Annotated in this window: 405 protein-coding genes, 6 tRNA genes, 3 rRNA genes, 1 other RNA gene, 4 pseudogenes and 1 riboswitch (1 of these 420 running past the window's edge); of the genes and pseudogenes, 279 read left to right on the plus strand and 140 right to left on the minus strand. The window is 59.6% G+C overall.

What is annotated here, in order from left to right; all coding sequences use genetic code 11:
• Positions 1–58: 58 nt before the first annotated feature.
• From pyrH to D3791_RS12965, 4 genes are all read left to right on the plus strand, one after another.
• Positions 59–781: a UMP kinase gene (gene pyrH, locus D3791_RS12950; RefSeq protein WP_022876017.1), complete on the plus strand. Its 723-nt coding sequence runs from the start codon at positions 59–61 to the stop codon at positions 779–781.
• A 78-nt stretch (positions 782–859) separates the two neighbouring features.
• On the plus strand, positions 860–1417 hold the full coding sequence (gene frr, locus D3791_RS12955; protein WP_022876016.1) for a ribosome recycling factor: 558 nt from the start codon (positions 860–862) through the stop codon (positions 1415–1417).
• Complete coding sequence (locus D3791_RS12960; protein WP_246242087.1) at positions 1417–2670, plus strand: phosphatidate cytidylyltransferase; 1254 nt, start codon at positions 1417–1419, stop codon at positions 2668–2670. The genes frr and D3791_RS12960 overlap by 1 nt, the downstream gene beginning before the upstream one ends.
• Positions 2671–2794: 124 nt before the next feature.
• Positions 2795–3367 (plus strand): DivIVA domain-containing protein, encoded by a 573-nt coding sequence (locus D3791_RS12965; RefSeq protein WP_022876014.1) that lies wholly within the window; start codon positions 2795–2797, stop codon positions 3365–3367.
• A 76-nt stretch (positions 3368–3443) separates the two neighbouring features.
• Here D3791_RS12965 and D3791_RS12970 read toward each other — a convergent pair whose 3' ends face one another.
• Complete coding sequence (locus tag D3791_RS12970; RefSeq protein WP_172512457.1) at positions 3444–3947, minus strand: MarR family winged helix-turn-helix transcriptional regulator; 504 nt, start codon at positions 3945–3947, stop codon at positions 3444–3446.
• A 39-nt stretch (positions 3948–3986) separates the two neighbouring features.
• Here D3791_RS12970 and D3791_RS12975 point away from each other — a divergent pair, with 39 nt between their 5' ends.
• Positions 3987–4913 carry an EamA family transporter gene (locus D3791_RS12975; RefSeq protein ID WP_172512458.1) on the plus strand — a complete coding sequence of 309 codons (927 nt, stop codon included), beginning with the start codon at positions 3987–3989 and terminating at the stop codon, positions 4911–4913.
• Here the strand turns inward: D3791_RS12975 and D3791_RS12980 are convergent.
• From D3791_RS12980 to D3791_RS12995, 4 genes are read right to left on the minus strand one after another with little or no spacing between them, the layout of a single operon-like run.
• Positions 4870–6372 carry a sodium/solute symporter gene (locus D3791_RS12980; protein ID WP_246242091.1) on the minus strand — a complete coding sequence of 501 codons (1503 nt, stop codon included), beginning with the start codon at positions 6370–6372 and terminating at the stop codon, positions 4870–4872. The genes D3791_RS12975 and D3791_RS12980 overlap by 44 nt on opposite strands.
• Positions 6338–6745 carry a hypothetical protein gene (locus tag D3791_RS12985; RefSeq protein WP_022876010.1) on the minus strand — a complete coding sequence of 136 codons (408 nt, stop codon included), beginning with the start codon at positions 6743–6745 and terminating at the stop codon, positions 6338–6340. The genes D3791_RS12980 and D3791_RS12985 overlap by 35 nt, the downstream gene beginning before the upstream one ends.
• A 15-nt stretch (positions 6746–6760) precedes the next feature.
• Positions 6761–7477, minus strand: a complete 717-nt coding sequence (locus D3791_RS12990) for a LytR/AlgR family response regulator transcription factor (RefSeq protein WP_013348335.1) — start codon at positions 7475–7477, stop codon at positions 6761–6763.
• A 29-nt stretch (positions 7478–7506) separates the two neighbouring features.
• Positions 7507–8688, minus strand: coding sequence for a sensor histidine kinase (locus tag D3791_RS12995; RefSeq protein ID WP_013348336.1), 1182 nt, complete (start codon positions 8686–8688; stop codon positions 7507–7509).
• A 195-nt stretch (positions 8689–8883) separates the two neighbouring features.
• Here D3791_RS12995 and D3791_RS13000 point away from each other — a divergent pair, with 195 nt between their 5' ends.
• Both D3791_RS13000 and D3791_RS13005 read left to right on the plus strand, forming a co-directional pair.
• Positions 8884–9228 (plus strand): DUF485 domain-containing protein, encoded by a 345-nt coding sequence (locus D3791_RS13000; RefSeq protein WP_172512459.1) that lies wholly within the window; start codon positions 8884–8886, stop codon positions 9226–9228.
• The gene (locus D3791_RS13005) at positions 9229–10854 is read left to right on the plus strand and encodes a solute symporter family protein (protein WP_172512460.1); all 1626 of its coding nucleotides are present in this window, start codon (positions 9229–9231) and stop codon (positions 10852–10854) included.
• Positions 10855–10936: 82 nt separating this feature from the next.
• On the opposite strand, the gene D3791_RS13010 is transcribed toward D3791_RS13005, so the two are convergent.
• Positions 10937–11413 (minus strand): Lrp/AsnC family transcriptional regulator, encoded by a 477-nt coding sequence (locus D3791_RS13010; protein WP_022876006.1) that lies wholly within the window; start codon positions 11411–11413, stop codon positions 10937–10939.
• A gap of 149 nt (positions 11414–11562) precedes the next feature.
• Here D3791_RS13010 and pdhA point away from each other — a divergent pair, with 149 nt between their 5' ends.
• The 12 genes from pdhA (at position 11563) to D3791_RS13070 (ending at position 27525) form a co-directional block, all read left to right on the plus strand.
• Entirely contained in the window at positions 11563–12678 is a 1116-nt protein-coding gene (gene pdhA / locus D3791_RS13015) for a pyruvate dehydrogenase (acetyl-transferring) E1 component subunit alpha (protein WP_172512461.1), read from the plus strand.
• A 14-nt stretch (positions 12679–12692) separates the two neighbouring features.
• Positions 12693–13682 (plus strand): alpha-ketoacid dehydrogenase subunit beta, encoded by a 990-nt coding sequence (locus D3791_RS13020; RefSeq protein ID WP_172512975.1) that lies wholly within the window; start codon positions 12693–12695, stop codon positions 13680–13682.
• A complete protein-coding gene (locus D3791_RS13025; protein WP_172512462.1) occupies positions 13682–14977 on the plus strand; it encodes a dihydrolipoamide acetyltransferase family protein in 1296 nt (431 codons plus the stop codon). The genes D3791_RS13020 and D3791_RS13025 overlap by 1 nt, the downstream gene beginning before the upstream one ends.
• Before the next feature lie 196 nt (positions 14978–15173).
• On the plus strand, positions 15174–16805 hold the full coding sequence (locus D3791_RS13030) for a peptide ABC transporter substrate-binding protein (RefSeq protein WP_172512463.1): 1632 nt from the start codon (positions 15174–15176) through the stop codon (positions 16803–16805).
• A 190-nt stretch (positions 16806–16995) separates the two neighbouring features.
• Positions 16996–17922 carry an ABC transporter permease gene (locus tag D3791_RS13035; protein WP_022876001.1) on the plus strand — a complete coding sequence of 309 codons (927 nt, stop codon included), beginning with the start codon at positions 16996–16998 and terminating at the stop codon, positions 17920–17922.
• A complete protein-coding gene (locus D3791_RS13040; RefSeq protein ID WP_022876000.1) occupies positions 17915–18928 on the plus strand; it encodes an ABC transporter permease in 1014 nt (337 codons plus the stop codon). The genes D3791_RS13035 and D3791_RS13040 overlap by 8 nt, the downstream gene beginning before the upstream one ends.
• A 3-nt stretch (positions 18929–18931) precedes the next feature.
• Complete coding sequence (locus D3791_RS13045) at positions 18932–20575, plus strand: ABC transporter ATP-binding protein (protein WP_172512464.1); 1644 nt, start codon at positions 18932–18934, stop codon at positions 20573–20575.
• A gap of 439 nt (positions 20576–21014) precedes the next feature.
• Positions 21015–22814 (plus strand): ABC transporter family substrate-binding protein, encoded by a 1800-nt coding sequence (locus D3791_RS13050; RefSeq protein ID WP_172512465.1) that lies wholly within the window; start codon positions 21015–21017, stop codon positions 22812–22814.
• 139 nt (positions 22815–22953) lie between these two features.
• Entirely contained in the window at positions 22954–24471 is a 1518-nt protein-coding gene (locus tag D3791_RS13055) for an ABC transporter permease (RefSeq protein WP_022875997.1), read from the plus strand.
• Positions 24472–24488: 17 nt separating this feature from the next.
• Entirely contained in the window at positions 24489–25544 is a 1056-nt protein-coding gene (locus tag D3791_RS13060) for an ABC transporter permease (RefSeq protein ID WP_061954599.1), read from the plus strand.
• Positions 25541–27232: an ABC transporter ATP-binding protein gene (locus D3791_RS13065; RefSeq protein WP_172512466.1), complete on the plus strand. Its 1692-nt coding sequence runs from the start codon at positions 25541–25543 to the stop codon at positions 27230–27232. The genes D3791_RS13060 and D3791_RS13065 overlap by 4 nt, the downstream gene beginning before the upstream one ends.
• 98 nt (positions 27233–27330) lie before the next feature.
• Entirely contained in the window at positions 27331–27525 is a 195-nt protein-coding gene (locus D3791_RS13070; RefSeq protein ID WP_022875994.1) for a hypothetical protein, read from the plus strand.
• 77 nt (positions 27526–27602) lie between these two features.
• On the opposite strand, the gene D3791_RS13075 is transcribed toward D3791_RS13070, so the two are convergent.
• Positions 27603–28064 (minus strand): GNAT family N-acetyltransferase, encoded by a 462-nt coding sequence (locus D3791_RS13075; RefSeq protein WP_172512467.1) that lies wholly within the window; start codon positions 28062–28064, stop codon positions 27603–27605.
• 69 nt (positions 28065–28133) lie between these two features.
• On the minus strand, positions 28134–28751 hold the full coding sequence (locus D3791_RS13080; protein WP_035762338.1) for a TetR/AcrR family transcriptional regulator: 618 nt from the start codon (positions 28749–28751) through the stop codon (positions 28134–28136).
• Between the two features lie 241 nt (positions 28752–28992).
• On the opposite strand from D3791_RS13080, the gene D3791_RS13085 reads away from it, so the two are divergent.
• The 15 genes from D3791_RS13085 (at position 28993) to D3791_RS13155 (ending at position 45011) form a co-directional block, all read left to right on the plus strand.
• Positions 28993–30147 (plus strand): acyl-CoA dehydrogenase family protein, encoded by a 1155-nt coding sequence (locus D3791_RS13085; RefSeq protein WP_022875966.1) that lies wholly within the window; start codon positions 28993–28995, stop codon positions 30145–30147.
• An 82-nt stretch (positions 30148–30229) separates the two neighbouring features.
• A complete protein-coding gene (dxr, locus tag D3791_RS13090; protein WP_172512468.1) occupies positions 30230–31444 on the plus strand; it encodes a 1-deoxy-D-xylulose-5-phosphate reductoisomerase in 1215 nt (404 codons plus the stop codon).
• Positions 31441–32790 (plus strand): M50 family metallopeptidase, encoded by a 1350-nt coding sequence (locus tag D3791_RS13095; protein WP_172512469.1) that lies wholly within the window; start codon positions 31441–31443, stop codon positions 32788–32790. Before dxr ends, D3791_RS13095 begins: the two co-directional genes overlap by 4 nt.
• Positions 32791–32813: 23 nt before the next feature.
• Positions 32814–33113, plus strand: coding sequence for a YciI family protein (locus D3791_RS13100; RefSeq protein ID WP_061954612.1), 300 nt, complete (start codon positions 32814–32816; stop codon positions 33111–33113).
• Positions 33114–33222: 109 nt separating this feature from the next.
• Complete coding sequence (gene arfB / locus D3791_RS13105) at positions 33223–33645, plus strand: alternative ribosome rescue aminoacyl-tRNA hydrolase ArfB (protein WP_172512470.1); 423 nt, start codon at positions 33223–33225, stop codon at positions 33643–33645.
• Positions 33646–33764: 119 nt separating this feature from the next.
• On the plus strand, positions 33765–34319 hold the full coding sequence (locus D3791_RS13110) for an NAD(P)H-dependent oxidoreductase (RefSeq protein ID WP_061954616.1): 555 nt from the start codon (positions 33765–33767) through the stop codon (positions 34317–34319).
• A gap of 142 nt (positions 34320–34461) precedes the next feature.
• Positions 34462–35628, plus strand: coding sequence for a flavodoxin-dependent (E)-4-hydroxy-3-methylbut-2-enyl-diphosphate synthase (gene ispG / locus D3791_RS13115; protein ID WP_022875960.1), 1167 nt, complete (start codon positions 34462–34464; stop codon positions 35626–35628).
• Between the two features lie 37 nt (positions 35629–35665).
• Complete coding sequence (locus tag D3791_RS13120) at positions 35666–36478, plus strand: GNAT family N-acetyltransferase (protein ID WP_172512471.1); 813 nt, start codon at positions 35666–35668, stop codon at positions 36476–36478.
• 114 nt (positions 36479–36592) lie between these two features.
• A complete protein-coding gene (locus D3791_RS13125) occupies positions 36593–37279 on the plus strand; it encodes a hypothetical protein (protein ID WP_172512472.1) in 687 nt (228 codons plus the stop codon).
• A 56-nt stretch (positions 37280–37335) separates the two neighbouring features.
• A complete protein-coding gene (locus D3791_RS13130; RefSeq protein WP_172512473.1) occupies positions 37336–38085 on the plus strand; it encodes a hypothetical protein in 750 nt (249 codons plus the stop codon).
• A 78-nt stretch (positions 38086–38163) separates the two neighbouring features.
• Positions 38164–38907: a hypothetical protein gene (locus D3791_RS13135; RefSeq protein WP_172512474.1), complete on the plus strand. Its 744-nt coding sequence runs from the start codon at positions 38164–38166 to the stop codon at positions 38905–38907.
• A 119-nt stretch (positions 38908–39026) separates the two neighbouring features.
• A complete protein-coding gene (locus D3791_RS13140; RefSeq protein WP_172512475.1) occupies positions 39027–40205 on the plus strand; it encodes a GAF domain-containing protein in 1179 nt (392 codons plus the stop codon).
• Between the two features lie 126 nt (positions 40206–40331).
• Positions 40332–42122 carry a flavin-containing monooxygenase gene (locus D3791_RS13145; protein ID WP_172512476.1) on the plus strand — a complete coding sequence of 597 codons (1791 nt, stop codon included), beginning with the start codon at positions 40332–40334 and terminating at the stop codon, positions 42120–42122.
• A gap of 253 nt (positions 42123–42375) precedes the next feature.
• Positions 42376–44163: a proline--tRNA ligase gene (locus D3791_RS13150; RefSeq protein ID WP_022875953.1), complete on the plus strand. Its 1788-nt coding sequence runs from the start codon at positions 42376–42378 to the stop codon at positions 44161–44163.
• A 56-nt stretch (positions 44164–44219) separates the two neighbouring features.
• Complete coding sequence (locus D3791_RS13155) at positions 44220–45011, plus strand: sulfite exporter TauE/SafE family protein (protein WP_035762328.1); 792 nt, start codon at positions 44220–44222, stop codon at positions 45009–45011.
• Positions 45012–45028: 17 nt separating this feature from the next.
• On the opposite strand, the gene D3791_RS13160 is transcribed toward D3791_RS13155, so the two are convergent.
• Together D3791_RS13160 and D3791_RS13165 are read right to left on the minus strand one after the other, a co-directional pair.
• Positions 45029–45475, minus strand: a complete 447-nt coding sequence (locus D3791_RS13160; RefSeq protein WP_022875951.1) for a hypothetical protein — start codon at positions 45473–45475, stop codon at positions 45029–45031.
• Positions 45476–45940: 465 nt separating this feature from the next.
• The gene (locus tag D3791_RS13165) at positions 45941–47008 is read right to left on the minus strand and encodes a hypothetical protein (RefSeq protein WP_172512477.1); all 1068 of its coding nucleotides are present in this window, start codon (positions 47006–47008) and stop codon (positions 45941–45943) included.
• Between the two features lie 174 nt (positions 47009–47182).
• On the opposite strand from D3791_RS13165, the gene D3791_RS13170 reads away from it, so the two are divergent.
• From D3791_RS13170 to D3791_RS13195, 6 genes are all read left to right on the plus strand, one after another.
• Positions 47183–47749 (plus strand): ribosome maturation factor RimP, encoded by a 567-nt coding sequence (locus D3791_RS13170; RefSeq protein WP_022875949.1) that lies wholly within the window; start codon positions 47183–47185, stop codon positions 47747–47749.
• A gap of 2 nt (positions 47750–47751) precedes the next feature.
• Positions 47752–48735 (plus strand): transcription termination factor NusA, encoded by a 984-nt coding sequence (gene nusA, locus D3791_RS13175; RefSeq protein ID WP_022875948.1) that lies wholly within the window; start codon positions 47752–47754, stop codon positions 48733–48735.
• Between the two features lie 141 nt (positions 48736–48876).
• A complete protein-coding gene (locus tag D3791_RS13180; protein WP_172512478.1) occupies positions 48877–49197 on the plus strand; it encodes a YlxR family protein in 321 nt (106 codons plus the stop codon).
• Between the two features lie 176 nt (positions 49198–49373).
• Positions 49374–52310 carry a translation initiation factor IF-2 gene (gene infB / locus D3791_RS13185; protein WP_172512479.1) on the plus strand — a complete coding sequence of 979 codons (2937 nt, stop codon included), beginning with the start codon at positions 49374–49376 and terminating at the stop codon, positions 52308–52310.
• A gap of 101 nt (positions 52311–52411) precedes the next feature.
• On the plus strand, positions 52412–52846 hold the full coding sequence (rbfA, locus tag D3791_RS13190) for a 30S ribosome-binding factor RbfA (RefSeq protein ID WP_022875945.1): 435 nt from the start codon (positions 52412–52414) through the stop codon (positions 52844–52846).
• Between the two features lie 188 nt (positions 52847–53034).
• The gene (locus tag D3791_RS13195; protein ID WP_022875944.1) at positions 53035–53481 is read left to right on the plus strand and encodes a YdeI/OmpD-associated family protein; all 447 of its coding nucleotides are present in this window, start codon (positions 53035–53037) and stop codon (positions 53479–53481) included.
• A gap of 15 nt (positions 53482–53496) precedes the next feature.
• Here D3791_RS13195 and D3791_RS13200 read toward each other — a convergent pair whose 3' ends face one another.
• The 4 genes from D3791_RS13200 to D3791_RS13215 form a co-directional block, all read right to left on the minus strand.
• Positions 53497–54981: a molybdopterin-dependent oxidoreductase gene (locus D3791_RS13200; RefSeq protein ID WP_172512976.1), complete on the minus strand. Its 1485-nt coding sequence runs from the start codon at positions 54979–54981 to the stop codon at positions 53497–53499.
• A 198-nt stretch (positions 54982–55179) separates the two neighbouring features.
• Entirely contained in the window at positions 55180–56004 is an 825-nt protein-coding gene (locus D3791_RS13205) for an anti-sigma factor (protein ID WP_172512480.1), read from the minus strand.
• Positions 56004–56585: an ECF RNA polymerase sigma factor SigK gene (gene sigK / locus D3791_RS13210; protein ID WP_035762269.1), complete on the minus strand. Its 582-nt coding sequence runs from the start codon at positions 56583–56585 to the stop codon at positions 56004–56006. The genes D3791_RS13205 and sigK overlap by 1 nt, the downstream gene beginning before the upstream one ends.
• Before the next feature lie 169 nt (positions 56586–56754).
• A complete protein-coding gene (locus tag D3791_RS13215; RefSeq protein WP_022875940.1) occupies positions 56755–57417 on the minus strand; it encodes a fasciclin domain-containing protein in 663 nt (220 codons plus the stop codon).
• A 258-nt stretch (positions 57418–57675) separates the two neighbouring features.
• Here D3791_RS13215 and truB point away from each other — a divergent pair, with 258 nt between their 5' ends.
• From truB to D3791_RS13270, 11 genes are all read left to right on the plus strand, one after another.
• A complete protein-coding gene (gene truB / locus D3791_RS13220) occupies positions 57676–58599 on the plus strand; it encodes a tRNA pseudouridine(55) synthase TruB (protein ID WP_022875939.1) in 924 nt (307 codons plus the stop codon).
• A gap of 18 nt (positions 58600–58617) precedes the next feature.
• Positions 58618–58980, plus strand: coding sequence for a hypothetical protein (locus tag D3791_RS13225; RefSeq protein ID WP_022875938.1), 363 nt, complete (start codon positions 58618–58620; stop codon positions 58978–58980).
• A gap of 11 nt (positions 58981–58991) precedes the next feature.
• Positions 58992–59459 (plus strand): hypothetical protein, encoded by a 468-nt coding sequence (locus D3791_RS13230; RefSeq protein WP_022875937.1) that lies wholly within the window; start codon positions 58992–58994, stop codon positions 59457–59459.
• 62 nt (positions 59460–59521) lie between these two features.
• Positions 59522–60475: a bifunctional riboflavin kinase/FAD synthetase gene (locus D3791_RS13235; protein ID WP_172512481.1), complete on the plus strand. Its 954-nt coding sequence runs from the start codon at positions 59522–59524 to the stop codon at positions 60473–60475.
• A 5-nt stretch (positions 60476–60480) separates the two neighbouring features.
• A complete protein-coding gene (locus D3791_RS13240; protein ID WP_022875935.1) occupies positions 60481–61266 on the plus strand; it encodes a class I SAM-dependent methyltransferase in 786 nt (261 codons plus the stop codon).
• A 107-nt stretch (positions 61267–61373) separates the two neighbouring features.
• Positions 61374–61643, plus strand: coding sequence for a 30S ribosomal protein S15 (gene rpsO / locus D3791_RS13245; protein WP_013348393.1), 270 nt, complete (start codon positions 61374–61376; stop codon positions 61641–61643).
• Between the two features lie 448 nt (positions 61644–62091).
• Positions 62092–63087 carry an ABC transporter substrate-binding protein gene (locus D3791_RS13250; RefSeq protein WP_246242104.1) on the plus strand — a complete coding sequence of 332 codons (996 nt, stop codon included), beginning with the start codon at positions 62092–62094 and terminating at the stop codon, positions 63085–63087.
• 6 nt (positions 63088–63093) lie between these two features.
• The gene (locus D3791_RS13255) at positions 63094–63942 is read left to right on the plus strand and encodes an ABC transporter ATP-binding protein (protein WP_216847387.1); all 849 of its coding nucleotides are present in this window, start codon (positions 63094–63096) and stop codon (positions 63940–63942) included.
• Entirely contained in the window at positions 63939–64781 is an 843-nt protein-coding gene (locus D3791_RS13260; RefSeq protein ID WP_061954660.1) for an ABC transporter permease, read from the plus strand. The genes D3791_RS13255 and D3791_RS13260 overlap by 4 nt, the downstream gene beginning before the upstream one ends.
• Positions 64782–64810: 29 nt before the next feature.
• Positions 64811–66139: an LLM class flavin-dependent oxidoreductase gene (locus D3791_RS13265; RefSeq protein WP_172512484.1), complete on the plus strand. Its 1329-nt coding sequence runs from the start codon at positions 64811–64813 to the stop codon at positions 66137–66139.
• A gap of 99 nt (positions 66140–66238) precedes the next feature.
• Positions 66239–66733 (plus strand): hypothetical protein, encoded by a 495-nt coding sequence (locus D3791_RS13270; RefSeq protein WP_172512485.1) that lies wholly within the window; start codon positions 66239–66241, stop codon positions 66731–66733.
• Positions 66734–66807: 74 nt separating this feature from the next.
• Here D3791_RS13270 and D3791_RS13275 read toward each other — a convergent pair whose 3' ends face one another.
• The 3 genes from D3791_RS13275 to D3791_RS13285 form a co-directional block, all read right to left on the minus strand.
• On the minus strand, positions 66808–68043 hold the full coding sequence (locus D3791_RS13275; RefSeq protein WP_172512486.1) for a cobalamin-independent methionine synthase II family protein: 1236 nt from the start codon (positions 68041–68043) through the stop codon (positions 66808–66810).
• A 12-nt stretch (positions 68044–68055) separates the two neighbouring features.
• Positions 68056–68167: riboswitch (SAM riboswitch) on the minus strand.
• Between the two features lie 179 nt (positions 68168–68346).
• On the minus strand, positions 68347–69072 hold the full coding sequence (locus tag D3791_RS13280) for a type 1 glutamine amidotransferase domain-containing protein (protein ID WP_061954663.1): 726 nt from the start codon (positions 69070–69072) through the stop codon (positions 68347–68349).
• Positions 69073–69154: 82 nt separating this feature from the next.
• A complete protein-coding gene (locus tag D3791_RS13285) occupies positions 69155–70345 on the minus strand; it encodes an MFS transporter (protein ID WP_172512487.1) in 1191 nt (396 codons plus the stop codon).
• Positions 70346–70554: 209 nt separating this feature from the next.
• On the opposite strand from D3791_RS13285, the gene D3791_RS13290 reads away from it, so the two are divergent.
• Both D3791_RS13290 and D3791_RS13295 read left to right on the plus strand, forming a co-directional pair.
• Positions 70555–71652, plus strand: coding sequence for a pyridoxal-phosphate-dependent aminotransferase family protein (locus D3791_RS13290; protein WP_172512488.1), 1098 nt, complete (start codon positions 70555–70557; stop codon positions 71650–71652).
• Between the two features lie 129 nt (positions 71653–71781).
• Positions 71782–72219: a DUF4282 domain-containing protein gene (locus D3791_RS13295; protein WP_172512489.1), complete on the plus strand. Its 438-nt coding sequence runs from the start codon at positions 71782–71784 to the stop codon at positions 72217–72219.
• Positions 72220–72291: 72 nt separating this feature from the next.
• Here the strand turns inward: D3791_RS13295 and D3791_RS13300 are convergent, their stop codons facing one another.
• Genes D3791_RS13300 through D3791_RS13315 form a run of 4 tightly spaced genes read right to left on the minus strand, consistent with a single transcriptional unit; the run spans position 72292 to position 75799 of the window.
• Positions 72292–72693 carry a universal stress protein gene (locus D3791_RS13300; protein ID WP_022875925.1) on the minus strand — a complete coding sequence of 134 codons (402 nt, stop codon included), beginning with the start codon at positions 72691–72693 and terminating at the stop codon, positions 72292–72294.
• Positions 72690–74285, minus strand: a complete 1596-nt coding sequence (locus tag D3791_RS13305; RefSeq protein ID WP_246242106.1) for a tripartite tricarboxylate transporter permease — start codon at positions 74283–74285, stop codon at positions 72690–72692. The genes D3791_RS13300 and D3791_RS13305 overlap by 4 nt, the downstream gene beginning before the upstream one ends.
• Complete coding sequence (locus tag D3791_RS13310) at positions 74286–74789, minus strand: tripartite tricarboxylate transporter TctB family protein (RefSeq protein ID WP_022875923.1); 504 nt, start codon at positions 74787–74789, stop codon at positions 74286–74288.
• The gene (locus D3791_RS13315) at positions 74786–75799 is read right to left on the minus strand and encodes a Bug family tripartite tricarboxylate transporter substrate binding protein (RefSeq protein WP_172512490.1); all 1014 of its coding nucleotides are present in this window, start codon (positions 75797–75799) and stop codon (positions 74786–74788) included. Before D3791_RS13315 ends, D3791_RS13310 begins: the two co-directional genes overlap by 4 nt.
• Positions 75800–76002: 203 nt before the next feature.
• Between D3791_RS13315 and D3791_RS13320 the strand changes: the two genes are divergently transcribed.
• A complete protein-coding gene (locus tag D3791_RS13320) occupies positions 76003–77610 on the plus strand; it encodes an ATP-binding protein (RefSeq protein WP_022875921.1) in 1608 nt (535 codons plus the stop codon).
• A gap of 10 nt (positions 77611–77620) precedes the next feature.
• A complete protein-coding gene (locus D3791_RS13325) occupies positions 77621–78295 on the plus strand; it encodes a response regulator (RefSeq protein WP_172512491.1) in 675 nt (224 codons plus the stop codon).
• Positions 78296–78519: 224 nt separating this feature from the next.
• On the opposite strand, the gene D3791_RS13330 is transcribed toward D3791_RS13325, so the two are convergent.
• Together D3791_RS13330 and D3791_RS13335 are read right to left on the minus strand one after the other, a co-directional pair.
• Positions 78520–79752, minus strand: coding sequence for an Nramp family divalent metal transporter (locus D3791_RS13330; protein ID WP_172512492.1), 1233 nt, complete (start codon positions 79750–79752; stop codon positions 78520–78522).
• Between the two features lie 170 nt (positions 79753–79922).
• Positions 79923–80858 (minus strand): dihydrodipicolinate synthase family protein, encoded by a 936-nt coding sequence (locus tag D3791_RS13335; protein ID WP_022875918.1) that lies wholly within the window; start codon positions 80856–80858, stop codon positions 79923–79925.
• Between the two features lie 158 nt (positions 80859–81016).
• On the opposite strand from D3791_RS13335, the gene D3791_RS13340 reads away from it, so the two are divergent.
• Entirely contained in the window at positions 81017–82033 is a 1017-nt protein-coding gene (locus D3791_RS13340) for a LacI family DNA-binding transcriptional regulator (protein ID WP_172512493.1), read from the plus strand.
• A 71-nt stretch (positions 82034–82104) separates the two neighbouring features.
• Here the strand turns inward: D3791_RS13340 and D3791_RS13345 are convergent, their stop codons facing one another.
• The 4 genes from D3791_RS13345 to D3791_RS13360 all read right to left on the minus strand — a co-directional run bounded on the left by D3791_RS13345 (position 82105) and on the right by D3791_RS13360 (position 87704).
• Positions 82105–82965: a prephenate dehydratase gene (locus D3791_RS13345; RefSeq protein ID WP_022875916.1), complete on the minus strand. Its 861-nt coding sequence runs from the start codon at positions 82963–82965 to the stop codon at positions 82105–82107.
• Positions 82966–83080: 115 nt separating this feature from the next.
• Complete coding sequence (locus tag D3791_RS13350) at positions 83081–84097, minus strand: NAD-dependent epimerase/dehydratase family protein (protein WP_172512494.1); 1017 nt, start codon at positions 84095–84097, stop codon at positions 83081–83083.
• Entirely contained in the window at positions 84094–86682 is a 2589-nt protein-coding gene (locus D3791_RS13355) for an alpha/beta fold hydrolase (protein WP_425483112.1), read from the minus strand. The genes D3791_RS13350 and D3791_RS13355 overlap by 4 nt, the downstream gene beginning before the upstream one ends.
• Positions 86679–87704, minus strand: a complete 1026-nt coding sequence (locus D3791_RS13360; RefSeq protein WP_172512496.1) for a 3-oxoacyl-ACP synthase III — start codon at positions 87702–87704, stop codon at positions 86679–86681. The genes D3791_RS13355 and D3791_RS13360 overlap by 4 nt, the downstream gene beginning before the upstream one ends.
• 568 nt (positions 87705–88272) lie before the next feature.
• Here D3791_RS13360 and D3791_RS13365 point away from each other — a divergent pair.
• Both D3791_RS13365 and D3791_RS13370 read left to right on the plus strand, forming a co-directional pair.
• Positions 88273–89115: a PhzF family phenazine biosynthesis protein gene (locus tag D3791_RS13365; RefSeq protein WP_172512497.1), complete on the plus strand. Its 843-nt coding sequence runs from the start codon at positions 88273–88275 to the stop codon at positions 89113–89115.
• Between the two features lie 66 nt (positions 89116–89181).
• Positions 89182–90216 (plus strand): LacI family DNA-binding transcriptional regulator, encoded by a 1035-nt coding sequence (locus tag D3791_RS13370; protein WP_022875911.1) that lies wholly within the window; start codon positions 89182–89184, stop codon positions 90214–90216.
• A gap of 3 nt (positions 90217–90219) precedes the next feature.
• Here D3791_RS13370 and D3791_RS13375 read toward each other — a convergent pair whose 3' ends face one another.
• Positions 90220–91851 carry a glycoside hydrolase family 32 protein gene (locus D3791_RS13375; protein WP_172512498.1) on the minus strand — a complete coding sequence of 544 codons (1632 nt, stop codon included), beginning with the start codon at positions 91849–91851 and terminating at the stop codon, positions 90220–90222.
• 310 nt (positions 91852–92161) lie between these two features.
• Here D3791_RS13375 and D3791_RS13380 point away from each other — a divergent pair, with 310 nt between their 5' ends.
• Positions 92162–93742 (plus strand): glycoside hydrolase family 68 protein, encoded by a 1581-nt coding sequence (locus D3791_RS13380; protein ID WP_022875910.1) that lies wholly within the window; start codon positions 92162–92164, stop codon positions 93740–93742.
• A 206-nt stretch (positions 93743–93948) separates the two neighbouring features.
• On the opposite strand, the gene D3791_RS16685 is transcribed toward D3791_RS13380, so the two are convergent.
• Both D3791_RS16685 and D3791_RS13390 read right to left on the minus strand, forming a co-directional pair.
• Positions 93949–96318, minus strand: a complete 2370-nt coding sequence (locus D3791_RS16685) for a PT domain-containing protein (protein WP_216847351.1) — start codon at positions 96316–96318, stop codon at positions 93949–93951.
• Between the two features lie 356 nt (positions 96319–96674).
• Positions 96675–97448 carry an SDR family NAD(P)-dependent oxidoreductase gene (locus tag D3791_RS13390; protein ID WP_172512499.1) on the minus strand — a complete coding sequence of 258 codons (774 nt, stop codon included), beginning with the start codon at positions 97446–97448 and terminating at the stop codon, positions 96675–96677.
• Between the two features lie 231 nt (positions 97449–97679).
• Here D3791_RS13390 and D3791_RS13395 point away from each other — a divergent pair, with 231 nt between their 5' ends.
• From D3791_RS13395 to D3791_RS13410, 4 genes are all read left to right on the plus strand, one after another.
• Positions 97680–99020, plus strand: a complete 1341-nt coding sequence (locus D3791_RS13395; protein ID WP_022875907.1) for an MFS transporter — start codon at positions 97680–97682, stop codon at positions 99018–99020.
• Positions 99021–99049: 29 nt separating this feature from the next.
• The gene (locus D3791_RS13400; RefSeq protein ID WP_172512500.1) at positions 99050–99937 is read left to right on the plus strand and encodes a transketolase; all 888 of its coding nucleotides are present in this window, start codon (positions 99050–99052) and stop codon (positions 99935–99937) included.
• Complete coding sequence (locus D3791_RS13405; protein WP_172512501.1) at positions 99937–100929, plus strand: transketolase family protein; 993 nt, start codon at positions 99937–99939, stop codon at positions 100927–100929. The genes D3791_RS13400 and D3791_RS13405 overlap by 1 nt, the downstream gene beginning before the upstream one ends.
• Positions 100930–101026: 97 nt before the next feature.
• Positions 101027–101692, plus strand: coding sequence for a GntR family transcriptional regulator (locus tag D3791_RS13410; RefSeq protein ID WP_172512502.1), 666 nt, complete (start codon positions 101027–101029; stop codon positions 101690–101692).
• A gap of 120 nt (positions 101693–101812) precedes the next feature.
• Here D3791_RS13410 and D3791_RS13415 read toward each other — a convergent pair whose 3' ends face one another.
• The 3 genes from D3791_RS13415 to D3791_RS13425 form a co-directional block, all read right to left on the minus strand.
• Complete coding sequence (locus D3791_RS13415; RefSeq protein WP_172512503.1) at positions 101813–102115, minus strand: DUF1883 domain-containing protein; 303 nt, start codon at positions 102113–102115, stop codon at positions 101813–101815.
• Positions 102116–102214: 99 nt separating this feature from the next.
• Positions 102215–103261: an NAD(P)-dependent alcohol dehydrogenase gene (locus D3791_RS13420; RefSeq protein ID WP_172512504.1), complete on the minus strand. Its 1047-nt coding sequence runs from the start codon at positions 103259–103261 to the stop codon at positions 102215–102217.
• Positions 103262–103507: 246 nt separating this feature from the next.
• Positions 103508–104752 (minus strand): MFS transporter, encoded by a 1245-nt coding sequence (locus D3791_RS13425; protein ID WP_172512505.1) that lies wholly within the window; start codon positions 104750–104752, stop codon positions 103508–103510.
• A gap of 400 nt (positions 104753–105152) precedes the next feature.
• Between D3791_RS13425 and D3791_RS13430 the strand changes: the two genes are divergently transcribed.
• Positions 105153–105509, plus strand: coding sequence for a hypothetical protein (locus tag D3791_RS13430; protein WP_172512506.1), 357 nt, complete (start codon positions 105153–105155; stop codon positions 105507–105509).
• A gap of 322 nt (positions 105510–105831) precedes the next feature.
• Entirely contained in the window at positions 105832–108060 is a 2229-nt protein-coding gene (locus D3791_RS13435) for a polyribonucleotide nucleotidyltransferase (RefSeq protein WP_022875900.1), read from the plus strand.
• A gap of 79 nt (positions 108061–108139) precedes the next feature.
• On the opposite strand, the gene D3791_RS13440 is transcribed toward D3791_RS13435, so the two are convergent.
• Together D3791_RS13440 and D3791_RS13445 are read right to left on the minus strand one after the other, a co-directional pair.
• Positions 108140–109507: a short-chain fatty acid transporter gene (locus D3791_RS13440; protein ID WP_028268680.1), complete on the minus strand. Its 1368-nt coding sequence runs from the start codon at positions 109505–109507 to the stop codon at positions 108140–108142.
• Positions 109508–109711: 204 nt separating this feature from the next.
• Complete coding sequence (locus D3791_RS13445) at positions 109712–110272, minus strand: phosphorylase family protein (RefSeq protein WP_022875898.1); 561 nt, start codon at positions 110270–110272, stop codon at positions 109712–109714.
• Positions 110273–110396: 124 nt separating this feature from the next.
• Between D3791_RS13445 and D3791_RS13450 the strand changes: the two genes are divergently transcribed.
• The 3 genes from D3791_RS13450 to D3791_RS13460 all read left to right on the plus strand — a co-directional run bounded on the left by D3791_RS13450 (position 110397) and on the right by D3791_RS13460 (position 113086).
• On the plus strand, positions 110397–110888 hold the full coding sequence (locus D3791_RS13450) for an S-ribosylhomocysteine lyase (protein WP_022875897.1): 492 nt from the start codon (positions 110397–110399) through the stop codon (positions 110886–110888).
• Between the two features lie 122 nt (positions 110889–111010).
• A complete protein-coding gene (locus tag D3791_RS13455; protein ID WP_172512507.1) occupies positions 111011–111403 on the plus strand; it encodes a hypothetical protein in 393 nt (130 codons plus the stop codon).
• A gap of 312 nt (positions 111404–111715) precedes the next feature.
• Positions 111716–113086: a M16 family metallopeptidase gene (locus tag D3791_RS13460; protein WP_022875895.1), complete on the plus strand. Its 1371-nt coding sequence runs from the start codon at positions 111716–111718 to the stop codon at positions 113084–113086.
• Positions 113087–113154: 68 nt separating this feature from the next.
• Here the strand turns inward: D3791_RS13460 and D3791_RS13465 are convergent, their stop codons facing one another.
• Together D3791_RS13465 and D3791_RS13470 are read right to left on the minus strand one after the other, a co-directional pair.
• Positions 113155–113889, minus strand: a complete 735-nt coding sequence (locus D3791_RS13465) for an alpha/beta fold hydrolase (RefSeq protein ID WP_172512508.1) — start codon at positions 113887–113889, stop codon at positions 113155–113157.
• Positions 113890–113980: 91 nt separating this feature from the next.
• A complete protein-coding gene (locus D3791_RS13470; RefSeq protein WP_028268678.1) occupies positions 113981–114391 on the minus strand; it encodes a hypothetical protein in 411 nt (136 codons plus the stop codon).
• A 195-nt stretch (positions 114392–114586) separates the two neighbouring features.
• Here D3791_RS13470 and dapB point away from each other — a divergent pair, with 195 nt between their 5' ends.
• Complete coding sequence (dapB, locus tag D3791_RS13475; RefSeq protein WP_022875892.1) at positions 114587–115345, plus strand: 4-hydroxy-tetrahydrodipicolinate reductase; 759 nt, start codon at positions 114587–114589, stop codon at positions 115343–115345.
• Positions 115342–115794: a tetratricopeptide repeat protein gene (locus tag D3791_RS13480; protein WP_022875891.1), complete on the plus strand. Its 453-nt coding sequence runs from the start codon at positions 115342–115344 to the stop codon at positions 115792–115794. Before dapB ends, D3791_RS13480 begins: the two co-directional genes overlap by 4 nt.
• Positions 115795–115897: 103 nt before the next feature.
• On the opposite strand, the gene D3791_RS13485 is transcribed toward D3791_RS13480, so the two are convergent.
• A complete protein-coding gene (locus tag D3791_RS13485; RefSeq protein WP_172512509.1) occupies positions 115898–116830 on the minus strand; it encodes a sugar phosphate isomerase/epimerase family protein in 933 nt (310 codons plus the stop codon).
• Between the two features lie 148 nt (positions 116831–116978).
• A complete protein-coding gene (locus D3791_RS13490; RefSeq protein WP_061954714.1) occupies positions 116979–118178 on the minus strand; it encodes an ROK family transcriptional regulator in 1200 nt (399 codons plus the stop codon).
• 351 nt (positions 118179–118529) lie between these two features.
• On the opposite strand from D3791_RS13490, the gene D3791_RS13495 reads away from it, so the two are divergent.
• The 8 genes from D3791_RS13495 (at position 118530) to D3791_RS13530 (ending at position 129174) form a co-directional block, all read left to right on the plus strand.
• Entirely contained in the window at positions 118530–119456 is a 927-nt protein-coding gene (locus D3791_RS13495) for a sugar phosphate isomerase/epimerase family protein (protein WP_172512510.1), read from the plus strand.
• Positions 119457–119501: 45 nt separating this feature from the next.
• The gene (locus tag D3791_RS13500; RefSeq protein ID WP_172512511.1) at positions 119502–120821 is read left to right on the plus strand and encodes an inositol-3-phosphate synthase; all 1320 of its coding nucleotides are present in this window, start codon (positions 119502–119504) and stop codon (positions 120819–120821) included.
• Positions 120818–121747, plus strand: coding sequence for an SCO3242 family prenyltransferase (locus D3791_RS13505; RefSeq protein ID WP_172512512.1), 930 nt, complete (start codon positions 120818–120820; stop codon positions 121745–121747). The genes D3791_RS13500 and D3791_RS13505 overlap by 4 nt, the downstream gene beginning before the upstream one ends.
• Complete coding sequence (locus tag D3791_RS13510) at positions 121744–123258, plus strand: EboA domain-containing protein (protein ID WP_216847352.1); 1515 nt, start codon at positions 121744–121746, stop codon at positions 123256–123258. Before D3791_RS13505 ends, D3791_RS13510 begins: the two co-directional genes overlap by 4 nt.
• 1 nt (position 123259) lies before the next feature.
• On the plus strand, positions 123260–124138 hold the full coding sequence (locus D3791_RS13515) for a TatD family hydrolase (RefSeq protein ID WP_022875884.1): 879 nt from the start codon (positions 123260–123262) through the stop codon (positions 124136–124138).
• The gene (eboE, locus tag D3791_RS13520) at positions 124138–125274 is read left to right on the plus strand and encodes a metabolite traffic protein EboE (RefSeq protein ID WP_172512513.1); all 1137 of its coding nucleotides are present in this window, start codon (positions 124138–124140) and stop codon (positions 125272–125274) included. Before D3791_RS13515 ends, eboE begins: the two co-directional genes overlap by 1 nt.
• A 51-nt stretch (positions 125275–125325) precedes the next feature.
• Positions 125326–126738, plus strand: coding sequence for an alkaline phosphatase family protein (locus tag D3791_RS13525; RefSeq protein ID WP_172512514.1), 1413 nt, complete (start codon positions 125326–125328; stop codon positions 126736–126738).
• Positions 126739–126972: 234 nt separating this feature from the next.
• On the plus strand, positions 126973–129174 hold the full coding sequence (locus tag D3791_RS13530) for a PQQ-dependent sugar dehydrogenase (protein ID WP_022875881.1): 2202 nt from the start codon (positions 126973–126975) through the stop codon (positions 129172–129174).
• Between the two features lie 111 nt (positions 129175–129285).
• Here D3791_RS13530 and D3791_RS13535 read toward each other — a convergent pair whose 3' ends face one another.
• From D3791_RS13535 to D3791_RS13550, 4 genes are all read right to left on the minus strand, one after another.
• Positions 129286–130539 carry an ROK family transcriptional regulator gene (locus D3791_RS13535; protein ID WP_246242113.1) on the minus strand — a complete coding sequence of 418 codons (1254 nt, stop codon included), beginning with the start codon at positions 130537–130539 and terminating at the stop codon, positions 129286–129288.
• Positions 130540–130634: 95 nt separating this feature from the next.
• Positions 130635–131702, minus strand: a complete 1068-nt coding sequence (locus tag D3791_RS13540) for a polyprenyl synthetase family protein (RefSeq protein WP_172512516.1) — start codon at positions 131700–131702, stop codon at positions 130635–130637.
• A 9-nt stretch (positions 131703–131711) separates the two neighbouring features.
• Positions 131712–132800: an ABC transporter permease gene (locus tag D3791_RS13545; RefSeq protein WP_425483113.1), complete on the minus strand. Its 1089-nt coding sequence runs from the start codon at positions 132798–132800 to the stop codon at positions 131712–131714.
• Entirely contained in the window at positions 132797–134317 is a 1521-nt protein-coding gene (locus D3791_RS13550; RefSeq protein ID WP_425483114.1) for a sugar ABC transporter ATP-binding protein, read from the minus strand. The genes D3791_RS13545 and D3791_RS13550 overlap by 4 nt, the downstream gene beginning before the upstream one ends.
• A gap of 152 nt (positions 134318–134469) precedes the next feature.
• On the opposite strand from D3791_RS13550, the gene D3791_RS13555 reads away from it, so the two are divergent.
• From D3791_RS13555 to D3791_RS13565, 3 genes are all read left to right on the plus strand, one after another.
• Positions 134470–135513, plus strand: a complete 1044-nt coding sequence (locus tag D3791_RS13555; RefSeq protein ID WP_028268674.1) for a substrate-binding domain-containing protein — start codon at positions 134470–134472, stop codon at positions 135511–135513.
• Between the two features lie 91 nt (positions 135514–135604).
• Entirely contained in the window at positions 135605–136753 is a 1149-nt protein-coding gene (locus tag D3791_RS13560) for a Gfo/Idh/MocA family protein (RefSeq protein ID WP_022875873.1), read from the plus strand.
• Between the two features lie 47 nt (positions 136754–136800).
• A complete protein-coding gene (locus D3791_RS13565; protein ID WP_172512980.1) occupies positions 136801–137802 on the plus strand; it encodes a sugar phosphate isomerase/epimerase family protein in 1002 nt (333 codons plus the stop codon).
• A 128-nt stretch (positions 137803–137930) separates the two neighbouring features.
• On the opposite strand, the gene D3791_RS13570 is transcribed toward D3791_RS13565, so the two are convergent.
• Positions 137931–139112, minus strand: coding sequence for a heparan-alpha-glucosaminide N-acetyltransferase domain-containing protein (locus D3791_RS13570; protein WP_172512517.1), 1182 nt, complete (start codon positions 139110–139112; stop codon positions 137931–137933).
• 67 nt (positions 139113–139179) lie between these two features.
• Between D3791_RS13570 and dapA the strand changes: the two genes are divergently transcribed.
• Positions 139180–140091, plus strand: a complete 912-nt coding sequence (gene dapA / locus D3791_RS13575) for a 4-hydroxy-tetrahydrodipicolinate synthase (RefSeq protein WP_061954736.1) — start codon at positions 139180–139182, stop codon at positions 140089–140091.
• 19 nt (positions 140092–140110) lie between these two features.
• A complete protein-coding gene (locus D3791_RS13580) occupies positions 140111–141817 on the plus strand; it encodes a ribonuclease J (RefSeq protein ID WP_172512518.1) in 1707 nt (568 codons plus the stop codon).
• A gap of 61 nt (positions 141818–141878) precedes the next feature.
• On the opposite strand, the gene D3791_RS13585 is transcribed toward D3791_RS13580, so the two are convergent.
• Complete coding sequence (locus tag D3791_RS13585; protein WP_172512519.1) at positions 141879–142235, minus strand: hypothetical protein; 357 nt, start codon at positions 142233–142235, stop codon at positions 141879–141881.
• Positions 142236–142401: 166 nt separating this feature from the next.
• Between D3791_RS13585 and D3791_RS13590 the strand changes: the two genes are divergently transcribed.
• The 13 genes from D3791_RS13590 (at position 142402) to D3791_RS13650 (ending at position 154821) form a co-directional block, all read left to right on the plus strand.
• Positions 142402–143226 carry an ABC transporter ATP-binding protein gene (locus D3791_RS13590; RefSeq protein WP_172512520.1) on the plus strand — a complete coding sequence of 275 codons (825 nt, stop codon included), beginning with the start codon at positions 142402–142404 and terminating at the stop codon, positions 143224–143226.
• Complete coding sequence (locus D3791_RS13595; protein WP_172512521.1) at positions 143226–143912, plus strand: ABC transporter permease; 687 nt, start codon at positions 143226–143228, stop codon at positions 143910–143912. The genes D3791_RS13590 and D3791_RS13595 overlap by 1 nt, the downstream gene beginning before the upstream one ends.
• A complete protein-coding gene (locus D3791_RS13600; protein WP_172512522.1) occupies positions 143909–144640 on the plus strand; it encodes an ABC transporter permease in 732 nt (243 codons plus the stop codon). The genes D3791_RS13595 and D3791_RS13600 overlap by 4 nt, the downstream gene beginning before the upstream one ends.
• Complete coding sequence (locus tag D3791_RS13605; protein WP_172512523.1) at positions 144637–145539, plus strand: ABC transporter substrate-binding protein; 903 nt, start codon at positions 144637–144639, stop codon at positions 145537–145539. Before D3791_RS13600 ends, D3791_RS13605 begins: the two co-directional genes overlap by 4 nt.
• 166 nt (positions 145540–145705) lie before the next feature.
• Positions 145706–147106, plus strand: a complete 1401-nt coding sequence (gene mtr / locus D3791_RS13610) for a mycothione reductase (protein WP_172512524.1) — start codon at positions 145706–145708, stop codon at positions 147104–147106.
• A 154-nt stretch (positions 147107–147260) separates the two neighbouring features.
• Entirely contained in the window at positions 147261–147512 is a 252-nt protein-coding gene (locus D3791_RS13615; protein ID WP_152485545.1) for a hypothetical protein, read from the plus strand.
• A 99-nt stretch (positions 147513–147611) separates the two neighbouring features.
• A complete protein-coding gene (locus tag D3791_RS13620; protein ID WP_172512525.1) occupies positions 147612–150608 on the plus strand; it encodes an FtsK/SpoIIIE family DNA translocase in 2997 nt (998 codons plus the stop codon).
• 5 nt (positions 150609–150613) lie between these two features.
• The gene (pgsA, locus tag D3791_RS13625; RefSeq protein WP_172512526.1) at positions 150614–151216 is read left to right on the plus strand and encodes a CDP-diacylglycerol--glycerol-3-phosphate 3-phosphatidyltransferase; all 603 of its coding nucleotides are present in this window, start codon (positions 150614–150616) and stop codon (positions 151214–151216) included.
• Positions 151217–151226: 10 nt separating this feature from the next.
• A complete protein-coding gene (locus D3791_RS13630; protein ID WP_022875859.1) occupies positions 151227–151712 on the plus strand; it encodes a nicotinamide-nucleotide amidohydrolase family protein in 486 nt (161 codons plus the stop codon).
• 195 nt (positions 151713–151907) lie between these two features.
• The gene (locus tag D3791_RS13635) at positions 151908–152321 is read left to right on the plus strand and encodes a helix-turn-helix domain-containing protein (RefSeq protein ID WP_022875858.1); all 414 of its coding nucleotides are present in this window, start codon (positions 151908–151910) and stop codon (positions 152319–152321) included.
• A 113-nt stretch (positions 152322–152434) separates the two neighbouring features.
• Positions 152435–152659, plus strand: coding sequence for a DUF3046 domain-containing protein (locus D3791_RS13640; RefSeq protein WP_022875857.1), 225 nt, complete (start codon positions 152435–152437; stop codon positions 152657–152659).
• Positions 152660–152899: 240 nt separating this feature from the next.
• Positions 152900–153952: a recombinase RecA gene (gene recA / locus D3791_RS13645; RefSeq protein ID WP_022875856.1), complete on the plus strand. Its 1053-nt coding sequence runs from the start codon at positions 152900–152902 to the stop codon at positions 153950–153952.
• A 98-nt stretch (positions 153953–154050) separates the two neighbouring features.
• Positions 154051–154821 carry a regulatory protein RecX gene (locus D3791_RS13650; protein ID WP_022875855.1) on the plus strand — a complete coding sequence of 257 codons (771 nt, stop codon included), beginning with the start codon at positions 154051–154053 and terminating at the stop codon, positions 154819–154821.
• On the opposite strand, the gene D3791_RS13655 is transcribed toward D3791_RS13650, so the two are convergent.
• Positions 154818–155123, minus strand: coding sequence for a hypothetical protein (locus D3791_RS13655; protein WP_022875854.1), 306 nt, complete (start codon positions 155121–155123; stop codon positions 154818–154820). The two genes, D3791_RS13650 and D3791_RS13655, sit on opposite strands and share 4 nt — an antisense overlap.
• A gap of 168 nt (positions 155124–155291) precedes the next feature.
• Here D3791_RS13655 and miaB point away from each other — a divergent pair, with 168 nt between their 5' ends.
• Genes miaB through dapF form a run of 3 tightly spaced genes read left to right on the plus strand, consistent with a single transcriptional unit; the run spans position 155292 to position 158696 of the window.
• Positions 155292–156821 carry a tRNA (N6-isopentenyl adenosine(37)-C2)-methylthiotransferase MiaB gene (gene miaB / locus D3791_RS13660; RefSeq protein ID WP_172512527.1) on the plus strand — a complete coding sequence of 510 codons (1530 nt, stop codon included), beginning with the start codon at positions 155292–155294 and terminating at the stop codon, positions 156819–156821.
• A gap of 4 nt (positions 156822–156825) precedes the next feature.
• Positions 156826–157734 carry a tRNA (adenosine(37)-N6)-dimethylallyltransferase MiaA gene (gene miaA, locus D3791_RS13665; protein ID WP_022875852.1) on the plus strand — a complete coding sequence of 303 codons (909 nt, stop codon included), beginning with the start codon at positions 156826–156828 and terminating at the stop codon, positions 157732–157734.
• 26 nt (positions 157735–157760) lie between these two features.
• The gene (gene dapF, locus D3791_RS13670; RefSeq protein ID WP_022875851.1) at positions 157761–158696 is read left to right on the plus strand and encodes a diaminopimelate epimerase; all 936 of its coding nucleotides are present in this window, start codon (positions 157761–157763) and stop codon (positions 158694–158696) included.
• A gap of 67 nt (positions 158697–158763) precedes the next feature.
• On the opposite strand, the gene D3791_RS13675 is transcribed toward dapF, so the two are convergent.
• Positions 158764–159369 (minus strand): class I SAM-dependent methyltransferase, encoded by a 606-nt coding sequence (locus D3791_RS13675; RefSeq protein ID WP_172512528.1) that lies wholly within the window; start codon positions 159367–159369, stop codon positions 158764–158766.
• Positions 159370–159787: 418 nt separating this feature from the next.
• Here D3791_RS13675 and hflX point away from each other — a divergent pair, with 418 nt between their 5' ends.
• The 3 genes from hflX to D3791_RS13690 all read left to right on the plus strand — a co-directional run bounded on the left by hflX (position 159788) and on the right by D3791_RS13690 (position 164486).
• Positions 159788–161356 carry a GTPase HflX gene (gene hflX, locus D3791_RS13680; protein ID WP_061954762.1) on the plus strand — a complete coding sequence of 523 codons (1569 nt, stop codon included), beginning with the start codon at positions 159788–159790 and terminating at the stop codon, positions 161354–161356.
• Positions 161349–163346: an ATP-dependent DNA helicase gene (locus D3791_RS13685; protein WP_172512529.1), complete on the plus strand. Its 1998-nt coding sequence runs from the start codon at positions 161349–161351 to the stop codon at positions 163344–163346. Before hflX ends, D3791_RS13685 begins: the two co-directional genes overlap by 8 nt.
• Positions 163347–163448: 102 nt before the next feature.
• A complete protein-coding gene (locus tag D3791_RS13690) occupies positions 163449–164486 on the plus strand; it encodes a glycoside hydrolase family 76 protein (protein WP_172512530.1) in 1038 nt (345 codons plus the stop codon).
• 67 nt (positions 164487–164553) lie between these two features.
• Here the strand turns inward: D3791_RS13690 and lexA are convergent, their stop codons facing one another.
• Entirely contained in the window at positions 164554–165273 is a 720-nt protein-coding gene (gene lexA / locus D3791_RS13695; RefSeq protein WP_022875846.1) for a transcriptional repressor LexA, read from the minus strand.
• Positions 165274–165531: 258 nt separating this feature from the next.
• Between lexA and D3791_RS13700 the strand changes: the two genes are divergently transcribed.
• The 7 genes from D3791_RS13700 to D3791_RS13730 all read left to right on the plus strand — a co-directional run bounded on the left by D3791_RS13700 (position 165532) and on the right by D3791_RS13730 (position 171749).
• Positions 165532–165885: a LysM peptidoglycan-binding domain-containing protein gene (locus tag D3791_RS13700; protein ID WP_022875845.1), complete on the plus strand. Its 354-nt coding sequence runs from the start codon at positions 165532–165534 to the stop codon at positions 165883–165885.
• 83 nt (positions 165886–165968) lie between these two features.
• Positions 165969–167075, plus strand: coding sequence for a histidinol-phosphate transaminase (locus tag D3791_RS13705; protein WP_022875844.1), 1107 nt, complete (start codon positions 165969–165971; stop codon positions 167073–167075).
• Positions 167076–167097: 22 nt separating this feature from the next.
• Positions 167098–167718 carry an imidazoleglycerol-phosphate dehydratase HisB gene (gene hisB, locus D3791_RS13710; RefSeq protein WP_022875843.1) on the plus strand — a complete coding sequence of 207 codons (621 nt, stop codon included), beginning with the start codon at positions 167098–167100 and terminating at the stop codon, positions 167716–167718.
• Positions 167719–168354 carry an imidazole glycerol phosphate synthase subunit HisH gene (gene hisH / locus D3791_RS13715; RefSeq protein ID WP_172512531.1) on the plus strand — a complete coding sequence of 212 codons (636 nt, stop codon included), beginning with the start codon at positions 167719–167721 and terminating at the stop codon, positions 168352–168354.
• Positions 168355–168531: 177 nt separating this feature from the next.
• On the plus strand, positions 168532–169269 hold the full coding sequence (priA, locus tag D3791_RS13720) for a bifunctional 1-(5-phosphoribosyl)-5-((5-phosphoribosylamino)methylideneamino)imidazole-4-carboxamide isomerase/phosphoribosylanthranilate isomerase PriA (protein WP_022875840.1): 738 nt from the start codon (positions 168532–168534) through the stop codon (positions 169267–169269).
• Positions 169270–169489: 220 nt separating this feature from the next.
• Positions 169490–170371, plus strand: coding sequence for an SseB family protein (locus D3791_RS13725; RefSeq protein ID WP_172512532.1), 882 nt, complete (start codon positions 169490–169492; stop codon positions 170369–170371).
• Between the two features lie 40 nt (positions 170372–170411).
• Complete coding sequence (locus D3791_RS13730) at positions 170412–171749, plus strand: MFS transporter (RefSeq protein ID WP_172512533.1); 1338 nt, start codon at positions 170412–170414, stop codon at positions 171747–171749.
• Here D3791_RS13730 and D3791_RS13735 read toward each other — a convergent pair.
• Positions 171746–172297 carry a GNAT family N-acetyltransferase gene (locus D3791_RS13735; protein WP_172512534.1) on the minus strand — a complete coding sequence of 184 codons (552 nt, stop codon included), beginning with the start codon at positions 172295–172297 and terminating at the stop codon, positions 171746–171748. The genes D3791_RS13730 and D3791_RS13735 overlap by 4 nt on opposite strands.
• Positions 172298–172428: 131 nt before the next feature.
• A complete protein-coding gene (locus D3791_RS13740; RefSeq protein WP_022875836.1) occupies positions 172429–172794 on the minus strand; it encodes a DUF1844 domain-containing protein in 366 nt (121 codons plus the stop codon).
• 328 nt (positions 172795–173122) lie between these two features.
• On the opposite strand from D3791_RS13740, the gene infC reads away from it, so the two are divergent.
• The 9 genes from infC (at position 173123) to D3791_RS13785 (ending at position 181205) form a co-directional block, all read left to right on the plus strand.
• Positions 173123–173773 carry a translation initiation factor IF-3 gene (gene infC / locus D3791_RS13745; protein WP_022875835.1) on the plus strand — a complete coding sequence of 217 codons (651 nt, stop codon included), beginning with the start codon at positions 173123–173125 and terminating at the stop codon, positions 173771–173773.
• A gap of 167 nt (positions 173774–173940) precedes the next feature.
• The gene (rpmI, locus tag D3791_RS13750) at positions 173941–174135 is read left to right on the plus strand and encodes a 50S ribosomal protein L35 (protein WP_013348480.1); all 195 of its coding nucleotides are present in this window, start codon (positions 173941–173943) and stop codon (positions 174133–174135) included.
• 104 nt (positions 174136–174239) lie between these two features.
• A complete protein-coding gene (gene rplT / locus D3791_RS13755) occupies positions 174240–174878 on the plus strand; it encodes a 50S ribosomal protein L20, sunset domain variant (RefSeq protein WP_061954779.1) in 639 nt (212 codons plus the stop codon).
• 110 nt (positions 174879–174988) lie between these two features.
• Complete coding sequence (locus tag D3791_RS13760) at positions 174989–175888, plus strand: TrmH family RNA methyltransferase (protein WP_028268668.1); 900 nt, start codon at positions 174989–174991, stop codon at positions 175886–175888.
• A 3-nt stretch (positions 175889–175891) separates the two neighbouring features.
• Positions 175892–176338, plus strand: a complete 447-nt coding sequence (locus D3791_RS13765) for an NUDIX domain-containing protein (RefSeq protein ID WP_022875832.1) — start codon at positions 175892–175894, stop codon at positions 176336–176338.
• A 79-nt stretch (positions 176339–176417) separates the two neighbouring features.
• Positions 176418–177059: an LppM family (lipo)protein gene (locus tag D3791_RS13770; protein WP_022875831.1), complete on the plus strand. Its 642-nt coding sequence runs from the start codon at positions 176418–176420 to the stop codon at positions 177057–177059.
• 141 nt (positions 177060–177200) lie between these two features.
• The gene (locus D3791_RS13775; protein WP_022875830.1) at positions 177201–178280 is read left to right on the plus strand and encodes a phenylalanine--tRNA ligase subunit alpha; all 1080 of its coding nucleotides are present in this window, start codon (positions 177201–177203) and stop codon (positions 178278–178280) included.
• A 4-nt stretch (positions 178281–178284) separates the two neighbouring features.
• The gene (gene pheT, locus D3791_RS13780; RefSeq protein ID WP_172512535.1) at positions 178285–180825 is read left to right on the plus strand and encodes a phenylalanine--tRNA ligase subunit beta; all 2541 of its coding nucleotides are present in this window, start codon (positions 178285–178287) and stop codon (positions 180823–180825) included.
• A 152-nt stretch (positions 180826–180977) separates the two neighbouring features.
• Positions 180978–181205 carry a hypothetical protein gene (locus tag D3791_RS13785; protein WP_172512536.1) on the plus strand — a complete coding sequence of 76 codons (228 nt, stop codon included), beginning with the start codon at positions 180978–180980 and terminating at the stop codon, positions 181203–181205.
• Here D3791_RS13785 and D3791_RS13790 read toward each other — a convergent pair.
• Both D3791_RS13790 and D3791_RS13795 read right to left on the minus strand, forming a co-directional pair.
• Positions 181202–181663: a GNAT family N-acetyltransferase gene (locus D3791_RS13790; RefSeq protein ID WP_281350600.1), complete on the minus strand. Its 462-nt coding sequence runs from the start codon at positions 181661–181663 to the stop codon at positions 181202–181204. The genes D3791_RS13785 and D3791_RS13790 overlap by 4 nt on opposite strands.
• A gap of 122 nt (positions 181664–181785) precedes the next feature.
• Positions 181786–182307: a phosphoribosyltransferase gene (locus D3791_RS13795; RefSeq protein ID WP_022875826.1), complete on the minus strand. Its 522-nt coding sequence runs from the start codon at positions 182305–182307 to the stop codon at positions 181786–181788.
• Between the two features lie 324 nt (positions 182308–182631).
• Here D3791_RS13795 and D3791_RS13800 point away from each other — a divergent pair, with 324 nt between their 5' ends.
• Together D3791_RS13800 and D3791_RS13805 are read left to right on the plus strand one after the other, a co-directional pair.
• A complete protein-coding gene (locus D3791_RS13800; protein WP_172512538.1) occupies positions 182632–184146 on the plus strand; it encodes a DUF5129 domain-containing protein in 1515 nt (504 codons plus the stop codon).
• Positions 184147–184156: 10 nt separating this feature from the next.
• Positions 184157–184828: a 4'-phosphopantetheinyl transferase family protein gene (locus tag D3791_RS13805; RefSeq protein WP_172512539.1), complete on the plus strand. Its 672-nt coding sequence runs from the start codon at positions 184157–184159 to the stop codon at positions 184826–184828.
• A 13-nt stretch (positions 184829–184841) separates the two neighbouring features.
• Here the strand turns inward: D3791_RS13805 and ppk2 are convergent, their stop codons facing one another.
• The 4 genes from ppk2 to D3791_RS13825 form a co-directional block, all read right to left on the minus strand.
• Positions 184842–185738 (minus strand): polyphosphate kinase 2, encoded by an 897-nt coding sequence (ppk2, locus tag D3791_RS13810; protein ID WP_022875823.1) that lies wholly within the window; start codon positions 185736–185738, stop codon positions 184842–184844.
• Between the two features lie 74 nt (positions 185739–185812).
• Complete coding sequence (locus D3791_RS13815; protein ID WP_172512540.1) at positions 185813–187114, minus strand: M1 family metallopeptidase; 1302 nt, start codon at positions 187112–187114, stop codon at positions 185813–185815.
• A 12-nt stretch (positions 187115–187126) separates the two neighbouring features.
• The gene (locus D3791_RS13820) at positions 187127–191062 is read right to left on the minus strand and encodes a Pls/PosA family non-ribosomal peptide synthetase (RefSeq protein ID WP_172512541.1); all 3936 of its coding nucleotides are present in this window, start codon (positions 191060–191062) and stop codon (positions 187127–187129) included.
• Positions 191063–191311: 249 nt separating this feature from the next.
• Positions 191312–192280, minus strand: coding sequence for a quinone oxidoreductase family protein (locus D3791_RS13825; protein WP_022875820.1), 969 nt, complete (start codon positions 192278–192280; stop codon positions 191312–191314).
• Between the two features lie 175 nt (positions 192281–192455).
• Between D3791_RS13825 and argC the strand changes: the two genes are divergently transcribed.
• The 7 genes from argC (at position 192456) to D3791_RS13860 (ending at position 200218) form a co-directional block, all read left to right on the plus strand.
• The gene (gene argC, locus D3791_RS13830; RefSeq protein WP_172512542.1) at positions 192456–193487 is read left to right on the plus strand and encodes an N-acetyl-gamma-glutamyl-phosphate reductase; all 1032 of its coding nucleotides are present in this window, start codon (positions 192456–192458) and stop codon (positions 193485–193487) included.
• Positions 193484–194698 carry a bifunctional glutamate N-acetyltransferase/amino-acid acetyltransferase ArgJ gene (argJ, locus tag D3791_RS13835; RefSeq protein ID WP_172512543.1) on the plus strand — a complete coding sequence of 405 codons (1215 nt, stop codon included), beginning with the start codon at positions 193484–193486 and terminating at the stop codon, positions 194696–194698. Before argC ends, argJ begins: the two co-directional genes overlap by 4 nt.
• Positions 194699–194720: 22 nt before the next feature.
• A complete protein-coding gene (gene argB / locus D3791_RS13840) occupies positions 194721–195659 on the plus strand; it encodes an acetylglutamate kinase (protein ID WP_172512544.1) in 939 nt (312 codons plus the stop codon).
• Complete coding sequence (locus D3791_RS13845) at positions 195656–196900, plus strand: acetylornithine transaminase (RefSeq protein ID WP_022875816.1); 1245 nt, start codon at positions 195656–195658, stop codon at positions 196898–196900. Before argB ends, D3791_RS13845 begins: the two co-directional genes overlap by 4 nt.
• A 30-nt stretch (positions 196901–196930) precedes the next feature.
• Positions 196931–197890 (plus strand): ornithine carbamoyltransferase, encoded by a 960-nt coding sequence (argF, locus tag D3791_RS13850; protein ID WP_022875815.1) that lies wholly within the window; start codon positions 196931–196933, stop codon positions 197888–197890.
• A gap of 1 nt (position 197891) precedes the next feature.
• Positions 197892–198395, plus strand: coding sequence for an arginine repressor (locus tag D3791_RS13855; RefSeq protein WP_172512545.1), 504 nt, complete (start codon positions 197892–197894; stop codon positions 198393–198395).
• 95 nt (positions 198396–198490) lie between these two features.
• Positions 198491–200218: an HNH endonuclease signature motif containing protein gene (locus tag D3791_RS13860; RefSeq protein WP_172512546.1), complete on the plus strand. Its 1728-nt coding sequence runs from the start codon at positions 198491–198493 to the stop codon at positions 200216–200218.
• Between the two features lie 105 nt (positions 200219–200323).
• Here the strand turns inward: D3791_RS13860 and D3791_RS13865 are convergent, their stop codons facing one another.
• A complete protein-coding gene (locus tag D3791_RS13865) occupies positions 200324–200875 on the minus strand; it encodes a macro domain-containing protein (RefSeq protein ID WP_172512547.1) in 552 nt (183 codons plus the stop codon).
• A gap of 227 nt (positions 200876–201102) precedes the next feature.
• Between D3791_RS13865 and argH the strand changes: the two genes are divergently transcribed.
• The 18 genes from argH to D3791_RS13955 all read left to right on the plus strand — a co-directional run bounded on the left by argH (position 201103) and on the right by D3791_RS13955 (position 225401).
• On the plus strand, positions 201103–202518 hold the full coding sequence (gene argH, locus D3791_RS13870) for an argininosuccinate lyase (RefSeq protein ID WP_172512548.1): 1416 nt from the start codon (positions 201103–201105) through the stop codon (positions 202516–202518).
• 119 nt (positions 202519–202637) lie between these two features.
• Positions 202638–203378: a maleylpyruvate isomerase family mycothiol-dependent enzyme gene (locus D3791_RS13875; protein ID WP_022875810.1), complete on the plus strand. Its 741-nt coding sequence runs from the start codon at positions 202638–202640 to the stop codon at positions 203376–203378.
• An 83-nt stretch (positions 203379–203461) separates the two neighbouring features.
• A complete protein-coding gene (locus D3791_RS13880; RefSeq protein ID WP_022875809.1) occupies positions 203462–204010 on the plus strand; it encodes an adenine phosphoribosyltransferase in 549 nt (182 codons plus the stop codon).
• Between the two features lie 174 nt (positions 204011–204184).
• Complete coding sequence (locus D3791_RS13885) at positions 204185–206452, plus strand: HelD family protein (RefSeq protein WP_246242116.1); 2268 nt, start codon at positions 204185–204187, stop codon at positions 206450–206452.
• Between the two features lie 176 nt (positions 206453–206628).
• Positions 206629–207948, plus strand: coding sequence for a tyrosine--tRNA ligase (gene tyrS, locus D3791_RS13890; RefSeq protein WP_246242121.1), 1320 nt, complete (start codon positions 206629–206631; stop codon positions 207946–207948).
• A gap of 521 nt (positions 207949–208469) precedes the next feature.
• Positions 208470–209995, plus strand: a 16S ribosomal RNA gene (locus D3791_RS13895).
• A gap of 620 nt (positions 209996–210615) precedes the next feature.
• Positions 210616–213752, plus strand: a 23S ribosomal RNA gene (locus tag D3791_RS13900).
• 155 nt (positions 213753–213907) lie between these two features.
• Positions 213908–214024, plus strand: a 5S ribosomal RNA gene (rrf, locus tag D3791_RS13905).
• The 16S, 23S and 5S rRNA genes sit together here, the layout of an rRNA operon.
• A gap of 443 nt (positions 214025–214467) precedes the next feature.
• Positions 214468–216432 (plus strand): tetratricopeptide repeat protein, encoded by a 1965-nt coding sequence (locus D3791_RS13910; RefSeq protein ID WP_172512549.1) that lies wholly within the window; start codon positions 214468–214470, stop codon positions 216430–216432.
• Between the two features lie 49 nt (positions 216433–216481).
• On the plus strand, positions 216482–217489 hold the full coding sequence (locus D3791_RS13915) for an HAD-IIA family hydrolase (protein WP_061952459.1): 1008 nt from the start codon (positions 216482–216484) through the stop codon (positions 217487–217489).
• 2 nt (positions 217490–217491) lie between these two features.
• Positions 217492–217665, plus strand: coding sequence for a hypothetical protein (locus D3791_RS13920; RefSeq protein WP_022876785.1), 174 nt, complete (start codon positions 217492–217494; stop codon positions 217663–217665).
• The gene (locus tag D3791_RS13925) at positions 217662–218450 is read left to right on the plus strand and encodes a TlyA family RNA methyltransferase (protein WP_172512550.1); all 789 of its coding nucleotides are present in this window, start codon (positions 217662–217664) and stop codon (positions 218448–218450) included. The genes D3791_RS13920 and D3791_RS13925 overlap by 4 nt, the downstream gene beginning before the upstream one ends.
• 74 nt (positions 218451–218524) lie before the next feature.
• Positions 218525–219550 (plus strand): NAD kinase, encoded by a 1026-nt coding sequence (locus D3791_RS13930; RefSeq protein WP_061952461.1) that lies wholly within the window; start codon positions 218525–218527, stop codon positions 219548–219550.
• A 116-nt stretch (positions 219551–219666) separates the two neighbouring features.
• Complete coding sequence (recN, locus tag D3791_RS13935; RefSeq protein ID WP_172512551.1) at positions 219667–221409, plus strand: DNA repair protein RecN; 1743 nt, start codon at positions 219667–219669, stop codon at positions 221407–221409.
• 119 nt (positions 221410–221528) lie between these two features.
• A complete protein-coding gene (pyrG, locus tag D3791_RS13940) occupies positions 221529–223208 on the plus strand; it encodes a CTP synthase (protein ID WP_028268840.1) in 1680 nt (559 codons plus the stop codon).
• A 125-nt stretch (positions 223209–223333) separates the two neighbouring features.
• On the plus strand, positions 223334–223972 hold the full coding sequence (locus D3791_RS13945) for an NUDIX domain-containing protein (protein WP_246242124.1): 639 nt from the start codon (positions 223334–223336) through the stop codon (positions 223970–223972).
• Positions 223969–224892 carry a site-specific tyrosine recombinase XerD gene (gene xerD / locus D3791_RS13950; protein ID WP_172512552.1) on the plus strand — a complete coding sequence of 308 codons (924 nt, stop codon included), beginning with the start codon at positions 223969–223971 and terminating at the stop codon, positions 224890–224892. Before D3791_RS13945 ends, xerD begins: the two co-directional genes overlap by 4 nt.
• 2 nt (positions 224893–224894) lie before the next feature.
• On the plus strand, positions 224895–225401 hold the full coding sequence (locus tag D3791_RS13955) for an 8-oxo-dGTP diphosphatase (RefSeq protein ID WP_172512553.1): 507 nt from the start codon (positions 224895–224897) through the stop codon (positions 225399–225401).
• Between the two features lie 6 nt (positions 225402–225407).
• Here D3791_RS13955 and D3791_RS13960 read toward each other — a convergent pair whose 3' ends face one another.
• From D3791_RS13960 to D3791_RS13985, 6 genes are all read right to left on the minus strand, one after another.
• Complete coding sequence (locus D3791_RS13960; RefSeq protein ID WP_022876793.1) at positions 225408–225626, minus strand: helix-turn-helix domain-containing protein; 219 nt, start codon at positions 225624–225626, stop codon at positions 225408–225410.
• The gene (locus D3791_RS13965) at positions 225626–226123 is read right to left on the minus strand and encodes a DUF2975 domain-containing protein (RefSeq protein WP_022876794.1); all 498 of its coding nucleotides are present in this window, start codon (positions 226121–226123) and stop codon (positions 225626–225628) included. Before D3791_RS13965 ends, D3791_RS13960 begins: the two co-directional genes overlap by 1 nt.
• Before the next feature lie 178 nt (positions 226124–226301).
• Positions 226302–227441 (minus strand): bifunctional 2-methylcitrate synthase/citrate synthase, encoded by a 1140-nt coding sequence (locus tag D3791_RS13970; protein ID WP_172512554.1) that lies wholly within the window; start codon positions 227439–227441, stop codon positions 226302–226304.
• Between the two features lie 94 nt (positions 227442–227535).
• A complete protein-coding gene (prpB, locus tag D3791_RS13975) occupies positions 227536–228465 on the minus strand; it encodes a methylisocitrate lyase (RefSeq protein WP_022876796.1) in 930 nt (309 codons plus the stop codon).
• 1 nt (position 228466) lies between these two features.
• Entirely contained in the window at positions 228467–229984 is a 1518-nt protein-coding gene (locus D3791_RS13980) for an MmgE/PrpD family protein (RefSeq protein WP_172512555.1), read from the minus strand.
• 2 nt (positions 229985–229986) lie between these two features.
• Complete coding sequence (locus D3791_RS13985) at positions 229987–230634, minus strand: GntR family transcriptional regulator (RefSeq protein ID WP_022876798.1); 648 nt, start codon at positions 230632–230634, stop codon at positions 229987–229989.
• 185 nt (positions 230635–230819) lie between these two features.
• Here D3791_RS13985 and D3791_RS13990 point away from each other — a divergent pair, with 185 nt between their 5' ends.
• Positions 230820–232736, plus strand: coding sequence for an AMP-binding protein (locus D3791_RS13990; RefSeq protein WP_172512556.1), 1917 nt, complete (start codon positions 230820–230822; stop codon positions 232734–232736).
• A gap of 9 nt (positions 232737–232745) precedes the next feature.
• Here D3791_RS13990 and D3791_RS13995 read toward each other — a convergent pair whose 3' ends face one another.
• Complete coding sequence (locus D3791_RS13995) at positions 232746–233495, minus strand: response regulator (protein WP_022876800.1); 750 nt, start codon at positions 233493–233495, stop codon at positions 232746–232748.
• Positions 233492–235207: a sensor histidine kinase gene (locus D3791_RS14000; protein ID WP_172512557.1), complete on the minus strand. Its 1716-nt coding sequence runs from the start codon at positions 235205–235207 to the stop codon at positions 233492–233494. The genes D3791_RS13995 and D3791_RS14000 overlap by 4 nt, the downstream gene beginning before the upstream one ends.
• Before the next feature lie 179 nt (positions 235208–235386).
• On the opposite strand from D3791_RS14000, the gene D3791_RS14005 reads away from it, so the two are divergent.
• The 14 genes and pseudogenes from D3791_RS14005 (at position 235387) to D3791_RS14070 (ending at position 250129) form a co-directional block, all read left to right on the plus strand.
• Positions 235387–236685: a cation:dicarboxylate symporter family transporter gene (locus tag D3791_RS14005; protein WP_172512558.1), complete on the plus strand. Its 1299-nt coding sequence runs from the start codon at positions 235387–235389 to the stop codon at positions 236683–236685.
• Positions 236686–236785: 100 nt separating this feature from the next.
• Positions 236786–237415 carry a DUF459 domain-containing protein gene (locus D3791_RS14010; RefSeq protein ID WP_216847353.1) on the plus strand — a complete coding sequence of 210 codons (630 nt, stop codon included), beginning with the start codon at positions 236786–236788 and terminating at the stop codon, positions 237413–237415.
• Positions 237416–237424: 9 nt separating this feature from the next.
• Entirely contained in the window at positions 237425–237871 is a 447-nt protein-coding gene (locus D3791_RS14015) for a cytidine deaminase family protein (protein ID WP_172512559.1), read from the plus strand.
• A gap of 181 nt (positions 237872–238052) precedes the next feature.
• Entirely contained in the window at positions 238053–238949 is an 897-nt protein-coding gene (locus tag D3791_RS14020; protein ID WP_022876805.1) for a ParA family protein, read from the plus strand.
• Complete coding sequence (locus D3791_RS14025; RefSeq protein WP_172512560.1) at positions 238949–239848, plus strand: segregation and condensation protein A; 900 nt, start codon at positions 238949–238951, stop codon at positions 239846–239848. Before D3791_RS14020 ends, D3791_RS14025 begins: the two co-directional genes overlap by 1 nt.
• The gene (gene scpB, locus D3791_RS14030; RefSeq protein ID WP_022876807.1) at positions 239841–240431 is read left to right on the plus strand and encodes an SMC-Scp complex subunit ScpB; all 591 of its coding nucleotides are present in this window, start codon (positions 239841–239843) and stop codon (positions 240429–240431) included. The genes D3791_RS14025 and scpB overlap by 8 nt, the downstream gene beginning before the upstream one ends.
• 99 nt (positions 240432–240530) lie before the next feature.
• Complete coding sequence (locus D3791_RS14035) at positions 240531–241595, plus strand: pseudouridine synthase (protein ID WP_022876808.1); 1065 nt, start codon at positions 240531–240533, stop codon at positions 241593–241595.
• A 3-nt stretch (positions 241596–241598) separates the two neighbouring features.
• The gene (locus D3791_RS14040; RefSeq protein WP_022876809.1) at positions 241599–242699 is read left to right on the plus strand and encodes a prephenate dehydrogenase; all 1101 of its coding nucleotides are present in this window, start codon (positions 241599–241601) and stop codon (positions 242697–242699) included.
• Entirely contained in the window at positions 242681–243376 is a 696-nt protein-coding gene (gene cmk / locus D3791_RS14045; protein ID WP_052165328.1) for a (d)CMP kinase, read from the plus strand. The genes D3791_RS14040 and cmk overlap by 19 nt, the downstream gene beginning before the upstream one ends.
• 65 nt (positions 243377–243441) lie before the next feature.
• Positions 243442–244974 (plus strand): ribosome biogenesis GTPase Der, encoded by a 1533-nt coding sequence (der, locus tag D3791_RS14050; RefSeq protein WP_022876811.1) that lies wholly within the window; start codon positions 243442–243444, stop codon positions 244972–244974.
• A gap of 100 nt (positions 244975–245074) precedes the next feature.
• Positions 245075–245151 (plus strand) — tRNA-Pro (locus tag D3791_RS14055).
• A gap of 73 nt (positions 245152–245224) precedes the next feature.
• Entirely contained in the window at positions 245225–246067 is an 843-nt protein-coding gene (locus tag D3791_RS14060; RefSeq protein ID WP_172512561.1) for a PhzF family phenazine biosynthesis protein, read from the plus strand.
• A gap of 205 nt (positions 246068–246272) precedes the next feature.
• The gene (gene abc-f / locus D3791_RS14065; RefSeq protein WP_172512562.1) at positions 246273–247979 is read left to right on the plus strand and encodes a ribosomal protection-like ABC-F family protein; all 1707 of its coding nucleotides are present in this window, start codon (positions 246273–246275) and stop codon (positions 247977–247979) included.
• Positions 247980–248239: 260 nt separating this feature from the next.
• A pseudogene (locus D3791_RS14070) lies at positions 248240–250129 on the plus strand (FAD-binding monooxygenase).
• A gap of 226 nt (positions 250130–250355) precedes the next feature.
• On the opposite strand, the gene D3791_RS14075 reads toward D3791_RS14070, so the two are convergent.
• The gene (locus D3791_RS14075; RefSeq protein WP_172512563.1) at positions 250356–250718 is read right to left on the minus strand and encodes a DUF488 domain-containing protein; all 363 of its coding nucleotides are present in this window, start codon (positions 250716–250718) and stop codon (positions 250356–250358) included.
• 265 nt (positions 250719–250983) lie between these two features.
• Between D3791_RS14075 and D3791_RS14080 the strand changes: the two genes are divergently transcribed.
• The 4 genes from D3791_RS14080 (at position 250984) to D3791_RS14095 (ending at position 253622) form a co-directional block, all read left to right on the plus strand.
• The gene (locus tag D3791_RS14080; protein WP_022876816.1) at positions 250984–251436 is read left to right on the plus strand and encodes an FHA domain-containing protein; all 453 of its coding nucleotides are present in this window, start codon (positions 250984–250986) and stop codon (positions 251434–251436) included.
• 71 nt (positions 251437–251507) lie between these two features.
• Positions 251508–252263, plus strand: coding sequence for a transcriptional regulator FtsR (gene ftsR, locus D3791_RS14085; protein WP_022876817.1), 756 nt, complete (start codon positions 251508–251510; stop codon positions 252261–252263).
• 40 nt (positions 252264–252303) lie between these two features.
• The gene (locus D3791_RS14090) at positions 252304–252786 is read left to right on the plus strand and encodes a bifunctional nuclease family protein (protein WP_061952484.1); all 483 of its coding nucleotides are present in this window, start codon (positions 252304–252306) and stop codon (positions 252784–252786) included.
• 242 nt (positions 252787–253028) lie between these two features.
• Complete coding sequence (locus D3791_RS14095) at positions 253029–253622, plus strand: MerR family transcriptional regulator (protein ID WP_172512564.1); 594 nt, start codon at positions 253029–253031, stop codon at positions 253620–253622.
• 88 nt (positions 253623–253710) lie between these two features.
• Here D3791_RS14095 and D3791_RS14100 read toward each other — a convergent pair whose 3' ends face one another.
• Positions 253711–254526, minus strand: coding sequence for a ParA family protein (locus tag D3791_RS14100; RefSeq protein ID WP_028268849.1), 816 nt, complete (start codon positions 254524–254526; stop codon positions 253711–253713).
• A gap of 351 nt (positions 254527–254877) precedes the next feature.
• On the opposite strand from D3791_RS14100, the gene D3791_RS14105 reads away from it, so the two are divergent.
• Together D3791_RS14105 and D3791_RS14110 are read left to right on the plus strand one after the other, a co-directional pair.
• On the plus strand, positions 254878–258330 hold the full coding sequence (locus D3791_RS14105) for a pyruvate carboxylase (protein ID WP_172512565.1): 3453 nt from the start codon (positions 254878–254880) through the stop codon (positions 258328–258330).
• 119 nt (positions 258331–258449) lie between these two features.
• Complete coding sequence (locus D3791_RS14110; RefSeq protein WP_172512566.1) at positions 258450–258992, plus strand: hypothetical protein; 543 nt, start codon at positions 258450–258452, stop codon at positions 258990–258992.
• Here the strand turns inward: D3791_RS14110 and D3791_RS14115 are convergent.
• The 3 genes from D3791_RS14115 to D3791_RS14125 form a co-directional block, all read right to left on the minus strand.
• The gene (locus tag D3791_RS14115; RefSeq protein WP_172512567.1) at positions 258965–260776 is read right to left on the minus strand and encodes an AMP-dependent synthetase/ligase; all 1812 of its coding nucleotides are present in this window, start codon (positions 260774–260776) and stop codon (positions 258965–258967) included. The two genes, D3791_RS14110 and D3791_RS14115, sit on opposite strands and share 28 nt — an antisense overlap.
• Before the next feature lie 110 nt (positions 260777–260886).
• Complete coding sequence (locus D3791_RS14120; protein ID WP_172512568.1) at positions 260887–261321, minus strand: hypothetical protein; 435 nt, start codon at positions 261319–261321, stop codon at positions 260887–260889.
• Positions 261318–262091 carry an alpha/beta hydrolase gene (locus D3791_RS14125; protein WP_022876825.1) on the minus strand — a complete coding sequence of 258 codons (774 nt, stop codon included), beginning with the start codon at positions 262089–262091 and terminating at the stop codon, positions 261318–261320. The genes D3791_RS14120 and D3791_RS14125 overlap by 4 nt, the downstream gene beginning before the upstream one ends.
• A gap of 136 nt (positions 262092–262227) precedes the next feature.
• On the opposite strand from D3791_RS14125, the gene D3791_RS14130 reads away from it, so the two are divergent.
• Together D3791_RS14130 and D3791_RS14135 are read left to right on the plus strand one after the other, a co-directional pair.
• The gene (locus D3791_RS14130) at positions 262228–262899 is read left to right on the plus strand and encodes a lysophospholipid acyltransferase family protein (RefSeq protein ID WP_172512569.1); all 672 of its coding nucleotides are present in this window, start codon (positions 262228–262230) and stop codon (positions 262897–262899) included.
• 77 nt (positions 262900–262976) lie between these two features.
• Complete coding sequence (locus tag D3791_RS14135; RefSeq protein WP_022876827.1) at positions 262977–264371, plus strand: class II 3-deoxy-7-phosphoheptulonate synthase; 1395 nt, start codon at positions 262977–262979, stop codon at positions 264369–264371.
• 53 nt (positions 264372–264424) lie between these two features.
• On the opposite strand, the gene D3791_RS14140 is transcribed toward D3791_RS14135, so the two are convergent.
• Together D3791_RS14140 and D3791_RS14145 are read right to left on the minus strand one after the other, a co-directional pair.
• Complete coding sequence (locus tag D3791_RS14140) at positions 264425–266632, minus strand: Stk1 family PASTA domain-containing Ser/Thr kinase (RefSeq protein ID WP_172512570.1); 2208 nt, start codon at positions 266630–266632, stop codon at positions 264425–264427.
• A 199-nt stretch (positions 266633–266831) separates the two neighbouring features.
• Positions 266832–267080: a WhiB family transcriptional regulator gene (locus tag D3791_RS14145; protein ID WP_013348560.1), complete on the minus strand. Its 249-nt coding sequence runs from the start codon at positions 267078–267080 to the stop codon at positions 266832–266834.
• A gap of 377 nt (positions 267081–267457) precedes the next feature.
• On the opposite strand from D3791_RS14145, the gene D3791_RS14150 reads away from it, so the two are divergent.
• Positions 267458–267850, plus strand: coding sequence for a hypothetical protein (locus D3791_RS14150; RefSeq protein ID WP_172512571.1), 393 nt, complete (start codon positions 267458–267460; stop codon positions 267848–267850).
• A gap of 9 nt (positions 267851–267859) precedes the next feature.
• Here the strand turns inward: D3791_RS14150 and D3791_RS14155 are convergent, their stop codons facing one another.
• Together D3791_RS14155 and D3791_RS16935 are read right to left on the minus strand one after the other, a co-directional pair.
• Entirely contained in the window at positions 267860–270985 is a 3126-nt protein-coding gene (locus D3791_RS14155) for an FtsK/SpoIIIE domain-containing protein (RefSeq protein ID WP_246242127.1), read from the minus strand.
• 45 nt (positions 270986–271030) lie between these two features.
• Positions 271031–271534, minus strand: a pseudogene (locus D3791_RS16935) (FHA domain-containing protein); the annotation flags it as partial.
• 252 nt (positions 271535–271786) lie between these two features.
• On the opposite strand from D3791_RS16935, the gene D3791_RS14160 reads away from it, so the two are divergent.
• The 13 genes from D3791_RS14160 (at position 271787) to D3791_RS14220 (ending at position 282768) form a co-directional block, all read left to right on the plus strand.
• The gene (locus D3791_RS14160; protein ID WP_022876831.1) at positions 271787–273013 is read left to right on the plus strand and encodes a TadA family conjugal transfer-associated ATPase; all 1227 of its coding nucleotides are present in this window, start codon (positions 271787–271789) and stop codon (positions 273011–273013) included.
• On the plus strand, positions 273010–273861 hold the full coding sequence (locus D3791_RS14165) for a type II secretion system F family protein (RefSeq protein ID WP_172512573.1): 852 nt from the start codon (positions 273010–273012) through the stop codon (positions 273859–273861). Before D3791_RS14160 ends, D3791_RS14165 begins: the two co-directional genes overlap by 4 nt.
• Positions 273862–274007: 146 nt before the next feature.
• The gene (locus tag D3791_RS14170; RefSeq protein ID WP_246242138.1) at positions 274008–274799 is read left to right on the plus strand and encodes a type II secretion system F family protein; all 792 of its coding nucleotides are present in this window, start codon (positions 274008–274010) and stop codon (positions 274797–274799) included.
• 59 nt (positions 274800–274858) lie between these two features.
• Positions 274859–275092: a hypothetical protein gene (locus D3791_RS14175; RefSeq protein WP_152485579.1), complete on the plus strand. Its 234-nt coding sequence runs from the start codon at positions 274859–274861 to the stop codon at positions 275090–275092.
• A 9-nt stretch (positions 275093–275101) separates the two neighbouring features.
• Complete coding sequence (locus D3791_RS14180) at positions 275102–275521, plus strand: TadE/TadG family type IV pilus assembly protein (protein ID WP_172512985.1); 420 nt, start codon at positions 275102–275104, stop codon at positions 275519–275521.
• Positions 275514–275960 carry a TadE/TadG family type IV pilus assembly protein gene (locus D3791_RS14185; protein WP_172512574.1) on the plus strand — a complete coding sequence of 149 codons (447 nt, stop codon included), beginning with the start codon at positions 275514–275516 and terminating at the stop codon, positions 275958–275960. The genes D3791_RS14180 and D3791_RS14185 overlap by 8 nt, the downstream gene beginning before the upstream one ends.
• A 495-nt stretch (positions 275961–276455) precedes the next feature.
• Positions 276456–277571, plus strand: coding sequence for a peptide chain release factor 2 (gene prfB / locus D3791_RS14190; protein WP_022876838.1), 1116 nt, complete (start codon positions 276456–276458; stop codon positions 277569–277571).
• A 280-nt stretch (positions 277572–277851) separates the two neighbouring features.
• Complete coding sequence (gene ftsE / locus D3791_RS14195; protein ID WP_022876839.1) at positions 277852–278649, plus strand: cell division ATP-binding protein FtsE; 798 nt, start codon at positions 277852–277854, stop codon at positions 278647–278649.
• Complete coding sequence (gene ftsX, locus D3791_RS14200; protein WP_022876840.1) at positions 278646–279560, plus strand: permease-like cell division protein FtsX; 915 nt, start codon at positions 278646–278648, stop codon at positions 279558–279560. Before ftsE ends, ftsX begins: the two co-directional genes overlap by 4 nt.
• Positions 279561–279615: 55 nt before the next feature.
• Positions 279616–281049 carry a M23 family metallopeptidase gene (locus D3791_RS14205; RefSeq protein ID WP_022876841.1) on the plus strand — a complete coding sequence of 478 codons (1434 nt, stop codon included), beginning with the start codon at positions 279616–279618 and terminating at the stop codon, positions 281047–281049.
• Positions 281050–281103: 54 nt separating this feature from the next.
• Positions 281104–281577, plus strand: coding sequence for an SsrA-binding protein SmpB (smpB, locus tag D3791_RS14210; RefSeq protein ID WP_022876842.1), 474 nt, complete (start codon positions 281104–281106; stop codon positions 281575–281577).
• 118 nt (positions 281578–281695) lie between these two features.
• Positions 281696–282064: a transfer-messenger RNA gene (gene ssrA / locus D3791_RS14215) on the plus strand.
• A 230-nt stretch (positions 282065–282294) separates the two neighbouring features.
• Positions 282295–282768, plus strand: coding sequence for a DUF2568 domain-containing protein (locus D3791_RS14220; RefSeq protein ID WP_022876843.1), 474 nt, complete (start codon positions 282295–282297; stop codon positions 282766–282768).
• Between the two features lie 72 nt (positions 282769–282840).
• Here the strand turns inward: D3791_RS14220 and crcB are convergent, their stop codons facing one another.
• From crcB to aroA, 6 genes are read right to left on the minus strand one after another with little or no spacing between them, the layout of a single operon-like run.
• On the minus strand, positions 282841–283227 hold the full coding sequence (gene crcB, locus D3791_RS14225; RefSeq protein ID WP_343034499.1) for a fluoride efflux transporter CrcB: 387 nt from the start codon (positions 283225–283227) through the stop codon (positions 282841–282843).
• Positions 283224–283652, minus strand: a complete 429-nt coding sequence (locus D3791_RS14230; protein ID WP_061952561.1) for a fluoride efflux transporter FluC — start codon at positions 283650–283652, stop codon at positions 283224–283226. The genes crcB and D3791_RS14230 overlap by 4 nt, the downstream gene beginning before the upstream one ends.
• An 8-nt stretch (positions 283653–283660) precedes the next feature.
• Positions 283661–284272: a metal-dependent transcriptional regulator gene (locus tag D3791_RS14235; protein WP_172512575.1), complete on the minus strand. Its 612-nt coding sequence runs from the start codon at positions 284270–284272 to the stop codon at positions 283661–283663.
• The gene (locus tag D3791_RS14240; protein ID WP_022876847.1) at positions 284272–285072 is read right to left on the minus strand and encodes an inositol monophosphatase family protein; all 801 of its coding nucleotides are present in this window, start codon (positions 285070–285072) and stop codon (positions 284272–284274) included. Before D3791_RS14240 ends, D3791_RS14235 begins: the two co-directional genes overlap by 1 nt.
• A gap of 13 nt (positions 285073–285085) precedes the next feature.
• Complete coding sequence (gene rsgA, locus D3791_RS14245) at positions 285086–286177, minus strand: ribosome small subunit-dependent GTPase A (RefSeq protein ID WP_172512576.1); 1092 nt, start codon at positions 286175–286177, stop codon at positions 285086–285088.
• The gene (aroA, locus tag D3791_RS14250; RefSeq protein ID WP_246242143.1) at positions 286177–287457 is read right to left on the minus strand and encodes a 3-phosphoshikimate 1-carboxyvinyltransferase; all 1281 of its coding nucleotides are present in this window, start codon (positions 287455–287457) and stop codon (positions 286177–286179) included. Before aroA ends, rsgA begins: the two co-directional genes overlap by 1 nt.
• Positions 287458–287762: 305 nt before the next feature.
• On the opposite strand from aroA, the gene D3791_RS14255 reads away from it, so the two are divergent.
• Both D3791_RS14255 and rsrA read left to right on the plus strand, forming a co-directional pair.
• Positions 287763–288416, plus strand: a complete 654-nt coding sequence (locus D3791_RS14255; protein ID WP_052165331.1) for a sigma-70 family RNA polymerase sigma factor — start codon at positions 287763–287765, stop codon at positions 288414–288416.
• A gap of 1 nt (position 288417) precedes the next feature.
• Positions 288418–288678, plus strand: a complete 261-nt coding sequence (rsrA, locus tag D3791_RS14260; RefSeq protein ID WP_022876851.1) for a mycothiol system anti-sigma-R factor — start codon at positions 288418–288420, stop codon at positions 288676–288678.
• A 72-nt stretch (positions 288679–288750) separates the two neighbouring features.
• Here rsrA and D3791_RS16940 read toward each other — a convergent pair whose 3' ends face one another.
• The 3 genes from D3791_RS16940 to D3791_RS14270 form a co-directional block, all read right to left on the minus strand.
• Positions 288751–288825 carry a 50S ribosomal protein bL37 gene (locus D3791_RS16940; protein ID WP_369299107.1) on the minus strand — a complete coding sequence of 25 codons (75 nt, stop codon included), beginning with the start codon at positions 288823–288825 and terminating at the stop codon, positions 288751–288753.
• A 99-nt stretch (positions 288826–288924) separates the two neighbouring features.
• The gene (locus D3791_RS14265; RefSeq protein ID WP_022876852.1) at positions 288925–289530 is read right to left on the minus strand and encodes a GDSL-type esterase/lipase family protein; all 606 of its coding nucleotides are present in this window, start codon (positions 289528–289530) and stop codon (positions 288925–288927) included.
• A 212-nt stretch (positions 289531–289742) separates the two neighbouring features.
• Entirely contained in the window at positions 289743–293501 is a 3759-nt protein-coding gene (locus D3791_RS14270; RefSeq protein WP_172512577.1) for a multifunctional oxoglutarate decarboxylase/oxoglutarate dehydrogenase thiamine pyrophosphate-binding subunit/dihydrolipoyllysine-residue succinyltransferase subunit, read from the minus strand.
• Between the two features lie 429 nt (positions 293502–293930).
• Here D3791_RS14270 and D3791_RS14275 point away from each other — a divergent pair, with 429 nt between their 5' ends.
• The 4 genes from D3791_RS14275 to D3791_RS14290 all read left to right on the plus strand — a co-directional run bounded on the left by D3791_RS14275 (position 293931) and on the right by D3791_RS14290 (position 298152).
• Entirely contained in the window at positions 293931–295253 is a 1323-nt protein-coding gene (locus tag D3791_RS14275) for a hemolysin family protein (protein ID WP_022876854.1), read from the plus strand.
• Positions 295246–296319 carry a hemolysin family protein gene (locus D3791_RS14280; RefSeq protein WP_022876855.1) on the plus strand — a complete coding sequence of 358 codons (1074 nt, stop codon included), beginning with the start codon at positions 295246–295248 and terminating at the stop codon, positions 296317–296319. The genes D3791_RS14275 and D3791_RS14280 overlap by 8 nt, the downstream gene beginning before the upstream one ends.
• 129 nt (positions 296320–296448) lie before the next feature.
• Positions 296449–297282 (plus strand): metal ABC transporter ATP-binding protein, encoded by an 834-nt coding sequence (locus D3791_RS14285; RefSeq protein WP_022876856.1) that lies wholly within the window; start codon positions 296449–296451, stop codon positions 297280–297282.
• 9 nt (positions 297283–297291) lie between these two features.
• Positions 297292–298152: a metal ABC transporter permease gene (locus D3791_RS14290; protein WP_172512578.1), complete on the plus strand. Its 861-nt coding sequence runs from the start codon at positions 297292–297294 to the stop codon at positions 298150–298152.
• Between the two features lie 81 nt (positions 298153–298233).
• Here the strand turns inward: D3791_RS14290 and D3791_RS14295 are convergent, their stop codons facing one another.
• Positions 298234–299709, minus strand: coding sequence for an HNH endonuclease (locus D3791_RS14295; RefSeq protein WP_172512579.1), 1476 nt, complete (start codon positions 299707–299709; stop codon positions 298234–298236).
• A gap of 139 nt (positions 299710–299848) precedes the next feature.
• Positions 299849–300256: a Fur family transcriptional regulator gene (locus tag D3791_RS14300; protein WP_172512580.1), complete on the minus strand. Its 408-nt coding sequence runs from the start codon at positions 300254–300256 to the stop codon at positions 299849–299851.
• 152 nt (positions 300257–300408) lie between these two features.
• Here D3791_RS14300 and D3791_RS14305 point away from each other — a divergent pair, with 152 nt between their 5' ends.
• From D3791_RS14305 to D3791_RS14315, 3 genes are read left to right on the plus strand one after another with little or no spacing between them, the layout of a single operon-like run.
• Positions 300409–301104, plus strand: coding sequence for an MBL fold metallo-hydrolase (locus D3791_RS14305; protein WP_172512581.1), 696 nt, complete (start codon positions 300409–300411; stop codon positions 301102–301104).
• A 5-nt stretch (positions 301105–301109) separates the two neighbouring features.
• Positions 301110–301934, plus strand: coding sequence for a sulfurtransferase (locus D3791_RS14310; protein ID WP_172512582.1), 825 nt, complete (start codon positions 301110–301112; stop codon positions 301932–301934).
• A 27-nt stretch (positions 301935–301961) separates the two neighbouring features.
• Positions 301962–302390 (plus strand): HIT family protein, encoded by a 429-nt coding sequence (locus D3791_RS14315; RefSeq protein ID WP_172512583.1) that lies wholly within the window; start codon positions 301962–301964, stop codon positions 302388–302390.
• 14 nt (positions 302391–302404) lie between these two features.
• On the opposite strand, the pseudogene D3791_RS16945 reads toward D3791_RS14315, so the two are convergent.
• Both D3791_RS16945 and hrpA read right to left on the minus strand, forming a co-directional pair.
• Positions 302405–303239: pseudogene (locus tag D3791_RS16945) on the minus strand (MFS transporter).
• Between the two features lie 183 nt (positions 303240–303422).
• The gene (gene hrpA / locus D3791_RS14325) at positions 303423–307346 is read right to left on the minus strand and encodes an ATP-dependent RNA helicase HrpA (protein WP_172512584.1); all 3924 of its coding nucleotides are present in this window, start codon (positions 307344–307346) and stop codon (positions 303423–303425) included.
• Positions 307347–307746: 400 nt separating this feature from the next.
• Here hrpA and D3791_RS14330 point away from each other — a divergent pair, with 400 nt between their 5' ends.
• The 3 genes from D3791_RS14330 to D3791_RS14340 all read left to right on the plus strand — a co-directional run bounded on the left by D3791_RS14330 (position 307747) and on the right by D3791_RS14340 (position 310529).
• The gene (locus tag D3791_RS14330) at positions 307747–308742 is read left to right on the plus strand and encodes an ABC transporter substrate-binding protein (RefSeq protein ID WP_172512585.1); all 996 of its coding nucleotides are present in this window, start codon (positions 307747–307749) and stop codon (positions 308740–308742) included.
• 85 nt (positions 308743–308827) lie between these two features.
• Complete coding sequence (locus D3791_RS14335; RefSeq protein ID WP_022876355.1) at positions 308828–309745, plus strand: ABC transporter permease; 918 nt, start codon at positions 308828–308830, stop codon at positions 309743–309745.
• A complete protein-coding gene (locus D3791_RS14340; RefSeq protein WP_022876354.1) occupies positions 309738–310529 on the plus strand; it encodes an ABC transporter ATP-binding protein in 792 nt (263 codons plus the stop codon). The genes D3791_RS14335 and D3791_RS14340 overlap by 8 nt, the downstream gene beginning before the upstream one ends.
• Before the next feature lie 140 nt (positions 310530–310669).
• Here the strand turns inward: D3791_RS14340 and D3791_RS14345 are convergent, their stop codons facing one another.
• From D3791_RS14345 to D3791_RS14365, 5 genes are all read right to left on the minus strand, one after another.
• On the minus strand, positions 310670–311152 hold the full coding sequence (locus tag D3791_RS14345; RefSeq protein ID WP_172512586.1) for a hypothetical protein: 483 nt from the start codon (positions 311150–311152) through the stop codon (positions 310670–310672).
• A gap of 102 nt (positions 311153–311254) precedes the next feature.
• On the minus strand, positions 311255–312454 hold the full coding sequence (locus tag D3791_RS14350) for an MFS transporter (RefSeq protein ID WP_172512587.1): 1200 nt from the start codon (positions 312452–312454) through the stop codon (positions 311255–311257).
• A gap of 82 nt (positions 312455–312536) precedes the next feature.
• Positions 312537–313025, minus strand: a complete 489-nt coding sequence (locus D3791_RS14355; RefSeq protein ID WP_172512588.1) for a GNAT family N-acetyltransferase — start codon at positions 313023–313025, stop codon at positions 312537–312539.
• Between the two features lie 29 nt (positions 313026–313054).
• The gene (locus D3791_RS14360) at positions 313055–313777 is read right to left on the minus strand and encodes a VIT1/CCC1 transporter family protein (protein WP_172512589.1); all 723 of its coding nucleotides are present in this window, start codon (positions 313775–313777) and stop codon (positions 313055–313057) included.
• A 121-nt stretch (positions 313778–313898) separates the two neighbouring features.
• Positions 313899–313974 (minus strand) — tRNA-Arg (locus D3791_RS14365).
• Between the two features lie 167 nt (positions 313975–314141).
• Here D3791_RS14365 and argS point away from each other — a divergent pair.
• From argS to D3791_RS14470, 21 genes are all read left to right on the plus strand, one after another.
• A complete protein-coding gene (gene argS, locus D3791_RS14370) occupies positions 314142–315785 on the plus strand; it encodes an arginine--tRNA ligase (RefSeq protein ID WP_172512590.1) in 1644 nt (547 codons plus the stop codon).
• A gap of 7 nt (positions 315786–315792) precedes the next feature.
• Positions 315793–317214 carry a diaminopimelate decarboxylase gene (gene lysA, locus D3791_RS14375; RefSeq protein WP_172512591.1) on the plus strand — a complete coding sequence of 474 codons (1422 nt, stop codon included), beginning with the start codon at positions 315793–315795 and terminating at the stop codon, positions 317212–317214.
• Positions 317215–318501: a homoserine dehydrogenase gene (locus D3791_RS14380; protein ID WP_022876348.1), complete on the plus strand. Its 1287-nt coding sequence runs from the start codon at positions 317215–317217 to the stop codon at positions 318499–318501.
• Between the two features lies 1 nt (position 318502).
• Entirely contained in the window at positions 318503–319603 is a 1101-nt protein-coding gene (gene thrC / locus D3791_RS14385) for a threonine synthase (RefSeq protein ID WP_061952440.1), read from the plus strand.
• A gap of 121 nt (positions 319604–319724) precedes the next feature.
• The gene (gene thrB, locus D3791_RS14390) at positions 319725–320657 is read left to right on the plus strand and encodes a homoserine kinase (protein WP_172512592.1); all 933 of its coding nucleotides are present in this window, start codon (positions 319725–319727) and stop codon (positions 320655–320657) included.
• Positions 320658–320992: 335 nt separating this feature from the next.
• Positions 320993–323125 (plus strand): transcription termination factor Rho, encoded by a 2133-nt coding sequence (gene rho, locus D3791_RS14395; protein ID WP_172512593.1) that lies wholly within the window; start codon positions 320993–320995, stop codon positions 323123–323125.
• A gap of 164 nt (positions 323126–323289) precedes the next feature.
• Positions 323290–324363: a peptide chain release factor 1 gene (gene prfA, locus D3791_RS14400; RefSeq protein ID WP_022876344.1), complete on the plus strand. Its 1074-nt coding sequence runs from the start codon at positions 323290–323292 to the stop codon at positions 324361–324363.
• Positions 324364–324371: 8 nt separating this feature from the next.
• Positions 324372–325262 (plus strand): peptide chain release factor N(5)-glutamine methyltransferase, encoded by an 891-nt coding sequence (gene prmC, locus D3791_RS14405; protein ID WP_022876343.1) that lies wholly within the window; start codon positions 324372–324374, stop codon positions 325260–325262.
• A 12-nt stretch (positions 325263–325274) separates the two neighbouring features.
• The gene (locus D3791_RS14410) at positions 325275–325958 is read left to right on the plus strand and encodes an L-threonylcarbamoyladenylate synthase (protein ID WP_022876342.1); all 684 of its coding nucleotides are present in this window, start codon (positions 325275–325277) and stop codon (positions 325956–325958) included.
• Positions 325955–327073 carry an MraY family glycosyltransferase gene (locus tag D3791_RS14415; RefSeq protein WP_172512594.1) on the plus strand — a complete coding sequence of 373 codons (1119 nt, stop codon included), beginning with the start codon at positions 325955–325957 and terminating at the stop codon, positions 327071–327073. The genes D3791_RS14410 and D3791_RS14415 overlap by 4 nt, the downstream gene beginning before the upstream one ends.
• Positions 327074–327239: 166 nt before the next feature.
• A complete protein-coding gene (locus tag D3791_RS14420) occupies positions 327240–327674 on the plus strand; it encodes a hypothetical protein (RefSeq protein ID WP_172512595.1) in 435 nt (144 codons plus the stop codon).
• Positions 327675–327960: 286 nt separating this feature from the next.
• Positions 327961–328752 carry a F0F1 ATP synthase subunit A gene (gene atpB / locus D3791_RS14425; RefSeq protein WP_081638167.1) on the plus strand — a complete coding sequence of 264 codons (792 nt, stop codon included), beginning with the start codon at positions 327961–327963 and terminating at the stop codon, positions 328750–328752.
• 97 nt (positions 328753–328849) lie between these two features.
• Complete coding sequence (locus tag D3791_RS14430) at positions 328850–329062, plus strand: ATP synthase subunit C (protein WP_028268761.1); 213 nt, start codon at positions 328850–328852, stop codon at positions 329060–329062.
• Between the two features lie 80 nt (positions 329063–329142).
• Positions 329143–329697, plus strand: coding sequence for a F0F1 ATP synthase subunit B (locus tag D3791_RS14435; RefSeq protein ID WP_022876337.1), 555 nt, complete (start codon positions 329143–329145; stop codon positions 329695–329697).
• Entirely contained in the window at positions 329697–330509 is an 813-nt protein-coding gene (locus tag D3791_RS14440) for a F0F1 ATP synthase subunit delta (protein ID WP_022876336.1), read from the plus strand. Before D3791_RS14435 ends, D3791_RS14440 begins: the two co-directional genes overlap by 1 nt.
• Positions 330510–330632: 123 nt before the next feature.
• Complete coding sequence (gene atpA, locus D3791_RS14445) at positions 330633–332270, plus strand: F0F1 ATP synthase subunit alpha (RefSeq protein ID WP_172512596.1); 1638 nt, start codon at positions 330633–330635, stop codon at positions 332268–332270.
• A 75-nt stretch (positions 332271–332345) separates the two neighbouring features.
• Positions 332346–333239, plus strand: a complete 894-nt coding sequence (locus D3791_RS14450; protein WP_022876334.1) for a F0F1 ATP synthase subunit gamma — start codon at positions 332346–332348, stop codon at positions 333237–333239.
• Positions 333240–333275: 36 nt separating this feature from the next.
• Positions 333276–334724: a F0F1 ATP synthase subunit beta gene (gene atpD / locus D3791_RS14455; RefSeq protein WP_022876333.1), complete on the plus strand. Its 1449-nt coding sequence runs from the start codon at positions 333276–333278 to the stop codon at positions 334722–334724.
• A gap of 2 nt (positions 334725–334726) precedes the next feature.
• Positions 334727–334996 carry a F0F1 ATP synthase subunit epsilon gene (locus D3791_RS14460; protein WP_022876332.1) on the plus strand — a complete coding sequence of 90 codons (270 nt, stop codon included), beginning with the start codon at positions 334727–334729 and terminating at the stop codon, positions 334994–334996.
• An 8-nt stretch (positions 334997–335004) separates the two neighbouring features.
• A complete protein-coding gene (locus D3791_RS14465) occupies positions 335005–335433 on the plus strand; it encodes a DUF2550 domain-containing protein (protein WP_022876331.1) in 429 nt (142 codons plus the stop codon).
• A gap of 138 nt (positions 335434–335571) precedes the next feature.
• The gene (locus D3791_RS14470; protein ID WP_172512597.1) at positions 335572–336510 is read left to right on the plus strand and encodes an NAD-dependent epimerase/dehydratase family protein; all 939 of its coding nucleotides are present in this window, start codon (positions 335572–335574) and stop codon (positions 336508–336510) included.
• An 8-nt stretch (positions 336511–336518) separates the two neighbouring features.
• Here D3791_RS14470 and D3791_RS14475 read toward each other — a convergent pair whose 3' ends face one another.
• From D3791_RS14475 to nucS, 3 genes are all read right to left on the minus strand, one after another.
• Entirely contained in the window at positions 336519–337727 is a 1209-nt protein-coding gene (locus D3791_RS14475) for an N-acetylglucosamine-6-phosphate deacetylase (RefSeq protein ID WP_022876330.1), read from the minus strand.
• A 78-nt stretch (positions 337728–337805) separates the two neighbouring features.
• Positions 337806–338528 (minus strand): DUF4126 domain-containing protein, encoded by a 723-nt coding sequence (locus D3791_RS14480; protein ID WP_172512598.1) that lies wholly within the window; start codon positions 338526–338528, stop codon positions 337806–337808.
• A gap of 101 nt (positions 338529–338629) precedes the next feature.
• Positions 338630–339325: an endonuclease NucS gene (gene nucS / locus D3791_RS14485; protein ID WP_172512599.1), complete on the minus strand. Its 696-nt coding sequence runs from the start codon at positions 339323–339325 to the stop codon at positions 338630–338632.
• A gap of 59 nt (positions 339326–339384) precedes the next feature.
• On the opposite strand from nucS, the gene D3791_RS14490 reads away from it, so the two are divergent.
• Positions 339385–339735 carry a hypothetical protein gene (locus tag D3791_RS14490; RefSeq protein WP_082689299.1) on the plus strand — a complete coding sequence of 117 codons (351 nt, stop codon included), beginning with the start codon at positions 339385–339387 and terminating at the stop codon, positions 339733–339735.
• 7 nt (positions 339736–339742) lie between these two features.
• Here D3791_RS14490 and D3791_RS14495 read toward each other — a convergent pair whose 3' ends face one another.
• Positions 339743–341059 carry an AI-2E family transporter gene (locus tag D3791_RS14495; protein ID WP_172512600.1) on the minus strand — a complete coding sequence of 439 codons (1317 nt, stop codon included), beginning with the start codon at positions 341057–341059 and terminating at the stop codon, positions 339743–339745.
• 161 nt (positions 341060–341220) lie between these two features.
• Here D3791_RS14495 and D3791_RS14500 point away from each other — a divergent pair, with 161 nt between their 5' ends.
• The 6 genes from D3791_RS14500 (at position 341221) to D3791_RS14525 (ending at position 348580) form a co-directional block, all read left to right on the plus strand.
• Positions 341221–342939 carry a hypothetical protein gene (locus tag D3791_RS14500; RefSeq protein WP_172512601.1) on the plus strand — a complete coding sequence of 573 codons (1719 nt, stop codon included), beginning with the start codon at positions 341221–341223 and terminating at the stop codon, positions 342937–342939.
• A 5-nt stretch (positions 342940–342944) separates the two neighbouring features.
• Positions 342945–343856: a co-chaperone YbbN gene (locus D3791_RS14505; RefSeq protein WP_172512602.1), complete on the plus strand. Its 912-nt coding sequence runs from the start codon at positions 342945–342947 to the stop codon at positions 343854–343856.
• Between the two features lie 120 nt (positions 343857–343976).
• Positions 343977–344741: an ABC transporter ATP-binding protein gene (locus D3791_RS14510; RefSeq protein WP_172512603.1), complete on the plus strand. Its 765-nt coding sequence runs from the start codon at positions 343977–343979 to the stop codon at positions 344739–344741.
• Entirely contained in the window at positions 344717–346282 is a 1566-nt protein-coding gene (locus tag D3791_RS14515; RefSeq protein ID WP_022876322.1) for a hypothetical protein, read from the plus strand. Before D3791_RS14510 ends, D3791_RS14515 begins: the two co-directional genes overlap by 25 nt.
• Positions 346283–346506: 224 nt before the next feature.
• Positions 346507–346758, plus strand: a complete 252-nt coding sequence (locus tag D3791_RS14520) for a DUF3039 domain-containing protein (RefSeq protein ID WP_022876321.1) — start codon at positions 346507–346509, stop codon at positions 346756–346758.
• Positions 346759–346813: 55 nt separating this feature from the next.
• Positions 346814–348580, plus strand: coding sequence for a DEAD/DEAH box helicase (locus tag D3791_RS14525; RefSeq protein WP_061952426.1), 1767 nt, complete (start codon positions 346814–346816; stop codon positions 348578–348580).
• 34 nt (positions 348581–348614) lie between these two features.
• Here D3791_RS14525 and D3791_RS14530 read toward each other — a convergent pair whose 3' ends face one another.
• The 3 genes from D3791_RS14530 to D3791_RS14540 form a co-directional block, all read right to left on the minus strand.
• Positions 348615–349193 (minus strand): dihydrofolate reductase family protein, encoded by a 579-nt coding sequence (locus D3791_RS14530; RefSeq protein WP_022876319.1) that lies wholly within the window; start codon positions 349191–349193, stop codon positions 348615–348617.
• Positions 349194–349288: 95 nt separating this feature from the next.
• Positions 349289–349882: an isochorismatase family protein gene (locus tag D3791_RS14535; RefSeq protein WP_172512604.1), complete on the minus strand. Its 594-nt coding sequence runs from the start codon at positions 349880–349882 to the stop codon at positions 349289–349291.
• A 76-nt stretch (positions 349883–349958) separates the two neighbouring features.
• The gene (locus D3791_RS14540; protein WP_022876317.1) at positions 349959–351257 is read right to left on the minus strand and encodes a nicotinate phosphoribosyltransferase; all 1299 of its coding nucleotides are present in this window, start codon (positions 351255–351257) and stop codon (positions 349959–349961) included.
• Between the two features lie 144 nt (positions 351258–351401).
• Here D3791_RS14540 and clpS point away from each other — a divergent pair, with 144 nt between their 5' ends.
• The 6 genes and pseudogenes from clpS (at position 351402) to rdgB (ending at position 355731) form a co-directional block, all read left to right on the plus strand.
• On the plus strand, positions 351402–351686 hold the full coding sequence (gene clpS, locus D3791_RS14545) for an ATP-dependent Clp protease adapter ClpS (RefSeq protein ID WP_022876316.1): 285 nt from the start codon (positions 351402–351404) through the stop codon (positions 351684–351686).
• A 2-nt stretch (positions 351687–351688) separates the two neighbouring features.
• Positions 351689–352267, plus strand: coding sequence for a DUF2017 domain-containing protein (locus D3791_RS14550; protein ID WP_022876315.1), 579 nt, complete (start codon positions 351689–351691; stop codon positions 352265–352267).
• Positions 352268–352270: 3 nt separating this feature from the next.
• Positions 352271–353194: a glutamate racemase gene (murI, locus tag D3791_RS14555; protein ID WP_022876314.1), complete on the plus strand. Its 924-nt coding sequence runs from the start codon at positions 352271–352273 to the stop codon at positions 353192–353194.
• A pseudogene (locus D3791_RS14560) lies at positions 353191–353985 on the plus strand (MBL fold metallo-hydrolase); the annotation flags it as partial. The gene murI and the pseudogene D3791_RS14560, both read left to right, overlap by 4 nt.
• Before the next feature lie 379 nt (positions 353986–354364).
• Entirely contained in the window at positions 354365–355099 is a 735-nt protein-coding gene (gene rph, locus D3791_RS14565) for a ribonuclease PH (RefSeq protein ID WP_022876312.1), read from the plus strand.
• Positions 355096–355731 carry an RdgB/HAM1 family non-canonical purine NTP pyrophosphatase gene (gene rdgB / locus D3791_RS14570; RefSeq protein ID WP_172512606.1) on the plus strand — a complete coding sequence of 212 codons (636 nt, stop codon included), beginning with the start codon at positions 355096–355098 and terminating at the stop codon, positions 355729–355731. Before rph ends, rdgB begins: the two co-directional genes overlap by 4 nt.
• Positions 355732–355824: 93 nt before the next feature.
• Here the strand turns inward: rdgB and D3791_RS14575 are convergent, their stop codons facing one another.
• The 3 genes from D3791_RS14575 to D3791_RS14585 are packed head-to-tail and all read right to left on the minus strand — an operon-like array spanning position 355825 to position 358947.
• A complete protein-coding gene (locus D3791_RS14575; RefSeq protein ID WP_172512607.1) occupies positions 355825–357552 on the minus strand; it encodes a CotH kinase family protein in 1728 nt (575 codons plus the stop codon).
• A 7-nt stretch (positions 357553–357559) separates the two neighbouring features.
• Complete coding sequence (locus D3791_RS14580; protein ID WP_172512608.1) at positions 357560–358333, minus strand: polyphosphate polymerase domain-containing protein; 774 nt, start codon at positions 358331–358333, stop codon at positions 357560–357562.
• The gene (locus D3791_RS14585; RefSeq protein ID WP_172512609.1) at positions 358330–358947 is read right to left on the minus strand and encodes a DUF4956 domain-containing protein; all 618 of its coding nucleotides are present in this window, start codon (positions 358945–358947) and stop codon (positions 358330–358332) included. The genes D3791_RS14580 and D3791_RS14585 overlap by 4 nt, the downstream gene beginning before the upstream one ends.
• Positions 358948–359276: 329 nt before the next feature.
• Here D3791_RS14585 and D3791_RS14590 point away from each other — a divergent pair, with 329 nt between their 5' ends.
• From D3791_RS14590 to D3791_RS14610, 5 genes are all read left to right on the plus strand, one after another.
• A complete protein-coding gene (locus D3791_RS14590; protein ID WP_022876307.1) occupies positions 359277–359636 on the plus strand; it encodes a GntR family transcriptional regulator in 360 nt (119 codons plus the stop codon).
• Positions 359637–359664: 28 nt separating this feature from the next.
• Positions 359665–360576 (plus strand): ABC transporter ATP-binding protein, encoded by a 912-nt coding sequence (locus tag D3791_RS14595; protein WP_172512610.1) that lies wholly within the window; start codon positions 359665–359667, stop codon positions 360574–360576.
• Positions 360573–361268: a hypothetical protein gene (locus D3791_RS14600; RefSeq protein WP_022876305.1), complete on the plus strand. Its 696-nt coding sequence runs from the start codon at positions 360573–360575 to the stop codon at positions 361266–361268. Before D3791_RS14595 ends, D3791_RS14600 begins: the two co-directional genes overlap by 4 nt.
• Positions 361269–361403: 135 nt before the next feature.
• Positions 361404–361901: an SRPBCC domain-containing protein gene (locus D3791_RS14605; RefSeq protein ID WP_172512611.1), complete on the plus strand. Its 498-nt coding sequence runs from the start codon at positions 361404–361406 to the stop codon at positions 361899–361901.
• 195 nt (positions 361902–362096) lie between these two features.
• On the plus strand, positions 362097–363098 hold the full coding sequence (locus D3791_RS14610) for a 3'-5' exonuclease (protein WP_172512612.1): 1002 nt from the start codon (positions 362097–362099) through the stop codon (positions 363096–363098).
• 72 nt (positions 363099–363170) lie between these two features.
• Here D3791_RS14610 and D3791_RS14615 read toward each other — a convergent pair whose 3' ends face one another.
• Positions 363171–364109: an ADP-ribosylglycohydrolase family protein gene (locus D3791_RS14615; RefSeq protein WP_061952412.1), complete on the minus strand. Its 939-nt coding sequence runs from the start codon at positions 364107–364109 to the stop codon at positions 363171–363173.
• A 51-nt stretch (positions 364110–364160) separates the two neighbouring features.
• Between D3791_RS14615 and D3791_RS14620 the strand changes: the two genes are divergently transcribed.
• From D3791_RS14620 to D3791_RS14630, 3 genes are all read left to right on the plus strand, one after another.
• Positions 364161–365327, plus strand: a complete 1167-nt coding sequence (locus D3791_RS14620; protein ID WP_172512613.1) for an exonuclease SbcCD subunit D — start codon at positions 364161–364163, stop codon at positions 365325–365327.
• A complete protein-coding gene (locus tag D3791_RS14625; RefSeq protein WP_172512614.1) occupies positions 365324–368377 on the plus strand; it encodes an AAA family ATPase in 3054 nt (1017 codons plus the stop codon). Before D3791_RS14620 ends, D3791_RS14625 begins: the two co-directional genes overlap by 4 nt.
• A gap of 115 nt (positions 368378–368492) precedes the next feature.
• The gene (locus D3791_RS14630) at positions 368493–369767 is read left to right on the plus strand and encodes an MFS transporter (RefSeq protein ID WP_022876299.1); all 1275 of its coding nucleotides are present in this window, start codon (positions 368493–368495) and stop codon (positions 369765–369767) included.
• Between the two features lie 87 nt (positions 369768–369854).
• Here the strand turns inward: D3791_RS14630 and D3791_RS14635 are convergent, their stop codons facing one another.
• The gene (locus D3791_RS14635) at positions 369855–370550 is read right to left on the minus strand and encodes an IclR family transcriptional regulator (RefSeq protein WP_172512615.1); all 696 of its coding nucleotides are present in this window, start codon (positions 370548–370550) and stop codon (positions 369855–369857) included.
• 267 nt (positions 370551–370817) lie between these two features.
• On the opposite strand from D3791_RS14635, the gene D3791_RS14640 reads away from it, so the two are divergent.
• Entirely contained in the window at positions 370818–372158 is a 1341-nt protein-coding gene (locus D3791_RS14640) for an MFS transporter (protein ID WP_172512616.1), read from the plus strand.
• Positions 372159–372258: 100 nt separating this feature from the next.
• Here the strand turns inward: D3791_RS14640 and D3791_RS14645 are convergent, their stop codons facing one another.
• Positions 372259–373272: a LacI family DNA-binding transcriptional regulator gene (locus D3791_RS14645; RefSeq protein WP_172512617.1), complete on the minus strand. Its 1014-nt coding sequence runs from the start codon at positions 373270–373272 to the stop codon at positions 372259–372261.
• 114 nt (positions 373273–373386) lie between these two features.
• Positions 373387–375075, minus strand: coding sequence for a glycoside hydrolase family 13 protein (locus D3791_RS14650; protein WP_172512618.1), 1689 nt, complete (start codon positions 375073–375075; stop codon positions 373387–373389).
• Between the two features lie 268 nt (positions 375076–375343).
• Between D3791_RS14650 and D3791_RS14655 the strand changes: the two genes are divergently transcribed.
• The 7 genes from D3791_RS14655 (at position 375344) to D3791_RS14685 (ending at position 383117) form a co-directional block, all read left to right on the plus strand.
• On the plus strand, positions 375344–376606 hold the full coding sequence (locus D3791_RS14655; RefSeq protein WP_172512619.1) for a sugar ABC transporter substrate-binding protein: 1263 nt from the start codon (positions 375344–375346) through the stop codon (positions 376604–376606).
• Between the two features lie 107 nt (positions 376607–376713).
• The gene (locus D3791_RS14660; RefSeq protein ID WP_172512620.1) at positions 376714–378309 is read left to right on the plus strand and encodes an ABC transporter permease subunit; all 1596 of its coding nucleotides are present in this window, start codon (positions 376714–376716) and stop codon (positions 378307–378309) included.
• Positions 378309–379229, plus strand: coding sequence for a sugar ABC transporter permease (locus tag D3791_RS14665; RefSeq protein ID WP_022876292.1), 921 nt, complete (start codon positions 378309–378311; stop codon positions 379227–379229). Before D3791_RS14660 ends, D3791_RS14665 begins: the two co-directional genes overlap by 1 nt.
• Before the next feature lie 98 nt (positions 379230–379327).
• Entirely contained in the window at positions 379328–380314 is a 987-nt protein-coding gene (locus D3791_RS14670) for a DUF1700 domain-containing protein (RefSeq protein ID WP_172512621.1), read from the plus strand.
• A 54-nt stretch (positions 380315–380368) separates the two neighbouring features.
• Complete coding sequence (locus D3791_RS14675) at positions 380369–381109, plus strand: TetR/AcrR family transcriptional regulator (protein WP_172512622.1); 741 nt, start codon at positions 380369–380371, stop codon at positions 381107–381109.
• 112 nt (positions 381110–381221) lie between these two features.
• Positions 381222–382778: an MFS transporter gene (locus D3791_RS14680; RefSeq protein WP_172512623.1), complete on the plus strand. Its 1557-nt coding sequence runs from the start codon at positions 381222–381224 to the stop codon at positions 382776–382778.
• Positions 382779–382829: 51 nt separating this feature from the next.
• Complete coding sequence (locus D3791_RS14685) at positions 382830–383117, plus strand: META domain-containing protein (protein WP_172512988.1); 288 nt, start codon at positions 382830–382832, stop codon at positions 383115–383117.
• Between the two features lie 25 nt (positions 383118–383142).
• On the opposite strand, the gene D3791_RS14690 is transcribed toward D3791_RS14685, so the two are convergent.
• From D3791_RS14690 to D3791_RS14710, 5 genes are all read right to left on the minus strand, one after another.
• Entirely contained in the window at positions 383143–384243 is a 1101-nt protein-coding gene (locus tag D3791_RS14690) for a fatty acid desaturase family protein (protein WP_172512624.1), read from the minus strand.
• Positions 384244–384371: 128 nt separating this feature from the next.
• Complete coding sequence (locus D3791_RS14695; RefSeq protein WP_172512625.1) at positions 384372–386012, minus strand: ABC-F family ATP-binding cassette domain-containing protein; 1641 nt, start codon at positions 386010–386012, stop codon at positions 384372–384374.
• 88 nt (positions 386013–386100) lie between these two features.
• The gene (locus D3791_RS14700) at positions 386101–387609 is read right to left on the minus strand and encodes a carboxyl transferase domain-containing protein (protein WP_172512626.1); all 1509 of its coding nucleotides are present in this window, start codon (positions 387607–387609) and stop codon (positions 386101–386103) included.
• The gene (locus tag D3791_RS14705; RefSeq protein WP_425483164.1) at positions 387609–388838 is read right to left on the minus strand and encodes a CaiB/BaiF CoA transferase family protein; all 1230 of its coding nucleotides are present in this window, start codon (positions 388836–388838) and stop codon (positions 387609–387611) included. Before D3791_RS14705 ends, D3791_RS14700 begins: the two co-directional genes overlap by 1 nt.
• Positions 388839–388880: 42 nt before the next feature.
• Positions 388881–390242 (minus strand): SLC13 family permease, encoded by a 1362-nt coding sequence (locus tag D3791_RS14710; protein WP_172512628.1) that lies wholly within the window; start codon positions 390240–390242, stop codon positions 388881–388883.
• A 152-nt stretch (positions 390243–390394) separates the two neighbouring features.
• Between D3791_RS14710 and D3791_RS14715 the strand changes: the two genes are divergently transcribed.
• A complete protein-coding gene (locus tag D3791_RS14715; protein WP_061952555.1) occupies positions 390395–391105 on the plus strand; it encodes a FadR/GntR family transcriptional regulator in 711 nt (236 codons plus the stop codon).
• A 12-nt stretch (positions 391106–391117) separates the two neighbouring features.
• Here the strand turns inward: D3791_RS14715 and D3791_RS14720 are convergent, their stop codons facing one another.
• Entirely contained in the window at positions 391118–391789 is a 672-nt protein-coding gene (locus D3791_RS14720; protein ID WP_172512629.1) for a phosphoribosyltransferase, read from the minus strand.
• Between the two features lie 95 nt (positions 391790–391884).
• On the opposite strand from D3791_RS14720, the gene D3791_RS14725 reads away from it, so the two are divergent.
• Positions 391885–392901 carry an acyltransferase family protein gene (locus D3791_RS14725; RefSeq protein WP_172512630.1) on the plus strand — a complete coding sequence of 339 codons (1017 nt, stop codon included), beginning with the start codon at positions 391885–391887 and terminating at the stop codon, positions 392899–392901.
• 122 nt (positions 392902–393023) lie between these two features.
• Here D3791_RS14725 and hpaD read toward each other — a convergent pair whose 3' ends face one another.
• The 8 genes from hpaD to D3791_RS14765 all read right to left on the minus strand — a co-directional run bounded on the left by hpaD (position 393024) and on the right by D3791_RS14765 (position 402159).
• Positions 393024–394121 (minus strand): 3,4-dihydroxyphenylacetate 2,3-dioxygenase, encoded by a 1098-nt coding sequence (gene hpaD / locus D3791_RS14730; protein ID WP_172512989.1) that lies wholly within the window; start codon positions 394119–394121, stop codon positions 393024–393026.
• A 62-nt stretch (positions 394122–394183) separates the two neighbouring features.
• Positions 394184–395677: a 5-carboxymethyl-2-hydroxymuconate semialdehyde dehydrogenase gene (hpaE, locus tag D3791_RS14735; protein WP_172512631.1), complete on the minus strand. Its 1494-nt coding sequence runs from the start codon at positions 395675–395677 to the stop codon at positions 394184–394186.
• Between the two features lie 51 nt (positions 395678–395728).
• Positions 395729–396388: a GntR family transcriptional regulator gene (locus D3791_RS14740; protein ID WP_028268748.1), complete on the minus strand. Its 660-nt coding sequence runs from the start codon at positions 396386–396388 to the stop codon at positions 395729–395731.
• Entirely contained in the window at positions 396388–397914 is a 1527-nt protein-coding gene (locus D3791_RS14745) for a fumarylacetoacetate hydrolase family protein (protein ID WP_172512632.1), read from the minus strand. The genes D3791_RS14740 and D3791_RS14745 overlap by 1 nt, the downstream gene beginning before the upstream one ends.
• A gap of 209 nt (positions 397915–398123) precedes the next feature.
• Complete coding sequence (locus D3791_RS14750) at positions 398124–399359, minus strand: ABC transporter permease (protein ID WP_172512633.1); 1236 nt, start codon at positions 399357–399359, stop codon at positions 398124–398126.
• Positions 399356–400063, minus strand: coding sequence for an ABC transporter ATP-binding protein (locus D3791_RS14755; protein WP_172512634.1), 708 nt, complete (start codon positions 400061–400063; stop codon positions 399356–399358). The genes D3791_RS14750 and D3791_RS14755 overlap by 4 nt, the downstream gene beginning before the upstream one ends.
• Positions 400063–401142 (minus strand): efflux RND transporter periplasmic adaptor subunit, encoded by a 1080-nt coding sequence (locus D3791_RS14760; RefSeq protein ID WP_172512635.1) that lies wholly within the window; start codon positions 401140–401142, stop codon positions 400063–400065. Before D3791_RS14760 ends, D3791_RS14755 begins: the two co-directional genes overlap by 1 nt.
• A 282-nt stretch (positions 401143–401424) precedes the next feature.
• Positions 401425–402159 (minus strand): hypothetical protein, encoded by a 735-nt coding sequence (locus D3791_RS14765; RefSeq protein ID WP_172512636.1) that lies wholly within the window; start codon positions 402157–402159, stop codon positions 401425–401427.
• Between the two features lie 169 nt (positions 402160–402328).
• Here D3791_RS14765 and D3791_RS14770 point away from each other — a divergent pair, with 169 nt between their 5' ends.
• Positions 402329–402994: a histidine phosphatase family protein gene (locus tag D3791_RS14770; RefSeq protein ID WP_172512637.1), complete on the plus strand. Its 666-nt coding sequence runs from the start codon at positions 402329–402331 to the stop codon at positions 402992–402994.
• Between the two features lie 588 nt (positions 402995–403582).
• Positions 403583–411355, plus strand: a complete 7773-nt coding sequence (locus D3791_RS14775) for a prealbumin-like fold domain-containing protein (RefSeq protein ID WP_172512638.1) — start codon at positions 403583–403585, stop codon at positions 411353–411355.
• A gap of 90 nt (positions 411356–411445) precedes the next feature.
• On the opposite strand, the gene ilvD (D3791_RS14780) is transcribed toward D3791_RS14775, so the two are convergent.
• Positions 411446–413362: a dihydroxy-acid dehydratase gene (gene ilvD / locus D3791_RS14780; RefSeq protein ID WP_172512639.1), complete on the minus strand. Its 1917-nt coding sequence runs from the start codon at positions 413360–413362 to the stop codon at positions 411446–411448.
• Between the two features lie 84 nt (positions 413363–413446).
• On the opposite strand from ilvD (D3791_RS14780), the gene D3791_RS14785 reads away from it, so the two are divergent.
• The 3 genes from D3791_RS14785 (at position 413447) to D3791_RS14790 (ending at position 416017) form a co-directional block, all read left to right on the plus strand.
• On the plus strand, positions 413447–414226 hold the full coding sequence (locus D3791_RS14785; RefSeq protein ID WP_172512640.1) for a helix-turn-helix transcriptional regulator: 780 nt from the start codon (positions 413447–413449) through the stop codon (positions 414224–414226).
• Between the two features lie 205 nt (positions 414227–414431).
• Positions 414432–414968: a cation:proton antiporter domain-containing protein gene (locus D3791_RS16845; RefSeq protein ID WP_281350608.1), complete on the plus strand. Its 537-nt coding sequence runs from the start codon at positions 414432–414434 to the stop codon at positions 414966–414968.
• Positions 414969–414970: 2 nt separating this feature from the next.
• Positions 414971–416017: a cation:proton antiporter domain-containing protein gene (locus D3791_RS14790; RefSeq protein WP_281350609.1), complete on the plus strand. Its 1047-nt coding sequence runs from the start codon at positions 414971–414973 to the stop codon at positions 416015–416017.
• A gap of 105 nt (positions 416018–416122) precedes the next feature.
• Here D3791_RS14790 and D3791_RS14795 read toward each other — a convergent pair whose 3' ends face one another.
• Positions 416123–416833 carry a hypothetical protein gene (locus D3791_RS14795; protein WP_172512641.1) on the minus strand — a complete coding sequence of 237 codons (711 nt, stop codon included), beginning with the start codon at positions 416831–416833 and terminating at the stop codon, positions 416123–416125.
• 376 nt (positions 416834–417209) lie between these two features.
• The gene (locus D3791_RS14800; protein ID WP_172512642.1) at positions 417210–417959 is read right to left on the minus strand and encodes an alpha/beta fold hydrolase; all 750 of its coding nucleotides are present in this window, start codon (positions 417957–417959) and stop codon (positions 417210–417212) included.
• 117 nt (positions 417960–418076) lie between these two features.
• On the opposite strand from D3791_RS14800, the gene D3791_RS14805 reads away from it, so the two are divergent.
• Genes D3791_RS14805 through D3791_RS14825 form a run of 5 tightly spaced genes read left to right on the plus strand, consistent with a single transcriptional unit; the run spans position 418077 to position 423749 of the window.
• Entirely contained in the window at positions 418077–418802 is a 726-nt protein-coding gene (locus D3791_RS14805) for an NUDIX hydrolase (RefSeq protein ID WP_172512643.1), read from the plus strand.
• Positions 418803–418847: 45 nt separating this feature from the next.
• Positions 418848–420128, plus strand: coding sequence for a quinolinate synthase NadA (nadA, locus tag D3791_RS14810; protein ID WP_022876259.1), 1281 nt, complete (start codon positions 418848–418850; stop codon positions 420126–420128).
• Entirely contained in the window at positions 420125–421747 is a 1623-nt protein-coding gene (locus D3791_RS14815; protein WP_172512644.1) for an L-aspartate oxidase, read from the plus strand. Before nadA ends, D3791_RS14815 begins: the two co-directional genes overlap by 4 nt.
• Before the next feature lie 50 nt (positions 421748–421797).
• Entirely contained in the window at positions 421798–422610 is an 813-nt protein-coding gene (gene nadC / locus D3791_RS14820) for a carboxylating nicotinate-nucleotide diphosphorylase (protein WP_216847389.1), read from the plus strand.
• Positions 422607–423749: a cysteine desulfurase family protein gene (locus D3791_RS14825; RefSeq protein ID WP_172512646.1), complete on the plus strand. Its 1143-nt coding sequence runs from the start codon at positions 422607–422609 to the stop codon at positions 423747–423749. The genes nadC and D3791_RS14825 overlap by 4 nt, the downstream gene beginning before the upstream one ends.
• Before the next feature lie 2 nt (positions 423750–423751).
• Here the strand turns inward: D3791_RS14825 and D3791_RS14830 are convergent, their stop codons facing one another.
• On the minus strand, positions 423752–424696 hold the full coding sequence (locus D3791_RS14830) for an NAD(P)-dependent oxidoreductase (protein ID WP_172512647.1): 945 nt from the start codon (positions 424694–424696) through the stop codon (positions 423752–423754).
• A 137-nt stretch (positions 424697–424833) separates the two neighbouring features.
• On the opposite strand from D3791_RS14830, the gene D3791_RS14835 reads away from it, so the two are divergent.
• From D3791_RS14835 to D3791_RS14850, 4 genes are all read left to right on the plus strand, one after another.
• Positions 424834–425895: a D-2-hydroxyacid dehydrogenase gene (locus D3791_RS14835; RefSeq protein ID WP_172512648.1), complete on the plus strand. Its 1062-nt coding sequence runs from the start codon at positions 424834–424836 to the stop codon at positions 425893–425895.
• 8 nt (positions 425896–425903) lie between these two features.
• On the plus strand, positions 425904–426713 hold the full coding sequence (locus D3791_RS14840; RefSeq protein WP_246242146.1) for an IclR family transcriptional regulator: 810 nt from the start codon (positions 425904–425906) through the stop codon (positions 426711–426713).
• 196 nt (positions 426714–426909) lie between these two features.
• Positions 426910–428388 carry an MFS transporter gene (locus D3791_RS14845; protein ID WP_022876252.1) on the plus strand — a complete coding sequence of 493 codons (1479 nt, stop codon included), beginning with the start codon at positions 426910–426912 and terminating at the stop codon, positions 428386–428388.
• A gap of 425 nt (positions 428389–428813) precedes the next feature.
• Positions 428814–430250 (plus strand): SH3 domain-containing protein, encoded by a 1437-nt coding sequence (locus D3791_RS14850; RefSeq protein ID WP_022876251.1) that lies wholly within the window; start codon positions 428814–428816, stop codon positions 430248–430250.
• A 107-nt stretch (positions 430251–430357) separates the two neighbouring features.
• On the opposite strand, the gene D3791_RS14855 is transcribed toward D3791_RS14850, so the two are convergent.
• A complete protein-coding gene (locus D3791_RS14855; protein WP_172512650.1) occupies positions 430358–431788 on the minus strand; it encodes a D-alanyl-D-alanine carboxypeptidase family protein in 1431 nt (476 codons plus the stop codon).
• A 455-nt stretch (positions 431789–432243) separates the two neighbouring features.
• Between D3791_RS14855 and D3791_RS14860 the strand changes: the two genes are divergently transcribed.
• Both D3791_RS14860 and D3791_RS14865 read left to right on the plus strand, forming a co-directional pair.
• A complete protein-coding gene (locus D3791_RS14860) occupies positions 432244–432753 on the plus strand; it encodes a GNAT family N-acetyltransferase (protein WP_022876249.1) in 510 nt (169 codons plus the stop codon).
• A 68-nt stretch (positions 432754–432821) separates the two neighbouring features.
• Positions 432822–433298, plus strand: coding sequence for an SRPBCC domain-containing protein (locus tag D3791_RS14865; RefSeq protein WP_172512651.1), 477 nt, complete (start codon positions 432822–432824; stop codon positions 433296–433298).
• A 12-nt stretch (positions 433299–433310) separates the two neighbouring features.
• Here D3791_RS14865 and D3791_RS14870 read toward each other — a convergent pair whose 3' ends face one another.
• The 4 genes from D3791_RS14870 to D3791_RS14885 form a co-directional block, all read right to left on the minus strand.
• On the minus strand, positions 433311–433904 hold the full coding sequence (locus tag D3791_RS14870; protein WP_022876247.1) for a dihydrofolate reductase family protein: 594 nt from the start codon (positions 433902–433904) through the stop codon (positions 433311–433313).
• A gap of 97 nt (positions 433905–434001) precedes the next feature.
• Complete coding sequence (locus D3791_RS14875; protein ID WP_172512652.1) at positions 434002–434694, minus strand: hypothetical protein; 693 nt, start codon at positions 434692–434694, stop codon at positions 434002–434004.
• A 114-nt stretch (positions 434695–434808) separates the two neighbouring features.
• Entirely contained in the window at positions 434809–435267 is a 459-nt protein-coding gene (locus tag D3791_RS14880; RefSeq protein WP_022876245.1) for a MarR family winged helix-turn-helix transcriptional regulator, read from the minus strand.
• Positions 435251–436384: an LLM class flavin-dependent oxidoreductase gene (locus D3791_RS14885; RefSeq protein WP_172512654.1), complete on the minus strand. Its 1134-nt coding sequence runs from the start codon at positions 436382–436384 to the stop codon at positions 435251–435253. Before D3791_RS14885 ends, D3791_RS14880 begins: the two co-directional genes overlap by 17 nt.
• Before the next feature lie 148 nt (positions 436385–436532).
• On the opposite strand from D3791_RS14885, the gene D3791_RS14890 reads away from it, so the two are divergent.
• The gene (locus D3791_RS14890; RefSeq protein ID WP_022876243.1) at positions 436533–436973 is read left to right on the plus strand and encodes a DUF6153 family protein; all 441 of its coding nucleotides are present in this window, start codon (positions 436533–436535) and stop codon (positions 436971–436973) included.
• A 92-nt stretch (positions 436974–437065) separates the two neighbouring features.
• Positions 437066–437680 (plus strand): DUF305 domain-containing protein, encoded by a 615-nt coding sequence (locus D3791_RS14895; protein WP_172512655.1) that lies wholly within the window; start codon positions 437066–437068, stop codon positions 437678–437680.
• A gap of 91 nt (positions 437681–437771) precedes the next feature.
• On the opposite strand, the gene D3791_RS14900 is transcribed toward D3791_RS14895, so the two are convergent.
• The 8 genes from D3791_RS14900 to D3791_RS14935 form a co-directional block, all read right to left on the minus strand.
• Positions 437772–438194, minus strand: coding sequence for a DoxX family protein (locus D3791_RS14900; protein WP_172512656.1), 423 nt, complete (start codon positions 438192–438194; stop codon positions 437772–437774).
• Positions 438187–438606, minus strand: coding sequence for an organic hydroperoxide resistance protein (locus D3791_RS14905; RefSeq protein ID WP_022876240.1), 420 nt, complete (start codon positions 438604–438606; stop codon positions 438187–438189). Before D3791_RS14905 ends, D3791_RS14900 begins: the two co-directional genes overlap by 8 nt.
• Before the next feature lie 12 nt (positions 438607–438618).
• Positions 438619–439092, minus strand: coding sequence for a MarR family winged helix-turn-helix transcriptional regulator (locus tag D3791_RS14910; RefSeq protein ID WP_022876239.1), 474 nt, complete (start codon positions 439090–439092; stop codon positions 438619–438621).
• A gap of 162 nt (positions 439093–439254) precedes the next feature.
• Positions 439255–442584, minus strand: coding sequence for an efflux RND transporter permease subunit (locus tag D3791_RS14915; protein ID WP_172512657.1), 3330 nt, complete (start codon positions 442582–442584; stop codon positions 439255–439257).
• 198 nt (positions 442585–442782) lie between these two features.
• Positions 442783–443814 carry an L-glyceraldehyde 3-phosphate reductase gene (gene mgrA / locus D3791_RS14920; protein ID WP_172512658.1) on the minus strand — a complete coding sequence of 344 codons (1032 nt, stop codon included), beginning with the start codon at positions 443812–443814 and terminating at the stop codon, positions 442783–442785.
• Positions 443815–444023: 209 nt separating this feature from the next.
• Complete coding sequence (locus tag D3791_RS14925; protein WP_172512659.1) at positions 444024–445514, minus strand: malate:quinone oxidoreductase; 1491 nt, start codon at positions 445512–445514, stop codon at positions 444024–444026.
• A 78-nt stretch (positions 445515–445592) separates the two neighbouring features.
• Positions 445593–447437, minus strand: a complete 1845-nt coding sequence (locus D3791_RS14930; RefSeq protein ID WP_172512660.1) for an ABC transporter substrate-binding protein — start codon at positions 447435–447437, stop codon at positions 445593–445595.
• A gap of 151 nt (positions 447438–447588) precedes the next feature.
• A complete protein-coding gene (locus D3791_RS14935; protein ID WP_172512661.1) occupies positions 447589–448521 on the minus strand; it encodes a 2-hydroxyacid dehydrogenase in 933 nt (310 codons plus the stop codon).
• Positions 448522–448695: 174 nt separating this feature from the next.
• On the opposite strand from D3791_RS14935, the gene D3791_RS14940 reads away from it, so the two are divergent.
• The 6 genes from D3791_RS14940 (at position 448696) to D3791_RS14965 (ending at position 450785) form a co-directional block, all read left to right on the plus strand.
• Positions 448696–448771, plus strand: a tRNA-Lys gene (locus D3791_RS14940).
• Between the two features lie 45 nt (positions 448772–448816).
• Positions 448817–448892 (plus strand) — tRNA-Lys (locus D3791_RS14945).
• Between the two features lie 390 nt (positions 448893–449282).
• Positions 449283–449355, plus strand: a tRNA-Lys gene (locus D3791_RS14950).
• 66 nt (positions 449356–449421) lie between these two features.
• Entirely contained in the window at positions 449422–449913 is a 492-nt protein-coding gene (bcp, locus tag D3791_RS14955) for a thioredoxin-dependent thiol peroxidase (protein WP_022876969.1), read from the plus strand.
• A gap of 91 nt (positions 449914–450004) precedes the next feature.
• Positions 450005–450089, plus strand: a tRNA-Leu gene (locus tag D3791_RS14960).
• Between the two features lie 138 nt (positions 450090–450227).
• Positions 450228–450785: a MarR family winged helix-turn-helix transcriptional regulator gene (locus D3791_RS14965; RefSeq protein ID WP_172512662.1), complete on the plus strand. Its 558-nt coding sequence runs from the start codon at positions 450228–450230 to the stop codon at positions 450783–450785.
• Positions 450786–450797: 12 nt separating this feature from the next.
• On the opposite strand, the gene D3791_RS14970 is transcribed toward D3791_RS14965, so the two are convergent.
• Both D3791_RS14970 and D3791_RS14975 read right to left on the minus strand, forming a co-directional pair.
• Entirely contained in the window at positions 450798–452264 is a 1467-nt protein-coding gene (locus D3791_RS14970; RefSeq protein ID WP_172512663.1) for an SDR family oxidoreductase, read from the minus strand.
• Entirely contained in the window at positions 452261–453112 is an 852-nt protein-coding gene (locus D3791_RS14975; RefSeq protein ID WP_172512664.1) for a tryptophan-rich sensory protein, read from the minus strand. Before D3791_RS14975 ends, D3791_RS14970 begins: the two co-directional genes overlap by 4 nt.
• A 112-nt stretch (positions 453113–453224) precedes the next feature.
• Between D3791_RS14975 and D3791_RS14980 the strand changes: the two genes are divergently transcribed.
• The 8 genes from D3791_RS14980 to idi are packed head-to-tail and all read left to right on the plus strand — an operon-like array spanning position 453225 to position 459468.
• Positions 453225–453722, plus strand: coding sequence for a MarR family winged helix-turn-helix transcriptional regulator (locus D3791_RS14980; protein WP_172512665.1), 498 nt, complete (start codon positions 453225–453227; stop codon positions 453720–453722).
• Positions 453719–454828 carry a polyprenyl synthetase family protein gene (locus tag D3791_RS14985; RefSeq protein ID WP_022876964.1) on the plus strand — a complete coding sequence of 370 codons (1110 nt, stop codon included), beginning with the start codon at positions 453719–453721 and terminating at the stop codon, positions 454826–454828. Before D3791_RS14980 ends, D3791_RS14985 begins: the two co-directional genes overlap by 4 nt.
• Positions 454825–455766, plus strand: a complete 942-nt coding sequence (locus D3791_RS14990) for a phytoene/squalene synthase family protein (protein ID WP_022876963.1) — start codon at positions 454825–454827, stop codon at positions 455764–455766. Before D3791_RS14985 ends, D3791_RS14990 begins: the two co-directional genes overlap by 4 nt.
• Positions 455763–457355, plus strand: coding sequence for a phytoene desaturase family protein (gene crtI, locus D3791_RS14995; protein ID WP_172512666.1), 1593 nt, complete (start codon positions 455763–455765; stop codon positions 457353–457355). The genes D3791_RS14990 and crtI overlap by 4 nt, the downstream gene beginning before the upstream one ends.
• Positions 457352–457714: a lycopene cyclase domain-containing protein gene (locus D3791_RS15000; protein ID WP_022876961.1), complete on the plus strand. Its 363-nt coding sequence runs from the start codon at positions 457352–457354 to the stop codon at positions 457712–457714. The genes crtI and D3791_RS15000 overlap by 4 nt, the downstream gene beginning before the upstream one ends.
• On the plus strand, positions 457704–458063 hold the full coding sequence (locus tag D3791_RS15005; RefSeq protein ID WP_172512667.1) for a lycopene cyclase domain-containing protein: 360 nt from the start codon (positions 457704–457706) through the stop codon (positions 458061–458063). The genes D3791_RS15000 and D3791_RS15005 overlap by 11 nt, the downstream gene beginning before the upstream one ends.
• 38 nt (positions 458064–458101) lie before the next feature.
• Positions 458102–458923: a prenyltransferase gene (locus D3791_RS15010; RefSeq protein ID WP_321171389.1), complete on the plus strand. Its 822-nt coding sequence runs from the start codon at positions 458102–458104 to the stop codon at positions 458921–458923.
• A gap of 26 nt (positions 458924–458949) precedes the next feature.
• Positions 458950–459468 carry an isopentenyl-diphosphate Delta-isomerase gene (gene idi, locus D3791_RS15015; RefSeq protein ID WP_172512668.1) on the plus strand — a complete coding sequence of 173 codons (519 nt, stop codon included), beginning with the start codon at positions 458950–458952 and terminating at the stop codon, positions 459466–459468.
• 116 nt (positions 459469–459584) lie between these two features.
• On the opposite strand, the gene D3791_RS15020 is transcribed toward idi, so the two are convergent.
• Positions 459585–460046, minus strand: coding sequence for a hypothetical protein (locus tag D3791_RS15020; RefSeq protein WP_172512669.1), 462 nt, complete (start codon positions 460044–460046; stop codon positions 459585–459587).
• Positions 460047–460163: 117 nt separating this feature from the next.
• Here D3791_RS15020 and ilvD (D3791_RS15025) point away from each other — a divergent pair, with 117 nt between their 5' ends.
• Positions 460164–461373: the 5' portion of a dihydroxy-acid dehydratase gene (gene ilvD / locus D3791_RS15025; RefSeq protein ID WP_172512670.1), read on the plus strand. The gene runs 494 nt beyond the window's last position; only the first 1210 of its 1704 coding nucleotides appear in the window; the start codon lies at positions 460164–460166; its stop codon lies beyond the right edge, outside the window.

Genomic DNA, 461373 nt, shown 5'->3' on the forward strand with positions numbered 1-461373 from the left:
TGGGAACTGGGATGTACTACCCACAGCTTGATTCCGACCTCCAGGAGTAAGACAACTTATGCCAACCACCCCAGAAACCAAACGTCGTCGCGTCCTGCTCAAGCTCTCCGGCGAGGTGTTCGGCGGCGGCAAGGTCGGCGTTGACCCGGACACCGTGCGCGGCGTTGCCCAGCAGATCGCCGCAACCGTGGGTGAAGTTGAAGTGGCCATCGTTGTCGGCGGCGGCAACTTCTTCCGTGGCGCCGAGCTCTCGGCAGCCGGCATGGATCGCTCCCGCGCAGACTACATGGGCATGCTCGGCACCGTCATGAACTGCCTGGCCCTGCAGGACTTCCTGGAACAGTGCGGCGTTGAAACCCGCGTGCAGTCGGCCATCGCCATGGCCCAGGTCGCGGAGAACTACATCCCGCGCCGCGCCATCCGCCACATGGAAAAGAACCGCGTAGTCATCTTCGGCGCCGGGGCAGGCCTTCCATACTTCTCCACCGATACCGTCGCCGCCCAGCGTGCGCTGGAAGTGGACGCGGACGAGGTGCTGATGGCCAAGTCGGGCGTCGATGGCGTCTACACCGCTGACCCGAAGAAGGATCCAAGCGCCAAGAAGCTGGACACCCTGACCTACAGCGAAGCACTGCTGAAGAACATCCGCGTGATGGACCAGACCGCCATGACCATGTGCCAGGACAACAAGCTGGATATGCTCGTCTTCGGCATGGAAGGCGAAGGAAACGTGGCTGCCGCCATTCGCGGCGAGCGGATCGGCACCACCGTCACCGTTTAATCGGTGATCGTGGCCTAGGATTGAAGTAGATTTATTTTCCCGTTGCGGAAGCACAGATGAAGTACTTGAGGAGTACCGGTGATTGAGGAAACGCTGGCGGAGACCGCCGAAAAGATGGAACGCACCATTGATGCCGCCAAGGAGGACTTCGCGACGATTCGTACCGGTCGCGCCCACCCAGGCATGTACTCGAAGGTCATGGTCGACTACTACGGTTCGCCAACCCCGCTGCAGCAGCTGGCTTCCTTCGCAGTTCCTGAAGCACGCACCATCACCATCACCCCATTCGACGTCACCGCGCTGCGCGAAATCGAGAAGGCCCTGGGTGACCCGGAAGTCGGCGCCAACCCATCCTCCGATGGCAAGATGATCCGCGTGGTGCTTCCAGTGCTGACCGAGGAACGTCGCAAGGAATACGTCAAGCTGGCCAAGTCCAAGGGCGAGGACGCACGCGTTGCACTGCGCAACCACCGTCGCAAGGCCAAGGACACCATCGACAAGCTGGTCAAGGACGGCGAAATCGGCGAAGACGAGGGTACCCGTGCAGAAAAGGACCTCGATGCGCTGACCAAGAAGCACGTTGATTCGGTCGACGAGATCCTGAAGAAAAAAGAAGCCGAGCTGCTGGACGTCTAATGCCAGGCTCGACAGAGAACACTGAGGGCAACGCTTCGGCGGTGCCCTCAGTGGCATCCGGTACCGCCCAGCCGATGACTCGGCGTGAAGCCCGCGCGCTGCGCGAGGCCGAAGAGAAGGCCAGGAAGCGCAAGGGCGCCCCGAGCCAGCCCGCCGACAGCGCGGCACCCGTAATGCCCGAGGCGCCCGTGGCGCGCGAGCAGAACCAGGCCACGACCGCCCACGCCAAGCAGCGCGCCAAGATCGTATTCGAAGCCGACAAGGAACAGCCCTCCGCGGCGCCTGAGTCCAAGCCGGCCACGGATCCGGTGGCGGCTGACAAGCCGGAGCCACCGCACAGCGACTCCGAGGACCTGGCGGAAACCGGGGAACCCGATGCGCAGGAAGCGGCGATCCCGCCGGAGCTGCTGATCGGCAATCCGGAGCCGAAGAAGTCGCGGGCAGGACGCAACCTGCCAGCGGCCATCGGCGTCGGCGTAGTGCTCCTTGGCGTGGTGCTCGGGGGATTGTTCCTCTACGAGCCGCTGCTGGTATTCGCCGTCACCGTGCTCAGCGGCATCGGCTGCTGGGAAGTCGCGCGAGCCACGACCCATGCGAAAACCGCGGTGCCTCAGGTGCCGCTGTACCTGGCCTCGATCATGCTGCCGGTCAGCGCCGTGCTCGGCGGGGTGGAAGCGCTCGGATTCAGCTTTGTCGCCTGTATTCTCGTAGCCCTGCTCTTCCGGCTCATGGAAGGGCTCAAGGGCGCAGTGGCCTCGGTGATGAGCAGCGTGTTCATCATCAGCTGGATACCGTTGCTCCTGTCTTTCGCGCTGTTAATGCTTGAAGGGGAGAACGGCCAGTGGCTTATCGCCACGATCCTGCTGCTGGCGGTCGCCAACGATACCTTCGGGTACATCGTGGGCGTGCTGATCGGCAAGCATCCGATGGCTCCGAAGATCTCGCCGAAGAAGTCCTGGGAAGGCTTTGGCGGCTCGATGCTCGGATCGATGATCATCGGCGCCTGCGCCATGGTGTTCTGGCTTGATATGCCGTGGTGGGCCGGCGTGATCCTCGCGTTCTTCACCACCATCGCGGCCACCACCGGCGACTTCGCGGAGTCGATGGTCAAGCGCGAGCTGGGCATCAAGGATATGAGCAATCTGCTTCCCGGCCATGGCGGAATCATGGACCGATTGGATTCGGTGCTCTTTGTCATCCCGCTGGGGTACTTGATTTCGCACCTTCTGGCTTGGAGCGTTGCGGTCTTCTGATCCCTGCGTGGCACCGAATCTGGTGTGGCCAATGAGCCAAGTTCGGCTCGAGCAAATAGAATGGGTGGGGTGCCGTCTTCGGACGGCACGCCACTGACGTCTCTCTAGAGAAAAAGGAACTGTCGTGTCGCAGCAGCAAGATGCTCCGTTTTCCCGCGTACCGGACTCCGAGTTCGGCTACAACGCAAAGCAGGTTGATGCGTTCCTCAGCCGTGCCCGGGCAACCTTCAATGGCGGGGGAAACGACGACAGCGTGGTCACCAGCCACCTGATTCGCCGCACCACGTTCGCCCCGCAAAAGGGCGGATACCAGGCCCGCGAAGTGGATGGCGCGCTGGATCGGCTTGAAGACGTTTTCGCCAAGCGGGAACGCGATGACCTGATCGCCCATCAGGGAGAAGAGGTCTGGCTGCAGCAGGTTGGACGCCTGGCAGCCATTCTGCGTGGCCGCCTGCACCGCGCCAAGGGCGAGCGCTTCCGCCGCCCATCGCGCTCCAACGCCTCCAGCTACAACGTCGAAGACGTCGACCGGCTCTGCGACCAGCTGATCGACTACTTCGAAAACGATGTGCCGATGGCCGTGGACGCCGTGCGCCGCGTTGAGTTCCGCTCCGCGCAGGGTACCGACGGCTACGAAGAATCCCAGGTTGATGCCTTCCTCGATCGCGTGGTCGAGTTGATGGCATCCATCGACTAGTACGAGCCCAGAAGGGTACCTAGTACAAGCCGCGAGGGCGGGCAGGAGAAAATCCTGCCCGCCCTCGCGGCTTATGTCATCCCTGAGGCGGCTCGTAGTGCTTCAGCCAGCTTTTCAGGGCGCCTTCCAAGGCGGATTGCTCGTTGGCGGACAGCTCAGCGATCAAGCGTGCTTCATTGGCGAGGTGGTCGGTCATGACCTCGTCGATCTTGTTCTTGCCCTGGGCAGTCAGGCTGATGCGGCGCCGGCGCTGGTCGCCGTCGTCATGCTGCCGCGACACATAGCCGGCTGAGACCAGCCGGTCCAGCCGTTTGGTGGTCGCTCCCGAGGTGACCATGGTTTGGGCGGCGAGCTCGCTGGGGGCCAGCGAGTAGGGCTCCCCGCTGCGACGCAGGGTTGCCAGTACATCGAACTCGGCTTCGGTCAGCCCGTGCTCCGCATATACCGCGCAGACTTCTTCGCGCAGGAAGATTGCCAGCCGGTGCAGCCTGCCGATGATTCCCTGGGGTCTCGGATCCAGATCGGGACGCTCGGTGGCCCACTGCTGCTGGATACGCCCCACATGGTCTAAATGCTCCATGTCTTTATTATAGTTTCCAAGGAAGCTAATATAGTTTCCATGGAAACTATTTCTGCGCACCGGGCTGCCCGGAGCCTGCCGTTCGGCAGGCTGGCCCTCACCGCCATCGCACCCATTGCATGGGGATCAACCTACTACGTCACCCGCGAGTACCTGCCAACGGACGCGGCGCTGTGGGGCGGGGTATTCAGGGCGTTGCCGGCAGGACTGATCCTGCTGCTGGCCTGCCGCCGGTTGCCGCAGGGCAGCTGGTGGTGGAAATCCCTGCTTCTTGGCACCTTCAATATCGGCGCGTTTTTCGCCTTGGTCTATGCGGTCGCCCAGATACTGCCCTCCAGCATCGCCGCGACCACGATGGCCGTGTCGGCCGGGGTGCTCATGCTCCTGGCCTGGCCGCTGCTGGGGGAGCGTCCGACCCGCTGGCCGCTGCTGGGAGCCGCGCTGGGCTTCCTCGGCGTGGCGATCATGGTGTTCGACGGGCAGAGCCGCATCAACATGCTCGGGATTCTCTTGTCCTTGACCGCCATGGCCATTTCAAGCCTTGGCTTCATCCTTGCCAAGAAATGGTCCCGCGGGCAACGGATCCTGGATACCACCGCCTGGCAGCTGGTGGCCGGCGGCCTGTTGCTCTTGCCCTTCGCCTGGCTGATCCAGGGACCGCCGCCGGCCCTGGATCTCTCCGCGGTCCTGGGTTTCGGCTACCTGAGCATTGTCGCGACCGCGGCCGCGTTCCTCGCCTGGTTCAGCGGCTTGAGGCACTTGCCCTCGGCCACCGTGGGTCTGCTAGGCCTGTTGAATCCGGTGACCGGCGTGATTCTGGGAACGCTGCTGGCGGCCGAAACCCTAGGCTTGCAAAGCCTGGGCGGCATGGCCATGGTGCTTTCCGGCGTGCTCCTGGGGCTGCTGGCCAAAAGAGCACCAGCTAGAACTTCGCCCCGCGATCCGGCACATGCAACAGCGCCATAACGCGCTCCACATTGCCGGGCACAGCGCGCTGGGTGCCGCGCGAAACCGCGATCATCACCGCAAAGGCCAAAGGCACGCTCCACGCCGCAGGCTGGCGCAAGAGGTGGATCCACCACTGGTCGGTGGCAGGCAGGAAAATCCCGATCATCAACGACGCCCCGCAGGTGATCGCTCCGACCAACAGCCCCGCGATGGCGCCCCGGGCGGTGAGCGAACGCCACCAGATCCCCAGCAGCAGCAGCGGGCAGATCGTCGAGGCGGTGAAGGCGAAAACATTGCCGATGGCCCCGGCCAAGGCCAGCGAGCTGGTGAGCACCGCGATCAGCACCGGCAGGGCGGTGGCAAGCACCGTGGAGATCCTGAACCCGCGCACCGTGCCGGAGAAGAACTCCTGGGAGATGGCGCCGGCCAGCGATACCACCAGGCCCGAGGTGGTGGAAAGGAACGCGGCGAAGGCGCCGCCGACCACAATGGCGGTCAGCGCATCGGCGATGAATCCGTCAAAAAGCCGGGCCGGCAGTAGCAGGATCGTCGCATCGGTCTCGTTGTTCGCGCCGAGCTCCGGGGTATAGAGAATCCCCAGGACCCCCAAGGTGGTGGGCAACAGGTAGAACGCGGAGAGCAGGCACAGCACGATCACCGTGGTGGTGCGGGCGGTCTGGCCGGAGGGGTTGGTGTAGAAGCGCACCAGCACATGCGGCAGGCCCAGGGTGCCGAAGAGCAGCGCGAGGATGATCGAGACCGTTTCGTACAGGTTCATCGTATTGACCGATTCCAGCTGCGCATACAGGCTGTGCGCGCGTTCGCCGGCAGACTGCTGGGGGATGGCGCGAACCAGCAGGAAGATCGTCGGAATCACCAGGGCGGCGAGCTTGAACCAATATTGGAAGGCCTGGACAAAGGTCACCGAGCGCATGCCGCCGGAGAGCACCGTCACGCAGACTACCGCCGCCACCACCACTGGCCCGACCCAGCCCGGAAGGCCCGTGGCGATCGACAGGGTCAATGCCGCGCCGTGCATTTGCGGAACGATGTAGAGCCAGCAGATCACCACCACCAGGTAGGTGGTCAGCTTGCGCAGCATCGGCGAATTCTCGAAGCGGATCTGCGCGAAATCCGGGATCGTATAGGCCCGGGAGCGGCGCAGCGGTGCGGCCACAAAAAGCAGCAGCATCAGATACCCGGCGGTATAGCCGATCGGGAACCACAGCCCTGATTGCCCCGAGAGCACGATCAGCCCGGCCACACCGAGGAAGGAAGCGGCCGACAGGTACTCGCCGCCGATGGCCGAAGCATTCCACCACGGGCGCACGGTGCGCGAGGCGACGTAGAAATCCGAAGTGGTGCGCGAGATGCGCAACCCGTAGAAGGCGATCAGCATGGTGGTCAGGCAGACCACCACCAGCGCGGAGATCGACAGCGCGCTAGCCACGGCTGATGCTCCGATACCGTTGCTCATTGCGCGCCGCCGCCCGGTTGTAAAGCAAGCCGGCGACGATGATCAGCGGGTACATGCCCACTCCCAGCACCCACCAGGGCAACGGGATGCTGAACAGCTGGATATTCGAGACCACCGGCCAGAAGACCAGCAGCGAGCAGATGCCCACCAGCAGGGCCAGCAGGCCCGCGGCCACCGCGCAGGCCAGGCGCAGCTGGGAGCGGATGAGCTGGCGGACGTAGAATTCCTCGGCGGTATGCTCCGGGCTCTGGTTCGGCGGCAGCAGCGAGGCATCCTGGGGCGCCTGCACGCGCACTCGCTGCGGACGCTGCTGGGCAAAACGCCCGGGAGGCTCATGGGGCTGGGGCTGTGGCCCGGCGTCGGATCTGTGCACTGGCGGCCCGGGATCCTAGAGCGGGCGAACGCGGTTGGCGGCCAGGCGCTCGCGCAGGTAGGGCAGGGCGCGGCGCGAAATCGGCAGTTCCGCGCCATGGACGATCACCGCGGCCTTGCCGGTCTGCAGTCGCACCGTTTCGATCTTGTCCATGCACACCAGGTAGGAGCGGTGGATGCGCACGAAGCCGGATTCGCCCCACTGCTGCTCCAGGTCGTTGAGCGGGACGCGGATCAGGTAGCTCGAATCCTTGGTGTGCAGCCGGGCGTAGTCGCCCTGGGCCTGCACATAGGCGATATCGCTGCGCGGGATCAGCTTGGTGATGCCGCCTTGGTCGACGGTGATCATTTCGGGCTTGGCCGGGGTTTCCTCCACCAGCTCGCAGATGCGGCGCACGGATTCGGCCAGGCGCTGCGGGCGGATCGGCTTGAGCACGTAGTCGATGGCGGCCAGCTCGAAGGCCTGCAGGGCCTGGTCCTCGTCGGCGGTGACAAAAACGATCAGCGGGGGATGGGTGAAGCGGGAAATGACCCGGGCGATATCCAGACCGGAGAGCGCAGGCATATGGATGTCGAGGAAGAGCGCATCAACATCGTTTTCTTCCAGTGCCTTGAGGGCCGCGGCTCCGGAGGTGGCCCGGTGGATCTTGCCGATCCGCGAATCCTGGCTCAGCAGGAAGGAGATCTCTTCTACTGCCGGGAGTTCATCATCGGCCACGACCACATTAATCATGCGAAAATTCTACCGTTTTCCATGGTTTTCTAAACATCTTGGCCGCTGGTGTCTGGCGCGCGGAATTTGGGGACGCGCAGGGTGATCAGCGTTCCGGCCCCCGGAGCGGTCTCGATCACCAATCCGTTGGAGTTCCCGTAGAGCTGGCGCAGGCGCAGGTCGACATTGCGCAGCCCCACATGCATGGTGGTGGTGGTCCCCGCCAAGACGCTGGCTAACTGTTCGGGATCCATGCCCATTCCGTCATCCTCCACCGAAATCACCGCATGCAGGCCATCCTCGGTGGCGGTGATCGAGATGACGCCGCCATCGGGCCGCGCTTCCAGGCCATGGCGCACCGCATTCTCCACCAGCGGCTGCAGGGCCAAAAACGGTATCTGGGTGGGCAGCACCTCGGGCGCGATCTGGAGGGAAACCTTGATGCGTTCGCCGAACCGGGCTTTTTCCAGCAGGAGATAGCGGTCGATCGCTTCCAGCTCTTCGGCCAGGGTCGTGAATTCGCCGCGGCGCCTGAAGGAGTAGCGGGTGAAATCGGCGAACTCGATCACCAGTTCGCGGGCGCGCGCCGGATCGGTATTGATGAAGGAAGCGATGGCGTTCAGCGAGTTGTAGATGAAGTGCGGGGAGATTTGCGCGCGCAGAGCCCGCATCTGGGCTTCGAGCAGCATGGCCCTGGATTCGTCCAATTGCGCCGTGGAGACCTGGGCGGAGACGAAGACCGCCACCTCCGATACCGCGCGCACGAAGCTGGCCCCGGCGCGCACGGACAGTGCCACGACGGTGCCCACGCCTTGATCGCCGACGGTGATCGGCGCGGCCACGATATCCATGCCGGCCGAATGCTTCACCTGGGTCTTCCCGGTGGCCAGGGTGCTGGCCGAGGCCTTGGAGGCATCTTCCTCCAGCTGCGCGGTGAAGTCGATGCCGGCATCCGTGGCCAGGATCCGCGAGGTGTCGCTGATCAGCAGCACCTGGCAGTTCAGCAGCCGGCGCAGGGCCTTGGCGCTCTTGGCCGCGCCTTCCTCGGTGAGCCCGCGCTCAAGGTGGGGGACCGCCACCGACATGTGGTGCAGCGTTTTATAGGTCGCCTCTTCGGCGTCCGTGCCCATCTCCCTGGTCGAGCGGGAGATCTTGAAGCCGAAGTAGCCGACGATGGTTATGCCAAGCACCACGGTGACCGCGATCAGGGTGACTTGCAACGCTGGAGACATGATCCCATCTTAGAGCCCCGCTGAGCGCGGACCGCTGAACGGTGCCCAATGCGCCGTTGGGCGCAGATTTCGCCCCGTTGAGCCACGCGCCACCGGATACCCCTAGTCGCGAACGGAATCTTCGCCAATAGTGAAATGAGTCACACAACAGATGTGCGCTCGATCACATCTCAAACTCGCTCAAGGAGGGCATCAATGAGTGCCAACCCGGAACACGACGTCACCGGCGACGTCGATTTTGTTACGGAGAGCCAATCGGCGGAATTCCAGGAACTGCGCAAGACCCACCGCAGCTTCGTCTTCCCGATGGCCATCTTCTTCCTCGTCTGGTATTTCGCCTATGTGCTGCTGGCCGACTACTTCCATGACTTCATGTCCATCAAGGTCCTCGGCAATATCAACATGGGTATTGTTCTCGGGTTGCTGCAGTTCGTGTCGACATTCGCGATCACCGCTGCCTACGTCAGCTTCTCGAACAAGAAGCTGGACCCGAAGGCCACCGCCATCCGCGAACGCCTTGAGCGCGAGGGAGTGAACTAAATGAACCAGCTCAGCATCCTGGCCCAGGCCGCAGGCGAGTCGACCCAGGTCGGCAACCCCCTGGTCAATATCGCCATCTTCCTGGCCTTCGTGGGCGTCACCTTGGTGATCGTGCTCCGTGCCTCCAAGAACAACAAGACCGCAGCCGACTACTACGCCGGCGGCCGCTCATTCAGCGGAACGCAGAACGGCACCGCCATTGCCGGCGACTACCTCTCGGCGGCATCCTTCCTGGGCATTGTCGGCGCTATCGCCATCCAGGGCTACGACGGTTTCCTCTACTCGATCGGCTTCCTGGTCGCCTGGCTGGTTGCCTTGCTGCTGGTCGCAGAGCTGCTGCGCAACACCGGCAAGTTCACCATGGCCGACGTGCTGTCCTTCCGCCTCAAGCAGCGCCCGGTGCGCATCGCTGCGGCTATCTCCACCCTCGCGGTGTGCGTCTTCTACCTGCTGGCGCAGATGGCTGGCGCAGGTGCGCTGGTCTCCCTGCTGCTGGGCATCGACGAGAAGTTCGGCCAGTCTCTGGTGATCGTCATCGTTGGCGCACTGATGATCCTCTACGTGCTGGTAGGCGGCATGAAGGGCACCACCTGGGTGCAGATCATCAAGGCCTGCCTGCTGATTGCCGGCGCGCTGATCATGACCGTGTGGACGCTGGCCCTGTTCGGCTTCAACTTCTCCGAACTGCTGGGCAAGGCAGCTGAAGTGGCCGGCAACCCGGAGATCCTGAACCCGGGCATGAAGTACGGCGTTTCGGAAACCTCCAAGCTGGACTTCATCTCGCTAGCACTGGCCCTGGTGCTGGGCACCGCAGGCCTGCCGCACGTGCTGATGCGCTTCTACACCGTTCCTACCGCCAAGGAAGCCCGCAAGTCGGTGGTCTGGGCCATCTGGCTGATCGGCGCCTTCTACCTGTTCACCCTGGTGCTGGGCTTCGGTGCCGGCGCGCTGATCGGCCCGGAGCGGATCAAGGCCGCCCCGGGCGGCGTGAACTCGGCGGCACCGCTGCTGGCCTACGAACTGGGCGGCACCGTCCTGCTGGGCCTGATCTCCGCGGTGGCCTTCGCAACCATCCTCGCGGTGGTTGCCGGCCTGACCATCACCGCAGCTGCTTCCTTCGCCCACGATGTGTACGCCTCGGTGATCGCCAAGGGCAAGTCCACCCCGGAGAAGGAAATGAAGGTGGCTCGCCGCACGGTTCTGGTGATCGGCGTCTTCGCCATCGCCGGCGGCATCGGCGCCCAGGGCCAGAATGTGGCCTTCCTGGTGGCACTAGCCTTCGCGGTGGCCGCCTCGGCAAACCTGCCGACCATCCTGTACTCGCTGTTCTGGAAGGGCTTCAAGACCCGCGGCGCAGTATGGTCCATGTACGGAGGCTTGGGCTCCGCGCTGCTGCTGATCATCTTCTCGCCGGTCTTCTCCGGTTCGGAAACCTCGATGATCCCGAGCATCGACATGGCGATCTTCCCGCTGGCCAACCCGGGCATCGTCTCGATTCCTCTGGCATTCCTGCTCGGCTGGGTGGGTTCGGTGACCGATAAGGGCACCGAGGATCCTGCCAAGCAGGCGGAAATGGAAGTTCGTTCGCTCACCGGTGTTGGCGCTGAGAAGGCCGTCGACCACTAGAGGCTACCGGCGCGAGCCGCACGCCTGAAAGCCCTGGAGCCCAACCGAATCCGGTTGGGCTCCAGGGCTTTAACCAGTGATGCTAGTCGCTGGAGGATTTCAGCGAATGGCGCAGCAATGATGTGGTCCGGTAGGGGACCAATTGCGCCATGGACAGGGCGGAATCCGCCCGGTTCACCCCGTCAATATGCAGCAGCTGGCCGTGCACCCGGAAGAGCTGTTCGGCGTCCTTGGCGGCCACGCGCACCAGGATGTCGGCGTTGCCGGTTAATCCGTGGGCTTCGAGGACCTCGGGGATGGTGGCCAGCTTGGCTGAAATCTCTTCAAGGTAGCGCTGGTCGACGTGCAATTCGATGAAGGAAAGCAGGCCGTAGCCCAGGGCGGCTGGCGGAATCCGGCGGTCCGGGGAGTCCAGGACTTCGTTCTCCAGGCGGGTCATGCGCGTTTGCACGGTATTGCGCCCCAAATTCAGCGCCGTCGCGATCGCCGAGCCGGTGCGCTTTTTTGCGGTGGCCAGGGCGAGCAATATCCGGCGGTCAGTCATGTCCAAGAGGTGCATAATGAGCACGTTAGCACTGTGCCGGAGGGATAAATAGGGCGTTTTGCGCTAATTTCAGAATCGCCATTGTGCGTCTTGCGTTGCGTGAGTAGCATCACATTAAGCGGGGTTCGACGAAGAATCCTGCCACCGACTACGTGAGAGTTAGGATGCCGATCGTGTCCACACAGCACATGGACGTAGCCGCTGGAAGCCTACCAACGCATCAGCTGCTGAACGTCGACGGGAAACGAATCCCGGACGAAGAACTTGACCACCATCTCAAGGACCTCAAAGAGGCGGACCTTGCGGATTTCCTGCGCGACATGGTCGTGCTGAGGCGGATGGACAATGAAGCCACCGCCCTGCAACGCCAAGGCCAGCTGGGCCTGTGGGCCCCTTTGCTCGGGCAGGAGGCCGCGCAAATCGGTTCGGTGCGCGCCACCAATGACGACGATTTCATTTTCCCTTCCTACCGCGAACATGGCGTGGCATGGGCCAGGGGAGTGCAGGCCGAGGATCTGCTCAGCGTTTGGCGCGGAGCCCAGGCCAGCGGCTGGGACCCGAACGAGGTCAACATCGCCTGCCAGCAGATTGTCATCGGATCCCAGGCGCTGCACGCCGCCGGTTATGGCATGGGCATCAAATTCGATGGCGGCGAGCAGGTCTCCGTTGCCTACTTCGGCGATGGTGCCACCAGCCAGGGCGATGTCAACGAAGCCATGGTCTTCGCCGCCAGCTACCAGGCCCCGGTGCTGTTCTTCTGCCAGAACAACCAATGGGCCATCTCGGAGCCGGTGGCACTGCAAAGCCGCACCAACATTGCCGACCGCGCCCACGGCTTCGGCTTGAAAACCTGGCGCGTGGATGGCAACGACATCCTTGCGGTCTACGCGGCAACCAAGGCCGCCTTGGCCCATGCCCGCCATGGGCTGGGGCCCACCTTCATCGAAGCGGTCACCTATCGCATGGGTTCGCACACCACGGCCGATGATCCCACCCGCTATCGCAAGAGCGAACAGCTCGAAGAGTGGAAGGCCAAGGATCCCATCGACCGCCTGGTGAAATACCTGCACGAAATGGGCGCGGATGTTCAGTCCTATGAACAGCGAGCGCAGAACGCCGCCGACGAGATGGCCGCCAAGCTGCGCGCCGCGATCACCACCATGGAAGACCCGAAGGTAGAAGAGCTGTTCACCAACGTTTATGCCGAACCGCATGAACCCACCGAACGCGCGGCGAAGAACTACTTGGATTATCTGGCTGAATTTGAAGGTGGTGAATAGCCGTGGCCACGACCATGCTCAAGGCACTGAACAAGTCGCTGCATGATGCGCTGAGCGAGGATGACAAGGTCATCCTGCTTGGCGAGGATATCGGAACCCTCGGCGGGGTCTTCCGCGTGACCGATGGGCTCAAAGCCGAATTCGGCGAGCATCGCGTTGTCGATACCCCGTTGGCGGAATCCGGAATTGTCGGTACTGCCATCGGGCTGGCCTACCGTGGCTACCGTCCGGTGGTGGAGATCCAATTCGACGGATTCACCTACCCGGCTTTTGACCAACTGGTCTCCCAGCTGGCGAAGCTGCATTACCGTTCCCGCGGGCGGGTGAACATGCCGGTGACCGTGCGCATCCCTTACGGCGGCGGCATCGGTTCGCCGGAGCACCACTCCGAATCCCCTGAAGCCTACTTTGCCCATACCGCGGGCCTGCGGGTCTTCGCACCATCCAGCGTGGAAGATGCCTATGCGATGCTTCGCCAGGCAATCACCTGCGATGATCCGGTGATCTTCTTCGAGCCCAAGCGCCGGTACCACGAGAAGAGCGATGCGGAACTGGGCGAGGTCCAACCGGATGCCTCGCCCAAGGCAACGGTCATCCGCTCCGGAACCGATGTCACCGTCGTCGGCTACGGGCCAACCACCTACACCTTGATTGATGCTGCCATGGCGGCAGAAGACGAGGGCACGAGCCTGGAGGTCATTGATCTTCGCAGCCTGGATCCGCTGGATATCGAGACCGTGGCACAGTCGGTGCAACGCACCGGCAAGCTGGTGGTGGTCCATGAGGCCAGCCGCACCAGTGGATTGGGCGCGGAAATCTGCGCCGAGATCACCGAGCGCTGCTTCGATTACCTGGAACACGCACCGTTGCGTGTGACCGGATTTGATGTTCCCTATCCGCCATCGCGGCTTGAAAGCCACCACTTACCGGACCTGGATCGAGTGATGCACGCGGTGGATACCGTGATGCGGCACCATGAGGCAAGCAAAGGAGCTGCCCAGTGATGACGGATCAGACATTCAAGCTTCCTGACCTTGGCGAGGGGCTGACCGAGTCCGAGGTGCTGAACTGGAAAATCAAGGTGGGCGAGCATGTTGCGCTGAACCAGGTGATTGCCGAAGTGGAAACGGCGAAGGCAGTGGTTGAATTGCCATCGCCCTTTGCCGGCGTGGTCCAGCAGATTCATGCTGCTCAGGGAGAAGTCGTCCAAGTTGGCGGACCGCTGGTCACTTTCGGCGATGAGGTGCCTGCCAAGGCCAGTGAACCTGGACCGGCGGCGGGGGAGCGCACCCCGACGCTTGTCGGCTACGGTGCTCCTGCCGCATCCGGGACCCGGCCGCAACGCAAGACCCGCTCAGCGAAGAACCCGGGCACGCCGGGTACTCCGAGCACCGAACGTCATGAAGAACAGCGCCGCGCCGTAACTCGATGCACGCCGCCGGTGCGCAAGCTCGCCCGCGATCATGGCGTGGATATTTCGGCCCTTACCGGCAGCGGTGAAGACGGCTTGGTGCTTCGCCGCGATGTCCAAGAAGCCATTGACGCCGGGGGATCACCGAGCGTTCCGGCCGTTGCAGAGGCAAGTCCACCTGCGGTGGCGGAAGACCGGCATGTGAAGATCACTGCAGTGAGGCGGGCAACTGCCAAGGCCATGGTGCAGTCGGCCTTTACCGCTCCCCATGCCACTGAATTCCTGACCGTGGATGTCACCGAATCGATGGCATTGATCGAGCGGTTGCGTACCCACCGTTTGCTCAAGGACGTGAAGCTGAATTTCACCACCCTGGCTGCTTTGGTCGTGACGAGGCTGTTGAGCACTTATCCCGCGTTGAATTCAACGTGGGATGAGAAGGCGGACGAAATCATCGAGTTCGGGTCGGTGAATCTCGGGATGGCCGTGGCCAGCGACCGCGGATTGCTGGTTCCGGTTGTGAAGAATGCCCAGGATCTGCCGCTGCCGCAATTGGCGTCGGCGCTGAGCGAGATCATTGCCCAGGGACGTGCCGGAACGCTTGCTCCGGCTCAATTGACCGGAGGGACCTTCTCCATCACGAACGTCGGAGTTTTCGGCGTGGATGCCGGTACGCCGATCCTGCCTCCGGGCCAGGCGGGGATCTTGGCACTAGGCCAAGTGAAACGCAGGCCTTGGGAGTATCAAGATGAAGTAGCGCTTCGCCATACCACGACTTTGGCTTTGTCGTTCGATCACAGGGTGGTTGACGGCAAGGAAGCAAGCGAGTTCCTCGCAGGTGTCGGTTCGGTTTTCGAAGACCCTGGATTGATGAATATTTTTATTTGAGAAGTAGGAGATGTTGACTCGGGCAAAATAATTTTGCGCGAGTGACAAAAGGGATTTCAAGCATTGCTTTCATGAATATTCATTGGTTGTTTCGCAATATTTGATGTAATCTCATTCACTACGTGCTACAGCTCACGCTTGCCTGCACGGCTCTGCGAAACGCAGAAGCAGCAACCTTATGTTGAGGAGAAATAGGATGCGATACTCGCACGCATCTAAGGCTGTCGTTCTATCAGCAGCCTTGGCACTGACCCTGTCGGCTTGTGGCGGCGGTTCAACTGATTCCGCAGGCGGCGAAGGAGACGGCTCGTACGTCGTCACCGCAAACACCACCGAACCACAAAACGGCCTACTGCCGGCTAACACCAACGAAGTTGGTGGCGGTCGCGTCATGGACCTGCTCTTCACGGGCCTGGTCAGCTATGACGCAAAGGGCAAGCCGGTCAATGAACTCGCAGAGTCCATTGAGACCAAGGATTCCCAGAACTACACCATCAAGATCAAGTCTGGCCAGACCTTCTCTGATGGTTCCCCTGTAACTGCTGCTTCGTTCGTGGATGCTTGGAACTTCGGTGCCGCAGCCAAGAACGCCCAGCTGAATTCCTACTTCTTCGAGTCCATCGAGGGCTACGACAAGGTAAGCGCTGAAAAGTCCAAGGAAGACAAGATGTCGGGCTTGAAGGTTGTCGATGACACCACCTTCACCGTCAAACTGTCCCAGCCTGAATCCGATTTCCCGCTGCGCCTTGGCTACACCGCCTTCATGCCGCTTCCAGAAGCTGCATTCAAGGATCCTAAGGCCTTCGGCGAAAAGCCAGTCGGCAACGGCCCATACAAGCTGTCCGAGTGGAACCACGACGTCAACCTGAAGATGGACGTCAACGAGAACTACGACGGTCCGCGCAAGGCTGCCAACGGTGGTATCGACTTCAAGGTCTACCAGTCCACCGACTCGGCATACCAGGATCTGGTCTCCGGCAACCTGGACGTGCTGGACCAGATTCCACCAAGCCAGCTGGCCTCGTACCAGTCTGACTTGGGCGACCGTTCGGTCAACTCGCCATACGCTGGCAACGCGACCATCACCATTCCTGGCTACCTGGATCACTTCAAGCCGGACGAAGAGGGCAACCTCCGTCGTGCAGCGATCTCGCGTGCTATCGACCGTCAGCTGATCATCGACAAGGTGTACCAGGGCGGCAAGGCTATCGCCAAGGACTTCACCGCTCCTGTGCTCGAAGGCTACGACGACAAGCTGCCTGGCAGCGAAGTCCTGACCTTCGACGATGCTGAAGCCAAGAAGCTCTGGGCTGAGGCTGACAAGATCAACAAGTGGGACGCGGATAAGGAATTCTCCGTCGGCTACAACGTTGATGGCGCCGGCAACAAGGAATTCGTTGAGGCAATTGTCAACCAGCTGAAGAACAACCTCGGCATCAAGGCAACTGCCCAGTCCTTCGCTTCCTTCAAGGAAATGCGCGAGAAGGTCACCGCCTACACCATGACCGGTAGCTTCCGCACCGGCTGGCAGGCAGACTACCCATCGCTGTACAACTTCCTGGGCCCACTATTCGGCACCGGTGCAGGTTCGAACGATGGCAAGTACTCGAGCAAGGAATTTGACGAGTCGCTCGCCAAGGGCCTGGCTGCAACCGACCCAGCTGAAGGCGCAAAGATCTTCAACGAGTCCCAGGAGATCCTGTTCAAGGATCTTCCTGCAATCCCGCTGTGGTACCAAGCAGTCCAGGGTGGCTGGAGCGAGAACGTCGCCAACGTTGAGTTCGGTTGGAACGGTGTTCCGATGTACAACGAAATCACTGGTAAGTAAGTAATTTCAGCGTTCGGGCTGGTCAAGTCCGGAATTAGCTGAAAAGCATGTCAAGGGAGACCCGAGGTATAAAGGGTCTCCCTTTGGCATGTTTGTTCTGCCTCCCAAAAATACACGTCGAAATACTTCTCGACGGAAAGAGGGAAATAATGGCCAAGTGCCGTCCTGCATCTCGAAGTGAGGTGCACGCATGCTAAGTTTCATGCTCAAGCGAATTGCCCAGCTGATCCCGGTCTTCATCGGTGCGACACTGCTGGTGTACTTCTTGGTCTTTGCAACACCAGGGGACCCGATCGCCGCGCTCTCCGGTGGCAAGCCAATGTCCGACGCGACTCGTGCTGCTCTCGAAGCCCAATATAACTTGGACAAGCCATTCTGGGTTCAGTACGGTCTGTACCTCAAGAACCTGGTGACCTTCGACCTCGGAACCTCATTCTCCGGACAGGAAGTCAGCGCGCTTCTGGGTCGTGCCTTCCCAGTGACCGCTCGCCTTGCGATCCTCGCCCTCCTGATTGAAGGCGTTTTCGGCATCATCTTCGGTGTCATCGCTGGTATGCGCAAGGGCAAGTGGTTCGACTCGACCATTCTTGTAGCTTCGCTGATCGTGATCGCTGTTCCCACCTTCGTTCTCGGCTTCGTGCTGCAGTTCGTTGTGGGTGTGAAACTTGACTGGGTTAAGCCCACGGTCTCGGGTTCTGCGACCTGGGGAGAACTGATTCTTCCTGCGCTGGTCCTTGGCTTGGTCTCTCTGGCTTACGTCGTGCGATTGACCCGAACTTCGGTGATAGAGAACAAGACCGCCGATTTCGTGCGTACCGCCACTGCCAAGGGCTTGAGCCGCAATCGTGTTGTCACGGTGCATATCCTTCGCAACTCGCTGATCCCGGTCGTGACCTTCCTCGGTGCGGACCTTGGTTCCCTGATGGGTGGCGCGATTGTCACCGAAGGTATCTTCAACGTCCCAGGCGTTGGACACTTGCTGTATCAGGCAATTCAAAAGGGTGAAACTCCGACTGTTGTCGCCGTTGTTGGCGTCTTGGTGATCGTCTTTGTTGTCGCCAACTTGATCGTGGATTTGCTGTACGCACTGCTTGACCCAAGGATTCGTTATGCCTGAGAACCAGAATTTTAATCCGGAAGACGGCCTGCCAATCAATAAGGTTCGCGCGGGCAAAGTCTCCAAGTACAAGATCGAGCACTATGTAGCTCCCTTGGACGAGACGCCGCTGCAGGCAGTCGACTCCATCAAGGAAACCGGCAAGCCGCTGTCCATGTGGGCTGAGGCTTGGCGCTCCCTGCGAAAGCAGCCGCTGTTCATCATCTCGGCCATTCTGATTCTTGCGATCATCGTGGTTGCGGCATTCCCGCAGCTGTTCAGCTCGCAGGATCCAACTTATTGCGCGCTTGAGAACTCCAACGAGCCGGGCCGAGCCGGTCATATCATGGGCTTCAACCTCCAAGGCTGCGATATCTATTCACGCGTCATTTACGGCACGCGAGCGTCGCTCTTGGTAGGTATCTTCACCACCTTGATCGTCGTGATCGTCGGCGGTGCACTGGGTGCGCTGGCAGGCTTCTATGGCGGCTGGCTTGATGCCGTTCTGGCACGCCTGGGCGATATCTTCTTCGCTCTGCCACTGATCCTCGGTGCCATCATCGTCATGCAGCTGCCTGCTTTCCGAGATCATCGAAGCGTCTGGACGGTAATTGTCACGCTGGCCATCTTCGGCTGGCCGCAGCTGGCACGTATTACCCGTGGCGCCGTGATCGAAGCTCGCAACGCCGACTACGTGAAGGCTTCACGCGCGTTGGGCCTGTCCAAGTTCAATTCTCTGGTCAAGCACGTCATTCCTAACTCGCTGGCTCCGATCATCGTTGTGGCCACCGTGAACCTGGGTGTTTACATCGTTGCCGAGGCAACGCTGTCCTTCCTGGGTGTCGGACTGCCCGGCGAGGTCATGAGCTGGGGCAACGATATTTCCTCGGCACAGACCCAGCTGCGCACCAACCCGATGATGCTGATGTGGCCTGCGCTGTTCCTTTCGGTAACGGTTTTGAGCTTCATCATGCTCGGCGATGCAGTGCGTGACGCGCTGGATCCCAAGGCCCGGAAGGGAGCCTAGACGATGACTGACACTGCAACACCAAAGCCGTTGCTGGAAATCAAGGACTTGGCGATTACCTTCTCCACTCCTGATGGACCAGTACACGCTGTGCGGGATGCAAACTTCACCGTGATGCCAGGGGAGACCGTGGCGATCGTGGGCGAATCCGGTTCCGGAAAGTCGACGTCGGCGCTGGCGGCCATCGGCCTGCTGGCCGGCAACGGCTCGGTATCCTCGGGCCAGATCCTTTTTGACGGCGAAGACATTTCCCACGCCAGCGAAAAGCGATTCGTCGAGCTGCGCGGCAATCACATCGGCATGGTTCCCCAGGACCCGATGTCCAACTTGAACCCGGTGTGGAAGATCGGCTTCCAGGTCAAGGAAACGCTCAAGGCCAACGGCCTTGCAGGGGATAACCCCAAGCAGCGCGTTGCCCAGATCCTGGCTGATGCCGGTTTGCCCAACCCCGAGGTTCGCGCCGGCCAGTACCCGCACGAGTTCTCCGGTGGCATGCGCCAGCGTGCCCTGATCGCTATCGGCCTGGCTTGCCGCCCGCGTCTGCTGATTGCTGACGAACCGACCAGCGCCCTGGACGTGACTGTCCAGCAGCAGATCCTGGATCACCTGGATACGATGACCAGCGAACTGGGCACCGCAGTCTTGCTGATCACCCACGACCTTGGTCTGGCTGCCGAGCGCGCAGAAAAAGTTGTCGTGATGTACAAGGGCCGCGTTGTTGAATACGGCCCGGCCTTGGACATCCTGCGCAACCCGCAGCACCCGTACACCAAGCGGCTGATCAGCTCGGCTCCATCCCTGTCGGCACAGCGTGGCGACAAGCATGAGGCTATCGTTGACGAGATCGTTCCGGGCAAGGCGGAGCCGCTGCTGAAGGTCAGCAACCTGACCAAGGTCTACGACATCCGCAAGGGCTTCGGCAAGAAGGAGAAGTTCACCGCGGTGGACAACGTATCCTTCGAAATCCCGAAGGGCACTACGACCGCAGTGGTGGGCGAATCCGGTTCCGGAAAGTCCACTATCGCGCAGATGGTGCTGAATCTGTTGGACAAGACCGAAGGCGAGATCGTCTTCGATGGAGAGCAGATCGGCAACTTGAGCGAAAAGAAGCTGTTCAAGTACCGCCGCCGCGTCCAGCCGATCTTCCAGGATCCTTACGGCTCCCTGGACCCGATGTATTCGATTTATCGAACCATCGAGGAACCTCTGCGCATCCACGGGATCGGCAACAACGCTTCGCGCCAGAAGAAGGTCAAGGAACTGCTGGAACAGGTGTCGATGCCGGCATCGACCATGCACCGATTCCCGAACGAGCTCTCGGGTGGCCAGCGCCAGCGTATCGCCATTGCGCGTGCTCTGGCCCTGCAGCCTGAAATGATCGTCTGCGACGAGGCCGTCTCTGCACTGGACGTCCTGGTCCAGGCACAGGTGCTGGAACTGCTCGACGAACTGCAGCGGGAGATGGGACTGACCTACCTGTTCATCACCCATGACCTCGCTGTGGTGCGCCAGATTGCAGACAACGTCTGCGTGATGGAACACGGCAAGATCGTTGAGCAGGGGACTGCTGACGAGATCTTCAGCGCTCCTAAGAGTGAATACACCCGCAACCTGCTGGGTGCGATTCCAGGTGCGTCACTGATCTAATCGGTCGCCGAAAACGCCTCAAGGGGACGTCGAAACCAAAGGTTTCGACGTCCCCTTGTTCGTTAAAGAAAGCCTCATGCTTCGTCATATTCAACGAATATTTCATATTTTTTCAAACTGAAGCAAACGTTGCAAAACCGTTATAAAACCATCCACGAAACATGCTCGTAACGTGGGTGTTCTGATTGAATTTTCCCAATCTGAAAGAAACCCTTGAAATCTCGCGGATGTGGCGTGGATCGCATGAACTCGCTGGTAACAAGCTCGTTGCAAATCGCTCTCAACAACCGATCGAAGGGGGAGATGTGAAACAGATCTTTCTCTATCCAAGCCAGAAAATTCAGGTTAGTGTATTCCTCAATGGATCGGTCATGTGATTTGGTCCACAACGAATCTCACCGATTCACAACTCGTATCATCACGATCTCAAGGAGGCGAAATGCGGATTCAGCGCGTTTCGAAAGCAGTAGCTGTAGGCGCTGCCCTGGTATTGGCACTTTCTGCATGTGCTCCGGGCGGCGGCGATGCTGCACCAGAGGCAAGCAAGAGCGCCGAGTCAAATGGTGGCGCTGAGGTCACCAACTCCGGCCTGGCCGATCTGGGCGATGTCACCACCAAGGACGACACCATCAACGTCACCGTTGGTGCCCCAGAGTTCATCAGCTACAACGGCTTGACTCCACAGACCTACTCGACCTACAACTCGGCCATCGTGGATCGCATGTTCGCCAGCTTCTACTACATGGGTACCGATGGAACCATCTACCAGAACGAAGATCTGGGATCATACGAGAAGGTCAGCGATGATCCTCTGACCATCAAATACACCATTAACGAGAATGCACAGTGGTCCGATGGAACCCCGATCACCGTGGCAGATGCCGTTTTGGCATGGGGCACGCAGAACCTGAATCTCAACAATGGTTCCAAGGACAAGCCGCTGTTCAACTCGGTCTCCACCGACCTGGGCGATACCGTGCCTAAGGGACCAGAAGGCGCTGTTGACGGCAAGGAATTCACCGTTACCTTCAAGGATCCAGATCCAGACTGGCAGTTGCAGACCTGGATGTCGCACCCAGCGCACGTTGTTGCCAAGAAGGGCGGCCTGAGCACCGAGGAACTGGTCAAGGCTATCCAGGACGGCGATTCCAAGAAGCTGGAGAAGGCCGCCAAGTTCTGGAACGAAGGCTGGATGACCAAGCCCGGCACCCTTCCTGACGAAGCTGAAATGCCGGTTTCCGGTCCATACAAGCTGGAATCGTGGAAGGCCGGCGAATCGGTCACCCTGACCGCAAACGACAAGTACTACGGCACCCCGGCTGCTACCAAGAAGCTGACCTTCCGCTTCTTGGCTGACACCGGCATGGTCCAGGCATTGCAGAACAAGGACGTTGACGTCATTGCTCCTCAGCCCACCGTTGACACCCTCGCTCAGCTTGAAGGCTTGGGCAAGTCGGTGAACATCCAGCAGGGTGACACCTTGACCTGGGAGCACCTGGACTTCAACTTTGCCAAGGGCAACGAAATGACCAACTTGGAGCTGCGCAAGGCATTCGCCATGTGTGTTCCACGTCAGGAAATCGTCGACAACCTGGTCAAGCCTCTGAACCCAGAAGCCACCGTGATGAACGCCCGCGAAGTCTTCCCGTTCCAGGACAACTACCAGGAAGTCGTTGACGCATCCTACGACGGCCGTTACGACCAGGTAGACATCGAAGGCGCCAAGAAGATCCTTGAGGAACAAGACGCTGTAGGCACCAAGATCCGCATCGGCTACTCCGCTCCCAACGAGCGTCGTACCAATGAAGTTGCTGCCATCAAGTCCTCCTGCGACAAGGCAGGCTTCAAGGTTGAAGACGCTGGCGATGCCAAGTTCTTCGCACCGGGCGGCACCCAGGAACGCGGCGACTACGAAGTGGCACTGTTCGCTTGGGCAGGTTCGGGCCAGATCACTTCGGGCCAGAACATCTACGCCAGCGGCAAGCCACAGAACTACGGCAAGTACTCCAACAAGGCAGTCGACGAAGCATGGACCAAGCTGGCAACCTCGCTTGACCCAGCAGTCCACGCTGAGCAGACCAAGGTCATCGAAAAGCTGTTGTGGGATGACCTGTTCGGCATTCCGATCTTCGCACACCCAGGCTTGAGCGCTTCGGGATCCGATGTTCAGAATGTTCGCCACACCGCTACCCAGAGTGGCATCGTGTGGAACGCCGAGCAGTGGCAGCGAGCTGAGTAAGCCCCGAGGGCAAACTAGCTGCTAAAACCAACTGTGAGCGCCTGCGGGGCCCGATCACCATCGGGCCCCGCGGTGTGTCTGCCACCATCACCGGGCGACACCTGCGCTATTAGGTGAGAAGAAAGAGGACATTAGAACCGTGTTGAAGTTCATTCTCAAGAGATTAGGATCGGCCGTCGGCGTGCTGTTTGGCGCCTCGCTGCTGCTCTATATCTTGGTCATCAACTCAGGCGACCCGCTGGGCGATTTACGCGAAAGCAACGCTGAGAATCGCGAGTATCTGATGCAGCAGCGCATCGAATACATGAATCTGGAACAGCCTTGGTACCTGCGGTACCTGACCTGGCTCGGCGGAGTCGGCAAATGCTTCGTAGGCTCTTGCGATCTAGGCCGGAACATTAACGGTGTCGAGGTCAGCGGCTTGCTTGCCAACGCCGCTTCTTCGACCCTCCGGCTTGTGCTGCTGGCCACCATTATCGCGGCCATTCTCGGTATCGCGATAGGTGTGCTGACCGCGGTACGCCAATATTCCGGACTTGACTACCTCGTCACCTTCCTGACCTTCCTTTTCTTCTCGCTTCCTGTTTTCTGGGCCGCCGTGCTGCTCAAGGAATACATGGCCATCGGTTACAACGACTGGCTTGAAAATCCGCAGATATCGATCGGCACGAGCATCCTCATCGGTGTGGTTGCCGGCATTGTGCTGCAAATGCTGCTGGCAGGCTCGCTCAAGCGCCGTGGACTCACGTTCATCATTACGGCAGTTTTTGTTCCGTTGTTGCTGCAGTACAGCCTCTGGCTGAACTTCTACCGCTACCCTCAGATGGGCCCGGCAATCATCGTCGTCCTGACCTTGCTGCTTGCCCTCTCCGCCACCGCCATGAGCGTTGGCCTCAAGGAGAAGAAGGTCCTGTACCCGGCGCTGATCACCGTGGTGCTGGTGCTGGTCATGTACTACGCAACCTTCTGGCTGTTGAAAGACGCAAACTCCTGGATCCTGCTTTTCGGCGTCATCTTGGCAGTGGTCATTCCTGGCCTGATCGGCAAATTCATGGGCGGCCGTCTATCCCGGATTGCTGCCGGCGTATCGATCCTCGTTGGCGTCGTTGGAGCCGGTCTCACGGTGCTGGATCATATCTTCCGCGCATGGCCTGGATTCCTGGAACTGAAGGGCAGGCCCATCGGAACGATTGGTTCCTCCACCGCAAACCTGGGCGGCGGCTTCTGGGATACCTTCCTTGATAACGCAACGCAGCTGCTTCTTCCAACGATCGTGCTGGCCATCATCTCCCTGGCAAGCTACTCGCGGTACACGCGCTCCTCGATGCTGGAAGTGCAGCAGCAGGACTACATCCGCACGGCACGTTCCAAGGGCTTGAGCGAACGCACGGTGATCTTCCGCCATGCATTCCGCAACGCGCTGATCCCCATCGCCACCATCGCCGCTTTCGACTTCGCCGGCCTGATCGGCGGCGCAGTCGTCACCGAGACAGTGTTCGGCTGGAAGGGCATGGGCGATATGTTCAACACCGGTCTGCATTCCGTGGACCCGGCCCCCGTGATGGCATTCTTCCTGGTCACCGGCAGCGCCGCAATCCTGTTCAACCTGCTGGCTGATATCGTCTACGCGCTGCTTGATCCGCGGATCCGGGTCTAGGGAATTTAGGACAATCGATGAGTAACTTAAACGGACAGACTCCGAAAAACTTGACCTCTATTGCAGAAGTCGAAGACGCGAAACTCGCAGCCTCGACCGAACAGTCCAAGAGCCAGTCGCAAATCGTCTTCGGGCGATTTATCAAACACAAGCCGGCGATGATCTCCGCTGTAGTGCTGGTGGTCATCACGGTGGTCGCTTTCACCTCAATTGGAATAGGCCCGCTGCCGGGCTGGTGGAAGCAGAGCTACCTGGATGCCGGCACCGTAGTCAACGGCGGCAAGCCGACCTTGTCGCTGCTGCCAACATGGCTAGGCGGATCCGGCATCGCCATTGGCGAGCATCCCTTTGGCCAGGACTCGGTAGGCAAGGACTACTTCGCCCTGGTCATGAACGGCACGCAGAAGTCCATCATCATTGGCCTGGTCGTAGGCTTGGTGGCCACCTTCCTCGGTGCCGTGATCGGCGCGGTCGCCGGCTACTTCCGCGGCTGGGTTGATGAAGTGCTAATGCGCATCACTGACCTGTTCATCGTGATCCCGCTGCTGGTACTGGCCGCGGTGCTCGGACAGATCGCAGGACGAAGCTCAGGATCGATTTTCGCTCTGGCGTTGGTGCTCGGCTTGGTCACCTGGACCGGCTTGGCCCGACTGGTGCGAGGCGAGATCCTTTCCCTGCGCGAACGTGAATACGTCTCCGCCGCGCAGGCCATGGGATCGCGCACCTCACGCGTGATCTTCAAGCACCTGCTTCCCAACACCATCGGCGTGATCGTCGTGAACGCGACCTTCGCTATCGCCGGCGCGATCCTGCTCGAATCTTCGCTGTCCTTCCTAGGCTTCGGCGTGCAGCCACCGGAATCTTCCCTTGGCCTGCTGATCAGCCAGTACCAGAATGCTTTTGTCACCCGTCCGTGGCTGTTCTGGTGGCCGGGCATGATCATCGTGGTCATCGCGCTCGCGGTCAACTTCCTCGGCGATGGCCTTCGCGATGCCTTCGACCCACGCCAGACCGGCAAGCGCCGCCGTCGCGCAGGACTCTTTGCCCTGCCAACCCGTAAGGAGAAGCCATGAGCCACGTCGCCCCAGAAAATACCGCCGGTGAATACGCGCTGAGCTTCAACGACCTCAAAGTCACCTTCGAAACCTCGGGTCCTCTGGTCCACGCAGTCAAGGGGCTGTCCCTGGCTGTGCGTCCGGGCGAAGTGGTCGCACTTGTGGGCGAATCGGGCTCGGGCAAATCGGTGACATCCACCGCGGCCATGGGCCTGCTGCCGGAGAACGCGAACATCACCGGCGAAGCGAAGATCGGCAACGTCAATGTGGTGGGCCTGGAACAGGGCAAGATGCGCAAAATGCGTGCCACCGACATCGCCATGGTCTTCCAGGAGCCGATGACCGCGCTGAACCCGGTGCTGACCATCGAACGCCAGTTGACCGAGGCCTTGGAACTGCACGGCATCGCCTATGGCAAGGCCGCCACCGACCGCGCCATCGAATTGCTGGATATGGTCGGAATCCCGGAGCCCGACAAGCGCATCAAGCAGTACCCGCACCAGTTCTCCGGCGGACAGCGCCAGCGCATCGTGATCGCCATGGCGATTTCCTGCGACCCGAAGGTCATCATCGCCGATGAGCCGACCACCGCGCTGGATGTGACCGTGCAGGCCGAGATCCTGGACCTGCTGCGCGAGCTGAAGGACCGGCTGAACACCGGCATCCTGCTGATCACCCACAACATGGGTGTGGTTGCCGATATGGCTGATCAGGTCGCGGTGATGTTCCAGGGCAATCTGGTGGAGACCGGCAGCGTGGATCAGGTATTGCTGAAGCCGCAGCACGCTTACACCCAGCGGCTGCTGGCCGCCGTTCCACGGCTCTCCGCGCCTGCGCTCATTACCGAGAACGCGCCACACAGCAGCAAGACGGCTCCTGAGGGCCGCGAGCTGGTGCTTGAAGCCAAGGACCTGACTCTGGAATACAACATGCGCGGCAAGATCTTCCGCGCAGTGGAGGGCGTGAGCTTCGATATTGCCAAGGGTGAAGTGCTCGGCATCGTGGGCGAGTCCGGTTCGGGCAAGTCCACCATCGCCAAGGCAGTGATCGGCCTTCTTCCCGTGGCCGAAGGCACGCTCTCGGTCAAGGGGCACAACCTGCCAAAACTCTCGCCCAAGGAAGCCCGCGCGGTGCGCAAGCAGATCGGCGTCATCTTCCAGGACCCGGCGGCTTCGCTGAATCCGCGTTTCCCGATTGGCGAATGCATCACCGAGCCGATGGTGGTGCACAAGGTGGGCACCAAGGCATCTCGCATCAAGCGTGCCGAGGAACTGCTGGATGCGGTTAAGCTGCCGCGCAACGTGATCAACCGGTACCCGCACGAGCTCTCGGGCGGCCAGCGCCAGCGCATCTGCATCGCGCGTGCGTTGACTTTGAATCCGGAACTGCTGATTGCCGACGAGCCGACCAGCGCGTTGGACGTTTCGGTGCAGGCCGTCGTTCTGGAAATGCTCCAGGACCTGCAGCGTGACTTCAACTTCGCCTGCTTGTTCGTCAGCCATGATTTGGCCGTGGTGGATATGCTGGCCGACGCGGTGGTCGTGATGCGCTCAGGCAAGGCCGTGGAGCAGGGCATGGTTGAGACCGTGCTGCACTCGCCAACCCACGATTACACCAAGCGTTTGCTAGCCGCTGCGCCGGTGCCGGATCCCCATGAGCAGGCTGTCCGACGCGAGGCATGGCGCTTGCTGAATAACAGCAAGTAACTAGGTGCATACAAGCAAGGAGCCGGGATTATTTCTGGCTCCTTGCCTGTTTCTTGAGTAGTTTCGCCTTGGACCGCACTCACTCTCCGGGACATCTTATGGATTTAGCTTCCATTTTCATCGTCGCAGCGTTGATTGTGCTGTGCGCGTTTCCTTTTATCATCGGCGCATTCAGGGGACTCGATCGAAAGGCCGACGAGTTGGAAAGCCGTGACCCAGAAACGTCGAAAGCATTGCGCAAAGCACGTGAAGATATTGACCGCGGCAAGGGGTATTACGGACCTCGGCAATAACCACGGGTAAACGACCGCAGGAGCTGGCCCTCACGGGCCAGCTCCTGCGGTCTCAGGCTGAATAGAGCGTGCGTTCCCTAGTCCAGCTGCATTACGTTTTCGGTCACTACTTCTGCACGGGCGTTTGAGAAGATCTGCTCGGTGCCGATGGTCTTGAATCCGCGGCGTTCCAGGACCTTGATGGAACCAAGGTTGTCCTGGACGACATGCGCGGTCAGCGGGCGCTTGGTGTACTCGGCCAGGAAGGCATCCACCGCGCTGGTGGTGATTCCCTTGCCCCAGTACTTGGTGGAGGTCCAGAAATTGATTTCAGGGGTTTCACCGTCGAATACCAGGATGGAACCAGCCACGTCACCTTCGTGCTCGATGGTGCGAACCAGGACATTGGGATCATTGAGGATCGAGTTCCAGTGGTGGTCGAATACCGCGCGGTCGGCTGGGTTACGCGCCTGATAAGCGGCCATGAGGTTCGCCTCGGGTTCTTGCTGGTGAGCGAAGAATGCGTCCAAGTCGGAAGGGCGGACTTCACGTAGCTGCACGATAAAGGCCTTTCAATCGGGTGGGTCAGCATGCCGGTTTCGGAACGCTGCGGAACAATGGCTTGGAATCTACACTACCGGGGATGTCAGCGCTGCGAGAGCCATATTGGACAATAGTGGCTTCAAGCCCGACTTTTTTGTTCTCGGGGAGTGCGCTGAGTGGGCTGTTGAGTTGAGCAACCCGAAGACTGCGTGGGCGCGGAAGCGATGTGACTGCTTGGTGCCCGTGGGGTGCAGCTTCGCCAATTCGCTGGTCCACAACCCGATATACGAGTTCTGGAGTTTTCGGACCAAGGCCAATTCTGTTTTGGGCAAGGACTTCAGATCGCGGTCCTGGACCTGCAGGATATCTGGCCGCGAGAGCGAAAAATCAGTGTGGAAATCAACCAGGCGGGAAAGCACTTCGAGTGGCGAGCCGCCTTGCTCGCAGGCTTTCTGCCCGCCGGCGTAGATGTCCTTGGACATGTCGACCAGCAATGCGATGAGCACCGCTTGCTTGCCTGCAAAGTGTCGGTACACCGCCGGCCCTGAAATGCCACAGGCCGCGCCAAGATCCTCCAGGGACACTCCTGCATAACCATGCTGGGCAAAGAGCCGGGTTGCTTCTCGCAGCAGCGCCTCGCGCCGTTCTGCCTTGGCGCGTTCGCGGTCAGTTGGTTCGTTGAGGGCTTGATACCTGCTCGCCATCACCATCTTCTCCTTACGACTGCCACGTTGAACTCTGGACAAGTGTGACCGGTGCCACTACTGTCAAAAATAAAGCTGTTTACCCACCAGTAGGCGGCAATCAGTTAATAAATATTAACCATACTCGTCGTGCCCCTTGCTACCAAGGCACTCACACGGCAGACGCAGAAAAAGACCAACAGCGACATATTGAGATCCAATAATCCGATGCTGGCCTATCCCTCAACGAAGAGAGAACCTGATGATCAACCTCGAACTCGACGAACAGTACCAAGACCTGGTCGACATGGTCCGAGAATTCGCCCAAGAAGTGGTTGCGCCACAGAGCGCGGCTAACGATGCCAACCATTCCTTCCCCTACGACATCGTCAAGCAAATGGGGCAGATGGGACTTTTCGGCCTGCCGATTTCCGAGGAATACGGCGGCTCCGGCGGGGACTACTTCCATCTGGCTCTCGCCCTGGAAGAACTGGGCAAGGTCGATCAATCCGTGGCCATCACCTTGGAAGCAGGCGTATCGCTGGGAGCAATGCCGATCTTCCGCTTTGGCAATGAAGCCCAAAAGCAGCAGTGGCTCACACCTCTGGCCACCGGTGAGCGCATTGCAGGTTTCGGATTGACCGAGCCAGGAGCAGGATCGGATGCCTCGGCCGCCCTGACCAAGGCGAAACTCGAAGACGGCCACTGGGTCATCGACGGGGCCAAGGAATTCATTACCAATTCCGGAACCAACATCACTTCACACGTCACGGCCACCGCCGTTACCGGCGTGGATGAAGCGACCGGGAAGAAAGAAATCTCGGCCATCATCGTGCCGACGGGAACGCCCGGATTCACCGCCGAGAAGGCCTACGACAAGGTCGGCTGGAGAGCCAGCGATACCCACCCGCTCAGCTTCAACGGTGCACGGGTGCCCGAAGAAAACCTCCTAGGGGAGCGCGGCCGCGGATACGCCTATTTCCTTGAAATCCTCGACGAAGGCCGTATCGCCATCGCGGCATTGGCCACCGGCGCGGCACAAGGATGCCTTGACGAAGCAGTCAAATATGCCAAGACGCGCACAACCTTTGGCACCGCCATCGGCAAAAACCAAGGTGTTTCATTCATGATCGCGCGTATGGCCTCCCGGGTGCACACTGCCCGCCTCGCATACTATGCGGCAGCCGCAAAAATGCTGGCCGGGAAGGACTTCAAGATCGAAGCGGCCCACGCCAAACTCATCGCCAGCGAAGCAGCCATGGATAACGCCCGGGATGCAACACAGATCTTTGGCGGGTACGGATTCATGAACGAGTCATTGGTGGCCCGCCATTACCGTGACTCGAAGATCCTGGAAATCGGCGAAGGAACCACCCAGGTCCAGCAGATGCTCATCGCCCGCAGCCTGGGGCTCTAGTTTCATGCCTGCAGTGCGCCATGCCATGCACAAGGCGTGGCGCACTTTGGGTGCTCACAGTTAGACGAACCATAATGGATGGGTGAGCTCCCAAAAATCTTTTACCCCAGCTGGTCACCCTCGCCGGGTTTCGCTGATCGGTTCTACCGGATCCATTGGCACCCAAGGCCTGGATGTCATTGCCCAGGCGCCGGGAAAATTCTCGGTGGCCGCCCTGTCCGGCGGATACAACCTGGAACTGCTCGCGCGGCAAGCGGTTGAATTCCGCCCGGCTCTTGTGGGCTGTGCCAGTGAATCCGTAGATGAACTTGCCGCTGCGATCAAGACCGCGGCGAACCAATCTTCGGTCAGCGGGTATGAGCCGGAACTGGTTGCGGGGGAGCACGCGGCAACGACCGTCGCGGCTTTTGGCGAGGCCGATGTAGTTCTTAACGGAATCACCGGTGCCATTGGCCTGGCGCCAACCATTGCCGCCTTGGAAGCCGGGCACCTGCTTGCCCTGGCCAACAAGGAATCCCTGATTATCGGCGGGCAGGTAGTCAAGCAGATTGCCGCCCCAGGGCAGATCTCACCTGTCGATTCGGAGCACTCGGCCCTGGCTCAAGCCCTGCGCTCGGGCTCCCCGGAGGAAGTGTCAAAGCTTCTTGTCACGGCATCCGGCGGCCCCTTCTTCGGATACACCTATGACCAGCTGCGTGAAGTGACTCCTGCCCAGGCGCTGGCGCACCCCACCTGGGATATGGGCCGCATGGTGACGACGAACTCCGCGACGATGGTCAACAAGGCACTGGAAGTCATCGAGGCCCACTTGCTCTTCGACGTGCCGCTGGACCGGATCGAGCCGGTGGTCCACCGCCAGTCGATCATTCACTCCATGGTGGAGTTCATCGATGGTTCGGTGATTGCCCAAGCTTCTCCGCCTGATATGCGTCTGCCGATTGCCTTGGGCATCAATTGGCCTCATCGCGTCGCCGGTGCCGCAGCCGCCTGCGATTTCACACAGGCATCGAACTGGACTTTTGAACCCTTGGACGAAGAAGTATTTTTTGCGGTGAAGCTGGCGAAGCAGGCCGCGGCGGCCTCTGGGACCCATATGGCCGTATACAACGCGTCGAATGAAGTTGCCGTGGATGCATTCCACGAGGGCAAGATCCGATTCACTGACATCGTTGAAACCATCCAACACGTACTCGATGACTACACGCCGGTGAACGCGGAACTCAGCGTCGAAACGGTTCTGGAAACCGACCGCTGGGCACGAGCACACGCTGCCAAGATTCTGGAGGCAAAAGCATGAGCGTCATCTTGTTCATCGCCGGTGTGCTGTTCATGGTGCTGGCAGTGGGGCTTTCCATCGCTCTTCACGAAATCGGGCACCTGGTCCCGGCCAAGCTGTTCAAGCTGCGAGTACCGCAGTACATGATCGGTTTTGGCAAAACACTCGTTTCCTTCAAACGGGGCGAAACCCAGTACGGAATAAAGGCCCTTCCGCTGGGCGGCTATATCTCCATGGTGGGCATGTATCCGCCGCGTCCAGAAACCGATGATGAGCAGCCGGCCAAGAAGCCGAGCCTCTTCCAGAAGGTCTTCGGGCAGATGGTTGACGACGCGCGCTCGCAAGCCAATGAAAACGTGCTGCCCAGTGATGAGGGGCGCCTGTTCTACCAGCTCCCGGTCTACAAGCGCGTGATCATCATGCTCGGTGGCCCGTTGATGAACCTGGTCATCGGCTTTGTTGTCATTGCCATCGTGCTCACCAGCTTCGGGCAGGCAACACCAACGACGACGGTTTCCGAGGTGTATCAGTGCATCGCCAGCGCGGAAAACGCCAATAAGACCGAATGCACGGATAAGGATGTTCCGGCACCTGCCTATGAGGCGGGGCTGCGTCCCGGCGATACCATTACCGCCGTCAACGGCAATGCGGTCGAGCAGGGCGAATGGAACAAGCTGACCGACGTGATCCGGGTGAATCCTGGACAGTCGATCACTCTCGAATACCAGCGGGACGGGCAAAGCCACACCACCAAACTGACCCCCTACCTCACCGACCGGCCTGCCACAGATGACAACGGGTATGTGCAAACAGATGACCAAGGCAACTACATCATGACCAAGGTCGGCTTCGTGGGGATGAGCTCATTGCAGCAGGACCTGACCCAGCCGCTGAGCGCGGTGCCCGGGGTTATCGGCGACCAGCTGCTGACCATTGGCAATGTCATTTTGCACCTGCCGCAGCGCATGGTTGACGTGGCCCAGGCAGCCTTCGGGGATGGCCAGCGCGATCCCAATGGTCCGGTGTCCATTGTCGGCGTGGGGCGAATCGCTGGCGAGATCAGTGCCGAGGACTCCATTTCGGTGGCCGACAAATTCGCGACTCTGCTCTCCTTGGTTGGCGGGCTGAACCTTGCTTTATTCGCTTTCAACCTGATTCCGCTCCTGCCACTTGATGGCGGGCACGTAGTTGGCGCCCTGTATGACGGCATCAAGCGGCTATTTGCCCGAGTCTTCAACCTGAAAAATATTAAGCCGGTGGACACGGTGAAGCTCTTGCCGCTGACTTACATGGTGGTGGTTGCCATGCTGGTCATGGGTGGCCTCTTAATATATGCAGACATCTTTAAGCCAATACAGTTGTTCTGAGCCAAGGGAAATAAGCTGTAGCCATGACTGTTTTTGCTGTTGAATATGTTTACGCCGATGACTCCGTTGAGTTGCGTAATGAACACCGCCCGGCACACCGCGAGTACCTTGTCAGCTTCGTGAACGAGGGACCTGTGCGGGTTCTGGCCTCGGGCCCGACTCCCGCTACCGACGGCGCCCTGTTGATCTTTGCTGCTGAATCGGAAGCCGCATTGAACGAGGTATTGGCCAACGACCCGTTCAACAAGGTCGGCGCAATCGCTGAGGCCAACATTTCCGAGTGGAACCCGGTCATCGGGCTCTTGAAGGAATTCTCGGCCTAGTCCGACGGCCCGGTAGGCTCCTGTACTTCTTTCGAGGAAGGCGGGAGCTTATCAATTTAAGTTGCCATGATCTTCAAGCAGCAAGATTCGACCGGAGGGTGGGGGAGAGATGGACTTACACGTCGATGAAAACCTAGTGATCCCTTCGAACGAACTTGCATGGAATTTTACGAGGTCCACCGGGCCGGGCGGCCAGCATGTGAATACGTCGGATTCCCGGGTCGAGCTGTCATGGTCCGTGAGTGCCTCGCGCGCATTATCGGCTTGGCAACGTCAGCGCTTGCTCGACAAATTCGCGGCCCGGCTGGTGTCCGGAGCGCTGGTTGTACGGGCTTCCGAAGAGCGGTCGCAGTGGAGGAATCGCCAGATCGCCATGGAGAAGCTGGCTCGGCTTATTGCCCAAGGCTTGGCCCCCGACGCACCTAAGCGAAAGCCCACAAAACCGACGCGGGGATCCCAACGCAAAAGGCTGAACGCGAAATCCAACAGATCCACCACGAAGCAGTTGCGACGAAAGCCTGGGCAAGAATAACTAGCCGCAGAAACTATGGGATAGATCACTTTGATTCGCGGAATTGACCGGAATCATCGATAGTTGAAAGTAGATGAAGCGTCAGCTTGTTTCTATTTTCTGATCTAGGAGTACACCCCATGGCCACTAAGGTCCTCACCCTCGTTGGTTCCCTGCGCAACGGTTCGACCAACCAGCAGTTGGCGGAAGCTACCTCCCACAACGCCCCAGAAGGTATGGAAGTTTCCGTATTCAGCGGCCTGGAGAACATTCCTTTCTACAACGAAGACAACGACGTTGAGGGCAGCGTTCCAGCTGCGGCTCAGGCACTTCGTGATGCAGCTTCCGGCTCTGACGCCCTGATGCTGGTCACCCCTGAGTACAACGGCACCATGCCAGCAGTCCTGAAGAACGCCATTGACTGGCTGTCCCGTCCATTCGGTGCAAGCCCAGTCTCCGGCAAGCCAACCGTTGTCGTTGGAACCGCATTCGGCCAGTACGGTGGCGTGTGGGCTCAGGATGAAGCTCGCAAGGCACTGGGCATCGCAGGCGCCAAGGTTCTGGAAGATGTCAAGCTGGCCATCCCTAACTCGGTTGTTCGCTTCGCTGAACTTCACCCAAAGGATGACGCTGAGGTTGTCGAGCAGGTAACTTCCGTGCTCAACAGCATCAAGGAAATTGCTGAAGCCAACTAAGTCCTTGTTGACTGAATTGCTTTGAAATTGCGAGAAAGGCCACGGCGACCCCGTGGCCTTTCTCGCATGAGTACCCGCTCACCTCGATACGGTGACATACTTGGACTAAGAGATTTACCCACAATTTACTCGGAGGCGTCCATTGACTTCGGTCAGCCTAGGCATGCCGGCAGGCCCACCGCCGGTACTCGCACCACGTCGCAAGACTCGCCAATTCCAGGTCGGGTCTGTCGGGGTCGGCTCTGAATCGCCGATTTCGGTCCAGTCGATGACCACCACCAAAACTCACGACATCAACGCGACGCTGCAGCAGATCGCTGAGTTGACCGCTGCTGGTTGTGACATCGTGCGTGTCGCCTGCCCTACGGACAAGGACGCGGAAGCACTGAAGATCATTGCGATGAAGTCGCAGATCCCGGTGATCGCTGACATCCACTTCCAGCCAAAGTACGTCTTTGCGGCCATTGAAGCCGGTTGCGGTGCCGTTCGCGTGAACCCGGGCAACATCCGCCAATTCGATGACCAGGTCAAGGAAATCGCACAGGCCGCCAAGGACCACGGCACCTCGATCCGTATTGGTGTTAATGCCGGCTCGCTGGACCGTCGCCTGTTGCAGAAGTACGGGAAAGCCACTCCGGAGGCACTGGTTGAATCCGCAGTGTGGGAAGCTTCGCTGTTCGAAGAACACGGTTTCCACGACTTCAAGATCTCGGTCAAGCACAATGACCCCGTCATCATGGTTCGCGCGTACGAACTGCTGGCAGAACGCGGCGACTGGCCACTGCACCTGGGCGTGACTGAAGCCGGCCCGGCCTTCCAGGGCACCATCAAGTCCGCTACCGCATTCGGCGCGCTGCTGTCCCAGGGCATCGGCGACACCATTCGCGTTTCGCTGTCCGCACCTCCTGTTGAAGAGGTCAAGGTAGGCAACCAGATTCTTGAATCGCTGAACTTGCGACCTCGCAAGCTGGACATTGTTTCCTGCCCTTCATGCGGTCGTGCCCAAGTGGACGTCTACACCTTGGCAGAACAGGTAACCGAGGGCCTTGAAGGCATGAAGGCACCACTGCGTGTCGCTGTCATGGGTTGCGTTGTCAACGGTCCTGGTGAAGCTCGTGACGCTGATCTCGGCGTGGCTTCGGGTAACGGCAAGGGCCAGATCTTCGTCAAGGGCGAAGTTATCAAGACCGTGCCTGAAGACCAGATTGTTGAGACGCTGATTGAAGAAGCCAACCGTTTGGCTGACGAAATGGGACTGAACGATGACGAGAATCCTGCCTCGGGTTCTCCCGTGGTCTCCGTCAGCTAAAGACAGCCGGCGAAGCGACAAAGGGGTGCCGCGGACTTTGAGCCGTCGTGACACGACGGCTCTGATCGAGTTGCTCGACCGCGACCCCGTCGCCAATATTTTCACCCGTTCCCAGGTGAACCTGCACCGTTCGGCCGCACCAGATGGCTTTGCCCATATTGTGGGGCTCGACGGTGAAGACGGGCTCGAATCGGCATGCTGGGTGGGCGCCAACGTGGCGCCTACCCTCATGTCCGAGGTCGAGGCCAAGAAGTATGCACAGCATGCCCTGGACTCCCGCCAACGATTCGCCTCGGTTTTCGGCCCAGCCCAGTCTGTGCTGGCCATGCACGAGGTGCTGCGCGAGGGTCCGCAAGCCATCTTTGATGTCAGGGAAAACCAACCCCTGCTGACGATTTCCCAGCCGCCTGTTGGAATGCGGCGCAACCGTATTCGTCCTGCGCGCATTCACGAATTTGATCTTGTACTCCCAGCCAGCGCTGCCATGTTCGAGGAAGAACTGGGCTATTCGCCGCTGGAAAATGGCGGCAGTTTTTATCGAAGCCGCGTCCGGCAACTCATCCGGGATGCGTACACGGTCATCGACCGTGACGATGACGGTGAAGTCATTTTCAAGGCGGATCTAGGTACCGTAACCGATGAAGTAGTTCAGATCCAAGGTGTGTGGATCAATCCCAAATACAGGGGTCTTGGCTTAGCCGCCGGATATATGAGTAGCACCGTTGACTACGCTATGCAGTTCGCGCCCGTAGTGAGCCTGTACGTCAATGATTTTAATGTTCCTGCCCTGAAGACCTATCAGCGCATTGGCTTTGAGCAAATAGGCACTTTTGCAACTATCTTGTTCTGATCGATCTCTGGCCAACCTCTGACGCGATCGAGCGCACCAGTGTCGCAATCTCGTTGAAGCTCCCGAAGATCTTCTAGACTCTAGAGAGTAAAGCTAAACGGGATAGGAAATTTTGTGGCTCAAGCCAATGGTTTCAATTTGTATATGGCCGCTGCCATTTGCCTCGGTACGGCGACATTGGCAAGCTGCAGCACTGCTCAGCCCGCGCCAGAGCCAACCGCTCAAACGGTAGTGGACATCGACGCGGATCAGTTGCAAAAAACACTTGAAGACTATTCCAAAGACGATGCAAACGCTACGGTCATCAATGACAAAAAACTGCGCTCCAGTATCCCGCAAGCGCAAGAATGGCTTGAAAGTGTGAAGGTCGACCCGAGCAAATGCGGTGTCACCTTTGCTGAACCCGTTGCTGACCAGCTTCAGAACTCGACCATGGGCGCTATCGAGTTCGACGACAGCTATTTGACCGTCGCCGTTTACAAGGATCCTCAGCTTCTGAAGAAGCAGTGGGAAGCCAAGGCTTCCGCCAATGAGCAGTGCTCTCGCTACTCGGTTACTTCTGGCAGCGAATCTCGCGCTTTCCATCTGGCTAAACAGCCGATTGACTCGCAAGCAGAGCAGGACGAGAGCTATGTCGTCACCAGCAGTGACGGGAAAACTACCCAGCAACAGCTCATCGTCCGATCGGCAACGGCAAATGTTCTGATTGGAATTCAGCAAACCACCGCCAAAGGCCAAACGCAGCAACAACTCAAAGATGCTTCGGCAAAGATCAATGAATTGCTGAAAGAGCTGAACTAGCGGATTCAACGGCCTATTCTCCGAGAACATCGCAGGGACAACGCAAGGAAAATTTCATGACAAAGCGGTTACTGTTTTTGGCTTTGCCGATTGCGGCATCTCTGGCATTGGCAGGTTGCTCTGCCGGATCATCCGACCAGACGCCAGATACCTCGGGATCACCGAGCGCCGAGAAAAGCCAAGAGGGCACCGATGGGCAAACGGCTGGGAAAAATCTCAGCGCGCAGCAAGTAGAAGATGTCGCTTCAAAACTACTTGATGGGGACCCCGCTGTGCAGGTCATCGGCAACAAGCAGATGCAACCGCAGCTTTCGGCTGCCAAGGATGCGAAACTGCCTGATGGAATCAAGCCTGAGAAATGCGCTGAACTCAACGCAAAATATACGGTTACGGACTTGACTGGTTCGGTAGCGGCCACGTCCACCAGCAGCTCTGAGCAAATGGGCAAAGTAGTGCAGATTTTTTCGTTGACTGACGAAACGACTCGAAAAAACGTGCATGAGGCCCTGGCATTGGATGACCTGGCAGGATGCGAAACGGTCACCATTGAGCAAGGCGGAAAAGAGATCAATGCGCAACGGCAGATTTTGCCGTTGGACGTTAAAGCCGACAGGTCTTTGACGATGTCGACCATCATGGATGCAGGGGGTGGGCAGAAGCTGAGTTCAGTTGCTGTTCAAGCCCTGGATGGAAACAATTTTGTTTTGGTTACCTTGCAAACGGGATCGATGCAACCTGCGGAATTGGCGACTCAAGCGGTAGAACTGACAGATCAAGCGTTTGATGAAATCAAAGCGGTGCAATAGTTCGGGTAAGAACTTTTATTTCGAACGTGTTGTGTAATACTAGAGGTGGCTTTTCACCATCAACGTGAGGATTACACCATGAAGAAGCAAGCTTTCTGGGTTCTGCCGATGGCGGCAGCACTCGCTCTGAGCGGCTGCGGTAGCTCGGGCAACGAATCATCGGGTAGCTCTGATAGCTCAGGTGCCGCGCAGGAGCAGTCAAACGAATCGCCGGCCCTGACCGGTGAGCAGGCCACCGCTGTCGTGAAGTCGCTGGTTGGCGACTCTGAGAAGGCCCAGGTCATGGACTCTGAATCCCTCAAGGGTTCAACATCTGATGCTGAGAAGCTAGTCAAGAGCATGAACATCAAGCCTGAAAAGTGCGCAGAACTCCTTACCCAAGAGGGAGCGCTGGATACCTCGGGAACCAACATGGCGGTAGCCGTTGTCCCGGGTGAAGGTACGGCAATGACAACCTACTCCGTTGTCGGCTTCGAGGATTCGGCAAAGGCCGAGACGGCGAAGTCAAGGATTGAAAAGAAGGACTTGCAGGGCTGCGATAAGTTCTCGATGTCCATGTCGGGGCAGGAATTCACTGCTGCTGCCAAGATCTTGGATGTCAGCTCTGACGCAGATTCCGCGATCGCTACCAAGACCAGCATGACTTTGAATGGCACCGAGGTTCCGGGCGGCTCGTATCAGCTGCAGGGTCTTGTCGGCCCTAATGCAGTTGTTGTCGTTTACTCTGGTGGCACTGGCAAGGAAAAAGACGCAGAGGTGCTGGACAAGCTCACTGCTGAACTCAATAAGGCCGTCGCTGAAGTAAAATCGGCTGCCAAGTAGTTTATTTTCTGATTCGGAGGGCTCTCGTTGGTTCCATTGGTGAACTGGCGGGAGCCGTTCGTTCATTAATGCCCGTCGAATGCTTCCCAACTACGGTCTCCTCGTGGCATTCTCGATAAATGACTGTGGAGTATCGTGGCCCCCAGACGCTGATCCAGGCGGCATTGGCTGCTGGAGAAGATCCAGCGGCCAAAGCGCGAAGCCTCAAGGCCCTGCATCAGAGATGGGCTGAGGGCACACGTATTCCGGAGGTCGTCCGGCCCGTAGTTGCGCGCTCGTGGTCTCGTGCTGGAGCGCTAGAAAAAGACATCGTCCCGCTTGATGCGATGGCGATACGCGACTTGCGCGAGTCCAATGAAGAGCTCACGAGCCTAGTAGGCCTGTTCAAGGAACGGCTGCTGTCGCTGGCGACCCAAGCCGGCAACCAACTCGTGATTTCTGATGGCCAGGGCTACGTACTGTGGGTTCTAGGACCTTCGACCGTCCGAAGGCGCAGTGACGGGATCGGGTTTGTCTCAGGGGCACGTTGGCGCGAAAGCGACGTGGGTACCAATGGCATCGGTGCTGCCATGGCTGAGAAGGTACCGGTGCAAATTTTCGGTCCGGAGCACGCGCGCGAGGAACAACACTCATGGGTATGCACCTCAGCCCCTGTGTTGAATCGGGCGACAGCGTCTTTGGTAGGCACGATCACGCTGGCTGGCTCATTTCGCACCGCACATCCTCACTCCCTGGCCTTGGTTTCTTCAGTGGCGCACGAAGCTGAAGCGGCGTTGCAAGCTCAACATTCTTTGAAGTTGCAACGCTTGGAGCTTACTAATGAACTGCCAGATGGCGAGTTCATCTTGACCGATCCACAGGGGCTGGTGGCGGCAAGTCGCGGATACAGCGTCGGCGGCCATATCAATCTGCCTGTTGGACTGGAGGAGGGGCACTTCTGGATTGCTGGCCTGGGTGCTGTGGACGCACGGCAGGCTGCTGGTGGATGGATTTTCACGAAAACCCAACACCAACTTAGGCTCGAAATGAGTTCCGAAACATTGCGCCAGGTGATCGTGCACTCTCATGAGGGGTCGACACAGATCAGCCTCAGCGAAAAACACTGGCAAATCGTTAACATGCTCGCCAAGCATCCATTGGGCCTTGGGGCCGAGCAGCTCAAGTCCTTGTGGCCGGCGTCGACGCCTCAAGTGACAATTCGAGCTGAGCTGTCCCGTCTGCGCGCAAAATTGCCGGGGGTCATCGCTTCGCGACCCTACCGGCTCGTTGCGCCGATAGTCCGCAACTCGGGGCTCTGAACAACTGGCCTTTTCACTGCAACCTTTTGCAACGGTTTTCTTTTGTGACCCAGATCATATTCTTACTTCAAGGCGGCAACACGACCGCAGAATTCCCCGGTCTTTCGATGAAATGAAGTGATGAGTATGTCAAGCAACGACGCACTGACCCAAGCCCAGGAGTGGGGCGATGCTCTGGAGCAAGCCCTGCAAAAAGGGGATATTCAGAAGGTCACGCAACTGTTCGGCGAAGATTCCTACTGGCGCGATCTGACGGCCTTGACTTGGAATATACACACCAGCGAGGGACGCGAAGACATCGGCAAGATGCTTCTCGGTGTAGACCGCGGAGCATGGCCCCGCAGCATCAAGGTCACCAGCGCCAGCGAAGTCGACGGGGTCATTGAGGCCTGGTACAGCTTCGAGAATGATGCGATCCAAGGCTTGGGGCTTTTCCGCTTGCGTGAAGGTCTGTGCTGGACGTTGCTCAGCACGGCGCAGTCGCTGCGACAGTTCCCTGAACCAGCCGGGAAGCTCCGTGAAATGGGAGCAGAACACGGATCATCCATGAGCAGGGAAAACTGGCTGGATCGCCGCCTCGCCCAGCAGCAGTCCTTGGGCATTACGGAGCAGCCCTACACGTTGATCATTGGCGGCGGCCAAGGCGGAATTGGGCTAGCTGCGCGTCTCAAGCGCATGGGTGTCCCAGCTCTGGTTATCGACAAGCACCCTCGCCCCGGAGATCAATGGCGTTCACGTTATCATTCCCTTGCGCTGCACGATCCGGTTTGGTACGACCATATGCCTTATATCGACTTCCCCGACCACTGGCCGGTCTTTACGCCGAAGGACAAGATGGGGGACTGGCTTGAAAGCTACACCAAACTCATGGAGCTGGACTACTGGTCCCTGACTGAAGCAACCAGCGCGCGCCAGGATCCCGAAGGCGAGGGGTGGGTTGTCGAGGTCCTCCGCGACGGCGTGCCGTTGACCCTGCGGCCAACTCAATTGGTGCTGGCAACGGGCATGTCCGGAATCCCGAATATTCCAAAGTATCCTGGCGCGGATGTTTTCGAGGGCGAACAAAACCACTCCTCGACACATCCGGGAGGAGAACACTACGCGGGGAAGAATGTTGTGGTGATCGGGGCCAACAATTCGGCCCATGATATCTGTGCGGACCTGGTGCAAAACGGAGCCCATCCCACGATGGTCCAGCGCTCGAGCACGCATATTGTGCGGTCCGAATCGTTGATGAAGCATGTACTTGGCGGCCTGTACTCCGAGGAAGCCCTGGCGGCTGGGATCGATCACAATAAAGCTGATCTGATCTTTGCCTCCATCCCATACAAGGTCCTGCCTGAATTCCATAAGCCGGCCTTTGCCAAGATCCGAGAACTGGATGCAGAGTTCTACAAGTCGTTGGAAGATGCCGGATTTGATCTGGACTTCGGCGACGACGACTCCGGGTTGTTCCTCAAGTACCTGCGCCGTGGATCCGGCTACTACATCAATATTGGCGCCAGCGAGCTGGTTGCTGACGGATCCATCGCCCTGGCGAAGGGCGAGGTCTCGCATCTGACTGAATCCTCGGTGGTCTTGGCGGATGGCACCGAACTGCCTGCCGACGCAGTCGTCTACGCAACTGGCTACGGTTCGATGAACGGCTGGGCCGCCAAGCTCATCTCGCAGGAAGTCGCCGACGCTGTGGGCAAATGCTGGGGATTGGGTTCTGAAACTGCCAAGGATCCTGGGCCGTGGCAGGGCGAGTTGCGCAATATGTGGAAGCCGACGAAGGTCAAGAATTTATGGTTCCATGGTGGAAACCTGCACCAGTCACGGCACTATTCGAAGTATCTGGGGCTGCAATTGAAAGCGCGCTACGAAGGATTGCCGACGCCGGTCTACGCTCTCGCACAGACCTACCATCAGTCCTGAAAAGGCGGTAGTGTGGCGATCAATCCGTAATGGGCCGGGAAGATCTGTTTCATGGATCTTCCCGGCTCTGCTTTTCGGCGGCTCTTCTCGCAACACGGGATAGCTCATAGCCCTTGAATTTATTGGGAAGTGGCCCGAAGCGGTAGCATTGGAATCGGTCGACTTTACGGCCAAAAACCCTTTTGATTTTGCATAGCTAGTCGACACCGAAAATCCCTTTCGGATATCGACGGACGGAATAGGACGCCCCCGAGTGGTTTTGAAGCTTTCCACTACCTTCTTGCGCACCTTGCGCGAAGATCCGGTTGACGCCGAAGTCGCCAGCCACAAGCTGTTGGTACGCGCCGGTTATATCCGCCGTGCAGCCCCGGGCATCTACACCTGGTTGCCGCTGGGTTTGAAGGTCCTTGCGCGCGTTGAAGCTATTGTGCGCGAAGAAATGAACGCAATCGGCGGCCAAGAAGTGCATTTCCCTGCATTGCTGCCACGCGAGCCTTACGAGCAGACCGGTCGTTGGACCGAGTACGGCGAGGGCCTGTTCCGTCTGAAGGATCGCAAGGACGCCGACTACCTGCTAGCGCCAACCCACGAGGAAATGTTCACCCTCCTGGTCAAGGATCTGTACAACTCCTACAAGGACCTTCCGGTCTACCTGTACCAGATCCAGAACAAGTACCGTGACGAAGCCCGTCCACGCGCTGGTCTGCTGCGCGGCCGCGAATTCATCATGAAGGATTCCTATTCCTTCAATATCGATGACGCTGGCCTGGATGAGGCCTACATGGCTCACCGCGGCGCCTACCTGAAGATCTTCGAGCGCCTCGGCCTTGAGGTTGTTCCGGTCTTCGCGCAGGCTGGTGCCATGGGTGGCTCGAAGTCCGAAGAGTTCTTGCACCCGACCGCTATCGGCGAGGATACCTTCGTCCGCTCGCCAGGCGGCTACGCAGCCAACGTTGAAGCTGTCACCACGGTGGTGCCTGAAGACATCGACTACACCGATGCACCTGCCTTCGAGGTCGTCGAGACCCCTAACACCCCAACCATCGACACCTTGGTCGCGGCTGCCAACGAACTGCGCCCACGCGAGGACCGCGCCTGGGAAGCCAAGGACACCCTGAAGAATGTCGTACTGGCCATCACCGACCCAGAAGGCAACCGCCACCTGGTCGTCCTCGGTGTGCCAGGCGACCGTCAGGTAGACGAAAAGCGACTTGAAGCCACCATCGGCGTTGCGCTGGGCATCAACGGTGAAGTAGCTGTTGAGCAGGCAAACGCAGAAGACCTCAAGAGCCACCCGGAGATCGTCACCGGCTACCTCGGCCCAGCCCTTGGACTGGATAAGCAGCTTCTGGGCAAGGACACCGAAGGTGCCATCACCTACCTGGTAGATCCTCGCGTCGTTTCCGGCAGCACCTGGATCACCGGCGCCAACGAGCACGGCAAGCACGTTTTCGGCCTGGTGGCCGGTCGCGACTTCGCGTTCGATGGCACCATCGAAGCCGTCAACGTCCTTGAAGGCGATCCAGCTCCGGACGGTTCGGGCCCCCTTCGTACCGAACGCGGCATCGAAATGGGACACATCTTCCAGCTCGGCCGCAAGTACGCGGAAGCCCTGGATCTGCGGGTGCTTGACCAGAATGGCAAGCTGCAGGTTGTCACCATGGGCTCCTACGGCATCGGAGTCACCCGAGCTGTCGCTGCCCTGGCAGAGGCCTACCACGATGAAAATGGCCTGGTTTGGCCAAAGCAGATTGCCCCAGCCGACGTCCACATTGTCGTCACCGGCAAGGGCGCCGAGATGCTTGAGGCTGCTGAGAAGCTGGCTGCCGAGCTCGAAGCTGCCGGGCAGGAAGTCATCCTCGACGACCGTCCGAAGCTTTCGGCTGGCGTGAAGTTCTCCGACGCTGAATTGATCGGCATTCCGACGATTGTTGTCGTGGGCCGTGGCCTGGCTGATGGAGTTGTTGAAGTGAAGGACCGTGCTACCGGTGAACGTCGCGATGTGAAGGTCGACGATGTGGTTGCCGAGTTGACCGCCTGAGAACTTCAAAAATAATTAAATAGGGGAGTAGCGCGGTGCAAGAGATTCTGGAATTCCTGTCCGTCAACGGCGAACCCGTTTCCTTCTGGCCCTTGGCCTTGCTTTTGCTGGCAGCCCTGGGTGCAGGATGGATCGACGCGGTTGTTGGAGGCGGGGGACTGATTCAATTGCCCGCGCTGCTTCTTTTTCCGGGAATCACCCCGGTGCAAGCGCTGGCTACCAACAAGCTGGGGTCGATCTTCGGCACCACGACCAGTGCGATCACGTATTACCGGCGGACCAGCCCGGATTTGAAAACCGCGATTCCGATGGCGCTGACGGCCTTGATTGGCGCCTTCGGCGGAGCCGCTTTGGCGACGGTGCTTCCCTCGGAAGCAATCAAGCCGATCATCATCGCTGCACTGATCGCGGTCCTGCTCTTCACTATTTTCAAGCCAAAGGCAGGCGAGCTCTCTCGTCTGCGCTACACCGGCCACCAGCATTACTTGCGGGCCATCATGATCGGCCTGGTTATCGGCGGTTATGACGGCATGGTCGGTCCCGGCACTGGATCGTTCCTGATCATCGCCATGGTGACGGTACTCGGGTACAACTTCTTGCAGTCCTCGGCGAAAGCCAAGATCGTCAATCTCTGCACGAATCTCGGTGCCTTGCTGCTGTTCGTCCCGACCGGCCATGTATTGGTCGGCTTGGGCTTGGCCATGGGCGTGATGAACATGATCGGCGGCTATCTCGGAGCGCGCATGGCGATCTCCAAGGGCAGCGCTTTTATCCGCATCGTCTTCGTCGTTGTTGTCAGCGCGCTGATCATCAAGCTTGGCTCAGACATGATTTTTGCCGGCGAGTAGACCGGCAGGATGTGCAGCTAGACGGTACGTGCGCTGGAAGCTTCCACCGTGGTGTAGCCAGTGTGATGCTTGACCTGCTGAGGTGCGATAGCGTGCACTACCGAGCTGGCAGGCATCTGATCAATGCGGAAGGTCAAGAAACTTCCACGAGATGCCGTGCGGTACAGCTCGCCGATGCTGGTGTCCTGTGGCAGCGGTTCAACAACCTGAAGAGCAGTGCACCCGATGGATACGTACATGAACCACAGATCGCCGTTGGCTGGGTCGGTGGTGGCTACCAGGACGGGTGGCTGATGCGCGGCGACCAGAGACATCACGTCACTGAGCTGTTCGTCTGGTTGCGCGATGACAATAGGCATGCCCTGCGCCCATCCGTGGGAGCTGAGCTGCGCGCGGCCCTGCCTTGAGCTGATGATTTCGCTGACTAATTCCGCTATTTTGGATCGTACAAATCGACCTGGCATTATCCATTCTCCTGTGTACGCAGTTGTAACGAGTGTCTGGATCCCCATGTAAGCGCCCCAGATGCGGACTATTTCTCCCCGGTTAATGCGGGGGTCAAATCGCGAACCTTCGGCTCTTCTTTTCACCATAGCCGTTAATTCGATGAATTGCGAGAGCGTGATTGTCAGGAGCAAATTCCCATTATTCCGACATTCAGTATGAATCTGTATTGCCCGAGAATATTTGATATGCAATAAAGTTCGATGTATGCGAAGAAAACAATAATTGACTTGCTGTTATGGAATGAAAACGGGTCAAATGGAGGGTGAGTGGCGACCTGATATCAGGCCGTGAATCCAGTTGTGATCAGCATTGGAATTCATCTGAAGCAATCATTGATCATTGAAGCAAAAAATACCGTTGTGATTATTTTGTAATACAGTCGCCACGGGTAAGCGGGCATGAAATCCTGTTCAAACGCAGGATCAGTTCACGCCTGTACCTGTTTCCAGGATGCGGTGGTCCGGACTTCCAGTCGATTCATCGCGCAGAGCGTTAAACGCCACATTGGCGATGGTGGTTCTGGCGTTGCCATCTGAGTTTCCGGCTGCAAGAACGAGGGCTTCATCGAAGTCAGTGCGCGCATCAGCCGCAACCTTGTCGAGGTTATCCAACCCCTTGTCCGGCAGGGCGTAGGCTGGCTGGCGCAGATCGGAGCATTGGGTATCGATCACCGAACGCAACGTCTGAAGCTGCTTCCCCAACGCGGTGCGCTGGTCTTCAATCCCGTCCACCTGAGCTGTCGCACCACGAGCCGCCTGCAATTGAAGGGCAAAATCCAAAGCGTATCCGCGGTCCAAGGCGCGTGCCACAGTTACCGATTCAAGGTCCTTGGCTTCTCCCACCGGGGTGGAAGGATTGAGAAGATCGTCAGAAGGCAGGCAACTGACCGGCTGGGAATTCTCATCCTGGGTTGTTTCGCTCAGCGGCTTGGCAAGTTCCGGGACGTTTTTCTCATCCAATGATTCCGAAGCATCGAGAGCATCAAGATTCACTTGGAACGCTATTTCGGAGAGCAACTGGTTGCGTTCTAAAGTCGGCTCTTCCAATGCGGGCATCGAAGCGGAGAAATTCGCGACGTCCTGCAACAAGGTTGCCGCTAGTTCAGGGGTGTAGTTTGAAGGAACCTGCGGTGGGGAGTCTTCCTCAAATTGCAGCTCTCCGAGCAAGGCTGCGCCTTGGGAAAGCGATGCCCCCAGGTTCGCCAGTGCTTCGGACTCGACGCCGCCAGTCAGCTCGGCTAATTTGTTGGCTCGCGCCGCCAGGTCGGCAAGTTCAGCTCCTTGGACCCACAGGGTGCGTTCGTCGTCTGATGCGTCCTTGACTTGTTCCGGCAGGCCATGATCCACCAGCGCGCCATGAAAAACGGTGCTGCCAATTCCCCACGTCACTGCAACGGCAACCACGCCTGCCAGGGCAGGGGCAATCCAGCCCGGTGCTCGGCGTGAAGGAGTCTTCTTGCGGCTGGGAAATCGGGGAGAATTTTCAGTCATAGCGATTCGATCATGCCATGATTGACCCATGTTTTCGGGCAATGGCCGTGTTGCGCGACACCATGGGGAGAAAAAGTGCGTGAGTTCCTTCACCTGAGACGGTTTGGCAGTTCTCAACGAGCGAAACGCACTATAGGCTTAAAGGACAACATCGAATAGCGTGGGAGGATATCCATGACCGGAATGCCGGCCGATACCGAACAGGAAGCGCAGCGACTGACTGCATTGCTTTCCAAGGAAGTAGAATCCCACGGGCTTCTCTTAGAAGAAGTGACTTTGCGCCCCTCCGGCAAGCAGATGATCGTCCAGATCATCGTCGACAAAGCCGACGGCCACGATTCGGTGACTCTTGATGAACTCGGTGAAGTTACCACCACCATCTCAAATGCCTTGGACAAGGATGCCGCTTACGCATCGGCGGACCCATATGAGCTCGAAGTGAGCTCCCCAGGTCTTTCCCGCCCGCTGACCGCACAGCGCCACTGGGTGCGAGCCTTGAACCGCATGGTCAAGATCTCCCTCGGCGACGGAACCAAGCTGCGCGGACGCCTGCTTGAAGTCAACGACGATGATGTCCTGGTTGCCGAGCACCGCGAGCCGGCCAAAAAAGGCATGAAAACCAAGGTCCTTGACCCTGCCCTGCACACTTTTGAAAATATCCGTAAAGCTGTTGTCGATCCAGAACTGAACTTCGATGACGCACTATTAGACACCGTTGATTCTGAAGATTTGGAGGGCTAGGCGTGGATATCGATCTCAACGCTCTGCGTATTCTGGAAAAAGACCGCGACATCCCCATGGATGTTTTGATCCCGACCATCGAGTCGGCACTGCTGCTGGCTTACAACAAGACCGAAGGCGCCATGCCAGGGGCTCGTGCTCACATTGAGCGCAGCACCGGCCACGTAGCCATCTTGGTTGAGGATCGTGACAACGCTGGCGTGCTGCTCGGCGAATTCGACGACACCCCGCACGGTTTTGGCCGCATTGCCGCCTCGACCGCACGCCAGGTCATCATGCAGCGCTTGCGCGAAGCCGAAGACGCACAGGTCGTCGGCGAATACTCCGCACGTGTTGGCACCCTGATTTCCGGTGTCATCCAGCAGGGCTACTCCGCGCATATGGTGCAGGTGAAGATCGGCGATCTTGAAGCGCTGCTGCCTCCTGTCGAGCAGTCCCCAGGCGAGAAGTACATCCACGGCAACCGCCTGCGCGCCTTTGTGGTTTCCGCAGAGCGCGGCAACAAGGGTCCGGCAGTGACCCTGTCGCGTTCGCACCCGGGCATGGTTCGCCTGCTCTTCGAGATGGAAGTTCCGGAAATCGCAGACGGCACCGTTGTGGTCGAAGCGCTGGCTCGCGAAGCCGGCCACCGCACCAAGATCGCCGTGCGCGCCACCAAGCCTGGAGTGAACGCCAAGGGCGCCTGCATCGGCGAAATGGGCACCCGCGTGCGCGCCGTGATGAACGAACTGAACGACGAGAAGATCGACATCGTCGACTACAACGAGGATCCAGCGAAGTTCATCGCCGCGGCCTTGTCGCCATCCAAGGTGGTCTCGGTCGAGATCCTGGATGAAGCAGAACGCCGTGCCCGCGTGGTGGTTCCTGACTCCCAGCTGTCGCTGGCTATCGGTAAGGAAGGGCAGAACGCCCGCCTGGCCGCCAAGCTGACCGGCTGGCGCATTGACATCTTGGCTGCATCCGGTGGCAAGGAGCCACAGCTCTAAACCCGTTGCACCAAGAAAAGCTAGGTTGACGCCAGGTAGCCATGGCGCTGTGTGAGCCAGAACTCATGCGCGCTATGGCTGCTAAACGCGCTAGACTAGTAGATGGCTCGTATAACTAGGGAAGGTGGCGACGGCGCTCGCATGAAGCTGCATCAGCAACGAACGTGCATTGGCTGTCGAACTGTCACCGGTAAAAACGAGTTACTCCGCTGGGTCCTCAAAGACGGCGCACCACTGCGTGTGGTGAGCCTGGATCTGAAGGGTTCCGCCTCAGGGCGGGGAACCTGGACCCACGGAACAGAAAAGTGTGTGCGGCAAGCTGTGCAGCGCAAGGCGTTCGCGCGGACCTTCCGGTCTGCTGTGGACGATTCGCAGGTAGTGCAGGAATTTACCGCATACGAAGATCAGCTGGCAGCACGCCAGCAATCTGGCAAACATGATGAAAGCGGGTCAGAAATCTGATGGCAACCCGATGAGTCGGCAATGTTGAGCGCACAACGATGAATTATCAGTTCTGCGTGATCCACCGTGCGACGGAAGAATTTCACGAATTACACAGCTGATTTGCCAGACCTCCTGTATTAAAGATTTTTCTTTGGACCCGGGGTTTGAGCAGATCACATCACTACAGGAGAGATGTGGCTAAACCCCGCGTTCACGAGCTCGCGAAAGAGCTCGGAATCACTTCAAAAGAAGCACTAACCAAATTGCAGGACATGGGCGAATTCGTTCGCTCGGCATCCTCGACCGTTGAGCCTCCAGTAGCGCGCAAGCTGCGCGATGCCTTCCCAGGTTCGAACAATTCAGCTGCTGCCAAGCCAGCAGCCGCAAAGCCAGCAACCCCGGGCGCACCAAAGCCGGCTTCCAAGCCAGCTTCGACCCCGGGCGCAAGCTCCGCAGCAAAGCCAGGCTCCAAGCCTGCCGCTAAGCCAGCCGCCGCCGCTCCGGCACCGGCTGCTCCAGCGGCCCCTGCAACGCCAGCTCCAAAGGCAACCCCAGGTGCTCCGTTGCCAGGTGCTGCACCAAAGCCAGGCAGCAAGCCAGGCCCGAAGCCAGGGGCACCACGCCCAGGCAACAACCCGTTCTCCTCCCAGCAGGGCATGCGTTCGACTGACTCCGGCGAACGACGTGGCCAGAACCGCGACGGCAACCGTGCACCACGTCCGGGCGCTCCACGCCCAGGTGGTCCACGTCCAGGGAACAGCCCGTTCTCGTCCCAGCAGGGAATGCGCGGCGAAGGCGGCCAGGGTGGCCCACGTCCATCACGCGATGGCCAGCGCGGCCCACGTCCAGGCGGCCAGGGCGGCCAGGGCGGTCCACGTCCACCACGCGACGGCCAGGGCGGTCCACGCCCAGCACGCGACGGCCAGCGTAGCCCACGCCCAGCAGGCCAGGGCGGTCCACGTCCTGCCGGCCAGGGTGGCCCACGCCCAGCTGGCGCAGGCGCCGGCGGTCCACGTCCAGGCGCAGGTGCAGGAACCACTGCAACCCCACGCATGATGCCTAACCGCACCGATCGTCCAGCCCCAGCAGGCGGCGGACGTCCAGGTGCCGGTGGCGGCGGACGCGGTCGCCCAGGCGGCGGCAACGGTGGCGGTACCGGTGGCGGCTTCCGCCCAGGTGCACCACGTGGCCGCGGTGGCGTTGGCGGTGCTTTCGGCAAGGGAGGCGCCGGTCGCGGCAAGCAGCGCAAGTCCAAGCGCGCAAAGCGCCAGGAATTGGAGCAGATGAGCGTTCCGTCATTGGGTGGCGTGAATGTTCCACGCGGCACCGGTGACACCGAGATCCGTCTGCGCCGTGGTGCTTCGATCACCGACTTCGCTGACAAGATCGGCGCAAACCCGGCCGCACTGGTCACCGTGCTGTTCCACCTCGGCGAAATGGCTACGGCCACCCAGTCGCTGGATGAGGCAACCTTCGAAGTACTCGGCGAAGAGCTGGGCTACAAGGTCCTGGTTGTCTCCCCAGAGGACGAGGACAAGGAACTGCTCGAAGGCTTCGGCCTCGACCTGGACGCTGAGCTCGAAGCTGAAGGCGAAGACGTGCTTGAAGAGCGCGCCCCAGTCATCACCATCATGGGCCACGTTGACCACGGTAAGACCCGTCTGCTTGATGCCATCCGCAAGTCCAACGTCATTGAGGGCGAACACGGCGGCATCACCCAGCACATCGGTGCATACCAGATCAACCACCAGCATGAAGGCCGCGATCGCGCGATGACCTTCATCGATACCCCGGGCCACGAGGCGTTCACCGCCATGCGTGCTCGTGGTGCCGAGGTCACCGACGTCGCCGTTCTGGTTGTCGCTGCGGATGATGGCGTCATGCCACAGACCGTGGAAGCACTGAACCACGCACAGGCTGCCGGCGTGCCGATCATCGTCGCAGTGAACAAGATCGATAAGGAAGGCGCCAACCCGGACAAGGTCATGGGGCAGCTCACCGAATACGGTCTGGTTCCTGAAGAATACGGTGGCGACACCATGTTCGTGAAGGTTTCGGCACTGCAGAAGCAGGGTATCGACGAGCTGCTCGACGCCGTCCTGCTGACTTCCGATGTCCTGGAACTGAAGGCCAACCCGGACAAGTCCGCTCGTGGTGTAGCCATTGAAGCGAACCTGGATAAGGGCCGCGGTTCGGTTGTCACCGTCCTGGTCCAGTCTGGTACCTTGTGCGTCGGCGACACCATGGTTGTGGGCACCGCCCACGGCCGCGTGCGTGCAATGTTCAACGAAAACGGCGAGAACCTCGACGTGGCACTGCCATCGCGTCCGGTCCAGGTCTTGGGCATGTCCTCGGTGCCTCGCGCCGGCGACGGCTTCCTGATCACCGAAGACGAGCGCACTGCTCGCCAGATCGCTGACAAGCGCGAAACCGCAGAGCGCAACGCCCTGCTGGCCAAGCGTCGCAAGCGCATCACGCTGGAAGACTTCGATAAGGCTGTTGCAGACGGCAAGATCGATACCTTGAACCTGATCCTGAAGGGTGACGCTTCGGGTGCTGTTGAAGCACTGGAAGACTCGCTGATGAAGATCGAGGTTGGCGACGACGTTCAGCTGCGCGTGATCCACCGCGGTGTTGGTGCTATCACCCAGAACGACGTCAACCTGGCTACCGTGGACAATGCCATCATCATTGGCTTCAATGTCCGCCCAGCCGAGCGCGTGTCTGAACTGGCTGACAAAGAAGGCGTGGATATGCGCTTCTACTCGGTCATCTACTCCGCTATCGACGACATCGAAGCAGCGCTCAAGGGCATGCTCAAGCCGGAATACGAAGAAGTGGCCCTCGGTACCGCCGAGATCCGCATGGTCTTCCGTTCCTCGAAGTTCGGCAACATTGCCGGTTCGATCATCCGCTCGGGCACCATCAAGCGTAATTCCAAGGCACGCCTGGTACGCGATGGCAACGTGGTGGGCGACAACCTGTCGATCGACTCGCTGCGCCGCGAAAAGGACGACGTCACCGAGGTCCGCGAAGGCTTCGAATGCGGTATCGGCCTGGGGTCGTTCAACGACATTAAGGAAGGCGACATCATCGAGACCTTCGAGATGCGCGAAAAGCCACGCGACTAATTGCTCACCAGCAATTAGCAGTGTGACTCACTGATTCGTGGGCGTTTGACCGATAAGCTTTGGTCAAGCGCCCACGAGTTTTGAACCATTAGGAGAAAACCATGGCTGATTCAGCCCGCGCCGCACGCCTAGCCAAGCGCGTGCAGGTCCTCATGGCCCAGTCGCTGCGCAACGTCATCAAGGATGAGCGCATCGACAACGTCACCGTGACCGACGCCCGCGTCACCAACGACCTGCAGCACGCCACCGTGTACTACACCGTCTTTGGCGATGACCAGATGAAGAAGGACATCGCCGAAATGCTAGAAAAGCGCGGCGGTGCGCTGCGCAAGGAATTGGGCCGCAACCTGACCATCCGCCTGACCCCGACGCTGGCCTTCGTAGCCGACGAGATCCCTGAAGGTGCCTCGCACCTTGAGGAATTGCTGGCCAAGGCCCGCGAGAAGGACGCCGAGGTTGCAGCTCTGCGCGAAGGCAAGGACTTCGCTGGAGACCAGGACCCGTACAAGAAGGACGAGGACGCTGAAGAAGCCTAGGGGCTTCTGAGCTTCACTCTGCCTGGAGCAACGCCCCGGATGGCACGCATTGCGTGCTAGCCGGGGCGTTGTGCGTTGGCCTCGATTACCCTCACAGCGAAGCGCGAATCCCTGCCGAAGGCTGGTCGCCGGGCAGATGGTGGGATAGCGTGATCAGAAACCGACGGATCCGACCAAAGGTGCAGCACATGCCAGAATTCACCACAACACTGAGCGCAACCGGCGGAAACAACGTGGGGATCGTGGTTCCCGATGGCATCGTGCTCGGATTCGGCCGCGGCAAACGTGTCCCGGTCATCGTGTGCATTGACGGGGACTACACCTACCGGAACACCATTTCATCTATGCACGGGCAGTTCCTCATTTCCTTCAACTCCGAAACACGCGCAGCTACGGGCAAGGGCGCGGGAGATGAAATCAGCGTGAAACTCGAACTCGACGAAGAGCCGCGCACCGTGGAAATTCCCCAACCGCTGGCCGTGCTGCTTTCAGCTGAACCCGAGCTCCTGGAAGCCTGGAACCAGCTTTCCTACAGCAAGCAGCGAGGCCACGTAGATCCGATCGTGGCAGCCCGCGGCGAGGACACCAGGGCGCGCCGGGTCGAAAAAGTCATCAAGACGCTTCGCGGCAAATAGGCTGCAGGTCGACGCCTACTGCACCGTGAACTGCAGGCGCTGCCAGCCGCTGGCGCCATTGGGCACTGGGTTAGCTTTCTCGCGGGTCTGCAGCAGGCCCTGCGCATCGTAGGCGCGCACCGTGGCCGAATGTGCGCCGGGGGCAGCATCCTTCCATGCGAAGCGCCACTGCCGCCACGTATCCAAGGAGGCCTCGGCGGCAAGTTCGGCGTCTTCCCACGGTCCATCATCGATCTGCACCTGCACGCGGGAAATCCCGCGGGTCTGCGCCCACGCGGTTCCGCCCAACACAACCTCCCCGGCGGGAACCTTAGCGAACGGGCGAGGGGTATCGATCCGGGACGACATCTTGATGGGGCCTCGTTCGGACCAACCGCGAGTGGTCCAATAGGCAGCCTTGTCTTGGAACCGGGTGACTTCCAAATCGATCACCCATTTGGTTGCAGACACATAGCCGTACAGGCCCGGAACCACCATGCGAACCGGGAACCCATGCTCGAATGGCAGTGGCTCATCGTTCATGCCGATCGCCAGCAAGGCCATCCGGTCATCGCTCAGCACTTCCAGCGGGGTGGAAGCGCTGAAACCGTCATGGGAAGTGGAGAGCACCATATCGGCGCCGGCCTGCGGAATCGCGCGCTCCAGCAGGTGGCGCAGCGGGTAGCCAAGCCACTTGGCATTGCCTACCAGATCGCCGCCCACCGGATTCGATACGCAGGTCAGCGTCAGATGTGTTTCCACGAGCTCCTGGTCCAGCAGCTCGTCGAAGGTCATGGTGAATTCGTTTTCCACCATGCCGTGAACGCGCAAGGACCACTGCGCCGGGTCAACTTGCGGCACCGACAGCGCGGTGTCGATGCGGTAGAAATTCCGGTTCGGGGTGATGAATTGCGGCATGTTCGGGTCGTCAATCTGAACCCCCGCGGGCAGGGCCTTGGCCTTGGTCCGGGGCCTCGGCAATCGTAAGGCCTTGCGGGCAGCATCGGCCATGTTGCGCGATGCGGCGAGCGATGTGGACACTCCGGTAGCTATGGCTGCGGCTGCCAGGGTCAAGGCCGAGCTGAGCAAGAAGGTTCTGCGGCTTGGACCGGATGCATCAGCATCCTGGCTCGGCCGTGGGGTCGTGGCTGCAATCAGTCGGCTGAGCCACTGAAGAATCCCGATGCCGGCCACCGCGCCGAGCACTGTAGGGGTAATATCGAGCAGGCTGGTGGAGGCGCGAGCGGCCACGGCGCTGGACATCACCACAGCCAAGGCAATGATGGCGGTGCAGGCAAGGGCGAAGCTCCGCTTTGCCAGCAGGCCGATCAACGCGGAGAGGACCGTCGCGACGACGGCGATGGAAATGAACAGCGCCAGCTTGTCATTGGTGCCGAAGGTCGCGATGGCGAAGTCCTTGAGCCACGGGGGAGTCAAATCGATGATGGCCGAGCCCAAGGCGAAAAACGGTGACGAGGCGCTATTAAAAAATGCCGAAGCGAACTGGGCCACGGCGAACATGGCTGCTGCCGAACAGAATCCAGCCACCGCGTAGAATACGAGAACTCTGTCTTTGCGTTTCGTTGAAATGTCCACTGCCACTCACCTCATGCGTTGCGATCCATGTTCCCCTGCCGATCGCAGGGGAACAACCACTCACCATGTATTCGGAACATCCTTCGATGCGGATTGGAATCGGCTATGAGAGTTTTTGCGGCTTCACAGCGACTGGACCATGATGGGATCTGTTGTCGGGGCAGGGGATCCAGCAGCTGGCTCCACAGTGATCCCGAAATGCGTGATGTCCTTCATCGGATCTGAAACCATGATCATGCCATCGGCATCGGGGCCGGTGAGCATGCCCGCAGAAACTGCACCATCAGCCGAAATCAGCCATAGTTCATAGCCCTTGTCGCTGGACAAAGCCGGCATGCCAGAGGTGGAAACAGCCATCAAGCCCTCATCGGCCGAATAGGAAAGAGTGATACGGGCTCCGTCCTCCAAGGTCTGCGTTTTTGACTTCGCATCAGGGGCGCTCAGAATCCGCGTGAGCTCTTCTTCATGCGAGGCCATGGCGGCCATCTTGTTCTCCAACTCGCGCTGTTCGGAAGTTTGGTTGATCGCCAATCCTCCCAAGGCGACTGCTGCCAGTAGCAGCACACCGGCGGCCAGGGCAAAGAAGCGCTGCGTACCGCGCCCTGTTCCTGCCTGCTGGACCGGAGGTTCTGAAGCGGAACCAGGTTCCCGCGGGGCCTCGGTGGCTGGAGCGGCTGCAGGGGAGTTGTCCAGGGTGGGCTCCTGGTCCTCAACGGGAGGCAGCTGCTCGGTGGTGCGGATGGCGGACATGATGTTGGCCTTCAACCGTGGCGGAGGCGCGACCGGTTGTGCCGCCAAGCCAAGCAGCCCGGCAGTTTCCTGCAGTGCGTCGAGTTCCTGGCGAGCCTGGTCGGAATTCGGAGACTGGTTGAGCAGCTGCTCGCGCTCTTTGTCTCCCAGGGCATCCGCGGCGAAGCTGTCGGTTCGCTCGTTCTTATGCTTGTCCATTACGCCACTCCCATCAGGTCTCGAAGTTTGCTCATTCCATCGCGTATTCGCGTTTTGGCGGTTCCCACCGGTATTTTCAGCATCTCGGCGACTTCCAGATGGGTGTATCCGCCAAAGTAGGCCAGGTGTATGGCCTCTCGCTGTGGCGCGCTGAGCCGTTGCAGTGCCTGGGAGACGCGCACGGTTTCATCGTGCAAGATGGCGTTCTCTTCCACATCATCGTAGCTGTCTTGGAAGTCCTTGATTCCAACGCGCAAATCCCGTGCTTGGCTTGCTTGGCTCGAACGCACACGGTCCACGGCCCGGCGGTGGGCAATGGTCAGCAGCCAGGAGGCTGCGGTGCCGCGGGCCGGATCAAAGCGCCGGGCCTGCTGCCACGCTTCGACGAAAACTTCTTGGGTGACTTCTTCACTCTGCGCCCTGTCGCGAAGCACCCGCAGCACGAGTCCGAAGACTCGGGAAGCCATGGCATCGTAGAGCGATTCGAAGGCAGCTTCTTGTCCCAGCGCGACCTGTTGCATCAGGGCGTCCGGCGTTTGAACGGAATCGTCTTCCATGGAGTCGAGTCTATTTGAACTCATGAATCCTAGAGTCTCACGCATCTGTGTCTGTTTCGCTGTCTGCTGTTCCGTGGCGCTTTGCGAAAGTTGCCGATGAGGGAGCAACGGCCCGTTGCACCAGCGAAGGTGATGCCTGGATCTGGACTCCATGCATCACCTTCAGGCCACCGGACTTGCGATTGCGCCGTTGCTACTTTTTGGCTGGTGGCATCAGGACGGTGTCCACCAGGTACACGGTCGCGTTGGCCGTCTGCACGCCACCGCAGATGACCGAAGCGCCATTGACTTCGAGGTCGTCTCCGCTGCCGGTGACTTCCACATCCTCGCCCTGGACGGTTGCATGGGTTCCGGGCAGATCATCCGGTGCGATCTGGCCGGGGATCACATGGTAGGTCAGGATGCTGGTCAGGGTGTCCGCGTCCTTGGCCACGGCGGCCAGGTCATCCTTGGGGATGGCGGCGAACGCATCGTCGACTGGGGCGAAGACGGTGAACTCGTCGCCGTTGAGGGTGTCGACGAGGTCGACGTCTGCATTCAGCTTTCCGGAAACTGCGGAAGTCAGCGTGGTCAACAGCGGATTGTTCGAAGCTGCGACGGCCACTGGATCCTTGGCCATTCCGGCTACCGAACCGTCACCGGTTGGCACTGCTTCTGCATAGGCCGCGCAACCGCTGCCCACCAGATTGCTTGCCGGATCCATTGCCGATTCGCTGGCCATGGACGAGCTGCTCTCCGTGGCGGAGGCCGTGGGCGATTCCATGGTTTCCGAACCGGTCGAGCAGGCGCTCAGTCCCATGGCGGCGACTGCGATGAGCCCGAATGCTCCAGCGACTTTGCTGTATGTGCGATTCATGATTTTCTCCTTGATTCGCCGCGACTGATGTCGTCGGTGTTTTTCCTGTCTGTGCGGACCAGGTTGTCAATGAGCATTCGGGGCAGGATGCCCAACGGATTGGAATCTCTTGAAAAATTTATTCTGCGGCCAATTCGCGGAGCCCGGAAGGACTCATCTGCAATCCGTGGCAGGAACAATCTGGGCTGCGACGTGGCATCGGCCACGGTTGAACTGCCAGACGGGTGAATTTTCTGCCTAAGCCATATACTGGAAGGCGTGAGTAAAGCCGGGCAGAACACTGAAGAGCAGGCCTCGGGCCTGGTACTAGTCGACAAAGATCAGGGAATGACCTCCCACGACGTGGTCGGGCGCATCCGCAGGCTGGCAGGCACCCGAAAAGTGGGGCACGCCGGCACTCTTGACCCGATGGCCACCGGCGTCTTGGTGGTCGGGGTCAACAAGGCCACCCGTCTGCTCACCTACATCGTTGGCCATGACAAGACCTACACGGCAACGATCCGTCTCGGGCAGAACACTGTCACCGACGATGCCGAAGGCGAGATCATCTCGCAGCGCATCGCCGCAGCCGTCACCGATGAAGACATCGAGCGCGAAGTCGCCAAGCTTCGCGGGGACATCGAACAGGTGCCAAGCCAAGTCTCGGCGATCAAGGTTGATGGCAAGCGCTCCTACGCTCGCGTCCGCGCCGGGGAACAGGTAGAACTCAAGTCCCGCCCGGTCACCATTTCTCGCTTTGATATCCACGAGATCCGCCGCGAAAACGGTGGCAAGATCCTCGACGTTGATGTCACCGTCTCCTGCTCTTCCGGAACATACATCCGTGCCCTGGCACGTGACCTCGGCGAAGCACTGGACGTAGGGGGACACCTCACCGCGCTGCGCCGCACCGAGGTTGGCCCCTACAAGATCGAGCTGACCCGGACGCTGGAACAGCTGGCCGATGAATTCGCCATGCTGCCGATTGAAAAAGCCGCTGCCGCTTTGTTCCCAAACCGAACCGTCAGCGTTGATGAAGCCATTGAGCTTTCGTTCGGCCGAACCATTCGCGCTTCCCACCTGAGCATGGACATCGAGCCAGGGCAGACCGTCGCGGCGTTCGCGCCCAACGGGGTGCTGGTGGCGTTGTTGGAGGACAAAGGCGACAAAGCTCGCACTGCCCTCGTATTCACTGCGAAGTAATCCCGAAAGGACGAGCCGTTGTTTGCCTTGAACGGATTTTTTATCGCCGGTGCTGTGATTTGTGCAGTGGCATTGCTGGTGGCCATCGTGGCGACGGTTATTCGCAAGCACCCCGATGACTGGTCTTTGATCGGTGCCGCCGCTACCGAAGCTTTCCTGGTGGTCTACGGTATCGCCGCGGCCATCCGGCAGGCATCCGGAAATGCGGTGCAGGGTGATCCGTGGGAATTCTGGGGATACCTCATTACCGCGTTGGTGATGCCGCCGGTAGCGTTCTTCTGGGCGATCAGCGAAAAGAGCCGCTGGTCTAATGCGGTACTCGGCGCTTCGGCATTGGTCACTTTCATCATGCTGTTCCGCATGGAACAGATCTGGCACTAGGAGTCATAGCCATGGGCGACAAGCCACGCAACTCACGCATCCTTCAGGCAGCTGAAGCACGCTCCGCCGACAAATCACCCAAGCCGAGCCGGTCCACCGGACTCGGCCGGGTCATCATCGCTGTGTATGGCATCTTGGCGTTGGCCGCAACGGTCCGCGGCGTGTACCAGATCCTGAGTAAGTTCGATGAAGCTCCGGTGGCATACACGCTGTCATTGATCTCCGGCTTGATCTACCTTCTGGCAACCTTCTCGCTCTCCTCGGCCAAGCCGAAGGCGTGGCTGCTGTCCTTGTGGGCGGTCAGCATCGAGCTGGTAGGTGTGATCGTCGTGGGCATCCTTTCGCTCACCCACCCGGAAATCTTTGCCCACCCATCGGTATGGAGCGGTTTCGGCCAGGGGTACGGATATATTCCATTGGTTCTGCCGATTGTCGGATTGTGGTGGCTGTACCGTAACCGCAGTGAGCGTCACGCCTAAAGACGTGTAAGAATTGCCTCGGTGGGATTTCTGCCCACCACAAGAATTTCTAAAGGAGCACAGTGCACTATTGGAAGGGCTTGGACGCCGTCCCCGCGGATATGGCTCCCACTGTCGTGACCATTGGCAACTTTGACGGTGTGCATTTGGGACACTGCGAGGTCCTGGATGCCGCGGTCACGCAAGCAAAAGCGCGCTCTGCTCAATCCGTGGTCATCACCTTTGACCCGCACCCGGCCTTGGTGCATCGCCCGGACAATGCCCCAGAATTGATCATGGGCATCGCCGACCGGATTGATACCTTGGCCAGCGTCGGCTTGGACGCAACATTGATGATCCATTACACGCTGGATTTCGCTGACCAAAGCGCCGAAGAATTTGTTCGTTCCATCATCGTCGAGAAGCTTCATGCGGTGGCCGTCGTCGTGGGCCATGACGTGCGCTTCGGTCGGAACAATTCCGGGGACTTCAGCTTCATGCAAGAACTGGGCAAGAAGTACAACTTTGACGTGATTGGCGTCGAAGACGTGGGGGACAAGCGCCGTTTGTCATCCACCTGGGTTCGCGAAGAACTGGCCGCGGGCAATGTTGAAGCTGCGGCCGCGATCCTTGGCCGGCCTCATCGCATGCGTGGAGAAGTGGTCCATGGCCACGCCCGCGGACGTGAATTGGGTTTCCCTACGGCCAATCTGGATCCTGAAGCCACCGGCATCATTCCTGCCGACGGAGTCTACGCCGGATGGGTTATCGATGAGGCCGAGGTCCGCTGGCCAGCAGCCATTTCAGTGGGGTCAAACCCGACCTTCGACGGTGTTTCACGAGTCGTCGAGGCCCACGTGATCGATCGCCCAGAAGAAGGCGTAGAAGACTTTGACCTCTATGGCCAGCAGATCGTGGTGGAGTTCATCGCACACCTACGCCCCATGGTTGCCTACCGCGGCATCGAAGCACTGATTGAGCAGATGACCGAAGACGTAGATCAAGCCCGAACCGTTTTGGCCTCAGAACGCCACTAGAATTCATGGCTGATATCCCTTCCCTGCCGCAACGAGCCTTCGTGGTCAGCGCGCAACGACGTGATGAATTGGCTTCTGCGTTCCAGTCGGGCGCCGAAAGCTATGACAAGATTCGTCCGTCCTATCCTGACGCAGCTTTGGACTTCACCCTGCAAAACCATCCAGTCAGGGCAGTGGATATCGGTTGCGGCTCGGGGATCTTCACCGAGCAACTTGTGGGGCACGGCCTGGACGTTACCGCTGTTGACCCGTCCGAAGACATGCTTTCGGTTCTAGCCAAGCGCCTGCCTGAAGTAGCAACGCTCTGTGCTTCCGGTGAGGCAACTGGTCTGGCCGAGAACAGTTTTGATTTGGTGACCTACGCACAGGCCTGGCACTGGGTTGATCATCCCAAGGCAAGCGCAGAAGCCGCCAGGTTATTGCGTGACCATGGATGGCTGACGCTGCTGTGGAACCAATTGGACGTCTCGATTCCCTGGGTTCACCGGCTGGCTCGCATCATGCACGCGGGCGACGTGCATCGCCCAGAGCTGGAACCGCCGCTAGGGCCGGAGTTCAAGAAGCCAGAACACGGTATTTGGCACTGGTCCATGCCGCTGGACTTCGACGAAATCGTTGAACTGACCAAATCCCGCAGCTATTACCGCAAGGCAACGGCAACGACGCAAGCCAAGGTCGAAGCGAATCTCCAGTGGTATTGGACCGAGCACCTTGGACACGAGCCATCGGAGAAGGTGCAGGTGCCGTATCTCACCCATGCTTGGAGGTCCCGCCGGCGTACCCGACGGTGATATGATTGACGATGGTTCTCGCTGCAGTCCGCGGTTGCGAGTATCCACCGCAAATGCTTCGGCGTTTGCACTGACTTATGAACGCGGTCCAACTCTAGGAGTTTGTTATGGCATTGGATGCCACTATCAAGAACGAAATCATCAAGGCTTACGCTACCCACGAGGGTGACACCGGTTCGCCTGAGGTTCAGATTGCCGTCATGTCCCGTCGTATTTCGGACCTGACCGAGCACCTGAAGATGCACAAGCATGACCACCACACCCGCCGTGGCCTGATGGCTCTGGTTGGTCGTCGTCGTCGTATGCTCGGCTACCTGAAGAACACCGACATCGAGCGTTACCGTTCGCTGATCGAGCGTCTGGGCCTGCGTAAGTAGTCTCTCGCGCTGGTGCGAAAATCCCCGTCTTCCTTAGGGAAGGCGGGGATTTTTTTATGCCCGAAAACGTCATGATGGCATCTTCCACTAAATTCCTTGCGGCACGAGTCCACACCCAGATGTCCTCATGCGACTGATCATTGGAAATTTAGGACCTGAAGCTACCGCTAAGTCGCGACCAATTGCGACTCATTGGCCTCAAGACTAGGGCGTGTGCCTCTCGCATGTCCTCACGTTGCCTCTGGCTACATCAGGTGTAGTGCCAGGGGACTTCAAACGACATCTAATAGCGACTTTGACTTCGCATTTCACTGAATTTCAGCAGGTTTCAGAAGCCTTTTCTGACCTTTTCTGAAAGTGCTTTTATGGCTAGCAAGAGCCCGCACTTGTCAGGAATGGAGCACCGAAGATGTTCAAGACCCCGCTATCGCCCAGACGGCGCCGCACCATGGCAACACTGTTGCTAGCACCAGCACTGCTGATGGCCTCCTGCACGTCCTCCGCTCACGGCACCGACCTGAGAAATCCTGACGGTACTGTCAACGTCAGATATGAAGGTGCAGCCAACACCGTAACGCTCATAGAGCTGGCTTCCGCTCTCGGCTACCTTGACGGCATCAAGCTGGAATGGGTTGGCAACAACTCCAGCGGGCCGTTATCCATTCAAAATACGGCAACCGGTGAAACCGATATTGGCGGTGCTTTTTCTGGTGCTGTTGTAAAGCTCCAAGAAGCCGGAGCCCCGGTGACTGCTGTCGTCTCCTACTACGGTTCCAATGACGATTACTTTGTCGGTTTTTATGCTTCCAAAGACAGTGGCATTAAAGAAGCTCGGGATCTTATCGGAAAGACCGTCGCGGTCAATACGCTCGGTGCCCACTCAGAAGCGGTGATCCGCACCCACCTGAAAGCACAAGGGCTGAGCGACGACGAGATCGGCCAAGTCCAGCTTGTCGTATTGCCGCCGACGGACACTGAACAAGCTGTCCGGACCCATCAGGTCGACGTCGGGGCACTTTCCGGAGCTGCCCAAGTACATGCAGTGAAACAGGGGGATTTGAGAGAAGTCTTCAGGGACACGGAAGTGTTCAACAACTTCAATGCTGGCGAATACGTCCTGCGCGACGACTTCATCAACGAATATCCCGAAGCAGCGCATTCCCTGGCCACGGGCACAGCCAAGGCCGCGAACTGGGCCGCTTCACATTCACGCGATGAAGTTCTCAAGAAGCTGACGGACATAGTCGAGTCCAGGGGCCGTGGCGAAGATGTCGAAGCCCTACAGTACTTCAACGGCTATGGAGTAGGGAAGAACGCTCCGATTTCTGATGAGGACTTCAGCCGTTGGATCCCGTGGCTGAATGAATCCGGAATTGTTGACGGAGAGATAACACCCAGTGAGTACTACACCAATGAATTCAACGATCTCGCAAACGAAGGATAGCCACTGATCATGTCCACTATCGAAATCAAGAACCTGAGCAAAACGTTCCAGCGCACCGGCGCCAGCGAACAGTCCGCAGTCACAGCCCTTGAATCCCTTGACCTGTGGATCCAGGACGGCGAGTTCTTCACCCTCGTCGGGCCAAGCGGATGCGGCAAATCCACGCTGCTGGACATACTCGCCGGCTTGAGCTCTCCGAGCCGGGGCGAAGTCCTCGTTGATGGGGCACCCATTTCAGGACCAAGCCTCGAACGCTCGGTGGTCTTCCAGCAGTATGCACTCTTCCCATGGCTCACGGCGGCAGCCAATGTCCAAGTGGGTCTCGAAAGCCAGGCCCGGCATGGACAGGGACTGAACAAAGCTGAACGCCGCGTGAGGGCCCATGAATATCTGAGCCTGGTCGGACTAGAAGGCGTAGAGGCTAAATACCCGCATGAACTGTCCGGTGGAATGCGGCAACGCGTGGCGATCGCACGTGCCCTTGCCCACGAACCAAAGGTCCTGCTGATGGATGAGCCCTTCGCAGCCCTCGACGCACAAACCCGCGAGCAACTCCAAGATCTCCTCTTGGATATCTGGAAACGTACCAAGACCACCATCGTATTCATCACCCACGGTATTGAAGAAGCCGTCTATTTGGGGCAGAAAGTCGCCGTCATGTCGTCCAAGCCCGGAAAGATCAAGGAGATTGTGGACATTGACCTTGAAGATCGACTGTCGGTAGATGACATTCGTTCCACGCGTCGGTTCGGTGAATATCGGCACCACATTTGGACGCTCTTGCATAACAGCAATCAGCAAGAGACGGACACGCCAACCGGAAAAACATTGGTTACTTCAGGAGCTCCAGCATGAGCACATTGGTATTACAAGATCAGCCAGCCAGCATTGACGTTGTTTCTGCACAACGCAAACCTTCAACCGGCCGAGCGATAAAGGCCCTGCGAAAAACACTGTATCGATCTGGCGCAATTATCGGTTTCCTGCTGGTGTGGGAGCTTGTCCCGCAGTTTGTGCTGGAGCCTGCATCAAAAGTCTTTCTCCCGCCCCTGCACGAGGTACTGCAGCAATTGTGGAAAATGATCATCAGCGGTGACCTTGCCACGCACATTGCCGCCAGCCTTTCACGCTCAGCGATCGGTTTTATCCTGGCGGTGGCCATCGGTGTTCCCGTGGGGCTGGTGGTCGCCTGGTTTTCGAAGGTCGGCGACTTCCTGAACCCGCTACTCGAAGTTTTCCGCAACACCGCTGCCTTGGCATTGCTACCGGTATTCACGTTGCTCTTGGGCATCGGCGAATTGTCCAAGGTTTCCATCGTGCTCTACGCGGCATTCTTCCCGGTACTGCTCAACACCATCCTTGGCGCACGCAGCGTTGACCCGCTACTGATCCGGGCCGGCAGAACGTTGGGGCTAAACAGTTTCGAGATTTTCTCAAAAGTAGTCCTGCCGGCCTCGGTGCCCATCATTTTTACTGGGATTCGCATGGCAGGAACGTCAGCGGTATTGGTTCTCATCGCCGCTGAAATGATCGGTGCGAAGGCTGGTCTGGGATACCTGATTACCAATTCGCAAGCCAGTTTCCTCATCCCGAAAATGTATGCGGCAATTCTGACGGTCGCCATTCTGGGCTTTGCCGTCAACGCCGCCCTCGTAGCGCTGGAACGCCACTTCTCACGCTGGGCTCGCGCCTAGATTCATGTATCACTGAAAGGACCTGCACCATGACACGTACATTGACCCTCAACGCTTTCCTCATGACCACCGGACACCATGAATCATCGTGGCGCTTGCCAGAGAGCGACCCTCATGCCGGAACGGACATTGGCCACTACATTCGCTTGGCGCAATTGGCCGAAAAGGCTAAACTCGATGCGATCTTCTTCGCTGATGGACCATTGCTCCAAGGACCAGTCGCCCAGCGGCCTGCGGGGATTCTCGACCCGGTATCGGTACTGACGGCCATTGCACCGCTGACGGAAAACATTGGACTGATTGCTACCGCTTCAACCAGCTATAACGATCCTTATAATCTGGCGCGACGTTTCGCGAGCCTTGATCTGATCAGCAATGGACGTGCTGGTTGGAATGTCGTCACCACTGCAGGTGATGCCGCCGCTCGAAACTTCTCTCAATCCGGACAGTTCGATAGTTCTCAACGATATCTTCGGGCGGACGAGTTCTTGACGGTAGCGAAAAAACTAAGGGACTCGTGGGACCCTGAAGCAATCGTCGCTGACAAGGACAGCGGCACATGGGCGGATCCTGGCAAGATCCATCCTGCGAACCACGTTGGAGAACATTTCCAAGTCGCAGGTGCGTTGAATGTTCCGCGCTCGCCGCAAGGCCATCCAGTGATTATCCAAGCTGGTGCTTCGGCTGCAGGCAAGGACTTTGCCGGGCGATGGGCTGAAGCCATATTCACGGCTCACCAATCCTTTGAATCGGCCAAAGCCTTTTATCAAGAAATCAAACACAAGGCTGTAGCCAACGGCAGGGCCGAGCAGTCCGTGAAGGTGCTACCGGGAATTGTTCCCATTCTCGGCTCCACGGAAGCCGAGGCACTTGAATTGGCGGACCGCTTGGATGAACTGATTCTGCCGGAGTATGCCAAGAACACGCTGGCCCAGCAATTGCATGTCGACCCGCAGATCCTAGACCTGGATCGGGATTTACCAGCGGGATTGGAAAGCGTAGTCTCCAAGGAGAAATCCACGTCTCGAAGGGACCTCATCCTAGAGCTGGGTTATCAGCGGAAACTGACGGTACGTCAGATCATTCGCGAGCTGGGACCAGGACGAGGGCATCAGACGTTCACCGGCACACCTGAACAACTTGCCGACCGAATTGAGTATTGGTTCAATGCAGGAGCAGTCGACGGGTTTAACATCATGGCTCCGGTGCTTCCATCGGGTCTCGAGACTTTCACTGAGCAGGTGGTCCCGATCTTGCAACAGCGCCAGCTCTTCCGCACCGAATATGAGCACAGCACGCTGCGCGGAAACTATGGCTTGCCTATTCCAAGAGTTGAACGGACATCATTGAGCGTCTAGGGACGGCGAGATATCCCGTGAAGGCGAAGGCATGTAAGTCTGGCTCTTCACGGGATTTCACGAGCCCAATTTGTCGGATCAGCAGATTACGCTGTGCCCATGAATGATGTATCCCAAGCAGCAGGCAAGCTTGATCTTCAAGACTTGCGCGAATGGTACGACGCCGCGGAATTGAACCTTCTTTTGGAAGCCCAAGCTCCTGACGAAACCATGTACTGGAAAGTTACGGCCACCGAAGAGTGGGAGGAATTGGAGTCAGCGGCTCAAATCGCCGATATCCTCCACCTGGTTAGCCAAGAGGGAGACACCTTCAACTTCGAAGGCGAAGAACCAATCAACAAATACGCCCAGGGCCTGCGCCTGGCTGACGGAAATTTCATGCTGGAGCTAGCCATCGTTGATTCACACGCATACAACATGCGCATTGCCTACGGTCCGAAAGCTGACAGCGCATCCAGCTCTCCGGATGATGACGTTGAACCCTACGGGCCTGAATCGCTCACCGTGGCCCAGGTCCATGAAGTCCTCACCGGTTGGGTGCTTGGACGCGGCCTTCCCGATGGCTACGGCGGTAGCATCCACATGTATCGATAAATACAGACGAAAATAGACTAGCGGGCGGCCCCGATGGGGACGCCCGCTTGCTGCAGGGAAAATTGCGCCTAGCGCTATAGGACCGTCGAGGACTTTTCGAACAATCGGTTAGTGGCGATTCGGGCTCCTTCGCCCAGCGCCTCCAGCTTCGCCGCCGCGATTTGCGGATGCACGCGGCCGCCAAGACCGCAATCAGTGGAGGCGATGACATTTTCACGGCCCACCAGATTCGCGAATCGTTCAATGCGGTCGGCAACCAGATCCGGATGCTCAACCACGTTCGTAGCATGCGAGACGACGCCAGGGATCAGGATCTTGCCCTCCGGCAAGGCGCGGTTTTCCCAGATGCGCCATTCGTGCTCGTGGCGCACGTTGCCTGCCTCGAAGGAGATCATGCCTGCATTAATCTGCAGTACCGAATCCAGGATGTCGGCGAAGGCGATGTCCGTGGTGTGCGGTCCATGCCAAGATCCCCAGCATACGTGCAGGCGGATCTTGTCGGCGGGCAGATCCCGCAAGGCGTAATTGGTCGCTTCGACGCGCAGCTGGATGAATTTGAGATAGTCCTCGAGGCTAGGCTCGGGATTGACCTGGTCCCAGGACTCGGCCAATGACGGATCATCGATTTGCAATGTCAGCCCGGCATCGAGGATTGCCTTGTACTCTTCACGCATGGCATCGGCTGCTGCGTAGAGATATTCTTCATCGCCCGCGTAGAAATCGTTGGCCAGACGGGCACAGGAAGCTGGAGACAACGCGGCGAGGAAGCCTTGATCAGTTCCTGTTTGTTCCAGAGCCGAAGTCAAGTTCTCAATATCAGAAGCCACGAGGTCATGTCCGGTGTAGGTCAATGGCGCGACGACTTTGGGCTGCGTCGTTGACTTGCGATTCGTCAAGATTCCGGACGCCGGATCAGCATAGGCCTCGGCAAAGCGCTGGCGGTCGCGGCGGTCCGGGAACGAGGTCAGAACGATATTCCCGGGGGATGAGCGGCGAACTTCCGCTTCAGCCCAGCGGTCCACGGTCGTTGCTTCCAAGCCGCCAAGGCGTGCGAAAGAATAGTTCCACCAGGCCCCGTAGTCCACGGACGAGGACATCGTATGGCCGTATTCGCCATCATTGGGAATATCAATCCCGGCATTGCGCTGGCGCTGGACGACATCCACCACGGCGGTCGAGAGCAATTCGGTAAAACCGGCAACATCCTCAGGATTGTTCTCCTTGGCCGCGTTGGCTGCCAAGAGCTCCGGGGTGCGCGGCAGGGAGCCGGCGTGGGTGGTAAGGATATGATCCGGGGTCTGTGAAGACATGGCAAAGCCACCTTTCCATCGGTCCTGGCGGTAGCACCGTATCCGCAAAAAGCTAGAGCTTCGTCAGTTGGATCGGTTGCTGCGGCGTCACAGAGCCAGGTCTCTCGGCCACTCGGGATGGGTACATATCAATCACTATCAGCCCTTTGGGATCGGCTGCGAATTGCTGGACCTTCGTTGCGCCAAGGACAAGCTGGAGACCGTCATATTCGAACACAGTGGGCCGAAAAAAGCTTGAACCCGTGCGATGGCACGAGTTCAAGCTCAATCTTTACGTAATTTTTGCGCGGGTTACGCCGATTTCTAGTCCGCTTCTGCTTCGGCAGCGGATTCTTCGGCTGCCTTTTCCTGGTGGATTACTTCTGCGAGAAGTTTCTCCATCTCCTTTGCGACGCCTGCGGCTGAAGCGGGGTTCTGGCCGGTGACCAGACGTTCGGAGACTTGAACGTTCTCTTCAAAATTATCCGCAGCGATATGGTTGGCGCCTTGCTCGACCAGTTTGTCGGCCAAGAAGAACGGGATGATCTGATCCTTGCCAACGGCTATTTCCTCGTCGTTGGTGAAGGCCGCGACATCCTTGCCGCTGAGCAGCTTGATGCCGTGGTGCAGTTCCACATCGAGTAGCCCCGCCGGGCCATGGCACACGGCGCCGACGACTCCGCCCTTGTTATAGATATCCCCGATGAGCTTTTGCAGGCCTTCATTGTCGGGGAAGTCCCACATGGTGCCGTGGCCGCCTACCAGGTAGATCGCGTCGTATTGCTCCGGGTCAATGACTTCCACCCTGGCCGTGTTGTACAGGCCAGCCCGGGTAGTTTCGTCTTCGGTGAATTGCACCTGGATCGGATCGTCAGTATCGACAGTGTCCCGGGGAGGCTGTCCGCCCTTGATCGAGGCGAAGTCGACGAAATGCCCTGAATCTCGGAAGACCTTCCAAGGATGAGCTGCTTCCGCGACGTTATATCCGGTGGGGTCTCCGCCCGCACCGAGTTCGGAAACGCTGGTTAGGACCATGAGGATTTTCTTCACGGGGTACTCCTTTCGCATTTGTCCTCCCAGCCTTGTACAAAGTGGGCAAGGCTTCAACCGAACCTAGCCGGTTTCCAGAGTTCTATGCGATTGTTCCCTGTTTGGATGGGGAATCGGGTAAGCGAAGCATCAGGATTCCCAGCAAAGTAATAGCCAAGATCACTGCGGCAAGGGCCCATAAGCCCGCCGAGACGCTGGCTGTGGCAGCGACGGCACCCACGAGGATCGGGCCGCCGGCGTCCCCGAGTTCGCGCCCGAGTTCTGCCGATCCCATGGTGCGCCCAATGCGTTCATCGGGAGTCGTCGAAGCTAGATGAGCGAAGCCCAGCGGTGTAGAGATCCCGACGCCGGTCCCCAGAAGCAGCGAGCTCAGCAGCAACGTGGCAAAGCTCTGCCAGATCGCAACCGAGACCAGTCCCGCGATGATCAGCAGGAGCCCGAGAGCCATGCCTGTGGCAAAACTGATCCAGGCCTGATCGTTGACCCGGCCAATCCAGGGCTGCACGAGGGCCGAACAGATCGCCAACATCGACACCACGCCCATGCTTTGCATCTCGTTGAGACCCAGCTTCGAGCCGATCAGCGGCAGGAAGCCAACGGCTGCGCCCAACGCGCCGGTGGAGGCAGCCAGAACCATGGTCGGCACCAGGAAACCCGGCTGCACCGTTTGGCGGGCAAGATCTGCCAGCGTGTAACGCTGCTTGGGGAGAATGGGCAGGACGGGCATTTTGAGCCACACCCAGATCGCCGCGGCCAACGAGATCACTGCCATGAAGGCAAAGAGCGCGGGGAGGCCCGAGAAGAAGATCAATCCCGCGCCGATCAGCGGGCCCAAGACGTAGCCGAGGGTTTTCCACGCACCGTATCGGCCGAAGTACTGGCCAGTGCTAGGCCCAGAGAGCCGAGCCACAGCTGCGGAAGCCGCCGGAGAAAATGCCGAGGCCGCAGCGCCCTGGCCAAGCCGGACTAGGCCAAGCGCAAGCGCTGAATTCGCGAAGATGCCCATGGCTGACATGATCGTGAATACAACGAGGCCGCCAAGAATCACCGGTTTTGCGCCGATGCGGTCGCTGAGGGTTCCAAATACCGGTTTCAAAATGACTTCGGCAACATCGTAGACGGCGAGCAAAATGCCCAGCGTGAGCAGGCTGGAACCTAGTGCCTCGAATTCGGATCCGAGGCCTGCAGCAATGCTGTGTGCTCCAAAAGCGGTAGTGAAGCCGGCGGCAAAGAGCGGCGCTATGTGGCGGGTGCTTGTTGTATCTCGGGTCATGACATCATTTCGTTGTTGATGGCAGTGGAGTATTACGGGGTATCGCCGACTGCCCGCGAACTCGCTGTCCGTGCAGAGATCCAAGGCTGACGCATCTTTGAAAATAGCATCTTGGAGTTTCCACTCGAAGTATTACCGAGCGAAGGGCGGGCCAACGGTTAGGCTGAAGTTGATTTGAACTTCCGAGATGAGCAGGAATGCGAGACATCATGAGCAATACAGTTCTTCAGCGTCACCTCTTTGGACCTGGTCCATGCAACCCCTATCCGGAAGCGACGGCCGCATTGGGACTGCCGCTGCTGGGTCATCTGGACCCGGAATTCATCGCCCGCATGGATCGTGTGGCCGATGGCCTGCGCACGCTGTGGGGGACCGAGAACCTGCGGACCCTGCCACTGAGCGCCACGGGTTCGGCCGGCATGGAAGCGGCGTTTGTCAACACCATCAATCCTGGCGACGTTGCGGTCATCGCCGTTAATGGCCTCTTCGGCGAGCGCATGTGCGAAGTCGCGTCACGTGTGGGTGCCGAGGTTGTCCGGGTTGACCACGAATACGGCACACCGGTGGACGCGCAGCGTGTGGCAGATGCCCATCCCAACCCTGCGGTGATTGCTGCCGTGCACGCGGAAACGAGCACCGGGGTTCTCTCGGATATCGCCGCTTTGGGAGCGATCAAGGGAGAGGCTCTGCTGATCACCGATGCAGTGACGTCCATTGGCGGAATGCCGGTGCTGGCGGATCAGTGGGGAATCGACGTGGGGTATGCCGGTACGCAGAAGTGCATTGGTGTCGCCCCGGGGCTGGCGCCGTTCACGATTTCCGACCGTGCCTTTGAGCGCCGAGTGCTCAAGCCCCAATCCTGGTATCTGGATCTTGGCTTGCTCGGCGGATATGCCACCGGGTCCTCCGGTGGCGGTCGAACCTATCACCACACTGCTCCGGTTGCGATGGTGGCCTCGTTGGAAGCAGGCATTGACCGCATCCTGTCCGAGGGGCTTGACGCGGTAACCGCGCGTCATCAGGAAGCCGGCGGCTTGTTGCAAGAGGGGTTGCAGGATATGGGCCTGGAGCTCTTTGCCCAGGCGGGGTACCGCTTGCCTCAGCTGACTACGGTGAAGGTACCCGAGGGTGTTGATTCGGCCAAGGTGCGCGGCTACCTGTTGGACCGCTTCAACATTGAGATCGGCGGGGGAGTCGGGCAGTACGCCAATACCGTGTGGCGTATCGGGCTGATGGGTCCGAATGCGAATCCTGGTTCTGTGGCATTGCTTCTTTCGGCATTAAAAGAGGCGATAACCAAGTCCTAAACCGACGGTTAGATCTCTTGAATGATCTCACCGAGTAGGCAATATTATCTAGATCTACTTTCGTCTTGTCTATGAGTCCGATAGTGTCGACTACGTCATTCGTTTCTTCAGCAGAAAGCAGGCAGCAGGATGAAAGCCCTTTTCGATTTTGATTTCCGGAAGTTCGTCACCCCATCGATCATCAAGATTGTCTACATCTTGATCATGATCTTCCTTGTTCTCGGCTACATTGCGATGGTGATCGCAGCGTTCTCCGAAGACGCCTTGTTCGGCTTGTTGATGCTGATCATCATCGGCCCGTTGTTTGTCCTGATCTACCTGGTCTTGGCACGTGCCGGGCTTGAGTCGCTGATCGCTTCGATCCGTACCGCGGAGAATACTGCCGAGCTGATTCGTCTTGCTGGTGGCCGTCCTCCATTCGAAGTCGGGGATGCACCGTACCCAGGTGATCCGTCAGCGCCTCAGGGTTACACCAACCCGACCACGCAGTACCCGACTCAGCGTGGTCCACAGACCGGTCCTGCCGATGGCGGAACCACTCCGCCAACCAATCCTTACCAGAAGTAGATAACGAGGCGAGCGGGCCAGCACCACTTGGTGCTGGCCCGCTCGCCGTTAATGCCTTGCTTGTTTTGTGTCCTACCAGTCGTTGCTGGCTTTCAGCGATAGCACCGGGCATCCTGCCTGGAGCAGGATGCGCTGTGCGACCGAACCCATGAGGAATTTGCCCATGGCGCTGCGCTTGCGAAGCCCGATCACAATCAACTGTGCCCGTTGGGCCTCAGCCACCTGCAGAATCTGATCTGCGGCATCAACGCCCTGGGACTGGCGTTCGATCCAGAAGTCCAGCCCGGTTTCGGCCAGTCGGGATTCCAACTCGTGGTACTGCTTGGCATCGATGAGCCGGTCATCGACCAGCTGGTCGCCCTTGGAGGAATTGACCACCACCAGTTTGGCGTCGCGGCGCTGTGCTTCCTCGATGGCCCGGGCCAGTGCGGTTTCGCCTTCGGGAGAAGGGATGTATCCGACAACTATGCTCATGATTCGTCCTTTCCGTTCTGGCTTTGCCCATCGCCGGTGACTGAGGCCTTGTGCTTAGGCTCGTGGTGCTCTTCGCCAAAAATCTGCTCGGCGACAACATCGTGCTTTCCGCGGGAGCGGCGGATGACCGAGACCAGCAGCGGCAACAGCAGCAGGATCGCAATGATGATGTAGATCGCGACCGCCAGCGGTTCGCTCCAGATTCCGGTGACCGAGCCTGAAGAGAGCTGGAAGGTCTTGCGCAGCTGCTCTTCGGCCATGGGGCCGATGATGACTCCGAGGATCAGCGGAAGAACCGGCAAGCCGAAGCGGCGCAGCGCGAAGCCGAGCAAACCGATCAGCAGCAGGATCCACAGGTCGGCGACCTGCATGTTCACCGAAAACGCGCCCAGGGTGGCGAAGAACAGGATTCCGGCGTAGAGGTAGGGGCGCGGGATCTTCAGCAGCTTGGCCCACAGTGGAGCCAGCGGCAGGTTGATCAGCAACAGCAGCGTATTGCCGATGAACAGGCTGGCGATCAGTGCCCAGACCAAATCCGGTTCATTCTCGAAGAGGAACGGACCTGGCTGGATGCCCTTCATGGTCAAGAAGGCCAGCATCACCGCGGCGGTTGCATTGGTCGGCAGGCCCAGGGCCAGCATCGGGGTCAGCGTACCGGCTGCCGAAGCGTTGTTCGCGGCCTCAGGGCCGGCAACGCCTTCGATGGCGCCGTGCCCGAATTCCTCGGGGTGCTTCGAGAGCTTCTTCTCCGTCACGTAGGACAGGAAGGTCGGTACCTCGGCGCCGCCGGCAGGCAGGGCACCGAAGGGGAAGCCGAAGGCGGTTCCGCGAAGCCATGGCTTCCAGGAACGCTTCCAGTCTTCCATGCCCATCCAGGGCGTGCCAACCGGGATGGTGCGCATGGGGGTGCGTCGCAGGTGTGCGGCAATCCACAGGGCCTCGCCGATAGCGAAGACCGCCACAGCGACCACCACAATGTCGATGCCGTCGACTAATGGTGCAAAGCCGAAGGTGAGGCGCTGCTGGCCGGAGACCGGGTCCATGCCCACCAGACCGATGGCCAGACCTAGGCCCAATGCGGCGAAACCGCGGACCTTCGAGGATCCGAGCACCGCAGTGACGGTGACCAAGGACAGCACCATGATGGCGAAGTAGCTCGGAGCGCCAAGGCTCACAGCGAACTTGACGACAATCGGCGTGACCGTGACCAGCAGGGCCGTGCCGATGGTCCCGGCAACAAATGAGCCGATGGCGGCGGTGGCCAATGCCTGCGAAGCACGGCCGGCCTTGGCCATCTTGTGGCCTTCGATGGCGGTGATGACAGTCGCCGATTCACCGGGGGTATTGAGCAGGATGGACGTGGTTGACCCGCCGTACATGCCGCCGTAGTAGATGCCCGCGAACATGATCAGCGCGCTGGAGGTTTCCATGCCGAAAGTCAGCGGCAGCAACAGCGCCACGGCCATCGCCGGACCGATGCCAGGCAATACGCCGACCGCGGTTCCGAGGATCACGCCTGCAAGGGCGAAGAGTAGATTGATGGGGGTCAGCGCCGAAGCGAAGCCATCCATCAAGAGGCTGAGCGTATCCAATTACAGCACCCCCGAAAGAATTCCGGCCGGCAGTTTAATGCCGAGCCCCAGATAGAAGCCGTAGAAAGTACCCAACGCCAGGACCACCGAGATCAGCAACGTCAGAACCCAGCGGCGGGATCCCAAGCTGATCGCGGTGCCGAAGAACAGGATTGTTCCCGAGATGACCCAGCCGGCCCAATTGATCAGCAAGAGGTTCAAGACGAAGAAGCCAAGCAGCGGGATCAGGACCTTCCAATCCGATGGCTGGCTCAGGTCCACGTCTTCGCCTTCTTCGCCTTCGGCAAGGTTGCCTCGAAGGACGGTGATGCCCAGTGCGATGGAGGAAAGGATCAAGATCCCGGAGACGATGTAGGGGACCGCTTTGGGCCCGATGGCATCGGCCTGGGAGTACGTCGACTGCAATTGCGACGCGTCAACAAACACAATGATTCCGACGAGAAGAAGAAACGCGGCGAACAGCAGTTCGACGCGTTTCTTCTTAGCGGTATTTACTTCGCTCACGCCAGACCCAGGGTCTTCAGAACGCTGGCTACGCGCTCATCCTGTTCGGTGAGGAATGCCGAGAAATCATCGCCGGTCATGAACGCGTCGGTCCAGCCGTTGGTCTCCAGCGCTTCCTTCCACTGCTCGGATTCGTGCATCTTGGTGATCAGTTCAACCCACTTGGCCTTGTCTTCTTCGGAGATCCCAGGAGGGGCCACCAGGCCGCGCCAGTTCGAGAAGACCAGATCGATATTCGATTCCTTCAGGGTCGGGGCATCGACGCCTTCAAGACGCTCTTCGCCACTGGTGGCGAGCACCCGAACGGAGCCCTTTTCGATCTGCTGCATGTATTCACCGGCACCCGAGGCAGCGAATCCGACCTTGTTGCCCAAAATGGCAGGAAGCAGATCACCGCCGCCATCGAAGGAAACGAAGTTCACGTCCTTAGGATCGATGCCCACAGCCTGGGCCAGCTGCATTGGCAGCAGGTGGTCCGGGCCGCCTGGCGAGGAGCCACCGCCGACGGAGATCTTGCTTGGGTCCTTCTTCCAAGCCACGACCAGGTCATCGATGGTCTTGTACGGGGAATCCTTGGACACCATGATGGCGCCTGGCTCTTCGATGAGCTTGGCAATCGGGGTGGTGTCAGTCAGCTTGGCGTCGGTGTCATTGGTGTAGCTGGCGCCGACAACACCAAGACCCATGAGCATGGATAGATCGCCGTTGCCCTTTTCATTGATCATGCGAGCCAGTCCCACGGTTCCACCGGCGCCTGCCAGGTTGAAGACCTCGGGGTTGGTAGCCAAACCGGCCTCATCCATGACCTTGGCGCCGACGCGTGCGGTGGTGTCATAGCCGCCACCGGGCGTATTCGGGACCATGATGCGCAGATTTGCCAGTGGGGCATTTGATTCCGGGGCGTCACTGCTGGAGGTTTCCGAAGTGACACCGCAACCGGTTGCGCCCAGGGCAAGTGCGGCGGTGGCCGCGAGAGCCGTCAGCGCGCGGATGGATTTGAAGTTTTTCATTGATTTCAGCCTCGTTGCTTTCATCTGAGTTGCGAGTAGTTCCACCCTAAGCGTGGTTGTGAAGTGGGTCACTCTTGCGTACTCAAAGAAAATACTGTTCATTGTGTAACCAAAATCTGTGATCTGAATCATTCAAAAGTTCGGTAAAGTTGCCCAGTGGCCCAATGAGGGGAATCCAGGATCTAACGACAGGGAGTAGATGAGTGGGAATCAAAGCTTCACGGCTGAACACCTTTTTCGCTCACCGAATGTCGTTGGCAGGCCAGTACCTGATCCTTCAATTGTTGATTATCGGCGTGGTCCTAGCCGGGGTGGTCGCAGTGTCCCTGACACAATCCACCAACAACTTTGAAAAGGTCGAAGGCCGGCGCAGCCTATCTGCCGCCGAGTCGCTAGCGGCCAATCCGCTGCTGAGGGAACTGATCCCCAATGCGGCCCCGGAGATGGGATCGGCGCTGCCCGCAATGGCTGAGACAACCCGCAGCACCTCCGGCTTGCAGTTCGTCGTGCTCGCAGATCGGGATGGAACCGTCATCACCTCGACGTTCCCCGATGATGTCGGCACTTCGATCCTTCATCCCGAATCCCAGGTGGAGGAGGGGCGCGGATGGGCCGGGGACATCACACGCAACGGCGAGCACGTGCTGATCGCCCAGGTGCCGGTGCTCGATGATGCAGGCAAGATGGTCGGCATCGTCAGTGCAGGACAAAGCTACCCCAGCACCCAAGAGCTCATCCAAGAAATTGCTCCCAGCGCGCTGATCACCCTCGTCATCGCCGTGGTACTCGGAACCACCGGATCGGTGCTGCTTTCCCGCAGGGTCAAACACCAAACCCGGGGCATGGAACCGCGGGAAATCGCCGAACTCTTCGAGCACCGCGAAGCGCTGCTGCACGGAGTGAAGGAAGGCATTATTTCCGTCTCGCCCGATAGCCGGATCATGCTGGCCAATGACATCGCCATCGAGCTGCTCCAGTTGCCATTGGACTGCGTGGGCCAAACCCTGACCGACTTGGATGTGGCGCCACAGGTAACCCGTGCGTTGACAACCCAGCAGCAACAACCCGATAGGCAGTTCCTGATTGGTGAGCGTGTTGTAGTTTTCAACCGCATGCCGGTCAAAACCGCCCGGAAAGACCTTGGCTCTGTCACGACCTTCCGTGATCGTACCGAGCTGACCCTGCTGGAACAGGAGCTTGGCGATAGCAAGGCAACCGCGGACATGCTGCGTGCGCAGACCCATGAATTCGCCAATCACCTGCACGCGATTTCCGGGCTGATCCAGCTCCAGGAATACGAGGAAGTCATCCGGTTCATCGACGGAGTCAGCTTCAGCCGCAGCAAGGTTTTCGAAGACGTCTCATCGCACATTGCCGAGCCGACCATCGCGGCCCTGTTGATAGCCAAGGCCAGCGTTGCCACTGAACGCGGCATCCAGCTCGAAGTTTCCAAAGACTCACGATTGGGCCGGGGAGATGAACAGACAGCAAGGGACCTGACCACGGTCATCGGGAATCTCATCGACAATGCCATGGATGCGATTGCCGACGTTGATGCGCCACAAATTGTCATCTCGATCCAGGACCTCGATGACCAAATCACAGTGATTGTCCGAGACAATGGAGCCGGGATCGCGGACGAGGCCATGAAAGAAATTTTCACCCAGGGATTCTCGACCAAGGATACAACTGTCTCCGGCGGCCGAGGGTTCGGCCTTGCGTTGAGCCGATTGGTCTGCCGGCGCCGCAATGGGGACATCACAGTGGCCAACGACCACGGCGCGCAATTTACCGCCACACTCAGAAAGTAGGACGAAACTCGTGATCAAAGTGTTGGTGATCGATGACGACTTCATGGTTGCAAAGGTGCACGCCGGATTCGTCAACAAGGAGCCGGGCTTCACGGTGGTCGGAATCGCCCACACCGCCAGTGACGCCATCAAGGCCGCCACCGAACTAGCCCCGGATCTCGTGCTGCTTGATATCCACCTTCCCGATATGAACGGGCTGGATCTTCTGCAACGGCTGCGCGAGGTCCAACCGGAACTAGACGTCATCGTTATCAGTGCGGCTCGCGAAATGGATACTGTACGCAAGGCTTTGCGCGGTGGAATCGTGCATTACCTCATGAAGCCGTTCTCCTGGGATGACTTGCGAGAGAGATTGAAGCACTATGCCAAGACCTACCAGCCGCTGCATGTGGCCGCAGACCAGGAATTGGAGCAAGCCGACGTGAACCGCCTCTTCGGCCTTGGCGGGCAAAATCGCAGGCCTCTGCCCAAGGGCTGTAGCGCGGAAACGATGACCCTGGTGGAGAACATCGTGAAAGAAGCCGCGGAGCCGATTTCCGCAACGGAGACCGCCGAAAAGCTGGGCACCTCGCGTGTGAGCGCTCGCCGGTATCTGGAGTACCTGGCGGAAGAAAACCTGGCTCAGGTGAATCTTCGTTATGGGGGAGTAGGGCGTCCTGAACGGCGCTACTCCTGGAACACCTAGTTCCCGGAAGAACTGGACCTGAGCAGGTTCCGGCGCCAGCGAGGAATCCTGGTATCCACGTTTCCGGGGATCTTCGGCTCGCTTGGCGGTACGCGCTACCGGGCGGGAACGGCGGAATGCCGACCATGCTTGAACTGCAAGCTGCAATACCTGACAAATCAGGGCCATCTCATCAATCAACAATTGATGAGATGGCCCCTTGTCCGGATACGTTCAATGATTTGTCAGGAGGCAAGGACGCCAATCAGGCGAATCGACGAGGCGAAGATTGCCACCAGGCCAATGATTCCAAATGCGTTGTGCCACCACTTATTGCGTAAATCTCCCATCACCGTTTTGTTATTCGCCATGAGGACCAGCAGAACACCCAACAGCGGCGCGATGAGGACAGTGAGCGACTGGGCGATGACAATCAGCCCAACGGGGGAGGACTGGAAAACGAGCGTCGTGATCAGTCCAAAAGCCAGGATGATTCCGGTGACGATTCGGGAAGTCACCGATCCGCCGCGTGAACCACGTCCCAGGGCATCCGACATCATGGTTCCGCCGGCAGTTGCGTTGGCGATCATTGATGAAAACGCTGCTCCGGAAAGCCCCAGTGCGAAGAGGACCGTGCCAACTGGGCCGGCTAGAGGTTCAAAAATCGCTGCGAGTGCGTTGATTGTGACGGCCTCGGAGCCGGTCGCGCCGAGAACGGCAGCAGATACCATGATCACCAAAGCCGTCATGATTCCGGGAGCCACGATGCCGGGAATCGTATCAACCAGCGTGATGTCTCGATAGTCGGCACGGGTGCGAGCGTTTTCCTTAATGCCGTACGAATTGTAGAAGGCGGCATTTATGGAGAAGTTGGTGCCCACCAGCGCGATAACAAGAATCTCGCTTCCCTCCGGAAGCGAGGGAACCAGACCCTGCGCCGAGAGGTACCAGTCTGGCTTGGCAATGACCACGCTGGCGATAAAGGCTATGGCCATCATGGCAACGATCAGGAGCAGGACTTTTTCGATGATTCTGTAGACGTTTCGAAAAGCGAGAATGATGCCGACGCCTACCGTGCAGGCCACGGTCCAAAGGATGGGGGAACCGCCGAAGACCATGGATAGGCCAAGGCCGGAGCCCACAGCATTTCCTACGGAAAACATCAAAGTGATTCCGAAAACGCCAAATCCAGCTGCGATTCCCGTGCCTTTGCCAAGGTGTTCCTTGATGACGGTGATCAATGATTTGGGAGTAGCCAAGCCCAATCGAACGCTCATGTCGGTGAAGGCGATCATCAGGATCGTTGACACGGCGATCACCCATAGCAGGCTGTATCCGTACTGGCTTCCGGACTGTACTGCTGTCGTGAGATTTCCTGGTCCGAACTGCCATGCCCCGACGACGAAGGCGGGACCCATAAGAGCTAGATAGCCTAGGAAGGTGCGTCGTTTACCAGGCGCCGAGTGTTTGTTGCCCATGGAAGGTGGTTCCTGACTTCTGTAATTAGACGAGGCTACGACGACGTTGTTCGGCTCGCTCATTACGAGTCCTCCTTATGCTACAAACTCATTGTTGTTACAGTTCATGTGAAATTTTTTGAGTGAACAATGGGGTGGCACGGCTATGTGCCACCCCACCAAAGCTGTCGCTAGACAGAAACGGCAACTTTTCCTAGCTCGGCGGATTGCAGGGCTGCCGCGATTTCCTTGTCTGCCCCTGCTGGCAGTGGAAGCAATGGCGGGCGGACCGTGGCGTGCTCGAGGATGCCGCGAGCAACCAAGCCTTCCTTCAACGCAACGGTGCCTTCCATGTGCGAGCCGCGGTGGTAGACATTCTTCGTCACCGGCAGGATCCGGTCGTGGATGGCCCGTGCAGCGGCGTAGTCTTTGGCCTTGCCAGCGGCGATCAATTCAACCAGTGGCTCTGGGGCCAGTCCGCCGTATCCAACCAGGGCGCCATCGACATCGAACATCGTGTGCAGCAGATATTCGTCGTGGCAGGTGAGGATCTGAAGGTCCGGGTAGGTCTTTCGAAGCACGGGAATCTCGGTGTCCCAGCGCTTCATATTGCGTACGCCGTTCTTGGTGGCGAAGACGCCTTCCTGGCCTGCGATTTCCAGCTGGGTGTCAAGGTCGTACGTGGCCTTGGTAGCGTCCGGGTACTGGAACAGGATCAGTGGAAGTCCGCTGGTTTCGTAGATTTCCTTGTAGCGCGTCTGGGGTGCGCCCTGCTGGTACCCGAAACGAAGCCAGCCGTGCGAAGGGTAAACCAGGCCGGCTGAAGCACCGGCTTCGACAGCACGTTGTGCTTCCAAGGCGGCCACGGTGTTGCCTTCGCCGGTGATGCCGGCGATGATCGGAATCTCGCCGTTCACAGCATTTTTGAATTCACGAATGACAAGAGCTTGCTCGTCTTGGGTCAGGAAGGTTCCTTCGCCGGCGTGGCCGAGGACAACTAGGCCCTTGACCCCATCGACGCTGGCTAGCCAGGAGCCCAAACGGTGAATGCTGTCGACATCTACGCTTCCGTCTCGGTTGAACGGGGTGACGGGTGCTGGAACGAGTCCGCGGAGATCGATGGTCATGAGAGCTACCTCCATGTAGTTCGGAAAACCCGCTAGGATGAAAACGATTGCGGGAACGTTTTCATTCTGAACTGTGTTGCGCGTCACTGTCAAGAGGTGATTTTTGATTGATCGCAATTAGAGTGTCTACTAGGAAAGTAGCGAGGAGGAGATTTCATATGGAGCCCACGGTCCCCAACGTCCCAGTGACCCTGAAAGACGTAGCGGTCGCTAGTGGAGTCAGCCTCTCAACGGCCAGCCGAGCTCTCGATGAACGTGGCACGCCTTCCCAGTCGGCGACTGCCGAGCGGGTGCGTAAAGTGGCAGAAGAACTCGGCTACCGCCGCAATGCCTTCGCCTCCAATTTGCGCAGAGGACAAACCAGGACCTTGGGCGTATTGGTTCCTCGACTCAGCGACACCGTGATGGCGCTGATGTTCGAGGAAATCGAACGTGCTGCCTCCTCGCGCGGATACTTTGCCATCGTCGCCACCAGCGGAGACGACCCCAATGATGAGCGCAAGGCCGCCGAGACCCTGCTCGACCGAAGTGTCGACGGGCTGATCCTCGCCACCTCGCGAATTGACGATGACCTGCCCAAATACCTCCGTGAAGCCTCTGTATCGCACGCTCTGGTTTTGCGTACCGACGGCGTCAGTCCATCGGCTCTGGGCGATGATGAGGTTGGCGGGTACCTGGCGGTGCGACATCTGCTGGACCTGGGCCATGAGGACATCGCAGTGGTAACGGGACCGGCATTTACTTCAACCGGCACAGCCCGCTTGGCTGGCGCCCGGCGAGCGCTGTCGGAAGCCGGCGTTACCGTGAACGAGCAATGGATGCTCTCAGCCGGCTACGGAATCCGCAGCGGATTTGATGCAGGCCAAGAGCTGCTCAAGAAAAAATCAAGCCCAAAACCAACCGCGATTTTTGCCGCCAACGATAATCTGGCAATGGGCGTCATGGCTGCTGCCAAGGAACATGATCTGGTGATTGGCGACAATCTGTCGCTCGTGGGATACAACGACATTCCGCAATCGGCGTTGCTTCCAACTCCGTTGACATCTGTCCGCGTTCCGCTGGAACAGATCGCCAGCAAAGCCATTGATCTGATCGTCGATCCGTCCAACGGGCAAGAAGTCCGCAAATTCATGCCGACGCTGATCCCTCGTGCCTCCAGCGGGAAACCGCAGTAGACCCCGCCGGTTGAGGGGCAATCGCAAACAGCCTGAAAATTCAGGCGCTGAATCTTCGAGCGGTCGAGGCTCTACACGAACTCCGCCGAGACGCTGTTCCGGTGCTCGCTGGCCGCGTAGGTGCCCAGGATCTTGATCTCCCAGGTGAAGAATTCCAATTCTTCCAGCGCCAGGCGTACCGGCAGATCTTCGGGGTGTCCCTCGACGTCAATCATGAACGTTGTCGCAGCGAAGGAAGAGCCCACCATGTAGCTCTCCAAGCGCGTAATGTTCACGCCATTGGTCGCAAATCCGCCGAGCGCCTTATACAGGGCACTAGGAACGTTGCGTACCTTGAAAACCAGGGTGGTGACGGCGGCTTCGGGAAGCTCGGATCGGGTTGGCAAGTCCTGCTTGCGCGCAAGTACGACGAAGCGCGTGGTGTTGGTCGGATCGTCTTCCACACCCGAGGCCAAAACAACCAGGCCATAGAGCTCTGCGGCCAAGGGTGGCGCCAGCGAAAGCTTCGTCGGGTCATTCCAGTCCCTGACCTCACGCGCAGATCCCGCAGTGTCACCGGCAATCACCGGCGTCAGCTGGTGCTCGCGAATGATTTTGCGGCACTGGCCCAATGCATGAATGTGGCTGTGCACTTCGGTGGCTTCTTCAACAGAACTGCCCGGCAGTCCTAAGAGGTCGAAGCGAATCCGAAGATAATGCTCACCCACAATTTGCAAGTCTGACTCAGGCAAGAGGACGTGGATGTCGGCGACACGGCCAGCCAGGGAATTCTCGATGGGAATCATGGCCAGATCAGCTTCGCCGTTTTCCACCATGGCGAACGCATCCTCGAAGCTGGCGCAAGGAACGGCCTGCATATCGGGGAATTGCTGGGTGCAGGCCATATTCGAATTGGAGCCGGCTTCACCTTGGTAAGAAATCTTGTTGCCCATCATTTCAAGGTACCGCCGATTGCCCCGCAACGCGTTGTTGGTGCCATTTCATGACAAAACCGCGACGCCCTGGAAAGAAAACAGGGCATCGCGGTTTTGAGCAGTTCGCCAGAAGCTAGGCTGGATTCGCCGAGTAGTGCGCGGAGAGCTTTGACAGTCCTTCATCGATACTCACTGCAGGTTTCCAATCCAGGACCTCGTGGGTTTCGCGCTGATCAAACCAGTGCGCGGTGGATAGCTGCTCCGCCAGGAAGCGGGTCATCGGCGGCTCGTCATGGACCAGACCCCGTGAACCGGCAGCGAGCCAGAGCTTTTCGATGACTGATCCGGCCCCGCGCGCAAGCCAGCCGGGCACGTTGAGTTTCGGCACCGGTGCACCGCCGGCTTGGCAGATTCCGGCAATCAGCTCGCCCACCGGACGCGGTTCGCCGTTGGTCACTACGAGGGCGCGCCCGTGCGCGTGATCCATGCGCTCCAAGCCTCGGACAATCGCGGCAGCCGCATTGTCGATATAGGTGGTGTCGATCAACGCAGCACCCTGATCAAGCAGCGGGAGCCGACCGGCCTTGGCGCGTTGGACGACGCGTTCCACCAGCTGGGTATCCCCAGGTCCCCAGACAACATGCGGACGAATGGCGGTGACGCGGAAGGCAGCGGAATCCGCGGCCAAGGCATCGAGTTCGGCTGCCGCCTTGGACCGCGCGTAATGGCCATGGGCCAGCTGCGGGTTGGCGGTGCCGGCGGCAGCCCCGGCCAAGGAATCGCCGAAATGCGCTACCGAAGGGGAAGACACAAAAACGAAGTCCTTGATGCCGGCATCTTGCGCTGCTTTGAGCAGGTTGCCGGTCCCGGTGATGTTGGTGTCGACAAACTCCTGCCAGTGCCCGGTGAAGGACACCTTTGCGGCAAGGTGGATCACCGCATCCATGGAATCCACGGCTTGGGCTACTGCATGCAGATCCGTCAGCGAGCCTTGTACTTCATCGCCGGAGCCGGCCGAGGCACGCCGTTGGAAGGTGCGCACGTGGTGGCCTTTGTCGCGAAGCAGCTGGGCTACCGCGCCGCCGAGCATGCCGCTGGCACCGGTGACCAGAACCCGACGAGCCGTCAACGAGGTATCGGGAGTGCTCATGGGGTGCGGATCCTTCCACCGGCAAGTGTTGCACCAGCCCATTGGGCCAACGCCGCCCGGTCAATCTTCGAGTTGTGGCGGATGTCGGTCGGCAGGACCGGCAGCACTAGAACGGCCGCGACATCGGTTCCGGTGGCAGCCACCGCTGCCCTGACCTTGCTGGCAAGCTCGCTCGATGCCGGGCCCGGTTTGCGTGCAGCGGGCACGGTTTCCATCACGACCACGGCAGCCTGGGTTCCTGCCGGCCCAACACCTACCAGTGCTGCGCGGCCGGCGCCAGGCACCGACTGCACCGCGTGTTCTGCGGCCACCGGGGTGATCGCGCCATTGGCGGTGCTCAGCACATGTCCCAAGCGGCCCTCAACCCAGAGCCGCCCAGCATCATCAAGGTGTCCGACATCGCCGGTGCGATGCCAGCCAGCGATGGAGCTGCTGGCTTGTTCGGTGATCCACAACCGGTCGTAGCGGTCCTTGACGTGCGGGGCGCGAACCAGGATTTCTCCCGTCACACCGGGAACGTATTCCGGCTGGTCACCGGCTACACCCAGCTCGTCGATCGGGGCGATGGCTACCGTGGCACCGGCTACCGCAGTGCCGACGCATACGCCGTTGCCTTCACCAGCTGCCTGGATTCCCGGCAGGTCGATGTCGGTGACGGGCAATGCCTCGGTCATTCCATAAGGGGTATGCACCTTGGCATTGGGCACCAGTTCCTGCACCTTGGCCAAGAGGGATTCCGGGATCGGCGCGCCGGCCGAAAGCATCAGCTCAACCCCGGAGAGGGTCTTGCGCTGAGCGGTATTCAGCTCTGCCTTGGTATCCAGGACATTGGCCAGCGCGGCGGGGGAGGCGAAGACCGTGGTGGCATTCACTGCAACGGCGGCATCGGCCAGAGCGCTGGCAGTGAGCGTGCGAGGCGCGGTGACGTCCATATCCGGGGTGACCGAGGTGGCGCCCAAAGCTGGGCCAAGCAAAGCGAAGGGGGCGAACCCGGCCACCAGGGCAGAGCCAGCCTTCAAGTTGTAGGTCTCGCGCAGGGTATCGCGCATGGCGGCCAGCTGCCGGTGGGTGTACACAACACCCTTGGCTGGTCCGGTGGAGCCGGAAGTGAACAGCACCGCCGCATCCGCATCCGGGTCGGCAGCGACAAAATCCGGAGCCTGGGCCGATGCCTTGCTGCCTGCTTCCATCAGCTCATCCAGGGTATGCGCCACGCCCAGCGCCTTGCGCTTGGCCGCGGATGGATTGCCGACGGCGATCTTGGTCCCTGGCCAGCCCAGCAACCGCGCACCGGTCAGCGCGCGGTCAATGCCAATCAGGAAACTCGGTCCGGCGCCCTTGATGGCACGGCCCAGGCCCTTGGTGCCCAGCCCGGCATCGGCGACCACGATGACCGCGCCCAAGCGCAGGCACGCATAAATCAGGGAAGTCAGCTCGATGCCCGGCGGAACCAAGAGGTTCACTCGATCGCCGGACTTCACACCGATCTGCTGCAGGCCAGCGGCAAGCGCGTTGACGCGTCCGCCCAGCTCGGCCCACGACAAGGAACGCGGCGGATGGATATCGACCACGGCGGTGCTTTGATCGTCCTGGCGCGAATCCAATTCGGCGAGCATCGGGCGATAGCCGCCTTCGCCTTGCGCGCGTGATGCCGCGTGCAAATCTGAGCGGTCGTTGAGCCAGCTGAAAATCGGCGTTGCGATATCACGGTCTTCGCCCACCAGATGGCTGGCACCTTCAAAACGGTGCACCTGCGCCTGTGGCAGACGGCCGATCAGATCGCGCAGGTAGCGATCGGAGAAAACCGGATCCTTGGGGCCCCACAGCATCAGCGCCGGGACTTCCAGGGAGCGGACCGCTTCGGAAATTTCGTCCAGGGCTGGCCGGCTGGGGTGTTCGGGGGCAAAAGGGATGTCGGCAACGAAGTTGGCCACGCCATCGCGTTTCTCCGCGCTGGTGTATGGCGCCATGAACGCTGTGCGCACCTGTGGCGCCAGCGCAGGCTGGGCCAGTGAATGGGTGACCTGGAGGAAAGCACGGGTGGTTTTGGTGCCCCAGCCATGCACTGCCGGGTGGGAGGCCAATTTCAGGGCCGAAGGCAGTTCGAAGCCAGCAGGATGGATGGCGGTATTGGTCAGAACGACATTTTCCAGCCGCTCCTGGTGGGCCACGGCCCAGCCCAGGGAAATGATCCCGCCCCAGTCGTGGCCGACCGTGGTGATATTATCGCCCAGGTCCAGGGCGTCAATCAGATCGCCTAGGTCGTTGACCCGGTCTGCCAGGCGGCGGAAGGTGCCGGTGCGATCGGAGAATCCCATGTCCAGCTGGTCGACAGCGACCACGCGCCACGCCAGCTGATTCTCGGAGACGTGGTTCAGCAGGCTGCGCCAGAGGTAGGACCAGGTCGGGTTGCCATGGACGCAGACGAGCGTGCCCACCGGGGTGATGCCGCGCTGTGCCAGCTCTTCCTGGTTATCCAGCACATGCCAGTTATGGGTTGTTCCGGGATTGTCAACTGCTGAGGTTGATGGAACGCTGAGATGCTTTGAGTAGATTTCCTTGACGCCGGGGAAAATCTCAGTCACCAGACAATCTCCATCATCGCGGTGTTCAATCCGGAGCCCACGCCCATGCATAGCACGCGGTCGCCGGGCTTGAGCGACTCGGCTTCTTGCGAGAGGGTCATCGGCAACGAGGCCGGACCGACATTGCCCCACTTGGAGAAGGTGATCGGCACACGGTCCTTGATCAGCCCAACGGCCTTGATGATGGCGTTGGTGTAGGACTTGGAGACCTGGTGGGTGACATAGCGGTCCATGGACTTCCAGTTCCACCCGGTGCGGTGCGCTTCATCCCACGCGTTGACTACCAGATCCAGGCCGTTGTCCAGCAGGCCCTTGGTGTCGGTGTACATGCCGTCGGGTCCGCCAACACACAGTTCGTGGTGCTCGGTGCCTGCACGGGAGACGCCGCCAAGGATGCGATGGGCTTCCGGATGGGCATCGGCTGGGCCGATGACAGCGGCGGCGGCACCGGAGCCGAGAGTCAGGGTAGCGAATTCGCGCATGTAGTCATCGCGGGTCGAGGTTTCGGCGTTCAGGCGCTCGAAGGTGGTCTCCTGGGTTGCCTTGGCGTCTTCGCCGGCAACGATCAGCGCATACTTGATCTGACCGGAGTCGATCATGTTCGCTGCCAGGCTCATGCCGTTCACGAAGCCGAGGCATGCGTTGGCCACGTCGAAGTTCATCGCGGAGGACGGGAGTCCCAAGCCGTTGTGGACCTTGGAAGCAACCGATGGCTCAAGATTGCGACGGGTCACCGAGGTGTTAATGAGCAGGCCGATTTCGCTGGCGTCAACACCAGCCTGGGCCAAAGCCTTTTTGCCGGCAAGGATGGCTGCATCGTCGAATTCGACGCCGTCAGACCACCAGCGGCGTTCCTTAACACCGGAAACACGCTCGAGGAGTTTTTTGGATAGTCGCAGTCGCTTCAAACTTGGAGCCAGCCGCTCATCGAATTCTGATGAACTCACCACCTCGGGCGCGAGGACGCTGTTCACTGATAAAAGCGCAACGTTGTAGTGTTTAAAGGTGGCATTGCCGTTCAAAGTGTTGCCTTCGTTTCTGCTGGACTATCTGTGTGGTGCATACTGCGATGAAACGTCTTCACCGATGGACGCTGATAGCATCTTCGGAAAGTTTGCTCTTCTACATTATTCCTTGACCCGCTGTGAGAAGAACTTGAGCGGGCGATTTCAGCCGAGGGCACGAAACGGAATTAACGCAGACTAAGTCGATCCTACAGAGTAGACCTTTGAGATTCATGGAAAGATGCGCATCTCACCTCCGGAAATTAGCCGGAATTTCGCGAAGCTACATCTATTAGGAACAATGCCTTCGAAAAAAGATGTAATTGCGGACCGGTGAAAATCCAGACCATTTTCCAATGGCACCCGTGAGACCAGCGTTAGACCGCGAGATGCCGCCTTGAAGAACGTTGAAGTCAAGCCCTTAGGTTGCAACGTATTTAAGGCATCCGGCAGGGGTGCGACGATGCCGACGCGCGTGACGGCCGCGCTTTCGAAGGTCGTTCTTTCATTGTGGATAGCTGGGGATCACGGGGTGGCAACCGTCAACAAATTCTTTTCTTGAAATAGCCACAGTAGGATTTCAGCCATGACCTATCGTTTTAGCCAGGTGGATGTTTTCTCTGCGGACCCGTGCTTGGGAAATCCCGTGGCAGTCGTGCTTGATGCCGAGGGTCTTGACGATGAGAGCTTGCGTCGTTTCTCCGTTTGGACGAATCTATCCGAGTGCACCTTCGTGCTTCCGCCCACCGATCCGGGTGCTGACTATCGTGTGCGGATCTTCAGCATGAATCTTGAACTGCCCTTCGCGGGGCACCCTACCTTGGGCACTGCTCGTGCCTGGCTAGAAGCAGGAGGAGTGCCCGCAACCGCGGGAACGATCATTCAAGAATGCGCAGCGGGCTTGGTGCCCATCCGAATCGATGGCGAGTTGCTGTCCTTCTCATCCCCGCCGCGCCAGCGCTCCGGTCCTGTCGACCCACACCTGGTCGACGAAATCTTGGACGTTCTCGGCGCGGATCCGGCCCACGTTCTCGATACCGAGTGGCTGGATAATGGGCCAGGCTGGGTTGGCGTGCTGATGGATAGCTCGCAGCACGTGCTGGAATTACGACCGGACGCTTCCCGGCATCCCGGACGCTGGGATATCGGGGTTATTGGCGCGTATCCGCATGGCGCGGCGAAAGCCTTTGAGGTGCGCGGTTTCTTCACCGAAGGAGCAGAACCCCTGCGGGAAGATCCGGTAACCGGAAGTCTTAACGCGGCGGCTGCTGAATGGCTGATTTCCACCGGACGGGCGACGGCACCTTACCTCGCCGGGCAGGGCAGCGCCATGGGGCGCAACGGCGAAATATTTATCAGTGAGAAGGATGACCGGCTGTGGGTTGGCGGCCGAGCCGAAGTCATCTTAACTGGCTTCGCAAATCTATAGATGCCCGTAGGTCTTACCCGTTTGCCGCCGGTTTAACCTGCAGTAGAGAATGTGAAAAAATAAAGTATGGACAAAAAGCTCGGAAAGTCTGCCCGGGTAGGCATCCGAGATGTTGCCGCCGCTGCAGGGGTTTCTCCCACCACGGTTTCGCATGCGCTCAGCGGCGCGCGCGCCATTAATGCGGAAACACGTGTACGAGTGTTGGACGTGGCTCAAAAGCTCGGCTATTCCCCGGACCTGCGCGCGCGGGGCCTGAGGAGTTCCCGGACATTCACCGTGGGCTTGCTCAGCGACACCATTGCGGTGACGCCCTATGCCGGGCTGATTATCAGTGGCGCGCAGGACGCTGCTGCCGAGCATCAGAGCGTGGTGCTTGCCTTGGACTCCACCGGAGACCCGCAGCGTGAATTATTAGGTATTCGCACCTTGGTGGATCATCGGGTTGATGGGTTGGTCTATGCGAGGATGTCTCATCAGTCGGTGACGGTACCCAAAGAGCTGGACGGTATTCCTGTGGTGCTTGCCAACGCTTCAAGCGCCGAACTGGAGTATTCCTCGGTGGTTCCCGATGAGCAGCAGATCGGCGTTGATGCCACCGTGCATTTGCTCGGCTACGGCCATCTGAAGATCGGCTTTGCCACGGTGACCGATGATGTTCCAGCCGCGGCAGGTCGCGAGCGCGGCTATCGAACAGCGTTGGAAGCGGCCGGGATTCCTGTCAAGGAAGAGTGGATTTCGGCGAAAAGCGGTGATGCCCAGGGCGGGCGGGCCGCCGGGCGGGAGATTCTTGGCCGGAAAGATCGACCCACCGCGATTTTCTGTTTCAACGATGAAATGGCGATGGGTGTTTACCAGGCAGCCAATGATCTCGGACTGTCCATTCCCGATGACCTATCGGTCATCGGCGTGGACGATTTGCAGCTGATCACACAAGCACTGGTCCCGAACCTGACGACTATCGCGCTGCCCCACTATCAGATGGGGCATTGGGCTGTTTCCCAGTTGTTTGCCCAGGCAACGGCAAAGTCGGATGTTCGAACAGCAGAGCTGCTGCGTTGCCAATTGGTGCAGCGCGATTCGGTCAGCGCGCCGAAGCGCTAGTAATCACTGCCGTTGGGTTTCAGCGACTGCCAACGGCGTCGTGGATGATTCGCGCATATCGGTAGTACCACCAAAAGACTTAAGCGATAGTTCGTGACCGCCGGGGGAGAGGAAAGCCGTTGAGCTCAGTGTCGCCTGGCCATCTTCGGCAAAAATCTCAATCGAGGTGGTATCCACCAAGATGTCCAAGGAGAGCTGTCCGTTGTCCACTGGAAGCTTCTCGCTGCGAATCTCTCGGTAGGATTCAGGCATATTGCCGGCGGCTTTGTCGTTGTCTCGGTTCAAGAACAGTGTTTGGTCATTGAAGTTATAGCCAACAGTGACGGTGGCACCTTGAGCGTCCTTGAGCTGAACCTGGGTTTCTTCGGCCGGTGCACTTTGATCCTGGGACAGATCAACGTGGAGCCGATAGGCATCGGATTCGGCCTTGCCCAGTGAAGCCTCGTGATCCTTTGCCACAGCTCCGGGTTCGGCCACTACGGCTTCGCCTTCGAGTTCGTCCAGCGCATCAATGGGTTCTGAGAACAGCTGGGGATGTCCATCAACGTCACGCAACGAAAGCTGGCGCACCGTGGACATGGTTCCACCGGACCAGTCGCCGAGTGGCAAATCGCCTGCGTAGGCCCAGTTGTTCATCCAGCCCAGCGCATAACGATGCTTCGTAGGATCTTGCGCCTTGGGGTCATCCCATGTGACTGCAGCATAGAAGTCTGATCCTGCATCCAGCCAGCGTGGATCCTTTTCATCGGCGGTGAAACTCTTGCCGTCGAAGGAACCGCTCCAGTAGGTGTAGCCGGTGGTACGGCCCGAGCTTGCGCCGTTGGCGCTGATGCCCAGCACCCACGTGGTGCGTTCCGGATCGCCGTCCACTGTCATCTGGAAGAAGTCAGGGCATTCAACAACGCCCAGATCGGTGGTCTCAAAGCCTGATTGGTAGTCCCAGGATTTCAGGTCCTTGGAAGTGTAGAAACCGACCTTGTTTCCCTCGGCCAGCAGCATCAGCCATTGATTGCGTTCTTTGTCCCACACGACCTTCGGATCTCGCCAAGCCTCGACGCCGGGGTTATCCATGACTGGATTGCCGTCGTACGAGGTGAAGGAGTATCCGCCATCGGTTGAGTAGAACAGGGACTGGCGCTGTACGCCGTCAACCTGCTGAGTGACCAAGGAGATGACCGCATTCTTGCCAAAGCCAGCGGTGTTTTCGGTGTCGACTACCGCACTGCCGGTCCAGATATCACCGAGCCCGTTTTTGTACTTCTCGATGGCTACGCCTTCGTCTTTCCAGTGAACGAGGTCAGTGGATGTCGTGTGGTACCACTCGGTGCCGTTGCCGTCCGGGTAGTCAGCGTTGTAGAGGTAGTAGAAGTGCCATAGCCCGTCGAGGAAAAACGGGCGCTGCGGGTCGTTCATCCAATTTTGCCCTGGCGTCAGATGCGTGGCAGGGCGATATTCAGACCAGGCCTCAGGGCGCTGGAATTTTGTGTCTTCCTGATTGGGCTGGTCGCCGTCAGGGGACGGAGTTTCTGGCGAAGAACTGAGGGACTGCCATGACACCACGGTTCCGAGCACCAAGATGCAGAGTACTGCGATCGCTAAAAGCTTCTTGGATTTCTTTGGCTGTGGTTCTGTCATCGGTCTTTCCAATAGTTGGGTTCGAAACGCCAGACTAAGAGGACGGCGCGGCTGCGACGTCGCAAAGATTTTGGGGGAGAGATCGTGCATCACTACGAGTGACCGATATCCACGCTAGCGAACATCCAAAACGTTTTGCAAACAATGTGATGGAGCTTTCGTTAAGAATCCTAAAAAATGTGATCCTGCTTCCAAAACGTTTTGGATAGATTGACACAAGCTATGCGAATCCTTAGATTCGACTGTGGAGAGAACGTGTATCACGGTCAGAGCGATTGTCCGATTCCATATCGAACAAAGGCAAACAATCGTGAACAAACAACGTACGAAGCGTGGCATCCTTACTGCCGCACTGAGCATCGGGGCACTTGGTGCTACCTTGATCTCGGGGCCAGCTGTAGCTGCCACCGACGCAGCACCTGGCTTCCCACAGCCAACCGAGCACACTCAGAAGGCTTACAGCCCAACCGACAATTTCACCTCGCGTTGGACTCGTGCTGATGCAAAGCAGCTCAAGGCCATGTCTGATCCAGATGCCGGTTCGCGTGAAAATTCCATGCCTACGGAATACACCATGCCGACCGTTTCTCAGGATTTCCCTGACATGTCCAACGAAAAGGTTTGGGTCTGGGATACCTGGCCACTGATCGACGAAAACGCTAACCAGTACAGCGTCAACGGTCAGGAAATCATCTTCTCGTTGGTTGCCGACCGCAAGTTGGGCTTCGATGAGCGTCACCAGTACGCACGCATCGGCTACTTCTACCGCCCAGCAGGAATCCCTGCTGACGAACGTCCCGAAGATGGCGGCTGGACCTACGGCGGACAGGTCTTCGACGAAGGCGTGACCGGGAAGATCTTTGAAGATCAGTCTTTCACCCACCAGACCCAGTGGTCGGGCTCCGCACGCGTAAGCAAGAACGGTGAAATTAAGCTCTTCTTCACCGACGTTGCTTTCTACCGCGACAAGGACGGCCAGGACGTCAAGCCTTATGACTCACGCATCGCATTGAGCGTTGGTCACGTCCACTCGAACAAAAAGGGCGTGAAGCTGACCGGCTTCAACAAGGTCAAGGAATTGCTGCAGGCAGACGGTAAGAACTACCAGAATGCTGCGCAGAACTCCTACTACAACTTCCGTGACCCATTCACCTTTGTAGACCCAGCGCACCCAGGCGAGACCTACATGGTCTTTGAAGGCAACTCGGCCATGGATCGCGACGATGCCAAGTGCACCGCTGAAGATCTTGGTTACCGCGAAGGCGAAACCAACGGTGAAACCGTTGAGCAAGTCAACAACTCCGGTGCAACCTACCAGATCGGTAACGTTGGACTGGCTCGTGCCAAGAACAAGGCACTGACTGAATGGGAATTCCTGCCACCAATCTTGTCGGCTAACTGCGTTACCGACCAGACTGAGCGTCCGCAGATCTACATGCAGGATGGCAAGTACTACCTGTTCACCATTAGCCACCGTTCGACTTTTGCCACCGGCATTGACGGTCCAGAAGGCGTCTACGGATTTGTTGGTAACGGCATCCGCAGTGACTACCAGCCACTGAACCGTGGATCGGGTCTGGCACTTGGCAGCCCAACGAACCTGAACTTCGCAGCAGGTACCCCATTCGCACCTGACTACAACCAGCACCCAGGTCAGTTCCAGGCATACTCGCACTACGTCATGCCTGGCGGTCTGGTTCAGTCCTTCATCGATACCATCGGAACCAAGGACAACTTCGTCCGCGGTGGAACGCTTGGCCCAACCGTCAAGCTGAACATCAAGGGTGACTCGGCAACCGTCGACTACAACTACGGCGATAACGGTCTTGGCGGATGGGCAGATATCCCAGCCAACCGCGAGCTGAAGAACAGCAAGGCAGTAGCCAAGTAATTTGGTTTTCTAAGTTCGCCATGAGCAGTCAGGTGCCAAGTCCTGGCGGCAATGACGAATGACAGCAGCGGCCGCTTCCTCAACTACATGTTGGGGTGGCGGCCGTCGCTGTACTATTCCGTTGTCGCGTTTAATACGAGCGGGGCTTCGATACTTTTTGTATCGAAGCCCCGCTCGTGTACGCGTTCTATTGGTCTTGTGGACTCTTAGCCGTGCCTGCCTCGGCGGCGAAGCGCTACCGTGATGGCGCCGAGCACGATCAGTCCCAGTGCAACACCACCGGCGAGCATCAGCCCTGAACTCGCGCCGGTGTCGGCAAGCTTGTCATCGTTGCGCTTGTCTTCCTCGTCGGAATCCTGCTCCTGATCGGTTGAAGGCGACGTGGTTGCACTAGTTTCTGGTGGAGTGCTTTCATCCGTTGGATCGTCGGTTGGGTCATCCGTTGGATCGTTAGAAGGCTGTTCAGTTGGTTCCGCGGTTGAATCGTCTGTCGGCTGCGCCGAGGGCTCTTCAGGTGCGGCAAACAGGCCGAACCAGGTAGACACAGTTCCGGAATCATCTGCTAATTGTGCCAATGGCTTGGTGATTGCTTCATCCGCGGATGACTCTTCCTTCGCAGCTCCCTTGAGGTAGTAGATACCCGAGGTCAATTTCTCAACACGTGCGTCATTAATCACCAAGCGGTTTCCTGTAACGGCAAAGTCGACGGCCCTGAGTGTGGCAGTCTGCCCCTCGGCGGCCTGATATTCCAGGTCGAAGCTGAAGCTCTCTTCAGAGACCTCAGGGAAATCTTCGGGAATGTCAAAGCTGAGTTCAGAGTGGCCGGCTTCTGCCAGTCGGACTCCCAATCGGCTGTCGATGATGTCCGATTGCAACGACAAGACATTGGCACCGGACAGAAGTGCGGAAATTACACGTCCGTCTGATCCTTTGACCGATACCAACAACTGGTTGTGGTCCGAGATGCTGTCGGTGAAGGCCTCGTCAGCGGTGATCGTTAGCTTGCCGTTCTCAACTGTTCCCTCGATCGTCTGAGGTTTCGCGCCAGGGGAAGTGCGGTAAGTGACTGCGACGTCGCCGTCTTCTACACCTGACTTTGTAGTAAAGACGTAGGTTCCGTCTTCGACGGATGAAGATTCGCTGTCGAATGCCAAATACTCTTCGCCCGGGGCTACTTGCTCACCAGATTCGGGTTCCTCAGCCTCAGGAACGTCCGTTGGTTCCTCGGTTGGTTCCGCGGTCGGTTCTTCGGTTGGCTCGGAGGTTGGTTCAGTAGTTTCGGTTGGTTCCGCGGTCGGTTCGTTCGTGGGTTCCGCGGTCGGTTCTTCGGTTGGCTCGGAGGTTGGTTCAGTAGTTTCGGTTGGTTCCGCGGTCGGTTCGTTCGTGGGTTCCGCGGTCGGTTCGTCCGTGGGTTCCGAAGTTGGCTCAGACGTTGGTTCCTCGGTTGGTTCGGAGGTCGGCTCCGAAGTTGGTTCGGTAGTTTCGGTTGGTTCCGCGGTCGGTTCTTCCGTGGGTTCCGTGGTCGGTTCGTCCGTGGGTTCCGAAGTTGGCTCAGACGTTGGTTCCTCGGTTGGTTCGGAGGTCGGCTCCGAAGTTGGTTCGGTAGTTTCGGTTGGTTCCGCGGTCGGTTCTTCCGTGGGTTCCGAAGTAGGTTCTTCGGTCGGTTCCGAAGTTGGCTCCTCAGTTGGAGTTGGAGTTGGAGTTGGAGTAGGTTCTGGTGCCTCACCATAGAGGCCCATATACACTGTGGCCGATTCACTCTCGCCTGGCCCGACGAAGTAAACCTGGTAGCTGTCCCCTGCAGTTAACTGCGAAATTACCTCATCTGAGACAGTTAATTTCCCGTTCGAGATGGAGATCTCTGACAACTCTAGGTCGACGAACCCGCCTTCGGGAGCGTCAGGCGAGTCGCTGTAGTAGAAAATGGATACTTTTGCTGATTCGAGCCAGGAAACTCCTGCAGGCAAATCGAACGTCCATTGGCTTGATCCGACAGGAAGAAGTGGGGTGCCGGAACGTTTCTCTACTTCACTGGTTTCCAGTGTGACGGCGCTCGACGACGCATAATAGGTGCCACCCCAATGCGTCAGGTCTGGGCCGACTTCCTCACCGGTTGAGACACTAAAAGAAATCTGTCTGCTGTCCTTCGTCCAACTTGAGTATGCGTCAGCGTGGTCACGCGGCCCGTTGTAAACGACTTTGCCATCCTCATAGCGGGCTTCTAATGTGCTCCCCGTATTTGGAACGGTAGAAGAGCTGAGCCAAACTTTTTCGCCATTGTCAGCGACACCGTAGGTATCGTTCAGCACGACGATGCCATTTGGTGGGTCGCTCAACTCGTAATTGACAGTAAATGCTTCCTCTCCCTTTGGCGCAACGTTGAGCGCCTTGTCTTCATAGATCGGAGGAGCGTCGGCTGCCGGTTTAGCGAGGCTAAGCGGGGCATGCACAGGAGTTTCATTGGGGAGGCCCATTGCGAAGCTGCTGGTCACCCCACCCAAGGCAAGTGAGCCTGCGGCAATAACGGCAAGTGGAAGGCGTGCGGTTCGCGCATGCTTTTTTCGGGTCTGGTTCACGGTAAACCTCTAGCTTCAGGAAAGATGCGGATGATCATCGCTCCGCCTGATTGCGCGTAGGCGAAACTTTGCCCAGTAGATCACAATTTGATAAACAGTTCAACCACCAAATTGATATGAGAACATCTTCAGCACGTGTTTCGTCAGGCCAGTCGCGATATTGCGTCCCAGGTTTCCCGTGACTTTATTTTCGGTCTTGGATACGTTCGGGAGCGAACGGAATGAATTTCTGGCCAATATCGGAAAGCCATCAGGTGTAGCAGGATGTCTTGGTGAAAATTAGCGGGCAAAAATGCGCCGGCGCTCGCCCATGCTTGATGGGGGAACGCCGGTGATTTTCAGGCACTGAATGGCGATTAGTGCATGTGGCTGCCGCCGTTGATATCAAGCGTGACACCGGTCAGGTAGGAGGCCGTCTCGCTGGATAGGAACGTGATGACCGAGGAGACCTCTTCGGTGGTTGCGGTGCGGCCAATGGGGATGTCGCGAGCGATGGCGGCTTCGGTCTCAGGCGTTGAGCCCACGCGAATGTTCGTGTCGACAGCACCTGGCGTGACCGCGTTGACGGTGACGCCACAGTCCCCGAGCTCGCGGGCCAGGGCCTTGGTGAATCCGAGGACCGCGGCCTTGGCTGCCGAGTAAGGGACCTTGCCGAAAACACCTCCGCCGCGCTGCGCGGATACTGAAGACATGTTGACGATTCGTCCCCATCCGTTGGCGATCATCTCTGGAAGGAACGCTTTGGTGACGAGATAGGTTCCGGTTGCGTTGACTGCGAAAATCTTGTCCCACAACTCACGCGTGGTTTCCAGGAAGGGGACTGGTGAGGTGATGCCTGCGATGTTGGCAAGCGCACCGACAGCTGGAAGTTTGCCGGCTGCCACTTCAGCTTGAACTGCTTCCTGAGCGGCGGTAACCGAGTTTTCGTCGGCGACGTCAACGCTGTACCCGAAAGCGGGAACTTCATGCGCCGCGCCAATTTCTTGAGCTACTTCAGAAGCCTTGGCGCCATCGAGGTCGAGGATGACTACGGCCCAGCCTTCTTTGGCAAAGCGGTTGGCAGTAGCCATGCCGATGCCTTGTGGGGATGCTGCGCCGGTGATAACTGCGGTGCGGGAAACGTTGCCCATGATTGGACTCCTTTGTCATCTGGACGGCAAGCGTTTCAGTGCGACGCCGTCGTCTCGTCTTGTGATGGAAGACACTTTATCCATGTTGACTGTTAACAGTCAACTGTTAAAAATAAGTTTGTGTTAACTGTTGACAATGGCAAGTGGCGTAGAACACACTGGTGGACGTATCCTGTTGACTGTTGACAATGACCGTCCAATGAAGGGCTGTCATCCTGAAAGGTTAGTGACATGACGAACCAAGGACTTGCGATGCGTGGACATGTCCACGGCACCAAGGATGCCAAACGCGTCGCTATCGGTTCCAGCGTTGGAGCCGTCATTGAGACTTATGATTTCATCGGCTTCGGCACCGCCGCAGCGCTGTATTTCGGCACTGCCTTCTTCCCGAGCGACAATGCTGTCACCGGAACGCTGGCCGCATTCGCAACACTCGGTGTTGGCTTCGCCGCTCGTCCATTGGGCGGCATCCTCGGCGGCCACTTGGGCGACAAAGTCGGCCGAAAGCCGGTACTAGTTGCATCGCTGGTGCTGATGGGTCTATCCACCTTTGCCATCGGCTTGCTGCCGACATTCTCCCAAGTAGGTATTCTGGCACCGACGCTCCTGGTGCTCATTCGCATCATCCAGGGTTTGGCTTTCGGCGCTGAGTGGGGTGGAGCGATCCTCATGAGCTACGAACACGCGCCATGGAAGAAGAAGGGCAAGTACACCGGCATCGTCCAGGCAGGTTTCCCGGTCGGATTGCTGTTGGCCAATATAGTCTTCCTCTACAGCGTGAATCTCGACGGCGACTGGGCTTGGCGCGTACCATTCCTGGCTAGCTTGCTGCTGGTATTCATTGGCTTGCTGATTCGCTCCAAGGTGCCGGAATCTCCGGTATTCGAGGAAGTGAAGAGCTCCGGTGAAATCTCGCGTTCGCCAATTATCGAGGTGATCCGCGATGACTGGCGCAACATCTTGCGTGGCATCGGACTGCGTGTGGCGGAAACCGCCGGCTATGCAGTGTCCATTACCTACATGATTTCCTACCTGCACGAAAGCGGGTTGGCTGATAAGACCCAGACCCTCGTTGCGCTATGCATTGCGGCAGCGATCGGCATCTTCGCCACGATGTTCTGGGGTTCGCTCACCGACAAGATCGGCCGCCGCCCGCTGTACCTGATCTCCACCGGATTCGCAGTGCTCTTCGGAATTCCAATGTTCCTGTTGGTCAACACAGGACTGTTCTTCCTGGTTATCGCCACGGTCGTCATTTCCTACGCAGTCTGCCAGAACTCACTGGCCGGAGTTCAGGGTGCTTGGTTCCCGGAACTGTTCCAAGCCAAGACCCGCTCGTCAGGCGCTTCGCTGGCCTACCAGATTTCGGCCATGGTCTCCGGATTCACTCCGTTCATCACCACCTTGCTGTTCGTAGCCTTCGGCTGGGTCGGCCCAGCACTGCTCTTCAGCCTGTACGGCGCCATTGGCCTCTGGGCAGCGCTGGTCACCCGTGAAACCTGGGGCAAGAACGAACGTCGCTTGGCCGACGAGGCCGAACAAGCCACCCCCGCACACAAAATCGAAGCCTAACCGGCCCCACAATCATTGAAGGATCAGACATGAACGCATCATCTGTTGCCACTGCTAATCCAACAGCGGTGAGCACCGAGCGCCGCCAGAAGGTGGAGGAATTCGCCTACCGAGCACGACACCATGCACTGAATATGGGCGAGGTCCAGGGCCAGGGCTATGTTGGCCAGGCACTGGGTTCCGCCGACATGTTCGCCGCTGTATATGCCGACCAGCTGAACTACCGCGCAGAAGATCCGGACTGGGACCAGCGCGATCGTTTCCTGCTATCGACTGGCCACTACGCCATCGGCCACTACGCCGCATTGGCCCAGGCCGGGATCGTGCCGATCGAAGAGCTTGAGACCTATGGCTCGGATGACTCCCGTCTTCCAATGTCCGGCATGTCCACCTACACTCCGGGAATGGAGATTTCCGGCGGTTCACTGGGGCACGGCCTGCCGATCGCCATCGGCACCGCGTTGGGACTGCGACACCAGGGGTCTTCGGCCCGCGTCATCAACTTCATGTCGGACGGCGAACTGGACGAAGGATCAACCTGGGAAGCGGTGATGGGCGCCCACCACCATGGCTTGGGGAACCTGACCGTCCTCGTGGACATCAACGCGCTGCAGGCTGATGGAAAAACCGACACCGTCTTGCGCACTGAACCGGTTGCCGACAAGTGGGCAGCCAGCGGATGGTTCGTACAGCGCGTCGACGGCAATGATGCCGGCGCGTTGCTGGCCGCGTTCGACGCGGTGGCAGCTGAAGCAAAGAACGAAGCCCGCCCATCGGTAATCCTCTGCGATACCCGTATCGGGCGCGGGGTGCCGCTATTGGAACAGCGCGAAAAAGCGCACTTCATGCGGATTGAAGAAAACGAATGGCAGATCTGCCGTGAACAACTCACTGCGGGCTACGAAGGAGATAAGTAATGACCAGCACCCCGGCAAAGACCCGACTCAAGACCTCGGCCATGATCGCCTCCTTCGCAGATCCGGGCCAGAAGACGGCCCCGGCTCCATTTGGCCATGCACTGGTCAGGGCCGCGGAGGAAAACCCAGCCATCGTCGGCCTGACGGCGGACCTCGGCAAGTACACGGATATGCACATCTTCGCCAAGGCCTACCCGGAACGCTTCTTCCAGATGGGCATGGCGGAGCAGCTGCTGATCGGCGCGGCAACCGGCATGGCGCAGACCGGCCTGGTGCCCTTCGCATCGACCTACTCGGTTTTCGCTGCTCGCCGCGCCTACGACTTCCTGTGCCTGGATGCCGCCGAGCCGAACTTGAACGTCAACATCGTCGGCGGCCTGCCGGGCTTGACCACCGGGTACGGCCCAAGCCACCAGGCAACCGAAGACATGGCCATCTTCCGTGGCATGCCCAACCTGACCATTGTTGATCCGTGCGACTCGGTGGACATCGAACAGGCAGTGCCACAGCTGGCGGCCAGCGAGGGCCCGACCTACCTGCGCTTGCTGCGTGGCAATGTTCCCACGGTGCTTGATGAATATGATTACACCTTTGAACTGGGCAAGGCGAAGGTGCTGCGCCCAGGCAATGACGTCGTCATGATTTCCAGCGGTCTGATGACCATGCGTGCCTTGAGCGCAGCCAAGGAACTGGAAAAGCACAACGTTGATGTCTCGGTAGTTCACACCCCAACCATCAAGCCATTTGATTCGGAAACGGTGCTGCGTGAAATCAACACCGATCGTCTGGCACTGACGCTGGAAAACCACACGGTGGTCGGCGGACTCTTTGAAACAGTGGCTTCTGCCATGGTTCAGGCCGGAATCGGCAAGCAGGTTCTGCCCGTTGGCCTTCCAGACGAGTTCCTGCATGCCGGCGCGCTGCCAACCTTGCATGATCGTTACGGGTTGTCGGTGGACCGCATTGTTCAGAAGGTGCTCGCTGCACTGTAGTAAATTCCGGGAACCGTGTGATCCGCGGTTCCCGGCGACTACTATAGAACCAAACGTGCAACTGTCGACTGTTGACTCATAGAAGAGGGTGGATTCCATGGCCGCAGAACCAATGGCCTTGTTGGGGCTTGAAAAAACGAGCCTGAGAGAACAAACCCTCACTGCCCTGCGTCAGGCCATCACCACCGGACAGCTCGAACCAGGAAAGCATCTGGTGGAAACCGAGCTGTCCGAAATGCTCAATATCAGCCGCGGCACGTTGCGCGAAGCATTGCGCCAGCTCCAGCAGGAAGGCCTGGTTGCACCCGGCGCGCGCGGTCGGCTCTCGGTGCGCAGCTTGGACGTGAAAGAGATCAGGGACATCTTTGCGGTGCGCGCCGCGCTGGAGACACTGGCTGCGCAGACGCTATGCCGACTTGATGACCGAAGCGAAGCCGTCGCCCAGCTGCGTTCGGCTCTGAAAGTCATGGATAACGAAGTCAAGCAAAGCCTCGAACGTGGTATCGAAGCGGATCTCGACTTCCACCGGGTGCTTTGCCGGCTCACGGGCAACGAGTCGTTGCTCCACGCATGGGAACAGCTTGAAGGAAGCATTCGCATGTCCATCATGTGGGCCGGCAAAGAGCGCGGAATCAAGAATATGAATGTCTCGCGCCACAAAGAAATCGTTGACGCTATCGACTCGGCTGATGTCGGGTTGGCTGCTGCCGTGATCAGTGCGCACATGGACACCGCTGCAGAAGTTCTCGTCTCGTCGACGTAGCTGAGGATTCCGGGCCAACAGGACGACCGCACGGGAATGAAGACAAGGCAACGCGCGTGTACCAATGAGTGTCATTGGTACACGCGCGTTGCGTCTTTTTAAAAGACCACCAACGGTTTTCTAGGACCTTCGTTCTTCAAGTTTGTGCGGGGGCTGAACGATAACTTCATGGCGAACGCCACGGCCGGGCAGGCCCTGAAGATCGATGACCAAGAACCAGGGGCCTGAACGCGGTACCTTGACCCGGTAGGGTGCTCGGCGGGCGACGCCGCCGTGAGAATCGTATTTTTCACCGTCTTCGAATGACGCAAAATTCTCCGGATCCATCAGCCTGACATTGGCTGGTCCGCTAAGCGTTACTACCAACACGCTGCCTCGCTCAAGGTGGTCCCAGGAGTATTCCGCAAAATTAGGATCAGTCACGAGGAAACTTTCTGATGAACGGGAAAACATTAAAGGCGAACGGCGTCCGATCCACCAACCTATCAGTTGATGAATCGGACGCCGTCAGAACCTAAGTGCTTAGGCCATGGTTGCGGTGTCAATCACGAAGCGGTAGCGGACATCCGACTTCAGGACGCGCTCGTAAGCCTCGTTGATCTGGTCTGCAGAAATGACTTCAATTTCTGCACCGATGCCGTGCTCGCCACAGAAGTCCAGCATTTCCTGGGTCTCCTTGATGCCACCAATGTTGGAACCAGCGAAGGAGCGGCGTCCGCCGATCAGGGCGAAAGCGTTAACTGGAAGTGGCTCGGCTGGTGCACCAACGTTGACCAAGGTGCCGTCAACGCGAAGAAGCTGCAGGAACGCACTGATGTTGATCGATGCACTGACGGTGTTGATGATCAGGTCGAACGTCTTGTGCAGATCCTTGAAGGTAGCCTCGTCGCTGGTGGCGCGGTAGTCGCTGGCACCAAGCTTCAGACCGTCTTCCTTCTTCTTCAGCGACTGCGACAAGACAGTTACCTCGGCACCCATGGCACTGGCAATCTTGACCGCCATGTGGCCCAGACCGCCAAGACCGATGACTGCGACCTTCTTTCCCGGGCCTGCATTCCAGTGGTGCAGTGGGGAGTAGGTGGTAATGCCTGCGCACAGTAGGGGAGCGGCAACATCAAGTTCGATGCTGTCGGGAATGCTCAGCACGAACTTCTCGGTGACGACGACATTGGTGGTGTATCCACCCTGGGTGACGGTTCCGTCGCGATCAATAGCGCCATAGGTACCCACCATGCCTTCAACACAGAACTGTTCGAGGTCATCGAGGCAGTATTCGCACTTGCCACAAGAATTAACCATGCAGCCGACGCCGACTCGGTCGCCGACCTTGTGCTTGGTGACTTCGGAGCCAACTTCTGCCACGATGCCGGCAATTTCGTGACCTGGAGCCAGCGGGTAAGACTGTGGGCCCCAATCGCCACGAACCGTGTGGATGTCTGAGTGGCAGATGCCAGCGTACTTGATGTCGATCCGGACATCGTGTGGTCCGACTTCGCGTCGTTCGATCTGGATGGGAGCCAGCGGCTCGGTTGCTGACGGGGCTGCGTATGCGTTGGCCATAGTAGTCATAGGAGTGTTCTTCCTTTGTTTATCTGTTTACGTGTTTCCGTCAGCCGGTGTCGGCTCGCGGAGGTATTCAGTTACTTGCGAATCCAGATTTTCGCGCATTGTCGCTATCGCTTCGTGTGAGAAATGATGCTTAGTAGGAAAGTTGTGACTTGTTCCCTCTAAGGACAACTTCAATCGATCCGTAAATAATCCCGACTGGACGAGATTTTTTATCCCTATTTGCGAGGGGCTTGAATAGAAGGCGGACTATACGCGGAGTGCTGATTCTTGGCGGACGGAACGCTTCGCAAGAACTGAGAGTGTGATCACTGGGATGAGTGTCAGAGCTGCAACGCATGCTCCGAGTAAAACTGGGCCAGTTGTGCCCAGCGGGGTTTCCAAGGACTTGCCGCCTGCCCACGAAGCAACCACCGTGCCTGCATTGAATCCGGCGACAGTTAATGATGAGGCCAACGTTGGAGCTTTATTGCCGTAGTTGATAGCCAGAGAAGCGAGGATCGGGTTGGCACCGAGGCCAAAGTATCCGAGCAAGGCAATCAAAGCGATCATTGGCAGTTTCACCTCTGAGAGCAGACAAATTGCCAGCAAGATCAGGGTTGAGGTGGCCGGGGCAATGACAGTGAGCAAATGTGGATGTGCATCGCCGAGTCTTCCGCCAACTAGGGAACCAATCAAGGAACCGATACCAAAGCCGATCAGTACTAGAGGTATAACCGTCTCACTGAACCCTGTCCCGTCGATGAGTAACGGAGAAATATAGGAGTAGGTCGCCAAAACACCACCGGTGGTAGTGGCGCAAGCGGCAAGGGTGAGACATAACCGCGTTGAGCGAAGCCCAGCAAGTTCACCGCGTATCGATACATTGGAGTGCTGCGACAAATTATTCGGAACATGGCGAGCAATGAGCAAAGCAGAGATCACCGCGAGCACTGCAAGGCTCCAGAACGATCCCCGCCATCCAAAGTATTGGGAGGCGAAGGCTCCTAACGGCACACCTAAGACTGTGGCAAGCATGCCTCCTGCATTAATAATTCCCAGCGCACGTGATGCCATGCCGGCTCCCGCGCTCTTGGCAGCTACGACCCCGGCAATGGCCCAAAAGGCACCGGTTGCTAATGCTGTGACGAATCGAGCAATCATTAATAAGGTGAAGTCGGAGCCCAGAGCAACCACCACGTGGCCGACGGCAAAGACGGCCAATGCCAAGATCAATGTCATTCGTTGAGGTAGGCGCAGCGTCAGCAGGGCCATGAGTGGCGCCCCGATCACCATCCCTGTTGCGAAAACGGTGATCAGCAGGCCGGCTTTCGCGACACTAATGTCAAGTTCGGCAGCCAGTTGGGTCAGGATGCCGGCCACGATGAACTCAGTGGTGAGCATCGTGAAAGTGCCTACTGCAAGCACATAAACAACTAAAGGGATAGGGCTAATGCCACTACGCGTTGTTGCGGTGAGAGGCCCCGCTTTCACGCGTGGTTCGTCAACGTTCATTAACGTCCGTTCTATTAAGTAGGAATCCTTCAATATCTATTAGACCCGGAGAATCAAGGCGGAGGAAGAGTATGTCCATACCGCTACTGGCTGTACCTCTTTAAAACGTCATTTTAGGATTCCACCTGGATCCTGAACCGGGCTGGCTGACCGACGGTATTCCGTGGGCAAGACGCAGGATTTTGAAAACTTCGCGCAATATCGACAGCCGGCGTCGCCGATCTATAAGGGCCAGGACGGCGATTTTTGGGATTTTCCGCAACGTAATTTGAAGGGACAAATATTGAATGACGAGCCGAGTACTTGAAAGGGTTGTTCGAGCCCTTGGGGTAAAAAATCGCATTCGTCAACGGAGGTTCAGTTGAACATCAAGAGGAAACTAGCAAGCACACTGATGGCCATGGCGCTTATTGCTGGCGGCACAGTCATCGCGCCAGCCGCGCAGGCCGGAGAACACATCAGCTCCACCCGCAATGGCGCAACCGGAGTCACCTACAAGTTTAATCACTGGACCAATAAGTTCTGTATCAAGCAGAACATCGGCAAGAAGTATCAGGGGATCGCTACTTTCTACGGCTCCCACGACACCTCTTATCTACAAACAAATGGCTATCGTAAATGGAGCTGCCTGAACTTGGTCAAGGGCACAAGCTCTGGGATTTGGAACGGGGACACCATTCGTTTCTGCCTGAAGAGCCGAATTGTGGGCGGTTTGAACACGCATCCTCCTGTCTCCTGCGGATACGTCAAGATCTAACGGACTGTAGGAAGAAGCGGCCCGTCCATAGTGCAGATCCCGGGAATTCACCTAAAGGTGGCAGGTCGGGATCTGCACCTTTGGGTAATTCCCGGTAGGCTAGTACTTGGGTCTGCATATTCTATGTGGGCCCCGAATGAAAATAACTCCCAGGGCTGACTGACCGTTGGTCCCGACCGCCAGTTTCGCGGTCCTCGGTAGTGACTTTCGCTAGGGCCATTCCCGGTTCCAGCGCGGGTCTCGATCGAAGACCAGATCTGGGTAGGGCAACGCGGTTCGCTCATCCACCAAGCTGGGAGCGATCGAAAGGAGCACCCCCTTAATGGAGGGTCCAGAAATCCAATTCGCCGAAGCGCAGATCGACAACGGTCGCTACGGCACCCGCACCATCCGCTTCGAAACCGGCCGCCTTGCCAAGCAGGCTGCTGGCTCGGCTATGGTCTACATCGATGATGAGACCGCACTGCTCTCGGCAACCACCGCAGGCAAGCACCCACGCGAAGGCTTCGACTTCTTCCCACTGACCGTGGACGTTGAAGAGCGCATGTACGCTGCTGGCCGCATCCCAGGCAGCTTCTTCCGCCGCGAAGGCCGCCCATCGACCGAAGCCATCCTAGCTTGCCGTCTGATGGACCGCCCACTGCGCCCGGCCTTCGTCAAGGGCCTGCGCAACGAGGTCCAGGTTGTTGTCACCGTTCTGTCCATCGAGCCAGATGAGCTGTACGACGTTGTAGCAATCAACGCTTCCTCGATGTCCACCCAGCTTTCGGGCCTGCCATTCTCCGGCCCAATCGGTGGCGTTCGTGTTGCACTGGTTGACGATGGAAACGGCGCACAGTGGGTTGCTTTCCCACGCCACTCCGAGCTGAAGAACGCTGTCTTCAACATGGTTGTTGCCGGCCGTATCGCTGGCGACGACGTTGCCATCATGATGGTGGAAGCTGAAGCTACCGACAACGCTTGGGAACTGATCAAGGACCGCGGCGCTGTTGCTCCAACCGAAGAGGTTGTTGCAGAAGGCCTTGAGGCTGCCAAGCCATTCATCAAGGTCCTGTGCGAGGCCCAGGCTGACCTGGCTGCTCGCGCTGCCAAGGAAACCGTTGAATTCCCAGTCTTCCGCGATTACGAAGAAGACGCCTTCGCTGCTGTCGAGGCTGCCGCTTCGACCCGCCTGGCTGAGATCTACACCATCGCTGACAAGCAGGAGCGCGACAACGCTGCCAGCGCCTACAAGGACGAAGTCCTGGCATCGCTGGCCGGCGAAGGCAACACCTTCGAAGGCCGCGAGGGTGAAATCTCCAAGGCCTTCGGCGCTGTCACCAAGCACATCGTTCGCCAGCGCATCTTGACCGATCAGATCCGTATCGACGGACGTGGATTGGCTGACATCCGTCAGCTCTCCGCTGAAGTTGAGGTTCTGCCTCGCGTTCACGGTTCGGCAATCTTCGAGCGTGGCGAAACCCAGATCATGGGCGTGACCACCTTGAACATGCTGAAGATGGAGCAGCAGATCGACTCGCTGTCCCCAGTGAAGTCCAAGCGCTACATGCACAACTACAACTTCCCTCCATACTCGACCGGTGAAACCGGCCGTGTTGGTTCGCCTAAGCGCCGCGAAATCGGCCACGGCGCACTGGCTGAGCGCGCACTGGTTCCAGTGCTGCCAAGCCGCGAGGAATTCCCATACGCAATCCGCCAGGTCTCCGAGGCACTGGGCTCCAACGGCTCGACCTCCATGGGCTCGGTTTGCGCTTCGACCCTGTCGCTGCTGAACGCTGGTGTGCCACTGAAGGCACCAGTAGCCGGTATCGCCATGGGTCTGGTTTCGGACACCGTCAACGGCGAAACCCGTTACGCTGCCCTGACCGATATCCTCGGTGCTGAAGATGCCATGGGCGACATGGACTTCAAGGTTGCCGGTACTTCCGAGTTCGTCACCGCAATCCAGCTCGACACCAAGCTGGACGGTATTCCAGCTTCGGTTCTGGCTGCTGCGCTGACCCAGGCCCGCGAGGCCCGCCTGCACATCCTGAACGTCCTGAACCAGGCGATCGACACCCCGGATGAGCTGAACGTCAACGCTCCACGCATCATCTCCGTGAAGATCCCAGTGGACAAGATCGGCGAGGTCATCGGCCCTAAGGGCAAGATGATCAACCAGATCCAGGAAGACACCGGCGCTGACATCTCGATCGAAGATGACGGCACCGTGCTGATCGGCGCAACCAACGGCGAGTCCGCCGAGGCTGCCCGCTCGGCGATCAACGCTATTGCCAACCCTCAGGTTCCTGAGGTCGGCGAGCGTTACCTGGGTACCGTCGTGAAGCTGACCACCTTCGGTGCGTTCGTTTCGCTGACCCCTGGCAAGGACGGTCTGCTGCACATCTCCGAGCTGCGCAAGATCAACGACGGCAAGCGCGTGGAAGACGTTGAAGACGTCGTCGGTGTTGGCCAGAAGCTGCAGGTCGAGATCACCAAGATCGATGACCGCGGCAAGCTGTCGCTGGCTCCAGTCATCGACGAGGCTGAAGAAGAAGCTGCTGCTGAGTAGCCTCTAGAAGCTGCAGGAAACCCCGGACCACTTGGTGGTCCGGGGTTTTCTTTGCCCGGAATCGGAAGCGAAGGCAGGTCTACAGCGAGGCGAAGACCATGGCGGCGGCGAAGACAATGCCCGAAGCGATCAGCACGATAGTGGTGTAGCCGAGGATGTCTCTCATCTTCAGCCCCGCGATGGCCAAAAGCGGCAGGGCCCAGAACGGCTGGATCATATTTGTCCACTGATCCCCGTAGGCGACCGCCATAATCGGAATCGACGGGTCAACCCCCAGCTCTGCGGCTGCGGTCAGCATGATCGGGGCCTGCACCGCGAACTGCCCGCCCCCGGATGGCACGAAGAAATTCACTACTCCGGCCGATAGGAAAGCCAGCAGGCCAAAGGTCTGCGGCGTGGACACGGCAATCATCACCTCGGAGATCACCTCGATGAGCCCGGTGCCGGTCATGATGCCCAAGATGCCGGCATAGAGCGGGAATTGCAGGAGGATCTCGCCGACGTTGGATGCAGAGTGCTTGGTCAGGGCCATCAGCTCGAAAGGATTGCGAACCAGCAGCAGGATCAGGCACAGGAATGACCAATTCACGATGTCCAAGGTCAGCGTCCCGCCCTTGGAAAAATTAATGACCAGATATGCCAGGAGCATCAGACCCAGCAGCAAGGTCGGCAGACGGCTGGCATCTACCCGGTCAGCCGGGGTGCTGACCTCATCATCGATGTCCACGAGCTTTTCCCGCGCATCGGTGCGCAGCTCATGGATCTTATCCTCGCCACGCGGGGCAACGAGGTACAGGGCCAGCCCCACCAGCACTATGGTCGCGACGATCGCGATCAGGTTCCACGGCGCGAAGATCGTTTCGGAAATGGGCAGGGGAGCGCCGAGCTGCTTTGCGATGAATGAGTCCGGAGTGGCGGCGGTGAGCGGCCCGGACCCCGAGTAGCCCATATGCCAGATGACAAATCCAGCAAAGCCGGAGGCGACCAGCAGAGGGAAGTGGACGCGGACATTGCGTGCACGAGCCTGGGCAGCCACTTCGCGCGCCAGCAGCCCGCCGACCACAAGCCCGAGTCCCCAGGTGATCAACGAGGCGATGGCGGCAACGAGAAAGACGAAGATATAGCTGGCCAGAGCGGTTTTGGGGATGCTGCTCAGAGCTCGAAGCATCTTGCGCACTGGACGGGTATTGGCCAGGATGAATCCCAGCATGAGCACCAGCGCCATCTGGGTGATGAAGCTGAGCAGCCCGGCCAGGCCATCACCCCAGCTTTGCACGATGAGCACCGGGGTCGAATCCGTGGCGAGTAAGGCGAGAATGGCTACGATGAAGGTCAGCACGATAGCGAAGACCAATGCCGAAGGAATGAACTTCTCGACAAGATTATTGATCGGGCGCATTGCCCTGGAGGCGATCGTACCGCTGTGTTTTGTTGCAGGAACACTCATGTTTTCTGTTACCTCAAATCATCATTGACTAGGGACATACAACTGTTGCGAGTGTCGTATGGTGACGTGCACCATAGTAGCCAGCGGATCCGCCTTGGCCACGCAGGGGTCGTCGCGCGGGTCGCCAATTCCAGAAGCCGAGGTAAAACAAACGCCTGACCGGTGGATCGGTCAGGCGTTTGGGAGATTGCAGAAGCTGTGCGCTTAGCTCAGGTGCTTATCGTAGAATTCGCGAAGCTGGACGCTCTTCTGTTTTGCGATGTCGTCCCACTCGTCGATTGAGGCAGAATCATCGGCATAATCAGATGGGATCTTGAAGATCTGCAATGGCACATCAAATCGCTGGCAGACGCTGGCGTAGGCATAGCCTTCCATATCCACCAGCGATGCGCCGAGGCTCTTTACATGGGCACGCTGCTGGTCATCCGAAACGAAGACATCGCCGGTGGCCATGGTGACCTGGTAATCCTCAAGAAGGACTTCACCTGTCGGATCAACGTCAGCCGACGGCAATGGGAAGTCGTGCTGGATCAGCTTGGTGACCTGGTAGATGGTGTCCAGGCTTGGGCGGTCTTCGCCTGCATGTCCAACGACTCCGGCGGTACCAAGCACGATGACGTTCTTGATGTTGCCGTCGGCGATGGCGCCAGCCAATGCGACCGAAGCATTGATTTTGCCGACGCCCGAAATCAGGTGGTCAACATCTGCGAAGGCGACTGCTTCGTCTGCATGCGCAAAGACGAGCAAGGACTTCTGTTCCGACATGAATTTCCCCTCTAAAGAAGTCAGTCCGGGAAATTTCCTGTTCCCGAACGTCCTAAGAAGTCTACCGGTTACGTTGCAATTACGAACGTCGATTCGCCGTTGACCTAACCGATACACTTTATTCATGAGTGATATCGAACTTGCAGAAGTTGAAAGCTTTGCCTTGGACCACACCAAGGTCAAGGCACCTTATGTCCGCAAGATTGGTGTGGAACGCGGCCCAAAGGGCGACGCCATCACCAACTATGACATCCGGTTTGTGCAGCCTAACCACGGCGAAATCCCGACCGCGGGACTGCACACCATCGAGCACACCATGGCTGGGCTGCTGCGTACCCGCATTGATGGCTTGATCGATTTCTCCCCGTTTGGCTGCCGAACCGGTTTCCACATGATCCTTTGGGGCGAGCCTGAGCCGGCCGAGGTCGCCGCAGCAGTGAAGAGCTCGCTGGAGGACATCGCCGAGCGCATTACTTGGGAAGACGTTCCAGGTACCGAAGCCAAGAGCTGCGGAAATTACCGGGACCACTCGCTGCACTCCGCGCGCGAGTGGGCCAAGGTGATTCTTGAGCAGGGCATCAGCCTGGACGCCTTCAAGCGTTCCAAGCTCGCCTAAATTGACTTAGGGGACAAATGATCTCGCGCTTCACCATCGGAGCGCGGGATCATTTGCGTTTCAGGCACAAAGACCCGAAGCGCTGAGGGCGTCTCAGCAAAACCATATCTGTCCTAGGTAGCATGGTTGATATGCGCAAAGTCCTTTCCTCAGCCGCCGTTGTCGCGTTCATTATTTTTTCAACCAGCGGATGTGCTGATCTGGACTCGGCGCGCACCACGACCATTGGCGACGCCTGCCAAAAGGCGATCCAAGAGCAGAATGAAGCTTGGTCAGATCATGACGCTTCGGAAGAGAAAATCCGGGAAGCCGAAACCAAGGGACTGAACGACTGCAAGGACTTGGATGAGTGGAGCACCGCAGTTTCGTACAATCCCGGTTCCGTAGGCTACGAGGAACTAAGCCTCGAAGAAGCAGCGAATTCAATATATCTGGCTTGCTCGTCGGTTGATGCCGAACACAAGACACCGGTATGCGCCGATGCCAGCAAGCGCGGATACCTCGACGAATCCTAGGATCGGTTCCTCGGTTTTTAGTTTTCTGCCTGCTCCGAAAGCCAAGCCGAACAGGCCATCGACTGAGTGCTCGGCAGGCTGCTACAAGCCGGCGTCTGCGATCATTCGCCGATGGATACGCTGTGCGCTTATCTTGATGAGAGCGGGAACGAGAATTGCCTTGAACCGCAGCGCCCCTGCCTGTGATGGCCGGAGACTTGAGCTTCGGTGACTGACTGGACTGTTGCCCTGTACCAACGGTTCTGTGGGAGAATGAGGGCAATGTTCCGGGCCTCATGAAGGCTCAACGCTAAAGATTTAAGGACGTATTTCGTGGCCATGATTCCATTGCCGTTGCACTCGGTGGAGACAACCCAGTTCTCTCCGATCGACCCGGCGGACCCCACCCTGGTTCACCGTGGCGAAGGCGGCTCGGAAGTCCGGCGAAGCATTCTGCCCGGCGGCGTACGCGTACTTACCGAAGCCATGCCCGGGCAACGCTCCACTACCGTCGGTTTCTGGGTGCCAGTAGGCTCGCGCGACGAAGAAGCCGGACACTACGGCTCTACTCACTTCCTTGAACATTTGCTGTTCAAGGGCACCAAAAAGCGCTCGGCCCTGGAGATCGCCCAGTCCTTCGACGCCGTTGGCGGCGAATCCAATGCCGCAACGGCGAAGGAATCCACCTGCTACTACGCCCGCGTGCTGGACACCGATCTGCCAATGGCCCTGGATGTCATCGCCGACATGGTGACTTCCGCTGTCATCGATCCACAGGAGCTGGAGCAGGAACGCGGAGTGATCATCGAGGAACTCGCGATGGACGCAGACGACGCCACCGACGTCGCCCACGAACGATTCGTCGGACGGGTCTTGGGCGATCACCCTCTGGGACGCCCTATTGGCGGCACCCCCGATGAGATCAACAAGATCAGCCGGGAAGCGGTCATGGAGCACTACCGTGCCCACTACCGCCCCAGTGAACTCATCATCACCGCAGCCGGGTCGCTGGAACATGAGAAGCTGTGTTCCATGGTGCTCAACGCCCTGAGCGAAGCCGGCTGGGAACTGGATCCGTTGGCAGTACCGCAGCCACGCCGCGGGGAAGAGCCAGCGCAGATCACCTCCAAGGCCGGAATCGAAGTGATCAACCGGCCGGTAGAGCAGGCCAATATCATCATGGGTTGCGCCGGCATCACCGGCCATGATGATCGGCGGCAAGTGCTAGCCGTGCTCAACGCTGTTCTCGGTGGCGGCATGAGCTCACGCTTGTTCCAGGAGATCCGCGAGAAGCGCGGACTGGTATACTCCACCTATTCATTCTCAGCCGCCTACACGGACGCTGGATACTTCGGCATGTACGCTGGATGCGCACCCTCCAAGGCCGCGGAGGTCATCACCTTGCTTGGTGCCGAACTCGACCGCCTCGCCAGCGATGGCATCACAGAGCAGGAGCTGACCCAGGCCAAGGGGCAGCTGGCTGGCGGCACCGTGCTCGCCCTCGAAGATCCCGGAAGCCGCATGTCCCGACTGGGACGGGCCGAGATGGTGACCGGAGAGTTCCAGGACATCGATGAAGCGCTGGATCGCGTTAATGCCGTGACCACGAAGCAGGTGCAGGAACTCGCTCAAGAATTGGCTGCCAAGGACCGAGTGATCACCGTGGTCGGCCCGTTTGAAGACGAAGCTGCTCTCGGACTGTAGCCTGAACCAGCACGCGGTGGCATCCCAGAGGGGATGCCACCGCGTCGTGGTTTAAAGATCCGGACCGCTCAGTTGGCGTCGTCGATCATTTTCGCAAGCTCTGGGGCATGCGAGAAATTGAATCCATGGGCTCCTTGGTCCATGATCGTGAGCTTCGCATGGTCAATGCCGGCAGTGAGTCGAAGACCGAATTCCGGAGGGGAAAGCGGGTCACGTGTTCCACAGATGACGTCGATGGGAGCACGGACGGTCTTGAGCAAGTCGATCGTGGAGTAGTCCAGCATTTGCTCGCAGCTCTTGGCCCACCAAGGAATGCCGCATCGAAGATAGTCGACCAGCAAAATCGCCTTAACTGAATCCAGCTCGTTGGGAAAGTCCTGGATCAATCGACGAGCCTGCCGGAATAACGTTGCTTCCCGGTCGTTAACCGCGGGCGCTGCAATAAGCAGGTGCTTGACCAGCGCGGGCCAGGTTCTAGCTAGTTCGATGGAAACTTGTGCCCCCATCGAATGCCCCAGCACTATCGCATTGGAAACCTTCAGTTCACGCAAGGCCAGCGCAACCTCGTGGGCGAAACGAGGCACCGTGACAGGCCTGCCATCATCCATGTTCTTTCCATGGCCGGGAAGCTCCGGAACGATCACCCGGTATTTCTTTGCCAGAATATTGGCCAGTGGCGTGAAGTAACGGCTGGAGGCTCCCAAACCATGGATGAGTACGACATCCGGTCCTTGCCCTGCGATTCGCACCGACAAGCGTGTTTTTAAAGTTTCAGGGAGCTGCCCGAAATATTCGTGGCGCACGTTGGCCTTTCCTTGCGCCAATCGTGCGCTCAAAATGATGGTTGTTGAATCTGCGCTAGGGAAAGCAGATCAGCAGATCAGCAGATCGGGGCTATTTAGCCAAACCCGTGGTGTGCTGGTTGATGGCCGAGCGCAGATCTTCAGGGAAGAGTTCCTCTACGTCCTTCTGATAGTTCTTTCCCTCGTCTGGGCGACGCAGGTCTTCTCCATCGAGGCGGAACGGGAAGGCATCCACTTGGGCACCCGTATCAGAGGCGCCCTCGCTCGATGGAGCGCAGGTGGCCCAGCCGTAAGTCGTGGAACCTTCAATGCGGAAGACTTCCACTTGGCAAGAAGCCGACTCTAGAACTGTTCCATGTTCCTGAACGATGTTGACAACGTCTGCCAGCTCTTGATCCGACAGGGAAATAGGTTCATTGCCTGAACCGCACGATGTCACGGCAAAACTAACGGCCAGCATGACACTGATGCCCAGACTGAAACGCCCAATTTTCTGACCCATGGCCCTGCTAACTACTTGGAGACTCCTGAAACTTATTTTTCCCCGTGTTCTCAGGCAATACAAGCTGGACTGGCCGTAGAGCGAAGACGTATTCAAAATTATTGATTTGATGTTGGAGATGTACTGAGTCAAACAGGGGAGATTTCACGTCATTGTTGGCAAGGAGGAACCCTGAGGAACGATAGGCTTAACCTTATGAGTGCACAGATCAAGGTGGCCGTGCTCGGTGCGGCCGGACGAATGGGAGCCGAAGCGGTCAAGGCTGTTTCCGAAGCTTCCGATATGGAATTGGTGGCCAGCCTGGGGAGAGGTGACGACCTCGCTCAAATTCTTGAAGCCGGGGCAACCCACGTGGTTGATCTTTCGGTCCCTGCCGCTACTGAAGCCAACGTCCGGTTCGCAGTGGAAAACGGTCTTCACGCGGTGGTCGGAACAACCGGCTGGGATGATGACCGTCGAGCTGAGCTCGATTCATTGCTCAAGGGGCACCCAGAAGTCGGTGTCTTGATTGCCCCCAACTTCGCTTTGGGTTCGGTATTGGCCAGCGCTTTCGCAGCTACTGCGGCGAAGTATTTCGAATCGGTGGAGATCATCGAGTTGCATCATCCGAACAAGGTCGACGCGCCTAGCGGTACTGCGGTGCGCACTGCGGAACTTGTTGCCAAGTCTCGCGAAGATGCTGGCGTCCCTGCCAGCCCGGATGCGACAGAGACCCAACTGGATGGTGCGCGCGGGTCAGTCGTGGATGGAATCCACGTTCACTCCGTGCGACTGCGCGGCCTGGTGGCGCATCAGGAAGTCCTCCTCGGCGGCCCAGGAGAGCAACTGACCTTGCGTCATGATTCCTTTGACCGCGCCTCATTCATGCCTGGTGTCCTGCTGGGCTTGCGCACCGTGGCATGCCGACCGGGACTGACCTACGGGCTCGACGGATACTTGGAGCTCGGCCAGTGAAAACCAAACTCTGGGTCGGCGGAATCCTGCTGCTCTTCGCGCTGTACATCGGCATGACCTTCACGCAGGCAGTGCGGTTATTGAGCACGGGAATCCTCATTGCCCAGATCATGGGTGTGGCCATTCTGGTCATTCCTGCATTCTGCACATGGATCTTGATCCGCGAAGTTCTCTTTGGGCTGCGCACTGAAAAGATGGGCAAGGCCCTCGCCGCCTCGGGCGAATTGCCAAAGGATCTGCCAAGGACCCCTTCGGGACGTTTTATTCGTGCAGCCGCAGATGAGGATTTCCCAAACCACCAGCGGGATGTAGAAGAAAACCCCGAGTCCTGGAAGTCCTGGTACCGTCTGGCCTTGGCTTATGAAGCCTGCGGAGATAAGACGCGGGCCCGCAAGTCCATGCGCACCGCGATCGGGTTCTGGCTTCAAGACGAAAAAGTCAACAGCTAAATAGTGCACATCTCATACTGAAAGTAGTGGCCAGGTACCCGGCATTGGGGCCTGGCCACTACTTGTGAGAATTGTAGATTCTGTGCTCTACGAGCTGTCTGCTCTAGAAGCGCGCATTGCGGAGGTAGTTGTATCCAACCTCTGCAGTTTGTAGGGGAGTGACATCCGGGCTGTCGTTCTCGACAATGAACTCCTTTGGGCGATGGGCCGCAAAGATTCGCGAGAAGTCAATGGCGCCGGTTCCTAGGTCGGCGAAGTCTCCAGCAAGGTCTCGGTCCTTGACGTGGTACTGCAAGGTTTGTTGCGGAGCTTGAGCAATCGTGTCGATTGCAAATTGAATTGGATCCGTTGCACCAACGCCCACGCCAGCAGTAACTGCCCAGTACAGGTCAACTTCGAGATGTACGAGTCTAGGGTCGAGGCGACTGGTGAAAATATCCCATGGCGTTTGGCCATCGCCCAGGTCAGTTGTGAACTCGTGTGCGTGGTTGTGATAGCCGTATTTCAATCCAGCTTCCGCGGCTGCAGCTGCTTCTACGTTCATCTGATCTGCCCAACGACGCCAGTCGTCGCCATTGCTGGAAACCAGGTATGGGACGTTGATGTATTTCTGGCCAAGAGTCAGGGCATCAGATAGCTTGGCGTCAAGTGCTGCCGCAGAGTCGGTGATTCCGGTGTGGCTAGATGAAGGTGTGATCCCCAGCGAGTCCAAAGTTGCACGAAGATCCTTGGCGCTGCGTCCATAGAATCCAGCTAGCTCAACCTTGGTGTAGCCGTAATCGGCAAGCGCTTTGAAAGTCTGGTCAACACCTGCACCATTCATGATGGAGCGAAGGGTGTAGAGCTGGATGCTGATCTGACCCGCTGGTACTGCACGGCGGCCAAGGGGCGAAGCCGTGGCAGGGGCCATTCCTATGCCCGCCAAGCCAACGGTGGCACCCAATGCTGCAGCTCCGGCGAGGAAGCCGCGCCGGCCGACTTCCTTTTGCTCAAGTGAGCGTTTGAGAGCAGCAGAACCATTAAATCCGAAGCACATAGTGACGCCTTTCTAGCGTGCGGTAAACGCTAGATGCGAAAAGCACCAGCGCATTCGTCATGTGACGCACATAACACTATTTTCGGACTTTGTTGTCTGTCAAGCAAAAGTTGTCGATTTTCGACGAAAGATTGTCGGAGCCTGCAGCCTATTCAGGTTTGAGACCGTTGACGAGTGCGTCAATATGCATGGGTGACATTGCGTGGTGAATCGCAAGCATGCTGGCTCCGAGCACGCCGGCGTCTAAGCCTGCGCCCGACTGAACGATGCGCAAGTGTTGGGTAGCGACGGGAATCGCGCGGGAGTAAACGACTTCGCGTATCCCTGCAATGAAGTGCTCGCCAGTCCGGGTCATTGAACCGCCAATGACAATCACCGAAGGGTTGATCAGGCTGACGCATGCTGAGAGGACTTCTCCCACATCTCGCCCCGCCTGCCGAACAGCATGGACCGCTTCGGCATTGCCGGAGCTCACCAGTTTGATAACGTCCTCGCTGGTCTCGGCGTCATGACCGAGCGCGCGGAGTTTCTTGGCGACGGCTGGGCCAGAAGCGACAGCCTCCAAGCAGTCGAGATTGCCGCAGTGGCACGCTGTTCCGGTGCCGTTATGGATGCGAATATGCCCGATATCGCCAGCAACTCCATCAGCTCCGCGTTGCAGTCGTCCGCTGGAAATGATGCCGGAGCCGATGCCGGTGGCTATTTTCACGAAGAGCATGTCTTCGACCTCTGGCCATGATGCGTTGCGTTCGCCCAAGGCCATGATGTTCACGTCGTTGTCCACGAGGACCGGGACGTTGAAATGTTGTTTAAGTAATCCAGGAACGTCGAAATTATTCCAGCCTGGCATGATGGGTGGATTGAACGGGCGCCCAGTCCGATACTCAACTGGCCCGGGGATGCCGACTCCGACGGATAGTAGATCATCGAGCGAGTGATCAGTTGCTTCGAGTAACGCTTTGCCTAATTCAACTGCCACACCCAGGACGGTATCGGGTCCCTGCGAAACCTCGATGTTTTGGCCATCTTCCTTCAGGCGATGGCCGAGTAGATCGGTCAGGGCGACTCTGACGTGTGAAGCGCCTATGTCAATCCCGAGCACCACTTTGCTGCCTGCCTTGAGCGCAATCCGCGTTGAAGGACGGCCGCCTGTGGAAATGGCGTCGTCGACGTATCCAACAAGCCCTAGGTCCATGAGAGCTTCAATGCGCAGGGTAATGGTGGAGCGAGCCAGACCCATTTGTTCGGCTAATTCGGTTCGGGTGCGCGGTCGTCCATCTCGAAGGATTTGAAAGAGTTCGCTGGCACCAGAACCGCTTAGGCCACTGAAGTTACTTATGTCATTCATCGACTAATTACACCACAGGAATCGACGAAACGAAGCATTTGGTTTACGAGTGGCGCGAGCGAGCGTTTTGTTGGATGAGACGGCAGTGGACGGGTTTGCGTCTCGCTGAATGGGGTTTGACCTCTGGCCTTTCTGCAACGTGCCGTTTTTGTCTAATGGCGACAAAAGTAGTGGTGGGTTCGCATGACATATATCGGAAGAGTTAAAAGATCCGTTGAATATCGCCATTATGCGTGTTAGGTTCATGTGACCGTCGTCTCATCAAGTGCTGGGTGGCGGTTTAAACGGAACTGGGCATGTCATCACCCAAAGGAGGGGCTTTTGGCTAGTCGAAGGCGACTCTGCAGGGGCATGTTGAAATTAGCAATCTTGCGCCAGCTGGTATCGGCGGGAGCTTTGACTTTCGCTTACGTAACGATGATCGGATCCGCACCAGCGTTCCCAGCCACGTCATCAAGCTACTTCTCGACAGACCACAGATGTCTGGGACGGGGGATTTCGCCACACCAGATTTCTTTCCAACTGCATAGCTATTCGGCTTGGAAGCAGGAAATCGGGACTGAAGGTGTCCTCGCGGAAATTGCAGCCATCGGATACCGGAATATTGAGCCTTACGAGGGTTCGTACGAAGGTCGCAGTGCTGTTGAATTCTCAGATCTCGTCAGTAGACATGACATGAAAGTTCCCAGCTCTCATGGAAGTATCCGGGAAGATGCGTTTTCTGAGCTCATCCAGAAGTCAAAGACCCTTCGGCAGGAATATGTGGGGTCCGGGGGAGCCGCACATCCAGGTATCGATAGTTTGAACGAGACTCTTCAAACTGCTCGCACGCTCAATCGGCTAGGGCAGAGATCGGTTGAATCTGGTACTGGAAAAATTTTTGTCCACAATCATCGAAAAGAGTTCACGACTATATATCCGCATCCCGCCTCGGGCATATCTACGACGGCTTGGGAACTACTGGAAGAATTCACGGATCCTCGATTTGTCACGTTCGAACTTGACGTGTTGTGGGCTGCGGATGCTGGCGTAGACGTGGCCCAGCTAATTAAGGACCATGGCATTCGCATCGAGCTGTTGCATGTCAAGGATGGGCTGCTGAACGGAACCAAACCGGCAATCCCAATGGACGTTGGGTATGGCGACATTGAATGGGGCCCAATTCTCGATGCCGCCCGAAAGCACGTGCGTTATTACGTCGTCGAACGTGACTCTGCGCAGCCAAATCCGAGGTTCGCCAGCAATAGCTTTGGCTTTCTTACTTGTCACTCACCCTGACAGCACATTGATGAACAAGAGAATTTCAAAAATCACTAATGAGCAATGAAGCTCATTCGACACCAGCGAGAGGAAAAAGGCGTGCGCCTATCAACAGAGAGCAACCCCAACCAGGTCCCTTCACCGTCGGAACAAAGCCGGGGACATTCTGCCGCTGGCCATGTGGGGCTGTGGCTCATCGGGGCTCGCGGTTCGGTAGCAACAACTGCGGCTACTGGTTTGGCCGCTATTAGGACAGGGCTGGCTCCAGCTACTGGTTGTGTAACGAGCCAGGACGGTTTTAGTTCCATCCCATTGCCAAAATTTTCCGACTTGATCATCGGCGGACATGACATTAGCGATGTATCGATTGCTAAACGAGCAGAATATCTGGTGGGTGCAGGAATGCTCTCGCAACATTTGGTGAATGCCCTATATGAAGAATTGGAAGAAACCGATTCACGCATTAGGCCAGGCTACGATCCCAGCTGCAGGGGAGAGTCCCAGGCAGAAGCCGCTCGCCGACTGGCCAACGACATCAATGAGTTCAAGATAAGCCACTCATTGGATCGTGTTGTGGTCATCGATGTGTCATCGACCGAGGCGCCAATTGACTACCTGCCTGAATTTGATGATATCGGTCTGCTTCTAGCAGCTCTTGAGGATCCGAGCCGCGACATACTGCCGCCTAGCTCTCTCAGTGCATATGCTTCAATTCTCGCGGAGGCATCCTATATCTGCTTCACACCTTCACCTTCGTTAAATATTCCGGCGCTGCGACAGCTAGCGGCAGAACGCGGGGTTCCGACTGCGGGCCAAGACGGAAAGACTGGTCAGACGTGGTTGCGCTCGGTTTTGGCGCCGGGACTAGCCGCGAGAGGGCTGAAGGTCTTGTCATGGTCGGGCGCTAATTTGCTGGGCGGCGGCGACGGTGCAACGTTGGCTGATCCGCAGGCTGTTGCCGGAAAACTGCAGTCCAAGAACCGGGGGCTACAGTCACTTACCAATGGCGCCACAACACCATTGCACATTGATAACGTGCCTGATCTTGGCGAAACGAAGGTTGCCTGGGACCACATAAACGTGGAGGGCTTCTTGGGATCACGCGTAACTCTCCAAACGACATGGAGCGCCTACGACTCCATGTTGGCAGCGCCGATGATTCTGGACCTCGCTCGACTGATGGGATTGGCTGACGCATCCGGACACAGAGGGCCGGTTGGTGAATTCGGGTTCTTTTTCAAGGATCCGTGGGGTAGCGATGAGCATTCCTTTGCTGAACAAAGTCGTCGCCTGCTGGAGTGGGCGCGAGAAGCTGGGACCCATGTGGCTCTTGAAAGGACGAACGAGAAGGACGCGACGCAATATGGAGTCGGTGCACGATGAGTTGGACCGATGACTACTTGGAACTGCTGCGGGCACCGGCAGTATTAACGGTTCTGGGTGACAGCTTGGCTGGTGCGGCAGCTGCGAAGCACTCGATGACAGGCCGCAGAAGCATAATGCCGCTGGCTAGCGCCAGCCTTTACGCCGCCGGCATGGCGCTAAATGACTTTGCAGACCGTGAAATCGACGCGGTGGAACGGCCAGAACGTCCCATTCCGTCCGGCCGCATCACACCGTCGGCGGCGTTGGGGACAGCTGCGGGGCTCACCGCCGTGGGCCTCGGGCTCAGCGCTATCGGCGGCGGAAAGCCAGCGTTGATGATCGGCGTTCCTCTAGCCGCGTCTATCTGGACTTATGACCTGGCAGCTAAGCGAAACGCAGTCACCGGAACTCTAGTAATGGGGGCATGCCGCGGCCTGGACGTACTGATGGGAGCCGGTACCGGCAGGCTTCGCGCTGCTCTGCCCGCCGCGCTCACTATGGCCGGCCACACGGTCGCGGTAACGGCATTATCTCGGGGCGAAGTCAATGGGACAAGCTCAGTAGTCGCAGCTAGCGCGGCTGCAACTACAGCATTGGTATCTTCGGTGGTGCTGGCAGGATCGGTAGTGACTGGAACTTCCGCAACATCACGGGATTCTTCAGAAAAAACCCGCAAAACGATCGCCAAGATAGCCGCTACATGCGCGGCGCTTGCTGTTTACACCGGCCAAAGCGGCAGGGCCCAATGGAGAGCAGCGCAAGACCCCAGCGCACATAATGCGTTGGGAGCAACCAAAGCAGGTATTCGTTCCATGATCCCTTTGCAGGCAGCGCTGACTCTGCGTCACGGCAGCCCCATGTCCGCGATCGCTATTGGGTCAGTGGATACCGCGGGAAGGCTGCTGCGTTCGGCATCAAAAATTCGGAAGATCAGCGAATCATGAGTGTTCAAAAAATTGAAACCTATCAAGATATGCCCTTTGCCGTGGGTTATGGAACTAATGGGTGGGCAGACCATCCGCTTCCAGTGGCCATCCCACTTCTTGCCGAGCAGGGCTACACGGCAATTGCACTGACGCTGGGTCATCCTCATATTGACCCATTTGCCGAAGACCTCACGTCGCAACTTGCTGAAATTCGCACATTATTAGAGCGATATCAAATGCGGGTTGTGGTGGAGACAGGAACACGGTTCCTGCTAGACCCCAAGCGCAAGCACAGGCCCACCCTCGTGGACCAAGAAGCAGAAGCGCGCATGAACTTTCTGCGTCGTGCTATCGATATTGCTCGGGCCCTCGACGCGGAGTGCGTTTCCTTTTTCTCCGGCGTCATTCCAGAAGGAACCAAATCCAGCGAAGGGTGGGACTTGCTCGTCAAACGGCTAGCCGACCTAGTGAGATATGCAGCCGAGCGCGAGGTGCGTCTGAGTCTTGAGCCCGAACCCGGCATGCTGGTAGAAACCGTGGCAGATGCCTTACGCCTACGTTCCGAGCTTGGCGATCCTGATGCGTTGGGTATCACCGTGGATATTGGGCATTGTGTAGTGGTAGAACCGGGCGGCGTCCAAGGCGCCTTGCAACAGGCCGGTGCGCTATTGGCCAATGTGCAACTCGATGACATGCTTGCTCATGCCCACGAGCATTTGCCATTTGGACAGGGCATAGTGGACCTTCCACAGGCATTGTCTACCCTGGCAGAAATGAACTACCAAGGTGTCGCTGCCGTTGAACTGCCTCGACATTCATGGGATGCGCCGGCGCTCGCCGAGAGCAGTTTGCGAGCTATTAGCCAAGCCTGGTCGGAGGCGAAAACTCAGAGTGCCCATGGCCGCTGGCTGAGCGATGCACTAGCCGCAATCGCTAACGACCCTCGCTGCCTGCCTCAAATTTTCGCGTTGGCAGGACGCACTGTCGCCAGAACTCCGATCAATGCCCAGGCCGATCCTACTGGGGTCATATTCGGCATGCGAGTTGACCATGCACGGGCAGACCTGATCGCGGAGCTGTTTACAGTTCAGGATCCCGAAGCCTTGGCGCAACACTTGCGCGACTTGTATTACCGAGGTGATTCGGCGGAGCGCCGTGGTGTACTGCGTGGCCTGAATAAGTTGGTTGATTCTGGGCGGCAATTAGAGGATCGGATGATCAACACCGGTCTGGAAATCACCGGTGATGCGTTGCGGACCAACGAAACCTCCCTGGTCGCGGCTGCCGTTGGAGCGTTTGGTGCCGCACATTTGGACCAGCATGCATGGCGGCATGCCGTACTCAAATTGGTATTCATGGGCGTGAGCTTGCGCGCGGTGCAAGATCTACACGTTCGGGCCGATGAAGAGCTGGCCCGAATGGCAAAGGATTTTGCAGCGGAGCGTCGCGCTGCCAACCGTTCAATTCCAGAAGACGTCGCATTGCTGACAGAGCTGCCAATCTATTCCGAACGATCAGACGAAGGTTAATATGCGTATCTTTGACCCACACATCCACATGACCAGCCGTACCACCAATGACTACGAAGCAATGTTCGCTTCGGGAGTGCGCGCCGTAGTAGAACCGGCGTTTTGGCTAGGACAACCCCGGACCAGCGTAGCTTCATACCTCGATTACTTTGACTCTCTTTTGGGGTGGGAAAGGTTTCGCGCGGCTCAATTTGGTATTCGCCATCACGCGACGATCGCGCTGAATCCCAAGGAAGCCAATGATCCTCGATGCGTCCCGGTCCTTGAAGAAATCCCTCGATACCTGGTGAAAGAGGGAGTCGTGGCAGTGGGCGAAATTGGCTATGACTCGATGACCCCCGCAGAGGATCATGCATTCGCCAGTCAGCTGCAGATGGCCCGTGAATATCAGCTGCCAGTTCTGGTCCACACTCCGCATCGAGAAAAGCTCGCTGGCACTCGGCGTACCTTGGACGTCGTTCGTGAGTCTGGCATCGCTGCGGAATTTGTGCTGGTCGATCACCTCAATGAAACGAATATTGAGATGGTCAAGGACGCCGGTTCCTGGATGGGATTCTCGATTTATCCGGATACCAAAATGGACGAGGCCCGGATGGTCGCACTCTTAAAACGCTACGGTACCGAACGAATCCTTGTGAATTCTGCAGCTGACTGGGGTCGGTCGGATCCGCTAAAGACCCGAAAAACGGCTGATTGCATGCTGGCCGCTGGGTTTAGCGATGACGACGTAGACCAAGTCCTGTGGCGCAACCCCGTGGCTTTCTATGCACAAAGCCAGCAATTGATCTTGGACCCGATCCCGGGATTTGAAAGCGACAGATTCCCGGATCCGACTGCTGGATTCGAAGGAAATTCTGTACTACGTGGAGAACGAGTTTGATGAAATTGTCTTATTGCACCAACGTCCACCCTGCAGAAGACCTTGACGGCGTTATCGTTCAACTTCGTAACTACGCGAGTAAGATTCGCAAACAGGCGCGCATGGACACGCTGTCAGTCGGCTTGTGGATCCCCGCGGGGCTGGCCCAGCACCTGTCGGGTAGCGAATCAGCCCGAACGAAATTGGCAGAGGTGCTGAAATCCGAAGGCCTTCAGGTCAATACCATCAATGCTTTTCCCTACGGTGGATTCCACGACGAAGTCGTAAAACATGCTGTCTATCTGCCTACATGGGCGCAATCTGAACGCCTGGAATACACCGTCCAATGCGCGCAGATACTTGCTGAGCTACTTCCGGAGGGGGAAGTCGGATCTATTTCCACGCTGCCGCTTGCCTGGCGGGAGCCCTGGACCGAGGATCAGGATCAGGCGGCAACTCAAGCTTTTGCTCAATTAAGTGCCGAGTTGCGTGCGATTGAAGAACGAACCGGGCGAACAATTCGAATCGCAATTGAACCGGAACCAGGCTGTGTTTTAGACACCATCAATGACATTGTCGTTTGGCTTGGATCGCGTTTAGATCAAGGCATTGACGCGCGATTAATCGGCGTATGCGTGGATACGTGTCACCTCGCCGTGTCCTTTGCCGATCCTGCCGGCGCGATTGCCCAAGTCCGAGAAGCTGGGCTGCGCGTTGTCAAAGTCCAGGCTTCGGCGGCCCTGCACGTGGTCGATCCCAAAGAACCAGCAGCCCGTGCGGCGTTGGCGAAATTTGTTGAACCCAAGTACCTTCACCAGGTACGAGAGTCCGGCGAGAACGCTGTGCTACCGACCGATGATCTAGTTACTGCGTTGGCTTCCCTGCCTGCATCGGGCCCGTGGAGGGTTCATTTCCATATTCCGCTGCACCATCAACCAGCAGCACCCTTGCAAACGACTACCGATGTATTGAAAGCCACTGTAGCCGCAGTGAACCAGCTCGACTATGTCGATCAGATTCATCTGGATGTCGAAACTTACACGTGGAGTGTTCTGCCTCAGGACGGTGACGCCGGCGAAATAGGAATCGTGGAGGGCATCGCTGCTGAATTGGTTTGGGCCCAGGAACATCTGTTGGAACCGGCACGTATTTCGTGAATCAACACTCAAGCAACAAATCCTCAACCCAACTAGTGTGCCAGGAGCATTGTGAAGCCAATACTGCTACTCAACGTCGTCGGATTAACCTCGCGGGCGTTGTCCCATATGCCTCGATTATCGAAATTAGCCAACCAAGGGTGGTCAGCTCAACTCGGTACCGTGTTACCGGCGGTCACCTGTTCGGCGCAGACAACCATGCTGACCGGTCTGGCACCTTCACAACACGGAATCGTCGGAAACGGTTGGTACTTTAGAGAACTCGGCGAGGTGCATCTGTGGCGCCAACACAATCGTTTGGTGCAAGGCGAAAGTATTTGGGAAACCGCCCGGCGTCGGGACCCGGAATATACATCGGCCAATATTTGCTGGTGGTATGCAATGGGGATGAGCACGGATGTCACCGTCACCCCACGACCGATTTACCACGCCGATGGGCGGAAATCGCCGGATGCATACGTGCGTCCGCCGGAATTACACGATGAACTGGTAGAAGCTCACGGTGAATTCCCGCTCTTCCAGTACTGGGGACCAACCGCAGCACTGACCTCAAGTCGTTGGATCGTCAATTCGACTCTCCACGTTATGCGCACACGAGCCCCGCGGTTGCTGACAACTTACGTCCCCCACCTGGACTATGATCTTCAGCGATTTGGTCCACGATCGCCACAAGCCGATCGGGCCGCCAGTGAGCTTGACACCGTTCTAGGTCCGTTGCTCGACGAAGCCCAGTCCAGCGGCTACACAGTGATGGTGGTAGCTGAATATGGGATCGAAGAAGCAAACAAGCCAGTAGATATCAATCGGGTTCTGCGCAGGGAAGGGCTGCTGGAAGTCTACGTCCAAGATGGCAAGGAGCAATTGGATCCTTGGACTTCTCAGGCGTTTGCCGTGGCAGACCACCAAGTAGCTCACGTCTATGTGAACCGTTCGGAAGATATCGATCGCGTAGCGGCGTTGCTTCGGTCAGTGGACGGCATTGACGAAGTGCTAGACCGCGAAGCACAGCAGAAGTACGGACTAGATCATGAACGCTCTGGCGAGCTCGTAGTGGTTGCGGATCCAGGTGCGTGGTTCACGTACTACTTCTGGCTGGACGACGATCGAGCTCCCGAATATGCGCGCGGAGTCGATATCCACCGTAAGCCTGGCTATGACCCTGCGGAACTGTTCTTCGACCCTGCTGATCGTTTTGCGAAAGCCAAGGCTGGGCTAAATCTTCTGAAGAAGAAAACCGGTCTCAGGTATTCGATGAGTACCGTGCCGTTGGATCCAACATGTGTTAGGGGCACCCATGGACGAATACCGGAATCCGACGAGGGGATGCCGCTCATTCTCTGTTCGGACGTTTCCGTCTCAACCGAAGTGTCGTCGCTCATTGAGTCCGGACGTCCCGTGCCAGCGGCCTCGGTAAAATCTTTAGTTTTGCAGTCGCAAGGTCTAGAAACGCCTGCGAAAGTCTGAGGATAGTGTCTGAAGCCCTTCCATTTTGTGTTTTCAAACAACTAAAGAAAATCAAGGCTAGTTTGTTCGCTAGCCTCGATTTTCTGCTGGAAAAATTAATCGAAGGCCACAACTTTTTTGAGAATTTCCCTAGTTTGTTGTGTGAAACCACTAGCTAAATGTGAGATAAGACACTAACGTTCCAATTGACCCGATTCGGCTTGTTCCGAATCAATGGAGACAAGGAAGTGAACCATGAAAGTCAACCGAACAGGGAAGTCGGACTCAGCCGCGCGAAGCGAGCGATCCGTGCATCCTTCCAACCGACGGTCCTTGCGTTTAGGTGCGGGGCTGGCTGCGGCCGCCGTCTTGACCTCCGCGCTCGTGGGCGTGCCGGCATCAGCGGCACCCAACGCGGCTGAAGCATCGGTCCCACCAGATTCCGCATTTCAGAAAGTCACGTTGAATGATGCGCCTGGTGAGCCAATCGACCTAGCAGTGCTACCTGACGGCAGCGTTTTGCACACCACACGTGCCGGCAAAGTCTGGCTCAATGACGCAAAGTCAGGCGTGAACTCATTGGCTGCCGAGTTGAAGGTGTATCAACACGACGAAGAAGGTCTGCAAAGTATCGCGTTGGATCCCAAGTTCGGTACTGACGGCAACAACTGGGTCTACCTCTACTACGCACCTCCCATGAATACCCCAGTGGATGACCCTGAAACACCTGACGTCAATGAAGGGGATGCCCCGACTAGCGGTACCGCGGCTGACTTTGAACCCTTCAACGGAGTCAGCAGACTCTCGCGCTTTCAATTTGATGGCAAGTCCATCGATCTAGACAGCGAACAACAAATCATCGATGTTGCGGCGACGCGTGGCCTGTGCTGCCACGTGGGAGGCGACATAGTGTTTGACGCGGAGGGGAACCTCTACCTCTCGACGGGTGATGACACTAACCCATTCGTCTCAGGAGGGTATTCACCTATCGATGAGAACCCCGCTTCTAATCCAGGGTTTGATGCACAACGTACTGCCGCTAACACCAACGATCTGCGAGGAAAGGTCCTTCGCATCACGCCGAAGGACGGCGGTGGATATACGATTCCAGAGGGCAACTTGTTTGACGAAGGAACCGAGGGTGCACGGCCAGAGATTTTCCTGATGGGACTGCGCAACCCGTTCCGTATCGAACTGAATCAGCGCACCGGTGAATTGTACGTTGGCGACTACTCGCCTGATGCCAGCACCCCTGATCCTGACCGCGGGCCAGCTGGCACAGGTAAGTGGATTGTCGCTTCGAAACCAGGAAATTATGGTTGGCCATACTGTGCCACCGAGAACCTGCCGTACAACGATTACGACTTTGCGACAGGAACCTCGGGCGAAAAATTCGATTGCGCTGCTCCTGTGAATGAATCGCCGAACAACACGGGCCTAACGACGTTGCCACCAGTTGCCAAAGCAGACCTTTGGTATGGATACGGTCTTTCCGAAGAGTTCCCTGAACTTGGCACTGGCGGCATCGGTCCTATGGCTGGTCCTGCTTATGACTACGACGCAAAGGCAACTCGCGGTTCACATCCGGTCGCTTGGCCTTCGTACTTCGACGGCAAACCGCTGTTCTATGAATGGACACGCGATTACATCAAGGGCATAACGCTCGAAGATGGTGCTATTACCGCCATCGATGATGTGCTTGCTTCGGTGGTAACGGACAATCCTATGGACATGGAGTTCGGTCCCGACGGCGCGCTGTACGTACTTGAGTACGGCGATGGTTATTTCGGTGAGAATGAAGACGCACAGGTAGCACGCATCGATTATGTCGGGGTGGGCGGAAACCGCAGCCCGGTGGCCGTAGCTTCAGGAACGCCAACCGCTGGAACCTCGCCGCTTACCGTCGAATTCTCCAGTACAGGTACTGAAGACGCAGATGGCGACAAGCTGCGTTATGCATGGGATTTTGATTCCGATGGAGAAGTAGATTCCACCGAACCAAACCCGACTTTCACCTACGAAGCCGATGGCAACTACAAAGCCACTCTGACCGTGACTGACGTTGGTGGAAAGCATCGCGGGCGTCATTCGTCAGCAGAAGTGAATATTGAAGTTGGTAACCAGCAGCCAGTTATCGAGTTCATCACGCCGGTTCCAGGCCAGAGCTTCCAGTTTGGCGACACTGTCTCCTACGAAGTCAAGGTTACCGACGATCAGCCTGTTGATTGCTCGCTGGTAGAGGTCAGCTATATCCTGGGCCACCACACCCACGGACACCCGCAGACCACAACCAAGGGTTGCACTGGTACCTTTGTCACCACGGTGCCAGAAGGCCACGATCCTGCGGTGGATGACCTATCGGCAGTATTCAATGCTACTTATACCGATAAGGGTGACGAGGGATCAGATCCTCTGACCGGCACCGCCGAAGTAGTATTGCAAGCTAGCAGCAATTAATTACTGGGCACCTGCAACAAGAAATGCTGTTGGCTCGTTCCGTCGAGAACGAGCCAACAGCATTTTGCGTTGTCAGAGACCTGAATAGAACGGTTGGGAAGTGGACACTGATCAATCCGCAGTTGGTGTTGCATCCGTACTCAGCGCACGCGCTGGATTTGCGAGTAGGTCTTCAAATGCAAGTTCCGCAGCACCCACTATTACTGGATCCTCGCCCAGCGGCGCTAGCTCAATGGTCACGTGTTCGCGTTCTCCACGAGCCCCGGCGGCATGAACCGCCTCATCAAGGACGGATGGACAGAGCTTAGCGAGGATTCGCAAAAAGCCACCGAGGATGATCAGCGAAGGATTGAGCTGTCGTACCAAAGTACGGAGGGCAACGCTCAGCAGCTGCGACTGTCTTGTCACTAGATCTCTGAGGGACTCAGATGCTGTACCGGATTCGAACAGTTCAAGAATTGTTGCTTCGAGCTCTTCGGCCAGGTCGGCCGGGACGCCTGAAGCCTGAAGCAATTCTTCGCGGGTAACTTCCGCCTCCAAGCAACCTGTTGAACCGCACGAGCACGACGCTCCATCGGTGCGTACTAGTGTGTGTCCAAGCTGGCCGGCAAAACCAGTAGCGCCTCGAAGCAATTGGCCACCGCTGAGAATTCCACCGGCGATGCCGCTCGCCCCTCCAAAAAGATAAACGAAATCAGAAACTTCCCTGCCCGCGCCGAAAGTGGCCTGGGCGCGAGCGCCAACGATTGCATCGTTGGCGCAGGAGACAGGAAGGCCAAGAGCTTCGGACAGTTGAGTTGCAAGCCTTTGCTCCTGCCAACCGAGCTGCGGAGCTTCAATTACGGTCCCATCAACTGGATCGACGAGGCCCGGCACAGCAACTCCAACCCCCAGTACTCGTTGATCTTTGGGAAGAGAAGCGACCATTCCGGTGTAGATTGCCGAAACAATATTGACGACTTCGGCGGTTGAAGGGGGAGCGACGGTGTGGAATCTTACTGGATTTACAATCCGTCCGCCCAGGGCTACCAGTGCTACATTAACCGCATCTATGTCCGGGTTCACAGCAAGGGCTAATACGCTCGGTCCTGGAGTAATCATGATGCTCGGACGCCCATGTTGCTGACGTTGGTCAGGCTCGTTTTCCAACACCAGCCCCAATTGCACCAATTCGCCGACCAGAACTGCGATGGTAGAACGATTCAGTCCGGTAAGTCGGGTGAGTTCAGCACGTGACAATTCTGTGTGGGAGTGAACAAGTCCGAGGACAGTGGAGAGATTATGCTGCCGGGTGGTGTCGCGGTTGCTGCCCAGCGTGGCACCGTTTGGCCGTGGGCCCGCCAGTATTTTTGAATTACTTTCCACGTCCGGACGGTCCCTTCTTAGCAGGTCCCTCGTGCCTGCTCCTACGTCCATGGTAACTGCAATGATGTGGCAAAACTGGGTGAACCCTCGGTGGTTCAGGCAGCAGATGTTTCCATCTTGACGCGCGTAATGGCTTTGTACAGCAACGCAGAAAGTTGCTCTCGCAAAAGCGAAGGTATTCCGTCGACGTCGAGTAATTCGCACGCGGCACGAGCGTGTTGCAAGGCAAGATCAGTGGCGAAATCCTTGGAACCGCATTTGATGAGTACCGCCCTGATCTTCTCGGCATCACTGATCGTAAGACCGGTCGACCCGACAAGGTTTTCGACAAGCAACCACTCTGGCTTCGTTGCTGCGTGGCAAAGCAAGATGGTCCGCTTACCTTCACGCAGGTCACTTATGGTCGATTTCCCCGTTAGGGACGGATCTCCAAAAACGCCCAAAATATCGTCGGTTATTTGATAGGCGATGCCAGCATGATGCCCGAAGCGTTCGAGGGCAAGGCGGACTTCCTCGGTTGCTCCTGCAAAGATTGCTGCTGCCTGCAGAGGCGCTTCAAAAGTGTAGACCGCTGTTTTGTACCGAGCAGTCGAGAGAATTCGCTCGATACTAGGCATCGTTCGGTCTGCGCTGAATTCGATATCCAAGAGTTCGCCACCTACCGAAGCAAAAATCGCTTGGTCGAGCACTGCATGCAGAGCGCGATGAACAGAGTCGGAAACATGCAGGGAGCGCAACAATTGGTAGGCGCCGGCTAGGGCAAGGTCGCCAGCCAAAAGGGCGACGCTCGCGCCGATGTGTCCAGCCTCGGCGCTATTCATACCCTTGCGTAAAGCATGTTTGCGGTACGCTCCGGCAACATTTGGCGAACCTCGCCGAACCAGGTCTCGATCTATAACGTCGTCGTGAACTAACAAGGCCGTATGCAATAGTTCGAATGCAGTGGCCAGGCTGGCGGCCTCGGTGGCTGCGTTGCCACCGAGGCCAGCATAGGCCATGAGTACTAGTCGAGGACGAGAACGCGAACCACCCCGTGAGACGCGTTCCAAGGCTTCCCACAGTTGCAGATAACTTGGATCGAGCGCGGCGGATCGAAGCTTTGATTCCGTGAAGAACCGTATCAGTCGCTGTTCGACAAGTTCTATGCAGTCGTCACGATTCACGCCACGCACCTAGGCTTTCAAAGGCAGTTTCTTGGCCTTGCGCACCTTGCCCGATGCAAAGCGTTGCTGGAGCAATACCGCGAGGACGATGATGGCACCCTTGGCCAGAGCTTGAACTGAGGTGTCCATATTATTCTGAGTAAACACATTGGTCAGCGTGCTAAAAATCAGGACTCCAAACACGGTGCCCATGATCGTACCCCGGCCGCCGACGAGCAGCGTTCCGCCGACCACGACTGCAGCGATGGCATCAAGCTCATAGAGGTATCCGTGAGTCGACGTACCTGAAGTGGTACGCCCCATCATCATCAAGCCGGCGATACCTGCAGTAACTCCAACGAGCACGTAGAGGGATACGATATGCCGTTTCACTTTAATGCCGGCCAAGCGGGAAGCTTCCAGGTTTCCACCGATGGCCACAGTCCGCCGACCGAAGGTTGTGCGGTTCAACAGGAACCATCCAGCGGCAGCAGCCAACGCAAAAATCCATACGAGAACAGGCACACCCAAGAAATCTGCGCGCATGAACTTGGTGAAGTCGGTGTTCGTTACCAACAAGGTTCGACGTTGCGAGATGATTTCAGCTAAACCTCGGGCAGCCACAAGCGTCGCCAACGTGGCGATGAACGCCACCACGTTGCCGTAAGCGATGACAACGCCATTGACGAATCCGGCAATTGCGCCGACTAAGAGCGCGACCAAGACCATGATCAGCCAAGTGGATTCGGAAGCCGCTGCCTGCACCGCCGTGAGGCTACCCACGACCGAGGTCAGACCCAGCACGGAACCTACGGAGAGGTCGATGCCACCGGCGGTGATGACAAAAGTGACGCCGATGCTCAGTACGCCGATGATCGATGCGTGCCTCAGGATGACAAGCATGTTTTCCGAAGAGGTGAACCGGTCGCCACTGGTGATAAAACCAATAAGAATCAGTACTACTAGTGCTACAACCAAGCCCAAGCTGCGCCCCGCCGGACCGTGAAGTAGCGTCTGCATTACCCCGCTAGATTTTGTCGAATCTATCGGGACTTCGGCTGGCGTTCCAGTCTGCTGATCCAGTGGTTGTTGAGCGACCTGAGCCTTTTGCTTGCTCACGCGGCACTTCCCTTCATGACAAGGTCGAGCACACCGTGCTCGTCAATTTCCAATGCTGATTTTTGTGCCAGGACCTGTCCATCATCAATGACCAGCACATTGTCGGAGAGGCCCAGGACTTCTTCGATTTCACTTGAAATGATGATGATGGCGGTTCCGGCGTCGGCTAGTCGCCGGATGAGAGTGTAGATTTCGGCTCGTGCTCCAACGTCAACGCCACGGGTCGGCTCGTCGAGCAGCAGTACGGTCGTGCCGTGAACGAGCCAACGGGCCAGCAGTATTTTTTGCTGGTTGCCGCCGGAGAGAGTGCGCGCTGGGCGCAGGGGATCCGCAGGACGCAATTCCAGGGCTGCAATTTGTTCGTTCGCGACGCGTCGTTCGGCCGTTTCATCCAATAAGCCTGTTCGTGCGCAACGTTCAAAGGTCGATAGCGTGACGTTCTTATAGATGGGTTCGTCCAGAATCAGACCTTGGCTCTTGCGTTCTTCCGGCGACAAACCGATTCCTGCGTCAACGGCTGAGCTGACCGAGCCAGGGACAAGACGTTTGCCATTGACAGACACCTGACCTGCGGTAGCCTTGCGAGCTCCGTAGATAGTCTCGACAATCTCCGACCGTTGCGAGCCAACAAGGCCGGCAAAGCCAAGAATTTCGCCGGCCCGCACGTTGAAACTGAGTTTGTCGAAATGGCCTGTAAGTTCCAGATCTGAAACTTCAAGGACCACCGGAGCATCCAGGGAAAGAGCGGTACGTTCGGGGAAGACATTCGCCACGTCGCGCCCCGTCATCCTGCGGATCAATTCTGCCTTGGGAGTCTCTGCGACGTCCAAGTTATTGGCGGTGCTTTGGCCGTCCTTGATCACCGAAATTCTGTCGCCGATTTCTCGGATCTCTTCCAAGCGATGGGAAATGTAGACCACTGCAATGCCCTGCGACGTCAGTTCGCGTACTACACGGAATAAGTTCTGAACTTCGCCGGCATCGAGAATGGCGCTGGGCTCATCCATGATGATGAGTTTGGTGTCGCGAGACAGCGCCCGCGCCATGCTGACAATTTGTTTGTTCGCTGCTGATAGTGAACCGACTTCGCGCGACGGGGAAAGCTTGCCATGGCCCAGCCTTTGCAGCAGCGCGCGGGCAATCGAGTTGGCCTTTTTGACATGCAAGACGCCACCTGACGCCTGCTCGTGCCCTAAGAAGATATTCTCCGCAATACTCAGGCCGTCGACCACATCAAGCTCTTGATACATGGTTGCGATGCCCAGCGATAAGGCGGCGGTTGGCGTAGAGAGTTCTACTTTCTTGCCTTCCCAGAATATTTCGCCATCATCTGGCATATGTACGCCGGAGAGGGTTTTGATCAGGGTGGATTTGCCGGCGCCATTTTGTCCCATAACGCAGTGAACTTCACCAGGGAGAACGGATAAGTCGACGCCTTTGAGCGCTTGAACGGCTCCGAATCGCTTCGTGAGCCCGCGTACCTCTAGGAGTGGACGTGGGTTTTCATCTTGCATCATGTGACGAAACTAACACATTATGTCGGCAATCGGTAGAAGTTCGTCGATTTTCTCCGAACTTCTGTTATTGTGACAATAGTCACGCTCGCAAGTGCCCGAAAAGGTCGGTCTGCACAAGGCGGCGCTGCACCTAACTCACTGAGGAGATAGACATGTTTGCAGTTCGTTCTGGACGGAAAATGCTCGTCACGACTGGCGCCTTCCTAGCGGCTGGCGCACTGATCACCGGTTGCTCGTCGGGATCAAGCGACTCAAGTGCTCAGCCTTCTAATGCTTCGAGCGAAGGAAATGCGGCGGCCGGCGAAGAAGTCGTCATTGGTTTCTCCGGCCCTGCGGCCGACCACGGTTGGCTCGGTGCCATCAACTCTGCCGCCATCGCGCAGGGCGATTCGCTGGAAGACGTGGATCTGCGTGTTGCTGAAGGAACGAATGACGCGAACCTCCAGATCAGCCAGGTCGAGCAGTTCATCAATGACAAAGTCGACGCTATTGTTCTGTTGCCTACGGACGGCGCCGCGTTGACAGCAGTTGCCACCAAAGCGATGGAGGCTGGAATCCCGGTAATCAACGTGGACCGTGAGTTCTCCAGTCCTGCTGCTGCACGCACCACCATTCTGGGTGACAACTACGGCATGGGACGGAGCGCCGGTGAATACATTTGCGAGCGACTCGGGGACAAGCCAGACGCAATCGTTGCAGAGATTCCAGGCGTCGACTCGTTGCCGCTGACTCAGGAACGCAGCAAGGGCTTTGAAGAAGCGCTGAAGACCTGCGGCCTGGATGTAGACAACCGCGTTCCTGCGGACTTCACCGTTGCTGGCGGTGAAGCTGCTGCCGCACAGCTGTTGTCGGCGGCACCAAAAATCGATGCCATCTGGAATCACGACGATGATCAGGGACACGGCGTGCTGGCTGCAATCGATAGCGCCGGACGTGATGAGTTCTTCATGGTTGGCGGTGCTGGTTCCAAGAACGCAATGGAGCTGATCAAGGGTGGCGACTCGGTACTGGAAGCCACCGTGCTTTACCCATCCACCCAAGCTGCTGACGGCGTACGGCTTGCACGCCTGATTGCACAGAACAAGGCGATGAGTGACCTTGTAGAGGTGGAAGCGCCTAAGCGCATCGTATTGAACGCGCCGGTCGTTACTTCGGAGAATGTCGATCAGTATCTGCCGACGGCATTCACCTCCTAGCCAGTAAGTATTTGAGTTCGGGGCAACGCGCAAAATTCATCACGCTGCCCCGAACCGGACCCCCATAGATATCCTTCGCAGGAGGAAACACATGCCCAAGCAAAAACCAGCCCTGAAAATTGCCCTCATTGGGCACGGATTTATGGGTGCGGCGCATTCTCAAGGATGGCGAGTCGCCCCGAGGTTTTTTGACTTACCCTTGCAACCAGAAATGACCTTGTTGGTAGGTCGCCAAGCTGCCGGTGTCGAAGCGGCCGCGGAAAAATGGGGCTGGGCTGAAACGTCTACGGATTGGCGCACAGCCATTGAACGGGACGACATTGACGTGGTGGACATCGTCACCCCCGGAAATTCTCACGCCGAAATTGCCATTGCAGCCCTGGCCGCTGGCAAGCACGTACTTTGCGAAAAGCCTTTGGCCAATACCCTGGCTGAGGCGGAAGTGATGGCAGCCGCTGCGCGCAGTGCAGGCAGTGGCATTAAAGCGATGGTCGGATTTACCTACCGTAGGGTGCCAGCGGCAACCTTCGCGCGCGAGCTAGTGACTTCGGGAGCGATTGGCGAGGTGCGTCAAGTTCGGGCCGCTTACTTGCAGGATTGGTTGTACGATGCCAGCTCGCCGCTGACGTGGCGGTTGCAAAAGGAACACGCTGGCACGGGTGCCCTGGGGGACATTGGTGCGCACGCGGTGGACCTTTCGCAATTCATTACAGGACAAAAAATCGTGGGTGTGAGCGGCCTGATGCAGACCTTTGTCCATGAACGTCCATTGCTCGAAGATCCTTCACAGCATGGCGAAGTCAGCGTGGACGATGCAGCTGCCTTTACTGCACGCTTTGACGGGGGAGCGCTTGGCACCTTTGAAGCAACCCGTATGGCGACTGGGCGCAAGAATTCGCTGCGGATTGAAGTATCGGGTTCCAAAGGCGCTATTTCCTTCGACCTTGAAAACTACAATTCGCTGGGCTATTACGACGCAACGGCCGTGAGCACTCGTCAAGGATTTGCCCAAATCATGGTCACCGAGGAAGAACACCCATATATCTCCGCGTGGTGGCCTACTGGACACACGCTGGGATATGAGCACGGTTTCGTTCATCAAGCAAAAGATTTCATCGAAGCTATCGGAGAGGGGCAACAACCGACTCCTTCCTTTGAGGACGGACATCAGGTGCAGCGAGTCCTGGATGCGGTCCAGCAAAGTGCGGCTAACGACAGCATATGGACGGCCACCGCGTAAACCAGCGCGTTACAGACAGATCGAATCCAAAGTTTAGGAGTCCTGAGGTGACACATAATTTCACACTTTTCACAGGCCAGTGGGCCGACCTGCCACTGGAAGAAGTAGCTCGGCTTGCTTCTGAGTGGGGCTATGACGGTTTGGAGATCGCGGTCTCCGGAGAGCACCTTGACGCTTGGCGTTGGGATGATGACGAGTACATCTCAGAACGATTGGGCATATTAGAAAAATACGGTTTGAAAGTATGGACCATTTCTAATCATCTCAAGGGCCAGGCTGTGTGCGACAACCCGATTGACTTCCGCCATCAGGCAATCGTTGGCGATCGGGTTTGGGGCGACGGCGATGCTGAAGGAGTACGCCAGCGAGCCGCCGAGGAAATGAAAAATACCGCTCGGCTGGCGCAACGACTAGGTGTTGATACCGTCGTCGGTTTCACCGGATCTTCAATTTGGCAATATGTGGCGATGTTCCCGCCAGTGCCAGCTGAAGTGATCGATGCTGGCTACAAAGATTTCGCTGATCGATGGAATCCGATTCTTGACGTATTTGACGAGTGTGGCGTGAGATTTGCGCATGAGGTGCATCCCTCGGAGATTGCTTACGACTACTGGTCTACGGTGAAAACTCTTGAAGCCATCGGTCATCGCGAAGCATTCGGATTGAACTGGGATCCCAGCCATATGGTGTGGCAAGGGATCGATACCGTTGGATTCATCTCCGACTTTGCCGACCGGATCTATCACGTAGATTGCAAGGACACCCGAATGCGGATGGGCAATGGCCGCAATGGTGGTTTGGGATCGCACCTGCCCTGGGGCGATCCTCGACGTGGTTGGGACTTCGTCTCCGCGGGACGCGGTGATGTGCCATGGGAGGATGCGTTTAGGGCACTGACAGCAATCGGCTACGACGGTCCAATTTCTATCGAATGGGAAGACGCCGGCATGGATCGGCTTTATGGAGCTCCACAGGCTTTGGCCGCGCTGAAACAGTTGGATTTCCCTGCATCGTCGACTTCATTTGATGCGGCCTTCAAGCAAGACTGAGAAATTCGCATGGCTGATCCGCTGGAACCCGGTATCCAAATACAAATTGGGTACCGGGATCCAGCGGATTTTTGCGTTCGCCGCAGCTAAACAGGGGGTACTCGTCTTCAGATGCGGTTTTTCCGCGGCTAGTTTCCGCCAGCCAGATTAGTGGAGCCGGGCTTTGCCTCGGCGCCGCTGAGTACTCTGACGCAGAATTCAAGTGGCCCCGATGCCTTGGAAAATCCGAGCCACAGTCCGCAGCAGGCGGTGAGCGCGCACAAGATCCACCAAATCGTTGATGGCTCGAGGAAATTATCCAGCACGGGCAGCAGAACCAAGTGGCCTGCATACAAGGTCAGCGGGGCTCGTCCTGCGCCGGCAAGAACCCGGCCGAGCAGTCCGAGACGGGGCGCGATGAGCAATAGCAGCCCGATAACTGCCACGGCGCAGGCTGCGGCATGCACCGTGGCGAGCAGCCCGTTGCTGTGCCCGGTGGGCAGCCAGAGATATGCGGCATCTGCCAGATATGGGTCGAGGGATTTCCCGGGAAGCCGTCCGGTCGTAATCAGTGTTGGCACGAGGGTCGGGTCCGTTCGGGCGGCAGCGGCGATTTGCTCGACGTGGCCGAGGCTTGTGATGCGACCTGCAACGTAGCTGGCGATCGCCACGAGAGTACCAATCAGTACTAAGACACTTGCTGTTTTCCTGCTTCCCAGATCGCATTTGCCCAGGGCGATACCGAGCAACCCATAGCCAATCCAAACTAGAAGCGGGTAGTAGCCGGTGACGGTCAGATCTTGGAGGAGTAGCGCTGGGTGAAGGATGTCGGCAAAGCTGGGATTGTGTCCTAAAGACTGCCCTAACGCGTCGGCTGCCAACGGGCGCCAAATAATGGGGGAGAGAACCAGCCAAACTGCCGAGACTACCAAAATGGTTGCCCTTGAGAGCCTGAGAGTCAGAGGAAGCAACAGAAATAGTAGCCCATAGTGGACAAGAATGACTGCGATGCCTTCATTTATCGTCCCAATCACCATTCCGAGCACGGCAATAATTAATGCTCTCCGAGCAAGGACTGAGTAAATCTTAGGGTGGGAAAAGCCTTTGCGCGCCAGCGAATTGCTCATCAAAGTCAGCGACAATCCAGCCAGCACCATGAACAAAACCGAAGCCCGTCCAGAAGCTACAGCCCCGGTAAATGTTGGGGAGTAGGCCTCTGGACCGGTGTATTTGTACAGCGGGTAAACATGCGCGGCGAACATTCCCAGGATGGCCACAAGGCGGGCAATATCGACAGCCTGAATGCGTTGCGGCTTCCCCAAAATATGCATGGAAACATCGCACCACGGAAGAGGGGAAGGATGCCATAGCAACATGCGCGAGTGTAGATTTAAAACCATGGCTACAAGTGCAATTGATAATCAGGCATACCCGTTTGGCACCGTGCTCACTGCAATGGTCACCCCCTTCAATGATGCGGGGGAAGTCGACTACGCGCTCGCAGCTAAATTGGCCCAGAAGCTCGTCGACGATGGCTGCGACGGATTGGTCGTCACCGGCACTACCGGCGAGACTTCGACGTTGAGCGACGAAGAGAACATCCAGATGTTCCGCACTGTTGTCGCAGCTGTCGGCGACCGCGCTGCCGTGCTGGCCGGCTCCACCACCAACGACACCCGCCACTCGATCAAGCTCTCGCTCGCAGCGAAGGAAGCTGGCGTTGACGGTGTGCTGTTGACCACCCCGTACTACAACAAGCCAAGCCAGGCTGGCGTGATTGCCCACGTCAAGGCCATCGCTGAAGCTGTCGAACTGCCCATCATGCTCTACGACATTCCAGGTCGCACCGGAATCGCGCTGGCGCCCGAAACGATTATTGAACTCGCCAAGATTCCTCAGGTCATCGCGTTGAAGGACGCCAAGGCCGATTACCAGTCCACCACCACGGTGCTGGCCAACACCGACCTGCACGTGTATTCGGGCGACGATTCGCTGACTTTGCCGCTCATGGCAGCCGGTGCTGTCGGCGTGGTTTCGGTCACGGCTCACGTTGCTGCCGCGAAGTACCGTACGCTTGTTAATGCAATGCATGCAGGTGATTTGGCCACCGCACGCACCACACACTTTGAGCTGGACGCGATCCAGCGCGGCATCATGGGCCACATTCAGGGCGCCGTGGCCGCAAAATATGGACTTCACTGGCAGGGTGTCCTGCCGAACACCGTCGTCCGGCTGCCGCTTGTGGCACCGTCGGACGCAGAGCTCGATGCCATCCGCGCGGACCTACGTGAAGGTGGATGGGATCTGTAACGAAAGGGACTAACTACATATGACTGAGAGTTCAGTAGGTAAGGCCGACTCTGCACGTTTGCAGACGCCGGCTCGGCTGAAGAAGGGGACAATGCGAATTGTTCCCCTCGGCGGCCTGGGCGAAGTCGGCCGAAACATGACCGTCTTCGAACTCAACGGGAAACTGTTGATCGTCGACTGCGGTGTGCTCTTCCCCGAGGAGCACCAGCCTGGCGTGGATCTGATCCTGCCGGACTTCTCGTACATCAAGGACCGCTTGGACGATGTGGTGGGCGTTGTGCTCACCCACGGCCACGAGGACCACATCGGTGCAGTCCCTTACCTGTTGCGCCTGCGCGAAGACATCCCGCTGTATGGGTCGAAGCTGACCTTGGCCTTCGTCGAAGCGAAGCTGGCAGAGCACCGGATCAAGGCCAACACCAACATCGTGGTGGAAGGCGAGATCGCGCAGATCGGCAACTTCGAATGCGAATTTGTCGCCGTGAACCACTCGATCCCTGACGCACTGGCCGTGTTCCTGCGCACCGAAGCCGGCACCGTGCTGCACACCGGCGACTTCAAGATGGACCAGCTGCCGCTTGACGGCCGCATCACCGACCTTCGCCACTTCGCGCGTCTGGGCGAGGAAGGCGTGGACCTGTTCCTGCCTGACTCCACCAACGCCGAAGTGCCTGGCTTCACCGTGGCAGAACGCGAAATTGGCCCAGTGCTCGAAGCCAAGTTCGCTCGCGCCCGCCGCCGCATCATCGTCGCTTCCTTCTCCTCGCACGTTCACCGCGTGCAGCAGGTCCTGGATGCCGCCGCCATGCACGGTCGCAATGTGGCCTTCATCGGCCGCTCGATGGTCCGCAACATGGGCATCGCCGAACGCCTTGGCTACCTGGATATCCCTCAGGGTGTGCTGGTAGATCTCAAGCAGATCGATTCGCTGCCGGACCACAAGGTCGTATTGATGTCCACCGGTTCGCAGGGCGAGCCAATGGCCGCGCTATCGCGCATGGCCAACGGCGAACACAAGGTGCAGATCAACCCGGGGGACACCGTCATCCTGGCCTCCAGCCTGATCCCGGGCAACGAGAACTCGGTCTTCCGCGTGATCAACGGCCTGATGCGCTTGGGCGCCGAGGTCATCCACAAGGGCATGGCCAAGGTCCACGTTTCCGGCCACGCCTCGGCCGGCGAGCTGCTCTACTGCTACAACATCCTTCGCCCGAAGAATGTATTGCCGGTACACGGCGAAACCCGCCACCTGATCGCCAACGGCCGCCTGGCCGCGCAGTCCGGCGTGCCGGAAGAGAACGTGCTGCTGGCAGAAGACGGATCCGTCATCGACATGAAGGACGGCGTTGCCCAGCTCGTTGGCCAGGTAGAATGCGGTTATGTCTACGTTGACGGTTCCAAGGTCGGCACCATCACCGATGACGACCTCAAGGACCGAGTCACCCTGGGCGAGGAAGGCTTCATCTCGGTCATCACCGTGATCAACCGCCAGAACGGCACCATCATCTCCGGCCCGGATATCCACGCCCGCGGCGTGGCCGAAGAAGACTCGGTCTTCAACGAAATCAAGCCGAAGATCGCAGCCGCGATCGTGGAGGCGGTATCGAATAACCCGAACCACACCACGCACCAGCTGCAGCAGATCACGCGCCGTGTGATCGGCTCGTGGGTATCGCGCAAGCTGCGTCGCCGCCCGATGATCGTTCCGGTAGTTCTCGAAGCCTAGGCTTCAACCAAGAATGCCCCAAACCAGGTACCTGGTTTGGGGCATTGCTTGTCTCTGGGCTTTATGCGCTCGCTACGCCCTTGACCAGGCCGAGCAGCCCGGCAAGCTGCGCAGGCCGGTACGGTGCCATGCCAACCTCCTGGCCATCGCAGCCTTGCGGAGCGTTGGCATCCTGCCATTCATCGCACGCGATGCGCTGCAACACGCGACCGGTTTTCACTTCCATTTCGATCACCATTTCCCATTGGGCAGGGACCCAATGGCCCAATACCTTGCCAGTGCCGACTTCCAGCAGCGTCGCGGATTCCCACTCTTCCGTAGGAGCAGGCAGCGACTGGCTTGCTGCAGCGGGCGCGGCAAGTGCCAGCGACGAGGTGAGCAGGGCCGGGGCGAGCATAAGCAGGGCGCGAATCTTCATGGTGATCCTTCAAGTTGGTGATGACGACAATCCGATCCTACTTTTGACCAGTAGATTATTCTTCCGCTGATCATCCAGTTGGTCCGCGTGTTGGTCCTGTCCTTTGTGTCGTGAAGCTGCTTTATGGTGCAGAATTATCTTCAAAGCCATCATGAGGAGTCGGCACGTGATCGAATTCGAAAATATTTCCAAGCACTATCCAGATGGCACCGTTGCGGTCAGCGACTTCAACCTGCAAATCCCCGCCCACAGTTCGACCGTCTTTGTCGGATCCTCCGGTTGCGGCAAGACGACCCTGCTGCGGATGATCAACCGCATGGTGGATCCCAGTGCAGGCGCGGTACGCATCGACGGAGAAGATATCTCGGCTAAGAATGCTGTGGAATTGCGCCGGAGCATTGGCTACGTCATGCAGAATTCGGGGCTGCTCCCGCACTTCACCGTCACAGAGAATATCGCAACAGTCCCGCGCTTGATGGGGGAGTCGAGGAAGTCCACGCGTCGTCGAGCCCTGGAGCTGATGGAGACGGTCGGGCTTTCTGATTCCATGGCCGACAGGTATCCTCACCAGTTATCCGGAGGCCAGCAGCAGCGCGTCGGCGTAGCCCGCGGCTTGGCTTCGGACCCCAATATCCTGCTGATGGATGAGCCTTTTGGTGCAGTGGACCCGATCGTCCGCACCGAACTGCAGAACGAGCTGCTGAGATTGCAGAAGGAACTGGACAAGACGATCGTTTTTGTCACCCACGACATCGACGAAGCGTTCTTGCTGGGGGACCAGGTAGTCATCCTCGCCGCAGGCGCCCAGAAACTGCAAGTGGGCACTCCGAGCGAAATCATAGAGAATCCCGCCAACGATTTTGTCTCTTCCTTCATCGGCGCCGAGCGCGGATCCAGGGCGCTGAGTGTCAAGCAGACGGCGCACGGCCCGGTATTGGTTGACGCCCAGGGCCGCACGCAAGGCCGCCTGGTTGAGGATGGACCGCGTTAATGACCTGGATTTCAGAAAACCTGGCCTTGATTGCTTCACTCTCCATCGAGCACCTGCGCCAGTCGTTGATCGCGATCCTGATCGGGTTCGTGCTGTCCATCCCGCTGGGCTGGATTGCCTGGCGCTACAAATTGGTCGGCGGACCGCTCGTCACGCTGACAGGATTGCTCTACACCATTCCCTCGCTGGCTTTGCTGATGATTCTTCCGGTGATCACCGGAATGAGCGCCATCAGCGAAGCGAACTTGATTATCGCTCTGAGCATCTATGCGGTGGCCATCATGGTCCGGGGCGTCGTGGACGGACTGAACTCGGTGGATTCGGCAGCGCGTTCGGCAGCCACTGCCATGGGCTATGGCAACGCTCGCCGCTTCTTCGCCGTGGATCTGCCCTTGGCCGGACCGGTCATCCTGGCGGGGCTTCGAGTGACTGCGGTGAGCACGATTTCGCTAGCCACAGTGGGAATCCTGGTCGGTGTCACGAACCTTGGCTACTTGTTCACCAACGGCCTGCAGCGGCGCATCATCATCGAGGTGTTTTCGGGCCTGATGGCGGTGGCTCTCATTGCCTTGATCGTTGACCTGCTCCTGGTTCTGTTGGGCCGCTGGCTCATGCCCTGGAGCCGGCAAAATCCGCAACAGAAGGCCAGAAGCTCGTCGAACAGTGAGCAGGTGGTTGCCTCATGAACCTACTCGTTGAAGCATTCAAATGGCTATTCGCCCCCGAACAATGGGAAGGCAAAGACGGGCTACATGCGCTGCTGGGGCAGCATCTGCTCTTCACCATGCTCTCGATTGTCATCGCCGGAATCATCGCCATCCCTGTCGGATGGGCCATTGGCCATACCGGCAAGGGGCGCGAGATCGCGGTGGCAGCCGCGGGCGTTGCCCGCGCAGTGCCTTCTTTCGGCCTGCTGATCTTGTTGGTTCTGCTTTTCGGCGTCACCCATAAGCCGGCAGCGGCGCTCGTGGCATTTGTTGTCCTCGCCATACCCTCGTTGCTCGCCGGAGCCTATACCGGATTCGAGGCCATCGATCGAAAAACCGTCGATGCGGCCCGGGCTATGGGAATGACTGAATGGCAGATCTTGTTGAAGGTTGAGATCCCTTTGGGGCTTTCCCTGCTGCTCGGAGGAATTCGGGCGGCGACCTTGCAGGTGGTAGCGACGGTAACGATCGCAGCCTATGTGAACCTCGGGGGACTGGGACTTCCAATCATTACCGGGTTGAACCTGCGCCGATTCGACATGGTGCTCGGTGGCGCATTGATGGTTGCGGTGCTGGCGCTGCTGCTTGATTTGCTACTTGCACTAGCCCAGAAGGCCTCCGTCCCACGTGGACTAGGCTTCTCGAAGACGACAACTAAAAAGCACAAAGCGGATCACTCAAAAGCGGAAGATAAGGAACTGACATGAAAATCAAACAGGTGGCGCGCGCGGCGGCAGTGGCGGCCGCGGGGTCTTTGGCTTTGGCCGGATGCTCCAGCTCGGATCCGCTAGCGACGCAGAGCAGTTCCGAGAAGTCGGGATCCGAAAAAGTCGTTGTGGGTTCGCAGGCCTACTATTCCAACGAGATCGTCGCTGAAATCTACGCGCAGGCTCTTGAGAATTCAGGCTTGGAAGTCGAACGCCAGTTCAACATCGGACAGCGCGATGCCTACATGCCTCAGCTGGAGAATGGCAGCATCAATGTCTTCCCTGAGTACACCGGCAATCTGCTCCAGTTCTTCAAGGAAGATACCAAGGCGCGTTCATCCGAAGATGTCTACAAGGAACTGGAGAAGGAGCTTCCTGAGTCGCTGGCAGTCCTCGATGAGGCTGAAGCTTCTGACCAGGACTCCTACACGGTGACCCGCAAATTTGCGCAGGACAACAACCTGAAGAGCATCGAGGATCTAGCGAAGGCCAAGGACCAGCTGACCCTTGGCGGCCCGCCTGAACTGGCAGAGCGCCCCTACGGGCCGAAGGGCCTGGAGAGCACCTACGGCGTGAAGGCCGAGTTCTCGGCGACCGGTGACACCACGGTGGAAGATCTTGTGGCCGGTACGGTCAACGTGGCCAATGTGTTCACCGCTGATCCACGCATCAAGACCGAAGACCTTGTTGTGCTTGAGGACCCCAAGTCCCTCTTCCTGGCCTCGAATGTCGTTCCGGTGGTCACCGCGGATCAGTCGTCGAAGCTCGGGGAGGTCTTGAACCCGGTCAGCGAAAAGCTCACCGCCCAGGAGCTGATTGACCTGAACGTCCAGAGCACTGTCGATAAGAAGTCGGCTGCTGATATCGCCAAATCGTGGCTCTCGGAGCAGGGCCTCTAGGCACAGCACCGCTGCGATAAGCGATTTTATCCAGCGGCCAGCCACCGGATCAGATACCAGTGGCTGGCCGCTGGATTGCTTTAACACCACCTCAACCCGGCGAATCATTGCCAGGGTGATAACCTCCGGGAAGAGCAATCCGTCACCCTGAAAGGGACTTAGCAAGATGACTTCCACTGCTGTTTCGATAGACAAGCACTACGATTTGATCATTCTCGGCACAGGTTCGGGCAATTCGATTCCCGGCCCCGAATTCGACGACAAATCCATTGCCATCATCGAAAAGGGAACCTTCGGAGGCACTTGCCTCAACGTTGGCTGCATCCCAACCAAGATGTACGTCTATGCCGCCGATACCGCATTGGAAACCCGCGAGGCCTCGCGCTTGGGAATCGATGCCCAAGTGAATTCGGTGGATTGGCCAGGCATCGTCAATCGAGTTTTTGATCAGCGGATCGATCTCATCGCCAGAGGCGGAGAAGAATATCGCCGAGGGGATAAGACCCCGAACATCGACGTTTATGACCAGCATGCCCGGTTCGTCGCCGAGCGGACGCTCAAGACCGGACGGGGAGCGGAAGAGCTGACTATCAGCGCGGATCAGATCGTTCTGGCCGCCGGATCCCGTCCTTTCATCCCCGAAGTGATTGCTGAAAGCGGTGTCCATTTCCATACCAATGAAGACATCATGCGCCTGGCCCGGCAGCCGGAATCGATAGTGATCGTCGGTGGCGGATATATCGCCATGGAATTCGCTCATGTCTTCGAAGCCCTGGGCACCAAGGTGAGCATCATTGCCCGCTCAGAACTGCTGCGCCATCTGGATACCGACCTGCGTGAACCCTTTAATGAGCTGGCCGCGCAACGCTACGATGTGCACCGCGGCAAGAACATCACGGGGGTCAGCCAAGACAGCCACGGGATTACCGTGACACTGGATGATGAATCAACCGTTAGCGCCGAGGTGCTGTTGGTGGCCACAGGGCGCATTCCCAACGGCGACGAACTCGACGTGGAACGCGCCGGCATCAAAGCCGAGGACGGTCGCATCAGCGTTGACGAATTTGGCCGGTCCACCTCTGCCCAGGGCATCTGGGCATTAGGTGATGTCTCATCTCCGTACATGCTCAAGCACGTGGCTAACGCGGAGATGCGCGCAGTGCGGCACAACCTGCTCAACCCGCAGAACATGAAAAAGATGCCACATGACCATGTCCCGGCCGCCGTGTTCACCCATCCGCAAATCGCCTATGTAGGCATGACGGAGGACGAAGCCCGCAAAGCAGGGCATGAGGTCACGGTCAAAGTGCAAAAGTTCGGTGATGTGGCCTACGGCTGGGCCATGGAAGATCAAAGCGGGCTGGCCAAGCTGATCGCTGATAGGAACACTGGCAAACTGCTTGGTGCCCACTACATGGGGCCGCAGGCCTCGACGTTGATCCAGCAGATGATCACGGTGATGGCGTTCGATTTGGATGTGCGCGAAGTCGCCACCGAGCAATACTGGATCCACCCTGCGCTACCGGAAGTCACGGAAAATGCTCTCTTGGGATTGGACTTCTCGTAGCCCCAATTGGATGTGATCAGTTGTAGATCGCGCCTAGCCAACATATGTTTGAGGTGTGGGACTGGAGCCTGCCGGGATCGACGCGACATAACCGCCGCGGCTCGGCGAGCGAAGGTTGCCTGAGAGGCATCGGGGATAAGACCGAGGAGGAAAAATGAAGTTGAACAGTCGTCTTGCCACATGTGCGATGGCCGGCCTCCTGGCCTGTGTGATGGGATTGGCCGCCGTGCCAGCGGCCCAGGCGAGCAACAAGACCTACACCCAACCGGTGGCCAGCGCCGGTACCTGCGCCACCATGGAAACCGCCACCGTCGCGGCTTTCAAGTCATCGGGCTACAAAGTCAGAAAACATGCTTGCCTCAAAAGCGCTGGCGGCTACACTTTGGTGATCGGCTATTCGAAATAGGCCAGCCGCCAATTACGTGATCATTCTCTAGCTCTCGCCAAACCCCGTGCAGACGTGTAAATTCGGGGCGCATACAGCTGTTGGCGATACGCTAGAACTATGGCCCCACGTACTCAGTCTCAGGGGACGAAGAAGCCGGCGACGCGTAAACCCAAGGCGTCCAGCTCTTCGTCCTCCAAGAAAACGCCCGAGAATCCGGAACAGGAACTCGCCCTGCCCTTACGCGCCCTGCGCAGCGTATGGATGGGCATCGCCCGGATTTTTGGTGGCGCCTTCCGCCGCATCGGCGGAACGGTCAGCCCTGACTACGAACTGCGCCGCGACGGCACAGGACTTTTCCTCGCCCTGATCGCCATCACCGTGGCCATCATCGAATGGTGGGGACTGCGCGAATCAGGCTGGTTCGGCCAAGGAGTGCACGCCGTCGTCGGCGGCACCCTGGGCTTCATGGCCGTGCTGCTGCCGGTGATCTTGTTTATCGGGGCCTTCCGGCTCTTCCGCTACCCGGAAGCAGTGACGGCTAATAACCGCATCGGCATCGGCCTGCTGATCATGACGCTCTCCGGCTCATCCATCGCGTCGCTGGCCCAAGGGTCGCCAGCGGTCACCGATGACTTCGAGGTCTTGTGGAATGCCGGCGGCATGGCTGGCTCCATTCTCGGAACACCATTGGGCTTGCTGATCACGGTTCCCGGTGCCATGGCCGTGTTCATCTTCCTGGCATTCATGTCCCTGTTGATTGTCACTGCAACACCATTCACCCAGATTCCACAGCGAATCCGCGCCGGCTACAACCGCCTGCTGGGCCAGGACCCGAATGCGCCCAAGCCTGCACGCCAGAGCGCTCCGGCCGAATTGGATCCGACGCGCGAAGAGCACGACCAGTCCTATCTCTACCCTGAAGACGAGCCAGTAGCGCCCGCGCCGAAAAAGAAGAAGCCAGGATTCTTCGAACGCCGCGCTGCCGCGGCCCGCCAGGTCACCGAGGTCTACGACGTGGACGGCCACGAAAGCTCCGAGCGCCCGGGTGATGTCGCCTACGACAAGGCCGTCATTGAACCAGAAGACTTCTCTGAAGCTTCGACGACCTCGCTGCCGGTCAGCAACCGCAATTCCGGCAAGATCTTCGACGCCGATGAAGCCGCTACCCAGGCCATCGCCCGTCCGGACTTCGATGGCCCCGACGCCACCGAAGCCGCCACCCAGGCCATCCCGGCCGCGTCGACGCCCAAGTCTGCCGGCCCGCCTCCAGGTGTGAAGCGCCCGACCAAGGCCGAAAGCGAAATGGCCGAGATCATGGCCAACATCGGACTGAATGCAGAGCCAGAGGCCACCACCTCCGCCATGGACCAGGTATCCTCGCGGGCCGCCGGCCTCTCGGCCAGCCCGCAGGCACCGATCCCGGCGCGCAGCGAGCAGCTGCAGCTCTCAGGCGACGTCACCTACACCTTGCCAGAAGACAGCTACCTGCCCGCCGGTCCGCCCGCCAAGGAAGCATCGGAAGCCAACCAGGTGGTAGTCGACGCCCTGACCAACACCCTGCAGCAGTTCAAGGTCGACGCCCAGGTCACCGGATTCTCCCGTGGCCCGACGGTGACCCGCTACGAAATCGAGCTGTCTCCGGGCACCAAGGTGGAGAAGGTCACGGCCCTGGCCAAGAACATCTCCTACGCGGTGGCCTCCTCGGACGTTCGCATCCTTTCGCCGATCCCAGGCAAGTCCGCCATCGGCATCGAGATCCCGAACACCGACAAGGAAGTTGTCGCCCTCGGCGACGTGCTGCGCAGCAACAATGCCCGCAAGACCGAACATCCGATGGTGATGGGCGTGGGCAAGGACGTGGAAGGCGGCTTTGTCGTCGCCAATCTGGCCAAGATGCCGCACCTGTTGGTGGCAGGTGCCACCGGTGCAGGTAAGTCCTCGTTCGTGAACTCGATGATCACCTCGATCCTGATGCGCGCCACCCCGGATGAAGTGCGAATGGTCATGGTCGACCCCAAGCGCGTGGAACTCACCGCCTATGAGGGCGTGCCGCACCTGATCACTCCGATCATCACCAACCCCAAGAAGGCCGCCGAAGCCTTGCAGTGGGTGGTCCGCGAAATGGACACCCGCTACGACGATCTGGCGAACTTCGGATACAAGCACATCGACGACTTCAACAAGGCCGTCAAAGCTGGCAAGGTCCATCCGCCTGAGGGCTCGCAGCGCGTGCTCAAGCCGTACCCGTACCTCTTGGTGATCGTGGACGAGCTCGCCGACCTGATGATGGTCGCTCCGCGCGATGTGGAAGAGTCGATCGTTCGCATCACCCAGCTGGCTCGTGCCGCCGGTATCCACCTGGTGCTTGCGACCCAGCGTCCATCGGTGGATGTGGTCACCGGTTTGATCAAGGCCAACGTGCCTTCGCGCATGGCCTTCGCGACCTCTTCGGTCACCGACTCCCGCGTGGTCCTGGACCAGCCGGGCGCCGAAAAGCTGCTGGGCCAGGGTGACGCGCTGTTCCTGCCGATGGGCACCTCCAAGCCGATGCGTGTGCAGGGCGCCTGGGTGACCGAGTCCGAGATCCAGCGCGTGGTCGAACACGTCAAGACACAGCTGGCCCCGGAATACCGGGAAGATGTCATTCCGGCCGCCGAGAAGAAGAAGCAAATCGACGAGGACATCGGAGACGATCTGGACCTGCTGCTGCAGGCCACCGAGCTCGTGGTCACCAGCCAGTTCGGTTCCACCTCGATGCTGCAGCGCAAGCTGCGTGTCGGCTTCGCCAAGGCAGGACGCCTGATGGACTTGATGGAATCGCGCGGAGTGGTGGGCCCTTCCGAGGGTTCCAAGGCCCGCGACGTGCTCATCCAGCCCGATGACCTGCCGATGGTCCTGGCCGCCATGCGCGGCGATGATCCTGCCACCACCGCGCCGTCGGCCACCGAAGCCGCGCTGGTGCAGGAAGCCAATGTGAACCACGCAGATCCGGTGGCCGAGTACGCCGAAGACCTGGTGGCCAAGGATCTGGATGATCGCCCGCAAGCCGTTGACTACTTCGACGGCTCCGACGAACCCGGCGAAGACGCCTGGGACCTGACAGGAAGAAACTAGAACCCATGAGCGAGCAAGCTGGCCACGGCGCCCAGCCACCGGTACCGACGCTGAACATCGCCAATGTGCTCACGACCATCCGCATCATCATGGTGCCCTTCTTCGTCTGGGCGCTGCTGGCCGATGATTCGCAGCAGGGGCTCTGGCGCTGGGTTGCCCTGGTGCTGTTCGTCCTGGCCATGTACACGGACAAGCTGGATGGGGACCTGGCGCGCAGCCGCGGGCTGATCACCAACTTCGGCAAGATCGCCGACCCGATCGCCGATAAGCTGCTCACCGGATCCGCGCTCGTCTGCTTCTCGATCCTGGCGGAGCTTCCATGGTGGGTCACCATCGTGATCCTGGTTCGCGAATGGGGCATCACCCTGCTGCGCGTTGTGGTCATCCGCTATGGGGTCATTGCCGCGAATATGGGCGGCAAGGTCAAGACCGTTCTGCAGTCGGTCGTGATCGGCCTCTACCTGCTTCCGTACACGCAGACCATCGAATGGCTGCACACCGTTGCCTGGTATCTGATGATGCTGACCGTGGCGGTGACGGTGGTGACCGGCGTGGAGTACCTGATCAAGGCCGGCCAGCTGGTCGCCGCTTCCAAGAAGCAGAAGTAGGACCCGGGCCATGATGAAGCCGCAGGCCCCCATCGTCATTGCCGCAGCCATTGAACAGGATGTTCAGCTGGCTACGGCAGAGTCCCTCACTGCTGGGATGATCGCCGCCCGCTTGGCCGAGGTGCCTGGCGCATCGGCCGTGCTGCGTGGGGGAGTTGTCAGCTATTCATCCGATGTGAAGCGGGAGCTGCTCGGCGTTGACGCGCAGCTGCTCGAAGCCCAGGGGTCGGTTGATCCCGAGGTTGCTCGGCAGATGGCGATCGGCGCGCTGCAGGCTTGCGGTGCGGATCTGGCCGTCTCGGCCACGGGAGTTGCCGGACCGGACACACATGACGGCAAGGCTGTCGGGACGGTCTACATCGGCTGGGCCAAGGGCGAAGAATCGGGATCCAAAGTTCATCACTTTGTTGGTGACCGAGCGCAGATTCGCGAGCAAAGCGCCACTGCGGCACTTCAACAGTTGGCTACCATCTTGAATAAAGCTTCTTCACAGTAAGACGCGTAAGACTATTTCTCCCGAGATATTTCGCAAAAATCGTGCTTTATGTGGCATGTGTCGCATTTTTCAGATTAGGCTGAGGATCGGGGAACAAAATCGTATGACCCGCCGTTGTACGAATTACAGGGCCGCAAGGATGGCCCCCGTATTAAACAGATCTTCGAGATGGACCCAGGAGCAAAGGCTAAATTTATGGTCAAGCAACCCGTTACTGTCAATGGTGTTGTCCGTTGGCGCGATATGGGAGAAGCCCATACGGTCCAGCCCGAGAAGGAGGAGCACAAAATGGTAGTACTCCGTCATGAAATCGGCGATGTTCTGCGCGACGTCCGTCAGCGCCAAGGACGAACCCTTCGCGAGGTTTCACATAGCGCCCGAGTTTCCCTCGGATATCTTTCCGAAGTTGAACGCGGTCAGAAAGAAGCATCCTCGGAGCTGCTTTCCTCGATCTGCGTGGCGCTAGAAATTCCCCTGTCCCTGATGCTCCGTGAGGTATCCGAGCGTGTAGCACTGGCTGAAGGTATCGCCATCCCTGATACCGTGCCTACCGACATGGCCAACGAGTTCGCTGACAAGAGCGCCGGAAAGCCATTGGCTTCGGTCTAAGTCCAAAAAAATCTTATGGTGTCCGCTACTCAGTAATCGAGTTTTCCGGATCCGCACAAGGAGCCCACGCTCACCGCGTGGGCTCCTTGCCTATGTCATGGGAGAATAACTAGGTGAAAATCAGCGATTTCTGGCGCAACATGGAGGCCGAGTTCGGGCCGCGGTACTCGCACGTCCTAGCCGACTCCATGGCGCTGACCGAACTTGAGAGCCTTACGCCTTCCGAGGCATTGAACAAGGGCATCAAGCCCAAGCAAATCTGGGAAGCGCTATGCCGCGCCCAGGATGTTCCCGCAGAGCGCTGGCTGGGTGTGGATATCGAACCAAAGGATTCCTAGCCATACAACTCGAAAATTGTGTTTTCGAAACTTCGAAAATGCCGTGTTGGATTTCGAACATCTGTTCGGATATGGTTATCCTAGAAACAACGCAGGAAACTGCACCAAAAACTTAAGCACTGAGATTGTCCACACTGGCGGGCTATCGGGGTCCAAAGTGTCGGTGGACGAGCATACTGTCTACAGCAGGACATAAATCATGAGCAGGTCGCTATCGGCTTGCACGAGCAAAGGTGAACCATGGCAGCAAATAATGATCGAGAAAAGGCACTAGAGGCTGTCCTCGGCCAAATTGACAAGGCCTATGGCAAGGGCTCGGTCATGCGCCTGGGCGATGAAACCCGTGCGCCTATTGAAGTGATCCCAACCGGTTCGGTCGCATTGGATGTCGCTCTGGGAATTGGCGGCCTGCCACGCGGACGTGTCGTAGAAATCTACGGCCCGGAATCTTCGGGTAAGACCACCGTGGCACTGCATGCTGTTGCCAGCGCGCAGAAGGCTGGCGGCGTCGCCGCTTTCATCGATGCTGAGCACGCCTTGGATCCGGAATACGCCAAGAAGCTCGGCGTAGATACCGATGCGCTTCTGGTTTCCCAGCCGGATACCGGTGAACAGGCACTGGAAATCATGGATATGCTCGTAGGCTCCGGCGCGTTGGACATCATCGTTATCGACTCCGTGGCAGCACTGGTACCACGTGCCGAAATCGAAGGCGAAATGGGCGATAGCCACGTCGGTCTTCAGGCTCGACTGATGTCGCAGGCTCTGCGCAAGATCACCGGTCGCCTGTCGGCATCCAAGACCACTGCGATCTTCATCAACCAGCTGCGTGAAAAGATCGGCGTCTTCTTCGGCAGCCCTGAGACCACCACCGGTGGTAAGGCCCTGAAGTTCTACGCTTCGGTTCGTATCGATATTCGCCGCATTGAAACCCTGAAAGAGGGCACCAACCCAGTGGGTAACCGTACCCGCTGCAAGGTCGTCAAGAACAAGATGGCTCCTCCTTTCAAGCAGGCTGAATTCGACATCCTCTACGGTCACGGAATCTCGCGCGAAGGCTCGCTGATCGACATGGGTGTTGAGCATAACCTGGTCAAGAAGTCCGGTGCATGGTTCACCTACGATGGAGACCAGCTGGGCCAGGGCAAGGAAAATGCCCGTCGCTTCCTGCGCGATAACCCAGACCTGTCTGACGAACTCGAGCGTCAGATCTTGCAGAAGCTTGGCGTCCTGCCAAAGGACGAAGTTGAAGAAGACGAGACAGAACTGCGAGTTGTCGAGGGCGACAAGTAGTGTCCTCAAACTTCCAACGACGTAGCGTCCGCCCCGGAAACAAATCCGGGTCGGACGCTACGTCCGTTTCGAAAGAGTTTCAAGGAAGCTTTGACGATATGCCGGATTGGGCGAAGCCTGATCCACAAGAAATGCAGGACCGCGGTGAAAAGCCGAGAAGCGGTGGATCAACCGAATCGAGACTTCCTGAACGCGGTAATCGCCGCATCATCATTCCTGCGCCGGCAGAGAGCAAAAAGCCGGAGAGCGTTGATGAACTGCGCGCGGCGATGGAACGCATCGTTGCCGCTCCGGCCCCAGAGAAGCCCTCGAAAAAGGAACGACGCGAGGCGCGCGAAGCTCGCAAGGTTGCCCGGGAATCTGGGGAGACTGAAGAGCTGACCGACGAGCAATGGCGTGAGAAGGCACGAGGCATCCTGCTGCGCCAGCTCACCGCAAGCGATAAGACCGCAAAGCAGCTCAAAGACAAGCTGCTGGAAAAAGACTGCCCGGAGGATATCGCCGACGAAGTCATCGAGCGATATGCAGAAATCAACCTCGTTGATGACCAGCGTTTTGCCAAGTCCTGGGTCGTCACCCGGGCCCGCTCTCGAGGACTCGCTCGCGGGGCCATCAAACACGAACTGCGTTCCAAAGGCGTAGACGATGAGCTCGCGGCCGAGGCCCTGGAGCAAATTGATGATGAAGCCGAGGAGCAGCGAGCCCGGGAGCTGGTGCGCGCCAAGCTTCGCCCGGAATCAATGGGAGCGGACCGGGATAAGGCCCTGCGCCGCTTGGTCGGAATGCTTGGGCGCAAAGGCTATAACGGTTCCATGGCGTTCAAGGTAGCCCGTGAGGAATGGGAAGAGCGATTCAGGTCTGTTGACTAGCGGTTCTTCCGGCCTCGTGTTGGCCCCTTGCCCAACCGGAACAGCCAGTCGTCGAGACTTTGGTATACCCATAGGCAGATCGCGGCAATTCCAACTAATGCAGAACCCACGCCAACGTTGAAAAGCAGATCATCTGTTTTGTAATCAATTGGCGGGATGACGCCGATGATGATCGGAATGGCAAAAAGGAATAGGGCAGTGAGCGAAGCCATCCACCAGTGGAATACCTTCATTGAGTGCGACAGGGGAAGCGAAGCCCGCTTTGAAGGCTTGCTGGCTTGTCCTCCAGAGTTTTCTCCCATGGGGCGGTGCAATCCTTTGAATCGTCAACAGGTGGAACAACTCGACTCTATCGGAAATTGTCGACGACAAGCATGGGTTTATCCACGAGCATCAGGCTCCGATAGGAAAGCATTCTCCCTAGGGTTGCCTACATTTCAGCTCCTTGGAAATTTCGGTAATCTTGGAGGGTGACTGAGCAACAAACCGTGAGCAACCCGGCAACTGAAGAATCGTCGCGTACCTATGAAGTACGCACCTTCGGCTGCCAGATGAACGTCCATGATTCCGAACGCCTTTCGGGCCTTTTGGAAGACGCTGGACTAAGCCGCAAGCCCGAAGAGCTCAATGATGACGTCGCTGACGTCGTCGTCTTCAACACCTGCGCCGTTCGGGAAAACGCGGATAACAAGCTCTACGGAAACCTCGGCATACTCAAGAACATCAAAGCCGAACGCCCCGGGATGCAGATCGCAGTCGGAGGCTGCCTGGCGCAGAAAGACCGCGACACCATCTTGAAAAAGGCCCCTTGGGTCGATGTGGTCTTCGGTACCCACAACATCGGTTCATTGCCTACCTTGCTGGCACGTTCCGAGCACAACAAGAAGGCAGAACTCGAGATCCTCGAGTCCCTGGATGTCTTCCCATCGACGTTGCCAACACGACGCGAGTCGGTATACGCGGGTTGGGTATCCATCTCGGTGGGCTGCAACAACACCTGCACTTTCTGCATCGTCCCGTCCTTGCGAGGCAAGGAACGAGACCGCCGTCCCGGCGAGATCCTGGCTGAGATCCAAGCGCTGGTAGATGACGGCGCCATCGAAGTAACCCTGCTGGGTCAGAACGTGAACTCATACGGCGTTGAATTCGGCGACCGCCTGGCCTTCGGCAAGCTCCTGCGCGCGTGCGGCGAAATCGAAGGGCTCGAACGCGTTCGCTTCACCAGCCCGCACCCGGCTGCATTCACCGACGACGTCATCGAGGCCATGGCCGAAACGCCCAACGTGATGCCACAGCTGCACATGCCATTGCAGTCCGGCTCCGACAAGGTACTCAAGGAAATGCGTCGCTCCTACCGTTCCAAGAAGTTCCTCGGAATCCTGGACAAGGTGCGAGAACGCATTCCCCACGCCGCGATCACCACCGACATCATTGTCGGTTTCCCCGGAGAAACCGAAGAAGACTTCCAAGCGACCTTGGACGTCGTTGAGGCGTCGCGCTTCTCCTCGGCATTCACCTTCCAGTACTCCAAACGCCCGGGGACTCCCGCGGCCAGCCTTGAAGATCAACTGCCAAAAGCTGTCGTCCAAAAACGCTATGAGCGTCTTACCGCATTGCAGGATCGTATCGCCAAGGAAGAAAACGCGAAGCAACTGGGACGCACCGTGGAGGTCATGGTGACAGAACAGTCCGGGCGCAAGGCTGAGGAAACCCATCGCCTCGCTGGCCGTGCGCAGGATCAGCGGCTCGTGCACTTCTCTGTGCCTGAGGGCGCTGAAACGCCGCGACCAGGCGATCTGGTGACTTTGCCGGTGACTGAAGTTGCGGCCTTCCACCTCATCTCGGATCCAAGCATTGACCAATACTCGTTGCGCCGTTCCCGCGCCGGCGATGCGTGGGACCGATCCCAGGCAGAAAGCTGTGGCGTTCCAACTCCAGGCGCCAGCAACGCGGCGGGACGAACGAACCTTGGCATGCCGACCCTCAAGGTGCGCAGCTAACCCGATGACCGCTACTAATTTGCCGGTCATCGCCATCGTCGGACCCACCGGAACCGGTAAATCGGACCTGGCAATTGCACTGGCCCAGGAACTGGGCGGGGAAATCGTCAATTCCGATGCACTGCAGTTCTATCGCGGAATGGATATCGGTACGGCGAAACTGCCGGTTTCCGAACGCGGGGGCGTAGAGCATCATTTGATGGACATCCTGGACATTACGGAAGAGGCTTCAGTCGCTGCCTTCCAGGAGCAAGCGCGAGCACAATTCAGCCGCATTCGTGCCCGAGGCAAAGTGCCGGTTATGGTTGGCGGGTCAGGGCTCTATGTCCGCGCAGCGCTGGACGTCATCGATTTTCCGCCTACTGATCCGGCCGTCAGGAAGAGGCTGGAAGCAGAAGTGGAGCAGCAGGGCGATGGGGAGCTTCGCCGCCGCCTCGCCGCTGTGGACCCGGAGTCGGCGGCACGCAACCTGGATTTGCGCCGAGCCATCAGGGCGCTGGAGGTCTATGAAATCTCCGCGCGTCCGTTCAGCTCCTACATGCCACAGCGCGAGTACATCGCCCCGGCACTGCAGATCGGACTAAATTATGATCGCCCCGCGTTGCATGAAGCATTGGAAGCACGTGTGTACAAAATGGATGCGATGGGCTTGGCTGAAGAAGTAGCCGGATTGCTCGAACGCGGCTTGCGCGACGGCAAGACAGCCTCGCGTGCCATTGGATACCAGCAGTACACAGATTATCTAGACGGGACCGTTACCAGGGCTGAAGCCATCAGCCAGACGGTGATAGCTACCAGGAAATTTGCCCGACGCCAGATCACATGGTTCAACGCAGACCCACGGGTCAGCTGGTTGAACCCCACCGAGCCGGACCTCATTGGCAAGGCACTTGCCTTGATCGGCAAGTCGTAAGAGGAACCACCATGCAAGGAGCATCGATGTACAGCACCGAACTGGGCCAATTGGCGGGACAGACCTTCGCCAAGGGACACGCCACCGGAAACGACTTCGTTTTGATAGCGGACCCGGAAGCCGCGGTGGAGCTAACCGCTGAGCAGGTCGCAGCGCTGTGCCATCGACGCTTCGGCATTGGCGGCGACGGGCTCATCCGCGCAGTTCCGACCGCCAAAGTGCCCGGATACGAACAGCAGGTGACCGAGAATCCTGAGGCCTACTGGTTCATGGACTACCGCAACAGCGATGGGTCCATCGCCGAAATGTGCGGCAATGGGGTGCGCGCCTTCGCCCATTTCCTGATTGCTGAAGGCCTCGTGGATCTTCAGATTGGCCAGAGCATCTTCATCGGGAGCCGCGCTGGTATCAAGACCATCACCCGGCTTGTCGAAGGCTACGCGGTGAATCTGGGGCCGTGGGGACTGATCTTCGAGGACAAGGCAGAAGCAGACTCCATCGATTCCATGGTCAAGCCTCGTGGCTGGGAGCAAGCCGTTCCAGCCTTGAGCATCACCATGGGCAACCCGCACACGGTAGTAGCCCTGCCCGATCTCGACATGCTCGAAAGCCTTGACCTGTTTGTCGAACCAGAAGTCGCGCCCAAGCCGGCGAACGGCACCAACGTCGAGTTCGTGGTTCCCAATGAGCCCCTGATCGAAGAAGACGGCGTGGCACAGGTGACGATGCGCGTTCACGAACGTGGCGTAGGGGAGACGCTGTCCTGCGGTACTGGTGCCTGTGCGGCAGCTGCGGCCGTTCGCTATTGGGCCCGCGGCACTGCGCTGATCAACCAGTGGGCCGTGTCGGTTCCAGGCGGTGTGGTCGGCGTTGAATTCCGCGCCAACGAACGCGGTGGCGAAGACACGATCCTTTCGGGTCCCGCGGAGTTAGTGGCTCGTGGCGTTATTGGCTCCAAATAGCAGGCAGAACCAAAAACTGCAGGCATCTGTCCTCTGGACGGATGCCTGCAGTCGTCTAAAAGGTGAACTAAGCGGGGCGCGAAACCTTCAACACGCGGAAGGCCTTGGCCGTGGCCTCACGCGTTACGGACCAATCGGAGGGAAGCTGGTCGATCAGCCATTTCTGCAGCGAATCACTTCCCAGATTCTTTTGCACGACCAGCCATGCTTCTCCGCCGGCTGCAAGTCGAGGCAGCCAAAGCATCAGCAGCTCGTGCAAGGCTTCCTTGCCGATGCGGATGGGCGGATTGGACCAGATCGTATCGAATTCGAGTTCTGCATCCACGGAATCGGGGGTCCCGACAACGACGTTGTCCAGGCCCAGACGCCGAGCATTGAGCCGAGTCAACTCGATGGAACGTTCATTGACATCGACTCCATGGACCGTAGACGCCGGCGACTGCTTAGCGGCAGTCAAGGTGATGGGACCCCAACCGCACCCGATATCCAATACCCGTCCGCGGGGCGTCGGTACATGCTGCAGCAACACCGCGGTGCCCTTATCCAAACCGGCCGGCGAGAAAATCCCTGCGGCAGTTTCAACCTTGCGTACCGTGCCGTTGAGTTCTACGTCGATAGTGCGTCGTTCGTCTGCCGAAGCCGGGCTGGCGGTGAAGTAGTGATCCGAGGTCATAGCCAAAGTTTATCCTTGTGCATCCCGAGGCCAAAGACCAGTGCAATCAACGTGAGCAAAGCGATATAGGAAGCTAAGGCCATGACTGATAGAATTTTCCCTATGACTTTCGTTTTCGTCTAATCCGTAACCGCCGTGGTTACCACGAGATCTTCTGCGCCGGCGCGCCATTTTGCCGTGCCCGCCTTGAAAGATCCATAGGCAGCGAAGTCATTTTTAGTTTCTGCAAGTCGTGCATCACACACTTGCCATTCGCCTTTGCTCCTCGGTAACCCCGCATTCACCTGCCTGCCTGTAGTTTTGAGCGCCGTCAAAAGGACCACGAATGTTTGATGAACCGACTGAACCCCATCGCGTCACGTCGCCAACTGGGGGTCACCCGCACTATTCTGGAATGCGAAGTACTTCTAAGGAGACCATGACTAACTCCGAGTCACACGAGCACGATTCGGCATCAATGGATGATGCCCAGATCCAGGCCGCAATCGACCGGATCCTCGAAGCTGATGAAGCCCAAAGCCCGCAAGTGCAACATTTTGGAGAAGAAGATTCCTCGATCTTCTCCGGACAAGCCACCGCACTGAACCGCTTCTCCTCAGGTTTCACCCAATACGATGGGGACCAAGACGACCTCGCGGAACGCCGCGCTCTTCGTCGTGTTGCCGGTCTATCCACCGAGCTGGAAGACGTTACCGAAGTCGAGTACCGCCAGCTTCGCCTTGAACGCGTTGTCTTGGCTGGCATCTGGAGCGAAGGTACCGTCACGGACGCGGAAAATTCCCTGCGTGAACTTGCCGCTTTGGCAGAAACCGCAGGTTCCGAGGTTCTCGACGGCGTCGTTCAGCGACGCAGCAAGCCGGATCCATCCACATTCCTGGGATCAGGCAAAGCCGAGGAGCTGCGAGGAATCGTTGCCTCCACCGGTGCCGATACTGTGGTGGTTGATGCCGAATTGGCACCCTCACAGCGTCGTGCCCTCGAAGATATCGTGAAGGTCAAGGTCATTGACCGCACCAGCTTGATCCTGGATATTTTCGCCCAGCACGCGAAGTCCCGTGAAGGTAAAGCACAGGTCGAGCTAGCCCAGCTTGAATACCTCCTGCCACGTCTTCGTGGTTGGGGTGAATCGATGTCCCGTCAGGCTGGTGGACGCGTCGGTGCGGCCGGTGGCGGTATCGGTTCGCGTGGTCCCGGTGAAACCAAGATCGAAATGGACCGTCGTCGCATTCGTGACCGCATGGCGAAGCTGCGTCGTGAAATCAAGGCCATGAAGCCTGCGCGTGAAGCAAAACGAGCCAATCGCAAGCGCAATGAAGTACCAGCCGTGGCTATCGCCGGGTATACGAACGCTGGCAAGTCCTCTTTGCTCAACCGTCTGACCAACGCCGGCGTGCTGGTGGAAAACGCATTGTTCGCAACGCTGGATCCGACCGTGCGCCAGTCCTCGACTGAAGACGGGCTGACCTACACGCTGGCGGATACCGTCGGGTTCGTTTCGAACCTTCCCACTCAGTTGGTTGAAGCCTTCCGTTCAACTTTGGAAGAAATCGCCGATTCGGATCTCATCTTGCACGTCGTGGATGCCTCGCACCCCGACCCAGAGGGACAGATCCAGGCTGTTCGAACAGTACTTGGCGAAGTCGATGCATTGAATATCCCTGAAATCATCGTCCTGAACAAGGCAGATGTTGCGGATCCATTCGTCATTGAGCGCATCCGTAATCGCGAATCGAATACCTCAGTGGTGTCCGCGCACACGGGTGAGGGTATTGAAGAGCTGCTGGAGAAGATCAGCACTTCGATTCCGCGCCCTGGTATTCAGCTGGAGGTCCTCATCCCGTATAACCGCGGGGATTTGATCGCCAAGTTGCACCAGAGCGAATCTGAGATCTTGGAGAGCGAACACCTGGAAAACGGCACTCGACTGATCGTGAAGGTTCGCGATTCACTCGCTGCAGAGTTGGAGACTTTCAACATTCATGGATAAGCAAGAGCAGGCCCTTGGGCTTCTTGAGGCCGCGGTAACTTCCATGGGCGGTGCCATGCGCACCGGCCAGCAGGAAATGGTCAAGCACGTGGTGACTGCCCTGGAAGACGAAGAGCATTTGCTGGTTCAAGCCGGTACCGGAACGGGAAAGTCCATGGGCTATCTCATTCCGGCGCTCGCGCATGCGCAAACTAGCGCCAAACCGGTAATTGTTTCTACCGCAACTCTCGCATTGCAGTCCCAGATTGTCGGTCGCGATGTGCCGCGGTTACTTGAATCGCTCAAGGGCAAGCTCTCCCGCCCCATGGATGTAGCCCTGCTTAAGGGCCGATCTAACTACCTGTGCCAATACAAGCTAGGCGGGGGATACCCCGACGATGAAGGCACATTGTTCTCGATGGACGAGCCAGCGGTCCCCGCAGGCACGACTTATTCGCCACTGGCAAGCGAAGTGATGAAGCTTCGAGACTGGGCTGAGCGCACGGATACCGGAGACCGGGACGAGCTGGTGCCCGGCGTCAGCGACAAAGCGTGGAAGCAAGTCTCGGTATCCGCGATGGAGTGCTTGGGTTCTCAAAAGTGCCCCATGGCCGACGAATGCTTTTCGGAGATGGCACGCGCTCGTGCGGCAGAATCCGACGTGGTAATCACGAATCACGCATTGCTGGCGGTTTCCGCCTTTGAGGGGTTGTCGGTACTGCCTGATTTTGATGTCGCGATTATTGACGAGGCCCATGAGCTTCAGGATCGTGTGACCAGTTCCGTATCTGGTGCTCTGTCCGCGCGAATGGTGATGACTGCTGCTGGTGGCGCCAAACGCCACTGCGGTGTGAACGTTGATGAAATGGTCAAGGCAGCGAACCGACTGGAGAAGTCCCTGACTGGGATTCCTACTGGGTTGTTGGAGCATGGCCTGCGTGAAGATATGGGAATCGCGCTTAACGACATCGTTGAACAGGCGCGGCTGGCCTTGGCCTTGTCCAAGCCAGAAGCCAATGCACCTGCTGACGGCGGACGTCAGACGGCACGCTCCCAGCTGCAGGCCGTCATGGATGACGCCATTCGAATGCTTGAATCCGAAGAACGAAGAGAAGTTCTCTATACGACGCGCCCTCGGGAATTTGTCGAGGGCCGTGGCTATGTTGAGGCGGAAGAGTCCCAACCTGCAACGTTGAATGTGGCACCGCTATCGGTGGCAGGAAAACTCCGCGAAGGCCTTTTTGATGGCCGTACCGTGGTGCTCACCAGCGCGACCTTGGCCATCGGATCCCAGTTTGATGCGGTGGCCGGTTCGCTGGGGCTGATGGGAGCCGGTGCTCCGTCATGGACCGGCGTTGATGTGGGCAGCCCATTTGATTATCCGAAGCAGGGCATCTTGTACGTCGCCAAGCACCTGCCAAAACCGGGCCGCCAACTCGCGGCCGAGACGCTGGACGAAATTGAAGATCTGATCAAAGCGTCTGGTGGTGGAGCTTTGGCGCTCTTCACATCGAAGCGTTCGGCTGAAGAAGCTGCAAGCATTTTGCGGGAGCGCCTGGATGTAGACATCTTGTGCCAGGGCGAAGCAAGCATGAAGTCCTTGGTTGAGCAGTTTGCGGCCGAGCGGGATACCTGTCTTTTCGGCACGATGACGCTGTGGCAGGGAGTCGATGTTCCTGGGGATTCCTGCCGTTTGGTCATCATCGACAAGATTCCATTCCCGAGACCTGACGATCCAATTTCGAAGGCTCGTACCGAGGACGTCGCCAAACATGGTGGCAATGGTTTCATGCAGGTCTCTGCCACGCATGCCGCGATTCGGTTAGCTCAGGGAGCCGGTCGATTGATCCGTTCGGTCAACGACCGTGGCGTGGTTGCCATCCTTGATTCGCGAATGGCTACGGCTCGTTATGGCAGCTTCCTGAAGGCTACTCTGCCTCCGATGTGGCCAACCGTGGACAAGAAGGTTATTTCTGGGGTTCTGGAGCGGTTGAAGCCCGCTGAAAAGTAGGCTCCAGCTTGTGGGCACCCGAACCTGGTGTCCATGGCTAGCTGAGTGTACTAATGTCTGTGCCACGGGGAAGTCCGAGAATCGGAAGGCAAGATGAAGTCCATGAAGGAGCTGGCGCGTGCCGCGGCTGAAGATACGCACGCCCGTTTTGGCCATAGGCTATTCGGCCTGCCAGGTACGTGGATCGGCCGTCCGTATAGTCTTCGGCACCAGTTGCACGACGGAAGCATGCTCAGCGATATCAACGGTTTTTCGCATCCGTTTGCTGAGTGGAACTACTGGTGGCAGGCCCACTACTTGGATGCCATAATCGATGACGGGTTGGCTTATTTGGCCGATGGCGATCGCGGTGCTGCCCAGAACGAATTACGCCGGGCCAAAGACTTGCTGGCTGGCATCCGAGTGCGGAACTTCGGGGTATTCCCCAACTATTTCTTTGACGATATGGCATGGCTGGCTTTGGCTTGCCAAAGGCTGGTTGGTTTTTCGCGACAGGTTGAAGGACGCAGCCATCGTGGTGCCAAACAGGCCGTGACAACCTTGCGCAAGCAACTCGAAGGCGGCATTGATGACGTCTTGGACGGTGGCCTGTACTGGTCGCGTAAGCGAGACTTCAAGAATGTTCCGGCCAATGCTCCGGCCGCGCTATTTTTCGCGCGCAGCGGTGACCGCGATCAGTCCAGAAAGCTCCTCGACTGGATGCGGACTAAGCTTTTTAGCGGCCATCAGGGACTGTATTTAGATGGACTGCGAATTACTTCCTCAGGGCACAAGATGGAAGAAGCGCTGTACACCTACAACCAGGGGCCAATACTTGGAGCGTTGCTTGAGCTGGGCACTGCCGTCGATTTGGACCACGCCGGAACGCTGGTCCGGGCTACTCGTCGGCATCTGGCTGATGAAGCCGGCATTCTGCCCGTAAACGGAGGAGGAGACGGTAATCTGTTTGCCGGAATCCTCTGCCGCTATTTAGCCCTGTGCGTCAATGACGAGCGATTGGATCATGAAGTTCGAGATATGGCTCAGCAGATGATTTCGTCGACCGCGGGCAGTCTTGTCGATGACGAGCCCCGGCGGCTCTCAGCAGCAGTTCAGCGATGGATGGTCTTCAGCGCTGCAGATCGATGCGATTCGAAGTGAAAACCTGTAGATAGCAAACACGGAAACGGCGCCGAAGCTCATGCATCGGCGCCGTTTTGAGATGTGGTTAGAGCGAGCGCATCACCGAAACAACACGACCCATGATCTTTGCAGCGTCGCCAAGAATCGGCTCGTAGCGCGAGTTCTGCGGAAGCAGCCAGGTGTGCCCATCGCGCTGCCGGAAGGTCTTGACGGTAGCTTCCTCATCGAGCAGCGCAGCGACGATATCACCGTTCTCTGCATTTTGCTGACGGCGGACGACCACCCAGTCCCCATCACAGATGGCTGCATCAACCATGGAATCGCCAGAAACCTTGAGCATGAATAGTTCGCCGTGCCCGACCAACTGGCGAGGCAACGAGAAAACATCTTCAACGGACTGATCGGCAAGGATCGGACCACCGGCGGCGATTCGTCCTACCAGTGGGACCATCGTGGTGTCAGCGGACGTGCTGAGCTCGATCACCATCGCATCCTCGGCGGCCTTGGTGTCGGCATCCTCGGGGGTCGCCGGATTCTCTGCATCATCCGCGAGCTGCAGCGGCAACAGAATTTCCATGGCGCGCGGACGGCGTGGATCTCGGCGAATGTATCCAAGCTTTTCGAGCTGGCTCAACTGGTGAGTGACGCTTGAGAGGCTCTTGAGTCCTACCGAGTCGCCAATCTCACGCATGGATGGTGGATAGCCGTTCTTGCCGATTGCTCGCTGGATGGTTTCCAGGATCTTCTTTTGGCGAATCGTCAGCGAGCGTGCATTCGATCGGGGAGTGCGTTGTGAAGCTGACATGAGATTTTGCCTTCCCTAGCTATCTGACGAAAGTTCAGTGGTCCAAACTGTCGGAGCCAGATGGTGTGATGTTTTCATTGCTCGTCTACTTCGAAATCTTAGTGGATAAGCGAGTTTCTTTCAAAGATTTGTTCGAAAACTTCTGGACAAGTCGGACGAAGCTCTGTTAGAACAGATGTACTAGTTTCGAACACTTCTTCGAAACATAGGCATCGAACACAACTTCGCACCACTCGATAAACTTGAGGAGATAAGGTCATGGCAACTGTCGCACTTGACTCAAATCAAACCCGGACTCCAATGAAGATCCGCATCAACCGCCGTGGTTGGGCGGTATTGGTAGGCATTCCCGTATTTGCACTTACTGTTGCAGCCGCATTCTTCTTCTCGATGTTTGCCTCCAATGCTCACGCATCCTCTGAACTGCCAACGGGTGTCGAAACAATTGACGTGACTGTTATTCCTGGTGACACCGTCTGGAGCCTTGCCAAGGAGTACGCGCAGGGCTATGACGTCACTTCGGCAGTCAACCACATCTCGGAACTCAATTCCCTGCAGGGGAGCGAAATCCACGTGGGCGACTCGCTGTCGATTCCAGTCCTCGCTGGCTAAGGACTCGAAGTGAGTCGGGGGGATTGTTACCTTGACTCGTAGCGGATTCACCCGCGAAGCTGGTCCCCACGTAGACTAAATGCGTGAATGACCGCAGTGAACTTTTGAGTCAGCTGCCCTTGCGTGAGAATCTCCGCGGGCTATCCCCATATGGCGCACCGCAAATCGACGTGCCCATCCAGCTGAATGTCAACGAGAACACCCATCCGCTTCCTCAAACTGTCGTGGAAGCCATTGCGCAGGAAGTCGCTAAAGCGGCGACTAGTCTGAACAGATATCCAGATCGTGAATTCACCGAACTGCGAGAACTTCTTGCCGATTATCTTGGTCACTCCCTGACCGCCGAGAATATCTGGGCGGCGAACGGATCCAACGAAATCCTGCAGCAGATCCTACAAGCCTTTGGCGGACCTGGGCGGAGCCTCATGAGCTTCGGCCCTACCTATTCCATGTATCCGTTGCTCGCTAGCGGGACTGATACGGCTTACATCGCCGGAGAACGTTCAGAGGACTTCACCCTCTCCGCAGAATCAGCCGCGCAACAAGTCCGCGAACATAAGCCGAACATCGTCTTCCTGTGCTCCCCCAACAACCCCACAGGTACTGCGCTCGGCCTCGACGTGATCACTGCTGTCTACGATGCCGCGAGCGAGCACAACGGCATGGTCATTGTGGATGAGGCCTACGCCGAATTTTCCCTGTCGAGCACAAAATCAGCGCTGACCCTGCTTGAAGGACGGCAGCGCTTGATCGTCTCGCGCACCATGTCCAAGGCCTTCGGCCTGGCGGGCGCCCGCGTTGGCTACCTCGCAGCAGCGCCCGAAGTCACCGATGCGATCCGCCTCGTGCGATTGCCTTACCACCTGTCGGCTGTCACCCAGGCAACAGCAATTGCGGCGCTGAAAAACATTGATCTTTTGCTGGCCCAGGTAGAAGACATCAAGTCCCAGCGAGACCGAATTGTTGCCCGTCTCAAAGAGCTGGGGCTCAATCCTTCAGTCTCAGACTCCAACTTCGTCTTCTTCGGCGGACTGGAGAACCCTCACGCGGTATGGGAAGGCCTATTGGAAGCTGGCATTATTGTCCGCGACAATGGGATCCCGGGAACTCTGCGTGTAACTGCCGGAACCGAATCAGAAACTACTGCGTTCTTGGATCACCTAGCCGAGCTGCTCGGTGCGGAAAAGTAAGCAAGAACAAGCGAAGGAAGACATGTCTGCCGAATTGATTGGCGCACGTCGCGCCCGCATGGAACGCGTCACCAGCGAATCGTCTGTATTCGTGGAACTGGATCTCGATGGCACCGGCGTGTCAGAGATCAGCACTTCGGTGCCGTTCTACGACCACATGCTCACCGCGCTGTCGAAGCACTCCCTGATCGACCTGACAGTCCGAGCCACGGGCGATACCCACATCGACGTGCACCACACCGTCGAAGACACCGCGATCACTATTGGCGAAGTGCTGCGCGTAGCCCTGGGCAACAAGGCGGGAATCCGACGCTTCGGCACCGCATACGCTCCTTTGGATGAAGCGCTCTCGCGCTCGGTTGTGGACGTTTCGGGCCGCCCATACCTGGTTCACACCGGTGAACCGGCAGGGCAGGAATACCATTTGATCGGCGGCCACTTCACTGGCTCGATGACTCGCCACGTCTTCGAAGCCATCACCTTCCACGCACAAATTTGTGCGCATATCGAGGTGCTATCGGGCCGCGATCCTCATCATATTGTCGAGGCCCAATTCAAGTCCTTTGCACGAGCACTGCGCGAAGCTGTCGAGTTCGACGAACGCATGGGCGACAAGATTCCATCCACGAAGGGTGCACTGTAAGTGGAAAAGAAAAATGTAGTTGTTCTCGACTACGGTTCGGGCAACGTCCGTTCTGCGGTACGAGCGCTGGAAGCCGCAGGTGCGTCGGTTGAACTGACCGCGGACCCAGAGAAGGTCATGAACGCTGATGGGCTCGTTGTCCCCGGTGTTGGCGCCTACGCCTCGGTGATGGAACAGCTGACCAAGATTGGCGCACTGCGCTGGATCGGCCGGCGCATTGCTGGTGGGCAACCGGTATTGGGAATCTGCGTTGGCCACCAGGTCTTCTTCGAAGAAGGTGTTGAGCACGGAGTCAAGACCGCCGGTATCGGCGAATGGCCCGGCACCGTCGAGCGTCTGAAGTCAGACGTCATCCCGCATATGGGGTGGAATACCGTTCAGCCGCCAGAAAGCAGCAAGCTATTCGCCGGCGTTGAGAACGAGCGTTTTTACTTTGTGCACTCCTACGCCGTGCAGAAGTGGGAATTCGATGTGACTCAGCCAGCGATGACTCCACCGCAGGTTACGTGGAGCACCCATGGGACGCCTTTTGTCGCGGCAGTGGAAAACGGCCCGCTCTCGGCGGTGCAGTTCCACCCGGAAAAATCCGGGGAAGCCGGCGCGCAGCTTCTGCGCAACTGGCTGGGCACCCTGTAAGCATGTGGACCATCGTGCTTGGGTTCGTCGGCGCATTTCTGGCAGGTGGAGCGATCTCGCTCAAAAGCCAGAAGGCCCATATTTCATGGGTTATCGCGCTATGGGTACTCGCGGCTATGAGCATTATTGCCGCATGGGTCTTGACCCTCTAAAAATCATTACTTCACTAAGGACATCATGAGCGAGCAACCAATTCTCGAACTATTGCCTGCAGTAGACATCGCCGGGGGACAGGCCGTTCGACTGGTACAGGGCGAGGCCGGATCCGAAACCGGCTACGGCGACCCGCTGGAAGCGGCGCTTTCCTGGCAGAACGCCGGTGCCGAATGGCTGCACCTCGTTGACTTGGACGCGGCGTTCGACCGCGGCAGCAACGTCGAGATCGTGCAGCGTATCGCCAAGGAACTGAATATCAAGGTGGAACTCTCCGGTGGCATCCGCGACGATGCCTCCCTGGACCGCGCCTTGGAATTTGGCGCCACCCGGGTCAACTTGGGCACCGCTGCGCTGGAGAATCCGGAATGGACCAAGCAGGCCATTGCCCGCCACGGCGACAAGATCGCAGTGGGCATGGACGTTCGCGGCACCACGTTGTCAGGTCATGGCTGGACCAAAGACGGCGGAGACCTGTGGGATGTTCTCGCCCGTCTGGAAGATGCCGGTTGCGCCCGCTATGTCGTCACCGACGTGACCAAAGATGGCACCCTTCGCGGGCCGAACGTGGATCTGCTGCGCGAAATCGCCGCCAAGACCAACAAGCCTGTTGTCGCCTCCGGCGGCATCTCATCGCTCGAGGATCTCCGTGTCCTGCGTGAACTTGTGCCTGAAGGAATCGAAGGAGCCATCATGGGCAAGGCTCTGTACTCCGGTCAATTCACCTTGCAAGAAGCATTGGACGTCGCTGGGCGTCGCTAGATTCGCCAAGCCACACAATTGACGGTTTGAAAGCCCAACGGCTTTCAAACCGTCAATTGTTTTCTGAAGCAGGAACAACGTCCAACCGTTACCGATTCCTCTGTTCCCTGCAGAATGACGCAAAAAAGATCTGAAACACCTTGACGGTGGTGTTCAAGCTCATGAGAGAAGAACCAACTCTTCCCTCCACCAGACCCAAAACCACCGATAGCATGGATGTATGAGTACGGAGCATTCTGAATCAGCGCCAAAACGCCACCTGCCAGGACATATTGTCGCGGCACTGGCTCAGGCCGGTTCACCCGCCGACTCTGCTGGACAGAGCTGGGATGGCCGCGACCTCAGCGGCGAAGGCAACCCGCTGCACAACTTCGACAAGGACGACGGCAGCGCCGACGCTCCAACCATGACCGCCCTCGCGCGACTGCGCGAAGGCAAAGGCTCTGAAACCGAAGTCCACAAGGCCCTGGCCACCGCGCGAGTATTCGTAGCCGTCGTGGCACAACTGGGTGAAGAAGCCATGACCGATCACGGATTCGCCTCGGACAAGGAAGCCGACATGGCGCTGGTGAAAATCAAAGCACCGGACGGACGCATGGCGCTTCCGGTCTTTACCACCGTCGAACGCCTGCAAGCCTGGCACAAGGAAGCTCGTCCAGTGGCGGTCTTCGCTCCGCGAGCCGCGCTGTCGGCAGTCAGCGAAGAATGCCAGCTGCTGGTACTCGACCCGGGCAGCGACTTCACCTTTGTCCTGCGACGACCGGGGGTCTGGAACCTCGCCAAACAGGTCGACTGGATTCCGAGCTATCAGAACCAGCAGATCGCCAATCTCGTGCAAGATGCCACCGAAGGCTTTAGCCAACTGCAGGCCGTGCAGCTGGCCCCCGGCAGGGGAGTAGGCTCAAGATCACGGGACGGCCAGATGGTTCCAGGCGGTGGCTCCGGACCGGAACTTAATTTGCAGTTTGTTTTCGCACCGGGAACAAGCCAGAACCAAGCGCAGGAAATTACCAGCGCAATTCAGGGACGCTTGTCCCAGAACACTGAATTCACTGAAGCAGTGGATTCTCTAGAACTCAGTTTGCACAGCGCGCCAAGTTAATCTCGGCGGGCTCCTTGAAACAGTAAGGAACAGTTCGGGCATGAAAAGCTATTGGCAGATTTTGCGTCAGCCGCAGATCGCGATGCTGCTGCTTATCGGCATGATTGCCCGACTTCCGCACTCCGCGCTGAGCATGCTCCTGCTGCTTCATCTGGTCAACCACCTCGGCCAGAGCTGGGTCTCGGCCGGCTTGGTGACCGCGCTGATGACCCTCGGCATCGCCATCGGCGCCCCGTGGCGTGGAGCGCGCGTAGACGCCTGGGGATTGCGCAGGGCTATGCTGCCCTCGGTCATCGTTGAAACCTTCGTATGGTGCACCGTTCCGCACGTACCCCTCGTCTGGGTCTATCCGCTGGCCTTCGTCGGCGGTCTCTTCGCACTTCCCGTATTCTCCGTGGTGCGCACAGCGCTTGGCATCATGACCACCGGCGAGCAACGTCGGACCGCCTTCGCCCTGGATGCCACGGCCACGGAGCTGGTGTTCATTGTCGGACCGGCCACAGCTGGCGTCGTCGCCACGCAGATCAGCAGCGTTATCGGACTGAGCGTCATCGGCGTCACCGCCTCAATGGCCGGCTTGGCCTTGATGCTTTTGAACCCGCCCACGCGAAGCGATGACCCTAAAGCCATCGCCATGCAGGCCAACGCCCACGAAGAACGCCTGGGCGCGGAGGCCAGCTTCATCGCTGCCGCGCCGATGGGTGTGCAGGAAGTCGAAGGCGAACTGATTGTCGCCGGCTGGAAATCGGCCCGCGCCAGGATCAAGAAACGCGGCCGGGCTTTCAAGAGCCGGTTCAGCTGGATCAGCGCCTCCGTCTTGGCGGTATTCATCGCTTCTGCCGGGGCAGGCATGTTGCTCACCGGGACCGAGGTGGCGATTGTCGCCGAGCTTGATGCGGCCATGCAAAGCCACCGGCTGGGATTGGTGTTCTTCTTCTGGTGCGGGGCCTCGCTGATCGGCGGTCTGATCTATGGCTCCATGAAGCGTGTCATTTCGCCGCTGCTCCTGCTGTTGTTCATGGCGATTCTGACGATCCCGATGTACTTCGCCTGGGATACCTGGTCGCTGGCCCTGTTCTCCGCGTTGCCAGGTTTCCTCTGCGCGCCAACGCTCTCGGCCGCCTCGGAATGGCTCACCGATCTGGTGGCTGAGAAGCGCCGCGGCGAGGCCATGGGCTGGTACGGATCGGCGATGACCGCAGGCACCGCCTTGGGTTCACCGGTCACCGGGTTGTTCGTAGACAAGGTGGGCCCGGCTTATGCCTTTGTCGGTATTGGCATCATGGCGGCCATCGTGGTGTTGGCAGCCTTGGTATCGCAGCAAATTCGCCGTCGCGTGCGCCGGTCGCGTCGCCAGCGTTGGGAAACCACGGCCTAGTTCTGCACCCTCCCGGCGACGCGCGAGTACATGTACATGTCCTTGGGGTCGTTGCCGACCAGCTCCCAGCCGCGCAACAACCCTTCGCGTTGGAACCCGCAGCGCTCGGCAGTGCGCCAGGAGCCTTCGTTCCACGGTTCGACGTACAGCTCGATACGGTGGATGCCCGGATATTCCAGAGCCCAATCCGCGAGGGTGCGCAGCGCGCAGCTGGCAATGCCTTGCCGGCGATGCTCCGGTCCCACCCAGTAGCCGATGCTTGCCCGTCCGTGGCGGGCATCGTGGAACCACAGCCCGATCTGCCCGACAGCCTGTTCGGTGGCCGAATCCGCTATGGCGAAGGAGTATCCGGTTCCGTCCGTGGTCCTGCTCCATTGGCGGTGGATGAAGTCAACGCATTGTTGATGCTCGCCCTGCGGGGGCACGGTGGTGATCTGCGTGATGTAGGAATCCGTGGAAGCCTGCTTGATGAGCGGGATGTCCTGAAGGGAAAACGGGCGCAAATAATAGGGCGTTGCCTTCAAGACTGGCTGCTCGATCAGTTCCATGGGCACAACATTAGCCCGAAGAACTCAGTTTGCTGGACACCTGGGAACTGTGTGATTTTAAAGAACCATGGGCCCGCTCCCGAAGGAGTCGAGCCCATGATGTTAATCTCTTAAAAAACTAGTTTGATTGCTTAGTTGACAGCGCCGGTGAACTTTTCGCCTGGGCCCTTGCCTGGTGCGTCAGGGATCAACGAGGCTTCGCGGAATGCCAGCTGCAGGCTGCGCAGGCCATCGCGCAACGGTGCGGCGTGCTGCGAACCGATCTCAGGTGCGCCCGCGGTGACTAGGCCTGCAAGGGCAGTGATGAGCTTGCGTGCTTCGTCCAGATCTTTCAGCTCAGCTGCGTCTTCGCCCTCAGCCAGACCACATTTAACGGCGGCCGCGCTCATCAGGTGAACAGCTGCGGTGGTGATGATTTCTACTGCCGGAACTTCGGCGATGTCGCGCACCTGCTGGTCGACGAGGTGCTGATGCGAGTTGGTGTCTTCGGTACTCATACTGCTAAGCTTGTCACAGACCGACTCGATGCCGGTACTTCTCATGACGTCCAGTTAGCTCTGGGCAGGGGATTCGTACTAGTATTGAGCCATGCAAGTGGAGGCCATCTCCCACCCGCTGTCGCCGTTTCCAGGCTTCCGGGTAATTCGGCAGGAACACCTTCGGGTGATCCCAAGATGCAGGCGCAATGTTTTGCGCCTTTCGTCGTGTCGTTTCTCTTTGGCCTTCGCCTGCAATCGCAGACGGGGGCCTTCTTCGTTTGCGGTTATGGATTACGAATTTCAGGAGTGACACATCAGCGATCCACGCATTAATGAGCGCATTCGCGTGCCAGAGGTACGTCTCGTCGGCCCCAATGGTGAGCAGGTAGGCATCGTCCGCATCGAGGACGCGCTTCGTTTGGCTCACGAGTCCGATCTGGACTTGGTCGAGGTGGCACCCAACGCCAAGCCTCCAGTGTGCAAACTGATGGACTTCGGCAAGTACAAGTACGAAGCCGCTGTCAAGGCTCGCGAAGCTCGTAAGAACCAGACCAACACGGTCTTGAAGGAAGTTCGCTTCCGCCTGAAGATTGATACTCACGACTACGAGACCAAGGTTGGGCACGCGTTGCGCTTCCTGGGCGCTGGCGACAAGGTGAAAGCCATGATCCAGTTCCGCGGTCGTGAACAGCAGCGTCCAGAGATGGGTATCCGCTTGCTGGAAAAGTTTGCAGCAGACGTAGCTGAGGTTGGAATCATCGAGTCCAGCCCGCGCATTGATGGCCGAAATATGGTCATGGTTGTTGGTCCGCTGAAGAACAAGGCAGAGGCTCGCCGCGAACAGCAGCAGAAGTCCGGTGGCCGTAACTCGGCCAAGCGCAAGATCCGCACCGACGCTCCAGCTGAGACCGAGGGCCAGAACGTCGCAGCAGCTATGGATGACGAAGCCCGCGCCAAGTTGGAGCAGGCTCGCCAAGCAGCTGAAGGCGACGCCTAGCCAAGCCTGTTGGGCTTTCGAGCCCGTCACCGTTTACGGTGAAGGATCTTCTCGCAAGGAAGATTCAACTACAAGAGAACAACAGCGGTCACCTTAAATGGGGCCCGCTTCGGATGATCCCCACGCGGTAATTTCGCCGCGTGGAGCACGTAAGGAGAACGGCAGCTATGCCGAAGTTCAAGACTCACAGTGGCGCCAAGAAGCGCTTCAAGCTCACCGGTAGCGGTAAGCTCGCTCGCCAGCAGGCCAACCGTCGCCACTACCTGGAGCACAAGTCCTCGCGCGTTACCCGTCGCCTGGCTTCTGACCAGATCGTCGCTAAGGCCGATGTAAAGACCATCAAGCGGATGCTGGGCCTCTAAGCTCTCCCTTTCGCAATTCGGGGAAGCAATACCCCACCACCCATAGATTTCTCCCATCTCGCAAAACCGCGAGCACTGGGGAACTGACTTGAAGGAGTACACACGTGGCACGTGTGAAGCGGGCAGTAAACGCCCACAAGAAGCGTCGCGTCGTTCTGGAACGCGCAAAGGGTTACCGCGGTCAGCGTTCGCGCCTGTACCGTAAGGCCAAGGAGCAGCTGCTCCACTCGTTCGTTTACAGCTTCAACGACCGCCGTAAGCGCAAGGGTGACTTCCGTCGCCTCTGGATCCAGCGCATCAACGCTGCATCCCGCGCCAACGGCATGACCTACAACCGTCTGATCCAGGGTCTGAAGGCTGCTGAGATCGAGGTTGACCGCCGCATGCTGGCCGAGCTGGCTGTATCGGACTCCAACGCATTCGCAACCCTGGTTAAGGTTGCAAAGGAAGCTCTTCCAGCTGACGTCAACGCTCCACGCGCTGCTGCTGAGGTTGCTGCTCCAAAGGCTCCTAAGGCTGCTGCTAAGTCCGTTGAGGGCGAAGGCGTTATCAAGGCTGTTGAAGGCCAGGACGCTCCTGAGGGCTTCGTTATCAAGGGCAACGCTGGCTCGAACAAGTACCACGTTCCAGGCTCGACCTGGTACGAGCAGACCGAAGCTGAATTCTGGTTCAACTCGGTTGAAGCAGCTAAGGCTGCTGGCTTCGAACCAGCTGGTGGAGAATCCCGCCAGCAGATGAAGTAAATCTTTTCTCCCTTTGAGCTAAAGCTCAGGTAGGACAGATCACACCGATGGGTGGGTCCCGCGATCACGTGGAACCCACCCATTAGTGTTTCTACCGGTATTCTCGAAGTATGAGCAGTTTTTCCGCTGAAGTGATGACCAACCCCCGTGCCGAACGAGTCAAGTCGGTCGCCCGGCTTGCCAACCGCAAGGGACGTGAAGCCACAGGGGAATTCCTCGTCGAAGGCCCGCAGGCAGTGCGCGAAGCGCTCAAGGCGCATCTGGACGACGACAACCTCGTGCAGGCCGTCTATGTTGTCGGAGGATTCCTCGAAAGCCACGACGAGTTCGCGGAACTGCTCGATCAAACACAGGTGCCAACACGCATCGTCACCGGCGAAGTGCTGCATGCCATGGCCGACACCCAGACCCCACAGGGGATTCTCGCCGTTGCCGCGATCGCCCAGCCGCAACTGAGCGAAGTGCTCGCCGCCAAACCGCGGCTCATCGCAGTCCTGTGCCGGGTCCAGGACCCCGGAAACGCCGGCACGGTGCTCCGCGCCGCAGACGCCGCCGGAGCCGACGCCGTCATCCTGACCAAGGGCAGCGTCGACATCTATAACCCGAAGGCCGTGCGCTCCACGGTCGGATCGCTTTTCCACCTGCCGGTGCTGAACAACATCGAATTCGACCACCTGATCGAGGCGGCGAAAACCACCGGTAACCAAATCCTCGCCGCCGACGGCTACGGAGCCTTGAACCTGGACTCGTTGCAGGACGCCGCGGTATTGCGCGCCCACCAGCCGGCCGCTGAGGCCCAGGCCCCCGAAGGCCAGCCGGTCCTTGAAGCGCCCACGCTATGGCTCTTCGGCAATGAAGGACAGGGCCTAGATGACAACGAAAAACAGGCGGCTGACCATGCAGTGGCGGTTCCGCTCTACGGCGTAGCCGAGTCGCTGAATGTTGGCACCGCCGCGACCGTGTGCCTCTACGCCTCGGCACGAGCCCAGCACACGGCAAAGCAGGGCTAGCCTGTGGCTGAAGCACCAGTCCTGAAGCAAATTGTGGCCGTAGCCATCGTCGACGATCTGGCAGCGCCCGCCAAGCTCTTGGCCGCCCGGCGCAACCGCCCGGAGGCCCTCGCCGGATTGTGGGAATTCCCCGGAGGGAAGGTCGAGCCGGGGGAGAGTGAAATTGCCGCGGTGCACCGTGAACTGGGCGAAGAGCTGGGCGTGGCCATCACCCTGGGTGCAGCAATCCCGGGGCCGCACCGGCAAGGATGGCAGCTGAACGAGAAAGCCGCCATGCGCATGTGGTTCGCCCAGATCACCGAGGGCGAACCGGATACCCTGGACGGCCACGACCAGCTGGCCTGGCTCGACCTCGACGACTCGCTGCACGGGATCGTCGAGTGGATTCCGGCCGACGCGCCCATTGTCGCGGCATGCCTTGAACAGGTACGTGCAAGAGCGACCCAATAAAGACGCGTAAGCTTGAAGCAGCGCCTTTTGAGGCATTGCACGTTTTTGCACCCGAACACTTTTTGAGGAGCCCTTTTCCGTGAAGCGACTTTTGAGCGTGATCGCACTGGCCTTTGCCGCGGTCCTAGCATTGTCCGGCTGCGTCAACATGAACGCAGACGTCAACATCCAGGGGCAAGACAAAACGACCGGTTCGGTTGAAGTCACCATCAACAAGGAAAACCTCCAGGGCATGAGCCTCGACGAGCTTTTGGCAACCCAGGTCGACACCGCAGCCATGGAACAGCAGCTTGATGGCAAGTGGACCTACTCGAAGATCGAGGAAGGCGAAAACGTCGGACTGCGTTTCGAGACCGATGGCGTGAAGACCTACACCCAGCTCAAGGACGCCTTCAAGGTCTTCGGCTTCGAGATCAACCTCGCCGACGATGGCAAGGAAGTGACCTTCTCCATGCCAGGAGACAAGGCTGCCGTTGATTCCTCCTTCACCGAAGCGAACCTGCACGTGAACTTCCCGGGTGAAGTCACCTCGCACGCTCCGGGCGAAGTCGAGCACCACTCGGTCACCTTTGACATGATCAAGGGCGCCCAGGTCTACCAGGCCACCGGCAAGTTCGACCACACGCTGTTCTACGCTTCGATCTTCGGCGGCGCACTGCTCGTGCTGACCCTGGTCTTCGTGCTGGCCTTTGCCCCTAAGGGTGCCAAAGAAGAGCACTAAGCAGTAAAAACCAGCTTCGAGGTAAGAAGCTTCACGCCAAGGGCCCGTCATCGGTGAAACGATCACGGGCCCTTGGCAATAGAATGGAACCAAAGTGTTCTACGCGTAAGTACAAGATAAGAGTAAGGATCGATCGATCCCATGTCTGATCAGACAACTGGACAAGCTCCCGACGGGGAGTCCAACGTTCCGCACCCAACCGACGAAGCAGGCATCCAGACAGCTGTTGATGCTGCCCTGGCCGCCATCGAGGCTGCCGGAGACCTGAACGAGCTGAAGGATGCCCGACTGGCGCACACCGGCGAAAAGTCGGCCCTGTCATTGGCCAACCGGCAGATCGGCAAGCTCGACAAGTCGGAAAAGGCTGTCGCCGGCAAGCTGGTCGGCTCGGCTCGCGGCCGCGTCAACAAGGCCCTCGCCGCCCGCACCACGGTGCTGGAAGAAGCTGAAGCAGCTCGCATCCTCGTTGAAGAGACCGTCGACGTCACCGCGGCACCGCGTCGCCGCTCGGTAGGCGCACGTCACCCGCTCTCGGTGCTCCAAGACCGCGTAGCCGACATCTTCGTCGGCATGGGCTGGGAAATTGCAGAAGGCCCGGAAGTCGAATCCGAATGGTTCAACTTCGACGCGCTGAACTTCAAGCCGGACCACCCGGCCCGCGAAATGCAGGACACCTTCTTCATCGAGCCTGCCGACGCCCACCTGGTGCTGCGTACCCACACCTCTCCGGTGCAGGTCCGCTCGCTGCTCGAACGCGACCTGCCGGTCTACGTGCTGTGCCCGGGACGCACTTTCCGCACCGATGAGCTGGATGCCACCCACACCCCGGTCTTCCACCAGTTCGAAGGCCTGGCCGTGGACAAGGGCCTGACCATGGCCGACCTGCGCGGCACCCTGGAGCACTTCGCCCGCCAGATGTTCGGCGAAGAAGCCCAGATCCGCCTGCGCCCGGCCTACTTCCCGTTCACCGAGCCATCGGCCGAGCTGGACATCTGGCACCCAGGTGCCAAGGGCGGCCCGCGCTGGATCGAGTGGGGCGGCTGCGGCATGATCAACCCGAACGTCCTGCGCGCGGCAGGCATTGACCCGGAAGAGTACTCCGGCTTTGCCTTCGGCATGGGCATCGAGCGCACGCTCATGTTCCGCAACGATGTCCCGGACATGCACGACATGATCGAGGGCGACATCCGTTTCAGCCAGCACTTCGGGATGGAGATCTAAGTAAATGCGTATTCCACTATCTTGGCTGCGCGAGTACGCGCAGGTACCAGCCGAGGCCTCGGCTGAAGACGTGATGGCAGACCTGGTCAAGGTCGGCCTCGAAGAAGAAGACGTGCACCGCCCCTCCGACGAGCTCTCGGGCCCGATCGTTGTCGGCCAGGTGCTCTCCTTGGAAAAGGAAGTTGCCTCCAACGGCAAGACCATCAACTGGTGCCAGGTCCGCGTGGTCCCAGAAGGCGCCGAGCAGACCCTGACCGGCAAGGGCATCGACCCATCCGGTGTACAGGGCATCGTGTGCGGCGCGCACAACTTCGTTGAGGGCGACAAGGTTGTTGTCACCCTGCCAGGCGCCGTGCTGCCCGGGGACTTCAAGATCTCCCCGCGCAAGACCTATGGCCACACCTCGGCCGGCATGATCGCCTCGTCGCGCGAATTGGGCATCGGCGATGACCACGACGGCATCATCGTGCTCTCCAACTACGGGCTGGACCCGGAACTGGGCACCGACGTATTCGAGCTCTTCGGACTCGATGACCAGGCCGCCGAGATCAACGTGACCCCTGACCGCGGCTACTGCTTCTCGATCCGCGGTGCGGCTCGCGAGTACGCGCTGGCTACCGGAACCTCCTTCACCGACCCGGCCACCACCGTTGCGGTCACCGAAGCCACCGAGGCCGGCCACGAAGTGGTCCTGGCTGACCAGGCTCCGATCTACGACGTGCCCGGTTGCACCCGCTTCGTGACCCGCGAGGTCACCGGCATCAACCCGGCTTTGCCGACCCCGCGCTGGATGGCTTCACGCCTGCAGCTGGCCGGCATGCGCTCCATCTCGCTGCCCGTGGACATCTCCAACTACGTGATGCTGGAACTCGGCGCGCCGCTGCACTTCTACGACGCTGACAAGCTCAACGGCGCCATCACCGTGCGCCGTGCCAAGGCCGGCGAAAAGCTGACGACCTTGGACGAGAAGGAACGCGAGCTGTCGGTGGAAGACCTGCTGATCACCGACGAGTCCGGCGCCCTGGGCATCGCCGGCGTCATGGGCGGAGCCACCACCGAAGTCACCGGTTCGACCACCCGCGTGCTGATCGAAGCAGCGCACTTCGATGCGGTGTCCATCGGCCGTTCGCGCCGCCGCCACAAGCTGCCTTCGGAAGCCTCCAAGCGCTTCGAACGTGGCGTGGATCCGCAGATCATGCAGATCGCGGCCCAGCGCGCAGTGAACCTGCTGGTCGAGCTGGCCGGCGGTACCGAAACCACCAAAATCACCGATGCCGGCGCCCAGCCAGCTGCTACGCAGATCCAGCTGCCAGCAGGCTTCGCCGGCTCGCTGATCGGCGTGGACTACACCGACGAGCAGACTGTCGCGTCGCTGGAAGGCATCGGCGCGAGCGTCGAGCAGAACAGCACCGGCTTCCTGGTCACCGCGCCAAGCTGGCGTCCGGACCTGGCCATCAAGGAAGACCTGGTGGAAGAAGTAGCCCGCGTTGTCGGCTACGACAAGATCCCGGCTACCTTGCCGGTGGCTCCTCCGGGCCGCGGCTTGACCCGCGTCCAGTCCCAGCGTCGCCGCCTGCTCCAGGGCTTGGCCGACGCGGGATTGACCGAGATCCTGTCCTACCCGTTTGTCTCCGAGCTGCAGAACAACACCTTCGGCGCAGCCCAGGCCGGCACCGAGGTCAAGGCCATTTCCCTGGCCAACCCGATCTCCAAGGAATTCCGCTTCCTGCGCACCAGCTTGCTGCCAGGCCTGCTGGAAACCGCGCGCCGCAACATCGGCCGCGGCTTCCGCGATCTGGCCCTCTACGAGGGCGGCCTGGTCTTCCAGCCAGGCGAGCATCTGGGTTCCAGCGTGCTTCCTCCACTGGGCGCCAAGCCAAGTGACGAGGTGCTGGCCGAACTGTTCAACGGTGTTCCGAACCAGCCGTGGCATTTGGCTGCTGTGCTGACCGGCAACGAGGCTTCCGCCGCCGCCGGCTTTGCGCCGCGTGCCTGGGACTGGGCCGACGCACTGGACGCGGCACGTACCGTTGCCGATATCCTCGGCGTCGAGCTGGAGATCGCCCAGGGCAGCCACCAGGCATTCCACCCTGGCCGTGCCGCGACCTTGAAGGTTGCCGGGGAGGTCGTCGGCTACGCCGGCGAACTGCACCCGCAGCTGCTCAAGGACCAGGACCTGCCAGCACGCACCGTGGCCATGGAGCTGAACGCAGCGGCCCTGATGAACGCGGCTCCTGCCGTGGTTGTTGCCGAGCCTCTGTCCACCCAGCCGCTGGCCACCCAGGACGTTGCCCTGGTCGTGGATCAGGATGTCGTCGCCGGTGACGTCCTGGCAGCCCTGCGCGAAGGTGCCGGAGACCTGCTGGAAGACATTGCACTCTTCGATGTGTACCAGGGCAAGGGCATCGAGGATGGCAAGAAGTCGCTGGCCTTCGGCCTGCGCTTCCGTGCCACCGACCGCACCCTGACCGCCGATGAAGCGTCAGAGGCGCGCGCCGCCGCCGTGGCTGTGGCCGCCGAGAAGTTTGGCGCCACCCAGCGCTAGCTGAAACTGGCGATGCCCCGCTGACCACCTTGGCTTCCAAGGCGATCAGCGGGGCATCGCTGTACTGTCGCGGCAATGTTCTCCCGAATCGACGACTACACTTGTTTCTGGGATTCCTCAATAACTAATGACGATCAGGGAAGTGGTGAGCAGTGAAGGGACTGCGTTCTTGCGGCGCTGTGCTGTTGGTATTGTTCCTTGGCTTCCTGGCCGTCGCTGCTTTGATTGCAGCCGGTTGGGGAGTGATTGTCTTCATCGAACGCGGCGCCGGAGCGCACCTGCAAGATGAGCCGACGCCGACCTACCAGCCCGATGAGGAAGCCCCGGATCCCATGCGGCCGAGCAGCTTCGGGTTCTTGAAGGAAACGACTACAGCCTAAGCCTGCGGTGTTGCCCGGGTGAGGGTCACCAGCGCTGCATCATGGCTTTGGCGGATGAATCCGTGCCGCTCCAGGACTTTGAGCGAAGCGATATTTTCTGGAGCCACCCTGGCCATGAGATCCGTGATTCCGGATTCTTGCAGATGCTGCAATCCTTGGTCGACGATCACCTTAGCCAAGCCCTGGCCCCACATTGCGGGCGCAAGCCAATAGCCGATCTCTGTGGCATGGGCACGCTCAGTGGCAGTGAACAAGCCTATGCGCACGCCATCGCGCCATACGACGAACCATGAAATCTCATTGCTGTCGATCGCTTGATCTACTCGCTGTATCGCGTATTCGCGGCTCCATGGCTGGCCATCGCCAATGAACGCGGTGACGCGCTCATCCGCGCTGAGACCCACGATGAAATCCGTATCGGATCCGTCAATTGCCCTTAGTTGTACTGAGGAACTCATACCATCAGCGTATGGGATGAACTCAGCCCACTAAAAATCTCTGTCTGATCAAATGAACGGCGCCAAAAGGGCAAACAAAAGCGGGGAACGATTCGCATCGTTCCCCGCTGAAGAATAATTATTTACTTTGCTCCGCCTGCGGTGACTGGTGGAAGATCCGACCATGGGAAGGTGATCCACTTGTCGGTGCGGCGCCATTCGTAGTCAGGGACCATGATGGTGCGTGGCTTGGTGTAGAGGCAAACGGTCTTGACGTCCGCGCCCCATGCCGAAACCAGGTCGACGACCTTTTCCAAGGTGCGGCCCGAGTCGGAGACGTCGTCAACGATCAGGATCTTCTTGTCGCGCAGGTGGCCGTCATCCAACATTGGTGGCAAGACAACTGGCTCAGGAAGAACAGTGCCGATGCCGGTGTAGAACTCAACGTTCAGGGCGCCGCAAGCCTTGACGCCGAGCGCGTAGGAGATCGAGCCGGCCAGGAGCAGGCCACCGCGTGCTACCGCCAAGACGATTTCGGGCTCGAAGCCGCTATCTACGATGGTCTGCGCAAGTTCGCGGGAGGCTTCACCGAAGGTGTCCCAGGTGAGAATTTCGCGCTCTGGTTCTGAAAGGACGGATGCCCCGGAATCGTCAATGCTAGTCATTCTGCAATTTTACCGCCGTTTTCGGCGTAATAGTGCAGGATTCAATGACCTGATCCTGTTTTTCATCACTAGTCCGGAGCGTTTATTGCTTATTGATCAGGCAAAAATCCGAGGTGAGACCCCTATTCTGAGCAATGCATCACGTTAACAATACCGTTGCCTAAGGCAAGGAACAGGAAGTACTGCGCACGAAGAGCTAACGCAGTGATGGTGGGGTGTTCGACAGGTCAATTGCGGTTGCGCAAAAAAATCACTTTTGATCGATAAACTGAAACGAGTAGTCGTTCACCAGCCATCCAGCATCGGTCCCGAGGAGAAGCGAACATGGCACGAAGCAATCTGTCCAGGCGAGTTGTCAGCGGGGTAGCGGTCCTGTCCTTCGGCTTGTTGAACGTGGTAGCCCCGGCCCAAGCGGTGTCCGGAGTGCAAATCCATGCAGGCGAGAATCTGGGTGAGGTCAGCATTGAGGACACCGCGGGCGTGATCAATCGCGACCGGCTCATGGATGCCTTGGATGAACTGGATTTCAACGAACCGACCAACGTTGCGGTGTATACGCGCGACGGCGAGTATTCCGATGACATCAATACAAAAACGCTCGAATTCGCACGCAAGAGCCATCCAGAATGGATATCGGCCAAGGCTGAGGACTATGGCGACTATTGGGCCGATGGGCTGCTGATCATCACCCTGTCGGTCGAAGGCAGCGGGGACGGCCAGATTGGCACCTATTTTGGCGAGGATCGCAAAGTCACCACCAGCCAGATGGAGAGCATCCACGAAGCAGGGTATGACGACTTCAACCTGTCGCGGTGGACGGACGGCGTGATCGCAGTTGCCGACAAGGCCTCGGCGATCATGAATCGACCGTGGTACAAAAGCCCCGCCCTATGGTGGACCGTTGCGGCAGGCGGTGGCGGCACTGGCATTGTCCTGATATCTTCAGCGGCGATGCGTTCGTCACGACGCAATAATTTCGCCCAGGAATTGCAGAGCGGAACCGAACATCTCACCAACGTCACCATGGACCTGGACGAGACGGAAATCGCCGCCAAGACGCTGCCCACCGGTTCAACCCACGCCGCCGAACTTGAACGCCGATTTGCCGACTTCATGTCGAAGTATCGTGAATCCTTCGACTCGCAAGCCAAGCTGGCAGCAGCGGAGAAGAAGTACCGTTCCTCAAGCCGTGGCGTGGACGCCGCCAAGAAGTTCAAGACCGATGCGCAAAACCTTGACCTCACCGATGACGCCATCATCGCTGCTGCCGCGCTCTACACTCGTTCAGCCTCGTGGGAAGATGCCTGGCGGGCCCAGACGAAGCCGCTGGCAGACGATCTTGCCCAAATCTCCACGCTGATCGATGACGTGGATCCTGAGCTGATGGGCAGCGCAGCGGCACTCGCCTCGTACCGTGAGACCGCAACACAATCGCTGGAATCGCTGGGAACCCAATTGAAGGCCGAACAAATCGACGTCGATGCGGCCTTGGATGAGCTCTCCGATCTTCGACGCGGGCTGACAGAGCGCTTGGACGAATTTGCCAAGGCCCAAATCGAAGCCTATGCAGAGAATGAGGATGAGAAGGAAGAGATGCGCAGGGAGATGGAACGATCCCGCTATTCCACTGCGAGCCAGGGACCTCGCGGAGGGACCATCCTGGACGTGTTGAATCCCGGATCGCTGTACTGGAGCGTGGGCAGCTACAACGCTGGCTACACTGCGGGGACGAACTCGGTGGATCAATCCCGCGAGTCCTCTAGCTCATCCGGGTCAGTATCAACCGGATACTCCGGCGGCGGCAGCTTCTCGGGCTCCGGCGGATCGTCGCGGTTCTAATCAGGAACCCATGCCAATTTTTTCCAAGCTATTGCCTGGGTCCGTTCGTGTGGCCGAGACGCGTACCGAGCTTGATGACGGGCCTAGATTCTGGCAAGAGGATCAGTACGTAGCCGACGCGGTCGAGACCCGCCAGCAGGAGTTCCGCACCGTGCGCATTTGCGCCCGTCAAGCGCTCGCCGAATTCGGGCACGGCGATCACATCCTCGTTCCCGATGAACACCGCGCGCCGGAATGGCCCCCGAATATCGTGGGCAGCATGACCCATGCACCCGGACTGCGAGCCGCCGCCGTGGCCAGCACCGGTGAATTCAGGGGTATCGGAATCGACGCCGAACCGCATCAGGCGCTGCCCGCAGAAGTGGTCGACGTGATCCTGTTGCCGGTAGAACGGCGCTTGGCCGCTCGCCTCCAAGCCGAAGATCCCGGCATCGCTTGGGACAAGCTGATGTTCAGCGCCAAGGAAAGCGTCTTCAAAACGTGGTATCCGTTGGCCCGGCGCTGGCTTGATTTTCTTGAATGCGAGATAACGGTCGGCCACGAGCCAGGAGCCTTCACCGCCCGAATCCTGCAGGCCAGCCCCGTGCACAGCGGGGTTGACCTGTCAGTGCTTTGCGGGAAGTGGATGAACGAATCCCCAGTGGGCCACGGCCTGCTGGCCACAGCGATCACTGTGCAATGAGACCTGTAACGTCCTAGAACTCTTCGCCGTGGGTGATGACGTTTGCGGCGCGTCCTACGATCTGGGGATCAGGGGAGCCGATCAGCTCGTGATCCTTGCCCTTGTAGTCAAACAGGTTCAGCACGTGGCGCATCGCCTGAAGCCGGGCGCGCTTCTTGTCGTTGGACTTCACCACCGTCCACGGAGCGTGATCGGTGTCGGTCTTCAAGAACATTTCCTTCTTGGCTTCCGTGTACTTGTCCCATTTATCCAGGGACTCAAGGTCCATGGGGGAGAGCTTCCACTGGCGCACCGGATCGATTCGCCGAATGGTGAAGCGAGTGAGCTGCTCGCTTGCGGAGACCGAGAACCAGAACTTCACCAAATCAATGCCCTCATCGACCACGAGCTTTTCGAAGAGCGGAGTCTGGTCGAGGAAGTGATCCACCTGCTCCGGGGTGCAAAAGCCCATGACCCGTTCCACGCCGGCACGGTTGTACCAGGAACGGTCGAAGAGCACGATTTCGCCGGCTGAAGGGAAATGCTGCACATAGCGCTGGTAGTACCACTGGGTGGATTCGCGTTCGCTGGGTTTTTCCAACGCGACGACGCGGGCGCCACGAGGGTTCAGGTGCTCGGTGAAGCGCTTGATCGTTCCGCCTTTGCCTGCGGCATCACGACCCTCGAAAACGATCATGATGCGCCGGCCGTTGGCCTTGACCCACTTCTGGAGTTTCAGAAGCTCGATTTGCAGGGCCCGCTTTTCAATCTCGTAGGTTTCGCGGTCGAGTTTCAGGTCATAGGGGTAGTCTTCGCGCCAGGTGTCAACGACGGTGCCGTCGGCGCGCAACAACAACGGATCATCGTCATCATCGTCGAGTACCGAGTAACCACGGAAAGCGTCATCGAGCAGGGGCATTTCTACACTCATAGTGGTAAGCCTAAAATTCGTGGATGAACTGATGATTAACGGATTTTGAACTGGCCAGCAGACCGGCCGAACCTTCAGGCAGGAAAGCCCGGCAGTTCAAGATCGGTAAGCCAGGATTGCAGAATCTGGTCCACATCGACGCCGGAAGCATGCTTCTTCAGATGCTTCGTGAATTTCTTCGTATCAACGCTGCTGTGCTGGTAGCTCGCGGTCCAATCGCGAAGCATCTCGTAGAAGGCCTTCTCGCCTAGCGCAGTGAGCAATGCATACAGGGTCAGTGCCCCGCGCTTGTAGACACGATCATCGAACATGTCCTTTGGGCCCGGGTCCCCGATCTGCAGATCCTGGGGCAGGGACTTGAGCTTCTCCCAGGCCGCGCGGGCACGCTGCTCGATCGGCATGACCCCGGCGTGCTCCGAGTACACCCACTCGCTGAAGCAGGCGAAGCCTTCGTTCAGCCAGATGTCCTTCCACCGCGAGGGAGTCAGCGAATTGCCGAACCACTGGTGCGCGAACTCGTGGGCGATCAGGCGCTGGGCTTCCCACTCCAGCGAAAGGTGATTGCGCCCGAAAATGCTCATTCCCTGGGCTTCCAAGGGAATCTCGAGTTCGTCGTCGACCACGACGATCTTGTAATTCTCGAAAGGGTAGGGGCCGAATTTGCGCTCGAAGATCTCGGCCATCTGGCTTTGCTTCGCGAAGGCTCCGCGCACCGGAAGATCATTACCTGGAACCGAGTAGGCCAGCAGATGGTGCCCGCGGTCAAAGGCGATTTCGATGTAGCGCCCGATCTGCAAGGTCGCCAGATAGGTGGCCATGGGCTCGCGCTGTTCGTACACCCAGGTATTGCGGCTGGCCGAGCGGCTGTGCGAGATCAAATCGCCATTGGCCACCACGCGGTAGCCCGCATCGGTGGACACCTCAAAACGGTAGGAGGACTTGTGGCTTGGATGGTCATTGCAGGGGAACCAGGTCGAAGCTCCCACCGGCTGGCCCGAAACGAGGATTCCATCGGTGAGCTCTTCCCAGCCCACCTCGCCCCATTGCCCGTTATCGACGCTGGGGTTTCCGCCATAGCGCAGGTTCAATTCGATATGATCCCCGGCTTTGATCCGGCTCGGGGTCGAGATAACCACGCGGTGGTGCTTTTTGCTGACCGAGACCTTGCGTCCCTGGCAGGTGGCCTTGATGATCTTCAGCCCGTTGAGGTTCAACGGAATCTCGTTGAGATCTTCGAGTGCGCGAATGCGCAGCATGGCCCGGCCGTCGAGGTGGTTGCTCGCGAGCTTCACCACGAGGTTCACCTCGTAATGTTCCACGGTGTAGGTCGGGGAGCCGTAGTGCTTGGTGTACTCATCCAGTATGCGATGGTGCATCGGTGCGTTGCCTCAGGCTTCCTGTGTGACGGGCTGCGTAAATTGTGTATCCGGGTTGATGTTCCAGCGTACTGCCGGATTGCCGCGCCAGTAGGTATTGGCAGGCAGAACCTCGCCGCGAAGGATCAAGCTGGCCGGGCCGGTGGTGGTGCCCTCGGAGATCTGCGCCGCTGGCAGGATCACGCTATGCGGGCCGAGCGTCGCCCCTGCTCCCAGGGTGACCGAGTCAATGGACATGATGCGGTCGTGGAACAGGTGGGTTTGCAGGACCGAACCGCGGTTGACCGTGGAGTGGTCCTCCAAGGTGACCAGGTCGGCTTCCGGCAGCCAGTAGCTTTCGCACCACACGCCATGGCCGATCTTGGCGCCCTGGGCGCGCAGGAACCAAACCAAGGCCGGGGTTCCGGAAGCGAGGCGGGCGAACCACTGGGCGCAAACCAGCTCGGTGAAGGAATCGACCATTTCTGTGCGCCAGATGAAGGAGCTCCACAGGGTGTGCTCGCCGGGGCGGATCGCACCGACCACCAGCCACTTGGCGGCGACCGCGATCACGGCAGCCAACGCGCCAGCGAGCACCAGCACCGCGCCGGAGAGCAGCATGCTGGCCCAAACGCTGGCGTAGGTGGCCAGGGCAGCCAGGGCCCACAGCACGCCACCGGCGATGGCCACGGTGGTGAAGACCGCCAGGGAACGGGTCAGCTCCCAGAAGGAACGCATGATCTTCAATTTCAGGGCCGGACGGTAGGTGCGCTCCGACTCGGCTTCCACCGTGGTGCGGCGCAGCTTGTTCGGCGGGGAACCGATCCACGAGGTCCCGGCCTTCATCTTCTTCGGGGTGGCCGAGAGCACCGCGATCAGCGAACGCTTGGGCACGCGGCGCCCTGCATGCAGGATGCCGGAGTTGCCCAGGAAGGCCTTCTTGCCCACGCGCACCGGTGCGATATGCATCCAGCCTCCGCCGAGTTCGTAGGAGGCCACCATGGTGTCGTCGGCCAAGAAGGCGCCGGAGGAGATGGTGGTCATCTTCGGGATCAGCAGGACCGTGGAAATCTCCACATCGCGTCCCACCTTGGCTCCCAAGAGGCGAAGCCAGATCGGGGTGAACAGCGAAGCGTACAGCGGGAAGAGCTGATCGCGGGCGGTATCCAGGACCCGCTCGGTCGCCCAGGCCTGCCAGCCCACGCGCGAGGTGACCTGATGCCATCCTTCGACCAGGCCGATCGACAGCAAGCGCACCACGAGGATGGTCAGGATCATGCTCGACAGGAACCAAACCAGCGCCGCAACGATCACAGCCGGGATGAAGCGCCAGCCGATTTCTGCCAGCGACTGGGCTGGCCGCAGGATCGGGGCGACCGAGAGGAAGGCGAGAACCACGGGGATCCACTGCCACAGGTTCAACAGGATCGAGGCGATGCCGGCGAGCACGCGAGGCAGCTTGCGGTAGGCCGGTTCTGCCTCGGGCCACTTGGGCTTGGCCTTGGCCTGCCGGATCGCAGGGGAGCCGGCGTACCGGGAGTTCCCGCGGGCGCTTCCGTAGACCGCCGAACCGGCCTCGACGATCGTGTCATCGCCGATCATCGCTCCGGGGACCAGGGTGCTGCGCGCGCCGATCGACGCGCGGGCGCCAACCTCGATGGCGCCGACGTGCAGCTTGTCGCCGTCAATCCAGTAGCCGCTGACATCCACCTCGGGTTCGATGGTGGCGCCCGGGCCCACGGTGAGCATTCCGGTCACCGGCGGCAGGGTGTGCAAGGTGGCGGTGCGGTCGATCTTCGCGCCGAGCATGCGGGCGTACCAAGGCAGCAGCGGCGCGCTGGAGAGCGAAATCGGGTCCACCACATCGGCTACGTGCTGAGCCAGCCACAGGCGCAGGTGGACCGAACCGGAGCGCGGATAGATTCCAGGTTCCAGCCCGCGCAGCAGCAGCTTGTTGGCCAGGATGGACAGGGTCATGCGCCCGATCGGGGTGACGAAGAGAAGCCATAATCCGGCGATCACGTACCACGGGGTGGGCAAGGGGTCTTCGAAAACGCCCATGGCCACCAGGGCCACGTGCCCGATCATCAAATAGGTGAACCAACGCAGCCCGGAAAGGATGAACAGCGGGAAGGCCACCAGGGTCTGCGCCAATTGGGTGATGCGCTTGGTGCGCGCCACGGTACGCGGTTCCACCGGTTCGCTGGTGGCCTGCTGCCCGCCGAGGAATTCAACCAGGGCCCCGAAGCGCGGGTAGTCATAGAGTTCGGCCACTGTCAGATCCGGATAGCGCACGCGCAAGGCGGAGACGAGCTGGGCGGCCGAGAGGGAACCGCCGCCGGCGGCGAAGAAGTCGGCGTCCAACCCGGATACGGGTGCGCCGAGGGCTCCCTGCCATGCTTCGGCAATGAATTCTCCCACCTCATCCAGTGGCGGCAGCTCGCCGGAGGAGTCGTTCTGCTCGGTGCCGGGCAGCGGCCAGGGCAGGGCATTGCGGTCGACCTTGCCGCTGGTTTTCATCGGCAGGTTGTCCATGACGGCCAGGATCGGCACCATGGGCGCCGGCAGGTCCTCCAGCAAGGCGGTGCGGGCCGCGGACAAATCGTAGTCTTCAGGCGCCTGGAGGTAGCCGACCAGGATCTTGTTTCCGGTGGCGGTTTCGCGCACGGCCACCGCGCCGGCGGAAACCCCGGCCAGGGAGTTGAGCGCGGCATCGATTTCGCCCAGCTCGATCCGTCGGCCGCCGATCTTCACCTGGTCATCAACACGGCCGATGAAGATCAGGCCTTTGCTGTCATTGACCACCATGTCGCCGGAACGGTAGGCGCGCTCCCAGCCCAAGGTGGGCATCGGCGCGTACTTTTCGGCGTCCTTCTCTGGATCCAGGTAGCGGGCCAAGCCCACGCCGCCGATGATCAGCTCGCCGGATTCGCCCTCGGCCACTGGAATGCCTTCGGGGTCGACCACGGCCAGATCCCAACCGGCCAGCGGCAAGCCGATGCGCACCGGGAGGCTGCCGTCCATGGTGGCGCCGCAGGCCACCACGGTCGCTTCGGTAGGTCCGTAGGTATTCCAGACTTCGCGGCCCTCGGTAGCCAGGCGGCCGGCTAGTTCTGGCGGGCAGGCCTCGCCACCGAAAATCAGCAGCCGCACCGAGTCCAGGGCCTGGGCTGGCCACAGGGCGGCCAAGGTGGGGACGGTGGAGACCGCGGTGATCGAGCGGGAAATCAGCCAAGGGCCAAGGTCCATGCCGCTGCGCACCAGGGCGCGCGGGGCAGGCACCAGGCAGGCGCCATTGCGCCAGGCGATCCACATTTCCTCGCAGGAGGCGTCGAAGGCGACCGAGAGCCCGGCCAGGACCCGGTCGGTGGTGTTCAGCGGGTCGTTGGCCAGGAACATTTGAGCTTCGGCATCAACGAAGGCCGCCGCGGAACGATGGGAGACCGCAACGCCCTTGGGCTTGCCAGTGGAGCCGGAGGTGAAGATGATCCAGGCATCATCGGCCAGGTTCGGCAGGCGCGGGGAAGCGAAAGGCTTGGGCCGCGCAGTATCCACCACGATGGTGTCTATGCCCTTGACGACGCCGGCCACCTCGGCTTCGGTGAACACCGTTTTGGCTCGCTCGTCGGGATCGTCCGCATCCACCGGGACATAGGCGGCCCCGACCCAGATGATGGCCAGGATCCACTCGTAGAGGTGGCGTGTGCCCGATTCAACGCGCACGCCGATGCGGTCGCCGGCACCGAGCCCGTGCTCGTGCAGGCGGCGGGCCTTGGCCTTGACCTCCCTGACGAGCTCGGCATAGCTTTCGGTGCGCTCGCCGTCATCGATGGCGGGCGCGTCAGGGTGGGCCTCGGCGGTGGCCTGCAGGATGTCTACCAGCGTGCGGGCGGCCGGGGCCAGGGCACCGGAAGGAAACTGGGGGGTGTAGATTTCTTGATCCGGCGCAGGAGTTTGATCGTTGTCCATGATGAACGGATCCATCCCTTCACTTAACTGCGTAAATGGTCTTCGGGGCGCTGGGGGAGTGCGTCCCAAAAGGGAAATGGATGCTGGAGGGGGCGGATCGAGGATCCAACAGCTATTTAATACTGCTTTGATGAAGCACAGAGGCTGTCTTGGCTGAATTGTCGGCTAAGTCTCATAGGTTTCGCTACTGCTACGCCGAAGGCCCGGGGCACCGTGCTCGATGTTGTGCCCCGGACGTGAAACTGCTAGTTATGGCAGCAAAATGACTTTGCCGGTGGTGGCGCGCGATTCCAGCGCGGCGTGGGCGGCACCTGCCTCGGCCAGCGGGTATTGGGCACCGATGCGCACATCGATCTTTCCGGTGGCCACCCAGCCGACCATATCCCCGAAGCGCCAATGCATCTCCTGCTGCGAGGTCAGGAAGTCCGCGAGCTTCGGGCGGGTGACCGTCAACGATCCGCCGGCGTTCAGGCGCTGCAGGTCGAAGGGAGGCACCTGGCCACTGGCTCCGCCGAAGAGCACCAGCGTGCCGCGGCGGCGCAGGGCCGCCAGCGAGGTCTCGAAGGTGTCCTTGCCGATGCCGTCGTAGACCGCGTTGACCCCTTTGCCGCCGGTGACTTTCTCGACCGTGTCGGCGACCTGGTCGTAGTCCACCACGTAATCGGCCCCGGCTGCCTTGGCCAGGTCCTTCTTCTCCTGGGTGGAAGCGGTGGTGATGACGGTAGCGCCCTTGAGCTTGAGCAGCTGGGTGAGGATCAGCCCTACGCCGCCAGCGCCTGCGTAGGTGAGGATGACATCGCCTTCGTGCACCATGTAGCTGGAGTGGACCAGGTAGTGGGCGGTCATGCCCTGCAGCGGCAAGGCGGCGGCGATGTGCAGGTCCACGGAGTCGGGGACCTTGGCGGTCAGGTCGGCATCAACCAGGGCATACTGCGAGTAGCCGGCCTCGCCGGAGGCGGTGGCCACGCGATCGCCCAACTTGAAGTTCTGGACGCCTTCGCCGATCTGTTCGACCACGCCGGCGAATTCGGAACCGGGGACGAAGGGGTAGTCCACGGTGTAGACGCCGCTGCGCTGATAGGTTTCGATGAAGTTCACGCCGGTGGCCGCGACCTTGACCAGCAGCTGGCCGGGTCCCGGGGCAGGGACCGGGATGCTGGTTTGCTCTAATCCGGTGGCGTCGGTGGGTTCGTTGACCACGATGGCTTGTTGCTGCATGATGCGTTGCTCCTGAAATACGCGGTGTCCCGGGGTGCTCGGGCGGGTCTCTACCGCCAGTTTAGGACTTCGCCCGCGATGGCGGGGGCAGGGCCGGATGGATGTCGGGTTACGTGACGAAGTATTTTATGAATATTTATTAGCGTGCGTGAATATTTCGCGATAGAATCTGGTCATGACGATTTCAGTAGCTGTCTCCGGCGCCAGCGGATACGCCGGCGGTGAGGTCCTTCGCATCCTTGCGGCCCATCCAGAAGTAGAGATTGGCGCGATCACCGCGCACTCCCAGGCCGGGCAGCGACTCGGTTCGATCGCGCCGCACCTGCACGCGCTCGCCGACCGCGTTCTGGTCGACACCACCGTGGAAAACCTTGCCGGACACGACGTCGTGTTCCTGGCCCTGCCGCATGGCACCTCGGCCGCCGTCGCCGCGGCCCTGCCCGAAAACACCCTGGTCATCGACGCCGGCGCGGACCACCGCCTTGAATCCGCCGCCGCCTGGGAAAAGTTCTATGGTTCGGCACACGCCGGATTCTGGCCCTATGGCTTGCCCGAGCTTCCTGGCCAGCGCGAGAAGCTGGTCGGCACCAAGCGCGTTGCCGTCCCCGGCTGCTACCCAACCGGCGGCCAGCTGGCCTTGGCCCCGGGCTTCGGCGCGGGACTGCTCGAAGCCGACGACGTGGTCATCGTGTCAGCCTCCGGCACCTCCGGGGCCGGCAAATCGTTGAAGCCCAACCTGCTGGGCAGCGAAGTCATGGGCTCGATGAGCACCTACGGCGTGGGTGGTATCCACCGCCACATCCCGGAAATGGAGCAGGGCTTTTCCAAGCTGGCCGGAGAACCGGTCACCGTGTCCTTCACGCCGACCCTGGCTCCGATGCCCCGCGGCATCCTGACCACCGCTACCGCAAAGGTCAAGGCCGGCGTGAGCGAAGCACAGCTGCGCGCCGCCTGGGAACAGGCCTACGCCGACGAGCAATTTGTGCACCTGCTGCCCGAAGGCCAATGGCCAACCACCGGCGCGGTCCAAGGCTCCAACCACGTCCAGCTCCAGCTGGCCTTCGACACCCACGCCAACCGCGTGATCGTCACCGCCGCGCTGGATAACCTCACCAAAGGCACCGCAGGTGCCGCAGTCCAGTCGATGAACATCGCCCTGGGCCTGCCAGAAAATACCGGATTGCTCATGCAAGGAGTCGCACCGTGAGTCTCGCCTACACCAGCACCCACCCGTCAGCCGCCGCAACCGGCGTCACCGCCCCGGCAGGATTCACGGCGGCCGGCGTGCCGGCAGGCCTGAAGTCCACCGGCAAGAACGACGTCGTCCTGGTCAAGAACCTCGGCCCGCAGTTCACCGCAGCCGGGGTCTTCACCTCCAACCGCGTGGCCGCTGCCCCGGTGCACTGGTCCAAGCAGGTGCTCGCCGACGGCCGCATTGACGCGGTTCTGCTGAATTCCGGCGGCGCCAACGCCTGCACCGGTCCCGAAGGATTCGGCAACACCCACCGCAGCGCCGAATACGCCGCTGAGCTCCTGGGCATCTCCGCATCCGACGTGGCTGTGGCCTCCACCGGGTTGATCGGCGTCCAGCTGCCCATGGACAAGTTGCTGCCCGGCGTGAAAGCCGCAGCAGAGCTGATGGCCGATGACCAGAACTCCGCCGATGCGGCCGCAGCCGGCATCATGACCACCGACACCGTGCCGAAGCTGGTCTCCCGCCTGGTGGGCCCGGATGGCTCCACCCAGGTCACCATCGGCGGCATGGCCAAGGGCGCGGGAATGCTCGCCCCGGCGCTGGCCACCATGCTCGTGGTGCTTACCACCGACGCGGTGCTTTCCTCCGATCAGGCCGACACCGCGCTGCGTGCCGCCACCGCCATGAGCTTTGACCGCGCCGACTCCGATGGCTGCATGTCCACCAATGACACCGTGCTGCTTCTGGCCTCCGGCGCCTCTGGCACCACCCCGGATATCGCTGAATTCACCGCTGCGCTTACCGACGCCTGCTGCGAACTGGCCGCCAAGCTCATCGAGGATGCCGAAGGCGCCGATCACACCATCGCGATCCGCACCTACAACGCCGCCACCGAAGCCGACGCCCTGGAAGTCTCCAAGGCAGTCTCCCGCTCCAACCTAGTGAAGACCGCAGTGTTCGGCAAGGATCCGAACTGGGGACGGGTGCTCTCCGAAGTGGGCACCACCAAGGCCGCCTTCGAAGCCGATCAGCTCAACGTGTCGATCAACGGCGTGATGGTCTGCAAGAACGGCGGGGTCGGCGAAGACCGCAACCTGGTCAGCCTCGAAGAGCGCAATGTGTCCATCGAGATCGACCTGAACGCGGGCAGCGAGGAAGCCACCGTGCTGACCAACGACCTGACCCACGACTACGTCCACGAAAATTCCGCCTACTCCAGCTAGGCTGCACCCGAGGAATCACCCCATGGCCCAAACCATCCGCACCAACCTGGACATCGCCCAAGCCAAGGCCGAAGCGCTGATCGAAGCATTGCCGTGGATCCAGCGCTTCGCCGGAACCACCATGGTCATCAAATACGGCGGCAATGCCATGGTCAACGACGAGCTGCGCCGCGCCTTCGCCGAAGACATCGTGTTCCTGCGCCACGCCGGGGTCAACCCGGTGGTCGTGCACGGCGGCGGACCGCAGATCAACAAGATGCTCGACACCCTCGGCATCAAATCCGAATTCCGCGGCGGGCTGCGCGTGACCACCCCTGAAGCCATGGACGTGGTGCGCATGGTGCTCACCGGCCAGGTGCAGCGCGATCTGGTCGGCCTGATCAACTCGCACGGCCCCTACTCGGTGGGCATGTCCGGCGAAGACGGCGCCACCTTGCAGGCCATCCGCACCGGCACGATCGTTGATGGGCAGCCGGTGGACCTGGGACTTGTCGGCGAAGTGACCCGGGTGCGCACCGATCAGGTGGACTCGCTGGTGGATGCCGGCATGATCCCGGTCATCTCCACCGTCGCCCCGGAATTCGATGAACACGGCGATCCCACCGGTGCGGTGCTCAACGTCAACGCGGATACCGCCGCGGCCGCGCTGGCCAGCGCGCTGGGCGCCGCCAAACTGGTGATCCTCACCGACGTGGAAGGCCTGTACGCGGCCTGGCCGGATAAGTCCTCGCTGATCAGCTCGATCACCAACGACGAACTGCGCCAGATGCTGCCAAGCCTCGAATCGGGCATGATCCCGAAAATGGGCGCGTGCCTCAAAGCCGTGGACGAAGGCGTGGGACAGGCCCACATCGTCGACGGCCGCGCCCCGCACTCGATGCTGCTGGAAATCTTCACTACCGCCGGCGTGGGCACCCAGGTGCTCCCGTCCTCCCACACCAACTCGAAGGACACCAAGTGAGCGAGCAGACAGCGCACACCCCAGAGACCACCGACGAAGTGCAAGAGCTCGCGCAGCTCTCCTCCTCGGCGCTTTCCGAGCGCTACCAGCAGTCCCTGCTGGGCGTTTTTGGCGCCCCGCAGCGCGTATTGGTGCGCGGAGCCGGCTGCCACGTCTGGGATGCCGACGGCAACCAGTATCTGGATCTGCTCGGCGGCATCGCGGTGAATACCCTGGGCCACGCCAATCCGCTGCTGACCTCGGTCATCACCAGCCAGCTGGCCACCTTGGGGCACGTGTCGAACTTCTTCACCTCCCCGAGCCAGATCGCCCTGGCCGAAAAGCTGCTGGAAATCTCCGCCGCCCCGGCAGGGTCCAAGGTCTTCTTCGCCAACTCCGGCACCGAAGCCAATGAGGCCGCGCTGAAGCTCACCCGCCGCAACGCCGGCACCGAGGCCGCTCCGCGCACCCGCGTCATAGCTCTGGAGCACGCCTTCCACGGCCGCACCCTGGGCGCGCTGTCGCTGACCTACAAGGAAAAGTACCGGGCGCCCTTTGCCCCGCTGCCACAGAATGTCACCTGGATTCCGGCCGGAGATATCGACGCCCTGCGCAACGCGGTGGACGAAACCGTCTCCGCAGTATTCATCGAGCCGATCCAGGGCGAAGCCGGGGTGAAGATGCTCTCCACCGAGTACCTGCAGGCCGCACGCGAGATCACCCGCGAAGCCGGCGCCCTGCTGGTCTTCGACGAGGTGCAGACCGGCATGGGCCGCACCGGCTCCTTCTTCGCCTCCGCACCGGTGATCCCCGATGTGATGACCCTGGCCAAGGGCCTGGGCGGCGGCTTCCCGATCGGCGCGATGATCGTCTTCGGCGAAGAGAACACCAAGTGGCTGACCCCGGGCGATCACGGCACCACCTTCGGCGGCAACCCGGTGGCCTGCGCCGCCGGCCTGGCCGTCATCCACACCATCGAATCCCAAAACCTGCTCGAAAAGGTCCGGGAGAACGGAACCTGGCTGCGCGAACAGCTCTGTAGCATCGCCGGGGTCAGCGAAGTGCGCGGGGCAGGCATGCTCACCGCCTTCGAACTGGCCGAAGCCAACGCGCAGAAACTGGTGGCCGCCGCCCTGGACGCCGGGTTCATCGTGAACGCCACCGACGAGAAGACCATCCGCCTGGCCCCGCCATTGGTCATCACCCAAGAGCAACTAGGCAGCTTCCTGGCCGCCCTGCCGCAGCTGATCGCCGCCGCCTGAAACTTCGCACAAACTTTAAGGAACCCACTGATGAGCTCAACCCGCCACTTCCTGACCGACCTGGATTTCACCCCCGACGAGCAGTCCAAGGTGCTCGATCTGGCCGCCGCCATGAAGGCCGACAAATTCGGTTACCAGCCTTACGCCGGCCCGCAGACCGTCGCGGTCTTCTTCGACAAGACTTCGACCCGTACCCGCGTTTCCTTCCACGCCGGCATCGCCGAACTCGGCGGCTCGCCGCTGATCATCAACTCCGGCGAATCCCAGCTGGGCCACAAGGAGTCCATCGCCGACTCCGCCAAGGTGCTCGAACGCATGGTCTCCACCATCGTCTGGCGCACCTACAAGCAGTCCGGCCTGGAGGAAATGGCCGCGAATTCCTCGGTGCCGGTCATCAACGCGCTGAGCGACGATTACCACCCATGCCAGCTGATCGCCGATCTGCTCACCGTGCGCGAGCACAAGGGAGCCACCGCCGGGCTGACCATGAGCTACCTGGGCGATGCGGCCAACAATATGGCCAACTCCTACCTGCTCGCAGGCGTGACCGCCGGCATGCACGTGCGCATCGCCGGACCCGAAGACTACCTGCCTGCCGAGCCGATCATCGCCGCCGCACAGGAGCGGGCGAAGCTCACCGGGGGATCGGTCACCATCACCACCGATGCCGCCGCCGCGTTGAAGGACGCCGACGTGGTTGTCACCGACACCTGGGTCTCCATGGGCCAGGAAGACGAAAAGGAAGCGCGCCTGAAGCTATTCACCGACTACTCGGTGACCAGCGAAGCGATGAAGCTGGCCAAGGAGGATGCGATTGTGCTGCATTGCCTGCCTGCCTACCGCGGCTACGAGATCGACGCCGAGGTGATCGATGGGCCGCAGTCGGTGGTCTTCGACGAAGCCGAAAACCGCGTGCACGCCCAGAAAGCCATCATGACCTGGCTCATGGTCGCCTCCGGGCTTGCCGAAGATTCACGAGTGGAGCTCTAGCATGTCCTCGCAGCCAAGCACCAAAACCGCCCGGCAGGCCCGCATCCGCGCTTTTTTGGGCAACAATTCGGTTAAATCCCAGGCCGAGCTGCTCGGGCTGCTCAAGGACGACGGGCTGGAAGTCACCCAGGCCACGCTCTCGCGCGATCTGGTGGAAATCGGTGCGGTGCGCATCCGCGACCACCTCGGCCAGCTGATCTACGCGGTGCGCCAAGAAGGCGGGGATCGATCCCCGCAGACCGCCATCACCCAGGAGGTGCTCGATGCGCGCCTGGCGAAGATCTGCGCCGAACAGCTGGTCACCGCCGAAGCCTCCGGGAATATCGTGGTGCTGCGCACCCCGCCGGGCGCGGCGAACCTGCTGGCCCTGGCCATCGACCATTCGCAGATGCCCTCGATCCTGGGCTGCATCGCGGGAGATGACACCATCATGGTCACCACCCGCGAGGTCGACGGAGGCGCGGAAGTCGCAGCCCGCTTCCTCGCACTGGCCGAACCGCGCTAACCGTACACCGCCCGCATCCCGGCACCGCCTCGCACTTTTCCACAGTGCGTGGCGGTGTCGCGCTTAACCCCTCAGCGCCGCCGCATCATCGCTGTATGGATTTGCAGCAGCTCACGCACTCGCTTACCGCGCTGGTCGGCCAAGTGGCCGATCAGGGCTCCGGCGAGCCAGCGCTCAGCGCCCCGCAATTGCTGCAGGCCCAATCCATCCTCCTGCAACTAGCCGGAAATCTATCCCGCCAGGCTGAGCAGCTGACCGACCCGCGGGCCGCGGTGGCCAATGCGCAGTTCGCCGAAGCCCTGGGCCGCCAATCAACTCGCGGGACCGTCATCGCTGCCAGCCTCGTGGAAACCACCGGCGCCCATGCCCTGCACATGGATGAATTCGACGATCTGCGTGCCGGCCGCACCGACTTCAGCGCCGAACCGCGCTTCGCCGCCGGTCGCACCGTTTATCCCGACGCCGCCAACCTCCTGGCCGCGGTTCTCGACCTGAACTATTTCGAAGCCACGCGCCGTGTCGAGGATGCACACCTGGTCCACGCCCGGCGCGATATCTCCGGCGCCGCCTGCGCTCCTCGATTTACCGCCTTGGTCGAGCATTTTGCCGCCACGCCCGATCCATTCGCCGCTTCCCAACCCGCGTCCGCACCATGGGCCCCGCCAGACCTGCATCATGTTCGCGATCCCCGCGAAGTGCTGAAAGCCGCCCGGGCGCTGGACAAGTTCGAACCGGCAGACACCACCTTCGACGGGATCCCCACCTCGGCGACCGCCACGGCTGCCGACGGCACGCTGCTGGAGGACCAAGCCGCCGCGTTGCTGGCTGAAACCCCGTTGCGAACACGCCAAAAGCACCTGAATACCCTGGTCAAGGACTACAAAGAGGCGCATAGCGAAACCCGCACGCCCCCACTGGGACTTTTCCGCGGCCGGGTCGTCAATGGCGTCCACGAATTCATCGTCCGCGTGCGTTCCCTGGATGCCGAGTTGTGGAACTCGCTGATCGCCCAGGCCGACAACAAGCGCACCCAGGCCGGTGCCGCCGCCCGCCAAGCCGACAAAAGTGCACCGGCTGATGAACGGGCGCAGTCCGACGAGCCCGGCCGCGAATCCTCCAGCGACGAGCCGGTGCACGACGATCTCTGGCATAGCGACGAACCGATTCCGGACTGGGCCCGAGGTCCACAGCCTGAGGGCGAGGGAACAAGTTCTTCACCTGGCGCCCCGCCGGATGCCGCGATGCCCGTCATGCCCACCACCTGCACCATTCCGGAACGAAGGCTCAACGCGCTGAATGCCATCCTGCGCAATATCGATCCGGACAACAGCACCAAGCGGATAATCCCGGAAATAGTAGTGCATGCCAGCTACGAGGACCTCGCCGACCTTGCGTCGCTCAGCGGAATTACCGCTCACGGGGTCAAACTCTCCGCGCCCGAACTTCGCACCATGCTCTGCGAGGCGAAAGTCCTCAGCCCGATCTACAACGCCGACGGGGTGATCATGGACATCGGCAGGGATGCCAGGCTGTTCCCGCGGTGGATGAAACTCGCCGCGCGTGACCGCGACGGTGGCTGCCTGGTGCCAGGCTGCACCGAGGAACCGGCGCTGCTGGAGTACCACCACTTCATGCCGTGGTCCAAAGGCGGGCACACGCGGCTGCAAGATTGCTGTCCGCTATGCACGACCCACCACGTAATGGTTCATACCGGGTATCTGAAACTGGTGAAGATCAAGAAACTGCCCTACGTGATCCTGCCCAAGCATCTGGATCCCGACCAACGGCCGCAGCGCAATACCTATTTCGCGCGGTCCGGCTGAGCGCCGACTCGATCCGCTGTGCCCTGCTGCCCCCCCGCCCTGGCACAAATCTGCCGCGCCCGTGATCATGGGCGCGGCAGATTCTTGCGTGATGTTATCGCTTGGTTAGGCGGCGATGTCCTGGACAGCGTTGAGGTTGAAGGCCTTTTCAAAGGCAGCCTGGACCTCGTCGGTGTGCGCCACCATGATGATCTTGTGGATCGGCGAAATGTGCTTGTTGATCTCGACCCACCGGTCGATCGCTTCATGGGCGATGTCGGCCACCAGCTGGGGGTCCCAGCCGAAGACGCCCGCGCCAATGGCGGGGAAGGCGATCGAGTGGGCATCGTGGCGGGCGGCCACGTAGAGCGAATTCATAAAGCAGTCCCTCAAAATTTTTGGGTTGGGCTTGATCAGCGCCAGATTTGGCGCGGCAGTATGGATGACGCACTTTGCCGCGAGCTCGCCGGCTTTTGTTGCGACGGCAATGCCCGATGGGATTCCGTCCGGGTAGCGCTGCGCGCGGACTTCCCGGCATGCGGCTAGCAGGCTGGGACCGGCAGCTTCATGAATCGCTCCATCGACTCCGCCGCCACCTAAAAGTGAAGGATTGGCAGCGTTCACGATGGCATCTACGTGCAGGGTGGTGATGTCACCACGGTACAACTGGATTTCCATTTCGTACCTCCGAAGATAGTTCCGATTCGGTTATGGCAACACCATACGCCCGGGCGCTGTGGACTGGAAGAGGTTAAACATCAAGTTTCCTGCGTGTCGCTTTCCCCGGACTTGAGACGCGCAAATGCATGAATCGACACAACAATGAATATTTATGAGCAACATTGCATAAAGCTTTGCTAGAGTAGGGTGCAGTGCAAATTTTCACCGGCAGAAAGGAACAGGCCATGGCCTCGTCAACAAATGAAGGATCGCTCTGGGGCGGTCGCTTCTCCGGCGGCCCTGCGGACGCAATGGCTGCGTTGAGCAAGTCAACCCACTTCGACTGGCGCCTGGCCAGCTACGATATCGCCGGTTCCCGAGCCCATGCCAAGGTCCTGAACCGCGCCGGCCTGCTCACCGAGGCCGAGCTCACCGACATGATCGCTGCCCTGGACCAGCTGGAAGCGGACGTGAAATCCGAAGCCTATGTCGCAGCGGAAACCGACGAAGACGTCCACGGCTCGCTCGAACGCGGATTGCTCGAACGCGCTGGCGCCCAGCTCGGAGGCAAGCTGCGCGCTGGTCGTTCCCGCAACGACCAGATCGCAACCCTGGGCCGGATGTTCCTGCGCGATCACGCCCGCATCATCGCCCGCGGCGTGATCGACACCCTCGACGCCATGCTGGAACAGGTCAAGGCGCACCCATACGCACCCATGCCAGGGCGCACGCACCTTCAGCATGCTCAGCCGATCCTGCTCTCGCACCTTTTGCTGGCCTACTCCTGGCCGCTGCTGCGCGATGTGCAGCGCCTGATCGACTGGGACAAGCGCGCCGCGATTTCCCCTTATGGCTCCGGTGCGCTGGCCGGCCAGACCCTGGGCCTGGACCCGAACTTCGTCGCAGCCGAGCTGGGTTTCGACTCGGCAGTGCACAACTCGATCGACGGCACCGCCGCCCGCGACGTGTTCGCCGAATTCTCCTGGATCGCCGCGATGATCGGCGTGGACCTCTCGCGCGTCTCGGAGGAAGTGATCCTCTGGGCCACCAAGGAATTCAGCTTCGTGAAGCTGCACGATTCCTTCTCCACCGGCTCCTCGATCATGCCGCAGAAGAAGAACCCGGACATCGCCGAACTGGCCCGTGGCAAGGCGGGGCGCTTGATCGGCGACCTGACCGGCCTGCTGGCCACGCTCAAGGCACTGCCGTTGGCCTACAACCGCGACCTGCAGGAAGACAAGGAACCGGTCTTCGACGCCGCCGACACCTTGGAGATCCTGCTGCCGGCGGTTGCCGGCATGATGGGCACGCTGACCTTCAATACCGAGCGCATGGCGCAGCTGGCCCCGCAGGGCTTCGCATTGGCTACCGACATCGCCGAATGGCTGGTCCGCCAGGGTGTTCCATTCCGCGACGCGCACGAATTATCCGGCGCGGCTGTGCAGCTGGCTGAATCGCGCGGGGTGGAGCTGTGGGATCTGACCGACGAGGAATACGCCGGCATTTCCGAGCACCTGACCCCGCAGGTCCGCGAAGTGCTGTCCACCGAAGGCTCGCTGAACGCGCGCAATGGCCAGGGCGGTACCGCGCCGAGCGCTGTCGCCGCCCAGCTGGTGGAATTCGAGCGCCAGCTCGCCGACATCAAAGCCTGGGCACAGTAGGCTTCCGGGCCAGGTAGCCACCTGGCCCCAAACCTGCCTGCCTCAGCGGCCGCCGCGCGGAAGAATCAGCGCGGCGGCCGCTTGCGCGTTAACCGGGCACCCGCGCTAAAGTGTGTGCTATGGCACAACTTCTGGCTCCGGCGGAGCTTATCGCACAAGTCACCACCGCATTGGACGAGCTGTCCGAACAGCTGCGCCGGGTCCCGCTGACCGAATACTCCAAGCCCAGTTCGCTGCCGGGGTGGAGCAACGCCCAGCTGATCGCGCACCTGGCGTCCCTGGCCAAGGCGGCGGTGCGCCAGTTCGAGAGCGCAGGGGCTGAGGACGTGCCACCCATGTACGACGGGGGAGCCGAGGGGCGGATCGAGGCGATCAACATGACCGCGTTGATGCGGCCTCAGTCGCTGCAGACATTGGTCCTCGACGCGCTGGCGCAGCTGCGGGCTTCGCTGCCCGCCGCCGAACCCAACTGGGAAGCGGTCGTCGGCTACCGCCCCGGCGCGAAGGTTGCCGACATGATGTATGCCACGTGGCGGGAAATGCTGATCCACGCCACAGACCTCGATCAGATGGCGCGTCCGCCTGCCTCCTGGCCGGCCGAATTTTGCGCCCATCTCTTCCGCGCCTTGGAAGCCCGCGTGCCCCAGGGAGCTCGCCTGGTTCTGCAGCCACACGGAAAAACCCGCACTGTCTTGGGGCAAGGTGAGAAGTCCTGGGTCTTGTCGGGGACGGATTTCGATCTGGCCGCCTGGCTTGCCGGGCGGGGGATCCCCGGGGCAATCCGGGTGACTGCAGCCGCCGATGGGGCCGCCGACCCGCAATTGCTGCCGTGGCCCAGCGACCGATTGATGCAACGTTAACCGCCGGCTTGCATGGCCTGCACTCAAAGTGTGCTCATGATTATGCACGCTGGCGCATCATCGGGCGGCCAAAAGGACTAAAATTGCTAGGCGTGACTACTTCTGAGAGCATTAGCGACCTGCTGGACCGACTGAGCAAGATCGTCCCCGACTATCCGCAGCCCGGGATCTCCTTCAAGGACCTGACTCCGGTCTTCGCCGATCCGGTGGGCCTGCGCCGCATGGTTGACGAACTGATCGCCCCCTTTGAAGGGCAATTCGACATTGTCGCCGGCCTGGAAGCCCGCGGCTTCGTGCTGGCCGCGGCCGCGGCCTACGCTTCGGGCAAGGGCATGCTCACCATCCGCAAGGCCGGCAAGCTGCCGCGCGAAGTCTACCGGGACGAATACACCCTGGAATACGGGACCAGCTGCCTGGAAGTGCACAAGGACGAGATCGCCCCGGGAACGCGCGTGCTGATCCTCGACGACGTGCTTGCCACCGGCGGCACTGTCGGCTCCTCGGTGCGCTTGATCGAGAAAACCGGGGCCGTGGTGGCCGGGGTCGGCGTGGTTCTGGAACTTGACGGGCTGGATGGCCGCGGAAAGCTCGAGGGGCATCGCGTGCACTCCCTTCAGGTCGTCCACTCCTGAAATTTGCCGCCGATCGCGCTGCCCGCGCGGTAATAGTGCGCAGTGTTTCACGCCGCTGGCGAACACTGGGCGCGACGAGACCAGAGCCGCGGGGCCCGGCAACCGGAGGATTACCGGAGCGCGATCAAAGGCGCGTATCATTGTCTGTCCTGTGATTTTGCGCAGGAGCAGATTGTGAGCGCGAGGGGAACCAGGGTGACCGAGACGATCGAACGCGACTTGTTGGCTGAATCCGAGTATGTCGGGCGCTTGTACCAGCGGCTCGATGAGCTGCGCGCAGAAAAGGTCGAGCAGCTGGAGCGCACCCGGGCCCAAGGCGCCGTGGGAACCTTCCAGAACATGTCCGAGCGCGATTCCTTCGCCACGTTGTACGAGGACCGGATCGCCCAATTAGATGCGGTCCAGGACCGGCTGGTGTTCGGCCGACTCGACATGGCTGGCAAGGACCAGGGGCCGCGCTATATCGGGCGCATTGGCTTGTCCGATGAGGACCTGAACCGGCTGATGATCGACTGGCGAGCCACCGAGGCCGCCCCGTTCTACCAGGCCACCGCGCTGAATCCGCGCGGGGTGCGCCGCCGCCGCCACCTGATGCTCAAGGGCCGTTCGGTCGCCGGCATCGAAGACGACGTGCTCGATGAGACCTGGCTCGACGAGGGCCACACCCATCATGGCGAGGGCGCCCTGATGGCTGCCCTGCGGGAAAAGCGCACCGGCCGCATGGGCGATATCGTCGGCACCATCCAAGCCGAGCAGGATGCGATCATCCGCGCCGAACTGCCCGGCGCCGTGGTAGTCCAGGGCGGTCCGGGCACCGGCAAGACCGCAGTCGCGCTGCACCGCGCCGCCTTCTTGCTCTACGAGTACCGCGAACGGCTGAAGAACGCCGGCGTGCTGATCGTCGGCCCTTCCAACTCCTTCATGCGCTACATCGAGCGCGTGCTTCCGTCGCTGGGCGAAACCGGCGTGGTGATGTCCTCGGTGGGCGAGCTCTACCATGGCGTGCATGCCGTGCCGGAATCCAATCGCACCGTGGCCCGGCTCAAGGGCCAGCTGTCCATGGCCAAGGTCATCGCCAACGCGGTGCGCAACCGCCAGCGCCTGATCCCGGATGATCGCACGGTGGTGGTTGAGGGCACGCGCCTGACGCTCACCCCCAAGATGGTCAAAAATGCCCGGGAGCGCGCCCGCCATACGCACAAGCCCTACAACGAGGCCCGCGAAACCTTCGTGAAGGTCCTTGTCGGGGACCTGTCGGAGCAGCTGCGCCGCAAGTTGGAGGAATCGGCCGGCCAGTCTTCGACCACCGATCGTTCCTACCTGCCGCAGGAAGTCCGCGAATCCCAGGATGTGCGCGTGCTGCTGAACCTGTGCTGGATGCCGATGACCCCGCACCAGCTGGTCGCCGAGCTTTTCGCCAAGCCGCACCTGTTGGCAGCCGCCGCGCCGCATTTGAAGGAAGCCGAACGCGATGCGCTCTACCGCATGGCCGGCGCACCGTTCACCGAGGCCGATGTGCCATTGCTCGACGAGGCGGCCCAGCTGCTGGGCGAGTTCGCCGACCCGAATGCCGCAGCCCATACCGCCCAATACGAGGCGGATGTCGAAAATGCCAAGGCGGCATTGCGCAATATGCACACCATGCTGGAGAACGCCGGCATCGATGGCGTGATCACCGCCGAGCAAGTGGCCGGAGTGAACCAGGAGACCGCCGCGAAGCTCACCGCCGCAGAACGCGCGGTTGCCGATCGAACCTGGGCCTATGGCCACATCGTTGTTGACGAGGCGCAGGAGCTTTCGCCGATGCAGTGGCGCCTGCTGGTGCGTCGCTGCCCGATGAAGTCCTTCACCATCGTCGGCGATATCGCGCAGACCTCGGCCGCATCGGGCGCCAGCAGCTGGTCTCAGGCCCTGGAACCATTCTTCGGGGAGCGTTTTGAGCTTGAAGAGCTGACGGTCAACTATCGCACCCCGGCGCAGATCGCCGATGCCGCGGTACGCGTCGCCCAGGCTGCGGGCCTGCGCATCACCACCCCTCGGGCGGTACGCGAGGGCGATTGGCCGCCGGTGATGACCAGCGCCGAGCAGGAGAATATCGATGAGGCCCTGCTATCAGCGCTCGATCAGGAACTGGAGTATTCGGCTGGTGGCCTGCAAGCGGTCATCGTCCCGCAGCAGGATCTTCCGCGGGTCCGCTCGGCGGTGGCAGAGGTCTATGGCGAACGCGTGGGAACCGGATCCGGTGGCATGAGCCAGGACATCGTGGTGATTTCCGCCCGGGAGTCCAAGGGCCTGGAATTCGACGGCGTGCTGATTCTCGAACCGGCGCAGCTGGTGGCGGAGGTCGATGGCGGAGTGGGCGATTTGTATGTGGCCATGACCCGTACGACACAGCGCTTGCATGTGGTTCACAGCCAGCCGCTGCCACAGGGCCTGGGCTGAGCCTGGCCGGATGTGACCAAGGGCGAATAGGCCTGACTGGCACTTGTCCATGGCCAAGCGATAATCTGGAACCTGCGCGCCGGGAAGGCAACCCCGACTCCCGGCGCAAGAGCATCAGCGCGTGAATTCTTCGCGCGCCAGGGGCAGAACGAAGACAGAAAATGGTCACAGTGAGCATGTCTGATATCAAGCAGAATCCCGTCATTGCGGGACAGAGCAACGACGCATCTTTCGAGAACGTCTGGCAGGAACTGAAGTGGCGCGGCCTGGTGCACGTCTCCACCGACGAAACCGAGCTGGAGCGAGCCCTGTCTGAAGAGACTGTGACCTACTATTGCGGGTTCGACCCCACCGCGCCTTCCCTGCACCTGGGCAACCTGGTGCAGCTGCTGAATATGCGCCGCCTCCAGCTGGCCGGCCATAAGCCCCTGGCCCTGGTCGGCGGTTCCACCGGTTTGATCGGCGATCCGCGCCAGACCGCAGAGCGCACCTTGAACACCAAGGAGACCGTGAACGAATGGGTCTCCAAGCTGCAGGCCCAGGTCTCGCGTTTCCTTTCGGCCGAGGGGGAGAACGCGGTGCGCCTGGTCAACAACCTGGATTGGACCCAGCAACTGTCCGCGCTGGACTTCCTTCGCGATGTGGGCAAGTACTTCCGCGTGGGCACCATGGTCAAGAAGGAGATCGTGGCCGCGCGCCTGAACTCCGATGAGGGCATCAGTTACACCGAGTTCTCCTACCAGGTGCTTCAGGGCTACGACTTCCTGGAGCTGAATCGCCAGTACGGCTGCACCCTGCAGACCGGTGGTTCGGACCAGTGGGGCAACCTGACCAGCGGCACCGACCTGATCCGCAAGGTCCAGGGCAATTCGGTGCACGCCTACGGCACCCCGCTGATCACCAATTCCGATGGCACCAAGTTCGGCAAGTCCGAGGGCAACGCCATCTGGCTGGATGCCGAAATGTGCAGCCCGTACACCTTCTACCAGTTCTGGCTGAACACTGCCGACGCCGACGTGATCGACCGCTTGAAGGTGTTCACCTTCTTGACCCGCGAACAGATCGCGCAGCTGGAGACCGAGGTAGCCGAGAGCCCATTCAAGCGCGTCGCCCAGCGCACCTTGGCCTGGGAGGTCACCTCTCTGGTTCACGGTGCGCAGGCAACCGAGCAGGTTATCACCGCTTCGGCTGCGGTATTCGGCAATGGCGATCTGAGCGCAATCGACCTTCCTACTTTGGAATCGGTGATTGCTGAATTGCCAACGGCGAAGGTGTCCGCAGAAGATCTGGGAATCCTGAACGTTTTGCAGGCTTCCGGCCTGAGTAAGTCGCAGTCCGAGGCCCGGCGCACGGTGACCGAGGGTGGGGCCTACGTCAATAACGATAAGGTCGAGGGCATCGATACCGTACTCAGCGAGTCGGGTTTCCTGCATGGCCGATACGCCATCGTGCGTCGCGGTAAGAAGAACATGGCAGTGATCGAACTGGCCCAGTAGGCCTGAAAACCGAAGCACTACACGAAACCACCAAAAAATGTTGTGAACCAGCACACTTTTTTGGTGGTTTTGTTGTACTCGCTGAAAGAAATACCAAGTCAGCCTGCGATTCTTCACCTGCAGGCGACACGGTTGCCGATTTTGCGTCTGGTGGGAACCCGTGTAAAGTTTTATCTCGCGCCGCTGATCTGGACGGGCCGAAAAGGCTTGGAAGAAGCAGTGGGGTGAACGAGCTGGAAACGTCGAGTTGACTTTGGTTGACTTGGTGGTAAGCTTGAAAAGTTGCTCCGGAGCGAAGCAGTCACTGGTTTTTTGGTGGTTGTGGTGTCGAGAGTGTTTGTTGTTTGAGAACTCAATAGTGTGCCAAGTTTGTTGATACCGAATTATTTTTATTTGGTGAATACATAACATTTGCTTGAGGCATTGCACCCCCGTGTAGTGTTCTTGAGTGTTTTTTATTCGCCAGGATTTTTTCATTGATTCTCCCTTATTTTCCGAGGGGTTTCGGTGGCTTTTTGTTTTTTATGGAGAGTTTGATCCTGGCTCAGGATGAACGCTGGCGGCGTGCTTAACACATGCAAGTCGAACGATGAAGCCCTGCTTGCAGGGTGGATTAGTGGCGAACGGGTGAGTAACACGTGAGTAACCTGCCCCTGACTCTGGGATAAGCCCGGGAAACTGGGTCTAATACCGGATATGACTTCCTACTGCATGGTGGGTTGTTGAAAGATTTATCGGTGGGGGATGGACTCGCGGCCTATCAGCTTGTTGGTGAGGTAATGGCTCACCAAGGCGACGACGGGTAGCCGGCCTGAGAGGGTGACCGGCCACACTGGGACTGAGACACGGCCCAGACTCCTACGGGAGGCAGCAGTGGGGAATATTGCACAATGGGCGGAAGCCTGATGCAGCGACGCCGCGTGAGGGATGACGGCCTTCGGGTTGTAAACCTCTTTCAGTAGGGAAGAAGCGAAAGTGACGGTACCTGCAGAAGAAGCGCCGGCTAACTACGTGCCAGCAGCCGCGGTAATACGTAGGGCGCAAGCGTTATCCGGATTTATTGGGCGTAAAGAGCTCGTAGGCGGTTTGTCGCGTCTGCCGTGAAAGTCCGAGGCTCAACCTCGGATCTGCGGTGGGTACGGGCAGACTAGAGTGATGTAGGGGAGACTGGAATTCCTGGTGTAGCGGTGAAATGCGCAGATATCAGGAGGAACACCGATGGCGAAGGCAGGTCTCTGGGCATTTACTGACGCTGAGGAGCGAAAGCATGGGGAGCGAACAGGATTAGATACCCTGGTAGTCCATGCCGTAAACGTTGGGCACTAGGTGTGGGGGACATTCCACGTTTTCCGCGCCGTAGCTAACGCATTAAGTGCCCCGCCTGGGGAGTACGGCCGCAAGGCTAAAACTCAAAGGAATTGACGGGGGCCCGCACAAGCGGCGGAGCATGCGGATTAATTCGATGCAACGCGAAGAACCTTACCAAGGCTTGACATGTGCCAGACCGCTCCAGAGATGGGGTTTCCCTTCGGGGCTGGTTCACAGGTGGTGCATGGTTGTCGTCAGCTCGTGTCGTGAGATGTTGGGTTAAGTCCCGCAACGAGCGCAACCCTCGTTCCATGTTGCCAGCACGTAGTGGTGGGGACTCATGGGAGACTGCCGGGGTCAACTCGGAGGAAGGTGGGGATGACGTCAAATCATCATGCCCCTTATGTCTTGGGCTTCACGCATGCTACAATGGCCGGTACAATGGGTTGCGATACTGTGAGGTGGAGCTAATCCCTAAAAGCCGGTCTCAGTTCGGATTGGGGTCTGCAACTCGACCCCATGAAGTCGGAGTCGCTAGTAATCGCAGATCAGCAACGCTGCGGTGAATACGTTCCCGGGCCTTGTACACACCGCCCGTCAAGTCACGAAAGTTGGTAACACCCGAAGCCGATGGCCTAACCACCTTGTGTGGGGGGAGTCGTCGAAGGTGGGACTGGCGATTGGGACTAAGTCGTAACAAGGTAGCCGTACCGGAAGGTGCGGCTGGATCACCTCCTTTCTAAGGAGCTAACCATTATTATGGTTGCCCATGTCTGTGCCCGAGTGTGGTACGGGTGGGTTGCTCATGGGTGGAATATCAATGAACTCAGTACTGGAAAGCATGCACGCCTGATTGATCCTTTGTGGGGTTGTGTGGTGTGTGTGGGGTACTGGCTGTGGCTGCATGGTGTTGTTGCTGGTGAGTACGCAGCATGATGATCCTTTGGGTTGTTGTGGTGTTGGAAAAGCGGTGGTGGTGTTGTGTGGTTTGTATGGTTTGGCATGCTGTTGGGTTTTGAGGCAACAAGCCTCCGTCCCTGGTGGATGATGTGATCGGTTGTTGTGGTGCTGGCCCTTTTGGGGTTGGTGTTGTGATGGTTGGTTGTTTCTCTTCTTGGGTGGCGGGGTTCTTGGTGTTTCGGTGTTTGTCCTGTGTTTGCCGTGGACGTGCCGCCTTTGTTGGTGGTGTGGTTGCGGGGGTGTGGGGTTGTTGTTTGGGAACTGTATAGTGAACGCGAGCATCTTGCAGATGAGATGAGTCTGGTGGCCCTTTTCCTTGGGTCATCTAGGTGTTTGAGTCTTGTCTGCGTGATTTTGTTAGATTGTTTTATTGCTCATATCTTGAGACTTTGATGTTGTGTTGAAGTTTTTAAGGGCGCACGGTGGATGCCTTGGCATCAAGAGCCGATGAAGGACGTGGGAATCTGCGATAAGCCTGGTGGAGTCGATAACCGGACGTTGATACCAGGATTTCCGAATGGGGGAACCCCGCACCATGTTATGTGGTGTGACCTGCAGCTGAATGTATAGGCTGTGTGGAGGGAACGCGGGGAAGTGAAACATCTCAGTACCCGCAGGAAGAGAAAACAATAGTGATTCCGTTAGTAGTGGCGAGCGAACGCGGATGGGGCTAAACCGGTTGGTGTGTGATAGCGGATAGGCGTTGCATCATCGGGGTTGTGGGGTTGACATGTACCAGTGCTATCTTGCTGGTGGGATGAGGTGCAGGCGTATAGGTGAATCGGTTGGAATGCCGGACCATAGAGGGTGATAGTCCCGTAGGTGTAATGCGTGTCTGCCGTTCTAGTGTTGATACCCGAGTAGCACGGGGCCCGTGAAACCTTGTGTGAATCTGCCAGGACCACCTGGTAAGCCTGAATACTACTTGATGACCGATAGTGAATCAGTACCGTGAGGGAATGGTGAAAAGTACCCCGGGAGGGGAGTGAAATAGTACCTGAAACCGTGCGCTTACAATCCGTTAGAGCCTGGGACTTGTTCCTGGGTGATGGCGTGCCTTTTGAAGAATGAGCCTGCGAGTTAGTGCTGTGTCGCGAGGTTAACCCGTGTGGGGTAGCCGTAGCGAAAGCGAGTCTGAATAGGGCGTTTGAGTGGCACGGTCTAGACCCGAAGCGAAGTGATCTACCCATGGCCAGGTTGAAGCGCGTGTAAGAGCGTGTGGAGGACCGAACCCACTTCAGTTGAAAATGGAGGGGATGAGCTGTGGGTAGGGGTGAAAGGCCAATCAAACTTCGTGATAGCTGGTTCTCCCCGAAATGCATTTAGGTGCAGCGTTACGTGTTTCTTGCTGGAGGTAGAGCTACTGGATAGGCGATGGGCCCTACAAGGTTACTGACCTTAGCCAAACTCCGAATGCCGGTAAGTGAGAGCGTAGCAGTGAGACTGTGGGGGATAAGCTTCATAGTCGAGAGGGAAACAGCCCAGAACGCCAACTAAGGCCCCTAAGCGTGTGCTAAGTGGGAAAGGATGTGGAGTTGCTGTGACAACCAGGAGGTTGGCTTAGAAGCAGCCACCCTTGAAAGAGTGCGTAATAGCTCACTGGTCAAGTGATTCCGCGCCGATAATGTAGCGGGGCTCAAGCACACCGCCGAAGTTGCGTCATTCAAATATTTGCCTGGCTTTTGTTGGGCGTTTGGATGGGTAGGGGAGCGTCGTATAGCGGGTGAAGTCGCGGTGGAAACCAGCGGTGGACGCTATACGAGTGAGAATGCAGGCATGAGTAGCGAATGACGGGTGAGAAACCCGTCCGCCGAATGATCAAGGGTTCCAGGGTTAAGCTAATCTGCCCTGGGTTAGTCGGGGCCTAAGGCGAGGCCGACAGGCGTAGTCGATGGATAACGGGTTGATATTCCCGTACCGGCGAAGGACCGCCCATACTGAGCTGTGGATGCTAACCATGACGGATTCCAGTGTTGATGCCTTCGGGTGTCTTGTTGGTTGATGTGGTGGGAACCGATGCAGTGAGGTCAGCGTATTAACAGGTGTGACGCAGGAAGGTAGCCGAGCCAGGCAATGGAATTGACCTGGTCCAAGGGTGTAGGAAGAGTGGTTGGCAAATCCGCCGCTCAATTGTTTCTGAGACCTGATAGGCGCCCCATTTTTTGGGGTGATTCGGTGATCCTATGCTGCCTAGAAAAGCATCGGCGCGAGGTCCCAGTCCGCCCGTACCCCAAACCGACACAGGTGATCAGGTAGAGAATACTAAGGCGATCGAGAGAATCATGGTTAAGGAACTCGGCAAAATGCCCCCGTAACTTCGGAAGAAGGGGGGCCTGCCTCGTGATCAGCTCTTGCAGTTGTGAGCGGGTGTGGGCCGCAGAGACCAGGGGGAAGCGACTGTTTACTAAAAACACAGGTCCGTGCGAAGTCGCAAGACGATGTATACGGACTGACTCCTGCCCGGTGCTGGAAGGTTAAGAGGACTGGTTAGTCACTTTTGTGGCGAAGCTGAGAATTTAAGCCCCAGTAAACGGCGGTGGTAACTATAACCATCCTAAGGTAGCGAAATTCCTTGTCGGGTAAGTTCCGACCTGCACGAATGGAGTAACGACTTCCCCGCTGTCTCAACCATGAACTCGGCGAAATTGCAGTACGAGTAAAGATGCTCGTTACGCGCAGCAGGACGGAAAGACCCCGAGACCTTTACTATAGTTTGGTATTGGTGTTCGGTGCAGCTTGTGTAGGATAGGTGGGAGACTTTGAAGCTTGGACGCTAGTTCAGGTGGAGTCATCGTTGAAATACCACTCTGGCTGTACCGGTCACCTAACTTCGGACCATGATCTGGTTCAGGGACAGTGCCTGATGGGTAGTTTAACTGGGGCGGTTGCCTCCTAAAATGTAACGGAGGCGCCCAAAGGTTCCCTCAGCCTGGTTGGCAATCAGGTGTTGAGTGTAAGTGCACAAGGGAGCTTGACTGTGAGAGTGACAGCTCGAGCAGGGACGAAAGTCGGGACTAGTGATCCGGCGGCACCTCGTGGAAGGGCCGTCGCTCAACGGATAAAAGGTACCTCGGGGATAACAGGCTGATCTTGCCCAAGAGTCCATATCGACGGCATGGTTTGGCACCTCGATGTCGGCTCGTCGCATCCTGGGGCTGGAGTAGGTCCCAAGGGTTGGGCTGTTCGCCCATTAAAGCGGTACGCGAGCTGGGTTTAGAACGTCGTGAGACAGTTCGGTCCCTATCCGCTGCGCGCGTTGGAAATTTGAGAAGGGCTGTCCTTAGTACGAGAGGACCGGGACGGACTAACCTCTGGTGTGTCAGTTGTACTGCCAAGTGCATCGCTGATTAGCTACGTTGGGAAGGGATAACCGCTGAAAGCATCTAAGCGGGAAGCCTGCTTCGAGATGAGATTTCCATGCACCTTGAGTGTGTGAGGCCCCCAGCTAGACCACTGGGTTGATAGGCAGGATGTGGAAGCAAGGACTGAAGACTTGTGTAGCTGACCTGTACTAATAGGCCGATGACTTTCAACACACAATATAACAATATTTGAACTAATGATTTCAATGCTGTTCGCGTTCACTATGCGGTTACGAGACAACAACCCGTAATCACCTGAAAACAAATATAAGACGTTTTAACACCGGAAAACATGACCAAGATGTTTGGTTTGTGTGCTTCGTGATTGTTACGGCGGTCATAGCGTGGGGGAAACGCCCGGTCCCATACCGAACCCGGAAGCTAAGGCCCATTGCGCCGATGGTACTGCACTCGTGAGGGTGTGGGAGAGTAGGTCACCGCCGGACTTAACCTAATATGGTTTGAGGCCCTGACACAGTGTGTTGGGGCCTCACCTGTTTAACCAGTGCTGCTGGCTGGCCTGGTGTTGGCGGGGTGGGCTATCAGCTCGCCCCTTTTCTTGTTTAAGAGCTCAGTTCAGTGGGTTGCTGGGTGTTGGTGTTGGTGGGGGAGTTCGGGTTGTTGGGCCTGGCTCCCTTGTTTTTTAAGCGGTGGGTACTTGCCGGGCGCTCTGAACCACAATCTTCATCATCAACCTGGCTGTTGAGTTCCTTGAACTGAGTGTCTGACCACATTGACCCATATTCCCTATGGTATGGCTCCATGCTCCCGTAGACTTGACGGTAGTTGTTCGTGCCGTTGGAGCACGCTGATTAGTTAATAGTGAAGTGCATTGCGCAAGCGATCACGAAGGTTGCGGTATTGAGATTGCCGCTGAAGGGGACATTAAATGTCTAACGATTTCCGCCGTAGTTCCGATAACGGGCGAGGCGACTTCCGGAACTCAGATTCAAACCGCAATAATTCGCGCGATGGCTTCAAACGCCGCGACGATCGAGGCGAATTCAAGCGCAGCGAGGATCGTGGTGGCTTCAAGCGCAACGAAGACCGTGGCGGCTTCCGTAATGATCGTCGCGACGACAACCGTGGCGGTTTCAAGCGCAACGAAGACCGTGGTGGCTTCCGCAATGATCGCCGTGATGACAACCGTGGCGGTTTCAAGCGCAACGAAGACCGTGGCGGCTTCCGTAACGATCGCCGTGATGATAACCGCGGTGGTTTCAAGCGCAACGAAGACCGTGGCGGCTTCCGTAACGATCGTCGCGACGACAACCGTGGCGGTTTCAAGCGCAACGAAGACCGTGGCGGCTTCCGCAATGATCGCCGTGATGACAACCGTGGCGGTTTCAAGCGCAACGAAGACCGTGGCGGCTTCCGCAATGATCGCCGTGATGACAACCGTGGCGGTTTCAAGCGCAACGAAGACCGTGGTGGCTTCCGCCAGGACCGCGATGACAACCGTGGCGGTTTCAAGCGCAACGAAGACCGTGGTGGCTTCCGCCAGGACCGCGATGATAACCGCGGTGGTTTCAAGCGCAACGAAGATCGTGGCGGCTTCCGTAACGATCGCCGTGATGACAACCGCGGTGGTTTCAAGCGCAACGAAGACCGTGGCGGCTTCCGCAATGATCGCCGTGATGACAACCGCGGTGGTTTCAAGCGCAACGAAGACCGTGGCGGCTTCCGCAATGATCGCCGTGATGACAACCGCGGTGGTTTCAAGCGCAACGAAGATCGTGGTGGCTTCCGTAATGATCGCCGTGATGATAACCGCGGTGGTTTCAAGCGCAACGAAGATCGTGGTGGCTTCCGTAATGATCGCCGTGATGACAACCGGGGCGGTTTCAAGCGCAACGATGATCGCGGCAATTTCCGCAAGGATGACCGGTCAAAGGGCGACCGCCCTGCTCGCGGACAGCGCTTCGAAGATCCACGTGCCGAGGCTGCCCGCCCTCACAACCCAGGCGATCTGCGAATCTCCAACCGCGCAGACCGTTCGCAGTCTCCAGACATCGATGAGGATGTCACCGGCAAGGAGCTGGATCGCGTTGCTCGCGCTCAGCTTCGTTACCTCGAAGAGCGTTCGGCAAGCTGGGTGGCCAAGCACTTGGTCATGGCTGGCCGTCTGCTGGAAGAAGATCCAGAGCTTGCCTACGAGCACACCTTGGCAGCCTCCCGTCGTGGCGGTCGCGTAGCCGTGGTTCGCGAAGCTGTGGGCATCGCTGCCTACCACGCAGGCAAGTACGCCGATGCCCTGCGCGAATTGCGCACCCACCGCCGTATTTCCGGTTCGGATTACAACCTGCCGCTGATCGCTGATTCGCTGCGCGCGCTGGGCCGCCCGGAGAAGGCCATCGAATTGGCCCACTCTGAGGAGTCGGCGAACCTGGAAGCTGCCGTCAAGGTGGAAATGCAGATCGTCGCAGCCGGCGCCTATGGCGACCAGGGCAAGCTGGACGAAGCATTGGCCGAGCTGGAGTCGCTGGAGCAGCTGAACTTCAACCGTGCATTCTCCTTCAGCCCTCGCTTGTTCACGGCCTATGCTGACCTGCTGTCGGCTGCAGGCCGTTCCGAAGACGCGAAGCGCTGGAACCAGCAGGTCGAGGTCGCAGAACGCGCCTTGGGCATCGAGCAGGAAACTGAATCGTTCATCATGGACCTGGCTCCGGAAATGGATGAAGAGGAAGAAGCGCCTCGTGCCAAGGACCTGATCGAATCGGGCCAGGATGAGGAAGACGCTGAAGATGCCGAGGTCGCTGAGAGCGGAATCGACGAGGAAGACGGCCTGGTAGAGATCGCTGAATCCGACACGGAGGCCGAGCCAGCTGACGCAGAGGACGAATCCTCGAAGTAAGCTGTGGCAGTAGCAGCCAAAAATAACAAGTAGTAGGAACCACCACCGAATGCTGATTTCCGGATTTGATTCTGTCCTCTCCGATCTCGACGGGGTCGTATACGCTGGCGCCAACGCCATCGACGACGCCGTAGAGTCGCTGAACACCCTTGCGGAAGTGAACGTCACTTTGGCGTTCATTACCAACAATGCGGGGCGTTCGCCGATGTCTGTCGCAGCGCACCTGCGCCAGCTCGGAGTCAAGACCAGTGCAGAGCAGGTTTTCGGTTCAGCAGATGCTGGCGCCGAGATGCTCGCGCGCGAACTGAACCCCGGGGCCAAGGTCCTGGTGGTGGGTTCCCCCTACCTGCGTGAATGCATCGCAGTGCGCGGCCTGGAGGTCGTCGAGTCCCACGCCGATGAACCGGTAGCGGTCATCCAGGGGTTTGACCCCGATCTGTCGTGGAAAAACCTTGCCGAGGCCAGCTACGCCATCAACAATGGCGCGTCCTGGGTCGCCACCAATACCGATCTGACCATCCCCCGTGCAGAGGGCATTGCCCCGGGCAACGGTTCATTGGTCAACGCGGTGAAGCTGGCCACGGGCGCCGAACCCAAGGTCGCCGGCAAGCCGGAGTCCTACCTCTTTGCACGGGCCGCTGATCGTTTGGATTCGCATCGCCCGCTGGTGGTCGGCGACCGGCTGGATACCGATATCCTCGGTGGCTTCCGCGCTGGATTCTCTACCGCCTTGGTGCTGACCGGCGTGGATTCGCCGCGGACAGCCCTGGGTGCTCCAGTGGAGCAACGGCCCAACTACCTCATCAACACGCTCGCTGACTTGTACCGGCCATACCCGACCATCAAGGTGCTGGGCTATGGCGTGCAGGTCGGCGACGCGGTGGCCAAGGTCGATGCCGGTTCCATTGAGGTATCGGGCAGCGAATCAGATTTAAACGCATGGCGGGCAGCGTGCCATGCCTGGTGGCTTGCCCATCCGCGGCAAAGCGGTCATGAAGTTCCCGAAATCCGGTTTACCGAGCGTGGACTGGACACCCTGCGCCGGGTTCGGGGCTAGAGATGAACCCGCAGAACCCCCAGCCGGCCCCCGGCCCGCGCGGCATGGACGATGCGCAGGTGGAGCAGGCCCTGTCATCACTGGCCGATCACGATATCACCGAACATGCAGGCATCTATGAGCAGCTGCTCGATGGGCTGCAGCAAGAACTCAACCGTACGGAGCATGGCCGGTGAATCGGCTCGATCAAGAACTCGTCACCCGTGCCCTGGCGCGGTCGCGCACCGAGGCGGCCAAGCTGCTCGCCTCCGGACGCGTCTTGCTCGACGGGACCGAGGTGACCAAGGCTTCGAAGAAGGTCGCGCCAACGGATGAGCTGGTGGTGTTGCCCAGCGAAGGCGAAGAATACGTGTCCCGCGCAGGGCATAAGCTGGCTGGCGCACTAGATGTATTTACCACTATCGATCCCGCCGGGCTGCGCTGTCTGGATGCCGGAGCATCCACCGGCGGCTTTACCGACGTGCTATTGCGCAGAGGCGCAGAACATGTGGTCGCAGCCGATGTCGGCCATGGCCAGCTCGTCGCTGAAATTCGAGAAGACCCTCGGGTTTCGGTCCATGAGGGGTTGAACGTCCGCTACCTTACGCCCGAGGATATTGGGGGAGTTGTCGACCTGGTAGTAGCCGACTTGTCCTTCATCTCCCTGCGCCTTGTGATCGATGCCTTGGCCAGCGCCACCAAGCCTGGCGGGTCGCTGGTCCTCATGGTCAAGCCCCAGTTCGAGGTTGGTCGCGAACATCTGAACCGCACCGGCGTGGTCACCGATCCGCAGCTGCGCCAATCATCGGTTGAAGCCGTTATTGCCAGCGCACGGGCAGCGGGGCTGAACTTGCGAGGTCTGGCACGCAGTCCGCTGCCCGGCCAAGACGGCAATGTCGAATTCTTCCTTTGGCTTATGGCCGGCGAGAATGCACAGCCTGCAGATGTTCCGCTGATCGAGCAGAACGTTGACTATTCTTAGAAGTGACGTGCATTAGCTGGGGTCGAACGCCTTGGTCATTTTGCACCTCACGATCCTGAGAGGGGCCGCCCGCCTTGCGCCGAATCCTAGTTTTCACCCATACCGGACGCCAAGAAGCGATTGCCGCGGCCATAGAAACCTGTTCCCTGCTCAAGTCCGCCGGCGCCATTACGGTGATGCGGCGCAAGGACCATGAGGCCATGACCGAGGCCATCGGCAAGCCCATGGACGCCATCGAGATCCTGGGCGAAGACTGCCAGATCGACGACGTGGATCTGGGCGTCGTGCTCGGGGGAGACGGATCGGTGCTTCGTGCCGCCGAACTTGTCCGCGAAGCCCCGCTGCCACTGGTCGGCGTGAACCTCGGGCATGTGGGCTTCCTGGCCGAAGCTGAACGCAGCGAGCTCGCAGCCACGGTAGATGCACTGGTGAACCAGGCCTACACCGTGGAAGAGCGCATGACCATCGAGGTCAAGGTCTGGCTCGACAATGTCTGCCTCGCGCAGACATGGGCGCTGAACGAAGCAGCGGTGGAAAAGGCCAACCGAGAGCGCATGATCGAGGTCGTGATCGAAGTTGATGGTCGCCCGATCTCCACTTTCGGCTGCGACGGAGTGGTGATGGCAACCCCTACCGGTTCGACCGCATATTCCTTCTCCGCTGGCGGGCCCGTGGTATGGCCAGATGTGGCCGCGCTGATCATGGTGCCCATTTCAGCCCACGCTTTGTTCGCCAAGCCTCTGGTCGTTTCGCCGGATTCAGTGATGGCAGTGGAAATCCTTACCCGAACCGATGCCGGTGCCGTGCTCTGGTGCGATGGCCGGCGCACGATTGAATTGCCGCCCGGAGCGCGTGTGGAAGTCACGCGAAGCAGCCGCCCGGTGTACCTTGCACGCCTTAACACCACTCCATTCTCCGAGCGGCTGGTAAACAAGTTCGAATTGCCTATCACCGGATGGCGCGGTCCAGCCAAGGAAGATACTCGCCGCCCTGCTACTACCGCCCTTCCGATCGTTGGGCCTGGCTTGCAAAGCGTCGAGCCGCATCACCGTGATGAACCGGGAATTCCGATGGTCGCTCGACCTGAGGACAACGCGTAGAGAACGAGTTTCTCGAAAAAGTTTCCACACGCTCGAACAAAGCTACGAAAATGGGGTTAGAACACATATACTAAATTCGCACGGTACGACTTGAACTCGAGACTCGGGAGCAGGCAATGATTCAGGAAATCCAGATCTCCAACCTTGGTGTCATCACCGAGGCCACCTTACCGCTGGGCCCGGGGCTCACGGTGGTCACCGGTGAGACCGGTGCTGGTAAGACCATGGTGATCACCGCACTGTCCTTGCTGCTGGGTCGACGTGCGGATGCCGGAGCGGTACGCAATGGTGCCAAGCATGCGCTGGCTGAAGCCGTGGTGCATCTGCCGCCGGACCATCACGTTCTTGACGCCGCAAGCCAGGCGGGAGCCTTCATCGAGCCCGCCGGCGAACAAAGCGAACTATTGCTTTCACGATCGCTCTCGGCCCAGGGGCGTTCCCGGGCTACCATCGGCGGGCGCAGCGCCCCCGTGGGTTTGCTCGCCGAACTGGGCCATGATCTCGTAGCGGTCCACGGCCAATCCGACCAGATCAGGCTCAAGGAACCGGTCGCTCAACGTGATGCGCTGGATCGCTTCGCCGGCCAGTCGCTTAGTCGCCTGTTGAGCAGCTATCAGCGTTCGTACCGGCAGTGGCGCTCGGCGGTCAAGGAGCTATCAAGCCTGAAAACCGAATCGCGTAATCGTGTACGAGAAGCCGAAAATCTGCGTCTGGCCCTGGACGAGATCGATTCTCTTGACCCGCAACCCGGTGAAGACGAAACGTTGCGTGAGGAGTCAATCAAGCTGGGCAACGTCGAGTCGCTGCGATCGGCCAGCCAGCAAGCGCAGGCAGTGATCGATTCCGAGGACTTTGAAAACCCCGGCGTCACCACCCTGGTGGAAACTGCCAGGGGATTGCTCGCGCAAGCCAGCGGTGATGACCCCGTGCTGTCTTCTTTTGCCGAACGCGCCGCTGAATTGGGGATCCTCGCTTCAGAACTTTCCAGCGATCTGGCCGCCTATGCAGCCGATCTGGACGAAGAAGGCCCGGAGCGACTCGCGCAAATCGAAGCGCGCCGCGCTGACCTCAACAAGCTCATGCGCAAATACGCCCCGAGCATCGATGAGGTGATCGCTTGGTCTGCCGAGGCCCGTTCCAGGCTGGAACAGCTCGGCGGCGATGATTCGCGGATCGAAGAACTTGAGAATGAAGTCGTTGAGCTAGAGCACCGTGTTGCATCCCTGGCTTCGGAGCTATCCGAGTCACGTCGCAAGGCCGCGAAGAAACTCTCCTCGCAGGTCTCGGCCGAATTGAAAGCCTTGGCGATGCCTGACGCCAAACTCGTCATCGAGGTTAACGAATTGGATGAGCCAGGGGCCTTCGGCCAAGACGCCATCTCAATGTTGCTCTCTCCTCATGCAGGGGCGTCCCCTCGGCCTTTGGGGAAGGGCGCCAGCGGTGGCGAGCTATCACGTGTCATGCTGGCCATTGAAGTCGTCCTGGCTGCGGTTGACCCGGTGCCGACCTTTGTCTTTGACGAAGTCGACCAAGGTGTCGGCGGCAAGGCTGCCGTGGCCATTGGCGAACGCCTGGCGATGTTAGCCCGGCACGTGCAGGTCATCGTGGTGACGCACCTGCCTCAGGTCGCAGCGTATGCGGATCGCCATATCAGGGTGATCAAGAATTCGGAGGCGAAATCAAAATCAGGCGCCGGGTACACCGCCAGTGACGTGATCAGCCTTGATCAAGACGCCCGCGTCAAGGAATTGGCGCGGATGCTGGCGGGCCAAGAGGAATCGGACACAGCTCAGGCGCATGCCGAGGAACTGCTTTCCGAAGCCCAGCTTCTAGTGTCATCGCTCACCACGGCAAAGTGATTTTCAGTCTAAAAGTCTTGATGAATGGCTGAATTACGCCGACGCTAGGGCTTCGGGTGAAGGTGCACTAGAGTTTTAGAAGGATGCGAAATATTGGAATGGTGATAGGATGAAATCCCGTGGTGCAGCGTAATTCAACTCGTGATTCTCGGTCGTCTGAAACGACAAAGCATATCTTCGTCACCGGCGGTGTGGCCTCTTCCCTGGGTAAGGGTTTGACGGCATCCAGCCTTGGACATCTACTTCGAGCTCGTGGTCTCTCCGTGACCATGCAGAAGCTCGACCCGTACCTGAACGTCGATCCAGGTACCATGAACCCATTCCAGCACGGTGAAGTCTTCGTTACCGACGATGGCGCCGAAACCGATCTGGATATCGGACACTACGAGCGTTTCCTGGATGAGAACCTTCCAGGTACCGCCAACGTGACCACCGGTCAGGTTTACTCAACCGTTCTTGAACGTGAACGTCGCGGCGAGTACCTGGGCGATACCGTTCAGGTGATCCCTCACATTACTGATGAAATCAAGCGCCGTATGCGTTTGGCAGCCACCGATCCTGCCCCTGGCAAGCCGGCTCCAGACGTGATTATCACCGAAATCGGTGGAACCGTTGGCGACATCGAATCCCAGCCGTTCTTGGAAGCAGCTCGCCAGGTCCGCCAGGACATCGGCCGCAAGAACGCTTTCTTCGTTCACGTTTCCCTGGTGCCTTTCATTGGCCCTAGCCATGAATTGAAGACCAAGCCAACCCAGCACTCTGTCGCTGCGTTGCGTTCCATCGGTATCCAGCCGGACTCCCTGGTGATCCGTTCGGACCGTCCGATTCCAGCTGAAATGCGCGCCAAGCTCGGCCGCACCTGCGACGTGGACACCGAAGCCGTCATCAACTGCGCAGATGCACCAAGCATCTATGACATTCCTAAGGTCATCCACGCGCAGGGCCTGGACGCTTACATCGTTCAGACTCTCGAACTGAAGTTCCGCGATGTTGATTGGACCTCGTGGGATCGACTGCTCGATGTCGTGCACAACCCAAGCACCGAACTGACCGTTGCCCTGGTTGGCAAGTACATCGATCTTCCAGACGCATACCTGTCGGTTACCGAAGCACTTCGTGCTGGCGGTTTCGCCAACAACGCTAAGGTCAACATCCGCTGGGTTCCAGCTGACGACTGCGCAACCGAAGCTGGGGCTGCCAAGGCCCTTGCTGGTGCTGAAGCGATTTGCGTTCCCGGCGGTTTCGGTATTCGTGGCCTAGAAGGCAAGCTGGGCGCTCTGCGTTTTGCTCGCGAAAACAAGCTGCCTACCCTGGGCCTGTGCCTGGGGCTGCAGTCCATGGTCATTGAATACGCACGAAACGTGGCGGGCCTCGAAGGCGCCTCATCGACTGAATTCGATCCAGAAACCACCACCCCGGTCATTGCGACCATGGAGGAGCAGCTGGAGATCGTCGATGGCAAGGGTGACTTGGGTGGCACCATGCGCCTCGGCCTCTACGAAGCCAAATTGGCTGAAGGCTCGGTCCTGGCCGAAACCTACGGCAAGACCGATGTTGCAGAACGCCACCGTCACCGTTACGAAGTCAACAACTCGTACCGTGCGCAGCTTGAAGAAGCGGGCTTGGTCTTCTCCGGCACTTCGCCAGATGGCAGCCTCGTAGAATTCGTGGAACTGCCAAAGGACGTGCACCCTTACTACGTTTCCACTCAGGCACACCCTGAACTCTCCAGCCGCCCAACCCGACCACACCCAATGTTCGCTGGTCTGGTTGCTGCAGCTTTGGAGAAGCGTAGCTAGTCATACCCGAGCAGAGTGAATTCTCTGCAAGCGCTAGCGCGCCGGTCACTCTTGACCGGCGCGCAGCTGTTTAAGCTTGAAAATGAAGGACAGCTCTTACCTACCAAAGGATGAATCCGGTGCCGATGCCTCCGATTTCTGACGAATTCTCTCCCCGTGAACTGCTGAGCCGGGAAACTGTGTATGAAGGGCGTATCTGGAACGTCATCCACGACTCGGTGAAGCTTTCGGATACCGGTGGAACAATCGAGCGCGACTACATCAGCCACCCTGGTGCAGTCAGCGTCCTGGTGATGGACGATGAAGAGCGCGTTCTGATGGTCAATCAGTACCGTCATCCCGTTGGCATGCGTTTATGGGAGATCCCAGCAGGGCTATTGGATGTCGACGGCGAGGCACCTTTGGATGCAGCGAAGCGAGAACTGTGGGAAGAAGCGGACCGAACAGCTGACCATTGGGCTATTTTGACTGATGTCTTCCTGACCCCGGGTTCTTCAGCAGAAGCCGTGCGAGTCTACCTGGCTCGTGAACCTCAGCTCGTTCCCGAGGATCAGCGGCACGAGCGCACCGAAGAAGAAGCCGAAATGATCAGCACCTGGGTTCCCCTTGAGGAAGCAGTTGCCGCGGTTTTGGCCGGAAAAATCCACAATCCAACGGCCATGATCGCCATCCTGGCGGCTCAAGCCGCGCGATCAAGCAAATACACCAATCTGCGCGACGCGAACGAGCCGTTCGACGTTCACCCTTACTTGCGCGAAGGATGACCGAAGCTTTTGAGCGGGAGGTCAAGCGCTACTTGCAGCACTTGGCGATCGAGCGTGGCCTGGCCGAAAATACCTTGGCATCATACCGACGCGATCTCTCCCGTTACGTCAATGCCCTGCAGGCATATCGGCTAACAGATCCACAGCAGATTACTGAGGTGACTATCAGCGGTTATCTGCATGATCTCTCTCGCGGGGACGAGGACCACAAGCCGCTGGGAGCGCGGTCTGTGGCTCGTCATGCTGTGGCGATTCGGCAACTTCACAAGTATTGGGAGCTCGAAGGTATTTGTGCGCCGAACCCGGCGCGCGAGATTCAGCCACCCGCCATTGGGCAATCCTTGCCCAAAGCGATCTCCATTGCGCAGGTAAGCCGGCTGCTTGATTCGATCAATACCGAGACCCCCGCGGGACTGCGCGATAGGGCCATCCTTGAATTCCTGTACGCCACTGGAGCACGAATTTCGGAGGTCGTTGATCTTGACGTGGACGACCTCCATTTTGCCGACGACGCAGTAGTCCGGCTTTTCGGAAAAGGTTCCAAAGAGCGCATCGTTCCCGTTGGCGGGTATGCCCAGAGGGCCGTCAGCGACTATTTGGTGCGTTCGCGCCCTGGACTGGCTTTGAAAGGCAAGGGGACACCCGCACTGTTTCTGAACCAGCGCGGTGGCCGGCTTTCCCGTCAGTCAGTTTGGCTACTTATCAGCAAGGCGGCGGAGCGCTCCGGGATCAATGTGGAAGTATCGCCACATACACTGCGCCACTCTTTCGCCACTCATCTGCTGGAAGGTGGCGCGGACGTCCGCGTAGTTCAAGAACTCCTCGGGCATGCATCGGTAACCACGACTCAGATCTATACCAAAGTGACGGTTGATTCGCTGCGCGAGGCATATCAACTGGCCCATCCAAGGGTCGAGTAGCCATGGGTGGGGACAACCAGTCGACGACTGCCCGTCCGGTGGCGCTGGTAGCGTTGCTCGCTGAGCGGGATGGCCGCCCGCACATTCTCCTGGGGCGAAAGCTTCGAGGATTTGGGTGCGGGAAAATTGTCTTGCCTGGCGGCAAAGTCGAACCGGGGGAGTCAGCGGCGGACGCGGCTATTCGAGAATTCTTCGAAGAGACCGGACTGCGCGTTACAGCCGCAGAACTGACGCACACTGCTCAAATCAATTTCAGGTTCAGCGCCCTGCCTGACGCCGACATGGACTGCGCGGCATTTATTGCGCGTTCAGCCTCGGGCGAGGTGCATATTAGCGACGAACTCGAGCCGCTATGGTCGCCTGTGGACCTGTTGCCAGTCGATCAGATGTGGCAAGACTCCAGCATGTGGCTGCGCCAACTGGCCGCAGGCCAGCGGTTCACGGCGACTATCGTTTTAGCTACCGATAATGCGTCGGTACGATCAATCGATATTGAAGCGTGGGATTAGCTCTGGTTATTTGTTTGCGCTGTCCTCTTCGAACATCAACAAATCGCCTGGCTGGCATTCCAATTCACGGCACAATGCTTCTAGTGTGCTGAATCTGACAGCTTTAGCCCGGCCGTTTTTCAGCACTGCAAGATTCGCCGGAGTAATGCCGATCTTTTCGGATAGCTCGCCTACCCCCATTTTTCGCTTGGCCAGCATGACATCGATCTCAACACGGATTCCCACTAGATCACGCCACCCAATTCGTCGCGAAGTTCGGCAGCTTGCGCCTGGGTCATCGCCGCTTGTTCCAGCAGCTGCCGCAAGACAAGCACGATAATGCTGATGCCGATCATCAGCAATCCAGCGCCGCCGACGAGGAGAACTGCTCCCGGTGCGATTTCGGTGCTGGCCGCGAAGATGACGCCCAATGCCAGTGTGGCCACCGAGCCGATGGCAAAGGCGATGATGATAGGCGTGACAAAACCCAGCGATGCGGGGTCGAAAACGGTTCCTCGCTTAACCCTGGTCGCTAGCTTCCAAACGCAGTAGACGCAGGTTTCAATAATGAGTCCGGCCACGAAGAGGTAGCCGAGGAACGATGCCTGATAAAACTTATCGGTCCCGTTCTCGGGTGCTTCGTGAATCAAGATCATCGGGATCATGAATAGCTGCACGAAAAGTGTGCCAGCCAGAATTAGGGCCAAAACTACCTTGAGGCCGACAACGCTGAATTTTCCCATAGCGCAAGACCTTATCGTTCTTCGAAATGTTTCTATCGTTAAACGATAGGTTGCTGGTTTCGAAACCGCAACTTTGGTCTCCGAGTCATGCCGGTGCCAACGGCCGGAAAATGACGATGGCCACGGGACCGACAGGTAGCTGCCGGCCGCGTGGCCATCGTTGATTGCTGAACGCGTATTACAGTGCGCGTTGCTCTGAGCCGTTGTAGGCAGAGAGCGGGCGGATCAGCGCATTTGCTGCGCGCTGTTCGAAGATGTGGCTCGTCCAGCCGGTAATGCGAGCCGCGATGAAGATCGGCGTGAACATTTCGGTGTCGAAGCCCATCAGGTGATAGGTCGGCCCAGCCGGGTAATCCAGGTTTGGCTTGATGGATTTCGCTTCGTCCATGGCAGCTTCCAGCCCGTCATACAGCCCCAGCATCTCATGGCGGCCATAATGCTCGATCATCCGATCCAAAGCGGCTTTCATGGTTGGCACGCGGGAGTCGCCGTGCTTGTACACGCGGTGTCCGAAGCCCATGACTTTCTTCTTGGCAGCCAGCGCTTCTTCCATCCATGCCTTGGCGCGCTTTGCCGCGTCTTCGCGGGTTTCGTCCTTGTTGATGCCGATCTCGGTGAAGGTGTGCATCACCGCTTCATTGGCACCGCCATGCAATGGGCCCTTCAAAGCTCCGATGGCGCCGGTGACCGCCGAGTGCAGATCCGACAGGGTTGAGGTGATCACGCGGGCGGTGAAGGTCGAGGCATTGAACGAGTGCTCGGCGTAGAGCACCATCGAGACGCGGAATGCATCAACCACTTCTGGGGCAGCTTCTTCGCCGAACGTCATCCACAGGAAGTTGGAGGAATAGTCTAAGTCTTCGCGGGGAGCGACGACGTCCAGTCCGCGGCGACGGCGCTGATCGTAAGCGACGACAGCCGGGAATGCTGCAAAGAGCTCCTTTGCCTTGAGCAGTTCGGCTTCGGGGGAGGAATTCTCGGCTTCAGGGTGGTTTGCGCCGATCACCGAGACCGCGGTGCGTCCAACGTCCATCGGGTGGCAGTCGGTGGGGAGCAAGTCGATCGCGGCCTTGACTCGGGGATCCAAGGCCCGGTTGGCTCGTTCAAAGGCGGTGAACTCGGTGAGTTCGCTTTGGGTCGGCAGCTCGCCCGTCCACAGCAGCAGCGCGACTTCTTCGAACGACTTGCTGGCCGCTAGATCCTGGACCGGGTAGCCGCGGTACAGCAGCGAGTTGGTTTCCGGGTTGACCTTGGAGACGGCGGTGTAGTCAACGACGACGCCTGCCAGGCCTTTTTTGATTTCCTCGGTGGTAGTCATTCTTGCTCCTCTTCATTGCCGGAGAACTAATGCATTGGGGGTGCGCCGGCCGGGCGGGCCGACCGGCGCATGGGGGTACTAATCTCGCGAGAACCTAGAGGTTCGCGCTATTGGAATCAATGTCCAAGGTAGGGACCTGGAAATTGAAAATTCCGGTATCAAAGCGGTTGTAGGCTTCGTAGTCCACGAGCTCGTAGAGACGTGACCTGGTTAACATGTTATCCACCTCGCGCTGCTGGGTGCCATCTTCGCTGATCGCGTCCAGCACACGTTCGGCCGCGCCCATGGCGCTGCGCAGCAAGGTGACCGGGTAGATGATCAACGCGACACCGGCGTCGGCCAGTTCCTGGCGGTTGAACAATTCGGACTTGCCGAACTCGGTCATATTCGCCAGTACCGGCACGTCCACCGCGTTGCAGACGGCCTCGAACTCGGCGACGTTCTTCATCGCTTCGGGGAAGATCGCATCGGCGCCGGCATCCACCATGGCCTTGGCCCGGTCGATCGCAGCGTCCAGGCCTTCCACCGCGCGGATGTCGGTGCGGGCCATGATCAGGAAGTTCTCATCGATTCGCGCGTCAGCGGCGGCAGCGATGCGCTTGAGCATGGTGTCGGTATCCACCACATTCTTGCCATCCAGGTGGCCGCAGCGCTTCGGGTTGAACTGGTCCTCGATATGGCAGCCAGCCAGCCCCGCGTATTCCAGGTCCTGGATGGTGCGGGCAACGTTCATCGGTTCGCCGAAGCCGGTGTCGGCATCCACGATCGCCGGCAGGTCGGACATGCGGGCGATCTGCCCGGCACGCGTGGCCACCTCGGTCAGCGAGGTCAGCCCGATGTCGGGCAGGCCCAGGTCGTTGGCGAGCACTGCGCCGGAGATGTAGATGCCGTCGAACTGCTTCTCGCTGATCAGCTTGGCCGAGAGCGGGTTGAAAGCTCCGGGGAACTGGCGGGCGGCACCCGGGGTGAGCATTTCGCGCAGCGCTTGGCGCTTCGCTGCTGGAGTCTTGGTTGAGTACAACATGTTAGAACAGGCCCTTCGGTGCGGCCGCAGGATCGATAACGCCGGCCGCGGCAACGATGTTCAGCTGGTCCAATTCGCCGGCGGCGAGGTTTTCCAGGTTTTCGGCGGCCGCGATGAAGCGGTTGATTTCAGCGTCGTCCACCAGGCCGGTGGCCAGGGTGCGGAACTTGTTGATGTACTGTTCGCGGGCGAAGGGACGTGCGCCCAGCGGGTGCGCGTCGGCCACGGCGATCTGATCGGTGATCACGGTGCCGTCGGTCAAGGTGATTTCCACCGAGCCGCCGAAGGCCTTCTCCGCGATGTCCAGCGAGTGGTAGCGGCGGGTCCACTCCGGGTCTTCCTCGGTGGTGACCTTGTGCCACAGCTCAACGGTGTCGGCACGGCCGGCACGCTCTGGCGAGTAGGAATCCACGTGATGCCATGCGCCGTCCTGCAATGCAACGGTGAAGATGTATGGAATCGAGTGGTCCAGGGTTTCGCGGCTAGCGGTTGGATCGTACTTCTGCGGATCGTTGGCGCCGGAGCCGATGACGTAGTGGGTGTGGTGGCTGGTCTTGATCAGCACCGAGGCCACGTTCTTCGGATCGGCGGCTTCCGGGTGCTCGCCGTGCAGCTTGCGAGCCAGGTCGATCCAGGCCTGGGCCTGGTATTCGGCCGAGTGTTCCTTGGTGTAGGTGTCCAGGATGGCGCGCTTGGCTTCGCCGGCCTCTGGCAGCGGAACCTCGTAGGCGGCGTCCTTGCCGTCGAGCATCCATGCGATCACGCCGTCTTCGCCTTCGTAGATCGGCACTGGGGAGGTCTGGCCGCGCATGGCGCGGTCGGCTGCTTCGACGGCCATCTTGCCGGCGAAGGCCGGGGCATGGGCCTTCCAGGTGGAGATTTCGCCCTTGCGCGACTGGCGGGTGGCGGTGGTGGTGTGCAGCCCCTGGCCAACAGCCTGGAAGATGGTCTCGATGTCCAGGCCCAGCAGGGTGCCGATGCCGGCCGAGGCCGATGGGCCTAGGTGGGCTACGTGGTCGATCTTGTGTTTGTGCAGGCAGATGGCCTTGACCAGGTCCACCTGGATTTCGTAGCCGGTGGCGATGCCGCGGATCAAATCCTTGCCGGAAGCTCCGGTGTGCTGGGCGACGGCCAGGATCGGCGGGATGTTATCGCCCGGGTGGGAGTATTCGGCGGCCAGGAAGGTGTCGTGGTAGTCCAGTTCGCGCACTGCCACGCCGTTGGCCCAGGCGGCCCATTCGGGGGAGACTTTTTCGGTGATGCCGAAGACCGAGGCGCCGGATCCGCCGGTGGATGGCGCGTGGGTCAGTGCCTGTGCCCGGGCGGCGATGATGGGTCCGCGGTTCAGCGACGCGATGGCCACCGAAGCGTTGTCGATGATGCGGTTGATAATCATGTCGGTCACTTCGGCGGTGACCTCTACCGGGTCGGCGGCGACGGCGGCGATCTTATGTGCCAGCTGGTCTTCGCGGGCCAGGTTTTCCTCGGAGCGGTATACGCGTACAGGGTGCTTGATCATAATCATTGCCTTTCTGATCCGACCGCATGGGCCATGATGTGGGTGAAGGATTGGTGCAGATGAACTGTGGTGGCTGCCGAGGCAACCTCGGGATTCCCGCTGGCAATCGCCCGCGCTATGGCGGCGTGTTCGCCGGCGGAGGCCTTGAGCCGTTCGGGGTTGTCCTTGGCCATGCGTCTTACCCTTTGCAGGTGGACCCGCAGGGTCCTCAGTGCGTTGGACAGGTATTTGTTGTTCGCTGCTTCGTCGATGGAATCGTCGAGCAGCTGCACTAGCTGGTAATACGCCTCGCGGGTTCCCGGGATCTCGACCTCGTGGGCGGCATCCTCGAAACGCTGCGCCAGTTCTGCGAAGCTTGCGCGTTGCTCTGAACCGGCCGCTTGCCGAGCGCTGGCGCATTCCAGCGCCACGCGCAGGACGAACAGGTCTTCCACGTGGTCTTCGCTGACCTCCGAGACGACCGTGCCGCGTCCGCGTTGCTGTACTGCCAGTCCGTCAGCAACCAGTCGCCCCAGCGCTTCGCGAACGGGCGTCCGCGATACTCCCAGGCGTTCTGACTGCTCAACTTCGGCAAGTACGGTACCCGGAGCCAAGCGCCATTCGACAATGTCGGCGCGGAGGCTCTCGTAAACCTTGTCGCTTGCTCTCATGCTGCAATTGTATACACAGAACTAACAAAAATGGGAGTTCGGATAAAAAAGCCGCAGAAATTTTCAATTTATGTATACACAGACCTTGCGGTGATGTGATTGCCCTCATAAAGTTGAAGCAGAGGACGACCTCAGTCACCACGCAGATGCCGGGTAATGACGCCCGGTGTCAGGAGGAAAGAACAATGGCACAGGAATACCGTCGGGCCTTTGCCCAAGCCACCAATGACCCCGCTGCTTTCTGGCTGCAAGCGGCCCAGGATCTCCAATGGGACGTTGCTCCGCAGACGGCCATCGACGACTCGCGCAAGCCGCTGTATTCATGGTTCCCCGACGGGAAGCTCAACCTTTCGGTCAACGCGCTCGATCGCCACGTCGCCGCAGGCCGCGGGGAGAGTACCGCGCTGATCTACGATTCCGCCATGCTCGGCAGCGTCGAATCGTACACCTATGCCCAGTTGCTCAGCGAAGTCGAGACCTTCGCCGGCGTGCTGGCTGGACGCGGTGTCACGACGGGGGACCGCGTGCTGATCTACCTGCCGATGATCCCGCAAGCCATGATCGCGATGCTTGCCTGCGCTCGGCTTGGTGCTGTGCATTCGGTGGTCTTCGGCGGCTTCGCACCCAAGGAGCTGGCGGCCCGGATTACCGACTGCGCACCGGTGGCTGTGGTGACCGCATCGGGCGGAATTGAGCCAAGCCGACGCATCGAATACCTGCCAGCGGTGGCTGAAGCCCTGTCCTTGGCCGAACCGGCAGTCAAAGACGTGATCGTGGCCCACCGCGATGGGTTCGAGCATGAGGTCAGCGAATACCGGAATCAGCCGATCAACGGCCAGGAGATCAACTGGCTGGACTGGGAGGAACAAGCCCGGCAGGCAACTGCGGCCGACGCGGTCTCCGTGCCATCAACGCATCCGCTGTACGTGTTGTACACCTCGGGCACGACCGGGGCGCCCAAGGGCGTAGTGCGCGATACCGGAGGCTATGGCACGGCCCTGCAATACTCCATGAACGCGATCTACGACGTGCACCCGGGGGACACCATGTTCACCGCCTCTGACGTGGGTTGGGTTGTCGGGCACTCCTACATCGTCTACGCGCCCCTGATCGCCGGCGCCACCACGGTGCTTTATGAGGGCAAGCCGGTGGGCACGCCGGATGCCGGTGTTTTCGGCCGGATCATCGAGGACCACAAGGTGACGACGATGTTCACCGCGCCGACGGCATTGCGCGCCGTGCGCAAGGCGGATCCGCAGGGATCGATGATCGCCAGCCATGATCTGGGCAGCCTGCGGGCGCTGTTCGTGGCCGGCGAGCGCCTGGATCCGGACACCTTCCACTTCGCCTCCGATCTGTTGCAGATCCCGGTGGTCGACAACTGGTGGCAGACCGAGACCGGGTGGCCGATTGCCTCGAATCCGCTGGGACTGGAGGAGCTGCCGGCCAAGGCCGGGTCGCCGACCACGCCTGTGCCGGGATTTGCCGTTCAAATCCGCGACGCCCTGGGCGAGAAGGTGCCGGCGGGCCAGGAAGGCAATATCGTCGTGCAACTGCCGCTGCCGCCGGGGGCCTTGACCACCCTGTGGGGCAACGACCAGCGGTTCATCGATACCTATCTCACGCAGATCGAGGGCTGCTACCTGACTGGCGACTCGGGGTACCTGGACGAGGACGGGTACCTGTTCGTGATGGGGCGCACCGATGATGTCATTAACGTGTCCGGTCACCGGCTGTCCACCGGCGCGATGGAGCAGGTGCTGGCCAGCCATCCGTCGGTCGCCGAATGCGCGGTCATCGGCCTGGCCGATGCGCTCAAGGGGCAACGCGCCAGCGGTTACGTGGTCCTCAAATCCGGCGTGGACATCGACGAGGAATCTCTGGCCAAGGAGATTGTCGCCTTGGTGCGCAAGCATATTGGCGCGGTGGCGGACTTCCGCGAAGTCACTGTGGTCGCGGCCCTGCCCAAAACCCGTTCGGGAAAGATCCTGCGCAAGACAATGCGCCAGATCGCCGATGGAAAGGAATACACCGTTCCATCGACCATTGAGGACACCGCGGTGCTCGACGACCTGGTCCCGTTGCTGCGTCCGCAGGCCTAGAACTGCGAGCTAGCTGCGAGGGGCTGCCTGGTATTCATACTCCGGGCGGCCCCTTGTGCCGTGCCGTGGCTGTTTGAGAACAGCTTTGGATTCGAAGAGGTGCTCCAGGTATCGCCGTGCGGTCACCCGGGAAATGCCCAATTCCTCGCCCAGCTCGGTGGCCGAGAGACAGCGTTCGGGCTGGCTGGCGAGGTGCTCGGTGATTTGTGCCAGGGTCTCGGGAATCAGCCCCTTGGGCAACGAAGCCGAGGCAGTCGAGGAGCGCAACGCGGAAAAGGCGGTGTCCAGAGCCGCCTGGCTGGTGTCCGGACCAGTTGACCGCATGGTGGCGATGAATTGCCGGTGGTTTTCGAGCTTCTCGCTGAACGCGGCAAAGGTGAAGGGCTTGATGAGGTACTGGGTGATCCCCGTGGCCACCGCAGAGCGGACCACTGCCAGGTCCCGGACCGCGGTGATCGCGATGATGTCGGTGGTCAATCCCAATCCCCGCATCCTCTTGGCCACATCGATGCCGTGCAGATCGGGCAAAGTCATGTCAAGGAGTACCAAGTCAAAGGGCGTTCCGGTGTTCCGGGCCCGGGAGAGCAGCGATAGTGCCTCCTGGCCGTTGGCGGCGATCGCGCCGGTGGTGAACCCGGGAACGCGGTTCACGTACTTGGCATGGGATGCAGCGGTCTCGGGTTCATCGTCCACCACAAGCACAACGATGTTCTCGTGTTTTGATGCTGAAGCCGGCGGGAGCACGCGGGGATCTGTCATGGAAGTCTCCTGGGCTGGTGGCCGGTCTCTAGCGGAAGGGCCACAGTGAAGATCGCCCCTGCATCATTGTCAACATTCATTGTGCCACCTAGGCGCAGCACCGCCTGCTGCACCAGCGCCAGGCCCAGCCCTCGAGGTTGCGACCCCTTTTTGGTACTCACCCCGAATCGCAGCAACTGATCGAGGAACTCCGGCTCGATCCCGGGCCCCGAATCGGCCACGGAGATGATCAGCTCATCGTGCGCCGCGGTCACTTCAACCCACACAGTGGCTTCCTGGGTGCCTGCCGAGACATCCAAGGCGTTATCCAGCAGGTTGCCGACAATGGTGACGATATCGCTGGCTGCCACCGCATCAGCTGGAATGACACCCTGTGCGGTGATGTCCAGCTTGACTCCGCGTTCGTGGGCCTGCGCGGTCTTGGCTACCAGCAGGCTGGAAAGATAGGCGTCGTCGATGGAGTGCACGATGGCATCGGTAAGCTTCTGCGAATGCTGGCGGTCATCCACAGCGAAGGCCAGGGCCCTTTCGCTCTGGCCGTTTTCGATCAACGTGGCGATGGTGTGCAGCCGGTTGGCGTGTTCGTGGGTTTGCGCTCGCAGGGCGGTGGAGAAGGTCTTCAGCGATTGCACTTCGCCGGCCAGTTCCTGCACCTCGGTCAGGTCCCTCAGCGTCATGACCTGGCCGGTGAGCGGCTGAACGCCGAGCCAGCGCAGGCGAGCGCCGCCTCGCCGGGGCAGCCCCGCATTGGTGAGACGTGCCGGGCCTTGGGAGATGGATAGCACAGTGCGGGCGCCGAGATGGATTTCATCCTTGCAGCTGCGGCCCGTGGCCATGAGCGTGCGCAGGGTTTCGGGCATATGCACCTGATCGAGGCCTAGCCCTTGAGCGGGTACCTCCTCCGGCAGATCCAGCAGCCGGGCGGCTTCCTGGTTGTAGAGCACAATGCGGTGCCGCCGATCAAGCAGCACCAGCCCTTCGCGCACCGAGTGCAGGGCGGAGAAGTAGAAGGCGTAGAGCCTGCGTAGCCCATGCGGGCCGAAACCCAAGGTCGCCTGGTTGACATAGCGTGAGAACGACCATGAGGTGAAGCCCGCCAGGAGCAGGGCCAACGCGGAAACCATCAGGATCTGGGGCAGTTCGCTGCGGTAGATCGACTGCAGGTTTTCCAGGGTGATGCCGGTGGCCACGAGCCCGACAAGTTTTCCGTCGTGATAGACCGGGGCAATGGTGCGCACCGATCGGCCCAGGGTGCCTAGCGCCACCTCGTTGTAGGTCTCGCCGGCCAAGGCCTGAGCGGTGGAACCGGCGTACTTCTGGCCGATGCGTTCGGGATTGGGGTGGGTGACCCGCACGGTATCCGGGGTCATGATCGATATGAAATCGATTCCTTGGCCGCGATCCAGGATCTTGTTGGTGTAGGGCTGGAGCAGTTCTGAAGGATTGTCGCCGGCCAGCGCGTTGCCGACAAACGGGTCGTTGGCCAGGGTGATCGAGATCGTGGCAACGGTGGCCTGCTTGTCATCGAGGATGACCCGGGCCTGCTGCTGGTAGGTGGAGACGGCCATGCCGATGACCACCAAAATGACCACGAGCATCTGCGCAGCGAAGATCAGCACCGCGAAAGACCAGCCGTTGCGGCTCAGCGGAGCGGGGATGGCGTCGTCCTGAGCCTGTCGGCCCGAGGTTAAATCGGTGAAATGATCCGTCATCTCGCGCTCCTCCTCTTGCAATGTCTTCCTTTAGAGTGCTATTGCGTGACCAATATGAACGCAATAGAGATGCACATCACTTAGGCGCGCACCATTGAACAGAACGATTCTACGTAATACCGGCTTGGCAAGGACGCCAGGGGCGGTTGCAGGCACTTTTCAAGGGTAGGACTAAGCACATGACTGTCACTGACGACATGAAGCCGGGCGGCAACGGAGCCCAGGCCGGAACGAAGAAAAAAGATAAAACCCACTGGCTCTACATCATGGTGATTGCCGCCGTTGTTCTCGGCGCAGTCATCGGCCTGGTGGCTCCCGAGGTTGGCAAGTCGCTGAAGCCTCTGGGCACCGCCTTCGTGGCCTTGATCAAGATGATCATCGCACCGGTGATCTTCTGCACCATTGTTCTGGGCATCGGCTCGGTGGCCAAGGCCGCCACCGTTGGCAAGGTCGGCGGCTTGGCGCTGCTGTACTTCGTGACCATGTCCACCTTCGCTCTGGCCATCGGCCTGATCGTCGGCAATATCGTCCACCCGGGTGACGGCCTGCAGCTCAAGCCATACGAAGCTGCCAGCGGTTCGGACTCGAACGCCACCGTGGACTTCCTGATGTCGCTGATCCCAGGCGACCTGCCGGTACTGCCGACCCTGGTGGTCGCGCTGCTTGTCGGCTTCGCGCTGCAGGGCATGGGCAAGGCCGGCGAGCCAGTACTGGTCGGCATCCAGCACATCCAGAAGGTCGTCTTCCGCATCATGATGATGATCATGTGGGTTGCGCCTATCGGTGCTTTTGGCGCCATCGCCGCCGTCGTTGGCGCGACCGGCTGGGCTGCCATCGGCTCGATGGCGATCCTCATGGGCGCGTTCTACCTGACTTGTGCGCTGTTCATCGTCATCATCCTCGGCACCCTGTTGCGCGTGGTGACCGGACTGAACATCTTCCTGCTGCTCAAGTACCTCGCCCGCGAATACCTGCTGATCTTCTCCACTTCGTCCTCCGAGTCGGCATTGCCGCGACTGATCGCCAAGATGGAGCACGCTGGCGTGTCCAAGCCTGTTGTTGGTATCACCGTTCCTACCGGTTACTCCTTCAACCTTGATGGCACCGCGATCTACCTGACCATGTCAGCATTGTTCGTTTCCACCGCGATGGGCATGCCAATGAACCTCGGTGAGCAGATCGGCCTGTTGGTCTTCATGATCATTGCTTCCAAGGGCGCCGCCGGTGTGACTGGCGCGGGCTTGGCCACCTTGGCCGCAGGCCTGCAGGCGCACCGTCCCGAGCTGCTGGACGGCATGGGTGTGATCGTGGGTATCGACAAGTTCATGTCCGAGGCCCGCGCGTTGACCAACTTCACCGGCAACGCGGTGGCCACCTTGCTGATCGGCAAGTGGACCAAGGAAATCGACCTGGATCAGGCCAAGGCCGCGCTGTCCGGATCGCGTCCGTTCGACGAGTCCAGCGTCGAAGGCCACTAACCGCATCACCTGAAAAATCCGTTATCCGCATTGCGCGGGTAACGGATTTTTTGTGTCCTGCGGGCCCCTGCGAAGATTGCAGGAAGCTGATGCCAATCCTATGAAGGAGACATGTTTGATGGGCAGCGCGGTTCGAGTGTGTTTTGTCGGGGACTCCTTTGTCGCCGGTGTCGGCGACGAATCCCATCGCGGGTGGGCGGGGCGTCTGATTTCCCGGGCGATCGAACGCGGTTACCGGCTCACGGGCTATAACCTCGGGATCCGTGGTGACACCAGCGCCTTGATCGGCCAGCGGTTTGTCAGTGAATGCGAACCCCGGCTGGCACCGGGGGACTACGCGGTCGGCGTAGTGTTCTCATTCGGGGTCAACGACGTCATCCGGCGCGGCGGGCAGCCCAGGGTGGCACCGAGCCAGCGCGTGGAGAACCTGGATGCGCTCATCGATGAGGCGCGGCAACGAGATTGGCCGGTGCTGATGATCGGCCCGCCGCCGATCAGCGACGACGAGCTCAACGGCGAACTTCGGGAGTTGGATGCGCAGCTGCAAGAACGGTGCCGGGCGGGCAGCGTGCCGTACTTGAGCGTCTTCGAGCCGCTGGTCGCTGACGCGCAGTGGCGAAGCGAAGTGGCCGCCGATGACGGGGCCCACCCGAGGGGCAGCGGCTATGAGCTGCTGGCGGAGCTTGTTGATGAAGGCTGGGCGAGCTGGCTGCAGAATATTTGCGGCTAGGATCGAGCCATGAATGAAGACGCCCTGGGGGACAGTGCCCGACGAGAACTCACCGAAACCGAGCAGCAGCTCGTGGAATTGGCTCGAACGACTATTGATGCTTCCACCGATGCGGACGCTGGCGGAGACGGGGCGCACACCATGGGCTGCGCGCTGCTCGATGCCTCCGGAAGCCTGCATGTCGGCGTGAACTTTTATCACTTCACTGGCGGCCCCTGCGCGGAGCTTGTGGCTCTGGCCGCGGCTCGGACGGCCGGAGCCCGTGAGCCGCAGATGATCGTGGCGGTGGGCAATAGGGGACGGGGGATCAAGAATCCTTGCGGCCGTTGCCGGCAGGTCATGGCCGATGCCTATCCGCAGCTTCGCGTTATCGTCGATACGCCGGACGGGGCGCGCACCGTGGGAATCCGCGAGTTGCTGCCACTGGGATTTGATTGGGCAGCTGAACAGAATTAGCCGATCCGACGGGTCAGTGGACGTTCAGCTCGCATACAACATTTGAGTTAAGGTTCAAGGTAAAGGCTCGCCGTGCCGGACCCTAAAAAGCCCGGTTCTTTTGTTCCGCCCGATAACCTTGAATTGAGCTTACAGCTCGAAGGATTTAGTTCGATCGAACGGGAAGTGTGGTTAACCCATCGTGAGCGAGGAACAGGGAAGCAAGCACCGCGGCGCAGGGATGCTCAAGGAGCCCCGCCCGGTGGGTCCGACCGGTAAGCCGTTGACAGAATTCCCGGTGCCAGCCCCACTGCCATCGCATGGCCCGGCCCGCGTGATCGCCATGGTGAACCAGAAGGGTGGAGTGGGCAAGACGACCTCCACCATCAACCTGGCCGCCGCGCTCGCCGAATACGGGCGCAAGGTGCTGCTGGTGGACTTCGACCCGCAGGGCGCGCTTTCCGCAGGCTTCGGCACCAACCCGCACGAAATGGACATCACCGTTTACAACGTGCTGATGGACCGGCAGGTGAAGATCACCGATGCGATCCTGCACACCGATGTGGAGAACATCGATCTGCTGCCGGCCAACATCGATCTGTCCGCCGCCGAAGTGCAGCTGGTCAACGAGGTCGCCCGCGAGCAGGTGCTCGAACGCGCGCTGCGCCACGTGATCGACGACTACGATGTGGTGCTGATCGACTGCCAGCCATCATTGGGCCTGCTGACCATCAACGCGCTCACCGCGGCCCATGGCGTGATCATCCCATTGACCGCAGAGTTCTTCGCCCTGCGTGCCGTGGCATTGCTGATGGAGACCATCGACAAGGTCAAGGACCGGCTGAACCAGGTCCTGGAGCTTGATGGCGTGGTGGCCACCATGTACGACGCCCGCACGCTGCACAGCCGCGAAGTGATCACCCGCTTGGATGAAGCCTTCGGGGACAAGCTCTTCGAGACGGTCATCAAGCGCACCATCAAATTCGCCGATGCGAACGTCGCGGCCGAACCGATTACCAGCTATGCGGCGAACCATCCCGGCGCCGAGGCCTACCGCAATCTGGCGCGCGAACTGATTTGGCGCGGTGGCGCCCCGTAATGAGCACAGCGCTCACCGAGCAAACCGCCAACGATTCCACACCGCCAGCTGAGGCTGAGCAGGAATCGTCTGGCGGTTTTCGCCTTGCCCTGGAGAATTTCAATGGGCCCTTCGACCTCCTGCTGCACCTGATCACCCAGCGCGAGCTGGACATCACCGAGGTGGCGCTGGCTGAAGTGACCGATGAATTCATCGCCTATCTGCGTGAGCTCCAAGCCAGCTTGGCCGAAGGCAACGACGGGATGAGGGTCCTGGATGAGACCACCGAATTCCTGGTGGTCGCTTCCACTTTGCTGGATCTGAAGGCGGCGCGATTGCTGCCCCGCGGCGAAATGGCCGATGAGGAGGACTTCGAGCTGCTTGAGGCCCGCGATCTGCTCTTTGCCCGGTTGCTGCAGTACAAGGCCTTCAAGCAGGCCGCGGAATTCCTGGGCGAGCGCTATGAGATCGAAGGCTCGCGCCATCCGCGCGAGGTGTCGCTGGAGCCCCAGTTCGCTTCGCTGCTCCCCGAATTGATTTTCACCATCGGACCCGACGCCCTGGCGGCGCTGGCAGCCAACGCCCTGGCGCCCAAGGAGGAGCCGATCACCGAAGTGGGGATCGGGCACCTGCATGGGGCCAACGTCACCATCGCCGAGGAAGCCGAGGCCATCACCGCGCTGCTCCAGGCGCGCGGCCCGCTGGACTTCCGCGAAGTGGTTGCTGACGCTTCGGCGCATCTGGTGGTCGTGGTGCGTTTTCTGGCATTGTTGGAGATGTTCCGGCAGCGCGCAATCAGCTTCGAGCAAGAGGGTCCGCTCGGTCCGTTGCGGATCAGCCTGGCCTCGGAATCCACCTTCGATGCCGAAGCCGTGCAAGACGAGTATGAGGGAAGCGGGGGTGAGCTGAATCATGAGTGAGATTGCACCCATTGACCAGCTGCCAGGAGGCCTGGAATCGGGCCTCGAAGCGGTGCTGATGGTGGCCGACATCCCCGTCAGTTCGGCGCGTTTGGCCGAAATCTTCCAGGTGCCCACCGCGCGGGTTGCCGAAGCTTTGGAGAAGTTGGCGACCGAGTATGATGGAAAGGATCGCCCGCGCGGATTTGAACTGCGTCGTGTCGCCTCCGGGTGGCGTTTCTATACGCGCAGCGATTACGCCGATTTCGTCTCCAGCTTTGTGCTCGACGGGCAGAGCGCGCGCTTGTCGCAGGCCGCCTTGGAAACCCTGGCTGTCATTGCTTACCGACAGCCGGTCTCGCGTGGACGTATTTCGGCGATTCGAGGTGTGAACGTCGATTCTGTGGTGCGCACATTGCTCACCCGCGGATTGATCACGGAGTATCCGGAAACTGGTGATGGCGGTGCCACGCTGTACCAGACCACCGAATACTTCCTGGAACGACTGGGATTGGGCTCGCTAGATGAGTTGCCTGCGCTATCCCCGTATCTTCCTGGGGTGGCCGATCTTGAATCGCTCGATTCGGCAACCTACGACGACTAAGTAGCAGCCAGCTGGCGGCTACAACGGACTAACCACGCGTGAAGCCCCCAATCCATGGGCCCGCGCAGTGAAACGCAACAGCAAGGGACACAGCGAAGCATGAGCAGGGGATCATCCTCCGGCCGCACACCACGCGGCAACAATTCCAACTTCGGCGGCAAGCCGGCAGGCGGCCGCGGCAAGGCGCAGGGCGGCAAGTCCTTCGGCGAGAAGCCATACGACAAGACCGCCAAGCCAGGAGCCAAGTCGGGTTCGGCCAAGTCGAACTCGGCCAAGCGCAACACCTCCGCCGTGCGCAAGAACTCCGAGCGCGCCTTCGGCAAGGAGCGCTTCGGCAATTCGGTGCCGACCAACTACGCCCGTCCAACCCAGCGCGCTCGCGCCCAGGCTCGCGCCGAGAACCAGGCGACCCGCGAGGCCAACGGCGAAATGCAGGACGGCATCCGCCTGCAAAAGGCCATGGCCAACGCCGGTGTCGCCTCGCGCCGCGTCTGCGAAGAGATGATCCTCGAAGGCCGCGTTGAGGTCAACGGTAGCCTCGTGGTCGAGCTGGGCACCCGCGTGGACCCGGCCAAGGATTCCATCCACGTTGATGGCATGCGCATCCAGATGAACCAGGCCAACCGCTACTACGTGTTCAACAAGCCGAAGCACGTGATGTGCACGATGGACGACCCGGAAGGCCGTCGCACCATCGCCGACTACTTCAAGAACGAGCACCACTCGCAGCGCCTGTTCCACGTTGGACGCCTGGACTACAAGACCGAGGGCGTGCTGATCCTGACCAACGACGGCGAGCTTGCCAACCGCCTGCAGCACCCGAAGTACGAAGTGCCCAAGACCTATCTGGTGCAGATCCCCGGCCCGCTGCCACGTGCAGTGAGCAACCAGCTGCGCGAAGGCATCAAGCTGGAAGACGGCTGGATCAAGGTTGATGACCTGAAGATCATCGCCACCACCCCGAAGAACGTCATGGTCGAGGTGACCCTGCACTCGGGCCGCAACCGCATCGTGCGCCGCATGTTCGACGCTGTCGGGCACCCGGTCCAGCGCCTGGTGCGCGTCGCCGTGGGGCCGATCCTGCTGGGCGACCAGAAGCAGGGCACCATCCGCTCCCTGGGCAACCAGGAAGTCGGGCACCTGATGGCCATGGTGGGGATGTAACCCATGGCGTCCTCTCACCTTGCCGGCCCGGTTCTGGTCATCGGCACCGGGTTGCTGGGCACCTCGGTGGGACTGGGCCTGCGCGCCAAAGGCGTGCCGGTCTACCTTTCCGATGTCTCACCGACCGCCGCTGGCGTAGCGCAGGACATCGGAGCCGGCGTGCTGCTCGAACAGCGCGCCATCGCCCCGGAACTCGTGGTCATCGGCGCGCCGCCGGACGTCACCGCGAACCTGGTGGCCGACGCGCTCTTGGCGTACCCCAACGCCACCGTGGTGGACATCGCCAGCGTGAAGGGCTCGATCCTTTCCGCGGTCCTGGCAGATGAGCGTCTGAGCCCGGCCGAGACTTCCCGCTATGTGGGCACCCACCCCATGGCAGGTCGTGAAAAGTCGGGCCCGGCCGCCGCACGCGGCGAGCTGTTCACCTCCATGCCATGGGTGATCTGCGCTCATCAGGGGGCGGATCCGGCACGGGTGAAGGTCGCCGAATCCCTGGCGATCGACCTTGGCGCCACCATGCATCGCATGTCGGTCACCGAACATGACCAGTCCGTGGCCCTGATCAGCCACTTCCCGCAGGCGGCCAGCTCGATGATCGCCTCGCGGCTGCTGAATGCCGAGGCCCATCAGCTGGCATTGGCCGGCAACGGGCTGCGGGATACCACGCGCATCGCGGCCAGCGACGAAAAGCTGTGGATCCAGATTTTCTCGCACAACGCCCAAGCGCTGGTGCCGATCTTGACCGGGATGAAAGAAGACCTGGACCGGTTGATCAACACCTTGAGCAACCCGCAGGGCCCTGGCGCGCTGCTGGACCTCTCGCAGCTGATGACCGAGGGCAACGCCGGCAAGGCGCGCATTCCGGGCAAGCACGGCGCCCCGCCTCAAGCCTTCGCGCTGGTCACGGTGCTGGTCGACGACCGCCCGGGACAGATCGCGCAACTGCTGGCCGACATCGGCGAGGCCGGCATTAATATTGAAGATTTGCGCATGGAGCACTCTGCCGGCCACCAGGTCGGCATGGTGGATGTTTCGGTGGTCCCCGGACGCCGCGACGAACTGATTGACGTATTGACTACGAACGGATGGAAAGTAGCCCAGTGAGCACCTTGAACAACGACCAGCTCGTCATCGCCATCGACGGCCCTAGCGGCTCTGGCAAGTCTTCGGTCTCCAAGGCCGTCGCCCGTGAATTGGGTGCCGCCTACCTGGATACCGGCGCGATGTACCGTGCCATCACCTACTCGGTGCTCGCCGATGGAACCGACCTGGCAGACGCCAGCGCGATCGCCCAGGCCGTGCGCGACGCACAGCTGGAGATCTCGGTGGACCCGGACGCCGAATTGGTGAAGATCGGTGGTGTCGATGTCACCAGCGCCATCCGCGAACCGCGCATTTCCGAGCAGGTTTCCACCGTGGCCACCAACCTGGATGCCCGCGCCGAACTGGTGCGCCGCCAGCAGGAAATCATTAACGCCAACGCGCGCATCGTGGCCGAAGGCCGCGACATCACCACCGTGGTGGCTCCGGATGCCGACGCCCGCATCCTGCTGACCGCTTCGGAAGAAGCGCGTTTGCGCCGCCGTGGCCTGCAGCTGGGCGGAACCCAGAACGACTCGCAGCTGGCCAACCAGGTGCTGGCCCGCGACGCCAAGGATTCTACCGTTGTGAACTTCACCCAGGCCGCCGATGGCGTGATGACCGTGGATTCCTCGGACCTGGATTTCGAGCAAACCATCAAGGCAGTGCTTGACGCAATCAGCACTGCAACGAAAAACTAGCCACAAGCTGGTGCCCATCCTCGGCGAGAGCCGATGAAGATTACGATCGCTGTGAAGGGAAAATCATGAGCGAGAACAACTCCACCCACGACGAGGAATACATCCCCGTTGGAGACGACGATATCGCCGAGCGCCTGGCCGAACTGAGCGAGGAAGAAGCCGCCATTCGCGCGCAGGCCCTGCTCAGCGGACTGGAAGATTACGAGCTGGACGAGGAAGACTCGGCCCTGCTCGCAGGTCTGGACGACTTTGATGACGACGACGCCGATGTGGTCATTCCACCGGTGTTGGCCGTGATCGGACGCCCCAACGTGGGCAAGTCCACTCTGGTCAACCGCATCCTGGGCCGTCGCGAAGCCGTGGTTGAGGACACCCCGGGTGTCACCCGCGACCGTGTGTCCTACTCGGCCGAGTGGATGGGCCGCCCCTTCACCATCGTTGATACCGGCGGCTGGGAGCACGACGCCCGGGGCATCCATGCCTCCGTGGCCGACCAGGCGGAGATCGCGGCAGACGTTGCCGACGCCATCCTCTTTGTCGTGGACTCGCACGTTGGCGCCACCGCCACCGACGAGGCCGTGGTGAAGATGTTGCGCAAGAAGGGCAAGCCGGTCTTCCTCGTGGCCAACAAGGTCGATGACTTCAACCAGGAAGCCGAAGCCGCCATGCTCTGGGGCCTGGGCTTCGGCCAGCCTTGGCCGGTCTCGGCCCTGCACGGCCGCGGCACCGCGGACCTGCTCGATGCCGTCATGGAGAAGCTGCCCGAGCACTCGGCATTCGGCGGCTTGATTCCATCCGGTGGTCCTCGCCGTATCGCTTTGATCGGTCGCCCGAACGTGGGCAAGTCCTCGCTGCTGAACAAGCTGGCTGGTTCCGAGCGCGTCGTCGTCGACGACTACGCTGGCACCACCCGAGACCCGGTGGATGAGCTGATCGAACTTGGTGGAAATGTCTGGCGCTTTGTTGATACCGCCGGTATCCGCCGCCGCCAGCACATGGCCGTGGGTTCGGACTACTACGCATCACTGCGCACCCAAAGCGCATTGGAAAAGGCGGAAGTGGCCGTCATCCTGCTGGCCGCGAATGAAGTGGTTTCCGAGCAGGACGTGCGTATCATCCAGTTGGCCATTGAAGCCGGCCGCGCCATGGTGATTGTCTACAACAAGTGGGATGAAGTCGACGAAGATCGTCGCTACTACCTGGACCAGGAGATCGAGCGCGACCTCGCGCACATCGAATGGGCGCCACGAGTGAATATTTCGGCCAAGACCGGATGGCATAAGGACAAGCTGGTTCCCGCGTTGAACACCGCGCTGGACTCGTGGGATAAGCGCATTCCCACCGGCAAGCTCAACGCCTTCCTCGGCGAACTCGTTGCAGCGCACCCGCACCCGGTGCGCGGCGGCAAGCAGCCACGTATCCTCTTCGGCACCCAGGCATCGGCTCGTCCGCCGCGCTTCGTGCTGTTCACCACCGGCTTCCTGGATCCTGGCTACCGCCGATTCATCACCCGCCGGCTGCGTGAGACCTTTGGTTTCGAGGGCACCCCGATTGAAGTTTCCATGCGAATCCGTGAACGTCGCGGCCGTAAGCGCTAGAGTTCGAAATTAGCCCTTCACTTGGTGTAGGGTAATAAAGGAGCTTTTGCAGACGGCACCCTTGGTTCTCACGACTTGGGGATAACGGCTGCGGAGGCATCGGGCTATGGCGCAGCTTGGTAGCGCGCCTCACTGGGGGTGAGGAGGCCGTGGGTTCAAATCCCGCTAGCCCGACCAGCTCGCACAACCCCGTCGAGATCACTCTCGGCGGGGTTTTGTGATACCTAGGACAAGTTCGGAAGGGCGCCAGATGCAACGTCGGTTCTACCAGGTAGATGTTTTCAGCAGCACCGCCTACAAGGGCAATCCGCTGGGCGTGGTGCTCGATGGCGAAGAACTGGAAACACCGGCGATGCAGGACTATTCGCTGTGGTCCAATCTCTCTGAGGTCACCTACGTCCTTCCTGCCACGGATCCTAAGGTGGACTTCCGATTCCGCATTTTCGCTCGGCAGCATGAGTACCGGTTCGCGGGCCATCCAGCTCTGGGCACGGCCCGCGCGTGGCTGGAAGCCGGGGGAGTTCCGCGCGATCCGCGCCAACTCATTGTTGAATGCGGCGCAGGTTTGGTTCCGATCAACATTGATCAGGACGTGCTCTCCTTCGCCTCGCCAGCGCCCCTGCGCACCGGACCGATCGATGCTGAAGAACTGGCGGAAATACTGGAGATCCTGGATATCGAACCATCTGTGATGATCGATGCCCAATGGGTCGACAACGGGCCAGGGTGGGCAGCGATTCTCCTGGAGAACTCGGAACGGGTGTTGGACATTGTTCCCAGGATTCCCCAGCGCACGGGCCGTTGGAAAATCGGCGTGATTGGCGCCTTGCCGCAAGAGCGGTGGCCAGAAAAATTCGAAGTCCGTGCACTGACCATAGAGGACGGGGCCTTGCGCGAGGACCCTGTGACCGGCAGCCTGAACGGTGCAGCGGCGCAGTGGCTGATCGATGCCGGATATGCAACCGCGCCTTTGACGAACCACCAGGGGACCATTGTCGGGCGCGACGGCCAGGTGCACATGAATCTTGTCGACGACCAGCTATGGGTCGGAGGGAACAGCGCAATATTGATCAAGGGAACCATCGAGCTCTAGGCTACGAAAATCTTGCGAGTCCCAGCCAACCGGCTTAGTCTTGAGAAATGGGCACGATAATTTCCGGGATCTATTTCCTCTAGGCAGCAGGCGGTTTTTCGCCGCTTCTTCTCCCTATACTCTTTTGCATCATTGTGATGCCCAATAATCGCCGCCTTTCGGAACTTCTGCGAGAAAGACGCCCGGCGATAGGCAGGAAAATCCCATGACCCATTCCCATGATCAGCGCCCCGTGTCGCCTGAAAATCGTGAAAGTGCCCCTGACTATATTTGCTTGCTAGAAGACATCAGTGTCAGCTTCGCAGATCGTGACGTGCTCGTGCACTGCGACCTGACTATTTCCGGGCGGGAACGCCTGGCAGTGCTCGGCGACAACGGTTCGGGCAAGTCCACGCTGATGCGGGTGATCGCCGGGACACTGGAAACCGACGGCGGCCAACGGCACATGAATGCTCCTGGTGGCGTGGCTTATGCTGCGCAGAATCCGCGGTTTGCCGCCGGGATGAGCATTCAGCAGGTAATCGATTCCTTTCATGCTCGTTTCCGCGAGCTGGAGACCCTGATGCGCATCATCAGCGGCAAGCTTCAAGCAGCCGAGGGTGCGGCAGCTGACCGCCTCATGGCCCAGCTTCAACAGGTGACCGACATTTACGAAGCTGCCGACGGTTATACCTTGGCTCAGCGGCTGGACAGCGCGCTGCAGCAACTGGGGCTGGGGGAGATGAACCGAGAAGCTGATGTCTCGCGGCTTTCCGGCGGCCAGCGGTCACGACTCGCCTTGGCATGTGTGCTGTGTTCCGGGGCGCAGCTTTTGCTTCTCGATGAACCGACCAACGATCTGGATGAAGCTGCTTTGGCTTGGCTGGAGAAGAGCGTGGACAAGCATCGTGGCGCTTTGGTTCTCATCACCCACGACCGCATGTTCCTCAAACGCTTTGCTCGATCAATCCTCGAAGTCCACGATGGGCAATTGAGCAGATACGGCAATGGCTATGACGGCTACCTCCATGCCAAAGAGCAGGAGCGGGCAGCAGCTGTGGAAGCCTACGACCTGTGGCTGGCAGAGATGGCGCATTCCAAGAAACTAGTCGAGAAGAACGCCGCGAGGGTAGCGGCCATTCCCCGAAAGATGGAGATGGCCGGCTTCGGGCACGGCAATTTTCGTTCGCGTGAACGCAGCCATGGATCTACCTCCAAGATCCGCCAAGCCAAGTCCCGCATTGAAGAGCTGGAGTCCAATCCGGCGCCAAAACCTGCCACGGAACTCGAGTTTTCCCTGCCAGCTGGCGCGGCCCTTCACGAATCGACTGAGACCCTGATCCACGTTCAGAAGATCCGGCGCGAGCAACCTCCCAAGCTCAGCACGGGATCCTTCGAGGTCAAACTCGGCGAACGATGGCTGGTCACCGGGCCTAACGGCGCCGGTAAAAGCTCATTGCTCAAGATGCTCTCTGGAGAACTGGACTATGAAGGAGGCATTATTCAGCGAGCATCAGATTTGCGTTGCGCTTGGTTGCGGCAAGACCTTGGCGAGGTGACGGGCGATAGCTTGATTGAAGCTTTCGCACTGGCAACAGATCAATATGTTGATGATGCTGCCGAAGTCCTGGCCAAGCTGGGCCTATTTGCGCCCGAAGACTTCTTGAGACATCCTCTGGCGCTTTCGGTAGGGCAACGTCGCAGACTCGAACTGGCCATCGCGGTGAGTTCGCAAGCGCATGTGCTCTTCTTAGATGAGCCAACCAACCACATCTCGCCGGCATTAGTTGAACAGCTTGAAGACGCGCTGGAGGATTTCCCCGGAACCGTGGTCACGGTGAGCCATGACCGCAGATGGCAGCAAAAGCTGAAGGTACATCCTGACCTGCAGCGTTTGCACGTGCGTGACGGGTCAGTCCAAGTCGTGCGCTAGTCCATCTGAGTCGTTCTTCTGCATTCATGCAGAGGCGACGCGTAGTCAATAATCGGCAACAATGCCCCGGCAGCCATCGATGGTTTGCCGGGGCTTTCTTGCGCCCGGAAATAGCAGGTATCTGCTGTACCACCAGTCGTCTTGTGCCTGAGCTCACAGATTGCATATGATTTGTGTGCGATAAAAGATTACAGTGTTCGTTTATAGAACTTTGATCGAAAAAGTTTAGTGGCACTGTCAGAGAATTGGGGAATGGAACAATGCAGTTTCACCACAACGGATATGTTTCCGCTGATCCACGTGTTCAGCCCGCTGCCGGTACCGGGATAGACCGTCCCACTGATCTGCCGGAACAAATGGACGTGTTGATTGTCGGAACCGGTCCTGCAGGCATCATCGCTGCAGCCCAGCTCTCACAGTTCCCTCAAGTCCATACCCGGATTATCGATCGGCGACCCGGGCGCCTGGAAATCGGGCAAGCTGACGGCATCCAGTCCCGAACGGTGGAGACATTCCAGGCATTCGGCTTTGCCGAGCGCATCACTTCAGAGGCCTACATCATCAAGGAGACCACCTTCTGGAATCCGGATCCGCAGAACCCTGATCGCATTATCCGCACCGATCGAACCCCGGATGATCCCACTGGCGTCAGCGAATTCCCTCACCTCGTTGTCAACCAAGCCCGCGTGATCGATTACTTCGCCGAGTATGCCTACAACTCTCCAACACGCCTTGCTCCAGATTTCGGCTGGGACTTCCAGGGTCTAGTGCTGGAGGAAAACCATGACTACCCCGTGAAGGTAACCCTGCTTGGCTGCGGCGACGATAACCAGGGCCTTGAGCGGGTCGTGCGTGCCAAATATGTTGTTGGCGCCGACGGAGCACGCAGCAGCGTCCGCCGTTCCATCGGAGCCAAGGTATCTGGCGATAAGGCGAATCACGCATGGGGCGTGATGGACACTTTGGCGCTGACGGATTTCCCCGACGTGCGCACCAAATGCGCGATCCACTCCCAGGCTGGATCAATTCTGCTGATCCCTCGCGAGGGTGGCCAGCTCTTCCGGATCTATGTGGATCTGGGCAAAGTGCCCGAGAACGACAACGGCAAAGTTCGCCAGACGCCGCTGGAAGAAATCATCGAACGCGCCAAGGCGATCCTCAACCCATACTCCCTGGACGTTAAGGACGTGGCGTGGCACAGCGTCTACGAGGTCGGGCACCGCTTGGCAGATCGCTTCGACGACGTAGCCGTTGAAGAGATCGGTAAACGCGATCCACGCGTATTTATCACCGGCGATGCCTGCCACACGCACTCGGCCAAGGCAGGACAGGGGATGAATGTTTCGATGCAGGACGGCTTTAACCTGGCATGGTAGCTCGGGTACGTCCTGTCCGGACAAGCCCCGCAGAGCCTGCTGCGCACCTATTCGGCTGAACGAAAAGTCATCGCCAAGGACCTTATCGATTTTGACAAGCAGTGGTCCTCCATCATGGACGCAACGCCCGAGGCCGTGGAAGGGCAGGAAGACGTCGCGCAGTTCTACGTGCGCACCGCTGAATTCCCGGCCGGATTCATGACCGAATACGCCGCTTCAGAACCCACCGCCGATCAAGCGCATCAGGGCCTGGCCGCCGGCTTCCCGATTGGAAAGCGGTTCAAGTCCTCGGAAGTCATGCGGATTGCGGACGCGAATCCAATGCATTTGGGACACCACCACCGCGCTGATGGCCGTTACCGAATATACGTCTTTGCAAACCAGAGCGAAGTCGGCGAAGCAGGCAAAGTCGCGTCGCTGGCGCAATGGCTATTGGAATCGAGCGAATCGCCGGTCAGCCGGTTCACGCCGAAGGGTGCGGACCTTGACGACCTCTTTGACGTGAAGGTCATCTACCAGCAGGACTACACGACTATCAACGTCAACGATGCGCCTAAGATCTTCCGCCCCAATGTGGGCGAGTTCGCGTTGGCGGACTACGAGAAGGTCTACACGGTTTTGGAAACGTCAGATATTTTCGATGATCGCCAGATTTCGCGCGATGGCGCCATCGTCATCGTCCGACCGGATATGTACGTAGCCAATGTTCTCCCGTTGGATGCGACAGCAGAGCTGGCTCGATTCTTTGAGGGTGTCTTGATCCCGCAGAACTAAGTCGAGCTGGAAGAACACCGTGGGGGCGCAGTTGAGAACGAAGCGCCTCAACGGTGTTCTGATCTGCCAGCACAGGAATATTTTCCGGGCATCAGAAGTTGAAAACAGTGACAGGTGAATTGATCCAAGCACAAGGGTGAAACCATGAGCCAAGAATTTAGTTTTGATCTTCAACAGGTTGTTGAGTCGAACTTGGTGTGCACCGATGGAGTCTGCTTTGTTCCGGCTAGCGGAGCTTCAACTGTTCAAGAAGATACTCTCGCAAAACCATCGCGTGATTAGCCTGTTCATTGCGCGCTGCGTAAACCAAGGTGATCGTAGGCATCGGATCAACTAGTTCCAGGAACTCGTCGACTGCCGCATTTTGATTCAGCTCGTCCTTGTACTGTGCGGCGAACTGCTCAAACTGATCTGTGTCGTGGTTCCATGCTTTGCGCAACTCGGAACTAGGGGCCAAGGATTTGGCCCACTGATCAAGCCCTAGCGCGGCTTTGGTTAGCCCACGAGGCCAAAGGCGGTCCACCAGTATTCGGTATCCGTCGTGGTCACTGGGCTCCGTGTAAGCGCGCTTAATCAGGATTTCTGTCATTGTCCACCTGCAGGATAGTGATCATGGCTTGCTCGGACACCCGATTCAGCGAATGATCGATGTTAAAGCGACGGTCGCATCAATGGTCATTCACCAGCAGTCGGGGCGTCAAGAAATCCACGCGCCGGAAATTATCGATACTTCTGTTATCACTTGGGTGGTGAGTAGGCTAATCTGTAGATAGTTTGGTATTGCCTACTATGCCGAATTTGAACACAAGGTCGTCGCGCACGAGCTGTTAGCAAGATTTTCTGGAGGATCCCAAATGTCGGAACATGGGCCGGTTGACCCGAATAACGAGTCTGCCTCCGAGACGACCAATATTGCTCTTCCTTCAATGAACAAGGCTACAGAGCCTTCGGTGATTTACACGTTGAGTGAAGATGAGAAGAATGCGGTACGCGCGCTTCCATCGGGCTCTGCTTTGCTCATTGCCCACTCGGGGCCAAACAAGGGAGCCCGCTTCCTGCTGGATACCGATGAGAGCATTGCTGGGCGTCACCCAAATGCAGATATCTTCTTGGATGATGTCACGGTATCGCGTCGCCACGCGAAGTTCACCAGGAACGGTGAAAGCTTCTTGCTCAGCGACATCGGCTCGCTCAATGGCACGTACATCAATGGCGACCGTATTGACGAAATCCAATTGAACAGCGGAGTCCAAGTGCAGATTGGCAAGTTCCGCCTGAATTTCTACCAGAGCGTACCGAACCTTTAAACTGGTAGAGTTCTAGATTTCCGCCGACGGCCTGTCCGTCGAGATATTTTTACTTCCGAGGTGCAGACCCTTTGCCGATCTTTGACGCAGCCCGTAGCCCACGACTCGAGGCATCGCGCCACGAGACTGTCCGGCACGCAGCGCTGAATATCGGCGAAGTGCTCTCGGAGCTAAAGGATGAATTCCCACGGGTCACGGCATCCAAGATCCGCTTTTTGGAGGACAAGGGCCTAATCATCCCGCAGCGTACCTCCGCCGGCTACCGCAAATACACTGCTTCCGACGTCAGCCGTCTTCGCTTCATCCTCTCAGTGCAGCGTGACCAGTACCTGCCTCTGAAGGTCATCAAAGACCACTTGGACGCTGTCGACCGCGGCGAAGCCCCAGAAGCATTGCCCGGGGGAGCGCCAGCCGCTCCACAACTGGTCAATAGCGACATGGCCGAAGCAGTCGAGAGCAAGACCCGTTTGGTCTCCCTGGCCGAGCTGCAGGGAATCACCGGCGCCAACGAAGTACTCGTCGACGAATTGCTGAAGTTTGGCCTCATTGAATCACAAGGCGGCTTGTTCGATTCGAACTGCATCAAGGTGACCAAATCCGCTGTGCAGCTGGCCAATCACGGTGTGGAGCCAAGGCACCTGCGCCAGTTCCGCACTGCAGCTGATCGCGAATTTTCACTGATCGAATCGATCATTGGCAATGACATGAAGAAGCCGGAAGTTTCAGCCCGTGCACGAGCTGCGGAAGAAGCGCAAGAAATTTCACGCCAGTGCCTGGAAATCCACGAAGCTCTCGTGCAGCGTGCTATTTCCCATCTTGATCGCTAGGCTAATTTTCATCAGGCTTTTACAACTCTAGGAGGCCGGCATGCTGGAACTGGAGTTTTCCGGGATCCGTATTCAACTGCCTGCGAATCAGCCACTTCTGTTGCTCAAATATCCAGAACAGAATCTGTATCTGCCGTTGTGGATCGGAGCCCCCGAAGCATCGGCGATCGCAATGTCGGAACAAGGGCTTACTCCGCCTCGTCCAATGACCCACGATCTGATGATCAGCGTTTTTGAGGCCTTGGGAGTGACGCTAGAAAGAATTGAAATCGTTTCGGTGCACAATGCTGTTTTTGTTGCCGAACTTGTTTTTTCCAACGGCAAACGGGTCGACTCCCGGTCTTCTGACGCGGTGGCGCTGGCTGTGCGGGCTAAATGCCCCATCATGTGCGCCGAAGACGTTCTTGAAGAAGCCGGAGTGTCCATCGAAACTGATGGCGATGGTGAAGAAGCTCCTGAGGAGCAACTTCGCGAGTTCCGTGAATTTTTAGACAACATTGATCCCGAAGACTTTTCTTCTTAGCTGAAGCTTTGCTGAATTCAGCGAATTATCGAAGCTCATTTGGGTTATTCGATTTGCGTGCGCGACACGGCTTAAAGTTAAGCTTGAAGGTCTTTGACCATTAGGTCAGATGGCCGTACCGTCGATGCATAGAGACATTAATTCGGGAACTGTTTTTGTGATCATCGCTCGCATCTGCACGGTTCTAATTTAGTCGTCTATTTACTCGTTTAGAAACGTGCTGATACGCAAGGAGCAATTGGATGGAGTCATGCCAGACAGGGTCTCATTATGGGGCCGACGGTGGCAACAAGCAATCCAATACACAGGGGCTGCTCTTCACCGATGACCTGCCCGAGCTGGATGAGCATGCTGGTTACCGTGGCCCGGTTGTTTGCAAGGCCGCGGGTATCACTTACCGTCAGCTCGATTACTGGGCACGTACCGGCTTGGTAGAGCCGGCTGTTCGCGGCGCCAAGGGTTCTGGCAGCCACCGGTTGTACTCCTTCCGCGATATCCTTGTCCTGAAAGTCGTCAAGCGTCTGCTGGACACCGGAGTATCCCTGCAGCAAATCAGGGCTGCCGTATTGCATTTGCGCGAGCGCGGTGTAGAGGACCTGGCACAGATTACATTGATGAGCGATGGCGCCTCCGTGTATGAATGCACCAGCGCAGACGAAGTCATTGACCTCGTGCAAAAGGGACAGGGTGTCTTTGGCATCGCTGTGGGCCGCGTCTGGCGCGAAGTTGAAGGTTCGCTGGCGCAGCTTCCTTCGGAAAATTCCGCCGAGCAAGCCATGCCGGAAGACGAGCTCGCAGCGCGTCGTGCTGCCAAGGCCGCACGCAACGTCGGTTAAATATTCCTTATAAACGTAGATAGACTTCGGGCCGGACCACCAAATGGTGGTCCGGCCCGAAGTCTATCTAGCTGAGGTTTGGCGAACGCTAGCGGTTCGAAGCTCCTGCGCTTGCCATGACTTCCTTGAGCAAGGCATCAAACTGGTTGAGCATTGGCGCGGTGGCCTTCGACGGCCACTGGTGAACCGAGTAGGCGGCACCCTGGATTTGCTGCCACTCCGGGTGTTCCGGAATTTCCGGCTTGACCATGGACTCGCCGAACATCTGGCGCATCTCGCCCAAACGGAAGGTGTGCTCCGCCGAGTCCTTGCGAACTCGGTTGGCGACAACCTTGACTGGACCTAGCGACGGCGCGAATTCGCGTCGGAACAGATCCAGAGCGCGTTGCGTGCGTTCGGTGCCGGCCACTGAGAAGAGGCTTGGTTCTGCTACGAGCAGCAGCTGATCCGATGCGCTCCATGCCATGCGGGTCAGACCGTTGAGCGATGGCGGGCAGTCGATCAGCACCAACTGGTAACCGCTCGTGCGGCTAAGAATCTGGGTAAGGCGACGAAGGTCCCTGGTACGCAAGTCCGGGCGGTCATAGATGCCGGTGTAGGCATCGCCTACGGCAACATCGAGCACTGGAATGCGGGTGCGGGATTTCTTTTCTGCCGCCTTGGTTTGCCAAGCGCTGGCGACTACCTGATCTTGCAGGCGGGCGCGACGAGCATTTTTGAGCATTTGCCCAATTGGCTGCTTTCCGTTTGCCCGAACTCCGAGGCCAGTGCTGGCATCCGCATGGGGATCCAAGTCAATGACGAGAGTCGGAATGCCGGCGGCAAGTGCTGCTGAAGCCAGGCCGAGCGTTACGGAGGTTTTTCCCACGCCACCCTTGAGGCTGCTGATGCTCACTACGTGCACGGACCAGACCACGCCTTTCACTGTTCGCTAATTTAACGTCCCACCGAATATTTAGTCTCTCATCATCATAGTGTGCCGGAGCCCATTTCCCCGACTTTGCAACGTCAGTTTTTGGTTATGGATCCAACTTAGTGATTAAAAGATCATCTTCATCAAATATTTCTTGTGGTCTGACCACATTGCGAAATGTTTGGACGTTCAGCACAGCATCGATGTAGTGTGTTTCACAGAAGTGGCAAAAGCTGCCACTTTTCGAGACCCGACAGGCTGTTGATGTCTCTCTTCGGACCGGGGGATTCCTTTCCACGGGCCGAGCAAAATCAACCTGTACAGATTCGATGTAGGGAAACTATGTTTGAAAAAATCTTGGTCGCCAACCGCGGTGAGATTGCAATTCGCGCTTTCCGAGCCAGCTACGAGCTAGGCGCAAAGACCGTTGCCGTCTACCCACACGAGGATCGAAATTCGATTCACCGCCAGAAGGCCGCAGAGGCCTACCAGATCGGCGAAGAGGGCCACCCGGTCCGCGCCTACCTGGATATCGACGAGATTATCCGCGTTGCCAAGGAAGCCGGCGCCGATGCAATCTACCCTGGCTACGGATTCATGTCCGAAAACCCCGATCTCGCTCGCGCCGCTGCGGCAGAAGGCATCAAGTTCATTGGTCCAAAGGCGGACGTACTTGAACTGGCCGGAAACAAGGTCGCGGCGCTGAAGGCAGCTCGCGAAGCCGGAATTCCAGTGCTCGAATCCTCCGAGCCAAGCGACGATGTAGATTTCCTGATCGCCGAAGCCGACCGTATCGGCTTCCCGATCTTCGTCAAGGCAGTTGCCGGTGGTGGCGGACGCGGCATGCGCCGCGTCGACAAGCGCGAAGACCTGCCAGAGCTGATGGGCGCGGCCATGCGTGAAGCAGGCACCGCTTTCGGTGATCCAACGGTCTTCCTGGAGCAGGCAGTGCTCCGCCCTCGCCACATCGAGGTCCAGATCCTGGCCGATGAACACGGAAACATCGTTCACCTTCACGAGCGCGACTGCTCGCTGCAGCGTCGCCACCAGAAGGTTGTCGAGATCGCTCCAGCGCCAAACCTGGATGACTCCATTCGCCAGGCGCTGTTCCGCGACGCGGTGAAGTTCGCCAAGACCCTGGGCTACCAGAACGCGGGAACGGTCGAGTTCCTCGTGGACACCGTGGGCGAACGTGCCGGCCAGCACGTGTTCATCGAAATGAACCCGCGCATCCAGGTTGAGCATACGGTGACCGAAGAAGTCACCGACATCGACTTGGTGCAGGCGCAGATGCGCATTGCCGCCGGCGAGTCGCTCGCGGATCTGGGCATCACCCAGGACAGCGTGCAGGTCCGCGGCTGGGCTCTGCAGTCGCGCATCACCACTGAGGATCCTGCCAATGGCTTCCGCCCGGACGTGGGAACCATTACCGTGTACCGCTCGGCCGGCGGTTCGGGCGTGCGACTGGACGGCGGCACCATCTACACCGGCGCCGAGGTCTCCCCGCATTTCGACTCGATGCTGGTCAAGCTCACCTGCCGCGGCCGCGACTACAAGACTGCGGTAGCACGCGCTCGTCGTGCGCTGGCAGAATTCCGTGTTCGTGGTGTGGCCACCAATATCCCGTTCATCCAGAATGTGCTCAGCGACCCGCAGTTCCTGGCCGGTGACGTTGCCACCGACTTCATCGACTCGCGCCCGGACCTGCTGACCGGCAATGAGTCCCAGGACCGCGGCACCAAGGCCCTGAACTACCTGGCGCATGTCACCGTGAACCACCCCAACGGGGAGCGTATCGAGGGCATCGACCCTCGCAAGAAACTGCCTGCCTTCCCCGGGGACAAGTCCGATGAGCCAGAGCGTTCGCCATTTGATGGCCCGTCCAAGTCGGCTGTGCCGGCTGATGGATGGCGCCAGAAGCTGCTGGAGCTCGGCCCAGAAGGATTCGCCAAGGCACTGCGCGATTCCAAGGCCGTGGGCATCACCGACACCACCTTCCGCGACGCGCACCAGTCCTTGCTGGCCACCCGCGTGCGTACCCGCGACCTGCTGGCTGCCGCGCCGGCGTATGCCCACAGCGTGCCGCAGCTGTTCTCCATGGAGGTCTGGGGCGGAGCGACCTACGACGTAGCCCTGCGATTCCTCGGCGAAGACCCATGGAAGCGCTTGGAGCTGCTGCGTGCCGAACTTCCGAACATCCCGCTGCAGATGCTGCTGCGCGGCCGTAACACGGTGGGCTACACCCCGTACCCGACGGAAGTCACCGACGCCTTCGTGAAGGAAGCAGCGGCCGCCGGCATCGACATCTTCCGCATCTTCGACGCGCTCAACGACGTGTCGCAGATGGCACCGGCCATCAAGGCAGTGCGCGAGACCGGTACCGCGGTGGCCGAGGTGGCCCTGTGCTACACCGGCAACCTGCTGGATGCCAACGAGAAGCTGTACACGCTGGACTACTACCTGGACCTGGCGCAGCAGATTGTTGACGCCGGTGCCCACATCATCGCCATCAAGGATATGGCCGGCCTGCTGCGTCCTGCCGCGGCGACCAAGCTGGTGACCGCGTTGCGCGAACGCTTCGACCTTCCGGTGCACCTGCACACCCACGACACCTCCGGCGGCCAGCTGGCCACCTTGATGGCAGCCGTCGACGCTGGCGTGGACGCTGTGGACGTGGCCAGCGCGGCAATGGCCGGAACCACCTCGCAGCCTTCTGCCTCCGCGCTGATCGCCGCACTGGAATTCACCGAGCGCGATCCGGGCCTGTCATTGGATGCCGTGGCCTCGCTGGAACCGTACTGGGAAGCAGTACGCGCCCTGTACAAGCCATTCGAATCGGGGCTGCCAGCGCCAACCGGCCGTGTCTACCAGCACGAGATCCCTGGCGGCCAGCTCTCCAACCTGCGCCAGCAGGCCATCGCGCTGGGCCTGGGCGAACGCTTCGAAGCCATCGAGTCGATGTACGCCTCGGTGAACGCGATGCTCGGCAACGTGGTCAAGGTGACTCCTTCTTCCAAGGTGGTCGGCGACCTGGCGCTGCAGCTGGTCGGTTCCGGAGTGCCCGCGGCCGACTTCGAGGCCAATCCGCAGAACTACGACATCCCGGATTCGGTGATCCAGTTCCTTTCCGGTGAACTGGGCAACCCTCCGGGCGGCTGGCCGGAGCCATTCCGCACCAAGGCGCTGCAGGGCCGCAATGTGAAGTCCCACGTCGAGGACCTGTCGGCCGAGGACGCCCAGGCGTTGCGCGCTGATTCGGACACCATCCGGGCAACCCTGAACCGCCTGCTCTTCGCCGGCCCGACTCGCGACTTCGAGAAGTCGGTGGAGAACTTCGGCGACCTGTCGGTGCTGCATACCCGTGATTACCTCTACGGCCTGACCCCGGGCTTCGAGCATGTAATCTCGCTGGGCACCGGTGTCCGCCTGCTGGTCAAGCTGGTTTCGGTGTCCGACGCCGACGAGAAGGGCCTGCGCACCGTGGTGGTCACGCTCAATGGCCAGTCCCGCCAGATCAAGGTCCGCGACGAGTCGGTGGAATCCACCGTGAAGTCTGCTCCGAAGGCCGATCCGAACAACGCAGGCCATGTGGCCGCGCCGTTCGCCGGTGCAGTGACCGTGAATGTGAAGGCCGGCGACCTCGTCGAGGCGGGCCAGTCGGTGGCCACGATCGAGGCGATGAAGATGGAAGCTGGCATTACAGCCAACGCCACCGGCGTCGTCACCCAGATCACCCTCGATGGGACCAGCCAGGTCCAAGGCGGCGATCTGCTCTTGGTCATCGAAGCCAAGTAGCATCCAGGCCTCTGGCCTTATTGAGCGCAGGGGCTCGCAACTTTGGTTGCGGGCCCCTGTTCTCTCACAAGATTTTCAACGCAGATCCAGTACAAGCAGATTCATTACAAGGAGCCGTGATGCGAGCACATAAAACTCCGGCCGGGGCTGCGCCAGCGGAAGTCGCCGCCCGAGCCAGCGAGGTTGCTGCAGGCCGCGATCGACTGGGGGTGCTGGTCTTTACGCTCAGCACGCACCTGCCCTTTTTCGAAATTGCCGAGCACCTGGCCGAGCAATTCGGCGAACTCCAGCTGCGCGCCGAGGTCTCTACCGCCGGCCCGCAACGGGTCGAATCGGTGCTCGAAGGCAAATTCGCCGGCGTCGACGTGCTGGTGGTCGTCGGGGAGACTGGGCCGGATGGCGAAGACCAGTTGATGGAACTGGTGCAGTGGCTGCTGGCCAATGGCCGCCAGCCGCTGGCCGAGAACCTGATCTTCGCGGTGATCGACGATGGCCAACGTGCCAGCGATATGCCCGCCTTCAACCGGGTGGTGCTGCCACGCAGCTACTTTGCCCGGACACAGCAAAGCGGCCTCAGGTTGCCCTGGGCCGCTTCGGCTCGCGAATCGTGGGAGCTGGTTACCGCTGTTCTGGACTACTCCTTGGGCTTGGGCGCCGAGTAGATCTCTTCGATCAGCTCGTTGTAGTCCTTGAGCACAACAGCGCGCTTGATCTTCATCGAGGGGGTCAAATGGCCGGTTTCCTCGGTGAAGTCAGCGGGCACCACGCGGAAGGACTTGATGGCCTCGGCCTTCGACACCGAGGTGTTCGCCTTGGCGATGACCTTGTCAATGGTTTCCAGCACTGTTGGATGCTTGGCCAGCTCTTCGAGCGGGGTGTTCTTATCCAGCTGATGGCGATCAAGCCAGCCCGGAAGCGCCTCGGGATCCAAGGTGACCAGGGCTGCGATGAATGGACGGCCCTCACCGATCACTACGCACTGGGACACCAGCGCATCGGCCCTGATCTGGTCCTCGAGCAACGCGGGAATCACGTTCTTGCCGCTGGAGGTAACGATGATTTCCTTCTTGCGGCCGGTGATCTTGAGGAACCCGTCGGCATCCAGCTCGCCGACGTCGCCGGTGTGGAACCAGCCGTCGGTGAAGGTCTCTGCTTGAAGCTCAGGGCGATTGTGATATCCGCTCATCACGCACAAGCCCTTGGCAAGGATCTCGCCGTCGTCGGCGATCCGCACCGCATTGCCTGGCAGCGGCTTGCCGACCGTGCCGATCTTGATGCGCTCAAGGGTATTGACGGTGATCGGCGCGGTGGTCTCGGTCAAACCGTAGCCTTCGAGCACCGTGACGCCGATGCCATTGAAGAAGTGGCCCAGGCGTTCTCCCAGAGGACCGCCGCCGGAGACCGCGTGGCGGATTTTGCCGCCCATCGCCTGGCGCAATTTCTTGTAGAGCAAGGCGTCGAAAAGCTTGTGCTTGAGATTGAGCACCAGCGGGATCTTGCCCGATTGCTGGGCCTTGGAATAGGCGACAGCGACGTCGACCCCGGCGTGGAAGATCTTGCCCTTGCCGCCGTCTTCGGCCTTGAGCATCGCCGAGTTGTAGACCTTTTCGAAGACGCGCGGAACGGCGAGGATGAAGTTCGGCTTGAAGGACTGCAGATCGCCGAGCAGGTTCTTCACGTCCGGGGTATGCCCGGTGCGGCAGCCGGCGGCCACGTTGATCACCGAGATGAATCGCGCGAAGACGTGGGCCAGTGGCAGGAACATGATGGTGGAGGCGCCGGGGTAGACAGCCTGGGGCAGCGATGCGGCGGCATTTTCGGCCAGTTCCACGAAGTTGCTGTGGGTCAGTTCGCAGCCCTTGGGGCGCCCGGTGGTGCCGGAGGTGTAGATGATGGTGGCGATATCGCTCAACGTCACAGCCGATCGGCGGGCTTCGAGCTGTTCGTCGTCAATGGCCTTGCCGTCTTCGATCAGCTGCTCAAGGCCGCCCTCGAACTGCCAAATATTATCCAGGGTGTCGAGCTGTTCTTGATGGGCCGCGCGACGCACCACGCCTTCGTGGGTTGCGGATTCGAGAACGACGGCTTTGACCTCGGAGTCTGCGACGATCCAGGCTACCTGGCTGGGGGAGGAGGTCTCGTAGATCGGCACGGTGACGCATCCGGCGAACCAGATCGCGAAGTCGACCAAGGTCCATTCGTAGCGGGTTTTCGCCATCAGCGCGATGCGCTCGCCCGGGTTGATGCCGTTGGCGATGAAGCCCTTGGCGATGGCCTTGGCATCCGCGGCGAACTGTGATGCGGTGACGTCCTGCCAGGTTGAGTCCGCGCCGGGTTTGGCGAACAAGGCTGGATTGGCCGCCGAGTTGGCGTGGCGTAGCAACAGATCGGTGATATTTGACTGCTGAGGTGTGTGGATGCGAATTGGCGAGCTGTATTCGCGCATCTGGTATTCATCTCCTGAACTTTGTGTGACCCCATGAGCAATGGCGGGTAACCCGCATCACATTTTATTACTTTACAGTAACCTACAGCGCTGGACGCTCCAAGTTCACGTCAGACCTGAGCCCCATCATCTCCCGGATCGCGGGAAGTGGGAAGACGCTTGACCAAGTAGGCAATTCCAGCCAGGGTGGCGAGTGCCAAGCCGATGACCACAAAAGCCGGCGCGGAACGGAAGAACAGCACGCATAGCAGCAACCCGATCGGTCCGCCGGCTGCCGCCGTCCAGGCCAGGTTGAGCATCGGGTCCCCGGAGCCCAAAGCGGCCGGCTCGTCAGGGACAAATGGCTCATCGGATTCCTCTGGCGCAAAATCCCGCGGCCCGTTCATGGCGCCAGGTCCGGTATTAAACAGCTTTTTGAGCTGATCTGCGCGTTCCTGGGCGCTGGGTTCGCGAGGCGCTTGCGCGTCGAGCTTCTGGAAGTTCTTCACCAGATCATCCCATCGGGGATCTTCCTGTTCTGGCGGAACGGCGTCGGACTCGGTCATAGGTGCCTTCCTGCGGTGCCTGGCGCGATGCCGGAGAGCTTGGAGAAGAAGCGGGCGGACTCGTGGAAAATCTGTTCGGCGTCATAATCCAGCGTGGCCACGTGCTTTGAATGCAGCAGCATATGGTGTTCGGCCAAGGTCCCCGGGGCCAGCCCCGCGACCAGTTCCCGTACCGAGGCTTCGGAGACCACATTGTCAACGGTCGATCGAAACAGCTGCACCGGCGCGGCCACCAATTCCAAGCGTGAACGGGTCTGGGCGAACAGGGCGTGCAGCTGCGCCACAGCCGCGACCGGCGTGCGCGGATAAGCTCCCTCATCCATTCCTCGTTTGGCGATGTCATTGCTGATGGGCGCCACGCTGCGCAAGACATGCTTCAGCCAGGGCGTGAGCGGCGCCAGCTTGGAATCGACGACAAGCCCGGGGTTCACCAGCGAAATCCCGGCAACGTTGCGCCGGGTGGCCAAGTGCAAGGCCAGGGCGCCTCCCATGGACAGCCCGGCCACGAATACCTTCTCGTGGGTGCGGGCAAGATCGTCGAAAGCCTCTTCGGTGGCTTGGATCCAGTCGCTGTAGGCCACCGGAATCATGTCTTGCCAATGAGTCCCATGGCCGGGAAGAAGCGGCACCGCAGTGGCGAATCCCGAGCGCTCCAATGATGCAGCCCACGGCTGCATTGCCGTCGGAGAGCCGGTGAAGCCATGGATCAGCAGCACCGCGCAGGTATTGCGCGACGGGAGATCCGAGGTGTTTTGTGAATCATTTTCCATTATGGCCACTCCAATTTTCTGCTTGCACCTTCGAGCGTAGTGCACAATTGAAGTGTGCGGACAGTGTCACGAGTTCTGTGATCATCGCATGTCCCCGTGACAAAGCTGAACCCCGAGAAGAAGGAATTTTTCTGCCGTGCTGTACGACTTCCTCAAGCGATTTGCCGTTCGGCCACTGGTGAAGATCTTCTTCCGGGTAGATCTGCAGGGCATCAATAACATCCCGCAGTCCGGGGCGGCGATCTTGGCTTCAAACCACCTGTCGGTCAGCGACTCGGTGTTCTTGCCGGCGATGCTGGAACGGGCAGTGATTTTCCTGGCCAAGGACGAATACTTCAATGGTCGCGGGCTTAAGGGGCGCATCACCGCGTGGTTCTTCCGCAATATCAACCAGCTGCCCATGGATCGTTCCGGCGGCCAAAAATCAGCGGCTTCGCTGGCCAGCGCAAAGCAGGCCCTGGATGAGGGGAAGATCCTGGGGATCTACCCCGAAGGCACCCGTTCGCCTGACGGACGGCTGTACCGGGCCAAGCTCGGAGTCGCGAAACTCGCACTGGAATCCGGGGCTCCGGTGATCCCTGTGGCCATGATCGGCACCGACAAGGTCCAGCCGATCGGGCAAAGCCTGCCGCATCCGGGGAAGATCGAGATCAAAATCGGCAAGCCGCTGCACTTTGGGCACCTAGCGGGAAAACACGACGATCCGCAGGCGCTGCGAGCCTGCGCCGATGAAATCCGGCAGGCGATCAACGTGCTCTCCGGGCAGAGCTACGTCGACGTGTACGCACCCCGCAAAGCCAAGAAGTAGAAGCCTGCTCACAGTATTACGCGCCGTTGTTACATTCGTCGCGGTGCTTTGCCGTTCAGGGACGTAGAATCTTCAAGGTGAGCGAAGTAAACCGAACCCCATTGCCCGGCTCCTCTGTAGCCGGCCCCGCCACTGATCCGCAGCTAGATTTGTGGCGTGAATTGCCTATTGCCCAGCAGCCAACTTGGCGCGAGCACAAGGACTATCAGTCCTCCATCAACGAATTGGGTTCGCGTCCTCCTCTGGTTTTTGCCGGCGAAGTAGATGTCCTGCGCGAGCGCCTGGCTCAGGCCGCCCAGGGCAAGGCCTTCCTGCTGCAGGGTGGTGACTGCGCCGAAACCTTTGCCGACGCTACCGCCGACAAGATTTCCGCACGCGTACGCACGATCCTGCAGATGGCCGTCGTATTGACCTACGGTTCGTCGATGCCCGTCATCAAGATGGGCCGCATGGCCGGCCAGTTCGCCAAGCCGCGTTCCTCGAATGACGAGACCCGAGACGGCGTAACCCTGCCGGCATTCCGCGGCGACATCGTCAATGGCTACGAATTCACCGAGGAATCGCGGGCCCACGATCCGAAGCGCATGGTGCAGGCCTACAACACCTCATCGGCCACGCTGAACCTGATCCGTGCCTTCACCCAGGGCGGCTTTGCCGACCTGCGCAGCGTCCACTCGTGGAACAGCGGATTCATGGCCAACCCGGCGCACTCGGCGTACGAACAGCTTGCCGGCGAAATCGATTCGGCCATCCGATTCATGGACGCCTGCGGCGCGGACTTCGAGGCGCTCAAGCGCACCGAATTCTTCGCTTCGCACGAAGCCTTGCTGCTGGACTACGAACGTGCCTTGACCCGCACCGATTCCCGTACCGGCCTGCCTTACGACACCAGCGGCCACTTCCTGTGGATCGGCGAACGAACCCGCCAGCTGGATCACGCGCATATCGATTTCCTTTCGCGCGTGCGCAACCCGATTGGCGTGAAGCTGGGTCCGACCACCGAGCCGGACGACGCGCTGCGCTTGATCGAGAAGCTTGATCCAAACCGCGAACCAGGCCGCCTGACCTTCATCACCCGCATGGGCGCGAAGAACATTCGCGAGAAGCTGCCAAACCTGGTTGAAAAGGTCACCGCTTCCGGTGCGCAGGTACTGTGGGTCACCGACCCGATGCACGGCAACACCGTCACCAGCCAGAACGGTTACAAGACCCGCAACTTCGATGCAGTCATGGACGAAGTCCGCGGCTTCTTCGAAGTGCACGACTCGCTGGGCACCTTCCCAGGCGGTCTGCATGTCGAGATGACCGGTGACGACGTGGCCGAGTGCCTCGGTGGCGCAGACCCGATCCGCGAGGAAGACTTCGACTCGCTGTACGAGTCCGTCTGCGACCCACGCCTAAACCACCGCCAGTCCCTGGAAATGGCCTTCCTGGTTTCCTCGGCGCTCCAAAGCCGTAGCCGCAACCGCTAAGGCATAACGCGAAGGCTCGGTTCCACACTGGAACCGAGCCTTTGCCGTACCTGCTAGAAAGCGTAGATGGTGATCTCGCTGCCGAGGATCGCTTTCTGGTTCAGCGGCGTCTGCATCCTCACTGTTTGATCCTGGCCGTCAAAAACGCTGTGGGTCTTGACCTTGAAGCCAGCTTCTTCCAACGCCGCGGAGGCGTCCTGGACGCTCAGGCCGACAATCGATGGAATCTGGACGTATTCGGGCCCGGCGGACAGGTTGACGGTGATGGAGCTGCCGAATTCCGCGGTACCCTCAGCCGGCTCCTGCGAAGCGACCAGACCCTGTCCGATCTGCGCTGAATGAACATCGGCGCCGGATTTCAAGGACAGCCCGACTGCGCTGAGCTTCTGCGAAGCCTCATCGCGGCTCAGACCGATCAAGGAGGGAACCTCGACCGGAGCGTGGCCCTTGGAAACGGTCAGCGTGATGGTGTTCTTTTTTGGCAGCCGCTTGCCGGCCTCGGGGCTGGTGCCGATGACCGCACCGGTCTCAACCGTCGAGGAATACTCTTCGCTGGTGCTCAGATTCTTGAAACCGGCCTTGGCCAACGACTTCCTGGCGCTCTCCAGCTTCAGGTCAGCAACATCGGGAACGTCGAATAGTTCTGCTCCTTGGGAAACCGTGAGCTCTACGCCCTGGAATTTCATGATGTTCTTGCCAGTGCTCGGTTGGGAATCGACCACTCGGCCGATGGCGACCTCGTCGTCGTAGGCAGTATTCACCCGGACGGGGACGCCCTGGCTGTCTAGTTGTGCGATAGCTCGTTCCTGGAGCATGCCGGTGAGCGATGGAATGCGCACGATCGTACCCGGACCGCGCCCGAAGAACCATCCAGCGCCGGCAACCAGAGCCACGATCACGATCCACATGAGGGTGATGACGAACTTCTGCGTGCCCGTTCGCGGCTTTCGAAGCTGGTGCGTAGGAATCTGGGCTTCCTTGCGCCACCGCTTATTGGCCTGCTTTTGCGCGCGCTTCGAGTCCCGGGGGCTTGGCGCATTCTTGATTGACTCGGGCGCAGGCTGGGCAAGCTCACCACGCGTATAGACGCTGGTCGCATTCAGGGGAGGCGCGCTGGGCGCATCGCCGGTCTGCGCAAGCGCGACAGTGGCCTGGGCGTCGCGTAGATCCAGGACCTCGGTTGCGTCGCCAGCGGCGATGACCGTTGTGGGGGATTCGCTGGATTCCTCGTCGTCAACCTCATAGCTGCCATCACCGGAGGTGGAATTGAGTTCGAGCCATTGCTGTTCACGCTCGAATTCCCGGTCGCGTTGCATGGCGTCAAGGCGCTGTTGCAAGGTCGTCGGCATATGGGTGAATGTTTGCGGGATCAGGTCTTCGACAGTCCCGAGGGAATCCGCGCCGAGATCCAGTTGCTCATCGGTGAGCGTCGAGTGGATCTGGCGGACTTCCTCCAGCAGCAGCGAGGCATCCTGGGGGCGCTTTTCGGGATCCTTTTCGGTGCACCACTGGACCAGCTCATCGAGGTCTGCTGCCAATCCCGGAACTGTTTGCGACGGCAATGGCATGGGGGAGTCCAAATGATGCTTCATCATGGCCGCTGGATTCGTTTCCGAGTACGGCAGCTTGCCGGTGAGCATTTGGTAGATCATGATGCCCAGAGCGTAGATATCGCTGCGGGAATCAGCAGAGGATCCGGAAACAAGCTCCGGAGAAACGTGGGACAGCGTTGCCAGCAGGGTTGCGGATTGGGTGTGCGCGCTGGCAGCGCGTGCCAGGCCGAAGTCGGTGAGCTTGATTTCCCCGGTATCGGCCAGCAAGACATTCGCGGGTTTCATATCCCGGTGAATGATTCCTTCGCGATGGGCTGCGCTGAGCCCGTTGCAAATCTGTTCCAGCACGCTCAGCGTCTGACGGGGTGTGAATCGACCACGTTCGGAGATGACTTGGTCGAGGTTTCGGCCGCGCACGTACTCCATGACGAGGTACACGAGATTGTCGCTGACATTGTGGTCGCGGATTGAGACCACGTTCGGGTGCGTGATATTCGCGGCGATCACGGCTTCCGATTGAAAGCGTTCGCGTATGGTGGGTTCGCTCGCATAATTGTCGTTCAGAATTTTCACGACGACCGCGCGATGGAGCCGCTTATCCATGCTGCGGTAGATGCGGGACATGCCGCCAAGGGCTAGAAGATGGTCGAGGCGATATCTACCGTCGAGAGTTTTGCCCAGATTCGGGTCCGTCAGGGCTGAACTCATTTTCCGTCTGCACCCGCCTGAATTGTGCGCGCGAAGCAGGCCAAAGTCACTAACAGATCCTTTCGAACATGAATACTACTTTTAATCTACCTAGCCGAGCTGGCAAAATGCCGGTTAAACTCGAAATCCGCCAGTGGTGTTGACCTCTGGCGGATTTCGATTGGCGTCTCGGGTTGCGAGATTTACCTCGAGCGCATATTTATGAAGCGCGACGAGCACGTGCAGCGCGGCGCTTCAAAGCGCGACGCTCATCTTCGCTCATGCCGCCCCATACGCCTGCATCCTGACCGGACTCAATAGCCCACTGCAAGCAAGTTTCGGTTACTTCACATCGACGGCAGACGCTCTTGGCCTCTTCGATCTGCAATAGGGCCGGACCGGTGTTTCCCACTGGGAAAAACAGTTCCGGATCCTTTTCCAGACACGCCGCGCGGCTACGCCAATCCATGCTTATTGATGCTCCTTGAAATCTGAGAGGGGTCTGAAGGGCCAACGGCAAGCAACGGAGGGGTAACAACTAATTAGGAATGAAATTAAATCCTGATTACCCAACGGTTACCGATTGGCTCTTCTGATCTTCGGTGAGGACCGATTGGGCTCCTCGTTTAACCGACCACATAAGGTTTTCATGTTACGAGGAAGTAAACAAGAGTCATGATAGCGAAATGTTGCTGAATGCCTGAGTGCTTTCTCACATGGCATTTGGCAGGCAAGTCCGCTAGTACCTATTGGTGTGGCCTCGACTACAGCGAGGGCGCTCATGGCAGTTTGAGTTCCTGCCAGACGTCGACGAAGATTGTTGACGTGAGCCACCAACAAAGTAATATGCCCCGACCAATCAGTGTTGTCATCGTAGCTGTATTAGTCATGCTCGAAGCGCTGGCAGTACTGGGATACGCCATCAGCTACCTGGGAAACCTTTCGAGTAGTGGCGTAGTCAATGTCGGCGGGCAAATCTTCATGCTGGTGCTCTGCCTATTGCTTGCTATCTGGCAAGGTTCCGTGGCTATTAACTTCTTCAAGGGCAAAGCCTTTACCCGGGCACCAATCATCGTCTGGCAATTGTTCCAACTCATCTTGTCAGTCTCGTTCCTTAGCTCCGATATCGCCATGGTCAAGATTGGGGCAGTGGTTTCGATCCTGGTCGCCGGCGCGAGCATTGTCCTGCTCTTCGCTCCGAAAACCACGGCCTTCTTAGGGGATCGTCCCGCGCAGTAGTTGCCAGCTTCAAGGCTCTCGGGGAACGAGCACCATGCGGGGTTGACCGTAGCGAGCGACGACGGCACGCCAGTAGGGCCGACTTGTTCTCTGGGGGTCTTGGTGTAGAGCTGGCCACTGCATTGGTTGCGTGTCCTGAGAATGCTCTGCCTCGACAATTGCGATTTCCCGGTCGTCTATAGTGACGGACGGTAGACCGAGTTCATAGGCGAGCCGTACCGTAGGCGGCGTAAAAAGTACCAAACGCATATTCGAGGCCTTGAGCCGTTCCAGATTAGCCAGTAGTCGTGGATCTGCAGTGCTGTCTAAATTGACGCAAATGAGGTGCGGACGCATCTTTCTCCCAGAATCATAGTCATCAAGTGCGGCTGCAAAGTCCTCGATGCCGTTTGAATGTGCGGCCTTCCAGCGTTTGGCCAACGAGGAAGACAACGCCAACCGCTCTTTGTCATCGGGACAAATCATGATGAAGCGAGCCTGATGGGGTAGGGCGACGGGGCTGCCGGTAAATGGGCTGGAGCCAAGAAACTCAGTCTCGTCATCGGATATCGGAAACGCTGAACCGGGGTTCAAACTGGTATCAATCCAGGCACCGTCCCTGAGGCGCTCGGCCCGGGCCGGAGCAAGTTGGAAAACCTGGGCTGAATGATCCGAATTCAGTATCACTCCTCTGCCTGGAATGGGCGAGCAGGCGGGAATTTTGGGCCAGATCATTCTCAGTGACTCTGTGGCATTGAGCGGGAAATACCACTGGGTCGTGAACAGGCCACTTGACTTCAGGCAGTTCTGATCACGATCAACAGCGCAAACAATAAACGGGCCCCGCGAGTTGCCGAGCCGCAATAAGGACCCCACCGCTTCGTCAAAGCGTTGAAAATGTTGAGGCGGTAGGCTCGATTGCAGCTGCGCCAAGGAATGAATCATGATGACCAGGGATTCGTCTTTCGGCCCTGTTTCCAGGAAGTCCAGAGCATCCAAAAATTCGTAGGGGTCTTCCCCTGTCACGACTTTGAGATTCCCATATTGATTTGCGTCTTGGACCGGTGAAGGTCCAAAACACAAAACTTTACGGGGGAGTGAAACCATGTGTTCAAAGGCCATTCGAGCACCGGCTTCTGGCAATCCGCAGATAAGCAGGGAACGCCTCCCCGGCGTGTTGATGAGCAATGGTTCTAGCGTTCCGCCAGCTAAGTTATCGCGCACACCGCAGAAAATTGCACCTTCCTTCCGGTCCCTCCAATCTGTCGGGATGGGAACGTCGTAGATGCTTGGGGGAAGCGGCGGAGCGAATCCGGATTCGCATGCGGGCGCAGAACGCCAGCGCGAGGCCACCGATTCAACTAGTTCCTTAAGCGGATCCGGGTCGAAGCGTTCAGACGTAGGACCGAACGTGGCGAATTTGGATAAAGATATGTCGTTGCGGTTGCGCTCAAGAATCTCTCCTTTGATATCAGGCTCCGCTGCGAGATGAAATTGGAAATGCTCTGTAGGCCTTGCTGAACTTCTGATAATCGCCAGTCCGGGGCGATCCAGCAAAGTCGCCGCAGTTGAGCCAACGAGTTCAACAGACTCGCTAGGGTCATTAACCCGCAGTGCGATAACCGCATTGATATTGGCGCGTGTTTGGCCGGTGAGAGTGCCAGCCGGACGTTGTGTACTGAGTATCAAGTGGATCCCTAATGCCCGTCCCACCGCTGCCAGTCGGTCGATTCGTTGTCCGGCTGTTGGCAGGGTTTCGATAAATACCCGAAACTCATCGACAACCACGACAAGCCTAGGCATCGGCTGCGGCGGTGAAGTAAGTAATCGGTACTCGCTGAGATCGCTACAACCGTTGTCAGCAAGCATCGCTTCCCTTCGGCGGACCTCGAATTCGAGCTGTTCAAGCGTGCGTTGTGCGCAGGAGTTGTCTAAATCGCTGGCGAAGAGTTGGACGTGAGGAAGATGCTCGAAAACCGATAGTCCTGCGCCACCTTTGAAGTCGATCAATGCGAACGCCAATTGCTCTGGTGAAAACTGGAAGGAGAGGTCGGCGACGATGCGACGCAGCGCCTCAGATTTTCCAGAGCCAGTCGTTCCGCAAATCAACATGTGCGGTCCATCTGCATCGAAATCTACTGAAACTTCGTCACCGGATTTGCTGACCCCAATAACAGCTTGAATTCGATTGCCCGGTTCAATGAGCTGTCGTATCGAGTTTGATTTGTCCGTTGGTGTAATGGATATGAACCGTTGGACTATGCGGTCAAAACGCGTCAAGCTCAATTTTTGCAGCGCTGTGATAGAGAAGCGCTGATCTGGCATATGGGATGCCAAGGAATCGAGCACTATCCAATGCTCTGAGGTCGCCCAGAGCGCTGGTCCCAATCCGACAACGAGCGTATCGGGCAACGGTCCAGTCGGACTTGTTGTCAGATAGATGGTCTTGAGCGTTGGCTTGTCGCCGCCCAGGAAATTGTGCTCGGGTGACGGAGGCATAAGCGTGGTCGCCGTGGCATTCCGCAGTAGGAGCAAGGACGCCGGCAAACAATGAATAGCTGGATCGATCACGAGCGAAAGCCTGTTCGCCGCGATGTGCGGCAAGAATCGCGCCAGTACTCCAGCGAGGATTTCTCCCATGTCTTGCCCTTGGCATCCGACCAGTTGCCAAACGCCAGGTGCAGCGGGAGCAAAGACAGGACCTTGCCACGGGGTATCCAGCTTTTTCTTCTTAAGCTTTGGCCAAGTTTTGTGGGGGTGCTGAGGCTGATCCGATGCGGAAGCTTGCGGTGACCATTGGCCGTCGCCCCAAACTAGGGGAGGAACCTGTAGAGAACTGATGCCGAGAGTTATCGCATCCAGCCCTGCCACAATGGCATGCCCCAACGGGGGAGCATATCGGGACCTGGCTTCGACAGCCATGCTGCGTTGCGTGGACATGGACCGGTTCCAATGTCTGAACTCTGCCACGATCTGGCATGCCGGGACCAAACCCATCAGGGCGGAAACTCCACTAATGATCAGAAAAAGCATCGTTCCCATCAGGACTGCTAGGAGGATTCCGGTAAGAATCGGTACGAGTGCGGCCAGCATGAGCATCACCAATCTGCTCATTTCAGGCCGTGGCGGGAGCAGGACTTCTAAATCGTCAGCCATGATCCTCGTTTTAGATTCCAAGGCAACGGGGTCTCCCACTGCGAATGTCGTATTCCCCAGGCGAAATCGGGACCCTGAAGCCAAGTCCATCGAGCTGCAAGCAGTGCCGTCCTCACGAAACAATTGATGGTTGGCAGTCGCCACTATCCGTATCCGCCGAGCCGAAACACTCAAGATTGCGTGGCAACGTGAAATTAGTGGATCCTCAAGCCACAGCGGGGCACTACGGCCAATGGACTGCTCTCCGTGCGTCATGGATATCCAAGCACCGGAATCTGGGCCGCTGATCACGTAGAGCTTGAGCACTGACGTAGCGGCCATAGGTTTGGGAGGTATCCGCGGTATGTCGCTCAGGACCAATCTCTGATCTGACGCGAGGGTTCCAAGACTCTTGAGATTCTCTTGTTCGACGTACCACCGTTCATTTGGAAATGAGCACCGGAGAATGGAAGCCAATTTTTCACCAGTCAATCTCCCACTGGACGCCAGCTCAAATTGACGTGGATGCTGGAAATTTTGGGATATCAAGAGAATTTCGTAGCGGGCCATGGAGAATCCTGATCAAAAGTGACGAACAGTATGAGAGCAATCAAAGCCTGCTAATCAACCTTCTTGCATAACTAAAAGACAGCCTGTGGAGAATGAATCTTCGGTTATCCACAACAGGGAAAGCTCTTGAAAGCTTGCCGAAGTGCCTATAGCATCCCTTGTCATACGAACTTGAATGCTGCACCGACGATGCGCTCGCCGATGGTCCCCGACTTCGGGATTCTTTGATACGAAGAACCACAGGAGCTCGTTGTGGAAGCACTGTCCATCGTTGAAGACGAAGTTCGTGAGCTGGTGAGAAGGCGCGGACTCGATCCGGCCAAACAGCCTACGATGATCAAGTCATTGATCGAAGAAGTCATCAGGGACTATGACGAGCGTGCACTGCTTGGCGCAGTACCTTCACTTGGATCGCTCGATGCGGCCCGTCAAACGATTTTCGACAACGTTGCTGGCTTTGGCGCTCTTCAGCCACTACTCGATGATCCGACGGTCGAGGAAATTTGGATCAACGCTCCACATCAGGTTTTTTGCGCCCGAGGTGGGCAGAGCCAGCTGACCCACATTCGCATGGAATCGTCAGAGATCGCGACGTTAGTTGAACGCATGCTCAAATCTTCGGGCCGACGGCTGGATCTTTCCCAACCATTCGTAGATTGCCAGCTTCCGGACGGATCCCGTCTACATGTTGTCATCCCTGACATCACACACGAACATTGGGCCGTGAACATTCGCAAGTTCATCGCCAGGGCCGGAAAACTAGACGACTTGGTGGAACTAGATTCTCTGAGCCGGCCGGCGGCGTTGTACTTGTCTACGGCCATTAATGCGGGCCTCAATGTGATCGTCACGGGCCCGACTCAAGCTGGCAAAACAACTATGCTTAATTGTTTGGCTTCTTCAATTGGCCCGCGTGAGCGCATCATCACCATCGAGGAAATTTTTGAACTTAATCTGTCCCTGCGCGATGTAGTTGCCATGCAGACGCGATTGGCAAACCTTGAAGGAACTGGCGAAATTTCGATGCGTCGCCTTGTGAAAGAGGCGCTTCGAATGAGACCCGATCGGATCATTGTGGGGGAGGTCCGAGAAGCTGAATCGCTCGACATGCTCATCGCCTTGAATTCCGGTATTTCAGGACTGTGTACCCTCCACGCGAATTCAGCACGGGATGCGATAACGAAGATTTGCACTTTGCCTTTGCTCGCGGGGCCGAATATAACGAGCGACTTCACCATCAAAACTGTTGCTGCATGCATTGATTTGGTCGTTCACTGTGTCCGAAGCCCAAGCGGACACCGATACGTCAATGAAATCCTGAGCATCCGGAATCGCGTGGAAGCCGGGCAAATTGAGTCCTCGACCTTGTTTGAAAGACGAGACGGAGTACTAATCGCTTCGCAAGGTGCTGATTGGGAACACGAAAAGTTCGAACTGTCCGGAATCAATATCGCGGAGCTAATGGCGGTGCAATCATGATCGCTTTCTTTGCGCTGCTTGGAGGTCTCGGGCTAGCCATATTGGTTGATTGGCTGCTCTTCGCTCCGTGGGTGCGAGCACCAAAACGGAAGTCAATGATCAAAACAGCCCTTCTTCAAGCGGGAATGACGAGTGTGTCACCAACCAAGTTCGTGATGATCTGTTTGGTATGTGGATTGGTTTCGGGACTATTGACCTTGGGGCTTACCGGAGCATGGCTCTTTGCGCTGTTGTTTTTCAGTTTCGGCATTTTCGCTCCATGGGCATTCATCCGGCACCAAGCTTCCAAGCGGCGGGCCGCATTACAAGAACAATGGCCTGAAGTTGTCGACCATCTCAGAAGCGCCATCCGTGCCGGACTATCGTTGCCTGAAGCTTTGGGACAACTAGCAACTGTTGGCCCGCAATTGCTCAGGCCCCAATTCGGTGATTTCGCATTGGATTATCGGGCCACAGCGAATTTTAGCGTTGCGCTGGATCAGCTGGGCGAGCGGTTGGCGGACCCGGTGGCTGACAAGATTCTCACCACTCTTCGAATCACTCGCGAAGTTGGCGGCACAGACCTGGGACAGACCTTAACAACTCTTTCCGCATTCTTACGTGACGACGTTCGCACGCGAGGTGAATTAGCTGCAAGGCAATCGTGGATCGTATCTGCCGCGCGACTAGCCGTGGCTGCACCTTGGATCCTGCTTTTGATCTTGGGAACTCAGGAAGCGGCAAAAGACGCGTACATGACTGCCGGAGGGGTCATTGTTCTGGGCGTGGGTGTGGGAATTTCCATTGTCTGTTACCGGATTATGCTCAGGCTTGGCACGCTTCCTGTTGAAGACAGGGTACTGTCATGAATTCTTTTACGTCGTGGGCGGCACTGTGCGGACTCGGATTTGGCCTTGGGATATGGATCATTCTGAGTAATCTTCCCGGATGGAGACAGATGGCGTTCGCAGAGCGAATTGCCCCACACGTTCGCGTAGGTGTTAGGAGCTCTCGGATGCTTGAGGACTCCTGGCATTCGGAGTCGGGACACTCCGCTCTGGGTCAACTTGCGTCACCGGTGATTCTGCAGATCCGTAAATTCGCCACAAATCACAGCCCTTCAAATGACATCCTCAAGAAAAGGCTCAATGCCGCGGGCCTTGATATCAGCTTGATCGACTATCGGTCACAGGAAATCATTTGTGCCTTGGCGGGCGTGGTTGCAGGATCCGTGTGCACAGCACTCGCGGCTATGCAATATAACTTGTCGGTCGTCTTTTCGATCCTCGTGGTTATTTGCTGTGGGGTGTTGGGGTACGCGTTGCGGGGTTGGTGGCTCGGGGAGCAAATCCATCGTAGAGCTCGCAAGATATTGACCCAATTTCCAACCGTCGCAGAAGTCCTCGCACTGACTGTTGGCGCGGGGGAGTCCACCACTGGGGCGATTGAGCGAATCTCTCGTATCTGTCATGGAGTGATAGGCGACGAATTCGTGAAGACCCTTAACGACATCCATGCCGGAACGCCGATGGTTCAAGCGATGCAGAATATGTCGGATCGCATGCAGGTTGGAACAATCGCCAGATTCGTCGACGCAATTGTCGTAGCCACGGAACGTGGAACTCCTCTTGCTCAGGTATTGCGCGATCAGGCGCAAGACGTTCGTGATGCATCAAAACGCGAACTCATGGAGGTTGCCGGAAAACGGGAGATCCTGATGTTGGTTCCGGTTGTTTTTGGCATCCTTCCGTTGACCATCGTGTTTGCCGTATTCCCAGGATTAGCGCTATTGGAGATGAGCTATTGATAGGAAAGAACAACGAGATCAAGCGCAACTTAAATCAACGAACCACTGGAAGGAAAGTCATGTATAGCATTCAAGAATTCTTATTGGTCTTCTTCTTAAGAGGGGCATCGTTCATCAGAAGAATGTGGGCGAAAGTATCGCCGAAACTCGTGGACAGCAGAGGTGATGTGCCTGGTTGGGTCATGATCACCCTGATGTCAGCGGTCCTTGTGGCAGCTTTGCTGGCTATTGCGGGTCCACGACTTCAGGATCTATTCAATCAAGCCATTGATCGGGTCTCGGGCCTGGGCTAGCAGTCGATGATGCGTTACGTCGTGTTCCGGAGTAAACCGCGATTTCTGCGACGGCTAGTGGGAGATTCCCAAGGATCTGCCGTTGCAGAATTTGTCATGATCACGACGTTGTTGGTCCTCATTGCGATGACGCTGATCCAACTCGCACTCGTTCTGCATGTGCGTAATACGTTGATCGATGCTGCTTCCAATGGTGCTCACTATGGTGCCTTGGCGAATCGGTCAAGCGCTGACGCCCAAGACAGAACTCAACGCTTGATCGCAGAGAGCTTGCATGCAGGTTTTGCTGGCAACGTCGGTGTTCAAACCGCACAAATCGGCGAGAACCAGGTAATTACAGTATCGGTTGATACGCGAGTGCCCCTGATCGGATTGCTACCGAACGGCTGGGATCTCCATGTGCAAGGCGAAGCGGTGAAATATGGCTGATTTACGACAGGCGATTTCGGCGTTCCTGCGCAAAACAGCACGCGACGAAGACGGAAGTGCGATCGTGGAGTTTGTATTTGCGGCAACAGTGTTGCTAATTCCCATGGTCTACCTGATCCTTGCTGCCAGCCATCTGCAAGCTGGAAGCTATGCGGTGGTTGGCGCTGCCGACCAAGCAGCGAAGGTCTTTGCCATTTCCGATACGCCAGTTCAGGCCCAATTGAATGCAAGGGAAACAGTCAGCCGTGCGATGAGCAACTTTGGGTATACCGATGCGACAACCACTATTTCCTGCGACGCTGAGTGTCTGAGCCCGGGAAGCGTTGCAACGATCACCGTTGAGCTTGATGTCCCCTTGCCCTTCGTCTCTGAGATGTTTGAAGCTTCGGTATTTTCAGTTGATGCAGCCGCATCTCAGAGGGTTGATCAATTTGGCTAGGCGCAAGATCGTAAAGAATCGGATCTCTTCGGATGAAGGACAGTCCTTGGTACTCGCTATCGGCCTCTGCGCCGTAACGCTCTTGACGATTTCGGTCGTCTTAGCTGCTAGCGCAGTCAACCTGAAAGCACGCCAACTGTTGTCTATCGCCGACGGAGCAGTGGTCGCTGCAGTCGATGAGTTTGAATTCGTAGCCGATGGGCCAAACCCCCGAATTGAATTGAACCAACAAAGGGTCCAGCAAGCGGTAAGCAGGTACCTGTCCGATGTTGGAGCTGCCGGCAGAATTGATAATTTACGGATTTCTTCAGTGAGTATCCGCTCTGACGGGCAGGGAGCCACGCTTCAACTTTCAGGATCCGTTCAACCGCCGATTGTCGGTTGGATTGTTCCGAATGGGGTTCCGATTACAGTGAACTCCACGGCTCAGACGGTACTCAGCCGATAACGGAGGAATCAGGGATTGCCACCGAAATGACGTAGTCTTAGAAGACCATGGCAAAAACTGACTTCTCTGCTGAAATCCGCACACTGCGCTCAACTTTCGCTGCAATTGAAGATGTAAGCGATGTCGATCAGATCAAGGCTGACATTGCGACGCTCTCTGAGGAAGCAGGCGCCCCTGATCTTTGGGACGATCCCGCAGCTGCGCAAATTGTCACCAGCAAGCTTTCTTACCGCCAGTCGGAACTCGAACGGCTGACTAAGCTCAAAACCCGTATTGATGATCTTGAAGTACTCGTTGAGCTGGCTGAACTCGAAGACGACGACGAAACGTTGCAGGAAGCCGATAAAGAACTCGTCAGCATTCACAAGGCCTTGGACGATCTTGAAATTGTCACCTTGCTTAACGGCGAATTTGATTCGCGTGGTGCCGTGGTGACCATCCGCTCGGGTGCCGGCGGCGTCGATGCCGCGGACTTTGCTGAGATGCTCATGCGCATGTATCTGCGTTGGGCCGAAAAGCGCGGTTACAAGGCGACCGTGATGGACACTTCGTACGCGGAAGAAGCTGGCCTGAAGTCGGCTACTTTTGAAATCGATGAGCCATACGCATTTGGCACTTTGTCCGTTGAAGCTGGAACGCACCGCCTCGTGCGAATTTCTCCTTTTGACAACCAGGGGCGGCGCCAAACTTCATTTGCCGCTGTTGAAGTCGTCCCTTTGATTGAACAGACCGACAGCATCGAAATCCCTGAATCTGAGATTCGTGTGGACGTGTTTCGGTCGTCCGGTCCTGGCGGACAGAGCGTTAACACGACAGACTCGGCAGTTCGCATGACACATATCCCAACGGGTGTTGTTGTTTCTATGCAGAATGAAAAGTCGCAGATTCAGAACCGAGCTGCCGCGCTTCGTGTTTTGCAATCCAGACTCCTGCTCTTGAAAAAGGAACAGGAAGATGCTCAGAAAAAAGAGTTTGCCGGTGATGTGAAAGCCTCATGGGGCGATCAAATGCGTTCGTACGTGCTCAATCCGTATCAGATGGTTAAGGATCTGCGCACCGAACATGAAGTTGGAAATACTCAAGCGGTGCTTGACGGCGAAATCGATGATTTCATCGATGCCGGCATCCGCTGGCGTGCAGGACAGCGCCGCCCGAGCAAATAGTAGATCTCGCGAATACTTATCGAGTTGGATGGACTTGCCACAAATAGTGTAAGTATCATCACCGAAGCTCTACATGGAGAGCGAAAGACATCAGGTCATTCAAGATCTCTGCCATTTTTCCTGGCTGTGCGTATCAGATGAATATGGCAACACACCTAGGATTTAGGCGGGTTCGGCGGGTTGCACCGATAGTGTTTGGAACACTGGCGCATCTATTGACGTTTGATCTCGAGATAGGTATTCGTGGGTCGCGCCCCGACGAAGACTAGCGATTGAAGACATGATTAAATTCGAAAACGTCTCGATGGTTTATGAGCCAAGACAGCAGAACGCTGCATTGGACGATATAAACATCGAGATCAGCCGCGGCGAATTCGCCTTTTTGGTCGGTGAATCCGGTTCCGGAAAATCGACCTTCCTGAGTTTGGTGCTCCGTGAAAAGCGATCCACCGACGGAGCTGTTTACGTTGCAGGGCAGAACCTGAACCGGATCCCGAGCCGACGCGTGCCAAAACTGCGTCGCGATATCGGGTTCGTCTTCCAGGATTTCCGGCTATTGCGCGAACGCACGGTCTTTGACAACGTGGCTTTCGCGATGGAAGTCATTGGTGCTTCGCGAGCACAGATCCGTGAACGTGTTCCCGACGCATTGAAGCTTGTAGGACTTGAAGACAAGGCTCGCCGCAAGCCAACTGAACTGTCGGGCGGTGAACAGCAGCGAGTAGGTATTGCACGTGCCATCGTCAATAAGCCGTCGATCCTGTTGGCCGATGAGCCTACCGGTAACCTCGACCGAAAAAACAGCATCGAAGTCATGAACGTGCTGAACCGCATCAATCAAAACGGCACCACCGTTTTGATGGCGACGCATGCACATGAACTTGTCAGCGAATATCGTCATCGCGTGATTGAACTGCAGCGCGGACAGGTGATCCGCGATGAGATCGAAGGCCAGTACACGCCAATGACCACCGTGGTGAACCAGGATGGTTCCCGAGAACTCCTCTTGGGCGATTCCGCTGTGGAGCACGACGAATATTCGCAGGTTGCTGAGGACCAGAAAGATGAGGACCAGTGAGACTAGGATTTATTCTCCGCGAAGCGGCGAAAGGCCTTCGGCAGAATATCGTCATGGTCGTTTCGGTCGTACTGGTGACTTTCGTATCGCTGACGTTCGTTGGCGCTTCGATCCTTCTGCAGCTGCAGATCAACCAGATGAAGGGTTACTGGTATGACCGCATGGAGGTAGCGATCTACCTCTGCGACGACACCAGCACCTCACCGAATTGTGGTGGAAACGAAGTCACCGACGCGCAGCGACAGAACATCGAAAAGGTTCTCAAGTCTGAGCAGCTGGCCCCTTACATCAAGGAATATGCCTACGAGTCGAAGGACCAGGCGTATAAGAACTTCCTTGATCAGTACGAGAATTCATCCCTGGTTGACCAGATCACTCCGGCCCAGCTGCCCGAGTCTTTCCGAGTTGCGCTGGTAGATCCCGAAAAGTATCCGGTGATCAATGAAGCGTTCTCGACGGTCGACGGTGTGGATTCCGTGATCGATCAGAGGGACTTGCTTGAGAAGGTCTTCCAACTCGTCCGGGTGGCGTCAGCTGCGGCCGCAGTGGTGGCCATCGTCATGATTGTTTGCGCCGTCTTGCTTACCGGCACGACTATCCAGCTCTCGGCAATGCACCGACGCTTGGAAACAACCATCATGAGACTGGTCGGAGCTTCAAAAGCGACGATTCAGCTTCCATTTATTATTGAAGGTGTTATTGCTTCGTTGATAGGTGGATTGCTGGCTTCGGGTACTTTGTGGCTGCTCCTCAAGTTCCTCGTTGAAGACAAACTCGCTAGCGAAAATGTCGGCGTTGCCTTCATTTCGACGGGTGAAGTTTGGCTCGTTGCGCCTGTCCTCTTGATAATTGGTATCGTTTTGGCCACAATTTCATCAGTGGTAACGTTGAAGCGTTACCTGAAGGTTTAGCCGAAACGTTATCTTCGGCCTATCTGAAGCACGACGAAACTCTCTAAGGAGCCACATGCTGTCCAACGCAGTGCGAAGTAAGTTCTTGCGCGCCACCCTTGGTGGCGCGATGGCACTGGCTTTAACGTTGCCAGCTGGGCTAGTCGTTGCTGACGAGCTGGATGACAAGAAGGCTCAGGTTGAGGGAAACATCAACAACCTTGAGCAAGACATGGAATTCCTGGACGCCGACATTCAGGCGACAGACCAGAAGCTGCGTGAGCAGCAGGCACAGGTCCCTGCGGCAGAGCAGGCATTGGCTGACGCGCAGAGCCGCGTCGCCAATGCCCAAGCGGCTGTCGCTGACCTGAATGACCGACTGATCGCCGCCCAGGGCACTCGCGATCAAGTTGCAGCTGAAATCGAGGCGAATGCCAAGAAGATCTCCGAAGCAAAAGAAGCCATGGCTTCGATCGCATCGGAAGCCTACAAGCGCGGCGGCGTCTCTAGTGGCCTGGACATGATCCTGAATATGGATTCGGCCACCGAGATCGCCGACGGGTTGGACCTTGCGAATCGTGCGATGGAATCGCAGAGCGCAACCTACAACGATCTTGCGCAAGAGCAAGCGAACAACGAGAACAACAAGGTTCGACTTGATGCTGTTGAGAAGGAAATCTCATCGCTCAAGTCCCAAGCCGAGGACGCGCTGGCTCAAGAGCAGGCAGCCCGGACTCAGGCACAGAACGCGAAGAATGAACTGGACGCGCTGGTTGCCAGCACCGAAAAACTTGGCGCTGAGCTCGAAGCCAAGAAGCCTCAGATTCAGGCCAAGCTGGCTTCGCAGCAGAAGGAATACGCTCAGGTTCAGGCTGACATCAAGGAACGCCAGGAACGTTTGCTGCGCGAAGAAGCTGAACGCAAGCGCAAGGCGGCAGAAGCTGAAGCCAAGCGCAAGGCGGCATACGAAGCCGAGCAGAAGCGTCTGGCCGAGGAAGCTGCGGCAAAGAAGAAGGCCTACAAGAAGAAGGCCTATGTTCCTTCGACCCCTGCGGAACCTGAGGTCAACACTTCCAATGGTTCCAGCGCCTGGGGCTTGGTAAAGCCGACTACCAGCAACAATCTCACCTCCAGCTTCGGGTGGCGCCCAACGCCTGCCGGAACCATTGACTACGGTGGACAGGGCGGATACGTTCACGCCGGAATCGACTGGGGCTTCGGCGGCCAGTGCGGTGCGCCAATTACGGCTGCAGCTGACGGTGAAGTGTGGATGGCCGGTTGGGGCGGTACTTCCGGAAATAAGGTTCTTATTTCCCACGGTGTCGTCAAGGGCAAGGCCTTGGCCACCGGTTACCACCATATGTCGCGCGTTGCCGTTAGCGTGGGGCAGCACGTGAAGCAGGGCCAGGTTATTGGCTACGTTGGCACTACCGGTAACTCCACTGGATGCCACCTGCACTTCGAAACGGTCGTCAACGGCACGGCCGTGAACCCATTGGGACTTCTCTAGCGCTAGACTTGTAGTCTGCGTGCGAGAATCCGTACGCGACATGCAAGGAGTAACGTGGCTAAGAAGAATCAAGAAGATCGGGTGATCGCGAGCAACCGCAAGGCGCGCCACGATTTTGAAATCCTCGATACCTTCGAAGCTGGCATGGTCCTCACTGGAACCGAAGTAAAGTCGCTGCGCGAAGGCAAAGCTTCGCTCGTTGACGGCTTCGGCCAGTTCTACCGTGGTGAGCTTTATATCGAGAACGTCTACATCCCGGAGTACCTCAACGGCTCGTGGACCAATCATGCGGCACGTCGCCGTCGTAAGCTCTTGCTCCACCGCCAAGAACTGCTCAAGATCGAACGCAAGATCGGTGAAGCCGGCTTGACCGTTGTTCCGCTGAGCTTGTACTTCAAGTCGGGGCGGGCAAAAATCGAGATCGGCGTTGCTCGAGGCAAGCGCGAGTATGACAAGCGCCAGACCTTGCGAGAGCAGCAGGATAATCGCGAAGCATTGCGAGCCATGCGCGAGCGCAACCGCCGCTAGCGCAGAGATTTGGTTGTGGCGCATCTTGCTTTGGGGAGACCGGGCAAATGAGCTATGATTGATAGACACGCCTTCGGGCGTGGTTGCATCCGGGAAACCGGGACTGACAACAAAATACGGGGATGATCGGTTTCGACGGTGTGAGTCGCGACAGATGAAGCGGGCCGAGGACGCAAAGTTATCTCGTAAACGCCCTTTGCAAACCAATAAGTGCCGAATCAAAGCGCACTGACTTCGCTCTCGCTGCCTAAGCAGCCAGACAGTCCGTTAGCCAGAGGTTGCTATCGCCTCTGATCCTAACGTCATTTAGATAGCCACTGTATCCAGCGGTCGTTACCGCTGTTGGGTACATATTTAGGTAACTGTGCCCGGATCAACCACATGTTTGCGTGATGGTTGGGGCAGAGAAAATCCGCAGCAAACTGCGCCCGGAGAAGACCTGGCAACACCACATCGGACGGGAGTTCAATTCTCCCCATCTCCACATTTTGAAGCTCTGGAACCAGGCATTGTGCCTGGTTCCAGAGCTTTTTTGTTTGTAAATCATTCGCCACGCCTCACGCTGCCCCCATGGATAAAGACCTCCTGTCTGGCGCTAAACACTTGTGGAACTTCGCGAGTCTATTCGCGGCTTTGAGGATTTACACATAGACTTGAGATGAAAGCCGGAGATAACTGGTCGGTGGACAGCGTGGAATTGGAGTGAGATTAAAGTCGATGGGTAAAAAAGGCTCCCAGCGGGTATCACCGTTCCTTTCGGGCATCTACGCGGTGGTTGCCTTCCTGCTTGAGGTAGGACTGCTTTTTGCAGCCGCTCTCGCGGCAATCGCGTTCATTCCTTGGCCAATGATTCTGGCTATTTTGGTAGTTGTCATCCCATTGCTGGTGATTTGGTCGCTCTTCTTCTCGCCGAAGGCCGTGGTCAAGCTCCGTTTGCGCACTCGCGTCCTGCTGATCCACATCATCTACTTGATCGGTGCCTACGTACTGTGGCTCAGCGTTGACCACAGTTTTTACGACCAATCCCAAATCTGGGCGATTGCCATGCTGTCGCTCACGGGGATCAGCGCGATTTTGGTTCTCGCTACCGGCGGCTATGTGGTGCCGCACGATCGCACTCCGAAACCGGTCAAACCTGCCCCCAACCGCCAAGCTACCGGAGCACCCAAGGGACGGCGAGCCGCCCGCTAGCAATAAAGCCCAGCCTCGAAAGGCTGGGCTTTTACTTTTTGCAGGGGAGTCGGAATATTCTTCGCTACGTGCCTAGAGCAGCGAAGCGAGCAGATAACCGCCGTAAGCCGCGAGGACAGAAGCGGCTAAAGTGCCGAGCGCGTATACCAGGCTGGCGAGGGTGTGTCCGGCCCGCAGCAGGCGCAGGGTATCAAAACTGGCCGTTGAGAAGGTGGTGTAGCCACCGAGCAACCCGGTGCCCATGGCAAGCAGCCACGCGCTATCTATATCGGTGATGGCCAGCAGGCCGGTGAGGAAACCGAGCAGCAGCGAGCCGGAAATATTAATCGTGAACGTGCCCCACGGAACTATGCCGCTGATTCGCGACGAGATGAATGAGTCGAGGACATAGCGCAGCACCGCACCCAGTCCGCCGCACAGCGCAACGACTACAAAGAGCGCCAGGGTCATAGCCATCATTTGGCACCGCCAGATGACGATGTGCGCCTAGCACCCGCCAGCATTCCGAACCAGGTCGCCACAGCCCCGAGCACGACGGTGCCCAGTCCGTAGGCGAGGGCGGCAGCGGCCGAACCTTGGCCGAACAACAACATGGCGTCGGTGGCCAGCGCGCTGTAGGTGGTGAAGCCGCCCATGAATCCCGTGCCAAGCAGCAACCGCAGGTTCTTGCGCCGCGGCGTCTCGGGTCCCCGGGCCGAAAGCGAAGTGAGCAGCCAGCCCAGGGCGAAGGCGCCTGAGATGTTGATGAGCAAAATCGCTACCGGTATCGATCCGTGTTGCGGCAGGGCGAGGCTGACTGCCAGCCGGCTGGCGGTCCCGGCGCAACCGCCGACGAAGACCAAGAGCACTTCGATCGGGCGCAGGGCGAATCGTGTGGTGGGCATCTTGCGGTTCACTTTGAGCCAGAGCCACGGACCCAAATCAGCGAGGCCTCGATGTAGTCCAGCTGGTATGGCAGTTCGATCGACGCGCCGGGCACGAGACCCTGGGCTGCTGCTCGGCGAAGGAAATCCGGGTCTTCGTCGCTGATGCGATCGATAATGGCCCTCTGTCCGGTATAGCGATCAAGGCGCACTGCTTGGGAGACCGGAAGGCTTCCATCGGCGGCGGGGATCGCATCGCCGTGGGGATCGTGGCGGGGGTGGCCTAGCCGAGCATCCAGGGCATCGATGAAGCGGTCGCTGACGGTATGCTCCAGGGCTTCGGCTTCATCGTGCACCTCGTCCCAGCCGTAGCCCAGTTCGTCGCGCAGGAAAGTTTCCAGCAGGCGATGGCGTCGCACCATGCGCAGGGCTTCGCGACGGCCGCTGGGGCTCAGCGCGACGGTCTTTCGCGGCACATGGTTGACCAGGCCCTTGCCGGAGAGCTTCTGGATCATCGAGGTCACCGAGGCAGGGGACAAGCCCAGCTGATCGGCCAGCGCCCCGGTGCTCACCTCGGTATCTTCCCATTCGGTGAGCGTGTAGAGCGCTTTGAGGTAGTCTTCTTCGCTGGTGGTCAGCATCAGCGGTTCAGGTAGGGGAGGATGGCTTCGTGCAGTTTGCCGTTGGTCGCCAGCGCATTGCCGCCATGGCAGCCTTCCTTGCCGGCCACCGAGGTGAAGCGCCCGCCAGCTTCGCGGACGACCGGAACCAGCGCGGCCATGTCGTAGAGTTCCAGCTCGGGTTCGAAGGCCGCGTCCACGGCCCCTTCAGCCAGCAGCGCATAGGAGTAGAAGTCGCCGTAGCCGCGGGTGCGCCAGGCGGTATCCAGCAGGTCCAGGAATCCGTCGAGCTTGCCAGCGTCCTTCCACCCGTTCAGCGAGGCGTAGGCCAGGGAGGAATCGGCCAGATCGGCGACCGAGGAGACCGAGATCTGCCGGATGGATTGTGCACCGTCCGAGCCCGGTTCGCTCACATAGGCACCCAGCCCGGTCGCTGCATGCCAACGGCGGCTCAGCGCCGGAGCGGATATGACGCCGAGCACAGGCTCGTCGTCCACGAGCAGGGCGATAAGCGTGGCCCAGACCGGGACCCGGCGCACAAAGTTCTTCGTGCCGTCGATCGGGTCGATCACCCAGCGCCGCGATCCGCTGCCGTGCACGCCGAATTCTTCGCCCAGGACCGAATCCTCGGGTCGGTGCTCGGCCAATTCGGCCAGGATCAGCTGTTCCGCGCCGCGGTCCGCGTCGGACACCGGAGTCATATCCGGCTTGGACTCGACGACCAGGTCGTTGGAGCCGTAACGTGCCAAGGTCAGCTTGTCGACCTTTTCGGCCAAGGCCAAAGCGAATTCGAGATCTTGCTCCAGGGTGAAATCTGCCATGGTGTACCGGCGCTTAAAGCGCGCCGAGCTCCTTTTCGTGCGTGGTTTCCTCGGTGGTGACCAATCGGCGGTATGAGGCCAAGCGATCGGCCGGTTGGCTGGTTTCGGCCGCTTGCGCCCAGGCTTCCAGGGCGCAGCCGGCCTCGCCGGCGGCATGGGTGCAGCCGCGGGGGCAATCGGTGGCGATTTCGGCAAGGTCCTCGAAGGCCGCCAGGATGTTATCCGGATCCACCAGGCCCAGCCCGAAGGAGCGGATGCCGGGGGTGTCGATCAGCCACGAGCCTGGAACCTGGCCGAAGCGCAAGGCCAGGGCGTTGGAGGAGGTGTGGCGTCCGCGTCCGGTGACCGCGTTGACGTGCCCGGTGGCGCGGGTCGACCCGGTCAGCGCGTTGACCAGCGTGGACTTGCCCACCCCGGAGTGGCCCAGGACCACCGAAACGCAGCCGGCGAGCAGCTCGTCCAATTCCTTCAGCGCGTTCGCATCCAGGCGGGCGCTGGAGCCGTCGGCGCCCCGGGCGTCCACGCCGGAGGCATCGGCCGTGGTGGTGCGGGAAATGACCACCGGGAAATCCAGTCCCTCGTAGTGCGCCAGGAATTCGGCAGGATCCTTCACATCGGCCTTGGTCACGCACAGCACCGGCTGGATTCCGGCATCGTAGGCGGCCACCAGCGCGCGGTCCACAAAGCCGGTGCGGGGTTCTGGATTGGCGGCCGCGACCACGATGACCAGCTTGTCCACATTGGCCACGACCACCCGTTCGGTGGCGTCGGTATCATCGGCGCTGCGCCGCAACAGGGTGGTGCGCTCTTCGATCCGCACCAGGCGGGCGAGGGTATCGGGCTTGCCGGAAGTATCGCCGACCAGCGCGACCAGGTCGCCGGGCACAATGGCCTGGCGGCGCAGTTCACGGGCGCGGGCGGCAATCACGATGCGCTCGGCGCTGGTGTCCTCGTCCAGGATCGCGGTATACCGGCCGCGGTCCACGGTGATGATGCGGCCGATCTCGGCCTTCTCATAGGCCGGGCGGTCCTTGGTGCGGGGGCGTGATCCGCGCTTGTTCGGGCGGACGCGGACCGACGACTCGTCGTATTCGGAGTAGCGCATCAGCCGGCTGCCTGCGCGGTCGCGGCCATATCCGCCCACAATTGCGGGAATTGCGGCATGGTTTTGGCGGTGGTGGCGATGTTTTCGACTCGGATCCCGTCGATGGCCAGGCCCAGCAGGGCGCCGGCGGTGGCCATGCGGTGGTCGGCGTAGCTGTGCAGATCAGCCGCGTGCAATGGGCCCGGGGTGATCTGCAGGCTGTCCTCGGTGGCTGTGACCTTCACCCCGACCTTGCCCAGCTCGGTCTCCAATGCCGCCAGGCGGTCGGTTTCATGTCCGCGCAGGTGCCCGATGCCGGTCAGCGTGCTCGGGGAGTCGGCCAGGGCGCACAATGCCGCGAGGGTCGGGGCCAGTTCGGAAGCGTCGGCATAGTCGATGCCGCGCAGCTCGCCGGTGGAGCGCACCCTCAGCACCCCGTCCGCCCCATGGTGGACCTCGGCGCCCATCGCGGTCAGGATCTGCACCCACTTGCCGCCGACTTGGGTGGTGGTGGCCGGCCAGAAGCGGATGCCGACGCTGCCCTTGCTGGCCAAGGCCGCGGCGAGGAATGGGCCGGCATTGGACAGGTCGGGCTCCACGGTGACCGTGAACCCGCGCAACTCGCCCGGTTGGATGCGCCAACCGCGCTGGTCATCGTCCACGGTGATCTGCACACCGAGTTCCCTGAGGGTCTGCACGGTCATCATGATGTGATCCGGCGAAGCGATCGGCCCATCGGCGGCGCGCAGTTCCAGCCCGCCGGGCAGGGCATGGCCGACAAGCAACAGCGCCGAAATGAACTGGGAGCTGCTGGAGGCATCGATCACTACCGGCCCAACCGGCTTCAGCCCGCTGGCATCCATGGTGAAGGGCAGCATGCCCTGCTCGCCGGTGAAGCTTATGGCCACGCCCAGTGCCTGAAGCGCGTCGAGCACAGGTGCCATCGGGCGCAGGCGGGCGTGCGGATCGCCGTCGAAGCTCACCGTGGCACCGGCCACCGCGGCCAGCGGCGGGACAAAGCGCATCACCGTGCCGGCCAGGCCGCAGTTGATCTCCAGCGGCCCGCGCTCCAAGGCTGCCGCCGGGGTGATGACCACGGTGGTGGAGCCATCGGGCTGCTCGGTGCGTTCGATCCCGGTCCCGAAACTGGCCAGGGCCGCGAGCATCAATTCGGTATCGCGGCTGATCAGCGTGTTGTGGATGGTCGAGGGCGAGGAGGCCAAGGCCGCCAGGATCAGATAGCGGTTGGTCAGCGACTTCGAAGCGGGCACCGAAACGATGGCGTCAACCCCGGTGGCCACATGCGGGGCAGGCCACCAGTCGCCTTCGTCGTTCGGTCGATCTAACTGGGAGTTTCCAGAGGCGCTTGCAGTGCTGATTGCTGATCCTTAGGCTCGTGCGGTTTTAGTTAAATCCTAGCCGAGATCGGTGCGGGAATAAGGTTTTAGCTCCTGTGGTTATACCCAGTGTGACGATCAGACAGGATACTTCGACAGTGGGCGGCACCACCTGCGTGGTGGCCGACGAGCCACGGGGCACTCGTACTGCTACCCGATCGCGGGCGAATACGCGCAATAGCGCCGGCAACCGCGTAGACTCAAGCTTGATGAACAACAAGAGTGTGGACGAGAATTTGCCCGATGTGGCCACCGAGTCCGAGGCACAGCGTCGCGAACGGTTCGAGCGTGACGCCATGGAGTATGTGGACCAGCTGTATTCGGCTGCCCTGCGCATGGCCCGCAATCCGACCGACGCAGAGGATCTGGTGCAGGAGGCCTACACCAAGGCGTACTCGGCCTTCCACCAGTACAAGCCAGGGACCAACCTGAAGGCCTGGCTGTATCGCATCCTGACCAATACGTATATCAACCTGTACCGCAAGCGCCAGCGTGAGCCGCTGCGTACCAGCACGGATACCGTCGAGGACTGGCAGATGGCTTCGGCCATGGAGCATTCGCCTACCGGTTTGCGTTCGGCTGAGGTCGAGGCCCTGGACCATCTTCCGGACTCCGACGTGAAGGCCGCTTTGCAGGCCATCGGCGAGGATTTCCGCATGGCCGTGTACTTCGTGGACGTCGAAGGCTTCAGCTACAAGGAAGCCAGTGACATCCTGGGCGTGCCTATTGGCACCGTGATGTCCCGTTTGCATCGTGGACGTAAGAACTTGAGGGAACTGCTCGCCGATTATGCGGCAGATCGTGGGATAGCCACCGGGGCTCGGAATAAGAGCGCCGCGAAGGCTGATGGAGGAGCGAAATAAGATGGATTGCAATTCATTGGGTGATTGCGCCGATGACCGCATCGTACGCATCTATGAGTACCTCGACGGTGCCTTGACGCTCAGCGACCTCAAAGAGGTCAAGTCGCATTTGGACGGCTGCCCGGAGTGCACCGAAGAGTACGACCTGGAGTGCATTATCCGTTCGGTGGTGCGCCGCAGCTGCCAGGAGCAGGCTCCGCGGACGCTGAAGGCCAATATCATCGCCCGGATCTCGCAGATCCGTGTCGAGTCCGGCCACTAGCAGGCAAAGAGAAACCCCGTAGCGTTCGAGTCAAACTCGAATGGTACGGGGTTCTTTTTATGTTCGCTTCGCTTAGCTGTTTGGGCGCTTGCCGTGGTTGGCACCGCCACGCTTGCGATCGCGACGCTTACGAGCGCGCTTCGACATGGTGACTCCTTTGAGGGATCAATGGATCTTCCCGATAATTCGGGCCGACTAATAGTCTTTCATACTTTGCGCCGATTTTCCTAACGCGCAGAAGGTGCTTTAGCCCTCGCCTGGCTCCGGCAGGTCCAGCCACGAGTACCAACCGCGGTGCAGCACCAGCCAGGCCATCAGGCCGTAGCCTGCCTGCCCGGGCACCCCGCCGGAGGCATTCAGGTCAGCACGCCACTGCGCATGTGAACGCAGGGGAGTGAAGGTGTCGACATAGTGGTGGTTGCGGCGCAGGGCCACATCGGAATACACGCGGTTGAGCTCGGCCACGCGCTGGTTGCGGGCGTCATCCAGGCCGGGAGCCGGGCCGACGAGCAGCGCCTTGATGCTCATCTGCGAGGCCGAATCCAGGATGTTGGCCAGGTTCAGCCGGCTGCGCGCGGTGGAGACGTCGAGGTCGACGTCGCGATCCGAGAGCGCGATGACCAGGCGGTTCTCGTACTGGTCGCTGAATCGCCGTGAGGCTTCCCCCATCCAGCGTTCTGCCAGCGCCTCGGAACCCTCGGCGGGGGAGGCTAAAACGAAGGACTGCAAGCGCAGCGCAGGATCCTGGGTTCGGGCCATGACACGGCCGAACCAGCCTAGCCCGCGAGGGTCCCCATGTCCGGCCAGCAGCTCATCTCCGATTGCGGTAATACGGATTGTGCGTAACTCCAACTGGGCGACCTTTCGTTGGCTTCAAGAATATGAATCGATCCCCACCTTAGCAGTGAAGGCACTGGCATCGGGGGAGATTCGCGCTGGATAAACGCCACAAGTTACCGATCAGTCCCCATAGCGGGTTAAAGAGCAGTTGCCGGCGAGTTTCCCCAGCATCAGCTGGGAAAACTCGCCGGCAACTTCACGTCAGCAGCGTGTTGCGGCGTGCTTTAGCGGGCAAAGGCCTGCTGAAGCAGCACTGCGTTTTCTGCGTCGTGGCGCTTTGCGGTACCTGCGGAGGTCGCAGCCGATGCCGGACGGGAGACCAAGGTGATCTTCTGATCCAGCTGAGGTGCGACGTACAGGCCGAAGAACGGCCATGGGCCCTGGTTGGCTGGCTCATCCTGTACCCACGATGCCTTGGCATTCGGGTACTTGGCCAGCTCAGCGGCGATCTGCTCGGCAGGAGCCGGGTAGAGCTGCTCAACACGCACGATCGCGGTCTTGGAGTCCTGGGCCTTGCTGCGTGCGGCGATCAGGTCGTAGTAGACGCGACCGGAGCACAGCAGCACCTTGTCCACGGCGTTGGCATCGGTGATGGTGTTATCGCCGATAACCTCCTGGAAACCGCCGGTGGTGAAGTCCTCAACCGAGCTGGCAGCGGCCTTCAGGCGCAACAGCTGCTTCGGAGTGAAGACGATCAGCGGTTTGCGCGGACGGGCGTAGGCCTGGCGGCGCAACAGGTGGAAGTGGTTGGCGCCGGTGGAAGGCTGGGCCACAACCATGTTGTTCTCAGCGCACAGTTGCAAGAAGCGCTCGATGCGTGCCGAAGAGTGGTCCGGGCCCTGGCCTTCGTAGCCGTGCGGCAACAGCATGACCAGCGAGGAGGACTGCGACCACTTCTGCTCGGCCGAGGAGATGAACTCGTCGATCACGGTCTGCGCGCCGTTGACGAAGTCGCCGAACTGGGCTTCCCACATCACCAGTGCATCCGGGCGTTCCACCGAGTAGCCGTACTCGAAGCCGAGCGCAGCGTATTCGGAGAGCAGCGAGTCGTAGATCCACAGCGGAGCCTGGTCGTCGCTCAGGTTGTGCAGCGGGTACCACTCGGTGCCATTCTCGCGGTCGTGGAAGACCGAGTGACGCTGAACGAAGGTGCCGCGGCGCGAGTCCTGGCCGGCCAGGCGCACTGGCACGCCTTCCATGGACAGCGAGCCGAGGGCAGCAACTTCTGCGAAGCCCCAGTCGATGCCGCCTTCGCGGGACATCTTTTCGCGGCGTTCCAGCAGCGACTTCAGCTTGGTGTGCATGGTGAAGCCCTCAGGAATCTGAACGTGGGCTGCACCGATGTGTGCCAAGGTCTGTGCCGAGATGGCCGAGCCGCGGGCGCCGTCGACGGTGTTCTCGTCGGCAGCCTGGGCGAATGGCTTCTCCAGGTCGTTGATGGTCGAGCCCGGGGTGATGATCGGGATCGGGGAGGTCTGGGCGGCATGCGTCTCAGCGAAGATGCGCTCCAGGTTCTCCTTGTACTCGGCCAAGACGTGCTCTGCTTCTTCCTGCGTGATGTCGCCACGGCCAACCAGGGCCTCGGTGTACAGCTTGCGGGTAGAGCGCTTGGCTTCGATCAGGTTGTACATGATCGGCTGGGTCATCGAAGGATCGTCGCCTTCGTTATGGCCGCGGCGGCGGTAGCAAACCAGGTCGATGACAACGTCCTTGCCGAACTTCTGGCGGTACTCGAAGGCCAGCTGGCCTACGTGGACCACTGCCTCCGGGTCATCCCCGTTGACGTGGAAGATCGGAGCCTGGACGGTGCGGGCCACATCCGAAGAGTAGACCGAAGAGCGCGAGGAGCTAGGAGCGGTGGTGAAGCCGATCTGGTTGTTCACGATCACGTGAACGGTACCGCCGGTCTTGTAGCCGGGCAGCTGGCTCATGGCCAGGACCTCGGAGACCACGCCCTGGCCTGCGAAGGCCGCGTCGCCGTGCACCAGGATCGGCAGGACTTCATTCTTCGAGCCCAGGCGATCCAGCTTGGCGCGGGTGATGCCCTCGAGCACTGGATCAACTGCTTCCAGGTGCGATGGGTTGGCAGCCAGGTAGACCTTGGTCTGGTTGCCGGCATCCGAGGTGTACGAACCCTCGGTGCCCAGGTGGTACTTGACGTCGCCCGAACCCTGGACCGAGCCCGGGGTAGCGGTGCCTTCGAATTCGCGGAAGACCTGTGCGTAGGTCTTGCCGGCGATGTTGGTCAGCACGTTCAGGCGGCCGCGGTGGGCCATGCCGATGGCGACCTCGTCCAGCTGGTCGTCTGCCGCATCGGAGATGATGGCATCGAGCAGTGGGATCAGCGATTCGCCGCCTTCGAGGCTGAAGCGCTTCTGGCCGACGAACTTGGTCTGCAGGAAGGTCTCGAAAGCCTCTGCGGAGTTCAGCTTGCTCAGGATGCGCAGCTGTTCTTCGCGGGTTGGCTTCGCGTAACGCGACTCCAGCTTGGCCTGGAACCACTCGCGCTCTTCCGGGTTCTGCAGGTGCATGTACTCGGTGCCGATGGTGCGGCAGTAGGCATCGCGCAGTGTGCCGAGGATATCGCGCAGCAGGGCGCGATCCTTGCCGCCCAAGCCGCCGGTGATCCACTCGCGGTCCAGATCCCACAGGGTCAGGCCGTAGTTGTTGATGTCCAGGTCCGGGTGCTTGCGCTGGACGTATTCCAGCGGGTTGATGTCGGCCATCAGGTGGCCGCGCTCCCGGTAGGAGTTGATCAGGTGCTGGATGCGAGCGACCTTGTTGACCTGCAGGTCGATATCGACCTGGTTGTCAACGGCCCAGCGAACTGGCTCGTATGGGATGCGCAGCTGCTCGAAGATCTCGTCGTAGAAGCCCTGCTCGCCGAGCAAGAGGGATTCGACCAGCTTCAGGAACTCGCCCGAACCTGCACCCTGGATGACGCGGTGGTCGTAGGTGGAGGTCAGGGTGATGTGCTTGCCGATGCCCAGGCGGGCCACGGTCTTCTCCGAGGAGCCGCGGTATTCGGCCGGGTATTCCAGTGCGCCGACGCCGATGATCGCGGCCTGGCCCTTGGACAGGCGGGGCACCGAGTGCACGGTGCCGATGCCGCCGGGGTTGGTCAGCGAGACGGTGGTGCCTGCGTAGTCGTCGGCGGTCAGCTTGTTGCCGCGCGCACGCTTGATCAAGTCTTCGTAGGTGGCCCAGAACTCGTTGAAGCTCAGGGTCTCGGCGGCCTTGACGTTCGGCACGGCCAGCATGCGGGTGCCATCAGGCTTTGGCATGTCGATGGCGATGCCGAAGTTCACGTGAGCCGGCTGGATTGCAGTCGGCTTCTTGTCGATCACATCGTAGGTGACGTTCATCGATGGGATCTGCTTCAGCGCACGGATCACGGCGAAGCCGATCAGGTGGGTGAAGGAGATCTTGCCACCACGAGCACGCTTGAGGTGGTTGTTGATGACGATGCGGTTGTCGATCATCACCTTGGCCGGAACCGCGCGCACGGTGGTTGCGGTCGGCACGGTGAGGCTGGCATCCATGTTGGTAGCGATGGCCTTCATTGGCCCGCGCAGTGGAGTGCGCTTTTCCTCACCGAAAAGTTCGGTGGAAGGGGCAGTCTTTGGAGCCTGAGCCGGAATCGGCGCAGTCTTCGGTGCTGGCTCTGCCTTCTTGGCCTCAGCGGCAGGCGCTGCGGCTGGTGCTGGCTTTGAAGCTGGTGCTGGCTCGGAAGTCCGGGCCTGGGCCGCGGCGCGTGGTGCGCTTTGCCCGGTCGTTGCGGGTGCTGCAGTAGTTGCTGCTGGCGCCGCTGGCGCCGGCTGCGCTGCCGGTGCCTTCTTGTCGGCGGCGAGAGATTCGAAAATATCCCACCATTTCTTATCTACCGAGTTCTTGTCGACGAGATACTGTTCGAACAGCTCGTCTACTAGCCACTCGTTTCCACCAAACTCTTCAGTAAGTCGGTGGTGTGCTTGCTCTGGCACGTGCAACGCCTCTTCCCTGATTTCTACGTTGTTCTAGCTTGAGCCGGTGGTCTTCCGAGGACGTGAATCGACCACTTCGGCTCACAAGATTTCTAGACCTGCGCACCAGTCTAGTTACTTTTACGCGCACTTGGCCACGGCACGTATGTAATCTCACGAAAGTGTCGTGTATAACATCCCGTTCGGCGTGGTAAAGCTACCGTTGAACGCCCCCATGTCGAAGTGGTGCGCAAAGGGGCATCATTCGATAGACTAAATCGCACTATGGAATCACACTCTCCAAGCCGGTGTGCCGCCCACGGGCGCAGTGCCGGCCAACACAGTCCATGTTCAGCAGGTTCCGGCTCCCGATTGGAGCCTTCTAGTTGCCGTCGAATCGGCACTGAACCTCACACCCTCATGCCGATGAACAGGTGGTGGTAACCACCTATGGATTGGCTCTTCATACTTCTTGGCCTGTTGCTGATTCTCGGCACCGGCTTCTTCGTGGCCGTGGAATTCTCATTGGTCGCCCTTGATAAAAGCACGGTGCAAAACGCCGTCGAGCGCGGCGAACGCGGCGCCAAGCCTCTTCTTCAATGCTTGACCTCGCTGTCCACCCAGCTCTCTAGCTGCCAATTGGGCATTACTTTAACCACATTGCTCACCGGTTACGTTCTGGAACCAGCGATGAGCTCTTTGCTGGAACCGCTCATGGAGCGGATCGGCATTCCTGAAGCAAGTTCCGTGGCGATCGCCGTGGTAGTCTCGTTGGTCCTGGCCACCTTGCTCTCGATGCTCATCGGCGAGCTGGTCCCGAAGAATATGGCCATCGCCCAGGCCATGTCCGTCGGCAAGCTCTTGGCTCGCCCGCAGCTGGTCTTCACCGCCATCTTCAAGCCAGCCATCGTGGTGCTGAACGGATTCTCCAACGCCGTGCTGCACCGTTTCTTCGGCCTGGAAGCCAAGGAAGAAATTTCGGCTGCGCGTTCGTCGCAGGAACTGGCCTCGCTGGTGCGCCGCTCGGCCCAACTGGGAACCCTCGACGTGCAGACCGCACGATTTGTGGAATCCACGATCGAGTTTTCCGAACGCACAGCGGCCGACGTGATGACGCCGCGTACCTCGATGTCCACCATCGATTCGCAGGCTCCGCTCTCCGAGCTGATCGAGGTCAGCGCCGATACCGGTTTTTCGCGTTTCCCTGTTATCGAGGGATCCAGCGATGAAATCCAGGGCATCTGCCATGTGAAGGCCGTCGTTTCGGTGCCACGTGAACGCCGGGCAGCCCTGCAGGTCGGTGAATTCGCTCGCGACGCGCTGTACGTCCCGGAGACCATCCACCTTGATGTGCTCCTGGAGCAGCTGCGTGCGGCTGAATTCCAGATCGCCATCGTGATGGACGAATATGGTGGAACCGCCGGGCTGGTCACCTTGGAGGACCTTGTCGAAGAGATCGTCGGCGAAGTTTCTGACGAACACGACGAGGACGAAGAGGAAGCCGTCACCCAGCCCAACGGCAATTGGTTGTTCCCCGGAATGTTCCGGCCGGATCAGGTCAACGAGAATTTTGACCGCGAAGTGATTCCCGAGGAGTCCTCCTACGAGACCATCGGCGGATTCATGCTGGCCGAACTTGGCCGCTTGGCCGAGCTCAATGACCAGGTCGAGACCGAAAATGGCATCTTCACCGTAACCGAGCTTGATGGCCGCCGTATCGCCCAGGTTCGCTTCGAACCTTCGGCAACCGAGCAGGAGGCCGACAATGCATGATTTCATGGGCCTGATCTGGCTGGTCGTACTGCTGTTGTTCAACGCATTCTTCGTCGCCGGCGAATTCGCGGTGATGAGCGCTCGTCGTTCGCAGATTGAACCGCTGGCCGACGAAGGCAATAAGCGGGCGAAGATCGCGCTGTATGCCATGGAGCATGTCTCGGTGATGCTGGCTGTCTGCCAGCTCGGCATTACCGTCTGCTCGCTGCTGATCCTGAATATCTCCGAACCGGCTATCCACCACTTGCTGGCGGAGCCATTGACCATGATCGGCATGGCTGAGTCGGCGGCCGATACAGTTGCCTTCTTGATCGCACTGGTTCTGGTGACCTTCTTGCATGTCACCTTCGGCGAAATGGTGCCGAAGAACATCTCGGTATCCGTGGCCGACAAGGCCGTGATGCTGTTGGCCATGCCGCTGGTTGGCCTGTCCAAGGTGCTCAAGCCCATCACTTCGATGCTCAACGGCATAGCGAACTTGGTGCTTCATGCTTTCGGCATCGAGCCGAAGGACGAAGTGTCCAGTTCCTACACTGCGGCCGAGGTTCGATCGATCATCGACACCTCGTCGGAAGAGGGCACCTTGGATGAGGACAACGCCTTGCGCTTGACGAAGGCGCTGGAATTCTCCTCGGTGACCGCGCGAAGCTGCATGGTTCCCATGGATGACCTGTTCACCTTGGAATGGGGCGAAACAACCGCTCGCGAGTTCGAGAAGAAGGTTGGCAAGACCGGCTTCTCGCGCATGCTGATCACCAAGAACGATGTTCCGGTGGGCTACTGGCATGTGAAGGACGTGATGCTGATCGACGACGCGCATTCCACCCAGCCGCTGCGGGATCTTCCGCTGCACCCGCTGGGCAAGCTGGGGCAGGATACCGAGATCGAAGCCGCTCTGGAAGAAATGCGCCAGGAAGGCAACCATCTTTCGGTGGTTGTCGATGCTGCCGGCTCGGCAGTTGGCGTCGTCTTCCTCGAAGATGTGATCGAGGTGCTGGTGGGTGAAATTACCGACACCACCCGGAAGCGCACCTCCCCGCCGCGTACCGAGAAGCAGGGGAACTAGGCGAAGCTCACCATCTGAGTGCGTATTGCGAATGAATCGCAACTGATAAGATTGACTGCGGCACCCCATCGGGTGCCGCAGTTTTTCGTCGCTGGCAAACCAATATCCGCGAAGTTTAGAAAGCAGTCCATGTCATCTAGCCCCATTGTCCGCTTTGAGGACGCGCGCTTGGCCTATGGGTCCCGTGTGCTCTGGGATGAGCTGAACCTGTCCATCGCGCCGGGGGAGTTTCTTGCAGTGCTGGGGCCCAATGGCTCCGGCAAGACCAGCTTTGTCAACACCATGCTGGGGACCACGTCGCTCAACAAGGGTTCTGTGTCGATCGGTGGCGCGCCGGTCCGACGAGGATCGGCAGCCGTTGGCCTGATTCCCCAGCAACGGCCCTTTGGCGATAATGTGCCGTTGCGCGCCCGCGACTTGGTAGCTCTCGGCCTCGATGGTTCCAAGCTCGGGATCCGCATTGGACGCAACTCGGTTCGCACGCAAGTGGACGAGTTGCTGGACATGGTCGGAGCCAGCGGTTATGCCAACCGCCCGGTCTCCGATCTTTCCGGTGGCGAGCAGCAGCGTTTGCGCGCTGCCCAGGCCCTGGCTGGCAATCCGCGGGTGCTCCTATGCGATGAACCGTTGCTGTCGCTCGACCTGCATCACCAGCAGGCCATCAGCGAAGTCATCCACCGCCAGGCTGCTGATCGGGGGAGTGCAGTCATCTTCGTGACGCATGAAATCAACCCGATTCTTCCTTACGTGGATCGTGTGCTGTATCTGGCTGAAGGCCGGTTCCATCTTGGAACCGTGGATGAGGTCATGCAGTCTTCGGTGCTCACCGAACTTTATGGTGCACCGGTTGAAGTGCTGCGGGTGAATGGGCGAATCGTCGTGGTCTCCGGCGAAGGGGCGCACGCTCTGCCAGCAGATGGCCATGACCACGCTGAAGACATTGACTTGGAAACCGGGAAGTAGGGGCAGGGCATGAACTTTTCGGACTTCATCGACAAAGCTTTTAATTTTGACGATTACGCACAGCTGTTGCCGCTCGTCTACAACTCGCTTATTGCCGGCGCGGTCCTGGGCATCGTTGGCGGGTTGATCGGCATCTTCATCATGATGCGCGATATGGCGTTTGCTGTTCACGGAATCGCGGAGCTGTCCTTCGCCGGTGCTGCGTTTGCGCTGCTGATCGGCGCGGATGTGGTGACTGGATCGGTGCTTGGATCACTTATCGCGGCATTGATCCTCGGATTTCTGGGGACGAGAGCCCGTGACCGTAACTCGATTACCGGAGTCCTGATGCCTTTCGGGCTGGGTCTGGGTATCTTGTTCCTGTCGCTTTATGAGGGACGCAGTGCCAATAAGTTCGGATTGCTCACCGGCCAGATTGTCGCGGTCGACAACCTCCAGCTGACCGGCATGCTGGTGCTGTCGCTCGTCGTGGTTCTCGCTTTGATCCTCGTTTGGCGTCCGCTGACCTTTGCTTCGGTAGATCCGGTGGTAGCCAATGCCCGAGGAGTGCGTACGTCGGGACTATCGATTTTCTTCATGGTGATCCTGGCGCTGGCGGTGGCAGTCACCATCCAGGTTGTCGGCGCCTTGCTGGTACTTGCTCTGTTGATTACACCGGCGGCCGCGGCGATGCGAGTCACGTCCAATCCTGTGCTTACTGTGGTGCTGTCGATCGCTTTTGCGGAATTGGCAGTTGTTGGTGGCATTCTGTTGGCGCTGGCTGGCGCTCTTCCGATTAGCCCGTATGTCACGACGATTTCGTTCCTGATTTACGTCATCTGCCGTGGAATTGAATATGTGCGTTCTCCGCGACGGCGCCATCAGGTGTAAGTGCAACTTTTCCCATCGCCCCAGTTCTGGACTGGGGCGATTGGTGTATCCAACAGGTAATCAACGACTCTTCCATCCCCGTTATGCGGGGATATCCTCGATGCCGGGCGGACTGCTGCCCGTATCTGGTGGCCGGTTCAGCCATTCTTCGAAAGATCGCACCCAATCAGCTTCACTCATGCACTGCGGGTACGGCTTATGCGCGAAGCCCGTCGCAGGCGGCGCAGTGGAATGATAGGTCGGGCCCATTCCGGTCGCGATCTTCATCTCATGCGGGCCGGACGCGATGACGATTTCCTGCCATCCGGGGGTTTCCTTGGCCTGGTTGCAGAACTTGCACCGTCCGTCGGAGTTGATCACACAGGTATGCCCACCGAGATAGACCTGGGTGACATGGTCGTATTCTTCGATCATCCCGTCACAGAACGGGGTGCGGCACCCGCGGTCGCGCATCTTGATGAACTTCTTCATTTTCTCCGGGAAGATCCGCGCTTTGGAATCCATCGCGATCAAGTCTTTATCCCCTGGAGCGGTATAGAGGCGGATGAGTTCCACCGTGGCTTCGAGCTGTTCGATGAAGGCCGGGGAACGGGTTTTCGCCATTTCAGCCAGGGTCATGTTGTTGCTGATCTCCTGGCCCGCGACCAGCTCCCGCGCGTACTGCGGTGCGATCACGCCGTACCCTTCGAGGTAGGCGGGCTGCCGGCCGCCGAGGAACAGGGTTTTGTCGGTCATGATCAGCCCGATGTTCAGGTTCACGGGCACCTTGGCGTCGGGGTTGGTGCAGAAGCTGGCGAGGTAGTCTGCTTCGATCTGGGCGCGGGTGCGTTCATCGCCTGCGGCTTTGAGGCTTTGGGATTTGGCTTTGATCGCGTTTTTCATGGCGATGCCGGCGGCCAGTGGCAGGTGCGCGTGCAGGTTCATGGTGCCGGTGGCTGGGTGGGCGGTGAATTTGACGTGGCGTTGCTCGTCGGCGGCTTTTTGCTCTTTGCACTGGTCGTCACTGCCGTAGGCGAGGGTGAAGTCCTTGACGGTGTCGCCGATTTTCCGGTTGCCTAGGTTGTGGAACATGGCCGGGTTCAGAGCGTAGAAGTCATCGAATTCTTTGCGACGCTCTGCTTTGACTCCGCGCAGCGGGGTGAGGATGGCGCGCATCTGTGTTTCGGTGTATTCGCCGCGGCTGTAGGCTGCGGCCAGGTGCGGGGTGTCGTTGAAGAGGATGCGGCAGTTTTCCAGGTAGGCGCCGTAGCCGTGGGGGTCTGCTTTGCGGGCCAGAGCGACGCTGGCGGCAGCGCCGCGGTTCAGCTGGGTGAATGTGCCTTTTTGGGTGTTGGTGCGGGTGATGTTGATTTCTGCTTGGTGGCTCAACGCGGCTTTGTGGTAGTCCGCGGAGGAGGTGAGGGTTTCGAGCAGGGAGATGGCTTCGAGGCATTCTTCGGTGGTGCCGTGTTCTTCGATCCGGGCCAGGTCGGCTTCCAGCCCGAGGACCATGGCGGTGTAGTTGCCGTGGTTCTCTGGGTTGGGGGTACCCGTGCGGGGGATCGTTGTTTCGGACATATTCTTATTTTACGCCTGTTAGTCGAATATGTCTTCGAGTATTCGGTTGCGGGTGCATAACTTTTAGAACATGGTAAAGTCGCATGTCAGACGAGGGTTTGACGGATCGTCGAGGCAGGAAAAGCTGGTTTGGCGGCACCTAAGCAAGCTTTTTAGCGCGGCATTCGGCGCAGACGCCGTAGATCTCCACAGTGTGCTCGGGCTCGGAAAAATCATGTTCGGCGGCAACGCGCGCTGCCCAGCGTTCGACCGATGGAGCCTGTACCTCCACGGTCTTCGAACAGGATCGGCAGACGAGATGGTGGTGATGGGTCTCGGTGACGCACTGGCGGAAACGGGCTTCGCCGTCGCCGCTGCGCAGAACATCGAGCAGGCCGTCGTCGGCCATGGACTGCAAGAGGCGGTAGACGGTCGCCAGCGAAACCTTCTTCTCGGAATCCTGCAACCAGCGATGCAGCTGCTGGGCCGTGGCGAAATCGTCGATCTCGCTCAAGGCCTGAGTGACAGCCAATCGCTGCTTGGTGATCCGGGTTTCTGGCTGGGACATCTACGTGCACCATTCCTTGACTTCGATGTTCGTGGGCAAAGGGTCAATCTACTGAGCCAATCACCTGTGCTTCCACTCAATTTTAGCCAACTTTCCAAGATGATGCGTGTCTGGCGCTGGCACGGGCGGGGCGTGGAGCCTACGCTAAAGATATGCGTATCAAAACCAGAGGCCATTCCTGCATTGAACTGAGTACGATCGATGGTTCGCTGCTGCTGGATCCTGGAGTCTTTTCGGATCTGACAGGCGCTTTCGAAGGCAAGAGTGCGGTGCTGATCACCCACGAGCATGTGGACCACGCCGATGAAAATGCCATCGTCCAGGCCCTTGGCGCCAACTCTGTCCTGGAGGTCTACGCGCCTGCCGCGCTGGCCCGAAGCCTGCGCGAGCAGCTGCCCTCGGCGGCGGCCAGCCAGGTGCACACGGTGTGCGCCGGGGCGGACTTCGTCGTCGGTGGAATCAAGGTGCGCACGGTCGGCGGCACCCATGCCACGATCCACCAGTCGATCGACCTGGTCGCCAATGTCGGCTACCTGCTGGGCGATCATGCGGTAGGACAGCCGGTGGTGTATCACCCGGGCGATAGCTATCACGTCCCGGTCGACGTCCGGGTTGATGTCTTGCTGCTTCCGGTGATGGCGCCGTGGGCGAAGATGTCGGAGGCCGCGGACTTCGCAGTATCGGTCAAGGCAGGTTGCTGGACGCCGATCCATGACGGGCTGCTTAATGAACGCGGCGTCTCCCTGTTTGATCGGCAGCTCGGCGCGATTGCCGAGGGCGATGGCAGCCGCTTCGAGCGCCTGCAGCCGGGCGTCGAAAACAAAGTCGAAGAACTCCTGGCGAGGTAGCGCGGATGAACCCCTTGATTTCAGCTGAAGAATTGCAGGACCTGCCTTCCCGCGTGCTCCTTGATGTCCGCTGGGTGCTCGGGCGTGATGACGGAGCGCAGCAGTACGCCCAAGGCCATGTCCCGGGCGCGGTGTTTGTCGATCTGGAACGCGAGCTTTCCGGCGCGGTGGGCGAGCATACCGGCCGGCACCCCTTGCCGCTGCCCGCGGATTTCGAAGCGGCGGCCCGGCGCTGGGGGATCAACCAGGACAGCCACGTGGTGGTCTACGATGATTCCGGGGCGCTGGCGGCCGCTCGCGCATGGTGGTTATTGCGCCATGCCGGGTTCGAAAACGTGCAGGTGCTTGATGGGGGATTGGATGCCTGGAAGCAGGCTTCCGGGCAGCTCTCAACCCAAGCGCCGGCGGTGGGTCCCGGATCCGTGTCCCTGTCCTGGGGCCGGATGCCGGTAGTGGAATTCGACGAGCTGGACTCCCTGCCAGGGGTTCTGATCGATTCGAGGGCCACGGCAAGGTACCTGGGCATCGAGGAACCAGTGGATCCCGTCGCCGGCCATATCCCCGGCGCATTGAACCGGCCGACCACCGATAATATCGACGAGCAGGCGCGCTTCTACGATCCTCAGATGCTGCGTGCAGGGTTCGAGAAGCTCGGCGCCCAGCAGCCCGGATCGGCGGCGTACTGCGGTTCGGGAATCACCGCGGCCCACCAGGTGCTGGCCGCCGCGAGCGCCGGGATCGAACTGGGCCTGTATCCGGGCGGCTGGTCCGAATACTGCTCCTACCCGCAGGCACCGGTCGCGACCAGCGACGAAAAACACCGCAACTAGATTTCAACTACCCGCAGAAAGGCAGCAATGAGCACGCTGTTCAGCAAGATCATCGACGGCCAGATCCCAGGACGCTTCGTGTGGAAGGACGAGACGTGCGTCGGCTTCCTGTCCATCGGCCCGCTCTCCGACGGGCACACCCTGGTGGTTCCGCGCGAAGAGATCGACGAGTTCACCGATGCCGCCCCCGAGCTGCTCACGCACCTCACCCTGGTTGCGCAGAAGATCGGGCAGAGTCAGAAACGCGTTTTCGGCGCGCAGCGTGCCGGGCTGATGATCGCCGGATTCGAAGTGCCGCACCTGCATGTGCACGTGTGGCCGACCAATTCGCTGGCGGATTTCGACCTGTCCAATGCGGCGCTGGACCCGGATCCGCATCAGATGGACAAAAATGCGCAGAAGCTGCGCGACGGGCTGGTCGCCGATGGCCACGGCGAGTTCGTGCCCGAAGCCTGAAATCGGTGGGTTGGTTATCGCGAGCCAAGTAGTCGTGGTGCCGCAAGAGCGATGAGCAGTGCCAGCGCGACCAGCAGCATGGCCACCCACACCGGGGAGAGCTGCCCGAAGCCGGCGCTGAGAGTGATGCCTCCGAGCACCGGACCGAGGGCAGCTCCGACATTCAGCGCCATGGTCGCGTAGGATCCGCCCCTGCGCGGGGCGCCGGTCGCGGCGTAGAGCACGCGTGTGATCAACGTGCTACCCACCGCGAAGGACAAGAACCCTTGGGCGAAGACCAGCGCCAGCAGTGCCGCAGGGTGTTCGGCCAGCTCATTCAGGGCGATGCACCCGGCCAATAACAGCGGGCCGCCCACGATCAGGATCAGCAGCGGGCGCCGGTCCGAGAACCGGCCGGCAATCGTGATGCCCGAAAACGAGCCGAGTCCGAAGAGCACCAGAACCAGCGGGACCGCTCCTTCGGGCATGCCGGCCGTCACGGTCGCAATCGGTGCGATAAAGGTGAATGCGGCAAATGTCCCGCCGTTCACCAAGGCCGCCAGCAACATGGTGCCTGCCAGTTGTGGCCTGAGCAGCTGGGCCAGCTCGGTGCCCAGATTCGGCGCCGGGCCGGGTGGGTTCTGCAGCGACGGCGTCCGGGGCGTCCGGGGCGTCTGGGAACTGGGCGACGGCTGCCATCAGCGGTGCGCCGAGGGCCATGCCCACGGCGAAGGCCGAGGTGAGCAGCCCCGCGGCGCCCAGATCGACATCAAGGTCGGCGGATATTGCGGGAAGCAGGCCCGCGAGCATGAATTCTGAGGTGCCCATGACGAAGACCGCCAGGGCAAGCAGGTAGAGGGCGCAAGGCATGGAAGACTCCGGGGTGAAGGAACAAGTTGGCTTGTGCCACCACCGGTTGCACCCTAGGATGCCCGAAAGCGCGCCCGCGCATCACGCGGACGGAGTTTCAGGGGAGCAGGGGGCTGGCGGCGTGGCCGGCAACCCCGAAGAAGTCTGACTCGGGACTCGACATGCCGACCACTTTACCGCAATCTACAGTTGCGCCAGGCCGTCCTTGATCGCCTTGCGGATGCGCTTTTCGCTCACCGAATAGGCGGTGCCCAGTTCCTGGGCGAACAGCGAGATGCGCATCTCCTCCAGCATCCACTTCACCTGGGCCAGCGCTGCCGGGACGCGGGCGCCGTCAGGAACCCGTTCGAGTGCGGCATCGTACTCGTCCTCCAACTTCTGGATCACCAGCAGGGCCTGCGAATCACGGGTCACCGCCCCGCCGCGCAGCTTCTCCAGGCGCTTCTCTACACCTTGCACATAGCGTGGCAGGCGCATCAGGTTCGCGGCCCCGGTGGCAGCGATGAAGCCAGGATAGATCAGCTGCTCCAGCTGCGAGCGGATATCGGTGACCGCTGCGAACATCGCCAGCGACTTGGTGTTCTTCAGGTCCTTGTTGATGCGCGTGGAGGCGCCGAAGACCTTGGCCACGATCGCTGTGATGGTGAAGATGGTATCGATCTGCTCGGCGCGCACGGTTTCGAACAGGGCCTCGAACCCGGCGCGGTTCATCGGCAGCCGCTCGGGCACCAGCTGGTCCACGGCGGCCATCGTGCAGTCGGCGATCAACTTGTCGATCGACCCGTGCGGGTTCTGGGTGAAGACCAGCTTCTCAGCATTGTTCAGGTGCGAAATCACGAACTTGGCCGCTGACGGCAAACGCAGCATCAGCAGGCGGATCACGCCGCTGCGGTGCGCGGCATCGCGCTCCAATTCGTTGCGGAAGACCGTCAGATCCACGGTGGAGCCGTTGTCGTTCAGCCCAGGGTACGCGGTGATCTGCTGGCCCATCACGGTGGTGGTCACCTTGGCCGGCAGGGCATCGCCCAGGGTTTCGCCGGTTGCCGGTAGCTGCGGCCAGGAATCCAGCCCCTTTTGGTCCCACGCGCCGGCGGCTTCGGCCTTCTTGCGGGTTTTGGCAGCCGGCACGGCCTTGCCGCCGGCAGCCGGCTTGCCGGCCCCGGGGGAGTTGACCCCGCTGGCCAGCGCCGCCCGGTTGGCCGCGGCGAACTTATGCTGCAGGGCCGCGAGGTCATCACCGTGGCCGAGTACCTTGCCCGAAGCATCGGTGACGGTAAAGCCGAAGCGCAGGTGCGCGGGCAGCGTGGCGAAGTCGAAGACCGCAGGATCGACCACCATGCCGCGCAGCCGGCGCAGGACCAGTGCCAGGGATTCGGCCAGATCGTCGGCGGCCGGATCGAAGTCCGCGGTGAGCATATCAAGGGCCTTGGCCGCCACATCGGGGGCCGGCACGAAGTTCTTGCGGATCGACTTGGGCATGGAGCGGATCAGCGCGGTGATCAGCTCGTGGCGCAGACCCGGGATCAGCCAGGCGAAGCGCGCCGGATCCAGCTGGTTCAGGAACACCACGGGCACGCTCAAGGATACGCCGTCGCCCTCGGCGCCGGAGGCCGCAGGATTGTATTCGTAGCTCAGCGGCAGGTGGATGGAACCTAGCTGCCAGGTGGTCGGGAACAGGCTTTCATCCAGCTGCCCGCCCTCGGCCAGCAGGGCGTCGGGATCGAAGTCCAGAAGGGCCGGGTCGGTGGCCCGGGCCTTCTTCCACCAGCGGTCGAAGTGCCGCTCGGAGTAGACCTGCTCGCCCACGCGGGCGTCGTAGAAAGCGAAGAGCTCCTCGTCACTGATCCGCAGATCGTGGCGGCGCATGCGGGTTTCAAGCTCTTCCACCTCTTCGAGGAGCGCCCGGTTCTTGGCGAAGAACTTGTGGTGCGTGCGCCAATCGCCCTCGACCAGGGCATGGCGGATGAACAGTTCTCGGGCCAGCTGCGGATCCACGCGCCAATAATGGAATTGGCGGCGCGGAATGATCGGCAGGCCGAAGAGCGTGACCTTCTCATAGCCCATGACCGATCCGGTGCGCTTGGACCAGTGAGGTTCGGAGTGGGTGCGCTTGAGCAGGTGCGGGGCGACTTCCTCAACCCATTCCGGCGAGATGGCCGCGTTGACCCGGGCCCACAAGCGCGAGGTTTCCACCAGTTCGGCGGACATGACCCAGGTCGGGGACTTCTTGAACAGTCCCGATCCGGGGAAGATCGCGAAGCGGGTGCCGCGCGCGCCCAGGTAGTCGCGCTTGCGCTCATCGTAGAGGCCGATATGCCCGAGCAGCCCGGCCAGCAGCGAAATGTGCACCGCATCTTCATTGGCCGCCGGATCCACTGGCGCGGCAGCTACGGTGATGCCCAGGGGCTTGGCCAGCTGGCGCAGCTGGGTGAACAAATCCTGCCATTCGCGCACGCGCAGGTAGTTGATGAATTCGGACTTGCACAACCGGCGGAATGCCGAGGAGGACAGCTCTTTTTGCTGCTCCTGCAGGTAGGCCCAGAGGTTCAGCAGCGCGATGAAGTCGGACTTCTCGTCGGCGAAGCGCTTGTGCAATTCCACCGCGCGATCACGTTGGCCGGTTTCCTCGCTGGGCCGTTCGCGCGGGTCCTGGATGCTCAGCCCGGCGGCCAGCACCATGACCTCCTTGGCGACGCCGCGCTGCGCGGACTCGACGATCATCCGGCCCAGGCGCACATCCAGCGGCAGCTGGGCCAGCTTGCGCCCAATGTCCGTGAGCTTGGCGGCCTTGCTGGAGCCCAGTGCGCCCAGTTCGCGCAAGAGGTTCACGCCGTCGGTGATGGCCCTGGCTTCGGGCGGCTGGACGAACGGGAACTGCGCGACCTCGGCCGCGGAGGAAACCACGCCCATGGAGATCATCTGCAAGATGACGCTGGCCAGGTTGGTGCGCAGGATTTCCGGGTCGGTGAATTCCGGGCGCGCTTGGAAGTCGTCCTCCGAGTACAGGCGGATGGCGATGCCCTCTGAGACGCGGCCGCAACGGCCCGAGCGCTGGTTGGCACTGGCCTGGGAGACGCGTTCGATCGGCAGGCGCTGCACCTTGGTGCGATGCGAGTAGCGAGAGATGCGGGCGGTGCCGGTGTCGATCACGTACTTGATGCCCGGCACGGTCAGCGAGGTTTCGGCCACGTTGGTAGCCAGGATGATGCGCGGCGCACCGCCGGGGTGGAAAACCCGGTGCTGTTCGGCCAGCGAAAGCCGGGCGAACAGGGGCAGCACCTCATAGCGGGGCATGCGCTTGTTCGAGGTGACCAGGGCGCGCAGGGCCTCGGCGGCGTCGCGGATTTCGCGTTCGCCGGAGAAGAAGATCAGGATGTCCCCCGGCGCCTCGCGGGAAAGCTCCTTGACCGCATCGGTGACCGCATCCAGCGGGTCGCGCTCTTCTTCCAGCGTATTCTCATCATCGGCATCCAGCTCGGCCTCGGCCTGCAGCGGACGGTAGCGCAGTTCCACAGGGAAGGTGCGCCCGGAGACTTCGATGATCGGCGCTGGCTTGACCTCGCCGTCGGGAAGCGGGGTGCCGAAATGCGCGGCGAAGCGTTCGGGGTCGATGGTCGCCGAGGTGATGATGATCTTCAGCTCGGGGCGCTTTGGCATGATCTGCTTGAGGTATCCGAGCAGGAAGTCGATGTTCAGGCTGCGTTCGTGGGCCTCGTCGATGATGATCGCCGAGTACTTCTTCAGCAGGCGGTCGCGCTGGATTTCGGCCAGCAGGATGCCATCGGTCATGACCTTCAGCTTGGTATTGCGGGAGACCTCGCCGGTGAAGCGCACATGGAAGCCCACCTCGTCGCCGATCTCGGTGCCCATTTCTTCGGCGATGCGTTCGGCCACGGTGCGCGCGGCCAGGCGGCGGGGCTGGGTGTGGCCGATCATGCCCTTCTCGGCCAGGCCGAGCTCGATGAGCATTTTGGGCAGCTGGGTGGTTTTGCCCGAACCGGTTTCACCGGCAATGACTACCACTTGGTTTTCGCGCACTGCCTTGAGGATGTCCGCGCGACGGGCTGAGACCGGGAGGGCTTCGGGATACGTAATGCTAAGCGCCATGATGATCCCATTCTATTCGCGTCGCGCGCTTTCTTTGAGGCCGCCGAGCCGAGGCGGCGAATACCGGTGATTTCGCGGACTGCGACAGTTCCCGGCCCGAGTCAAATTTCCGCTGTGTCCAAGCAAGTGTCGACATCTTGGGGGAACAAAATACAAAACTTCCAGAAACTCGTCGGTGGCGGAGAATTTGTGTCCACTGGTGCGTGAATCAACAGTAAAACGTCTGTGAATGCGCCTTTCTTGTGAGCAAGGTGAGGTCGTTCACATGTAAGATCTAGGGTAATCATCGACGTCAGGCCTGGACGGTTCCCTGCGGCGGCCCACTTGTGGCGCTGCACTACCAGGCAACAGCTCAATCGATGGGAATCACTCGCATCAGGGAACTTTGAAAGGAACTTCAATGAAGAGCTTCACAGCTATGAAATTTGCAGCCGTGGCAGCTGCAAGCGCACTGGCATTAACCGCTTGCGGCAGCGGCGACGGATCCGGCGGTTCGGCCGGCAGCGACGAGGCAGTAAAGATCGGCATCGCCCAGTACGTCTCGCATCCTTCGCTGGATGCGGTAGTTGAAGGCTTCAAGTCCGGCATGGAAAAGGCCGGGTACACCGGCGAGAAGATTTCCTACGATGAGAACAACGCCGAAGCGGATCAGGCAACCAACACCTCGATCGCCGGCAAGCTGGCAGCCGACTCGGATATCGACCTGGTCCTTGCTGTGGCCACCCCGTCGGCCCAGGCCGCAGCCCAGAGCATCACCAAAATTCCGGTGGTCTTCTCCGCAGTCACCGATCCGGTCAGCGCCAAGCTGGTCGCATCCAACGAGGCACCGGGCGCCAATGTCACCGGCACCTCGGATATGAACCCGGTGGACGAACAGCTGGCACTGCTCAAGGAGCTGAAGCCGGATGCCAAGAAGGTCGGCATCGTGTACTCCTCGGGCGAAGCCAACTCGGCCGTCCAGGTCGAGATGGCGGAAGAAGCAGCCAAGGATTTGGGCCTGACCATTGAGAAGGCCGCGATCTCCGCATCCAGCGAAGTCCAGCAGGCTGCCGGTTCCCTGGACGTTGACGCATACTACGTGCCAACCGACAACGCCGTGGTCTCCGCGCTGGAAGGCCTGCTGCAGACCGCAGACAAGAAGAAGGTTCCAGTCATCTCCGCCGACGGCGAATCGGTGAAGCGCGGCGCTACCGCAACCTACGGCATCAACTACGAGAAGCTCGGCGAGCAGACCGCTGCCATGGCCGTGAAGCTGCTCAAGGGCGAAGCCGAGCCAGCCAGCCTTCCGGTGGAAACCATCTCGCAGGTGGACCTGTACCTGAATGAGGACGCGGCCAAGAAGGCCGGAATCGAATTCACCGAGGACATGAAGTCCAAGGCCGTCGAGGTCTACTAAACCCGCAAGAACCAGCGACGCAAGGCGAGGCGCATAACCTGATGCCTCGCCTTTCGTCGTGACTACACAACTCAAGGATCCACACATGATCACAGCGGTTGAACTCGGCCTGATTTACGCCATTATGGCGCTCGGCGTGTATCTGACCTTCCGTATCCTGGACTTTCCCGACCTGACCGTTGACGGCAGCTTCACCACCGGCGCCGCGGTCGCTTCCGTGGGGATCGTCAGCGGGATGAACCCATGGCTGGCTACCGTGCTGGCCTTCTTCGCTGGCATGGTCGCCGGCACGATCACCGGCCTGCTGCACACCAAGGGCAAAATCGATGGCCTGCTGGCCGGCATCTTGACCATGATCGCGTTGTATTCGATCAACCTGCGCATCATGGGCAAAGCCAATACGCCGCTGCTGGGCGAAGAGACGCTGATCAGCCCGCTGCGCGCGGCCGGCATTCTCGGTTCATGGTCGTCGATCGGCATCTTCTTCGTGATCTGCCTGATCTTCGTCGGCGCCATCGTATGGTTCCTGCACACCGAGCTGGGCATGGCCATGCGCGCTACCGGTGATAATCAGGAAATGATCCGCTCCTTCGGCGTGAGCACCGATAACCAGAAGATCCTGGGCCTGGCATTGTCCAACGGCCTGGTGGCGCTCTCCGGCGCAATCATCGCCCAGTACCAGGGCTTCGCCGATGTGGGCATGGGCATCGGCCTGATCCTGATCGGCCTGGCTTCGGTGATCGTGGGACAGGCGATTTTCACCCAGCGCTACATCTGGCTGGCCGCCCTGGCAGTTGTTTTCGGCGCGGTGATCTACCGTTTGGTCATCCAGCTGGCGCTATCTGTGGGTCTGGAAGTCAACGACATGAAGTTGATTTCCGCGATCCTGGTCGTGGTGGCCTTGCTGCTGCCGAAGTGGAAGGGATTCCAGAAAATCGTGAAGACCTTCAAGCGCACCCCTGCCGCCGTGACCGCCAAGGAAGAGGTTGGCACCAATGCTTAGTATCAAAAACCTGTCGCGCACGTTCTTCCCGGGAACGGTCAACGAGCGCAAAGCCCTGCGCAATATCAACCTGGAACTGGGCGATGGCGAATTCGTCACCGTGATCGGTTCCAATGGCGCGGGCAAGTCCACCGTGCTGAATATGGTCGCGGGCAAGCTCCAGCCGGATACCGGCTCGGTGACGATCGCGGGCAAAAACGTCACGAAGCTGGCGGACTACAGCCGCGCCAAATACATCGGCCGGGTATTCCAGGATCCGATGGCCGGCACGGCTCCCACCATGTCCATCGAGGAAAACATGGCCCTGGCCTATGCCCGTGGACGATTCCGCGGACTGGGATTGGGCGTTGGCTCCAAGCGCCGCGAACTCTTTGTCGAAGAGCTCAAGAGCCTGGAATTGGGCCTGGAGAATCGCTTGAAGACCAAGGTCGGCCTGCTCTCAGGCGGCCAGCGCCAGGCGCTGAGCCTTTTGATGGCCACCTTCTCCAAGCCGAAGATCCTGCTGCTCGACGAGCACACCGCGGCGCTGGACCCGCAACGTGCGGCACTGGTTTCCCGGTTGACCAAGGAGATCGTCGAACGCCACCAGCTGACCACGCTGATGGTGACGCACAATATGGAACAGGCCCTGCAACTGGGAACACGCCTGATCATGATGCACGATGGCGAAATCATCTTGGACTTGAACCAGGAGCAGAAGTCCCAGATGACCGTTCAAGGCCTGCTCGACGAGTTCGGCAAGATCAAGGGCGCGCAGCTTGATGACAAGACCATGCTGCAGTAGCTGAATCGCCATTCGCGGGCCCCGAACCTATTTTCAGGTTCGGGGCCCGCTGTGGTTAAAACGCAGGAGGCGTTGATAACGCGCTGGCGGACAGTTGGCTGAGATGGCAATCGGCACTGGGCAGAGCCCGGTCCCGGCGACTACAACTCAATGACGCACGAATGGGCCGTTGGAATGCCGGAGATGGTGAATTCCAAAGTCAAGGTCCCTGCCTCGGATGGTGGGGCCGGGTAGTAGATCCACGTGGCGTCCCACTCCGTGCCTGTGCCCCCAGTTCGCCCGCCAATGCAGATATAAGTAGTCCCTGCGTCATCGGTAATGTTCGCCTTGATGGGTGCAAGAAAATCATTGCTGGGCATTTGAGGTGCAGGATCTGTTGGGGGTGCACCATGTTCTTGTGCGCTTGCGTCCCACGATTCCAACGCCTCGTAGAATTTTGACTCCAGCCGCCGGGTTTCATCGTTTGCGATACCCCTCAGATGGAATTCGAAACCGGCACTGCCGCCCGTGACATATCGAGAATAGGGGAAATCCGTTGTCAGGTTGAGGCCTTCAAAACGAAAATCCACCCCGCGGTGCGTAGCGATGACTAGATCCATTGGCGCTGAAACTATGCGTGGCATGGCCATAGCCTACATGGCGACGCAATAACCGGATGAGTTAATCAGTAGTCGTTGGCAAGATGAGAGCCGAGAGCTGTGGCCGGGAAGTGTACTTGCTGGCCTTCACTGACTTACGGCTTCTGGTTCCTTGTCAATGCCTAACCACGCTAGTGCCACGCAAAGCGCGAAGACGCATGCTCCAGCAGCAATCGGCAACGCGAGGTTGACATTGCCCAAGAGCCCTCCGGCTACGGATCCCAACGCAAGACCGGCTAAACCGAGGACCCTGCTTGCTGCGCTGACCCTGCCCATGAGCTGTTCGGGCACCAGCCGTTGGCGCAAGGAAAGCGAACAGACATTCCAGATCACAGCATGCATGATGTACAACGCCAGCATGAGGCCAGCCATCAACGCTGTTGTGCTGATCGCAAGTATGCCCAGGCTCAGCGATCCCAGAGCAAGGCTCCCCAGTATCGAGTTGCGGTAGCCCAGAATGCGGCGAAGTCGTGGCGTAATGGCGCTTCCGGCAAGACCGCCAAGCGCTGAAAACGCGAGCAGAAGCCCGTATCCGGTGGAATCCAGGCCGAGTCGTTCTTTGGCAAACAACACCAGAATCGAAAATGCCATCATGTACCCGATGCTGGCCAAGCCGCTGATCATTGCCAAAGCTCCGACCAAGCGGTGCTTCATGAGCCAACGAATTCCATCCCCGGCCTCGACCCAGATGCGCTGGCGCTCGCCGGAGCCAACTGCCGGACGTGCGCTACGAGGCAGGGCTAGAGCGATTGTCCCGGCAACGGCCCAAAGTCCTCCCATGGCATATAACGGGATGGCAGCGGCGAAGGCGAAGAGATATCCTCCGAGGGGTGGGCCAGCGAATTCATCGGTGATCAATTGTGTGGCAGTGATCTTGCTATTGGCTTGATCCAGCTTTTCAGGGCTCACCAGCTGTGGCAATAAAGCGAACGCCGCGGTGTCTGCTGTGCTCTCCAAGACGGCGATGAATGCCATGGCCAGATAAAGCGCCAACAGATTCGGGCCGCAGAAATAAAAGGATGACGCTAAGGCCAGCAAGGCGATTCCACGTAAGATATTTGCACAGCTGAGCAAGGTGCGCCGATCGAATCGGTCGACCCACACACCCGAGGGCAAGGCAAGAAGCAATCGCACCGCGGCGTAGCAGAGCGACAGGCCGGCGATCAGGCGGGGGTCCTGCGTTAAAGTTGAGGCGATCAACGGAACAGATACAAAGGCCACTCCATCGGCAAGGTTGGACAGCGAAGATGCTGTCCACAAAACTGCGAATCCGCGTTGAGTAGCCACGGTCCCAGCGTATCGGTACGGGTCGGTAGAACTGAGCCGATTTACAGGTGAGCAGTAATCGACATTGTCGTTGGCAAACTTTCTAGAGAATTGCCTTGGACAGCAGGATTTCTACTCGTCCCGAGGCTTCATCCGTGAGTTCTTCACCGGTAGGCCGGTAGCCGTTGGCCCGGTACAGGTTGATTGCCCGCGAATTATCGGCGATGGCCCATAGACGCAAATCGTGGAAACCCGCCTTCTGCGCGAAGTGGTCCACTTCGGCCAAGAGTTCGCGTGCCACGCCCTGTCCCCAGAAATCCGGCGCAACAGCGACGTAGTAGATCTCCAGATAGCCATCTTGCGGTGAGCAGAGGGTAAATCCTGCTGGAACCCCGTCCTTGGATGCGACCACGAGCCTGGCACCAGGCAGGGCCCAACGACGTTCGACTCCGGCCAGTGCTTGGCTGCCGTCGAAAGGCAGGGGCTTGTGATCGCGTTGGGCCGCAGCCTGCGCCCAGATTTTCGCAGCGCTCTGGACGTGCTTCGAATCCTGTGGTGTCGCTTCAGCAAAAGTTATCGATGGGGTGTCCATGAATAGTTTCCTAGGCCGGAGTTCGTGGGCTAGATGATTCCGCTGGAGCCAAGCAGCGAGCCGATGGCGAAGGTCGCGGCCAAGGCCAGGGCACCGCCGATGACCAGGCGCAGTGCTGCCACGCGTTTGGAGCTTCCGCCGATGTAGGCGCCAAGCGTCCCGGTAAGAGCGAGGGCTACGAGTACCGCGGCAAAGGTCACCGGAATGCGGATCTGTTCCGGCGGCAGCAAGATCGCCAGCATGGGAAGGATGGCTCCGACAATGAAGGACGCCGCCGATGCATAGGCGGCATGCCAAGGATTGACGACTTCTTCTTCATCGATATTCAGCTCGGCGGATAAATGTGCTGCCAACGCATCATGCTCCGTCAGCTCGGTGGCAACCTGCATCGCGGTGTGCGGGCTCAATCCCTTGGCCTCGTAGATGCCGGCAAGTTCAGCTAGCTCCGCGTCGGGATCGTCACGGAGTTCTTGGCGCTCCTTTTCAACAAGGGCTCGCTGCGAATCACGTTGGCTGCTGACCGAAACATATTCACCCAGGGCCATCGAGATGGCTCCGCCGATGACCGCGGCCATTCCGGCAGTGAAGATGGGGGCGGTGTGGTTGGTGACGCCGGCGACGCCAACCACTGTGGCGGCTACCGAAACGATGCCGTCATTCGCGCCGAGCACCCCGGCGCGGAGCCAGTTCAGGCGTTCGGCGAAGTTCTGATCGTGTGGCTCATCCGGGTGGGCCTGCGTTGAATCGGTCATGCCCCAAGATAACCACCAGCTGGGCGAGAACCGCCAGTGTTTAGCTGATCTGCGGTGGAAGATCACACCGCTGGGGAAATAAAAAAATTGCAGGTCCGGATAATCCAGACCTGCAATTTGCTGGTGCCCCTGAAAGGAATCGAACCTTCGACCTTCTGCTCCGGAGGCAGACGCTCTATCCACTGAGCTACAGAGGCGTGTTGCCGGGCAACAGAAAAAATACTATCAGGTGGTGCGCTGATCTGCGCAATTCGAGCAGTCGGGCTGTGATGTGTTGTAAAAGTCACCGAACCCGGCAAGTCTCACAGCCTTGGCGGAGTCATGAATGCTAAGTAAGCAGTGCAATTACCGGTATTCTTGAACGGTGACTCCTGAAGAACTCTCCGCAGCAATATCCGCATGCCTCACCGAAGCCGTCGCCGCTGGTGAAATCTCCGTTGAGGTTCCAGACACCGTGCGTGTCGACCGTCCCAAGAGCCGTGAGCACGGTGACTGGGCAACCAACATCGCGCTGCAGCTGGGCAAGAAGGCCGGCATGGCACCGCGCGACTTCGCGCAGATCCTTGCCCGACGCCTTGCCGAAGTTCCAGGAGTCGGCGCCGTGGACATCGCAGGTCCAGGCTTCCTGAACATCACCCTCGAAGCAGGAGCGGCCGGCGAACTGGCTCGCACCATCGTCGAGGCCGGAGCCGCCTACGGCAACAACCAGGCCCTGGCCGGCCACGTGGTGAACATGGAGTTCGTCTCGGCGAACCCCACCGGACCACTGCATATCGGCCACACCCGCTGGGCCGCCCTGGGCGATGCGATCTCGCGTGTCCTGCGTGCCTCCGGCGCTAGCGTGACCAGCGAGTACTACATCAACGACGCCGGCAACCAGATGAACGTCTTTGCCCGCTCGGTATACAACCGCATCCACGGCCTGCCGGTCCCTGAGGGCGGCTACCCAGGCGAATACATCAAGGAACTGGGCGAGATCGTTCTCGCCGAAAACCCTGGCCTGAAGGATCTGGACGAAGCCGAAGCCATTCCGGCCCTGCGCGAAGCCGCCTACAAGGCACAGCTCGAAGACATCAAGAAGACCCTGGCCGACTTCGGCGTCAGCTTCGATGTCTTCTTCTCCGAGACCACCCTGCACGAAGGCGGGGCCGTGGCCGACGCCGTGGCACGCCTGCGCGAACAGGGCCACATCTTCGACCAGGAAGGTGCTGTCTGGCTGCGCACCACAGACTTCGGTGATGACAAGGACCGCGTGCTGATCCGCGCCAACGGCGAACCAACCTACTTCGCAGCGGACGCCGCCTACTACCTGTCCAAGAAGGACCGCGGCTTCGAAGAGAAGATCTACCTGCTCGGTGCCGACCACCACGGCTACGTCAACCGCCTGAAGGCCATCGCCGCCTGCGCGGGCGATGACAAGGAGAAGAACATCGAGGTGCTGATCGGCCAATTGATCAGCGTCAACGGCGCCAAGCTCTCCAAGCGCGCCGGCAATATCATCGAGCTGCGCGACTTGATCAACTGGATCGGAGCCGACGCGCTGCGCTACTCGCTGGCCCGCTTCCCGGCCGATTCGCCAATCGCCCTGGACCCGGAGCAGCTGAAGAAGAACACCAACGACAACCCGGTGTTCTACGTCCAGTACGCCCACGCGCGCTCGGCTGCCGCAGCCCGCAATGCGGCCGCCAAGGGCGTCACCCGCGAGCAGTTCGACGCCGCCCTGCTGACCGATGCCACCGAAAATGAACTGCTGGCAGTGCTCGGCCAGTTCCCATCGGTGGTTGCCGGCGCCGCAGAATTCCGCGAACCGCACCGCATCGCCCGCTACCTGGAGCAGGTCGCTGGCGCGTACCACTCCTGGTATGCCGCAACCCGTATCACCCCGGTCGCTGACGATGAAGCCATCGCACCAGTGCACAGCACCCGCCTGTGGCTGAATGATGCAGCGACCACCGTCTTGGCCAATGGATTGGAACTGCTGGGCGTCTCCGCCCCAGAGAGGATGTAATCAGCCGATGGCACTATCGCCGCTAGCCCCGCAATGGCTGCAATTCCCCGAAAACATCAACGCACTTCGTCAGATCGAATGGGCTTCGGGGGTTTCCCGCGAAGCTAGCGGCGAACTGTCCGTCCAGGGCATCACGGTCAGCGCTCTCGCCGAGGAATTCGGCACCCCGCTGTTCGTGCTGGACGAAAACGACTTCCGCGCCCGCGCCCGCGGTTTCAAGACCGCCTTCGATGAGGCCTTCAAGGACCTGTGCGGGGGAGTAGACGTCTACTACGCCGGCAAGGCCTTTGTCTGCACCGAGGTCGCCCGCTGGGTGACCGAAGAAGGGCTGCGCCTGGACACCTGCTCCGGCGGCGAACTGGCCGTGGCCAAGGCCGCCAACGTCCCGGCGGAAAACCTCTCGCTGCACGGGAACAACAAGTCCAAGTCCGAAATCACCCGCGGCCTGAAAATGGGCGTGGGACGCATTGTCATCGACTCGCTCGACGAGCTGGACCGCGTGATCTCGCTGGCCGATGGGCTGGGCCTGAAGGCAGAAGTAATGCTGCGCATCACCCCGGGCGTGCACGCCTCAACCCATGAGGCCATCGCCACTGCCCACGAGGACCAGAAGTTCGGACTGTCGATCCTTGCTGATGCCACCGGCACCTCGCCGGCATTGCGCGCGGTAGCCCGCGCCCTTGAAGCGCAGAACGTGAACCTCTTGGGCCTGCACGCGCACATCGGCTCGCAGATCTTCGAAGCCGAGGGCTTTGCCATGGTCGCTCGCACCATGCTCGGCTTGCTGGCGCAGATCCGCGAAATCCACGGCGTGAGCTTGCCCGAGCTGGATCTCGGCGGTGGCTACGGCATCGCCTACACCTCCGAGGACCACCCCTCGACCCCGGCGAAGCTGGCCGGCCAAATGGCCGAGGTCGTCACCGCGACCTGCAAGGAACTGGCCCTGGACTGCCCGCGCATCTCCATCGAGCCTGGACGAGCCATCGTCGGCCCGACCACCTTCACCCTCTACGAGGCCGGCGTGCGCAAGGACGTCCAGGTGGAGGACTCCACCGGAGCACTGTTCCCGCGCCGTTATATTTCGGTGGATGGCGGCATGAGCGATAATCCCCGCCCGGTGCTCTACGACGCGCAATACACCGCCGTGCTCGCGAGCCGTATGACGCAAAGCGACGCAATTATTTCTCGCGTAGTTGGGAAACATTGCGAGTCAGGTGACATAGTCGTGAAGGACGTTTACCTGCCCGAGGACGTGGCGGCTGGCGACTTGCTCGCGATTCCGGCCACCGGCGCTTACTGCTGGGCCCTGTCGAGCAACTACAACTACCTCACCCGCCCAGCGGTGGTAGCGGTACGCGATGGCCAAGCCCGTCTGATCGTGCGCAGGGAAACCGAAGACGACTTGCTAGCCCGCGACATGGGAGTTTAATTGAGCGGTGAAAAGAACCTGAAGGTAGCCCTGCTGGGTTGCGGTACGGTCGGAGCCCAGGTGGCCCGCATCTTGCTGGAAGACGCGAATGAATTGGCATCCCGTTCGGGTGCCGGCCTGCAGCTGATCGGCATTGCCGTGCGCAATCTGGAGACCAAGCGCGACGTGGACTTGCCCATTCAGCTTTTCACCACCGATGCGCTGGGCCTGATCGAACAGGCCGATGTGGTCATCGAATTGCTCGGCGGCTTGGATCCTGCCGGCCAGTACATCGCCGCCGCCCTGTCCAAGGGCGCCAGCGTGATCACCGGCAACAAGGCGCTCATCGCGCTCAAGGGCGCCGAGCTGAACGAGGTCGCCGCAGGCTCCGGCGCGCAGCTGCGCTACGAGGCGGCGGTGGCCGGGGCCATCCCGATCCTGCGCCCGATCGCCGACTCGCTGGCTGGCGATCACATCACCAAGGTGATGGGCATCGTCAACGGCACCACCAACTTCATCCTCGACGCGATGGACACCACCGGTGCCGCGTTCGACGACGTGCTTGCCGAAGCCCAGGCACTGGGCTACGCCGAGGCAGACCCGACCGCCGACGTCGGCGGGCACGACGCCGCCGCAAAGGCCGCGATCCTCGCATCGCTGGCCTTCCATACCACGGTCTCCTCCGAACAGGTTTCCACCCAGGGCATCACCGAGGTCACCGCCGAGGATGTGGCCGCCGCAGCCGAAGCCGGCTACGTCATCAAGCTGCTGGCCATCGCCGAGCAGGGCGAGGCGGGCATTTCGGTGCGCGTCTACCCGGCGCTGATTCGTCGAGGCCACCCGCTGGCTACCGTGCACGGTGCCTTCAATGCGGTCTTCGTCGAGGCGGAAAACGCTGGCGATTTGATGTTCTACGGTGCAGGGGCGGGCGGCAACGCAACCGCCAGCGCCGTGATGGGCGATGTCGTGGCCGTGGCCCGGCAGATCGCCGCCGGTGCTCCGCTGCCCAACGGCTCGGTGCATCAGAGCCCGCGCATGCTCGACTTCGACGCGATCACCACCCGCTACTGGATCGGCCTGTCGGTCAAAGACCAGTCCGGCGTGCTCGCAGCGATCGCCACCGTCTTCGGCGAACATGGCGTCTCGATCCAGTCCATGAGCCAGCAGGGCGATGCAGACTCCGGTGCGCAATTGCGCATCCTCACCCACCAGGGCACCGAATCCGCCCTGGCCAGCACCGTCGAAGCGCTCAAGGCCTTGGACGCGGTGCATTCAGTACTATCCGTTATGCGAGTTGAAGGAAACTAACGTGGCTCACCAGTGGCGCGGAGTAATCCGCGAATATGCCGAACGCCTGCCAGTAGACGAAAACACCAAGGTCATTACCCTGGGCGAGGGTGGCACCCCGCTGGTGTTCGCACCGGCGCTCTCGGAACTCACCGGCAACGAGGTCTACCTCAAGGTCGAAGGCATGAACCCGACCGGCTCCTTCAAGGACCGCGGCATGACCATGGCGATGACCGCTGCGGTCGCCGCCGGTGCCAAGGCCGTGGTGTGCGCCTCCACCGGCAACACCTCGGCTTCGGCAGCAGCCTACGCCACCCAGGCTGGTTTGAAGTGTGCGGTGCTGGTTCCAGATGGCAAGATCTCCATGGGCAAGCTCTCCCAGGCCATCGCCCACGGCGCGGACATCATCCAGATCGACGGCAACTTCGATAACTGCCTTGAAGTCGCCCGCAAGCTTTCGGAAAACTACCCGGTCTTCCTGGTCAACTCCGTGAACCCGGCCCGCATCCAGGGCCAGAAGACCGGCGCCTTCGAAGTTGTCGACTTCCTGGGCGACGCTCCGGATTACCACCTGCTGCCAGTGGGCAACGCGGGCAATATCACCGCGTACTGGAAGGGCTACAAGGAGTACTCCTCGGCGTGGACCAACGAGGCCGGCAAGGAACTGGCACCGGTATCCACCAAGAACCCGATCATGTGGGGCTTCCAGGCTGAAGGAGCCGCTCCCATCGTGGCCGGGCACCCGATCACCGAACCTGACACCATCGCCACCGCGATCCGCATTGGCAACCCAGCCTCCTGGGAGCAGGCCGAAGCGGCCCGCGACGAGTCCGGCGGACAGATCGACTCGGTCTCCGACGAGCAGATCCTCGAAGCACACCGCTGGCTGTCGAGCCGCGAAGGCGTTTTTGTGGAGCCTGCCTCGGCAGCCGGTGTCGCCGGTCTGCTCAAGCACCATGCCGCAGGCAACGTGCCAACCGGCAAGAAGATCGTCATCACCGTGACCGGCCACGGCCTGAAGGACCCGGACTGGGCCCTGAAGCAGGCCGACGGCTCCGATGTGGCACCGAAGAAGGTGGCCTTCGACGTGGTCGAGGTCGCCGGCGCACTGGGCCTGGCCTAGAAGCATTCGCCGGAAATTCCCGGCACCCCTCGGCCCGCCGCGCCCTTCCCGAACAAGGGGGAGTTGGACGTGGCGGGCCGTTTTCTTTCCCATCACCTATCGCAGAATTTTCGAAGGAACCATGACGCAGCAGATCGCCCTGGGCCAGAAATTGATCGTTTCCCCGCCGGCCACCTCCGCCAACCTCGGCCCGGGATTCGATTCGCTGGGCCTGGCCCTGGAATACCGCGACCGGCTGGAAGTGGGCACTGCCGAGCACAGCAGCGTCGAGATCTACGGCGACGGGGCCGATGAGCTGCCGCGCGATGAGTCCCACCTGATCATCAAGGAGATGCATCGCTACTGGGCCAACGCCGGCTTCGAACCTGTAGGCGTGCAGCTGGTGGCCCATAACAACATTCCCCATGCCCGTGGCATGGGTTCTTCGGCCGCGGCGATCGTGGCCGCCTACGCGGCAGCCGACGCCTTGCTTCCCATCGAGGCCCGCGGCGGCACCGAGGCGATCTTCCAGGCCGCGGCCGCATGGGAAGGCCACCCGGATAACGTGGCCCCGGCAGTCTACGGCGGATTGAGCATTTCGGCCACCAACCCCGATGGCAGCTTCACCTCGGTCCAGGTGCCGCTTCACCCGAAGGTCGGTGCCGTGATCGCCATTCCTTCCAACGGGCTGTCCACCGAGGTGGCCCGCGGGGCGCTGCCAGCCCAGGTGGATCACTCGGTGGCCGCAGCCAACAGCGCCAGCGCCGCGTTGCTGATCCACGCATTGAGCAATGACCCAAGCCAGCTGCTCGGCGGCACCAAGGACTACCTGCACCAGGATTACCGCGCCGCGGCGATGCCCGAAAGCGCGGCACTGATCACCGCACTGCGCGAAGAACAGCTGGCGGCAGTGGTGTCCGGGGCCGGGCCAACGGTGATGGTGCTCGTCGGTTCGGACGCCCAGGCCCAGCAGGCGCAGCGGATCATTGACGATTTTTCTGCGAAATCATCGGTGTCGTGGCGTACGGAAGTTCCCATGCTGGCTGCCAACGGTGTTACAGTAGAAGAGCTGTAACACTATGGCAGGCCGGATTGCTGGGTAGTACCCCGGTTCAAATCCCTTTTGGCCAGTGTTGATGCGGATGAATTCGGTTCTTGAACCCCATGTCATCCGTCCAGTCGTTCCGGATCTTCCTGCCGTTCGCAGCACCTTTGATATCCCACATTCATGCACAGCCTCGTGCCGTCGAGATATCAGCTTCCTCATATCCACCGCAGTTGAGTGTCCCGAATTCCTGGGCGCGCTCGGTGGAGCGTGGAACAGCCATGGATCTTCGGCTGTTGCACACCATTTACGGCACAGTGGGCCTGCCTTGAAGCGGCCCATCCTACGAGTCAGAAGGAACTTTCGTGACCGAAACCACGAGCCTCAACGAAGGCGTGGACACCAAGACTTCCGAAACCAAGAGCGCCGGTCTGGCCTCTTTGAAGATGACCCAGCTCCAGCAGCTGGCTTCGCAGCTGGGCATTACCGGCGGATCGCGAATGCGCAAGGCTGATCTGGTCAAGGCCATCGGCGATCACCAGCGTGGCGGCTCCGTTGCCGCCAAGGATGCAAAGGCCGCCAAGGAGCAGAAGCCTGAAGCAGAAGCCGCATCGGCACCAGCCGAGCAGCCAAAGGAAACCAAGGCACGCTCGCGCCGCGCACCGAAGGCCGAAGCCAAGGTAGAAGCCGAAGCAGCCGCAGAAGCACAGCCAGCAGCTGAGCCAGCTGCCGCAGAGCAGAAGCCGGCTCGCACCCGCCGCCCATCGCGCCGCGCCACCGATTCGGGCAAGGCCCCAGCCGCCGCTGAAGCCAAGAGCGAAGCGCCGCAAGCTGCAGCTGAAACCGAAGCAGCTCCGGCAGAGCAGAAGGCCCCACGCCAGCGCCGCAACTCCAAGAAGTCCGAAGCCGCCGCCGAGCAGCCAGCCCAGAACGCCGAGCCAAAGGCCGAAGCAGCCGAGAACAACGGCGAAGCCCGCGAAGAGCGCCGTGAGCGCGGCAACCGCCGCGAACGCAACAACCGCCGCGAGCGCAACAACGACCGCGCGGAACGCAATGAGCGCAATGACCGCGCTGAAGCCGCCGAAACCGAGAACAACGGCGAAGCCCGCGAAGAGCGTCGCGAACGCGGCAACCGCCGCGAGCGCAACAACGACCGCGCCGAGTCCACCGAGACCGAGGCCGGCGAAGAGCGCAACGAGCGCAACAATGACCGCAACGATCGCAATAACCGCCGTGAGCGCAACAACGATCGTAACGATCGCAACAACCGCCGCGAGCGCAACAACGACCGCAACGATCGCAACAACCGCAACCGCCGCAACCGCCGTGATGACGACGAGCCGCAGCTGAGCGAAGACGATGTCGTATTGCCTATCGCCGGTATCCTGGACGTCCTGGAGAACTACGCGTTCGTGCGCACCTCCGGCTACCTGCCAGGCCCGAACGATGTCTACGTCACCCTGGGCCAGGTCAAGAAGTACAACCTGCGCAAGGGCGATGCCATTGTTGGCGCGATCCGCCAGCCACGCGAGGGCGAAACCCCTAACCCGCGCCAGAAGTTCAACGCACTGGTGCAGCTGACCAGCGTCAACGGCAAGAAGCCGGAAGACAACCGCGAACGCGTGGAGTTCAACAAGCTCGTTCCGCTGTACCCAACCGAGCGCCTGCGCCTGGAAACCGATCCAAAGCTGGTCGGCCCACGCGTTATCGACCTGGTCGCACCGATCGGCAAGGGCCAGCGTGGCCTGATCGTTTCGCCGCCAAAGGCCGGCAAGACCCTGATCCTCCAGGCGATCGCCAACGCGATCACCATCAACAACCCAGAAGTGCACCTGATGATGGTGCTGGTTGATGAGCGTCCTGAAGAAGTCACCGACATGCAGCGCACCGTCAAGGGCGAAGTTATTGCTTCGACCTTCGACCGCCCAGCCGATGACCACACCACCGTGGCCGAACTGGCCATCGAGCGCGCCAAGCGCCTGGTGGAAATGGGCATGGACGTTGTGGTCCTGCTGGACTCGATGACCCGTCTGGGCCGTGCCTACAACCTCTCGGCTCCGGCCTCGGGCCGCATCCTCTCCGGTGGTGTGGACTCCGCTGCGCTGTACCCGCCAAAGCGCTTCTTCGGTGCTGCCCGCAACATCGAAAACGGCGGCTCGCTGACCATCCTGGCCACTGCGCTGGTGGAGACCGGTTCCAAGATGGACGAGGTCATCTTCGAGGAATTCAAGGGCACCGGCAACATGGAACTTCGCCTCTCGCGCCAGCTGGCCGAGAAGCGCATCTTCCCAGCCGTGGATGTCAATGCTTCGAGCACCCGCCGCGAAGAGCAGCTGATGAGTGCCGAAGAGGTGCGCATCATGTGGCGCCTGCGCCGCATGCTCTCGGGCATCGACCCGCAGCAGGCCCTGGAAGTGCTCACCGGCAAGATCCGCGAAACCGGATCGAACGCAGAATTCTTGATGCTGGTCAACAAGACCACGCCAAACAAGGATTAGTTGCTTATACCGCTATGGCGTCCAGCCAGCTTGCCCTCGTGGAAGCTGGCTGGACGCCATCGGCGCGTAGTGACCAGATAACCGACTAGAATTTAATCCCAGCAGCCCCGTAGAGCCGTGAAGGCCCGACTGCGCGGACACCGCCGACAAGGAAGCACACCACCATGTTCGAATCCGTCAAGACGCTACTAGAAGAGCATGCGCAGATCCAGGCGCAGCTCTCGGATCCGGCGGTGTACGCCGACCAGGCGCTGGCCCGCAAGCTCGGACGCCGCTCAGCCCAGCTCAACGGCATCGTCGAAGCCTACAACCGCTGGAACTCGGCCACCGAGGATCTGGAAGCTGCCAAGGAAATGGCAGATGAGGATCCGGACTTCGCCGAAGAAGTCGAAACCCTGACTGCAGCTCTGCCAGAATTGCAGGAAAAGCTGCGCCGCCTGCTGATCCCACGCGATGAAAACGACGCGCGCGACGTGATCCTCGAAGTCAAGGGCGGCGAAGGCGGCGACGAGGCGGCCTTGTTCGCAGCCGACCTGCTGCGCATGTACACCCGCTTCGCCGAGCACAAGGGCTGGAAGGTGGAGATGATCTCCTTCAACGAGTCCGATCTGGGCGGCTACAAGGATGCCCAGGTGGCCATCAAGGGCAAGTCCAACGACCCGGCCGAAGGCGTCTACGCCCAGCTGAAGTTCGAGGGCGGCGTGCACCGCGTGCAGCGCGTGCCTGTGACCGAATCCCAGGGCCGCATCCACACGTCGGCCGCCGGCGTGCTGGTCCTGCCGGAAGTCGACGAGCCAGAAGAAGTCGAGATCCACCAGAACGACCTGAAGATCGACGTCTACCGTTCCTCCGGCCCTGGCGGCCAGTCGGTGAACACCACCGACTCCGCCGTGCGCATCACCCACATGCCTACCGGCATCGTGGTGGCCATGCAGAACGAGAAGTCGCAGATCCAGAACCGCGAAGCCGCCATGCGCGTGCTGCGCTCGCGCCTGCTGGCCCACCAGCAGGAGCAGATCGACGCCGAGAACTCGGCCCAGCGCGCCAGCCAGATCCGCACCATGGACCGTTCCGAGCGCATCCGCACCTACAACTACCCGGAAAACCGCATCGCGGACCACCGCACAGGGTACAAGGCCTACAACCTGGATGCCGTCATGGACGGCGACCTGCAGCCGGTCATCGAATCCTGCATCCAGATGGACGAGGAAGAGCGCCTGGCAGCGCTGGGCGAGTAAGCAGCGCCTTGGAAAAACTGACTGCCGTTCGCCTCGCGGCGGTGGCGGCGCTGTCCAACGCCGGGGTGCCGAGCCCCGGCGTTGACGCCGACCTGTTGCTCTGCCATGTGCTGGGCATCAGCCGCTCCGAACTGAAACTGCGTGAACTGCGCGGCGACGGGTTCCAGGGCGATCAGCGCGAGCAGTTCACCGCGCTGGTGGCCGCCCGCCGCACCCGGATACCCCTGCAGCACCTGACCGGCGTGGCGCATTTCCGCTACCTCGAGCTCAAGGTGGGACCGGGGGTCTTCACCCCGCGTCCGGAAACCGAATCCGTGGTGCAGCTGGGCCTGGATTTCGTAGCTGAGCAGGGGATCGATGGGCCCAAGTGCATCGATTTGTGCTCCGGGTCCGGGGCCATCGCAGCCTCGCTGGCCAGCGAACTGCCCGGTTCCACGGTGTGGGCGGTGGAGCTCTCCGATGAGGCGGTCGGCTACACCCGCGCCAATTGCCTGCCGCACCAGGTCACCGTCCTGCATCAGGACGCCACGAATTTGCCTGCGGAACTTGATGGCACCATGGACCTGGTGGTCTCCAACCCTCCATATATCCCGCCGCATGCGATCCCGCGCGAAGCAGAAGTGCGCGACCACGACCCGCAGATGGCGCTCTATGGCTTGGGCGAGGACGGCCTGCAGATTCCCCGCGCCATCAGCGCCCAGGCGATGAAACTGCTGCGCCCCGGCGGATACTATGTGATGGAGCATGCCGAAGTGCAAAAGGATTCGGCCGCGGCCATGCTGCGCGAGGCCGGATTCGAGCGCGTGGCAGGCCATGAAGACTTGACCGGACGGGCGCGCGCCACATCCGGCTACGCACCACACCGAGAACCAGTACCACCGACGACCAACCGTGCATGAAAGAATGATCCCGTGAGCACAAGATTTTTGGTAAGCAACGAGCAGGAACACGCAGCGGGCATCACCGCAGCCAAAGCTGCCCTGGCGGACAGACGATGCATCGTTTTGCCCACCGATACTGTCTACGGGATCGGAGCCGACGCCTTCAGCGCCCAGGGCGTAGCCATGCTGCTGGCCGCCAAGGGACGCGGCCGCACAATGCCGCCACCGGTCCTCATCGCGCAAACCGCCACCATGGATGGGTTGGCTCGCGACATTCCTGATGCCGCACGCAAGCTCGCCGAGGCTTTTTGGCCCGGCGGCCTGACGCTGATCCTGCAGGCGCAGCCTTCGCTGACCTGGGACCTGGGGGAGACCCGGGGAACGGTGGGCCTGCGCGTGCCCAATGATGACACCGCCTTGGAACTGCTGCGCGAAACCGGTCCGCTGGCTGTCTCGTCGGCCAACCGCACCGGACAACCGGCAGCCCTGGACGTTGATTCGGCCATGGAGCAGCTGGGCGAATCCGTCGACGTATATCTCGACGGCGGTTCGCGCGGCGAGAGCGCGGAGGACACCTTGCCATCGACGATTATCGATTGCACCGGCGAACACCTCAAGGTCGTCCGCTCAGGTGCTATCTCCATCGAGGAACTGCGCGTGGTCGTCCCCGAAGTGCTCGACTTGGGACAGGATGCCCCAGGTCTGGACGCATGAGAATATACCTGCTGCTTATCGCCTTCAGCTTCACAGCTTCGTATCTGCTGACCCCAATGGTTCGTTCCCTGGGGGAGCGTTTCACCGCTAACCAGATGCTGCGCGAACGCGATCAGCACCGGGCGCCCATCGTGAAATTCGGTGGCGTCGCTATGATCGCTTCCTTCGCGATGGGCATTTGGCTGGCCAGCAACTTCCACTTCTTCCGCGGCGTTTTCGGCGGGCAGGCCATCCAAGGACTGTGCCTGGCGTTGCTGGTCATCGTGATCCTGGGCCTGGCCGATGACATGTTCGATCTGCGCTGGTGGATCAAGCTCTTGGGGCAGATCCTGATTGGCTGGCTGATGGCCACCCACGGGGTTCTGATCCAATCGCTGCCCGTGGGCTCCTGGCGCATCGATGAACAATGGCTGCAGGTTGTAGTCACGATCTTCTTGGTTGTCCTGACGATGAATGCGATCAACTTCTCCGATGGGCTGGACGGGCTGGCAGCCGGCCTGGCGGCCATCGGCGCGGCGACCTTCTTCGTCTACTCCTATGTGCTGGCGACCCATGTGAGCGCCGACGACTATGCGAACCTCGGAGCCCTGCTCTGCGCGTTGCTGCTCGGCGCCTGCCTGGGATTCCTTCCGCACAACTTCAACCCTGCGAACATCTTCATGGGGGAGACCGGGGTGCTGGCCATCGGCTTGATCCTTTCGGTCTCCGCCATTGCCGTCACCGGCGATGTGCAGGGGCTCGAAGCCCGCCGCTTCCGCAACATCCCTGCGTACATGCCGATGCTCCTGCCAATGGTCATCGTCTTCCTACCAGTACTAGACCTTGTACTCTCGGTCTTCCGCCGGCTGGCCAACAAGCGCTCACCCTTTTCGCCGGACTCGAAGCACATCCATCACCGGATGCTGGCCCAAGGCCACTCGGTGCGCCGCGCAGTGATCTTGCTCTACCTGTGGGCGGCGGTGATCGCTGTGTCAGTGGTGTCCATCGCCTTCATTCCGGTCGTCCTGGTGATCCCATTGGCCTTGGTTCTCTTCTTGGCCGCGGCCATCGGAACATGGTGGCCACTGGTGGTTCGACGCGTTGGCGCGCTGCGCACGCGGCTAGGCAGCGAGTAGCTTTACCAATTGGTCAAGTAATCCACGAGCAAAGTCTTTCTATCTCGTGTAGAATTCAGAGTGGATCTTCTTCCGGGAGCTCTTTTGGGTGAGCGGAAGTTTCAAGTTTCATCAGCATCGTGGGTACACGATGGTCCCTCGGATTTGACGAAGAAAGGTTGCGGACGTGACTTCCAGTTCTGCCCGCGTCAGTACTTCGTCAGCTCCGAAATCCATCTGGTTGCCGATTCTGGCTTTGTCACTGGTGTATTCGCTGATCGCGACGGCCGCATTTTTCCTGATTTCGTGGTTGATCGCCGATCTTCGTTACGCACTGTCGGGTGCATTAGCTGCCGGGGTGGTCATTGGCTTCTTTGCCATTGGCATTTTGGTCGCCGAAGCTGCGGGACGGATTCGCCGCACGTGGGCTATGCCTGCGTTTTTGGGCGCATATGTCATCAAGGTTTTTGGTATCGCCTTCGTGTTGTTGATCCTGGGTTTGCCCGAATGGGTGAATCGCCAGGGATTCGTTCTTGCAGCAGCAATCTCACTCGTTGCCTGGCAGGTTGGTGAAGTCAGGGCCTTCATGAAGGCCCGGCTGGCAATCTACAACGAGGACTAGGGAGTACCGGCCGGCGAACGTGTCGGAAGGATGCTGTGAGTTTGATAAGCTTACTACGGGTCATTTTTAGCTGAGCGCTCAATTGCGTGAGGCTGGATACAAATGCGCTTGCAGGGAAACCTGCAGGTGGCACCTCATCAGGGTTGATGCCTCCGGCAACAGCTGAGATGGGATCCCCGTTTGATCTTTTCTTCACACGGTGAGAGGCAGTTTCCGCCAGTCACCGCCTTTTGCCCGTGACCGTTACTGCAGAGAGGACAGCGCGTTGTTCGCGTTTGCGCTCCCAATGGCCTCAGAAGAAGGCGGCTTCATTCCGCCATCGGTGTCCGATACCCACCTCCCAGAGATTTTCCCTTGGGCAGCTGAGTACGGCACCGGTTTCGGCAAGCAGATGCTCATGATCGTTTTGTCGATCGCGCTCATCTCTTGGTTCTTCACCACGGCCATCAAGAACCCGAAGCTGGTTCCAGGCAAGATGCAGTACCTCGCTGAATCCGGTTACGCCTTCGTGCGTAACGGCATCGGCCGCGACATCATCGGCGAGAAGAACTTCCGCCCTTGGATTCCGCTGCTGTTCGCGACTTTCTTCTTCGTACTGCTCAACAACCTCTTCGGCGCGATTCCGTTCTTGCAGCTTCCATCGTTCTCACACGCTGGTTCTGCATACGCGATGGCCATCATCATCTACGGCACCTGGATTGCTGTAGGTCTGAAGAACCACGGTATCCGCTTCTTCAAGCTAGCTGTCACCCCAGCCGGTGTCAGCCCAGTGATGTTGATTCTGCTGGTGCCGTTGGAAATCATTTCTAACTTCATTGTTCGCCCGCTGACGCACTCGCTGCGTCTGATGGCAACGATGCTGGCAGGCCATATCATTGTGATGCTGGCTGCTTCAGGTGCACGCCACTTGATCGTCGTACAGGATTCGCTGGCACTGAATGGTGTTGGTGTTCTGGTAATCGCCGGTTCCGTGGCTATGTACTTCCTCGAATTGTTGATCATGGTTCTGCAGGCGTTCGTGTTTACGCTGCTGACCGCGATCTACATCCAGGGTGCAATTGAAGCTGACGCCCACTAGGCCATTTCTTATTTACTAAATCCCAAAAGTTCTTCCTTGAAGCATTCAAGGAAAACCTCACAACCTACCGGCAAGAAGCCGGTATCTTGAAAGGAAAATTCGCATGAGCGGCTCCCTGAACATGATCGGTTACGGTCTGGCAGCAATTGGTTCGGCAATCGGCGTGGGCTTGATCTTCGCTGCGTACATCAACGGCGTTGCACGTCAGCCAGAAGCACAGCGCATCCTGCAGCCAATCGCAATGCTCGGCTTCGCACTTGCTGAAGCACTGGCCATCCTTGGCCTGGTTTTCGCCTTCGTTATCAAGTAAGTCCTTCCCGGCTGTAGTGGCCTCGCCACTATCGCGAGGCATACACACAAGTGGAAACTAATAGATAAGGAATGGTGAGAATGAATAGCACTGACTTCATCCTCGCTGCGGAAGAATCGGTCAATCCGCTGATGCCGAACCCGTGGGAAATTCTCGTCACGGGCGTTGGCTTCGCGGTTCTCCTTTTCATCGTCATCAAGGTCATCGCTCCTAAGTTCGAGCAGGCCTATGAAGATCGCGTCACCGCGATCGAAGGTGGTCTTGAGAAGGCAGAGGCAGCGCAGAAGGAAGCAGAGGAGACCTTGGCGCAGTACAAGGCCCAGCTTCTGGAAGCACGCACCGAAGCAAACCGCATCCGCGAGGAAGCTCGCAGCGAAGGCGCTCAGATCCTCGAAGATCTGAAGACCAAAGCAACCGACGAGGCTACTCGCATCAGCGAGCAGGCTCAGCGTCAGATCCAGGCAGAGCGCGCAGCTGCTCTGTCCTCGCTTCGCACCGACGTGGGCACCTTGGCCACCGAGCTTGCAAGCAAGGTTGTTGACGAAGCTCTGAAGGACGATGCCCGTGCACAGCGCGTGGTTGATCAGTTCCTGAACGATTTGGAAGCTCAGCAGAACGCAGGTGCATCGAACTAATGGCAAGTGTATCGAGCGAGTCATTGGCAAAGGCCTTGGAGTTCTTGGAACCCAAGTTGGCACTGGCATCTATTGAGCTGCCAAAGGAACTGTTCGCGGTCCTGGAAGTACTGGATGCAAATGCCGGTCTTCGCCGAGCATTGACTGATCCAGCCCGTGAAGATGCCGAAAAGGCAGGCCTTCTGGCCCAGCTGTTGCGCGGAAAGGTCTCGGCTGACGCCGAGGACACCGTTGCCCAGTTGGCTTCAACCCGCTGGAGCTCGGAACGCGACATTAGCGATGCGCTCGAAACGCTGGCAGTTACTGCGGTGACCGCAGTGGCTGAACAGCAGGACGGCGCTTCAGGGCTGAACAAGCTGGAGCAGGATCTGTTCTCCTTCATCGAGGTAGTTCGTGGCAACCACGAACTGCAGCGTGCGTTGGATGATGCACAGGCCCCAGTTGAAGCTAAGCGCGCTCTTGCGCTCAAGCTTGTGCCTAACGCGTCGCAGACCTCGCAGGTTTTGATCTCCCAGGCAGTTTCGAACCCACGCGGTTTGAAGCCGGCAACCCTGGTTGAGCGTTTTGTTGAACTTGTCGCTAAGCGCCAACAGCGCTGGATCGCTTCGGTGACCAGCACGGTGGAGCTTTCCGAGGCTCAGCGTTCGCGCCTGGAGACCAGCCTGAACAAGCTATACGGTCGTCAGCTCAAGCTCAACACCGCTATCGACCCATCGCTGGTCGGTGGACTGGTAGTAAAGGTTGGCGACGAAGTTGTCGACGCTTCCGTGGCATCGCGCGTGGCCGATTTGCGCCGCGCACTGGCTAGCTAGGACTTTTGCCAGGAGCTAGCCTCCTGGCAAAAGTTCCGGTTCGCCGGGACCAACACAGACTTCATTCACATCGATCCACCATTCTTGAGGGTGGATCACAATTTAGGAGAGCAGGGACTGCAGATGGCCGATTTGACCATCAATGCCAACGACGTCCGCAATGCCCTAAACGAGTTCGCATCTTCCTACGAACCGGGTAAGGCAGAGCGCACCGAGGTGGGACGCGTCGTCGCCGCGAGCGACGGCATCGCCAGAGTGGAAGGTCTTCCTTCCGTTATGGCCAACGAGTTGCTGAAGTTCGAAGATGGCACCCTGGGCCTGGCCCAGAACCTCGATACCCGTGAAATCGGTGTCGTTGTGCTTGGTGACTTCACCGGCATCGAAGACGGCCAGAAGGTAGAGCGCACCGGCGAGATCCTTTCGGTTCCAGTCGGCGACGGCTACCTCGGCCGCGTTGTTGACCCACTGGGCGAGCCAATGGATAACCTTGGCCCAATCGAGTCCGAGGGCCGCCGTGCCCTGGAACTCCAGGCACCAGGCGTGACCCAGCGCAAGAGCGTTCACGAACCAATGCAGACCGGTCTGAAGGCTATCGACGCCATGATCCCGATCGGCCGTGGCCAGCGTCAGCTGATCATTGGCGACCGCCAGACCGGTAAGACCGCCATCGCGGTTGACACCATCTTGAACCAGCGTGATAACTGGGCAACGGGCGACGAGACCAAGCAGGTTCGCTGCGTCTACGTGGCAATCGGCCAGAAGGCATCGACCATCGCTGCCGTACGCCAGACCCTCGAAGAGCAGGGTGCACTGGAATACACCACCATCGTGGCTTCCCCAGCATCTGACCCAGCAGGCTTCAAGTACTTGGCACCATACGCAGGCTCGGCTATCGGCCAGCACTGGATGTACGGTGGCAAGCACGTTCTGATCGTCTTTGATGATCTGTCCAAGCAGGCTGAAGCTTACCGCGCCGTGTCGCTGCTGCTGCGCCGTCCGCCAGGACGCGAAGCATACCCAGGTGACGTCTTCTACCTGCACTCCCGCCTGCTTGAGCGTTGCGCCAAGCTGTCGGACGAGCTCGGTGCAGGTTCGATGACTGGTCTTCCAATCATCGAGACCAAGGCAAACGACGTGGGCGCGTTCATCCCGACCAACGTTATCTCGATCACCGACGGCCAGATCTTCTTGCAGTCGGACCTGTTCAACGCCAACCAGCGTCCAGCTGTCGACGTGGGTATCTCGGTATCCCGCGTTGGTGGTTCGGCACAGGTCAAGGCCATGAAGAAGGTCTCCGGTACTTTGAAGCTTGAATTGGCTCAGTACCGCGACATGCAGGCATTCGCCATGTTCGCTTCGGATCTGGATGCCGCTTCCAAGCAGCAGCTGACCCGTGGTGCACGCCTGATGGAACTGCTCAAGCAGGGCCAGTACACCCCATACGCTGTTGAGGATCAGGTCGTTTCGATCTGGGCCGGCACCAACGGTTACCTGGACGATGTCCCGGTTGAGGACGTACGCCGCTTCGAAGCTGAGTTCATCGACTACCTGCGTCACCGCACCGACGTTCTGACCGTTATCGGCCAGACCGGCAAGCTGGAGAACGAGACCTTGGAAGCCATGAAGTCCGGCATCGCCGACTTCAAGGCAGGCTTCTTCGGTGCAGGCAGCGATCAGCTGGTTGCCGCTGGCCACGAAGAGCACGACGCTCTGAACGCCGAGTCCGTTGACCAGGAACAGATCGTCAAGCAGAAGCGCTGACACATTCCTTGCTGAGGGGGAGCGGCGCCGGTAACGGCGCCGCACCCCCGCAGTAGGAATAAGGAAAGGACACACATGGGAGCCCAGATTCGGGTCTACCGCCAGAAGATCGGATCGACCAAGTCGATGCGCAAGATCTTCAAGGCGATGGAACTGATCGCTGCATCCCGCATTGGCAAGGCACGTACGCGTGTCGCGGCATCACTGCCATACGCCAATGCGATTACCCGTGCAGTAACCGCCGTCTCGTCCCAGGCCGATGTTGAACACCCACTGACCACCGAGCCGGCGCAGGTACGCCGTGCCGCGGTCTTGGTGATGACTTCGGACCGAGGACTTGCCGGGTCCTACTCCGCCAGCGTTCTGAAGCAGGCAGAGCACCTCGTGGAACTCCTGCGTGAAGAAGGCAAAGAAGTTAAGACCTACTTGGTCGGCCGCAAGGCACAGGCTTACTTTGATTTCCGTTCACGCGAGTACGCAAGAGTGTGGACCGGGGAAACTGATTCCCCGCGTTTCGAAACCGCACACGAGCTGCGCGACGTCCTCCTAGAGGACTTCAACACCGATTTCGAAGAGGGTGGCGTCGAAGAAATTCACGTCGTTTACACCCAGTTCAAGTCGATGGTCACGCAGGAACCGACGGTCATCCGTCTGTTGCCGTTGGAGGTTGTCGAGGATGAATCCGAGACTCCAACCGACGAGCTGTTGCCACTGTACGAGTTTGAGCCATCGGCGGAAGAAGTGCTTGACGCGCTGCTTCCTCGGTACATCGAGTCTCGACTGTTCAACTGCCAGCTGCAGTCCGCAGCCTCCGAGCTTGCTGCACGCCAGCGGGCAATGAAGGCCGCAGGCGACAACGCAGGCGAACTGATCAAGAAGTACACACGATTGCTTAACAATGCCCGTCAGGCTGAAATCACCCAGGAGCTTTCGGAAATCATCGCCGGCGCCGACGCGCTGAACAGCTAATTTCCCAAGACTCCGACCAGACAAGAAGTGAGAAAGATGACTGCCCAACTCAACGAGCAGGTTACCGCAGGGGCCATCGGTCGCATCGCGCGCGTGACTGGCCCGGTCGTGGACGTCGAGTTCCCAGCCGATGCACTGCCTGCTATCTACAACGCACTGACCGCTGAGCTGACCCTCAACGGCGAAACCAAGACCGTTACCTTCGAAACCAGCCAGCACCTCGGTGAGGGCCTGGTTCGCGCGGTATCGCTGCAGGCCACCGACGGCCTGGTTCGCGGCACCTCTGTGAAGGACACCGGCGCTGCTATCTCCGTCCCAGTAGGCGACGGCGTCAAGGGCCACATCTTCAACGTATTGGGCGACGCCCTGGACGTTGACAACTCGGAGATCCAGGTCACCGAGCGCTGGCCAATCCACCGCCAGCCACCGAAGTTCTCCGAACTCGAAGGCTCGACCGAGATGCTGGAAACCGGCATCAAGTCGATCGACCTTCTCACCCCATACATCAAGGGTGGAAAGATCGGCCTGTTCGGCGGCGCTGGTGTTGGCAAGACCGTTCTGATCCAGGAAATGATCACCCGTGTGGCACGTAACTTCGGTGGTACTTCGGTATTCGCCGGTGTGGGCGAGCGCACCCGTGAAGGCAACGACCTCTGGGTCGAAATGGATGAGGCCAACGTTCTGAAGGACACCGCCTTGGTGTTCGGCCAGATGGATGAGCCACCAGGAACCCGTCTGCGCGTGGCACTGTCCGCACTGACCATGGCGGAATACTTCCGCGATGTCCAGAACCAGGACGTGCTGCTGTTCATCGACAACATCTTCCGCTTCACCCAGGCCGGTTCCGAGGTGTCGACCCTTCTGGGCCGCATGCCTTCCGCCGTGGGTTACCAGCCGAACTTGGCCGATGAAATGGGTCTGCTGCAGGAACGCATCACCTCGACGAAGGGCCGCTCGATTACCTCGATGCAGGCTGTTTACGTCCCGGCCGATGACTACACCGACCCGGCTCCAGCAGCAACCTTCGCGCACTTGGATGCAACCACCGAACTGTCGCGTGAAATCGCTTCCCGTGGTCTGTACCCAGCAATCGACCCGCTGACCTCGACCTCGCGAATCCTTGATCCGCAGTACATCGGCCAGGCTCACTACGATGTCGCCATCCGCGTGAAGGCGATCCTGCAGAAGAACAAGGAACTGCAGGACATCATCGCGATCCTCGGTATCGACGAACTGGGCGAAGAGGACAAGATCGTCGTTGCCCGCGCACGTCGCATCCAGCAGTTCCTGTCGCAGAACACCTACACCGCAAAGCAGTTCACCGGTGTCGAGGGTTCGACCGTTGCCATCAAGGACACCATCGAAGGCTTCAAGGCCATTTGCGATGGCGACCTGGACCACATTGCAGAGCAGGCGTTCTTCAACGTCGGTGGTCTTGATGACGTTGAGCGCCAGTGGGCTGAGATCCAGAAGGCCAGCAAGTAACCATGGCCGAACTTCAGGTCGAAATCGTCGCGGCCGACCACTTCGTGTGGTCGGGCGCTGCGAAGCTGGTCAAAGCTCGCTCGGTAGACGGCGAGATCGGAGTTCTGCCCGGTCACGTTCCGATGCTGTCGGTGCTTGCCGCTGGGGATCTGGAAATCGAACCGGTTTCCGAGTCCCGCTTCTCGGTTCAGGTCGACGGGGGATTCTTCTCCGTTGAATCGGACCGCGTGGTGATCGTTGCTGACAACGCTGTGCTTGGTACCGCAGCGTAGGCGATGAATTGTTTGAGATAACCGCACCAGTTCTAATCGCGCTGCTGATCCTGATCGGCATCGCCATGTTCTTTGGCGCCATGGCTGTGCGTCGCATTCAATTGCGGCGCACGCTGGGCACCTTTGATGCCTCCATCCAGACTCCCCAGGGGAAATGGATGATGGTCATTGGCCGTTATGGGCCGGGACATGTAGATCTGTTGCGGTTTTTCTCTGTTTCACCGGTGCCGCGTTTCCAGCTCTCGCGCAGAGGCCTGGATATCACCGGCACCCGTCGTGCCACCGACGATGAAGCCTCGCGGATTCCGCCAGGATTCATCGTGGTGATGCTGACCCGGAACGGGGAAGAACTGCTGCTGGCCATGGACTACCGTGACTACACCGGTTTTTCCGCCTGGCTTGAAGCCGGGCCGATTGCCGGAAGCTGGCAGATCTAGAATTGCATACGAAGAGCCGCCGTTACCTGCGTAACGGCGGCTCTTTGGCGCATCCAGGCAATCTTGCTCAGCGGTGCCGCGATTGAGCCCTCGGCGATTACTCTAGGCGCTAGCCGCATCAGGTAGTTGACTGTGTGCATGGAGAAGATATTGGTTCTTGGCGGCACCGGGTGGCTGGGCCGGGAAATCACCCGGCAACTGTTGGCCGCAGGCAAGGACGTGACCTGCCTGGCTAGGGGACACTCCGGCGATGCAGTGCCCGGCGCTAAAGCGATATATGCCGATAGAACGCAACCTGATGCTTATGCTGCCGTCCAGCATGTGCCTTGGGATGACGTCATTGAGCTGTCCTACCATCCACAGGTCGTGGCCGGAGCGCTGGATGCGCTGTCCGGGAACGCCAAGCACTGGATATTGATTTCATCGATCTCGGTCTACAGCAACCTCGAGCAGCCGGGTGAAGCCGAAGACGCCGAAGTTTATGATCCGGTCGATTTGAGCCACTACGGCCATGCGAAGGTCGCTGCGTTACGCGCCAGCACCCAGGCTCTGGCCAACCGGCTGCTCATCGCCCGGCCTGGCCTGATCGCCGGGCCGGGGGACGGAAGCGACCGCTTTTCTTACTGGGTCACGGCGATGGCCAGAGCCGGCAACGAGCGGATACTTATCCCGGATCCCGAGGCGCGGTACGTGCAGGTCATCGACGTCCGTGACATCGCTGCATGGATCGTTGAGGCGAGCTCCAGACGGCTGACTGGAACCTGCAACGTCGTGGGCACCGCATATCCGTTCGCCCAGTTCCTGCGCAGCGCGGCAAAAGCGGTCGGGTATTCCGGACAGATGGTGATTGCCGATGATGACTGGCTGGTGCAGCGGGGCGTCAGCTATTGGGCAGGACCTCGCTCCTTGCCGCTGTGGATTCCCATTGACGACATCGGCTCCCGGCAACGGAGCAACAAGAAGTACCGGGAAACAGGAGGCGGCGAACGAAGCCTGGACCGGCCACGGCGATCAGGATTGAGCAGGGCCGAAGAATGCGAGCTTCTGGCCGATTTGGACAGCGGTCGCTCGCTATAAGAGCAGAATTACAGGAATTCGCCCTTGCGGATGGTCTGAACCAGCTGCAGATCCTCGTCAAGCACCAGCGCGTCCGCGGCAAATCCGTAATGCAGGGAACCGACCTCGTCGGCTAAACCGATCAGTGATGCCGGCACGCTCGTGGCCGAGCTGACAGCCTGTACCAGCGGAACTCCCGCGGCCACTGCTTGCTGCAGGATCTGCAGGAGCGTGGACGTGCCACCGGCCAGGGAATTGTCGCTGGCCAAGCGCGCTTGGGCATCAATCACGTTGACCTGTTGAGGACCTAGCGAATATTCTCCGTCGGCAAGTCCTGTAGCAGCCATCGAGTCGCTCACCAGCAATACGTTGTCGGCACCGACCAGGCGGTAGACCATGCGAACGGTATCGGGGGACAGGTGCACTCCGTCGGAGATCAATTCCACGAACGCATTGCGGTTGGCGGCCTCCTCCAGACAGGCAGCCACCGGTCCGGGCTCGCGATGATGCAATGGCGGCATGCCGTTGAACAGGTGCGTGACGGTTGGACGCTCGGTAAAGCCATCCACGCCAGCGCTGCGCAGCTCTTCGCGTGCGTAACGCAGCGAGTCAGCGGTGACTTCCGCGGAAGCGTTGGTATGGCCAAGGGACGGGATGACGCCGTGGGAGACCAGCTGCTCGATGAGCTCCTCGCTGCCCTCCAGCTCCGGAGCATAGGTCATGGTGCGCAACTGGCCGCGGCTGGCCGCGACAAGCTCGGTGACGAAGTCAGGATCAGGGCTTTGCAGGAATCGGGGGTCCTGGGCGCCGCAGCGCGCCTCGGAGAGGAACGGGCCCTCGGCGTGGATGCCTGCGATGGCCCCGGACTCGGCGAATTCGGCAAGCAGTTCGGCCGCTTCGAGCATGGAACGAGGTTCGGCGGTGACCAATGAGGCAAGCAGCGTTGTCGTGCCCGAACGGTGGAGGAACTCCAGCGCATCGGTGATGCTGGAATGATCCGGTGCTGAGAAATCCGCACCCAGGGCACCATGGTTGTGCAAATCGACCAGGCCCGGAATGATGGTGGCTCCGGAGGCCAGCTCGCGCACTTCATAGTCGGCTGCGTCGGGGCGGGCGGCAAAGTCGTCTTTGTTGCCAGCGAAGATGATGCGATCACCATCGACGGCAAGTACGCCATCGGTGACCTTCAGTCCATCGGAAATCAGGGTGGCGAAAAGGGCGTAACGCGTCGATGTCATGTTCCCAGCTTAGAAGACAGAACGCTGTGCGTCATCGAACACGCGAAAATGACCTTCTTGAGCCGCGAGGCACTTGTTCTAATCGACTTGTCCGGGGTCAGCGGCTAGCTGGCGCAAGGTGTGAATCGCGCCGGGGGACTGGCCTGGATCCTGATGTGATGCGCGCACGTGGCTGGCAGCTTGGCGCCCCTCGGAGACATTGCCGAACGTCTGCTTCAGGGCCCGGTAGGCCTTGCGGAACATCCGGTAGAGCAAGAAGCCGATAGCTATGGCTGCGATGCCCAGCAGGGCGGCGAGCACCGGAAGAAGCACGGCGGCGAGAACGAGTATCAGCGCGCCGAAATCCTCGATCAGGCTTCGAACCCATTGGGTGATGGGTTCCGGCACCACATTGCTGGCCGCAGTCACTGATGACTTGCCCAGGCTCACGGAAAGCGCCGATCCGGCTCCGAGCAACCCGGTCAGCACCGCAACCTCAACGCTGGAATTGGCGCCGAGCCCCACGCCCACCAGGGCGCCGAAGACCGGGCGCAGCCATACCGAGACGGTTTCCATGGACACGTTGATGAATGGGATCTTGTCCAGGCCCGCCTCGCCGATGGAGAGCACCGCGCAGATCCCCAGAACCCAGGGATTGGTGATGGACTCGGGAATCTGATCGGCCGTGGACGCGAGCCACTGCGGAGCGGTGTCAGGAATCAGCAGTCCGGCAAGGCCCAGTGCAAGGACCGTGAAATAAGGGCGCAGGCCCGCGGCGGAACCGCTGCCAATGGCCATGAGCGAAGCTGTCAGCGGATCCAAGGTTCCTCCTGGGCGGGACTGCTGGTTCCGTTCGGCACCAGAGTTGCAGGTAATGGTGCTGAACAGATTAGCAGTGAAAAGCCCGAAGGTGGATGCTGGGGCTAGAAGAGGCGCCCGGCGGAGTCATCGACACCGCGCATCGCGTCATAATCCAAAGTGAGGCAGCGAATTCCGCGATCCTCGGCCAGGGTGCGGGCCTGCGGCTTGATCTGCTGCGCGGCAAAGATTCCGGTCACCGGCTTCAGCAGCGGATCGCGGTTGAGCAGATCGAGGTAGCGGGTCAGCTGTTCGACGCCATCGATGTCCCCGCGGCGCTTGAGCTCCACCGCGACTGTGGCACCCTCGGCATCGCGGGCCAGGATATCCACCGGGCCGATCGCGGTCATGTATTCGCGGCGAATCAGCTTGTGGCCGTCGCCGAGCAATTCGATCTGTTCGGCCAGCAGGCGCTGGAGGTCGGCTTCGACGCCGTCCTTGATCAGCCCCGGATCGGTCCCCAGGATATGAGCCGAGTCGTGTTCGAAGCTGTGGAAGTTGATCGTCAGCTTGTCATCGGTCTTGGCGCTGGCCACCGTCCAGGTGGAAATGGCGCCCAGTGCCGCGGCATCCTCGCCTGGAGTTCCCTCATGAAGGGTCAGCGGCGGGTTCATCCAGTTCAGGGGCTTGTAGCTGCCGCCGTCGGAGTGGATGAGGACCGAGCCATCGGCCTTGACCATCACCAGGCGGGTCGCCAACGGAAGGTGGGCTCGAAGACGGCCCTCGTAATCTACTGAACACTTTGCAACCACTAAACGCACCTCACACACTTTACTAGCTGGTTGCGTGATGCGCGGGGAGATACGGCATGATTAATGACATGCCACGTTCAAACCGTCCGCGCCGTTCGAAGAGTTCCCGCCCCGGCAAGGCGCGGAATCATGACGAAGAATCAGAATATGAAGCCGGTGCCGACGACTGGTTGCAGCGAGCGCGCTTCGGCGTGGTGCGGCTGCAGGATGCGCCCGATGGGCAGTGGCATGTGCGCAGGATCGCCCCGCTGAATGCCAATAAGGTCTACACCTGCCCTGGCTGCAATCGGCAGATCGGCGTTGGGGTAGGGCATGTTGTCGCGTGGCGGGCCGATCATTGGTCCGGCGATGACGCAGCCGCTTCGGCACGACGCCATTGGCACCCGCACTGCTGGGACACCCGTTCCTACCGCTATTAGCAGCGAGCTAGCGGCGGTCTTGGCGCGCAATGAACACTTCGCGCAGCAGGATCATGGCGCTGGCCGCGACCGGGATCGCCATCAAGGCGCCGGTGACTCCGGCCAGGGTGCCACCGGCGATCACCGAGATCACCGCAACAGCGCCGGGAACCGCCACCGCGCGGCGCATGATGCGCGGAGAAACGAAGTAGGCCTCGACCTGCAGGTAGCCGAAGTAGCAGATGGCGTAGATCAGGGCGGTCTGCCAGCCCAGGGACAAGGTCACCAAGGTGACCAGGATTCCGGCAATCACTCCGCCAACCAGCGGAATGAACGCCAGCAGCGCGACCAGGAGGGTCAGCAGCGCGGTGAACGGAACACCGAGAATGGTCATGAGCAGCAAGGCAACGAGCGAGTTCAAAATCGCCACGGTCGCCTGGCCCATCACGTAGTTGCCCACCGAACGGGTAATGCGTTCGGCTAGCTCAGCGACTCGCGCGCGCTTGGAGCGCGGTGCCAGGCGAATGGAGAATCCCATCATGCCGGGCAACGAAGCCAGGAAGTAGATGGCAAGGACCAAGACGATCAGCACACCGAACATCGACTGGGCCACGGTTTGGGAGACGCCCAAAACGCCGCCAAAGACATTGGTCACCGCACCGGAATCTCCGAAGAATCGATTCACTTCGGTGGTCACGCGCTCGGACAGGGCATATTGCTGATCAATTTCCAAGACCCATTCGCTGTTCAGGAAATCAGCCACGATGTCCGGCGCCCGGGTAATGAAGGTGGTGATCTGGTTGACCAGCGTAGGAATGATCAGCGCCATGAAGCCGCCAAAGACCGCCAACATGCCAACCATCGTGGCGACCACCGCCAGCGGCCGTGACAGTCCGCGGCGCATCAGGAACCGGACCACCGGATCCAAGCCCAGGGCAATGAACAACGCGATGGCAATCCAGGTCAGCAGCGAACCCACGTTGGTTAGGACGTAGTAGCCGCCCAGAGCCAGCCCGACACCGATGGTGGCCAAGAAGCCCATGGAAATGGGATGCAAGGCAGGGAAGGGGTCGAAGGTTTCTTCTGAATGGTGCTCTGGTTCCTCGCCGAGGGCTGCGGTGCGTGCTGGAGTGCTGAACAATTTGGCCACGCTGGCGCTCAGCCGCTGCGTCCACGAACCATGCTCGGCGAGCCTCGGGTTCTCGGCGGGAACCTGCGCGCCTGGGATGCTTTCCGGGGAATTCACAGGTTCAGAGGTGCCTGGATGAGCGGAGGAAGAGGGCGCGCTGGCACGGTCCTCGGGATCGTGAGGATCGTGGTGCTGCCGCTGTTGATCTGGCTCCATGGCACCGAGCATATCGCGGGTTTGTGTCGAAATTGTGTTTCAAGACATTGAATGAAAAGGCCAATGAGCCACTTCACAGCGCAAGAACGGAACCATGTTCGCGCCGAACTCGTTAGACTTGGGAATGAACTGCAGTAAGACGTAGGCGAATAGGTGAACTCGTGCGAAAAGTAATCTCCGTGATCGCGATGCTACTGGGGGCTGCGGCCCTCGTAGTTGGCATCGGACAGAAGACCTTTTGGGCCCCGCCCGAAACGGTCACCGCTTCGATGCCGCAACTGGACGGCGAGGCGCCGCTGACATTGATCGAGTCCTCGGTCAATGATCCCAAGCTCGACCCGGTAGAACTGGTCATCAAGGGCAAGGGTGAATTCACCGCGTCCCTGGGCCGCAGCTATGACGTTGATGCTTGGGTCGGCAAGGCAGCCCACGTATCGGTCACCGGTATTGATACCGAAAACCACAAGATGCTTGCCGAACTGGACAAGGGCGAGGCACAGGTGCCCAACCCAGCCGGCGACGACATCTTCTTCGATTCGCAAAGCGCCGATGGCACCATGACCTACCGCTGGACCGCTCCGGATTCCGGCGACTGGTCGCTGCTGCTGGCTGCCGGTGGAAAGGATGCCGCTCCAGTGGATATCTCCGTCACCTACGCCAATGATGACGCCATGCCATTTGCCCTGCCGCTGATCATTGCCGGCGCGCTGCTGCTGGTCTTCGGCCTGGCTCTGCTGGTGATGCGTCCTGGCAAGCCGAAGAATGGTGCCAATACCCAGCACTCGGTTGCCGCGGCAGCTGTCGTCGCACTGGCCCTGTCAGGTGTCAACCTGCCAATGCAGCCACAGGACGATGCCAGCGCTTCGCCTTCGGAATCCGCAGCTAAATCCGATGAGGCCAGCCAGAGCCCTTCCTCCTCGGCGCCTGCCGAAGAGTCCGGTTCCGCTTCGGCTTCTGCTTCGGAAAGCGAAAAGGAACCGACCGCGTTCCCTGTGCTCACCGAGGAGCAGCTGAAGAATGTCCTGGCTGACGTTCAAAAGCAGGTCGGCAACGCCGATGAGAAGAGCGACGTCAAGGCCTTGGACGCTCGCGCAGCTGGTGCCTTCAAGTACCTGCGCGGCAAGCGCTACGACATGCTCAAGGACGAGTTCAAGGTGGACAAGCCTCTGGCCTTGAATACCCAGGTTTTGCGTTCGGCCGCTGTGCCCAACACCAGCGAAGCCAAGTTCCCTCGCGTGATTTCCGTGGTCACCGCCAAGGACAACGACGCGAACACCCTGCCGCAGGCAATCACCTTGGTGCAGAAGAGCGCACGCGATAACTACAAGGTTGTTTTCGCTGGCCAGATGCTACCGAATTCCTCCTTCCCGGGCATCGCCGTGGGGGACCCAGCAACCAAGCAGCTGGATGCCAATGCCAAGGATCTGCAGATGACCCCGGAGAAGGCTCTGGAAGCCCTGGGTGACGTGCTGACCAACAAGGACTCGAAGCAGAAGGACAAGTTCGCTGAGTCCGAGTTCATCAAGGCCATCCACGCCGCGCAGAAGTCCGAGTCCGACAACGCCGATGAAGCCAAGGTGAGCTACAAGCGCACCGTGACCAAGGGTGATACCTACGTCGTATCCACCCCTGATGGCGGCGCCATCGTCGCCGGCAAGCTGGATAACAAAGCCCTGTTCGAGCGCACCGAAAACGCTGATCCGCTCAAGAGCAGCGATAAGCTGACCGAGCAGCTGCTGGGCTCCAGCTCTTCGAATGGCAATGTGGAAAGCACCTACGCTGAGCCAGTGATGTTCTACATCCCTGCTGATGGATCCGAAGACAAGATCCAGTTGATCTCCGCTGACCAAGTCCTGCTCGACGTGAAGGAAGTTGACTAGTACCTATGAGCGAAGAAAACATCCCATCAACCCGTGGCGCGGTAGACCTGTCGGCGTTGGCTAACCAGAACCCGCAGGCCACCGACACCACCGCTTCGGCTGCTGCCAGCTGGACCACCGGATTGGATGAGGCGGCCTTCCAGCAGTTCGTGGGCCTCTCCCAGAGTGTTCCTGCCATCGTGTCCCTGGGCTCGCCCCGGGTGCAGGTGTCAGCAGATCTTGATGCGGTGTTGCGCAAGCTGGTTGACGCCAAGGGTGGCAAGTTCGTTCTCGGTTTGGTGGATGCGGAAACCTATCCTCAAATCGCCCAGGCCTTCCAAGCCCAGCAGATTCCGATGGTTGTCGCCCTGATCAAGGGCCAGCCGGTGCCGTTGTTCCAGGGGCCGGCTGCCGAGGACCAGATCGTTCAGCTCTTCGGCCAGCTGGAACAGCTTGCCGTGCAGCAGGGGCTGTCCGGAACCGTGCCGCCATTCAGCGGGACTGCCACGGCCACCGAGCCTGAGCTGCCTCCGCTGCACCAGAAGGCCGTGGATGCCATCGATGCGGGGGACTACGCTGCCGCTGAGGCAGCCTACCTTGAAGCGCTCAATGAGAAGCCGAATGATCATGAGGCCCAGGTTGGCGTGTACCAGGTGCGCCTGCTCTCGCGCACGCAGAACCTTGAGCTGAACAAGTCTCGCGAGCTGGCCGCGCAGAATCCGGAGGACATTGCCGCGCAGCTGGATGTCGCCGATCTTGATGTGATCGGCGGCCACGTCGAGGACGCATTTGCCCGTCTGGTGTCGTTGATTTCGAAGCTGGCAGACGATGATCGTGAACGCGTTCGCCGTCGCCTCATCGAGCTCTATGCGGTGGTGGGCAACAGCGATCCTCGCGTCGCTGCCTCCCGCCAGAAGCTGGCGCGCGTGCTCTTCTGATTGCCACAGCTTCACCCAGCCTCGGCCGACAAGTGATCTTGTCGGCCGAGGCTTTTTTACACTCAGGTTTAATTCCAAAGGATGATGCCTATTGACTAGGGCTTTTGTTAGCCTGAAAGCATGAATCAGATCGCACTGGATATTCGCGGCCTCGCCAAGCAATTTGGCCCCAAGCTCGCAGTGGACAACGTCAGCCTGCAGGTGCCTGCCGGCTCCTTCTATGGCCTCGTTGGCCCCAACGGGGCCGGCAAAACAACCATGCTGTCCATGGCCACCGGACTGTTGCGGCCGGATGCCGGCCAGGCTCTGGTCAACGGCGTGGATATCTGGACGGACCCGCAGTCGGCCAAGGCGACCCTGGGCGTGCTGGCTGATGGCGTGCGCCAGTTTGACCGCCTGACCGGCCGCCAGCTGGTCACCTACTCGGGTCTTTTGCGGGGCATGGACCGCGCTGAAGTGGCCGAACGAACCGAAGATCTCTTGCGCGTCATGGATCTGAGCGGTGACGGCGACAAGCTGGTGGTGGACTATTCGGCCGGCATGACAAAGAAGATCACACTGGCTACTGCGATGATCCACTCGCCCAAGCTGCTGGTGCTCGACGAGCCTTTTGAGGCCGTTGACCCTGTATCCGCGGCGAATATCCGCGATATCCTCAACGACTACGTCGAATTCGGCGGCACGGTCATCGTCTCCTCGCACGTGATGGATCTCGTCCAACGCATGTGCTCGCACGTGGCCGTTATTGCCGGCGGCGTGCTCAAGGCGCAGGGCTCGGTAGAGCAGGTGCGCGGCGGCATGAGCCTGGAAGACCGGTTCGTGGATCTGGTCGGCGGACGAGCGAACAACGAGGGGCTGTCATGGTTGCGCACATCCTCAAACTGAAACTCCTGCTGCTGGCCAATGGCTTCAAGCGGTCGGTAGGCCAGCTGATCGGTGTCATCATCGGCGCGGTGTACGCCTTAGGGATGATCGTGATGCTCACGATCGCCGCCTGGTTCATGGCTTCCGAGACCGCGATCGACGCCGAGCTGAGCATCATCGTCGGTTCGCTGGTGGTCCTAGGCTGGGCGGTGATTCCACCGCTGCTCACCGGTGTTGATCTGACACTGGAGCCATCGCGATTTGTGCACTTCGGCATCCCGCAGAAGGTCCTGGGCCCGGCGCTGGTGCTCTCGGGGTTCATTTCGGTGCCAGCGATCCTGAGCATAATCGGGCTGATCGGCGGATCACTGATTTGGCGGCATGAACCGCTGGCCATGCCGGTGGCGGTGCTGGCCGCTATCGCCACTGCGGTGATGGCTGTTCTGGTGTGCCAGTATCTGACGATCATGGCCACCGCTCTGCGGGCCAAACGCCGTTTCCGCGAGCTGACCTTTGCGGTGCTGTTCCTGCTGCTGATTTGCCTGGGCCCGATCATCTCATCGATCGCCTCGGCCGCGAATAGCCTGCTGGATTTGATCGGCCCGATCTCCAACGTCCTGGCCTATACGCCGCTGGGTGCAGCGGCAGCCCTGCCCGGCGCGCTGGCCTACGGGAACTACCTGCAATTTTCCATCTGCCTGGTGCTCACCGTGGTCTACCTCGGTGGCCTGTACTGGCTGGTCACCCGGGCGACGGCACAAGCCACCGTGACTCCGCCGCCCGAACAGCGCGCAGCCAAGCAGAGCGGATTGGGCTTCTTCAAGTACGCTCCGGCGACTCCCGCAGGGGCGGTCGGCGCCCGCGCATTGACCTATTGGTTCAAGGATCCGCGCTATGCCATTGGCGTTCTGATGGTTCCGGTCCTGCCATTGATCTTCTGGTTCACCGGCAGCCAGTCGGGCAACTACACCATGATGTACCTGCTCGGCCCGATGATCGGCATCCTGCTCGGCTTCTCCATCTCCGCAGATATCTCCTATGACAACACCGCCTTTGCCCTGCATGTGCTCACCGGTGTGTCCGGACGTGCCGACCGCGCTGGACGAGCGATGGCCTGCTTTGCGCTATCGATCATCCCGGTGCTGGCCGCCGCGATCCTGCCGGGTGCCATTGCCGGGCAAGCGTGGAGAATCCCGGGGGATCTGGGGTTCTCGCTGGCCGCGCTGCTGATTGCCTTGGGTGTCGCTTCGGTGGCCTCGGCACGCTACACCTATGCGGTGCCGCTGCCCGGGGATAACCCGATGAAGACTCCGCCCGGTAATGGGCTGCGCGTGGCCGCGACCCAGTTGGCGACTATCGGCGTCATGGCGCTTTTGCTGCTTCCGGTGATGATCCCTTACCTCATGGGCTGGTTCCAGGAATCGCGCGGCCTCGGGTTCTTGACCTTGGGTATCGGGCTGGCGCTCGGCATCGGACTGCTCATCGGCGGCATTGCCTTGGGCGGCAAGTGGTATGAAAAGCGGGCCCCGGAATTGATGCAAGCCGTGATGCTCAACAAGTAGCAAGCATTCATCGCGAGACGACACGGAGCCAAGTGCCGGTGTGGAAATCCAGCACTTGGCTCCGTGTAGTTTTTGATGTTAAAACTCCGTGAATAATGCTGGGGGATTCGCGCTAAAAGCGCGCAGGTGATGGCGGTATGTCAGGGTTTTATCGGCCTGGATGTGGACAAGCTCCCACCCAGATCAGACCCACACAGCAGGTAAAACGTATTAGACTTGAAGGCATGGTGGAACAGTCTGAAGAAACCCGTGGTGGCACTGCGACGATCGAACGTACCGAGACAACTCAGAGTGTCGAGGCCGGCGATCACGAGCGTTTTGCCCACTACGTGCAGAAGGAAAAGATCATGGAGTCGGCGCTGTCCGGCGAACCAGTGATCGCTTTGTGCGGCAAGGTCTGGACCCCGGGCCGAGACCCGAAGAAGTTCCCGGTATGCCCTGAGTGCAAGGAAGTTTACGACTCCTTGATGGGGTAGTGCCCGAGATACACCAGCACTACTTCACACACTGCACGCGGCCGGGAAAAGGTATATGACCGAGACACTCTTTGATTTTGGCGACAAGCTTCCACTGGAAGACAAGCTCCCCGTAGCGTATCCGGAACGAGCGGCCTGGGGAACCGGGCCCAAGCTTCGTGCCTGGCAGGCAGAGGCCTTGGCCCAGTACTTCGAGACCGAGCCCAAGGACTTCATGGCCGTGGCAACTCCCGGCGCAGGTAAAACGACGTTCGCGCTGCGCCTGGCCAAGGTGCTCATCGATTCCGGCAAGATCAATCGCATGATCGTTGTCGCCCCCACCGACCACTTGAAAAAGCAGTGGGCCGATTCGGCGGCACGCGTGGGCATTGCCCTGGACCCGAATTACAAGAACTCCGATGGCCGCCACGGCTCGCACTATATGGGCGTCGCGGTGACCTATGCGCAGGTGGCGCTGAAGCCAGCGGTGCATCGCGCCAAAACGGAGAATGCCCGCACCCTGGTGATCATGGACGAGGTGCACCACGCTGGTGACGCCCTGTCCTGGGGCGACGGCATCCGCGAAGCCTTTGAACCGGCAACCCGCCGCCTGGCGCTGACCGGTACGCCGTTCCGTTCCGATGCCGCCCCGATTCCCTTCGTGCAGTATGTCGACGAGGGCGACGGCATCCGCCGCTCCAAGGCCGACTACACCTACGGCTACGGCAATGCGCTGGCCGACCATGTGGTCCGCCCGGTGCTGTTCATGGCTTATTCCGGCAATATGCGCTGGCGCACTGCGGCCGGCGAGGAAATGGAAGCCAACCTCGGCGAAGGCTTCACCAAAGACGTCACCGCCCACGCCTGGCGCACCGCCTTGGACCCGCACGGCGACTGGATTCCCTCGGTGCTTCGCGCTGCCGATCGCCGCCTGTCCGAGGTGCGTCGTACCGTCAAGGACGCCGGCGGCCTGATCATCGCCACCGACCATGAAGATGCCCGCGGTTATGCCAGCCAGCTGGAGGCGATCTGCGGCGAAAAGGTCACCACCATCCTTTCCGATGATCCCAAGGCCTCACAGAAGATCGATGACTTCGCTGCCTCGGATGCCCGCTGGATGGTCGCAGTGCGCATGGTGTCCGAGGGCGTTGACGTTCCACGCCTCTGCGTTGGCGTCTACGCCACCAGCACCTCGACCCCGTTGTTCTTCGCCCAGGCGGTGGGACGCTTCGTGCGTAGCCGCAAACGCGGGGAAGTAGCCAGCGTCTTCCTGCCTTCGGTGCCGATCCTGATGGCCCTGGCCAACGAGATGGAAGTCGAACGCGACCACGCCTTGGACAAGGAAGGCAACAAGGACGAGGACGGCCTTGACGATTCCTTGCTGGAAGAAGCCAACAAGGAAGACAAGGCCAGCGATGAGCTGGTGCGCAACAAATTCGAGGCGCTCAATTCCCAAGCCTCCTTTGACCGCGTGCTTTTTGACGGCGGCGAGTTCGGTACCGGCGCCGACATCGGCAGCGACGAGGAACTGGGGTTCCTTGGAATCCCGGGCTTGCTGGACACCGATCAGGTCTCCGAGCTGCTGCGCAAGCAGCAGAGCAAGCAGATCAACAAGGGCGGTACCAAACCCGAACCGGTCTCCGATCATCGGCGGATGATGGATCTGCGTACCAAGCTATCCAAAAACGTCTCGGCGTGGGCAGCTCGCACTGGGATGCCGCACGGACAGGTTCACAACAAGCTGCGCAGCGTCTGTGGCGGTCCGGCGGTGCCGCAGGCTACCGCCGATCAGCTGCAGGCACGCATCGACAAGCTGCAGGATTGGTTCGTCGGACGCAAGTAGCCCGGTCCGTGGCCGGGACACTGGCCTATGACCGCTAAGCCCGGTCGTAGGTCAGCACCCTGATGCCAGAGTCCAGCATGACCTGATCCACCGGACGGAACATCTGGACGTTGAAGGGCCCGTCGAACAGCGGGATGCCTGAACCGATGATCGATGGGTTCTGCTTGAGGACCAATCGGTCGATTTCCGGCAGCAAGCTGTGGGCGAGCTTCCCTCCTCCCACCAGCCATAGATCTTTTCCAGCCTCCGCCTTGAGCTGTCGAACCCGATCCAGGGCATCGCCGCGGACGATTTCAACTGCGGGATCCTGGCTGGCCAGCGTGGTTGAGAAAACCAGATGGCGCAGGTGCGGATAAGCGTCTGTGGTGCCCGCAGCCAGTCCGACTTCGTAGGATGACCGTCCTTCCAAGGCGGTGTCGAAGACGGTCCCGGGACCAGAAATCCCCATGGCATCGCGCGCCGGGCCTGGCAGGGTTTCCGGGTAGTTCCCGACCATGAATTCGATCAGATCCGCGCCAAGCGGGAAGAACTCTGCTCCACTGGGATCCCCGCCCTCGGGAGAGGCGATGTAGCCGTCCAATGTGGTCGCTACGTAGTACACGAGTTTTCGCATGCTGATCCGTCCCTTGAGGCTCACTGTGTGTCCCCAGCATGCCCGGGGACTTGCCGGCCGGTCAAGAGCCCGTGGTCGCAGTACCTTGTCGGCAGCTAGCCTAGGCTGAGCACCGTGACCCCGGCAGTCCGCAGTTCCTCATGGACGGCCGGCAGGTTCCGTGGTGACACCGCCGCGGTCAAAGGGGAGATGACGGTGGCCTCAAAGCCCTCGGCCACCGCATCCAAGGCTGTGGCACGGACGCAGTGATCGGCTGCCAGCCCCACGATGTCCACGGTGGTGATTCCCGCCTCGCGCAGCCACGGAGCCAATAGCGTGCCGCTTTCATCCGCCAGCGGTGCATCGGCGACGAGTTCTCGTGCTTCGAATCCCGAATAGGCCGCGGCGAATCGCCCCTTGGCAAAATGGGCGTCGATCGCGGTGTCCTGGATTAATGGATGCAGAGCCGCGCCCTGGGTGCCGGCAACGCAGTGCACCGGCCAGGAATCGACAAAGTCCGGCGACTGCGAAAAATGGGCTCCCGGCTCGATATGCCAATCTTGGGTGGTGATGACCGCGGCATAGCTCTCCCGGCGTTCGGCCACATCACTGGCGATGGCAGCGGCCACGGCATTGCCGCCCGCTACAGCCAAGGCTCCGCCTTCGCAAAAGTCAGGTTGCAGATCAATGATCAGCAGGGCTCGGGTCATGGCTTGCTCCTTGATGCGGACCGTCGATTCCAACTGTGAAGATGCTACGGCCCGCAACTGAGATTTTCGTGTGTTTTCAGTCCTGGATCATGATGGTCGGGATCACTGGCTCGCCACGCTGCAGCTTGCGGGCCACGCCCGGCAATTCCTGGATGGAGGCCCGATGGCGTTCGGTGGCCTTCTTGACTCCCGAAGCCCCGGTGTAGGACATATCGATCTCGCCGTTGACTACCAGTGGCACGACGAGCTCGCGTTCCGGTCCACCGGTGGTGTGGGAGGTGGTCGAAACGACTTCGGCCACCGCGCGGTCGCGGTCATTAAGCTGGCGGACAGCGTGCTTGCGCCCGCCGACGCTGGCCTTGTTAGCCGCCGCCTTGGCTACCGGAATCCAGGTGCCGGCATCGTCCTGGCGGGCCACGAGCTTGTAGACCATCGAGGCGGTCGGATGCCCCGAACCGGTCACCAGGGCGGTGCCTACGCCATAGGAATCCACCGGCGCGCTGGCCAGGGCCGCGATGGCGTATTCGTCCAAGTCCGAGGTGACGGTGATCTTGGTGTTCCAGTTCCCGAGATCATCGAGCAGCTGGCGGACCCAGCCGGCCTGCTGAACCAGGTCGCCGGAATCCAGGCGAACGCCGCCCAGCTCGGGACCGGCGACCTCGACCGCGGTGCGCACGCCGTTCTCCACGTCGTAGGTGTCCACCAGCAAAATGGTGTCCTTGCCCAGCGACGCGACCTGCGCCTCGAAGGCGGCGCGTTCTGAATCGTGCAGCAGGGTGAAGGAGTGGGCGGAGGTGCCCACGGTCTTCAGGCCATAGCGCGCTCCGGCCTCCAAATTCGAGGTCGAGGTGAAGCCGGCGATCATTGCCGCACGCGCGGCGGCGACGGCGGACTCTTCATGGGTGCGGCGCGAACCCATTTCGATGCAGGGGCGCTCGCCGGCCGAAGCGATCATGCGCGAGGCGGCCGAAGCGATAGCCGAGTCATGGTTCATGATCGAGAGCAGGTAGGTCTCGATCACGCAGGCTTCGGCGAAGGTGGATTCCACGGTCAGCAGCGGCGAGTTTGGGAAGTACAGCTCGCCTTCGGCATAGCCGGAGATATTGCCGCTGAAACGGTAGTTCTCCAGGTACTTGATGGTCGCGGCGTTGACAACCTTGTTATCCGACAGGTAGCGCAGCTGCTCATCGTCGAAGTGGAAGTCGGCCAAGCCTTCCAGGAGGCGGCCGGTGCCACCGACTACGCCGTAGCGTCGACCCTCTGGCAAGCGCCGTGCGAAAGCTTCGAACACGGATGGGCGGTGGGCCGCACCTGACTCGAGAGCCGCCTGTAGCATGGTCAACTCGTAGTGGTCGGTGAAGAGGCTGGTGCGCATGGGACGCTCCTGGGGATCGAAAAAAGTATCAGTGGTGGTCTTGGAAGTTCTAATAGACCGGTTTTACTGTATAACGCCTCACGCTGAAGATGATATTTACCGTGTCCTGCGTGGCGTTCAGGATCCGCGCGTAAAATAGAGATCATGACCGCAATGCCCGATGTACTTCCCGAAATCGAAACCGCCGCCACCAACGAAAAGCCATGGCGCTTGATCGTGTGGAACGACCCGGTGAACTTGATGAGCTACGTGGCTTATGTATTCCGCTCATACTTCGGTTTCACTGCGGAGAAGGCTGAACAGCTCATGCTGCAGGTGCATCACGATGGCTTTTGCGCCGTGCGCAGCGGCAGCCGCGAAGCGATTGAATCGGATGTGCAGGCCATGCACGGATTCGGGCTCAATGCGACCATGACCCAGGAGGCCTAAGCGTGGCGAAGGCCTTTAAATACGGTGCCCACGGCATTACCGGCACCTTGCACTCGGCTGAGCGCAAATTGCTTCGAGAGCTCTTCGGCGATGTGATCACCATGCTGGAGGAACGCGCCGAGGTGCATCAGCTGCCAGAAGACATCGATCCCTTGTACGCATTGACCGGGATGCGGCCTGAGTCGATGGATCTGCCGCCGGTTTCGGACCCGGCCTTGGCCAAGCTGCTGCCCGATGCCAGCGATGACCCGGTGGTGGCTGCTGAGCACCGCAGGCTGACCGAAGCCGATCTGATTGCGCAGAAGACCGGTCGCTTGCGCGAAGCGCAGTTCCTGCTGGAAACCGACAAGATTGTCTTGGAAAAAGAGAATGCGCAACGCTTTGCGCAGGCGCTGAATGATGTGCGGCTCGTCTTGGCGGAGCGTTTGGAAATCCGTGACGAGCAAGATGCCGCGCGAGTTTCCGAAGTGCTCGATGCCGCCGAGGTTGAAACTCCGGAAGAGTACCTGGCCTTGGTGTACAACTTGGTTTCATGGGTGCAGGATACGTTGATGAGTGCACTGATGGATGCGGAGTTTTAGTCGATGAATTCTTATTTTGCCACCGGACAAGTTTCAGCTCCTGACTCCGATACGCCCATCGGCATTTTCGACTCCGGGGTTGGGGGACTGACTGTCGCCCGGGCGATTATCGACCAGCTGCCGGGCGAATCCCTGATCTATGTGGGGGACACGGCTAATTCTCCGTACGGCCCATTGCCTATTGCCCAGGTGCGAGCCAACGCCTTGGGCGTCATGGATGAGCTGGTGGATGCCGGCGTGAAGCTGCTGGTGATCGCGTGCAATTCGGCGTCGGCCGCGGTTCTGCGTGATGCTCGCGAACGATACACCGCACGCTACGGAATCCCAGTCGTCGAGGTCATCCAGCCTGCGGTGCGCCGCGCTGTGGCTGGTTCCAAGAACGGCAAGATCGGCATCATCGGCACGCAGGCCACCGTAGGTTCACGCGCCTATGAGGACGCCTTTGCCGCCGCGCCCAATCTGCAAGTGACTTCCGTGGCCTGCCCGCGTTTTGTGGAGTTCGTGGAATCCGGGATTACCGCGGGACCGGAACTTCTGCAGATCGCGCAGGAGTACTTGGCGCCGTTGCAGGAAGCCGGCGTCGACACCCTGATTTTGGGCTGCACGCACTACCCGTTGCTCACCGGTGTGATCTCCTATGTGATGGGTGATGGCGTCACATTGGTTTCCAGCGCGGAAGAAACCGCCAAGGATGTTTTCCGCGCTTTGACGCGCCATTCGCTGGTTCGCGAAGACGGTGTCGCGGCGCGTCATGAGTTCCTTGCCACAGGTAACGCTGATAGTTTTGGTGTACTGGCTCGCCGTTTCCTCGGTCCCGAGGTCTTGCAGGTGCGCCACGTGGACCATGTGGCCGCCCACTACCCGACCGGTGCCATCGCGCGGATTACCCCGCAAATGATCGCCGCGTCGAAAGCGAGAAACGAATGAAGCTGACCATCATTGGATGCACCGGGTCGTTCCCGGGACCGGGATCTCCCGCGTCCTGCTACCTGGTGTCGGCCTTTGATGGCACCCGCGACTGGAAGATCCTGCTTGATTTGGGCTCCGGCGCGTTGGGCGTGCTTCAGCGCTACACCGATATCAAGGATATCGACGGGATCATGATTTCCCATCTGCACCCGGACCACTGCATGGACCTGTGCGGAATGCACGTGGCAATCCGCTGGGATCCCAATGGCTGGGGCCGTGACCGCATGCTCGTGCATGGACCGGAAGCCACCGCGGATCGAATCGAAACAGCTTATTCCCTGCCTGATGGCGACACCATGGCCAAGGATTACGACTTCCAGGTGTGGACGCCGAACAAGCCGGTGAACATCGGCCCGTTCACCATCACTCCCTATCCGGTGCGGCATCCGATCGACGAAGCGTATGCCTTGCGCGTGGAAGCCAGCGAACCTGGCCCAGACGGCGAGTTGCTGACCAGTGTGCTGACCTACTCGGGGGACACCGATTCCTGCGATGGTTTGGTGGAAGCCGCCAAAGATGCAGATATGTTCCTCTGCGAAGCCGCTTTTGAAGAAGGCCGCGACGACCATATCGATGGCGTGCACCTGACCGGAAAGCGCGCTGGCGAAATGGCCACGGCGGCCGGCGTCGAACGCATGCTGCTCACGCACATCCCGGTGTGGACCGACATCAACAAGGTTGTCGAGGAAGCCAAGGAAACCTATACGGGCGGCATCGCTGTCGCTGTTTCCGGCGTGACCTATGGCGTGTACTCGGGAAGCTTGAAAGAGGACAAGGATCCGGATCGCTTCAAGGGCGAGAAGGGTACCGATTATCTCAAGACCCGCACCGGAACCCTGCCGACGATTTCCTATGAGAAGACCCGCAAGTTCCCGCTGCTCAAGCGCAAGAAGTAGCCGAGTTTCCGCTGAAAAGCACCGCCGCAACGCCATGAAGCGTTCGGCGGTGCTTCGCTGTTTTCCGGGCTTACCAGAGCCGCGAGCAGCAAGCCGGCATCGCGCGGCCGGGCCGTTGCTGCGTGCAGATTGTCCCGCGCATCTGAACGCTGCCGGTCGGGGAGGTGCATTTCACCGTAACGCTATGGCGATCTCGCGAGAATCAGGGCCCCGGCGTGGTTAGGATGGAAGCATGACTTTACGCGCTGACGGCCGAGGAGCCGCGCAACTTCGAGACATCACCATCACCCGCGGCTGGTCCGCACAGGCCGAAGGGTCTGCCCTGATTGAATTCGGGAACACCCGAGTGCTGTGCACCGCCTCCTTTACCGAGGGCGTGCCACGCTGGCTGAAGGGGCAGGGGACCGGATGGGTCACCGCCGAATACGCCATGCTGCCACGAGCCACCAACACTCGAAACTCCCGCGAGTCGGTCAAGGGCAAGCTCTCGGGCCGCACCCACGAAATCTCGCGTCTGATCGGCCGCTCCCTGCGCGCCGTGGTCGACACCAAGGCACTGGGTGAAAACACCATCGTGCTGGACTGCGACGTGTTGCAGGCTGACGGCGGCACCCGCACCGCCGCCATCACCGGTGCCTACGTGGCGCTGGCCGAGGCCATTGCCTGGGCCCGCTCCCAGGGCATCGTGAAGGAGAACGTCAAGGTGCTCACCGATTCGGTGGCAGCTATCTCTGTCGGCATCATCGATGGCACTCCGATGCTGGACCTGCCCTATGAAGAAGACGTCCGCGCAGAGACCGACATGAACGTCGTGGTCACTGGTTCCGGCGACTTCGTCGAGGTCCAGGGCACCGCCGAGGGCGTGCCATTCAAGCGTGCCGAGCTCGACTCGCTGCTTGACCTCGCCCTGGGCGGGACCAACGAGCTGGCACAGATCCAGCGCGAGACCCTGAAGAACACCAAATGAGCCAGCCAGTTCTCGTTCTCGCTTCGCATAACCAGGGCAAATTGCGTGAACTGCGCGAACTATTGCGCGGGCAGGTGCCAGGACTGGACGTTGACACCCAGGTGATCGACGCAGCGACTGCTGGAGCAACCGACCCGGTTGAAGACCAGGTGACTTTCCAGGGCAATGCGCTGAAAAAAGCCCGCGAGATCGCAGCATCGACGGGCTTGATCGCGCTCGCCGACGACTCCGGCCTGAGCGTTGACGTGCTTGGCGGCGCACCGGGGATCTTCTCGGCGCGCTGGTCCGGTGTCCACGGCAACGATGAGGCGAATATGGACCTGCTGCTGGCGCAGCTGGGCGATATCGCCGCTGAGCACCGTGGCGCGCAGTTCGTTTGCGCAGCAGCGTTGGCAACACCAGAAGGCGACGAATTCGTTGAGCTGGGGAAGGTCGAAGGGCAACTGCGCACCGAACGCGCTGGCGAGCATGGCTTCGGCTATGATCCGATCTTTGAACCAGCCGGCGCCGGCAAGTCGATGGCGCAGCACACTCCCGAGGAGAAGAACGCGATCTCGCATCGTGCTCGGGCCTTTGCCGCGCTGCTTCCCACGATTGTGGAAACCGTCAGCAAGGCCTTGAACAGCAACTGATTATCGCAGCAACAAACGCCAGCCAGCATTGCCCATACGGCAATGTTGGCTGGCGTTTGTCATGTCCGGATCAGGGTCCCGAATTCTCGATGATCACGAGCTGGACGTTGGGGATGCGCTCGGGCTAGCGTCATCTTCCTCGGTCTTCGGAGCCGTTGATGGCTGCTGCGTGTTTGGCGTGGAAGACTGCACGGAATCCGAGGTGAAGTGCGAGCGGATCGTATCCGCTTCGCTACTGACAGTCTCGGCATCAATCAGGTCGCTGGCTTCGTTATTCAACAACGTGGTCCACTTGTTGAGGATTTCTTCGGCCGTGCCAGACTCGTAAAGCTTGTCAGCCAATTCAGTCTTGGCAGCTTCATATTGGGCCTTGAAATCTTCGTCAGCCAGGAATCGAGTCACCAGCGGATTGGACTTTCCACCCATGGACTTTCCGCCGTTCTGGCCACCTGCAGGCTTGTCCTTGCTTTCTGTTGTGTTGGTGTCATTGGAGGAATTCTGGTCCGGGGGAGTCATGTTCCCGCCGGGCGCGCCGCCCTGGCCATCCATGGCTGGCGGTTGGCCGCCTCCGCGACCTGTGAAGGACAGGCCATCTGGCATCTGGCCGTTGGCCAAATCCTTGAGGACATCAATGAGTTTGGTGCCGTCCTGCAGGGTCATCTGTTCTGGAAGCTCCATGCCATCAGGAACGGTTCCAGCCTCGATCTGCTTCTTGGCATCGGCCAGCTTGAGGCCGTCGGGCAGCATGCTGGTGAGCAGCGAGTCGGAGTCCATCTTGCCGGGGCCTTCGCCATTGCCGCCTCCCATTGCTCCGCCGCCGCCCATTCCGCCAGGACCAGAACCGAAGGAGAGGTTCTGATCCCAAGCCACAACGGTCATCTTCTTGGTTTCGCTGTCGTACCGCAGGAAGGAATTGTTGCCTGGTCCATCGATGTCATCGGTATTCGACACGAGATCCTGCATGGCCAAGTAGGTAGCAAATTGGTCGGTGTCGAGATAATCGGAGAGCTTGCTCGAGAAATCTTCATCGGAAGAGTTGTTCACGAAATCCAGGAATGTGGCAATGGGAGTCAGATCATCGGCTCCGGACTCGACCTCGAAAGCGGATTCGTAGTCGCTCGCAGCATCTCCACGATATGAATAGTCGCCATCGGCATCGGCCTTGTAGGTAATGCCATCGCCCTCAAAGGTCTCATCGCTGTAGAGCTCGTCGGAGGGGTTATCAATGACCAGACGCAGTTCGGCATCCGAGCCGTTGAGCGAGAAACGGGTTGCAGCAGCATGCTCGGTGGCGAGTCCTGCTTCTCCCAGCAGATCAAGGGCAACCGCCTCATTGAGCGAGGATTCGCTGGAGTTGGTCCTAATGACGAATTCGGAGCGGCCGGAGTACGACTGGTTCGCTTCGAACTTGTCCAGTCGCAGGACCCATGGCAACGTCGCGGCATCCGATGATTCATCGGCTCCGCGCAGGGTGGAGTTGCCCTTCAGCTTCATTCCCACGTTCTTGAAGGTGGTTCCGTCAATGGTGACGTCAGCCGAGATCCAGTCTTTCGTGCCATCGGCTGCATAGGCCTTCAGCGCTGCAGTGATGTCATCTGGCTCGGCCGTCACACTGATTTCATGGACGGAATCAGCATTGAAGAACGTTGCTGTTTCGGTGCTGATCTCGGTGTTGACGACGCTCTGTGCCGAGGCGACATTGGTGCAACCGGCCAGAGCGAGGGCGGCAACGGAAAGTGAAGCCACGGCAGTCATAACCCGTGGGGATCTGAATCCGAATTGGCGCGGGGACTGCGCCCGGTGGCGGGGTGAGTCGATCATGATGCTCCTAAGGATGCAGGGATACTGAAGTGGATATCTTGTGTTTGGTCGTCTTGTGCCAGCGGTTTGCCGGCAGATGCTGGTCGAGCAGGCTCATGCCGGTAGCGAATTTCGAGATGCGTGAGGGCCGCACATGGTGGCTCCACAGCAACTTGTCTGCCGGGCCGGCGTTCATGGCGGACTTCGTTTCCACGATGATCTCGTTGCATTCGAGGCGCGTCCCGGACTTCGGATCTGTCCACACCAGGTTGGTGTCCACGGTGACGCGGCTGTTCGTCTGGGGCAGATACAAGGTCGTGCGGGTATACGAGGAATCAATGACCGGGGTAAGCAGCTGCGGATCAATCGGACAGGATCCCAGCTCGTGGTCCAAGGTCTCTTGAATGTAGTCCAGCGATTCGCCGCTCAGCGCGTCACGGGACATGAACGGATGCTCGATGCGTTCCTTGACCGTCTGCTCACGGGCACCTTCAGTTTTCACTTCCAGATAGCACTGTTCGGTATCCATGTAGCTTCGGGTGCGTACCTTGAATCGGCGGCGGCGCGGATGGGCTGCCAGATGGAAACTGGCGAGATCAGGCGTATCGAAGTACACCGAGGTGTAATCAGATGCTCGGCGTTCATCGATGGATAGGACCAGCGCCTGTTGGCCCAGTATCGGGAGGACTTCGGCGGCTTGCTCTTGGGTGAGGATGTATTTGCGGTCCGTTCGAGTCTGCAAGGCGGCGGCCGCGTTGAGTTCCTCGAGGCTAATGGTTTCTAGGTGGTCGGTGAAATTCATCGTGTCTGTCCGGTAATCACTTCGTGGTTTTCTACGGTTCGCGACGCTGAGGACTCGATCATGGTGGCCGTCGGCTGTGAAAAGCGAACCTTGACGATGGTCTTGTCGTTGATCAGGTCCAGCTGCTGAACCACTGCCTGGTGGATGGTTGCTCCTCCGAAGAGCAAGCTCAGATGTGCATTGAGTTCATCGTCGTTGGCTATGGCCCGATCCAGAATGACCTCCTGATGGCGGTAGGTCGGCAGGACTTTCGAATGATCGGCAACCAGCATGGCGACCAGGATCAAGCCCACCAGAGCCAATGGCAGCCAAATCGGCGTTGGGCCCATGCCGGTGATCAGGCCAATGGCCAGGGCCGAGAAGTAATAGGCGATTTCGTGCTGCTCCAGCTCGGTCGAGCGCAAGCGGATGATGGAAAGAACCCCGAACAGTCCCATGCCCAGTCCGGCGCTGACTGTGCTTCCGGCCAAAGCGGTGGCGACCGCAAAAACTCCGATGTTGATGCCGATATAGGACACGGCCAAATCGCGGCGCCGATGGCGGCGAAGGTACAGGCCAAAAGTGAGGATCAAAATGGCAGCAATATCGGCGGCCGCAAAAAGCAAGATGTTCATGGAAGTCCTTGTAGTTCTTCGGAAAGGGGGCTGGGTTAAGCATTGAATCCTTTACTGTGCGATTCGTAGGATGACCACTTGAGGAAGCTAAGGCGCAGGTCAAAAGGAACTCTCGGACAAGAAAATGGATTGTTTTCCAGCAGATAAAAACGCGGAATTCTGGGGAATTTCGACGAATTTTTGGCTTCCGTATGCATTGATTATGAAAATGCCCAGAAGGGCAAAACGGGTCATGGGTTGCGCTCTGCCGCAATGGGTTCTATGGTTAGTTGCATGAGTAACTAACCCACTAACCAAGCTGGTGGGTTTGAGCACGGAGAGGAGCCAGCATGATCGATGATTCGAAACCGATTTTCATGCAGATCGCTGAGCTGATCGAGAACGACATCATCTCTGGTGTTCTAGCTGAAGAAGCGCAGGTTCCATCAACCAATGAGTTCGCAGCCTTCTACCGGATCAACCCGGCGACCGCCGCCAAAGGGATCAATCGTTTGGTGGAAGACGGACTGCTCTATAAGAAGCGGGGGATCGGCATGTTTGTCACACGGGGAGCACCACAGCGGTTACGCGAAAAGCGCCGCGAGAAATTCCAGCAGCAATTCATCGCACCACTGACCGCCGAAGCATCCAAACTCGGCATCGGCATCGAAGAACTGGTCTCCATGATCAAGACCGGTTCAGCAGGCTAACCATCATCACGAGGTAAGGAGGAACAGCATGACTCGATCAACAGCAATCGCCACCCGCGAGCTGAGCAAGACTTATAAAGACGTACGCGCCCTGGATAATGTGACTCTGGATTTGGAACCTAACCGAATCTACGGGCTGCTCGGCCGTAACGGTGCAGGCAAGACCACACTGATGTCTATCCTGACTGGACAGAACTACCCTGATCAGGGAACGGCACACATCTTCGGACGCGCGCCCTTCGAGAATGACTTGACCCTTTCGCGCATCTGCTTCATTCGCGAATCGCAAAAGTACCCCGAAGACTTCAAAGTCCATCAAGCTTTCAAAGCCGCCGCAATGTTCTTCGAGAACTGGGATGAGCAGCTGGCGCTAGATCTTGTTGAGGCCTTCGCCCTGCCGGCCAAGCGTCGGATCAAGAAGCTATCCCGCGGTCAGCTCTCTGCTGTCGGCGTCATCATTGGTATGGCTTCTCGCGCCGAGATCACTTTCTTTGATGAACCGTATTTAGGGCTGGATGCGGTGGCCCGGCAGATCTTCTACGACCGTTTGGTTGAAGACTTTGCCGAATACCCACGCACCATCGTGCTATCCAGCCACTTGATCGATGAGGTGGCGAACCTGCTTGAACACGTCATCGTGATCGATAAGGGCCGCATCGTAGTGGACAGTGACGCCGAAGAACTACGTGGAGCCGCGGTCACCGTAACCGGCGATGCGAAAAAGGTCCAAGAATTCATTGGGGCGGCCGAGGTACTGCACCGCGATTCACTGGGTGCGCTGGCCAGCGTGACTATCAAGGCCAAGCTCAGCGGGGACCAACGCGAACAAGCAAAGCTCATGGGACTGGATTTGAGCCCAGTCTCACTGCAGCAGCTGGTTGTTCGCAGTGCATTGAGCACCAACGAAGGAACTGACAAAAGAACGGAGGCACGAGCATGAACCGCATAATGAAAGTTGCGCGCATGCAGCTGATCAACAAAGCCACCTTTATCGGCATTCCGCTGATGATCCTGGTCAGCGCGTTCCTCTTTACCATGACTATTTGGTGGTTGGTCCGCCGAAGCGGAGGGGAAGGCGTGCTGTATGGCGGCGGAGCCCAGGCACCCATGTGGTACTTCCTGGCGCTGGGTATTCAAGCGCTGACGATGACGTTCCCATTCTCAATGGCGATGAGCATCTCGCGACGTACCTTCTACTTGGGTACCCTAGCGCTGTTTTCGGTCTGTGCCCTGGTGCTCTCGGTCTTCTACTACCTCATGGGTCTGGTGGAAACGGCTACCGGCGGGTGGGGACTTGACGGACGATTCTTCGCGTTGCAATGGATTGCCGACAATAGCGGGTTCATTCAGATCATGTTCTACTTTGTGCTGATGGTCTTGTTATTCATGATCGGATTCTTCGTCGCAACCATTTATATGCGCTGGCGCCAAACTGGCATGGTAGTTTTCTTTACCGTGCTGGGACTGCTGGTTCTGGGCATCATCGCTTTGTTCACGTTCACGAGCTTCTGGGGTCAGTTCTGGAGCTGGGCGCTGACTTGGACTGCCGGGTCAGTGACCCTGTGGGGTGGGCTCGTAGCCGTACTCGTAGCCGCTGGTTCCTATCTCACCTTGCGCAAAGCCACCGCCTGATCGCAGGAATGGAACGGGAACATCAGTTGCAATGCCCTCGCCACTGGCGGGGGCATTGACCTGCCTTCTCAATGATGCACTTGTTATTCTTTGAAGACTTCAACAATGCCGCCACGATCGCCCAGGAGAACCGCCATGAGCATCCAAGGAACAGGGACGCGAGATCATTCGAATGCTCTGGAATTACGGCGCTCATTCAGGATCAGTGCGACTAAATTATGGCGGTACCTCGTTGACTCGGATTATCTAGATCAGTGGTTTGGAGCCTGGCAGGGTGACCCAGAGAGCCGACGGGTACAGGTCACGCTCAGCGCCGAAGAAGGCTCACCTACAGAGTCGGTGGAGATTCTTGATTGCGACCAGCGAGCCTTGCTACTGGAAGTTCGCACGGGCCAGGGCAGCGAAAGCTGGCAGCTGGAACTGCACATCGAAACTCGGGACGAGGGGAGCGAATTGGTCTTCCGGATGCCCGGACTGGACCCGCAGATGGCCTCTTCGGTGGGGCCAGGGTGGGAATTCTATCTGGATAGACTGGTCGCTGCGGTGAATGGGAAAGACGCTGGCCTTGTGGTGTTTGAACCGGACTACTACCCGGGACTGAGCGAATACTATAAGGCGCTGTTCAACTCATAAACCGCGAGCCACTCCAATGTGAGATGCCCTGCCTTGGCAGAGCCTCCCAGTTTCCGGGCAGGAGTAATATGCGCACGTCAGTAGCGGCATACAAGGAAAATGCCGACCGACTCGATGTAGGCCAGCAGATTCCGTTCGAACCCCGCCGAGGTCTTGAATGCCGTGTCTTGAGCTAAGAAGAGTAAGCTATTGGGCGTGGCATTGGACTTCACAGCAGTAGATTTTGAGACAGCAAACGGCTTTATCGGCTCCGCCTGTTCGGTGGGCCTGGTAAAGGTTCGTTCCGGAAAAATCGTTGAAACCGAACAGTGGCTTTTGAAGCCTCCTGTTGGATTCGACCACTTTGACCCGCGCAACGTGTCGATCCACCAAATCACCCCGGACATGGTTATCGACGCGCCGCGCGTTACCGAGAAATTACCAGAATTGCTGGACTTCATTGGCCCCGACGTCCTGGTAGCGCATAACTCAGCCTTTGATTCAGGCGTTATCCGCGCTGCATCGGAAGCCAGCGAAATCCCGGTTCCGGAAATCGCGCATCTGTGCACCGTGAAACTCTCCCGCAAGGCCTACGACCTGCCCAGCTATTCGCTGCCCTTCGTTGCAGAAGAAGCGGGACATCCCATTGAAAACCACCACGAAGCGCTCGCCGACTCCACGGCCTGCGCTTGGGCCATGATCGATATGGCCCAACGCAGCGGCTTTGACTCCTTGCTGGAGACCGCTGACCACTACGGCGTGCGTTTGGGGCTGACCCAGGCATGGCAGCCGGGCGATGAATATTCTCGTGCTACTCGTGACGCCCAAGGTTGGCTCGCATCCGGCCACCCCTTGCCGCCACAGGACGCGTTTAATAACTGGCCCCAGGAAGGGCCCAATCCCTCTCCTAATCCCGAAGCTGATCCGGGGCATCCGCTCTATGGGCAGATCATGGTCTTCACCGGGAACTTGGCACTGCCACGCCCGCAGGCCAAAGAGCTCGCAGCAGAACATGGAGCGCAAACGGCATCCCGGGTTACCCGAGCAACCACCGCTCTGGTTGTCGGTGATGGATTCGTCCCGCAGGACCTGGCCAATGGCCGATTGACCAACAAGGCGAAGCACGTCTTGCGCCTGCGGGAAAAGGGGCAAAAGGTCAGCATCATTTCCGAAGGCGAGTTCATGCAGATGGTCGGTGGCTTCGGGCTCACCGCCTGATCGACGCCAGATATGACAATCGGTGGCCGGCTCATTTGAGCCGGCCACCGATTGCCTATTTCAAGGTCATAATTAGACCAGCAGAGCCATCCAACGATCATGCAATTCAGAAATGATGTCATCCAGCGCGCTGGCAGGACGCTCGCCAACAGCTTCGGTGCCATAGACCGCCGCCAGCAAGGCAACGGCGTAGGCATCAACCTCAGGATCGCGGTCTTCCGGAACGGACACCACCGATTCAGGAGCTGCCGCCACATCTGACTCGGCCGACTCGTCCTCGGAAGCATCGCCGAAGTAGGCGTTGTAGGCATCTTCAGGGGACAGCGCAATATTCTCGCGGATCCTTGCCACCACGCTGCGAAGTGCCTCGGCCGATGGACCCTCAAGGCCAACGAGCAGGTCCTCCCACTCGCCAGCCGACTCCTCGGAACGCTCCATGGCCGATCGGATGATCTTTGCCGCGGCTACCGAAGTCTTTGCAGCCTGGGCATCGTGCGTCAAGAAGGCTGCCGAACGGGCCAGGGTTTCGGTCGTGCCCAACGGAACGCGGGCCAACAATGCGGTGATCGCCGCGCGAGGCAATACACCGGTTGAGTCAGCTCCGGCGCCGGTGGGACGCCCAGCCTGGCCCATGTCGGCACTATTCAGTCCGGAGATATTCTGTGGATCGCCGTCAGCGATTTTCTCGAAAATCTCAACCTTGGGGAATTCGTTATCAATCCAGCGGCCCAAAGGTTCAGGCGCGCCGGTTGGGAAGGACCCGGTTAGCTTCTTGTAGCTGCGAAGCGCGGCAAGCCACATGCAGGCTGCCTCGTCGCTAGCGACACCATCACGAGCCCACTCCAACGCTTCTAGCAGGCCATCGGCCAGGTAGAGGGGGAGGATTTCGGTGGCACCGGGGTCGATGTCGTCACGGGCGTGGGTTGCGCCGTCGGCTAGGCCGAGGAGGATCGCAAACACCTTGTCTGAGTAGTTCTCTGGCAGGAGTGCAGATTCACCGGTTTCATTCACAGCTCCATTCTAATGTCCAAGTTGTCCCCAACATTGCATATGGTTGGAAATATGCGATTGCTACATACCTCTGATTGGCATCTGGGCCGCACCTTCCACGGCGCATCCCTGATCGACGCCCAGCGCAGCGTGCTTCAGGAAATCATCAATGTCACGGCCAACCAGCAGGTTCAAGCGGTGCTGATCTCCGGTGATATCTATGATCGGGCGCTGCCCCATGTGGATGCAGTCCAGCTGTGCAACTGGGCGCTGCGGGAATTGCGGGCCACCGGGGCCACCGTCATCATTACCAGCGGCAATCATGATTCGGCCTCGCGCCTCGGATTTGGCGCCGAGCTCTTGGATAGCGCTGGGGTGCACATCATTGCTGATATCGATCGTATGGTCCATCCCGTGCTCTGCGACGCGGGAGATCATCAGGTCGCCATTTTTGGCATCCCCTATCTGGAGCCCCGCATGGTGATGGAGCGGCTGGGAGCTGCCAAGGCCAGCCATGAATCGGTGGTGCGGGCAGCCATCGGAGAAATCGATAAGCACCTAGCGGCAGCAGATCATGGCGGGAAGCCAGTGGTTTCCATCGCGATGGCTCACCTCTTCGCAGCGGGCGGCATCGGCAGCGATTCCGAGCGCGAGCTGAGCACAGGAAACCTTGATGTGGTTCCCATGGAGCTTTTTGAGCACTTTGATTATGCCGCCTTGGGACACCTGCATGGACGCCAAAAGGTGCGCGACCATGTGCGCTATTCGGGGTCACCCTTGGCTTATTCCTTCTCAGAGGTCAACCAGACCAAGGGCATGTGGCTGATCGACACCAACGCTGGCGGCATCGAATCGGTGCAAGAGATCTTGCTGTCTGTACCCAAGAAATTAGCTGTCCTGAAGGGAAAGCTGCCCGATCTTCTCAGCGATCCGGAACTTGAATACGCCACCGAAGCGTGGTGCCAGATCACGCTCACCGACGCGCAACGCCCCGCCGATGCGATGACGGCACTGCGAGCTCGATTCCCCGATACCGTCGTTCTGAATTTCGCCCCTGAAGGCGGGCCGGAAAACAGTGCTCCATCCACGTATGCGCAGCGGATGGCCAAGGCGACAAGCACCGAAGACGTGGTCGGCGACTTCATGGAGCATGTCCGCGAACGCGCGGCTGATGAAGCAGAACGCGAAGTCATCAGCACCGTTATCCGAGCTACTCGAGAATCACAGGTGAGCCAGTGAGAATTCATAAGCTCCAGATCCAGGCCTTCGGCCCATTCGCCGGCAGCGAGCAGATCGACTTCGATGAGCTTGCCGAAGGCGGGCTGTTCCTACTTGACGGCCCCACCGGTGCAGGCAAATCCAGCATCCTCGATGCAATTTGTTATGCCCTCTATGGTTCGCTGCCCGGCAGCCGAACCGGCAGCCGCCAGATTCGTTCCGACCATGCTCCCGCCGAGTTGGCGCCGGAGGTGACCTGCGAGCTGACCATTGGCGACCGCCGCTTCGAAGTGACCCGGTCACCAGCGTGGGTGCGCCCGTCAAAGCGCGGCAAGAACAAGACCACGGAACAAAAAGCTTCGAGCCTGCTCAGGGAATTCACTTCACAGGGGTGGAAAGAACTCTCGACCCGCAATGACGAGGTGGGCCATGTGCTCGGCAGCCTCCTGGGGCTTGACCGTGAACAATTCACCAAGGTGGTTATGCTGCCCCAGGGCGGGTTTGCCGATTTCCTCCGAGCCAAGGCAAAGGATCGCGAGGATCTCTTGGCCAATCTCTTTGATACGAGCGACTACGCACGTATCGAGGAGGAGTTCTCGGCGCGCTTGGCAGAGGAACGCAAGAAAACCGAGAGCGTCGAAGCACGATTGAGTGCCGCCGAAGACGCCATTCATTCTGAAGCACGGGCTTTCCTCGCCGGCCGCGAACAGCACGATAACGCTGAAGAGCAAAACGAATCCAAGTCGCTGACGACGGAAGAGTCCTTTGCCGGCTACCGCACCCGGATTGAACAGATTCTTCGCTTGGCCGAGGCTGAAGCCACGAAGTTGAAGGCCAACAGGTCGCGCACCGGCGATGTAGTGCGGGCTCTGGATGAGCGTCGCCGCCTCTTTGCACGGCACGGCGAACTGAAAACCATGCAACAGCGCTATGCCGAGAATCATGAGGCAGCGGTCATCGCCAGCGGCAGACTGGAAAAGGATGCCCAAGCCAGTTCCGTGCGGGCTTATCTTGCGCAGGCGAAAAGCGCTCGGTCCACCGTAGATGAAGCTTCGCTGGCCTGGCAACGGCAGCAACGTTGGCTCAGCGAAGAACTGGAGCTAACCGGTGAAGCAACATCCACGGGCCTGGAGACCTTGCGCCAGCACAGCCAACAGGTTGCTGCAGAATTAGCCGTCGCCAAATCAGCGCTGGATGAAGAACAACGGCGAGTTCCTTTGGCTAACGAGGTAGCCCAGGCCAAGCAACGCGCTGCCGAGCATGAACAGGCCCGGGTGAAAGCCGAAACCGAAGTCGCGCAGCTTTCAACTGAACGCGAAGAATTGGCCAGCGGTGACTTGGATCAGGTGGCCGCGGGGGACAAGCTGCACCAGGCCAAAGAACGCCAACAGTTGCTGGAAACGCAGATTGCCCACGCGATCGCTCGCGATGACCTGGAGGAAAAGGTCCTCACGGCCCGCGAAGCGGCCAGCGCACAAGAGCTGAAGATTGTCGAAGCGGAGAAAAGCTTGTTGGCTCTTCGCACGGAGCAATTGAGCCAAAGCGCGTTGTGCCTTGCCGCTGCATTGGAAGACGGGAAACCCTGCTTGGTCTGCGGCTCGGCAGAGCACCCGGCCCCGGCAATGGCAGATGCGGATGCAACCCTGATCGATGACGAGCAGATCCAACGATCCGAGGCACTGGTGGCCGAGGCACGCGCAGCGGGGCAAAAGGCCGCCCAGACACGCGACACTTTGCTGGCTAAATTGGAAACGTCGCAGCTCTCTGCCGGTGAGAAAAGCGTTGCTGAATTGCGGGTCGAACTTGGCCAGACGCAAGAAGAGCTGGAGCTCGTACGCAAGCACCAGACTGAAGTGACTGTACGCATCACAAAACTTGAACAACTTCGCGGACGCATCGAACAGCTGACTGCTCGTGCTGCCCAATCTGGCATTGAATATGCCACAGCGCACCAGAGCGCCCAGTCGCTGACCGCCCAGTTGCAGGAGCTTGATGCCAGGCTCCAAGAGCTGCGCAGCGGAAAGAAGAACCTTGCGGACCAGGTGGCGGAGCTTCAGGGCAGATCCGCAGGCCTGGCGAAGTCGGTCCAGGCTTTGCAGACCCTGATGGGCGCTCGCGAAGCGCTGGCCAAGGCGGAATCTTCGTGGGAGATCGAGCGTCAAGCCGCGGGCTTTGACACGGTTGAAGACTTCACTTCGGCGATCCTTGACGACGCGGAACGAGAGCGTTTACGCCAGCTGCACCGCGCGGATGCGGATCTTTTCAGCGCCATTGCCGTCTTGGAAAATTCAGAAGACTACCGAGCCGCCCAGGAGCTTCATGCCAAGGGCCTTGGGGCGCCAAGCGAAGAAGAACTCCAGAACGCCCGGGCGCAAGCTGTCGCTGCTGAAGAAGAGTATGAATCAGCGCGCGAGCAAGTGGTTCTGGCAGTCACGCGTTTGGAACGCCATGATCAGGCAGTCGATGAGTTGCAGCTGCTTCGAGCAGATGCCGGACCGGTCATCGAAGCCTACCGCCGACTGCGCGGTCTGGCCGAAGTCATCAGGGGCGGGGGAGAGAACCTCTACAAGATGACCCTGAGCACCTACGTCCTGGCGGCGCGGCTTGAGGAAGTGGCAATCGCCGCGACCGAGCGTTTGGATGCGATGTCCGGCGGTCGTTATTCACTGCACCACGACGATTCAAAGCAGGGAAATGCCAAGTCCGGGCTGGGTCTTCGTGTTCTGGACTCGTGGACCGGAAAGTACCGGGAAACCCAGACTCTCTCCGGCGGCGAGACGTTCATGGCTTCGCTGGCGTTGGCCCTGGGGCTAGCGGATGTGATTTCCCATCACTCGGGTGCCGTGGACATGCAGACGCTCTTTGTAGACGAGGGCTTCGGCTCCTTGGACGCTGAGACGCTCGAAGAGGTGATGCAGGCGCTGGAGAATCTGCGCGCTGGCGGACGAACCATCGGCCTGGTCTCGCACGTTGCCGAGATGAAACAACGCATCACCAATCGGGTCTCGGTGCTCAAAACCCAGCACGGTTCAACGATTCAGCGTGACGGCCTGCTGTTAGCTTCCCCATAAGATTGGACTTGCCCGGTGGCGGTGGCTATCTTGAAGGTAGTGCCATCAGGCATGTCTGGGAAAAATTGTGCGTCGGGGGGTGTGGGACGACGCACGCTTCGTTATGGAGTTTTTGATGACTCAGTATGCGTTGTCGAATGAAAACCGCGAAGATCCGGCGATGAAATCCGGTTACTCCGCGCTTGTTCCCTTGGTAGGAGCCCCCTTCCTGCCACTTACTTTTCTAGCCCGCTTGCCTCTGGCGATGCTGACCATCGGGTCCATGACCCTGGTGACCGCCACGACGGGATCCTATGCCTTGGGCGGTCTTGCCGCGGCAATGGTTGGCCTTGGCTCAGCAGTGGGCGGCCCGAGCATCGGCTATCTGGCTGACCGTTTCGGGCAGCGCCCGATCTTGATTACGGTCGCGCTGATCCACAGCGTCCTGCTGGTCCTGCTGACCCTTTTGGGAAACAGCGGCCCAGATCTATCAGCAGGCCTATTGGTTCTCATGTGCCTGGTTACCGGTGCCACCGGACCGCAGGTCGGGCCGATGTCCCGAGTCCGGTGGATCGCCATGACCCGCCAGCAGAAGAAAAATCCCAAGGTCCTCTCAGCAGCATTGAGCCTGGAATCGATGTTTGATGAATTGGGATTCGTCTTCGGCCCGGTAGCCGTGGGGCTGCTTGCTTCACTGGTCAACCCGGTGCTCCCGTTGTATCTCGCGGCCATCATGACCCTGGTCCTGGTTCCCATTTTTGCCACGCATTCCACCGGATCGTCGGTGAAGCCGGTCAAGGGTTCAAAGTCGGCCGAAAAGGTGCGAATCTCAGGCGCTCAGGTGGCTGCGATCAGCGCCCTGGTACTGGGCATGATCGCATTGGGAACTGTCTTCGGCTCATCGGCTGCTGGCACGTTGGCCTTCGCCGGAGACCAGGGCAACTCGAATGAGGGTGGCTTGCTCTATGGTGCCATGGGACTGTCCAGTGCGATTGCTGCCATCTCCGTCGCGGCATGGCCGCAGTACTTCCGCCAGATCAACCGGTGGATTCTCTGCGGTGCGCTGCTGACCGTTCTGAGCTTCGGTTTGCACCTGGCCGATAGCACTCCATGGATGATCGTGGCGCTATTTGTCGCTGGATTTGCCGTAGGTCCAGTCATTGTCACTGTCATGACCTTGGGTGGCGAAGTGGCTCCAGCTTCGCGGCTCTCCACGGTGATGACCATGCTCTCGGCCGGAATCGTTGTCGGCACGGCAATCGGCAATGGCCTGGCAGGAGTCTTCGCGGACTCGTTGGGTTACCTCGGGGCGTTCTGGGTCTCAACCGGAGGCGCGCTGGTCATCCTGCTCGCTGCCTTGGCGATGAAGGTCATCGTCGCGAAGTCGCCGTCGCTCTCGCGTGTCCGCTAGTTAGCTCGCGCGCCGCAAAACAGCTGACCCGTCGTGGATCGTCTAAGATCCACGACGGGTCAGCTGTTTTAAGGAATCGGCAGGTGCTCAGCCAGCCAGTTTCCGGCTGATCCGGCGGGCGGCGAGCTTCAGTGCTTCAATGACCGGTTCGCGGGAGTCCACGGTGCTCGTGGCGAAGACCACCGCAAGGGCGGCGGGAGTCTGTCCTGGCTGTTCGATGGGCACGGCCAGCGAAGTCACGCCCTTGATCACTTTATTCTCGCTGGTGGCGTAGCCATTGCTGCGAGCCTGGACCGCGGCGTCGCGGTAAGCGACGGTGGTATCCATCGCTTCCCACTGCTCTTTGCTGTAGTGCGATTGGATGGCGATGCCTGCCGCTCCGACATCCATGCCGTGCACCGAACCAGGGCGGTGGACGATGGCTCGTTGCGAATTGAGCGGTGAAACGGACTGCAAGGTGGTGCACAGGTCGTATTCCCACACTGCGACAAATGCGGTCATCGACAATTCGTTGGCCAGCGTAGTCAGCTCTACGGTGGCGGCGGCCTGCAAATCGTGCTCAACGGAGCGGGCCAGCACGGCCAACCCTGACGCGGAGCGGATGTGGCCTGCTTCGTCGCGATTGAGCAGGTGGTGCTGCTCCAAGGTGCGAATGATGCGATAGGCAATGGAGCGGTGGACCTCGAGCTTTTCGGCAATTTCGGCAATCGAAAGGTGCACCGGGGAATTGGCGACGATTTCTAGGACGCGAATGCCGCGGGAAAGCGTCTGGGAAGTAGGCATGGAACTTCAATCTGGCGCGTGGCATTGGTCAATGCTTGGTAGCGCCCTCGCTGTGAGCCTTGCGACTGCTGAATGGTTGCTCTAACTGCGACTTTAGTCGTTCTCTATTAGAACACCGAATTCTTTTCAGTCATGGGGCGCGGGTCATGGTTCGGATGTTCGCCCGGGCAAGCACTAGTGTTGTGATCTGGTTCACTGTCGGATTATGATTGTGAGCATAAATAAACCGTCCGAACGGTCGGTAAAGTAACGTGCAAAGGGCAACTCATGTCATCTACAGTCACTCGCACTCAGGAAGAGCGCCGCGTTCTCGCCGGCACTCTCGTGGGAACCACCATTGAGTGGTATGACTTCTTCATCTTCGCGCAGCTCACCGCAACCTTGCTGGCACCGCTTTTCCTGGCGCCTTTGGGAGCCGCGAATCCAGGTCTCGCTCAGATTCTTTCCTTTGCGATGATCGGCATTTCCTTCTTCTTCCGTCCTCTCGGCGCCATCGTCGCCGGCCACCTCGGTGACCGCTATGGACGCAAGAGGATCCTGGTTCTGACACTGATCCTGATGGGCGCCGCTACGGCTCTTATCGGTGTGCTTCCCACCTACGCCTCAATCGGCATAGCAGCACCGATCCTTCTGGTTCTGCTTCGAATCATCCAGGGCTTCTCTGCCGGCGGCGAATGGGGCGGCGCGGCATTGATGGCAGTGGAGCACGCGCCAAAGAATCGTCGCGGCTACTTCGGCGCATACCCGCAGATTGGCGTTCCGATCGGCATGATCCTGGCAACCGGTCTGCTGTACATCCTGCGCGTTGCGATCTCGCCGGAAGCTTTCGAGACCTGGGGCTGGCGCATCCCGTTCCTGCTCTCGGTGGTGCTCATCCTCGTGGGCTACATGATCCGCCGCGCAGTGGAAGAGTCGCCGGTTTTCAAGCAGCTGGCCCTTCGCAAAGCCGCGGAGCACACGCCACTGCGTGAACTGATGGCGAAAAACTCCAAGCAGGTTGTGCAGGCCGCGCTGATCTTCATTTCCAACAACGCCGCCGGCTACCTGGTGATCGCCTTTTTCATCTCCTACACCACCGCGGTATTGAAGATGCCCGTGGCACCAGTGCTGCTGGCTACCACCATCGGTTCGGCGGGCTGGCTGATCTTCACCCTCGTGGGCGGATGGCTTTCGGATCTGATTGGCCGCCGCAATACCTTTGTCATCGGCTACGCGCTGGTCTTCGTGTGGATGATCCCGATGTTCATGCTGGTAGATACCGGCAACATTGTTCTCTACACGGTAGCGATCTTCGTGCTGACCGTGGGCCTGGGACTGTCCTACGGTCCGCAGTCGGCCATGTACGCAGAAATGTTCCCGGCACACGTGCGCTACTCGGGCATCTCCATCGGCTACGCCCTGGGCGCGATTCTCGGTGGCGCCTTCGCCGCGACCGTGGCGCAGATCTTGCTCGAATCCACCGGTTCATCGATTTCCATCGCCATCTACATCATGGTGTTGACAGTGATTTCGGTGGCCGCGGTGCTATGGGTTGGCGAAACCCGCGGGCGCAATCTTCATGTGGAAGAAGTGGAAGGCAGCTCCGAGGCCCTGAAAACCTCGCACTAGGGTTCCTTAGCGCAACAAACGGCCCGTGCCGTTGGCCAGATCATGTGGATCCGGTCGGCGGCACGGGCCGTTTGACATGCGCGGGTTTGAGCCGCTGGATCTAGGCGGCGTCGAGCGGGCGGGTGGTGGAGGATCGAACCACCAGGCGATGGTCGACCTTGTGCGCATGGGCCGGCTCTTCGCCGCGGATGGCTCGAAGCAGCATCGCTACCGCGAGCTCGCCTTGCTCATGCGGCCGCTGCTCGATCGTAGTCAAGCCGAACATTTCCGAGAGGTCATGATTGTCCACGCCAATCACCGAAAGGTCGCGGGGGACTTGCATGCCCAAGTCGCGGGCGGCAAGAATCGCCCCGATGGCCATTTCGTCGCTGGCTGCCATGAGCGCGGTGGGGCGTCCTGCGGGGTTGCCCAGCAGCTGCTTCGCCGCGGCGTAGGCCTGGGGCATGGTGAAGTCGGCCCCCACGCAGAGGTTGTCGTCAATCTGGATTCCAGCTTTGTGCAGCGCTTGCTCATAGCCGGTGCGGCGATGGGTCGGAACCCGGAAGTCCACGTCAGTTTCCTCATTGCCGCCGATGAAGCCGATGCGCCGATGACCAAGGGAAATTAGATGCTGGGTCGCGAGTGCCGAGATTCCTTCATCATCAACATGCAAGGTAGGCACCCCGGGCAGCGGCCCGCCGACGCCGACCAGCGGCTTATCCAGGGCATGCAAGGACTGGACTTCCTCGGCGTCCAGCTCGACGTTCACAGCGATGACCGCGTCCACGCGCTGGCGCAGCAGGAAGTCGGAAAAGATTTTTTCCCGCTGGATGCGATCCTTGGTCAGCTGATAGAGGGTGGTGTCGTAGCCTTCGTCCATGAGCCTGCTGGAAATGCCTTCGAGCACGCTGGCATAGAACCAGTGGTTGATCACCGGGACGAGTACGCCGATGTTCCTGGTGCGGCCCGAAGCCAGTCCGGAGGCCGAGGAAGAAACGACATATCCCAGCTCCGTGGCGGCGCGCTGCACTGCTTCCTGGGCTGCCGTGGACACCGATCCTCGACCGGAGAGCGCGCGGGAGACCGTTGCTACCGAGACTCCGGCAGCTTGAGCGACATCTTTGATCCCGGCCACAATAAGTCCTTCCTTCACGTGTGTGGCCGCGGTGTGGGTGAAGATGTACTCCGCACACTGCGGCCACTGTTCAACAATACCCGGTGAGTTGCACGCCGGGACTGATTGCTTTGCTTATGGCAGCAAGTACCAGATGGTCGATTCAGCCGGAATCGTTTCCGGAGCCGAACCCTCTGCTGGCTGGCTGCGCACCAGTTCCTGTGCGCCTCGGGCAAGCTCGGGAAGATCCAGCGCGTTGGCGCCGAAGTTGGCGACGACCAGCACCTTGCCATTGCTGAAGACCAGCACCTCGGAGTCCTCTTCAGAGGTCCAAACCAGCTCGCCGGTGCCCAGATCGTGCTCCTTGCGCAGTTCAAGCAGGCGGCGGTAGAGGCTCAACGTGGAATCCGGATCTTCACGCTGCACGTCACGGGCATAGGGCGCCCAGGAGCTTGGCTGCGGCAACCAGCTTTCGCCGTCCTGGCTGAAGCCGAAGGCTGGAGCCTGACTCTTCCATGGCAGCGGAACGCGGCAGCCATCGCGGCCGTAGCGTTCGCCATTGGTGCGGAACCACGTTGGATCCTGGCGAGCCTCATCTGGCAGGTCAATGGCCTCGGGCAGTCCGAGCTCCTCGCCTTGGTAGAGGTAGGCGCCACCTGGCAGGGCCAGCATGAGCGCGGTTGAAGAACGTGCCCGGCGCAGGCCGACGGCTGGATCCGGAAGGTTTGGCGTCTTCGGGCCGATGCCTTCACCCTGAGGATTATCTTCGGTGAGGGCCAATCGGGTGGCGTGGCGCACCACGTCGTGGTTGGACAAGACCCACGTGCTCGGCGCCCCGACGGCACCGAATTCTTCCAGGGACTCATCGATGGTGGCCCGGATCTGCTTCGCATCGTAATCGCAGGAGAGATACGGGAAGTTGAAGGCCTGGTGCATCTCGTCATCACGGACCCACTTGGCCATGAGGGACAGCGGGTTGACCCAGGCTTCTGCGCACAGCACGCGGTCGCCCTCGTACTCGTCCATCACCTGGCGCCATTCGCGGTAGATTTCGTGCACGCCATCTTGGCCCCACCATGGGGCGAGTTCTTCGGTGCCGCCCATCGAAGCGGCCGTGGGATCCGGAGTGAAGTCCGGCAGGCCTTCGGCCTTGATTAGCCCGTGAGCCACATCAACGCGGAAGCCATCTGTGCCGCGATCCAGCCAGAAGCGCAGCACGTCGCGGAACATCGCTCGCACTTCGGGATTCTTCCAGTTGAAGTCAGGTTGCGAGGAATCGAAGATGTGCAGGTAGGACTGGCCCGCGCTGCCATCAGCGTTGGTAGTTGGCGTCCACATTGGACCGCCGAACACCGATTCCCAGTTATTAGGGTGGCCCTGCGCCGGTGGATCCATGAAGATAAATCGGTCGCGTTCCGGGGAGCCGGGGGCTGCGGCCAGAGCCTGCTGGAACCACGGGTGCTGGTCAGAGCAGTGGTTTGGCACCAGGTCGATAATGACTTTCAGTCCTAATTCGTGGGCCCTGGCAACCATCGCGTCGAAGTCTTCGAGGGTGCCAAAAAGCGGGTCCACGTCGCAGTAGTCGGCGACGTCATAGCCGGCATCCTTCTGCGGAGATGTGAAGAACGGCGAAAGCCAAATAGCATCAACCGACAGCTCGGCGATGCTCTCCAAATTCTGGGTAATGCCGCGCAGATCGCCCATGCCATCGGCATTGGAATCAGCGAAGGAACGCGGGTAGATCTGGTAGATCACCGAGGAACGCCACCATTGAGAGTCCTCGGATTGCAAAGGGTTATCAGCTTCAGTGCGTGTTTGAGTCATGACGGTAACGATAATCGAAGTAAATCAGAATGTAAACGCTTGCAAATATCCCCTCAATCCGTGGAATCTTCCATGGGGCCCGAAAGCCAGAATGACGGAACCCAAGCGGATTTCATCTGCCATCTTGCCAACTCTGGTGATATGTGCCACTCTGGAAACGCTTACAAAACGAAGCGCAACTCGCACTTCCTAGACCTACACCGGCGATCCCGCGCAAAACCGCGCCAGAGCCGGCCCCTCGGACAAAGTTGTCACGAAAGGACATCACATGAAGGTGAATACACGCCCCTGGCTTCTTGGCGGAGCACTGACGGCTATCGCAGCACTGTCACTGACCGCTTGCGGTGGGTCCGGTTCAGCTGAAACCTCCTCCAGCCCAGCCACCGAACAGTCATCGCCAGCCGCCGCGTCCGGCGGCTCGCTGACCGTTTGGGTCGACGCCAACCGCGAGCCGGTTTTGAAGGAAGCAGCAGCAGACTTCGAGAAGCAGTCCGGAGTCAAGGTCAACCTGGTCATCAAGGATTTCTCCAAGATCCAGGAAGATTTCCTGCGCCAGGTCCCAACCGGCAAGGGCCCGGACATCACCATCGGTGCCCATGACTGGCTGGGAAATCTTGTTAACAACGGCGTAGTCCAGCCCGTTGAATTGGGCGACAAGGCTTCGGAATTCCAGGATGTCTCCATCGACGCAATGAGCTACGAAGGCAGCACCTACGGCGTTCCTTACGCCACCGAAAACCTGGCCCTTCTGCGCAATGCGGACCTGGTGGACGAAGCGCCAAAGACCTTTGACGACATGATCGAAGCCGGCAAGGAAGCGGATACTGAATTCCCATTCCTCGTGCAGGTCACCGATGTGGGCGATCCATTCCACGCTTACCCGTTCCAGACCTCCTTCGGCGCACCGGTCTTCGGCACCGATGACACCGGAGCATACGACCCGGCTGATCTGCAGATCGGCAACGAAGGCGGCGTCGAGTTCGCCAAATGGCTGGCCGAGCAAGGCGACGCTGGCACCCTGAAGACCAGCATCGATGCTGATATCGCCAAGGAGAAGTTCGTTTCCGGCGACTCGCCGTTCTTCCTGACTGGTCCATGGAATGTGGAAGCCGCTGAAAAGGCCAAGATGAACCTGGCCATCGACCCGATCCCGACCGCCGGCGGCGAAGAGGCCCAGCCATTCGTAGCAGTCCAGGGCTTCTTCGTTTCGGCCAAGACCGAAAACCTGTTGGCAGCCACCGAATTCCTGACCAACTACATCGGCACCAAGGAAGTGCAGACCGAACTCTACGAAGTGGGCAACCGTCCGCCAGCCAACAAGGCGGCTTTCGAGGCAGCCAAGTCTGACGAAACCATCGCCGCCTTCGGCGAGGTAGGCGCCAGCGGCGTGCCAATGCCGAACATTCCAGAAATGGCCGCCGTCTGGGAATTCTGGGGCGTAGCCGAAGCCGAGATCATCACCGGCAAGGCAGATCCGGCCAAGCGCTGGAAGCAGATGACCAGCGATATCGAGAAGGCCATCAGCAAGTAGGCTCGCCTGCGCGCACCTCATGCTGGAGCCGGCCGTGATCCACGCCGGCTCCAGCGCCTTTACCAGGCCAGCACCAATTGAACTTTACTGACAGGGACATCTGGAAGATGACTAAGACTGCCCCAGAGGCACCGCCACGTCACAGCGACGAACCGAAACGCAAGCTGTCGCCAGCGGCACAGCGTTTTGCCAACGCATCGAGCACGAGTATCGGCTCCATCCTAATCAAGATCATCGTCATCGCGATCGTGGATGCCACCGCCGTCTTCGCTCTCTTCACGGCCATCGGACGCGAAGCCTGGGCCATCGCCACCGTCATCGCCGTGATCACCGTGCTGATCAACGTCGTCTACTTCAAGAAGGGATGGCTCCCGGCCAAGTACCTGCTGCCCGGCACCATCTTCTTGCTGATCTTCCAGGTCTTTGTCATCGGGTACACCGGATACATCGCCTTCACCAACTACGGTTCGGGCCACAACTCCGACAAGGCAGACGCCGTCTCGGCCTTGTTGCAGTCCAACCAGGAACGTGTTGAAGGCTCGCCAGGCTATCCGGTCAAGGTCTACAGCGGCGATGATGGGCTGGCCATGCTCATCGAGCGTGAAGGCCAGCAGCTCATCGGCGATGAAATCGATGCGCTGGCGCCAGTGGATCCAGCATCGCTGGGGGAGTACAAAGAACTCACGTTCGCGGACCTGCTCGGCCGCCAGCAGGAAGTCACCTCCCTGAAGGTTCCGGTCAGCGATAATCCTGCCGACGGAACGCTGCGCACCAGCGACGGACGCACCGCCTACCAGTACACCTCGTCGCTGAAGTACGACGAAGCCGCGGACACCATGACGGATCAGAAGACCGGATTGGTCTACAAGGACACCGGAGTTGGCGCATTCACCGCAGATGACGGAACACAGCTGATGCCGGGCTGGTCCATCAACGTCGGCTTCGACAACTTCTCCCGCGCCTTCACCGACTCGTCCATCCGCGGCGCATTGTTCTCGGTATCGGTATGGACCTTCGCCTTCGCCTTGCTCTCGGTGGCCTCCACCTTCTTCCTTGGATTGTTCCTGGCCATCGTCTTTAATGACATGCGCATGAAGGGTCGGAAGATCTACCGCGTCATCTCCATCCTTCCCTATGCCTTCCCGGCATTCCTCGGCGGACTGGTCTGGGCAGGCATGCTCAACAAGGACTTCGGCTTCGTGAACCAGGTGCTGTTTGGCGGCGCCGGTATTCCGTGGCTGACTGACCCGTGGCTGGCGAAATTCTCGGTGCTCTGGGTCAACCTCTGGCTCGGTTTCCCGTACATGTTCCTGGTGTGCACCGGTGCCCTGCAGTCGATCCCGCAGGAACTGTCCGAAGCCGCGACCATCGACGGGGCGAAGCCATTCCAGATTTTCCGTCTGATCAAGCTTCCTTTGCTCCTGGTCTCCGTGGCACCGCTGCTGATCAGCTCCTTCGCCTTCAACTTCAACAACTTCAACGTGATCTACATGCTCACCGAAGGCGGGCCACGTCTGGAAGACGCCGGACTCAACGTCGGCGCCACCGACATCCTGATCTCCATGGTCTACAAGGTCGCCTTCGTTGGCTCCCAGCGTGACTACGGCTTGGCCAGCGCGTTCTCCATCATCATCTTCGTGATCGTCGCGATCATTTCGATTATCAGTTTCAAGCAGACCAAGGCCCTGGAGGAGTTGAACTAATGAGCACCGAAACCTCAAACCCCGAAACGACTCCGACCTTCCGTCCGATCCCATATCCTGCCCGGCGAAGCTTCGGAAAGTGGTTCGCCACCACCGGATGGCGGCACCTGATCGGTGTGGCGTTGTGCGTCTACTCGGCGTTCCCACTGCTCTACGTGCTCTCGGCCTCGCTGAATCCCAATGGCACCCTGCTCTCCTCCAACGGGTTCTTCTCCACCATTGGATTCCAGAGCTTCATTGATCTTTTCCAGAACGAGCAGCGCCCTTATGGCGCCTGGTTTGCCAATACCCTGATCATCGGGCTCACCACAGCTGCGGCTTCGGTCTTCCTCGGTGCCTTGGCGGCGTACAGCTTTTCGCGCATGCGATTCACCGGACGCCGAGTCGGCTTGGTCAGCTTGCTAGTTGTGCAGATCTTCCCGCAGCTGCTTGCCGTGGTGGCCATCTTCATCCTGCTCACCTCGTTGGGCGATGTCTTTCCGGCCTTGGGAACCGACAACCAGATCGCATTGATCATGGTCTACCTTGGCGGAGCGCTGGGCGTGAATACATACCTGATGTATGGCTTCTTCAACACCATTCCGGTGGAAATCGATGAAGCGGCCAAGATCGACGGCGCCGGGCACGCCCGCATCTTCTTCACCATGATCCTGCGCTTGGTCTCGCCGATTCTGGCTGTCGTCGGCTTGCTGACCTTCATTTCCAGCACCAGCGACTTCGTGCTGGCATCGGTGGTCTTGGTGTCACCGGAAAACCAGACGCTTGCTGTGGGACTGTATTCCTACGTCTCCGAAGAATTCACCTCCAACTGGTCTGTCTTTGCCGCCGGCGCAGTGCTGGCCGCAATACCTGTGATGGCGTTGTTCCTGTTCTTGCAGAAGTACATTGTCGGCGGGCTGACCGCCGGTGCTGGCAAGTAGCAGTCAGGCCCACAACTCAGCGCAGCATGGCCGATGCCTAACGCAGGCACCGGCCATGCTGCGCTCGTCGGCTTTAAAGAACACGTAAAGTGAAAAGCATGAAGTCTTATCTGCCGCGCGCTGCCCGCAATTATTTGGAGCAGCTCCGTCGCGCCCTGGATTTCCTCTCCGAACAGGAACGAAAGCAGGTCCTGGAACAAACGCGTGAAGAGATCCTCCGGCTGCCAGATGGCGGACGCCGCAAGCGCGAACTGATCAACTTGCTGGGGGAGCCAGCGACCCGCGCACGCAAATTTGAACGAACAGAACCCGAAGACCTGGAAGTCCGCAGCGGAAAGCATTTCCTGACGAGGATTCTTGCCTGGCCGATTTTTGCGCTGGCCCTGATGACGGTCATCGTTGTTCTTTTCGCGCCGCCGCAGCAGGCGCTCATCGGCACAGGAGGCATCGATCAGTACCTGTCATCGGGTAACGGCTGGTTGTCAGGACTTGAAGAAGCCATTGGCAGCCAGCTGATCTGGCTTGCCTTCATCCCGGTCGTCTTCAGCTTGCTGCCGCTGTGGCTCAACGGCGCTTTCGGAATGGTCCTTCAGGTCCTCGGGGCGGTAGCGATGACCGCAGTGTGCCTCGGCGGAGGAATCCTATCGCTGTACTTCATCCCGGTAACACTCTTGTTATGGGCCCAAGTCTTCACGCCGTTGCTGATGATGCGCGGTTCGATGGCCCGGCCGGGCCCTGCTTGGCTGGCTACTGCCGCGGTCTTGCTTATTGCGGCCATCGCCCTGGCCACCTACCAGGGGCTGGCCCACTTTGCCGGCGCAGCATGGCTGGTGCTGGCACCTGCAGTGCTGCTGGCAGTTCTTGCAGCATTGCTCCCGACCCGGTGGAAGGCTGCCCATATCGCATTGGTGGTCGCGGGGTTGCTGGTCATGGTGGCCGGGGCCATCGCCGCGCTGCCATCGACCTTTAATGCGGTCCTGCTATGGCCATGGCTGGCCGGAGGCGTGTCCTTCGCCGTCGGCCACTTGGCGGTGGCTGCTGGCATGTGGCACGAGCGGGCAAGGAAGCTGCTCGCGCTGTTTTAGCGGGTCGATGCTAACAAAGCAGATTTACTCGGAACTTCCGTATATTCTCGTGACATGGCCGATAATAAGGAAACTTCCACCGCGCCACCCGCCAAGCGCGGCCGCGGGCGCCCCCGCAAGGATTCAGAGTTTGCAAGTCTGAGCAAAGAACTGCTGGGACAAAAAGCATTGGAGATCGCAGGTTCCGAGGGCTATGGCGCCCTGACCATGCACCGCTTGGCCTCAGAATTCGGGGTGACTCCGCGGGCGCTGTACAACTACGTGGCAGACCGCGAAGAAGTTATCAATCTTGCCATGCAACAGTTCTTGGCCATTAGCCCGAATGTCGAATTCGACTGCGCCCACTGGAAAGACAGCGTGCGCGACGCCTACAGCGCTACACGATCTGCCTACAGGGCTTTCCCTCGCGCCTCGCAGCTGAGCATGGACGAGAAAATCCACGTCATGCCAGGTCCACGCCGCACCGAGCTGATGGAACGGGTGCTGAAGTTCTACGTCGAGATTGGGCTGACCCTGAAGCAGGCAGTGGGCATGGTTCGCGCGCTGGAACGCGACGTTCTGGGATTTGTGCTGCATGTCGACTACTTCTATGACCGGCGGGTCCCAGGAGCCCCGGACTTCTTCAGCCATCCGGTGCCCAAAGAGTGGCTGGATTTTTATCCCGAGGTTCCTGCACCATACGCGCAACAGGCTCTTGGGCTGCCAGAACAAACCAGTGATGAGCTATTCGACGAGGTCATCGAGCTGCGAATACTCGCCGTCGAACGACTGCTGCAGATCAACGGCGAAAATTAGCTCAACCCAGGCTGAAAGTTCCTCGTCAGGGAATATTTTGTGATCAGGCGGCGCTGAACGATGCAGAACCGTCGCGCTCCTGCGGCCGAATACCGTGTGGAAAGTTGCCCCGATGTCACCAAGCAAGCCAGAAGCATCCCAAGAACCCGGCGAGTTATCAGCTGGGGCGCGGTGGCGGCTTCTCGGTGTCTTGCTCGCAGCGATGTTCATGTCGCTTGTTTCGGTCAGCATCGTCAATGTGGTGCTGCCATCCATCGGGTCGACGCTTCAGGCCAGTGAAGCCGATATGCAATGGGTGCTGGCCGGCTACGCTTTGACCTTCGGCGTTGTGCTGGTTGCTGCCGGGCGTGCGGGCGACCTGCTAGGCCGCGGTGTCATGTTCGTTGCCGGTGTTGCGATCTTCACCGCCGCCAGCGTCTTGGCCGGGCTGGCAGCGGATCCGATGCTGCTGAATATCGCGCGTTTCATCATGGGCATTGGCTCCGGCCTGCTCAACCCCCAGGTGATGGGCATGATCCAACAACACTTCCGCGGTGCGGCACGAGGCAGGGCCTACGGATTGCTCGGCACCGTGGTCGGATTCTCGGTCGCTGTCGGACCGGTCCTGGGCGGATTGCTGATCAACTGGCTTGGCGCCGATGCCGGCTGGCGGTCGACCTTCCTGATCAACGTGCCCGTGGGGATCCTGGCCATCGTCTTGGCGGTGCTGTGGCTTCCAAAACCGCTGTTCACCAAACCCGCTGGAAAGCTTGACCTGGACCCGGTGGGCGGAATCGTCCTGGCCCTGAGTATTTTCGCCTTGCTGCTGCCCTTCGTCCAAGGCCGGGAAAACCCGGTGCTCTGGTGGCTTCTGGCCGCGGCGGTCGTCCTGCTGGCCGTGTGGGTCCTGTGGGAGAAGAAGTACAAGGAACGCGGCCGCGAGCCCATGGTCGAGCTGGCGCTGTTCAAGATCCGCAGCTTCACCAACGGAACTTTGATCGCGGGACTGTACTTCATGGGCGTATCCAGCGTCTGGGTGCTGGTAGCCATCTATGTCCAGGCATCCCAAGGGTTCACGGCCCTCGAAGCAGGACTGATCTGCCTGCCGGCCGCATTGCTGTCGGCCTTCAGCTCGCATATCGCTGGGCGCTATGCCACGACCTTGGGTCGCAAGCTCGTCATCGGCGGCACGCTCAGTGCGCTGTTCGGCTTGCTGGCCACCATTGCCGTGGTGTTCTTCGAAGATCGCCTTGGCCTGAACGTGTGGTGGATGCTTCTGTCCCTGGCCTTCATCGGCATCGCCCAGGGGTTCATCATTTCCCCGAATCAGGCGCTGACCCTCATGGAAGTGCCGGTGGCTAACTCGGGCAGCGCCGGGGGACTGATGCAGACCTCGCAGCGTGTTGGCACGGCGGTGGGCATCGCGGTGATTACCGCCGTGTTCTACGGGCTGAATCACGTTGCCGGGTACTCTGTGGCGATGGAGCTTTCCTTCGTGGCGATCTCGGTGCTTGTCATCGCCACCTTGCTGGTGGCGGTCGCCGACATGCGCCACGGCCACGGGAAGCCAGCGGTATCCACTCGCGAAGAGTATGTCCCCGTGACCACGGGCGTACAGCGCACGGTGACCGGCGCTATCGACGTCGTTGGTCCCAAGGAACCAAGCCAGCCGGTGGACTCCCAGCCCTGATACCCTGCGGTATAACCCTCGGAAAGGGGAGCAACGGTCAAAGCTGGACAACTGCTTGGCCTCTGGGGCAGCAAGGACCACAGGCAACCATGGCTTGAGCTTCTCCATGACGGACGCGTTGTCGGACTTGATGGCTGCAATCGGCTGTTCGGGCAATGGGCCGAAGCCGCGGACGTGGACTTCATAGCGCTCGGCGGCACACGCATGTTCTGCGAGGGCGTAGACGACTGGCTATCGCGAGCCGCGACCGGCAAGCTGCAAGATGACGGCTCGATGGCCATCTTCGATCTGAAAGAGAAAGAGCTAGGAATCCTCGCCAAAGAAGGCAAGAATTCCTAGCTGATCATGGATCTCGGGGTGGCTGTTAGGAGCTGACGCGGTACCCGGAAACCATTGGGCAGTCGAATGGATCCCGTGCCGAGAGTCCCACCTTGTTCAGATAGGTAATCACCTGGGCGTAGGATTCCCGGATGCTCGCTACGGTATAGGGGATCTGGTGCTCATCGCAGTACTGGCGCACGATGCTCGACACAGCGGCCAGGTTTGCCCGGGGCATCGATGGGAACAAGTGGTGTTCGACCTGGTAGTTCAGTCCGCCGAAGAGGTGGGAGAGCACCCGGTTTCCCCATGATGAGCGAGCCATGATGTTGCGGCTAGTGAGCACCTGCCGGGAGAAGAAGTCGATGCGTGCATCCCCGGGAACCATGGGCATGCCCTTGTGGTTCGGGGCGAATGAAGCGCCCATGTAGATGCCGAAGACTGCAAGCTGCACTCCGATGAAGGCAAAGGCCATGCCCACTGGCAAAAAGGTGAAGATCAAAGCGAAATACAGGCCGACGCGCAACGCAATGGCCGCGATTTCGCGCTTGCGGCGCTTGGTGCGTTCCGCGGTGAACAGGTAGCGGATCGACTGGATATGGAGGTTCACGCCTTCCAAGGTCAGCAACGGGAAGAAGAGGTAGCCCTGGCGTTGCGTGATCCATTTGAGGAAGCCGCGCTGGCGCTGGGCATCAACCGGCTGGAACGAGATCGTGTCCCACTCGATGTCCGGGTCCTTGCCGATGGTGTTCGGGGTGGCGTGGTGCTTGTTGTGCTTGTTCATCCACCACTGGTAGCTGATGCCCACTACCACGTTGGCCAGGAACCGGCCCAGCTTGTCGTTGGTTTTGCCCGAAGACAGGATCTGGCGGTGCGCGGCCTCATGGGCCAAGAATGCGAACTGGGTGAGCAGGATGCCCACGGCAGCTGCGATCAGCAGCTGGAACCAGCTGTGGCCGAGCAGGATGGAGCCGGCAACGGCCGAACCCATGAGGACCGTCAGAACCGTTCCAAGACCCAGGTAATGGCCGCGCCGGCGACCGGATAAACCTGCATCCTGAACGAGTTTCTTGACGTGGAAGAAGCTTTTGGGATCTCCCGGCCTGATCGAGGGTGCGGTGGATGGAAGTACGGAACTGCTACTCAAGTCGAATCCTTGGCTGTTGTAGCGGGCGACATTTCAGTCGAAAGAACTGAAAGTCTCGGCTCCTCTGCTACCAAGCTTACGGCGGGCTACTGTGAACCAGCCCTAAAAGACCTTAGGTTCAGTAATTGTTAATACTGGACGGTGAGCTTTCCATCCGAAATTTCCCAGCGGGTCGTCAGCCGGACGTTCTCAAGCAATCTCCGGTCGTGGGTCACCAGCAGAAGGGCGCCTTCGTAGGCTTCGAGCGCTTCCTCCAGCTGCTCGATGGCAGGGACATCCAAATGGTTGGTCGGCTCATCGAGGATCAGCAGGTTCACCCCACGGGCCTGGAGCAATGCCATCGACGCACGAGTGCGCTCGCCGGGCGACAAAGAAGCAACCAGAGAACTGGACTGGTCCGCCTTGAGCCCGAACTTCGCCAGGAGGGTCCGTACCTCAGCCGAAGAATATTCAGGGACGGCCAGCTCAAAGGCCTGGCCCAGAGGCAGGTCGCCCGGAAGCTGGCTGCGGGCCTGATCGATTTCACCAATGCTGACCGAACTTCCCAGCGACGCGGTGCCTTGGTCGGGGTATTGCTTGCCGAGCAGCAGATTGAGCAGCGTGGACTTGCCGGCGCCGTTCGGACCGGTGATGCCGATGCGATCTGCGGCGTTCACCTGGACCGAGACCGGGCCGAAGGTGAAATCGCCTTGGGTGAGCTGAGCTTCGTTCAGGGTGCACATGACCGATGAGCCCCGTGGCGCAGCCGCGATGGAAAACTGCAGGACCCATTCCTTGCGCGGTTCGGCGACTTCTTCCAAGCGGGCGATGCGCGATTCCATCTGGCGGACCTTGGCGGCCTGCTTTTCCGAGGATTCGCTGTTGGCGCGGCGCCGGATCTTGTCATTATCCGGTGTTTTGCGCATGGCGTTGCGCACGCCTTGGGATGACCACTCGCGCTGGGTTCGCGCGCGGGCTACGAGGTCCGCTTTCTGGTTTTCAAACTGTTCATAGGCTTCCCGGGCATGGCTGCGGTTGATGGCGCGCTCGGCCAGGTAGGAGTCGTACCCGCCCTCGTAGACGGCAACCTTGTTCTGCGCCAGATCCAATTCGATGATCCCGGTGGTGCAGCGTGCCAAGAATTCGCGGTCGTGCGACACCAGGATGACCGGTGCACGCAGGGAGTTGATGAACTCTTCGAGCAGCTCAAGTCCGGCCAAGTCGAGATCGTTGGTTGGCTCATCGAGCAGGACGATGTCGAAGCGCGAGAGCAATAGGGCGGCTAATGCGACCCGCGCGACCTGCCCGCCGGAGAGGGCAGACATTTCCGTGTCAACAGGCAGGGTGAAGCCCAGCTTCGCGAGAACCTCGGGGATCCGATCCTCCAGGTCCATCGCTCCGGAAGCCATCCAGTGGTCAAATGCCGTCGCGTAGGCGTCATCGGCACCTGGCTTTTCACTGCCCAGATCCTGGGCGGTTTCTTCCATGCGTGCGGTGGCCTGCGCGCACCCGGTGCGACGGGCCAGGTAGGCTTCAATCGTTTCGCCGGGGACGCGTTCATGTTCCTGCGGCAGCCAACCGATGAACGCTGAATCAGGGGCTGTGCTCACGGTGCCCGACTGGGCGGTGGCCGCCTTGGCCAGCAAAGAGAGCAACGTGGATTTTCCTGCGCCGTTGGCTCCCACCACGCCATAAACATCGGAAGTGGTTGCGGTGAAGTTCAAATTGGAGAACAGGGTTCGGTGGGCGTGGCCACCTGCGAGGTCTTTGGCCACGAGCGTTGCAGTCATGGTGTTAAGTCTAGTGCGCGTTAGGCAGCATAAACGGTGATGAGGTTCGAACCACGAAGGGTTCGAACCTCATCAACTTTGCGGGACCTTAATCGGCAGCCTCGCCCAGGCTTTGGAACTTGAGCTGCCGCCGTGCAAGGCGGTGCGCATCAGGAATAGCGCGAGCCAAGGAGATCTCCGCTGCGATGGCGGCCCCGAGTTCCTGGCAGAACTCGCGAGGACGGCTGGCCGCGTCAATCTGTTCTTCCACCACATGGTCAACAAGGCCAAAACTGCAAAGATCTGGTACCCCGATCTTTTGCTGCCGGGCCATCTGCGCTGCATGCTCCGTGGTGCGGTGGATGATCGCACTGGCTCCTTCGGGTGGCAGTGGCGAGAGCCAGGAGTTTTCCGCCGCGAGCGTTCGATCCGCCGGCAGCAAGGCGAGCGCCGCGCCGCCGGTGCCTTGGCCCAGCAGGACTGAAACCGAGGGGGAGCGCAGCCCGATCAATTCACTGAGAGAGCGCGCGATTTCCCCGGCCAAGCCGCCTTCCTCGGACTGCACCGAAAGCTCGGCGCCGGTGGTATCGATGATGGTGACCAGCGGAAGTTTGAGCTCCTGGGCCAGCTGCATTCCGCGACGTGCTTCGCGCAAGGACGCAGGACCCAGGCTGGCGGTCTCCGGATGTCGTGGACGCTGCTGGCCAAGCACGACGCATGGCTGATCGCCGAAGCGGGCCAAGGCCAGCATCAGCCCGGGGTCCTTTTCACCCTGGCCGGTGCCGTTCAAGGGCAACGCCTCGTCGGCTGAGGCCAGCAGCATGCGGGTATCCGGGCGGCGAGGATTGCGGCTGAGTTGCACCGATTCCCAGACATTCTTGGCCTCGCGCACAAAGGGACGTCCTGCCGGGGCCGGGAATCCGCCGCCGGCGGAGACGGGCTGCAAGATCGACAGAGCGCGATTGACCAGGCTCGGCAATTCTTGCGGCGGGACCACGGCATCGATCAAGCCCTTGCGGAAGAGATTCTCCGAAATCTGCACCCCATCCGGGAACTTCTGGTCATAGAGCGCTTCATAGACCCTCGGTCCCAGGAAGCCGAGCAAGGCGCCTGGCTCGGCCACCGTGATATGACCCAGCGATCCCCAGGAAGCCATGACCCCGCCCGTGGTTGGGTGGCGCAGATACACCAGGTAGGGAAGGCCTGCTTCCTTGTGGCGGCGGACCGCATCGGTAATGGAAACCATGCCCAGGAATGCGAGGGTTCCTTCTTGCATTCGGGTGCCCCCGGAGGCCGGGCCTGCCAGCAGCGGCAGCTTTTCGGCGGTAGCCCGCTGGATGGCCGCCACAATGCGATGTGCCGCGGCCTGGCCGATGGAACCTGCCAGGAAATTGAACTCGGAGACGATGACCGCGACCTCGCGCCCGTGGATCCTGCCCTTGCCGGTGATGACCGCTTCATCGGTGCCGCTCTTGGCGGCAGCGGCTTCCAGGTCCGCAGCGTACTGCGCGCTGAGCCTTGGCTGGCGTGGCGGCTGATCCCAGGATTCAAAGGAGTCTTCGTCCAGGACGATGTCCAGCAGCGTCGCGGCATCCATGCGCAGGGTTTTGGTGCTCATCAGGCATTGTCCTTCCGGGAAGCCAGCCACTGCTCAATTTCCTGGGCGTTGGCGTTGAGCACCGGAGGGGCGCTATGAACCGTCCGGGTGGTCTCGTTATTGGTCTGTGCATCAAAGAATCGCAGCGGCGGGCCGGGAAGATTGATCTTGCCCAAGACCTCATGATCCACCTCGACGATGAGGCCTTGAGATTTCACCTGATCCCATTCGTACACCTCTTCAATCGTGCGCACCTTGCCAGAAGGGATGCCGGCCCCATCAAGGGCGGCCAGCAGTTCTTCGGCATCATAGCCGGAGAACGCCCGCTCGATCAGTTCGTTCAATGCCGGACGGTTCTGGACGCGAAGGGCGTTGCTGATGAAGCGCGGGTCATCGGCGGGTAGGTTGAAGCTGCTGGCGAAATTCTGCCAGAGCTTTTCGCTGCCGATGCTGATCTGCACCTTTGAATCCTTGCAGCCGTACAGTCCGTAGGGAGCAATGGAGGGGTGGTGGTTGCCGATGGCTTGGGGGTTTTGCCCCGCCACCATGGCACGTGTTCCCTGGAAGGCATGCACCCCGATGATCGATGCGAGCAAAGAGGTGCGCACCACCTGGCCGCGACCGGTTTTCTCGCGCTCCAACAAGGCGGCCAGGGCACCGTAGGCGCCGTACATTCCGGAGAGCAGGTCAGCGATGGGCACGCCGACCTTCTGCGGATCGTCCGGGCCCGAGCCGGTGATGGACATCAGTCCTGCTTCGCCCTGCAGGATCTGGTCGTAGCCGCTGCGGTGGGCTTCGGGGCCATCGTGGCCGAACCCGGTGATGGACAGGATCACCAGGCGGGGATTGAGTTCGTGCAGAACCTGGGTGCTGAAGCCCAGGCGGTCCAGCACGCCGGTGCGGAAATTCTCCATCAGGACGTCGCTGTTCTTGACCAGCTCCGCCAGCTTCTCCTTGTGTTCCTCATCTTTGAGATTCAGCGACAGCGAGAGCTTGTTGCGGTTGCAGGAGAGGAAATAGGTGGCCTGGCGGTTGTCTTCCGGACCGACAAAGGGCGGGCCCCAGCCGCGGGTGTCATCGCCGGTGCCGACGGTCTCGATTTTGATGACCTTGGCACCGAGGTCTCCCATCATCATTCCGGCGTGCGGGCCAGCCAATGCGCGGGTGAGATCTAGTACTACGTATCCGCTCAGCGGTCCGGTGGCGGTGCCTTGAAGTGTGTCGTTTTCGGCGGTTAGGGAACTCAACAGATCCTCCTCGAATTATTGCGTTTAGATTGTGGGGATGATCGTCTAGAGCCAGCCCGGCAGGACCAGCAGTGCCCAGGCCAGCACCGGTCCGGCGAGCACGACGATGCCGCCATAGCTCAGGACCTGCTTGTAGAAGCGGTCCTTGTCCGTGCCTTCGGGGGCGTTGGCCAGGACCAGTGCGCCGTTGGTGGAGAAGGGCGAAACGTCCACGACGGTGGAGGCGATGGCCAAGGCGCAAATCAGGCCGGTGGCGCTGATCGATCCGGTGTTCAGGAACGGGATGGCCAGCGGGATCAGCGCGGCCAGGATGGCGGTGGAGGATGCGAAGGCGGAGACTACAGCGCCGATGTAGCAGATGAGCAGTCCAGCCAGCAGCGGTGCGCCGAGGTTGGCCACGCCGTTGGAGACGTACTCGATGGTTCCGGCTTCTTCCAGCACGCCCACGAAGGTGAGCATTCCGCAGATCAGCAGGACGGTGGACCAGCTGATCTTGTTCACTGCTCCCTTTTGCCCGGCAGGATTGACCAGTGCCAGAAATACGGCGATGGTGATGGAAACGAAGCCGACGTCGACCTTGAAGCCCAGGGCGATGACTGCCAGTGCGATCAGGCCGATGATGGTCATGGTCTGGCCGAAACGCTGTCCCGGTGCCTTCGGGGCTGCGCCGTCTCCGGCGGGATCGCGGGGGCCGTAGGTGCCTGAGCCGCTGCCCTTGAAGTCGACGTCTGCGGCGTGGGCGCCGGCGGAAACCTTCAGGCGTGCTTCGGCGACACGTTCGGCGATGGCTCCCGCACGCTGGCCGGCCAGCTGGCGTCCGCCAAGAACCAGGAACAAGACGATGGCGATCACCAGGTTGAAGATGAAGCTGGTGAGGAAGAGTGCGGTAGGGCTGAAATCGAATCCGGCTTCTTCGATCAGTCCGTTGACGATGACGCCGTAGACGGCGATCGGGGAGAAGCCGCCGGCCTGGGCGCCGTGGACGATGAGCATGCCCATCATCAGCGGGTTGATCTTGTAGCGCTGGGCGAAGTTCAGGCCGATGGGAGCGATGATCGCGACCGCTGCCGGGCCCAGTGCGCCGATGGCGGTGATGGCCGCGGTGATGGCGAACATGACCCAGGGGATCAGCGAGATCCGGCTGTCAACGAGTTTGACGGCTTTGTCGACGAGGATGTCGATGGTGCCGTTGTTTTGCGCGATGGCAAAAAGATAGGTGACACCCACAAGGGTGAGGAATAGGCCGCCAGGGAAACTGGCGAGAATGTCCTTGGTATCCATCCCAAGGAAGACGGCGCCGAGCAGGAATGCTCCGACAAAGGCCAATGCCCCCATATTGATGGGGAACATCGTGGCGATGATGAACATCACCGCTAGGATGATGATGGAGACTAACGCGACAGACATGGGGAAAATCCTTTTCGTGAAGGCCGCAAAGCGAGTGGTAGTTGGTGTGACTGAAGTCACTGGCTCACTGGCCTAGCCTCCTAGACTCCGGGTGTCTTGTCAAGCAAAATTTCGGTGTAAGTTTGAGCTAGGACACATCAGAAGGAGTGAACGTGGCTGAAGTCAAAAAGCCCAAAGGCTTTGCCAAAGTGCAGCGTCCGCGGCTCTATGAACAGCTCATGCAGCAGATCCTGGCTTTCGTCGAGGAAGAGCAGCTGGGGCCAGGCGATCACCTGCCGGCTGAACGCGAACTGGCAGATCAGCTAGGTGTTTCCCGGGCGACTTTGGCGCAAGCGCTGGTGGCCTTGGAAGTCTTGGGTGTCATCGACGTCAAGCATGGAACGGGCGCCGTCCTGGTGTACCGGCCCAGTGTTGCGACGGTTTTGCGAGAGCTGCATGAACACAAGAACCGGCTCCCGGATATCGTTGAAGCGCGCAGCACCCTCGAGGTGAAATTGGCATCGCTTGCCGCGGAACGACGCACCGACGATGACCTGAAACGCATCAACCACGCGTTGGAGGTCATGGCCCAAGAAATTGCCGATGGGGACCGTGGCGAAAAGGGCGACGAGCTTTTCCATGAGGCTATTACCGGGGCTGCGAAATCGTCGGTCTTGCAGAAGCTGATGACGTTCATTTCTGAAATGGTGCTTGAAACGCGGCTCGAATCCCTAGGGCAGCCCGGGCGTCCGGAACGGTCCTTGGAATCGCACCGGAAAATCACCGAAGCGATTGCTGCCGGTGATCCGAAGGGTGCGGCTGCAGCGATGCAGGAACATATCGAGCTGGTTTCCGATGTGGCCCTGTTGAAAGAGATTCAGTAAAATCTCAAGCTACTACTTACCCGAAGGGCTCGTATTCAACAGTTTGAGCACGTCGTCCTGCTCTACCTGGCTGAAGTCCTTGTAATACGCGCCAACCGCACCGACTTGCCGAGGCTTCAAGAGTTCAACGAGGCCATCGGCCAATGGCGCGAGTTCGGCGAAGGATTCCGGTGCTATCACCGGGGACGCGACGGTGACCGAGCGCGGGTGCAGCTTCGCTATGAGATCAAGAGATGCCTTCATGGTCGCACCGGTGGCAATACCGTCATCGCAGAGAACCACTGATTGCCCGGCAAGATCCGGCGTGTAGGCCTTGAACGCGTGGGCCAAAGCCAAGAGATCCGCGTGGGTCCCGTTTTCCACGGATGACAGTTCATCGTGGCCGAAATACTGCAGCGCGCGTCGATGCACTTCGGGATTGAGGTAGCGGCCACTGGTGCTGGCATACTGCGCAATGGCGCCGAAAGCCAGTTCTGGACTGCTGGGCACACCCAGTTTGCGCACCGCCAAGGCGCCTAGTCGAGCTCCCAGGGACTGGGCTACTTCATAAGCAATGGGAACACCTCCGCGCAGCAGCCCGAGCACCGTGTACTCACCGGCAGGCAAGGTCGTGGCCAGCTTCATGCCCAACGCGGCGCCTGCGTGGCTACGATCATCAAACCTGGAACTGTTGTCACTGACCATGGTTCCAGTCTTGCCCAATCCCAGTGAAATGAATAGCGTCTAGCACGGAACTCTCGCTGTGTTGAGCCCGCGATAGTTACTGGTAGCATTTTCCGGTGCGTCAAATTCCAGAAAGAACACGAGATCTCCGACTTGATGCGGCTAAAGGCATCCTGATTATCTTGGTAGTTCTTGGGCACTTGCTCGAAGCGACAGCTGGATGGAATGCGCGTTCAACCCGGCTGCCACTGACCGCGATTTATATGTTTCACATGCCAGCATTTGTTTTTCTCGCTGGCGTCACCGCTAAGCCGACGCAATTGCCCAAACGAATTGGCACTTTTCTTGTCATGCTGGCTTTGTTCCAAAGCCTCTACTTCATCGAAGTGCATTTGATTGGACTGAACAAGACTTTTTCGTTACTAATCCCATTTTGGATTTTGTGGTTCTTGCTGGCTATGTGCTGGTGGCAACTGATAATGCCGCTTATCCGAAAATTCCCGAGGACCTCTATAGCGGTTTCACTTTTGACTGCGATTTTTTCAGGAACATTCGAGTCCATCGGCTACGACCTTACGCTGTCGAGGACTTTGGTATTCCTGCCATTCTTTGTAATCGGGGCTACATATGGGCAGGTAATACTTCGTATGGCTTACCAATTGCCAAGAGTGGCTAAGCTTGTTGGTGTCATCGTGGCAGGCGTTGCTTGGACGTATCTTTACGCGCAGAATATTCGTCCAGGTTGGCTTTACGGAAGTTTCTCGTTCGAGCGTTTGAAGGTCGAAGACGGAGCCGGAATCCTGATTCGTATCGGATTGATGATCATTGCAATGCTTGTCGTGCTCACATTCTTGTCTTTGACGCCAAAGTCCAGCACCGTGTTAGTGGCACTCGGGAGGCGCAGCTTGGCTATCTTTGCATTGCATGGATTCATAGTTTTGGCGGTCACGCCACTCATGCCGATCGTTCTGCAAAAGAGTGGAAATGTTATCGCAGTCGGAATTTGTCTGCTTTTGACCGTGTTTACTGTAGCTAGTTTCTCTTTGCCTGTTTTTGACAGGACTATCCGCAGAATTAGTCAGGCAACAATTAGTTTAATATCGAAACCATTTGTCTCTCGGAACGCCTCATAGATTGCTAGCCTTTTGGCTCGCCTGAGGTAAGAAGTTGAACGCATATCCAACATAAGCGACCGTTCAAGATCACTTGATCTTGCACGGCCGCTTACGTATAGATTTTTCTCAGCTATGGGTTCTTAGACCTGGTTGCCCAGCTTGAAGCCCTTGGAAGCCTGGCCGTGGTACGAGCCATCTTCGTCGCCTGCGCGGGTGAAGGAGAAACCGTCGGCACCAATGGTGACTTCGAGCTCGGAGTCATCGGTACGCTCGATGACTTCTTGCACGTTGCCGTCCAGGTCCAGGACCTTGGAAGCTTCGGTGTACCACGATGGCACAACCGGGTTGCCCCACCAGTCGCGGCGCTGGTTGTCGTGCACGTTCCAGGTGATGGTCGGATTGTCCGGATCACCGGTGTAGTAATCCTGGGTGTAGATCTCGATGCGGTGGTCATCTGGATCCAGGATGTACAGGTAGAACGCGTTGGAGACACCGTGGCGGCCTGGACCGCGCTCGATGCGATCCGAGATGCGCAGGGCGCCCATCTTGTCGCAGATCTGGATGATGTTGTGCTTCTCATGGGTGGAGAAGGCTACGTGGTGCAGGCGCGGGCCGTTGCCACCGGTCAGTGCGGTGTCGTGAACGGTGCCCTTGCGGTGCATCCATGCTGCGTAGGTGGTGCCTTCATCATCCTGGATGTCTTCGGTGACGCGGAAGCCAAGATCTTCAAGGTACGCGCGGCCACGAGGTACGTCCGGGGTGACCTGGTTGAAGTGGTCCAAGCGGACCAGTTCGCCAGCTGAGTACAGGTCGTAGCGCATGTGCAGACGCTCGACGTGGGTGGTCTCGAAGAAGAATTCGTAGGGGAAGCCCAGCGGATCCTCGACGCGCACGGCGTCGCCGATGCCCTTGACGAAACCTTCCTTGCGGCGCTCGGTGCGGCAGCCCAATTCCCTGTAGTAGGCCTCGGCCTTGTCTACTTCTTCGGTGGAGCGGACACGGAAAGCCATGGCCTTCAGCGCAGCCACTGGGCCCTTGGTCAGCACCAGGTTGTGGTGGATGAATTCCTCGAAGGAACGCAGGTAGATCTGGTTCTCGTCCTCGTAGGAAACGTGAAGGCCCAGGACGTCAACGTAGAAGTTGCGCGAGCGCTCCAGGTCGGTGACTACCAGTTCGGCGTAGGCGCAGCGCAGGATATCCGGTGCTGGAACCGAAGGGGTGGGAATCGGGTTTGCGATCTCTTTGCTCATGATTTGCTCCTTTGCAAACAGGAAAGATTGGTGGGGGAAGCCGAAGCTTCCTAGACGCCGAACTTAGGGGAGTGGGCTTCGTTCAGGGTGATCTGGATGGACTGCTGGGTGGTGTAGAAGTCCACCGAACGGTAGCCTCCCTCGCGTCCCAGGCCCGAAGCCTTCACGCCGCCGAATGGGGTGCGCAGGTCGCGGACGTTGTTCGAGTTCAGCCAAACCATGCCGGATTCAATCTGGTGCGCGAAGTTGTGCGCGCGCTTCAAGTTGGAAGTCCATACGTAGGCGGCCAGGCCGTACTTGGTGTTGTTGGCCAGCTCCAGCGCTTCCTCGTCGGTATCGAACGGGGTAATAGCAACCACTGGGCCGAAGATTTCGTCCTGGAAGATCTGTGCATCAGGGGCGACATCGGCGAAAACGGTCGGAGCAACGTAGTTGCCCTCTTCGAATCCTTCTGCACGGCCGCCGCCGGCCAGCAGACGGCCTTCCTTCTTGCCGATTTCGATGTAGCTCATGACCTTCTCGAAATGCTTAGGATGCACCAGCGAGCCGACCTCGGTCTTCGGATCGCTTGGCAGGCCAACACGGATGTTCTTGGCGCGTTGCGCGAACTTGGCGACGAAGTCATCGTAGATGTCGCGCTGGACCAGCACACGGGAGCCGGCCGTGCAGCGCTCGCCGTTCAGCGAGAACACGCCGAAGACGGTGGCATCCAATGCAGCATCCAGATCGGCATCGGCGAAGACCACTGCCGGGGACTTGCCGCCTAGCTCCAGGGACAGGCCCTTGAAGAACGGGGCAGCCGCGGTGGAGATGGTGGCGCCGGTGGAGGAGTCGCCGGTGAAGGACACCAATGGCACATCCGGGTGCTTGACCAGGTAGTCGCCGGCCACGGAACCGGAGCCGAAGATCAGGTTGAAGACGCCTTCTGGCAGGCCGGCTTCGCGGAAGATATCCGGCCACAGGCCAGCGGAGAGCGGGGTGTAGCTGGCAGGCTTCATGACCACGGAGTTGCCGGTGGCGATGGCCGGGGCCAGCTTCCAGGACTCCTGCATGAATGGCACGTTCCATGGGGTGATCAGCGCGGCCACGCCAATCGGCTTGCGGTTCACGTAGTTCATCTGGCGGCCTGGCACGCGGAAGGAGTTATCCACCTGGGCGACGATCAGATCGGCGAAGAAACGGAAGTTCTCGGCCGCTCGGCGTGCCTGGCCCTTGGCCTGGGTGATCGGCAGGCCCGAGTCGTAGGACTCCAGCAAGGCCAGCTCGTCATCGCGGGATTCGACGATGTCAGCGATCTTGTGCAGCACGCGGGAGCGCTCGCGTGGCAGCATCTTGGACCAAGGGCCTTCCTTGAAGGCCTTGCCGGCGGCTGCCACGGCCAGGTCAACGTCGGCCGGCTGCGCCGATGCAGCGGTGGCGTAGTTGGTGTTGGCCACTGGCTCCTGGACATCGAAGGTTTCCCCGCCGATGGAGTCCACGAATTCGCCGTTGATGTAGTGCTGCAGGTGGGTTGGCAGATTTTCTGGTACGAAGTGCTTGCTCAAGGCAATTCCTTTCGTGCTGGTGAGTGTTGGTGGGTCGTGAAAATTCAGGTTCTAGATCGCGCTGGGTTCCATGCCCGCAGCCTTCAAATAGCTGTTCAGGGTATGGGCGCGGTGTTCGCGGCAGGCCGCTTCGATCTGCGCCGGGGTGGCGTGATCGGCGATTAAGTCCAGGAGCGCATCGTGTTCCTTGACGGATTCACGGGCGCGGTAGGGGATATGGGTGAAGCTGCTGGCCCGCATGGCCGCCAGCCGGCGCCAGCCGCGCTGCACCAGATCCAGGATGTGCGGGTTGGGGCACTGTCCGTAGAGCAGTTGGTGGAACTCGGTGTTCATCCGGGTGAAGGCCACCGGGTCGAAATCCTCCAGGCACTGGCGCATCTTTTCGTTCAGCTCCCGGGCCTTGGCCAGCCAGGCGGCATCCATGGAGCCGGCGGCCAGGGCGGTGGCGGCCGGTTCGATGACCATCAGCGTCTGCATGGTGTGCAGGTACAGGGTCGAATCCACGTGGGCCACGGTGGCGCCGACATTGCGGGTGAAGTGCACCAGGCCTTCGGCTTCGAGCCGGCGGATCGCTTCGCGCACCGGGACCACCGAGCAGCCCAGTTCTTCGGCGATGGTGCCCAGCACCAGGCGGTAGCCTGGCGAGTAGGCGCCATTGTTGATGCGCTCGGAGACCAGCTGGTAGGCGGCTTCGGACTTCGAGGCGGTCATTACAGCACCCATGAGTCCAGCTCCGGGCTGCCGGCGTCTTTCCACGCGTTGTACTTGGCTTTCCATTCCGCGTTCATCGGGAACAGGCCTTCGATGGCGTAGCCGCGCTTGACCATGGCGAAGATGAACTCGTCATTGGATTCAGTGACCACAGCCTCGGCGGCGACTTCCTCCACCAGCGCCGGCGGGATGACCACGATGCCATCGGAGTCCGCGACAATCACGTCGCCTGGCTGGACCGAGACGCCGCCGCAAGCCACGGTAATGTCCTTGTCCCAAGCCACGTGCTTGCGGCCGAGCACTGCCGGGTGGGCGCCGTTGTAGAAGACCGGGATCTCCAAGTTGGAGACCGCGTCGAGGTCGCGCACACCGCCATCGGAGATGATGCCGGCTGCGCCCAGCTGCTGGGAGCGCAGTGCCAGGATGTCGCCCAGAGTGGCCGAGCCGGTTTCGCCGCGGGCTTCCATGACCAGGATTTCGCCGCTGTTCAGCGAGTCGATGGACTGCTTCTGGGTGTTGTAACCGCCGCCGTGGGCCTTGAAGAGGTCTTCGCGGTTGGGGATGTAGCGCAGAGTTCGGGCGGTGCCGATCACGCGCTGCATGCCCTTGGTGGCGCCGGGGACTTCGATGTTCACATTGTTCAGGCCGCGCTTGCGCAGGGTCGCGGACAGGGTGGCGGTGGCCACCGAGGCGAGCTGTTCGCGCACGGCATCGGTCAGGGCGTCCTTGCCGGTGATCACCGGAGGCAGGCCGGCCGAAGTGCGATCGCCGTAGGCATCTTCCTTGTCCTTCTCGTTGACCTTCGGCTGGTTGCCGAACGAGCCGAAGGCGGCGGTGCCCTCGGTGGCGGTGGTCTTCAGCTTGCCGGTGGAGGTGCCGGTGATCAGGTCGGTGACTTCGACTTCCACCACGTCGCCCGGGAAGAAGACGGTGGAGCCCGCGGGGGTGCCGGTCAGGATGATGTCGCCTGGCTGCAGGGTCATCTGCTGGGAGAGGTCGGCGACGATTTGCGCGAAGGAGAAGAGCAGTTCCGAGGTGGTGGCGTCCTGGGCGAGGTTTCCGTTGACCCAGGTCTGGACGCGCAGCTTGGCTGGGTCCAAGGAAGCGGCATCGAGCAGGTTGGGGCCTAGCGGGGTGTAGCCGTCGCCGGACTTGGAGCGGATGTTGGATCCCTTGTCCGCGTACTTCATATCGTGTACGCCCAGATCGTTGGATGCGGTGATCGAGCCGACGTAGGTCCAGGCTTCTTCCACCGAGACCCGGCGGGCTGCGGTGCCGATGATCAGAGCGATTTCGCCTTCGAAGGCCAGAAGCTCGGTGCCGGCTGGGCGCTCAACGGTGCCGTTGGTGGCAGACAGGGAGCTGGATGCCTTCAAGAAGTAGCTGGGGAATTTAGGGGTACGCCCGCGCTGTGCTGCGCGGGAGGAGTAGCTCAGGTGCACAGCCAGAACTTTGCCTGCCTGGGCGAAGGTCTCTTCGGTTACTGGGACAGTAGTGGTCACCGTTGATCGTCCTACTTTCGTCATACATCATGTCGTACATCAAATCGTATACGATTAGTGTGCTCCGAATCTCATCCGCTGTCAAGCGGACTGCGGAAAGTTGCCGGGCCGACGACGCATTGAGGCCAATAATCCACGGAATTCGGCGGATAACAAAGGCGCCGTTCAACGAAAGAATTCGTTGAACGGCGCCTTTGCAAGGCGGTGCCGGCTAGCGGCAAGCCACGTGGAGATCAGACCCGAATCGCATCAACAATCCGGACCCTGGCCGCCACGAGAGCGGGGAGCGCACCCGTGAGCGCGCCCACCGCAATCGAAACGCCGATGCCCGCCAGTGCTGCGCCAACCGGGAATCCAGGCATCTGGTCAATGCCGGATCCAAGAAGCAGGTTGGTCACCTTCGGATTGGTCACGACTGCGATTGACAGCAGCACGCCAAGGCCGCCGGCGACGGCGGTGGCGACCACGCTCTCCATCATGACCGAGAAGAACACCCGGCCGGTAGTCGCGCCGAAGCTGCGCCGGATGCCGACTTCCCGGATGCGCTGCTTCATCGTCACCATGGCCACATTCAACAGGCTCAGGGATCCGAGCAGAAGGATGACGCCAGCGATTCCGCCGGCAACCAATGCCAGCTGCTTCAGGCTTTGGTCATCGCCCCACGACAAATAGTCGGAGCGCAAGGATTCCACCGAATAGCCTGGGAGCTCTGCGCTCATTTGCGAGGCGAAGTTCATGGCCAATTCCTCGGAGCCGTCAATTGGCACCCACATTTCATAGCTGGCGTCAGTCAGCGGCGCCGAGGCGGCGAACCAATGCCCGTAGGTTTCGGGAAGCATCCACAACTGGCCACCGAGCCCGCCATCGCGCGTTGACGTTGCGCCAACCACCGTCACCGAGACGATCTGGCTTCCGGAACGCATTTGGATAGAGGCCGGGAGCGAACCCTGGTCTAATCCCAGCCCCTGGTACACGGTCCGGTCGACGACAACGGCCGGAGCCAAATTCTGCGCGTCCTCGGATTCGAGCCAACGGCCATGCTGAGCGAAGATCCGGTGAATTGGTGCATAGTCGGGATCCACGACGAGCACATCTGCATCGAGTGAGGTGCCCTGCGAGGAGACCTGGAAGCCGAAGCTGCGGGAGGCCATGGAGGCGTATTCGACGTTGAACCGCTCAGCGGTCTTGGCGAAGGCCTCGGTGACCTGCGTGCTCGACGAAGGGATCTGTTCGTTCCGCTGACTGTAGGCATAGGTGCTGATCAGCGCCGGTCGGCCATTGCGCTCGAGCTGTTCGGTCATCAGCTGCTGCGCCATGGCCGAACCGGCCACCGCGGTCGTCAGGGAGGCAACCGCCACGGTGACACCAATGAGCGAGAGCAGGACACGCAGCCTGTGGATGCGCAGTTCCTGCCAGGCCTCCAGCAACGCCGCCGCAAATCCAGTGAAGAATCTTCCCACAAGATTCATTGGGCCACCTCCTGGTCCAGCGCCTTGAGCACTCCGTCTTCGAGCCGGAATTGCCGGCGCGCCAAGGCGGCTACGTTGATGTCGTGGGTGATGGTGATCAAGGCGGCGCCCGATTCCACCGTGGCCGAATCGAGCAGCTGCATCACAGCCCGCCCGGTGTCGACATCCAGCGCCCCGGTGGGCTCATCAGCCAGGACCACCCGGGGACGGCGCACCAGTGCGCGGGCAATGGCCACGCGCTGCTGCTCGCCGCCGGAAAGCATTTGGGGCATCGAGTCCAGGCGGGCACCGAGGCCCACCTTCTCCAGGGCTTCGGCGGCCAGAGTTCGCCGGCGCCAAAAATCCTGGCCGGTGGCGTACATCAAGGGAGCCATGACATTTTCCAGTGCAGTGCGACCGGGCAACAAATTGAACTGCTGGAAGACGAAACCGAGGTCGCGGCCGCGGGCGTGGGCTGCCCGCCGGGCACTAAGCTTGCTGGCATCGTGGCCACGCCAAGCCAGGCTGCCTGAGGTTGGCCGGTCCAATAGCCCGAGGATATTGAGCAAGGTGGACTTGCCAGTGCCTGAGCGGCCGACAATAGCGATGTGGTCGCCTTCGGATACCGATAGGTTGATGCCGTTCAAGATGTGCAGCTCGCTGTCATCGGGCAATAGGACACTGCGGGTGACGTTTTCAAGCTTCAGCAGCTGGGCATCACTCATCAGGGGTAGATCTCCATGCCTGGTTCCATCGAAGGAGCCGGGGCGGAGCCGGGAACGTAGCGAAGGACTTCGGCATCCGATGTGAGCCCGGATCGGATTTCCACGACCTTGCCATCGGTCACGCCCAGTTCAACCTCGGTGCGGATTTCTTTGCCTTCATCATTCAGGATCCACACTGCGCCCTTGCCCACTAGTCCGCGCACGGCGGTCACGGGTACGGTCAGAACATCTTCGGCTGAGCCGGCGTCGATGTCCATGGTCATATCGAGGCCGTCGAAAACAACAACATCTTTCGGAACATCGCAAGAGACCTCGCTGCCTGAGCTGGACTCGTCCTGGGGCTGCGCTGCAGAATCGTCCATTGCTGCTTCTTCCTCGGACGCTGCATTTGCAGGTGTTTCGGATGCTTGGTCGCCAACGTTGAGATTGACGCAGGTGAATGGTTCTGGACCGCCTTCAATGCTGATGGTGGCATCGAGGTTTTCGTCCATGATCCGGTAGCGATCCAAGGCCTTGATGATTCCCACCGCGTGGAATGACTGGGGCTGCACCGAAGCCAAGGTTGCGCCCTTCTCGATCTCATCGCCGATGCTGAAGTCGAACTTTCCGACTTTTCCGGCCGCCGGAGCAAGAACATCATGATAGGAAACTGTGGTTGCTGGCGCGTCGTCGGCCGGCTGGGCTTCGGCTTCGTCCGCTTCGTGTTCCCCGGGGCCGGACTGGTTGGTTGGGGCTGGTTCGACCGTGCTTTCAACGCGGAGCTGGAAGATCTTGTCACCTTGGCTGACGTTGTCGCCAGCTTTCACGAAGGCCCAATTGAGGACGCCTGCCGAGGGCGCGGAGAGCGGTTGGGATTCAACGAGCTCGATGGTACCGGGGATCGACAGCGAGTTCTTGATCGTGTCCTTTTCGGCGAGAACGGTCTCCGCTGGAATTTCACCGGAAGGATAAAGCTGGTCGTCTGCCGCGGGGGAACCCCCGACGAACGCTAGCTTTACCAGGCTGACGGCAATCAGCGCGCCGATGATTAGCCATGCGCTGGGTAGAATAAAGCGCCTGAAGACGCGTCGGTGGCTCATGCTGGAACTCTGTTCATCCCATATTTTTATCAAACCATGCAGGTAACACCAAGGTTATTTGCAGGTTTCGCTCATATTTTTTATCGTAATCGACGTCATTTCCAGCGCAGGTCACCCACGATATTTTCGGAAATATCTGTGGCATCGGGTCATTTCGGACGCTGGCCGCTCGGTGGCCAGGCTGGATGTCACCCGTATTCATTGCATGTTCTTGAATAAAAGGGTCCGTTGCCGGAAACTTGCTCAGTTTCCGGCAACGGGCCGATTTGCTGAAGCAGGCGGCTACTTCGAAACCGACTTGCTGTTGGTGGCAGTTGCCCACGAAGCGGTAGGAATAGATAGCCTGTAGGACTTCTTCTTGGACTGCTTGACCGTCAATTTAGCGGTGCCCTTCTTGAGATTCACCGTTTTCAAGGTCTTCCACGAGTTTCCGGATTTGACCTGGAACTTGGCCTTCTTGGCGTTGTACTGGCCATATCGGTATTTTTCGGGCGAGTAGACCTGGGCCTTGGCGGTCAGTGCGACCTTGCTGCCCGAGCGCTTGGCGGTCAATGAGCTCTTGGTCTTGCCTCGCACATAGAACGTCTTGCTGGTCCGGTCGGTGTAATCGACGTATTCGGTCCAAGTGCTCTGGTAGTACGAATCCCAGTAGCTGTAGGAAGCGGATACGTCCGCCGGACCTACTTTGTAGGCGCCTAGCCCATCCCACGAGGGGCAGATGGTGGCGCGGTCGGAAACCTTACGATTTTCAAACCAGAGGGAATGAACGACTCCGCCGTTGCGGGTCACATCGATGATTGCATAGGCGTCGTCATAATCTGACTTGACCTTAGAAGACGCCTTGACTGTTACATTGCGGCAGTTCGAATCAGCCACGGTGAGCGATGAAACGGAATAACCGGTGATGTCTATTGGCCGTTCGCTGGCCTGGGCAGGGGTGGTCCCAGCGATCAGCGTGACCGCGAGAATCAGGCCGGCGGCCGCGTTGCGTACCCTTCGTGCGGTGGGAACTTCCATGAAGTGCTCCTATTGATTTGCGAGTGACTATTCAAGATGACTCACTTGAATGTTCAAACTCTAAGCCATGGGAAAGACATTTTGGACAGGCAATTTGCACCAGCGGCAAAATGTTGCGGTTATTGTTGCGCGGTGCCAGATAATCGCCGGTCGCTGGCAGAATGTTGCCATGCGACTTATCCTCATCCGCCATGGCCAGACGGCATCTAACCTCGGGCGCCACTTGGATACGGCGGTGCCCGGAGCGCCTCTGACTGAGCTTGGCATCGAACAGGCCCAGGCCCTTGCGCAAACGCTGCGCGGGGAGAGGATCGATGCCATCTATTGCTCGACGCTCCTTCGCACGCAGCAAACCGCACTACCGTTGGCTGATGAGCGTGGCTTGGAAATGCGCATTCGCTCCGGAATCAGGGAAATATCCGCTGGAATCCTGGAAATGGCCAATGATGAGGAATCCATCCGAACTTATCTGGACGTGGTCATGGGGTGGGCCGACGGCGAGGAGCAAGGCAAGATTCCTGGCACAGATCGAACTGGGGCCGCCATCCTGGGGGATTTTGACGAAGTGGTCAACGAGATTCTTGATTCAGGCGTGGAGAGCGCTGCTGTATTTTCCCACGGAGCAATCATGCGTGCGTGGGCAGGATCCCGCGCGGTGAACCTTGCGCCGGGATTCGCGGGTCGGACCACCTTGTCCAATACGGGCGTGGTGCTGCTGGACTTTGTCGGGGGCCAGTGGATTGTCACCCAATGGCAAGAACAGGCTCTGGACACTTACGCCGGTGAAAGCCGGGATACAGGTGGCGCGAGCGAGCAAATCCGGATGGTCGAATAGCGCTCGATGAGGAAGCGGCTAGAGGGCATTCCGCAGTCACCTGATCCGGTGCGGCCATGTAATTTTCTGTTTCCTGGCAATGGGAACCACAGGTAGATTTACCTGCAACCAGCGTGCGACTTGGGGCTTTAATCGTGTTGCATGGAAATTCACCTAACCCTTCATTTCTGAGCTGATATTCTTCCCTCAAATTGCTGGCAATATCGTCAGGGTCGGCGTAGTCTAACGCCATATCGTTGTCTCGAATTGGGGGATTTGAAGACGCATTGAAGCACTCGCATTCATTAAGCATCTTTAGATGTATTGGGGATTATTCCTGAGCCGTTGAGTCACATGGGGTGACTGAATTGGGGTTTGACCACTAAAAGTGCAGGTCATAGCCTCTACTTCGCATGCTCATATTGGTAAATCAGCCCTGCGCCGGATGATTTGCCGCGGACATTTTTTGTTGGGGGAAAGATGTCTAAGCACCAAAGGCGTGGCACTTTTATGCCATTTTCGCGCCTTAATCTAATTTCAAGAAAATACAAGTCGCTTATAGCTATCATCTCTTCGTTTGCACTATGCATTGCGATAACCATTCCGGGAATGGCAGTTGCTGCAGAACCATCCACTGGAGCCGACACCCAGGAAACACAGTCCGCTGACACCAATGAACCTGCGGATGACCAGGGAAAGCCAGCCGAAGGCTCCGGAGCGACATCTGAAAAGTCCGTGGCGCTCAATTCTGAGCCTGCGCCGGAAACGTCACAAGAGGATGCTCAGCCAACGGTTGCAGCCGCAACACCGGCTCCCGTGAAGAAGCCCTCGTCTTCTGAAAAGGACGAGGCAAAGGCAAGCCAAGCGCCAACAGAAACGACTGCTCCTCCTGCCACGGCCGACAGGCCCACGGTATCCAAGGCACCTGCAGCACCAAGCGAAGAGGCAGCGACCTCGTCAGCTGCCGCAAAATCTGAAAAACCCGATACGCAGGAAATCTCTGCAGCTGCGCTGGAAACGGGCGAACCGAGGACGTGCGAATACAACTCAGGTACAGGGTCCGTCAACACATTCATGCAGAAGAACGACGCAATGGCCGACTACGCCAACGGCAATATCAATACCGGATTATATGAAGGCGGCGTTGTTCACCAGCGTATCCAGATGACCCTGCCGGCAGGTGAAAATGAGCTGGTTCTCGTATACCAAGTCAAGCAGTCCGGTTTGTGGGCCTATGACTATCTGCTGAACCAGTCGGCCACAGGCGCATCGATCAGTACATGGGACGTCGTGGCCGGAACAGGCGATGACCGTGAGGACACCGTGTATGTCACGCTCTGGGTTGAAGGCAACGAAGGAGAATCGTCTGCCGTCACCCTATTCTTTGACGCGCATATTGCTTCGGAGCTGGACCACGGACCTGGAACAGGCGCTTCTTCCATCAACGGTTCTCCGTACCACGTCGAAATTAGCTCTCTGAATTGCGGAGCTATCGGACAGCGCGACAACCAAATTCAGGCCAACGGAGTCCAGACCGGCGACGTGACCATTGTCAAAGATGCGCTGCCTGCCGATGGAACCGATTTCGACTTCACGATACATGAAAGCCATTTCGGAGATTCAACTGGATTCAGCTTGGATGACAGCGCGGATTCCGACACCGGAGCTGAACTACCGTCATCGGTAACCTACTCCGTCGCCCCATCCACGATCACGCTCACAGAGACCGATCTTCCCGCTGGATGGAATCTGTCCGATATCACCTGCACGGATAACGGCGCCATTCGAACCGATCTCGCCATCAGCTTTGAATTGAGCGACAACGAGAAAGTCACTTGTACGTTCGTGAACAACAAGACAACCTACAAGGATCTGACACTTCAAAAGGACGTCAAGGCAACCTTCGACCGGGACTACGACTGGCAGCTGGAAAAGTCGCTCGCCGACGGCCAGCAAGCCACGGTCAAATCTTCAGACACTGGAGTTGAGGTCGACTACAACGTCACCGCGACCGCCAGCGACGCCCAAGACAGCAACTTCGACCTCACCGGGACCATCACGGTGAACAACCCCAATGATGCCTCGATGAGCGGAGTCACGCTTGCCGACCAGCTCAACGGGGCCAATTGTGTCATCTCTCTAGGCGGATCACCGATTAGCAATCCTGTCACTGTGGCTCCGGGAGAGACTGTTTACACGTACAGCTGCGATTTGCCTGACACGACCAGCGCTTCGAGCTCTGGCACGAACATGGTCAGCGCCACCTGGGATGCCGATCTTTACTACGGTACCGACGGTGAAGCTACCGCATCCGCCGATTACGATTTCGCCACAGTCACCCCGACCGTGACCGATGATGAAGTCACTGTCACAGACAGCGAATTCGATCTGTCGTCAGTTGAAGGCGGAAACATCGTCACAGTTGAGGACAGCCCGAAAACCTTCGCCTACAGCATCACGTGGGAGGGAGTGCTCGGACAATGTTCCGATTACGTGAACACGGCAAGCCTGGCAGAGGACGACGGCCAAGTCTTGACGGACGATGCCTCAGTGGAAGTGTGCTTGGGCCAAGACCTGAACATCACCAAAAATGTTGTCTCCAGTTTCAACCGCAGTTACGACTGGAGCATCACCAAGGACGCCATCGGCGAGCAGCCGTATACTGCCGATCCTGAAACCGGAGAATTCACCGCTGAATATTCCGTCACCGTCACCCCAGAAAGCTACTCAGATAGCGACTGGGCCATGAGCGGCCGAATCACCGTGGAGAATCCCAACGATTGGCAATCTGTCTCGGCCACCGTCACTGACCAAGTAGATGTTGGTGGAGGCGCAGTTTGCACGATTGGCGGTGTGACGGATCATCCGGAGATCACCGATGCTGATCCAAGCGCTTCAGGATTCCAAGTAGAGCTGGCCGCCGGGCAAACCTTGTCCTTCGACTACAGCTGCACCTTCGAATCAAAGCCGAACTACGAAGGCAGCAACACTGCCGAAGTCGCTTGGTCTGCAGATGAAGCATTCACCGCCTCGGGCGATGCCCAAGAAGTAGTGCCCGTGGATGCCGATGATTGGACTCAAACACCGCTGAACGACACCGTCGAAGTCACGGATACAGTTCACGAGTTTGATCCAGCCTGGATCATCCGCTATTCAGATGGACCGCAAACCAAGACCTATTCGTACACCTGGACGGTCGATGAAGCAGGCACCTGCCAGACCTTCATGAACACTGCAACCATCACCGGAAGCCACCAGCTGATCAAGAGTGATGATGCAGAAGTCCAGGGCTGCTACGAAGCAGGTCTGACCGTGACCAAGGATGTCAATGCATCCTATGACCGAACCTACACATGGCAAATCGACAAGCAATTGGCCGAAGGCCAGTCGCCTGATGTCGTGGTGGAAGAAGACGGCACAGCCACAGTGAAGTACACGGTGAACGTGGACAACACAGGCTACACCGATTCTGGCCAACAGATCTCGGGCAAGATCACGGTCAACAACCCTAACGACTACGAAGATGTTGAAGTCACGGTCAGTGATGAGAACACGCTGCTCGCCCAATGCATCATCAACGCCGAGGACAGCAATCCAGATCTGGCGGGGGTCCAGCAAATTGTGCCGCGAAATGGTTCGGTTGTTGTTGATTACTCCTGTGATGCTTCGGAAGTAACGGAAGCGGACTACAGTGGCCACAGCAATACCGCGACCATTACATGGGGCGACGGGCAAGAAGCCCAAAGCCAGCCAGTGCCCATCGAGTTCACGCTTGATGAAGTAACTGACGATACTGTCGAAGTCTTTGAAGACAACGCAGATCCCGAAGGTGAAGCCACGCTGTTGGGAACTGTGCATTATGAAGAGGCGCCGAAGTCATTCAACTACGAGATCACTTATGTAGTTCCTCGCGATGAATGCCTGATCTTCACGAATACCGCTTGGGTGGTTATCACAGGAGATGACATCAGTGATTCACAAGATGTCAGCATCTGTGATCAGAAGAATCTGACCATCGCCAAAGACGTGAAGGCCACCTATGAACGGGACTATGACTGGTCTGTCGAGAAACAGGTCGATCAAAGCCGATTCACCGTCGCCGGTGATGGAACGGTCACCGCGCATTACACAGTGAAGGCCACCGCGGGTGCGGCTCAGGATTCTGCCAAGCAGGTATCGGGAAGCATCACCATTGCCAACCCGAACACGCAAGTTGGCGAGTTGACCGGAACCGTGACGGATCTCGTGTCCATCCCTTCGGCCACCTGCACCATCCTGGGCACAGACGCTGATGAAGCTACGGATGGCTTCCAGGTAGTACTCGCAGACGGGCAAAGCATCACGCTCGATTACGAATGCACCGTACCGGCTGGCACTGACATCGGTTCGGGCTACGACAACACGGCTACCGTGAGCTGGGGTCAAGATCGCCAGGCCCAGGACGTCGTGCCATTCGAATTCGAGCCGGCCAAGCTCACTGATGACAGCGTCAGCGTCATCGATGACAAGACGATTCCCGGCGAAGAAATATCACTTGGCACCGCAACCGTCCAAGATTCGCCAGCGACCTTCGAATACGATGTTCAGCTTCAGGGCGTAGCCGGAACCTGTACCGACTACACGAACACCGCCGTGGTCAACGAAACCACGGATCAGGGAGAAGAAAATACCGCTACCGCGACCACGACAGTGTGCGCCGGAGCCGATATGGACATCTCCAAGAACGTCGTGACATCCTTCGACCGCTCCTACCTCTGGGGTCTAGAGAAGGAACTGCTTTCGGGTGAACCGCTGGCGGCTAATCCGCAGACCGGCGAAGTCACCGCGGAATACCGCCTCACCGTTACTCCTGAAGGCCATGAGGATGGCAATTGGGCAATGAGCGGCGAGATCACGGTAAGCAACCCGAACGACTGGCAAGATGCGCCTATCACGGTGCAAGACCTTGCTGATGTCGGTGGGGAAGTCACCTGCACCATTACTTCTGTCCAAGGCGAAGCGGTTGCCGATATGTCCGAAGAAGAGCCAGGATTCCAGACCGTCATTCCAGCCGGAGCGCAGTGGGTCATGACTTATTCATGCACCTTCGAGTCCCAGCCGGCCTATGAGGGCCACAACACGGCGACAGTGGATTGGGATGCCCAAGCCCTGAACACAGTCAACGGCGAAGACTCGGCCACGGTCGACATCGCCGAAGGCGATTGGTCCCAGACTCCGCTGAATGACACCGTCACCATCACAGACAGCCGCTTTGACTTCGATCCAGAGTGGACTGTTGATGTTGAGGATGGCGTACAGAGCCGGGATTACTCCGTGACCTGGACGGTAGACGAAGCAGGCACCTGCCAAGTCTTTGAAAATGTCGCTACCCTCACCGGAGACGACGGATTCACCGCCACGGACAATGAACTTGCCCAGGCCTGCCGTGAGGCAGCGCTGGAAATCAGCAAGAGTGTTGAGGCAAGTTATGACCGAACCCATCAGTGGGAGATCGAAAAGTCTCTTGCCGAGGGCCAGGACGACAAGGTCACCGTCGACGGCGGAAGCTCAGCGCCAATCAACTACGTGATCACTGTCGAGAACACGGGATACGAAGATTCGGGATGGATGCTCGACGGTGTCATCACCATCACCAACCCGAATCAGTACACCAGCATCGATGCCACAGTCCAAGACACCGTGGATCTGGATGGAATCACCTGCACGACCAGCCAGTCTGCAGTATCAATTCCAGCCAATGGCAGTGTCGAGGTTGGCTACAGCTGCGATGTCTCAGCTGGAGTGGATCCTTCCTCCTACAGCGGCGGCACCAACACGGCAACGGTTAGTTGGGGAGATGAACGCGAATCGAGCACCCAGGTGCCAATCGACTTCGCTCTTGACGTCGAAACCGACCGCGAAGTGAGTGTGTGGGACGACAAATCAAACCCTGACGAACCGGTGCTTCTGCGGAACGTCAGCGTCGATGAGTCGCCAGTGTCCATCGAATACACCGTGGAGCACGAGGCACCAGCCGGACAGTGCGCCAGCTACACCAACACGGCATGGGTTGATATCCAGGCAGGAGAGGATCCACGAGACGAAGTCACCGTCGAAGTCTGTGGCCTGCTCGACCTGCTGGTCACCAAGGACGCGGAAGCCAGCTTCGATAGGACCTACCTCTGGGACCTGGAGAAGAAGGCAGATCGCACCGAAGTGACGGTGGCTGAGGACGGCACGGCTGACTTCTCTTACACCGTCTCGGCGCTGCCGCAAGGTGTGGAAGATTCGGCACATGAAGTTCACGGTACGATCACGCTGATCAACCCGAACCGATTCGAATCTGCCTCCACCGTTGCGACCGTTGCTGATGAAATCAGCATCGAAGGCGTCACTTGTACAATCCAAGCCGAAGACAGCGACCCGCAAACTGAAGGATTGCAGGTTCCGCTGCCAGTTGGGGACGACGGCACTGATGCCACGGTACAGCTGCCATATAGCTGCACGGGAGAACCCGAAGAGCTCTCCGGCAGCAATACGGTGACTGCAACCTGGGGCGAAGATTCAACAGCCAGCGCAACAGTTCCAGTTGACTACCTGTTGGACGGGGAAACCAACAAACAGGTGACCGTCGTGGATGACAAGACCAATCCTGATGAGCCAGTGATCCTGGGTGAAGCAATCTGGAATGCCGAGGGCACCCCGATTGACTTCGACTACACCCTGCGTCACCAGGCACAGGCCGGTACTTGCACCGAATACACGAACACCGCAGTGATTGAGCAGACTGGCGCGGACGATTCCACGACAGTCACCCTGTGCGGACAGATGGCTCTGGGACTGGAAAAGACCGCTGAAGGATTGGTGGATCTGGACTACGAATGGGCAATCGAGAAGCAACTGGATCAAAGCCGGCTCGAATACAACGAGGACGGCACACTCAATGCCCACTACAGTGTGGAAGCTCGTAACACTGGGGTAGCCGAGAAGAACTTGCGGCTATCTGGAACAGTGACGGTATCGAATCCAAATGATTTTGATTCCATCACTGCTACGTTGGCTGACCAAGTCAACACCGCCGGCGTCACCTGCCGCATTGATGCGCAAGATGCCGATGAAGCTGCAGCTGGCCTGCAAGTTGTTATCAATGCCGGAGGGAACTTGGGGGCCCGGTATGAATGCGACCTTGTCAGCTGGCTGACCACCGATGCCTTTGAAGGAGCCGTCAACACCGTGACGGCAAGCTTCGAAGGACGGGAAGTCAGCGCTGAAGCATCGATTGATTTCGAGACTGATGAAATCACCGATGAGACAGTAACCGTCACCGACGACATGACGAATGCCGAAGGAGAGCCGAAGGTTCTCGGAGAAGTAAATGTCATGCAGTCGCCGCAACTATTCGAGTATGACCTCACCCTCGAACCTGAGGAAGGAACTTGCACGGTTTACACCAATACCGCAGCCGTCCATGAAGACACGGATGGCAACGGCATGGACGAATCGAGTGTTGATTTCCAGGTGTGCATCGAGCAGGGGCTGATGGTGGCCAAGAGCGCTGACGCCCAGTATCTGCGGGACTACGATTGGTCGCTTCTCAAGGATGCCAAGCAGACACAGTTCAAGGTTGAAGCTGATGGGCAAGCCACAGCCGAATACACCGTTGAGGCCAAGCTGGAGGGCTATGAAGATCGGGAATTCACCGTAAACGGCGAGATTACCGTAGCGAATCCGAACGACTTCAAGGACACCGAAGTCCTTGTCGAAGACAAGATCTCGCTGGAATCAGCCACTTGCACCATAGAAGGACTGAGCGATGGCAAGATCACCATCCCAGCTGGGGAAACCAGCACTCTGAACTACAGCTGTTCGTTCGACGAGCCAGTAGCTGAAGCCGACTACAGCGGTCAGGAGAACCTGGTGAATGTCAGCTGGAGTGATGAGAATGGGGAAGCTCAGACAGTCAGTGCCACCGCCCCGCTGGACTTCGAAGCCACTGAAGTCCATGACGAGAAGGTGACCGTCCTCGACGATTACGCCAACCCAGGCCAGCAACGGGAGCTGGGCACCGTAACCGCCGACGAGAAGAGCAAGAAGTTCACGTACACAATGGACCTGGCTGGCGTGGCCGGCAAGTGCCAGACGTGGACCAACATCGCTACCGTTGAAGAGTCCTCCTCGCAAGATGAGAACAATTCGGATTCGGCAGACGTGGAGGTTTGCTCCGAGGCACCGCAGGCTGCACCACCGGCTGAGCCGGAACCACCTGCAGCACCGCCGGCCCGGCCAACACCATTGGCCGCAACGGGCATGGATGAAGGAATGTTGTGGCTGGTGGGTTCAGCCTCGATGATCATCATCGCAGGAGCGTTGATGTTGCTCCGCTACCGCCGCCGGACCCAGTAGTCCCTCGGCAACATAGCGAATGCCGGATCAGCCATAGGCTGATCCGGCATTCGCCTTGTGCTGAAAATTTCAGCAGTAATTCAACTAGGCCTAGGCACCTGCGCGTGCAGCAGCGGCTTCACGCTCGTCAGCTTCACGCAGTGCGCGTTCCACACGATCTACGTCGCGGACTGCGCCCTTGTCCGCAGACAATGCCATGGCTGCATAAGCGCGCAGAGCAGGGGAGACCACGCGTTCGCGATTTGCCGGGCGGTAACCGGTCGTTGAGATCAAACGCTCACGACGCTCAGCCAGGACTTCATCGGAGACGTTCAAGGTCAGTTCACGCGTCGGAATATCGATGGAGATGGTATCGCCGTCTTCTACCAATGCGATCATGCCGCCCGAAGCTGCTTCAGGGGAGACGTGGCCAATGGACAGACCCGAAGTGCCGCCGGAGAAACGGCCGTCGGTGATCAGTGCGCAGGACTTGCCCAAGCCGCGTCCCTTGAGGAACGAGGTTGGGTACAGCATTTCCTGCATGCCCGGGCCGCCCTTAGGACCCTCGTAGCGGATGACAACTACGTCGCCTTCCTTGACCTGCTTGTTCAGGATCTTCTCAACAGCTTCATCCTGGGATTCGCAGACTACGGCAGGGCCGGTGAAGGTCCAGATCGATGGATCCACGCCAGCGGTCTTCACCACGGCACCGTCCACGGCAATATTGCCGCGCAGAACAGCCAAGCCGCCGTCCTTGGAGTAAGCGTGCTCTACCGAACGGATGCAGCCGGCCTCGGAGTCGGTGTCCAGCGTTTCCCACTGGGCCGACTGCGAGAATGCGGTCGAGGAACGCACGCCGCCTGGGGCTGCATGCCACAGGGCGAGGGATTCTTCGCTCGCGCTTCCGCCACGGATATCCCAGTTATCGAGCCATTCGCCCAGGGTTGCCGAGTGGACGGTATGCACGGTTTCATCCAGCAGGCCGCCACGGCGCAATTCGCCGAGGATGGCCGGGATGCCGCCGGCGCGGTGGACATCTTCCATGTAGTAGATGGTGCCGTTGCCGGCAGCGTTCGGTGCCACCTTGGCCAGGCATGGCACGCGGCGGGAGACTTCATCAATCTCGTCCAAGCCGAAGTCCACGCCGGCCTCGCGGGCGGCGGCCAGCAGGTGCAGGATGGTGTTGGTGGAACCGCCCATGGCGATGTCCAGGGCCATGGCGTTGCCGAAGGCTTCCACGGTGGCGATGCTGCGAGGCAGAACCGACTCGTCGCTCTCGCCGTAGTAGCGGTTGGCGATATCCACTACCAGCTTGCCTGCGTTCTGGTACAGATCCTTGCGGGCGGTGTGGGTCGCCAGAGTGGAGCCGTTGCCAGGCAGGGACAGGCCCATCGCCTCGGTCAGGCAGTTCATCGAGTTGGCGGTGAACATGCCGGAGCAGGAGCCACAGGTTGGGCAAGCCGACTCTTCGATGCGAAGCAGGTCTGCGTCGGAGACGTTCTCGTTCACTGCCTCGGAGATGGCATCCACCAGGTCCAGGGTGCGGACGGTGCCATCCACCAGGGTGGCGCGGCCTGATTCCATTGGCCCTCCGGAGACGAAGACGGTCGGGATGTTCAGGCGCAGTGCCGCCATGAGCATGCCGGGGGTGATCTTGTCGCAGTTGGAGATGCAGATCAGTGCGTCAGCGCAGTGGGCATTAACCATGTACTCCACGGAGTCCGCGATGAGGTCGCGGGAAGGCAGGGAGTAGAGCATGCCGCCGTGGCCCATGGCGATTCCATCATCTACGGCGATGGTGTTGAATTCGCGGGGGATGCCGCCGGCAGCTTCGATGGCCTCGGAGACAATGCGGCCTACCGGCTGCAGGTGGGTGTGTCCGGGGACGAACTCGGTGAAGCTGTTGGCCACGGCGATGATTGGCTTGCGGCCAAGATCTGCGCCATTAACGCCGGCTGCGCGGAACAGTGCGCGAGCGCCGGCCATATTGCGGCCATGGGTAACGGTGTGTGAACGAAGTGTGGTCATTTTAAAATCTCACCATAAATTTGTTCCCAAACCCAGACGGTGATGATACTAGTAGTACTACTACCATGATGAGAAAGCCGGGTTATGAACGCAGGTCAGAGGCGTCGGGAAGAACTGGCGGCATTTCTCAAAGACCGTCGCGCTCGTGCTGATCGAGCCTCCCACGGTTTGCCCGAGGTTGGACGCAGCCGGGTCAGGGGATTGCGCCGCGAGGAAGTGGCCACGCTCGCTGGGGTGTCCGCCACCTGGTACACGTGGTTGGAACAAGCCCGTGACATCAATCCGTCGCGTCAGGTCATGCAAGCCCTTGCACGACTGTTCCGGCTGAGCGCTGTCGAATCCAGCTACCTTTTATCCCTGGCTGGACATGGTGAAGTGGCGCCCGAAGAATCCAGCGCCATGACCCCGGCCCTGCAGCGGCTCTTGGATGTCATGGATTTCCCGGCCTTCTTGCTTTCCTCGGATTGGGCCATCATCGGTTGGAACGCCGAGTACGCGCAGCTATATCCGCGGATCAGCACCGTGGAAACCGAGGACCGAAACTTGCTGTGGCTGGTCTTCACCGATGCCCAACTGCGCGAAATGCTGCCCGACTGGGAAAAGCAAAGCTGCGGATTTGTAGGCAGCTTCCGTGCAGAAACCCGAGGATGGCTTAGTCCATCGGGTGAAAGCGGCATTGTCGCGAGGGTTTCCGCGGCATCAGAGGAATTTGCGGCGATCTGGAATGAACGGGATGTCGCCGGGTTCCAGACGGGAGAGCGGCTTTTCCGCCATCCAGCCAAGGGACTGACTCGTTATGAGCAGCACAATCTGACGCCGGCTGAAGCACCGGACCTCACGTTGCTGATGTACACGCCGCTATAGGTCTCACTTCTTAGCAAGATCTGACCTTTGCGACTCCCTCCTGTGAAACTCATTGTCAAAGACAAGAGCTTGAAATACCGCTGTAATCTCGCCCTGCAAGACTTGAAGGACCACAGGTTTTAGGGGCCTTCAAGTACTCGCGAGAGGTCGATGACTCCCAATTTGATCCGGGCAGCGGCGCCCCTTAGGCGTAAAGGATTCAATAATGTTCGGACTCGGACTGGTCGTGATCTTGGGAGTGACGATCGTTCTGTGCACAGGGCTGGCTAGCAGGCTGCGAGTTGCTCCTCCGGTCCTGCTCCTGCTGAGCGGTTTATTGCTTGGATTCCTACCATCGCTTCGAGAAGTCTCGTTGCCTCCCGAAGTGGTTCTGTTCTTGTTCTTGCCGGCATTGCTGTTCTGGGAAAGCCTGACAACATCACTGCGTGAAATTCGAACGAACCTCCGGGGCATCATCTTGGCCAGCACCTTGCTGGTTGTAGCCACTGCTGGAGCCGTTGCCGTGATTGGGTATCTCTTCGGCATGGCCTGGGGACCGGCCTGGGTCCTCGGCGCGGCCCTCGCACCGACGGATGCCACCGCGGTCGGCGCGCTGACCCGCAATTTGTCACGTCGAGACGTAACTCTGTTGAAAACCGAAAGCCTGATCAATGACGGCACGGCGCTGGTCATTTATGGCATTGCCGTGGGCGCCACAGTGGGAACCGAAAAATTACCGCGCTGCATGTTTCGTGGCTGGTGATCGTGGCTTACGCAGGTGGAATTCTTGTTGGAGCTGTTCTGGCCCTGGTGGTGATTCGACTGCGCGCGCAGATGAACAGTCCCGCCCAAGAAACAGTCTTGACCACACTCACGCCATTTCTTGCGTACTTCCTTGCCGAGATCATCGAAGCGTCCGGCGTTCTGGCAGTTGTCACGGCTGGTCTGTTCATGAGCCAGGCAAGGCCTCGGCGATCCCGGGCGGGATCTCGTCGTCAGTCCGACGGTTTCTGGAGCCTGTTCACGTTCATACTCAACGCGTCGTTGTTCGTGCTCGTGGGACTCGAACTGCATGCCGCGGCCCGGCTCTTGAACGGCGATTTGGTGGTTCGGGGGCTGATGCTCGTCGCCATCATTTCGCTCAGCCTGATCATTGTGAGGATCGGCCATCTCTTTACGGTGACCTACATTATCCGGCTACTGGATCGCAGACCTGCACAGCGGCTTCGCCGAGTTAGCCATAGGGCTCGAATTGTCAGCGGAGTCGCAGGCTTTCGCGGAGCAGTGTCTCTGGCTGCCGCGCTCGGAGTGCCCTTGCTGGTTGCCTCGGGTGAGCCATTCCCCGAACGGGATTTAATAGTTTTTGTCACGTCAGGGGTTATCGGGGTCACCATTCTTGTCCAGGGGCTGATCTTGCCGGCGGTCGTGCGATGGGCAGCGCTCGCACAGGATACGGCCATGCACGAGGAGCGTTATCTAGCTGAACGAACGGCCACGCAAGAAGCCTTGGCGGCCCTTGACGAGGCCGCCATGGCACTGGGCACCGACAGCACTGTGAGCCAGAGGCTCCGCAAAGACTACGAAACCCATCTGCGCATCATCAACGCTGGCGCTCGAAACATCGACGGTGATGACGAAGTGCGCCAAGAACAGCAATACAAGGCTCTGCGTCTGCACATGCTGGAGCAAAAGCGTGCCACAGTGGTGCGACTGCGCAACGAAGGACATATAGATGACACCGTCCTTCGCATGATCCAGAACAAGCTGGATTCTGAAGAACTGCGCTTGGCGCCCGAGCAGCTTTCGGAGTAAGCATTGACCGCCGGCTAACGTGATGCCACGTTGGAATCGCGAAAAGAATCGCGGCTGGAACTCAATTCGTTGATTGATTTCCAGCCGCGATTCGACCTTGCAATGCTAGTCCAGATCCAAGGTGAACTTCGTTCCGTCTTTGCGAGGGAAGGTGATAGATCCGAGCTCCTCGGCAGTTGCTGGCTCCATGGCAATGGAAACAACGCCAAAGTCCGTGGCCTTGAATTCAACGGGCGGGCGGAGATCTTCGTGGTTGCCCGGTATCTTCAGCAACTCGGTTCGGGCCGCGTCTTCGGTGATATCAGGTGGAAGCATAGCAAGCACCACGCCTGGCTTGTCCTTTGTGCTGTCGATGCTCAGTTTCAGTCCCTCATCCTTCACTTCCGATGGGTCCTCGCACTCAACTTCAGGCCCGTTCAAAGTCGCGGTTCCATCGCCGTCACCGCTATTTGCCCAGGCGATCAAGCACAGCTCATCTTCATCATTGACCGCTGCGAATTCCTGGGCGTAGGACAACGGAGCCAAGGCGCGCAGGCTTGATGCCTTGATCGACGGTTCGTTGAATTCTGCAGGTGCCTTGTCCTCGTCGCTCTGAGCCTGCGCGAGGGTGGGGATGATGTCCTGTGCGGTGACACTGCCGGCACTGGAAGTCGGAGACGGCGAGGATGAGGAGCTTGCGCTGGGAGCTGACTGGCTTGATTCGGAAGCAGGTTCAGCCGATGTGCCGGACTTATCGGTTGTTTCGGTGGCCGTTGAGCAAGCGGTGGCTAAGAGAACAGCGCTTAGGCCTAGGAGGACTGGGAGCTTGGATTTCATCGGGATCCCTCGGATTCAGTGGTAGATGTAGCAGCAACGTTCATGTTCGCGTGCTCGACAAGGTGCACAGTAAGCTGTCCTTCTGCCCAAGCGCCTGAGTGAAACAGGCATGTAGCTAGGGGTTTAAGCCCACCTTAAGTTCAAACGCTAACACCCGTTTCATCTGGCAAGCAAGCATTTTATTCCAGAGATTTGCTCAAATCGACAAAGTCATGAATGTCCATGCTTTCAAGGTGAACCTTTGATAAAGATTGCCTCGTTGGACGTCGCTACGCATCTTGGGTTGACTCTGTTTTCGGGGGCTCCGAAGGGCCGCACAGTCCAGGGGCCTAGAGAGGCTGCTGCGCGACTAATTCACGAAATCAGAATGGAGGTCCTAGCTCGCCAGGAATGCGAGTGCTTTTTCCTTGAACTCACGGCTAGTGACCGCATTGGCATGATTTCTTCCAGCCAGCCAGAGTACCTCGTTGCGGGTTCCAGCATCCTTGAGCAATCGACGAAGCCGCGGCAGGGTAGTGGCCAAATCATCTTGGTCCCCAGCTACCAGTAGCGTCGGCACGGACGGAATCTTCGCGGCCGGATCGTAAGGCTCGGATTTGATGGCTTCAATGAGCTCAAATAAAGCAGAGATGTCATTGCTTGGCTCTGCTTGGGCAATCTTCATGATGGTTGCGGTGTAGTCGTCATTGATCGGCTCACCCGCTGCCACATTTGCTCGTCCTTGAACAAGGTCAAAGGCCGCCAATGGATCGCCGGCGCCGGGGCCACCCATGATCAGGTGCTCCACCAGATCAGGATTGAAAGCCGCGAACTCCCAGGCAAGACGTGACCCCAGAGAATATCCGATGACGTCGACGGGACCTTCGTCGAATTCCATGACAATGGCGGCCAGTGCCTGGCGGATCTGGCTAGGCGCCCAGCTTCCTTCATTGCGGCGTGGATCTTCGCCATGTCCGGGAAGGTCGACAAGCAGAACGTTGCGTCCCGCATCGGTGAAATATTTCAGCCATCGCGAGCGCTCCCAGTTCAATTCGCCGGATGAGGCGAAGCCATGGATGAACAGCACGGATGGGCCACTCACCTCGGCGTTTGTGCGAACCACTCGTAGATTCAGATCCAGTGTCATGCCTTAGATCATAGGTCATGATCAACCGAAATCCGGTGCAAGGTTAGCGTCGCGCGATACTTAATGTCAGAATGACTCTAACGAAAATCGACGCACTGAAATCGAGGCAAAGACAAGATGTCATCGGCACCGGGATGGGCAAACGTCAACGAGCGACGCAACCTGCCGCCCGCACTAGCGGTCTCGACCGTCATTCTCGGCATACGAGAAGGCCAAGACGGCGGGCCGGATAAGCTCTGCCTGCCCTTGGTGCGTCGAATCCGGCAACCACACGCGGGCCTGTGGGCACTGCCGGGCGGTCCAGTGGACGCAAGAGAATCCTTGGGACAAGCAGCCGGACGGAACCTTGCCGAGACCACTGGACTGCGCCCCAGCTACCTAGAACAGCTGTATACCTTCGGCGACATCGATAGATCACCCACCCACCGACTGGTGACCATCGCCTACTTCGCGTTGCTCAACGCAGACCAGGTTGGGGCAACAGTCCAGGACGAGAACGTGGCATGGTTCGACATCGATGATCCGAGGATCGCCCAGCTGGCCTTTGACCACCGCAAGATCGTCGACTACGCGCTATGGCGGTTACGCAACAAAACCGAATACGGGCAAATCGCCCATCGGCTTCTGGGGGAGCGATTTACCCTGGCAGCCCTGCGAGGCGTCTATGAAGCGATCCTGGGCCGCCGGCTGGACCCGGCGAACTTCCGGCGCACGCTGAAAAATACCGCCACCATCGAGGCCACGGAAGAATACCTGGCTGGCGGACAACACCGGCCGCCTCGCCTTTACCGCTATGTCGGACATGGCCCGGACCCACTCGAAGTAGACCCGGCGCAAGACTAGAACTTTCTCCAGCATCACCTTAGATTCGCAAGAAATGGAAACCCCATGAGCACCCAACTCACTGACAGCAACGAATCTGTCGCTCAGAACATCACCCGGCTGAACCTCTTGGCTCCAGGGTCTACCTGCTCCACGGACCTCGCCGCCAACCCATGGGACACCCCCGCCGGCTACGGCCCAGGCGCTTCCCAAGAGGACAAGATTCCAGCGGGCTACCCGGTGCAGGGCTCCATTCCTGAAGAATATTTGAAGGCCAGCGACACCGAGCTTGATTCACGCATTGTGGCCGCCAAGGAAACCCTGGGGGACAGGGCCGTCATCCTCGGGCATTTCTACCAGCGCGACGAAGTGGTCAAGTACGCGGACTTCGTGGGGGATTCCTTCCAGCTCGCCAATGCGGCTCTGACCCGGGACAAGGCCGAAGCCATCGTCTTTTGCGGGGTGCACTTCATGGCTGAAACCGCCGATATCCTCAGCCGTGATGACCAGGCGGTCATCCTGCCCAACCTCGCCGCCGGATGCTCCATGGCCGATATGGCCGATGGGCCAAGCGTGCAGGCCTGCTGGGACGAGCTGAGTGCACTGTATGCGGATGAAGAAGATGATGGGCGACTGCCGGTGATCCCGGTGACCTACATGAACTGCTCGGCAGAACTCAAAGCCTTTGTCGGTCGCAACGGCGGATTGGTCTGCACCTCATCTAACGCAGCCACCGTTTTGGAGTGGGCTTTTGAGCGCGGACGCCGAGTCCTGTTCTTCCCCGACCAGCACCTGGGGCGCAATACCGCCAAGGCCATGGGCGTGCCGCTGGAACAAATGCCAATGTGGACCCCGCGCAAAGCCATGGGCGGAAATGACGCGCAGACCCTGCAGGACGCCAAGGTGATCTTGTGGCACGGATTCTGCTCCGTCCATAAGCGCTTCACCCCGGCACAGATCACCAAGGCGCGCGAGGAATTCCCTGGCGTCAAGGTCATCGTCCACCCCGAATGCCCGATGGAAGTAGTTGACGCTGCGGACGCAGCCGGATCCACCGACTTCATCCAGAAAGCCATTGCCGCAGCCACCGAACCTACGACCTTCGCCATTGGCACCGAAATCAATATGGTGAACCGGCTCGCTGCCCAGTACCCGCAGCACACGATTTTCTGCCTTGACCCGGTGATCTGCCCCTGCTCCACGATGTACCGCATCCACCCGGGCTACCTCGCCTGGGTGCTGGAAGAACTCGTGGCCGGCCGAGTGGTCAACCAGATCACGGTGCCCACAGAACAGCAGGGCGACGCAAAAATCGCCCTGGAGCGCATGCTGGCAGCCAAGCCATGAACCAGGCAGCCTTCGGCCCGAAAAAGCTGGTGATCATCGGCTCGGGCGTCGCCGGGTTGTGCGCGGCGTTGGAAGCCACACGTCTTGGTGCGCCGGTGCGCCTGCTGACGAAGCTGAATCTGGGCGATGGCAACAGCACCTGTGCCCAAGGCGGTCTATCCGCGGTCATCGCCCAAGGATTAGCCGCCGGAGATTCCGTGGCAAGCCACGTCACCGACACCCTGCGTGCCGGTGCGTGGCATGGCGGGGAGATGGCGGTCCAGGAACTGTGCAGTTCCGCTGCTGACCTGGTGGACACCTTGGAAGAGTACGCAGTCCAGTTTGATAAGGACTCATCGGGAAATTACCAACTGGGCCTTGAAGCCGCCCACAGTGCGCACCGGATCCTCCACGCAGGAGGGGACGCCACCGGCGCGGGCCTCGTGGCTGCCCTCAAACAGGCAGTGCGTTCAGCCCAACAGGCTGGGCAACTTGAAATCGTCGAGAATGCGCTCGTCACGGACCTGGAGTTCAACGGTTCGGCCCCATGCACGGTGCATTACCTGCAAGCCGAAGAATCCCAGCAGCTGGCAGCCGACGCAGTATTGCTGGCCACCGGCGGACTGGGCTCGCTGTATGAGGCCAGCACCAATCCTCACGGCGCCACGGCCGATGGCATCGGGCTGGCTGCTCGTGCCGGGGCCGTGATCAGCGATATGGAATTCATCCAATTCCATCCCACCCTGGTTGATCCCCAGCTCTACCCGGAAGCGGGAATGATCAGCGAAGCAGTGCGCGGCGAAGGCGCGGTCCTGATCAATGAGCTCGGGCAGCGTTTCATGGCTGAGATTGATGAGCGAGCCGAGTTGGCGCCCCGCGATGTGGTTGCCCGAGCTATCCATGCGCAGTATCAAGCCGGACATCAGGTCCTGATTGATGCCCGCGCCGTGGAATCGCGCAATGGTGCAGGGTTCCTGGCCCGCCGTTTCCCTTCGATCACCGCACGCCTGGAAGCCTGTGGACTCGACATGGCGCTGGCCCCGATTCCGGTGGTCGCTGCGCAGCACTACGCCATGGGAGGCATCCACACCGATGCGAATGGACGCACCAGCGTCCCCGGGCTCTATGCCGCCGGCGAATGCGCCAACACCACGGTGCACGGGGCCAATCGCTTAGCCAGCAACTCGTTGCTCGAAGCCATGGTGTTCGCCCGCAAGGCCGTACACGCCATGGCGACCGATGCACCGGGGCAATCCTGCACGTTGGATGATCTTGTGGTGAACCAGCTGCCGGCACCCGAGACCCAAGCGCCACTGGAACTGCCGCAGCTGAAGGTACTGGCCAACAAGCACCTGGGAGTCTATCGCACCGGCTCCGGACTCGAAGAGCTCGTGGCAGTGCTCGATTCCAGCACGCCGGTAGCCCAAGGTGAACGTGAACTGGCGGAACTGGGCAATCTCTACACCTGCGCGCGCATGATTGCCTACGCTGCCCGCCAACGGACCAAGTCCCTCGGCGCGCACCACCGGGTAGACGCCGATGGTGAAGGCGCTGCCGAAAACAACGTGCGGTACGGCTGGGTGCTTGAAGCCGCGCAGCCGATGAATCAACAGCTTGAAAACAAGGAAGTCAACGCGTGAACCAGCCAATCCATCCGGTACCCCTGGCAGCCATCGACCGCATCCTGCAGATGGCCTTCGCCGAGGACCATCCACGCGGGGATCTGACCGCTGACACCATCGTTCCAGCAGACGCCCAGGCAACCGCAGTGGTCAACGCCCGGGAGCCCGGCGTGCTTTCAGGCGGCACCGTCTTTGCCCGGGCCATGACGATGCTGAACGAAAATATCAAGGTCACCCAGCTCGTCGCCGATGGCGAGAAGTTCGCGGCCGGCAAGGAACTGCTCACCGTCCAGGGTCCCGCCGCCTCGGTGCTCAGCGCCGAGCGGGTTGCGTTGAACCTGCTGCAGCGGATGAGCGCCATCGCCACGGCCACCCGCGAACTGGTTGATCTTGTGGCGCATACCAACGCGCGCATTGCCGATACCCGGAAAACAACGCCCGGCCTTCGCGTCTTGGAACGCTATGCGGTGCGCTGCGGCGGGGGAGTGAACCACCGGGATAATCTCTCCGAGGCATTCATGGCCAAGGATAACCACCTTGCCTTGCTCGGGGAGGGGGAAGAACTCACCCGTGCTCTGAAAGCCGTGCGGGCCAGGCTAGGCCACACCACCGCCATGGAAGTCGAAGTGGACCGCATCGAACAGATCCCCGCAGTGCTTGACGCGAAGGTGGACATCATCATGCTGGACAACTTCGACCTGGCCGATATCCCGGCAGCCATCAAGCTCATTGACGGGCGGGCGATCATCGAGGCCAGCGGCACGGTCAGCGCCGCCACCGTCGGACCTATCGCCCAGACCGGCGTTGACATCATTTCCAGCGGCGCGATCACCCACTCGGTGCGGGCCATCGACCTGGGCTTGGATATGGTTATTGCATGATCTACATGGACGCGGCCTCCACCGCCCCACCCCGCCAAGAAGTACTTGACCTCGTCACCCCGCTGCTCACCAGCAACTTCGGGAACCCCGCCTCGCTGCATGAGCTGGGACACCAAGCCAAACGTGCCAACGACTGGGCGCGAGCCCAAGTCGCCAGCCAATTGGGCGTGGACGAGACGGAAATCTACTTCACCTCCGGCGGCACCGAAGGGGACAATACCGCGGTGATCGGCGGGGCCCTGGCCAATCCGCGGGGCAAAGTTGTTGTCAGCAGCACCATCGAGCACCCTGCTGTTCTCGAAGCCTGCGCCTATCTGGCCAGCGTCCATGGCTTTACGCACCGGCTGATCCCGGTCGATGAATCCGGGATTATCGATCTTCGCGCTGCCAAGGATCTGATCGATGACCAGGTCGCGCTGGTCTCGGTCATGTCGGTGAACAATGAAGTCGGCACCATTCAGCCCATCAAGGAACTGTCAGAGCTGGCCCATGCTGCCGGGGCGCTGATGCATACCGACGCGGTGCAGGCCGCCGGATGGATGGACCTGGCTGAATTGGCCAATCACGTGGATCTGTTGAGCCTATCGGGACATAAGATCGGCGCCTTGAAGGGCAGCGGCGTTCTCTACGCCAGCAACCAATGCACGATCCTTCCCCTGCTGCACGGCGGCGGCCAGCAGGGCGGACTGCGGTCGGGAACCGAAAACCCGGCCGCCGCGGTAGGCGTAGCCCGGGCGCTGCAGCTGTGCACCGAACAGCGGCAGGCCGGAGCCGGGGACAGCTATGGACCGTATCTCATCGATCGGATCAGCAAGGAGCTGGAAGCTGTGGCCCCCGGACTCGTTAAGGTGACCGGCCACCGCGAAGAACGCATTGGCGGCATAGTCTCCTTCGTCTTCCCGCGCACCGCAGGGGAAACGGTGCTCATCGAGCTCGAACGCCGCGGGGTGCTGTGCTCATCGGGCTCAGCCTGCTCGGCAGGCAGCACCGATCCCTCGGCCGTGCTCACCGCCATGGGCTATGAAGAGCAGCTCGCGCATACCGCGGTGCGGCTGTCCTTCACCCGGGGCACCAAGGAAAACGAGATCAGCCAGGTAGCCAGTGCCGTGGTGGCTACCGTGAAATCCCTGGTGGCCTGAAACTAGCGACCAGCGATAAACCGCTTGGTCACCGAAATGTCCCTCTCGCCGAGCCCCGCTTCGATGACCTCATCGATGGCCTGGCGCAACTGGGGGAGCAAGACGGTATTGGTTCCGGTGGACTCCGCGATCTCGTTGGCCCCTGCCAAGTCCTTGCGCATGTACTTGATGGCTCCGGAAGGTGAATCATCCCCGCTGACCAATCGATCTTGGCGGCTTTCAAGCAGCCGCGAGGCGGCGTAACCGTGCCCCAGCAGGTTCCACATTTCCTGGAGGTCCAGCCCGGATCGTTCGGCAAGTACCGATGCCTCGCCCAGCGCGAAGATCGTTGCACTGACGACCAGCTGGTTGCAGGCTTTGGCTACCTGTCCGGCTCCTAGCTCTCCGAGGCGAACCGGGGTGCCGCAGGGCGCCAGTGCTGTGGCGGCTCGTTCGCAGAGTTCACCTGAACCACCGAGCATGATCGACAGTGATCCTTGCTTGGCGCCGTCCTCGCCGCCGGAAACCGGAGCGTCGACTACGGCGATGCGCTCGCCGAAACGTGCAGCGAGGTCATCGGCCAGCTGGCGCACCCCGGGTGCCGAGCAGGTAGAGCCGATCATCAGCAGAAGCGGGGCGGCATCAGAGGATCGCTGGTCCAGTCCGGCTAGTAGCCCGTCTTCGGATTCCAGGCATTCGATGATCTGCGGAAGATCTGGAAGCATCAGCAGGATTTCGTCGCAAGCCGCTGCCAGCTGGGTTGCAGTGGCGGCCCACTGGATTCGTGATGCGCCGCTGCCTTCAGGCAATTGGGCGCGGAGGTCTTGCAGCACGTCGTTTTCGGGGCGGCTTGAGGTTACGGTGACAACGCCGTGATGCTGTGCGAGCAGCCGCGCCATCGGGCGGCCCATGGCTCCGAGTCCGATGACTCCAACGTTGGGCGTGTGGTTCGGGGCTGGTACATTCATCAGCAATTCCTTTGTTGTGAGGCGGCTGAGCCGAAAAATCAATGGTCAATATAGCGAACACTGTTCAATATAGCGAACACTGTTCAATATACTGTCCATAACGGTATGCTGTCATCAGACGGAAGGAATACAGAGCAATGACGCCTAATACAGAACGCCTGCGCGTGGGAATCGCCGTAGATGTCCCCGCAGCAGATCTTGAACTAATGCAGGAACTCGAACCTCGCCTGGACTTTGTCTATGAACCAGGACTCTACCGGCCACAGCGCTGGCAAGGAGACTGGGAAGGGGATCCCCAGTTCACCCGCACTGCGGAACAAGCTAAGCGTTATGACGAAATCGTCACCTCCTCGCAAGCGCTTTTCGGCATCCCGGACGTCAACCCGCAGCTGCTGAAGAAAACCGTCGAGCAGAACCAGGACCTTATCTGGGTTCACACCACCGCCGCTGGCGGCGGCGCGCAGGTGAAAGCTGCAGGCCTGAGCTCCGAAGAGCTGGATCGAGTCACCTTCACTACCAGTGCTGGCGTGCACGGATCCACCTTGGCGGAGTTCGCGCTCTTTGGCGTGCTTGCCGGAGCGAAGAATCTTCGCAAGCTGGAGGCCGACCAGGCGAACAAGTACTGGCCTTCCGAGCGCTGGGGCATGCGCCACCTGGATGAGATGACCATCCTGGTGGTCGGCTTGGGCGGAATCGGCACCGCGGTGGCCGAACGCTTCAAAGCCTGCGGCTCGACCGTCTGGGGAACGTCGCGCAGCAGCAAGCCGGTAGAAGGTGTGGATCGCCTCATTGATCCGGCCAAGATCGCCGAAGTTGCCGGCGAGGTTGATGCCATCGTGGCTACGCTCCCGGGGACCAAGAGCACCGAAGGCTTGCTCGGCTCTGATGTGTTCGAAGCGGTCAAGGATGGAACCATCTTCGTGAACGTGGGACGCGGAACCGTGGTTGATGAGTCGGCACTGATTCCTGCTCTGGAGGCTGGCCGCATTGGCTTCGCCGCGCTGGATGTCGTGGCCCAGGAACCCCTGGATCCCAACAGCGTGTTGTGGGAACACCCGAACGTTCTGATTAGCCCGCATACCGCTGCGCTCAGCACCCAGGAAACCACTCGCATCGCTCGGCTCTTCGCCTACAACGCAACGCGAATATTGGATGGCCAGGCTGTGCGGAACAAGGTCGACACCGTAGAGTTTTACTAATGACAAGCGTGAATGAGGCTGTAGAAGAATCAGGCGAACGTCCAAGCCGGGATCCTGCTCCCGCGGTAACCCGTGCCTTGGCAATCCTTGGCCTGCTTGCGGAAGCCGAAGGGCGTTCGCTGTCCCTGAGCGAGCTGGCGCGCACCTTGGGCATCGCCAAATCCTCGTGCGCAAATCTGTGCCAAGCGCTGGAAGATGGCGAGATGATTCGCCGCACCAGTGAGGGGTTCGGGCTGGGCCGCCGAAACGCTGAACTTGGGGGAGCATACTCCGTGCAGTTCAACCAGGTGCGTGAATTCTTCGGGCTCATTTCCTCATCGCCGACACTGCGTGGAGAGCTGGTGCAGATCGCCATGCTTGATGGCGCGGAGGCACTCTACTTGGCCCGGCATGAAGGCCGCATGCCCTACCGCTTTGGCGCACCCCTGGGCTCGCGACTTCCCGCGGTCATGAGTGCTGCAGGCAACGCCCTGTTGCTTTCGCTCGATGAAGAGCAGCTGGCGCAGATTATTGGGAAAGAACTGCCTCGGCGCAGCAGCGTCGATGGCCATGAGCTCACTGGTGAGGAACTGCGCGAAAGACTGGCGCTTGCTCACGAGCGCGGCTTCGCTCTAGATGATGGCCGGTCGACCAGCGGAGTAATGGGCGTGGCCGTGCCTCTGTCTGCTTGGTCGCCTGGTGATCCTCCGTTGGCCCTTGGGACGGCGTTGCCGATGGATCAGGCTGACCCGCTGCGAATTGCCGCGGTGGGCACGGCGCTGCGAGAAGTTGCCGCCCGGCTGGAAAACCCGTGGAGGCAACGAGCCGCACGTGGTTAAACGCTATCTGATAACCGTATAGTTTTGCGATAACTCGCCCCATTCTTCCTCTTCGAAGGAAGGGTGGGGCGAGCTTTTGTCATGGGGTGGAAATCCTCGGAAAAATAATGCGTTCACTATGTTGTACGCTGTTCGATATGCTGGTATCTTCGATGCAGGTAGAAGTGATGTGCTTCACTCGTCAAAGGAGACCACCATGAATTCATCGCCAGCAGGAGCCCAAAGCTCCGGCGGTTCGGCGCTCGACGCCGACTACGCAAAGAACCTGCAGCGCGCCACCTTGGCATCAAGCATCGGCAGTGCCCTCGAATACTTCGACTTCGCGCTGTACGGTCTCGCTACGGCGTTGATCTTCAACGTGCTCTTCTTCCCGCAAGGGGATCCAGCCATGGCCACGGTGGCAGCATTCGCCACCTTTGGCGTGGGCTTTGTGGCTCGTCCCTTTGGCGGAATGTTCTTCGGCATGCTGGGCGACAAGCTGGGTCGAAAGATCGTCCTGATCATCACCATCATGCTGATGGGTGGCGCTTCCACCTTGATCGGCGTGCTGCCGACCTACCAGATGGCTGGCATCTGGTCGCCAATCCTCCTGGTGCTGTTGCGATTGCTACAGGGCTTCGGCGCAGGCGCAGAACAGGCCGGCGCAACCGTCCTGATGGCCGAGTACTCGCCGACCGCACGTCGTGGTTTCTTCTCGGCGCTGCCATTTGTCGGAATTCAGGCCGGAACTCTGCTAGCCGCGGTAGTCTTCTCGCTGCTGACCATGTTGCCTGAGGAAGCACTGATGTCATGGGGCTGGCGCGTGCCCTTCCTGGCATCCTTCCTGCTGATCATCTTGGCGGTTCTGATCCGCGCGAAGTTGGAAGAGACCCCGACCTTCGTGGAGATGGAAAAACGTGAACAGGTTTCCGAGCACCCGATGCGCGAACTGTTCCGCAATGGCTTCCCGGGCGTGCTGGTGGGTATTGGACTGCGCATGGCTGAAAACGGCGGCTCCTACATGTTCCAGGGCCTGGCACTGAGCTTCTTTGTCACTGTAGTCGGTCCGGAAGCCGACAAGGGTCTGCTGACCTGGGGTGTGACCATCGGCTCGCTGATCGGCGTATTCTCGGTGCCGTTCGCCGGAGCACTCTCGGACCGCTTTGGCCGCCGAATCGTCTACCGTGCAGGCGCCATCTTCATGCTCGTGTACTCGCTGCCAGCGTGGTGGGCACTGACCCTGGGCAGCCACGCAGTGGCCATCGCGGTCATCGCGATCGGCATTGGCTTTGGTGTTGCCACCATGCTTGGCCCACAGTGCGCCATGCTTCCTGAGCTCTTCGGCAGCCGTCACCGTTACCTTGGTGTAGCCATGGCACGCGAAATCTCCGCCGTGCTCGCAGGCGGTCTCGCCGGCGTCCTGGGTGCCTACCTGATTGCAATCACCGATGGCAGCTGGCTGGTGCTGGGCCTGTACATGGCAGTGCTTTCCGCCATCACCGTGGGCTCGACCTTCCTGGTACCTGAGACCCTGCGTCGTGACCTGACCCGTACTGACGATGCGGTGAAGATTTCCTCGGTAGAGGCAGGCGACGATGTCTGGCTCAAGGGGAGCCAAGGCATAGGAGCTTCGGCGGTCTCCGCCCGCACCTCATTCACGGTGGACCGCGATACGGTGACCGCTGACGAGCGGTAATCACGGTTGCGAAGAACCATGAAAGATCACGCCGGATTCTCCGGGCAACATTGTTGCTCGGAGAATCCTGTTTTAAGAAGGTTTCCACCGGGCATTCCTGCCAGAGGTGTCTGAGGCAACGACTCATCTTGTGAACACTGGCAGCGTGTGTTGGGTGCGCAAATCTTGATCTGGTTCAGCGTATGTCGCGGAATTCTGGCTACTTTAAAGTAGCAAGCGGAAAGTATTCCTCCTCACTAAGTTGAGACTTCAGCGCTGATTTGGCCAGATTTAGATGCGCGGACGTGCGAGATATGGCAAAGTAACTACGGGAACGTATGCCTAAATGGGGCTCGGGACCGGCGCAGTCTCGCGGCTGAAGCCAAAAATGAAATCAACTCGCATCGCTCGCTCGGGGAACACCGCAAACACAAGGAACGTGGAAAGTGGCTACCCCGATTCACGAAAAGAAGGACCTGATGAGGATTCCTGGACGCACCGCCGCAGTAGCGCTGGCACTAACCATGACCATCGGCACGGGTGCTCAAGCCACGGTGGCAACCGCCGCCAATGCTGACGTTCCCAAGTCATTGCCTTCAAACAAGCTCAACGTGGTCGCTGCGAAAGCCACCACCAAGCGCACTACTGCGAACCTGCGCCTGCGTGCCAAAGCGACGACCGCCTCAGCAACCTTGGCAGTCATTCCCAAGGGCACCGAGCTCACTGTGCTGGCGACCAGCGGCAAGTGGAGCAAGGTCAAATACGCCGGCAAGACCGGCTGGTCCTCCAACTCGTACTTGGACACCGTCGCTTCGGCACCGAAGACCGATAGCGGCACCGCTCGCTACACCACCGCGAATCTTAACCTGCGCGCCGGAGCCGGAACCGGCTACCGTTCCTTGGGCATCATTCCCCAGGGCGAACGCGTTACCGTCCTGCAAACCTCGAATGGTTGGGCCAAGGTCCGCTCTTCGAAGGGCACCGGATGGTCCAGTCTGAGCTACCTCAAATCTGCACCGAGTTCCTCAAACCCCCAGAAGCCTAAGCCGGAATCGTCGAGCACCACCGGGTACACGACGGCCAACCTGAACCTTCGTACCGGGGCTGGTATCTCGTATCGTTCTGTGGGAGTGATCCCTGCGGGCGAAAAGATCAAGATCTATCGCTACTCGGGAAACTGGGCCCAGGTCTCCTCGTCCAAGGGAACCGGATGGGTCAGCAAGTCCTACGTGGGCAAGGCGCCTGCTTCGCAGTCTCCGAAGCCGGAACAGACCCCGTCCAAGGTCGCCTACGCGACCGCTGGCGTGAACCTGCGTTCCGGAGCTGGCACCAGCTACCGCGTCCTCGGCGTTGTCCAGGCAGGGGAGAAGGTCACCGTTCGCTCGGCCTCGAACGGCTGGTCCAAGGTCTCCACCAAGATCGGCAGTGGCTACATCAGCTCGAAGTACCTCACTACTTCTGAGCTGAGCACGGTCCGCAGCGATACGCAGCTGGTCATGAATACGGTGCGTCGCCTCTTCAGTGGCGACTACACCTCGCTCTACACCATCCGCCCTGGCTCGGTTGGCCACAGCTCCGGACGCGCGGTGGACGTGATGATGGCAAACTACAAGAGCGCCTCTGGCATCAAGGCTGGAGATCGCATTGCCCAGTTCCTTTTGGACAATCGTGCCCAGCTGGGGATCAGCTACCTGATTTGGCAGGATAAGATCTGGCTGTCTGCCTCCAAGGGCTGGGAGCCTTACTCTACCTCTGGCAAGTACGGCACTCAGTTCACCAACAACTGGACCGACACCACCAAGCACATGGACCACATCCACGTGGAAACCCATGGCAGTTCGGCCACCGGTGGCGCATTGAACTACCGGGCGCTGAACGGCTAGCCCACTAGTGCCCGAAAGCCGCGGCTAGAAGAGAGTTTGCGGGCAGAACACGACAGCGCCCCCTCAACATTCAAGTTGAGGGGGCGCTGTCGTGTCCTGCAAGTTTTCTAGCGTAGGTACTTGCCTGAGACCCAGCCGGTCTTCGAGGAGTACTTGACCTCGTACCAACCCGACTTCTTCGAGCCGGTCAAAGTCACCTTTTTGCCCTTGGGGATGGTGAGGACCACACGGTGGTTGGTTCCTGCACCGCTGCGCATATTCAGATTAGCGACAGTCTTTTTAGTAGAAGACTTAGGGCTGGACTTCTGCTTCTGGCTATTGGACTTTGGCGCGGAATTCGAGAAGTTGTTCAGGTACTGGCCGGATACCCAGCCCGACTTGCCCGAGTACTTCACTGGATACCAACCGGACTTCTTTGAGCCGGTGATCGTTACCTGCTTGCCACGTGGAATCGTCAAGACCACTCGATGGCCCGTGCCCACGCCAGCGCGCATGTTGAGATTCGCGGTGGTCTTAGCAGACTTGGCTTGAGTGCTCTTGGACTTGTTGTCCTTGGATGATTCCTTCTTCTTTGGTGTAGAAGGCATCGAAACATTGCTCAAGTACTTGCCAGAAACCCAACCGGTCTTGGAGCTGTAGCGAACTTCGTACCAACCGGACTTCTTGGAACCGGTGAGCTGAACGCTCTTGCCGCGTGGGATGGTCAACAGGACACGATTGTTCGTTCCGGCACCCGAGCGCATATTCAAGTTGGCGGTGGTCTTCGCGGTGCCCTTGGATTTCTTGGTCGAAGTATCCTTGGACTTGCTACCTGCGACGCCGTAGTAGGCTTCAAGCGTCTTGGCGCCTGAGTTCTTGTAGCTCTTGGCCAGCGAAGTGCCCAAGTAGCGGAAGTGCCATGGCTCGTAGGAGTAACCGGTCACCGACTCCTGGCCCTTAGGGTAACGGAGAATGAAGCCATACTTGTGTGCGTTCTTGGCCACCCACTTGCCTACGGGCGTGTTGGCGAAGCAGGCTTGGAGGCCACACTCGCTATTTCGATTGCCAACATCGATGGCCAACCCGGTTTGGTGTTCGCTGGTACCTGGCACCGCCGAGATCTTGGACGCGTAGCTCTGCCCGTAAATCCGGGTGTAGTAGTTGTACAGCTCGGCTTGGCGAGCATAGGAGCGGTAACCGCTGACGGCTCGAATGTGGACGCCATCCTTGGCCGCTGCCTTGACCATTTTGGAGTAGGCCGTCGCCGCCGAGGACTTCAGTCGGACATTGGTGCCTTTAACTGCCACGGTTTTGGGAGCGTACTTTTTGGGGCTCAGTGGGTACTTCTTGTTGACGAAGACATCTGTCTTGCTCGGATTGCGCTGAATCTTCTTCGCGGCAATCTGCACTGCAGAATCCACCGACACCGTCTGCGCAATCTCGGTCGTTGAAGTCGCCGTTGGTGCCGCATTGGCAGGGGCCAGCGGCAATAAGGTCGCCATGAGCGCTGCCGAGATTGTTGCAGCGAGTGGGACTTTCAGGGCACGCGGCTGTTTCATTGGTTCTCCATTGCAAGTGATGAGCGATGCGACCCTAATTTCATCACTATTCATCACGTGATTCAAGGTTTCTGCAATCGGTTGATGATGAATGGACTAACCATGATGCTCAATGGCGTAGACCATGCACACCATGCATCAGGTGCCAACGCTCCGTCGTGCAAAGTGGCCTGAAGCGATGGGCATTTCCAAGAAGCGCATCCCACTTGAAGGAATATGAATTGACGGGAGCTTCTGTGCGACATTGTCCACGAGTAAGCGCCCAAGCCTCCTGGTCTGAGGGGAGCGGAACAATGGGTTTCAAGGACGGAAAATGAAGGGAAAATGAATTATTGACCGGCGGCCGTAACCTACGGACTTCCCGATCATTCTTAGTGGCACAAGGGCACGTTGGGGATTGATCAAAACGTCGGCAGAATTTTCCTTGATCCGCGAGGTTTGGTAGGTTTGCGATCATGCATATCCGTCCTGAAGTCTTTGATGACCGTGCAGCGGTGTATGCAGTAACGCATGCAGCCTTTGCCGGAATTGACCCCATGGTTGAGCCTGAAGAAGTCGGGTTGCTTCAGAATCTGTTCGACTGCGAAGAGTATGACTCACGCTTCTCACTCGTGGCGCTCGACGATTCAGTAGTCATTGGCCACGTCATTGCTACGTGGGGAAGGATCGGTGGCGAGCCAATGCTGGGGCTTGGGCCGCTGGCCGTAGCGCCGGAATACCAGCACCGAGGCGTCGGTTCGATTTTGATGCAGAGCATCCATGATCAGGCCGAAGCTGAATTGCTGAGTGGAATCGTGTTGCTCGGCGCACCGGGGTACTACCGCCGTTTTGGCTACGAGCCGGCGCACGCTCGCGGGATCACGCCCAGCGATGCAAGCTGGGGAGAGCACTTCATGGTGCGCGTCTTCGATGAATCAAGACTTCCGCGAGGCGACTTCCAATACGCCAAGCCATTCGGTGTTTGACTAACCAATTAGCTCAGAAAAGCGCTGCGACTATTGTCTAGATTAATCATCTGGCGTAGACATGAAACATGTCATCAAATGCAGAGCTAGAACAACTGTCCTTCACCGTTTCCGGGTTTATCTCCAAAGCGGTGTCCCAGGTATATGAGGCCGTGGCCGATCCGGCCCAACTATCGAGTTACTTCACTACCGGTGGGGCGCAGGGGCGGCTTGAAGCGGGAACGACGGTTACGTGGGACTTCCATGATTTCCCCGGAGCCTTCCCGGTCAAGGTGCTGGAGGCGGAATTCCCCAAAAAGATCGTCTTGCAGTGGGGTGCGGAGCACGCCACAGCAGATGACGCAATGAATACCGTGACCTTCGAATTCACCTCGGTGGATGACAGCACCAGAACAAAAGTCGACATCACCGAAAGCGCCTGGCAGGCCAATTCCGCCGGCGCTCAGGCGGCCTTCGGCAATTGCATGGGCTGGACCGGCATGATGGCCGCTATGAAGACCTGGCTGGAATATGGGATCAATCTCCGAGAAGGCTTCTATAAGTAATCCGCGTTGCTTCTAACGCCGACGACGATAGTAGACGTGTGTAGCCAAAGGCGTTTCACGCCGTGAGTACCGATCCATGTGGGTCTCGATGGTTTCCACGGTGATGGCTTCGCCACGTCCTAACTGGATCGGCGCGATATGCAGCCGCATCTCGTCAATGAGGCCCGCCTTGAGGAACTGCACAATGGTGTTAGCGCCGCCGGCAATGGCAACTGGCCGTTCGCCCGCGGCCTCTTGCGCCTCCGAAAGCGCCTCGTGGATCCCTTCGGTGATGAATTGGAAACTGGTTCCGCCATCCATCCGGATCAGCGGACGCGGATGCGAACTGAGCACGAAAACCGGTGCGTGATAGGGCGGATTATCTCCCCACCAGCCGGTCCAGTCGGTGGAATGGGTACCGGAGGGCGGGCCGAACATATGGCTGCCCATGATGAACGCGGAAGCCTCGGTGATAGCTGCGATTTCTTTGGCGTTTTCTTCGGTTTGCTCGAATTGCCAGCGATGAAGTTTCTCCGCGCCTTCGCCCAACGGGAACTGCATGCTCTGATTGGGTCCTGCGCAGAAACCATCAGAAGAAACGGTTACATCACAAGTAACTGGCCCCATTGCCTACTCCTCAAATCATCAATTGCAGTGGTGCTTCTGTAGATAAGTCCTACAGTGAACCGGTCACAGCGCAGATGCAAGCAGTATCAGGTGGCGATTATTTTTCGGGGCTGTCCTGATCCTCTTCGCCAGGGCTATTCCACAGCGTCGAACAGTGCCTTTTGACGAGTTCAGCTTCCAAAAGCATGGCCGCCTTGCGGTGGACGCACGGCACCCAACGCACCGCCAGATTCAATCGGTCAATGGCCCGGCGCGCCATGTGTTCCACGCTTTCGGGTCTGCCGGATTCCGCCTCGTGGGCGAGCTGGGTCAGCCATGCTGCATCGGCCAGCGCTAGATTCATGGCATATCGTCCAAGGCCTGAGGTGGCGCCCTTGCCGCTGGAGTAGAGCTTCAATCGGCCACGCAGGCCCTTGCCATTTCTTTCACCGGCTTGCCCGATGTACCGAGGGGGATTCTGCTCGTCGCCGCGCTCTCGGAAGACATAGACTCCGGGCAGCACCGGCGCTTCTTCGGCGGCCTGATCGAAGGGGATCCATTCGGACCATTCCAGGGCTCCGAGGATGGCATCATCGATCGGGCGAAGCGGTGCGTCGATTCCGGGTGCCCCGGCAAATTGCAGTTGCTGCAACAAACTGGCGTGCAGGTGCCAGTTGCCGCCGGGCTTGTTGGGGATTTGCACCGCGCCCTTGGGGCGCTGCTTTCTCAAGTAGCTTCGGAGATCCTTGGTATCGACGCCAAGTTGGCTGGCTGCTACGTCTAAGCTCAGTAGCTGCGCGTCCTTCAACAATGATCTTCCTTCTGTACTGAATTGATCCTTCAAGCAACGACATGCCTGATCCCATGGTGCCAGAAAACCCGGAAGAGCGGGCACTAGGGCCAGCCCTTCCGGGTAATCTGCCGGTTATTGAACTGCGCGATGCAGTTTGCTGCTCAGCCGGTTAAGTTCAAGGAATTCTTCCTCGGATAGCGCCGAGCCGAGAAGCTCGTGCAAATGCTTCACATGCTCCCGGCCTATTTCCTGCTGCAGTTTCAGTCCCTTATCGGTCAGGGAGAGCTGGGTGGCTCGATGATCCACCGGATCCGGTTCGCGGACAACCAGTCCCTGCTCTTCAAGGCGGACCACCATGCGGCTCAAGCTGGGCTGGGAAATGAGCAATTGCTTGTTCAAGTCGACCATCCGGCTCTTGCCCCCGGGGCAGGTGCGCAAGTTGAACAGGACATCGTATTCGCGCATGGACAGCTTGCCGAACTCCGGCATCGCGGTGATCTGGCGCATGACCGCCACCTGTGCCCGGAACAGGGATTCCCAGGCGTCGGTGGTGACCTTCAACGAGGCTACAGGTTTATTGGTCCCGGTCACTTGTTGCTGACTCCTTGGTATTCGCTGCGTCAGCTTCCAGTTTAGCCCGGTGAGCGGCGACCAGCCCTTCATGGGCCGGGGCAGGGGTCAGATCTGCTGGCGCGCGGGATTCCATCTCCTTGCGCAGTTCAGGCAAGACGTACTCGCCGAACATGTCCAGCTGGTTCAAAACGGTCTTCAGCGGCAGGCCCGCGTGGTCGATGAGGAAGAGCTGGCGCTGGTAGCTGCCGAAGTATTCCTGGAAGGTCAGGGTCTTTTCCAGAACCTGCTGAGGCGAGCCAACAGTCAAGGGGGTTTGCGCGGTGAAGTCCTCCAGCGATGGACCATGACCGTAGACCGGGGCATTGTCGAAGTAGGGGCGGAACTCCTTGACTGCCTGCTGCGAGTCCTTGGCCATGTAGAACTGGCCGCCCAGTCCGACGACGGCTTGGTGGGCCTTGCCGTGGCCGTAGTGCTCGTAGCGTTCGCGGTAGAGGTTGATCAGCTGCTGGTAGTGCTCCTTTGGCCAGAAGATGTTGTTGGCGAAGAAGCCATCGCCGTAGTAGGCAGCGATCTCGGCGACCTGCGGGGTCCGGATGGAGCCGTGCCATACGAAGGGCGCCACATCGTCCAACGGCCGTGGCGTGGAGGTGAAATTCTGCAGGGGAGTGCGGAAGGTGCCTTCCCAGTTCACTACGTCCTCATCCCACAGGCGGCGCAGCAGGTTGTAGTTCTCTACGGTGAGGTTGACCGAGTCCTGGATGTTCTTGCCGAACCATGGGTAGACCGGGCCGGTATTGCCTCGGCCCAGGACCAGATCCACGCGTCCACCGGACAGATGCTGCAACATCGCGAAGTCTTCGGCGATCTTCACCGGATCATTCGTGGTGATCAGGGTAGTGGTGGTCGAGAGGATGATCCGCTTGGTCTGGGCGGCGATGTAGGCCAGCGTGGTGGTAGGAGAGGAAGAGAAGAATGGGCGGTTGTGGTGCTCGCCGATGGCGTAGACATCCATCCCGATTTCTTCGACCTTCTTGGCGATGGCTACCGAGGCGTCAATGCGTTCCTTTTCGGTAGGAATGCGGCCGGTGGTGGGGTCGCGGGTGATATCGCTGACTGAGAATACTCCGAACTGCATGTCCGCTCCTGTTTATCGTCGAGGTTTTGCGTTGTACGCTTACCTTCAATTTATATGCGTATGCATGTAATAACAAGTTGATGCGTCAAATATTCCCTCGCGCTACTCGTGTGCATGTGTTCGACAGGGATTCGATAGAGTGGTGATCATGGCAGGGGATCGCAGCGCAAAGTATCAGGACCAGACGGCGAAGCCAGTTTTGGGTCTGATGCAGCTGTCGCTGCTGATTGGCGCGGTCTTTGCTGGGTTGCTGTCGATGCATGTATTCATGGCCCCAACCATGGAGCCAGCTCCATCGATGAGCGCACCTGAATCAGTGATGGTCACACATGATGCGCTTGATCATGAGCAGACGGCGCCGGCTGGAAGTCATGAAGACGGTGAGTGCGCCAATTGCCCAATGGAACACCAAATGTCTGCTGTCGGGTGCATCTTGGCACTGCTGGCAATGTTGCTATTTTTGCGCCCCCCAGGATTGAACTCACTCGGGGAAAAACCGGAACACTGGACCAGGGTCCTCGTGTGCAGCCAGATGGACATTGCATATTTGAAGCCGGATTTGACCGCTTTGGGGATCTGCCGAACGTGACGAGCCGGCAACGCCGTTGAGGCTTGCCGCCCTCATTTTTGTGCCACCAGTTAGGTGGCATACGAATTATTCACGTGACGTAGGAGAACCCCATGAAGAACAAGTCCTTATGCTTCAGCGCCCTGGCGCTGGGCGCCGTGATCGCGCTGAGCTCATGCGCGGCGGATCAGGGCCAGCAAGCTGGAACCTCATCGAAGTCCCATGGGACCGAACACCAAATGACAGCTCCGTCGGAGTCCGCATCCGGTGCGGCCAACGAGGTGGACATGGATTTCGCCAGTGGGATGAAAGCCCATCATGAGCAGGCGCTGTCGATGTCCTCGGACCTCTTGGGCAAAAACCAGATTCCCGCGGAAGTCCGAAAACTGGCGGAACAGATCAAATCTGCGCAAGCCCCGGAGATCGAGCTCATGGAGAGCTGGCTTGCTCAATGGGGTATGCCCCAGACCATGGATCACCAGTCCATGGATCACGGGGAGGGAATGATTTCCCCGGAGGACATCGCCTTGCTTGAGAAAGCTGATGGCCCTGAAGCTGCCAAGCTGTTCCTCGAACAGATGATTCGGCATCATGAAGGGGCGGTGCAGATGGCCAAGACAGAAATTGCTGATGGCTCCTATCCGGAGGCCATCAAGTTGTCCCAGGGCATCGTTGAATCGCAGAATCAGGAGATCCAGCAGATGAAGGATCTCTTGAATGCGCTGTAGATTCCTTGGCGGAATAACGGCAATTGAATAGGCCGGTGGGCCGAACACCATTCGGTGCTCGGCCCACCGGCCTATCCGTGCGTTCAGCTGGCTAGTTCTTGGCCCGCAACTGAGCCCGGTCGCGCCATGCTCCAGTGCCCCAGAGGGCAAGTGCGATGAGTACTGGCTGGAAGAACAATCGGGCAAGCCGCTTGTCGTCGGTGTCGAGTCCAAACGCGTCCCGGTGATCAAGCAGTTGGGCGATATTGCCGGGGAAGACCGCGACAAAGAAGAGTGCTGCGATCCAACCGACGTGCACTCGCTTCTTCAGCAAGGTCAGCAGCGAGACACCTAGCCCGACCTCGGCCACACCCGAAAGGATCACGACCAGATCTGGATCCAGCGGGAGACTCTGTGGCACCTGGGCTTGGAATTCTTCGCGTGCGAAACTCAGGTGGCTGATTCCGGCGTAGGCCAGGAATGCGCCCAATGCCAGTCGTGCTGCATGCCTTGGCTTGCTGAGCTGATTAGTCATCGGAAACGGTGACGGTCACGTCGATGTTGCCACGGGTGGCATTCGAGTATGGGCAGACGGCGTGGGCTGCGTCAGCTAGCTCCTGGGCTGCGTCGTGGTCCATGCCTGGAATGACGACTTCGAGTTCTACCGAGAGCTTGTAGCCTTCGCCTTCGCGGTGCAGGCTGACGCGTCCTCCGACGCTGGAGTCCTCGACCTTGATCTTGCGGGCGCGGGCCACGGTGTTCAGTGCCGAGTGGAAGCAGGCCGAGTAGCCGGCGGCAAAGAGCTGTTCCGGGTTGGTGCCGATACCGCTGCCACCCAATTCCTTAGGGGCGGTGAGGACCAGATCAAGACGTCCGTCGGGAGTCTGGGCGCGGCCTTCGCGACCCTGGCCGGTGGACAGTGCTTCTGCGGTGTACAAGGTTTCCATTGTTCTGCCTTTCTAAGGGTGGACGTTCATTGGGGCCGTTGGGATTTGGCGGTCCGCTAGCGGGAGAGTCTGCATCGTTTCGGTGATCAGATGCAGTGAATTGACCAGCGCTTTGGCGCTTTCGATATCAGGCAGTCCCGTGCCGCAGGCGATCTGTTCTGGGATATGTGCCAAGTCGTTGCGCAGCTCGGTTCCCTGCTGGGTGAGGACCACATTCACTACCCGGGTGTCGGATTCGCTGCGTTGCCGCTGGATGTAGTCTTTGCTTTCCAAGCGTCGCAGCAGCGGGGAGAGCGTCCCGGAATCGAGTTGGAGCATGTCGCCGATTTCCCGCACTGGCTTTGAGCCTTCATTCCATAGCACGACCAGCACCAGGTACTGGGTATAGGTTAACTGCCAGGGCGCCAAAAGCTCCGCATAGGCCCTGTTAGTTGCCCGGCTTGCCGAGTACAGGGAGAAGCACACCATCTCATCAACTATCGCCATGAGTCAATCATTGCACGCAATTCAATTGTGCACAACTTAAAATTGCGGTGATCTAGTTCACCGGTAATCTCGCTTGGGTTCCGCGTGGGGGAGAACTGTTCCCGGACAGGCAAATCGGGGCGGAAACCCTGCCTGGGTTTCCGCCCCGATTGAGCATGTCGATCAGGATTCTTCGGAAGAATCCTTCGTCGACTTATTGATCATCTCTTCAATCGCGCGCCGCTCCTTGCGCGTGGTGGGAATCTGGCCGGTCAGCGGGTGGACCACCTGCGCGCCCGACTCGCCGTTCGATGACGGTTCCGGCGGCGTCGATTCCTGAGCTTTGGGCGCATCGCTCTTGGGTGCGGTGATCTTGGCACTGGCCGAATCCATGGCCAGGGCCAGATCTGCCGCGTCGGTGTCGCGCTGGGCCGTGTGCTTGCGGTTGGCGCGGCGTTGGGCGCGCTTCTCCTTGCGCGACTCGACCATGCGGTAGAGCACCGGAACCAGGATCAGGGTCAGCAGGGTCGAGGAGACCAAGCCGCCAATCACCACAACAGCCAGAGGCTGCGAAATGAACCCGGACTGGCCGGTGAGTCCCAGGCCCATCGGGACCAACGCGAAGATCGTCGCGAGCGCCGTCATCAGAATCGGGCGCAAACGCTGGCGGGCACCCTGCATGATCGCATCATCCAGGCTCATGGCCTCGCGCTCTGGCGTGGCCACACGATACTGGTTGATCAAGTCGATGAGCACAATCGCGTTGGTCACCACGATGCCCACCAGCATCAGCATGCCGATCAGCGATGGCAAGCCCAGCGGGATGCCCGAGATCAACAGCAGGCCGATGGCGCCGGTGGCGGCAAATGGAATCGAGACCAGGAGGACCAGCGGCTGGATCAGCGACTTGAAGGTTGCCACCATGATCACGTAGACGATGGCAATGGCAGCCAGCAGCGCCAGGTAGAGCTGGTTGAAGGAGTCGGCCTGTTCGGTGGCGGCGCCACCGACTTCGGCGCTTGCGCCCTCGGGGAGCTCAACCGACTCAAGGGTCTTGGTCACCTCAGAGGAGACCTTGCCCAGCATGTTCTCTTCCGGCGTCAGCGTCACCGTGGCGATCCGCTCGCCATTGGAGGTCGTGACCTGCTGAACCACGTTGGCGCGGTCGACCTTGGCCAAATCCTGCAGTTCCTGGACGCCGGCAGCCGTTGGAATCTTCAGCTCGCGCAGCTTCTGCAGGCTATCGAGCTTCAGCCCTTCACCGATCTGAACCGTCAGATCCGTGTAGTCCAGGCGCAACGTGCCCGCCGGAACAGGGGAGACCTGGCCGGCAACCATCCCGGCCAACTGCGATTCGGTCAAACCGGCCGCGGCAGCCTTGTCCGCATCGATATCGATGGAGACCTGTTCGCGTTCTGCTGAGAGGTTATCGGTGATCCCGGTGATGTGCGCGGTGTCGTTCAAAGACTCGCGCATCTTCTGTGTGGCATCGCGCAGGATCGCTTCATCGGGAGCCTTGATCTCCACGGTGACATCGCTGGAAGTCATGGCCGAGGAGTTCGAGCCGAAGGTGACGGTCATGTCCTTTGACAGATCCAGGCCCTGCACCTGCTCGCGCACCGTATTAGTCAGCTCTTCCTGATCCACATCAGGGTTGGTGATGGCGGTGAAGCTGGCGGTATCCGAGCCCGAGGCGAACATGGCCGCCATGCCGCTGGCAGTGCCTACCGTCATCTGCACGTCCTCGACACCGTCGATATCGCGCAGCTTCGTCTCGATCTTGCCCGCTTCGGCCACGGTAGTGTCCAAGGCGGTGCCCGAAGGCATCTTCGCTGTCACGGTGATCGAGTTCTCGCCGGTGGAACCCAGCAGGTTGGTATTGAGCAGCGGAGTCATCGCCACCGTGCCGGCAAGGATGAGCACCGAGGCGAGCAGGGTGATCACCGGATGTTTCTGGGTGGACTTGAGCACCGGAAGGTAGGCGCGCTGCATCCAGGACTTGTCCTCGGCAACGTGGACCGTTCGCGCCTTGTCGCTGCCCGGGCGGTGCGGAAGGAACCAGTAGGCAAGCACCGGAACGATGGTGAGCGAAACCAGCAGGGACGCGAGCAGGGCGATGGTCATGGTCAACGCGAACGGGCTGAACAGCTCGCCGGCCATGCCGCCCACCATGGCGATGGGCAGGAAGACCGCGACGGTGGTCAGGGTCGCGGCGGTAATAGCTCCGGCGACCTCCCGCACTGCCAGCAGGATGGATTGCGCCTTGGACTCGCCGAAGGCCAGGTGCCGCTTGATGTTCTCGATGACCACGATCGAGTCATCGACCACGCGTCCGATGGAGATGGTCAAGGCCCCGAGGGTCAGCATGTTCAACGTGTAGCCGAAGACATTCATGCCGATGAAGGTGGCCATCAGGGAGAGTGGGATCGAAATGGCGGTGACCAGCGTGGAGCGCACCGAGAAGAGGAAGACCAGGATGATGATGACCGCGAAGCCCAATCCGAGCGCGCCTTCGACCGCCAGGTGGCTGATCGAGTCCTCGATGAATGGTGCCTGGTCGAAGATCGTGGTCATGGTGGCCTTATGGCCCAATTCGGATTCCAGATCGGCAACCATGGCAGCCACGGCATGCGAGATGGCAACGGTATCGCCATCGGGAGTCTTGGTGACCGAGATGGACAGCGTTTCATCGCCGTTGGTGCGGGTGACGCTGGTGGCTTCATCGGCCTTGACCGAGACGTCGGCGACATCCTTGAGCAGCGCCGGGCCATTGTCGGTGACCAGCGGGATGTCCTTGATGGCGTCGAGGTTATCCGGTGTGGATCCGGCGATCACCGGGAGCTCAAGGCCGTCCACGTCCATATTGCCCACCGGGATCGGCGAACCGGCATTTTCGATGCCGTCCTTCAGATCATTCACGCTCAACCCGGCGCGGGTCATCTCGGCGTTCTTCGGAATCACCGCAATGTGCTGGGAGGCACCGCCGGAGACCGAGGCTTCGCGCACGCCGTCAATCTTCTGCAGCTTGGGCAGTGCAATGCGTTCGACATCGTCGTTGAGCGCGTCAAGGGATTCATCCGAAGAAACCGCCAGCATCAGCACCGGAAGATCAGCGATCGAGCCGGCAAGGGCGGTGGGCTCGACATCTTCAGGCAGCTGCTGTTTTGCGTTGGAGATGGCGCGCTCGACCTGTGAACGGGCGCGATCCATGTCGGTCCCGTATTCGAAGGACAGCGCGATGCGCGTGAAGCCCGCCTGCGAGGTGGCGCTGGAGGAGTCGAGTCCTTCCACCGCTTGCAAGGCGGTTTCCAGCGGGGCGGCGACCTGTTCGTCGATTACCTCGGGGCTGGCTCCGGCCTGCGTGGCCATGACCGAGATCTGCGGGAACTCCAATGACGGGATCAGTTCCTGTTTCAGTGACCCCATGGAAATCACGCCGAAGACGGCGGCGAAGATGGTCACCAGCGCGATCAGCGCGCGATTCTTCAATGACAGGATGGCCAAGCGATGCATGCGGTTGTAGTCCTAGCTAAGTCGCAGTACGGGAGTGGGCTTGGTATTAAGTCTATGTGGTTGTTAAAGCGCAACTGTCCGTTCTGGCGGCATATCGGCAAAGATCATCCGAGAGGAGTATGAAGATGGCAAACCCCTTGAGCGCGGTGGCGCTCAAGGGGTTTGAAGGACGCGGGGTGATGTGTCGCCCAGCGGCAATTATGATTGGACGTTGCCTCCGGGTTCGGCTGCGAATCCATCGATCGCGGCCAGTTCCTCCGCGGAGAATTCCAGGTTGTCCACGGCTGCCAACGAGTCTTCCAGCTGCTTCACGCTTGAAGCGCCCACCAGTGCGGAGGTCACCGGGGTGCCCACCTTTTGGTCGCGCAGCAACCAGGAGATCGCCATTTGCGCCAAGGACTGTCCGCGCTGCGTTGCGATGTCGTTCAGTCCACGGATGCGATCAAGGATCGGCTCGGTAATCGAGGATTCCGACAGGAAGCGGCCCTTGGTCGCCCGGGAATTTTCCGGGATGCCGTTCAGGTAGCGGTTGGTGAGCAAGCCCTGGGCAAGCGGCGAGAACGCAATCGATCCGGCGCCCGCTTGTTCCAGAGCCTGGAAGAGATTTGGCTCGTCAGCTTCGGTCCACCGGTTGAACATGGAGTAGCTAGGCTGGTGGATCAGCAGCGGCGTACCCAGCTCCTTGAGGATCCGGGCGGCTTCAAGAGTCTGCTCGGGGGAGTAGGAAGAAATGCCGGCGTACAGGGCTCGTCCGGAGCGCACCGCTTGGTCCAGCGCGCCCATGGTCTCTTCCAGCGGGGTGTCCGGGTCCGGGCGGTGGCTGTAGAAGATGTCGACGTAGTCCAGGCCCATGCGCTCCAGCGACTGGTCGAGGCTGGAAAGCAGGTATTTGCGCGAGCCGCCATCGCCGTACGGGCCGGGCCACATTCGGTGTCCGGCCTTGGATGAGATGACCAGTTCATCGCGGTATGGCTTGAAGTCCTGGGCAAGGTGGCGGCCGAAGTTGGTTTCCGCGGTGCCATCCGGAGGGCCATAGTTGTTGGCCAGATCGAAGTGCGTGACGCCGAGGTCGAAGGCGCGGCGCAGGATCGCGTTCTGTTCGTCGAAGCGTTTGTCATCGCCGAAGTTATGCCACAGTCCTAGTGAAATGACGGGGAGCTTGAGGCCGCTTCGTCCAACGCGGCGGTATGGCATGGATTCGTAGCGGTTCGCAGCTGCGGAGTAAGTCATGAATACCTTTCAGCAATGTGCCTGGCGCGGTCTGTGCCGGACAGCATTTTTGAGAATACCGGTAAAAGTGACCTGGGACTCTTTTATCGTGCAGTGAGTCGCGGGCATTCCGTCGAAACACTTCCGGCGTGCCAGTACGCTGCTCTGTGCGGACGGTTAACGGCCAAGAGCCGCCCACCAAATGGTGGACGGCTCGTGGTCGCGGGGGACTAGGCCAATCCCAGAGTCTTATCGGTTGCTGCCTTGACCTCAGCGTAGAGCGCTGGGTTTTCGTTCAGCTTCTGGCCGTAGGAAGGAATCATGTCCTTCAGCTTCGACTCCCAGCCTGCGAACTGCTTGGGGAAGCAGCGCGAGAGCAGGCCGACCATGATCGGGGTGGCGGTCGAAGCGCCTGGCGAAGCGCCGAGCAGACCGGAGATCGAGCCATCAGAAGAAGTGATGACCTCGGTTCCGAACTGAAGCACACCGCCCTTCTTGGCGTCCTTCTTGATGACCTGTACACGCTGGCCGGCGGTGATCAGTTCCCACTGGGAACCGTCGGCACCTGGGAAGTATTCGGTTAGTGCCTCATCCTTCTTGGCGCGGGACTTGAGAACTTCCTTGATCAGGTAAGTAGTCAGGTCCAAGTTGTCCTTGCCCACTGCGAGCATTGGGATCAGGTTGTGCGGACGCAGCGAGAGTGGCAGGTCCAGCTGGCCGGTGGACTTCAGGAAGTTCATCGAGAAGCCGGCGTATGGGCCGAACATCAGTGAACGCTTGCCGTCAACAAAGCGGGTATCCAGGTGTGGAACCGACATTGGCGGAGCGCCGACCGAAGCCTGGCCGTAGACCTTGGCGTTGTGCTGGTTGACAATGGTTTCATCGGTGCAGCGCAGGAACTGGCCGGAGACCGGGAAACCGCCGAAGCCCTTGATTTCCTCGATGCCAGACTTCTGCAGCAGTGGCAGCGCACCGCCGCCGGCGCCTACGAAGACGAACTTTGCCTTGACGTTCTTGACCGAGCCGGAAGCCTTGTCCTTGACCGTCAGTTCCCAGCCGGCACCGGAGCGCTTGAGGTTCTGCACCTTGTGGCCGTAGTTCACCGATGCACCAGCGGCGCTCAGCGAGTTGGTAAGATCCGAGGTGAGGCGACCGAAGTCGACGTCCGTACCGGAAGTTACGCGCGAAGCAGCGACCTTCTGGGATGCGTCGCGACCCTGGGCAACCAGTGGAGTCCACTCGTTGATGGTGTCGAGGTCGTTGGTGATTTCCAGTTCCTCGAACAGCGTGTTGGGCTTCAGCGCCTCGTAACGGGTCTGCAGGTACTTGGAGTGATCATCGCCGATAACAAACGACATGTGGGGAAGCGGATTGATGAAGCTGTTGTCAGCAACGCGTTTGTTGTCCACTGCCCAGGAGAAGAACTGGCGGGACATCTGGAACTGCTCATTGATCCCAATAGCCTTGGCCGGATCAACCGAACCGTCAGCAGCGGCTGCGGTGTAGTTCAACTCGCACAGGGCGGAGTGGCCGGTACCTGCGTTGTTCCAAGGGGAGGAAGACTCCAGCCCTGCCTTGTCCAGGTTCTCAAAAAGACCAATAGACCAGGTTGGTTCCAGCTGGTTGATCATAGTGCCCAGGGTGGCACTCATGATGCCGGCACCGATTAGTACTACGTCAAAAGATTCGGTTGACGTTTCAGAAGGCACGAGGATCTCCATCGACAGTGATACTTTGCTCTATCCCAGAGTAGACCTAACCACCCTTGGGTTAGAAATCCTTAACTCGGTTAACGGTCATTAACTTGAGATGGACGGTGAATTCGTCATCCGGACGTCGGCGAAGCATTCGTTGAGCATCGGGGACGGCGGATAGAAGGTGACATTTCCGTTAAATGCCAGCGCAGAGATCGGAAAGACCAATGGCAGCAGGGGCAGATCCTCGTCCAGTGTTTTCAGGATGCTCGCGTAGGCTGCAGTGCGTTCTTCGCCTGATGGGATCGAACGAGCCAGCATGATTTGTGAGTCAAGTAACGCGGACTTGTAGCCGAACTCATTCTCTTTATTGGCCAAGATGCCTGAAAGGAAGTCATCGGCCGACCGGTAGCCGCCGGAGAAGCCAAGCAGGTGCAGGCCGTTGAACTTGTTGGACTGAACGGTTTTGACGTAGCCATCGGTCCAGGCGATAGGTCTCGGCTTGATCCGGATCCCCACCTGGGCGAGGTCTTCGGCGATTTGCGCGAAGGTCCGTTCGGGTAGTGGCAGGTAATTGCGGGAGACGCGCAGAGGGTACGCGAATTCGATTTCCTCTCCCTTGTATCCGATCTTTTCCAGCAGTTCCTTTGCTTTGACCGAATCATGGGTCGCGGTGTCATCCGGGTTTGGAATACTCAATGCCGAAGGCAGAATCGTCGCGGCGTATTTGGAACCCTGGATAAATAGCTTGTCAGTAAGGGAGCTGCGGTTGATCCCGTGGGCGATGGCCTGACGGAATTCTGGCTGGGCGAGCCACTTGTTGCGCTGGTCCATGCCGAGGTAGAGCACGGAGAACGGATCACGCTGCACCACAACCTTGGCGTTGCGCACCAAGGTGCGCATGGTGTCGACAGACACCATGTCAAAGCCGTCGATTTCATCTGCCAGCAGTGCGCCTTCCCGGTTATATGGAGAAGGAATCGCGGAAATCAGCACCACTTCAGGATGCTGCTTGTTGTCGGCGAGGCGCTTCTGATCCCAATAGTCGGCAAAGATCTCCAGCCGGACAACATCGTTGTCCAGGGAAATGAACTTGAACGGTCCAGTGCCCATCGGCTTGGTAGTCAATGATTCCGCTGGGTTGTCCTTGGGGCCACCGGTCAGGGCGCTCGGCGCGGCGATTGCCATGCCCGGAAGCGTCAGGGCTTCAATAAGGCCCGGCAACCGGCGACGCAGGTTCAGCGTGACAACATATGTGTCCGTTGCCCTGACGGACCTGAAATGGCTGGCGGAGCCACCTTCGGACTTGCCCTCGAAGAGATCAGTGGTGAACTGCTTCTGCAGATCAGCTAGCTGCTGGATCCGCTGCTGCTCCACACTGAGCTCTTCAGGGGTGGCGTCCTGTTTTTCCTTGGCCGACAGCTCGAGATCCTTGGCCTTCGGCAAGGTGGGGATGTTGCTGTTGTAGTGGAAGACGTCGAAGAAACCTTGCGTTGACTGCTCGCTGAGGGTCTTGGAGAGCGATTCCCAACGCTTGAAGTTGGCAACGACTGCCTGCGCATTGAGTTCGGTGCCATCGTGGAATTTGACGCCCTGGCGCAGGGTGAAGGTGTAGGTCAGTCCGTCGTTGCTTTCGGCCCAGGATTCAGCCAGCCCGGCGACGGCGCCACCGGTATCAGGATCGATGTCAATCAGCGTCTCGTAGACCTGGCGGGTCACGCGGAATGACTCATTGTCCGCCACGATGGCTGGATCCAACTTGATCGGGGGAGCAGAAGCGGCCAGCCGCAAGGTGCGTGGGGTGGTCTTGGCTGAAGCCGATGCTGATGCTGTAGAAGATGCCTGGGATTCAGGGTTGCCAGTGCAGGCGGCTAAGGCCAGCGCGGTTGTCGCTAGAGTACCGGTCAGCACTGCGCGTCGAGATACGAAACTTAGTGGCAAATCGGGCACAGGGATGGCTCATCTTCCTTATAGCAAGCAGTTTTCAATTCCGCGCACCACCGGAATCGGTGGCAGCGTAACGGTATTTATCAAAGATAGCGCACCAAAGTGCTGGCCCCGGGAGCTGAAACTCCCGGGACCAGCAGTTGTCATCGAATCGTTAGCTGCGGTGCACGAGATTCTCGCCGGTTTCACCGGCTGACCAAGCGGCGACCTGACGCTGCAGCAACTTGACCATGCGCGGGAAGAAGGCCGCGGTGTTGCCGCCATTATGCGGAATGATCAGTGCATTCGGGCATTTCCATAGAGGGTGGTCCTGTGTCAGGGGCTCTGGATCGAATACATCCGAAGCGACATTAAGGCGTCCCGAAGCGACTTCAGCCACAAGTGCATCAGTGTCGACTACCGGGCCACGTGCCACGTTGACGACGGTGGCGCCGTCTGGGAGCTTGGCCAGCAGCGGTGCGTCAACCAGATGATGGGTGGAATCGTTGAGCGGAACAATCAGTATCAATACGTCGATTTTCGGCGCGTGGGCGGGCAGATCACTGGTTGCGAAGACCTGTCCGTACTCATCGGTGCGAGCGGCAGAGCCATAGCGCAGGAGATTGACCTCGAATGGCTCCAGCCGCTTACGGATTTCATGACCAATGCCGCCAACTCCGACCAGCCCCACAGTTCGATCTGCAAGCCCGGGCCACTGTCGCGGATTCCAGTGGTCCTCCTGCTGATCTCGGACCGCTTGAGGGAAACCGCGCAGTGAGGCGATGGCCAGGCCGATGGCCATCTCCGCCGTTGATGCGGCGTGGACGCCGGCTGCGGTGTTGATATCGGCGCGATCTCCGATAAGTTCGACCATGCCGTCATATCCGGTGGTCTGGGTCTGGACGACTTTCAGGTTTTCCGCCTTGCGGATGGAGCGCAAGGTATCGGCAGTCGCCATATAGGGCATCACGGCGATTTCGATGTCGTCCAGCGGTACCTGCGGGTCGTTGTTCAAGTCCCACAGCACCGGTTTGAGGTTCTCGGGAAAAGCCCCGACCGCGTCAATGAGGTCTTGGCTCGGAAAAGAAATAGTTCGTTGGGCGCTCATGGATTCACTCTACAAACGCAGTCAAGAGTTTAGAAGTAACCCCTAGTCATATCCTGTAATGAAGGTCACCGCGGATCCGGGCCCATCGAATTTGCGCTGGGGAATAAAGCTGGTAAAGTTTTATCTCGTTGCGAAAGCGCGGAGCTCGAAAAAGCTTCTAGAACATCGCAGCGGGCGCCTCTAGCTCAATTGGCAGAGCAAATGACTCTTAATCATTAGGTTCCGGGTTCAAGTCCCGGGGGGCGCACCAACATATTCCTCGAATTTTCGCTGGGTGTGTTCAAAAAAAGAATATGCGCCTCTAGCTCAATTGGCAGAGCAAATGACTCTTAATCATTAGGTTCCGGGTTCAAGTCCCGGGGGGCGCACCAAAATCAAGGTTCGAATAGCCTCCATTTATGGTAGCGATTCGGACCTTGCTTCATTTCTGCCCCGTGGCCATTTCCGGCATCGCGGGGCCATGGCGGCAGCCGCTGGGGGAATCCGCCTCCACTGCTCATTGCGACGTGCCAATTGGCAGGATTCGAAGCGTGCAGCCCGGGGCGATTCCCTTTAGGTTCTCAGGCCCAGGGCCGAATTGAAAAATATTCTATGTGTCGTGGATTACTTAATGCTGCAATAGAAGGCCTTAAGTGCCATCTGACCTGTTGGTTTCCGGTTTTCTCGGGGAGTGGTCGCGATTTTTGATTTCGACCTGTTTCTGCTTATGATTATCTACGTTGCAACGACGGTTAGTGAAAACGAACTAGTCAGAGCGATATGCGCCTCTAGCTCAATTGGCAGAGCAAATGACTCTTAATCATTAGGTTCCGGGTTCAAGTCCCGGGGGGCGCACAGTTGATCCGATCTGAAGCCTTCAGATCGGATTTTTTGCATACCGCGATGAGAAGAGGTTTACCGATGAGTACTTCCGAAGCAACCGCACGCCTGTCCACCGGCGACCGGGCACCTGAATTCAACTTGAGCGACGCCGCCGGCAATTCCGTAGCACTAGCCGATTATCGCGGGCAGAAGGTCATTGTCTATTTCTACCCCGCCGCCTCAACTCCAGGGTGCACCAAGCAGGCCTGCGATTTCCGCGACTCGCTGGCATCGCTGCAGGCCTCGGGCTACCAGGTACTGGGGGTTTCCCCGGACGGGGTCTCGAAGCTGGAAAAGTTCGTGGCCAATGAAGAGCTGAACTTCCCGCTGCTTTCGGATGAGGATCATGCCGTGGCCGAAGCCTATGGCGCATGGGGCGAGAAGAAGAACTATGGCCGCGTGTACGAGGGGCTGATCCGGTCAACGATCGTTGTTGACGAGGAGGGCACGGTGAGCCTGGCGCAGTATAACGTCCGGGCCACCGGGCACGTGGCGAAGTTACGCCGTGACTTGGGCCTTGATCCGAAATAGGCAAGGGTGAGGCTCGATTTCATCTCGGGCTGAACTTCCGCTACACTAAATGAGGTCGCCTTCGAGATCCATGGTTCTCGGTGTAGCGCGAGCGAGTATGGCGGAATTGGTAGACGCGCTGGATTTAGGTTCCAGTGTCTTCGGACGTGAGAGTTCAAGTCTCTCTACTCGCACCAGAGAAAACCCTGCGGTCCCAGTTGCTGGATCGCAGGGTTTTTGCATGCCTCGCGGCTTCTGCGCGGGCGTAGTATCGAAATACGCAGTTAGTCAGCGGCGGTGACCGCTGCTCCACTTCGCGGCAAGGGAGAACCATCATGGCCGAAGAGCGTTTGCCTACCACCTACGGGCTGGCGGCATCTGACCCGCAGCAGATCCTGATTGATCGCCGGAATATCAGCGCCTCGGATCTCGAGCAGATCGAACGGATCATGGGTGAAATGGGGCGCATGAGGCAAATCGAGCGCAAGATCATGCGCAGTTCGCAACGTTTCATGAAACTCAATGAGACGGATATGCGGGCGTTGCGGCAGATGATTGCCGCAAAGAACACGGGCAAGGTGCTGACCCCGTCGGACCTGCGCGAGTACCTGGGGATATCCAGTGCCTCGGTAACCAAGATGGTCGACCGGCTTGAAGCCAACGGCCATGTCAGGCGAAGCCAGCATCCCACCGACCGGCGTTCGCAGTGCATCGAAGTCACCGAGCAGACGCACTTGGCCGCGCGCGAGCAATTGGGACGGCACCATGCGCAACGATTCCAAGTCGCCCGCTCCATGACTGCCGAGGAGCGCGAGATCGTGATCCGCTTTCTCTCGGCGACCTCTAATGCACTGGAGGGGAGCCTGGAGCAGGCCGCGGAGCAGGGGCAGTAGCGGGCCTACGGCCTACACCTGCTGGTTATCGTGTTCGGCGGCCGCCACGATATTCTTGATGGTGGCCGGGAAGATGATCCCGTGGAACGGGTACACGGCCCACCAGTAGCATCGTCCCCACAGGCCGCGTGGGAAATACACCGCGCGTTGGACCAGCTCGGTCTCCCCGTTCTCTTGGGGGCTCAGCCGATACTCCAGCCACGCCTGGCCAGGGACGCGCATTTCAGCCCGCAATCGCAGCAGCCGGTCCTGCTGGAGGGCTTCCACGCGCCACCAGTCCAGAACATCGCCCAGGGCCAAGGTGCTCTTGGAGCGCCGCGTGCGGCGAGAGCCCACGCCTCCGGCCAGCTTGTCCAGCAGCCCGCGCAACTTCCACAGCGTGGGAAAGGCGAAATAGGGGGAGTCCCCGCCGAGTCGTTGTACCACCTGGAACAACTCTGGTGCGCTGGCCGTCGTGGTGGCCCGGCGGACGTCGCTGTAGCTCTTGCGCCCGGCCCATTGCGGGTCGGACGGCAAGGGCTCGGCTGGTGCCGACAGCGGATGGGCCGTGGCCCACGTGGTCTCCACCGCGTCCGCCTCGATTTTCTCCAACGCCAGCTCCACCGCCCTGGGGTAGTCGCACAAGCCTTCCGCCGGCGCGGGAATCAGCGTGTCGATCTCGCGGGAGCCCATGACGCAGTCGTGCTGCAGGGATTGCACCAGAGCCGAGGCCAGGGTGCGCGGCAGCGGGGTGACCAGGTTCACCCAGTGCGAGGCCAGCCGCGGCGTCAGCAGGGGCAAGGCCCACACCGAGGGTTCGCGCAGGCCTGCGCAACGGGCGTAGATCTTCATCAGTTGCGCATAGCTGTAGGCCTTCGGGCCGCCGATATCGTAGACGCCCTGCACCGGCTCTTTCAGCTGCGCGGCGCGGACCAGGTAGTGCAGCGCGTCGCGCACGGCGATGGGCTGAACCTGATTGGTGACCCAGCGCGGAGCCGGCATCACCGGCAGCACGTCGCTCAAATGCCGGATCATCTCGAAGCTGGCCGACCCCGACCCGATCACCAGTCCTGCTTGGAGCACCAGGGTGTCCACCGACGAGGCCAGGATCTTCCCCACGGCCACGCGCGATGCCAGATGCTCGCTCAGCTGCCCTTGCGGGTGCAGGCCCGAGAGGTACACCACCTGCTCAACACCCTGGTGCTTCGCGGCCCGGGCCATGATGGCGGCGCAGTTCTTTTCCTGCTCGGCAAAATTGCGCGTTCCGGACATGGAGTGAACCAGGTAGTAGACCAGCGCGACGCCGCGGCACAGCCGGTTGACCGCCTCGGCGTCTTCCAGATCGCCTTCGATGATCTCGACCTCGTCGTGCCACGGAATATCGCGAAGGCGCTGTGCGTCCCGGGTGAAGACCCGCACCTGATGCCCGTTGCGCAGGAGCCGGGGGACCAGCCGCCCGCCAATGTATCCGGTGGCTCCGGTGACTGCGATCAGGCTCATGAAATTCTCCCTCCTGCACCGGCACCGGCCGCGGTTCGGCGCCGCCACGCAATCAGCAGCGAGCCGAGCAACGCGGCCAGCGCGCAGCCCAGCGAGGCATAGCCAACGATCTCCGAGGGGTTGCTCCCGGCCAACCGGCTCACGCCGATCCAGGCCAGGCCCCAGCTGATGGCCAAGGCGGCGAAGGCATTGCCGGCGTAGTAGCTGATGGCCATGGCCATCAGCGCGGCAACCACCACCAGCGCTACGGCCGTTGCGGGGGCCCACCGAGCACCTTCGCCGACACCCAGCGAGAGCAGCCAGGCGGCCACGTTCGCGATGCTGGCCACGCAGACCCACCCGAGGTAGAGCCCGAAGGTCAGCCAGATCACCCAGTACTCGGTGCGTGAGCCCGGGGTTCCGGAGGACATGAGGCGGATCATCCAGGCAAGGACGGCGACGAGCGCGAAAATGACGATCACGCTGAAGCCGAGCCAACCCAGCTGGACCACGGAAATCCAGGCCGCGTTGAGCAGGGCCGAGATCATCGCGGGAACCCTGAGTTTCGCACCCCAGCCGGAGCGCCGTCCCGGGGCGGTGAGCTGGTAGATGCCATAGACCGCAAGCCCGGTATAGACCACGCTCCAGATGGAGAAGGCGGGCCCAGCCGGGGCCAGCAGGGTCGCATCGGCGCTCAGGTAGCCGCCGGCAACTTGCTGGACCGGGGTTCCGCCGAAGGCGCCGCTGCCGATGAAAGATACGGCGATGGCAATGAGCAGGGACAGGGCGGTGAGCAACGGGGTGGTCCATAGCGGATCACCGATGCGCTGCGCGCCGGGCGATAGTGCGGGGTCAGGCGATCGATTCACGGGGTCCTCCACAGGTTTTTCAAAGATTTCCAAATCCGGGTCGACAAAACGAGATAGTTAAACCATGATGTATGTAGATAAGCTAAATATCAACCTTTCGAGATAAGTGATCATGCGCCACACACCTCCGCTTCGAACCTCGGATTTGTTCCGGGTGCTCCTGGGCCTGCAGCGTGCCTATGCACAGAGTGAAGTGCGTTTTCGTTCCAGCCTCAACCTGAACGATACAGATCTGCGGGCCGTCAACCTCCTGCGCTCCCGGCAAACGCCCAGCCCCGGCGAACTCGCCCGGGAACTGGGGCTTTCCTCGGCCGGGATCACCTCGGTGCTTGATCGCCTCGAGGCCCGGCAGATGGTCCAGCGCGAGCACCACGGATCGGATCGACGCCGGACACTGGTGCGCCCGGGCCGCGCATTCCCCGGGAACGCCGGCGCCTCGATGGTGCTCCTGCGCGGCCTGCACCGGTTCTACTCCCAGCTCGATGAGCCGACCCGCCTCGCGCTGGGCCATCTGCTGGCCCAGATCCATCGGGAGCTGGAAGCCACCGGCGCGACGGTGCCCGCAGCCCCCACACCCACCCCCACCACGCCCCGGAGCAGTGACCAATGACCACGCACACACGAAGCCATCGCGGCCAACCCGCCGACGCCCAGCCGAACAGCGGCGAGGCCCGGCTCATCGACGACCCCACCCGCGCGGCCATCAGCCAGCGCCTGGCCCAGATCGGGACGCAGGCGAAAGCGCGGGCAGCCGCCTACTCGCGGACCACCGCCGAGCTCTGGGCGGAAATCTCCGGCGGCCTGGCCACCGGAAAGATGATGCGCCCGGCCTTGGTCATTCTCGGCTACCGCGCTTTCGGCGGCCGCAACGAAGCGCGGGCCATTGACCTGGGGTGCGCCTTCGAGCTGCTGCACACCGCCCTGCTGATCCACGACGACGTGGTGGACAGGGACTTCGTGCGCCGTTCGGAACCGACCATCTCGGCCCGCTACCGGGATCAGGCGAGGGCGGCCGGGCGGAGCCTGGCCGAGGCCGAGCATGCCGGGAACTCGGTGGCGATCATCGCCGGGGACCTGCTGATCAATGAGGCCATCAAGCACGCCATCAAGGCCGCCGCGGGGACCGACGCGGAAGCCGCGGTGGAGCAGGCTTTCTTCCAGGGCATCGAGCAGGCAGGGGCCGGCGAACTCGAGGACCTGCTCTTCTCCCTGGGCGCCACGCCGGCGACCACCAGCGAAGTGCTGCGCATGGAGCAGTTGAAGACCGCGGCCTACTCCTTCCAGCTGCCGCTGCAGGCCGGGGCGCTGCTGGCCGGGGCTTCCAGCTCGCAGGCCGATGACCTGGGCACCGTGGGGTGCCAGCTCGGCGTGGCCTACCAGGTCATCGACGATGTGCTGGGCACCTTCGGGGATCCGATGCGCACCGGGAAGTCCGTGGAATCGGACCTGCGTGAATTCAAGAGCACCATCTTGCTGGCGCTGGCCGCCGAGCAGCCCGAGTTCGCGGCGCTGCTGGTCGAGTTCCGGTCCGGCCGCATTCCAGCCCAGCAAATCCGCGAGGAATTGACGGCCCAGGGGGCCGAGCGCTTCGCCCGGCAGCTTGCCGAGCAATTGTGCGCGCGGGCCACCGGCTCGGTGGCCTTCCTCGATCTGCCCGATGAGGCCCAGGCGCTCCTTCGCACCTGCAGCCACCTGATTCTGAATCGAAGCCGATGAACCTGATCAAGCCCCGGGGCATCGCCCCGCAAGCCCCGGCATTGCAGCGGTACTCGCTGACCGCCCAGCGCAGCGCCAAGGTGCTGCTCGAGCAGTACTCCACCTCCTTCTCGCTGGCCTGCCGGCTGCTGGATGCGGCCAGCGCCACGCATATCGCCAACATCTACGCCCTGGTGCGGCTCGCCGATGAAATCGTGGACGGGGTGGCGCAGCAGGCCGGCCTGGACGCCGGGGACATCGCGGCCTGCCTGGATGACCTGGAAGCCGAAACCCGGCGCGCGATGCAGCGCGGCTACAGCACCAACATGGTGGTGCATGCCTTCGCGCTCTCGGCCCGGGCCACCGGCATCGGCACCGAGCTGACCACCCCCTTCTTCTGCTCCATGCGGGCGGACTTGACGACATCAACCCACGACGCGCACAGCCTGGAGCACTACATCTACGGCTCGGCCGAAGTCATCGGGCTGATGTGCCTGCAGGTCTTCCGCGCCATCGACTCGGCCCCCGAGCTGCGCCCGGAGCAGGTGGAACAGGCCCAGCGTTCGGCCCGCAGCCTCGGGGCGGCCTTCCAGAAGGTCAACTTCCTGCGCGATCTGGCCCAGGACAGCCTGGATTTGGGGCGCGCCTACTTCCCGGGCATCGATGCGCGGGACTTCGGCGAGGCGGACAAGGCCCTGCTGGTCCAGCAGATCGATGCCGACCTGGCCACCGCGCGTTCCGGGCTGGAACTGCTGGCTCCGCCGGCAGCCCGTGCCGTCCGCCTGGCCCATGACCTCTTCCGGGAGCTGAACCGCCAACTGGCCGCGGCCCCCGCGAAGGAGCTGCTGCGCACCCGCATCTCGGTCTCCACCGGCCGCAAGGCGCTGATCGCCGCGCGGGTGCTCGTGCCCTGGGCAGGACCCAGGGAAGCCAAGACGCAGGCAGGGGGCGGCAAATGAGCGGCGCGCCGCAGGACGTCGTGGTCATCGGCGCCGGATTCTCCGGACTGGCCAGCGCAGGGCTGCTCGCGGCCCGGGGATGCAAGGTCACGCTGCTGGAGCAGCACAACCATGTCGGGGGCCGCTCGGGACGCCTCGAGCGCGACGGCTTCCGATTCGACACCGGCCCGTCGTGGTACCTCATGCCGGAGGTCTTCGAGCACTGGTTCTCCCTGATGGGAACCAGCGCCAGCGAGCAACTGGATCTGCGCCCCTTGCCCATCGGCTACCGCACCTTTTTCCAGGGGCGGCAGGCACCGGTGGACGTGGGCACCGGCACCGCGGTCCGCGAGCTGTTCGAGACCCTGGAACCCGGCAGCGCGCCGGCCCTGGACGAGTACCTGCGCACCGGGCGAGAAGGCTATGAACTGGCCCTCCAGCACTTCTTGTACGATGATTTCAGCTCGCTGGGATCACTGCTCAAGCCCGCGATCCTGCGCCGGCTCCCGCAGCTGGCGCCGCTGCTGGGATCGAGCTTGGAGAAGTATCTCGCGCGGCGTTTCCAGAGCACGGAACTGCGCCAGATCCTGGGCTATCCGGCCGTGTTCCTCGGGTCCAGCCCGGAGCGCACCCCGGCGCTGTACCAGCTGATGAGCCACCTGGACCTGGCCGACGGCGTCAAGTACCCGATGGGCGGGTTCGCCGCGCTGGCGGATGCCATGGCCGATCTGGCGGCGCAGCACGGGGCGGACATCAGATTGGGCGCCACGGCCACCGCCATCGAGACCAGCTCCCGGGGCCAGGCCGCGGTCACCGCGGTGGAATGGATCGATGTGCACGGTCAATGCCATCGGACCCCGGCGCAGCAGGTCATCGCCGCGGCGGATGCGCAGCATCTTGATCGCCGGCTGCTCCCAGAACGCCTGCAGACCCATTCGGCGCGCCGCTTCGCGCGCCGGGACCCTGGGCCCAGCGCGGTCCTGGTGTGCCTGGGCGTCACCGGGGAACTGCCGGAATTGCGGCACCACAACCTGCTGTTCACCCGTGATTGGGCCGATAATTTCGCGCGCATCCGCCAGGGGCGCGCCCTGCAGGAGGAAACCAGCATCTACGTGTGCAAGCCCAGCGCCACGGATCCCGGCGTCGCGCCGGAGGGCTGCGAGAACCTGTTCATCCTCGTTCCCGCCCCGGCCGCCCCTGAATGGGGCCATGGCGGTGCCGACGGCAACGGGGAGAGCATGGTGGAGCAGGTGGCCGACGCGGCCATCGACCAGCTCGCCGCCTGGGCCGGGATCCAGGACCTGCGCGAGCGCATCGTGGTGCGCCAGAGCATCGGGCCCGCGGATTTCGAACAGCAGTACGGGGCCTACCGCGGCGGGGCCCTCGGGCTGGCCCACACGCTGGGCCAAAGCGCCATGCTGCGCCCAGGCAATCACAGCACCAAGGTCTCGGGACTGCACTATGCCGGCAGCACCGTGCGCCCGGGCATCGGCGTGCCCATGTGCTTGATCAGCGGGGAGCTGGCGGCCAAGGCCGTGCTGGGTCTCACCGACCCGGGCCCGCTGCGCGAGCAGCCGCCGGCCGGCTCTGAAGGGAAGGCGGGGGCATGATTTACCTGGGCATCCTGCTTTTCCTTCTGGCCTGCATGGCATTGCTCGATGCCCGGTTCACGCTCTTCGTCTTCGCTGCGCCGCTGCGGGCGCTGCTGTGCTTGGCCGCGGGCACCGGGTTCTTCGTGCTCTGGGATGTTCTGGCTATCGAACGCGGGATTTTCGTGCACAAGGAATCCGAGCTGATGACCGGGATCATGGTGGGCGAGCAATTCCCGCTGGAAGAGGTGTTCTTCCTGGTTTTCCTCTGCTACTGCTCGATGATCGCCGTGGCCGGCACGCACCGGCTCGGCGCCCGAAGTCCGCGCCCCAGCCGCGGCGGCCGCAACGATCCCAAGGAGCCGGGCAATGTTTCTTGAAATGAGCCTGTTGTTCCTCGCCGCGGCCAGCCTCGTGTTCCTGGCGGGGCTGCTGGCCAGCCGACGGCGGCTGCGCACCGTGGCACGGCCCATGCTGCTGGCCATGGGCCTGATGCTGCTGCTCACCGCGGTCTTCGACAACCTGATGATTGCCGCGGGCCTGTTCGACTATGGAAGCCACGCGCTGTCCGGGGTCCGGGTGGGCTTGGCGCCGATCGAGGATTTCTTCTACGCCGCCTGCGCGGTGCTCCTGGTTCCGGGGCTCTGGTGGCTCACCGAGCCGCTGGAGCGCCGCCGCGCAGCCGGCCAGCGTTCTGCTAAGCCAACCGGAAGGACCCCGCAACCATGATTCGCGCCATTCTGGCCACGTCCCGGCCGGTGTCGTGGGTGAATACCGCCTATCCCTTCGCCGCCGCCTATCTCTTGGCCGGAGGCGGGCTCGATGCGATGCTCATCGTGGGCAGCCTCTTCTTCTTGTTCCCCTACAATCTGGTGATGTACGGGGTCAATGACGTCTTCGACTACGAGTCCGACCTGCGCAACCCGCGCAAGGGCGGCATCGAAGGCGCGCTGCTGGCCCGGCAGAGCCATCGAATGATCCTGCTGGCCTGCCTGGTGCTGGCCGCACCGTTCCTGGCCGTGTTGGTGCTGGCCGGCGACCTGGCAGCCAATGCGGTGCTGGCGGGCTCGATGGCCGCTGTGCTGGCCTACAGCCTCCCGGTCCTGCGGTTCAAGGAGCGGGCCGGGCTGGATTCGCTGACCAGCGCCGTGCACTTTGTCTCCCCGGCGGTCTACGGGTGGATCCTGGCCGGTGCTCCCGTGCACCGGACCCAGTGGATGGTTTTCGGGGCGTTCCTGCTGTGGGGCGTGGCCAGCCATGCCTTGGGCGCGGTGCAGGACATCATCCCCGATCGCGCAGCGAAGCTCGGGTCCATCGCGGCATCCCTGGGCGCGCGCCCCACGGTGTTCCTGGTGCTTGGCGCCTATGTGCTGGCCGGAGCCATGATCTTTTTCGGCGTGTCGGGCCTGCCGCGGCTGGCCGGCCTGCTTGCTGTGCCCTATGTGCTCAATGTGCTCCCGCATGTGGGCGTCGACGATGACTCGTCGGGTACGGTTAACCGGGCGTGGAAGAGATTTTTGTGGATTAACTACCTGTGCGGATTCCTGCTGACCATGCTGCTCATTTCCACCGCCGTGTTCACGGGCTAACCACAATCAAGAAGTAGAGGCAAAGAATGGATGTCATCTTGCTTTCCGCCGATGGCCAGCCCATCGGCACACAGTCCAAGCAGACGGTGCATACCAGGGATACGCCTTTGCACCAGGCGTTCTCCTGCCACGTCAGGAATTCCATGGGGCAGGTGCTGATGACGCGCAGGGCGTTGTCGAAGGCGACATGGCCCGGGGTATGGACGAATTCCTTCTGCGGCCACCCCCAGCCGGGGGAGCAGATGGAAACCGCGATCCGGCGCCATGCTGCCGGGGAACTGGGTATGGAGATCCGGGATATCCAGGTAGCGCTGCCGGACTTCCGCTATCGCGCGGTCGACGCCTCCGGCATCGTTGAGAACGAGATCTGTCCAGTCTTCACCGCCGTGATCGATGGAGGAATCACGATGAATCCGGAGGAAGTCATGGATTACCGTTGGGCTGATCCCGCGGAATTTGCTGTAGCGGTCCAGGCCGTTCCATGGGTCTTCAGCCCATGGTTGGTCATGCAGGCCAGCGAAATGCCCCAGTATCAGACCAGGTAGGGAGCACCTGCTAGACCGGCTACGCGCAAGGCGCGGAGGAATAAGGAAACGGTGGATGCCCAAGCGGGCATCCACCGTTCTGCATGAAGAGGCGGTGCGAATCACCGGCTCCGCGGTTACACGAAGTTTTCGGTACCTTCAATGGTGTTCATGAAGTGATCCATGAAATCGGCGAAGTCGTGGGCATCGGATTCTTGATCAATCTGTGCACCAACGGTGACCGCATCATCAATATGGAAGTCGATGCTCGGCTTTTCTGGAATGCTGAACCGGAAAACCCTGCCCGTTGAGGTGGCAACTTCGTAGCCGCCATCGCTGAGCTCGGCGAGCTGGTTCACGTTGGTGTTGTTGATGTTGATGGCGTTTTCCGACGCGCGCAAATCGTTCGCGTTGACCGGGGCAATGATGAGTTCTGCTGGTTGGCGCCGATATCCAATGACCTTGAGCCCTCCAGAACCGGCAATTCCGGTACCGGCCACAAGGTTGTAGCTGGCGAAATTAGGGATCTGCGAGTCGAAGGCCTCGTGGAGACGGGCCTTGACCTGCTCGGCTGGATTTTCGTCTGGGCGGTTGTCCATGACTCCTACTCTACCGATAAGTTTGGACAATTTGATCAGTCACATCATTTATCGAAATGTGTCACGGTTGCGTCATAGGTTATCCGATTGGTCATATTGACAACTAGAATAAAATTTATGAGCCAGGATGCTACGCCAGATATCAAACCACGTTCCCGTGTGGTCACCGACGGTATCCACGCCGCTCCAGCGCGAGGCATGTTGCGCGCTGTCGGCATGGGCGATGATGACTTCGCAAAACCGCAAATTGGCATTGCCAGCTCGTGGAACGAAATCACCCCTTGCAATCTTTCGTTGAACCGCCTCGCGCAGGGAGCCAAAGAAGGCGTCCACGCGGGCGGAGGCTTCCCGATGCAGTTCGGAACCATCTCTGTTTCGGATGGTATTTCGATGGGGCATGAAGGAATGCACTTCTCGCTTGTATCGCGAGAAGTCATCGCGGACTCGGTTGAAACCGTCATGATGGCAGAACGCCTTGACGGATCGGTGCTCTTGGCCGGCTGCGACAAATCACTGCCGGGCATGCTCATGGCCGCTGCACGCCTGAATCTTTCCTCGGTATTCCTCTATGCCGGATCCATCATGCCCGGCTGGGTGAAGCTGGAAGACGGTACGGAGAAGGACGTCACGTTGATTGACGCCTTCGAAGCGGTGGGTGCCTGCGCCGCCGGACGCATGAGCGAAAAAGACCTGGACGCTATCGAACGTGCGATCTGCCCGGGCGAAGGCGCCTGCGGCGGCATGTACACCGCGAACACCATGGCTTCCATCGGCGAGGCGTTGGGAATGAGCCTGCCGGGTTCAGCTGCCCCTCCGTCGGCTGACCGTCGCCGCGACATGTTTGCCCACCGCTCCGGTGAAGCTGTCGTGGAAATGCTGCGCAAGGGCATTCGCGCCCGCGACATCATGACCAAAGAAGCATTTGAAAACGCCATCGCGGTGACCATGGCCTTTGGCGGTTCCACCAATGCGGTGCTGCACCTGCTGGCGATTGCCCGGGAAGCCGAGGTTGACCTTTCGCTCAGCGACTTCAACCGCATTGGCGACAAGGTGCCGCACCTGGCGGACCTCAAGCCATTCGGCCGCTATGTCATGAACGACCTGGATCGCATTGGCGGGGTGCCTGTGGTGATGAAGGCGCTGCTTGATGCCGGACTGCTCCATGGCGACTGCCTGACCGTGACCGGCAAGACTGTCGCCGAGAATCTCGCGCACATCGCTCCGCCGGATCCTGATGGCAAGATCCTTCGCGCCATGGACAATCCGATCCACAAGACCGGCGGTGTCACGGTGCTTCACGGTTCCTTGGCGCCCGAAGGCGCTGTAG

Source organism: Glutamicibacter mishrai (genome assembly GCF_012221945.1).
In the GTDB taxonomy this organism is placed as follows: domain Bacteria; phylum Actinomycetota; class Actinomycetes; order Actinomycetales; family Micrococcaceae; genus Glutamicibacter; species Glutamicibacter mishrai.

What these genes read in the sequence shown, in the direction of transcription:
- pgsA (WP_172512526.1), top strand. Translation starts at nt 150,614, where the DNA reads ATGAGCGAGCAAGCTGGCCACGGCGCCCAGCCACCGGTACCGACGCTG.
- D3791_RS13500 (WP_172512511.1), top strand. Translation starts at nt 119,502, where the DNA reads ATGAAGCTCATTCGACACCAGCGAGAGGAAAAAGGCGTGCGCCTATCA.
- D3791_RS13530 (WP_022875881.1), top strand. Translation starts at nt 126,973, where the DNA reads ATGAAAGTCAACCGAACAGGGAAGTCGGACTCAGCCGCGCGAAGCGAG.
- argH (WP_172512548.1), top strand. Translation starts at nt 201,103, where the DNA reads ATGGCCTCGTCAACAAATGAAGGATCGCTCTGGGGCGGTCGCTTCTCC.
- D3791_RS14140 (WP_172512570.1), bottom strand. Translation starts at nt 266,632, where the DNA reads ATGAGTTCAGCCCTGACGGACCCGAATCTGGGCAAAACTCTCGACGGT.
- D3791_RS13080 (WP_035762338.1), bottom strand. Translation starts at nt 28,751, where the DNA reads ATGGCGAGCAGGTATCAAGCCCTCAACGAACCAACTGACCGCGAACGC.
- rsgA (WP_172512576.1), bottom strand. Translation starts at nt 286,177, where the DNA reads ATGCGCTACTCCGAATACGACGAGTCGTCGGTCCGCGTCCGCCCGAAC.
- D3791_RS13635 (WP_022875858.1), top strand. Translation starts at nt 151,908, where the DNA reads ATGGTCAAGCAACCCGTTACTGTCAATGGTGTTGTCCGTTGGCGCGAT.
- miaA (WP_022875852.1), top strand. Translation starts at nt 156,826, where the DNA reads ATGACCGCTACTAATTTGCCGGTCATCGCCATCGTCGGACCCACCGGA.
- abc-f (WP_172512562.1), top strand. Translation starts at nt 246,273, where the DNA reads ATGACCCATTCCCATGATCAGCGCCCCGTGTCGCCTGAAAATCGTGAA.
- D3791_RS13675 (WP_172512528.1), bottom strand. Translation starts at nt 159,369, where the DNA reads ATGACCTCGGATCACTACTTCACCGCCAGCCCGGCTTCGGCAGACGAA.
- nadC (WP_216847389.1), top strand. Translation starts at nt 421,798, where the DNA reads ATGGCCTTCGCCGAGGACCATCCACGCGGGGATCTGACCGCTGACACC.
- D3791_RS14035 (WP_022876808.1), top strand. Translation starts at nt 240,531, where the DNA reads ATGAGCAGGGGATCATCCTCCGGCCGCACACCACGCGGCAACAATTCC.
- D3791_RS14755 (WP_172512634.1), bottom strand. Translation starts at nt 400,063, where the DNA reads ATGAGTGATGCCCAGCTGCTGAAGCTTGAAAACGTCACCCGCAGTGTC.
- D3791_RS13170 (WP_022875949.1), top strand. Translation starts at nt 47,183, where the DNA reads ATGACCGGAATGCCGGCCGATACCGAACAGGAAGCGCAGCGACTGACT.
- dapF (WP_022875851.1), top strand. Translation starts at nt 157,761, where the DNA reads ATGTACAGCACCGAACTGGGCCAATTGGCGGGACAGACCTTCGCCAAG.
- lexA (WP_022875846.1), bottom strand. Translation starts at nt 165,273, where the DNA reads ATGTCAGCTTCACAACGCACTCCCCGATCGAATGCACGCTCGCTGACG.
- D3791_RS14090 (WP_061952484.1), top strand. Translation starts at nt 252,304, where the DNA reads ATGCTGGAACTGGAGTTTTCCGGGATCCGTATTCAACTGCCTGCGAAT.
- D3791_RS14335 (WP_022876355.1), top strand. Translation starts at nt 308,828, where the DNA reads ATGATCACAGCGGTTGAACTCGGCCTGATTTACGCCATTATGGCGCTC.
- D3791_RS14720 (WP_172512629.1), bottom strand. Translation starts at nt 391,789, where the DNA reads ATGGTCAGTGACAACAGTTCCAGGTTTGATGATCGTAGCCACGCAGGC.
- D3791_RS14515 (WP_022876322.1), top strand. Translation starts at nt 344,717, where the DNA reads ATGGTTGCGCACATCCTCAAACTGAAACTCCTGCTGCTGGCCAATGGC.
- D3791_RS14595 (WP_172512610.1), top strand. Translation starts at nt 359,665, where the DNA reads ATGACTCGATCAACAGCAATCGCCACCCGCGAGCTGAGCAAGACTTAT.
- D3791_RS12980 (WP_246242091.1), bottom strand. Translation starts at nt 6,372, where the DNA reads ATGAGCAACGGTATCGGAGCATCAGCCGTGGCTAGCGCGCTGTCGATC.
- mtr (WP_172512524.1), top strand. Translation starts at nt 145,706, where the DNA reads ATGACTTCCACTGCTGTTTCGATAGACAAGCACTACGATTTGATCATT.
- D3791_RS14650 (WP_172512618.1), bottom strand. Translation starts at nt 375,075, where the DNA reads ATGACTCAAACACGCACTGAAGCTGATAACCCTTTGCAATCCGAGGAC.
- D3791_RS14165 (WP_172512573.1), top strand. Translation starts at nt 273,010, where the DNA reads ATGATCGCTTTCTTTGCGCTGCTTGGAGGTCTCGGGCTAGCCATATTG.
- D3791_RS13135 (WP_172512474.1), top strand. Translation starts at nt 38,164, where the DNA reads ATGAAGAAGCAAGCTTTCTGGGTTCTGCCGATGGCGGCAGCACTCGCT.
- D3791_RS14675 (WP_172512622.1), top strand. Translation starts at nt 380,369, where the DNA reads ATGGCCGATAATAAGGAAACTTCCACCGCGCCACCCGCCAAGCGCGGC.
- D3791_RS13515 (WP_022875884.1), top strand. Translation starts at nt 123,260, where the DNA reads ATGCGTATCTTTGACCCACACATCCACATGACCAGCCGTACCACCAAT.
- D3791_RS14275 (WP_022876854.1), top strand. Translation starts at nt 293,931, where the DNA reads ATGGATTGGCTCTTCATACTTCTTGGCCTGTTGCTGATTCTCGGCACC.
- pdhA (WP_172512461.1), top strand. Translation starts at nt 11,563, where the DNA reads ATGCCGATCGTGTCCACACAGCACATGGACGTAGCCGCTGGAAGCCTA.
- D3791_RS14525 (WP_061952426.1), top strand. Translation starts at nt 346,814, where the DNA reads ATGACCGAGACACTCTTTGATTTTGGCGACAAGCTTCCACTGGAAGAC.
- D3791_RS13570 (WP_172512517.1), bottom strand. Translation starts at nt 139,112, where the DNA reads ATGCATATTTTGGGGAAGCCGCAACGCATTCAGGCTGTCGATATTGCC.
- ftsE (WP_022876839.1), top strand. Translation starts at nt 277,852, where the DNA reads ATGATTAAATTCGAAAACGTCTCGATGGTTTATGAGCCAAGACAGCAG.
- D3791_RS13795 (WP_022875826.1), bottom strand. Translation starts at nt 182,307, where the DNA reads ATGACTAGCATTGACGATTCCGGGGCATCCGTCCTTTCAGAACCAGAG.
- D3791_RS15005 (WP_172512667.1), top strand. Translation starts at nt 457,704, where the DNA reads ATGTTTCTTGAAATGAGCCTGTTGTTCCTCGCCGCGGCCAGCCTCGTG.
- D3791_RS13985 (WP_022876798.1), bottom strand. Translation starts at nt 230,634, where the DNA reads ATGAGAGCAAGCGACAAGGTTTACGAGAGCCTCCGCGCCGACATTGTC.
- D3791_RS14440 (WP_022876336.1), top strand. Translation starts at nt 329,697, where the DNA reads ATGGCAAGTGTATCGAGCGAGTCATTGGCAAAGGCCTTGGAGTTCTTG.
- thrB (WP_172512592.1), top strand. Translation starts at nt 319,725, where the DNA reads ATGACGCAGCAGATCGCCCTGGGCCAGAAATTGATCGTTTCCCCGCCG.
- D3791_RS13340 (WP_172512493.1), top strand. Translation starts at nt 81,017, where the DNA reads ATGGAGCCCACGGTCCCCAACGTCCCAGTGACCCTGAAAGACGTAGCG.
- D3791_RS14795 (WP_172512641.1), bottom strand. Translation starts at nt 416,833, where the DNA reads ATGAAATCCAAGCTCCCAGTCCTCCTAGGCCTAAGCGCTGTTCTCTTA.
- atpA (WP_172512596.1), top strand. Translation starts at nt 330,633, where the DNA reads ATGGCCGATTTGACCATCAATGCCAACGACGTCCGCAATGCCCTAAAC.
- eboE (WP_172512513.1), top strand. Translation starts at nt 124,138, where the DNA reads ATGAAATTGTCTTATTGCACCAACGTCCACCCTGCAGAAGACCTTGAC.
- D3791_RS13420 (WP_172512504.1), bottom strand. Translation starts at nt 103,261, where the DNA reads ATGACTACTATGGCCAACGCATACGCAGCCCCGTCAGCAACCGAGCCG.
- D3791_RS12975 (WP_172512458.1), top strand. Translation starts at nt 3,987, where the DNA reads ATGGAAACTATTTCTGCGCACCGGGCTGCCCGGAGCCTGCCGTTCGGC.
- D3791_RS13405 (WP_172512501.1), top strand. Translation starts at nt 99,937, where the DNA reads ATGACCAGCACCCCGGCAAAGACCCGACTCAAGACCTCGGCCATGATC.
- murI (WP_022876314.1), top strand. Translation starts at nt 352,271, where the DNA reads ATGAATTCTTATTTTGCCACCGGACAAGTTTCAGCTCCTGACTCCGAT.
- pheT (WP_172512535.1), top strand. Translation starts at nt 178,285, where the DNA reads ATGCGTATTCCACTATCTTGGCTGCGCGAGTACGCGCAGGTACCAGCC.
- D3791_RS14700 (WP_172512626.1), bottom strand. Translation starts at nt 387,609, where the DNA reads ATGAGCACCAAAACCCTGCGCATGGATGCCGCGACGCTGCTGGACATC.
- idi (WP_172512668.1), top strand. Translation starts at nt 458,950, where the DNA reads ATGGATGTCATCTTGCTTTCCGCCGATGGCCAGCCCATCGGCACACAG.
- clpS (WP_022876316.1), top strand. Translation starts at nt 351,402, where the DNA reads ATGACCGCAATGCCCGATGTACTTCCCGAAATCGAAACCGCCGCCACC.
- D3791_RS14000 (WP_172512557.1), bottom strand. Translation starts at nt 235,207, where the DNA reads ATGACGGATCATTTCACCGATTTAACCTCGGGCCGACAGGCTCAGGAC.
- D3791_RS14695 (WP_172512625.1), bottom strand. Translation starts at nt 386,012, where the DNA reads ATGACTGCAACGCTCGTGGCCAAAGACCTCGCAGGTGGCCACGCCCAC.
- D3791_RS13295 (WP_172512489.1), top strand. Translation starts at nt 71,782, where the DNA reads ATGAAAGCCCTTTTCGATTTTGATTTCCGGAAGTTCGTCACCCCATCG.
- nadA (WP_022876259.1), top strand. Translation starts at nt 418,848, where the DNA reads ATGAGCACCCAACTCACTGACAGCAACGAATCTGTCGCTCAGAACATC.
- D3791_RS14205 (WP_022876841.1), top strand. Translation starts at nt 279,616, where the DNA reads ATGCTGTCCAACGCAGTGCGAAGTAAGTTCTTGCGCGCCACCCTTGGT.
- rph (WP_022876312.1), top strand. Translation starts at nt 354,365, where the DNA reads ATGACTTTACGCGCTGACGGCCGAGGAGCCGCGCAACTTCGAGACATC.
- D3791_RS13455 (WP_172512507.1), top strand. Translation starts at nt 111,011, where the DNA reads ATGGTTGATATGCGCAAAGTCCTTTCCTCAGCCGCCGTTGTCGCGTTC.
- D3791_RS14220 (WP_022876843.1), top strand. Translation starts at nt 282,295, where the DNA reads ATGGGTAAAAAAGGCTCCCAGCGGGTATCACCGTTCCTTTCGGGCATC.
- D3791_RS14155 (WP_246242127.1), bottom strand. Translation starts at nt 270,985, where the DNA reads ATGGCTGACGATTTAGAAGTCCTGCTCCCGCCACGGCCTGAAATGAGC.
- D3791_RS14580 (WP_172512608.1), bottom strand. Translation starts at nt 358,333, where the DNA reads ATGAATTTCACCGACCACCTAGAAACCATTAGCCTCGAGGAACTCAAC.
- D3791_RS14345 (WP_172512586.1), bottom strand. Translation starts at nt 311,152, where the DNA reads ATGCCACGCATAGTTTCAGCGCCAATGGATCTAGTCATCGCTACGCAC.
- D3791_RS14060 (WP_172512561.1), top strand. Translation starts at nt 245,225, where the DNA reads ATGCAACGTCGGTTCTACCAGGTAGATGTTTTCAGCAGCACCGCCTAC.
- D3791_RS13370 (WP_022875911.1), top strand. Translation starts at nt 89,182, where the DNA reads ATGGACAAAAAGCTCGGAAAGTCTGCCCGGGTAGGCATCCGAGATGTT.
- crtI (WP_172512666.1), top strand. Translation starts at nt 455,763, where the DNA reads ATGAGCGGCGCGCCGCAGGACGTCGTGGTCATCGGCGCCGGATTCTCC.
- D3791_RS13690 (WP_172512530.1), top strand. Translation starts at nt 163,449, where the DNA reads ATGAAGGAGCTGGCGCGTGCCGCGGCTGAAGATACGCACGCCCGTTTT.
- D3791_RS13195 (WP_022875944.1), top strand. Translation starts at nt 53,035, where the DNA reads ATGCCAGAATTCACCACAACACTGAGCGCAACCGGCGGAAACAACGTG.
- D3791_RS13215 (WP_022875940.1), bottom strand. Translation starts at nt 57,417, where the DNA reads ATGAATCGCACATACAGCAAAGTCGCTGGAGCATTCGGGCTCATCGCA.
- D3791_RS14575 (WP_172512607.1), bottom strand. Translation starts at nt 357,552, where the DNA reads ATGATCGACTCACCCCGCCACCGGGCGCAGTCCCCGCGCCAATTCGGA.
- D3791_RS12960 (WP_246242087.1), top strand. Translation starts at nt 1,417, where the DNA reads ATGCCAGGCTCGACAGAGAACACTGAGGGCAACGCTTCGGCGGTGCCC.
- D3791_RS15020 (WP_172512669.1), bottom strand. Translation starts at nt 460,046, where the DNA reads ATGGACAACCGCCCAGACGAAAATCCAGCCGAGCAGGTCAAGGCCCGT.
- D3791_RS13205 (WP_172512480.1), bottom strand. Translation starts at nt 56,004, where the DNA reads ATGGACAAGCATAAGAACGAGCGAACCGACAGCTTCGCCGCGGATGCC.
- D3791_RS13650 (WP_022875855.1), top strand. Translation starts at nt 154,051, where the DNA reads ATGCCGGATTGGGCGAAGCCTGATCCACAAGAAATGCAGGACCGCGGT.
- D3791_RS13445 (WP_022875898.1), bottom strand. Translation starts at nt 110,272, where the DNA reads ATGTCGGAACAGAAGTCCTTGCTCGTCTTTGCGCATGCAGACGAAGCA.
- D3791_RS13035 (WP_022876001.1), top strand. Translation starts at nt 16,996, where the DNA reads ATGCTAAGTTTCATGCTCAAGCGAATTGCCCAGCTGATCCCGGTCTTC.
- D3791_RS14540 (WP_022876317.1), bottom strand. Translation starts at nt 351,257, where the DNA reads ATGCGCACCAGCCTCTTCACCGACCACTACGAGTTGACCATGCTACAG.
- D3791_RS14825 (WP_172512646.1), top strand. Translation starts at nt 422,607, where the DNA reads ATGATCTACATGGACGCGGCCTCCACCGCCCCACCCCGCCAAGAAGTA.
- D3791_RS13955 (WP_172512553.1), top strand. Translation starts at nt 224,895, where the DNA reads ATGGGTGGGGACAACCAGTCGACGACTGCCCGTCCGGTGGCGCTGGTA.
- D3791_RS14305 (WP_172512581.1), top strand. Translation starts at nt 300,409, where the DNA reads ATGCGTATCAAAACCAGAGGCCATTCCTGCATTGAACTGAGTACGATC.
- D3791_RS13330 (WP_172512492.1), bottom strand. Translation starts at nt 79,752, where the DNA reads ATGGGCAACAAACACTCGGCGCCTGGTAAACGACGCACCTTCCTAGGC.
- cmk (WP_052165328.1), top strand. Translation starts at nt 242,681, where the DNA reads ATGGAAAGTAGCCCAGTGAGCACCTTGAACAACGACCAGCTCGTCATC.
- D3791_RS13070 (WP_022875994.1), top strand. Translation starts at nt 27,331, where the DNA reads ATGGATTTAGCTTCCATTTTCATCGTCGCAGCGTTGATTGTGCTGTGC.
- D3791_RS13030 (WP_172512463.1), top strand. Translation starts at nt 15,174, where the DNA reads ATGCGATACTCGCACGCATCTAAGGCTGTCGTTCTATCAGCAGCCTTG.
- D3791_RS13110 (WP_061954616.1), top strand. Translation starts at nt 33,765, where the DNA reads ATGGCCACTAAGGTCCTCACCCTCGTTGGTTCCCTGCGCAACGGTTCG.
- rpmI (WP_013348480.1), top strand. Translation starts at nt 173,941, where the DNA reads ATGCCGAAGTTCAAGACTCACAGTGGCGCCAAGAAGCGCTTCAAGCTC.
- mgrA (WP_172512658.1), bottom strand. Translation starts at nt 443,814, where the DNA reads ATGACTTACTCCGCAGCTGCGAACCGCTACGAATCCATGCCATACCGC.
- D3791_RS13615 (WP_152485545.1), top strand. Translation starts at nt 147,261, where the DNA reads ATGAAGTTGAACAGTCGTCTTGCCACATGTGCGATGGCCGGCCTCCTG.
- D3791_RS13730 (WP_172512533.1), top strand. Translation starts at nt 170,412, where the DNA reads ATGAAAAGCTATTGGCAGATTTTGCGTCAGCCGCAGATCGCGATGCTG.
- D3791_RS14855 (WP_172512650.1), bottom strand. Translation starts at nt 431,788, where the DNA reads ATGAAACAGCCGCGTGCCCTGAAAGTCCCACTCGCTGCAACAATCTCG.
- D3791_RS14985 (WP_022876964.1), top strand. Translation starts at nt 453,719, where the DNA reads ATGACCACGCACACACGAAGCCATCGCGGCCAACCCGCCGACGCCCAG.
- D3791_RS13010 (WP_022876006.1), bottom strand. Translation starts at nt 11,413, where the DNA reads ATGCACCTCTTGGACATGACTGACCGCCGGATATTGCTCGCCCTGGCC.
- xerD (WP_172512552.1), top strand. Translation starts at nt 223,969, where the DNA reads ATGACCGAAGCTTTTGAGCGGGAGGTCAAGCGCTACTTGCAGCACTTG.
- ppk2 (WP_022875823.1), bottom strand. Translation starts at nt 185,738, where the DNA reads ATGAGTGTAGAAATGCCCCTGCTCGATGACGCTTTCCGTGGTTACTCG.
- D3791_RS14495 (WP_172512600.1), bottom strand. Translation starts at nt 341,059, where the DNA reads ATGGAGCCAGATCAACAGCGGCAGCACCACGATCCTCACGATCCCGAG.
- D3791_RS13200 (WP_172512976.1), bottom strand. Translation starts at nt 54,981, where the DNA reads ATGTTCGCCGTGGCCCAGTTCGCTTCGGCATTTTTTAATAGCGCCTCG.
- D3791_RS14980 (WP_172512665.1), top strand. Translation starts at nt 453,225, where the DNA reads ATGCGCCACACACCTCCGCTTCGAACCTCGGATTTGTTCCGGGTGCTC.
- D3791_RS13240 (WP_022875935.1), top strand. Translation starts at nt 60,481, where the DNA reads ATGGCTGATATCCCTTCCCTGCCGCAACGAGCCTTCGTGGTCAGCGCG.
- D3791_RS14915 (WP_172512657.1), bottom strand. Translation starts at nt 442,584, where the DNA reads ATGCATCGCTTGGCCATCCTGTCATTGAAGAATCGCGCGCTGATCGCG.
- D3791_RS14785 (WP_172512640.1), top strand. Translation starts at nt 413,447, where the DNA reads ATGAACGCAGGTCAGAGGCGTCGGGAAGAACTGGCGGCATTTCTCAAA.
- D3791_RS13140 (WP_172512475.1), top strand. Translation starts at nt 39,027, where the DNA reads ATGACTGTGGAGTATCGTGGCCCCCAGACGCTGATCCAGGCGGCATTG.
- argC (WP_172512542.1), top strand. Translation starts at nt 192,456, where the DNA reads ATGACGATTTCAGTAGCTGTCTCCGGCGCCAGCGGATACGCCGGCGGT.
- D3791_RS13820 (WP_172512541.1), bottom strand. Translation starts at nt 191,062, where the DNA reads ATGGACAACGATCAAACTCCTGCGCCGGATCAAGAAATCTACACCCCC.
- D3791_RS13130 (WP_172512473.1), top strand. Translation starts at nt 37,336, where the DNA reads ATGACAAAGCGGTTACTGTTTTTGGCTTTGCCGATTGCGGCATCTCTG.
- D3791_RS14360 (WP_172512589.1), bottom strand. Translation starts at nt 313,777, where the DNA reads ATGACCGATTCAACGCAGGCCCACCCGGATGAGCCACACGATCAGAAC.
- pyrH (WP_022876017.1), top strand. Translation starts at nt 59, where the DNA reads ATGCCAACCACCCCAGAAACCAAACGTCGTCGCGTCCTGCTCAAGCTC.
- dapB (WP_022875892.1), top strand. Translation starts at nt 114,587, where the DNA reads ATGAGTGCACAGATCAAGGTGGCCGTGCTCGGTGCGGCCGGACGAATG.
- D3791_RS14805 (WP_172512643.1), top strand. Translation starts at nt 418,077, where the DNA reads ATGTCATCGGCACCGGGATGGGCAAACGTCAACGAGCGACGCAACCTG.
- D3791_RS13555 (WP_028268674.1), top strand. Translation starts at nt 134,470, where the DNA reads ATGTTTGCAGTTCGTTCTGGACGGAAAATGCTCGTCACGACTGGCGCC.
- D3791_RS14895 (WP_172512655.1), top strand. Translation starts at nt 437,066, where the DNA reads ATGAAGAACAAGTCCTTATGCTTCAGCGCCCTGGCGCTGGGCGCCGTG.
- argB (WP_172512544.1), top strand. Translation starts at nt 194,721, where the DNA reads ATGGCCCAAACCATCCGCACCAACCTGGACATCGCCCAAGCCAAGGCC.
- D3791_RS13740 (WP_022875836.1), bottom strand. Translation starts at nt 172,794, where the DNA reads ATGAGTACCGAAGACACCAACTCGCATCAGCACCTCGTCGACCAGCAG.
- recA (WP_022875856.1), top strand. Translation starts at nt 152,900, where the DNA reads ATGGCAGCAAATAATGATCGAGAAAAGGCACTAGAGGCTGTCCTCGGC.
- D3791_RS14935 (WP_172512661.1), bottom strand. Translation starts at nt 448,521, where the DNA reads ATGAGCGCCCAACGAACTATTTCTTTTCCGAGCCAAGACCTCATTGAC.
- D3791_RS14990 (WP_022876963.1), top strand. Translation starts at nt 454,825, where the DNA reads ATGAACCTGATCAAGCCCCGGGGCATCGCCCCGCAAGCCCCGGCATTG.
- D3791_RS13165 (WP_172512477.1), bottom strand. Translation starts at nt 47,008, where the DNA reads ATGACTGAAAATTCTCCCCGATTTCCCAGCCGCAAGAAGACTCCTTCA.
- D3791_RS13685 (WP_172512529.1), top strand. Translation starts at nt 161,349, where the DNA reads ATGGATAAGCAAGAGCAGGCCCTTGGGCTTCTTGAGGCCGCGGTAACT.
- D3791_RS13790 (WP_281350600.1), bottom strand. Translation starts at nt 181,663, where the DNA reads ATGAGTTCCTCAGTACAACTAAGGGCAATTGACGGATCCGATACGGAT.
- D3791_RS14110 (WP_172512566.1), top strand. Translation starts at nt 258,450, where the DNA reads ATGCGAGCACATAAAACTCCGGCCGGGGCTGCGCCAGCGGAAGTCGCC.
- D3791_RS14435 (WP_022876337.1), top strand. Translation starts at nt 329,143, where the DNA reads ATGAATAGCACTGACTTCATCCTCGCTGCGGAAGAATCGGTCAATCCG.
- D3791_RS13990 (WP_172512556.1), top strand. Translation starts at nt 230,820, where the DNA reads ATGGCACAGGAATACCGTCGGGCCTTTGCCCAAGCCACCAATGACCCC.
- D3791_RS13620 (WP_172512525.1), top strand. Translation starts at nt 147,612, where the DNA reads ATGGCCCCACGTACTCAGTCTCAGGGGACGAAGAAGCCGGCGACGCGT.
- D3791_RS14175 (WP_152485579.1), top strand. Translation starts at nt 274,859, where the DNA reads ATGTATAGCATTCAAGAATTCTTATTGGTCTTCTTCTTAAGAGGGGCA.
- D3791_RS13395 (WP_022875907.1), top strand. Translation starts at nt 97,680, where the DNA reads ATGACGAACCAAGGACTTGCGATGCGTGGACATGTCCACGGCACCAAG.
- D3791_RS14095 (WP_172512564.1), top strand. Translation starts at nt 253,029, where the DNA reads ATGGAGTCATGCCAGACAGGGTCTCATTATGGGGCCGACGGTGGCAAC.
- D3791_RS14255 (WP_052165331.1), top strand. Translation starts at nt 287,763, where the DNA reads ATGAACAACAAGAGTGTGGACGAGAATTTGCCCGATGTGGCCACCGAG.
- rpsO (WP_013348393.1), top strand. Translation starts at nt 61,374, where the DNA reads ATGGCATTGGATGCCACTATCAAGAACGAAATCATCAAGGCTTACGCT.
- D3791_RS13345 (WP_022875916.1), bottom strand. Translation starts at nt 82,965, where the DNA reads ATGGGCAACAAGATTTCTTACCAAGGTGAAGCCGGCTCCAATTCGAAT.
- argF (WP_022875815.1), top strand. Translation starts at nt 196,931, where the DNA reads ATGAGCTCAACCCGCCACTTCCTGACCGACCTGGATTTCACCCCCGAC.
- tyrS (WP_246242121.1), top strand. Translation starts at nt 206,629, where the DNA reads ATGTCTGATATCAAGCAGAATCCCGTCATTGCGGGACAGAGCAACGAC.
- D3791_RS13995 (WP_022876800.1), bottom strand. Translation starts at nt 233,495, where the DNA reads ATGACAGATCCCCGCGTGCTCCCGCCGGCTTCAGCATCAAAACACGAG.
- D3791_RS14415 (WP_172512594.1), top strand. Translation starts at nt 325,955, where the DNA reads ATGAGAATATACCTGCTGCTTATCGCCTTCAGCTTCACAGCTTCGTAT.
- D3791_RS14845 (WP_022876252.1), top strand. Translation starts at nt 426,910, where the DNA reads ATGAATTCATCGCCAGCAGGAGCCCAAAGCTCCGGCGGTTCGGCGCTC.
- D3791_RS14750 (WP_172512633.1), bottom strand. Translation starts at nt 399,359, where the DNA reads ATGAATCTTGTGGGAAGATTCTTCACTGGATTTGCGGCGGCGTTGCTG.
- D3791_RS14535 (WP_172512604.1), bottom strand. Translation starts at nt 349,882, where the DNA reads ATGACCCGAGCCCTGCTGATCATTGATCTGCAACCTGACTTTTGCGAA.
- D3791_RS14120 (WP_172512568.1), bottom strand. Translation starts at nt 261,321, where the DNA reads ATGACCGAGTCCGACGCCGTTCCGCCAGAACAGGAAGATCCCCGATGG.
- D3791_RS13970 (WP_172512554.1), bottom strand. Translation starts at nt 227,441, where the DNA reads ATGACTACCACCGAGGAAATCAAAAAAGGCCTGGCAGGCGTCGTCGTT.
- D3791_RS14870 (WP_022876247.1), bottom strand. Translation starts at nt 433,904, where the DNA reads ATGGGGCCAGTTACTTGTGATGTAACCGTTTCTTCTGATGGTTTCTGC.
- D3791_RS14640 (WP_172512616.1), top strand. Translation starts at nt 370,818, where the DNA reads ATGTCATCTACAGTCACTCGCACTCAGGAAGAGCGCCGCGTTCTCGCC.
- D3791_RS14490 (WP_082689299.1), top strand. Translation starts at nt 339,385, where the DNA reads ATGCCACGTTCAAACCGTCCGCGCCGTTCGAAGAGTTCCCGCCCCGGC.
- priA (WP_022875840.1), top strand. Translation starts at nt 168,532, where the DNA reads ATGAGCGAGCAACCAATTCTCGAACTATTGCCTGCAGTAGACATCGCC.
- D3791_RS14585 (WP_172512609.1), bottom strand. Translation starts at nt 358,947, where the DNA reads ATGAACATCTTGCTTTTTGCGGCCGCCGATATTGCTGCCATTTTGATC.
- D3791_RS13510 (WP_216847352.1), top strand. Translation starts at nt 121,744, where the DNA reads ATGAGTGTTCAAAAAATTGAAACCTATCAAGATATGCCCTTTGCCGTG.
- D3791_RS13300 (WP_022875925.1), bottom strand. Translation starts at nt 72,693, where the DNA reads ATGAGCATAGTTGTCGGATACATCCCTTCTCCCGAAGGCGAAACCGCA.
- D3791_RS13440 (WP_028268680.1), bottom strand. Translation starts at nt 109,507, where the DNA reads ATGAGTGTTCCTGCAACAAAACACAGCGGTACGATCGCCTCCAGGGCA.
- D3791_RS14150 (WP_172512571.1), top strand. Translation starts at nt 267,458, where the DNA reads ATGCCCCGACCAATCAGTGTTGTCATCGTAGCTGTATTAGTCATGCTC.
- D3791_RS13815 (WP_172512540.1), bottom strand. Translation starts at nt 187,114, where the DNA reads ATGCACCATCGCATACTGGATGAGTACACCAAGCACTACGGCTCCCCG.
- D3791_RS14450 (WP_022876334.1), top strand. Translation starts at nt 332,346, where the DNA reads ATGGGAGCCCAGATTCGGGTCTACCGCCAGAAGATCGGATCGACCAAG.
- D3791_RS14470 (WP_172512597.1), top strand. Translation starts at nt 335,572, where the DNA reads ATGGAGAAGATATTGGTTCTTGGCGGCACCGGGTGGCTGGGCCGGGAA.
- D3791_RS13600 (WP_172512522.1), top strand. Translation starts at nt 143,909, where the DNA reads ATGAACCTACTCGTTGAAGCATTCAAATGGCTATTCGCCCCCGAACAA.
- D3791_RS13290 (WP_172512488.1), top strand. Translation starts at nt 70,555, where the DNA reads ATGAGCAATACAGTTCTTCAGCGTCACCTCTTTGGACCTGGTCCATGC.
- D3791_RS14800 (WP_172512642.1), bottom strand. Translation starts at nt 417,959, where the DNA reads ATGACACTGGATCTGAATCTACGAGTGGTTCGCACAAACGCCGAGGTG.
- D3791_RS12995 (WP_013348336.1), bottom strand. Translation starts at nt 8,688, where the DNA reads ATGTCTCCAGCGTTGCAAGTCACCCTGATCGCGGTCACCGTGGTGCTT.
- hflX (WP_061954762.1), top strand. Translation starts at nt 159,788, where the DNA reads ATGACTAACTCCGAGTCACACGAGCACGATTCGGCATCAATGGATGAT.
- D3791_RS13560 (WP_022875873.1), top strand. Translation starts at nt 135,605, where the DNA reads ATGCCCAAGCAAAAACCAGCCCTGAAAATTGCCCTCATTGGGCACGGA.
- D3791_RS14315 (WP_172512583.1), top strand. Translation starts at nt 301,962, where the DNA reads ATGAGCACGCTGTTCAGCAAGATCATCGACGGCCAGATCCCAGGACGC.
- D3791_RS14965 (WP_172512662.1), top strand. Translation starts at nt 450,228, where the DNA reads ATGGCCGAAGAGCGTTTGCCTACCACCTACGGGCTGGCGGCATCTGAC.
- D3791_RS13270 (WP_172512485.1), top strand. Translation starts at nt 66,239, where the DNA reads ATGAATGATGTATCCCAAGCAGCAGGCAAGCTTGATCTTCAAGACTTG.
- recN (WP_172512551.1), top strand. Translation starts at nt 219,667, where the DNA reads ATGATTCAGGAAATCCAGATCTCCAACCTTGGTGTCATCACCGAGGCC.
- D3791_RS13485 (WP_172512509.1), bottom strand. Translation starts at nt 116,830, where the DNA reads ATGTGCTTCGGATTTAATGGTTCTGCTGCTCTCAAACGCTCACTTGAG.
- D3791_RS13430 (WP_172512506.1), top strand. Translation starts at nt 105,153, where the DNA reads ATGGCGCTTATTGCTGGCGGCACAGTCATCGCGCCAGCCGCGCAGGCC.
- D3791_RS13920 (WP_022876785.1), top strand. Translation starts at nt 217,492, where the DNA reads ATGAACCCGCAGAACCCCCAGCCGGCCCCCGGCCCGCGCGGCATGGAC.
- D3791_RS14040 (WP_022876809.1), top strand. Translation starts at nt 241,599, where the DNA reads ATGGCGTCCTCTCACCTTGCCGGCCCGGTTCTGGTCATCGGCACCGGG.
- D3791_RS13350 (WP_172512494.1), bottom strand. Translation starts at nt 84,097, where the DNA reads ATGAGCACTCCCGATACCTCGTTGACGGCTCGTCGGGTTCTGGTCACC.
- D3791_RS14310 (WP_172512582.1), top strand. Translation starts at nt 301,110, where the DNA reads ATGAACCCCTTGATTTCAGCTGAAGAATTGCAGGACCTGCCTTCCCGC.
- D3791_RS13550 (WP_425483114.1), bottom strand. Translation starts at nt 134,317, where the DNA reads ATGATGCAAGATGAAAACCCACGTCCACTCCTAGAGGTACGCGGGCTC.
- D3791_RS14860 (WP_022876249.1), top strand. Translation starts at nt 432,244, where the DNA reads ATGCATATCCGTCCTGAAGTCTTTGATGACCGTGCAGCGGTGTATGCA.
- D3791_RS16845 (WP_281350608.1), top strand. Translation starts at nt 414,432, where the DNA reads ATGTTCGGACTCGGACTGGTCGTGATCTTGGGAGTGACGATCGTTCTG.
- D3791_RS14280 (WP_022876855.1), top strand. Translation starts at nt 295,246, where the DNA reads ATGCATGATTTCATGGGCCTGATCTGGCTGGTCGTACTGCTGTTGTTC.
- D3791_RS14670 (WP_172512621.1), top strand. Translation starts at nt 379,328, where the DNA reads ATGAAGTCTTATCTGCCGCGCGCTGCCCGCAATTATTTGGAGCAGCTC.
- prpB (WP_022876796.1), bottom strand. Translation starts at nt 228,465, where the DNA reads ATGTTGTACTCAACCAAGACTCCAGCAGCGAAGCGCCAAGCGCTGCGC.
- D3791_RS13915 (WP_061952459.1), top strand. Translation starts at nt 216,482, where the DNA reads ATGCTGATTTCCGGATTTGATTCTGTCCTCTCCGATCTCGACGGGGTC.
- D3791_RS13375 (WP_172512498.1), bottom strand. Translation starts at nt 91,851, where the DNA reads ATGACAGAACCACAGCCAAAGAAATCCAAGAAGCTTTTAGCGATCGCA.
- D3791_RS15000 (WP_022876961.1), top strand. Translation starts at nt 457,352, where the DNA reads ATGATTTACCTGGGCATCCTGCTTTTCCTTCTGGCCTGCATGGCATTG.
- D3791_RS14605 (WP_172512611.1), top strand. Translation starts at nt 361,404, where the DNA reads ATGAGCATCCAAGGAACAGGGACGCGAGATCATTCGAATGCTCTGGAA.
- D3791_RS14635 (WP_172512615.1), bottom strand. Translation starts at nt 370,550, where the DNA reads ATGCCTACTTCCCAGACGCTTTCCCGCGGCATTCGCGTCCTAGAAATC.
- D3791_RS13275 (WP_172512486.1), bottom strand. Translation starts at nt 68,043, where the DNA reads ATGTCTTCACAGACCCCGGATCATATCCTTACCACCCACGCCGGCTCC.
- D3791_RS13595 (WP_172512521.1), top strand. Translation starts at nt 143,226, where the DNA reads ATGACCTGGATTTCAGAAAACCTGGCCTTGATTGCTTCACTCTCCATC.
- D3791_RS14105 (WP_172512565.1), top strand. Translation starts at nt 254,878, where the DNA reads ATGTTTGAAAAAATCTTGGTCGCCAACCGCGGTGAGATTGCAATTCGC.
- D3791_RS13725 (WP_172512532.1), top strand. Translation starts at nt 169,490, where the DNA reads ATGAGTACGGAGCATTCTGAATCAGCGCCAAAACGCCACCTGCCAGGA.
- D3791_RS13400 (WP_172512500.1), top strand. Translation starts at nt 99,050, where the DNA reads ATGAACGCATCATCTGTTGCCACTGCTAATCCAACAGCGGTGAGCACC.
- D3791_RS13000 (WP_172512459.1), top strand. Translation starts at nt 8,884, where the DNA reads ATGAGTGCCAACCCGGAACACGACGTCACCGGCGACGTCGATTTTGTT.
- D3791_RS13585 (WP_172512519.1), bottom strand. Translation starts at nt 142,235, where the DNA reads ATGAAGATTCGCGCCCTGCTTATGCTCGCCCCGGCCCTGCTCACCTCG.
- D3791_RS14745 (WP_172512632.1), bottom strand. Translation starts at nt 397,914, where the DNA reads ATGACGAAAGTAGGACGATCAACGGTGACCACTACTGTCCCAGTAACC.
- D3791_RS14600 (WP_022876305.1), top strand. Translation starts at nt 360,573, where the DNA reads ATGAACCGCATAATGAAAGTTGCGCGCATGCAGCTGATCAACAAAGCC.
- D3791_RS14710 (WP_172512628.1), bottom strand. Translation starts at nt 390,242, where the DNA reads ATGTCTGTCGCGTTAGTCTCCATCATCATCCTAGCGGTGATGTTCATC.
- D3791_RS14775 (WP_172512638.1), top strand. Translation starts at nt 403,583, where the DNA reads ATGGCAGTTGCTGCAGAACCATCCACTGGAGCCGACACCCAGGAAACA.
- D3791_RS13045 (WP_172512464.1), top strand. Translation starts at nt 18,932, where the DNA reads ATGACTGACACTGCAACACCAAAGCCGTTGCTGGAAATCAAGGACTTG.
- D3791_RS13180 (WP_172512478.1), top strand. Translation starts at nt 48,877, where the DNA reads ATGAAGCTGCATCAGCAACGAACGTGCATTGGCTGTCGAACTGTCACC.
- D3791_RS14520 (WP_022876321.1), top strand. Translation starts at nt 346,507, where the DNA reads ATGGTGGAACAGTCTGAAGAAACCCGTGGTGGCACTGCGACGATCGAA.
- D3791_RS14815 (WP_172512644.1), top strand. Translation starts at nt 420,125, where the DNA reads ATGAACCAGGCAGCCTTCGGCCCGAAAAAGCTGGTGATCATCGGCTCG.
- D3791_RS14460 (WP_022876332.1), top strand. Translation starts at nt 334,727, where the DNA reads ATGGCCGAACTTCAGGTCGAAATCGTCGCGGCCGACCACTTCGTGTGG.
- scpB (WP_022876807.1), top strand. Translation starts at nt 239,841, where the DNA reads ATGAGTGAGATTGCACCCATTGACCAGCTGCCAGGAGGCCTGGAATCG.
- D3791_RS14740 (WP_028268748.1), bottom strand. Translation starts at nt 396,388, where the DNA reads ATGACCGCCTCGAAGTCCGAAGCCGCCTACCAGCTGGTCTCCGAGCGC.
- D3791_RS14590 (WP_022876307.1), top strand. Translation starts at nt 359,277, where the DNA reads ATGATCGATGATTCGAAACCGATTTTCATGCAGATCGCTGAGCTGATC.
- bcp (WP_022876969.1), top strand. Translation starts at nt 449,422, where the DNA reads ATGAGTACTTCCGAAGCAACCGCACGCCTGTCCACCGGCGACCGGGCA.
- D3791_RS14900 (WP_172512656.1), bottom strand. Translation starts at nt 438,194, where the DNA reads ATGACTAATCAGCTCAGCAAGCCAAGGCATGCAGCACGACTGGCATTG.
- D3791_RS13470 (WP_028268678.1), bottom strand. Translation starts at nt 114,391, where the DNA reads ATGGGTCAGAAAATTGGGCGTTTCAGTCTGGGCATCAGTGTCATGCTG.
- D3791_RS14835 (WP_172512648.1), top strand. Translation starts at nt 424,834, where the DNA reads ATGACGCCTAATACAGAACGCCTGCGCGTGGGAATCGCCGTAGATGTC.
- rsrA (WP_022876851.1), top strand. Translation starts at nt 288,418, where the DNA reads ATGGATTGCAATTCATTGGGTGATTGCGCCGATGACCGCATCGTACGC.
- D3791_RS13145 (WP_172512476.1), top strand. Translation starts at nt 40,332, where the DNA reads ATGTCAAGCAACGACGCACTGACCCAAGCCCAGGAGTGGGGCGATGCT.
- D3791_RS14905 (WP_022876240.1), bottom strand. Translation starts at nt 438,606, where the DNA reads ATGGAAACCTTGTACACCGCAGAAGCACTGTCCACCGGCCAGGGTCGC.
- D3791_RS14765 (WP_172512636.1), bottom strand. Translation starts at nt 402,159, where the DNA reads ATGGAAGTTCCCACCGCACGAAGGGTACGCAACGCGGCCGCCGGCCTG.
- D3791_RS14680 (WP_172512623.1), top strand. Translation starts at nt 381,222, where the DNA reads ATGTCACCAAGCAAGCCAGAAGCATCCCAAGAACCCGGCGAGTTATCA.
- D3791_RS13760 (WP_028268668.1), top strand. Translation starts at nt 174,989, where the DNA reads ATGAGCAGTTTTTCCGCTGAAGTGATGACCAACCCCCGTGCCGAACGA.
- D3791_RS14180 (WP_172512985.1), top strand. Translation starts at nt 275,102, where the DNA reads ATGCGTTACGTCGTGTTCCGGAGTAAACCGCGATTTCTGCGACGGCTA.
- D3791_RS13250 (WP_246242104.1), top strand. Translation starts at nt 62,092, where the DNA reads ATGGCAACACTGTTGCTAGCACCAGCACTGCTGATGGCCTCCTGCACG.
- D3791_RS13040 (WP_022876000.1), top strand. Translation starts at nt 17,915, where the DNA reads ATGCCTGAGAACCAGAATTTTAATCCGGAAGACGGCCTGCCAATCAAT.
- D3791_RS13980 (WP_172512555.1), bottom strand. Translation starts at nt 229,984, where the DNA reads ATGATCAAGCACCCTGTACGCGTATACCGCTCCGAGGAAAACCTGGCC.
- D3791_RS13945 (WP_246242124.1), top strand. Translation starts at nt 223,334, where the DNA reads ATGCCTCCGATTTCTGACGAATTCTCTCCCCGTGAACTGCTGAGCCGG.
- D3791_RS13860 (WP_172512546.1), top strand. Translation starts at nt 198,491, where the DNA reads ATGGATTTGCAGCAGCTCACGCACTCGCTTACCGCGCTGGTCGGCCAA.
- D3791_RS14075 (WP_172512563.1), bottom strand. Translation starts at nt 250,718, where the DNA reads ATGACAGAAATCCTGATTAAGCGCGCTTACACGGAGCCCAGTGACCAC.
- D3791_RS14475 (WP_022876330.1), bottom strand. Translation starts at nt 337,727, where the DNA reads ATGACATCGACGCGTTACGCCCTTTTCGCCACCCTGATTTCCGATGGA.
- D3791_RS13855 (WP_172512545.1), top strand. Translation starts at nt 197,892, where the DNA reads ATGTCCTCGCAGCCAAGCACCAAAACCGCCCGGCAGGCCCGCATCCGC.
- D3791_RS14660 (WP_172512620.1), top strand. Translation starts at nt 376,714, where the DNA reads ATGACTAAGACTGCCCCAGAGGCACCGCCACGTCACAGCGACGAACCG.
- D3791_RS14530 (WP_022876319.1), bottom strand. Translation starts at nt 349,193, where the DNA reads ATGCGAAAACTCGTGTACTACGTAGCGACCACATTGGACGGCTACATC.
- D3791_RS14125 (WP_022876825.1), bottom strand. Translation starts at nt 262,091, where the DNA reads ATGGAAAATGATTCACAAAACACCTCGGATCTCCCGTCGCGCAATACC.
- der (WP_022876811.1), top strand. Translation starts at nt 243,442, where the DNA reads ATGAGCGAGAACAACTCCACCCACGACGAGGAATACATCCCCGTTGGA.
- D3791_RS14910 (WP_022876239.1), bottom strand. Translation starts at nt 439,092, where the DNA reads ATGGCGATAGTTGATGAGATGGTGTGCTTCTCCCTGTACTCGGCAAGC.
- D3791_RS13160 (WP_022875951.1), bottom strand. Translation starts at nt 45,475, where the DNA reads ATGCCAGGTCGATTTGTACGATCCAAAATAGCGGAATTAGTCAGCGAA.
- prfA (WP_022876344.1), top strand. Translation starts at nt 323,290, where the DNA reads ATGTTCGAATCCGTCAAGACGCTACTAGAAGAGCATGCGCAGATCCAG.
- D3791_RS13735 (WP_172512534.1), bottom strand. Translation starts at nt 172,297, where the DNA reads ATGGAACTGATCGAGCAGCCAGTCTTGAAGGCAACGCCCTATTATTTG.
- arfB (WP_172512470.1), top strand. Translation starts at nt 33,223, where the DNA reads ATGGACTTACACGTCGATGAAAACCTAGTGATCCCTTCGAACGAACTT.
- D3791_RS13495 (WP_172512510.1), top strand. Translation starts at nt 118,530, where the DNA reads ATGTTGAAATTAGCAATCTTGCGCCAGCTGGTATCGGCGGGAGCTTTG.
- D3791_RS14925 (WP_172512659.1), bottom strand. Translation starts at nt 445,514, where the DNA reads ATGGAGATCCTCGTGCCTTCTGAAACGTCAACCGAATCTTTTGACGTA.
- lysA (WP_172512591.1), top strand. Translation starts at nt 315,793, where the DNA reads ATGGCACTATCGCCGCTAGCCCCGCAATGGCTGCAATTCCCCGAAAAC.
- D3791_RS13450 (WP_022875897.1), top strand. Translation starts at nt 110,397, where the DNA reads ATGAGTGATATCGAACTTGCAGAAGTTGAAAGCTTTGCCTTGGACCAC.
- hrpA (WP_172512584.1), bottom strand. Translation starts at nt 307,346, where the DNA reads ATGGCGCTTAGCATTACGTATCCCGAAGCCCTCCCGGTCTCAGCCCGT.
- D3791_RS12990 (WP_013348335.1), bottom strand. Translation starts at nt 7,477, where the DNA reads ATGATTAATGTGGTCGTGGCCGATGATGAACTCCCGGCAGTAGAAGAG.
- D3791_RS13365 (WP_172512497.1), top strand. Translation starts at nt 88,273, where the DNA reads ATGACCTATCGTTTTAGCCAGGTGGATGTTTTCTCTGCGGACCCGTGC.
- D3791_RS13700 (WP_022875845.1), top strand. Translation starts at nt 165,532, where the DNA reads ATGGCAACTGTCGCACTTGACTCAAATCAAACCCGGACTCCAATGAAG.
- D3791_RS13060 (WP_061954599.1), top strand. Translation starts at nt 24,489, where the DNA reads ATGAGTAACTTAAACGGACAGACTCCGAAAAACTTGACCTCTATTGCA.
- D3791_RS14285 (WP_022876856.1), top strand. Translation starts at nt 296,449, where the DNA reads ATGTCATCTAGCCCCATTGTCCGCTTTGAGGACGCGCGCTTGGCCTAT.
- sigK (WP_035762269.1), bottom strand. Translation starts at nt 56,585, where the DNA reads ATGAGTTCAAATAGACTCGACTCCATGGAAGACGATTCCGTTCAAACG.
- D3791_RS14185 (WP_172512574.1), top strand. Translation starts at nt 275,514, where the DNA reads ATGGCTGATTTACGACAGGCGATTTCGGCGTTCCTGCGCAAAACAGCA.
- D3791_RS14355 (WP_172512588.1), bottom strand. Translation starts at nt 313,025, where the DNA reads ATGGACACCCCATCGATAACTTTTGCTGAAGCGACACCACAGGATTCG.
- D3791_RS14240 (WP_022876847.1), bottom strand. Translation starts at nt 285,072, where the DNA reads ATGGCAGATTTCACCCTGGAGCAAGATCTCGAATTCGCTTTGGCCTTG.
- D3791_RS14290 (WP_172512578.1), top strand. Translation starts at nt 297,292, where the DNA reads ATGAACTTTTCGGACTTCATCGACAAAGCTTTTAATTTTGACGATTAC.
- D3791_RS13390 (WP_172512499.1), bottom strand. Translation starts at nt 97,448, where the DNA reads ATGGGCAACGTTTCCCGCACCGCAGTTATCACCGGCGCAGCATCCCCA.
- D3791_RS13805 (WP_172512539.1), top strand. Translation starts at nt 184,157, where the DNA reads ATGCCAATTTTTTCCAAGCTATTGCCTGGGTCCGTTCGTGTGGCCGAG.
- D3791_RS13005 (WP_172512460.1), top strand. Translation starts at nt 9,229, where the DNA reads ATGAACCAGCTCAGCATCCTGGCCCAGGCCGCAGGCGAGTCGACCCAG.
- D3791_RS13425 (WP_172512505.1), bottom strand. Translation starts at nt 104,752, where the DNA reads ATGAACGTTGACGAACCACGCGTGAAAGCGGGGCCTCTCACCGCAACA.
- D3791_RS13095 (WP_172512469.1), top strand. Translation starts at nt 31,441, where the DNA reads ATGAGCGTCATCTTGTTCATCGCCGGTGTGCTGTTCATGGTGCTGGCA.
- D3791_RS14005 (WP_172512558.1), top strand. Translation starts at nt 235,387, where the DNA reads ATGACTGTCACTGACGACATGAAGCCGGGCGGCAACGGAGCCCAGGCC.
- D3791_RS14665 (WP_022876292.1), top strand. Translation starts at nt 378,309, where the DNA reads ATGAGCACCGAAACCTCAAACCCCGAAACGACTCCGACCTTCCGTCCG.
- D3791_RS13775 (WP_022875830.1), top strand. Translation starts at nt 177,201, where the DNA reads ATGTCTGATCAGACAACTGGACAAGCTCCCGACGGGGAGTCCAACGTT.
- D3791_RS14295 (WP_172512579.1), bottom strand. Translation starts at nt 299,709, where the DNA reads ATGTCCGAAACAACGATCCCCCGCACGGGTACCCCCAACCCAGAGAAC.
- D3791_RS13800 (WP_172512538.1), top strand. Translation starts at nt 182,632, where the DNA reads ATGGCACGAAGCAATCTGTCCAGGCGAGTTGTCAGCGGGGTAGCGGTC.
- D3791_RS14015 (WP_172512559.1), top strand. Translation starts at nt 237,425, where the DNA reads ATGAATGAAGACGCCCTGGGGGACAGTGCCCGACGAGAACTCACCGAA.
- D3791_RS13965 (WP_022876794.1), bottom strand. Translation starts at nt 226,123, where the DNA reads ATGGGAAAATTCAGCGTTGTCGGCCTCAAGGTAGTTTTGGCCCTAATT.
- D3791_RS13100 (WP_061954612.1), top strand. Translation starts at nt 32,814, where the DNA reads ATGACTGTTTTTGCTGTTGAATATGTTTACGCCGATGACTCCGTTGAG.
- D3791_RS13025 (WP_172512462.1), top strand. Translation starts at nt 13,682, where the DNA reads ATGACGGATCAGACATTCAAGCTTCCTGACCTTGGCGAGGGGCTGACC.
- D3791_RS14865 (WP_172512651.1), top strand. Translation starts at nt 432,822, where the DNA reads ATGTCATCAAATGCAGAGCTAGAACAACTGTCCTTCACCGTTTCCGGG.
- D3791_RS13230 (WP_022875937.1), top strand. Translation starts at nt 58,992, where the DNA reads ATGGGCGACAAGCCACGCAACTCACGCATCCTTCAGGCAGCTGAAGCA.
- D3791_RS14330 (WP_172512585.1), top strand. Translation starts at nt 307,747, where the DNA reads ATGAAGAGCTTCACAGCTATGAAATTTGCAGCCGTGGCAGCTGCAAGC.
- D3791_RS14115 (WP_172512567.1), bottom strand. Translation starts at nt 260,776, where the DNA reads ATGCGCGAATACAGCTCGCCAATTCGCATCCACACACCTCAGCAGTCA.
- D3791_RS13490 (WP_061954714.1), bottom strand. Translation starts at nt 118,178, where the DNA reads ATGAATGACATAAGTAACTTCAGTGGCCTAAGCGGTTCTGGTGCCAGC.
- D3791_RS13580 (WP_172512518.1), top strand. Translation starts at nt 140,111, where the DNA reads ATGACTGAGAGTTCAGTAGGTAAGGCCGACTCTGCACGTTTGCAGACG.
- D3791_RS14145 (WP_013348560.1), bottom strand. Translation starts at nt 267,080, where the DNA reads ATGGATTGGCGTAGCCGCGCGGCGTGTCTGGAAAAGGATCCGGAACTG.
- D3791_RS14010 (WP_216847353.1), top strand. Translation starts at nt 236,786, where the DNA reads ATGAAGGAGACATGTTTGATGGGCAGCGCGGTTCGAGTGTGTTTTGTC.
- D3791_RS13825 (WP_022875820.1), bottom strand. Translation starts at nt 192,280, where the DNA reads ATGCAGCAACAAGCCATCGTGGTCAACGAACCCACCGACGCCACCGGA.
- D3791_RS13285 (WP_172512487.1), bottom strand. Translation starts at nt 70,345, where the DNA reads ATGACCCGAGATACAACAAGCACCCGCCACATAGCGCCGCTCTTTGCC.
- D3791_RS14510 (WP_172512603.1), top strand. Translation starts at nt 343,977, where the DNA reads ATGAATCAGATCGCACTGGATATTCGCGGCCTCGCCAAGCAATTTGGC.
- crcB (WP_343034499.1), bottom strand. Translation starts at nt 283,227, where the DNA reads ATGATGGCTATGACCCTGGCGCTCTTTGTAGTCGTTGCGCTGTGCGGC.
- D3791_RS14170 (WP_246242138.1), top strand. Translation starts at nt 274,008, where the DNA reads ATGCTTGAGGACTCCTGGCATTCGGAGTCGGGACACTCCGCTCTGGGT.
- rbfA (WP_022875945.1), top strand. Translation starts at nt 52,412, where the DNA reads ATGGCTGATTCAGCCCGCGCCGCACGCCTAGCCAAGCGCGTGCAGGTC.
- D3791_RS13335 (WP_022875918.1), bottom strand. Translation starts at nt 80,858, where the DNA reads ATGACCATCGATCTCCGCGGACTCGTTCCAGCACCCGTCACCCCGTTC.
- D3791_RS13875 (WP_022875810.1), top strand. Translation starts at nt 202,638, where the DNA reads ATGGCACAACTTCTGGCTCCGGCGGAGCTTATCGCACAAGTCACCACC.
- D3791_RS13085 (WP_022875966.1), top strand. Translation starts at nt 28,993, where the DNA reads ATGATCAACCTCGAACTCGACGAACAGTACCAAGACCTGGTCGACATG.
- D3791_RS14340 (WP_022876354.1), top strand. Translation starts at nt 309,738, where the DNA reads ATGCTTAGTATCAAAAACCTGTCGCGCACGTTCTTCCCGGGAACGGTC.
- D3791_RS14025 (WP_172512560.1), top strand. Translation starts at nt 238,949, where the DNA reads ATGAGCACAGCGCTCACCGAGCAAACCGCCAACGATTCCACACCGCCA.
- D3791_RS14300 (WP_172512580.1), bottom strand. Translation starts at nt 300,256, where the DNA reads ATGTCCCAGCCAGAAACCCGGATCACCAAGCAGCGATTGGCTGTCACT.
- D3791_RS14630 (WP_022876299.1), top strand. Translation starts at nt 368,493, where the DNA reads ATGACTCAGTATGCGTTGTCGAATGAAAACCGCGAAGATCCGGCGATG.
- D3791_RS14230 (WP_061952561.1), bottom strand. Translation starts at nt 283,652, where the DNA reads ATGCCCACCACACGATTCGCCCTGCGCCCGATCGAAGTGCTCTTGGTC.
- D3791_RS13435 (WP_022875900.1), top strand. Translation starts at nt 105,832, where the DNA reads ATGGAGGGTCCAGAAATCCAATTCGCCGAAGCGCAGATCGACAACGGT.
- D3791_RS13865 (WP_172512547.1), bottom strand. Translation starts at nt 200,875, where the DNA reads ATGGAAATCCAGTTGTACCGTGGTGACATCACCACCCTGCACGTAGAT.
- prfB (WP_022876838.1), top strand. Translation starts at nt 276,456, where the DNA reads ATGGCAAAAACTGACTTCTCTGCTGAAATCCGCACACTGCGCTCAACT.
- hisB (WP_022875843.1), top strand. Translation starts at nt 167,098, where the DNA reads ATGTCTGCCGAATTGATTGGCGCACGTCGCGCCCGCATGGAACGCGTC.
- D3791_RS12970 (WP_172512457.1), bottom strand. Translation starts at nt 3,947, where the DNA reads ATGGAGCATTTAGACCATGTGGGGCGTATCCAGCAGCAGTGGGCCACC.
- D3791_RS13260 (WP_061954660.1), top strand. Translation starts at nt 63,939, where the DNA reads ATGAGCACATTGGTATTACAAGATCAGCCAGCCAGCATTGACGTTGTT.
- D3791_RS13605 (WP_172512523.1), top strand. Translation starts at nt 144,637, where the DNA reads ATGAAAATCAAACAGGTGGCGCGCGCGGCGGCAGTGGCGGCCGCGGGG.
- D3791_RS13050 (WP_172512465.1), top strand. Translation starts at nt 21,015, where the DNA reads ATGCGGATTCAGCGCGTTTCGAAAGCAGTAGCTGTAGGCGCTGCCCTG.
- D3791_RS13265 (WP_172512484.1), top strand. Translation starts at nt 64,811, where the DNA reads ATGACACGTACATTGACCCTCAACGCTTTCCTCATGACCACCGGACAC.
- D3791_RS14830 (WP_172512647.1), bottom strand. Translation starts at nt 424,696, where the DNA reads ATGAATGTACCAGCCCCGAACCACACGCCCAACGTTGGAGTCATCGGA.
- D3791_RS14760 (WP_172512635.1), bottom strand. Translation starts at nt 401,142, where the DNA reads ATGAGCCACCGACGCGTCTTCAGGCGCTTTATTCTACCCAGCGCATGG.
- D3791_RS13910 (WP_172512549.1), top strand. Translation starts at nt 214,468, where the DNA reads ATGTCTAACGATTTCCGCCGTAGTTCCGATAACGGGCGAGGCGACTTC.
- D3791_RS14505 (WP_172512602.1), top strand. Translation starts at nt 342,945, where the DNA reads ATGAGCGAAGAAAACATCCCATCAACCCGTGGCGCGGTAGACCTGTCG.
- D3791_RS13020 (WP_172512975.1), top strand. Translation starts at nt 12,693, where the DNA reads ATGCTCAAGGCACTGAACAAGTCGCTGCATGATGCGCTGAGCGAGGAT.
- D3791_RS14620 (WP_172512613.1), top strand. Translation starts at nt 364,161, where the DNA reads ATGCGATTGCTACATACCTCTGATTGGCATCTGGGCCGCACCTTCCAC.
- D3791_RS13315 (WP_172512490.1), bottom strand. Translation starts at nt 75,799, where the DNA reads ATGAAAAACTTCAAATCCATCCGCGCGCTGACGGCTCTCGCGGCCACC.
- D3791_RS13410 (WP_172512502.1), top strand. Translation starts at nt 101,027, where the DNA reads ATGGCCGCAGAACCAATGGCCTTGTTGGGGCTTGAAAAAACGAGCCTG.
- atpD (WP_022876333.1), top strand. Translation starts at nt 333,276, where the DNA reads ATGACTGCCCAACTCAACGAGCAGGTTACCGCAGGGGCCATCGGTCGC.
- atpB (WP_081638167.1), top strand. Translation starts at nt 327,961, where the DNA reads ATGGCCTCAGAAGAAGGCGGCTTCATTCCGCCATCGGTGTCCGATACC.
- D3791_RS13630 (WP_022875859.1), top strand. Translation starts at nt 151,227, where the DNA reads ATGATGAAGCCGCAGGCCCCCATCGTCATTGCCGCAGCCATTGAACAG.
- D3791_RS14885 (WP_172512654.1), bottom strand. Translation starts at nt 436,384, where the DNA reads ATGCAGTTCGGAGTATTCTCAGTCAGCGATATCACCCGCGACCCCACC.
- D3791_RS13505 (WP_172512512.1), top strand. Translation starts at nt 120,818, where the DNA reads ATGAGTTGGACCGATGACTACTTGGAACTGCTGCGGGCACCGGCAGTA.
- dapA (WP_061954736.1), top strand. Translation starts at nt 139,180, where the DNA reads ATGGCTACAAGTGCAATTGATAATCAGGCATACCCGTTTGGCACCGTG.
- D3791_RS14655 (WP_172512619.1), top strand. Translation starts at nt 375,344, where the DNA reads ATGAAGGTGAATACACGCCCCTGGCTTCTTGGCGGAGCACTGACGGCT.
- D3791_RS14235 (WP_172512575.1), bottom strand. Translation starts at nt 284,272, where the DNA reads ATGCTGACCACCAGCGAAGAAGACTACCTCAAAGCGCTCTACACGCTC.
- D3791_RS13655 (WP_022875854.1), bottom strand. Translation starts at nt 155,123, where the DNA reads ATGGGAGAAAACTCTGGAGGACAAGCCAGCAAGCCTTCAAAGCGGGCT.
- D3791_RS13065 (WP_172512466.1), top strand. Translation starts at nt 25,541, where the DNA reads ATGAGCCACGTCGCCCCAGAAAATACCGCCGGTGAATACGCGCTGAGC.
- rdgB (WP_172512606.1), top strand. Translation starts at nt 355,096, where the DNA reads ATGAGCCAGCCAGTTCTCGTTCTCGCTTCGCATAACCAGGGCAAATTG.
- D3791_RS14080 (WP_022876816.1), top strand. Translation starts at nt 250,984, where the DNA reads ATGTCGGAACATGGGCCGGTTGACCCGAATAACGAGTCTGCCTCCGAG.
- D3791_RS14890 (WP_022876243.1), top strand. Translation starts at nt 436,533, where the DNA reads ATGGCAGGGGATCGCAGCGCAAAGTATCAGGACCAGACGGCGAAGCCA.
- D3791_RS14770 (WP_172512637.1), top strand. Translation starts at nt 402,329, where the DNA reads ATGCGACTTATCCTCATCCGCCATGGCCAGACGGCATCTAACCTCGGG.
- ilvD (WP_172512639.1), bottom strand. Translation starts at nt 413,362, where the DNA reads ATGACCACACTTCGTTCACACACCGTTACCCATGGCCGCAATATGGCC.
- D3791_RS14970 (WP_172512663.1), bottom strand. Translation starts at nt 452,264, where the DNA reads ATGAGCCTGATCGCAGTCACCGGAGCCACCGGATACATTGGCGGGCGG.